This window comes from Bradyrhizobium sp. USDA 4538, assembly GCF_024171045.1.
Taxonomy (GTDB): Bacteria; Pseudomonadota; Alphaproteobacteria; order Rhizobiales; family Xanthobacteraceae; genus Bradyrhizobium; species Bradyrhizobium australafricanum.
The window spans coordinates 2,808,964-3,261,997 of sequence record NZ_JALJZE010000001.1 but is presented as its reverse complement, the minus strand read 5'-3'; the positions used below and the strand labels follow the sequence as shown (position 1 = coordinate 3,261,997).

Annotated in this window: 430 protein-coding genes, 1 tRNA gene, 5 pseudogenes and 2 riboswitches (1 of these 438 cut by a window edge); of the genes and pseudogenes, 246 read left to right on the top strand and 190 right to left on the bottom strand. The window is 64.9% G+C overall.

Going from position 1 to position 453,034, the window contains the following annotated elements; all coding sequences use genetic code 11:
- Positions 1-506: 506 nt before the first annotated feature.
- From J2R78_RS14630 to J2R78_RS14605, 6 genes are all read left to right on the top strand, one after another.
- Positions 507-767 carry a hypothetical protein gene (locus tag J2R78_RS14630; RefSeq protein WP_076834843.1) on the top strand — a complete coding sequence of 87 codons (261 nt, stop codon included), beginning with the start codon at positions 507-509 and terminating at the stop codon, positions 765-767.
- Positions 768-987: 220 nt separating this feature from the next.
- On the top strand, positions 988-1,329 hold the full coding sequence (locus tag J2R78_RS14625) for a hypothetical protein (protein ID WP_253605162.1): 342 nt from the start codon (positions 988-990) through the stop codon (positions 1,327-1,329).
- 179 nt (positions 1,330-1,508) lie between these two features.
- On the top strand, positions 1,509-2,225 hold the full coding sequence (gene minC, locus J2R78_RS14620; protein ID WP_028335249.1) for a septum site-determining protein MinC: 717 nt from the start codon (positions 1,509-1,511) through the stop codon (positions 2,223-2,225).
- A 21-nt stretch (positions 2,226-2,246) separates the two neighbouring features.
- The gene (gene minD / locus J2R78_RS14615) at positions 2,247-3,062 is read left to right on the top strand and encodes a septum site-determining protein MinD (RefSeq protein ID WP_057021178.1); all 816 of its coding nucleotides are present in this window, start codon (positions 2,247-2,249) and stop codon (positions 3,060-3,062) included.
- Positions 3,062-3,340 (top strand): cell division topological specificity factor MinE, encoded by a 279-nt coding sequence (gene minE, locus J2R78_RS14610; RefSeq protein ID WP_026192121.1) that lies wholly within the window; start codon positions 3,062-3,064, stop codon positions 3,338-3,340. The genes minD and minE overlap by 1 nt, the downstream gene beginning before the upstream one ends.
- Positions 3,337-3,633: a hypothetical protein gene (locus J2R78_RS14605; protein ID WP_057021179.1), complete on the top strand. Its 297-nt coding sequence runs from the start codon at positions 3,337-3,339 to the stop codon at positions 3,631-3,633. The genes minE and J2R78_RS14605 overlap by 4 nt, the downstream gene beginning before the upstream one ends.
- 157 nt (positions 3,634-3,790) lie before the next feature.
- Here J2R78_RS14605 and J2R78_RS14600 read toward each other — a convergent pair whose 3' ends face one another.
- Positions 3,791-4,594, bottom strand: a complete 804-nt coding sequence (locus tag J2R78_RS14600; RefSeq protein WP_253605161.1) for an NAD-dependent protein deacetylase — start codon at positions 4,592-4,594, stop codon at positions 3,791-3,793.
- A gap of 153 nt (positions 4,595-4,747) precedes the next feature.
- Between J2R78_RS14600 and J2R78_RS14595 the strand changes: the two genes are divergently transcribed.
- Complete coding sequence (locus J2R78_RS14595) at positions 4,748-5,128, top strand: cytochrome c family protein (protein ID WP_253605159.1); 381 nt, start codon at positions 4,748-4,750, stop codon at positions 5,126-5,128.
- Positions 5,129-5,148: 20 nt separating this feature from the next.
- Here J2R78_RS14595 and J2R78_RS14590 read toward each other — a convergent pair whose 3' ends face one another.
- A complete protein-coding gene (locus tag J2R78_RS14590) occupies positions 5,149-6,306 on the bottom strand; it encodes a LysM peptidoglycan-binding domain-containing protein (protein WP_253605157.1) in 1,158 nt (385 codons plus the stop codon).
- Positions 6,307-6,484: 178 nt separating this feature from the next.
- The gene (locus J2R78_RS14585; RefSeq protein ID WP_028335254.1) at positions 6,485-6,949 is read right to left on the bottom strand and encodes an Lrp/AsnC family transcriptional regulator; all 465 of its coding nucleotides are present in this window, start codon (positions 6,947-6,949) and stop codon (positions 6,485-6,487) included.
- Positions 6,950-7,110: 161 nt separating this feature from the next.
- Here J2R78_RS14585 and J2R78_RS14580 point away from each other — a divergent pair, with 161 nt between their 5' ends.
- Positions 7,111-8,124 (top strand): 1-aminocyclopropane-1-carboxylate deaminase, encoded by a 1,014-nt coding sequence (locus J2R78_RS14580; RefSeq protein ID WP_253605155.1) that lies wholly within the window; start codon positions 7,111-7,113, stop codon positions 8,122-8,124.
- Between the two features lie 502 nt (positions 8,125-8,626).
- On the top strand, positions 8,627-8,872 hold the full coding sequence (locus J2R78_RS14575) for a hypothetical protein (protein ID WP_233475642.1): 246 nt from the start codon (positions 8,627-8,629) through the stop codon (positions 8,870-8,872).
- 1,013 nt (positions 8,873-9,885) lie between these two features.
- Here the strand turns inward: J2R78_RS14575 and J2R78_RS14570 are convergent.
- Positions 9,886-10,197, bottom strand: coding sequence for a hypothetical protein (locus tag J2R78_RS14570; protein WP_225643050.1), 312 nt, complete (start codon positions 10,195-10,197; stop codon positions 9,886-9,888).
- A 467-nt stretch (positions 10,198-10,664) separates the two neighbouring features.
- Here J2R78_RS14570 and J2R78_RS14565 point away from each other — a divergent pair, with 467 nt between their 5' ends.
- Positions 10,665-11,930 carry a S1C family serine protease gene (locus tag J2R78_RS14565; protein WP_253605153.1) on the top strand — a complete coding sequence of 422 codons (1,266 nt, stop codon included), beginning with the start codon at positions 10,665-10,667 and terminating at the stop codon, positions 11,928-11,930.
- Between the two features lie 163 nt (positions 11,931-12,093).
- Here the strand turns inward: J2R78_RS14565 and J2R78_RS14560 are convergent, their stop codons facing one another.
- Both J2R78_RS14560 and J2R78_RS14555 read right to left on the bottom strand, forming a co-directional pair.
- Positions 12,094-13,035 (bottom strand): metallophosphoesterase, encoded by a 942-nt coding sequence (locus J2R78_RS14560; RefSeq protein ID WP_253605151.1) that lies wholly within the window; start codon positions 13,033-13,035, stop codon positions 12,094-12,096.
- An 82-nt stretch (positions 13,036-13,117) separates the two neighbouring features.
- Positions 13,118-14,866: an NAD(P)/FAD-dependent oxidoreductase gene (locus J2R78_RS14555; RefSeq protein WP_253605149.1), complete on the bottom strand. Its 1,749-nt coding sequence runs from the start codon at positions 14,864-14,866 to the stop codon at positions 13,118-13,120.
- 211 nt (positions 14,867-15,077) lie between these two features.
- Here J2R78_RS14555 and J2R78_RS14550 point away from each other — a divergent pair.
- Together J2R78_RS14550 and J2R78_RS45350 are read left to right on the top strand one after the other, a co-directional pair.
- A pseudogene (locus tag J2R78_RS14550) lies at positions 15,078-15,827 on the top strand (DUF1186 domain-containing protein); the annotation flags it as partial.
- Positions 15,828-15,923: 96 nt separating this feature from the next.
- Positions 15,924-16,025: pseudogene (locus J2R78_RS45350) on the top strand (SEC-C metal-binding domain-containing protein); the annotation flags it as partial.
- Positions 16,026-16,092: 67 nt separating this feature from the next.
- Here J2R78_RS45350 and recQ read toward each other — a convergent pair.
- Positions 16,093-17,961, bottom strand: a complete 1,869-nt coding sequence (recQ, locus tag J2R78_RS14545; protein WP_253605144.1) for a DNA helicase RecQ — start codon at positions 17,959-17,961, stop codon at positions 16,093-16,095.
- 132 nt (positions 17,962-18,093) lie between these two features.
- Here recQ and J2R78_RS14540 point away from each other — a divergent pair, with 132 nt between their 5' ends.
- From J2R78_RS14540 to J2R78_RS14530, 3 genes are read left to right on the top strand one after another with little or no spacing between them, the layout of a single operon-like run.
- Complete coding sequence (locus J2R78_RS14540) at positions 18,094-19,437, top strand: cytochrome c (protein ID WP_253605142.1); 1,344 nt, start codon at positions 18,094-18,096, stop codon at positions 19,435-19,437.
- Positions 19,434-19,925, top strand: a complete 492-nt coding sequence (locus J2R78_RS14535) for a (2Fe-2S)-binding protein (RefSeq protein WP_076834854.1) — start codon at positions 19,434-19,436, stop codon at positions 19,923-19,925. Before J2R78_RS14540 ends, J2R78_RS14535 begins: the two co-directional genes overlap by 4 nt.
- On the top strand, positions 19,922-22,144 hold the full coding sequence (locus J2R78_RS14530; protein ID WP_253605140.1) for a molybdopterin cofactor-binding domain-containing protein: 2,223 nt from the start codon (positions 19,922-19,924) through the stop codon (positions 22,142-22,144). The genes J2R78_RS14535 and J2R78_RS14530 overlap by 4 nt, the downstream gene beginning before the upstream one ends.
- A gap of 302 nt (positions 22,145-22,446) precedes the next feature.
- On the opposite strand, the gene J2R78_RS14525 is transcribed toward J2R78_RS14530, so the two are convergent.
- Positions 22,447-23,667, bottom strand: coding sequence for a DUF2235 domain-containing protein (locus tag J2R78_RS14525; protein ID WP_253605139.1), 1,221 nt, complete (start codon positions 23,665-23,667; stop codon positions 22,447-22,449).
- Between the two features lie 414 nt (positions 23,668-24,081).
- Here J2R78_RS14525 and J2R78_RS14520 point away from each other — a divergent pair, with 414 nt between their 5' ends.
- Positions 24,082-24,609 (top strand): hypothetical protein, encoded by a 528-nt coding sequence (locus J2R78_RS14520; protein WP_253605138.1) that lies wholly within the window; start codon positions 24,082-24,084, stop codon positions 24,607-24,609.
- A gap of 15 nt (positions 24,610-24,624) precedes the next feature.
- Here the strand turns inward: J2R78_RS14520 and J2R78_RS14515 are convergent, their stop codons facing one another.
- The 4 genes from J2R78_RS14515 to J2R78_RS14500 form a co-directional block, all read right to left on the bottom strand.
- The gene (locus J2R78_RS14515) at positions 24,625-26,001 is read right to left on the bottom strand and encodes a VWA domain-containing protein (RefSeq protein WP_253605137.1); all 1,377 of its coding nucleotides are present in this window, start codon (positions 25,999-26,001) and stop codon (positions 24,625-24,627) included.
- Positions 26,002-26,007: 6 nt separating this feature from the next.
- Positions 26,008-27,018, bottom strand: a complete 1,011-nt coding sequence (locus J2R78_RS14510; protein WP_375166739.1) for an AAA family ATPase — start codon at positions 27,016-27,018, stop codon at positions 26,008-26,010.
- Between the two features lie 232 nt (positions 27,019-27,250).
- Entirely contained in the window at positions 27,251-27,568 is a 318-nt protein-coding gene (locus tag J2R78_RS14505) for a hypothetical protein (protein WP_253605135.1), read from the bottom strand.
- Between the two features lie 167 nt (positions 27,569-27,735).
- A complete protein-coding gene (locus J2R78_RS14500) occupies positions 27,736-28,368 on the bottom strand; it encodes an HAD-IA family hydrolase (protein ID WP_253605133.1) in 633 nt (210 codons plus the stop codon).
- Positions 28,369-28,503: 135 nt separating this feature from the next.
- Between J2R78_RS14500 and J2R78_RS14495 the strand changes: the two genes are divergently transcribed.
- Entirely contained in the window at positions 28,504-29,265 is a 762-nt protein-coding gene (locus J2R78_RS14495; protein ID WP_253605131.1) for a trypsin-like serine protease, read from the top strand.
- A gap of 163 nt (positions 29,266-29,428) precedes the next feature.
- Here J2R78_RS14495 and J2R78_RS14490 read toward each other — a convergent pair whose 3' ends face one another.
- From J2R78_RS14490 to J2R78_RS14480, 3 genes are all read right to left on the bottom strand, one after another.
- A complete protein-coding gene (locus J2R78_RS14490; protein WP_253605129.1) occupies positions 29,429-31,651 on the bottom strand; it encodes an acetate--CoA ligase family protein in 2,223 nt (740 codons plus the stop codon).
- A gap of 170 nt (positions 31,652-31,821) precedes the next feature.
- Positions 31,822-32,412 carry a class GN sortase gene (locus J2R78_RS14485; protein ID WP_253605127.1) on the bottom strand — a complete coding sequence of 197 codons (591 nt, stop codon included), beginning with the start codon at positions 32,410-32,412 and terminating at the stop codon, positions 31,822-31,824.
- Between the two features lie 225 nt (positions 32,413-32,637).
- Positions 32,638-34,857, bottom strand: a complete 2,220-nt coding sequence (locus tag J2R78_RS14480; RefSeq protein ID WP_375167119.1) for a marine proteobacterial sortase target protein — start codon at positions 34,855-34,857, stop codon at positions 32,638-32,640.
- A 253-nt stretch (positions 34,858-35,110) separates the two neighbouring features.
- On the opposite strand from J2R78_RS14480, the gene J2R78_RS14475 reads away from it, so the two are divergent.
- Together J2R78_RS14475 and J2R78_RS14470 are read left to right on the top strand one after the other, a co-directional pair.
- A complete protein-coding gene (locus J2R78_RS14475) occupies positions 35,111-35,875 on the top strand; it encodes a helix-turn-helix transcriptional regulator (protein WP_253605122.1) in 765 nt (254 codons plus the stop codon).
- Positions 35,876-35,983: 108 nt separating this feature from the next.
- Positions 35,984-36,820 carry an IS5 family transposase gene (locus J2R78_RS14470; RefSeq protein WP_253605076.1) on the top strand — a complete coding sequence of 279 codons (837 nt, stop codon included), beginning with the start codon at positions 35,984-35,986 and terminating at the stop codon, positions 36,818-36,820.
- 261 nt (positions 36,821-37,081) lie between these two features.
- Here the strand turns inward: J2R78_RS14470 and J2R78_RS14465 are convergent, their stop codons facing one another.
- Positions 37,082-38,302, bottom strand: coding sequence for an ABC transporter substrate-binding protein (locus J2R78_RS14465; protein WP_253605120.1), 1,221 nt, complete (start codon positions 38,300-38,302; stop codon positions 37,082-37,084).
- Positions 38,303-38,427: 125 nt separating this feature from the next.
- Positions 38,428-39,969 (bottom strand): long-chain fatty acid--CoA ligase, encoded by a 1,542-nt coding sequence (locus tag J2R78_RS14460; RefSeq protein ID WP_253605118.1) that lies wholly within the window; start codon positions 39,967-39,969, stop codon positions 38,428-38,430.
- A 215-nt stretch (positions 39,970-40,184) separates the two neighbouring features.
- Between J2R78_RS14460 and J2R78_RS14455 the strand changes: the two genes are divergently transcribed.
- The 4 genes from J2R78_RS14455 (at position 40,185) to J2R78_RS14440 (ending at position 44,411) form a co-directional block, all read left to right on the top strand.
- Positions 40,185-41,321 carry an acyl-CoA dehydrogenase family protein gene (locus J2R78_RS14455; protein WP_253605116.1) on the top strand — a complete coding sequence of 379 codons (1,137 nt, stop codon included), beginning with the start codon at positions 40,185-40,187 and terminating at the stop codon, positions 41,319-41,321.
- 259 nt (positions 41,322-41,580) lie between these two features.
- Positions 41,581-42,750 carry an acyl-CoA dehydrogenase family protein gene (locus tag J2R78_RS14450; protein WP_253605114.1) on the top strand — a complete coding sequence of 390 codons (1,170 nt, stop codon included), beginning with the start codon at positions 41,581-41,583 and terminating at the stop codon, positions 42,748-42,750.
- Positions 42,750-43,406 carry a glutathione S-transferase family protein gene (locus tag J2R78_RS14445; protein ID WP_253605112.1) on the top strand — a complete coding sequence of 219 codons (657 nt, stop codon included), beginning with the start codon at positions 42,750-42,752 and terminating at the stop codon, positions 43,404-43,406. Before J2R78_RS14450 ends, J2R78_RS14445 begins: the two co-directional genes overlap by 1 nt.
- 174 nt (positions 43,407-43,580) lie before the next feature.
- A complete protein-coding gene (locus tag J2R78_RS14440; RefSeq protein WP_057021202.1) occupies positions 43,581-44,411 on the top strand; it encodes a helix-turn-helix domain-containing protein in 831 nt (276 codons plus the stop codon).
- Between the two features lie 142 nt (positions 44,412-44,553).
- Here the strand turns inward: J2R78_RS14440 and J2R78_RS14435 are convergent, their stop codons facing one another.
- Positions 44,554-45,777: an ABC transporter substrate-binding protein gene (locus J2R78_RS14435; protein WP_076834865.1), complete on the bottom strand. Its 1,224-nt coding sequence runs from the start codon at positions 45,775-45,777 to the stop codon at positions 44,554-44,556.
- A 214-nt stretch (positions 45,778-45,991) separates the two neighbouring features.
- Here J2R78_RS14435 and J2R78_RS14430 point away from each other — a divergent pair, with 214 nt between their 5' ends.
- The 4 genes from J2R78_RS14430 (at position 45,992) to J2R78_RS14415 (ending at position 52,160) form a co-directional block, all read left to right on the top strand.
- Entirely contained in the window at positions 45,992-46,858 is an 867-nt protein-coding gene (locus J2R78_RS14430) for a 3-keto-5-aminohexanoate cleavage protein (protein WP_253605110.1), read from the top strand.
- A 111-nt stretch (positions 46,859-46,969) separates the two neighbouring features.
- The gene (locus J2R78_RS14425) at positions 46,970-48,568 is read left to right on the top strand and encodes an AMP-binding protein (RefSeq protein ID WP_253605108.1); all 1,599 of its coding nucleotides are present in this window, start codon (positions 46,970-46,972) and stop codon (positions 48,566-48,568) included.
- The gene (locus tag J2R78_RS14420) at positions 48,568-50,184 is read left to right on the top strand and encodes a carboxyl transferase domain-containing protein (RefSeq protein WP_253605106.1); all 1,617 of its coding nucleotides are present in this window, start codon (positions 48,568-48,570) and stop codon (positions 50,182-50,184) included. Before J2R78_RS14425 ends, J2R78_RS14420 begins: the two co-directional genes overlap by 1 nt.
- The gene (locus J2R78_RS14415; RefSeq protein WP_253605104.1) at positions 50,181-52,160 is read left to right on the top strand and encodes an acetyl-CoA carboxylase biotin carboxylase subunit; all 1,980 of its coding nucleotides are present in this window, start codon (positions 50,181-50,183) and stop codon (positions 52,158-52,160) included. Before J2R78_RS14420 ends, J2R78_RS14415 begins: the two co-directional genes overlap by 4 nt.
- 153 nt (positions 52,161-52,313) lie before the next feature.
- Here J2R78_RS14415 and J2R78_RS14410 read toward each other — a convergent pair.
- The 3 genes and pseudogenes from J2R78_RS14410 to J2R78_RS14400 form a co-directional block, all read right to left on the bottom strand.
- Positions 52,314-53,174 (bottom strand): annotated as a pseudogene (locus J2R78_RS14410) (IS30 family transposase); the annotation flags it as partial.
- A gap of 225 nt (positions 53,175-53,399) precedes the next feature.
- Complete coding sequence (locus J2R78_RS14405) at positions 53,400-56,567, bottom strand: efflux RND transporter permease subunit (protein WP_253605102.1); 3,168 nt, start codon at positions 56,565-56,567, stop codon at positions 53,400-53,402.
- Positions 56,568-56,579: 12 nt separating this feature from the next.
- Positions 56,580-57,737, bottom strand: a complete 1,158-nt coding sequence (locus J2R78_RS14400) for an efflux RND transporter periplasmic adaptor subunit (RefSeq protein WP_253605100.1) — start codon at positions 57,735-57,737, stop codon at positions 56,580-56,582.
- Positions 57,738-57,986: 249 nt separating this feature from the next.
- Between J2R78_RS14400 and J2R78_RS14395 the strand changes: the two genes are divergently transcribed.
- The 5 genes from J2R78_RS14395 to J2R78_RS14375 all read left to right on the top strand — a co-directional run bounded on the left by J2R78_RS14395 (position 57,987) and on the right by J2R78_RS14375 (position 62,205).
- Positions 57,987-58,769: a cysteine rich repeat-containing protein gene (locus J2R78_RS14395; RefSeq protein ID WP_253605099.1), complete on the top strand. Its 783-nt coding sequence runs from the start codon at positions 57,987-57,989 to the stop codon at positions 58,767-58,769.
- A gap of 39 nt (positions 58,770-58,808) precedes the next feature.
- On the top strand, positions 58,809-59,030 hold the full coding sequence (locus J2R78_RS14390) for a cysteine rich repeat-containing protein (protein ID WP_028336261.1): 222 nt from the start codon (positions 58,809-58,811) through the stop codon (positions 59,028-59,030).
- Positions 59,031-59,139: 109 nt separating this feature from the next.
- Positions 59,140-59,352, top strand: coding sequence for a hypothetical protein (locus tag J2R78_RS14385; protein ID WP_253588206.1), 213 nt, complete (start codon positions 59,140-59,142; stop codon positions 59,350-59,352).
- Positions 59,353-59,467: 115 nt separating this feature from the next.
- Positions 59,468-60,598: an FAD-dependent monooxygenase gene (locus J2R78_RS14380; protein WP_253605098.1), complete on the top strand. Its 1,131-nt coding sequence runs from the start codon at positions 59,468-59,470 to the stop codon at positions 60,596-60,598.
- A complete protein-coding gene (locus J2R78_RS14375) occupies positions 60,595-62,205 on the top strand; it encodes a benzoate-CoA ligase family protein (protein WP_253605097.1) in 1,611 nt (536 codons plus the stop codon). The genes J2R78_RS14380 and J2R78_RS14375 overlap by 4 nt, the downstream gene beginning before the upstream one ends.
- A 685-nt stretch (positions 62,206-62,890) precedes the next feature.
- On the opposite strand, the gene J2R78_RS14370 is transcribed toward J2R78_RS14375, so the two are convergent.
- Genes J2R78_RS14370 through maiA (J2R78_RS14360) form a run of 3 tightly spaced genes read right to left on the bottom strand, consistent with a single transcriptional unit; the run spans position 62,891 to position 65,209 of the window.
- Positions 62,891-64,075, bottom strand: coding sequence for a 3-hydroxybenzoate 6-monooxygenase (locus J2R78_RS14370; RefSeq protein ID WP_253605096.1), 1,185 nt, complete (start codon positions 64,073-64,075; stop codon positions 62,891-62,893).
- Positions 64,075-64,587, bottom strand: coding sequence for a MarR family winged helix-turn-helix transcriptional regulator (locus tag J2R78_RS14365; protein WP_253605095.1), 513 nt, complete (start codon positions 64,585-64,587; stop codon positions 64,075-64,077). Before J2R78_RS14365 ends, J2R78_RS14370 begins: the two co-directional genes overlap by 1 nt.
- The gene (gene maiA / locus J2R78_RS14360) at positions 64,577-65,209 is read right to left on the bottom strand and encodes a maleylacetoacetate isomerase (protein WP_076832895.1); all 633 of its coding nucleotides are present in this window, start codon (positions 65,207-65,209) and stop codon (positions 64,577-64,579) included. Before maiA (J2R78_RS14360) ends, J2R78_RS14365 begins: the two co-directional genes overlap by 11 nt.
- Positions 65,210-65,367: 158 nt before the next feature.
- Here maiA (J2R78_RS14360) and gtdA point away from each other — a divergent pair, with 158 nt between their 5' ends.
- On the top strand, positions 65,368-66,408 hold the full coding sequence (gene gtdA, locus J2R78_RS14355; RefSeq protein WP_038384747.1) for a gentisate 1,2-dioxygenase: 1,041 nt from the start codon (positions 65,368-65,370) through the stop codon (positions 66,406-66,408).
- A gap of 225 nt (positions 66,409-66,633) precedes the next feature.
- A pseudogene (locus J2R78_RS45345) lies at positions 66,634-67,485 on the top strand (DDE-type integrase/transposase/recombinase); the annotation flags it as partial.
- Between the two features lie 129 nt (positions 67,486-67,614).
- Here J2R78_RS45345 and J2R78_RS14345 read toward each other — a convergent pair.
- The 4 genes from J2R78_RS14345 to J2R78_RS14330 all read right to left on the bottom strand — a co-directional run bounded on the left by J2R78_RS14345 (position 67,615) and on the right by J2R78_RS14330 (position 71,780).
- Positions 67,615-68,442 (bottom strand): ABC transporter permease, encoded by an 828-nt coding sequence (locus J2R78_RS14345; protein WP_253605092.1) that lies wholly within the window; start codon positions 68,440-68,442, stop codon positions 67,615-67,617.
- Positions 68,435-69,208, bottom strand: a complete 774-nt coding sequence (locus J2R78_RS14340) for an ABC transporter ATP-binding protein (protein WP_253605090.1) — start codon at positions 69,206-69,208, stop codon at positions 68,435-68,437. Before J2R78_RS14340 ends, J2R78_RS14345 begins: the two co-directional genes overlap by 8 nt.
- Positions 69,209-69,400: 192 nt before the next feature.
- Positions 69,401-70,405 (bottom strand): ABC transporter substrate-binding protein, encoded by a 1,005-nt coding sequence (locus tag J2R78_RS14335; RefSeq protein ID WP_253605088.1) that lies wholly within the window; start codon positions 70,403-70,405, stop codon positions 69,401-69,403.
- A gap of 13 nt (positions 70,406-70,418) precedes the next feature.
- A complete protein-coding gene (locus tag J2R78_RS14330) occupies positions 70,419-71,780 on the bottom strand; it encodes an FAD-dependent oxidoreductase (protein WP_253609823.1) in 1,362 nt (453 codons plus the stop codon).
- Positions 71,781-71,894: 114 nt separating this feature from the next.
- Between J2R78_RS14330 and J2R78_RS14325 the strand changes: the two genes are divergently transcribed.
- Positions 71,895-72,779: a LysR family transcriptional regulator gene (locus J2R78_RS14325; protein ID WP_253605086.1), complete on the top strand. Its 885-nt coding sequence runs from the start codon at positions 71,895-71,897 to the stop codon at positions 72,777-72,779.
- Between the two features lie 62 nt (positions 72,780-72,841).
- Positions 72,842-73,105 carry a type VI secretion protein gene (locus tag J2R78_RS14320; RefSeq protein ID WP_233475876.1) on the top strand — a complete coding sequence of 88 codons (264 nt, stop codon included), beginning with the start codon at positions 72,842-72,844 and terminating at the stop codon, positions 73,103-73,105.
- A gap of 2 nt (positions 73,106-73,107) precedes the next feature.
- On the opposite strand, the gene J2R78_RS14315 is transcribed toward J2R78_RS14320, so the two are convergent.
- Positions 73,108-73,905, bottom strand: a complete 798-nt coding sequence (locus tag J2R78_RS14315; RefSeq protein WP_253605084.1) for an enoyl-CoA hydratase-related protein — start codon at positions 73,903-73,905, stop codon at positions 73,108-73,110.
- Between the two features lie 178 nt (positions 73,906-74,083).
- On the opposite strand from J2R78_RS14315, the gene J2R78_RS14310 reads away from it, so the two are divergent.
- The gene (locus J2R78_RS14310; RefSeq protein ID WP_253605081.1) at positions 74,084-75,058 is read left to right on the top strand and encodes a ketopantoate reductase family protein; all 975 of its coding nucleotides are present in this window, start codon (positions 74,084-74,086) and stop codon (positions 75,056-75,058) included.
- A 40-nt stretch (positions 75,059-75,098) separates the two neighbouring features.
- Positions 75,099-75,878, top strand: a complete 780-nt coding sequence (locus J2R78_RS14305; RefSeq protein WP_253605079.1) for an SDR family oxidoreductase — start codon at positions 75,099-75,101, stop codon at positions 75,876-75,878.
- A gap of 99 nt (positions 75,879-75,977) precedes the next feature.
- Here the strand turns inward: J2R78_RS14305 and J2R78_RS14300 are convergent, their stop codons facing one another.
- Both J2R78_RS14300 and J2R78_RS14295 read right to left on the bottom strand, forming a co-directional pair.
- A complete protein-coding gene (locus J2R78_RS14300; RefSeq protein WP_253605078.1) occupies positions 75,978-76,709 on the bottom strand; it encodes an aspartate/glutamate racemase family protein in 732 nt (243 codons plus the stop codon).
- Positions 76,710-76,867: 158 nt separating this feature from the next.
- On the bottom strand, positions 76,868-77,548 hold the full coding sequence (locus J2R78_RS14295) for an alpha/beta family hydrolase (protein WP_253605077.1): 681 nt from the start codon (positions 77,546-77,548) through the stop codon (positions 76,868-76,870).
- A 249-nt stretch (positions 77,549-77,797) separates the two neighbouring features.
- Between J2R78_RS14295 and J2R78_RS14290 the strand changes: the two genes are divergently transcribed.
- Positions 77,798-79,633, top strand: coding sequence for a cytochrome c (locus J2R78_RS14290; protein WP_168858708.1), 1,836 nt, complete (start codon positions 77,798-77,800; stop codon positions 79,631-79,633).
- A gap of 129 nt (positions 79,634-79,762) precedes the next feature.
- Here J2R78_RS14290 and J2R78_RS14285 read toward each other — a convergent pair whose 3' ends face one another.
- On the bottom strand, positions 79,763-80,599 hold the full coding sequence (locus tag J2R78_RS14285; protein ID WP_253605076.1) for an IS5 family transposase: 837 nt from the start codon (positions 80,597-80,599) through the stop codon (positions 79,763-79,765).
- A 243-nt stretch (positions 80,600-80,842) separates the two neighbouring features.
- On the bottom strand, positions 80,843-82,378 hold the full coding sequence (locus tag J2R78_RS14280) for an aspartate ammonia-lyase (RefSeq protein WP_253605075.1): 1,536 nt from the start codon (positions 82,376-82,378) through the stop codon (positions 80,843-80,845).
- Positions 82,379-82,699: 321 nt separating this feature from the next.
- On the opposite strand from J2R78_RS14280, the gene J2R78_RS14275 reads away from it, so the two are divergent.
- Complete coding sequence (locus J2R78_RS14275) at positions 82,700-83,413, top strand: hypothetical protein (protein WP_253605074.1); 714 nt, start codon at positions 82,700-82,702, stop codon at positions 83,411-83,413.
- A gap of 167 nt (positions 83,414-83,580) precedes the next feature.
- On the top strand, positions 83,581-84,666 hold the full coding sequence (locus J2R78_RS14270) for an IS4 family transposase (protein WP_253604643.1): 1,086 nt from the start codon (positions 83,581-83,583) through the stop codon (positions 84,664-84,666).
- A 451-nt stretch (positions 84,667-85,117) separates the two neighbouring features.
- Here the strand turns inward: J2R78_RS14270 and J2R78_RS14265 are convergent.
- Positions 85,118-86,156, bottom strand: a pseudogene (locus J2R78_RS14265) (IS110 family transposase).
- Between the two features lie 196 nt (positions 86,157-86,352).
- Between J2R78_RS14265 and J2R78_RS14260 the strand changes: the two are divergent.
- Complete coding sequence (locus J2R78_RS14260) at positions 86,353-87,513, top strand: IS30 family transposase (RefSeq protein ID WP_253605072.1); 1,161 nt, start codon at positions 86,353-86,355, stop codon at positions 87,511-87,513.
- A gap of 22 nt (positions 87,514-87,535) precedes the next feature.
- Here J2R78_RS14260 and J2R78_RS14255 read toward each other — a convergent pair whose 3' ends face one another.
- Entirely contained in the window at positions 87,536-88,537 is a 1,002-nt protein-coding gene (locus tag J2R78_RS14255; protein ID WP_253605070.1) for an NADP-dependent oxidoreductase, read from the bottom strand.
- 229 nt (positions 88,538-88,766) lie between these two features.
- Here J2R78_RS14255 and J2R78_RS14250 point away from each other — a divergent pair, with 229 nt between their 5' ends.
- The gene (locus J2R78_RS14250) at positions 88,767-90,056 is read left to right on the top strand and encodes a dicarboxylate/amino acid:cation symporter (RefSeq protein WP_028336266.1); all 1,290 of its coding nucleotides are present in this window, start codon (positions 88,767-88,769) and stop codon (positions 90,054-90,056) included.
- Positions 90,057-90,068: 12 nt separating this feature from the next.
- Positions 90,069-91,025 carry an amino acid ABC transporter substrate-binding protein gene (locus J2R78_RS14245; protein WP_253605069.1) on the top strand — a complete coding sequence of 319 codons (957 nt, stop codon included), beginning with the start codon at positions 90,069-90,071 and terminating at the stop codon, positions 91,023-91,025.
- A 57-nt stretch (positions 91,026-91,082) separates the two neighbouring features.
- Here J2R78_RS14245 and J2R78_RS14240 read toward each other — a convergent pair whose 3' ends face one another.
- Positions 91,083-91,310, bottom strand: a complete 228-nt coding sequence (locus J2R78_RS14240) for a hypothetical protein (RefSeq protein ID WP_028337614.1) — start codon at positions 91,308-91,310, stop codon at positions 91,083-91,085.
- Between the two features lie 336 nt (positions 91,311-91,646).
- Positions 91,647-91,904, bottom strand: coding sequence for a hypothetical protein (locus J2R78_RS14235; protein ID WP_253605068.1), 258 nt, complete (start codon positions 91,902-91,904; stop codon positions 91,647-91,649).
- 215 nt (positions 91,905-92,119) lie between these two features.
- Here J2R78_RS14235 and J2R78_RS14230 point away from each other — a divergent pair, with 215 nt between their 5' ends.
- Together J2R78_RS14230 and J2R78_RS14225 are read left to right on the top strand one after the other, a co-directional pair.
- Positions 92,120-92,476, top strand: a complete 357-nt coding sequence (locus tag J2R78_RS14230; protein WP_253605067.1) for a response regulator — start codon at positions 92,120-92,122, stop codon at positions 92,474-92,476.
- A gap of 20 nt (positions 92,477-92,496) precedes the next feature.
- Positions 92,497-92,697: a hypothetical protein gene (locus J2R78_RS14225; RefSeq protein WP_076832724.1), complete on the top strand. Its 201-nt coding sequence runs from the start codon at positions 92,497-92,499 to the stop codon at positions 92,695-92,697.
- A gap of 58 nt (positions 92,698-92,755) precedes the next feature.
- Here J2R78_RS14225 and J2R78_RS14220 read toward each other — a convergent pair whose 3' ends face one another.
- Positions 92,756-93,691 (bottom strand): RimK family alpha-L-glutamate ligase, encoded by a 936-nt coding sequence (locus J2R78_RS14220; RefSeq protein WP_253605066.1) that lies wholly within the window; start codon positions 93,689-93,691, stop codon positions 92,756-92,758.
- A 297-nt stretch (positions 93,692-93,988) separates the two neighbouring features.
- Here J2R78_RS14220 and J2R78_RS14215 point away from each other — a divergent pair, with 297 nt between their 5' ends.
- On the top strand, positions 93,989-94,762 hold the full coding sequence (locus tag J2R78_RS14215) for a ferredoxin--NADP reductase (protein ID WP_076832718.1): 774 nt from the start codon (positions 93,989-93,991) through the stop codon (positions 94,760-94,762).
- Between the two features lie 297 nt (positions 94,763-95,059).
- Here J2R78_RS14215 and J2R78_RS14210 read toward each other — a convergent pair whose 3' ends face one another.
- Positions 95,060-96,097, bottom strand: a complete 1,038-nt coding sequence (locus J2R78_RS14210; protein WP_253605065.1) for an IS110 family transposase — start codon at positions 96,095-96,097, stop codon at positions 95,060-95,062.
- 281 nt (positions 96,098-96,378) lie between these two features.
- Here J2R78_RS14210 and J2R78_RS14205 point away from each other — a divergent pair, with 281 nt between their 5' ends.
- Together J2R78_RS14205 and J2R78_RS14200 are read left to right on the top strand one after the other, a co-directional pair.
- Complete coding sequence (locus tag J2R78_RS14205) at positions 96,379-97,248, top strand: patatin-like phospholipase family protein (RefSeq protein ID WP_253605064.1); 870 nt, start codon at positions 96,379-96,381, stop codon at positions 97,246-97,248.
- Between the two features lie 597 nt (positions 97,249-97,845).
- Positions 97,846-99,471, top strand: a complete 1,626-nt coding sequence (locus J2R78_RS14200) for an FMN-binding glutamate synthase family protein (RefSeq protein ID WP_253605062.1) — start codon at positions 97,846-97,848, stop codon at positions 99,469-99,471.
- 104 nt (positions 99,472-99,575) lie between these two features.
- On the opposite strand, the gene J2R78_RS14195 is transcribed toward J2R78_RS14200, so the two are convergent.
- From J2R78_RS14195 to J2R78_RS14175, 5 genes are all read right to left on the bottom strand, one after another.
- Positions 99,576-101,048, bottom strand: coding sequence for an FAD-dependent monooxygenase (locus J2R78_RS14195; RefSeq protein ID WP_253605060.1), 1,473 nt, complete (start codon positions 101,046-101,048; stop codon positions 99,576-99,578).
- Between the two features lie 204 nt (positions 101,049-101,252).
- Positions 101,253-103,241: a carbohydrate porin gene (locus J2R78_RS14190; RefSeq protein ID WP_253605059.1), complete on the bottom strand. Its 1,989-nt coding sequence runs from the start codon at positions 103,239-103,241 to the stop codon at positions 101,253-101,255.
- A 310-nt stretch (positions 103,242-103,551) separates the two neighbouring features.
- Positions 103,552-103,788, bottom strand: coding sequence for a hypothetical protein (locus tag J2R78_RS14185; protein WP_253605058.1), 237 nt, complete (start codon positions 103,786-103,788; stop codon positions 103,552-103,554).
- A complete protein-coding gene (locus tag J2R78_RS14180) occupies positions 103,785-105,440 on the bottom strand; it encodes an Nramp family divalent metal transporter (RefSeq protein ID WP_253605057.1) in 1,656 nt (551 codons plus the stop codon). Before J2R78_RS14180 ends, J2R78_RS14185 begins: the two co-directional genes overlap by 4 nt.
- Before the next feature lie 408 nt (positions 105,441-105,848).
- Positions 105,849-106,112, bottom strand: coding sequence for a hypothetical protein (locus J2R78_RS14175; protein WP_253605056.1), 264 nt, complete (start codon positions 106,110-106,112; stop codon positions 105,849-105,851).
- A gap of 339 nt (positions 106,113-106,451) precedes the next feature.
- On the opposite strand from J2R78_RS14175, the gene J2R78_RS14170 reads away from it, so the two are divergent.
- Complete coding sequence (locus J2R78_RS14170; RefSeq protein ID WP_253605054.1) at positions 106,452-106,721, top strand: metal-sensing transcriptional repressor; 270 nt, start codon at positions 106,452-106,454, stop codon at positions 106,719-106,721.
- A 116-nt stretch (positions 106,722-106,837) separates the two neighbouring features.
- Here the strand turns inward: J2R78_RS14170 and J2R78_RS14165 are convergent, their stop codons facing one another.
- Positions 106,838-107,107 (bottom strand): hypothetical protein, encoded by a 270-nt coding sequence (locus tag J2R78_RS14165; RefSeq protein ID WP_057020179.1) that lies wholly within the window; start codon positions 107,105-107,107, stop codon positions 106,838-106,840.
- 144 nt (positions 107,108-107,251) lie between these two features.
- The gene (locus J2R78_RS14160; protein WP_253605047.1) at positions 107,252-108,058 is read right to left on the bottom strand and encodes a creatininase family protein; all 807 of its coding nucleotides are present in this window, start codon (positions 108,056-108,058) and stop codon (positions 107,252-107,254) included.
- A 144-nt stretch (positions 108,059-108,202) separates the two neighbouring features.
- On the opposite strand from J2R78_RS14160, the gene J2R78_RS14155 reads away from it, so the two are divergent.
- From J2R78_RS14155 to J2R78_RS14110, 10 genes are all read left to right on the top strand, one after another.
- Entirely contained in the window at positions 108,203-109,234 is a 1,032-nt protein-coding gene (locus J2R78_RS14155; protein WP_253605039.1) for an ABC transporter substrate-binding protein, read from the top strand.
- A 16-nt stretch (positions 109,235-109,250) separates the two neighbouring features.
- Positions 109,251-110,054 (top strand): ABC transporter ATP-binding protein, encoded by an 804-nt coding sequence (locus J2R78_RS14150; RefSeq protein WP_375166708.1) that lies wholly within the window; start codon positions 109,251-109,253, stop codon positions 110,052-110,054.
- Entirely contained in the window at positions 110,051-110,839 is a 789-nt protein-coding gene (locus J2R78_RS14145) for an ABC transporter permease (protein ID WP_253605035.1), read from the top strand. The genes J2R78_RS14150 and J2R78_RS14145 overlap by 4 nt, the downstream gene beginning before the upstream one ends.
- Positions 110,839-111,822: a 2-hydroxyacid dehydrogenase gene (locus J2R78_RS14140; RefSeq protein WP_253605033.1), complete on the top strand. Its 984-nt coding sequence runs from the start codon at positions 110,839-110,841 to the stop codon at positions 111,820-111,822. Before J2R78_RS14145 ends, J2R78_RS14140 begins: the two co-directional genes overlap by 1 nt.
- Entirely contained in the window at positions 111,822-112,517 is a 696-nt protein-coding gene (locus J2R78_RS14135; protein WP_253605031.1) for an AprI/Inh family metalloprotease inhibitor, read from the top strand. The genes J2R78_RS14140 and J2R78_RS14135 overlap by 1 nt, the downstream gene beginning before the upstream one ends.
- A gap of 289 nt (positions 112,518-112,806) precedes the next feature.
- On the top strand, positions 112,807-113,193 hold the full coding sequence (locus tag J2R78_RS14130; protein WP_253605029.1) for a YciI family protein: 387 nt from the start codon (positions 112,807-112,809) through the stop codon (positions 113,191-113,193).
- An 89-nt stretch (positions 113,194-113,282) separates the two neighbouring features.
- Positions 113,283-114,566 (top strand): RNA polymerase sigma factor, encoded by a 1,284-nt coding sequence (locus J2R78_RS14125; protein WP_057020111.1) that lies wholly within the window; start codon positions 113,283-113,285, stop codon positions 114,564-114,566.
- Between the two features lie 196 nt (positions 114,567-114,762).
- Positions 114,763-115,140, top strand: coding sequence for a hypothetical protein (locus tag J2R78_RS14120; RefSeq protein ID WP_253605022.1), 378 nt, complete (start codon positions 114,763-114,765; stop codon positions 115,138-115,140).
- 8 nt (positions 115,141-115,148) lie between these two features.
- The gene (locus tag J2R78_RS14115; RefSeq protein ID WP_253605020.1) at positions 115,149-116,357 is read left to right on the top strand and encodes a putative zinc-binding metallopeptidase; all 1,209 of its coding nucleotides are present in this window, start codon (positions 115,149-115,151) and stop codon (positions 116,355-116,357) included.
- Positions 116,354-117,388 (top strand): ATP-grasp domain-containing protein, encoded by a 1,035-nt coding sequence (locus J2R78_RS14110; protein ID WP_050382451.1) that lies wholly within the window; start codon positions 116,354-116,356, stop codon positions 117,386-117,388. Before J2R78_RS14115 ends, J2R78_RS14110 begins: the two co-directional genes overlap by 4 nt.
- Positions 117,389-117,499: 111 nt before the next feature.
- Here J2R78_RS14110 and J2R78_RS14105 read toward each other — a convergent pair whose 3' ends face one another.
- The 3 genes from J2R78_RS14105 to J2R78_RS14095 all read right to left on the bottom strand — a co-directional run bounded on the left by J2R78_RS14105 (position 117,500) and on the right by J2R78_RS14095 (position 119,870).
- Positions 117,500-117,772, bottom strand: coding sequence for a hypothetical protein (locus tag J2R78_RS14105; protein ID WP_253605018.1), 273 nt, complete (start codon positions 117,770-117,772; stop codon positions 117,500-117,502).
- Between the two features lie 358 nt (positions 117,773-118,130).
- Positions 118,131-118,757, bottom strand: a complete 627-nt coding sequence (locus tag J2R78_RS14100) for a Crp/Fnr family transcriptional regulator (protein WP_076832668.1) — start codon at positions 118,755-118,757, stop codon at positions 118,131-118,133.
- Between the two features lie 138 nt (positions 118,758-118,895).
- On the bottom strand, positions 118,896-119,870 hold the full coding sequence (locus tag J2R78_RS14095) for a lytic transglycosylase domain-containing protein (RefSeq protein WP_253605015.1): 975 nt from the start codon (positions 119,868-119,870) through the stop codon (positions 118,896-118,898).
- A gap of 187 nt (positions 119,871-120,057) precedes the next feature.
- Here J2R78_RS14095 and J2R78_RS14090 point away from each other — a divergent pair, with 187 nt between their 5' ends.
- The 7 genes from J2R78_RS14090 to J2R78_RS14060 all read left to right on the top strand — a co-directional run bounded on the left by J2R78_RS14090 (position 120,058) and on the right by J2R78_RS14060 (position 128,292).
- A complete protein-coding gene (locus J2R78_RS14090) occupies positions 120,058-121,077 on the top strand; it encodes a L,D-transpeptidase family protein (protein ID WP_253605014.1) in 1,020 nt (339 codons plus the stop codon).
- 188 nt (positions 121,078-121,265) lie between these two features.
- On the top strand, positions 121,266-122,069 hold the full coding sequence (locus J2R78_RS14085; protein ID WP_253605013.1) for a dienelactone hydrolase family protein: 804 nt from the start codon (positions 121,266-121,268) through the stop codon (positions 122,067-122,069).
- A 213-nt stretch (positions 122,070-122,282) separates the two neighbouring features.
- Complete coding sequence (locus J2R78_RS14080) at positions 122,283-123,947, top strand: thiamine pyrophosphate-binding protein (protein ID WP_253605011.1); 1,665 nt, start codon at positions 122,283-122,285, stop codon at positions 123,945-123,947.
- A 113-nt stretch (positions 123,948-124,060) separates the two neighbouring features.
- A complete protein-coding gene (locus J2R78_RS14075) occupies positions 124,061-124,831 on the top strand; it encodes an SDR family NAD(P)-dependent oxidoreductase (protein WP_253605010.1) in 771 nt (256 codons plus the stop codon).
- Between the two features lie 401 nt (positions 124,832-125,232).
- Positions 125,233-125,499, top strand: coding sequence for a hypothetical protein (locus tag J2R78_RS14070; protein ID WP_141340539.1), 267 nt, complete (start codon positions 125,233-125,235; stop codon positions 125,497-125,499).
- A 198-nt stretch (positions 125,500-125,697) separates the two neighbouring features.
- Positions 125,698-126,615 (top strand): DMT family transporter, encoded by a 918-nt coding sequence (locus J2R78_RS14065; protein ID WP_253605008.1) that lies wholly within the window; start codon positions 125,698-125,700, stop codon positions 126,613-126,615.
- Between the two features lie 105 nt (positions 126,616-126,720).
- The gene (locus J2R78_RS14060) at positions 126,721-128,292 is read left to right on the top strand and encodes a serine hydrolase (RefSeq protein ID WP_253605006.1); all 1,572 of its coding nucleotides are present in this window, start codon (positions 126,721-126,723) and stop codon (positions 128,290-128,292) included.
- 285 nt (positions 128,293-128,577) lie between these two features.
- On the opposite strand, the gene J2R78_RS14055 is transcribed toward J2R78_RS14060, so the two are convergent.
- The 5 genes from J2R78_RS14055 to J2R78_RS14035 form a co-directional block, all read right to left on the bottom strand.
- Positions 128,578-128,754, bottom strand: coding sequence for a hypothetical protein (locus J2R78_RS14055; RefSeq protein ID WP_162832420.1), 177 nt, complete (start codon positions 128,752-128,754; stop codon positions 128,578-128,580).
- A 512-nt stretch (positions 128,755-129,266) separates the two neighbouring features.
- A complete protein-coding gene (locus J2R78_RS14050) occupies positions 129,267-130,022 on the bottom strand; it encodes a GntR family transcriptional regulator (protein ID WP_225164541.1) in 756 nt (251 codons plus the stop codon).
- A gap of 6 nt (positions 130,023-130,028) precedes the next feature.
- Complete coding sequence (locus J2R78_RS14045) at positions 130,029-131,009, bottom strand: Gfo/Idh/MocA family protein (RefSeq protein WP_253605004.1); 981 nt, start codon at positions 131,007-131,009, stop codon at positions 130,029-130,031.
- Positions 131,006-131,893 carry an NAD(P)-dependent oxidoreductase gene (locus tag J2R78_RS14040; RefSeq protein WP_253605002.1) on the bottom strand — a complete coding sequence of 296 codons (888 nt, stop codon included), beginning with the start codon at positions 131,891-131,893 and terminating at the stop codon, positions 131,006-131,008. Before J2R78_RS14040 ends, J2R78_RS14045 begins: the two co-directional genes overlap by 4 nt.
- Positions 131,894-131,912: 19 nt before the next feature.
- Positions 131,913-132,872: a tripartite tricarboxylate transporter substrate binding protein gene (locus J2R78_RS14035; RefSeq protein WP_253605000.1), complete on the bottom strand. Its 960-nt coding sequence runs from the start codon at positions 132,870-132,872 to the stop codon at positions 131,913-131,915.
- Positions 132,873-133,007: 135 nt separating this feature from the next.
- On the opposite strand from J2R78_RS14035, the gene J2R78_RS14030 reads away from it, so the two are divergent.
- The 3 genes from J2R78_RS14030 to J2R78_RS14020 all read left to right on the top strand — a co-directional run bounded on the left by J2R78_RS14030 (position 133,008) and on the right by J2R78_RS14020 (position 136,190).
- The gene (locus J2R78_RS14030) at positions 133,008-133,397 is read left to right on the top strand and encodes a carboxymuconolactone decarboxylase family protein (protein ID WP_212054563.1); all 390 of its coding nucleotides are present in this window, start codon (positions 133,008-133,010) and stop codon (positions 133,395-133,397) included.
- 60 nt (positions 133,398-133,457) lie between these two features.
- Complete coding sequence (locus J2R78_RS14025; protein WP_253604998.1) at positions 133,458-134,819, top strand: adenylosuccinate lyase family protein; 1,362 nt, start codon at positions 133,458-133,460, stop codon at positions 134,817-134,819.
- A 114-nt stretch (positions 134,820-134,933) separates the two neighbouring features.
- Positions 134,934-136,190, top strand: a complete 1,257-nt coding sequence (locus tag J2R78_RS14020; protein ID WP_253604996.1) for an aminopeptidase — start codon at positions 134,934-134,936, stop codon at positions 136,188-136,190.
- Between the two features lie 205 nt (positions 136,191-136,395).
- Here J2R78_RS14020 and J2R78_RS14015 read toward each other — a convergent pair whose 3' ends face one another.
- The 3 genes from J2R78_RS14015 to J2R78_RS14005 all read right to left on the bottom strand — a co-directional run bounded on the left by J2R78_RS14015 (position 136,396) and on the right by J2R78_RS14005 (position 139,477).
- Positions 136,396-137,328, bottom strand: coding sequence for a GNAT family N-acetyltransferase (locus J2R78_RS14015; protein ID WP_225645440.1), 933 nt, complete (start codon positions 137,326-137,328; stop codon positions 136,396-136,398).
- Between the two features lie 11 nt (positions 137,329-137,339).
- Positions 137,340-138,389 (bottom strand): amidohydrolase, encoded by a 1,050-nt coding sequence (locus J2R78_RS14010; protein WP_253604995.1) that lies wholly within the window; start codon positions 138,387-138,389, stop codon positions 137,340-137,342.
- A 143-nt stretch (positions 138,390-138,532) separates the two neighbouring features.
- Positions 138,533-139,477: an EamA family transporter gene (locus J2R78_RS14005; RefSeq protein ID WP_253604993.1), complete on the bottom strand. Its 945-nt coding sequence runs from the start codon at positions 139,475-139,477 to the stop codon at positions 138,533-138,535.
- Between the two features lie 90 nt (positions 139,478-139,567).
- On the opposite strand from J2R78_RS14005, the gene J2R78_RS14000 reads away from it, so the two are divergent.
- The gene (locus J2R78_RS14000) at positions 139,568-140,191 is read left to right on the top strand and encodes an ABATE domain-containing protein (protein ID WP_253604991.1); all 624 of its coding nucleotides are present in this window, start codon (positions 139,568-139,570) and stop codon (positions 140,189-140,191) included.
- A gap of 12 nt (positions 140,192-140,203) precedes the next feature.
- Here J2R78_RS14000 and J2R78_RS13995 read toward each other — a convergent pair whose 3' ends face one another.
- A complete protein-coding gene (locus J2R78_RS13995) occupies positions 140,204-141,031 on the bottom strand; it encodes an MBL fold metallo-hydrolase (RefSeq protein ID WP_168858233.1) in 828 nt (275 codons plus the stop codon).
- Positions 141,032-141,205: 174 nt separating this feature from the next.
- Here J2R78_RS13995 and J2R78_RS13990 point away from each other — a divergent pair, with 174 nt between their 5' ends.
- Complete coding sequence (locus J2R78_RS13990; protein WP_253604989.1) at positions 141,206-142,156, top strand: alpha/beta fold hydrolase; 951 nt, start codon at positions 141,206-141,208, stop codon at positions 142,154-142,156.
- On the opposite strand, the gene J2R78_RS13985 is transcribed toward J2R78_RS13990, so the two are convergent.
- Positions 142,140-143,657: a permease gene (locus J2R78_RS13985; protein ID WP_253604988.1), complete on the bottom strand. Its 1,518-nt coding sequence runs from the start codon at positions 143,655-143,657 to the stop codon at positions 142,140-142,142. The genes J2R78_RS13990 and J2R78_RS13985 overlap by 17 nt on opposite strands.
- Positions 143,654-144,406: an ABC transporter ATP-binding protein gene (locus J2R78_RS13980; RefSeq protein WP_253604987.1), complete on the bottom strand. Its 753-nt coding sequence runs from the start codon at positions 144,404-144,406 to the stop codon at positions 143,654-143,656. The genes J2R78_RS13985 and J2R78_RS13980 overlap by 4 nt, the downstream gene beginning before the upstream one ends.
- Positions 144,407-144,701: 295 nt before the next feature.
- Between J2R78_RS13980 and J2R78_RS13975 the strand changes: the two genes are divergently transcribed.
- The 6 genes from J2R78_RS13975 (at position 144,702) to J2R78_RS13950 (ending at position 151,543) form a co-directional block, all read left to right on the top strand.
- Positions 144,702-145,577: a branched-chain amino acid ABC transporter permease gene (locus J2R78_RS13975; RefSeq protein WP_028336612.1), complete on the top strand. Its 876-nt coding sequence runs from the start codon at positions 144,702-144,704 to the stop codon at positions 145,575-145,577.
- A 10-nt stretch (positions 145,578-145,587) separates the two neighbouring features.
- A complete protein-coding gene (locus J2R78_RS13970; protein ID WP_016846829.1) occupies positions 145,588-146,739 on the top strand; it encodes a branched-chain amino acid ABC transporter permease in 1,152 nt (383 codons plus the stop codon).
- Positions 146,736-147,494, top strand: coding sequence for an ABC transporter ATP-binding protein (locus J2R78_RS13965; RefSeq protein WP_028336610.1), 759 nt, complete (start codon positions 146,736-146,738; stop codon positions 147,492-147,494). The genes J2R78_RS13970 and J2R78_RS13965 overlap by 4 nt, the downstream gene beginning before the upstream one ends.
- Positions 147,495-147,504: 10 nt before the next feature.
- Positions 147,505-148,284, top strand: a complete 780-nt coding sequence (locus J2R78_RS13960; RefSeq protein ID WP_018269124.1) for an ABC transporter ATP-binding protein — start codon at positions 147,505-147,507, stop codon at positions 148,282-148,284.
- Positions 148,285-148,423: 139 nt separating this feature from the next.
- A complete protein-coding gene (locus tag J2R78_RS13955; RefSeq protein WP_225163333.1) occupies positions 148,424-150,262 on the top strand; it encodes a long-chain fatty acid--CoA ligase in 1,839 nt (612 codons plus the stop codon).
- Between the two features lie 81 nt (positions 150,263-150,343).
- Complete coding sequence (locus tag J2R78_RS13950; RefSeq protein WP_253604986.1) at positions 150,344-151,543, top strand: ABC transporter substrate-binding protein; 1,200 nt, start codon at positions 150,344-150,346, stop codon at positions 151,541-151,543.
- Between the two features lie 128 nt (positions 151,544-151,671).
- Here the strand turns inward: J2R78_RS13950 and J2R78_RS13945 are convergent, their stop codons facing one another.
- Positions 151,672-152,424 (bottom strand): transglutaminase-like cysteine peptidase, encoded by a 753-nt coding sequence (locus J2R78_RS13945; RefSeq protein WP_253604985.1) that lies wholly within the window; start codon positions 152,422-152,424, stop codon positions 151,672-151,674.
- A gap of 595 nt (positions 152,425-153,019) precedes the next feature.
- Here J2R78_RS13945 and J2R78_RS13940 point away from each other — a divergent pair.
- Both J2R78_RS13940 and J2R78_RS13935 read left to right on the top strand, forming a co-directional pair.
- Positions 153,020-157,186 (top strand): VCBS domain-containing protein, encoded by a 4,167-nt coding sequence (locus tag J2R78_RS13940; protein WP_253604984.1) that lies wholly within the window; start codon positions 153,020-153,022, stop codon positions 157,184-157,186.
- A 100-nt stretch (positions 157,187-157,286) separates the two neighbouring features.
- Positions 157,287-159,521 (top strand): CHASE2 domain-containing protein, encoded by a 2,235-nt coding sequence (locus J2R78_RS13935; protein ID WP_253604983.1) that lies wholly within the window; start codon positions 157,287-157,289, stop codon positions 159,519-159,521.
- 162 nt (positions 159,522-159,683) lie between these two features.
- Here the strand turns inward: J2R78_RS13935 and J2R78_RS13930 are convergent, their stop codons facing one another.
- A complete protein-coding gene (locus J2R78_RS13930) occupies positions 159,684-161,291 on the bottom strand; it encodes an ABC transporter substrate-binding protein (RefSeq protein ID WP_253604982.1) in 1,608 nt (535 codons plus the stop codon).
- A gap of 209 nt (positions 161,292-161,500) precedes the next feature.
- Between J2R78_RS13930 and J2R78_RS13925 the strand changes: the two genes are divergently transcribed.
- The 7 genes from J2R78_RS13925 to J2R78_RS13895 all read left to right on the top strand — a co-directional run bounded on the left by J2R78_RS13925 (position 161,501) and on the right by J2R78_RS13895 (position 168,863).
- Positions 161,501-163,153: an ABC transporter substrate-binding protein gene (locus tag J2R78_RS13925; RefSeq protein ID WP_375167035.1), complete on the top strand. Its 1,653-nt coding sequence runs from the start codon at positions 161,501-161,503 to the stop codon at positions 163,151-163,153.
- A 199-nt stretch (positions 163,154-163,352) separates the two neighbouring features.
- Positions 163,353-164,306 carry an ABC transporter permease gene (locus J2R78_RS13920; protein WP_050382524.1) on the top strand — a complete coding sequence of 318 codons (954 nt, stop codon included), beginning with the start codon at positions 163,353-163,355 and terminating at the stop codon, positions 164,304-164,306.
- A 3-nt stretch (positions 164,307-164,309) separates the two neighbouring features.
- On the top strand, positions 164,310-165,197 hold the full coding sequence (locus tag J2R78_RS13915) for an ABC transporter permease (protein ID WP_092089726.1): 888 nt from the start codon (positions 164,310-164,312) through the stop codon (positions 165,195-165,197).
- Positions 165,198-165,200: 3 nt separating this feature from the next.
- Entirely contained in the window at positions 165,201-166,274 is a 1,074-nt protein-coding gene (locus J2R78_RS13910; protein ID WP_253604974.1) for an ABC transporter ATP-binding protein, read from the top strand.
- The gene (locus J2R78_RS13905; protein WP_076832604.1) at positions 166,271-166,480 is read left to right on the top strand and encodes a hypothetical protein; all 210 of its coding nucleotides are present in this window, start codon (positions 166,271-166,273) and stop codon (positions 166,478-166,480) included. The genes J2R78_RS13910 and J2R78_RS13905 overlap by 4 nt, the downstream gene beginning before the upstream one ends.
- A complete protein-coding gene (locus tag J2R78_RS13900) occupies positions 166,477-167,889 on the top strand; it encodes an amidase (protein WP_253604972.1) in 1,413 nt (470 codons plus the stop codon). Before J2R78_RS13905 ends, J2R78_RS13900 begins: the two co-directional genes overlap by 4 nt.
- A complete protein-coding gene (locus J2R78_RS13895; protein ID WP_253604970.1) occupies positions 167,886-168,863 on the top strand; it encodes an ABC transporter ATP-binding protein in 978 nt (325 codons plus the stop codon). Before J2R78_RS13900 ends, J2R78_RS13895 begins: the two co-directional genes overlap by 4 nt.
- Here the strand turns inward: J2R78_RS13895 and J2R78_RS13890 are convergent.
- Complete coding sequence (locus J2R78_RS13890; RefSeq protein ID WP_253604968.1) at positions 168,860-169,768, bottom strand: LysR substrate-binding domain-containing protein; 909 nt, start codon at positions 169,766-169,768, stop codon at positions 168,860-168,862. The two genes, J2R78_RS13895 and J2R78_RS13890, sit on opposite strands and share 4 nt — an antisense overlap.
- Before the next feature lie 110 nt (positions 169,769-169,878).
- Here J2R78_RS13890 and J2R78_RS13885 point away from each other — a divergent pair, with 110 nt between their 5' ends.
- From J2R78_RS13885 to J2R78_RS13875, 3 genes are all read left to right on the top strand, one after another.
- Positions 169,879-170,673 (top strand): acyl-CoA thioesterase domain-containing protein, encoded by a 795-nt coding sequence (locus J2R78_RS13885; protein ID WP_253604966.1) that lies wholly within the window; start codon positions 169,879-169,881, stop codon positions 170,671-170,673.
- A gap of 150 nt (positions 170,674-170,823) precedes the next feature.
- On the top strand, positions 170,824-172,575 hold the full coding sequence (locus tag J2R78_RS13880; protein ID WP_253604964.1) for a type I secretion system permease/ATPase: 1,752 nt from the start codon (positions 170,824-170,826) through the stop codon (positions 172,573-172,575).
- Entirely contained in the window at positions 172,572-173,882 is a 1,311-nt protein-coding gene (locus J2R78_RS13875) for an HlyD family type I secretion periplasmic adaptor subunit (RefSeq protein WP_092085270.1), read from the top strand. Before J2R78_RS13880 ends, J2R78_RS13875 begins: the two co-directional genes overlap by 4 nt.
- Positions 173,883-173,990: 108 nt before the next feature.
- Here the strand turns inward: J2R78_RS13875 and J2R78_RS13870 are convergent, their stop codons facing one another.
- Complete coding sequence (locus J2R78_RS13870) at positions 173,991-174,473, bottom strand: CinA family protein (protein ID WP_253604962.1); 483 nt, start codon at positions 174,471-174,473, stop codon at positions 173,991-173,993.
- Positions 174,474-174,646: 173 nt separating this feature from the next.
- Between J2R78_RS13870 and J2R78_RS13865 the strand changes: the two genes are divergently transcribed.
- The 4 genes from J2R78_RS13865 to J2R78_RS13850 all read left to right on the top strand — a co-directional run bounded on the left by J2R78_RS13865 (position 174,647) and on the right by J2R78_RS13850 (position 177,923).
- Positions 174,647-175,723: an amidohydrolase family protein gene (locus J2R78_RS13865; protein WP_168858649.1), complete on the top strand. Its 1,077-nt coding sequence runs from the start codon at positions 174,647-174,649 to the stop codon at positions 175,721-175,723.
- On the top strand, positions 175,720-176,829 hold the full coding sequence (locus J2R78_RS13860) for an amidohydrolase family protein (protein ID WP_253604960.1): 1,110 nt from the start codon (positions 175,720-175,722) through the stop codon (positions 176,827-176,829). The genes J2R78_RS13865 and J2R78_RS13860 overlap by 4 nt, the downstream gene beginning before the upstream one ends.
- A 53-nt stretch (positions 176,830-176,882) precedes the next feature.
- Positions 176,883-177,296, top strand: coding sequence for a Rieske (2Fe-2S) protein (locus tag J2R78_RS13855; protein ID WP_016846808.1), 414 nt, complete (start codon positions 176,883-176,885; stop codon positions 177,294-177,296).
- Positions 177,297-177,410: 114 nt separating this feature from the next.
- Positions 177,411-177,923, top strand: coding sequence for a class I SAM-dependent methyltransferase (locus J2R78_RS13850; RefSeq protein WP_253604958.1), 513 nt, complete (start codon positions 177,411-177,413; stop codon positions 177,921-177,923).
- Positions 177,924-177,962: 39 nt separating this feature from the next.
- Here the strand turns inward: J2R78_RS13850 and tcuB are convergent, their stop codons facing one another.
- From tcuB to J2R78_RS13830, 4 genes are all read right to left on the bottom strand, one after another.
- Positions 177,963-179,066, bottom strand: a complete 1,104-nt coding sequence (gene tcuB / locus J2R78_RS13845; RefSeq protein WP_253604957.1) for a tricarballylate utilization 4Fe-4S protein TcuB — start codon at positions 179,064-179,066, stop codon at positions 177,963-177,965.
- A gap of 16 nt (positions 179,067-179,082) precedes the next feature.
- Positions 179,083-180,483, bottom strand: a complete 1,401-nt coding sequence (gene tcuA / locus J2R78_RS13840) for an FAD-dependent tricarballylate dehydrogenase TcuA (RefSeq protein WP_253604955.1) — start codon at positions 180,481-180,483, stop codon at positions 179,083-179,085.
- Between the two features lie 128 nt (positions 180,484-180,611).
- Positions 180,612-181,922: an MFS transporter gene (locus J2R78_RS13835; protein WP_016846804.1), complete on the bottom strand. Its 1,311-nt coding sequence runs from the start codon at positions 181,920-181,922 to the stop codon at positions 180,612-180,614.
- A 272-nt stretch (positions 181,923-182,194) separates the two neighbouring features.
- Positions 182,195-183,094 carry a transcriptional regulator GcvA gene (locus J2R78_RS13830; RefSeq protein WP_253604953.1) on the bottom strand — a complete coding sequence of 300 codons (900 nt, stop codon included), beginning with the start codon at positions 183,092-183,094 and terminating at the stop codon, positions 182,195-182,197.
- Positions 183,095-183,228: 134 nt separating this feature from the next.
- Between J2R78_RS13830 and J2R78_RS13825 the strand changes: the two genes are divergently transcribed.
- Together J2R78_RS13825 and J2R78_RS13820 are read left to right on the top strand one after the other, a co-directional pair.
- A complete protein-coding gene (locus J2R78_RS13825) occupies positions 183,229-183,447 on the top strand; it encodes a DUF1127 domain-containing protein (RefSeq protein WP_176937012.1) in 219 nt (72 codons plus the stop codon).
- A 70-nt stretch (positions 183,448-183,517) separates the two neighbouring features.
- A complete protein-coding gene (locus J2R78_RS13820) occupies positions 183,518-184,141 on the top strand; it encodes a GNAT family N-acetyltransferase (protein ID WP_253604951.1) in 624 nt (207 codons plus the stop codon).
- A 172-nt stretch (positions 184,142-184,313) separates the two neighbouring features.
- On the opposite strand, the gene J2R78_RS13815 is transcribed toward J2R78_RS13820, so the two are convergent.
- Together J2R78_RS13815 and J2R78_RS13810 are read right to left on the bottom strand one after the other, a co-directional pair.
- Positions 184,314-185,144, bottom strand: a complete 831-nt coding sequence (locus tag J2R78_RS13815; protein ID WP_253604949.1) for an enoyl-CoA hydratase — start codon at positions 185,142-185,144, stop codon at positions 184,314-184,316.
- Between the two features lie 197 nt (positions 185,145-185,341).
- On the bottom strand, positions 185,342-186,043 hold the full coding sequence (locus tag J2R78_RS13810) for an SDR family NAD(P)-dependent oxidoreductase (protein WP_076832562.1): 702 nt from the start codon (positions 186,041-186,043) through the stop codon (positions 185,342-185,344).
- 71 nt (positions 186,044-186,114) lie between these two features.
- Here J2R78_RS13810 and J2R78_RS13805 point away from each other — a divergent pair, with 71 nt between their 5' ends.
- Together J2R78_RS13805 and J2R78_RS13800 are read left to right on the top strand one after the other, a co-directional pair.
- Positions 186,115-187,896: an acyl-CoA dehydrogenase family protein gene (locus tag J2R78_RS13805; protein WP_253609821.1), complete on the top strand. Its 1,782-nt coding sequence runs from the start codon at positions 186,115-186,117 to the stop codon at positions 187,894-187,896.
- Positions 187,897-187,949: 53 nt separating this feature from the next.
- Positions 187,950-189,038, top strand: a complete 1,089-nt coding sequence (locus tag J2R78_RS13800) for a Zn-dependent alcohol dehydrogenase (protein ID WP_018269116.1) — start codon at positions 187,950-187,952, stop codon at positions 189,036-189,038.
- Between the two features lie 105 nt (positions 189,039-189,143).
- Here the strand turns inward: J2R78_RS13800 and J2R78_RS13795 are convergent, their stop codons facing one another.
- The 4 genes from J2R78_RS13795 to J2R78_RS13780 all read right to left on the bottom strand — a co-directional run bounded on the left by J2R78_RS13795 (position 189,144) and on the right by J2R78_RS13780 (position 193,654).
- Complete coding sequence (locus J2R78_RS13795; RefSeq protein WP_028336576.1) at positions 189,144-189,497, bottom strand: nuclear transport factor 2 family protein; 354 nt, start codon at positions 189,495-189,497, stop codon at positions 189,144-189,146.
- 123 nt (positions 189,498-189,620) lie between these two features.
- Positions 189,621-191,093: an amidase gene (locus J2R78_RS13790; protein ID WP_253604948.1), complete on the bottom strand. Its 1,473-nt coding sequence runs from the start codon at positions 191,091-191,093 to the stop codon at positions 189,621-189,623.
- A gap of 256 nt (positions 191,094-191,349) precedes the next feature.
- On the bottom strand, positions 191,350-192,321 hold the full coding sequence (mbfA, locus tag J2R78_RS13785; protein WP_253604946.1) for an iron exporter MbfA: 972 nt from the start codon (positions 192,319-192,321) through the stop codon (positions 191,350-191,352).
- 178 nt (positions 192,322-192,499) lie between these two features.
- Complete coding sequence (locus J2R78_RS13780; protein ID WP_253604944.1) at positions 192,500-193,654, bottom strand: alpha/beta hydrolase; 1,155 nt, start codon at positions 193,652-193,654, stop codon at positions 192,500-192,502.
- Between the two features lie 104 nt (positions 193,655-193,758).
- On the opposite strand from J2R78_RS13780, the gene J2R78_RS13775 reads away from it, so the two are divergent.
- On the top strand, positions 193,759-194,265 hold the full coding sequence (locus J2R78_RS13775; protein WP_253604942.1) for a hypothetical protein: 507 nt from the start codon (positions 193,759-193,761) through the stop codon (positions 194,263-194,265).
- Positions 194,266-194,494: 229 nt separating this feature from the next.
- Here J2R78_RS13775 and J2R78_RS13770 read toward each other — a convergent pair whose 3' ends face one another.
- On the bottom strand, positions 194,495-196,039 hold the full coding sequence (locus J2R78_RS13770) for an acyl-CoA synthetase (protein WP_253604940.1): 1,545 nt from the start codon (positions 196,037-196,039) through the stop codon (positions 194,495-194,497).
- 180 nt (positions 196,040-196,219) lie between these two features.
- Positions 196,220-197,392, bottom strand: a complete 1,173-nt coding sequence (locus J2R78_RS13765) for an acetyl-CoA C-acetyltransferase (protein WP_253604938.1) — start codon at positions 197,390-197,392, stop codon at positions 196,220-196,222.
- 175 nt (positions 197,393-197,567) lie between these two features.
- On the opposite strand from J2R78_RS13765, the gene J2R78_RS13760 reads away from it, so the two are divergent.
- From J2R78_RS13760 to J2R78_RS13720, 9 genes are all read left to right on the top strand, one after another.
- The gene (locus J2R78_RS13760) at positions 197,568-198,233 is read left to right on the top strand and encodes a TetR family transcriptional regulator (RefSeq protein WP_253604937.1); all 666 of its coding nucleotides are present in this window, start codon (positions 197,568-197,570) and stop codon (positions 198,231-198,233) included.
- A gap of 47 nt (positions 198,234-198,280) precedes the next feature.
- Positions 198,281-199,039: an SDR family NAD(P)-dependent oxidoreductase gene (locus J2R78_RS13755; protein ID WP_016847447.1), complete on the top strand. Its 759-nt coding sequence runs from the start codon at positions 198,281-198,283 to the stop codon at positions 199,037-199,039.
- Positions 199,040-199,219: 180 nt separating this feature from the next.
- Entirely contained in the window at positions 199,220-200,026 is an 807-nt protein-coding gene (locus tag J2R78_RS13750; RefSeq protein WP_253609820.1) for an enoyl-CoA hydratase/isomerase family protein, read from the top strand.
- A 41-nt stretch (positions 200,027-200,067) separates the two neighbouring features.
- Positions 200,068-201,936, top strand: coding sequence for an AMP-binding protein (locus J2R78_RS13745; RefSeq protein WP_253604934.1), 1,869 nt, complete (start codon positions 200,068-200,070; stop codon positions 201,934-201,936).
- Between the two features lie 132 nt (positions 201,937-202,068).
- Positions 202,069-203,196 carry an acyl-CoA dehydrogenase family protein gene (locus J2R78_RS13740; RefSeq protein WP_253604932.1) on the top strand — a complete coding sequence of 376 codons (1,128 nt, stop codon included), beginning with the start codon at positions 202,069-202,071 and terminating at the stop codon, positions 203,194-203,196.
- Positions 203,197-203,313: 117 nt separating this feature from the next.
- A complete protein-coding gene (locus tag J2R78_RS13735) occupies positions 203,314-204,561 on the top strand; it encodes an acyl-CoA dehydrogenase (RefSeq protein ID WP_253604930.1) in 1,248 nt (415 codons plus the stop codon).
- Between the two features lie 118 nt (positions 204,562-204,679).
- Positions 204,680-205,930, top strand: coding sequence for an acyl-CoA dehydrogenase (locus tag J2R78_RS13730; protein WP_253604928.1), 1,251 nt, complete (start codon positions 204,680-204,682; stop codon positions 205,928-205,930).
- Between the two features lie 98 nt (positions 205,931-206,028).
- Positions 206,029-206,742 (top strand): nitroreductase, encoded by a 714-nt coding sequence (locus tag J2R78_RS13725; protein ID WP_253604926.1) that lies wholly within the window; start codon positions 206,029-206,031, stop codon positions 206,740-206,742.
- A 78-nt stretch (positions 206,743-206,820) separates the two neighbouring features.
- Positions 206,821-207,231: a hypothetical protein gene (locus J2R78_RS13720; protein WP_253604924.1), complete on the top strand. Its 411-nt coding sequence runs from the start codon at positions 206,821-206,823 to the stop codon at positions 207,229-207,231.
- Between the two features lie 205 nt (positions 207,232-207,436).
- Here the strand turns inward: J2R78_RS13720 and J2R78_RS13715 are convergent, their stop codons facing one another.
- On the bottom strand, positions 207,437-208,444 hold the full coding sequence (locus J2R78_RS13715) for a YafY family protein (protein ID WP_253604923.1): 1,008 nt from the start codon (positions 208,442-208,444) through the stop codon (positions 207,437-207,439).
- Positions 208,445-208,525: 81 nt separating this feature from the next.
- On the opposite strand from J2R78_RS13715, the gene J2R78_RS13710 reads away from it, so the two are divergent.
- The gene (locus J2R78_RS13710) at positions 208,526-209,179 is read left to right on the top strand and encodes a glutathione S-transferase family protein (RefSeq protein ID WP_253604921.1); all 654 of its coding nucleotides are present in this window, start codon (positions 208,526-208,528) and stop codon (positions 209,177-209,179) included.
- A 14-nt stretch (positions 209,180-209,193) separates the two neighbouring features.
- Positions 209,194-209,628 (top strand): DUF6157 family protein, encoded by a 435-nt coding sequence (locus J2R78_RS13705; protein WP_253604919.1) that lies wholly within the window; start codon positions 209,194-209,196, stop codon positions 209,626-209,628.
- A gap of 199 nt (positions 209,629-209,827) precedes the next feature.
- Here J2R78_RS13705 and J2R78_RS13700 read toward each other — a convergent pair whose 3' ends face one another.
- Positions 209,828-210,613, bottom strand: coding sequence for an enoyl-CoA hydratase/isomerase family protein (locus J2R78_RS13700; RefSeq protein ID WP_253604917.1), 786 nt, complete (start codon positions 210,611-210,613; stop codon positions 209,828-209,830).
- Between the two features lie 14 nt (positions 210,614-210,627).
- The gene (locus J2R78_RS13695) at positions 210,628-211,740 is read right to left on the bottom strand and encodes a cyclic nucleotide-gated ion channel (protein ID WP_057016272.1); all 1,113 of its coding nucleotides are present in this window, start codon (positions 211,738-211,740) and stop codon (positions 210,628-210,630) included.
- A gap of 318 nt (positions 211,741-212,058) precedes the next feature.
- On the opposite strand from J2R78_RS13695, the gene J2R78_RS13690 reads away from it, so the two are divergent.
- Positions 212,059-212,727, top strand: coding sequence for a Crp/Fnr family transcriptional regulator (locus tag J2R78_RS13690; RefSeq protein ID WP_016847460.1), 669 nt, complete (start codon positions 212,059-212,061; stop codon positions 212,725-212,727).
- A 29-nt stretch (positions 212,728-212,756) separates the two neighbouring features.
- Positions 212,757-213,632, top strand: a complete 876-nt coding sequence (locus J2R78_RS13685) for a DUF6537 domain-containing protein (protein ID WP_253604915.1) — start codon at positions 212,757-212,759, stop codon at positions 213,630-213,632.
- A 176-nt stretch (positions 213,633-213,808) separates the two neighbouring features.
- On the opposite strand, the gene J2R78_RS13680 is transcribed toward J2R78_RS13685, so the two are convergent.
- The 3 genes from J2R78_RS13680 to J2R78_RS13670 are packed head-to-tail and all read right to left on the bottom strand — an operon-like array spanning position 213,809 to position 214,455.
- The gene (locus J2R78_RS13680; RefSeq protein ID WP_253604913.1) at positions 213,809-214,027 is read right to left on the bottom strand and encodes a hypothetical protein; all 219 of its coding nucleotides are present in this window, start codon (positions 214,025-214,027) and stop codon (positions 213,809-213,811) included.
- A 52-nt stretch (positions 214,028-214,079) separates the two neighbouring features.
- On the bottom strand, positions 214,080-214,292 hold the full coding sequence (locus J2R78_RS13675) for a hypothetical protein (RefSeq protein WP_225160892.1): 213 nt from the start codon (positions 214,290-214,292) through the stop codon (positions 214,080-214,082).
- Positions 214,293-214,317: 25 nt separating this feature from the next.
- A complete protein-coding gene (locus J2R78_RS13670; RefSeq protein ID WP_253604911.1) occupies positions 214,318-214,455 on the bottom strand; it encodes a hypothetical protein in 138 nt (45 codons plus the stop codon).
- A 383-nt stretch (positions 214,456-214,838) separates the two neighbouring features.
- Here J2R78_RS13670 and J2R78_RS13665 point away from each other — a divergent pair, with 383 nt between their 5' ends.
- The 3 genes from J2R78_RS13665 (at position 214,839) to J2R78_RS13655 (ending at position 216,451) form a co-directional block, all read left to right on the top strand.
- Positions 214,839-215,024, top strand: a complete 186-nt coding sequence (locus tag J2R78_RS13665; RefSeq protein ID WP_253609819.1) for a hypothetical protein — start codon at positions 214,839-214,841, stop codon at positions 215,022-215,024.
- Positions 215,025-215,115: 91 nt separating this feature from the next.
- Positions 215,116-215,478, top strand: coding sequence for a PRC-barrel domain-containing protein (locus J2R78_RS13660; protein WP_016847466.1), 363 nt, complete (start codon positions 215,116-215,118; stop codon positions 215,476-215,478).
- A gap of 211 nt (positions 215,479-215,689) precedes the next feature.
- On the top strand, positions 215,690-216,451 hold the full coding sequence (locus J2R78_RS13655; protein ID WP_092085323.1) for a Crp/Fnr family transcriptional regulator: 762 nt from the start codon (positions 215,690-215,692) through the stop codon (positions 216,449-216,451).
- Between the two features lie 162 nt (positions 216,452-216,613).
- Here the strand turns inward: J2R78_RS13655 and J2R78_RS13650 are convergent, their stop codons facing one another.
- A complete protein-coding gene (locus J2R78_RS13650; protein ID WP_253604909.1) occupies positions 216,614-218,023 on the bottom strand; it encodes a TAXI family TRAP transporter solute-binding subunit in 1,410 nt (469 codons plus the stop codon).
- Here J2R78_RS13650 and J2R78_RS13645 point away from each other — a divergent pair.
- The 3 genes from J2R78_RS13645 (at position 218,022) to J2R78_RS13635 (ending at position 219,375) form a co-directional block, all read left to right on the top strand.
- The gene (locus J2R78_RS13645; protein WP_253604907.1) at positions 218,022-218,261 is read left to right on the top strand and encodes a hypothetical protein; all 240 of its coding nucleotides are present in this window, start codon (positions 218,022-218,024) and stop codon (positions 218,259-218,261) included. The genes J2R78_RS13650 and J2R78_RS13645 overlap by 2 nt on opposite strands.
- Before the next feature lie 187 nt (positions 218,262-218,448).
- Positions 218,449-218,802: a DUF3307 domain-containing protein gene (locus tag J2R78_RS13640; protein ID WP_016847469.1), complete on the top strand. Its 354-nt coding sequence runs from the start codon at positions 218,449-218,451 to the stop codon at positions 218,800-218,802.
- 171 nt (positions 218,803-218,973) lie between these two features.
- Complete coding sequence (locus J2R78_RS13635; protein WP_016847470.1) at positions 218,974-219,375, top strand: hypothetical protein; 402 nt, start codon at positions 218,974-218,976, stop codon at positions 219,373-219,375.
- A 7-nt stretch (positions 219,376-219,382) separates the two neighbouring features.
- Here J2R78_RS13635 and J2R78_RS13630 read toward each other — a convergent pair whose 3' ends face one another.
- Together J2R78_RS13630 and J2R78_RS13625 are read right to left on the bottom strand one after the other, a co-directional pair.
- A complete protein-coding gene (locus J2R78_RS13630; protein ID WP_253604905.1) occupies positions 219,383-219,709 on the bottom strand; it encodes a YkgJ family cysteine cluster protein in 327 nt (108 codons plus the stop codon).
- A complete protein-coding gene (locus J2R78_RS13625) occupies positions 219,709-220,407 on the bottom strand; it encodes a YafY family protein (protein WP_028336549.1) in 699 nt (232 codons plus the stop codon). Before J2R78_RS13625 ends, J2R78_RS13630 begins: the two co-directional genes overlap by 1 nt.
- A gap of 207 nt (positions 220,408-220,614) precedes the next feature.
- On the opposite strand from J2R78_RS13625, the gene J2R78_RS13620 reads away from it, so the two are divergent.
- Together J2R78_RS13620 and J2R78_RS13615 are read left to right on the top strand one after the other, a co-directional pair.
- Positions 220,615-220,848 (top strand): hypothetical protein, encoded by a 234-nt coding sequence (locus J2R78_RS13620; protein ID WP_225160897.1) that lies wholly within the window; start codon positions 220,615-220,617, stop codon positions 220,846-220,848.
- A 64-nt stretch (positions 220,849-220,912) separates the two neighbouring features.
- On the top strand, positions 220,913-221,644 hold the full coding sequence (locus tag J2R78_RS13615; RefSeq protein WP_253604903.1) for a glutathione S-transferase family protein: 732 nt from the start codon (positions 220,913-220,915) through the stop codon (positions 221,642-221,644).
- On the opposite strand, the gene J2R78_RS13610 is transcribed toward J2R78_RS13615, so the two are convergent.
- Entirely contained in the window at positions 221,641-222,276 is a 636-nt protein-coding gene (locus J2R78_RS13610; RefSeq protein ID WP_057015991.1) for a pyridoxamine 5'-phosphate oxidase family protein, read from the bottom strand. The genes J2R78_RS13615 and J2R78_RS13610 overlap by 4 nt on opposite strands.
- A gap of 118 nt (positions 222,277-222,394) precedes the next feature.
- On the opposite strand from J2R78_RS13610, the gene J2R78_RS13605 reads away from it, so the two are divergent.
- Positions 222,395-223,288: a LysR family transcriptional regulator gene (locus tag J2R78_RS13605; protein WP_253604901.1), complete on the top strand. Its 894-nt coding sequence runs from the start codon at positions 222,395-222,397 to the stop codon at positions 223,286-223,288.
- Here J2R78_RS13605 and J2R78_RS13600 read toward each other — a convergent pair.
- A complete protein-coding gene (locus tag J2R78_RS13600) occupies positions 223,285-223,740 on the bottom strand; it encodes a PaaI family thioesterase (protein WP_076832511.1) in 456 nt (151 codons plus the stop codon). The genes J2R78_RS13605 and J2R78_RS13600 overlap by 4 nt on opposite strands.
- 231 nt (positions 223,741-223,971) lie before the next feature.
- Here J2R78_RS13600 and J2R78_RS13595 point away from each other — a divergent pair, with 231 nt between their 5' ends.
- Positions 223,972-224,358, top strand: coding sequence for a DUF6632 domain-containing protein (locus J2R78_RS13595; RefSeq protein ID WP_253604899.1), 387 nt, complete (start codon positions 223,972-223,974; stop codon positions 224,356-224,358).
- Between the two features lie 160 nt (positions 224,359-224,518).
- On the opposite strand, the gene pobA is transcribed toward J2R78_RS13595, so the two are convergent.
- On the bottom strand, positions 224,519-225,688 hold the full coding sequence (pobA, locus tag J2R78_RS13590; RefSeq protein WP_253604897.1) for a 4-hydroxybenzoate 3-monooxygenase: 1,170 nt from the start codon (positions 225,686-225,688) through the stop codon (positions 224,519-224,521).
- A gap of 268 nt (positions 225,689-225,956) precedes the next feature.
- Between pobA and J2R78_RS13585 the strand changes: the two genes are divergently transcribed.
- The 9 genes from J2R78_RS13585 (at position 225,957) to J2R78_RS13545 (ending at position 235,062) form a co-directional block, all read left to right on the top strand.
- Complete coding sequence (locus J2R78_RS13585) at positions 225,957-226,979, top strand: TRAP transporter substrate-binding protein (protein ID WP_253604895.1); 1,023 nt, start codon at positions 225,957-225,959, stop codon at positions 226,977-226,979.
- 172 nt (positions 226,980-227,151) lie between these two features.
- Entirely contained in the window at positions 227,152-227,718 is a 567-nt protein-coding gene (locus J2R78_RS13580) for a TRAP transporter small permease (RefSeq protein ID WP_137481064.1), read from the top strand.
- 6 nt (positions 227,719-227,724) lie between these two features.
- Positions 227,725-229,041, top strand: coding sequence for a TRAP transporter large permease (locus J2R78_RS13575; protein WP_028336540.1), 1,317 nt, complete (start codon positions 227,725-227,727; stop codon positions 229,039-229,041).
- Between the two features lie 4 nt (positions 229,042-229,045).
- Entirely contained in the window at positions 229,046-229,507 is a 462-nt protein-coding gene (locus J2R78_RS13570) for a DUF3237 domain-containing protein (protein ID WP_225645395.1), read from the top strand.
- 330 nt (positions 229,508-229,837) lie between these two features.
- Positions 229,838-230,632, top strand: a complete 795-nt coding sequence (locus J2R78_RS13565; RefSeq protein ID WP_168857598.1) for a crotonase/enoyl-CoA hydratase family protein — start codon at positions 229,838-229,840, stop codon at positions 230,630-230,632.
- Positions 230,629-232,500 (top strand): feruloyl-CoA synthase, encoded by a 1,872-nt coding sequence (locus J2R78_RS13560; protein ID WP_253604893.1) that lies wholly within the window; start codon positions 230,629-230,631, stop codon positions 232,498-232,500. Before J2R78_RS13565 ends, J2R78_RS13560 begins: the two co-directional genes overlap by 4 nt.
- Positions 232,501-232,520: 20 nt before the next feature.
- Positions 232,521-233,282, top strand: coding sequence for an SDR family NAD(P)-dependent oxidoreductase (locus J2R78_RS13555; RefSeq protein ID WP_092085349.1), 762 nt, complete (start codon positions 232,521-232,523; stop codon positions 233,280-233,282).
- 62 nt (positions 233,283-233,344) lie between these two features.
- Complete coding sequence (locus J2R78_RS13550) at positions 233,345-233,764, top strand: thioesterase family protein (RefSeq protein WP_253604891.1); 420 nt, start codon at positions 233,345-233,347, stop codon at positions 233,762-233,764.
- A 146-nt stretch (positions 233,765-233,910) separates the two neighbouring features.
- Positions 233,911-235,062 carry an ABC transporter substrate-binding protein gene (locus J2R78_RS13545; protein ID WP_168857602.1) on the top strand — a complete coding sequence of 384 codons (1,152 nt, stop codon included), beginning with the start codon at positions 233,911-233,913 and terminating at the stop codon, positions 235,060-235,062.
- Between the two features lie 127 nt (positions 235,063-235,189).
- On the opposite strand, the gene J2R78_RS13540 is transcribed toward J2R78_RS13545, so the two are convergent.
- The 4 genes from J2R78_RS13540 to J2R78_RS13525 form a co-directional block, all read right to left on the bottom strand.
- Positions 235,190-235,630, bottom strand: a complete 441-nt coding sequence (locus tag J2R78_RS13540) for an endonuclease domain-containing protein (RefSeq protein ID WP_253604889.1) — start codon at positions 235,628-235,630, stop codon at positions 235,190-235,192.
- A 194-nt stretch (positions 235,631-235,824) separates the two neighbouring features.
- Complete coding sequence (locus tag J2R78_RS13535; protein WP_057016004.1) at positions 235,825-236,556, bottom strand: ABC transporter ATP-binding protein; 732 nt, start codon at positions 236,554-236,556, stop codon at positions 235,825-235,827.
- Positions 236,553-238,322: an ATP-binding cassette domain-containing protein gene (locus J2R78_RS13530; protein ID WP_253604887.1), complete on the bottom strand. Its 1,770-nt coding sequence runs from the start codon at positions 238,320-238,322 to the stop codon at positions 236,553-236,555. Before J2R78_RS13530 ends, J2R78_RS13535 begins: the two co-directional genes overlap by 4 nt.
- A gap of 5 nt (positions 238,323-238,327) precedes the next feature.
- Positions 238,328-239,368: a branched-chain amino acid ABC transporter permease gene (locus J2R78_RS13525; protein ID WP_253604886.1), complete on the bottom strand. Its 1,041-nt coding sequence runs from the start codon at positions 239,366-239,368 to the stop codon at positions 238,328-238,330.
- 179 nt (positions 239,369-239,547) lie between these two features.
- On the opposite strand from J2R78_RS13525, the gene J2R78_RS13520 reads away from it, so the two are divergent.
- Positions 239,548-240,066, top strand: a complete 519-nt coding sequence (locus J2R78_RS13520; protein WP_028336531.1) for a MarR family winged helix-turn-helix transcriptional regulator — start codon at positions 239,548-239,550, stop codon at positions 240,064-240,066.
- A gap of 90 nt (positions 240,067-240,156) precedes the next feature.
- Here J2R78_RS13520 and J2R78_RS13515 read toward each other — a convergent pair whose 3' ends face one another.
- Positions 240,157-240,642 carry an adenosine-specific kinase gene (locus tag J2R78_RS13515; protein ID WP_076832491.1) on the bottom strand — a complete coding sequence of 162 codons (486 nt, stop codon included), beginning with the start codon at positions 240,640-240,642 and terminating at the stop codon, positions 240,157-240,159.
- A gap of 314 nt (positions 240,643-240,956) precedes the next feature.
- On the opposite strand from J2R78_RS13515, the gene J2R78_RS13510 reads away from it, so the two are divergent.
- Positions 240,957-242,126 carry a trans-acting enoyl reductase family protein gene (locus J2R78_RS13510; RefSeq protein ID WP_253604885.1) on the top strand — a complete coding sequence of 390 codons (1,170 nt, stop codon included), beginning with the start codon at positions 240,957-240,959 and terminating at the stop codon, positions 242,124-242,126.
- A 154-nt stretch (positions 242,127-242,280) separates the two neighbouring features.
- Here J2R78_RS13510 and J2R78_RS13505 read toward each other — a convergent pair whose 3' ends face one another.
- Complete coding sequence (locus J2R78_RS13505; RefSeq protein ID WP_253604884.1) at positions 242,281-243,006, bottom strand: adenosylhopane nucleosidase; 726 nt, start codon at positions 243,004-243,006, stop codon at positions 242,281-242,283.
- 212 nt (positions 243,007-243,218) lie between these two features.
- Here J2R78_RS13505 and J2R78_RS13500 point away from each other — a divergent pair, with 212 nt between their 5' ends.
- A complete protein-coding gene (locus J2R78_RS13500) occupies positions 243,219-244,448 on the top strand; it encodes a GNAT family N-acetyltransferase (protein ID WP_375167118.1) in 1,230 nt (409 codons plus the stop codon).
- Here the strand turns inward: J2R78_RS13500 and J2R78_RS13495 are convergent.
- From J2R78_RS13495 to J2R78_RS13445, 11 genes are all read right to left on the bottom strand, one after another.
- Complete coding sequence (locus J2R78_RS13495; protein WP_253604882.1) at positions 244,445-245,728, bottom strand: glycerate kinase; 1,284 nt, start codon at positions 245,726-245,728, stop codon at positions 244,445-244,447. The two genes, J2R78_RS13500 and J2R78_RS13495, sit on opposite strands and share 4 nt — an antisense overlap.
- Positions 245,729-245,750: 22 nt before the next feature.
- On the bottom strand, positions 245,751-246,983 hold the full coding sequence (locus J2R78_RS13490) for an ABC transporter substrate-binding protein (protein WP_253604880.1): 1,233 nt from the start codon (positions 246,981-246,983) through the stop codon (positions 245,751-245,753).
- 265 nt (positions 246,984-247,248) lie between these two features.
- Complete coding sequence (locus tag J2R78_RS13485; protein WP_057016010.1) at positions 247,249-248,475, bottom strand: ABC transporter substrate-binding protein; 1,227 nt, start codon at positions 248,473-248,475, stop codon at positions 247,249-247,251.
- Between the two features lie 155 nt (positions 248,476-248,630).
- Complete coding sequence (locus tag J2R78_RS13480; protein ID WP_253604879.1) at positions 248,631-249,857, bottom strand: ABC transporter substrate-binding protein; 1,227 nt, start codon at positions 249,855-249,857, stop codon at positions 248,631-248,633.
- 280 nt (positions 249,858-250,137) lie between these two features.
- On the bottom strand, positions 250,138-251,364 hold the full coding sequence (locus tag J2R78_RS13475) for an ABC transporter substrate-binding protein (RefSeq protein ID WP_253604877.1): 1,227 nt from the start codon (positions 251,362-251,364) through the stop codon (positions 250,138-250,140).
- Positions 251,365-251,482: 118 nt separating this feature from the next.
- Positions 251,483-252,712 carry an ABC transporter substrate-binding protein gene (locus J2R78_RS13470; protein WP_253604875.1) on the bottom strand — a complete coding sequence of 410 codons (1,230 nt, stop codon included), beginning with the start codon at positions 252,710-252,712 and terminating at the stop codon, positions 251,483-251,485.
- Between the two features lie 29 nt (positions 252,713-252,741).
- The gene (locus J2R78_RS13465) at positions 252,742-253,764 is read right to left on the bottom strand and encodes a branched-chain amino acid ABC transporter permease (protein WP_092085378.1); all 1,023 of its coding nucleotides are present in this window, start codon (positions 253,762-253,764) and stop codon (positions 252,742-252,744) included.
- Positions 253,765-253,766: 2 nt separating this feature from the next.
- The gene (locus tag J2R78_RS13460; RefSeq protein WP_028339071.1) at positions 253,767-254,645 is read right to left on the bottom strand and encodes a branched-chain amino acid ABC transporter permease; all 879 of its coding nucleotides are present in this window, start codon (positions 254,643-254,645) and stop codon (positions 253,767-253,769) included.
- A 13-nt stretch (positions 254,646-254,658) separates the two neighbouring features.
- Entirely contained in the window at positions 254,659-255,372 is a 714-nt protein-coding gene (locus tag J2R78_RS13455) for an ABC transporter ATP-binding protein (RefSeq protein ID WP_038384532.1), read from the bottom strand.
- Positions 255,369-256,166: an ABC transporter ATP-binding protein gene (locus J2R78_RS13450; RefSeq protein WP_016847575.1), complete on the bottom strand. Its 798-nt coding sequence runs from the start codon at positions 256,164-256,166 to the stop codon at positions 255,369-255,371. The genes J2R78_RS13455 and J2R78_RS13450 overlap by 4 nt, the downstream gene beginning before the upstream one ends.
- A 69-nt stretch (positions 256,167-256,235) precedes the next feature.
- Positions 256,236-257,102 carry an IclR family transcriptional regulator gene (locus J2R78_RS13445; protein ID WP_018269093.1) on the bottom strand — a complete coding sequence of 289 codons (867 nt, stop codon included), beginning with the start codon at positions 257,100-257,102 and terminating at the stop codon, positions 256,236-256,238.
- A gap of 180 nt (positions 257,103-257,282) precedes the next feature.
- On the opposite strand from J2R78_RS13445, the gene J2R78_RS13440 reads away from it, so the two are divergent.
- From J2R78_RS13440 to J2R78_RS13415, 6 genes are all read left to right on the top strand, one after another.
- A complete protein-coding gene (locus tag J2R78_RS13440; RefSeq protein ID WP_253604874.1) occupies positions 257,283-259,379 on the top strand; it encodes a 3-hydroxyacyl-CoA dehydrogenase NAD-binding domain-containing protein in 2,097 nt (698 codons plus the stop codon).
- Between the two features lie 143 nt (positions 259,380-259,522).
- Positions 259,523-261,226 carry a dicarboxylate--CoA ligase PimA gene (pimA, locus tag J2R78_RS13435; protein WP_253604871.1) on the top strand — a complete coding sequence of 568 codons (1,704 nt, stop codon included), beginning with the start codon at positions 259,523-259,525 and terminating at the stop codon, positions 261,224-261,226.
- Positions 261,223-262,410, top strand: a complete 1,188-nt coding sequence (locus tag J2R78_RS13430) for an acetyl-CoA C-acyltransferase (protein ID WP_253604869.1) — start codon at positions 261,223-261,225, stop codon at positions 262,408-262,410. Before pimA ends, J2R78_RS13430 begins: the two co-directional genes overlap by 4 nt.
- Positions 262,411-262,569: 159 nt before the next feature.
- Positions 262,570-263,760: a pimeloyl-CoA dehydrogenase large subunit gene (gene pimC, locus J2R78_RS13425; RefSeq protein ID WP_057016017.1), complete on the top strand. Its 1,191-nt coding sequence runs from the start codon at positions 262,570-262,572 to the stop codon at positions 263,758-263,760.
- 185 nt (positions 263,761-263,945) lie between these two features.
- Positions 263,946-265,091, top strand: coding sequence for a pimeloyl-CoA dehydrogenase small subunit (gene pimD / locus J2R78_RS13420; protein WP_253604867.1), 1,146 nt, complete (start codon positions 263,946-263,948; stop codon positions 265,089-265,091).
- A gap of 126 nt (positions 265,092-265,217) precedes the next feature.
- Positions 265,218-265,991, top strand: coding sequence for an SDR family NAD(P)-dependent oxidoreductase (locus J2R78_RS13415; protein ID WP_253604864.1), 774 nt, complete (start codon positions 265,218-265,220; stop codon positions 265,989-265,991).
- A gap of 51 nt (positions 265,992-266,042) precedes the next feature.
- On the opposite strand, the gene J2R78_RS13410 is transcribed toward J2R78_RS13415, so the two are convergent.
- Entirely contained in the window at positions 266,043-267,236 is a 1,194-nt protein-coding gene (locus J2R78_RS13410) for an O-succinylhomoserine sulfhydrylase (protein ID WP_253604862.1), read from the bottom strand.
- 76 nt (positions 267,237-267,312) lie between these two features.
- A riboswitch (SAM riboswitch) is annotated at positions 267,313-267,392 on the bottom strand.
- Positions 267,393-267,526: 134 nt separating this feature from the next.
- Here J2R78_RS13410 and J2R78_RS13405 point away from each other — a divergent pair.
- From J2R78_RS13405 to J2R78_RS13395, 3 genes are all read left to right on the top strand, one after another.
- Complete coding sequence (locus tag J2R78_RS13405) at positions 267,527-268,633, top strand: 2'-deoxycytidine 5'-triphosphate deaminase (protein WP_028339061.1); 1,107 nt, start codon at positions 267,527-267,529, stop codon at positions 268,631-268,633.
- A gap of 163 nt (positions 268,634-268,796) precedes the next feature.
- Entirely contained in the window at positions 268,797-269,846 is a 1,050-nt protein-coding gene (locus J2R78_RS13400; RefSeq protein ID WP_253604860.1) for a hypothetical protein, read from the top strand.
- Positions 269,847-269,975: 129 nt separating this feature from the next.
- Complete coding sequence (locus tag J2R78_RS13395) at positions 269,976-271,418, top strand: MATE family efflux transporter (protein WP_253604858.1); 1,443 nt, start codon at positions 269,976-269,978, stop codon at positions 271,416-271,418.
- Between the two features lie 181 nt (positions 271,419-271,599).
- Here J2R78_RS13395 and J2R78_RS13390 read toward each other — a convergent pair whose 3' ends face one another.
- The 4 genes from J2R78_RS13390 to J2R78_RS13375 form a co-directional block, all read right to left on the bottom strand.
- Positions 271,600-272,016: an SRPBCC family protein gene (locus J2R78_RS13390; protein ID WP_253604856.1), complete on the bottom strand. Its 417-nt coding sequence runs from the start codon at positions 272,014-272,016 to the stop codon at positions 271,600-271,602.
- 129 nt (positions 272,017-272,145) lie between these two features.
- Positions 272,146-272,505, bottom strand: coding sequence for a VOC family protein (locus J2R78_RS13385; protein WP_168857618.1), 360 nt, complete (start codon positions 272,503-272,505; stop codon positions 272,146-272,148).
- A 56-nt stretch (positions 272,506-272,561) separates the two neighbouring features.
- A complete protein-coding gene (locus J2R78_RS13380) occupies positions 272,562-273,401 on the bottom strand; it encodes an AraC family transcriptional regulator (RefSeq protein ID WP_253604854.1) in 840 nt (279 codons plus the stop codon).
- Between the two features lie 9 nt (positions 273,402-273,410).
- The gene (locus tag J2R78_RS13375; protein ID WP_253604845.1) at positions 273,411-273,989 is read right to left on the bottom strand and encodes a methylated-DNA--[protein]-cysteine S-methyltransferase; all 579 of its coding nucleotides are present in this window, start codon (positions 273,987-273,989) and stop codon (positions 273,411-273,413) included.
- Positions 273,990-274,066: 77 nt separating this feature from the next.
- On the opposite strand from J2R78_RS13375, the gene J2R78_RS13370 reads away from it, so the two are divergent.
- The 4 genes from J2R78_RS13370 to J2R78_RS13355 all read left to right on the top strand — a co-directional run bounded on the left by J2R78_RS13370 (position 274,067) and on the right by J2R78_RS13355 (position 276,416).
- On the top strand, positions 274,067-275,695 hold the full coding sequence (locus tag J2R78_RS13370; RefSeq protein WP_253604843.1) for a 4-amino-4-deoxy-L-arabinose transferase: 1,629 nt from the start codon (positions 274,067-274,069) through the stop codon (positions 275,693-275,695).
- Positions 275,696-275,805: 110 nt separating this feature from the next.
- Positions 275,806-275,879: transfer RNA gene (locus tag J2R78_RS13365), tRNA-Gly, on the top strand.
- 70 nt (positions 275,880-275,949) lie between these two features.
- Positions 275,950-276,201, top strand: a complete 252-nt coding sequence (locus J2R78_RS13360; protein WP_309144998.1) for a DUF3551 domain-containing protein — start codon at positions 275,950-275,952, stop codon at positions 276,199-276,201.
- A gap of 41 nt (positions 276,202-276,242) precedes the next feature.
- The gene (locus J2R78_RS13355) at positions 276,243-276,416 is read left to right on the top strand and encodes a hypothetical protein (protein ID WP_253604841.1); all 174 of its coding nucleotides are present in this window, start codon (positions 276,243-276,245) and stop codon (positions 276,414-276,416) included.
- A gap of 354 nt (positions 276,417-276,770) precedes the next feature.
- On the opposite strand, the gene J2R78_RS13350 is transcribed toward J2R78_RS13355, so the two are convergent.
- Positions 276,771-277,790 (bottom strand): LLM class flavin-dependent oxidoreductase, encoded by a 1,020-nt coding sequence (locus J2R78_RS13350; protein WP_253604839.1) that lies wholly within the window; start codon positions 277,788-277,790, stop codon positions 276,771-276,773.
- Positions 277,791-278,037: 247 nt separating this feature from the next.
- Here J2R78_RS13350 and J2R78_RS13345 point away from each other — a divergent pair, with 247 nt between their 5' ends.
- The 3 genes from J2R78_RS13345 to J2R78_RS13335 all read left to right on the top strand — a co-directional run bounded on the left by J2R78_RS13345 (position 278,038) and on the right by J2R78_RS13335 (position 280,769).
- On the top strand, positions 278,038-279,204 hold the full coding sequence (locus tag J2R78_RS13345) for an NADH:flavin oxidoreductase/NADH oxidase (RefSeq protein WP_253604837.1): 1,167 nt from the start codon (positions 278,038-278,040) through the stop codon (positions 279,202-279,204).
- Between the two features lie 36 nt (positions 279,205-279,240).
- The gene (locus J2R78_RS13340; protein ID WP_253604835.1) at positions 279,241-280,170 is read left to right on the top strand and encodes a dihydrodipicolinate synthase family protein; all 930 of its coding nucleotides are present in this window, start codon (positions 279,241-279,243) and stop codon (positions 280,168-280,170) included.
- Positions 280,171-280,403: 233 nt separating this feature from the next.
- Complete coding sequence (locus J2R78_RS13335) at positions 280,404-280,769, top strand: hypothetical protein (RefSeq protein WP_253604833.1); 366 nt, start codon at positions 280,404-280,406, stop codon at positions 280,767-280,769.
- A gap of 16 nt (positions 280,770-280,785) precedes the next feature.
- On the opposite strand, the gene J2R78_RS13330 is transcribed toward J2R78_RS13335, so the two are convergent.
- The 7 genes from J2R78_RS13330 to J2R78_RS13300 form a co-directional block, all read right to left on the bottom strand.
- Complete coding sequence (locus tag J2R78_RS13330) at positions 280,786-281,955, bottom strand: cytochrome P450 (RefSeq protein ID WP_253604831.1); 1,170 nt, start codon at positions 281,953-281,955, stop codon at positions 280,786-280,788.
- 109 nt (positions 281,956-282,064) lie between these two features.
- A complete protein-coding gene (locus tag J2R78_RS13325; protein ID WP_253604822.1) occupies positions 282,065-282,862 on the bottom strand; it encodes a helix-turn-helix transcriptional regulator in 798 nt (265 codons plus the stop codon).
- A gap of 206 nt (positions 282,863-283,068) precedes the next feature.
- A complete protein-coding gene (locus J2R78_RS13320; RefSeq protein ID WP_253604820.1) occupies positions 283,069-283,431 on the bottom strand; it encodes a nuclear transport factor 2 family protein in 363 nt (120 codons plus the stop codon).
- A 94-nt stretch (positions 283,432-283,525) separates the two neighbouring features.
- The gene (locus tag J2R78_RS13315) at positions 283,526-283,846 is read right to left on the bottom strand and encodes a cupredoxin domain-containing protein (RefSeq protein WP_229189393.1); all 321 of its coding nucleotides are present in this window, start codon (positions 283,844-283,846) and stop codon (positions 283,526-283,528) included.
- Positions 283,847-283,857: 11 nt separating this feature from the next.
- Positions 283,858-284,379 (bottom strand): DUF4142 domain-containing protein, encoded by a 522-nt coding sequence (locus J2R78_RS13310; protein ID WP_057016034.1) that lies wholly within the window; start codon positions 284,377-284,379, stop codon positions 283,858-283,860.
- 95 nt (positions 284,380-284,474) lie between these two features.
- Entirely contained in the window at positions 284,475-285,164 is a 690-nt protein-coding gene (locus tag J2R78_RS13305) for an RNA polymerase sigma factor (RefSeq protein ID WP_253604817.1), read from the bottom strand.
- A 94-nt stretch (positions 285,165-285,258) separates the two neighbouring features.
- Entirely contained in the window at positions 285,259-286,167 is a 909-nt protein-coding gene (locus J2R78_RS13300) for a LysR family transcriptional regulator (RefSeq protein ID WP_253604814.1), read from the bottom strand.
- 107 nt (positions 286,168-286,274) lie between these two features.
- Here J2R78_RS13300 and J2R78_RS13295 point away from each other — a divergent pair, with 107 nt between their 5' ends.
- Together J2R78_RS13295 and J2R78_RS13290 are read left to right on the top strand one after the other, a co-directional pair.
- The gene (locus tag J2R78_RS13295) at positions 286,275-287,339 is read left to right on the top strand and encodes an aromatic ring-hydroxylating dioxygenase subunit alpha (protein ID WP_253604812.1); all 1,065 of its coding nucleotides are present in this window, start codon (positions 286,275-286,277) and stop codon (positions 287,337-287,339) included.
- Between the two features lie 289 nt (positions 287,340-287,628).
- Entirely contained in the window at positions 287,629-288,786 is a 1,158-nt protein-coding gene (locus tag J2R78_RS13290) for an alpha/beta fold hydrolase (RefSeq protein ID WP_253641412.1), read from the top strand.
- 77 nt (positions 288,787-288,863) lie between these two features.
- On the opposite strand, the gene J2R78_RS13285 is transcribed toward J2R78_RS13290, so the two are convergent.
- Together J2R78_RS13285 and J2R78_RS13280 are read right to left on the bottom strand one after the other, a co-directional pair.
- A complete protein-coding gene (locus tag J2R78_RS13285) occupies positions 288,864-289,214 on the bottom strand; it encodes a RidA family protein (RefSeq protein ID WP_028334578.1) in 351 nt (116 codons plus the stop codon).
- 120 nt (positions 289,215-289,334) lie between these two features.
- Positions 289,335-290,786, bottom strand: coding sequence for a CDGSH iron-sulfur domain-containing protein (locus tag J2R78_RS13280; protein WP_253604807.1), 1,452 nt, complete (start codon positions 290,784-290,786; stop codon positions 289,335-289,337).
- Positions 290,787-290,891: 105 nt separating this feature from the next.
- On the opposite strand from J2R78_RS13280, the gene J2R78_RS13275 reads away from it, so the two are divergent.
- Positions 290,892-291,239 carry a helix-turn-helix domain-containing protein gene (locus J2R78_RS13275; protein WP_194458128.1) on the top strand — a complete coding sequence of 116 codons (348 nt, stop codon included), beginning with the start codon at positions 290,892-290,894 and terminating at the stop codon, positions 291,237-291,239.
- Positions 291,240-291,487: 248 nt separating this feature from the next.
- On the top strand, positions 291,488-291,847 hold the full coding sequence (locus J2R78_RS13270; protein WP_038384505.1) for a hypothetical protein: 360 nt from the start codon (positions 291,488-291,490) through the stop codon (positions 291,845-291,847).
- 85 nt (positions 291,848-291,932) lie between these two features.
- On the opposite strand, the gene J2R78_RS13265 is transcribed toward J2R78_RS13270, so the two are convergent.
- Positions 291,933-293,591: an FAD-binding dehydrogenase gene (locus J2R78_RS13265; RefSeq protein ID WP_253604805.1), complete on the bottom strand. Its 1,659-nt coding sequence runs from the start codon at positions 293,589-293,591 to the stop codon at positions 291,933-291,935.
- Between the two features lie 278 nt (positions 293,592-293,869).
- On the opposite strand from J2R78_RS13265, the gene J2R78_RS13260 reads away from it, so the two are divergent.
- The 5 genes from J2R78_RS13260 (at position 293,870) to J2R78_RS13240 (ending at position 298,299) form a co-directional block, all read left to right on the top strand.
- A complete protein-coding gene (locus J2R78_RS13260) occupies positions 293,870-294,337 on the top strand; it encodes a hypothetical protein (RefSeq protein ID WP_057016040.1) in 468 nt (155 codons plus the stop codon).
- A gap of 209 nt (positions 294,338-294,546) precedes the next feature.
- Entirely contained in the window at positions 294,547-294,681 is a 135-nt protein-coding gene (locus J2R78_RS13255; RefSeq protein ID WP_276486903.1) for a hypothetical protein, read from the top strand.
- A gap of 18 nt (positions 294,682-294,699) precedes the next feature.
- The gene (locus J2R78_RS13250) at positions 294,700-295,290 is read left to right on the top strand and encodes an SCO family protein (RefSeq protein WP_028339030.1); all 591 of its coding nucleotides are present in this window, start codon (positions 294,700-294,702) and stop codon (positions 295,288-295,290) included.
- 154 nt (positions 295,291-295,444) lie between these two features.
- Positions 295,445-296,434: a transporter substrate-binding domain-containing protein gene (locus J2R78_RS13245; protein ID WP_375167029.1), complete on the top strand. Its 990-nt coding sequence runs from the start codon at positions 295,445-295,447 to the stop codon at positions 296,432-296,434.
- Positions 296,435-296,658: 224 nt separating this feature from the next.
- Positions 296,659-298,299 carry a lysine--tRNA ligase gene (locus J2R78_RS13240; protein WP_253604803.1) on the top strand — a complete coding sequence of 547 codons (1,641 nt, stop codon included), beginning with the start codon at positions 296,659-296,661 and terminating at the stop codon, positions 298,297-298,299.
- A 12-nt stretch (positions 298,300-298,311) separates the two neighbouring features.
- Here the strand turns inward: J2R78_RS13240 and J2R78_RS13235 are convergent, their stop codons facing one another.
- On the bottom strand, positions 298,312-299,244 hold the full coding sequence (locus J2R78_RS13235) for a 2-dehydropantoate 2-reductase (protein ID WP_076832414.1): 933 nt from the start codon (positions 299,242-299,244) through the stop codon (positions 298,312-298,314).
- A gap of 259 nt (positions 299,245-299,503) precedes the next feature.
- On the opposite strand from J2R78_RS13235, the gene J2R78_RS13230 reads away from it, so the two are divergent.
- Positions 299,504-300,289 carry a class II aldolase/adducin family protein gene (locus J2R78_RS13230; protein ID WP_253604801.1) on the top strand — a complete coding sequence of 262 codons (786 nt, stop codon included), beginning with the start codon at positions 299,504-299,506 and terminating at the stop codon, positions 300,287-300,289.
- A gap of 181 nt (positions 300,290-300,470) precedes the next feature.
- Here J2R78_RS13230 and J2R78_RS13225 read toward each other — a convergent pair whose 3' ends face one another.
- Positions 300,471-301,124 carry a helix-turn-helix transcriptional regulator gene (locus J2R78_RS13225; RefSeq protein ID WP_016844853.1) on the bottom strand — a complete coding sequence of 218 codons (654 nt, stop codon included), beginning with the start codon at positions 301,122-301,124 and terminating at the stop codon, positions 300,471-300,473.
- A gap of 200 nt (positions 301,125-301,324) precedes the next feature.
- Here J2R78_RS13225 and J2R78_RS13220 point away from each other — a divergent pair, with 200 nt between their 5' ends.
- Both J2R78_RS13220 and J2R78_RS13215 read left to right on the top strand, forming a co-directional pair.
- The gene (locus J2R78_RS13220) at positions 301,325-301,669 is read left to right on the top strand and encodes a DUF952 domain-containing protein (protein ID WP_028334591.1); all 345 of its coding nucleotides are present in this window, start codon (positions 301,325-301,327) and stop codon (positions 301,667-301,669) included.
- Entirely contained in the window at positions 301,666-302,763 is a 1,098-nt protein-coding gene (locus J2R78_RS13215; RefSeq protein ID WP_076832406.1) for a quinone-dependent dihydroorotate dehydrogenase, read from the top strand. Before J2R78_RS13220 ends, J2R78_RS13215 begins: the two co-directional genes overlap by 4 nt.
- A 219-nt stretch (positions 302,764-302,982) precedes the next feature.
- Here the strand turns inward: J2R78_RS13215 and J2R78_RS13210 are convergent, their stop codons facing one another.
- The 5 genes from J2R78_RS13210 to J2R78_RS13190 all read right to left on the bottom strand — a co-directional run bounded on the left by J2R78_RS13210 (position 302,983) and on the right by J2R78_RS13190 (position 308,385).
- The gene (locus tag J2R78_RS13210) at positions 302,983-304,308 is read right to left on the bottom strand and encodes an MATE family efflux transporter (protein ID WP_253604800.1); all 1,326 of its coding nucleotides are present in this window, start codon (positions 304,306-304,308) and stop codon (positions 302,983-302,985) included.
- 114 nt (positions 304,309-304,422) lie between these two features.
- The gene (locus J2R78_RS13205; protein ID WP_225160954.1) at positions 304,423-305,157 is read right to left on the bottom strand and encodes an MBL fold metallo-hydrolase; all 735 of its coding nucleotides are present in this window, start codon (positions 305,155-305,157) and stop codon (positions 304,423-304,425) included.
- A 20-nt stretch (positions 305,158-305,177) separates the two neighbouring features.
- Complete coding sequence (locus tag J2R78_RS13200; protein WP_028334595.1) at positions 305,178-305,483, bottom strand: DUF6460 domain-containing protein; 306 nt, start codon at positions 305,481-305,483, stop codon at positions 305,178-305,180.
- A 194-nt stretch (positions 305,484-305,677) separates the two neighbouring features.
- Positions 305,678-307,330 (bottom strand): cisplatin damage response ATP-dependent DNA ligase, encoded by a 1,653-nt coding sequence (locus J2R78_RS13195; RefSeq protein ID WP_253604798.1) that lies wholly within the window; start codon positions 307,328-307,330, stop codon positions 305,678-305,680.
- On the bottom strand, positions 307,327-308,385 hold the full coding sequence (locus J2R78_RS13190; RefSeq protein ID WP_253609816.1) for a ligase-associated DNA damage response exonuclease: 1,059 nt from the start codon (positions 308,383-308,385) through the stop codon (positions 307,327-307,329). Before J2R78_RS13190 ends, J2R78_RS13195 begins: the two co-directional genes overlap by 4 nt.
- Before the next feature lie 130 nt (positions 308,386-308,515).
- Between J2R78_RS13190 and J2R78_RS13185 the strand changes: the two genes are divergently transcribed.
- From J2R78_RS13185 to pdeM, 4 genes are all read left to right on the top strand, one after another.
- Positions 308,516-309,442 (top strand): class I SAM-dependent methyltransferase, encoded by a 927-nt coding sequence (locus tag J2R78_RS13185; RefSeq protein WP_253604796.1) that lies wholly within the window; start codon positions 308,516-308,518, stop codon positions 309,440-309,442.
- Between the two features lie 281 nt (positions 309,443-309,723).
- Positions 309,724-310,950, top strand: coding sequence for an ABC transporter substrate-binding protein (locus J2R78_RS13180; protein ID WP_253604794.1), 1,227 nt, complete (start codon positions 309,724-309,726; stop codon positions 310,948-310,950).
- A 323-nt stretch (positions 310,951-311,273) separates the two neighbouring features.
- Complete coding sequence (locus J2R78_RS13175; RefSeq protein WP_253609815.1) at positions 311,274-314,030, top strand: ligase-associated DNA damage response DEXH box helicase; 2,757 nt, start codon at positions 311,274-311,276, stop codon at positions 314,028-314,030.
- A 63-nt stretch (positions 314,031-314,093) separates the two neighbouring features.
- On the top strand, positions 314,094-314,765 hold the full coding sequence (pdeM, locus tag J2R78_RS13170; RefSeq protein ID WP_253604792.1) for a ligase-associated DNA damage response endonuclease PdeM: 672 nt from the start codon (positions 314,094-314,096) through the stop codon (positions 314,763-314,765).
- 229 nt (positions 314,766-314,994) lie between these two features.
- On the opposite strand, the gene J2R78_RS13165 is transcribed toward pdeM, so the two are convergent.
- Positions 314,995-315,858: a LysR family transcriptional regulator gene (locus J2R78_RS13165; protein WP_253604790.1), complete on the bottom strand. Its 864-nt coding sequence runs from the start codon at positions 315,856-315,858 to the stop codon at positions 314,995-314,997.
- Between the two features lie 98 nt (positions 315,859-315,956).
- Here J2R78_RS13165 and J2R78_RS13160 point away from each other — a divergent pair, with 98 nt between their 5' ends.
- The 3 genes from J2R78_RS13160 to J2R78_RS13150 are packed head-to-tail and all read left to right on the top strand — an operon-like array spanning position 315,957 to position 319,033.
- Positions 315,957-316,883, top strand: a complete 927-nt coding sequence (locus J2R78_RS13160) for a DMT family transporter (protein WP_253604788.1) — start codon at positions 315,957-315,959, stop codon at positions 316,881-316,883.
- Positions 316,880-317,644, top strand: coding sequence for an MBL fold metallo-hydrolase (locus J2R78_RS13155; RefSeq protein ID WP_253604786.1), 765 nt, complete (start codon positions 316,880-316,882; stop codon positions 317,642-317,644). The genes J2R78_RS13160 and J2R78_RS13155 overlap by 4 nt, the downstream gene beginning before the upstream one ends.
- A gap of 57 nt (positions 317,645-317,701) precedes the next feature.
- A complete protein-coding gene (locus tag J2R78_RS13150; protein WP_253604784.1) occupies positions 317,702-319,033 on the top strand; it encodes an NRAMP family divalent metal transporter in 1,332 nt (443 codons plus the stop codon).
- A gap of 14 nt (positions 319,034-319,047) precedes the next feature.
- Here the strand turns inward: J2R78_RS13150 and J2R78_RS13145 are convergent, their stop codons facing one another.
- Positions 319,048-319,539 carry an Lrp/AsnC family transcriptional regulator gene (locus J2R78_RS13145; protein WP_253604782.1) on the bottom strand — a complete coding sequence of 164 codons (492 nt, stop codon included), beginning with the start codon at positions 319,537-319,539 and terminating at the stop codon, positions 319,048-319,050.
- 147 nt (positions 319,540-319,686) lie between these two features.
- Here J2R78_RS13145 and J2R78_RS13140 point away from each other — a divergent pair, with 147 nt between their 5' ends.
- Entirely contained in the window at positions 319,687-320,997 is a 1,311-nt protein-coding gene (locus J2R78_RS13140) for an aspartate aminotransferase family protein (RefSeq protein WP_253604781.1), read from the top strand.
- A gap of 1 nt (position 320,998) precedes the next feature.
- Here J2R78_RS13140 and J2R78_RS13135 read toward each other — a convergent pair whose 3' ends face one another.
- The 5 genes from J2R78_RS13135 to J2R78_RS13115 all read right to left on the bottom strand — a co-directional run bounded on the left by J2R78_RS13135 (position 320,999) and on the right by J2R78_RS13115 (position 328,439).
- A complete protein-coding gene (locus tag J2R78_RS13135; RefSeq protein WP_253604779.1) occupies positions 320,999-321,781 on the bottom strand; it encodes a TIGR02186 family protein in 783 nt (260 codons plus the stop codon).
- Positions 321,778-322,707 (bottom strand): sulfite exporter TauE/SafE family protein, encoded by a 930-nt coding sequence (locus J2R78_RS13130; protein WP_092088120.1) that lies wholly within the window; start codon positions 322,705-322,707, stop codon positions 321,778-321,780. Before J2R78_RS13130 ends, J2R78_RS13135 begins: the two co-directional genes overlap by 4 nt.
- 265 nt (positions 322,708-322,972) lie before the next feature.
- Positions 322,973-323,815 carry a hypothetical protein gene (locus J2R78_RS13125; protein ID WP_253604777.1) on the bottom strand — a complete coding sequence of 281 codons (843 nt, stop codon included), beginning with the start codon at positions 323,813-323,815 and terminating at the stop codon, positions 322,973-322,975.
- A 113-nt stretch (positions 323,816-323,928) separates the two neighbouring features.
- A complete protein-coding gene (locus J2R78_RS13120) occupies positions 323,929-327,483 on the bottom strand; it encodes a hypothetical protein (protein WP_253604775.1) in 3,555 nt (1,184 codons plus the stop codon).
- Positions 327,484-327,851: 368 nt separating this feature from the next.
- Positions 327,852-328,439, bottom strand: coding sequence for a PadR family transcriptional regulator (locus J2R78_RS13115; RefSeq protein WP_253604773.1), 588 nt, complete (start codon positions 328,437-328,439; stop codon positions 327,852-327,854).
- Positions 328,440-328,600: 161 nt separating this feature from the next.
- On the opposite strand from J2R78_RS13115, the gene J2R78_RS13110 reads away from it, so the two are divergent.
- From J2R78_RS13110 to J2R78_RS13095, 4 genes are all read left to right on the top strand, one after another.
- A complete protein-coding gene (locus tag J2R78_RS13110; RefSeq protein ID WP_253604771.1) occupies positions 328,601-329,017 on the top strand; it encodes a nuclear transport factor 2 family protein in 417 nt (138 codons plus the stop codon).
- Positions 329,018-329,124: 107 nt separating this feature from the next.
- Entirely contained in the window at positions 329,125-330,912 is a 1,788-nt protein-coding gene (locus J2R78_RS13105; protein WP_253604770.1) for an acyl-CoA dehydrogenase C-terminal domain-containing protein, read from the top strand.
- Positions 330,913-331,049: 137 nt separating this feature from the next.
- A complete protein-coding gene (locus J2R78_RS13100; protein WP_057016171.1) occupies positions 331,050-332,258 on the top strand; it encodes an acetyl-CoA C-acetyltransferase in 1,209 nt (402 codons plus the stop codon).
- A 19-nt stretch (positions 332,259-332,277) separates the two neighbouring features.
- Positions 332,278-334,491, top strand: coding sequence for a 3-hydroxyacyl-CoA dehydrogenase NAD-binding domain-containing protein (locus tag J2R78_RS13095; protein ID WP_253604767.1), 2,214 nt, complete (start codon positions 332,278-332,280; stop codon positions 334,489-334,491).
- 305 nt (positions 334,492-334,796) lie between these two features.
- Here J2R78_RS13095 and J2R78_RS13090 read toward each other — a convergent pair whose 3' ends face one another.
- Together J2R78_RS13090 and gstA are read right to left on the bottom strand one after the other, a co-directional pair.
- Positions 334,797-335,183, bottom strand: coding sequence for a hypothetical protein (locus J2R78_RS13090; RefSeq protein WP_229191373.1), 387 nt, complete (start codon positions 335,181-335,183; stop codon positions 334,797-334,799).
- A gap of 283 nt (positions 335,184-335,466) precedes the next feature.
- Positions 335,467-336,084, bottom strand: a complete 618-nt coding sequence (gene gstA, locus J2R78_RS13085; RefSeq protein ID WP_253604765.1) for a glutathione transferase GstA — start codon at positions 336,082-336,084, stop codon at positions 335,467-335,469.
- 130 nt (positions 336,085-336,214) lie between these two features.
- Between gstA and J2R78_RS13080 the strand changes: the two genes are divergently transcribed.
- From J2R78_RS13080 to J2R78_RS13070, 3 genes are all read left to right on the top strand, one after another.
- A complete protein-coding gene (locus tag J2R78_RS13080; protein WP_016847103.1) occupies positions 336,215-336,739 on the top strand; it encodes a MarR family winged helix-turn-helix transcriptional regulator in 525 nt (174 codons plus the stop codon).
- A gap of 93 nt (positions 336,740-336,832) precedes the next feature.
- Positions 336,833-338,203: a glutamate--cysteine ligase gene (locus J2R78_RS13075; RefSeq protein WP_092088053.1), complete on the top strand. Its 1,371-nt coding sequence runs from the start codon at positions 336,833-336,835 to the stop codon at positions 338,201-338,203.
- 143 nt (positions 338,204-338,346) lie between these two features.
- On the top strand, positions 338,347-338,901 hold the full coding sequence (locus J2R78_RS13070) for a PAN domain-containing protein (RefSeq protein ID WP_076832364.1): 555 nt from the start codon (positions 338,347-338,349) through the stop codon (positions 338,899-338,901).
- Positions 338,902-339,007: 106 nt separating this feature from the next.
- Here J2R78_RS13070 and J2R78_RS13065 read toward each other — a convergent pair whose 3' ends face one another.
- The 5 genes from J2R78_RS13065 to J2R78_RS13045 form a co-directional block, all read right to left on the bottom strand.
- On the bottom strand, positions 339,008-339,574 hold the full coding sequence (locus J2R78_RS13065) for a nucleotidyltransferase family protein (RefSeq protein WP_253604763.1): 567 nt from the start codon (positions 339,572-339,574) through the stop codon (positions 339,008-339,010).
- Entirely contained in the window at positions 339,571-339,918 is a 348-nt protein-coding gene (locus tag J2R78_RS13060; RefSeq protein WP_253604761.1) for an MmcQ/YjbR family DNA-binding protein, read from the bottom strand. Before J2R78_RS13060 ends, J2R78_RS13065 begins: the two co-directional genes overlap by 4 nt.
- Positions 339,919-340,026: 108 nt before the next feature.
- Positions 340,027-340,797 carry a signal peptidase I gene (gene lepB, locus J2R78_RS13055; protein ID WP_016847099.1) on the bottom strand — a complete coding sequence of 257 codons (771 nt, stop codon included), beginning with the start codon at positions 340,795-340,797 and terminating at the stop codon, positions 340,027-340,029.
- Positions 340,797-342,221: a metalloprotease TldD gene (tldD, locus tag J2R78_RS13050; RefSeq protein ID WP_028334625.1), complete on the bottom strand. Its 1,425-nt coding sequence runs from the start codon at positions 342,219-342,221 to the stop codon at positions 340,797-340,799. The genes lepB and tldD overlap by 1 nt, the downstream gene beginning before the upstream one ends.
- 271 nt (positions 342,222-342,492) lie before the next feature.
- Complete coding sequence (locus J2R78_RS13045) at positions 342,493-342,948, bottom strand: helix-turn-helix domain-containing protein (RefSeq protein ID WP_253604759.1); 456 nt, start codon at positions 342,946-342,948, stop codon at positions 342,493-342,495.
- A 133-nt stretch (positions 342,949-343,081) separates the two neighbouring features.
- On the opposite strand from J2R78_RS13045, the gene J2R78_RS13040 reads away from it, so the two are divergent.
- From J2R78_RS13040 to J2R78_RS13030, 3 genes are read left to right on the top strand one after another with little or no spacing between them, the layout of a single operon-like run.
- Positions 343,082-343,474 (top strand): DoxX family protein, encoded by a 393-nt coding sequence (locus J2R78_RS13040; protein ID WP_253604757.1) that lies wholly within the window; start codon positions 343,082-343,084, stop codon positions 343,472-343,474.
- 10 nt (positions 343,475-343,484) lie between these two features.
- Positions 343,485-344,003 (top strand): hypothetical protein, encoded by a 519-nt coding sequence (locus tag J2R78_RS13035; RefSeq protein WP_253604752.1) that lies wholly within the window; start codon positions 343,485-343,487, stop codon positions 344,001-344,003.
- A 35-nt stretch (positions 344,004-344,038) separates the two neighbouring features.
- Positions 344,039-344,638 carry a TlpA disulfide reductase family protein gene (locus tag J2R78_RS13030; protein WP_253604751.1) on the top strand — a complete coding sequence of 200 codons (600 nt, stop codon included), beginning with the start codon at positions 344,039-344,041 and terminating at the stop codon, positions 344,636-344,638.
- A 118-nt stretch (positions 344,639-344,756) separates the two neighbouring features.
- Here the strand turns inward: J2R78_RS13030 and J2R78_RS13025 are convergent, their stop codons facing one another.
- Complete coding sequence (locus J2R78_RS13025; protein WP_076832351.1) at positions 344,757-345,305, bottom strand: invasion associated locus B family protein; 549 nt, start codon at positions 345,303-345,305, stop codon at positions 344,757-344,759.
- Between the two features lie 12 nt (positions 345,306-345,317).
- Positions 345,318-345,608 (bottom strand): hypothetical protein, encoded by a 291-nt coding sequence (locus J2R78_RS13020; protein WP_143029702.1) that lies wholly within the window; start codon positions 345,606-345,608, stop codon positions 345,318-345,320.
- Between the two features lie 282 nt (positions 345,609-345,890).
- Here J2R78_RS13020 and coxB point away from each other — a divergent pair, with 282 nt between their 5' ends.
- The 9 genes from coxB to J2R78_RS12975 all read left to right on the top strand — a co-directional run bounded on the left by coxB (position 345,891) and on the right by J2R78_RS12975 (position 353,050).
- Positions 345,891-346,730, top strand: coding sequence for a cytochrome c oxidase subunit II (gene coxB, locus J2R78_RS13015; RefSeq protein WP_026191935.1), 840 nt, complete (start codon positions 345,891-345,893; stop codon positions 346,728-346,730).
- Between the two features lie 81 nt (positions 346,731-346,811).
- The gene (ctaD, locus tag J2R78_RS13010) at positions 346,812-348,428 is read left to right on the top strand and encodes a cytochrome c oxidase subunit I (protein WP_253604749.1); all 1,617 of its coding nucleotides are present in this window, start codon (positions 346,812-346,814) and stop codon (positions 348,426-348,428) included.
- A gap of 64 nt (positions 348,429-348,492) precedes the next feature.
- On the top strand, positions 348,493-349,431 hold the full coding sequence (locus J2R78_RS13005; protein ID WP_253604747.1) for a heme o synthase: 939 nt from the start codon (positions 348,493-348,495) through the stop codon (positions 349,429-349,431).
- A 37-nt stretch (positions 349,432-349,468) separates the two neighbouring features.
- On the top strand, positions 349,469-349,633 hold the full coding sequence (locus J2R78_RS13000) for a hypothetical protein (protein WP_028334632.1): 165 nt from the start codon (positions 349,469-349,471) through the stop codon (positions 349,631-349,633).
- A gap of 5 nt (positions 349,634-349,638) precedes the next feature.
- Positions 349,639-350,268, top strand: coding sequence for a cytochrome c oxidase assembly protein (locus J2R78_RS12995; protein WP_253604746.1), 630 nt, complete (start codon positions 349,639-349,641; stop codon positions 350,266-350,268).
- A 55-nt stretch (positions 350,269-350,323) separates the two neighbouring features.
- Positions 350,324-351,220, top strand: a complete 897-nt coding sequence (locus J2R78_RS12990) for a cytochrome c oxidase subunit 3 (RefSeq protein WP_057016083.1) — start codon at positions 350,324-350,326, stop codon at positions 351,218-351,220.
- 64 nt (positions 351,221-351,284) lie between these two features.
- The gene (locus J2R78_RS12985; protein ID WP_253604745.1) at positions 351,285-351,671 is read left to right on the top strand and encodes a DUF983 domain-containing protein; all 387 of its coding nucleotides are present in this window, start codon (positions 351,285-351,287) and stop codon (positions 351,669-351,671) included.
- Entirely contained in the window at positions 351,668-352,438 is a 771-nt protein-coding gene (locus J2R78_RS12980) for an SURF1 family protein (protein WP_253604744.1), read from the top strand. Before J2R78_RS12985 ends, J2R78_RS12980 begins: the two co-directional genes overlap by 4 nt.
- Positions 352,439-352,498: 60 nt before the next feature.
- Entirely contained in the window at positions 352,499-353,050 is a 552-nt protein-coding gene (locus tag J2R78_RS12975; protein ID WP_253604743.1) for a GrpB family protein, read from the top strand.
- A gap of 55 nt (positions 353,051-353,105) precedes the next feature.
- Here the strand turns inward: J2R78_RS12975 and J2R78_RS12970 are convergent, their stop codons facing one another.
- Positions 353,106-354,704, bottom strand: a complete 1,599-nt coding sequence (locus tag J2R78_RS12970) for a DHA2 family efflux MFS transporter permease subunit (RefSeq protein ID WP_253604742.1) — start codon at positions 354,702-354,704, stop codon at positions 353,106-353,108.
- Positions 354,704-355,975 carry an HlyD family secretion protein gene (locus J2R78_RS12965; protein ID WP_375167025.1) on the bottom strand — a complete coding sequence of 424 codons (1,272 nt, stop codon included), beginning with the start codon at positions 355,973-355,975 and terminating at the stop codon, positions 354,704-354,706. The genes J2R78_RS12970 and J2R78_RS12965 overlap by 1 nt, the downstream gene beginning before the upstream one ends.
- Before the next feature lie 204 nt (positions 355,976-356,179).
- Here J2R78_RS12965 and J2R78_RS12960 point away from each other — a divergent pair, with 204 nt between their 5' ends.
- Positions 356,180-356,896, top strand: a complete 717-nt coding sequence (locus J2R78_RS12960) for a TetR/AcrR family transcriptional regulator (RefSeq protein WP_253604741.1) — start codon at positions 356,180-356,182, stop codon at positions 356,894-356,896.
- Positions 356,897-356,901: 5 nt separating this feature from the next.
- Here J2R78_RS12960 and J2R78_RS12955 read toward each other — a convergent pair whose 3' ends face one another.
- The 3 genes from J2R78_RS12955 to J2R78_RS12945 form a co-directional block, all read right to left on the bottom strand.
- Entirely contained in the window at positions 356,902-357,618 is a 717-nt protein-coding gene (locus tag J2R78_RS12955) for a dihydrofolate reductase family protein (RefSeq protein ID WP_253604740.1), read from the bottom strand.
- Positions 357,619-357,740: 122 nt separating this feature from the next.
- Positions 357,741-358,715 (bottom strand): magnesium transporter CorA family protein, encoded by a 975-nt coding sequence (locus J2R78_RS12950; RefSeq protein WP_253604738.1) that lies wholly within the window; start codon positions 358,713-358,715, stop codon positions 357,741-357,743.
- Between the two features lie 90 nt (positions 358,716-358,805).
- Positions 358,806-359,738, bottom strand: a complete 933-nt coding sequence (locus tag J2R78_RS12945; protein ID WP_076832333.1) for a transcriptional regulator GcvA — start codon at positions 359,736-359,738, stop codon at positions 358,806-358,808.
- A gap of 240 nt (positions 359,739-359,978) precedes the next feature.
- On the opposite strand from J2R78_RS12945, the gene J2R78_RS44755 reads away from it, so the two are divergent.
- The 3 genes from J2R78_RS44755 to J2R78_RS12935 all read left to right on the top strand — a co-directional run bounded on the left by J2R78_RS44755 (position 359,979) and on the right by J2R78_RS12935 (position 361,231).
- A complete protein-coding gene (locus J2R78_RS44755) occupies positions 359,979-360,104 on the top strand; it encodes a hypothetical protein (protein ID WP_256558579.1) in 126 nt (41 codons plus the stop codon).
- A 25-nt stretch (positions 360,105-360,129) separates the two neighbouring features.
- On the top strand, positions 360,130-360,819 hold the full coding sequence (locus tag J2R78_RS12940) for a glutathione S-transferase family protein (protein ID WP_253604736.1): 690 nt from the start codon (positions 360,130-360,132) through the stop codon (positions 360,817-360,819).
- A gap of 121 nt (positions 360,820-360,940) precedes the next feature.
- On the top strand, positions 360,941-361,231 hold the full coding sequence (locus tag J2R78_RS12935; RefSeq protein WP_253604735.1) for a hypothetical protein: 291 nt from the start codon (positions 360,941-360,943) through the stop codon (positions 361,229-361,231).
- Here the strand turns inward: J2R78_RS12935 and J2R78_RS12930 are convergent, their stop codons facing one another.
- The 7 genes from J2R78_RS12930 to J2R78_RS12900 all read right to left on the bottom strand — a co-directional run bounded on the left by J2R78_RS12930 (position 361,232) and on the right by J2R78_RS12900 (position 367,406).
- Positions 361,232-362,044, bottom strand: coding sequence for a hypothetical protein (locus J2R78_RS12930; RefSeq protein WP_225649370.1), 813 nt, complete (start codon positions 362,042-362,044; stop codon positions 361,232-361,234).
- Between the two features lie 25 nt (positions 362,045-362,069).
- Entirely contained in the window at positions 362,070-363,458 is a 1,389-nt protein-coding gene (locus J2R78_RS12925) for a hypothetical protein (RefSeq protein WP_253609813.1), read from the bottom strand.
- 80 nt (positions 363,459-363,538) lie between these two features.
- Positions 363,539-364,483, bottom strand: coding sequence for a DUF1259 domain-containing protein (locus J2R78_RS12920; protein ID WP_253604733.1), 945 nt, complete (start codon positions 364,481-364,483; stop codon positions 363,539-363,541).
- A 44-nt stretch (positions 364,484-364,527) separates the two neighbouring features.
- Positions 364,528-364,833, bottom strand: coding sequence for a hypothetical protein (locus J2R78_RS12915; RefSeq protein WP_253604732.1), 306 nt, complete (start codon positions 364,831-364,833; stop codon positions 364,528-364,530).
- Positions 364,834-364,907: 74 nt separating this feature from the next.
- Positions 364,908-365,141, bottom strand: a complete 234-nt coding sequence (locus tag J2R78_RS12910) for a hypothetical protein (RefSeq protein WP_057016095.1) — start codon at positions 365,139-365,141, stop codon at positions 364,908-364,910.
- 58 nt (positions 365,142-365,199) lie between these two features.
- Positions 365,200-366,591, bottom strand: coding sequence for a chromate efflux transporter (gene chrA, locus J2R78_RS12905; RefSeq protein ID WP_253604730.1), 1,392 nt, complete (start codon positions 366,589-366,591; stop codon positions 365,200-365,202).
- A complete protein-coding gene (locus J2R78_RS12900) occupies positions 366,588-367,406 on the bottom strand; it encodes a sulfurtransferase/chromate resistance protein (protein ID WP_225164497.1) in 819 nt (272 codons plus the stop codon). The genes chrA and J2R78_RS12900 overlap by 4 nt, the downstream gene beginning before the upstream one ends.
- A gap of 343 nt (positions 367,407-367,749) precedes the next feature.
- On the opposite strand from J2R78_RS12900, the gene J2R78_RS12895 reads away from it, so the two are divergent.
- From J2R78_RS12895 to J2R78_RS12880, 4 genes are all read left to right on the top strand, one after another.
- Positions 367,750-368,106, top strand: a complete 357-nt coding sequence (locus J2R78_RS12895) for a hypothetical protein (protein WP_225164498.1) — start codon at positions 367,750-367,752, stop codon at positions 368,104-368,106.
- 96 nt (positions 368,107-368,202) lie between these two features.
- Complete coding sequence (locus J2R78_RS12890; protein ID WP_016847064.1) at positions 368,203-368,481, top strand: metal/formaldehyde-sensitive transcriptional repressor; 279 nt, start codon at positions 368,203-368,205, stop codon at positions 368,479-368,481.
- A 5-nt stretch (positions 368,482-368,486) separates the two neighbouring features.
- Positions 368,487-369,557, top strand: coding sequence for a nickel/cobalt efflux transporter (locus J2R78_RS12885; protein ID WP_253604727.1), 1,071 nt, complete (start codon positions 368,487-368,489; stop codon positions 369,555-369,557).
- A 148-nt stretch (positions 369,558-369,705) separates the two neighbouring features.
- Positions 369,706-370,794: a Cj0069 family protein gene (locus tag J2R78_RS12880; RefSeq protein ID WP_253604725.1), complete on the top strand. Its 1,089-nt coding sequence runs from the start codon at positions 369,706-369,708 to the stop codon at positions 370,792-370,794.
- A gap of 403 nt (positions 370,795-371,197) precedes the next feature.
- Here the strand turns inward: J2R78_RS12880 and maiA (J2R78_RS12875) are convergent, their stop codons facing one another.
- The 3 genes from maiA (J2R78_RS12875) to metF form a co-directional block, all read right to left on the bottom strand.
- Positions 371,198-371,857, bottom strand: coding sequence for a maleylacetoacetate isomerase (maiA, locus tag J2R78_RS12875; protein WP_253604724.1), 660 nt, complete (start codon positions 371,855-371,857; stop codon positions 371,198-371,200).
- A gap of 381 nt (positions 371,858-372,238) precedes the next feature.
- Positions 372,239-376,093, bottom strand: coding sequence for a methionine synthase (gene metH, locus J2R78_RS12870; RefSeq protein ID WP_253604723.1), 3,855 nt, complete (start codon positions 376,091-376,093; stop codon positions 372,239-372,241).
- A 3-nt stretch (positions 376,094-376,096) separates the two neighbouring features.
- Positions 376,097-377,011, bottom strand: coding sequence for a methylenetetrahydrofolate reductase [NAD(P)H] (gene metF / locus J2R78_RS12865; protein WP_016840922.1), 915 nt, complete (start codon positions 377,009-377,011; stop codon positions 376,097-376,099).
- 389 nt (positions 377,012-377,400) lie between these two features.
- Between metF and J2R78_RS12860 the strand changes: the two genes are divergently transcribed.
- Positions 377,401-378,420 (top strand): LLM class flavin-dependent oxidoreductase, encoded by a 1,020-nt coding sequence (locus tag J2R78_RS12860; RefSeq protein ID WP_253604722.1) that lies wholly within the window; start codon positions 377,401-377,403, stop codon positions 378,418-378,420.
- A gap of 86 nt (positions 378,421-378,506) precedes the next feature.
- On the opposite strand, the gene J2R78_RS12855 is transcribed toward J2R78_RS12860, so the two are convergent.
- Positions 378,507-379,367 (bottom strand): prephenate dehydratase, encoded by an 861-nt coding sequence (locus J2R78_RS12855; RefSeq protein ID WP_076824865.1) that lies wholly within the window; start codon positions 379,365-379,367, stop codon positions 378,507-378,509.
- Positions 379,368-379,388: 21 nt separating this feature from the next.
- Positions 379,389-380,129 carry a 3-deoxy-manno-octulosonate cytidylyltransferase gene (locus tag J2R78_RS12850; RefSeq protein WP_229190896.1) on the bottom strand — a complete coding sequence of 247 codons (741 nt, stop codon included), beginning with the start codon at positions 380,127-380,129 and terminating at the stop codon, positions 379,389-379,391.
- Positions 380,130-380,329: 200 nt separating this feature from the next.
- On the opposite strand from J2R78_RS12850, the gene J2R78_RS12845 reads away from it, so the two are divergent.
- The 6 genes from J2R78_RS12845 (at position 380,330) to J2R78_RS12820 (ending at position 388,810) form a co-directional block, all read left to right on the top strand.
- Complete coding sequence (locus J2R78_RS12845) at positions 380,330-380,878, top strand: cytochrome c family protein (RefSeq protein ID WP_253604721.1); 549 nt, start codon at positions 380,330-380,332, stop codon at positions 380,876-380,878.
- 263 nt (positions 380,879-381,141) lie between these two features.
- Positions 381,142-382,998, top strand: coding sequence for an extracellular solute-binding protein (locus tag J2R78_RS12840; RefSeq protein ID WP_253604720.1), 1,857 nt, complete (start codon positions 381,142-381,144; stop codon positions 382,996-382,998).
- A 17-nt stretch (positions 382,999-383,015) separates the two neighbouring features.
- Entirely contained in the window at positions 383,016-384,884 is a 1,869-nt protein-coding gene (locus J2R78_RS12835; RefSeq protein ID WP_253609812.1) for an extracellular solute-binding protein, read from the top strand.
- A gap of 3 nt (positions 384,885-384,887) precedes the next feature.
- Positions 384,888-385,997, top strand: coding sequence for a microcin C ABC transporter permease YejB (locus tag J2R78_RS12830; RefSeq protein WP_016842625.1), 1,110 nt, complete (start codon positions 384,888-384,890; stop codon positions 385,995-385,997).
- Positions 385,997-387,181, top strand: a complete 1,185-nt coding sequence (locus J2R78_RS12825; protein ID WP_253604719.1) for an ABC transporter permease — start codon at positions 385,997-385,999, stop codon at positions 387,179-387,181. Before J2R78_RS12830 ends, J2R78_RS12825 begins: the two co-directional genes overlap by 1 nt.
- A gap of 3 nt (positions 387,182-387,184) precedes the next feature.
- On the top strand, positions 387,185-388,810 hold the full coding sequence (locus J2R78_RS12820; protein WP_253604717.1) for an ABC transporter ATP-binding protein: 1,626 nt from the start codon (positions 387,185-387,187) through the stop codon (positions 388,808-388,810).
- 179 nt (positions 388,811-388,989) lie between these two features.
- On the opposite strand, the gene J2R78_RS12815 is transcribed toward J2R78_RS12820, so the two are convergent.
- Both J2R78_RS12815 and J2R78_RS12810 read right to left on the bottom strand, forming a co-directional pair.
- Entirely contained in the window at positions 388,990-389,832 is an 843-nt protein-coding gene (locus J2R78_RS12815; RefSeq protein ID WP_253604716.1) for a C40 family peptidase, read from the bottom strand.
- A complete protein-coding gene (locus J2R78_RS12810) occupies positions 389,825-391,204 on the bottom strand; it encodes a M17 family metallopeptidase (RefSeq protein WP_253604715.1) in 1,380 nt (459 codons plus the stop codon). The genes J2R78_RS12815 and J2R78_RS12810 overlap by 8 nt, the downstream gene beginning before the upstream one ends.
- A 207-nt stretch (positions 391,205-391,411) precedes the next feature.
- Here J2R78_RS12810 and J2R78_RS12805 point away from each other — a divergent pair, with 207 nt between their 5' ends.
- Positions 391,412-392,209: a tetratricopeptide repeat protein gene (locus J2R78_RS12805; RefSeq protein ID WP_253604714.1), complete on the top strand. Its 798-nt coding sequence runs from the start codon at positions 391,412-391,414 to the stop codon at positions 392,207-392,209.
- Between the two features lie 330 nt (positions 392,210-392,539).
- On the opposite strand, the gene J2R78_RS12800 is transcribed toward J2R78_RS12805, so the two are convergent.
- The 9 genes from J2R78_RS12800 to J2R78_RS12760 form a co-directional block, all read right to left on the bottom strand.
- Positions 392,540-393,514, bottom strand: a complete 975-nt coding sequence (locus J2R78_RS12800; RefSeq protein ID WP_225161343.1) for a type II secretion system F family protein — start codon at positions 393,512-393,514, stop codon at positions 392,540-392,542.
- A 9-nt stretch (positions 393,515-393,523) separates the two neighbouring features.
- Positions 393,524-394,501: a type II secretion system F family protein gene (locus J2R78_RS12795; protein WP_092086635.1), complete on the bottom strand. Its 978-nt coding sequence runs from the start codon at positions 394,499-394,501 to the stop codon at positions 393,524-393,526.
- An 11-nt stretch (positions 394,502-394,512) separates the two neighbouring features.
- Entirely contained in the window at positions 394,513-395,976 is a 1,464-nt protein-coding gene (locus J2R78_RS12790) for a CpaF family protein (protein WP_253604713.1), read from the bottom strand.
- 24 nt (positions 395,977-396,000) lie between these two features.
- Positions 396,001-397,269, bottom strand: a complete 1,269-nt coding sequence (locus J2R78_RS12785) for an AAA family ATPase (protein WP_018269598.1) — start codon at positions 397,267-397,269, stop codon at positions 396,001-396,003.
- Positions 397,266-398,018, bottom strand: a complete 753-nt coding sequence (locus tag J2R78_RS12780; protein ID WP_057016115.1) for a CpaD family pilus assembly protein — start codon at positions 398,016-398,018, stop codon at positions 397,266-397,268. Before J2R78_RS12780 ends, J2R78_RS12785 begins: the two co-directional genes overlap by 4 nt.
- A gap of 8 nt (positions 398,019-398,026) precedes the next feature.
- Positions 398,027-399,505, bottom strand: coding sequence for a type II and III secretion system protein family protein (locus J2R78_RS12775; protein WP_253609811.1), 1,479 nt, complete (start codon positions 399,503-399,505; stop codon positions 398,027-398,029).
- Positions 399,506-399,507: 2 nt separating this feature from the next.
- Positions 399,508-400,302: a Flp pilus assembly protein CpaB gene (cpaB, locus tag J2R78_RS12770; protein WP_225161339.1), complete on the bottom strand. Its 795-nt coding sequence runs from the start codon at positions 400,300-400,302 to the stop codon at positions 399,508-399,510.
- Positions 400,303-400,429: 127 nt separating this feature from the next.
- On the bottom strand, positions 400,430-400,954 hold the full coding sequence (locus J2R78_RS12765; protein ID WP_028334676.1) for a prepilin peptidase: 525 nt from the start codon (positions 400,952-400,954) through the stop codon (positions 400,430-400,432).
- A gap of 172 nt (positions 400,955-401,126) precedes the next feature.
- Positions 401,127-401,291 carry a Flp family type IVb pilin gene (locus J2R78_RS12760; RefSeq protein WP_016842642.1) on the bottom strand — a complete coding sequence of 55 codons (165 nt, stop codon included), beginning with the start codon at positions 401,289-401,291 and terminating at the stop codon, positions 401,127-401,129.
- Positions 401,292-401,571: 280 nt separating this feature from the next.
- On the opposite strand from J2R78_RS12760, the gene J2R78_RS12755 reads away from it, so the two are divergent.
- The 5 genes from J2R78_RS12755 to J2R78_RS12735 all read left to right on the top strand — a co-directional run bounded on the left by J2R78_RS12755 (position 401,572) and on the right by J2R78_RS12735 (position 405,945).
- Positions 401,572-402,402: a sterol desaturase family protein gene (locus tag J2R78_RS12755; RefSeq protein WP_026192176.1), complete on the top strand. Its 831-nt coding sequence runs from the start codon at positions 401,572-401,574 to the stop codon at positions 402,400-402,402.
- Between the two features lie 15 nt (positions 402,403-402,417).
- The gene (locus tag J2R78_RS12750) at positions 402,418-403,863 is read left to right on the top strand and encodes a hypothetical protein (RefSeq protein ID WP_253604712.1); all 1,446 of its coding nucleotides are present in this window, start codon (positions 402,418-402,420) and stop codon (positions 403,861-403,863) included.
- A 196-nt stretch (positions 403,864-404,059) separates the two neighbouring features.
- Positions 404,060-404,566 (top strand): pilus assembly protein N-terminal domain-containing protein, encoded by a 507-nt coding sequence (locus tag J2R78_RS12745; protein WP_057016118.1) that lies wholly within the window; start codon positions 404,060-404,062, stop codon positions 404,564-404,566.
- Between the two features lie 171 nt (positions 404,567-404,737).
- Positions 404,738-405,307 (top strand): TadE/TadG family type IV pilus assembly protein, encoded by a 570-nt coding sequence (locus J2R78_RS12740; protein WP_092086614.1) that lies wholly within the window; start codon positions 404,738-404,740, stop codon positions 405,305-405,307.
- A gap of 8 nt (positions 405,308-405,315) precedes the next feature.
- Positions 405,316-405,945: a TadE/TadG family type IV pilus assembly protein gene (locus J2R78_RS12735; protein ID WP_225645084.1), complete on the top strand. Its 630-nt coding sequence runs from the start codon at positions 405,316-405,318 to the stop codon at positions 405,943-405,945.
- Positions 405,946-406,166: 221 nt separating this feature from the next.
- Here the strand turns inward: J2R78_RS12735 and J2R78_RS12730 are convergent, their stop codons facing one another.
- The 3 genes from J2R78_RS12730 to J2R78_RS12720 all read right to left on the bottom strand — a co-directional run bounded on the left by J2R78_RS12730 (position 406,167) and on the right by J2R78_RS12720 (position 408,395).
- Positions 406,167-406,379: a cold-shock protein gene (locus tag J2R78_RS12730; protein WP_016842648.1), complete on the bottom strand. Its 213-nt coding sequence runs from the start codon at positions 406,377-406,379 to the stop codon at positions 406,167-406,169.
- A 279-nt stretch (positions 406,380-406,658) separates the two neighbouring features.
- Entirely contained in the window at positions 406,659-406,952 is a 294-nt protein-coding gene (gene infA, locus J2R78_RS12725; protein WP_016842649.1) for a translation initiation factor IF-1, read from the bottom strand.
- A gap of 24 nt (positions 406,953-406,976) precedes the next feature.
- Positions 406,977-408,395, bottom strand: a complete 1,419-nt coding sequence (locus J2R78_RS12720; RefSeq protein WP_225161335.1) for a DEAD/DEAH box helicase — start codon at positions 408,393-408,395, stop codon at positions 406,977-406,979.
- A gap of 565 nt (positions 408,396-408,960) precedes the next feature.
- On the opposite strand from J2R78_RS12720, the gene urtA reads away from it, so the two are divergent.
- From urtA to J2R78_RS12630, 18 genes are all read left to right on the top strand, one after another.
- Entirely contained in the window at positions 408,961-410,256 is a 1,296-nt protein-coding gene (gene urtA / locus J2R78_RS12715) for an urea ABC transporter substrate-binding protein (RefSeq protein WP_371852088.1), read from the top strand.
- Positions 410,257-410,415: 159 nt separating this feature from the next.
- Positions 410,416-412,014, top strand: coding sequence for an urea ABC transporter permease subunit UrtB (gene urtB / locus J2R78_RS12710; protein WP_375167117.1), 1,599 nt, complete (start codon positions 410,416-410,418; stop codon positions 412,012-412,014).
- Positions 412,011-413,180: an urea ABC transporter permease subunit UrtC gene (gene urtC, locus J2R78_RS12705; RefSeq protein ID WP_253604710.1), complete on the top strand. Its 1,170-nt coding sequence runs from the start codon at positions 412,011-412,013 to the stop codon at positions 413,178-413,180. Before urtB ends, urtC begins: the two co-directional genes overlap by 4 nt.
- A gap of 4 nt (positions 413,181-413,184) precedes the next feature.
- The gene (gene urtD, locus J2R78_RS12700) at positions 413,185-413,946 is read left to right on the top strand and encodes an urea ABC transporter ATP-binding protein UrtD (protein ID WP_253604708.1); all 762 of its coding nucleotides are present in this window, start codon (positions 413,185-413,187) and stop codon (positions 413,944-413,946) included.
- A gap of 4 nt (positions 413,947-413,950) precedes the next feature.
- Complete coding sequence (gene urtE, locus J2R78_RS12695; protein ID WP_018269603.1) at positions 413,951-414,646, top strand: urea ABC transporter ATP-binding subunit UrtE; 696 nt, start codon at positions 413,951-413,953, stop codon at positions 414,644-414,646.
- Positions 414,647-414,694: 48 nt separating this feature from the next.
- Positions 414,695-415,531 carry an urease accessory protein UreD gene (locus tag J2R78_RS12690; RefSeq protein ID WP_253604706.1) on the top strand — a complete coding sequence of 279 codons (837 nt, stop codon included), beginning with the start codon at positions 414,695-414,697 and terminating at the stop codon, positions 415,529-415,531.
- Between the two features lie 28 nt (positions 415,532-415,559).
- Positions 415,560-415,862, top strand: a complete 303-nt coding sequence (locus J2R78_RS12685; protein WP_253604704.1) for an urease subunit gamma — start codon at positions 415,560-415,562, stop codon at positions 415,860-415,862.
- Positions 415,863-415,974: 112 nt separating this feature from the next.
- Complete coding sequence (locus J2R78_RS12680; protein WP_028334688.1) at positions 415,975-416,280, top strand: urease subunit beta; 306 nt, start codon at positions 415,975-415,977, stop codon at positions 416,278-416,280.
- A gap of 4 nt (positions 416,281-416,284) precedes the next feature.
- Positions 416,285-416,839, top strand: a complete 555-nt coding sequence (locus tag J2R78_RS12675; RefSeq protein WP_253604702.1) for an HD domain-containing protein — start codon at positions 416,285-416,287, stop codon at positions 416,837-416,839.
- Between the two features lies 1 nt (position 416,840).
- On the top strand, positions 416,841-418,556 hold the full coding sequence (ureC, locus tag J2R78_RS12670; protein WP_253604700.1) for an urease subunit alpha: 1,716 nt from the start codon (positions 416,841-416,843) through the stop codon (positions 418,554-418,556).
- Positions 418,557-418,667: 111 nt separating this feature from the next.
- Positions 418,668-418,967, top strand: coding sequence for a putative quinol monooxygenase (locus tag J2R78_RS12665; RefSeq protein WP_024581875.1), 300 nt, complete (start codon positions 418,668-418,670; stop codon positions 418,965-418,967).
- A 24-nt stretch (positions 418,968-418,991) separates the two neighbouring features.
- Positions 418,992-419,291 carry a putative quinol monooxygenase gene (locus tag J2R78_RS12660; RefSeq protein WP_028342270.1) on the top strand — a complete coding sequence of 100 codons (300 nt, stop codon included), beginning with the start codon at positions 418,992-418,994 and terminating at the stop codon, positions 419,289-419,291.
- A gap of 7 nt (positions 419,292-419,298) precedes the next feature.
- Positions 419,299-419,916 (top strand): urease accessory protein UreE, encoded by a 618-nt coding sequence (gene ureE, locus J2R78_RS12655; protein ID WP_253604698.1) that lies wholly within the window; start codon positions 419,299-419,301, stop codon positions 419,914-419,916.
- Positions 419,897-420,634, top strand: coding sequence for an urease accessory protein UreF (locus J2R78_RS12650; protein WP_253609810.1), 738 nt, complete (start codon positions 419,897-419,899; stop codon positions 420,632-420,634). Before ureE ends, J2R78_RS12650 begins: the two co-directional genes overlap by 20 nt.
- A 150-nt stretch (positions 420,635-420,784) precedes the next feature.
- Complete coding sequence (ureG, locus tag J2R78_RS12645; protein ID WP_028334695.1) at positions 420,785-421,423, top strand: urease accessory protein UreG; 639 nt, start codon at positions 420,785-420,787, stop codon at positions 421,421-421,423.
- A gap of 441 nt (positions 421,424-421,864) precedes the next feature.
- Positions 421,865-423,526, top strand: coding sequence for an HWE histidine kinase domain-containing protein (locus tag J2R78_RS12640; RefSeq protein WP_253604696.1), 1,662 nt, complete (start codon positions 421,865-421,867; stop codon positions 423,524-423,526).
- A 179-nt stretch (positions 423,527-423,705) separates the two neighbouring features.
- On the top strand, positions 423,706-424,734 hold the full coding sequence (locus J2R78_RS12635) for a cytochrome-c peroxidase (RefSeq protein ID WP_253604695.1): 1,029 nt from the start codon (positions 423,706-423,708) through the stop codon (positions 424,732-424,734).
- Between the two features lie 504 nt (positions 424,735-425,238).
- Positions 425,239-426,222, top strand: coding sequence for a hypothetical protein (locus J2R78_RS12630; protein WP_057016179.1), 984 nt, complete (start codon positions 425,239-425,241; stop codon positions 426,220-426,222).
- A gap of 20 nt (positions 426,223-426,242) precedes the next feature.
- Here J2R78_RS12630 and J2R78_RS12625 read toward each other — a convergent pair whose 3' ends face one another.
- Complete coding sequence (locus tag J2R78_RS12625) at positions 426,243-426,608, bottom strand: methylamine utilization protein (protein WP_076824951.1); 366 nt, start codon at positions 426,606-426,608, stop codon at positions 426,243-426,245.
- A gap of 218 nt (positions 426,609-426,826) precedes the next feature.
- Here J2R78_RS12625 and J2R78_RS12620 point away from each other — a divergent pair, with 218 nt between their 5' ends.
- Positions 426,827-429,736, top strand: coding sequence for an EAL domain-containing protein (locus J2R78_RS12620; RefSeq protein WP_253604693.1), 2,910 nt, complete (start codon positions 426,827-426,829; stop codon positions 429,734-429,736).
- A gap of 90 nt (positions 429,737-429,826) precedes the next feature.
- Here the strand turns inward: J2R78_RS12620 and J2R78_RS12615 are convergent, their stop codons facing one another.
- Entirely contained in the window at positions 429,827-430,375 is a 549-nt protein-coding gene (locus J2R78_RS12615) for a sigma-70 family RNA polymerase sigma factor (RefSeq protein ID WP_016847265.1), read from the bottom strand.
- Positions 430,375-430,578 carry a NepR family anti-sigma factor gene (locus tag J2R78_RS12610; RefSeq protein WP_018269610.1) on the bottom strand — a complete coding sequence of 68 codons (204 nt, stop codon included), beginning with the start codon at positions 430,576-430,578 and terminating at the stop codon, positions 430,375-430,377. The genes J2R78_RS12615 and J2R78_RS12610 overlap by 1 nt, the downstream gene beginning before the upstream one ends.
- A 270-nt stretch (positions 430,579-430,848) precedes the next feature.
- Between J2R78_RS12610 and J2R78_RS12605 the strand changes: the two genes are divergently transcribed.
- The gene (locus tag J2R78_RS12605; protein ID WP_016847263.1) at positions 430,849-431,661 is read left to right on the top strand and encodes a response regulator; all 813 of its coding nucleotides are present in this window, start codon (positions 430,849-430,851) and stop codon (positions 431,659-431,661) included.
- A gap of 81 nt (positions 431,662-431,742) precedes the next feature.
- On the opposite strand, the gene J2R78_RS12600 is transcribed toward J2R78_RS12605, so the two are convergent.
- On the bottom strand, positions 431,743-432,954 hold the full coding sequence (locus J2R78_RS12600) for a cytochrome P450 (protein ID WP_253604691.1): 1,212 nt from the start codon (positions 432,952-432,954) through the stop codon (positions 431,743-431,745).
- A gap of 112 nt (positions 432,955-433,066) precedes the next feature.
- Here J2R78_RS12600 and J2R78_RS12595 point away from each other — a divergent pair, with 112 nt between their 5' ends.
- From J2R78_RS12595 to J2R78_RS12585, 3 genes are all read left to right on the top strand, one after another.
- Positions 433,067-433,789 carry a TetR/AcrR family transcriptional regulator gene (locus tag J2R78_RS12595; RefSeq protein WP_253609809.1) on the top strand — a complete coding sequence of 241 codons (723 nt, stop codon included), beginning with the start codon at positions 433,067-433,069 and terminating at the stop codon, positions 433,787-433,789.
- A 102-nt stretch (positions 433,790-433,891) separates the two neighbouring features.
- Positions 433,892-434,773, top strand: coding sequence for a DMT family transporter (locus J2R78_RS12590; protein WP_253604690.1), 882 nt, complete (start codon positions 433,892-433,894; stop codon positions 434,771-434,773).
- A gap of 57 nt (positions 434,774-434,830) precedes the next feature.
- Positions 434,831-434,971, top strand: a complete 141-nt coding sequence (locus tag J2R78_RS12585; RefSeq protein WP_253604689.1) for a hypothetical protein — start codon at positions 434,831-434,833, stop codon at positions 434,969-434,971.
- 26 nt (positions 434,972-434,997) lie between these two features.
- On the opposite strand, the gene J2R78_RS12580 is transcribed toward J2R78_RS12585, so the two are convergent.
- Positions 434,998-435,249 (bottom strand): hypothetical protein, encoded by a 252-nt coding sequence (locus tag J2R78_RS12580; RefSeq protein WP_253604688.1) that lies wholly within the window; start codon positions 435,247-435,249, stop codon positions 434,998-435,000.
- Positions 435,250-435,428: 179 nt separating this feature from the next.
- Here J2R78_RS12580 and J2R78_RS12575 point away from each other — a divergent pair, with 179 nt between their 5' ends.
- The 4 genes from J2R78_RS12575 to crcB all read left to right on the top strand — a co-directional run bounded on the left by J2R78_RS12575 (position 435,429) and on the right by crcB (position 436,513).
- Positions 435,429-435,605: a hypothetical protein gene (locus J2R78_RS12575; protein WP_194295308.1), complete on the top strand. Its 177-nt coding sequence runs from the start codon at positions 435,429-435,431 to the stop codon at positions 435,603-435,605.
- Between the two features lie 37 nt (positions 435,606-435,642).
- Positions 435,643-435,765, top strand: coding sequence for a hypothetical protein (locus J2R78_RS44750; RefSeq protein ID WP_256521238.1), 123 nt, complete (start codon positions 435,643-435,645; stop codon positions 435,763-435,765).
- A 62-nt stretch (positions 435,766-435,827) separates the two neighbouring features.
- Positions 435,828-435,888: riboswitch (Fluoride riboswitch) on the top strand.
- A 68-nt stretch (positions 435,889-435,956) separates the two neighbouring features.
- Positions 435,957-436,130, top strand: coding sequence for a hypothetical protein (locus J2R78_RS12570; protein ID WP_225161321.1), 174 nt, complete (start codon positions 435,957-435,959; stop codon positions 436,128-436,130).
- Positions 436,127-436,513, top strand: coding sequence for a fluoride efflux transporter CrcB (gene crcB / locus J2R78_RS12565; protein WP_253604687.1), 387 nt, complete (start codon positions 436,127-436,129; stop codon positions 436,511-436,513). The genes J2R78_RS12570 and crcB overlap by 4 nt, the downstream gene beginning before the upstream one ends.
- A 183-nt stretch (positions 436,514-436,696) precedes the next feature.
- Here crcB and J2R78_RS12560 read toward each other — a convergent pair whose 3' ends face one another.
- On the bottom strand, positions 436,697-436,951 hold the full coding sequence (locus J2R78_RS12560) for a hypothetical protein (protein WP_253604686.1): 255 nt from the start codon (positions 436,949-436,951) through the stop codon (positions 436,697-436,699).
- A 203-nt stretch (positions 436,952-437,154) separates the two neighbouring features.
- Here J2R78_RS12560 and J2R78_RS12555 point away from each other — a divergent pair, with 203 nt between their 5' ends.
- On the top strand, positions 437,155-437,376 hold the full coding sequence (locus J2R78_RS12555) for a hypothetical protein (RefSeq protein WP_092086575.1): 222 nt from the start codon (positions 437,155-437,157) through the stop codon (positions 437,374-437,376).
- Positions 437,377-437,389: 13 nt separating this feature from the next.
- On the opposite strand, the gene J2R78_RS12550 is transcribed toward J2R78_RS12555, so the two are convergent.
- A protein-coding gene (locus J2R78_RS12550) for an IS5 family transposase (RefSeq protein WP_256558577.1) occupies positions 437,390-438,147 on the bottom strand; the annotation gives its coding sequence in 2 pieces (ribosomal slippage) (positions 437,390-437,811 and positions 437,811-438,147; 759 coding nt in all).
- 254 nt (positions 438,148-438,401) lie between these two features.
- Between J2R78_RS12550 and J2R78_RS12545 the strand changes: the two genes are divergently transcribed.
- From J2R78_RS12545 to J2R78_RS12535, 3 genes are all read left to right on the top strand, one after another.
- On the top strand, positions 438,402-439,082 hold the full coding sequence (locus J2R78_RS12545; RefSeq protein WP_253604683.1) for a transglutaminase family protein: 681 nt from the start codon (positions 438,402-438,404) through the stop codon (positions 439,080-439,082).
- A 41-nt stretch (positions 439,083-439,123) separates the two neighbouring features.
- On the top strand, positions 439,124-440,050 hold the full coding sequence (locus J2R78_RS12540) for a DMT family transporter (protein ID WP_253604681.1): 927 nt from the start codon (positions 439,124-439,126) through the stop codon (positions 440,048-440,050).
- A gap of 83 nt (positions 440,051-440,133) precedes the next feature.
- On the top strand, positions 440,134-440,316 hold the full coding sequence (locus J2R78_RS12535) for a hypothetical protein (RefSeq protein ID WP_028334711.1): 183 nt from the start codon (positions 440,134-440,136) through the stop codon (positions 440,314-440,316).
- Positions 440,317-440,326: 10 nt separating this feature from the next.
- On the opposite strand, the gene J2R78_RS12530 is transcribed toward J2R78_RS12535, so the two are convergent.
- Positions 440,327-440,551: a hypothetical protein gene (locus J2R78_RS12530; RefSeq protein WP_253604679.1), complete on the bottom strand. Its 225-nt coding sequence runs from the start codon at positions 440,549-440,551 to the stop codon at positions 440,327-440,329.
- Between the two features lie 427 nt (positions 440,552-440,978).
- Here J2R78_RS12530 and J2R78_RS12525 point away from each other — a divergent pair, with 427 nt between their 5' ends.
- Positions 440,979-441,371, top strand: a complete 393-nt coding sequence (locus tag J2R78_RS12525) for a hypothetical protein (protein ID WP_092086566.1) — start codon at positions 440,979-440,981, stop codon at positions 441,369-441,371.
- Between the two features lie 88 nt (positions 441,372-441,459).
- Here the strand turns inward: J2R78_RS12525 and J2R78_RS12520 are convergent, their stop codons facing one another.
- The 3 genes from J2R78_RS12520 to J2R78_RS12510 form a co-directional block, all read right to left on the bottom strand.
- Positions 441,460-441,900 carry a hypothetical protein gene (locus tag J2R78_RS12520; RefSeq protein ID WP_253604677.1) on the bottom strand — a complete coding sequence of 147 codons (441 nt, stop codon included), beginning with the start codon at positions 441,898-441,900 and terminating at the stop codon, positions 441,460-441,462.
- Between the two features lie 166 nt (positions 441,901-442,066).
- Positions 442,067-442,438, bottom strand: a complete 372-nt coding sequence (locus J2R78_RS12515; protein WP_016842979.1) for a YqjD family protein — start codon at positions 442,436-442,438, stop codon at positions 442,067-442,069.
- A gap of 267 nt (positions 442,439-442,705) precedes the next feature.
- Complete coding sequence (locus tag J2R78_RS12510) at positions 442,706-443,818, bottom strand: AI-2E family transporter (protein ID WP_253604675.1); 1,113 nt, start codon at positions 443,816-443,818, stop codon at positions 442,706-442,708.
- A 227-nt stretch (positions 443,819-444,045) separates the two neighbouring features.
- Here J2R78_RS12510 and J2R78_RS12505 point away from each other — a divergent pair, with 227 nt between their 5' ends.
- The 3 genes from J2R78_RS12505 to J2R78_RS12495 all read left to right on the top strand — a co-directional run bounded on the left by J2R78_RS12505 (position 444,046) and on the right by J2R78_RS12495 (position 445,781).
- Entirely contained in the window at positions 444,046-444,858 is an 813-nt protein-coding gene (locus J2R78_RS12505) for a L,D-transpeptidase (protein WP_253604673.1), read from the top strand.
- Between the two features lie 27 nt (positions 444,859-444,885).
- Positions 444,886-445,515, top strand: a complete 630-nt coding sequence (locus tag J2R78_RS12500; RefSeq protein ID WP_225645131.1) for a DUF2865 domain-containing protein — start codon at positions 444,886-444,888, stop codon at positions 445,513-445,515.
- Positions 445,516-445,625: 110 nt separating this feature from the next.
- Positions 445,626-445,781, top strand: coding sequence for a Thivi_2564 family membrane protein (locus J2R78_RS12495; RefSeq protein ID WP_016842974.1), 156 nt, complete (start codon positions 445,626-445,628; stop codon positions 445,779-445,781).
- Between the two features lie 396 nt (positions 445,782-446,177).
- Here J2R78_RS12495 and J2R78_RS12490 read toward each other — a convergent pair whose 3' ends face one another.
- A complete protein-coding gene (locus J2R78_RS12490; protein WP_253604671.1) occupies positions 446,178-448,340 on the bottom strand; it encodes a malate synthase G in 2,163 nt (720 codons plus the stop codon).
- A 206-nt stretch (positions 448,341-448,546) separates the two neighbouring features.
- Positions 448,547-449,794, bottom strand: a complete 1,248-nt coding sequence (locus J2R78_RS12485; RefSeq protein ID WP_253604669.1) for an MFS transporter — start codon at positions 449,792-449,794, stop codon at positions 448,547-448,549.
- 79 nt (positions 449,795-449,873) lie between these two features.
- On the opposite strand from J2R78_RS12485, the gene J2R78_RS12480 reads away from it, so the two are divergent.
- Positions 449,874-450,872, top strand: a complete 999-nt coding sequence (locus J2R78_RS12480) for an AraC family transcriptional regulator (RefSeq protein WP_253604667.1) — start codon at positions 449,874-449,876, stop codon at positions 450,870-450,872.
- A gap of 127 nt (positions 450,873-450,999) precedes the next feature.
- Here J2R78_RS12480 and cysC read toward each other — a convergent pair whose 3' ends face one another.
- Positions 451,000-452,919, bottom strand: a complete 1,920-nt coding sequence (gene cysC / locus J2R78_RS12475; protein WP_253604665.1) for an adenylyl-sulfate kinase — start codon at positions 452,917-452,919, stop codon at positions 451,000-451,002.
- Positions 452,920-452,960: 41 nt separating this feature from the next.
- On the bottom strand, positions 452,961-453,034 hold the final stretch of the coding sequence (gene cysD, locus J2R78_RS12470; protein ID WP_038386140.1) for a sulfate adenylyltransferase subunit CysD. It continues 721 nt past the right edge of the window; 74 of the gene's 795 nt are visible here — the last part of the coding sequence; its start codon lies beyond the right edge, outside the window — the gene reads right to left on this strand; its stop codon occupies positions 452,961-452,963.

The window sequence follows — 453,034 nt, the reverse complement described above, 5'->3', positions numbered from 1 at the left end:
CACGGTGAGGCGGACGGCAAGCCGCTATTCTAGGAGGGCGGATCATCATTGTTGGGTACCCCGACGTGGACCTGCACCATCATCGGTTCGGAAGGTCGAGCGACGCATCGGGTCGACAGAGGAGACCAGCCGAATTCGTGCGGGCTTGTCGGCAATGAGCCAGCGATTCGGTCATCGTGATTTCGAGACAATGGCAAGCGGCCGGCGGGAAGCAGAGAGCGCCGCTCGTCACCGCGAATACAATCACGCCATTACAGAAGCTGAGGCAGGCGGCCGACCAGCAGGAAACGGCTGCGGCCCACCGGTCGCGCCGAGATCTCTCGGATGGTCAGGGAAGCATGCGGCACTACCTAACAGCCGAAGCTAACGAGCAGCATTTCACGACGGCCCCCGGTGCTCGCCAGGGACGTCGGCGATCAATTATTTGTGCGGTGCGGCAATATTAATATTGCATTGCAATAATAGCTGACTAACTCTGCTTCTCACGTGCCATTGAGGAGCCTTCCGTGATCAAGATTTCCCTCTCCACCCTTGCCGCCGCTCTCGCGATCGCAACCGCCGCGTCCGCTGCGGAACTTCCGACCTATGAGGCTGCGGGCCTGCCGATCTCGGCGGTGCAGGCCGGCGTGATTGGCGCCGCCAATGCCCGCGAGCAGGCGCCTGTTGCGACCACTTCGGCGACGCCGCATCAGCTCAGCGTTCTGACGCCCCGTAACAAGATGACGACCGCGCGGGCCGCTGCCCGCACCGACCGTTCGGTCCACTGATCGGCATAGCCGTTCCCGGGAGGCCCGCGACGAAGCGCGGGCCTCCCTCGGGCGTAGAGCAAATACATCGCGCGCTCAGCTGCGTCCGACGCAAGCTCGTGCCGCTCGCCGCCGCCAAGTGGCGCCTCACGCCGTTGGCGCGAACTCCCGCAGGTGGAGTTTGATTGCGGCGTCGACCTCGTCCGGGTGATCGACCTGAGGCAGTCGCCGAGGTCGAGAAATGGTGGCCGATCGTCAAGTCGGCGAATATCAAGGCGGAATAGCTACAACGATGATTTTCGGCGTGATCGGCAGATGCGCGTTAAGGCATCCGCTGTCATGGCAGGGCTGGCAGCTTGCAGGCTCGGCATTGGAAATCGTCGCCGCGCTCGTCGGCGCGAACTTCGAATTCCTCCGAAACCCGAACAATTCGGTTGCGAAGCGGGGCGACCTCGGACAGCTCAGCGTGGCCCGTGCGTCGGCATTTCGGGCACCGCAGGATCTCAATCCAGCTGGAGTGGGTCATGACGTCGTCTGCAAACGCTCGCGGAATGATAACCCCGTCTGGCGCGACGAAAATTGATCCAGCTCAAAAACGCGGCCGTATCTCCCCCAATTTCACATCTGTTCAAACGCCAAAGCGCGTTTCGAGGCCCCGGGGCGAGCGCTGTCCAAATCGGTGAAAACCCTGACCGCGTTAACCTTTGATTAACCATGCGGTCCGATTGTTAACCATTCGACAAGACAACCGAGTCAGGGGCGATGGACGCAACTCAACAGGTCGCACGTCAGCAGGTCCGCATGCGCGGCCGTTCCTACGTTGCGTTCGTTTTCTCGCCGGTCGTGCCGGTCGTGTCCTGGCTGGCCGAGATCGACGCGACGCTGGCCAAGTCGCCGGGCTTCTTCACCGGAAAGCCCATCGTGCTCGACCTCTCGGCGGTCGATCTCAGCCAGACCGCGATCGCGCATCTGATCGGCAGCCTCGGTGAGCGCAACATCCGCATCCTCGGCATCGAGGGCGTCGACGAATCGAAGCTCGGCGCCAACATGCCGCCGCTTCTGACCGGCGGCAGGGCCTGCGCGATCACCCATGTCGAGCCGCAGAAGCCGCAGGTGCAGGAAAAAAACAAGGACAAGGACAAGACCAAGTTGCCGTCGCTGCTGCTGGAGAGCCCGGTCCGTTCCGGCCAGTCGATCGTGTTTGCCGAGGGCGACGTCACCGTGCTCGGCTCGGTCGGCTCCGGCGCCGAGATCGTCGCCGGCGGCTCGATCCATGTCTACGGCACGCTGCGCGGCCGCGCGATGGCCGGCATCAACGGCAATTCGGCGGCCCGCATCTTCTGCCAGAGGATCGAGGCCGAGCTGCTCGCGATCGACGGCTACTACCAGACTGCGGAAGAAATCGCCGACAGCTTGCGCAACCGGCCCGCCCAGGCGTGGCTCGAGGGCGAAATGCTGCGCATTACACCATTGAACTGACCGACCACAAGGAGAGAGAGAATGGCCAAGGTATTGGTCGTGACGTCTGGAAAGGGCGGGGTCGGCAAAACGACCTCAACCGCCGCGCTCGGCGCGGCGCTCGCGCAAATGGGTCAGAACGTCGTCGTCATCGATTTCGACGTCGGCCTGCGCAACCTCGATCTGGTGATGGGCGCGGAGCGTCGGGTGGTGTTCGACCTCATCAACGTGGTGCAGGGCGTCGCCAAGCTGCCGCAGGCGCTGATCCGCGACAAGCGGCTGGAGAATCTCTGGCTGCTGCCGGCGTCGCAGACCCGCGACAAGGACGCGCTGAGCGAAGAGGGCGTCAAGCACGTGATCGCCGACCTCAAGACCAAGTTCGACTGGATCCTGTGCGACAGCCCGGCCGGCATCGAGCGCGGCGCGACGCTCGCGATGCGCTACGCCGACGAGGCCGTTATCGTCACCAATCCGGAAGTGTCGTCGGTGCGCGACTCCGACCGCATCATCGGCATGCTCGATTCCAAGACGGTCCGCGCCGAGCGCGGCGAGCGCGTCGAGAAGCATCTTCTGGTCACCCGCTATGATGCCGGCCGCGCGGCGCGCGGCGAGATGCTCTCGATCGACGATATCCTGGAGATCCTTGCGACTCCCTTGCTCGGCATCGTCCCGGAAAGCCAGGACGTGCTGCGCGCCTCCAATGTCGGCTGCCCGGTCACGCTGAACGCAGCAAGCAGCGCGCCGGCGCGGGCCTATACCGATGCGGTGCGCCGCCTGATGGGCGAGGCCGTGGAGATGACCGTGCCGGTTCAACGCAAGGGGTTGATGGATCGGCTACTGCGACGGAGGGCGGCATGATGAACGTAATGCGGCTGTTCGGCGGCCGCGCCGCATCGGCGCCCGTCGCGCGGGAGCGGTTGCAGATCCTGCTTTCGCATGAGCGTGGCCGGACCGGCGCGCCAGATCTCCTGGAGACACTTCGCTCGGAAATCCTGAGCGTGGTTTCCAAGCATATCGACGTCGACCCCGACAAGGTCGTGGTCCGGATGGACCGTGGCAAGTTCGTCTCGATGCTCGAGGTCGACATCGAGGTTCCCAATGGCGTGCAACGATCGAAGATGGTGGCGGCCACATGACGGCAGACAGCGATAGTCACATTGCCTGGCAGCGCGCGCAGCTCAAGAAGCTGCGGGCGGCGTTGAGGGCGATCGAGGCCGATCAGCTCGGCAAGGCCAATTGCGGCCGCGCGACGCAGATGACGATCGACGAATTGCAGCGCAAGATCGGCGAGTCGGGCCGCTGCATCGCGGAGTACGAGCGCCGCACCCGTCGCCCGCTGGCGACGGATCTCGGCAGCCTCGCCAGCGTCAGCTGGACGCACTGGAACGCCAATATGCCGATGGCCAAGGCGCCGCGCCACCGCGCGTAGTGCGATAACCTGGCCCATCGTCATTGCGAGCCACCCGGTCGGCGCAAGGCGCCGCCGGATGACAGGCTCCGCGAAGCAATCCATTTTTCCGCATAGGCGGCTCGATGGATTGCTTCGTCGCTATCGCTCCTCGCAATGACGTGGAGAGAGCAGCGGCCTACAGCAAAAAAGCCAGCGCGCTCTCGCAACTATCCTCGATCTTGAGGGTGAGCAGCTCGTCGGCGCGGGTGCGGCCGAGATTGACGGCGGCAATCGGCAGGCCGCGCTGCTCTGCCATCCGGACGAAGCGAAAGCCGGAATAGACCATCAGCGAGGAGCCGACCACCAGCACGGCGTCGGCCTGCTCGAGATGCGCCTGCGCCGACGCGACCGTATCGCGCGGCACGTTCTCGCCGAAGAACACCACGTCGGGTTTCAGCACGCCGCCGCAGGCCTCGCAGGCCGGCACCACGAACGACGAGAAATCCAGATCGAGATCGGCGTCGCCGTCGGGTGCGTCGGCGGCATCGAGCGTGAGCCAGGCGGGGTTTCGCCGCACCAGCTCGTCCTGGAATTGTTCGCGCGGCATCGTCGCGCCGCAGCCGAGGCAGCGCACTACGTCGAGCCGGCCGTGCAGGTCGATCACCCGCTGGCTGCCGGCGGCCTGGTGCAGGCGGTCGACATTCTGGGTCAGCAGCAGCTCGCAGCGCCCTTGCTGTTCGAGCTTGGCCAGTGCGCGATGCGCGCCGTTCGGCGCGGCGCGGCCGAACCGCCGCCAGCCCACCATGCTGCGCGCCCAGTAGCGCTGCCGCGTCGCCGCCTCGCCCAAGAACGCCTGGATGGTGACCGGGCGCGTCCGCTTCCAGTTGCCGTCGCTGTCGCGATAATCAGGAATGCCGGAATTGGTGCTGCAGCCGGCTCCGGTCAGGACAAACAGGCGCTGGTGGCCGGCGACGAAATCCTCGAGGGCGGGGTGTGGCATGGCAGCACATCTAGTGCGGCGCACGCACCTGCGCCAGATGTGGGGCCTGCCGCGAGCGGACCTTTCACGCCGCCTCTGCGTTGACGGCATGGCATCCGAGACGTGGTGCTGCGCGCGCCCGTTTGCCTGGCGCAATTGCCGACGGAGTGATCGATGCGGCCGGGATTCATCATCGTCGTTTGCGGACTGGTGTCGTTGGCGTCATCGCCGTCCCATGGTCAGGATGCGGGCGTGTCCGGCGAGCAGGCGTTCAACAACTCCTGCCGCACCTGCCATACGGTCAAGGACGGCGACAACCGCGTTGGCCCGAACCTGCACAATGTCGTCGGCCGCAAGGCCGGATCGGTTGCGAGCTTTCCTTATTCGGAGGCGATGAAATCATCCGACATCGTCTGGGATGAGAGCACGCTGCTGCGCTTCATCGAAGATCCCGAGGCCGTGGTGTCGGGCAACGGCATGAAGCCGTATACCGGCGTGCGCTCGGCGGAAGATCGCGCCAGGATCGTGGCGTTCTTGAAATCTCCCGGCAAGTGACCGTTGGCGGTAGGCCGGTCTCACTTTGCCGGCACGACGAAGACCTGGCCGGGATAGATCAAATTGGGATTGCGGATCTGCTGCGAATTGGCCCGATAGATCACGGCGTAGCGCTGTCCGGCGCCGAATGCGCGCTGGCTGATCCGCCACAGGCTGTCGCCGCGGGCGACGGTGGTCGTGGTGATCTTCGGCACGATCACAGCGGAGGGGGACTTCACATCAGATGCGGTGGCGGTTGCCGCCGCGGCGAGCTGCGGTTTGGCCACATCCGCACGGCCGGACGAGGTTGGCGATGCCGGGATCGATGCGGTCGTCATCGTGTCCGGAACGTTGAACGGCACCTCGGCCCGCGCGCGGACCTTGCCGGAAGTGGGGTCGACGTCGTCAAGCCGCACCTGATAGTTGCCGACGGTCACGCCCTTGTTGATCGTGACCGAGAGGTGCCCCGCCTCGTCGGCCGTCGCGGACGTGATCAAGCTGCCGTTGAGATAGAGCCTGACGGTCGCGCCGGGAGCTGCCTGACCGCTCACATGGAGCTTGCCGTCCGGTTCGGTCTCGACGGCCTCGATGGCCACTTTCCCAGCCGCCGGCGCCGTGGCAGCAGGTTGCGACAGCACGCGGACCGGTTTGTCCGGTGCCATCAGCGCCACCATCGGCCGCTCCCTCGTCGCAGCCTCGAGCGCCACCGCCACGCTTTGCTTGGAGGTCACCTGCTTGCCGTCGCGCGTCATGCGCAGGGTGAGGTCATAGTTTCCCGGCGGAAGCGGGCGCGGGACCATGACGAACTGGCCGGACTTGTCCACCACGACGCGATCGTGCACCTCGCCATTGCGCAGCAGTTCCACCGTCGTGCCCGGTAGCGCCCGGCCGGCGACAACGGTCTCGCCGGTCGGCTCGATGTTGACGACGTCGAACTCCGGCACCGCGTCGCCGCCTGGTGCCGGCGCCGGTCCTGCCAGCACGTCGGCCAGGGCCGCGGTCTCGGTTTGCGCCTTTGCCAGCGCGGTCTTGTTTTGGTCTCGCGCCGGAGCCGCTGGCGCGGATGGTGCCGTCGCCGTCAAAGGCGTGCTCCCGCCCAGGATTTGCTGGGTTTGGCGGATGCCGAAGACGAGCGCCGCCGTGCCGCCGGCGGCAAGTGCCAGCAACGGAATGACCAGTCGGATCGCCGTGGCGTTCATGATTGTCATCCGCGGATGATGTCCCCCGCGCATCCGCGCGCGACCCCCGCCCCCCGCGGGGATTTAGTGAGAGACTGCGCCGGTTTGCGCCGGCCATCAAGTCGGATGAAGGGATTACTTCTCTCGGGCAGGCCCTGGCGGCTCACGGCGCTCGGCCCGCGGCGGGATCACGTCAGGTTCAGAACTCCAGCGCCGCATTGTCCACCACCTCCTTCATGACGAAGAAGGTGCGGGTCTGCCGCACGCCGGGCAGCGCGATCAGCTGATCGCCATGGATGCGCTTGAAGTCGTCGACGTCGCCGGCGCGGATCTTGAGGAAGTAGTCGAAATCGCCGGCGACGAGGTGGCAGTCGAGCACGCACTTCAGCTTTGCCACCGCCTGCTCGAAGCTCGCAAAGCTTTCCGGCGTCGAGCGGTCGAGCACGACGCCGACCATCACCAACGTGCCCTTGCCGAGCTTGCGCGGCGCCACCATGGCGCGGACGCCGCTGAGATAACCCTCGTCGAACAGCGCTTGCGTCCGGCGATGGCAGGTGGCGGGGCTGACGCCGACCTGATCGGCCAGCTCGGCATTGCTGAGCCGGCCGTTCTTTTGCAGCAATCTCAACATCTTGAGGTCGATGCGGTCGAGCCGGGCGGGCATGGAAGAATCTCTCATCAGTGGCGAATTTCATGAAAGAAAACATATCATCTTGGCCAAATCCAGCAATCTTCAGGAACTACGTGAGCTGAGTTAGAGAGCACCTTTCGCGCCAGGGGTGATAGCTGTGGCCGCCGTTTCAGACCACCAAAGAGGATGCCAGCATGCTGGAGAAGTTCGCGCGCTATCCACTCACATTCGGGCCGACCGCCATCGAGAAGCTCGATCGGCTGTCAAAGCATCTCGGCGGCAAGGTCGAGCTCTATGCCAAGCGCGAGGATTGCAATTCCGGGCTCGCCTATGGCGGCAACAAGCTGCGCAAGCTTGAATACATCATCCCCGATGCGATCGCCTCCAATGCCGACACGCTGGTCTCGATCGGCGGCGTGCAGTCGAACCACACCCGCATGGTCGCGGCCGTCGCGGCCAAGATCGGCATGAAGTGCCGGCTGGTGCAGGAAAGCTGGGTGCCGCATGAGGACGCGGTCTATGATCGCGTCGGCAACATCCTGCTTTCGCGCGTGATGGGCGCCGATGTGCGGCTGGTCGACGAAGGCTTCGACATCGGCATCCGCAAGAGCTGGGAGCAGGCGATCGAGGAGGTCAAGGCGGCGGGCGGCAAGCCCTACGCGATTCCGGCCGGCGCCTCCGTGCACAAATTTGGCGGGCTCGGCTATGTCGGCTTCGCCGAGGAGGTGCGCGCGCAGGAGCGCCAGTTCGGCGTCAAGTTCGACTACATCATCGTCTGCACGGTGACCGGCTCGACCCATGCCGGCATGCTGGTCGGCTTCGCCGCCGATGGGCGCGCGCGCAACGTGATCGGCATCGACGGCTCGTTCACGCCCGCGCAGACCAAGGCGCAGGTGCTGTCGATCGCGCAGAACACCGCAAAGCTGGTCGAGCTCGGCCGCGACATTGTCGAGGATGATGTCGTGCTGATCGAGGACTACGCCTATCCCGCCTACGGCGTGCCGTCGGAGGAGACCAAGGAGGCGATCCGCCTCAGCGCGCGGCTCGAGGGCATGATCACCGACCCCGTCTATGAGGGCAAGTCGATGCAGGGCATGATCGATCTGGTCCAGAAGGGTTATTTCCCGGCCGGATCGAAGGTGCTCTACGCCCATCTCGGCGGCGCACCTGCGCTCAACGGCTACGCCTACGCGTTCAGGAACGGCTGAGGCGGGCGGGCCTCTGATTTCGTGGCTTCGTAGCCCGGATGAAGCGAAGCGCAATCCGGGTAGGTCTCTCGGCGGCGCGAGATCCCCGGATTTCGCGGAGCCTGTCATCGGGCGCGCGTTCGTGCGACCCGTTGGCTGCATCCGGGCTATGCATTCTTACCTCCCCTTGAAAAGGGGAGGTCGCTTTGCTCGCAGAGCAAAGCGGGTGGGGATCTGCTCTCTCCGCTTGCAGCGTCGCCTGTAGCTGACCCCCATCCCGACCTTCCCCCTTTCAGGGGGAAGGGGAAGAGAAGTCCGTAGCCCGGATGAAGCAAAGCGTAGTCCGGCAGGCTTCAGCAGCGCGGATAGAAAGTCCCGGATTTCGCGGAGCCTGTCGTCGGGCACGCGTTCGCGCGACCCGTTGGCTCCATCCGGGCTACGTTCCATTTCCCACGTCAGGTCCGCGTCAGCTTCGCCCGGTAATTTCACTGGGCCGGGCGAGTTGGGAGACCATCGCGTGAGGATGATGAATGCGGCCGGCCGAGCCATCGCCGCGCTCGGCGTTGGCATCGTCGCCGTGGGGCACTGGGTCTGGACCTACCAGGGCCAGGGTGCCGCGCCGCATCCCCGCCTGCTGGCGATGAATCATGCGGTCGAGCTCTACGCCGGCATCTTCCTGATCGGCGTCGGCGTCCATGCCCTCGCATCCTGGTACTGGTTCAGCGATCCAAATCCGCCGGCGCGCTCCTCGGTCGGGGAGCCGCAGTAGCGTCCGCCTTGGCGGCAATGCTCCGGTTGAGGTGCTGTCCTGGTTAGGGCACTCGGAGAGGGGAATTCGGACATCTGATGCCCGGTGGAATCTGGAAATTGGACACAGCCGCTGACTGACATACGCTAAAGCGCCCGCCGATCCGACGTGTAATGCTTTGAACATTATGTTCAGGACCGATTTAGATGGCGTCGAGTTCAGCCTCATAGGCTTGGCGGGGATATCGCTCGTCGCGTTCATCATCAGCTTAGGCTGGCTTCTGATCGGCTGAACTGCCGTAGCTCATTGGAAACGTCAACTTGGCCTTAGCGCTCTCCCGGCGCTGGGGCCGTTTTCTAATCAGGACACTTCCAAAATCAACTTGGGACACGGGGCCTAAATGCGGACAGCACCCCGGTTGAGATGCTGTCCCAGTTAGGACATTCGCTTGGGGAAATCAGGACACTCATTCACATATGCAAATGCCCTTCCGTACCATCGAGGTTCTAGCTCACGCGGGGGTGTCCATAATCTTTCCCTACCCCACGGGCGCTCCTCGGCCTCAGCCTCCTTGCCCGAGTGCTGGGGCCGTTTCCTTGAGGGCGTCACGGGGAACAGTTTCGCTGGAGGGCCTGATTGATCGCCACTCTCTACGTCGCCGTCTCGGATTGGTGTGCCAGCATACGCGATTGGGCTGCGACGTTCCGGACAATGGCGCGCTCGGGAGCGAGTAGCTTCAAGGCCACATCATCACACTGCGCTGCCATCGCTCGCATCTCTTCCGACGTCATGCTGTCGTATTAGAGGGCGCTTCGACCGGGGCTGCATTTGCCCATGTTTCAGCCCCAAGCTGGGGATTGTGCCGGAGATTCAGCCGCGAGCTTGCGGAGAATGGATCGCAACCACAGGAAGGGACGCGCCGCTCTCATTTGGCGTGACGGCTAACTCGGAAGCAGAAGTGCGCGAGCGATTTGAATCGAGCTTGCGCCGATGGATCGAGATCATAAACGGAGAGGCCGCCAACTGAGGCGGCCTTACTCAACGACGCCTTTGATATCGGACCTTCGCCGGAACAGTTTTATTTGTCCGATCAGCGGTCGGATCAGATATTTTAGAATTAGGCCGAGACAGACGATCGGCACCAAGATCGGCAAGTATGCCAAAATCGCAAGAGCGGCCAACCATTCCGGGCTGCGCTGCTCCCGCCAATAATACACCGACGCCGCGATGACGTGGGCCACCAATAGCGCCGCCCAGATGGCTAGCGCGACGTTGACCGGCTCATCGAATGTCAACGCTTCCCATGCGGCTTCACCCGGCCCTGAAGGCGCGCTTTCGCTTTCCATGGCTTGCTCGACCTCCCTCAGCTTCCAACCCCTGCGATGGCGGGCTTATTCCATGCGGAATGCTAAGCGGGACGGTAGCGGAGGCTGGAACTCCGTTCACCCACGGAGAACCCCGGTAACACTTCTGCCCTGTGGAGGGAGAACACTTGGCGGATTGCAAAAGCCAGAACATCTGGCCCGCGACTCAGTAGTCTTGCCGAGAACATCGGCCAAGTTACGGTTTTCGTTCGCTTAATCGGAATTAAGACACTCCAAGATTCAACTTGGGACACGGGGCTTAAATACGGCCAGTACCTCGGTTGACATAGGAACATAATAGGAACATAGGTTCTGTAACCTGAGGGTGTGGCGATCGCCTCATCCGCGGCGGACTTGCGTGGCCGCAGGACCAAAGACCAAGCCGCGCACCACTTGCGGATGAATTTCGCCGCCTCCTATGATGGGTTGTGGCTGGGGGAGTGCGCGTCATGAGAGTTGCGATCTGGGCGGCCGTTGCGGCCGCGTGGCTGTTTGCGTCTGCAACTCCGTCGAGCGCCCGCGGTCCCTACGGCTCGATCACGGTTGGCAACTGGAAGGGCGGTGCTTTCACCAACGACAAGAATGGCGCCTTCACCCATTGCTCGGCGGGCACCACGTATCAAAGCGGCATCTTCTTCATGGTGTCGATCGCCGAGAATGGCAGCTGGCGGCTCGGCTTTGCCCATGACAGCTGGCGTCTGACGCCGGGCGAGGCCTTTCCGCTGGCGCTGACCTTCGACGGCCAGCCGGCGTTCAACGTCTACGGCATGCCGCTCGGCACCCAGCTCGTGAATGTTGAGATGCCGGTGAATTCCAGCCTGATCAACCAGTTCCGCAAGGCGCGCCAGATGACGGCATTCGCGCAGGGACAATTGTTTCAGTTCAACCTCAATCAGACCGCGCAGCTGCTGCCGGCACTGCTCAACTGCGTCGTCTCGGTGAAGAAGAACGGCGTCTCCAATGCCGGCGAGTTCGCGGTCGCGACAAAGCCTGCGGCGGCGCCGCCGCAGCAGGCGGCAGCACCCAGCGCGCCGCCGGCGAAGCAGGCGAGATCGGGGACGGGGACCGGCTTTGTGGTCAGCAGCAGCGGCCACGTCGTCACCAATCACCATGTCGTCGGCGGCTGCAGCGAGATCACGGGCAACCTGAGCGGCGAGGCGCCGGTCAAGCTGCGCCTGGTGTCCGATGACGAGACCAACGATCTCGCGTTGCTGCAGGCGCCGACCCCGTTCAAGGATGTCGTCAGCCTCAGGCAAAACCCCATCCTGGTCGGCAACGGCGTGGTGGCGATCGGTTATCCCTATCACGGATTGCTGACATCCGATTTCACGGTCACCACGGGCATTGTCTCTTCGCTGAGTGGCATCCTCAACGATACCCGTCATCTGCAGATCAGCGCCGCCGTGCAGCCGGGCAACAGCGGCGGTCCGCTGTTCGACCTCACCGGCGCGGTGGTCGGCGTGGTGGCTGCCAAGCTCGACGCGGTCAGGATGGCGCGGGCGACGGGGACCATCCCGGAGAACATCAATTTCGCGATCAAGACCGGCGCGCTGCGCGACTTCCTCGACAACAGCGCGGTGGCGTACCGGACCGCCGAGTGGCGCGAGGAGATGAAGAAGGAAACCGCCGAGATTGCCAAGAATGCGCGCGGCTACACGCTGCTGATCACCTGCACGGTGAACGAGCAGAGCGCGAGTGCGAAGAAGGGCAATTGAGACCTCCGCTACGCCCTCTTCCCGTCCTTACGGCAGGGCGACTGCATCTGGCTACCGGCCACACGTCTTTCCTTGCGACGTCCGGGCAGCCGCCGACTCCTTTGCATGGGGTTGTTTTCGATATTTTGGCAATGGGCGCCTGCGACGTACGAGCGGAGTATGCTCAACCGAGCCGCCGCAGCGTATGCACCGTGATCTCGGCCGGGCAGTTCAGCCGCACCGGCGCCAGGCTGGTGCCGGCGCCGGCCGATGTGTAGCCGGCAAGTTCACCGAACCGCCATACGCCCCGGCCCATCCGGCGCGGCAGCCGCGCCTCCAGCTTGATCGCGATGCCGCCGGGCAGGCAGAGCTGGCCGCCATGGGTATGGCCGCTCAGCATCAGGTCGAAGCCGGCCGCGGCTGCCGCGCGGTAGGATTCCGGCGTATGCGCCAGCAGGATCGAGAATGCGTCGCGCGGGATCGCCGCGGCAGCCTTTGCGATGTCGTCGGTGCGGTAGAAATGCGCGTCGTCGACGCCGGCGAGATGGATCGTCGCGCCATCGCGCGTGATCGGCTCCTGCTCATTGAAGAGCATCCTGATGCCCATCGCCTCCAGCGCCGGCGTCATGCGGATGCTGTCATGATTGCCGAGGATGCCGTAGCGCGGCAGCTTGATCCGCGCGCACAGATCCCGCATCAACATGAGGCTCGTTTCAAACGGACCATAGGTCTTGCCGCGGTAGTCGCCCGTGAGAACGCAGATATCGCAGGCGATATCGCTCACGATGTCCATCAGATGCCGCATCGCGCGTTGGCTGATGTCGGCATGGAGATCGCTGAGCTGAAGCATGGCGAAGCCGTCGAACGCCGCCGGCAGGCGCGCCGACGTCACCAGATTGTGCCGCACCTCAACCTGGTCGGCGTTGCGCCGTGCGCGGCCGTGCAGGCCGGTCACCTTGAGCGCAGTCTCGATGATCCGCGGCGCCAGCTTCCAGTTCTCGACATTGAACAGCAGCGTGCCCTGGCCGAACACCTGCTTCTCATGCGCGGCCTCGATCCCAAGCCGGCGCACGACGTGATCCGCGCCGATCCGCTCGACCAGTCCCTGCAATGCCGTGTCGGCCATCGTCTCCCGTGCGGTCCGCGATGCGAAGCGCGGACCGACGCGACACTATCATGCGCAATCCCGGTGGGGATACCGCCGGCCCTCAGACCACGGGAACCCGCTTCGCGGCGACCGCGGCCGGCGAGATCACCTCGATGTCGAGCGGCACCTGCCAGCGCTCGGTGAAGCGCACCTGCGGCGGCGCATTGCCGTTGCGCCCGCCCTGCAGCACGAAGCCGTCGTAACCCGAGTTCATCACCTCATTGCACTTCTGCACATAGATCGGGAAGCCGCCGATATAGGGCATGAACACGCGGGGACGGCCCGGGATGTTGGCGCCGACATACCACGAGCTGCAGGTCGAGCGCAGCGAGACCGTGGAGACGTCGTTGACATGGGCGACCCAGGCGTCTTCGTCGTCGCGGACCGCCTCGATCGTGCCGGCGCCGATGTCGCGCATATGACTGATGCAATCCGCCAGCCAGTCGACATGCTGCTCGATCGCCTGGATCATGCTGGCGAGCACCGACGGGCTGCCGGGCCCGGTGATCATGAACAGGTTCGGAAAGCCCTCGGAGGCAAGGCCGAGATAGGCACGCGGGCCCGCCCGCCATTTCTCGGCCAGCGTCTGCCCGCCGCGGCCGGTGATTGCGATCTTGTCGAACGAGCCGGTCATGGCGGCAAAGCCGGTGGCGGAGACGATCGCGTCGAACTTGTATTCGGTGCCGTCGACGACAATGCCTTCCGTCGTGAAGCGATCGATCGGCGTCGTCGACACGTCGACCAGTTTCACATGCGGCAGATTGTAGGTCTCGAAGTAATTGGTGTCGACGCAGAGCCGCTTGCAGCCGAACACGTTTCGCGGGCACAGCAGCTCGGCCGTCGCGGGATCCTTGACGATGCCGCGGATCTTCTCGCGCGCGAAATCGGCGATGGTGTCGTTGGCGGCCTTCTCGAACAGGAGATCGCCGAACGCGCCGAGGAAGGGCAGGCCGCCGCGCTGCCAGGCTTCTTCGTATTGCTGCTCGCGCTCCCGCTCGCTCGCCTGCAAGGCGGGCTGGGCGTTGAACTGGAAATAGAAGCCGGTCGGGCGCGCACGGGCCTTGGCGCGCAGCTCCGGATAATGCGCCTTCGCTTCCTTGAGATATTCGGCCGACAGCCGCTCGTTCCACGCCGGCACCGACCAGGTCGCGGTGCGCTGAAACACGGTGAGCTCGGAGGCCTGCTGCGCGATGATCGGAATCGACTGGATCGCCGATGAGCCGGTGCCGATCACGCCGACGCGCAGGCCGGTGAAGTCGACGCCCTCATGCGGCCATTCGCCGGTGTGATAGATCGGCCCGCGGAAATCCGCCATGCCTGGGAAAGCCGGCCGGTTCGGCGCCGACAGGCAGCCGACCGCCATGATGCAGAACTTTGCAGTGACCCTGTCGCCGCGGTCGGTCTCGATCAGCCATGCGCCTGCCTGCTCGTCGAAGGTCGCCGCGGTGACGCGGGTGTCGAACACGATCTGGCCGCGCAGGTCGAAGCGATCGGCGACGTGATTGGCGTAAGCGAGAATTTCGGGCTGCGGAGAATATTTCTCCGACCAGCTCCAGTCCTGATCGAGTTCCTCGGAGAACGAGAAGGAATATTGCAGGCTCTCGACGTCGCAACGCGCGCCGGGATAGCGATTCCAGTACCAGGTGCCGCCGACGCCGCCGCCGGCTTCATAGACCCGCGCGGTGAAGCCGAGTCCGCGCAGCCGATGCAGCATGTACATGCCGGCGAACCCGGCGCCGATCACCACGGCATCGAACGTTCCGGTCTCGGCAGGGCGCGCAGCCTTGCGCGCGGTGCTCTCCTGAGCCATGGGCCGTCTCTTCCCTATATCGTTATGTCTTGCCCGCGTCTCGTTGGACGCGATGGGCAAAGATTAGGGCGAGGGCGGCGCGGCCCGCAAGCAAGCGTATTGCCGTCCAGCGAATAGCTCCTATGCTGTCTCTGGGAGAGGATGAGGATAGGCGGTGATCGGGTAGTTGTTCTGTCGTGACCGTTCATCTGCCCGCAAAGATCGAGGTCCCATGAAGAAGGAAGAAGTAGAAGCTATCTTCGAGCGGGGCGATTTGGGGCCGATCGAAGACTATCTTGAGGCCGTCGCGACCGAGGAACAATTGCCTGCGGCCGCAGTCGGAATGTGCTTGATCAGAATGGAAGAAGCGGCCCCCGCGCTGCGCGCCATCGTCGCCCGGGCAGGGAACGGCGAGGAACTGTCCGACGATGAGGCCAGGCTGCTGTTCCGAGGTGTCTACATCCTCGGTGGAGCTCGTGACACGGATGTTTGCCGCGACCTGCTGCGACTGCTGCGCAGACCCGAAAGCGAACTTGATGACCTGTTGGGTGACTGCCTGACCGAAAGCATGGCGCGCATTGTCGCGGGTGTCTTTGACGGGGATGTCGACGCCTTGTTGAGTCTGGTCGTGGATCAGTCCGTCGATCAATTTGCGCGCGAGCAGGTTCTCGGCGCGGCCACCTTCCTCACATGGAATGGGATGATCGGGCGGGAGCGCATGCAGCGCCTGCTCAAAGCATTCCACGAGCAAAACCTGGCGGATGACGAGAACCATGCCTGGTACGCGTGGCAGCAGGCAATTGCCCTCCTGGGGCTGCGCGAGCTGGCGCCGTTGGCGTATCGCGCTTTCGATGACGGGCGTATACCCGATTGGATGACAGAACGCCGCGAGTTCGACGAGATGCTCGTCGATGCCGAGCAGCGACCCGAGGAAATCGCACGATTCGAGGAAGTTGGCCTCGGCTATATCAAGGATGCGGTCCAGGAAATGGAAGGGACCGACTACGGCTACAACGAGACCTTCGACGATCTGGATGCCCCCTTTGGGGACGATCTCGATACATTGTGGAGCCACACCGAACCCGTGAGGAATCCCTTGCGCCATGTCGGGCGCAACGACCCATGCCCGTGCGGCAGCGGCAAGAAATACAAGAAATGCTGTCTCGCTGACCAGCGTTGAGCTGCGGCTCCCTCGGTCTCAGCGCCGGCCAAAGCGACTGTCGTCGCTTCGGCGTAGAGAGGACCGGTCACGCTCCTGTCGTCTTCACGATGCGGATCAGCTCGTCGCCGTAATGCTCGAGCTTCTTGTCGCCGATCCCTGCGATGTTGCGCAGCTCGCTGAGCGTGTCCGGCCGCATCGCGGCGATGCCGTCGATGGTGGAATCGTGCAGCACGACATAGGCCGGCACGCCGCGCTGGCGCGCGACGTCCGAGCGCCAGGCGCGCAACGCCGCGTGCAGGGCGGGATTTGCGACGCCACCCGGGCTGTCGGCCGCGGGCACGAGCTCGCCGCGGCGCGACTTGCCGCGGACCGCGCGGTTGCGCGCGCCTTCCGGCTGCTCGCGCAGCATCACCGCGGTCTCGCCCTTCAGCACGCCGCGGGCGCTGTCGGTCAGAACAAGCGCGCCGAAGGCGTCGCTGTCGGCACGCAGATGGCCCATCGCCACTAGCTGGCGCAGCACCGCGCGCCATTGCTTCTCGTTGAGCTCGCGTCCTATGCCGAACACCGACAGCTGGTCGTGGTTGAACTGCTTGACCCGTTCGGTCAGCCGCCCGACCAGCACGTCGATCAGGTGCATGGCGCCGAAACGTTGCCCGGTGCGGTAGGCGCAGGACAGCAGCTTTTGTGCGAGCACCTTGCCGTCGCGGACGCGCGGCGGCGTCAGGCAGTTGTCGCAATTGCCGCAGCTTTCTTCTGCGCGGCTCTCGCCGAAATAGCCGAGCAGGCGCTGCCGGCGGCAATGCACCGTTTCAGCGAGCGCAACCAGCGCGTCGAGCTTGCCGACCGAGACGCGCTTGAAGGCGTCGGAGCCGGTCGATTCATCGATCATGCGGCGCTGCTGCACGATGTCGGACAGGCCGTAGGCCATCCATGCCGCCGACGGCTTGCCGTCGCGGCCGGCACGCCCGGTCTCCTGGTAGTAGGCTTCGATGCTCTTCGGCAGATCGAGATGCGCGACGAAGCGCACATCGGGCTTGTCGATCCCCATGCCGAAGGCGATCGTGGCGACGATCACGAGCCCATCCTCGTTGAGGAAGCGGTCCTGGTGCCGGGCGCGCACGCCGGCATCGAGCCCGGCATGATAGGGCAGCGCCGGAATGTCGGCCTCGCTGAGCGCCGCCGCGACATCCTCGACCTTGGCGCGGGACAGGCAATAGACCACGCCGGCGTCGCCGGCATGCCGCTCCTTGATGAAGTTCTTCAGCTGCGTGGTCGCATTCTGCTTGTCGACGATCTCGTAGCGGATATTGGGCCGGTCGAAGCTCGCGACGAATTGCGGTGCGTCGGTAAGCTGCAGCCGCTCGGCGATCTCCCTCCGGGTCAGCGCGTCCGCGGTCGCGGTCAACGCGATGCGCGGCACCTTGGGGAAGCGCTCGGCGAGTGCGGACAGGCCGATATATTCCGGGCGGAAGTCATGGCCCCATTGCGAGACGCAATGCGCCTCGTCGATCGCAAACAGCGCGATCTGCGCCTGGCCGAGCAAACCGAGACAGCGCGGCGTCAGCAGCCGCTCCGGCGCCACATAGAGCAGGTCGAGATCGCCCGCGATCAGCCGCCGCTCGACCTCGGAGGCTTCCTCATAGGACAGCGTCGAGTTCAGCACCGCGGCGTTGACGCCGGCTTCAGTGAGGCCCGCGACCTGGTCGCGCATCAGCGCAATCAAAGGTGATACCACGATGCCGCAGCCGTCGCGCAGCAGCGACGGCAATTGGTAGCACAGCGACTTGCCGCCGCCGGTCGGCATCAGCACCAGGCAATTGCCGCCATCGGTGACGTGACGGATGATGTTTTCCTGCGCGCCGCGGAAGCCCGACAGGCCGAACACGGAACTGAGCACGGACAGCGCATCGCGAGACGGGGCGGAGGCGCGATCGAGGGCGGGCTGGGCGGTCATGATCCCTTGCGCGATCCCTTTGGGATTTTCCAGGATTCCTTGAGGTCAACAGGCGGTGATCGAGGTCTTCTGGCCGAACGATACCGGAATGAAAGGTGTTAATACACGTCCCAACAACAAACTCAATTCAGCATGACTGGTCAGCTGCGGATCATCACAGGCATTGCCGCGATCGTGCTGGTCGCGGGCGCGGCGGCAGCCTTTGCCGTCGCCTGGCGGCCGCAGATTGCCGCCATTGCGCCGCCGCGGGCCGATACCTTCGACCCTGATGTGGTCAAACGCGGCCGCGAACTCGCCGCGATCGGCAATTGCAACACCTGCCACACCGTGCAGGGCGGCGCGACTTATGCCGGCGGGCTCCCGGTTCCAACGCCGTTCGGCATCGTCTTCTCATCCAACATCACGCCGGATGCCGAAACCGGCATCGGGCGCTGGCCGGAAGAGGCGTTCGTCCGCGCGATGCGCTCGGGCGTGGCGCGCGATGGCCAGCATCTCTACCCGACCTTTCCCTATGACCATTTCACCAACGTCTCGGATGCGGACGACCGGGCACTCTATGCGTTCCTGATGACGCGACAGCCGGTCCACGCGTCGCCGCCGGCGAATCAGCTTTCGTTTCCGTTGAACTATCGACCGCTGATTGCAGGGTGGAAGCTGCTGTATCTGCGCAGCGGCGATGCCCCTCAGGACTCGGCGAAGGGCGCGGAATGGAACCGCGGCGCCTATCTGGTGGAGGGGCTCGCGCATTGCGGCGCCTGCCACACGCCGCGCAACGCGCTCGGCGCCGAGCGGGTGAATGCGCAGTTCTCCGGCGGCGAGGTCGACAATTGGCACGCCTACGCGCTGAACGACACCTCGCACGCCCCGGTGCGCTGGACCGCCGACGCGCTCTACGCCTATTTGCGCCACGGCTGGCAGGCCGATCATGGCACCGCGCGCGGGCCGATGGCTGAAGTGGTCGGCAATCTGGCGACGGTGCCCGACAGCGACGTGCGGGCCATCGCCGTGTACATGGCCGATATTTCGGGTACGCCGGCGCCGGATCGCAAACGGCCGGCCGACGTCATCGCGCAATCGTCTTCCGATGATGCGGCACAGACCCATTCGGCCGGCGCAGCGATCTATGCCGCGGCGTGTGCCTCCTGCCATGAAGGGAGCCGCGCGCTGCCCTATGGCGGCGTCAATCTCGCGCTCAGCACGGCGATCGCAAGCCCCGACCCGCGCAACCTCCTCAATATCGTGCTGTCGGGCGTTGGCGCCGTCGAAGGCGAGCGCAGCCCGATCATGCCGGGCTTCGCCAGCAGCATCGATGATGCGCAGATGGTCGCGCTCATGGCCTATCTGCGCGAGCGGTTCGGCAAGCGGCCGGCGTGGGCCAATCTCGACAAGGCGGTGCGCGATGCGCGGGCGGTGCAGTCGACGTCGCTTGCAGCGCGCGACGCGCCGGCGGAATCCAGACAGCGAGGCAAGCCATGATGACATTGAAGGTCAATGGCCGGGATCATCAGGTCGATGCGGAGCCGGATACGCCGCTGCTCTATGTGTTGCGCAATGATCTGGCGCTCAACGCCGCCAAGTTCGGCTGCGGGCTCGGGCAATGCGGCTCCTGCACGGTGATCGTCGACGGCAAGGCGGTGCTGTCCTGCGTCACGCCGCTGGTCCTGGTCGAGGGCAAGCAGGTGACGACGCTCGAGGGGCTCGGCACCGTGGCCGCGCCGGCGCCGATCCAGCGCGCCTTCATGGAGGAGCAGGCGGCGCAGTGCGGCTACTGCATCGCCGGGATGATGATGCGCGCGCAGGCGCTGCTGATGCGCAACCCGAAGCCATCGGATGCGCAGATCCGCGCCGAGCTGGAGCCCAATCTCTGCCGCTGCGGCACCCATATGCGCATCCTGCGCGCAGTGCACCGCGCCGCCAGGTTGATGGATACGGCCGACGCCGCAAGCGACAGGAGCGTCCGATGACCGCGCCGGTGGTTCTCGACCGCCGCAGCGTGCTGGCCGGCGCCGGCGCGCTGATCGTCAGCTTCTCGCTGCGCGGCGCGATCGCACAGGAGCAGAAGCCACAGAGCCCGGCGTTGCCGGGCAGCCTGGCCAAATCGCCCAATCTGGATTCCTGGATCCGTATCGATGCCAACGGCCAGGTCACGGCCTTCACGGGCAAGGCCGAACTCGGCCAGGGATTCCGCACCGCGTTCCAGCAGATCGCGGCCGAGCAACTCGATATTCCCTTCGATGCGCTGAAGGTGATCACCGCCGACACCAAGCTCACGGCGAATGAGGGCTACACATCGGGCAGTCATTCGATGCAGGACAGCGGCACGGCGATCCTGCATGCCGCGGCGCAGGCGCGCGCGCTGCTGGTTTCGGAGGCGGCAAAGCGTTTCGGCTTGCCGCCCGACGGCTTGCGAACCGAGAATGCGGCCGTCGTTGCTCCCGATGGCCGGCGTCTGGGCTATGGCGAGCTTGTCGCCGCGGACATGTTGCACGTCCAGGCGCAACCGACATCGAGCCTGAAGGATCCGGCGAGCTTCAAGGTGATGGGCGAGCCGGTGCCACGCGTCGATATTCCGGCCAAGGTCACGGGCGGCGCCGCCTATGTGCAGGACATGCGGCTTCCCGGCATGGTGCATGCGCGCGTGGTGCGCCCGCCGAGCTACGGCGCGCAGCTCGTGGAATGCGACACGGCCGCGATCAAGAAAATGCCCGGCGTGATTCAAATCGTGCGCGACGGCAACTTCCTGGCCGTGGTGGCGGAGAAGGAATTTTCGGCGGTCAAGGCCATGCACGCGCTGGCCGCCGCGGCGAAGTGGCGGGAGAGCGCGAAGCTGCCGAACCAGCACGATCTGGCCAACGTGCTGACCACGCTGCCCTCTCAGGATTTCGCGATCTTGCAGCGTAGCGATCCCACGGTGAGCGGCGCGCGGTCGCTCGAAGCGACCTACACGCGACCTTACCAGTCGCACGGCTCGATCGGGCCGTCCTGCGCGGTCGCGCAATTCGTCGATGGCGCGATGACGGTGTGGACGCACACGCAGGGCGTCTATCCCGACCGGCAGGCGATCGCCGAGATGCTCGGTATGACGCCCACCAGCGTCCGCCTGATCCATGTCGAAGGCTCCGGCTGCTACGGCCACAATGGCGCCGACGATGCCGCGGCCGACGCCGCGCTGATCGCCCGGGCGCTGCCAGGGCGCCCGATTCGGGTGCAGTGGATGCGCGAGCAGGAGCACGGCTGGGAGCCGTATGGTCCGGCGATGGTGACGAAATTGAGCGCGTCGCTCACGGCCGACGGCAAGATTGCCGACTGGAATTTCGCGGTGTGGAGCAATACCCATTCGATGCGGCCGGGCGGCGCCGGCGCGCTGCTTGCGGCCCAGCACATGGCGCGATCATTCGCGGTGCCGGCACCAAAGCCGTTGCCGCTGCCGGAGGGTGGCGGCGATCGCAACGCGATCCCGATCTACAATTTTCCGAACGCGCATGTGATGCATCATTTCGTCCCCGCGATGCCGCTGCGGATCTCCGCGATGCGCGCGCTTGGCGCCTATCACAACGTGTTCTCGACCGAGAGCTTCATGGATGAACTGGCCGATCTCGCCGACGCCGATCCGGTCGAGTTTCGTCTCAAACATCTCGACGACCAGCGCGGCCGGGCGGTGGTCGAGAAGGCCGCGGGGGAGTTCGGTTGGACGCGCGGGCAGCAGCCGCCGCGAAATCGCGGCTACGGCTTCGCGTTCGCGCGCTACAAGAATCTCGCTGCCTATTGCGCCATCGCGTCCGAGGTCGAGGTCGATCGCGAAACCGGGCGGGCCCGGCTGGTGCGCGCGGTCGCCGCCGTCGATGCCGGCCAGGTCGTCAATCCGGACGGCATCACCAACCAGATCGAGGGCGCGATCGTGCAGTCGACGAGCTGGACTCTCTATGAAAGTGTCACCTTCGATGAGACAAGGATCACCAGCATCGACTGGCAGACCTACCCGATCCTGCGCTTCAATGCGGTGCCCGACAGCATCGCCGTCCATATCATCAACCGTCCCGGCCAGCCGTTCCTCGGCAGCGGCGAGACCGGGCAGGGCCCGGCCGCCGCATCGCTTGCCAATGCCATCGCGCACGCAACCGGCAAGCGGCTGCGCGAGCTGCCGCTCAGCCGCAAGCGAATCAAGGACGCGATCGATACGTAGCGCGTGGCGAGATTAGGTCGAATGCGACGGCGCTACGCTCCCTCTCCCCGTGCTTACGGGGTCGAGACGAGCGAAGCTCGCTCTTAGAGGGTGGGGTGAGGGGCCTTCTCCGCGCATACCGTGATAGTTGCGTTTGCGGAGACTCCCCTCACCCGGAACGCATCTAGCGATGCGTCATAGCCGAAGCTCCGCTTCGGCGTTCTTGAGAACGGCCGCCAAAGGCGGCCTATGCCTCTCCCCGCATGCGGGGCGAGGTGAAGCAGAGGCCGTTGCCCGGCCTCAAATAAATTCAACTCTGGCCGTCAAGCCGTCGGCGCGGGTGGCGCCGGGGGCGGCGTCATCGGCTCGATCTTGTAGGTCTTCGGCATATTGATCGGCTTGTAAGCTGGATCCTTCTCCATGCGCTCCAGCACCGAGGCATGGATGGTCGCGCCGTCCGCAATCGGCCGCGGCTCGCCGCGTGGCAGATAGAAGCCGAGGAAGGATTTCCGCTCCGGCCATTCCTTCCATTTGTCGCTCTTCGGAATCCATTCCAGGATTTCCCAGGCGGCGGTCAGCGAATTGTGCAGCGGAGCGGTCGCGCTCGGCGGCACATATTCGTGCTTGTGCGGCGGCAACGGCATCCCCCAGGCGAGATGATCGATCAGCGCCTGATCCATGTGCAGTCCGGCCGCCTTGGCCTGCTCGAGCATCCAGATCAGCGGAAACTTCGACGGCCCGCTCTGGTCTTCCGGATAGCCGCCGCCGACGTCGGAGTGCACGCCGGCAAACCAGACCTGGCGGATGTCCTGCTCCACCTCCGTTGCCGGATCGAATGGATCCGAGCGAAATTTCTGCGGCTCGATCCAGCGATTGAGTCGGAACATGCGCCTGCGCTCGTCGATCGAGATCGCCTGGCGGAACCGTTTGACGCTGGAATTGGTGCGGGTGAACAGCAGCGTCTGCAAGTCGAACAGGAAATTGTCCTGTCGCGGCACGATGATCGAGGCCACGGTGTCCCAGACTCCGACGAACTCGATGTCGATGTTGCGGCCGCCGGCAATCTGGCTGAAATGCCAGGCCTCCTTCAACGGAGCATAGTCGAACGTGCCGTCGGATTTCTGGGCGTCGGAGCTGGCCTTCTTGTAGGTGCCGAAGGCGTAGCTCGCGAGGTCGAGCTGGTCGACGGGCAGCAGGCCCATCACATGGACGAAGGCCGCGAGCACGCGCACCGTGTAGGCACCGCGGCTGAAGCCGAACATCCAGACCCGGTCACCGGGCTCCCAGGTTCGGCACAGGAACAGGTAGGCGCCGAGTGTGTCTTGGTCGAGACCGGCGCCGAAGGCCAGCCCGAACAAGCCGCGCATCTGCTGCTTGAAGCGGCCCCAGGCGTTTTGCAGGCCGATGGTGCCGAGGCCGGGATGATAGTAGATCCGCTGCCGGTCATTCTTGTCGGCGACGCGGAACAGCTTCAGCACGTTGGAGATATTGTCACCGATCTCGTTGCCGGTGCCGTCGCAACAAATCACAATATCCTTCGGCATCCGTTGCCCTCGCGGCCGCCGTGAAAATTCGCGGCCTCTATGTACGGCAGAACGTGGTGAAAATTCAATCTCCAATTGAAGACGGTTCTGTGGCGGCGGCGTGACCGCCGGTGGTGCCGGGTAGCCGAAGCGCGAGCGCGCGTCGACGCTGCCTGCCGTTGGCTCTCGAATTGAATCTCGCCACGGCCGGCCAAGGCTGCACCGAGGAGCGCGTCACTTCGGCTCGCCGATGTCCGGCTATGACGGAGTTTCCGTGAGAGATCCATTGCAACACTTCGGAAAAGATGGAAATCTGCTCGTCGATCATTGCTATATGCGTCGGCATTTTCTCCCTTTCAGGGACTCCGCGGTGCACGCGATCATCTTTCCGGCTGCCTGCCGCAGCTTCCTCAGCAACAACAGGAACAGGTCGGCATGAGCCCTCAAGCTCTCGTGACGGCCATTCTCCTAGGACTTGTGGTGGCGGCGTTCGGACTGTTCTGGTGGGTCGGCAGCTATTCCGATCGCGTGTTCGCAAACAGGTTCCGAACCCGCTTTCCGGAGAAGACGCTGAGCTACACCGGCGACCAGCTTGGCGAGCTGGTGCAGTCGGATCTGCGGATGAAATATGTCTTTCCGATCCTGTTTCCGTTCGATCTGATCGTCATGCTGGCGCTGGCGGGCGCGATGGGCGCGGCGTCATCGCACTGGCTCAGCCGGATCTATCCGTCCGCGGCGTGGCTCGGCCTGGTCGTGCCGGCGGTGTACCTGCTCAGCGATTTGATCGAGGATTGTCTCCTGGCATGGCTGCTGCTGCACGGCGACCCGCATGCGGCGGCGCGATCGGTCTCTATCCTGAAGGCGATCACGACGATCAAGCTGGTCGGCATCTTCGCCTCGATCGCGCTGACATTGGCTGCATTCGTCGGATGGCTGTTCCACGGCGAGTCGCTTGCCATCTAAAGCGCGGCTAGCGGCCTATTGATACGTCGCGACGATATCCGACACGGCGCGCTCGAGCTGCTGCGCGGTCGCGCATTGCCGCAACACGCTGCAGAAGGTCGCGTAGCGCGGCATCTCGGAATCGCCAAAACCCCAGACCATGCGGCCCTCGGGATTGAGCCAGACCAGCCGTTTGGAGCGCTCGTCGATCCGGCGCAGGATGTCGGCGCGCGGATCGAGATTGTTGCTGCGGGCGTCGCCGAGCACGATCACCGTGGTCTGCGGCGTGATCGCGCTCATCCAATTGTCCTCGAAATCGGCGAAGGAATTGCCGTAGTCGGACGAGCCGAAGCCGACCTTGGACATGATCTCCTTCATCGCCTCTTCCGGCGATTTCGATTCCAGGATGTCGCTGACCTCGATCAGGTGGCCCGAGAAGGCGAATGAGCGGACGTCGTCGACCACCTCGTGCAGGCTGTGGATCAGGAGCAGGAAGAAGTCCGAGACGCGGGCGACCGAGCCCGAGACGTCGCACAGCGCGACGATCTTCGGCCGGTCGCGATGCTTGCGCTTCCAGGCGGTGAGGAAGGGGACGCCGCCCCAGGCCGCGTTGCGGCGCAGCGTGCGGCGGACGTCGAGATGGCCGCGGCGCGGGCGCTTGCGCGGCTTGGAATAGCGCTCGCGCAGCCGGCGCGCGATCTGCCGGATCAGCGCGCGCATCTGCTCGACCTGCCGCGGCTCGATCCGCGCCAGCGGCGCATTGCGCAGGATCTCGTTGCGCAGATTCTCCGCTTCCTCGCGGCCGTAGAGCAGCAGGGCCTGCGAGACGGCGTCGCGAACGGTACCGCGCAGGCCGTTGAGCGCCTCCTGCAGCCGTTCGGCGAGCGCGGGATTGCGCGTGGTCTGGTCGTCGATGTCGTCGCGCAGGCGCTGGATTCCCATCGCATCGAGGATGCGGGTCTGGAAGATGCCGCGCTGGGTGAAGTAGCGGATATCCGGCAGCGAGGCGGCGCCGGAGGCATTGGCGATCGCGCTCGAAATCGCGGAGCGATCCTGCGACAGCAGCATCTGCGCCAGCGGCCCGACGTTCTCGCTGGCGGCGCCGCCCGACGCATCGCCATGCTCGTCGGCCGACGGGTTGGCGCCGGATTCGCTGCCGTCGTCGGTCTTGTCCTGCTCGGCGTTGTCCTGCTGCGGCTCGGGCTGGCTGAAGAACAGATCGAAGCATTCGCCGAGTGCGCGCTTCTCGTCCTGCGTCTTGGCCAGCGTCAGCAGGAAGGTGTCGCGCAGGATGTCGCGATCGGCAAAGCCGACCTGGGCGACCGCCCGCATCGCATCGATGCTTTCGGCGGGCGAGACCCGGACCCCGGCCCCCCGCGCCGCACGAAAGAAGCGATGCAGGTTCTCGCGCATCTTGGTCTAGCTGAACACGCCCTGGCGCGACGCCTTGGCGATGAAGGACGAAATCTGCGGCGTCGCGGCCTCGATATCGGCCTCGTATTTCAGCAGCACGTTGAGCGTGTCCCTGACGATCTCGTGGTCGAGCTCGCTCGCCTGCAGCAGCACCAGCACGCGCGCCCAGTCGATCGCCTCGCTGACCGAGGGCAGCTTCTTCAGGTCGAGCGAGCGGATCTCGTGGATGAAACCGACCATCTGCTTGCGCAGGGTCTGCGAGATGCCGGGCACCCGGCTCTCGACGATGCGCTCCTCCAGCTTCTGCTCGGGGAAGCCGATGTGCAGATGCAGGCAGCGCCGCTTCAAGGCGTCGCCAAGATCGCGCTCGCTGTTCGAGGTCAGGATCACGGTCGGCGGCGCCACCGCGGAGACGGTACCGAGCTCGGGAATCGTGACCTGGAAGTCCGAGAGGATTTCCAGCAGCAGCGATTCGAATTCGGCATCCGACTTGTCGATCTCGTCGATCAGGAGCACGCAGCCGGCCGGCTGCTCCAGCGCCTGCAACAGCGGCCGTGGCTCGACGAATTCCTTGGAGAAGAACACATCGCCGAAGGTGTGGAGCTGGTCGAGCGCAGCCGCCAGCGACTGCGCACCGCCGAGCACCTCGCCGAGCTTGTCCTTCAGGATCTGGGTGTAGAGCAGCTGCTTGGCATATTTCCACTCATACAGCGCCTTGGCCTCGTCGAGGCCCTCATAGCATTGCAGGCGGATCATCTTCATGCCGCGCCATGCGGCGATCGCCTTCGCCAGCTCGGTCTTGCCGACGCCGGCAGGGCCCTCCACCAGGATCGGCTTCTCGATCTGCTGCGACAGATAGACCGCGGTCGCGATCTGCCGGTTCGCAATATAGCCTTGCGCGGCGAGGCCGCTTTCCACGGCCTCGATCGAGGCGGTGGGCCTAGTGTCAGCCACGAGGATCAGCTCCGAATTTGCCTTGAACTCGGATCTGTTCTGCGCCCGTTGCGGACAAAGCACAAGGCTCGTTTGGCCCGCATAGCGCATGGTTCCGGGGTATTCCGCCAAGCGCAATACGGGCTACGCTTGTTAGCGTGTAGTTCGAACCTCCCCAAGGGGAGGTCGCTTTGCTCGCCAGAGCAAAGCGGGTGGGGATCTACTCTCTCCATCAACGCCGGCGTCTGCGGCTGACCCCCATCCCGACCTTCCCCCTTTCAGGGGGAAGGAGAAGAATCTCGTAGCCCGGCTACCGTCAACCCGCGCAGCTCTTCACGAAATCCTTGCGCTGAGGGCCCGTGATCTTCTGGTCGATGGCCTGCTTCAGGCAGTCGAGATGCGCCTGCGCCATGCAGAGCTGCATCTGGTCGTGCCGCTCCTGACCCTTCAGCGCCTTCGCCGCGCTCTGGCAGGCCGCGCGCTTCGCGCCGGGCACGGGCGCCGCCGTCGACGCGCTCTGTTGCGCGGGAGCTGCCACCGGCGCTGTTGTGGGGGCTGGTGTTGTCTGCGCGAGCGCTGCGACCGGGATCAGCAGCGAACCAGCGGAGACAAGGGCGACGACAAGACGTTTCATGGGAAGTGCCTCCGCGAGGCATGATCCGGAGAAGTGGACGTCGGTTTTCCGGAACGTCATGCTCAGACCAGGAAAGGGGTCACGATGCGATCGCGCCGTGACCCGGGGGGAGGCCGACAATTAGAAGCCGCCGCGTGAATGCGGCATGAACAGGCGCGTAGCCCGCTTCACCTCAGCGTGAGGCCGGTCGCGGCTTCAAGCTCGCCGATCGCCTGCGCGGCATTACCGACCTTGATCGTGGTCATGCCCATCTCGCGCGCCGGCTTCAAATTGACGCCGAGATCGTCGAGATAAACGCAGTTCTTCGGGTTCACCTGCAGCGTCTCCACCATCATCTGGTAGATGCGCGGGTCGGGCTTGCGCAGGCCGATCTTCGCGGACTCGATGACGTGGTCGAACAGCGCCATCACCTCGGCGACGTAGAGCGTGCGTCCGCTGCGGCTGCCGATCGCGTTCGCCGGCAAGTTGTTGGTGATGCAGCCGGTCTTGAATTTCGCCTTGGTGCGCTTCAGCGCCTCGACCATCTCGGGGCGCAGGTCGCCGGAGAGCAGCGGCAGCACGTCCTTGCCGCGCACCTCGGCGCCGAGCGCCTTCGATTCCGTGGCGAACAGCGCGTCGAATGCGTCGATATCGATCTCGGCGCGCTCGAACTTGGCCCAGGCGTTCTCGAGATGGTTGGCGGCGTTGGTGCGGCGGATGATGTCGATCGGCAGGCCGCGCTCGGTCTCATAGCGCGCGAACGCCTCGAACGGCGAGGTGGTCAACACGCCGCCGAAATCCCAGATCACTGCCTCGATCATGCTTTCCTGCCCAATGATGCGTTGCTTGAGGAGCGGCTAACACGGATCGCAGACCGGGACCAGCCCGATCCCGGCGCTTGTTCGGTGCTCGTTCGGCGCTTGGCGACCCGCGCGGAGCGGGCTATTGCTTCGCCGATGAAGACATCCCGCCTGATCCTCGCCGTTCTCGTGTCGCTGGTCTGCCCTCCGGCTTTCGCCATCGTCGGCGGCGGCGCGCCGTCGACGGATGGCGTTGCGCGCTCCGTCGTCACCATCGTCGGCTCGCGTGGCAATTTCTGCACCGGCGCGCTGATCGCGCCGAAGGTCGTGCTGACCGCGGCACATTGCGTGCAGCCCGGCGCCGATTACAAGATTGTTGAATATGGCGCGGACAGGCAGCCGAAGCTGCAGGACGTCAGGACGGTTGCGATCCATCCCGGTTTTCGGATGCAGGCGATGACCAATCATGTCGCGACCGCCGATGTCGCGCTGCTGCAGCTCGCGGCGCCGGCCGCAGGCAAGGCGCCGGCCGCGCTCGGCATGCCAAACATTCCGATCCAGGTCGGCGGCCGCTTCACCATCGCGGGCGTCGGCGTCACCCTGCGTGGTGACGGTAAAAGCGGCGGCGCCACCCGCGTCGCCGGCCTGATCGCGAGCGGCAAGCCCGGCACGTTGCAGATCCGTCTCGTCGATCCGGTCGGGCAGGGCGTGCGCGACGGGCTCGGGGCCTGCACCGGCGATTCCGGCGCGCCGGTGTTCGAGGACAAGCAAGGCGGCCCCGCAATCGTCGGCGTGGTGAGTTGGTCGACGGGACCGAACGGCGCCGCCGGCTGCGGCGGCATCACCGGCGTGACGCCGCTGACACTCTATCGCGACTGGGTGATGCAGACCGCGCGGCAGTGGGGTGCGAGCTTTTAGCCCCAAGATGCATGCTTCGGACAGACCGCACACTCGCAGTTCCGTCATCCTGAGGAGCGCGTAGCGCGTCTCGAAGGATGAACGGCCCAGAGCCGGGCCGATTCATCCTTCGAGGCTCGCTTCGCTCGCACCTCAGGATGACGGTGATGAATTTGCGATGAACCTAATGCCCCGCGGCCTTGTTCGCGGCGGCGTTGTTCAGCACGATCAGGCCGTCGACGGCGACGCCGAGCTTGCTGTTGATCAGGAACGGGTTGACGTCGATCGAGGCAATGCGGCCGTTGGCGTCCGCCATCAGGTTGGAGAGCCCGACCAGCGCCTTCACTGCCGACGGCTCGTGCAGCGCGGGCTTGCCGCGATAGCCCTTCATCTTGACGCCGGCCTTGGTCCTGGCGATCAGCTCCTTGGCCTCGGCGGCGTCGAGCGGCGCGCCGGCGAGCGCGACGTCCTTCATCAGCTCGATGTCGACGCCGCCGGTGCCGAACAGCACGACGGGGCCCATCTCGGCGTCGAGCGAGGCGCCGACCACGAGCTCGAGGTCGGCCTTGACCTGCTGCGCGATCAGGATGCCCTCGAGCTTAGGCTTGCCCTTCAGCTTCTTCGCCCGCGCAGTGATGTCGTTGAACGCCTTCTTCACCTCGGCCGCATTGGCGAGATTCAGCACCACGCCGCCGATATCGGATTTGTGCAGGATGTCGGGGCTGACCACCTTGGCGACCACCGGGAAGCCGATCTGCTTGGCGATCTTCACGGCCTCGGCCGCGGTCTGCGCGACCTCTTCCTTTGAGATCGGGATGCCGTAGGCCTTGAGCAGCTTCTTCGAGGCGACCTCGTCGAGCGCGGCGGCGCCGTTGGCGGCCTTCAGCGTCTTCTCCAGCACCGCGCGCGCCGATGCCTTCGAGCTCGAGGCGATATCGGGTACCTCCTTGCGCAGGCCGGCATATTCGATCAGCGACTTGATCGCGCCGACCGCGCGGTCGAGGCCCTGCATGACCGCGATATCGGGCAGCGACTTGCGCAGTCCCTTGGTGAATTCGGTGAAGCCGATCGACATCGCGCTGATATAGATCACCGGCTTGTTGGCCTCGCCCGCCATCTCGTTGACGATTCGCAAATTGCGCTCGCGCAGCTCGTGCGGCGCCTTCGGCAGTTCGGCATCGATGATGACGATATCGGTGTCGGGATCGTCGATCATGATCTTGATCGACTTCATGTAGACGGAGGGATCGACCACCGCGGCAAAGCCGGCGTCGAGCGGATTGCCGACGATGCTGCCGGGGCCAAGCATCTTCGCCAGCTGCTCCGAGGCGTTCGGACTCAGCGGCGCGAAGTTCAGCCCGGCGGAATAGAACGCGTCGATCAGGAGCCCGCGCTTGCCGCCCGACAGCGACACCGCCGCGAGGCGATTGCCCTTCGGCGGATCGGCATGCACGAAGCACTCGGTGGTTTCGATCAGTTCATCCAGCCCACGCACCCGGATCACGCCTTCGCGGGTCGAGATCGCATCGAAGGTCTCGATCGAGCCGGCGAGCGCGCCGGTATGCGCCATCGCCGCCGCGCGGCCGCCTTCGGAGGCGCCGAGCTTGAGCGCGATCACCGGCTTGCCGGCGGCGCGCGCGGCCTTGCAGGCATCGCGGAACACCTTCGTGTTCCTGACGCCTTCGAGATAGACCACGATGACACGGATGCTCGGATCGGCGGCGAAATAGCTCATCAGGTCCGGGGTCTCGAGGCCGGATTCATTGCCAGTCGTGACCATGTAGCCGACGCCGACCCCACGATCCTCCAGCGCCTGGCGGATCGCCATCACGATCGCGCCGGATTGGCCGGCGATCGCCACCGCGCCCTGCTCCATGGTGACGATGCGGTCGTCGATATTGGTGAACAGGTTCTCGCCGGCGCTGAGATTGCCGAGGCAATTCGGACCGGTGACCGCAAGCCCGGTCTCCTTGATCGCCTGCTTCAGCTCGACCGCGAGCCGCTGGCTCTCTTCATCCTGCAATTCGCTGAAGCCGGAGGTGACGATGGTCGCCGAGCGTGCGCCGGCCGCGGCCGCATCGCGGATCACCTGCACCGCAAACCGGGCCGGCACCAGCACCAGCACATGGTCGGGTTTTTCGGGAAGGCTGGCGAAGTCCTTGTAGCAGGTGACGCCCCAGATCGCTTCGCGCTTGGCGTTGATCGGATAGAGGCCGCCGGCGTAGCCGTATTTGACCAGATTGTTCCAGATCCGTTCGGCGTAATTGCCGGGCTTGTCGGTGGCACCGACCAGCACGATGTTGCGCGGATGCAGCATCGCGTGGATGCTCTTGACGATATCGCTGGCGTCAGCGGGCGGCGCCCATTCGTGGGACACATGAGACGCGGTGCTTGCGAAAGCTTCCATGGAGCCTGCCCTTATCCTTGTTGTCTTTGTTTCCTCTGGCCACGGCGGATCACCGTGAGGCGCGCGATTTTTCATTGTTTTTATGGCGAGGGAAAGGGGGTAGCAACTCATGCTGGCGCAGGTCAGGGCACCGCGCGCAATATCCCGGCAGGCGCAAAATTGATTGCCTATCAGGAACCCGATTCGCGCGGGCGCGAATCCGTTTCGATCAAGGTCGCGTGCAGCAAGTAACGCTCGGACCCCGATGTCAGCGCGTCGAACGGCCAGCAGGTCGACAGCACCAGTTCATGTCGGTCAGTCATCGGATCGATGCCGGATTGATCGAATCGGACCACCGAGCTGCGATCGGCCCGATAGCGAAACATCTTGCCGTCGCTGCGCGTGACGTCGATCTCGTCGCCGATTGTGACATCCCTCAGAAAGCGAAAATGCGTGTCGCGGTGCGCGGAATAGACCGCGACGCCCCGCTCGCCGGCATCGACAGTTTGTTCGACATGGCCGGGGCCGAACGCCAGCGCCTGGCCGCTGCTGCCGGCAAGCGCAATCGCGGAAGCGTGCAGGCGCTTCACCTCGATCCGCGCCACCGGCCAGGTATCGGCCCAGTTCCACGGCTTCACCGGCTGGCCGGTCGCGATGCTCTGCGCGAAGGCGCGCTCCAGCAGCACCTGCGCGAGCAGCGCCTTGGCATGGATATAGGCGCCCTGGCCGAACAGAATCAGGCCGATGAGGGCGAAGCCGAGGGCTGGGATGAAGCGGGGCATTGTTGCGCCTGTTGCTGTCATTCCGGGATGGTCCGAAGGACCAGACCCGGAATCTCGAGATTCTCAGGTGCGCAAGCGCGCACCATAGTTCGATGCTGCGCATCGCCCCGGAATGACATTGCGGGTTGAGGAAGAGTTGCGCGCGCGGCCCCTGGGGGACGGGTGGAAGGCCGCGCGCGCTCTTGAAGGAGGAGGCTGGGGGACACCTCCTCCTTTCATCCGACGTCATTGGGGCGACGTCTGACGCCGGTTGAACACCAGGAGGAGAAGACTGACCGTGAGCAGGATCACGCCCGCGATCATCTTCAGCTCCGCATCGGTCGCGGTCTTCGGCAGCTGGATCGTGCCGGGACCTTGTGTGGCGACCGGTGACCGCTTCAGCGCAGCGAGCTGCACCTTGCCGTCGCCACCGTCGGCGCGCCGCTCGCCCGGTACGGCCGGCAGACTCGGACGCTCGCCGAACACCTTCGCAAAATCCCAGCCGGCGGGCAGGTTGAGCGGGAGTTCGCTCAACTTCAGCGGCTCGCCTTCCGGGCGGCTCGGCGTCTTGTCGACCGCGACAAGGCTGGTCAGCCGCGTCACGAGCTGATGCTCCAGCGCCAGCGCGAGGATGGTCTTGTCGGCGTCCTCGGGGCTCTCCTGCCGCGTGGTGCGCGCGACCTCGGCATCGGCGATCTTGCGGCGCGCCCATAGTTTCGACAGGCCCTTGCCCTCAGCGGCATTCGCGAGCGGCAGCGTCACGCTCCACGAGCGGTCGCCGATGCGGCCCTTGATCTCGACTGAGCCGGCCAGCTTGTCGAGCTTGGCGGCCAGCACCAGCGGCTCGTCGCGATAGACGTCAGGCAGTGCCGACGGCGTCAGGTCGGCCGTCGCCTCGGAGAATTTCGCGGAGAGGCTAGTCACCGCGGGATTTTCCAGCTTGGCGAACAGGCCGCGCATGCGCTCGTCGACCTGCTCGACCGAGCCGATATGGGTGAAGGTGCCGCGGCCGAGTTCGGCGGCGCGCGTCATCAGATAGGTGTTCGGCGCCGAGCCGATGCCGACCATGAAGACGCGCGAGCGGCCGCGCAGCGCGCCGATGGTCTCGAACAATTGCTGCTCGTTGCCGATGGCGCCGTCGGTCAGGAACACGACCTGGCGGACGTAATTGGCGTCGCCATGGTTGGTGTCGGACAGCGCCGCGCGCATCGCCGGCACCATCTCGGTGCCGCCGCGGGCCTGCAGCGCGCTGACGAACGCCGTCGCATTGCCGATATTGGCGCTGTTGGCCGCGACCGGCGACGGGAACAGCGTGTCCATGGTGTCGTCGAACCGGATCACGTTGAAGCGATCGGTCGGCTGCAAGCGGCCGAGCGCGTAAATGAGGCTCGCCTTGGCCTGGATGATCGAGGTGCCGCCCATCGAGCCGGAATTGTCGATCACGAAGATCACTTCGCGCGGCAACGGCTTCTGTTGCGCCTGCTCGACCGACGGCGGGGTGACGAAGGCGAGCAGGTAGTCGGAATTGCCGACATGCTCGCGGAACAGCCCGACCGACGGCGCCTTCTCGGCGGCCGGCTTCCAGGTCAGCTCGAAATCACGATCGGCCGGCACCGGGCCTTCGGCGAGCTTGACGATGCGCGTGGTGCCGTCGGGGCTCTCGATCCTGACCTGGTGGAAATGGCTCTTCACCTCGCCGAGCGCGAAGCCGGCGTTCAGGTGCACCGTGATGTTGGTCGGATTGACCGGCGCATTTTCCGCCGGATCGAGCACTTCGCGCGCAATGCGGTCGCGGTCCGGCACGGGATCGGTTGACGTGGCGCCCCAGCCGTTGCCGTCGGCGCGAAGGTCGACGCTCTGCACCACCGGGCGCGGATTGTAGCGCGGGCCGACCACCATCGGCACCCGCAGCGAGAATTCGCTGCCGTTCTGCTGCACCGGCTCCTGATATTCGATCTGCACCAGCACGGTTTCGCCGGGGCCGATATTGGCGACCGAATTGGTGAAGATGTTGGGCCGCTCCTGTTCGGTCAGTGCGGCCTTCTGGCCGTTCTGCTTGGCCTGCTCGTAGACGGCGCGAGCCTGTTGCCGCTCCTTGATGTCGCCGACCACGACGCGGTCGCCGACCACCATCTTCAGCGTGTCGACCGCGCCGCCCGCCGGCAGCGGATAGACATAGGTCGCCTCCACCCAGTCCTTGGTCGGGTTGCGGAAGATCTGCGTGACGCGGGCGCGGACCGTCGGACCCGACACCGTGAGGTCGACGTCAATGCCGAGCCTGGTCGCGTCGGCATAGCCGTCGTCGGTCTTGAACAGCAGCGAGCCGGAACGCGCATCGCTCGGCCGCAGCACCGCCTGTCGCGGCAGCTCGGCCGACCACACCGGATCGAAGCTCACGAACAAGGCTGCAAAGCCGATCGCCAGCGCGGCCACACCTTCCACCAGAAAGAACAGCGCAATGCGCATCCTGCGCGACAGGCGGATCTGCGGGCTGCTCTCACATGCATCGTAAATCGTCATTTTCGTCACTCCCGAGCGAGGCTTTCGCTGCCTCGCGATCATGGAGAACGGCGGTTTTGGCGCGAGCAGAATGATCGGCAATGATTGGCCGCCGTCCGGCGCGGCCCGCCGCCGCGGGAGGCGGGTTTGTGCGGTTTGGTGATGGATTGTCCGGTCTGCTAGACTGCGCGGAATCAAGGGGAACCGGGCAGGAATCTGGATGCCGACGCCTGACAAGCAGCTATCCGCCGAGCAGAGCCAGCAGGTCGCGGAGACCATCCGCGAGGAAATCGCGCGCCGCCGCATCTCGCGGCAGGCGTTGGCCGAGCAGGCGAAGCTGAGCCTCTCGACGCTGGAGAAGGTGCTCGGCGGCCGCCGCCCGTTCACGCTGGCGACCACCGTGCGGCTGGAGCAGGCGCTGGGTGTGTCCTTACGCAAGCTGCCGGAGACGATCACGGTGGCCGCACCCGCCAATGGCGGGATCGCACCCGACAGCCTCGGGTCTTATTCGCGCCGCGCGGTGGCGCGGATCGAAGGGACCTACATCACGGTGCGGCCGTCGTTCGGCGAGCAGGGCGCGCTCTATGCCTATCGGACGGAGATCACCTGGGACGAGGCGTCGTCGTCGCTCGGCTTCCGCGAAGGCGAGCGGCAGGACGCCGACTATACGCAGTACGGCGAAGTCGCGGTGCCCAACGAATCCGGCTTCGTCTACCTCGTCACAAACAGGCATGGCCAGCATCGCGTGATCACGGTGTCGCGCCCGCGCAATTCCGGCGAGATGTACGGCATCATCACGACGCTGCTCGCCGGCCGCGGCTCGCTGCTGACGCCGGTCGCCGCGCCGATCGCGTTCCTGCCGGTGAAGAACGTGCCCAAGCCAAGCCTCGGCCGGGTGTCGGCGGATGATGCGAACTACGCCGCCTATCGCGAGCATTTGCGTCGAACGATCGATGAGCCGTTCGCGATTTTCTTGCCGGGATGACAACGGCAGAGTTAGGTCCGTCATCCTGAGAGCCTGACTGAAAAATGAGTGAGTGATCTCAGTGGGGTGTGATTCCATCGGATTTGCAGAGATTCGAGGGAGAGCACGATGCCCTGGACCAAGATCACTCGGGAGCAATATCGGCGGGACGATCTGCGTTATGCAAGCGATATGACCGATGCGGAGTGGGCGCTGATCAGACGCCTGTTGCCGCGAGCGAACCGGCGCGGCCGGCCGCGTAAGACGGAGCTGCGTCGTGTGATCGAAGCGATCCTCTATATCGTTTCGACCGGCTGCCAGTGGCGGGCGTTGCCGCAGGAGTTCCCGCCCTATTCGACGGTGCAGGGCTATTTTTATAGATGGCGGGATACAGGCCGGTGGCAGAGGATTGTCAGCGTGCTTGTCCGACGGGCGCGAAAAAAGCTTGGACGGACACCGAAGCCGACGGCAGCCGTGATCGACAGTCAAAGTGCGCCGACCACCCAAGCTGGCGGACCGCGCGGCTACGATGCAGGCAAGCGCATCTACGGCCGCAAGCGGCATATCGTGACGGATACCAATGGCCTCCTCCTCGGGGTTCATGTTCATCCGGCCAACGTTCAGGACTGCCATGGCGCCGTACCGCTGCTGAAGAACGTGCGGATGAACTTCCCCCGGCTGCGCCACGTCTTTGCCGACCGGATCTACCGCGGAAATCAACTCCTCGACGCGCTCTCAGACTGCGGTCCATGGACTGTCGAGATCGTCGAGCGGCCTCAAGGCGTCAAAGGCTTCCAGCTTCTGCCGAGGCGGTGGGTGGTTGAACGCACATTCGCTTGGTTCGGCAGATGCCGCCGCCTCGCCAAGGACTTCGAGGCGACGGTGGCAACCGAAGCTGCCTGGCTGCTGATTGCACACATCAGGCTCCTGACCCGCAGACTTGCCGCTGCTGGTAAGGTTGGGTGACTTATGAGTCAGACTCTGAGGTGCGAGCCTTGCGGCGCGATTACGCCGCTGGGCGAGCCTCGAAGGATGCACGGCCCGTATGCATCGACTCGGGAGAGAGCCCGGCCGTCGACCCTTCGAGACGCCGCTTCGCGGCTCCTCAGGGTGACGGTGAGATAGCTTGCGCGTCGCTCGGCTTCACCCGCGATCCGCAAAAAGCAACGAAGCCGCCCGGATGGGCGGCTTCGCGATGGCTGATGTTTGGTGGCGGTGCGCGTCGCGCTAGCCGCCGGTCTCGGCGCTGATGATGTCACCGAACAGCTCCCACTGCCCGTTCTTGAACTGCATCATCTTGAGCTGCTCGACCGGCGCGAAGTCGGTCGCGCTGGTGTTGATCCTGATGCCGGGGATCAGCGTGTCGGGCGCAAAATCCTTCAGGCTCGCGGCCTGCTTCATCACGTTCTCACGCGTCAGGTTGTCGCCGGCCTGCTTCAGCACCTGCACCATGGTCTGGGCCGCGGCGTAGCCATAGACCAGATTGGCGTCGGCGAGGTTGGCGCCCGGCATGTACTTCTCGGCGAAGGCCATGAACTTCTTCATGCCCTCGTCGTTCTTCCATTGCGGATCGGACGCGTCCTTCAGATAGCCGGCCGACAGCACGCCTTCCGAGGCCTCGAGCCCGGCAGGCTTCATGACCGCGCCGATCGAGATCGAGACGTCGGTCATCACCTGCATCGGCTTCCAATTGAGCTCGGCGATCTTCTTGATCGCCTGCGCCGCGAATTTCGGCGTCGAGATGTTGACGAACACGTCGGCGCCGGTGTCCTTCAGCTTGACGATGTGGGAGTCGATCGAGGGCTCGGTGGTCTCGTAGCTCTCTTCGGCGACGATCTTGACGCTCGACTTGTCGAGGATCTCCTTCAAGCCGACCAGGTAGTCCTTGCCGAAGTCGTCATTGGCGTAGAAGATCGCGACCTTGGCATCCGGCTTGGCCTTCAGGATGTACTTGCCGAAGATCCGCGCCTCGACGCGATAGCTCGGCTGGAAACCCATGGTCCACGGGAAATCCTTCGGATCGTTCCACTTGCTGGCGCCGGTGGCGAGGAACAACTGCGGCACCTTCTTGGCGTTGTGATACTTCTGCACCGCGGTCTGGGTCGGCGTGCCCAGCGCGTTGAACACCAGGAAGACCTCGTCGCTCTCGATCAGCTTGCGGATCTGCTCCACGGTCTTCGGCGGCGAGTAGCCGTCGTCATAGGAGATCCAGTTGATCTTGCGGCCGTTGATGCCGCCCTGGTCGTTGATCATCTTGAAATAGGCTTCTTCGGTCTTGCCGATGACGCCGTAGGCGGAGGCGGGACCGCTATAGGCCTCGACATTGCCGATCTTGATCTCGGTGTCGGAGGCGCCGGTATCATACTTCTTTTGTGCAAAGGCGGCCTGGGTGGAGAGCAGGCAGAGCGCCGTGGCGGCTGCCAGCCGCGACAGTGTTGTTGTTTTCATAAAGGCAATTTCCTCGATTGATCTTGGTTGGGGACTTACGCAACGAACCCGCAGCCGGTCCCGGCAGACGGCAGCGGGGCAATCCTTGTCGGGGCGAATCCCGGAACGCGCGGCGCGCGTCTGGCTCACGCCGCGGTATCGGTTGGCTTCGGCCGGCTGAATTGTTGCCGGAGCGTCGGCTTATGAATTTTGCCTGTCGCGTTCCGCGGCAGGACCTCGATGAATTCGATCAGGCGGGGGCATTTGAACCGCGCCAGATTGGCCTGGCAATGCGCGTGAACCTCGGCCGGGGTCAGCGAATGGCCGGATTTCACGGCGATGATCGCCATGCCGACTTCGCCCCATTGCTCGTCGGGGATGCCGATCACGGCGGCTTCGGCGACGGCGGCCAATTGATGCAGCACGCTCTCGACCTCGGCCGGATAGACGTTCTCGCCGCCCGAGATGTACATGTCCTTCCAGCGGTCGACGATGTAGTAGAAGCCTTCCTCGTCGATCCGCGTGGCGTCGCCGGTGTGCAGCCAGCCGTCGGTGAAGGAGGAGGCATTGGCGTCCGGCCTGTTCCAGTAGCCCGGCGTGATGTTCGGGCCCTTGACCCAGAGCTCGCCGAGCTCGCCGACTGCGGCGTCGCTGCCGTCGGGCCGCACGATGCGGACCTCAGTGTGCAGCACCGGCTTGCCGGAGGAGCCGGCCTTGCGCGCGGCATCCTCGCGGTCGAGCACCATCACCGCCGGCGAGGTCTCGGTCATGCCGTAGCCCTGCTGCAGCGCGACGCCGCGCGCCTCCCAGGTCTTGAGCAGCGGCACCGGCATCGGCGCGCCGCCGACGCCGCCGATCACGAGGCGGCTGAAGTCTGCTGTGGCGAAGGAGGGATGCTGCGCCATGAACTGGTAGATCGCGGGCACGCCGAAGAATACGTTGATGCCTTGCGCCGGGTCGCCGATCAGCTTCAGCGCCTCGCCGGGATCGAAGGCGCGCATGATCAGCACAGTGCCGCCGGCATGCAGCACCGGGTTGGTGTAGCAATTCAGCCCGCCGGTGTGGAACAGCGGCAGCACCGTCAGCAGCACCGAGGCCGGCGAGATGTAGGCGGGGCCGCCGAGATTGACGCAATTCCAGAACGTCATCCCATGCGTGATGATCGCGCCCTTGGGCTGGCCCGTCGTCCCCGAGGTGTACATGATGGTCGAGATGTCATCGAGCATGACCTCCTCGAACCGTTCGAGCGGCGTGGCTGCCGCGATGCCGGCCTCATAGGCGCCGCCCGGGCCGAGCCTCACGGTCGCAGCGACATTGCAGAGCCTTGCCACCGCAAGCGCGGTCTCGGCGAGATCGTCGTCGTGGATCATCACCTTCGGCGCGGCGTCGTCGGTGATGTAGCGCAGCTCGGGAACGGTGAGGCGGGTGTTGAGCGGCAGGAAGATCGCGCCGATCCGGAAGCAGGCGAACTGCACCTCCAGCGTATCCGTCGTGTTCAGCGCCAGCACCGCGACGCGGTCGCCGCTGGCAACCTTGAGCCCATCGCGCAGCCAGGCCGCGAGCCGCGACACGCGGGCGTCGAGCTCCGCATAGTTGAAGCGGCGTCCGCTGGCGAGATCGACAAGCGCCATCTTGTCCGGCGTGCGCCGGCGATGATGCGCGATCCAGTCGTAATAACGAACCGGCAAATTTCCCTCCTCCGGAACGGCAGTCTTGCGCCGCCTGTTCCTGGCTCAATTGATGCCATGAATTGGCAGTGGAGGGGGCGTATAAGGATACTGTCTTGCGTTTAGTGGCTGGCAAATCGCCGGATCGGGCGTCGGCGCCGATGGCAGCCACTCGACGCAAGTGAACCGGGAGAAATCCGGACATCGTCGGAGGGAAGAATCAACGGAGCACGCGGATGGCAAACCCGTTCTACACCGGCGAGCATGAGGCCTTTCGCGAGGTGATGCGGCGCTTTGTTGCCAAAGAAATCGAGCCTTATGCCCATCAATGGGACGAAGACGGCGAGTTTCCGCGCGAGCTCTATGCCAAGGCATCTGCGATCGGGCTGCTCGGCCTCGGCTTCCCGGAAGAATATGGCGGCATCGCCGCCGACCAGTTCATGAAGATCGTGGCCTCGCAGGAGCTGGCGCGGGCCGGCGCCGGCGGCGTCTCCTCGAGCCTGATGAGCCACACCATCGGCTCGCCGCCGATCGCGCGCGCCGCGCGGCCCGAGGTTAAGGCCCGGGTGCTGCCGGACGTGCTCGCTGGCAAGAAGATCTCCGCGCTCGCGATCACCGAGCCGAGCGGCGGCTCCGATGTCGCGAACCTGCGCACCAGGGCGCGGCGTGACGGCGACCATTATGTCGTCTCCGGCGAGAAGACCTTCATCACCTCGGGCATGCGCGCCGACTATCTGACGGTCGCGGTGCGCACCGGCGGCGAAGGTCCCGGCGGCGTCAGCCTGCTGCTGATCGAAGGCAATACGCCGGGCCTGTCCCGCACCAAGCTGAAGAAGATGGGCTGGTGGGCGTCGGATACCGCGACGCTTCACTTCGACGAATGCCGCGTGCCGGTCGAGAACCTGATCGGCGAGGAAGGCCAGGGCTTCAAGATCATCATGCAGAACTTCAACAGCGAGCGCATGGGCATGGCGGCGAGCTGCACCGCCTATGCGCGCGTCTGCCTCGACGAGGCGGTCGCCTATGCCAAGGAGCGCAAGACGTTCGGCAAGCCGATCGCGCAGCACCAGGTGATCAGGCACAAGATCGTCGACATGGCACAGAAGGTCGCGGCCTCGCAGGCGATGCTGGAAATGCTGGCATGGCGGCTCGGCCAGGGCGAAAGCCCGGTCGCCGAGATCTGCATGATGAAGAATCAGGCGACCCAGACCATGGCGCATTGCGCCTCCGAGGCGGTGCAGATCTTCGGCGGCGCCGGCTTCATGCGCGGCGTCAAGGTCGAGCGCATCTACCGCGAGGTCAAGGTCAACGCCATCGGCGGCGGCACCGAGGAGATCATGAAGGACCTCGCGAGCCGGCAGATGGGGTTGTGATCGCGTCAGGTGATGATGTGGTCGCGGCGAAAAGGCGGATTGTGAACCCTCCCCCTGAAAGGGGGAGGGCAGGGTGGGGGTCAAGCCGCGCGTTCGACTGCTAGCTTGCGTTCCGACCTCCCCCTTTCAGGGGGGGGTGAGAAGGAAAGGTCATTCCGGGGCGCGCGCCAGCGCGAACCCGGAATCCAGAGGTAATGGATCGAGATTCCGGGTTCGATGCTTCGCATCGCCCCGGAATGACAAAGGATGGTTCGAGAACATGCTCTTCACCGCCGACCACGACGAACCGCGCCGCGCTCTACAAAAGTTCATCGCGGCCGAGATCAATCCCCATGTCGACGAATGGGAGAAGGCCGACATCTTCCCGGCGCATGAGCTGTTCAAGAAGCTCGGCGATCTCGGCTTCCTCGGCCTCAACAAGCCGGTCGAGTTCGGCGGCCAGGGCCTGGATTATTCCTACGCGCTGATGATGGCCGAGGAGTTGGGGGCTATCACCTGCGGCGGCGTGCCGATGGCGATCGGGGTGCAGACCGACATGGCGACGCCCGCGCTGGCGCGGTTCGGCTCCGACGAGGTGCGGCGCGAATTCCTGGTGCCGGCGATCGCCGGCGATCAGGTCGCGTGCATCGGCGTCTCCGAGCCCGGCGCCGGCTCCGACGTCGCGTCGATCAAGACCAGTGCGCGCGCCGACGGCGACGACTACGTCATCAATGGCGGCAAGATGTGGATCACCAACGGCACCCAGGCCGACTGGATCTGCCTGCTCGCCAACACCAGCGACGGCCCGGTCCATCGCAACAAGTCGCTGATCTGTGTGCCCATGAAGACCAAGGGCGTGCAGATCGCGCGCAAGCTCGACAAGCTCGGCATGCGTTCGTCGGATACGGCGCAGATCTTCTTCGACAATGTCCGGGTCCCCAAGCGTAACCGGATCGGCGAGGAGGGCCGGGGCTTCACCTACCAGATGATCCAGTTCCAGGAGGAGCGGCTGTGGGGTGCGGCCGCCTGCCTGAAGGCGCATGAATTCATCATCAACGAGACCATCGACTACACTCGCAACCGCAAGGCGTTCGGCGGCTCGATCCTCGACAACCAGGTGGTGCACTTCAAGCTCGCGGAAATGCAGACCGAGGTCGAGCTGCTGCGCTCGCTGATCTATCGTGCCGGCGAGGCGCTGGTGGCCGGCGAGGACGTGACGCGGCTCGCGACCATGGCCAAGCTGAAGGCCGGCCGGCTCGGCCGCGAGCTTACCGATGCCTGCCTGCAATATTGGGGCGGCATGGGTTTCACCAACGAGACGCCGGTCAGCCGCGCCTATCGCGACAGCCGCCTGACCTCGATCGGCGGCGGCGCCGACGAGGTCATGCTCATGGTATTGTGCAAGATGATGGGCACGCTGCCTGGCCTGAAGCAAAAGGGAAACGCCTGATGATCACGCTCTATCACTGCGACGCCGCGCGCTCGTTCCGTCCGCTGTGGATGCTGGAGGAGCTCGGGCTACCCTATGAGCTCAAGATGCTGCCGTTCCCGCCGCGCGTGTTCGCCAAGGAATATCTCGGCATCAATCCGCTCGGCACCATCCCGTTCATGATCGATGGCGAGACCAGGATGACGGAGTCCTCCGGCATCTGCCATTATCTCGGCACCAAATACGGCCCGACGCCGCTGATCGTCGGCGTCGACGAGCCGGCCTATGGCGCGTTCCTGAACTGGATGTATTTTTCCGACGCGACGCTGACCTTCCCGCAGACGCTGGTGCTCCGCTACAGCCAGCTTGAGCCGGAGGAGCGGCGCAACCCGCAGGTCTCGGGCGATTATGCAAAATGGTTCCTGGGCCGCCTGCGCGCGGTCGAGGCCGCCGCCGCGAAGTCGGAATTCCTCTGCGCGGAACGCTTCACCGCGGCCGACATCGCCAACGGTTATGCGCTCCGTCTCGCCAGCAATATCGGCCTCGCCAAGGATTTCGGGCCGAATGTCGCGGCCTATTGGGCGCGGCTGCAGCAGCGCGACGGTTACCAGCGCGCGGTCGCGGCGGAGCAAAAAGCCGGTCAGGAACAGAACGTTGCGCCGCGGGCGCGGCTTTAGCGCTCGTCATTCCGGGATGGTGCGTTAGCACCAGACCCGGAATCTCGAGATTCCGGGTTCGATGCTGTCGCATCGCCCCGGAATGACGACGTTTCGTTGCAGTGACAGCGTGCGAATTTGCGTTATGGTAGCTCCGCCGCAGCGGCCCAAAGAGCCGCGCGAGGAGGAACCGCCATGGACGCGATCGTGGACGCGAAGTGCCAGAGCTCCAGCCAGCAATCCGGTCACCGGATGCTGATCACGCCGGAACGGGTGTTCTATGCCGGGCTGCTTGGACGCCCGCGCGAGCGCTGTCCCGGTGCATTCCATGTCTATGTCGCGATCCGCGACGGCTTGCATCTGTCGACCAGCGAAGGCCGCGAGTCGCATGGCGAGCTCGCGGTGACGATGCCGAACCTGCGCCACACCATCACCAGCGAATATCGCTCGGCGATCTGCGTCGCGATCGAGCCGGAAAGCGTGCCCGACGGCACGCTCGAAGCCGTCGCCCGCCGTCTGCAAGGATCGGACTCCCATCTGTTCGCCAATCGCATTCGCAACGCTTATGCGACGCTCGCCGAGATGCAGCATCGCGACGCGATCGCGAATGCCGAGTTCGACACCATGTGCTTCGGCGACGCGCTGCCGCAGCGCGTGCTCGATCCGCGTGTCGTGCGCGCGATCGGCCGCATCGGGCAATTCTCCGGCGAGCCGGTGACCGCGGCAGGCTGCGCCGCCGAGGCCGGGCTATCGCCCTCGCGCTTCCTGCATCTGTTCAAGGAGGAGACCGGGATCTCGTTCCGCTCCTTCCGCGCCTGGAAGCGCGCGCGGCATCTGCTGCACTTCGCCAACCAGGACATCAACCTCGCGCATCTCGCGCAGGATATCGGCTATCCCGATAGCACGCATTTCAGCCACTCGATCCGCCGCTTCTATGGCTTGAAGCCGCGCGCGATCTTCTCCGGCTCGCGGGACCTTGCGATCTACCGCACCGGGCAAACCGCGAGCGAGCGCGCGCTGACTTAACCATCCGTCGTCCCGGCGAAAGCCGGGACCCATACCGCGTGATCTATCCGTGACGCGGGATGGCAGAGATCTCGCGAAGCAATTGACGGCTGTGGTTATGGGTCCCGGCTTTCGCCGGGATGACACTTGGGTTGTTCTGCGTTCACAAGTTCGCGCCCTGAATCACCTCGCCGAACCGCAGCCAGCCCGGACCTTCGATCCGTTGCAGCTGAAGCTGCTGCAGCGGGTGATGATTGGTCGGGCTGGTGTTGACGCGGATGCCGGGCAACAGCGTCGGCACCTCGATGTCCTTCAGGTTGTTGGCCTGCGCCATGATGTTGTCGCGCGTGAAATTGCCCTTGCACTGCTCGAGCACGATCTTCAGCACCTGCGCCACCGTGTAGGCGTAGAGGTTGTAGCCTTCCTTCGGATTGCCGTCGGGGAAGTACTTCTCCATGAAGGCGAGGAAGTTCTTCACGCCGGGATCATTGGCCCAGGCGGGATCGGCGACGTCCTTGACATAGGCCGACGAGATCGTGCCCTGCGACTTGTCGAGGCCGACAGGCGCGATGGTCGAGGAGATCGAGGCGGCGCCGCTGGCGATGAAGTGCATCGGCTTCCAGCCGAGCTCATAGATCTTGCGGATCGACTGCGCGCAGAACTTTGCCGTGGTGCCGGAGATCAGCACATCTGGGTTGCCGCCGCGCAGCGCAACGATCTGGGAATCGATCGTGGGATCGGTAACCTCGTGCGAGGCCACCACGGCCGCGGTCGCGAACCGCTCGCCGAGCACGTCCTTGGCTCCGGCGACGAAATCCTTGCCGAGGTCGTCGTTCTGGTAGAGCACCGCGAATTTCGCGTTCTTGTTCTGGCTCAGTGCATACTTGACGAACACCTGCGCCTCGGTCCGCGCGCTCGGCGCAAAGCCCATGGTCCAGGGATAGGTCTTGTAGTCGCCCCATTTGTCGCCATTCACCGACAGGAACAAGTGCGGCACCTTGGCGGCGTTGATGTATTTGACGACCGACGAGTTCGGCGCGGTGCCGAGCATGTTGAACAGAAAGGCGACATTGTCGCTTTCGATCAGTCGGCGCACCTGCTCGACCGTCTTCGCCGGGTTGAACGCATCGTCATAGTAGATGTACTTGATCTGCCGGCCGGCGATGCCGCCCTGCTCGTTCAGCATCTTGAAATAGGCTTCCTGGCAGCGCGCCTGCACGCCGAGCGCGGACACCGGGCCGCTGAGCGAAGTGGTGCTGCCGATCCTGATCTCGGTCGCGGTGACGCCTGGCGTGTCGTCGGCCAGCGACGGCTTAAGACCCGCGACCGCGGCAAGTCCCGCGCCTGCCGCGCCGGTGAGCCATGTGCGCCGGTTGATCGAGACCATGACGTTCTCCCCGTGATGCCGGCTTGTTGCGCCGCTTCTGCTTAGAACCAAGGTTAGGCATGACGCTTGTGCCGCGTCTTGTGTTAACCGGCTGGCGACGGATTGTGCCGTGAGCGCATCCACTTAGCCAGTCAACGCAAGATGGCGCGAAGGCAAAGTTCTCATCATGGCGAAATCAGCAGCGCATGTGCGCTGCAAAGCGGACAAGAGACCCATGAGCGACAAGGCCGTCATCACCTGCGCGCTGAACGGCGTGCTTACCGACCCGAAGCAGCACAACGTTCCGGTGACGCCGGAACAGATGGCGCGCGAGGCCAAGGCCGCGTTCAACGCCGGCGCCAGCATCATGCACATCCATCTGCGGCAGCAGGAGCCGAACAAGGGCCACCTGCCGTCGTGGGATGTCGGCGTCAGCAAGGAGATCCAGCAGGCGATCCGCGAGGCCTGCCCCGGCGTGATCATCAACCACACCACCGGTACCTCTGGCCCGAACTACCAGGGCGCGCTCGATTGCGTGCGCGAGACCAGGCCCGAGATCGCCGCCTGCAACGCCGGCTCGCTGAATTATCTGAAGGTGAAAGCCGACAACACCTGGGCCTGGCCGCCCATGATGTTCGATAACGCGGTCGAGAAGGTGCAGGACTATCTCGACGTGATGAAGGCGGCCGGCACCATTCCCGAATTCGAGTGCTTCGATGTCGGCATCGTGCGTTGCGTTGGCATGTACCGGCAGACCGGGATGTATTCCGGTCCGCTCGAATACAATTTCGTGATGGGCGTCGCCTCGGGCATGCCGGCCGATCCGGAGCTGTTGCCGATCCTCCTGAAGCTGAAGGTGCCGGAGGCGCATTGGCAGGTCACCGCGATCGGCCGCGCCGAGATCTGGCCGCTGCACCAGCGCGCCGCCGACCTCGGCGGCCATCTGCGCAGCGGGCTCGAGGATACGTTCTATCTCGGCGACGGCACCAAGGTGACGTCGAACGGGCAACTCGTCGAAGGGCTCGCCGCCTGCGCGCGCCGCGCCGGCCGCGAGATTGCGAGCCCGGCGGAAGCTCGGCAGATTTTTGGAACGCGACACTGACCGTCATTCCGGGGCACGCGAAGCGTGAACCCGGAATCTCGCGCCACACCTCTGGATTCCGGGTCTGCGCTTCGCGCATCCCGGAATGACGGAGCCCGGGAGGAGAAACGCATGCACAATCTCGCAGCAACCGGCGGCGTCACCGGGCCGGGTCGTATCGGCCGGGTCGCGATCGGCGACCTGTTGAAGCGCGCCGCGCGGCGGTTTCCGGATCGCATCGCGCTGACCGACGGCAGCAGGCAGGTCACCTTCACCGAACTCGAGCGCGACGCCAATCGCTTCGCCAATCATCTGGTGCAGCGCGGGCTGAAGCCGGGCGAGAAGATTTCGACCATCTGCAACAACTCTGTCGAATTCGTCAAAGCGCTGTTTGGCATTCACCGCGCCGGGCTGGTCTGGGTGCCCATCAACACCATGCTCGGACCGGCTGATATGGACTACATCCTCGGCCATGCCGAGGTGCGTTTCGCCATCATCGATGACGCCCTTCATGCCCAGGCCGACCGCCGCGCCGCGCTGGAAGCGCGCGGCATGGAGATGATCGCGATCGATCTGACCGGCAATGCCGGCAAGACCGGATTGCAGGAGTTCAACGGTCTGCTGGAGGGACAGTCCGATATCGAGCCTGACATCGAGATCAACGACCGCGACCTCGCGATGATCATCTATACGTCAGGCACGACCTCGCGGCCGAAGGGCGCGATGCATTGCCACCTCGCCGTTGTCATGGCCGTGATGAGCAACTGTATCGAGATGCAGCTCTCGCGAGATGACGGAATCACCGGGCAGTTTCCGCTGTTCCACTGCGCCGGCCACGTGCTGCTGCTCAGCTATCTCTCGGTCGGCGGCCGCATGGCGCTGATGCGCGGCTTCGATCCGGTGGTTTGCATGGAGGCGATCGTCCGCGACAAGCTCACCGTGTTCGTTGGCCTGTCCTTGATGTATCAGGCGATCCTCGATCATCCGCGCCGCCGCGACTACGACCTGTCGGGCCTGCGCTGCTGCATCTACACCATGGCGCCGATGGGCAAGCCGTTGCTCGAGCGCGCCATGGCCGATCTCTGTCCGAACTTCGTGCTGTCCAGCGGCCAGACCGAGATGTATCCGGCGACGACGATGTCCCGCCCGGAGGTGCAGCTCGACCGCTACGGCAACTATTGGGGCGAATCGCTGATCGTCAACGAGACCGCGATCATGGACGACAATGGCAACCTGCTTCCGCGCGGCGAGATCGGCGAGCTGGTGCATCGCGGGCCCAACGTGATGATGGGCTACTACAAGGACCCCAAATCGACCGAGGAGGCGCGCAAGTTCGGTTGGCACCATACCGGCGATCTAGCCTTGATCGACGGCAATGGCGAGGTGCTGTTCCTTGACCGCAAGAAGGATATGATCAAGTCGGGCGGCGAGAACGTTGCCTCCGTCAAGATCGAGGAGACGTTGCTGGCGCACCCCGCCGTGCAGAACGCCGCCGTGGTCGGCCTGCCGCATCCGCAATGGGGCGAGGCGGTCTCCGCTTTCGTCAAGCTGAAGCCCGGCGCGGTGGCCGACGAGGCCGGCATCGAGGCGCATTGCAGAAAGCATCTCGGTGGCTTCCAGGTGCCGAAGCTGGTGCGTATCCTCGAGGAGATGCCGATGACCGCGACCGGCAAGCTGCGCAAGGTCGAGCTGCGGCAGCAATACAGTGGGCATTTTGTGGAGCGCGCCTAGTGGCCATCATCGAGAACACGATTTCCACCGGCAGCGCCGCCTTCCAGGGCAATCGCGACGGCATGCTGGCGCTGATCGCCCGGATGCGCGCCCTGGAGGAGCGGACGCGCGCAGCCTCCGCCGCGGCAAAGGACCGGTTCCACAAGCGCGGCCAGCTGTTGCCGCGCGAGCGCGTCGCGCTGGTGCTCGATCCCGGTTCGCCCTTCCTCGAGCTGTCGACGCTCGCCGGCTACATGTTCGACGTAGCGGATGCGGACAAGAGCGTGCCCGGCGGCGGACTGGTCGCCGGCATCGGCTTCGTCTCCGGCATCCGCTGCATGGTCAGCGCCAATGATGCGGGCATCGACGCGGGCGCATTGCAGCCTTACGGCCTCGACAAGACGCTGCGGGTGCAGGAGCTCGCGCTGGAGAACAAGTTGCCCTATGTGCAGCTGGTCGAAAGCGCCGGCGCCAATCTGCTGCGCTACCGCGTCGAGGACTTCGTCCGTGGCGGCAACATCTTCCGCAACCTGGCGCGGCTGTCGGCGGCAGGGCTTCCCGTCGTTACCGTCACCCACGGCTCCTCGACCGCGGGCGGTGCCTACCAGACGGGCCTGTCCGACTACATCGTGATGGTGCGCGGCCGCACCCGCGCCTTCCTCGCCGGGCCGCCTCTGCTCAAGGCCGCCACCGGCGAGATCGCGACCGAGGAGGAGCTCGGCGGCGCCGAGATGCACACCCAGGTCTCGGGCCTTGGCGATTATCTCGCCGAGGACGACCGCGACGCGCTGCGCATCGCGCGCGACATCATGGCCAAGTTGCCTTGGGACCGGCCGGCACCGGCGCCGGCCGCGTTCAAACCGCCGCGTTACGACGCGGAGGAACTGCTCGGCATCATGCCGATGGACCACAAGCGTCCCGTCGACATGCGCCAGACAATCGCGCGCTTCGTCGACGATTCCGACTTCACCGAGTTCGGCGCCAATTACGGTCCGGCGACGGTCTGCGGCCAAGCCCGCATCCAGGGGCAAGCGATCGGCATCATCACCAATAATGGCCCGCTCGACGTGCCCGGCGCCAACAAGGCGACGCATTTCATCCAGGCCTGCTGCCAGTCGCGCACGCCGATCCTCTACATGAACAACACCACCGGCTACATGGTGGGCAAGGCCTATGAAGAGGCCGGCATGATCAAGCACGGCTCCAAGATGATCCAGGCGGTGACCTCGGCGACGGTGCCGCAGATCACCCTGTATTGCGGGGCCTCGTTCGGCGCCGGCAATTACGGCATGTGCGGGCGCGGTTTCCACCCGCGCTTCTGCTTCTCCTGGCCCAACGCCAAGACCGCCGTGATGGGCGGCGAGCAGGCCGCTGAAACCATGGCGATCGTGACTGAGGCCGCCGCCGCGCGGCGCGGCAAGCCGATCGAGAAGGAGAAGCTGGACGCGATGAAGGCGCAGATCACCGGGGTGTTCGACAGCCAGATGGACGTGTTCTCGACCAGCGCCCGGGTGCTCGACGACGGCGTGATCGATCCGCGCGACACGCGGACGGTGCTGTCAGAGGTGCTTTCGATCTGCCGCGAGGCCGAGGCCCGCAGCCCGCAGCGCATGCAGTTCTCGGTGGCGCGGCCATGAGCGGGGCAATCGTGAAGCGGACGCCGTTCTTCAAGATCCTGATCGCCAATCGCGGCGAGATCGCGCTGCGCATCATGCGATCGGCACGGCGGCTCGGCCATGGCGTCGTCGCGGTCTATTCGGACGCCGACCGTGACGCGCTGCATGTGCGCGAGGCCGACCAGGCGGTGCGGATCGGCGAGGCGCTGCCGGCGCAATCCTATCTGAAGATCGACGCGATCATCGCCGCCGCCAAGGCGAGCGGCGCCGGCGCAGTGCATCCCGGCTATGGCTTCCTCGCCGAGAACGAGGATTTTGCGCGGGCCTGCCGCGATGCGGGTCTGGTGTTCATCGGTCCGTCGCCGGAAGCGATCCTTGCGATGGGCAACAAGGCCGGCGCCAAGGAGATCATGCAGAAGACCGGCGTGCCCTGCGTGCCCGGCTATCAGGGCGCCGACCAGAGCGATGCCGTGATGCTGGCGGAAGCGAGGGCCATTGGTTTTCCGGTCATGATCAAGGCGGTCGCCGGCGGCGGCGGCCGCGGCATGCGGCTGGTCACCGATGCGGCGGCATTTCCCGACGGGCTGCGCAGTGCGCGGTCGGAGGCGCAGGGCGCGTTCGGCGATCCCACCGTCATTCTGGAGCGCGCGATCGTCAATCCCCGCCACATCGAAATCCAGGTGTTCGGCGACCGCCATGGCAACGCCATCCATCTCGGCGAGCGCGATTGCTCGGTGCAGCGGCGGCACCAGAAGCTGGTCGAGGAGGCGCCGTCGCCGGCGGTGACGCCGGAGCTGCGCGCGCGGATGGGCGCGGTCGCGGTGCAGGCGGTCAAGGCGATCGGCTACGAGGGTGCGGGCACGCTGGAATTTTTGCTCGATCGCGCCGGAAATTTCTACTTCATGGAGATGAACACGCGGCTGCAGGTCGAGCATCCCGTCACCGAGGCGATCACCGGGCTCGATCTGGTCGAATTGCAGCTGCGTGTCGCCAGTGGCGCGCCGCTCGGCTTGACCCAGGAGGACGTCAAGTTCTCCGGCCATGCCATCGAGGTCCGGCTCTGCTCGGAGGATGCCGGGCATGATTTCATGCCGCAATCCGGCCGGATGGCGCGGTGGCAGATGCCTGATGGCATCCGCGTCGAGCACGCGCTGCAGTCCGGCTCGGAGATTCCGCCGTTCTACGATTCGATGATCGCCAAGGTCATCAGCCATGGCACGACCCGCGAGGAGGCACGCGGCAAGCTGATCTGCGCCCTGGAGCAGCTCACGGCCTTCGGCGTCACCACCAACCAGGGTTTTCTGATCGACTGCTTGCGCCATCCGGTCTTTGCCAGGGGCGAGGCGACCACGGCCTTCATCGGCGACAACCGCGATGCACTGCTGGCGGTCCGGCCCGATCGCGGCAGCGATCTCGCGCTTGCGGCGCTGCTGCTTTACGTCACCAATCCCCACGCTCCGCCATGGCAGCGCGGCCGGTCGCTCGCAGCGACATTCCCGCTCGGCCTGCGGATCGATCTCGGCCACGGCGTGCAGGAGATCGAGATTGTCCGCGAGCGCGACGGCAGCTACATCGCGACCCGCAACGGCGATCGCTTCAGCTTCGTGATCGACGAGCTTGGTCAAGACAGCATCCGCTTCCACCACGATGGGGTGATGGAGCATGCCCAATTTCTGCGCGATGGCGACCGGCTCTATATCCTGCATCGCGGCGTCACGCTGTCGGTGCGCGATCTCACCCTCGCGCCGCCGGAGAGCGCGACGGCGGCCGGCGGTGACGGCAAGGTCCGCGCCGCCATGAACGGCCGGGTCGTCGCGGTGCTGGTGAAGCCGGGCGACAAGGTCGCGGCCGGCCAGCCGGTGATGACGCTGGAAGCGATGAAGATGGAGCATGTCCACACCGCCGGCGTCGCGGGCACGGTGTCGTCGATCGATGTCGCCGAGGGCGAGCAGGTGACGACGGGGAAGATCGTGGTGGAGATCGAGGCGGCGGCATAAAGACTGTCGTCCCGGCGAAAGCCGGGAGGTGGATTCACATTCGAAGTGCAACACTTGAGCAAAGGACTCGGCAGGCGTGCGGTAGTCAAGGCATTTGCGCGGGGTGTTGTTGTAGGCGGCGATGAACTGGCGGAACCTGGCGGTCGAGAGGGTTACGAGATCCGTCTTGCGGGGAATAAAGCGGCGCATCCTGCCGATGGCGTTCTCGATGCCACCCTTCTGCCAGGGGGCATGGGGATCGCAGAAGAAGGTCGCGATCGAGAGGCGGTGCAGCGCCAGGTGACCGGCGAACTCGGTGCCGTTGTCGAAGGTAACGCTCTGGCGCAGCTCTTGTGGAAGGGGCGCGAAGAAGCCCACGAGATGGCGGGCGACACCGCGCGCGACCTTGCTGGCAAGGCGGATGCCGAGCAGCAGCCGCGAGGTGCGCTCGTGCACGGTCAGCACGGCCTGACCGTATTTCGAGAACATCATCAGGTCGGCCTCCCAGTGTCCGGGCACGCTGCGGTCGGCCGCTTCGAGCGGCCGATTTGCCAAGGATACACGGCCTTCGATGAAGCTTGCGGGGCTGCCGCCCCGCTTGCCGCGGCAGCCGCGCTTGCTCTTGGCGCGCGGCAGATAGCGCCGCCAGTTGAAGTCCGTGGTGCGCCTGAGTTGGCCATAGATGAAGCGGTAGATGGTCTCGTGGGAGATCACCTTGCGCCCGTGCTCGCGGGCCAGCCGGCCAGCGACCTGCTCGGGCGACCAGCCGCGGCGAAGGCGTTGCAACACCGCGCGGCGCAGGCCGGGCTCCCGTTCGAGGCGTCCGCCCGTCCAGCGCCGCGCTCGCATCTGGTGCTGGGCATAGCTCGGCTTGTAGCCGACCTGGCTCCCCCGATTGCGCCTCAGTTCCCGCGAGATCGTTGATGGCGAGCGATCCAGAGCTGCCGCGATTTGCCGGACCGAGCTGCCATTGGCCGATAGGCAGGCAATCTCGCATCGGTCGTCCAGAGAGAGCTGCTTGTAAGTCCGCCCCATGGCAACACCTCCTCAAGGAAGTGTTGCACTTCGTTTGTGAACTCAGGGGACCCATAACCACAGGGTTGAGTCGTTAGAAAGCTGTGGCCCCAGCGTCGTGCAACAATGACCTTCGGTGGCTATGGGTCCCGGCTTTCGCCGGGACGACATCGAGTATGTTGCGTCATCGAGAGTCATACATTCACGGCCTCTCAGGGGCACGCTGATAGGTTTGAATGCGCAGCCCTAATGCGCCGTACCCGACGCCTGTGGAGCGGCTTGCGGCGCCGTCTTGCCTTTCTTCGCCTTGCGCCAGTTCTCAAAACTCTGCACCACGACGAAGAACGCCGGCACGAACAGCACGGCGAGGCAGGTCGAGGCGATCATGCCGGAGAACACGGTGATGCCGATCGACTTGCGGGCGTTGGCGCCGGCGCCGGTCGCGATCACCAGCGGCAGCACGCCGAGGATGAAGGCAAACGACGTCATCAGGATCGGCCGGAATCTCGCGCGTGCCGCGTCGATCGCCGCATCCAGCACCGACCGTCCGTCGCGCAGATGACGTTCCAGCGCGACCTCGACGATCAGGATCGCGTTCTTGGCCGACAGCGCGATCAGCAGGATGGTGCCGATCTGGGTGTAGAGGTTGTTCTCGATATTCAGGCTCAGCAGCACCAGCGTCGGGCCGAGCAGCGACAGCGGTACGGCCAGGATCACCGAGATCGGCGCGTACCAGCTCTCATATTGCCCGGCGAGCACCAGATAGACCAGGAGCAGCGCCAGCGCGAACACGTAGTAGATCTGGCTGCCGACCTCCTTCTCCTGGTACGACATCGCCGTCCACTCAAAACCCGAGCCGGGCGGCAGCGTCTTTGCCGCGATCTCCTCCATCAGCGCCATCGACTGGCCGGACGAGTAACCCTGCGCCGGCAGCCCGATGATGGAGGCGGACGGATAGAGGTTGTAGAGGCTGATCAGCGACGGTCCGATCGAGGGCGTGATCTTGGCGACCGTTCCGAGCGGGATCATGTCGCCGTTGCTGTTGCGCACCATCATATTCTCGATGTCGCGCAGGCTCAGGCGGTACTGTGCCTCGGCCTGGGTATAGACCTGGAAGGTGCGGCCGAACTTGGTGAACTGGTTGACGTAGCTGGCGCCGAGATAGGACGACAGCGCCGCGAAGATCTGGTCGGGGGTGACGTGCAGGGTCTGCGTCTTGATGCGATCGACGTCGACGTCGAACTGCGGCACCATCGAGCGGAACGACGACTGGACCCGCTGCAGCGCGCTCTGGGTCTGCGCATTGGCCACGATCGCCCCCGTGACCGCCTGCAGCTTGCCGTAGTCGGCATTCCCGTCGCGCAGCTCGATCTGCATGGCAAAGCCGGCGGCGTTGCCGATGCCCTGGATCGGCGGCGGCGGGATCACCAGGATGCGCGCCTCCGGGATCACCGCGAGCTTGTCGTTGAGCCCGTAGACCAGCGAGCGCAGGTCCTCGCCCGGCCCGCGCGCGCTCCAGTCCTTCAGGATCAGATAGGCGACGCCGGCATTGGCGAGGCTCGAGGAATTGTCCAGCGCCGAGATGCCGGCGATGCTGATCACCTGGTCGACGCCGGGGGTCTTGCCGGCGATCGTGGTGACCTCGTCGAGCACGTGCTGGGTGCGGTCGAGGGCCGCGCCGTCGGGCAATTGCACCGCGGCGAGCAGATAGCCCTGGTCCTCGATCGGAATGAATCCGGTCGGCACCCGCGACAGGCCGTAGCCGGCAAGCCCGATGATGACAAGCGCAACGGCGACCGAGGTCTTGGCATGCCCGGCGATGCCGCTGACCAGCCGTGTGTAGCCGCGCTCCAGCCGGTCATAGACCGCGTTGAAGCCGCGATAGAAGAAATTGCGCTGCTCGGGCGGCGCGGGAGGACGCAGCCATAGCGCGCATTGTGTCGGCTTCAGCGTCGCGGCGTTGACGGCGCTGAGCAGCGCGGTGGCGGCGATCACCAGCGCGAATTGCGCGTACATCCGCCCGGTCAGCCCGGGCAGGAACGCCGCCGGCAGGAACACCGAGATCAAGACCAGCGTGATGCCGACGATCGGCGCGAACAATTCGTCCATCGCCTTGATCGCGGCGTCGTGGCCCGACATGCCGCGCTCGATATTGTGCGCCGCGCCCTCGACCACGACGATGGCGTCGTCGACCACGATGCCGATCGCCAGCACGATCGCAAACAGCGTCGACAGGTTGATGGTGAAGCCGAGCGCGGCCATGGCCGCGAACGCGCCGATGATCGTGACCGGCACGGTGGTTGCCGGCACCAGCATCGCCCGCCAGTCCTGCAGGAAGACCAGGATCACGACCAGCACCAGCAGGCCGGCCTCGAACAGGGTCTTGTAGACCTCCTGGATCGAGGCGTTGACGAATTTGGTGGTGTCGAACGGCGTGTCGTATTTGATGTCCTGCGGGAACTGCCTGGCGAGCTCCGCCATCTTCTTCTCGACGGCCTTCTCGACCTGCAAGGCATTGGCGCCCGGCGACTGGAACACGCCGATGCCGGTCGCGGGCTTCTGGTTCAGCGAGAAGATCTGGCTGTAGGTCTGCGCGCCGAGCTCGACCCAGCCGACGTCGCGGACCCGGGTGACGTCGCCGACATTGCCTGTCTTGACGATGATGTCCTCGAACTGGCTCTTGTCGTCGAGCCGGCCGTTGACGTTCAGCGTGTACTGGAACGCCTGGCCCGCCGGCGTCGGCGGCGCGCCGACCTGGCCGGCGGTGACCTGCTGGCTCTGCTGCTGGATCGCCTGGATGACGTCCTGCGGCACCAGCCCGCGCACCTGCAGCTTGTTCGGATCGAGCCAGACCCGCATCGAATATTGCCCGGCGCCGAACACCGTGACGTTGCCGACACCCGGCAGGCGCGACAGCTCGTCCCGGATGTTGATGGTGGCGTAGTTCGACAGGAACAGGCTGTCATAGGTTTTGTTCGGCGAGGTCAGCGTCACGAACAGCAGGATCGAGGTCGACCGCTTCTGGACCGTGACGCCCTGGTTCTGCACCGAGGTCGGCAGCTGCGACAGCGCGCTGGAGACACGGTTCTGCACCAGCACCTGCGCGAAATTGAGATCGGTGCCGATCTTGAAGGTCACCGTCAGCGTATAGGTGCCGTCGGCGCCGCTGTAGGACTGCATGTACAGCATGTCCTCGACGCCGTTGACCTGCTGCTCGATCGGCAGCGCCACGGTGTCGACCACCGTTTTGGCCGAGGCGCCGGGATAGCGCGTCGTCACCTGCACCGTCGGCGGCACCACGTCGGGATATTGCGCGACCGCGAGGTTGTACAACGCCACGCCGCCGATCAGGATCATCAGGATCGCGATGACGTTGGAAAGGACCGGGCGCTCGATGAAGAATTTCGAGATCATGGCGCGTGCGTCCTATTTGGCGGCTGTCGGCGCCGCGTCGGCCTTCTGCACCTGCGGATCGACCTTCTGCCCGGGGATCGCGCGCAGCAATCCGGCGGTCACGATGCGGTCATCCGGCTTCAGGCCGCTCTCGATGACGCGCAGCCCCTCATCGAGCGGACCGGTCGTCACCTTGCGCTGCTCGACCACATTCTCGGCATTGACGACCAGCACGTAGCGGCCGGCCTGGTCGCTGCCGATCGCGACGTCGGGCACCAGCAGCGCGTTGTCCTGCTTGTCGAACGGCACGCGAACGCGGACATAGAAGCCGGGCAGCAAAGTGCGGTCCGGATTTGCGAACACGCCGCGGACCGCGAGCGTGCCGGTCGACTGGTTGAGGGTCGGCGAGATGTAATCAAGCTTGCCCTTGTGCGGATAGCCGGTCTCGGTCTGCAGGCCGACCTCGACCGGCAACTGCCTGAGCTCGTTGACCGACAGACCACGACGGCGCGCTTCATCCCGCACGCGCTGCACGTCCTGTTCGTTGACGTTGAAATTCACATAGATCGGATCGAGCTGCACGATGGTGGCAAGCTGCGTCGGCGACGTCACGCCGACCAGCTCGCCGATCGAGACCAGGTGATTGCTGACGATGCCGTCGAACGGCGCGGCCACGTTGGTGTAGCCGTAGTTGACCGCCGCGATCCTGGTGTTGACCTGGGCCTGCTGCAGGCTGGCCTGGGCGTTGTCCCGGGTGGACGTCGAGGTATCAAGGGTCGCCTGCGAGACCGCCTGCCGCTGCACCAGGTCGGTCTGCCGCTTGAAGTCGAGCTCGGCCTGCTTCAGCGTCGCCTGCGCGCCGACCTCTGCGGCCTGCGCCTGTTCCAGCTTCAGCTTGTAGGTCTCCGGCTCGATCGTGAACAGCGTGGTCCCCGCCTTCACGAAGGAGCCGTCCTGATAGTTGATCGCCTGCAGGAAGCCCTGCACGCGCGCGACCAGATCGACGGTCTGGATCGGCGCGGTGTTTCCGGTTGCGTCCAGATAACGTGTGATGGCGCGCTGCACCGGCGGCGCAACCTCGACCTTGGGCGGCGGCGGTGCAACAAAACTGTTTTGCTCGCAGGCACTTAAACTGGCGAAGGCGGATACGACGAACACGATGCGCGCAAGCGGTGCATTTCGCAGCCGCACAAAACTGCTCCGACCGAAATGTGCCGACGCGCGCGCATGCCTCATGTCCGAGCCTCGATTCAAATGACTAAATTTAAAGATCTCGTGACGGGCAAAAAATCCGCCTGCTTCATCCATAGCAACAATCCGCTTGCAGCGGAACTCGAAAGCGAAAATGATGCCGCTCGCCGAGGTTGCTACAACAAGACTTTTTCAGAACTCAGTTCAGTTGAGCCGGAGACATCCGGCGCGACCAGAGGATTAATTCAGATGATCAATGCGTTGACACGAGCAACGAAGCTGTCCGCATGTCTTGCGCTTGCAGCATTCATGAGCACCGCACCGGCCTTGTCGCAGGCGCCGACCCAGGCGCAGCGCGACGCCATCAAGTCGCAATGCCGCAACGACTACATCGCCCACTGCTCCAGCGTACCGCCGGGCGGCGAAGCCTCACTGCAATGCCTGCAGAAGAACATGGCAAGCCTCGGCGCGGGCTGCGCCAGCGCGGTGAAGGCCGTCGAAGCGCCGGCCGCCGCACCGAAGGCAGACTCCGCGCCCGCGGCGGCCAAGACCGAAGCTGCTCCCGCGGCAGCGGCCAAGCCCGCCACCGAAGCCGCCGCACCGAAGGCGGCCGGGACGCCGTCCAACACGCAGATCTCCGCGATCCGCAGCGCATGCCGCTCCGATTATCCCAAGGTTTGCGCGGGCGTGCCGACCGGCGGCGCGGCGGCGCTGCAGTGTCTCGAAAAGAACAAGGGCAAGCTTTCGCCGGCCTGCGAGAAGGCCGTCGCCGTCGCTGGTGGCGGTGCCGCCGCGCCGGGCGCTGCAGCGACGACGGCAGCCCCGGCGGCTGCACCGGCCGTGATCGCGTTGCGGCCGCTGCGGCCGCGCGAAGAGCTGCTCGTGCTGCGCTCGGCCTGCGGCGCCGACGTCCGCTCGATCTGTGGCGGCGTCCAACCGGGCGGCGGGCGGATCGTGCAGTGCCTCGCGACCAATGCCGGCTCGCTGTCGCCGGCGTGCCGCGACGTGCTGGCGCCGTTCGCAGCGCGATAATCCTGTCGTCACGCTAGAGACTGGAGAAGGGAGCGAACAATGCTGCGTATTGTCCTGACCGCCGCGCTGCTTTGCGGCGCAACCGCTGTCTACGCCCAGGAGCTGACCACAGCGCAACGCGACGCCTGCATGGGCGACTACGAGAAGTTCTGCAAAAGCGTGACGCCCGGCGGCGGCCGCATCATCGCCTGTCTCGCCAAGCAGAGCGACAAGCTGGCGCCCGCCTGCAAGAAGGTGCTGGCGGAAGCGGAAAAGAAATAGCCGCGCCGGCGGTGAGACGACAGGTGCCCGGCGATTTGCGGGCACGGAGCCGTAGCACCTTGTTGCCACCTACAGGCCAAGCATACCTCACCCGGGAGAGGGAATTTTCATGCGTTCAATATTGCTGATCGCCGCGGCCCTGCTGTCCTTTGCCGCGACGATGACCTTTGAGTCCTCCGACGCCAATGCGGTCGTTTGCGCGCGCGGCGTCTATCGCGCCGGCTGCGCCGGCCCCAACGGCGCGGTCGTCGCCCGCAAACCCGTCGCCGCCGGCTGCCGCTGGGTATGGGTCGACGGGGTCAAGGCCCGCCGCTGCTACTGAACCCTTCGGCGCCACGCGGCTAGTCGCCGCGCGCAATTTCCCTCTGGCGTTCCCGCCGGAGGACGATTAGTCTGGACCCAAATTGTAAGTACACTGTCAATCTGGGAGGCAGACGTTGCGGATCGCCGTGATCGGCGGAGGGCCCGGCGGGCTCTATTTCGCCTATCTCTGGAAGAAGCGTCATCCCGACGCCGAGATCGATCTGTTCGAGCAGAACGCGGCCGGCGCGACCTGGGGCTTCGGCGTGGTGTTCTCCGAACAGGCGCTGGACTTCCTGCGCGCCGACGACCCCGAGACGGTCGACGCCATCGCCCCGCGGATGGAGAGCTGGAAGAACATCACCCTCAATCTGCGCGGCGAGAGCGTCGAGATCGACGGCGTCGGGTTCTCCTCGATCGGCCGGCTGGCGCTGCTGACGATCCTGCAGGAGCGCGTCCGCAGCACGGGTGTCACGCCGCGCTTCGACACCGTGGTGCAATCGGTCGACGAGCTCAGGGATTACGACCTGATCGTTGCCGCCGACGGGCTGAACTCGATGGTCCGCCGCGACTTCGAGGCCGCGTTCGGTGCGTCGGTCTCGCATTCGACCAACAAATTCGCCTGGTACGGCACCACGAAAACCTTCGCGACGCTGTCGCAGACCTTTGTGGCGACCGAGCGCGGCAGCTTCAACGCCCATCACTATCGCTATGCGAAGGACATGAGCACTTTCCTGGTCGAGTGCGATGCGGCGACCTGGGCGGCCTACGGCTTCGCCGACAAGAGCATCGAGCAATCGCAGGCGATTTGCGAAGACGTATTCGCCGCGACGCTGGACGGCCACCGGCTGATCTCGAACAAATCGGTGTGGCGCAATTTCCCGTGGATCTGGAACGAGCGCTGGTCGCACGGCAACATGGTGCTGATCGGCGATGCGCTGCATTCGGCGCATTTCTCGATCGGCTCGGGCACGCGGCTTGCGATCGAGGATGCGATCGCGCTGACCAAGGCGCTGGAGACCGAAAGCGGCATCGCCGCCGCGCTTGCCCGCTACGAGAGCGAGCGCAAGCCGATCGTGAAGAAGCTCGTCACCGCGGCGCGGACCAGCGCCGATTGGTACGAGCACTTCCCCGCGCACATGACGCTCGACCTGATGGATTTCGCCTACAGCTACATCACCCGTTCCGGCCGGATCGACGACGCGCGGCTGCGCGCGATGTCGCCCGCCTTCATGGCCCGCTACGCAGCCGCAAAGGGACAATCATGACTGGGATCGCCGACCAGGTTCCGCTGGACAATCCCGGTGCGCGCGAGATCGGCTTTACGATCCCCGAGCGCTACAATGCGAGCTGCATCCTGTTCGACAATCTCGGCAACGGGAATGCCGAGCGCCTGGCGCTGACCGGCCCGGCCGGCACGCGGACCTATCGCGAGCTCTGCGCTGAGGCCGCACGCTGGGGCCACGCCTTCCGGTCGCTTGGACTGCAGCGCGGCGACCGCATCCTGCTGTTTCTCGACGACACCCCGGCCTATCCCGCGGCATTCTTCGGCGCGGTGCGTGCCGGCTTCGTGCCGCTCTTGATCAACACGCTGACGACGCCCGAGCTGCTGCAATTCTACCTGTCCGACGCCGGCGCACAGGTCGCGGTCACCGATGCGGAATTCTGTGCGCGCTTCAGCCCGGAAGCCTGCAAGGACACGCCGCTACGCACGCTGGTCGTGGTCAACGGCGCCGCCGGTGATCACGCCGTCGCCGAGGCGCGCAACGCCGGCGACTGGCTGCAAGGATTTCCGATCGAGCTCGACGCGGCCGACACCCACCGCAACGAGATGGCGTTCTGGATGTATTCGTCGGGCTCGACCGGCCGTCCCAAGGGCATCGTGCATCTGCAGCACGACATGGCCTATAGCGAGCGCGCCTTTGCCCGCAATGTGCTGAACCTAAAGCCCGGCGACATCTGCTTCTCGGTGCCGAAGATCTTCTTCGCCTATGGTTTCGGCAATTCGATCACGTTTCCATTTTCCGTGGGCGCCGCGACGCTGCTGCTGCCGGGCCAGCCGAAGCCGGCCGCGATCTTCTCGGCGATCGGGCAATATCGTCCGACCGTGTTCTTCGGCCTGCCGACGCTCTACATCTCGCTGACCAAGGCCGAAGGCGCCGACACCGCCGATTTCTCCTCGCTGCGGATGGCGGTCTCGGCCGCCGAAGTGCTGTCAGCCGACGTCTTCAACGGCTGGAAGCGGCTCACCGGGCTCGAGATCATCGAAGGCCTCGGCTCGACCGAAGTGCTGCACGTCTATCTCAGCAACCGCGCGGAGCAAAAGAAGCTCGGCGCCGCCGGTCTGCGCGTGCCCGGCTACGAGATCATGCTGCGCGACAGCGACGGCCGCGAGGTCGGCGACAATGAGGAAGGCATCCTGTGGGTACGCGGCGATTCCGCGACCCCGCTGTACTGGAACCGGCCGGACAAGACCGCCGAGACCGTGCGCGAGGACGGCTGGATCTACACCGGCGACCGCTTCATGCGCGACAGCGACGGCTTCCACTTCTTCCGCGGCCGCGCCGACGATCTGATCAAGATCTCCGGCCAGTGGGTCTATCCGCTGGAAGTCGAGCTCTGCCTCGCCGATCACCCCGACGTCCGCGAATGCGCCGTCTACGCCGCCGAATTGCCGGACCGGCGCATGACGCTGCGCGCCGTGGTGGTCATGAACAAGGCTGGCTTCGACACGGCCGAAGCGACGCGGCGGCTGCAGGATTACGTCAAGACAAAGCTGTTGCCGTACAAATATCCGCGCGAGGTCAAATTCATCGACGAGCTGCCGAAGACCGGCACCGGCAAGATCGACCGGCAGGCGGTGATGCGGATGTAGGGCGTTGGTTGATGGACGCGGCCACCGCAAATTCAATGTCGTCCCGGCGAAAGCAGGGACCCATAACCACAAATGCTTGTGGCGCGAGGGCTGGAGCCCCAGCCTGCCACAACAACAGCCATCGGTGGTTATGGATCCCGGATCGCGCTTCGCTTGTCCAGGACGACGAGCATTAGCTGCCCCGCCATACAGCCACACATTCAACGTCGTCCCGGCGAAGGCCGGGACCCATAACCACAAATATTTGCGGCGCAAAGGCTGGGGCCCCAGCCTGCCATCACAACAGCCTTCGGTGGTTATGGGTCCCGGATCGCGCTTCGCTTGTCCGGGACGACGAGTACGTAGCTAGCTGCCCGCCATCCAGCTACACATTCAGTGTCGTCCCGGCGGAGGCCGGGACCCATAACCACAAATGTGTGTGGCACGAAGGCTGGGGCCCCAGCCTGCCCTAACAACAGCCTTCGGTGGTTATGGGTCCCGGATCGCGCTTCGCTTGTCCGGGACGACGAGCATTAGCTGCCCCGCCATCCCGCCACACATTCGATGTCGTCCCGGCGAAGGCCGGGACCCATAACCACAAATGCTTGTGGCGCGAATGCTGGGGCCCCAGCCTGCCATAACAACAGCCTTCGGTGGTTATGGGTCCCGGATCGCGCTTCGCTCGTCCGGGACGACGAGTAAGTAGCTAGCCGCCCAGCCCCGTCCCGCCATACAGCCAGGCGATGTCATCACACCACTGATCCTGCGACTTCGCGCTCATGATCGCGTTGCGGATGCGGGCGTGCTCGCCTGCGGGATGGTAGACGTGTTCGCCGATCGCGCGTGACATCAGTTGTACGCGCGCGGTGCGCGGGAAGCGCTGCGCGCTGTAGGCTTCGAGCGCCGCTGCCTGGTCATTGTGACTGGCCAGCATGTGCGACAGGCAGACCGCGTCCTCCATCGCCTGGCAGGCACCCTGCGCGAAATATTGCAGCATCGGATGCGCGGCGTCGCCGAGCAGCACCACGCGGCCGTCGATCCACTGCTCGTTCGGATCGCGGTCGCACAACACCCAGAGCTTCCAGTTGGTGCCGTGGCGGATGATGTTCTGCGCCCGTTCATGGACGTGGGTAAAACCCTTCATCACCTCGGCTTCGGAAACCGGCTTGCCGGCGACCGGCTCCGGCGCATTGTTGTGATAGGTGACGACGAGGTTGAACACTTTCCAGCCCGACAGCGGATAATGCACGATGTGGCATTTCGGGCCGGCCCACAGCGTCGCCGCATTCCAGCGCAAATCCTCCGGCATCTGCTCGGTCGGGATCACCGAGCGATAGGTGGTGTGGCCGGAGACGCGCGGCGGGCCGTCCGACGTCACCTGCTTGCGGATATTCGACCACAAGCCATCGGCGCCGATCAGAAGCCGGCCGGTGATCCGCTCGCCATCGGCGAGCTTTGCCGTCACCGACGAACCATCCTGCTCGTAGCCTGCCACCTCGCTGGACACGCGCAGTTCAATCAGCTCGTGATTCTGGCACGCGCGCAGGAATACGCCATGCAGATCGCCGCGATGTACCACGGCATAGGGATTGCCGAACCGCGCGCGAAAGGCGTCGCCGAGATCGATATGGGTGATCTCGTCGGCGGTCAGCGCATCCATCAGCCGGAGCTGATCGATATAGACGGCCATGTTGCGCGCGGCCTCGCCGACACCGAGATAGTCGAAGGCGTGGAACGCGTTCGGGCCGAGTTGGATGCCGGCGCCGATCTCGCCGAGCGCGGCGGCCTTCTCCAGCAGGATCGAGCGGATGCCTTTTTGCGCGAGGCCCAGCGCCACGGCAAGGCCGCCAATGCCGCCACCCGCGATCAGGACAGGTCTCGTCTCCGCCATCAGCCCGACCTCCCGAGATGTTCGAGCGCGTCCTCGGCGCGCAGCGGCACCCGCGACGCCTCGTTGTTGAGGTCGACGAGCTGGGTCAACAGCGCCAGCAGCGTCTTGCGGTCGGCCGGCTTCAGCGGCTGCAGCATCCGCGCCTGCGCCTTGTCGACCGAGGGCATGATTTCGCTCAACACCGCCGCGCCGGCCTTGGTAAGATAGAGCAGCTTGACCCGCTTGTCCTCGGGCGCCGGCTTGCGCACGATGAACTCCTTGGCCTGCAGCCGTTCGATCACATTGCCGAGCGTGGAACGGTCGAACGCGATCACCGCCGAGAGCCTCGTGGCATCGATGCCGGGATGGGTCGAGATCGTGACCAGCGCGGCATATTGCACCGGCGTCAGGTCGAACGCCCTGCACTCCTCGATGAACAGTGCGACCGCGATCTGCTGCATCCGCCGGAACAGGTAGCCGGGCGCGGTATAGACCGCGTCCATCGTGACGGGCGCTGGTTTGTTATTCGGCATCGGGTTGCTTGTCCGGGGCGGCGTCGGCGAACGCCTTGATTTGCTTTGCCGCGGCCTCGGCCTTGAGCAGGCGCGGATAGGCCGAAACGTCGACGCCGAAGCGCCGCGCATTGGCGAGCTGCGGCACCAGGCAGAGATCGGCCAACGTCGGCGCATCGCCAAAGCAGAACGGGCCGGACTCCGCCGCGATCAGGGTCTCGCAGGCCGACAGTCCCTCGCGATTGGCCCAAGCCGCCCATTCCGTCACCTGCTCCTCGGGCAGGCCGAGCTGACGCAGCCGCGCCAGCACCTTCAAATTCTGCACCGGATGCGTGTCACAGGCGATCGCCTGCGCAAACGCCCGCACCTTTGCGCGCCGCAGCGGATCTTTCGGCAAGAGCGGCGGGTTGGGATTGGTCTCGTCGAGCCATTCGATGATCGCGAGCGACTGGGTGAGGATCGCGCCGGCATCGCTTTCCAGGGTCGGCACCAGCCCCTGCGGATTGATCGCGAGATAGGCCGGCGCGCACTGCTCGCCCTTGCGCAGATGATGCGGCAGATGCTCTGAGGTGAGCCCCTTCAGATTGAGGGCGATCCGGACCCGGTAGGACGCGCTGCTCCGGAAATAGCCATGCAGCTTCATCGGAACCTCCCTTGCATTATTCTGGTTTGACGCGTTTTCTTTGCGCGAACCGGTATCCACTTCGATCGAAAACGCCATGGCTTGCTTCATTGACGCTAGCCATATTGTCAGTATACTGTCAATTAAATTGCACCGACAAGAATGATGGGAGGCTTGCCATGGAAGCCGTGCAGAAGACCCCGGAGCGCGAGGCATTCTACAAGAAGATCGACGGCCAGAACCTCTCGGCGCTGTGGAACGTGATGAACGATCTGATCACGCCGGAGCCGAAAAGCGCCTGCCGTCCTCACTTGTGGAAGTTCGACCAGATCCGCGACTACATGAACGAGGCCGGCAAGCTGATCACGGCCAAGGAAGCCGAGCGCCGCGTGCTGGTGCTGGAAAATCCCGGCCTGCGCGGCCAGTCCAAGATCACGACCTCGCTGTTCGCCGGCGTGCAGATGGTGGTGCCGGGCGACATCGCCCCCGCCCATCGCCATGCCCAATCGGCGCTGCGCTTCGTGCTCGAGGGCAAGGGCGCCTTCACCGCCGTCGACGGCGAGCGCACCGCGATGTCGCCGGGCGACTTCGTCATCACGCCGTCGATGACCTGGCACGACCATTCCAACGAAACCAATGAGCCGATGTTCTGGCTCGACGGGCTCGACATCCCGATGGTGCAGTTCTTCGACTGCTCGTTTGCCGAAGGCGCCAAGGAGGACCAGCAGTCGATCTCCAAGCCGGCCGGCGCGAGCTTCGCGCGCTACGGCCACAATCTGCTGCCGATCGACCAGAAGCGAACCTCGAAGACCTCGCCGATCTTCAACTATCCCTATGAATACACCCGCGAGGCGCTGGAGAAGGCCAAGGTCAGCGACGAGTGGGACGCCTGTCACGGCCTGAAGCTGAAATTCTCCAACCCCGAGACCGGCGATTTCGCGATGCCGACCATCGGCACCTTCATCCAGCTGCTGCCAAAGGGTTTCAAGACCGCGCGCTATCGCGCAACCGATGCGACCGTGTTCGCCGCGATCGAGGGCAAAGGCCGCACAAGGGTCGGCGACCAGACCTTCGAGTGGGGACCGCGCGACCTGTTCGTGGTGCCGAGCTGGCACTGGGTCACCCACGAGGCCGATGCCGACTCCGTGCTGTTCTCGTTCTCCGACCGCCCGGTGCAGCAGAAGCTCGACCTGTTCCGCGAGGACAGGGGCAACGCGTAACGATCGTCTGCGCAAGGCACGCAGCGCCCACCTCACGTCGTCCCGGCGAAAGCCGGGACCCATAACCACCGCCCTCGGTTGGTTAAAGAAGCTGCGGCCCCAGCCTGTTTTAACAACCACGCCCCGTGGTTATGGGTCCCTGCTTTCGTGTTTGGTCCCTGCTGATTGGTTGGATGGAATCGGTGTAGAACGAGGCGTGGCTTTTATCATGGAGCGCTTCGCGTCATGGAACTGAGCCTGCATGCGAACGCCACGACGACACCGAAGACGCGTGCCTACATCCAGCGCAGCAGGAAGTCGGTCGCCCAATTGGCGGCCGAGCTGGGGGTCAGCGAGACCACAATCTATCGCTGGCGCGGTCGCAGCACGGTCGAGGATCGCTCGCATCGGCCGAAGCACCTCACGACCAGCCTGTCCGCCCTTGAGGAACGGGCAGTGTGTGAGCTGCGGACATCGCTGCAGCTGCCGCTGGACGATATCGTCGAGGTGATGCAGCGGTGCATCAATGCCAAGCTGTCCCGCAGCGCGATCCACCGCTGCCTGCAGCGCAACGGCATCAGCCGGCTTGCCAAGCCTGACAAGCCCAGGGCCGGCGTCTTCGAAAGCGCCAGCATCGGCTTCATTCATATCGACGTGAAGTATCTGCCCGCGCTGCAACGCCGCACCAGTTATGCCTTTGTCGCGATCGATCGCGCCACCCGATACGTCTTCGTCGAGATCCATTCCAGGCGAGACGGAACGACCGCGACCGGCTTCCTCGAACGCTTCCTGGCCGACTTTCCGCACGGTGTTCACACCATCCTGACCGACAACGGAGCCGAGTTCACCGACCGCTTCGCCGTCGACAAGAAGAACAAACCGGTCGGGAAGCCTTCCGGCGACCACCCCTTTGATCGGCTCTGCAAGCAGCGCGCAATCGAGCATCGCCTGACCAAGCCCTACCACCCGCAAACCAACGGCCTCGTCGAACGCTTCAACCGGCGCATCGCTGAAGCCATCGGCCGCGAACACAAACGGGGCAGCGCGCGCCGTACCTTTGTCAACCACGCCGACCGCGACGCCTTCATCGCCAAGTTCGTCCACGACTACAATCGGACCCGCCTCAAATGCCTCGGCTACCTGGCGCCAATCCAGGCCCTCGCCAATCACACGGGACCGAACACTTTCGCAGGGACGACAGCGGGGGTTGTGGCCCGCAGCGTGCTCTCACCGCCAGTGCAACAACCTCGTCTCGAGCAAATTGATCAGCTTCCCCACCGCAAGCCCGAACAGCGACAGGATCACGACGCCGGCGAGCAGCTGATCGGTCTGCATCAGATTGCCGGCCTGCAGCACGAAGGCGCCGATGCCGTATTGCGCGCCGATCATCTCGGCGCTGACCACGAGCAGCAGCGCCACCGACGCGGTGATGCGGAAGCCGGCGAGGATCGAGGGCAGCGCGCCCGGCCAGATCACGCGGCGCACGATGGCGTGGAACGGCACGTTGAAGCTTTGCGCCATCCGGATCAGGTTGCGCGGCACCGCATCGACGCCGCTATAGACCGAGATCGCGGTCGAGAAGAACACGCCAAGCGCAATGGTCGCGATCTTCGGCTCCTCGCCGATCCCGAGCCACAGAATGAGCAACGGCAGCAGCGCGATCTTCGGAATCGGAAACAGCGCCGAGATGAAGGTGATGCCGACGCCGCGCGCCATGGTCGACAGCCCGATCGCGAAGCCGACCACGACTCCGGCGGCCGTGCCGATGATCCAGCCGGTACCGATCCGCATAATGGACCACGACAGGTGCTGCCACAGCGCGCCCGACATCGCGAGCTTATAGATCGCGACCGCGATCGCCGACGGCGCCGGCAGGAACAGCGGATTGACCCAGCCTGCGCTGCCGGCGAGCTGCCAGAGCGCGATCACGAGCGCGAGCGCGATCCAGCCGGCATGGCGGCTCCCACCGGGGATAAAGCCGGCACCGCGAAACGCGACCGGGCGCGTCGCCTCCGCCGATTGGTCTTTCGGTTGCTGCGGCGCCCGGTCAAGCATGCTGGACCTCGCGCTCGGCATCGATCGCCTCGTTGCGGATCAGCGACCACAGCTCACTTTGCAGCGCAGCCATCGGCCCGCGCGCATCCGTCGTGCCGCGCTCGGCGCGGGTCATCGGGATGGTCACGATTTCCCGGATCCGGCCAGGGCGGCGCGACAGCACCACGACGCGGTCAGCGAGCCGCACCGCTTCCTCGAGATTATGCGTGACATAGACCGCGCCCATCGCACCGTCGGCGAGCAGGCGCACGAAATCCTCCATCAGGAGCTCGCGGGTCTGCGAATCCAGCGCCGACAGCGGCTCGTCCATCAGCAGGATCGCGGGGCGAACCGCGAGTGCCCGCGCAATGCCGACGCGCTGGCGCATGCCGCCGGACAGTTGCTTCGGATAAGCGGCGCGAAAATCCAACAGCCCGGTGCGGCGCAGCGCGTCGTCGATCACGGCGCGGCGCTCGCCGGCACTCAAACCCGTATGCAGCAGCGGAAACGCGACGTTGTCCTCGACCGTATTCCACGGCAGCAGCGCAAAATCCTGGAACACGAAGGTCAGCGGATTGAGGCTATCAGCCGGCGCCGCGCCGCGCAGCTCGGCGGCACCTTTGCTCGGCCGCAGCAGGCCGCCAAGGATCGACAGCAGGGTGCTCTTGCCGCAGCCGGACGGACCGACGATCGCGACGATCTCGCCGGCGCGGACCGTGAAGGAGACATCGTCGAGCACGTCGAGTGCGCCGAAGCGATGGCTGATATGGTCGGCGATCAGGTCCATGGCGTCATGAACTCACTGCCAGACCCGTCACCCCCGCGCAAAGGCTTCGCCTTTGTCGCTGGAGGAGCCGCGCAGCGGCGTCTCGAAGGGTCGACGGCCCGGATGTAGCAGCTCGGCCGTCGACCCTTCGAGACGCGCGCAAGTGCGCGCTCCTCAGGGTGACGGGGATAGAGTTGTGCACGCGGTCCCACATCAATCCGCCTTCACGTAATCCTTGGCGATGATCGCATTGGCGTCAAAGCCCTTGTCCACAAAGCCCTGCCCCTGCAGCCATTTGATCTGGTTGTCGAGGTTCTTCACGTCGAGCTTGCCGTCGGGATCGATATAGGCGCAATTGCCGACCACCTGCGCGACCGGCAGGTTGGTGTATTTGGCGATGATCTCGAGCAGCGGCCTGGTCTTGTCGTTGATCGGCGCCACGCCGTCCTTGATCGCAGTCAGGATCACGTCGTGATATTCGTGGTCGGCACGGGTGAGCGCGGTGAGCAGCCTGGTCACCAGCGGTGCGTTGGTCAGCGCCTTCGGCGATGCGAAGATAGCGCCTAACTGCCACGGCGTCTCGTCACCGACCCAGCCGAGCAATTTCGCGCCGTTGGAATCCATCAGCGTCCGCGCGGTCGAGACCGGCAGCAGCGCGGCGTCGACGGTTTCGCCCTTCAGCGCCGCGGCCGCGTTCGACAGCGACTGCAGCGGCACCACCTTCACCTCTGACAGCTTGAAGCCGTATTTGTCGGCGAGCAGGCCGAGCGAATAATGGAAGCTGGAGCCGACCTGGGTCACCGCGACGCGCTTGCCCGCCAGATCCTTCGGCGTCCTGAGGCCGGCGGCATAGGCGTTGTTGCTGGCGAAGTAGCCGATCAGGGGATAGCCGGCCTTCTCGCGGCTCATGCCGCCGATCACCTTCAGCGTGCCCTTGCCGGCGAGATTATAGAGCCCCGCGGTGACGGCGGTGATGCCGAAATCGACATCGCCCGACGCGGTCGCGACCGCGATCGGCTGCGCCGCGTCGAAGAATTTGAGCTCGACGTCGAGGCCGGCGTCGCGGAAATAGCCCTTGTCCTGCGCAATGAACACCGGCGCCGAGGACGACAGGCGCAAGACGCCGATCTTCGCCTTCAGGAGATCATCGGCCCGCGCGAGGCCGCTCGCGGCCCACACCAGGAGACCCGCGAGTGCGAGCCGCGCCCAACGCTTCATTGCCGTCCTCCGCTTACAATCCCTCGGGCACGGCCTGATCGCGGCCGATGAACGCGCCCTGTTTGCCAAGCTGTTGTTGCAACTTTTCGACGGAAATGTCGCGCGGAATCGTATTGCCCGACAGCGCGAGTGCGGCTGCGGTTCCCGCCGCCTCGCCCATCACAAAGCAGGCACCGGAGACGCGCGCCGCCGATTGCCCCTCATGGGTCATCGAGGCGCAGCGGCCGGCGACCAGGAGATTGTCGACGCCCTCCGGTACCAGCATGCGGTACGGCAACTCGTTATAGCCGCGGCTCTCCGGGATCGGCGGAAACTCGAAGATCACATCACCCGGCACATGGGATTCCTTCGGCCAACCATTGACGCCGATCGAATCCTCGAACGAGGCGCAGCCCAGCACGTCCTCGCCTGACAGCATGTAGCCGCCGATCACGCGCCGCGTCTCGCGGATGCCGAGCTGCGGCGGCAGATCGACGATGTAGGAATTCTCGAAGCCGGGCACCGTGCGCAGGAACCTGAACGCTTCGACCGCCTGGCGGCGGCCCTCGATCTCGCCGCGCGTCATGTCGTCAGGATTGATACCGGAAATGGCGCCGCCATCGCTTCGCGTCACCTGGGTGAAATTCACCCGCCATTCGATCTGCGATTTCTGCGGCCGCACGATCGCCGACTTGCGCGGGAATGTGTGGGTGCCGGCGGCCTCGGCCTCAGCCATCAGCGCCGGGATGGTGCGCCAGGCATCGCCGGCCTTCGCCGGATCGATGCCGTTGAGGCGGAACATCATCGAGGGGTAGAGCATGCCGCCGGCATTATCGCCGACTTCATGGGGCGCACCGGCCCACACCGCGAGATCGCCGTCACCGGAGCAATCGATGAAGATGCTGGCGCGCACGGCCTGACGGCCGGCCTTGGTTTCCACCATCAGCGCACGGATATGCGAACCATCCATGACGACGCCGGCGCCGAGCGCGTGGAACAGAATGTCGACCTTGTGATGTGCGAGCAGATCGTCGGCCGCGATCTTGTAGGCCGCGGTGTCGTAGGCCTGCGCAAGGATCTTGCCGAGGATCAGATGCGGCGCGTTCAGCCCGCCGAGCCGGTCGATCCGCGCCAGGAGGTCGGAGGCGATGCCCTGCACCACGCGGTGCATCTCGCCGAAGATGTTGGCGTGCAGTCCGCAGAAGTTGGTCACGCCGGCCGCGGTGCCCATGCCGCCGAGAAATCCGTAACGCTCGATCAGGAGCGTCCGCCGTCCGGTACGTGCCGCGCCGACCGCTGCCGCGATGCCGGCCGGTCCGCCGCCCAGCACCACCACGTCGTATTCGCCATAGACCGGGACCTGCCGCGCAGGTTCTTCGATCGTGCTCGCTCGCATCATTTCCGCCCTGAACAAAGTTGATTGGGCCAACTATGAATTGATGCGGATTGCAGTACAATCTACCAAATTATGTAATCAGCTTTCGCGAATCGAGAAAGGCGAGCAAGGCAGATGGATACGCTGGTCAATCTCGAAGCCTTCCTCGCCACCGCCGATGCCGGCGGCTTTTCCGCCGCGGCGCGCAAGCTCAATATCGCGACATCCGTCGTCGCCAAACGCGTCACCCAGCTCGAGGAGCGCATCGGCACCGCGCTGTTCCACCGCTCGACCCGCCAGTTGCGGCTGACCGAGGCCGGGCAGCAATATGTGCATCGCGCCCGCGGCGTGGTTGCCGATGTCGGCGATCTCTTGTCGCGGATGGGCGAGAAGCAGCGCGACCTCTCCGATCATCTGCGGGTCAAGGCGCCGACCTCGCTGACGGTTGCGCGGCTCGCCGATGCCTTCACGATCTTCCAGAAGCAGAACGGAAGCGTGAAGCTCGAGATCGTGATGATCGACCGCCCGGTCGATCCGGTGACCGAAGGTTTTGATATCGCGATCGGCGCCTTCCCGCATTCCTTCGGCGGCGTGGTCGACGAGCCCTTGTGCCGGCTGCCGCGTCTCGTATGCGCCTCGCCGGCCTATCTGAAGAAGCACGGCACGCCGAAGCATCCGCGCGACCTGGTCGATCATCGCTGCCTCAGCTTCCTGCCGACCGGACCGGAATGGCCATTCGAGGGCCCGCGCGGCCGCATCAATATCCAGGTCCGCCCGATTCTCTCTTCGAACGAAGGCCGCGTGCTGACGCAAAGCGCGATCGCCGGCAACGGCATTGCGCTGCTCTCGCATTATCTGGTCGCGGACGCGCTGCGCGCCGGCGCGTTGCAACCGGTACTCACCGACTTTCCGATCCCCGAATTGTGGGTCAAGGCCGCCGTTCCCGAGCGCCGCATCGATGCCGCCGCGGTGCAGGCGCTGCTGAAGACATTGAAAAAATCGCTGTCGCAGCCGCTGTGATGCGACGCCGGCCTTGCCGGTCGCATGCCGAGCTGAGACAAGGACGCGAAAGGATCGCCCGCTTGAAACTCCTGATCTCAATGTCGTTTGGTCTCATCATCGTCGCTGGGCCCGCGGCCGCGATCGAGACCTGCCGCTTCATTGAGGCCAAGGCGGAGCGCGAGGCCTGCTACCATCGGCAAGAGCAGGAACTTGCGGCGAAGCGCAAGCCCGAGCCGCCGGTGACGCGGTCGAGCGAATCGAAGACGTTCGATCAGCTGCAGCAGATGCGCCGCGACGACGAAGAGGTCTATCGCAGCATGCGCGGCATCTGCCGCGGCTGCTGAGCTTACGTGGCGCCGCCCCACCGGCCCGCGCGCTTCTCGGCGAAGGATGCAAGCCCCTCGGCAGCTTCCGCGGTCTGCCGCTTGGCTGAATGCAGCTGGACGAGGCGCTTGTAGGCCGCATCGTCCACCGCCATGCCGCCGAACGAGCTTTCCATCGCGAGCTTCTTGGTCTCGGCCATCGCATCCGGCGCGTTGCCGAGCAGCTGCTCGACGACCTTGGCGCCGGCGCTGTCGAGATCGGCCAGCGGCACCACCTCATGGACAAGGCCGATGCGGCGGGCATCCTCGGCGCCGAACCGTTCGCCGGTCAGCGCATAGCGGCGCACCTGGCGGACGCCGATCGCGTCGCAGAGCTGCGGGATGATGATCGCCGCGGTCAGGCCCCAGCGCACCTCGGTGATCGAGAACAGCGCATTGTCGGCCGCGATCACGATGTCGCAGGCCGAGATCACGCCGGTGCCGCCGCCGAAGCAGCCGCCCTGCACCAGCGCGACGGTCGGGACCGGCAGCGTGTTGAGACGCTGCACCGCCTCGAAGGTGGCGCGCGACGCCGCCTCGTTCTCCTCGAACGATTTCGGCCGCACGCCGTTGATCCATTTCAGGTCGGCGCCGGCTTGGAAATGCTTGCCGTTGCCGTTCAGCACGACGACGCGCACCGGCTTGGTCGAGAGATCGTCGATCGCGGCCAGCACGCCCGCAATCAGCGCGCCGTCATAAGCATTGTTGACCTCGGGACGATTCAGCGTGACGGTCGCGACCCCGCGCGCATCGAGGCTCCACAGGACTGGGCTGGCCGACATGACGTTGCTCCCTGTTCGGCATTGCTGTTGCCTTGTACTAGCCGTGCACTATGGCGAGAGCGGATGCCTTGATCCATCACTTTCGGGCGCGCACGACCGCGCCACGCGCATGACGGGTTGCGCGATGCCCCGCGCTTGTGGAAACTGACGGGGCACGTTGCGGAGAATTGTTCCACTCATGCGTATTTGCATTTTCGGCGCGGGCGCCGTCGGCAGCCACTTCGCGGTCCGGCTCGCGCGCGCCGGTCACGATGTGGCCTGCGTGATGCGCGGGCCGCATCTCGACGCGGTCAGGGCCAGCGGACTGACGCTGAAGGTCGGCGATAGCAGCGTCACCGCGAAGGTGAAGGCCTCAGCCGATCCTGCCGATCTGGGGCCGCAGGACATCGTCATCAGCACACTGAAGGCGACCGGCATCGGCGCGCTCGCAGCCGAGCTCCCGCCGCTGCTTCAGCGCGACACATCAATCGTGTTCGCGCAGAACGGCATTCCCTGGTGGTACGATCTCGGCCTGCCGCCGCAGCATCCCGCGATCCCCGATCTCGGCTTCCTCGATCCCGGCGGGCATTTGCGCAGCGCCGTCCCGAAGGAGCGGATCATCGGCGGCGTGATCTTTTCCTCCAACGAGGTGATCGCGCCAGGGGTCGTCGCGAACCTGTCGCCGGACCGCAACCGTCTCTTGATCGGCGAATGCGACGACCGGCAGGGCGAGCGCATCGCCCGCCTGCGCGCGGCGCTCAACGACGCCGCGATCGAATCGCCCGAGGTCGAGCAGATCCGCGAGACGATCTGGTCAAAGCTGTTAACCAACATGTCGATGTCGGTGCTGTGCCTGTTGACCGGGCTGACCGCGCGTGGCGTCCGCGACGATCCTGACGTGCAGGACGTGATCCCGCGCCTGCTCGACGAGGCCAATGCAGTGGCGACACACTATATTCCCGAGGTCAAGCGCGTCACCCGCTCAGGGCCGGCGCCGGACCACAAGCCGTCGATCCTGCAGGACTACGAACTCGGGCGCGGCATCGAGATCGATGTGCTGGTGCGCGCACCGGCGGCATTCGCCCGCGCGGCCGCCATTTCGACCCCAATGCTCGACCTGATGGCCGCGCTCGCGATCCAGAAGGCGCGTGACAAGGGCCTGTATCAGGGCTGACAATCCGACCCACCACGATAACAAGCAGGGACATCGAACCATGCAAGTCAAGGACAAGGTCTGCGTCGTCACCGGCGGCGCGAGCGGGATCGGCGAGTCGGTGGCGCGGGCCTATGCGGACGCCGGTGCTCGCGGCGTCGTGGTCGCCGATCTCAAGACCTCGCGCGATCGGCTCGCGAGCGTCGCCGGCGATATCGACGGTCTTGCCGTTACCGCCGATGTCGGGCTCGAGGAGGACATCAAGGCGTTGATCGCCGCCGCCGAGGACAAATATGGTCCGGTCGACGTGTTCTTCTCCAATGCCGGGCTCTCGCGCAAGGGACAAGAGACCGCGTCCGATGCCGACTGGGACGTGAGTTGGCGCGTGCATGTGATGAGCCACGTGTACGCGGCGCGCGCGCTGGTGCCCGGCATGCTCGCGCGCGGCTCCGGCTATCTCATCAACACCGCATCCGCCGCGGGGCTATTAGCCTCGCTGAACTCGATGCCTTACGGCGTGACCAAGAATGCCGCGGTCGCGCTCGCCGAGCATCTCGCCATCCAGTATGGCGATCGCGGCATCCGCGTCTCCGTGCTCTGTCCGCAATCGGTGCAGACGGGCATGACGACGCCGGGCCCGAGCGCCGCGCGCGTCGACGGCGTGCTGCAGCCGGGCGAGGTGGCGCGGATGGTGATCGAGGCGATGGCGGAAGAACGTTTCCTGATTCTGTCGCATCCGCAGGTGCAGGAATACATGCAGCGCAAGGCCACCAATCGCGAGCGCTGGCTGTCCGGCATGCGCCGCCTGCGCGACCGGATCTATGGCGGGGTGGCGTCATAACGATCTCGCCGTCATTGCGAGCGAAGCGAAGCAATCCATATCGCCACTTGCCGAGAAATGGATTGCTTCGTCGCTATGCTCCTCGCAATGACGCAGTCACTACTTTTGGTCAGGCGCGAATCCTTCGAGCATACCGTGGTATTTTTTCGCCGCGGGCGACGCGTAAGCACCGCGGCGCGACGTCGTCAGCTTGAGGCCGGCAAGCGCTTCCGCCTGCTTCACCGCGGCGGCCACGCCGTCGACCACGGGCACGCCGAATTGCACCGACAGCTCATGGGCAAGATCGGCCATGCCGGCGCAGCCGAGCACGATGGCGTCCGCGCCCTTGTCCAGTGCCCGCGCGATCTCGGCCCCCAGCTTGGCCTTGGCGCCCGAGCCCGGCTTCTCGAGATCGAGCACCGCGACGTCGCAGGCGGTGACCACCGCGCGGTCGGCAAAGCCGTAACGGCGCACCAGTTCCTCCAGCGGCACGATCGAGCGCGGCAGCGTGGTGACGATGCCGATGCGCTTGGCGATCTGTCCGGCGGTGACCAGCGCCGCCTCGCAGATGCCGACCACCGGATAGCGCGCAGCCGACCGCGCGGCATCCAGCCCGGTGTCGTCGAAGCATGCGACGATGCCGGCACCGACGTCGGGCGTCTTCAGCAGCGCCTCGATCAGCCCGGGCACGGCGAAGGCCTCGTCATAGAAGCCTTCGATCGAGGCCGGTCCCATCGCAGATGTGACGGCGACGATCTCGGTGCCCGGTGCGGCCACCGCCCGCGCGGCGGTCGCGATGGTCGCGGTCATCGACGCGGTGGTGTTGGGATTGACGATCAGGATCCTGGTCATGGGTGGAGAATAACATCCCTTTCGCGGCCAAGCGTAGCCCGGATGAGCCAACGGGTCGCGCGAACGCGCGCCCGATGACAGGCTCCGCAATATCCGGGACCGATCTCGCCCGCGGCATGCAGACCCCGGATGTCGCTTCGCTCATCCGGGCTACACACCTATGAATGCTTCGCCACCCAGCCCGCGAAGGCATCGAGCACCTCGGCCATCACCTCGCGGTCGTTGCGGCCGGAGCGCTTGAGGACATGGAAGGAGTGGTCGGCCTCCTGCACCAGATCCAGCGTCGCGCGATGACCCAACCCCTTCACCACGGGCTCGAGCAGGTCGAGTTCGGCCAGCGCATCGCGCGTGCCCTGCAGGAACAGCATCGGGACCTCGACCTCGGCGAGATGCCTGGCCCGCTCACTCGACGGCTTGCCGGCGGGATGCAGCGGAAAGCCGAGAAACACCAGCCCGCGCACGCCGGCGAGCGGCGCCTTGGCCTGTGCCTGCGAGGTCATGCGTCCGCCGAACGACTTGCCGCCGGCGAACAGCGGCAGTTCGCCGCAATGACGCGCGGCCTCCGCCACCGCGGCGCGCACCGTTGCCTGCGCGACGGCGGGCGGATCGGGCCGCTTGCTGCCCTTCTCCATGTAGGAAAACTGATAGCGCAATGTCGCGATGCCGCGCTCCGCCAGGCCCTCCGCAATCGCGGCCATCGAGGGATGCGTCATGCCGGCGCCGGCGCCATGGGCAAACACATAGGCGCTACGGGCCTGCGCCGGCCGCAACAGCAACGCGGACACCGTGCCGTGGTTCGAGACCGTGATCGTGAGCGGCTGCGCGCCTGACGTGTTCAAGATGACATCTCGAAGAATTGTTGCGCCGTTGTTTCTAGCCGCAGGCCTCGATGCGCGCAAATGCCGCCGCGGAGGGAACGCCGCAAGTGAACTGGCTCACAGCCAATCAACATTTCCGCTGTTAGACCAAGCGCCGCCACTGTAGGATGGCGCACATAGTATCACACGCTTAACGCGAATTCGTTTTTCGGCGAATTTTAACATCTGATCCATATCACGCGCGGGTACCGCGAACTGGGGGAACGGGGCATGCCTCGCAAGACGATATTCGTCATCGGACTGTTGATTGTCGCCGGCGTGCTCTATTTCAAGGACGATATCGAGACGGTGGCGAGCGGTTTCCGCGTCAAGGTCGTCGACTACCAGCCGCCGGCAAAGACGGTGTGGCTGGATCAGAATGTCAGCGCGGAGCGGCTGCGCTGGTTCTATCACGCCGACCAGGGCACACGGACCTTCGGCATTCCCCATGAATGGTTCATGGCGCTGGAGCAGCCGACGGTCTGGCCGCTGTTCACCGCGGCGCCGCGACTCAGCGAGACCAATTATCTCGGCCGCTTCGGCTTTATTCCCGACACGGTGATTCCGGGCAAACCCGATGCGCTGCCGATCGGCTTTTCGCAGGGCGGCCCGATGGCCGATGCCAACGGCGCGCCGTGGCGCAATCCGCACAGCAAGGCGGATATGACCGGCGTCGGCCTGACCTGCGCCGCCTGCCACACCGGCAGCTTCAGCTATCGCGGCACCGAGATCGTGATCGACGGTGGGCCGGCCAACACCAATCTGTTCGAATTCCAGAAGAGCGTCGGCGTCTCACTGCTGCTGACGCGGTTCTGGCCGGGCCGCTTCTCGCGCTTTGCCGACGAGATCCTCGGCAAGGATGCCAGCCTCGACGAACGCATGGCGCTGCGCGGCCAGCTCGACCTCGTGCTGAAGCAATACGCCAACATCAATTCGCTGGAGAACAAGGTCGCCGCCAACAGCGTCGAGGAAGGCTATGCGCGGCTCGACGCGCTGAACCGGATCGGCAACCAGGTGTTCTCGATCGACCTGAACAACCCGAACAACTACGCCTCGCATTCGGCGCCGGTGCATTTCCCGCGAATCTGGAACGCACCGTGGTTCAGCTGGGTGCAATATGACGGCTCGATCATGCAGCCGATGGTACGCAACGCCGGCGAGGCGCTCGGCGTCAGCGCCGAGCTCAACCTGCTCGACGAGTCCAAGGGGCTTTACAAATCGAGCGCGCGGATCGACGTGCTGCACGAGATGGAGCGGATGATCGCCGGCGAGCCGCCCAGCGAGGACAAGGGTTTTGGCGGACTTGCTTCGCCGAAATGGCCGGAGAACATCCTGCCGCCAATCAACATGGACCTCGCGAAGAAGGGCGGCGAGCTCTACAAGACGCATTGCCAGGGCTGTCACGGCCCGGCGATCGACAGCAAGGCGCTGCCCGCGAGCGAAGCCTTTGCGCTGTTCAAGGACAAGAGGCGCTGGACCAGGAACGAGGCCGGCCAGCCGCTGCTCGATGTCGAGATGATTCCGATCAGCCATATCGGTACCGACAGCGCGCAAGCCGAGGGCCTCGCGCACCGCACCGTCGAGACGCCGGCCAATCTGAACATCAAGGACAGCAGTTTCGGTCCTGCGCTCGGCGATCTCGTCGAGAAGACCGTCGACTATTGGTACGACCAGAACAAGACCCCGCCGGAAGATCGCAAGCGCATCAACGGCTACCGGCCGAACGAGATCCAGGCGCCGCTCGCCTACAAGGTCCGGCCGCTCAACGGCATCTGGGCGACCCCGCCGTATCTGCACAACGGCTCGGTCCCGACCATCTACGCACTGCTGTCGCCGGTGAAGGACCGTCCCGCGACCTTCTATCTCGGCGGCCGGGAGTATGATCCCAAGGATCTCGGCTACGTCTGGAAGGACAAGATCAGGAACGCCTTCCTGCTCGACACCACCAAGCGCGGCAACGGCAATTCCGGACACGAATTCTCCAACGAGAAGCGCACCGGCGTGATCGGGCCGGAGCTGAAGGAAGATGAACGCCGCGCCCTGATCGAGTTCATCAAGACGCTGTAGGCCCCCGAAGGGACTGCGCCCCCTCTCCCGCTTGCGGGGGAATCGCATATAGAAAAATCTGTCGGGCAGCGTCCTCGCGGCCATCCTTCGAGACGCCGCTGCGCGGCTCCTCAGAGTCTGACTCATAAGTCACCCAACCTTACCAGCAGCGGCAAGTCTGCGGGTCAGGAGCCTGATGTGTGCAATCAGCAGCCAGGCAGCTTCGGTTGCCACCGTCGCCTCGAAGTCCTTGGCGAGGCGGCGGCATCTGCCGAACCAAGCGAATGTGCGTTCAACCACCCACCGCCTCGGCAGAAGCTGGAAGCCTTTGACGCCTTGAGGCCGCTCGACGATCTCGACAGTCCATGGACCGCAGTCTGAGAGCGCGTCGAGGAGTTGATTTCCGCGGTAGATCCGGTCGGCAAAGACGTGGCGCAGCCGGGGGAAGTTCATCCGCACGTTCTTCAGCAGCGGTACGGCGCCATGGCAGTCCTGAACGTTGGCCGGATGAACATGAACCCCGAGGAGGAGGCCATTGGTATCCGTCACGATATGCCGCTTGCGGCCGTAGATGCGCTTGCCTGCATCGTAGCCGCGCGGTCCGCCAGCTTGGGTGGTCGGCGCACTTTGACTGTCGATCACGGCTGCCGTCGGCTTCGGTGTCCGTCCAAGCTTTTTTCGCGCCCGTCGGACAAGCACGCTGACAATCCTCTGCCACCGGCCTGTATCCCGCCATCTATAAAAATAGCCCTGCACCGTCGAATAGGGCGGGAACTCCTGCGGCAACGCCCGCCACTGGCAGCCGGTCGAAACGATATAGAGGATCGCTTCGATCACACGACGCAGCTCCGTCTTACGCGGCCGGCCGCGCCGGTTCGCTCGCGGCAACAGGCGTCTGATCAGCGCCCACTCCGCATCGGTCATATCGCTTGCATAACGCAGATCGTCCCGCCGATATTGCTCCCGAGTGATCTTGGTCCAGGGCATCGTGCTCTCCCTCGAATCTCTGCAAATCCGATGGAATCACACCCCACTGAGATCACTCACTCATTTTTCAGTCAGGCTCTCAGGATGACGGGTCTTGTTTTGCGGCACTCATGGTGAGGAGCGCCGCTTGCGGCGCGTCTCGAACCACGAGGCCGAGTTACCTCCGTAGCCGCTGAAGGTCATATGCGATTGCCCTACCCGCAAGCGGGAGAGGGAGCCGACTGCCGATGCAGCGGCTGTCCTTCAACTCCTCGGCACCGGCTGCCGGCGCGCCGGGCGGGTCATGGCCTCGAGCTCGAGGAGCTGGTTGAGCTGCGCTTCGGTCAGCAGTTTTTCCTCCAGCACGATGTCGGCGACCGAGCGGTTCTCCTTGAGCGCACGGCGCGCCACGCGCGATGAGGCCTCGTAGCCGAGCGACGGCGCCAGCGCCGTGATCAGGCCGATCGAGCCCTGCACCAGGTTGCGGCAGCGCTCGCGATCGGCCTCGATGCCGTCGACACAGCGCTTGGTCAGCGTATCGACCGCCGCCGTCAGCATGCGCAGCGAGCTCAAGACGCAATAGCCGATGGTCGGCTCGAACGCGTTGAGCTGCAACTGGCCGCCTTCGGCGCACATCGTGACCGTGAGGTCGTGCCCGATCACCAGGAAAGCCACCTGGTTGACCACCTCGGGAATGACGGGATTGACCTTGCCGGGCATGATCGACGAGCCGGCCTGCACCGCGGGCAGGCGGATTTCGCCGATGCCGGTGCGCGGTCCGGACGACAACAGCCGCAGGTCGTTGCAGATCTTTGAGAGCTTGACCGCGACGCGCTTGAGCACGCCGGAGAACAGCACGAAGGCGCCGAGATCGGACGTCGCCTCGATCAGGTTGGAGGCCAGCACCATCGGCTGGCCGGACAGCCGCGACAATTCCTCGACTGCGAGCGCCGCATAGCGCGGATCGGCATTGATGCCGGTGCCGATCGCGGTGGCGCCGAGATTGACCTCGCGGAACAGCGCGGAAATCTCGTTCAGGCGCGCGACATCCTCCTTCACGGTCACGTGGAAGGCGTCGAATTCCTGGCCGAGCGTCATCGGCACCGCATCCTGAAGCTGGGTGCGCCCCATCTTCAACACGTCGGCGAACTCCACCGCCTTGCCCTTGAGGGAGTAGGCGAGATCGTCCAGTGCGCGCACCAGCGGCTGGGTGGCGAAGATCACCGCGAGCCGCAGCGCGGTCGGATAGGCGTCGTTGGTCGACTGCGCCATGTTGACGTCGTCGTTCGGATGCAGCGCGTGATAGTCACCCGGCTTGCGCCCCATCAGCCGCAGCGCGACGTTGGCGATCACCTCATTGGCGTTCATGTTGGTCGACGTGCCGGCACCGCCCTGGATCGCGTCGACGACGAAGGATTCGGCATAGACCTTTTCGGTCGCAATCTGGGTGCAGGCCGCCTCGATCGCATCCGCCTTCTCGGGTGCGAGATAGCCGAGCCGCTTGTTGGCGCGCGCTGCGGCCTGCTTCACCAGCGCCAGCGCGCGGACGAATTCCGGGAAGTGCCCGACCGGCACGCCGGTGATCGGAAAGTTCATCACCGCGCGCTTGGTGTGAATGCCCCACAGCGCATTGGCCGGCACGTCGTCCTCGCCGAGCAGATCGTGCTCGGTGCGGGACTGCGCCTGCTCGATCGGCACGGTGCGGACGGTCGCGACCGCGAGGTGGCTGGGGCCGCCGCTCTCGCCGGAGGGGGACGCGGCAGCTGCAGTGTTGGCGGTCTCAACCTTCGATTCGGCCATGGTACCTCCGTTACCTCTCGCAGATCTTGTCGTCAGCGACGCCGGCGATGATGCGCCCGGCGGGCGTCGAAAGCCAATGCCTATCGGCAGAGTCTTGCACACCGGTGAGCGGAGGGACGCGGAAAAGCAGCATTGGCGCGCGCCGAACCGGGAGATTAAGGGCTTTGCCTTATCCGTCATGATAATAACAACTTATAGCTCGATATCGCGGCTCGCTTCGCGACCGATGCGGCTGCTTTCTCCGCCCCGTCGTCGCGTGCTAGACGAGCATCGACTGGCGCAAGGGCGCCGCCGACACTGAACGAACCAAGGACCAAAGCCGTGTCCAACAATAACGAAGCGATCACCATCAAATTCCGCTGCCCCGCGGAGCTCGAGGGCAAGATTCCGCCGCCGATGCCTGCGTCGTTGGGGCTTCCCGGATGGCTCAAAGCGATGCCGACGCAGGCCTTCAATACGATGAGCAATCGCGAAGAGGATACCGTCAAGCGCTGCCCGCCATTCGTCGATGCGATGACATCGGGTTTCCTGTTGCCGCTGATCTGCGATCTCAAGGTCGAGAATGGCGCGATCACCTGGGACAACGAGCTTCCGGCCGGCGGCGCGCTCGAATTCCCGCGCTCGCCGGTCGGCTTCCACGACGAAAGCCAGGTGGTCGGCTCGCCGCTGTTCGAGCCCGACCGCTTCGTCATCAAGTTCGTCAATCTGTGGACCATCGAGGCGCCGCCGGGCTACTCGCTGTTCTTCACGCACCCGGTCAACCGGTTCGACCTGCCGTTCACCACGCTGACCGGCATGGTCGATTGCGATCTGTTTCACGACAGCTGGGTTCATTTCCCGGCACGCTGGCACGACACCAGTTTCAACGGCGTATTGCCCAAGGGCACGCCGGTTGCGCAGTGCTTCCCGGTGAAGCGCGAAAACTGGGTCGCGCAGACCGCGGCGATGACGCCGGATGAAACATCGCGCGCCCAGGAACTGACCAACAGGATGGCCCGCGAGTCCGGACTCTATCGGCGCCAATTCCGGACGTAGAGCGGGCGCGCGAAGCTCCGCTGCGGCCTCCTCCATCATTGCGAGCTACCCGATGGGAGGCTCGGCATCCACCGCCGTCGTCCTGGCTTTCGCCCATAGGCGCTAAAATAGGATTTGCGCCTTGGATTCGCTTGTGATTCCAAGATGGAATGGCACACGAATCGCTTGTGAACAAAGATTGGGCGCGCGTTGTCGCCCGACTTGGCGGAGCCGAGGCTCTGAACATTAGCGCGCGCAAGACGAAGGCGTTTGTCCGTCCGCGGGAGATCAGCAATGCGGTCGACTTGCTGCGCCTGATCTTGGCTTATTGCCTTGGTGAGAAAGGGCTGCGGTTGACGGCGGCATGGGCCACGTCGGTTGGGCTTGTCGATATCTCCAACGTGGCTCTGTTGTATCGCTTACGTCAGTGCGGAGATTGGCTGGCAATCTTGGTCGAGCAGGCGCTTGCCGCCGCGGCGCCGAAGGCGAGCCGCGGTCGTCTGATCCGTATTGTTGACGCCACGACGGTCCCCAAGGCTGGGACGAGCGGCAGGAACAAGAACGCAGTGTGGCGTATCCATAGCGCGTTCGATCTTCCGCAGGAGCGCTTTGGTCACTTCGAACTGACCGATCAGCGAGCGGGCGAGACGCTGGATCGGATACCGGCGGTTGCCGGTGAGATCCGTCTTGCCGATCGCGCCTATCTGCAACCGGAGCGCATGGCGCATCTCGTCGATGCCGATGCGGACTTCGTGATCCGGGCCGGCTGGAAGAGCGCGCGCTGGCTCGATGCCGAAGGTAATCTTGTTGACCTCACTGCCGAACTGCGCAACGCCTCGGCGCGTGGCCTGATCGATCGGCCGATTTGGATAAAGCGCAAGTCAGGTGCGCCGCCGCTCGCAGTGCGTCTGGTTGCCGCGAAGAAGCCGGCGCAAGCTGCTGCGGCTGCGCGACGCAAGGCGCGCCGGACTGCACAAAAGGGAGGTCATCAGCTCTCCAGGCAAACACTTGACGCCGCAGATTGGGTGATCCTGGTGACCTCACTCAGGCCAGAGGACTTCACGACTGCAGATATCCTCGCCCTCTATCGGCTGCGATGGCGCATTGAGCTCGGCTTCAAGCGGCTGAAAAGCCTGATTGGCCTGAAGGGACCTCCCGGAACCGACGAGCGGTCCGCCAGACCCCATATCCTCGCTCATCTGCTGATCATTCTATTGCTCGAGCCGCTCGTCGACGAACTCGAAGACTCTCCCCGCTTGGCCGACGCCGCCTGACCCACCCAGTGACGTGGCGTCTGCTGCGCCAGCTCGTAGCTTCGCTACGGCAAGCGATCATTCCACAGCCCGCAATCGCTCTACTCTGCAGAGCCAGTCACGCTCTCCGGCGACATCTACGCGAGCCACCCAGACATAAGCGCCACTATCAGACTATGATCAAACTATCTTAGCGCCTATGGGCGAAAGCCAGGACCCATATGTGGACGGCCCCCGTGGCACAAGAGCTGTTTGGTGAGATCGGATCGCTTGCATCCATATGTCCGGCCTGTTGGGTGCGATCGAATGGATCGCTGGCCAAGATGGTTTGCGCGATGCGAGTTCCAAACAACCACGCGGCCTGTTGGCAGCCGATGGGTCCTGCGGACTGTCTCGCATCGTTGCTCGATCGATCGCTCCATCTGCTCTTGCAGCTCCGGTCGGCCGGCGAGCGAGCCCGCCGGCTAATCGATTAGGCGGCGGCTGTCATGGGATTCATCCGTGCCGCCTCGTAACTCTCGCCCGTTGCCATCAGCTTCCAGGCGATACGGGCCACTTTGTTGGCGAGCGCCACGGCCGCAAGCTTCGGCGGCTTGCGCTTGATCAGGGCCAGCAGCCAGCGCGAGTGATGACCGCGTCCCCCGCCTGGCCTGCTGGATCACCGCTGTGGCCCCGACCACCAGCAGACGGCGCAAGTTCTCATCGCCAGCCCGCGTGATCTTGCCAAGCCTGGTCTTGCCAGCGGTGGAGTGGTCCTTGGGTGTCAATCCCAGCCAGGCCGCAAAATGACGACCAGAACGGAACGTGCGCGGATCAGGTGTCTTCATCACCAGCGCGGTTGCAACGATCGGACCGACCGAGGGGATCTGAGCCAAGCGCCGGCCCGTGGCATCGGCGCGGTGCCAGGCCATCAGCTTGGCCTCAACCGCCTCCAACTCACCCTCGAGCCTGACGCGCTCCCGGCCCAGCACCACAAACAGCTCGCGCGCCAGAACCGGAAGCGTCTCGTCCTGCGCAATCCGCACCAGCAGTGGTTCGATCGCGTCCAGTCCCTTGGGGGCGATCAGGCCATACTCCGCCGCGTGGCCGCGTATCGTATTGGTCAGCTGGGTGCGCCGGACGATCAATCCGTCGCGGACACCCATCAGCATCAGCGCGGCCTGCTGCTCGGCCGTCTTCACCGGCACGAAGCGCATGCTCGGCCGGCTCATCGCTTCACACAGGCCTTCTGCATCCCGCCCGTCATTCTTGTTCCGCATCACGTAGGGTTTGACCAATTGCGGTGCCATCAGCTTCACCTCGTGACCGAGCTTGGAAAGCTGACGCGCCCAATGTTGCGAAGCCCCGCAGGCCTCCATCCCGATCACAGTCGGCGGCAATTTGGCGAAGAACTCCAGCACTTGTTTGCGCGACAGCTTCTTGCGCAGCACCACCTGCTCCGCCGCATCAACCCCATGCAGCACAAAAATATACTTCGACGTATCAATCCCAATGCGGATAATCTGGTTCACGGACGGCTCCCTTGTATGAGATCTAGACAACCTCATTCTGGCACACTGATGCCGTAGGGGGCCGTCCACACCATCAACCACCGTCTTCGGTGATGAGCGGGATCGCGGCCCGGTGTCGCTCAACAATCGAGACTTGGGGTAATGGGTCCCCTGAGTTCACAAACGAAGTGCAACACTTCCTTGAGGAGGTGTTGCCATGGGGCGGACTTACAAGCAGCTCTCTCTGGACGACCGATGCGAGATTGCCTGCCTATCGGCCAATGGCAGCTCGGTCCGGCAAATCGCGGCAGCTCTGGATCGCTCGCCATCAACGATCTCGCGGGAACTGAGGCGCAATCGGGGGAGCCAGGTCGGCTACAAGCCGAGCTATGCCCAGCACCAGATGCGAGCGCGGCGCTGGACGGGCGGACGCCTCGAACGGGAGCCCGGCCTGCGCCGCGCGGTGTTGCAACGCCTTCGCCGCGGCTGGTCGCCCGAGCAGGTCGCTGGCCGGCTGGCCCGCGAGTGCGGGCGCAAGGTGATCTCCCACGAGACCATCTACCGCTTCATCTATGGCCAACTCAGGCGCACCACGGACTTCAACTGGCGGCGCTATCTGCCGCGCGCCAAGAGCAAGCGCGGCTGCCGCGGCAAGCGGGGCGGCAGCCCCGCAAGCTTCATCGAAGGCCGTGTATCCTTGGCAAATCGGCCGCTCGAAGCGGCCGACCGCAGCGTGCCCGGACACTGGGAGGCCGACCTGATGATGTTCTCGAAATACGGTCAGGCCGTGCTGACCGTGCACGAGCGCACCTCGCGGCTGCTGCTCGGCATCCGCCTTGCCAGCAAGGTCGCGCGCGGTGTCGCCCGCCATCTCGTGGGCTTCTTCGCGCCCCTTCCACAAGAGCTGCGCCAGAGCGTTACCTTCGACAACGGCACCGAGTTCGCCGGTCACCTGGCGCTGCACCGCCTCTCGATCGCGACCTTCTTCTGCGATCCCCATGCCCCCTGGCAGAAGGGTGGCATCGAGAACGCCATCGGCAGGATGCGCCGCTTTATTCCCCGCAAGACGGATCTCGTAACCCTCTCGACCGCCAGGTTCCGCCAGTTCATCGCCGCCTACAACAACACCCCGCGCAAATGCCTTGACTACCGCACGCCTGCCGAGTCCTTTGCTCAAGTGTTGCACTTCGAATGTGAATCCACCTCCCGGCTTTCGCCGGGACGACGAGGGGAGAGATTGCGCTGCATCCCCGTCACCCTGAGGAGGCCGCGAAGCGGCCGTCTCGAAGGGTCGACGGCCACCAGCCGAGCCGTACATCCTTCGAGACGCGCTACGCGCTCCTCCAGCGACAAAGGCGAAGCCTTTGCGCGGGGATGACGGGTTCGGAGATGTTCCCCGCCTACACCTTCACCATGCGCTTGCCGCGGTTTTCGCCGGCGAGCAGGCCGATCAGCGCCTGCGGCGTGTTCTCTATCCCGTTGATGACGTCCTCCTGCACCTTGAGTTTGCCCGAGGCGACCCAGGACTGCAGGTCGGCGAGTGCGGCGTCGCGCTGGTCCATGTAGTCCATCACGATGAAGCCCTGCATGATCAGCCGCTTCACCACGATCAGGCCGGGCACGCCGCGCGGGCCGTGCGCGGAGGGGACGCCGTCATATTGCGAGATCGCGCCGCAGCAGGCGATGCGGCCGCGATTGTTCATCTGCGCCAGGCAGGCTTCCAGAATGTCGCCGCCGACATTGTCGAAATAGACGTCGATGCCCTTGGGCGCGGCCGCGCGCAGCGCCTTGTAGGTGGCGCCGTCCTTGTAGTCGACCGCGGCGTCGAAGCCGAGCTCGCTGGTCAGCCAATGGCACTTGTCCTTGCCGCCGGCGATGCCGACGACGCGGCAGCCCTTGATCCCGGCGATCTGGCCGACGATCGAGCCGACCGAGCCCGCGGCCGCCGACACCACCACGGTCTCGCCTTCCCTGGGCTTGCCGACATGGAGCAGGCCGAAATAGGCGGTCAGGCCGGCAACGCCGTAGACGCTGAGCAGATGCGTCATCGGCTCGAGCTTCGGCATCTTCGCCAGATGCTTGGCGGGCACGGCGGCATAATCCTGCCAGCCGGTGTCGCCGAACACGATATCGCCGGGCTTCAGGCTAGAATCCTTCGACGAGATCACCTCGGCGATGCTGCCGCCGGCCATCACGGTGTTGGCTTCCACCGCAGCGCGGTACGTGGCGCCGTGCATCCAGGCGCGGTTGGCGGCATCGAGCGAGATGTAGCGCGTCCGCACCAGCGCCTCGCCGTCCTTCGGCGTGGGGATCGTCCCCGTGGTCAGACGAAAATGCTCGGGGCCAAGCTTGCCGGTCGGCTTTTCAACAAGCAGGATCTGGCGATTGACGGTGTCGTTCATTGGCGGTGTCTCCCCCTTTGCCTTCCCTTGGCGTTGGTCGTTTCGCATGCAATTGACTGCGACGCGCGCAGCGCCTTGCACAGATTGTGCGCTGCATGAACGCTAGTCCGCGCGCTGGCATTCCACAACGGGAACGTTTCGGCAAAGTCGCGCTGGACGCGAAGCGTGTTGCGTAGCTGCGCAAATCTGCCACACTTGCCCTCCGCCGGGAACTGACGGGGGTAAGAGAATGTCCAGCAGGTTTACGCAGTATATCCTGATTGCGATGGTCCTTGGCATCGCGATGGGGACGATTGTCTTCAACTACTTTCCTGACAGCCGTGCCGAGATCGCAGCAGACGTCAACCTGATCGCGATGCTGTTCCTGCGTCTGATCAAGATGATCATCGCGCCGCTGGTTTTCGCGACCCTCGTCGGCGGCATCGCCCATATGGGAAGCGGCGCCAAGCTCGGCCGCATCTTTGCCAAGACCATGGGCTGGTTCGTCTCCGCCTCCTTCGTCTCGCTGCTGCTCGGCCTCGTGATGGTCAACCTGCTGCAGCCCGGCGCCAACTTCCCCGGCACGCTGCCCGACAAGGCGCAGTCGACCGGACTGCCGGTGTCGGCGTTCTCGATCGAAAAATTCCTCACCCATCTGATCCCGACCTCGATCGCGGACGCGATGGCGCAGAACGAGATCCTGCAGATCGTCGTGTTCGCGGTGTTCTTCGCGGTTGCGCTCGGTGCGATGCCTGAACGGGCCAAGCCGATCATGAGCCTGATCGACGACCTCGCGCACATCATGCTCAAGGTCACCGGCTATGTGATGCTGTTCGCGCCGCTCGCGGTGTGGGCCGCGATCATGGCGACCGTCTCGAAGAACGGCCTCGGCGTGCTCTGGAAGCTCATCGTCTTCATGGGCGGCTTCTATCTCTCGCTCCTGATCCTGTGGGGCATCCTGGTCGTCGTCGGGTTCATCGTGATCGGGCCACGCTACAGCCATCTCTTGCGGCTGATCCGCGAGCCGCTGATGATCGCGTTCTCGACCGCCTCGTCGGAGGCGGCCTATCCGAAGACGCTGGAGGGGCTGAACAGGTTCGGCGCCTCCTCGCGCATCTCGGCCTTCGTGCTGCCGCTCGGCTATTCCTTCAATCTCGACGGCACGATGATGTACTGCACCTTCGCGAGCATCTTCATCGCGCAGACCTACCACATCGAGATGTCGGTCGGCACGCAGCTCGCGATGCTGGCGACGCTGATGATCACCTCGAAGGGCGTTGCCGGCGTGCCGCGCGCCTCGCTGGTGGTGATCGCCTCGACGCTGGCGCAGTTCAACATCCCCGAGGCGGGCCTGCTGATGATCATGGGCATCGACACCTTCCTCGACATGGGCCGCAGCGCCACCAACGTGATCGGCAACTCGCTGGCGACCGCCGTGGTCGCGAAGTGGGAGGGCGAGCTGAAGGCCGAGCACGAGCTCGGGCCCGACGACGCGGTGCCGCAGGATGCGGTGCCGGGCGCCGTGATGGCCGGCCATTGAGGGGAGGGATGCATGCATCGCGCCCGCTGGAGGCCGATACGGGCTGAGGCGCCTCTCCTGTCGACACGCCTGCTGTCAGCTTGTCTGCTGGCGGCAAGCCTGTTCGCCGCACCGGCGTCCGCACAGCCGGCGGGCGAGGGGCTCAGCCCCACGCTCGCCAACATCAAGGCCACGCACACGGTGCGGATCGGCTATCGCGAAAGTTCGCCGCCGTTCTCGTTCCTCGATCACTCCAACCGGCCGATCGGCTACAGCCTCGAGCTGTGCGATGCGATCGTCGAGGAGATCGGGACCGAGGTCGACGACGCCAATCTCAAGGTCGACTACGTCAAGGTCACCTCCGACGACCGCATTCCGGCGGTCGTCGACAAGAAGATCGACCTGGAATGCGGCTCGACCACGGCGAATGCCGAGCGCGGCAGGCAGGTCGCATTCTCGCCGCTGATGTTCGTGGCCGGTACCAAGCTGATGGTGCCGAAGGCCTCCGGCGTCACCCAGGTTGCCGACCTGAAGGGCAAGACGGTGGTAGTAACCAAGGGCACCACCAACGAGCAGGCGATGCACAATGTCGACGCCAAGCAAAAGCTCGGCCTCAACATCGTCACCGCACCGGACCACGAGCAGTCCTACCAGATGCTGGTGGACGGCAAGGCGGATGCGTTCGCGACCGACGACATCCTGCTCTACGGCCTGATCGCGCGGCACAAGTCGCAGGACAAATTCCGCGTCACCGGCGACTACCTGTCCTACGATCCCTACGGCATCATGTACCGCAAGGGCGAGCCGCAGATGAAGGACGTGGTCGAGCGTGCGTTCCGCAGGCTGGCCTCGAACCGCGACATCGTCCCGCTCTACAACAAATGGTTCGTCGCCCGGCTGCCGACCGGCGAGAAGCTGAACGTCGCGCTGTCACCGCAGCTCGAAGAGGCCTTCAAGGCGCTCGACGATTCACCGGGCGGGTCGAACTAGCCGCGAATTTCGGCCTCTCCCCTCGCGGGAGAGGTCTGAATTCCAGCGCGACTTCGCTCACCGCCAATAGCGGCGCGACAAATCCAGGCACTGCCGGACCCAGTATCCGTTCACGTGGATCAACTGGCACGTGCTCGGAGGCGGCTCCTTGATGATTGGGTAGCCGTGGATGTCGATATTCGTCGGGGCCGTGACGCCACGCCAAAACACCGCGTTGGCGGCCGGAGGATTGAAGGCGGCGGCGAACGCCGCCAGTGCGACGAAGCTCAAAAGAAGTTTGCGCATAATCTGTTTCCGGATCAATCAATGCACGGAAGCGTACTCCCTTGCGCAGGATGAGCAAGGCGCCGAATCGATTAAAATGACGGCCAGAACTTCGGTGCCGGCTGCACCGCCGCCCCCGCGTCAGCCGCCGCGAACCGCCATGCATGCGAGGGCAACGATGCCGACCGCTGTCAAAACAACCATGACCTGGAAAACCGCGCGCCCAAGAATCGCTCCCATCAAAGCTCCGTCGATCCGGCGGGATCTTCCTTCGAGTGTCCACGCGCCGCGATCTCTGGAGCATCATCGGCAGGCAAGATTCGGCTGTTGAAGTCTGCGAGCTCGTTGCTTCACCAGCTAATGTCGTTCGGCGACAAGTCGATCGACCTGTTGCTTCAGCTCTGCTTCCATTTCGGAAATGACGTCGTGCGGCAGGCGAGCGCGAAGCGGATCGGTCGTCTCGTGCTGCATCCTGGGCTGCTTGGCGAGCGCGGGTCGTTTAAGCGCCTGATCCTCGATCCATCGTCGAGAGGACGCATAGCCTGTCGCGCCGGCCGTCACGTCAGTCCCGTAGGGTTCGCAAGGATCCTGATCCGGCTGCACCGCGTTCTTCATGAGCTCTGCCTCCTGGCACTATCTCGCAAGAATTCACTTGCTCAGGCCCGAACCATTCGGCTCGTCCGGCTCGTCGCCCATCAATGACGCTGAAACCTGCAAAGTTGTTCCGCACGGAACCTGCAAAGGTCTGCCGGAGCAGTCCCTCATGAAGCGGGAACCAGAACCATAAACATCCTCGTTCGTTAACTCTGGTTGATCGTTCGGAGGTCGCCATGGCTTACGCGAGACCAATTCGTCAAATAGCAATTGTGGTCGAAGACGACACGATCCAGCGCGACATGATTGCGCTGTTGTTGGAAGAAGGCCATTTCGACGTCATCCAGTGCGAGGACGCCGAGACGGCAGCGCTGGCCATCAAGATGCGTCATCCGTCGCTGGTGGTCACGGACATCAAGCTCACGGGCAAAATGGATGGCGTCGAGCTTGCACGCTTGGCCGTCGATTGCGACCCGGGCGTGCGCGTTATGGTCATCTCGGGCCGGCCCCCGGACAGCGCGCTGCCTGAGGGCGTCAAGTTTTTCGAGAAGCCGGTTTATCCACCCATGCTGCTGCGAGAGCTGGCGTCGTAGATCTCGCCGATGGGTGGCCCATGCAAGACGATCCCGAAATCGATTGGCACCGGGAGCAGATTGCGAAGAACCGGGAACTGATCGCGGAATTGCAATCCGGAAATACGGCGGGGGCTGACGTGTTCCCAGAGACGCAAGCCGAGATCGATCGTCTCACGGCACAGATCGAGCAATCGGAATTGATCGTCGCCGCCTATGAAAAGGAGCACCCGCAAGACTGATCGGGCGCTCACAGTGCAGGATCGCGCCGGCGAGCCCGCGTCGTCGGGCAGGGAAACGCTACGCGAACACTTCGTCCAGCGCCGCCGAATACGCTGCCTCGACCAGCGCCGGATGCCGGCGCCCCAACGCTTCCATCTTCACCCCGGAGTTCACCTCGAGGATTTTCCACGCGCCATCCGTGCGCACGACGTCGATCGAGGCGAAGCGGATGCCGACGGTTTGCGCGGCCTTGATCGCGAGCGCGACGCAGGCCTCGCGCATTGCGTCATCGGCGAGCAGCACGGGCTCCGCGCCGGCATCGAGGTTGTGCCGCCAGTTCAGCAGAAGCCGTTCGCCGGCGGACGGAACGGCGTCGAGCGCGGCGGCATCGAAATCCTCGGTGATGGTCTTGAGTTGCTCGGCCGTCGCGCTCGCCTGCGCCAGCGCGCGCAGCGACTGGATGCCGTCGCCAGTCACCGACGGGCGCGCCTTGCCGTAGACGATCAGCGCGCGCGCATCGAGCAGCACGACGCGCACCTCGTCCACGATCTCGACATAGGGCGAGATGGCGAGACTTGGATGTGCGGCAAGGACGCGCGCGACCGCGGTCTCCAATTGCGCCCGCGTCGTCACGCGGAACACGAGCTCGCCGGAGGTCCCCTCATTGGGTTTGACGACGAGCCCCTGCGGATGCTGCTCGAGCAGACGCTGCATCGCGTCCAGCGAGTCCGATCCCGGGATGTGCTTGCTGAGCTTCGCGCCCAAAAACAGCGTATGCGGAATGACGGGGACGCCGGCTGATGCCAGCACGTCCGCGCAGGCCGATTTGTCGTCGGCGACCTGATGCGCGACCGCGCTGTTCAGCCCGACGTCGTAGCCGATCGCGAGCCGCCGCGCGTTGCCCTTGGTCATGGTGACCAGCCAGCCGCCGGACCGCACCTCGACGGCAATCGCGTGCGCCAAACAATATTTTTTGATGGTTTCCAGGAAGATTCGCTGGCTGATCAGGACCACGAGATCATTTTCCCTTCACCGCGGTTTTCGTAGCAATTAATTGCCAGATCGATGCCGATCTCAGCAAGTAAATTACGTGCAGCGCCACGTGTTAACGATGACGTCGTTGAACCTCTGCGCGAAATCGAACGACTGCCATTCTGAGATCGCAATTGCACGCCAGTTGATCTTGACTATCTCCTGCATTGGCGCAATGGACACGCGAGATCTTCAGTGATTTCGGCCACTTCCGCGCCGTCGCGAGCCGTCTAGAAATCAAACCATTCTAATTCTGGTCAGTCGAGAAAACGAAAACCCATGAGCGCGTTCTATCGAGAGAAAGTTCTTTCCGTTCAGCACTGGACCGATACGCTTTTCAGCTTCCGGGCGACCCGCGATTCCGGTTTCCGCTTCCAGAACGGGCAGTTTGCCATGATCGGCCTCGAGGTCGACGGCAGGCCGCTGCTGCGCGCCTATTCGATGGCGAGCGCCAATCACGAGGAAGAGCTCGAGTTCTTCTCGATCAAGGTGCAGGACGGCCCGCTCACCTCCAAGCTGCAGAAGATCCGCGAGGGCGACACCATCCTGGTCGGCCGCAAGGCGACCGGCACGCTGATCACCGACAACCTGATTCCCGGCAAGCGGCTGATGCTGCTGTCGACCGGCACCGGCCTCGCGCCGTTCGCCAGCCTGATCAAGGACCCCGAGGTCTATGATCGCTACGATCAGATCCTGCTGGTGCATGGCTGCCGCCAGGTCTCCGAGCTCGCCTATGGCGAGGAGCTGGTCGCCAAGCTGCGCGACGACGAACTGTTCGGGCCGCTGCTGTCCGAGAAGCTCTCATACTATCCGACCGTGACGCGCGAGCCGTTCCGCAACCGCGGCCGCATCACCGATCTGATCACCTCCAACCAGCTGTTCAGCGACCTGCATCAGGGCCCGCTCGACATCGAGACCGACCGCATCATGATGTGCGGCAGCCCGGCGATGCTGGAAGAGCTGAAGCAGCTGTTCGAGACGCGCGGCTTCAAGGAAGGCAGCGGCAACACCCCCGGTCACTTCGTGATCGAGAAGGCGTTCGTCGAGCGTTAAGGCCTCGAGCATTAAGATTGTCGTCCTGGCGAAAGCCAGGACCCATATGTGGACGGCCCCCGTGGCACAAGAGCTGTTTGGTGAGATCGGATCGCTTGCATCCATATGTCCGGCCTGTTGGGTGCGATCGAATGGATCGCTGGCCAAGATGGTTTGCGCGATGCGAGTTCCAAACAACCACGCGGCCTGTTGGCGGCCGATGGGTCCTGCGGACTGTCTCGCATCGTTGCTCGATCGATCGCTCCATCTGCTCTTGCAGCTCCGGTCGGCCGGCGAGCGAGCCCGCCGGCTAATCGATTAGGCGGCGGCTGTCATGGGATTCATCCGTGCCGCCTCGTAACTCTCGCCCGTTGCCATCAGCTTCCAGGCGATACGGGCCACTTTGTTGGCGAGCGCCACGGCCGCAAGCTTCGGCGGCTTGCGCTTGATCAGGGCCAGCAGCCAGCGCGAGTGATGACCGCGTCCCCGCCTGGCCTGCTGGATCACCGCTGTGGCCCCGACCACCAGCAGACGGCGCAAGTTCTCATCGCCAGCCCGCGTGATCTTGCCAAGCCTGGTCTTGCCAGCGGTGGAGTGGTCCTTGGGTGTCAATCCCAGCCAGGCCGCAAAATGACGACCAGAACGGAACGTGCGCGGATCAGGTGTCTTCATCACCAGCGCGGTTGCAACGATCGGACCGACCGAGGGGATCTGAGCCAAGCGCCGGCCCGTGGCATCGGCGCGGTGCCAGGCCATCAGCTTGGCCTCAACCGCCTCCAACTCACCCTCGAGCCTGACGCGCTCCCGGCCCAGCACCACAAACAGCTCGCGCGCCAGAACCGGAAGCGTCTCGTCCTGCGCAATCCGCACCAGCAGGGGTTCGATCGCGTCCAGTCCCTTGGGGGCGATCAGGCCATACTCCGCCGCGTGGCCGCGTATCGTATTGGTCAGCTGGGTGCGCCGGACGATCAATCCGTCGCGGACACCCATCAGCATCAGCGCGGCCTGCTGCTCGGCCGTCTTCACCGGCACGAAGCGCATGCTCGGCCGGCTCATCGCTTCACACAGGCCTTCTGCATCCCGCCCGTCATTCTTGTTCCGCATCACGTAGGGTTTGACCAATTGCGGTGCCATCAGCTTCACCTCGTGACCGAGCTTGGAAAGCTGACGCGCCCAATGTTGCGAAGCCCCGCAGGCCTCCATCCCGATCACAGTCGGCGGCAATTTGGCGAAGAACTCCAGCACTTGTTTGCGCGACAGCTTCTTGCGCAGCACCACCTGCTCCGCCGCATCAACCCCATGCAGCACAAAAATATACTTCGACGTATCAATCCCAATGCGGATAATCTGGTTCACGGACGGCTCCCTTGTATGAGATCTAGACAACCTCATTCTGGCACACTGATGCCGTAGGGGGCCGTCCACACCATCAACCACCGCTCTTTGTTTGTCGAAGGCTGGGGCCCCATCAGGCTCCAGCCTTTTGCATTTGTGGTAATGGGTCCTGGCTCCCGTGCGCAATTGCGCACTAGGCCAGGACGACCCGTGAGTATGTGGCGTCTCCCATTCCCCCGCTGCTATAACGCCCCCAACGCCGCGCGGCCGTTGCGCGAAAGCGGCGATCTGGGAGCAGCACCTTGTCCATCACCGATCCGGATGCACCGAAGACCGCCTTTGTGTTTGCCGGCGGCGGCAGCTTTGGCGCGATCCAGGTCGGCATGCTGCAGGCGCTGGCCGCGCATGGCGTGGTCGCCGACATGGTGGTCGGCTCCAGCGTCGGCGCACTGAACGGCGCGTTCTATGCCGGCGACCCGACGGTCCCGGGCGTCGCACGGCTGGCCGAGATCTGGCGCGGCCTCAACCGGCAGGACGTGTTTCCGGTGACGTGGCGGACGCTGGTGAGCTTCCTGTGGCGGCGCGACTTCCTGATCCCGCATGACGGCGTCCGCAAGCTGATCGACGACTACATCCCGTTCCGCAATCTCGAGGACGCGCGGATCCCGATCCACATCGTCACCACAGACATCATCAGCGGCGACAGCGTGGTGCTGTCGGAAGGTTCGACCGCCGAGGCGATCGTCGCGTCGACCGCGATCCCCGGCGCGTTCACGCCGGTGCATTACCGCGATCGTTTCCTGGCCGATGGCGCGATCTCCAGCAACACGCCGGTCCGCGTCGCGGTCAGGCACGGTGCCAAACGCCTGATCGTGCTGCCGACCGGGCATGCCTGCGCCAACCAGGCGCCGCCGGTCGGCGCGCTCGCCAATGCGCTGCACGCGCTGACGCTCCTGATCGCGCGGCAACTCGTCAACGAGCTCGAGAACATCGGGCCCGATGTCGAGTACTTCGTGGTGCCGCCGCTCTGCCCGCTGGTCGGCTCGCCCTACGATTTCTCGCGGACTGCCGATCACATTACCCGGGCACTCGACACCACCAACGCCTGGCTCGACGGCGACGGCCTGAAGCCGGGTCACATCCCGCACGAATTGCAGCCGCACGAGCACTAGGCGAACGGTGCTCTCTCCTCATCTCCTCTGCAAGCGCACTCACATGCGCGGGTGATGACACCGCGTAGTGCGACGCCTCGAATCGAGAACCATCTCCATTGTCGTCCCTGCGAAAGCAGCGACCCATACGCTGCGGCGGATCTTGTTGAAGGGACTCGTCGTTCCAGCGTGGCCCAACAATTGGCATTTGTGGTCATGGGTCCCTGCTCCCGTGCGCAAGTGCGCACTAGGCAGGGACGACAGGTTGGAGGAGCCGCAGACTCACATCACGATTTCGGAATAGTGGAATTGTGCCGGTGAGTTGCCCGACGTGTCAAGTCGCTGTGTCGAGCGCCGGCCGCAGCCGGCTCCTTTGCATGGTGTTGTTTTCGATATTTTGGTAGTGCGCCCGCGACGGCAGGTTATCGCATCCGATCCGCAGCCCCTTCGTTGCACTGCAAAAGCCGATCTCGTTTCAATTTGACCGGTATCCGCACCCGCCCATTCGGGTGGTTGTCACATCTGTGACTGCTCGGCCGTATAACCGTAGTGCACTTGTTCCGCGAGTTGGATTAGGCTCGCGGCCGACAGGTCATTTGGGCAGACCGGAGGAATTTCATGGATACAGTGCTGCTTCCGTTCTCGCCACGTTTCATCGTGCTGACGATCTGCGCCGTCGTCACCGTGCTCCTGCTGCTGGTTGGAATTTTCGATCACAAGGTCTTCAAGATCGTCCTGATCCCGCTGGTCATCTTCGGCGCGCTGACATTGCTCGGCATCCGCGACCTCACCCAGAAGAACCACGCGGTGCTGCGCAACTACCCGATCTCGGCGCATGTCCGCTTCCTGCTCGAGGAAATCCGCCCGGAGATGCGGCAATATTTCTTCGAGAGCGAGAAGGACGGCATGCCGTTCTCCCGCGACACCCGCGCGGTGGTTTACCAGCGTGCCAAGATGGTGCTCGACAAGCGGCCGTTCGGCACCCAGGAGGACGTCTATCGCGAGGGCTATGAGTGGATGCACCACTCGGTGGCGCCGAAGCCGAGGGCCGACCAGAAATTCCGCATCACCGTCGGCGGCCCGGACTGCACCAAGCCGTATTCGGCCTCGGTCTTCAACATCTCGGCGATGAGCTTTGGCGCGCTGAGCCCGAACGCGGTGCGGGCGCTCAATGCCGGCGCCAAGAAGGGCGGCTTCGCCCACGACACCGGTGAGGGCGGCGTCAGCCCCTATCATCGCGAGATGGGCGGCGACATCATCTGGGAGATCGGCTCCGGCTATTTCGGCTGCCGCAACCGCGACGGCACCTTCAATCCGGATCTCTTCGCAAGCGTCGCGGGCGACGACCAGATCAAGATGGTCGAGCTCAAGATCAGCCAGGGTGCCAAGCCCGGCCATGGCGGCGTGCTGCCGGCGGCGAAGGTTTCCGAGGAGATTTCCAAGATCCGGGGCGTACCGATGGGCGAGGACTGCATCTCGCCGGCCTATCACAAGGCGTTCTCGACGCCGCTGCAGATGATGGAATTCGTCGCCCGGATGCGCCAGCTGTCCGGCGGCAAGCCGGCCGGCTTCAAGATGTGCATCGGCCATCCCTGGGAATTCCTGGCGATCTGCAAGGCGATGCACGAGAGCGGCCTCTATCCCGACTTCATCGTGGTCGACGGCAATGAAGGCGGCACCGGCGCCGCGCCGCTCGAGTTCATGGACCATCTCGGCATGCCGATGCGCGAGGGCGTCAATTTCGTCCACAACGCGCTGATCGGCATCGGCGCGCGCGATCGCATCAAGATCGGTGCCTCCGGCAAGATCGCGACCGCGTTCGACATGGCGCGCGCGATGGCGATCGGGGCCGACTGGTGCAATTCGGCGCGCGGCTTCATGTTCGCGCTCGGCTGCATTCAGTCCCTGAGCTGCCACACCGATCGCTGCCCGACCGGCGTCACCTCGCAGGACCCGATCCGCAACCGCGCGCTCTATGTGCCCGACAAGATTGACCGCGTGTACAACTACCACCACTCGACCCTGCACGCGCTGACCGAGCTGCTCGCCGCCGCCGGCCTCGAGCACACCAAGGAGCTGCGCCCGATCCACTTCTCGCAGCGGAGTTCGACCACCGAAGTCTCTTCCTTCGCCGAGCTCTATCCGACGCTGCGCCCCGGCGAACTGCTCGAAGGCACCCAGGACCGCCGCTTCCGCGACGCCTGGGCGATGGCGCGCGCGGATTCATTCCAGCCGGCGGGGTAGTGGCGGCAAATCCGTAGCCCGGATGAATCGCAGCGCAATCCGGGACCACTCTCTGCGGATCGACCGATCCCGGATTACGCTCCGCTCCATCCGGGCTACGCTCATTACGTAGCAGCGGACGCGCCGAACCATTTGGTCAGCGCCTCGCTCAGGCCGGCCAGCGTTCGCTCGCCAACCCACGCCACGTAGCCATCAGGCCGAACCAGCACCGCGGTCGGGGCCGAAACCGTTCCGTGCACGGGAAGCTCCCATGCGCCGCGATTCGCGGCATCGACGAGCTGAACCCGGTCGGTCCATCCCGCGATGGCGATGCCGCCGGGCTCGCCGAAATTCAGCAGCACCGGCCGCGCGTGGTGCAGCAGCGCGAAGACATGCATCGGGCCGTTGGCCGTGGCCAGATCGAGATCGGGCATGCGGCGTCCGAGCAGCGGATGGCCGTCGCCAAGATCGTAGTGAAGATCGAGGCCGGACATCATCACGGCAAAGCATTTGCGCGGCTCGTCCATGCGCAGCAGGTCGGAGACGATCTCGCTCAACGCCCTGGTCCGCGGATCGGTGCGGTTGAGCGCGACATGCGCCATGGTGTTGCGCAGCACGCGGGCCGCCACCGGATGCCGTTCGGCTTCGTAGGTGTCGAGCAGGCTGTCCGGCGCGATCTGCTTGACCACCTGGGCCAGCTTCCAGCCCAGGTTCACCGCGTCCTGCACGCCGATATTGAGGCCCTGGCCGCCCATCGGTGGATGCACATGGGCGGCATCGCCGGCCAGCAGCACGCGCTGTTTGCGGTAGGTCACGGCCTGCCGGGTCATGTCGGTGAAGCGCGAGATCCAGACCGGACTGTGGATGCCGAAATCGGTGCCGTACGCGGCGACCAGTGCCTCGCTGACGTCGCGCAAGGTCGGCTCCCGGTCGGTGCCGAGTTGCCGCTCGGTCAGCACCAGCCGCACCCGCCCGCCATCTTCCGCCTTGCCGATCGCTGAGGTGCCGGTGTCGTGCTGGCGAAAGCCCCATTCCGGCTCGCCCGACATCTCGGCCTCGGCGATCAGCCAGCTCGTGGTCGGATCCCATCCGGCGAATTCGATGCCTGCCGCTTTGCGGACGAGGCTCCGGCCACCGTCGCAGCCGACGAGATACTGTGCCCGGAGCAATTGGCCATCCGACAGTTCGACGTCGACGCCGGCGTCGTCCTGCGTGAAGCCGGTCACGTCGCGCGCGCGGATAATCGGCACCGCCAGTTCGCCGACCCATTCACCGAGCAGGCGCTCGATATGGTTCTGCCGCAGCCCCAGCGTGAAATTGCGCCGGGTCGGAAAGTCGGTGATCTCAAGCGGAACCAGATGCGAGTGGAACAGCACCGCCGGATGGCGCGTTCCCAGCGCGACGAAGCGGTCGCCGATGCCGCGCTGATCGAGCACCTCGATGGTGCGCGCGTGCAGGCCGCCGGCCCGCGCGCCGATCAGGTCCTCCCCCGCGCGCCGCTCGACAATCGCAACATCTATTCCCGCCAGCGCCAACTCGCCCGCCAGCATCAGCCCGGTCGGACCTCCGCCGGCAATCACCACAGCATGTTTCCGCATCCCGCACTCCTCCGTTCGATTGGGCGCGCGTTCTACGGGATGACCCCGGGCTTGCGGCAAGCCCGGGGGGTCTACATATATCTGAGTGGGGAGAGGGCGTTTGCTGCCCGAACCAACCAACTCCGAGACATCGTTGAGAAGAACGGCGCGGCAAAGTTGCTGTCACCCCGGCTTTCGCCGGGACGACGTTGGGAGATGGCGCGTTCAGAACTCGCCGTGGATGCGGCCGGAGAAGATGTGCACCGGGCCGCGGTCGGCGTTGTAGGCGGGGTTGGTGATGAACTGATAGTCCGCGGTCAGCGTCAGGTTCTTGTTCACCTGATAGGCGTAGTAGGTCTCGAAGATCCGCTCCGGGCTGTAGTTCAGCGCGCCGTCGCCGATCAGCAGACCGAGGCCGCCGGCGGCAAGGTAGTCGCGATGCGCTGATGACAGCCCGTTGATCGCGCCGCCGATGCCGATCGTGTCGTTCGCCCGTCCCCACCTGCTGCCCTTGATCGACAGGCCGCCCGACACGCTGCGATCGACATCGGTGAACGACAGGATTTCGGTCCGGCCGTCGTTCCAGCTGAGGCGGCCGAACAGGCCGACATCCTTTGCGATCTGCTGCTCGCCGTTCAGATAGAAGCCGTATTTCAGATTGTCCTTGCGGATGCCGGCCATCACGTCGTTGATGTCAAGCCCCGGATTGGCGTCCTCGATCGCGAGCGCCTGGGCGTAGTTGCCGGTGTTGCCGCGGTTGCCGAACACGCCGACGCGCAGCTTGCCGGGCTGATCGAAGATCGAATAGCGGCCCTCGAACTCGACCACCGCGCCGCCGGTGTTGAACACCAGAACGTCGCTGTTCGGTGCGTTCGGCACCTGGAACAGGCCGGCGCGCACCGCCCAATCCTTGCGGTTGAGCTCGACCACGGCGCCGCGGGTGTAACCGGGCAGGTCGGCCGGGAAGTCGTAGGCGGCGGACGCCCACATCGCCCAGTTCATGAAATCGGCGCGCGGGTCCTTGGCGTAGGAATTGCCGTCGAAGAAATCGCCGACCGCAAAGCGCCCGACCACGAGCGTGAGGCGGTCGATATCGCGCTTGCCGGCGATCTGGTTCGGGCCGTCGGCGACGTCTTCCTGCTCGCCGCCGAAGCCGAAGGTCTGCTTGAAGTAGTAGCGCTGCGGCCGGATTTTCGGAAACGGAGCGCCGGCCTTCTGGGCTTCGCCGTTCGAGAAGCCGGCAAGGCCGAGCGTGCCGTTGAGGCCAAAGCCCTGCGCGGTTTCCGGGTTGAAGTAGAACTCGCCGCCTTCCCAGAGCCGCACGCCGAGAAACGCCGTCGTGGTCCAGGTCTGCTGCAACTGCCCCGCGCCGGGAAGGCTGTTGGTGCCGGCATAGGGCGAGCGGAAGGACGGATAGGTCTGCGGCAGCAGCGTCGTCTGGCCGTGCACGCTCCAGTCGCTCGATTCGGGCAGCGCGGTGCGCGTCGGCGTTGCCGACCATGGCGAGTCGCCAAGCTGATAGTTGAGGCCGAATTTCAGCAAATGGATGCGCGGGTCGATGCTGACGCCGGGCAGGCCGAAATCATTGAGGCCGAGCGTGCGGCGCGACAGGTCGACATAGTCGTATTCGACCTTGGCGGTCCAATTGCCGCTCACCGCGAATTCGGCGCCGGCGCCGACGGTCCAGCCGGTCTGGTACTGCCCGGGCTCCGAGATCACCTCGCCCGCGGCATCGTTGACCCGGACCTGGCTGTGGCCCCAGGCGAAGCCGCCGGTCACGTAAGGCATCCAGGTGCCGAAAGAGTAGCCGGCGCGGCCGCGCAGCGTGCCGACATAGTCGATCGACGAATTGAAGGGGCCGAGCACCCGCCGCGGCAGGTCGGTCGGGCCGGTGAAGGTCGCATCCGCCTCGATGCCGAGCACGAAGCGGTTGGCGAATTCCTTGTTGTATCCAACCTGGAAGCCGCCGATCCCGCCGGTGATGGTGGGCGGAAAGAACACGCCCTGTTCCAGGATCGGATTGGTGCCGGGACCCAGCGTGCCGTCGCCATAACCGACATGGGCGCCGACATAGAATCCGGTCCAGCTGTAGACCGCCCTGGCGGCGGGGGATTTGAGCGCCAGATCGGCCGCGGTCGCCGGCGCGCCGAAGGTTGCCGCACCGAGCGCTGCGCCGGCGGCGATCTGGACCCGGAAGAGGCGGACGCAGGTCATGACGCGGCTTTCCGCGAACGAGTGGCGGTTTCGCCCGGCATCACTGCAGATTTGCTGGCCGCTTGCCACCCGAGATTTGAAATCATCGCCCGCCGTCCCCGGTCCGATCTGTGTCGTCCCATCCAAAGCCAGATCAGCACCTAGCATCCCCTGTTGCTTATTGCAAATAATTCGCAATAGCAACTGAGGTGCGCCCAATACCGTTCCGATTTGCACGCCACCGTGACAGTCACGTAACAGCGCGAGGCGGCAGGCCACATCGGCGGCGATCGGCCGCGTGTCCGTGGCAAATCGGTCGCGACCCGACCGTTCAATCGATGCCCCCATTGTCCTCGTCCTTTGTGTTGAATGCCGGCTGCGATGCTCTGCCGAGCACGACCCGCGCGCCGGCCCGTTCGATACATCGCGCCATCGACAGCGCCGTCCGCAGTCCGGCGTTTGAGATTGTGCGTTTCCGGTGGAGCGCGGCCGCGCCGCGCAGGATGGCGCTCGCCAGCCTGAGCAGCACGAGCGCGCCCCATCGCCGTCCGCGACTGAGCGCGGTCACGCTCCCACCGTGGCGAGCTGCACGATCCGCAGCAGCACGAGGCCGGCGGCGACGACGAGATAGCCGCGCAGCACGATCATCCAGATCCGGCTCAGCGGGCTGAGCCGCGCCGGCGGCAGCCGGTCGAGCGGCGGCATCCGCCAGCTGTCGCGCTCGACATGAAAAGACTCTCGCGGCGGCTTGCGCTTGAAGCGGAACGACGCGTGACGGCGCGACGACATCTCGTAGAACTTGACGGCTGCCGTCACCAACAACGCGAGCAGGCTGCCGGCGACGAGGATGCCGATGATCCACGCCTCGCCGAGATCGGGGAACAGCACCGCGGCGGTCAGGATCACCGACAGCATCACCAGCCCCGCGACCACCGCGCCGGTGAACAGGTTGAGTTTGGTCGAATTGACCCAGGGCCCGAGGATGTGGCGATCGTTGCACAGCAGCAGCAGGAACACGGTCGCGCTCGGCAGCAGCACGCCGGCCAGCGTCTGCACCGCGTTGGTCAATAGTCCGAGCGGCGTGCCCGGCGTCAGCACCAGCGCCGCCGCGAGCACGATCAGGCCGCAATAGACGCTGTAGAAGCCCTTCGCGTCCCACGGCTTGCGGTGCAGCGAGTGCTTGACCGCGAACACGTCGCCGATCGCATAAGCGGTCGCGAGGGAGACTGCCGCAGCACCGATGATGCAGGCATCGAGCAGCGCAAGGGCGAACAGCACCGCCGGCAGCCGGCCGGCATATGTCTCGAGGCCCACAGCGGTCCCCAGCGCGTCGGTGTAATTGCCGAATTCGGGCTTTCCTGCGAACACTGCCGCGCAGAACGAGATCATCGCGACGGCGCCGACCACCACCAGCACGATGCCGATGCACAGATCCATCCGCTCATAGCGGATGAAACGCGGCGTGATCCGCTTGTCGACGATGTAGCTCTGCTGGAAGAACAATTGCCACGGCGCCACCGTGGTACCGACGATGGCGACGATCAGCAGCATCACCTCACTGAGCTTGGCGTCCTGCGGCATCTTCGGCACGAAGAAGTCCGCCGCGATCTGCCCGACCGGCGGATGCACCATCAGGATCACGGGTACCAGCAGCAGGCTGCCTGCGACCAACACGATTCCGAAGCGTTCGAAGCGGCGGAAGTCGCCGGTCGAGACCGCCAGCATCACGATAACAGCCGAGGCCAACACGCCCCAGAACTGCGAGACGCCGAGAAAGTGAAGTGCAAACGTGATGCCGATGAACTCGGTGACGATGGTCAGCGCGTTCAATACCAGGAGGTCGATGACGCTGAAGGCACCCCAGAACTTGCCGAAGCGCTCGAAAATCAGCCGCGCATGGCCAACCCCGGTGACGGCGCCGAGCCGCACCACCATCTCCTGGTTGACGTAGAGCACCGGGATCAGCAGCAGAAGCGTCCACAGCAGCGTGGTGCCGTAATTCTGTCCGGCCTGGGTGTAGGTGCCGAACGCGCCGGCGTCGTTGTCGCCGACCATCACGATCAGGCCGGGACCGACGATCGCCAGCAGCGTCTTCAGCCGGGCCAGCAAGGTCGCGCGCGGCGCGGTGTCGTCGCGCGCGATGCTGCCGAGCGCGCCGTGGATGTCGCCGGCATGCGCGCTGTCGAGAATGGCGGTTTGTGTGGTCTTGCTTTCGGTCATTTCGCGTCTCCTCGCCGCCTTTCGGCACGGCGGGAGGGACGCAGGCGTCGTCAGGCGCGCACGTCTCCGCTGCCGTGAGCAGCGGCATTTCCAGATCTGATGCAGCTCAATGATCCCGCTGCCGCGCCGCGATGGCGCGCAACGGGACGACTAGGTCCTTCGTCCATGTCGGCCTCCTAAACCAAGACGACTACTTCCGACCGAGCAGCGGGCGCCGCTTCACCTCGCCCCGCGTGCGGGGAGAGGTCGGATCGCATCGTCAGATGCGATCCGGGTGAGGGGGAGCTTCCGCGAACTCAGCTATTACCGTGTGCGCGGAGACGGCCCCTCACCCCAACCCTCTCCCCGCAAGAACGGGGAGAGGGAGCGGCCAGCACTGTCGTTATCAAGCCCGCCCTCACGGTCGGCCTAAGCGCACAGCCGTGGCTTCGCTGCGGCGCGTCGCTGCTGATCGAGATCACCGCCGCTGTCGTCGACGATCCAACGGCTTTCCAGGCGGCCGTCGATCAGGACCCAATGACAGGCCGGGGTTGGACGCCGGCGGCGGCCCGCCAGGCGGCGAAAGCCCGGCAGGTTGTCATTGCAATGAATGGCGGCCGGCGGCGGCATGCGCCGCGGCTCGACAACGCGCCGCGGGCTTGCTTGCCGGAATTTTGCGAGCTTTTCGAACATCGCTCACCTCCACTTCCGCTGGTCGCGGCAGGCCGGTGAGGAGCAGTGGTCAGCTTGGGCGCGACCACCCGTCCACGCAGGCGAGATCTGCGCGATCAGTCTTGCTGTGTTGCGGCGTCACCAGTCCCGGCATCGCCGGACTACTGTCGCCTGAGTTGCTACTGCCCATGTGCCTTCTGTGCTGGCTCGTGGATCGACTTGTCTCCGGGGCCAGAACCCCGGGGCGGAACGAACGTTCCCGCCATCGGGCACTACGCCCGCGACAATGGCCTGTCAAGTCGATTCGGCTATCCTCCGGGGAGGATCATAGCTATCCTCCCCGGAGGATAGGAGAGCCAGATGTCCGACGACCATCCGCACGCTGCGATCACCAGGCGCCTGAAGCGCGCCAACGGCCATCTCGACACCATCGTCGAGATGATCGAGCAGGGCCGGCCTTGTGCGCAGATCGCCCAGCAATTGCAGGCGGTGGAGAGCGCGATCGAGAGCGCCAAGAAGGCGCTGATCCACGATCACATCGGTCACAGCCTGGAGGAGACGCTGAAGGCATCAGGGCCGAAAGGGCGAGCCGTGCTGCGCGATTTCAGGCTGGTCGCGAAGTATCTGTGATCGCTGCGTTCAAGAATTGACCCGCCCGGGGGGATCGCCGGACGGGTCGGTTGCGACACGGGGTGGATGAGGACCCGTGCCGAACGCAGGATCCGCAACCTTAGGAATTGCGTCGATCAGTAGGAGCAGCTGCGCACGCGGCCGATGTAATTGCCGTAGGCGTCGAACTGGCGCACCCAGCCGCAGCGCCGATAGCCACCGCCGTAGTAATAGCCGTCGCTGGCCGCGATTGCGCTGCCGACAACGGCGGCGCCGACGAGACCTGCGCCAACGCCCCAGCCCCAGCCATAGGGCTTCGCTTCAGCCTGCGACGTCGTGGACGCGATGGTGCCGGTCACGGCGAGCGCGGTGAGGGCGAGGGCGGCGAACTTGGTCTTGATCGACATGGAATACTCCATCCTGTGTGGGCGGCGCCGGTGTGGTCCGCATGCCCGTTGGACGGAGGCTGTCCGGTTCCGGTTCGAAGATCGGGGCGGAAATATGGTTTCGCGAATTGTTTCGTCGCGCTTGTCAGGACGAAGCAATCGCGGTCATTTGCCGCGAAATACGCCGGGATCGAACCTGTCGACATCGGCGAGCAGCACGCAGAACGCGCGCGCGCCGTGCTCGATCAGCTTCTCGCCCTTCTCGGCCGAGGCCTTGGTCGCATCGCCGATCGCGCCGCTCGGATTGAGGTCCTGCGCCTGCCAGGCGAACGGCGCCGGCCGCTGCGTCGACAGAAAGCGATGATCCTTCTCGATCCGCACGCTGGCCGGCTTGAAGTCCGCGATCGCATCCTTGCGCACGGCGTGCGGATATTTCGCCAGCATGATCGAGGTCTCGACCGCGCCGCCATGGATGCCGTGGCGTAATTCGCCGGCGTCGAACAGCCCGTCGGGCGCGCCGAAGCGCGACCAGCTCGTGGTCACCACCAGCATCTGATGGTGCGTGCGCAGATCCTGCGCCACCAGCTGCATCGCGGCGGAATTGCCGCCATGGCTGGTCACGATCACGAGCTTCCTGACGCCTGCGCGCGCCACGCTCTCGCCGAGTGCCATCCAGCTCTTCAGCGCCACGTTGGTCGGCAAGGTCAAGGTACCCGGAAAATCGATGTGCTCGGTTGAGATGCCGACCGGCTGCAACGGCAGGAACGTGGCGGGAGTGGTCGCGGGCAGCAACTCTCGCACCCGCGAAAGATAGGCCTCGCCGATCATGACGTCGGTTCCGAGCGGCAGATGCGGCCCGTGCTGCTCGGTCGCGGCCAGTGGCAGCACCGCGATCCAGCGCGCGGCCGTATCCCTGGCGATATCGGGCCAGTGGATGGCGGTCCAGTCGCGGGGCGGAAGCTGAGAAGTCATCAAGCCGGTCGTTTCAATACAAGCGTTTCACGGGATGGATTTGCAGGCTAGTTTGTTTAACATCATAACGGGTTCGCGTCTCCGGGCGCGGTCCACGTCTTCCCGCCTTCCATCATGGGCCATAATGATCGACGGAGTCCAACCATGATCCCGGCCTTTTTGCTGCGAGCGTTAACCACAAGCCTTCTGACCGCCGCGTTTTGCGTCGCCGCGGCGCTTGCCCCGGCGCGGGCGCAGACCCTCGACAAAGTCTCGTTCGGCACCAATTGGGTCGCCGAGGGCGAGCATGGCGGTTTCTTCCAGGCGCTCGCCGACGGCACCTACAAGAAATACGGCCTCGACGTCACCATCGTGCCGGGCGGTCCCAACGAGAACAACCGGATGCTGCTGATCGCGGGCAAGCTCGACTTCTTCATGAGCGCGAACTCGCTGCAGACCTTCGACGCCGTCACCAACAACGTGCCGCTGGTCGCTGTCGCCGCCATGTTCCAGAAGGACCCCCAGGTCTTCCTGACCCATCCCGAGGTCAAGGTCGCAAAGATCGAGGATCTGAAGCCGCTCACGCTTTTGATTTCGAAGGAGGGCATCACCAGCTACTTCCAGTGGCTGAAGTCCGAATACGGTTTCGACGAGAACAAGGTGAAGCCCTACACCTTCAACCCGCAGCCCTTCATCGTGAACAAGCAGACCGCGATGCAGGGCTACGTCACCTCGGAGCCCTTCGCGGTCGAGAAAGCCGCCGGCTTCAAGCCGAACGTGCTGCTGCTCGCCGATTACGGCTTCAACTCCTACTCGACGCTGATTGAGACCCGCCGCGACCTGGTCGACAAGAAGCCTGACCTCGTGCAGCGCTTCGTCGATGCCTCGATCGTCGGCTGGTACCATTACGTCTACGGTGACAACTCGGCCGGCAATGCGATGATCAAGAAGCTCAATCCCGACATGAACGACGAGCTGCTCTCCTATTGCGTCGCCAAGATGCGCGAGCACGGCATCGTCGATTCCGGCGATTCCATCAAGAACGGCATCGGCGCCATGACCGATGAGCGGATGGCGAGCTTCTTCGACAAGATGGTGCGCGCCGGCGTGGTCAAGAGCGCTATCGACTATCGCCAGGGCTACACGCTGCGCTTCGTCAACAAGGCGGTCGGCGCCGAGCTCCGGCCGAAGAACTGACGGGTGCGGACGGGCGATGGCGGAGCCTGCGTTGTCTGGATCTGATGCAGCGTCGGCTGTGCGCCTGCGCGGCGTCAGCAAGACCTATGACAGCGGCGTGAGGGCACTCGGGCCGCTCGACCTCGACGTGAGGCGCGGCGAGTTCGTCTCGCTACTCGGGCCCTCCGGTTGCGGCAAGTCCACCGCGCTGCGGCTCATTGCAGGTCTCGCCACGCCAAGCGCCGGCACGGTCGAGGTCTCGCATCATGGCGCGGAGCAGCGCGGCAGCCACCGCATCGGCTTCGTATTTCAGGAGCCGACCCTGATGCCGTGGGCTACCGTGCGCGACAATGTCCGCCTGCCGCTGAAGCTTGCCCGGCTGCCTGCGACCGACGCCGATGCGCGCATCGATGCGGCGCTGGATCAGGTCGGGCTTGTGGAGTTCGCCGACGCCTATCCGCGCGAACTGTCCGGCGGCATGAAGATGCGGGTGTCGCTGGCGCGCGCGCTGGTCACCGATCCGGATGTCCTCTTGATGGACGAGCCGTTCGCGGCGCTCGACGAGATCACGCGGTTTCGCCTCAACAACGACCTGCTGTCGCTGTGGCGCACCCTGCACAAGACCGTCATCTTCGTGACGCACTCCGTGTTCGAGTCGGTCTATCTTTCCGAGCGCGTGATCGTGATGACCGCGCGCCCGGGCCGGATCGGCGCGGAGTTTCGCATCACCTCGCCGGAACCGCGCGGCGAGGAGTTCCGCACCTCGGCCGAATACGCCGCGTTCTGCCGCGAGGTCTCCAGCGCGCTGGCGCCATCGTATGCAGGGCAGGCGGGCGCATGAAATCTCCGCAGGACCTCGTCCGTTTTCTGCTGCCGCTTGCGGTGTTCGCCGCTGGCGTCCTGCTCTGGGAAGCCATCGTCCGCGGCTATGGCATCCAACCTTACGTGCTGCCGAGCCCGCTGTTGGTGCTGAAGACGCTGGTTGCGGACTGGCCCATCCTGTCGCAATCGCTCGGCGTCACGCTCCTGACCACGCTCGAAGGCTTCGTTGCCGCAGCAATCGGCGGCATCGTGCTGGCGCTATTGTTCAACCAGTCGAAATGGCTGGAGTATTCGCTGTTTCCCTATGCGGTGGTGCTGCAGGTTACGCCCGTCATCGCGATAGCGCCGCTGCTCCTGATCTATCTGCAGCAGCAGACCGCGGTGATCGTCTGCGCCTGGATCGTGGCGTTCTTTCCGGTGCTGTCGAACACGACGCTCGGCCTCAATTCGGTGGATCGCAACCTCGCCGGATTGTTTCAACTTTATGGCGCCTCACAGCTGCAGACGCTGCTGTTCCTGAAGCTGCCCGCGGCGCTGCCCTATATCCTCGGCGGTCTGCGCATCGCCGGCGGGCTGTCGCTGATCGGCGCCGTGGTCGCGGAGATCGCGGCGGGCAGCGCCGGCGCCGGCTCGGGCCTCGCCTTCCGGATCGCTGAATCAGGCTACCGGCTGAATATTCCCCGCATGTTCGCGGCACTTCTGCTGCTATCGCTGGCCGGGATTGTCATTTATGGGTTGCTGGCGCTAGTTTCGCATTTGTTGCTGCGGCGTTGGCATGAAAGCGCGTTAGGAAAGGACAGTTGATGGCCCCGATTTCTTCCGAAAAGATCGATCTGTTGATCTATGGACCGATCCGGCCAATCCTCGAAAACGGCTTTCCCGATCAATACGCGCTGCACCGTGCCGAGAGCCGCGGCGACCTCGAGCGGCTGACGCCCGATACGCTGGCGAAGATCCGCGGCATCGCCGTCACCTATCACACGATGGCGACCGACAAGACCGCGCTGGCGATGTTTCCGAAGCTCGAGATCGTCGGCAGCTTCGGCGTCGGCTACGACCACGTCGATTCCGCCTATGCGCGCGATCACAATATCGTGGTCACCAATACGCCCGACGTGCTGACCGAGGAGGTCGCCGATGTCGCGATGGGCCTGTTGATCGCGACGTTGCGCGAATTCGTCAAGGCCGACCGCTACGTGCGCTCCGGGCTGTGGCAGACCCAGAACTATCCGCTCAGCGTCGGCTCGCTGCGCGACCGCAAGATCGGCATCGTCGGCATGGGCCGGATCGGCCAGGCGATCGGACGCCGTCTTGAAGCCTCGCGGGTGCCGGTGTCCTATCACTCGCGCAATCCGTCCAAGGACGTCTCCTACAAGCACTATCCCGATCTGATCGAGATGGCGAAGGCGGTCGACACCTTGATCGTCATCGTGCCGGGCGGCGCCTCGACGGCGAAGATGATCAATGCCGACGTCTTGAAGGCGCTCGGTCCCCGCGGCGTGCTGATCAATGTCGCGCGCGGCTCGGTGGTTGACGAGCCGGCGCTGGTCGCGGCGCTGAAGTCCGGCACCATCCTGGCCGCCGGTCTCGACGTGTTCGCGGCCGAACCGAACGTGCCCGACGAATTGAAGGCGATGCAGAACGTCGTGCTGCTGCCGCATATCGGCTCGGCCTCGGTGGTGACGCGCAACGCGATGGACCAGCTCGTGGTCGACAATATCAAGAACTGGTTCGCCGGCAAGCCGCCGCTGACGCCGGTTGCCGAAACGCCGGTCAAGGATCGCTGATGTCGTTGTCCCACTTCAACGCCGTGCTGTGTCTGCTGCTGGCCGCGTGCGGTCCGGCAGCGGCGCAGGACGTCACGACGTTGAAGAAGGACATGATCGGGCAGTGGGAGCTCGCCACCACCGAGCGCAGCAAGACCTGCGTCGTGACGCTGAAGGGCGATACGGCGCCGCAAGGCTTCAAGCTCGAGCTCGAGCCCGCCTGCGCCGCCGCGCTGCCCTTCACCAAGGACATCACCGGCTGGAGCATCAAGGGCCTCGGCGACATCGTGCGGCTGCACAATGCCGCCGGCGAGACCGTGATCGATTTCACCGAGGTCGAGACCGGCATCTTCGAAGGCATGCGCACGAACGAGGGCGTCTACATCCTGCAAAACCTTGCCGCGGCGCGCTCGCTCGCCAAATCGATGGACCAGATGATCGGCGACTGGTCGATGGTCTGCGGCAACGGCCAGGCGATCTGCACGCTGGTGCTGACCAACACCGACGCCGGCAACGACAATTTCCAGGTGTTCCTGAAAGGCAAATGCGATCCCGCGGTCGCGGCCTTCAACCCGACCATGTGGCGGCTCGATCACGGCCAGATGATCCTGATGTCGGCCAAGGGCGAGACCTGGCAGTTCGAGGCCGACGACAATGCTCAGTGGCGCCGCGTCCCCGACAGCGCCGACCCGCTGATCATGCTGCGGGAGCAGTAGATCGGGTGCTGGCTTCGTAGCCCGCATGAGCGCAAGCGATATGCGGGATTTCGCCGGTGCATTCCCCGGGTATCGCTTCGCTCACCCGGGCTACGGGATTGCCACAAGCTCCGTGTCGTCCGTGCTTTCGCAGGGACGACGATGGGGCCGGTACGATCTGCTTCTGCCCGAAAAAAATTCCCTTTCCCATGTCGATTCACCTCCTCCCGGATCGTCGTTCCCGATAGCGAGCCGGTCTTGCGGCGATCATCGCCGCGTCTCGCCCAACAGGAGTTTTCCGATGCGCTTCATGTATATCGTCACCTCCGCGCAGCCCCCGGGCCCGCCGACGCCCGCTCTGATGGAGGCGATGGGCAGGCTTGCCGAGCGGGAAATCAAGGCGGGCCGCATGATCGACACCGGCGGGCTGTTGCCGGTAGCGATGGGCGCCCAGGTCCGCATCTCCGACGGCAAGCTCAACGTCGTCGACGGGCCCTTCGTCGAGACCAAGGAGATGATCGGCGGCTACGCGATCTTCGAGCTCCGCAACAGGGAAGAGGCGGTCGCCGCCGCCGTCGAGTTCATGCAGCTGCACAAGGAGCATATGCCGGGTTGGGAGGGAACCTGTGAGGTTCGCCCCTTCGCCACCCCGGGCGGCGACGGCGGTTGTCAGGTCGATGTGTCCGCCTGCGCCTGATGCGCCGCGCGAACAGGGCGTTCGCAAGCGAATTGGACGCCGGTTCGCGTGAAGACAACGCGTCAAGCCGAGAATCCAGGTCGGCGGCGATGACGGCCGCCGACATCCAGGCCACGATCCTTGCGGTGTGGCGCATCGAGCAGCCGCGGCTGATCACCAGCCTGTCGCGGATGCTGCGCGACGTGCCGCTCGCCGAGGACCTGACCCAGGAAGCGCTGGTCGCCGCGCTCGAGCATTGGCCGGCCGATGGCGTGCCGGAAAAGCCCGGTGCCTGGCTGATGGCGACGGCCAAACGCCGCGCGCTCGACCATCTGCGCCGCAATCGCATGCTGGCCGAGAAGCACGGCGTGATCGCGCACGACCTGGCGCGGGAGCAGGAGACCATGCCCGACTTCGATGCCGCGCTCGACGACGATATCGGTGACGAATTGCTGCGGCTGATCTTCACCGCCTGCCATCCGCGCCTGTCGCGGGAGGCGCGCGCCGCGCTGGCGCTTCGGATGATCTGCGGCCTCACCACCGAGGAGATCGCGCGCGCTTTCCTGCAGGCGGAGGCGACCATCGCCCAGCGCATCGTGCGCGCCAAGCGCACATTGTCGGAGTCGGGCCTTGCCTACGAGACGCCGCGCGGCGAGGAGCTGTCCGAGCGGCTCGCCTCCGTGCTCGAGGTCGTCTACCTCATCTTCAACGAGGGCTATACCGCGGCAAGCGGCGACGAATGGCTGCGGCCGCAGCTCTGCAACGAGGCGCTGCGCATGGGCCGCGTGCTGACCTCGATCGCACCATCGGAGCCGGAGGCGCACGGCCTGCTGGCGCTGATGGAGTTCAACGCCTCGCGGATGGCGGCGCGCACCGATGCGTCCGGTGAGCCGATCCTGCTGATGGACCAGAACCGTGCGCGGTGGGATCGCCTGCAGATCCGCCGCGGGCAGCTCGCGCTGGCGCGCGCCCGCGAGCTCGGCGGCGCCGGCGGCTTCTATGTGCTGCAGGCCGCGATCGCCGCCTGCCACGCCGAAGCCGGAACACCGGACGCGACCGACTGGCGCCGCATCGCCGCGCTGTACGGCGATCTCGCCGCGCTCTTGGATTCACCCGTGATCGAGCTCAACCGCGCAGTTGCGATCGGCATGGCCGAGGGGCCGCTGGCCGCACTCGCGATCGTCGACGGCCTCACCGATGAGCCGGCGCTGAAATCCTATCATCTGCTGCCGAGCGTGCGCGGCGATCTGCTGAATAAGCTGAGCCGTTTCGCGGAGGCGCATGCCGCGTTCGAGGCCGCCGCCGCATTAGCCGGCAATTCGCGCGAGCGCGAGTTCCTCAAGCGGCGCGCCGCAATCGCTGCGCGTGCCGCGCAGGATCATGGCTGCCGCTGACGGCTCGGCGATTTCGACGGAGCGAAACCATGTAGCCCGCATGAGCGAAGCGAGATGCGGGTCTTTGCGACGAGCAACCCCGGGTGTCGCTTCGCTCACCCGGGCTACAAGGTAGCTTCGGGTCGTCGTGTCCGTGATTTCGACTCAAATCTGCGGCATGCTCGGACAAAATTCTTTTGAACCGGGAACTGCCACCATGACGAAGCCATCCGTGCTGGCGATCGGCCTCGACCCTACCTTCGTCGATCTGTCCGTCATGCCGCAGTTCACGCCCGAACTGGTACGCAGCTATCTCGACGCGCAGATCGACGGCCTGCGGACGCTCGGCTACGACGTCGAGAGCTGCCTGATCGACCTCGGCGATACGGCGGAAGCCGTGACGGCGGCGGCCCTCAACGCGCGCCGCTACGACTGCGTCGTGATCGGTGCCGGGCTGCGCGAGCCGCCGGAGCGGCTCTTGCTGTTCGAGACGATCCTCAATCTGGTGCACCGGCTCGCCCCCGATGCCGCCATCTGCTTCAACACCAGGCCGGCCGACACCGCCGCTGCCGTGCAACGCTGGGTCAAGCCTTAGGACGCCAGATGAGCGTCGCCTTGAGCCGGCGAATCGGGCTCGGCGCGCTGCCCGCCGCCCAAGGCGGACACTCGGGCCGGCCCGATGCCGGCATTGGCCGGAGGCTCGCCGCGAAGGCCCGGCGGTTGTTGCCGGCGGCAACCTATGACACCATCCAGAGTCCGATTTGCTTTAGACTTTGGAAGCCTATGCCGCGCCGCAAATTTGCCTGGGAAAAGCTGACGGACGAGCAGTTGCTCGCGCAACCGCTCAATCGTCTGAGGGTTGCCGTCGAGGGCACCTGGCTCGCCGATTGTGTGAATACGCTCTATGAGGAGCTCGAGGAGCGCGGCATCCGGTTGCGGCCGCACACATGGATCTCGAGCGAATGGTTCAGCCCGGCAGATGTGCCCGGCATCGCGATCCCGTTCTACCTCGCCCATCCCCGCCTGATGAAGCTCGAGAAGAAGATGATGCTCGACGTCGAGGGCGCCTCGTGGTCCGAGTGCATGGCCATTCTCCGCCACGAGGCGGGGCACGCCGTGCAGCACGGCTACCAGCTGCAGCGCCGCCGGCGCTGGCAGCAGCTGTTCGGCCCGTCGTCGCAGCACTACCCGCGCTACTACCGGCCCAATCCGGCCAGCCGCAATTATGTCCAGCATCTTCGGCTCTGGTACGCGCAGAGCCATCCGGATGAGGACTTCGCCGAGACCTTCGCGGTGTGGCTGCGGCCGCGCTCGAACTGGCGGACGCGCTATGCCGGCTGGCCCGCGCTGAAGAAGCTCGAATATGTCGACGAGCTGATGGGCGAGATCGCCGGCAAGCGGCCGCTGCTCCCGACGCGCGAGCGGGTCGATCCGCTGCATACGCTCAAGCAAACGCTCGCCGAGCACTACAGGAAGAAGCAGGCATTCTACGCTTTCACGCCGCCGAAGACCTATGACCGCGATCTCTCCAAGCTGTTCTCCGCCGATCCGCGGCATTATCGGCGTCCGCCGGCCGCAGCCTTCATCAGGCGGCACCGCGCCCAGATCAGGCAGCTGGTGGCGCGCTGGACGGGCGAGAACCAGTTGACGCTCGATGCCGTGCTCGATGATATGATCTCGCGCTGCCGCGAGCTCAATCTGCGTGCCGTCGGCCCCGAGCAGAAGCTCGTGACAAACTTCACCATTCTGCTGACCGCCAAGACTATGCACGCGCTGTTCGGCCCGTCGCGCCGGAAATGGATCGCGCTATGAAACAGCTTCGCATTCTGGTGCTGATGCACCCGGACTGTGTGCCGCCCGACTCCAGCGATGGATACAGCGCGCGGGAGATCAACGAGTGGAAGACGGAATACGACGTCGTCAGCACCCTGCGCGCGGCCGGCCATGAGGTACGTCCGCTTGGCGTGCAGGAGGAAATCAAGCCGGTGCGCGACGAGATCGAGGGCTTCAAGCCGCACGTCGTGTTCACGCTGCTGGAGGAGTTTCACTACGACGTCGTGTACGACCAGCACATCGCGAGCTATCTCGAGTTGATGAAGATCGCCTATACCGGATGCAACCCGCGCGGCCTGATCCTGGCGCGCGGCAAGGATCTGTCCAAGACGCTGGTGCACCACCGCCGGATTCCGGTGCCGGCCTTCGCGGTGTTTCCGATGCGCCGCAAGGTCAAGCGGCCGCCGCGTCTCGAGCTGCCGCTGATCGTCAAGAGCCTGAGCAGCGATGGATCGCTCGGTATCTCGCAGGCGTCGATCGTCGATACCGACGAGAAGCTCGCCGAGCGCGTCGCCTTCATCCATGAGCGGATCGGAACGGCCGCGATCGCCGAGCAATTCATCGAGGGACGCGAGCTCTATGTCGGCGTGCTCGGCAACAACCGGCTGCGGGTGCTGCCGGTGTGGGAATTGAAATTCGGCAGCATGGGCGGCCCTGCCGCGCGCCAGATCGCCACCGAAAAGGTCAAGCACGATACCAGCTATCAGGAGCGCGTCGGGATTGTCGATGGCCCGGCCGAGGATCTCACGCCGGAACTATCCGCCCATATCCAACGGCTGGCGAAGCGCATCTACCGGACGCTGGGGCTCGATGGCTATGCGCGCATCGACTTCCGCCTGTCCACCAATGGCGTTCCGTATTTCATCGAAGCCAATCCCAACCCCGAAATCGCCAAGAGCCAGGAGTTCGCGACGGCCGCCGGGCATGACGGGCTGGACTATCCGGATCTTCTGCAGCGCATCGTGACGCTCGGAATAAGCCGCGCCAAGGCCGGCGCATCGCTGGGCTGACCCGAGGCCGCTAGATCATGATGCGTTTCCACAGAATCGCATCATGATCTCATCTCCTTGTTTGAGCATGATCTTTTCGGAAAACCGGTTTCCACTTTTCCGGATCATGCTCTAAAGGCTGCGCTGCATCGGATGGCGTCGCGCATCCTTGGGGATGAACATCGCAAACGTTTCCCTAACGCGCGCGGCCGGCGTCACGGTGCCGGCGGTCGCGGAAACAGGGGCTGCCGTCGGATGAAACGCGTCCGGTTCCGGCCAGCGCCGTGCAAGGATTCCGTTTCCCGAAACCGGCATGGCGAGCCCATCGCTGCGGCAACTGTCGTAGACGTACAAACCGGCAAGAAAAATCGATACGACAACAAGGATCGTCCTGAAAATCGGCATTGTGCTTGCGCCTTCTTGATTGAGGCGAACAATGCCCGGTGACGGTGAACCGCGCGTTTAGCGCTGCGGCCGATCAGCCGATACGGTTCCCAACTCATGAATGGGCTTGCGTAAACGGCCCGCTTACCAATGCCTTCAAGGTTGCGGCAACCAGCTTTCCTCACCGGCGGGAAAGAAGTCTCTGGCATTGAAAGACCAACAACAAGACTGAGGAGGCACCATGTTCGTCGCCATTCGAGTCATGATCCTGATCGCCAGTGCATACGCCGGCTCGGCCGTTGCAGAGATGCAGTTTGCGCCGCTGCCGAGCCTTGCGGCGTCGTCCGCGCCGTAGCGCCGGCAAGCGAGGCGGCGCACCTTACGCCGGACTGGGCGCCACCTCGCCGACCCCGATAGCGCGAGCCGCGTTTTCCGTCATCCTCGTCGCCGTCAAGCGCAGGAAATACAGCGACAGTCCCGGGTTGCGTTCGCACAGCTTCCTCAGTGCGCTGTCGCTGATCCAGAGCAGATCTACATCGGTCGCGGCTTGAGCGGTTTGCGTGCGGCGGCGCTCGAGCGAAAACAGCCCGATCTCGCCGAACAGTTCACCCGCCGATACCCCGCGATCGATCTCGGGAAACCTGACCTCGCCGGACACGACCATGTACAGCAGGTCGGCGTCGTCGCCCTTCCGGAAGATCGTTTCTCCCGCCTTGAGATGCTTCGGCTGCATGAACGGCTGCAGCCAGTTCGGAGAAAGGTCCGTCGCTGCAGCACGCTTCGCTTTCCGAAGCAGCCGAACCATCTGGAACAGCAACACCACGTTCAGCGGCAGCAGAATGATATGCAGGATAAGCACCGGGTAGATCCGGTCGCCCAATCCATAGCTGATGAATGCCAGATTGCTGAATATCGCGACAGCGCGCAGGCTCAACATCGTACTCATGCAGAACGTCAGCAACACAAGCGCCGACGCCAGATAACCCAAACCATCGATCAACGTCATGACAACGCCCACTGGGAAATGAAAATTGCAAGCAAACCGATCTGAAAACGACCGGCAACATACACCAGTGCGCTCAGTTTCCTGAGCGGAAATATCGCCGGCCCACGCTTGCGGCGGTGCACGCGTCGTGACGCGGCCTCAGCTCGACGAACGCGCGCGCGAGGCGACGTGAATGGCGCGGGTCTTGCCGGATTTCGTTTTGGCGGCGACGACGGTCGGGCGCGCCTTGCCGAGCCGGGCCGCGCCCGGCGAGCTCTTTCTGAGCAGCAGCGCGAGCCGCTTGCGCGCGCGGCCGGCGACCGACCTTGCCGCCTCTCGCGCGGCCTCGGCCTTGCGGATGATCGTCGTCACCGCGGACGCCGGCGACGCCGCGACGAAGGCGACATCCTTCGCCTTCGAGAGGCCGCCTATGCCTTCGCACGGCGCTTCGCCCGGCAAGTCGATGCGGATGGCGAGCGTCTCGGCATGCTCGACCCAGTCCTCCGCCTTGGTGCCGGTGATGATCCGGACATAGTCGCGGGTCTCGCGCGGCAGCTCGCTCTGCCGGGCGAGCCATTTCTGGACGCGGCCGCTGCCGGCATTGTAGGCGGCCGCCGCCAGGCCGAGATTGCCGAAATCGTCGCGCAGCTTGCGCAGCAGTCTTGCGGATGCCGGCAACGCCTGCAGCGGATCGAAGGGATCGTCGAGCCCGACTTCGGCCGCCGTCTCCGGCATGAACTGCGCAACGCCCTGCGCACCGGCATGGCTGATCTCGTTCGAGCGAAAGCGGCTCTCCTGCCAGATCAGCCGCGCAAAGAACGCAACGGGGATTTCGCTCGCCTGCGCCGCGTCCTTCAGGCTGTGGCAGAATTTGTCGATCGCGGACGGCTGCGGCTCGGCCGCGGCATCGCTCGGCTGCGCCGCAGGCGCGGGCGTCTTGTCCGCGCCCGTCGCAGCGGGCGCCTCGCCGGCATCAGCACTTTCGATAAAGCGCGCGGCAAACGGAACGGCGTCGGATGTCGCGTCGCGCGAGAATGTCGGGGCTTGGGTTGAGCCATTGATCGAACCTGGCGAACGATCGAAATCGAGCATCAAGACAAGAAACGCGGCAAGCGCCGCGATGACAAATCGCATTTGCTTCCAGAGACCTGAATTGTGATGTGGGTTGCGCGCAAATGCACCTCGGATCACGACTTTTTAGCGGGTCGATTGCGGCGAAGCCGCGAAATCGGCCGTTCCGCCGCGGAACTTGGCCGCTATTCGCATTGGAACTTCGACGCTTTCCGTAGCTTTACGGAAAGTAGCCACGTTGGGATACACGATGTTCCGACCGTTTTCCGTTGCACGCTTTGCCATCGCACTTTTGCTCGTGTCGGCCCCGCCAGCGGTGGCCGCCGGTCTTGATGCGGCCGCGATCAACGACGTGGCGGCGCCGCCCGCAAAGTTGCCGGACCGTGGTCAGCTCAACGCCTTCGTTGCCAGGCTCGAGATCCTGCTCGACCGTGCGCATTTTTCTCCCGGCGAGATCGACGGCAAGCTGGGCGACAACGCGCAGAAGGCGCTCCGGGCGTTTGCCGACGCGAATGGATTGTCCTTCGACAAGGCGGTGACGCCAGAGCTCTGGAGCGGGCTCACAGCCGCCAGCGAGGGGCCTGCGATCGTCAGCTACACGATCGTCGACGCCGACGTGAAGGGGCCGTTCGCGAAGAGGATCCCCGCGAAGATGGAGAGCATGAAGAGCTTGCCGGCGCTGGGCTACACCAGTCCACGCGAAGCGCTCGCCGAAAAATTCCACATGAGCGAGGCGCTGCTTCAGGCGCTCAATCCGGGACAGACGTTCGACAAGGCCGGCGAGACCATTGCGGTTGCGAACGTCGCCGATGCCGGAAAACCGCCGCAAGTCGCGCGCGTCGAGGTCGACAAGACGCGGCAGGCGCTCAGCACGTTCGATGCAGCAGGCAAGCTGCTCGGCTTCTATCCTGCGACGGTCGGCAGCGCGGAGAAGCCGACGCCGAGCGGAACGCTGAAGGTGACAGCGATCAACAAGAACCCGACCTATCGCTACAATCCGGAATACGCGTTCAAGGGCGTCAGATCGAAGACGCCGTTCACGATCAGGCCCGGTCCGAACAACCCGGTCGGTGTGGTCTGGATCAACCTCTCGGGCGAAGGCTATGGCATTCACGGCACGCCCGATCCCGGCAAGGTCTCCAAGGCGGAGTCCCACGGCTGCGTCCGGCTCACCAACTGGGACGCGCAGCGCGTCGCGGCCGGTGTCGCGAAGGGCACGCCGGTTGCGTTCATCGATAGCGCGACAAGCTCAGCAACGGCGACGCGCTGACCTTGACGCAACATCGTTCACAGATCAGCAACCGACAGAAATGTTGGCGCGCTCGGCCGCGGGCCGGACGCCCGCGCGCTCGGGAGATGATGCGCAGCCGGCGAGCGAAGCGGCTCCGCTTTCCAAGCCTAGCGCAGGATTCGCTGGTATGCCAATGTCGTTTCGTGCCAAACCCGCAGGAGGTCAGCATGCGAACGATCATAACGAACATAGTGGGAGCACTCTGCGCCATCGCGATGGTTGCGAGCGCACACGCAGCGGTCAAGGAAGAGCCAGTCACCTATAGCGATGGCGAGACCACGATGAAGGGCTTCGTCGTCTATGACGACGCGACCCAGGCCAAGCGGCCCGGCATCGTCATGGTGCACGAATGGTGGGGCATCACCCCGCATATCCACAACGAGGCGCGGAAGTTCGCGGAGCAGGGCTACGTGGCCTTCATCGCAGATATGTACGGCGACGCCAAGACTGCCGACAACCCGAAGGATGCCGGCGCGCTCTCGGGCTCGGTGATGAAGAACCCGAAGGTGATGGAGCAGCGCTTCAATGCCGCGCGCGAGCAACTCGCCAAGCAGGCCTCGGTCAATCCGCAGCGGATCGGCGCCGTCGGTTACTGCTTCGGCGGCGCGGTGGTGCTGAACATGGCGCGCACCGGCGCCGATCTTGCCGCCGTCGCGGGCTTCCACGCATCGCTCGGTCTTAACACCCCCGCACCGGCGCCGGGCACCGTCAAGGCGAAAATCCTGATCCTGAACGGCGCGGACGACCCGTTCGTGAAGCGCGAGCAGTATGATGCGCTGAAGAAGGATTTCGACGCCGCGAAGGCCGATTACCGCATCGTCGAGTATCCCGGCGCGGTTCACGCGTTCACCAACCCCGAAGCCACCGAGCTCGGCAAGAAGTTCAACCTGCCGCTCAGATACGACGCCAAGGCGGATCAGGAATCCAAGGCCGAAGCCGCAAAGCTGTTTGCCGCCAACCTCAAAAAATGAGCAAAAGGGCCACCCAAAACGGTGGCCCTTTTCATTCGTGGCTGCTTTGGCCGCGGAAGTGGCAGGGCCGCGGCCTCGCTGGCGCGGCCGCGCCTTGAAGCCATGCGGAAGACGCAGCCGGCCGCGCGGATGCTGGCCGTCTCGCACGGTTGCCACGGGGCGCTCCCCGGCCGATGATGCGCAAAACGGATCAGAACGATCGAGAGGGAGCGAATGCGCGGGCGTCGTGTGCTGATGGAATCGTTCGTGTCGCACGGCGTGCGCCATATCTTCGGCAATCCCGGCACGACCGAAACGCCGCTGCTCGATAGCCTGCCGGCCTTTCCGCAACTCGAATACATCATGGCGCTGCATGAAGGTGTCGCGGTCAGCGCCGCCAGCTTCTACGCGCAGGCGTCGGGGCGGGTCACCGTCGCCAACCTGCACGTCGCTCCCGGCCTCGGCAACGGCATCGGCTCGCTCTACGGCGCGCTGAAGGCGGGTTCGCCCGTGGTCGTGACGGCCGGCCAGCAGGATACGCGAATGCGGCTGAAGAATCCGCTGCTCGGCCATGACCTCGTCGCGATGGCGGCGCCGGTGACCAAGTGGAGCGTGCAGATCGAGCGCGCCGACGAGATCGCGCCGATCATGCGCCGCGCGTTCAAGGTGGCGACCGATGCGCCGCAGGGGCCGGTGTTCGTGTCGCTGCCGATCGACGTCATGGAACAGGAGACCGCGGTCGATGCTCTGGCGCCGGACAATTTGTGGCGCTCGACGCGCCCCGATCCGGCCGGCATCGAAGCGTTTGTCGCGCTGCTTCTGAAGTCGAAAAAGCCGGCCATCATCGCTGGCGACGACGTGGCACGATCGGGCGGCGAGCAGGCGCTGGTGGTGCTCACGGAAGCGATCGGCGCCACCGTGTGGTTCGAGGGGCTCCGCCATCACGCGCCGTTCCCGACCAGCCATCCGAGCTATCGTCAGTCGCTTCCGGGCGACGCAAGGCAGGTGCGCAAGGCGCTCGGCGATGCCGATCTCGTGCTGCTGGTCGGCGGCCCGTTCTTTGAGGACATCTGGTTTGCGCCTGGTGGTCACATCCCTGACGGCGCGTCCGTGCTGCAGATCGAAGCCTCGGCCGAGCGTCTCGCGCTCAACAACCGGCTCGATGCCGGCATCGTCGGCGACATCGCCGTCAGCGTCGGTGTCTTGTCGGAAGCGGTACGTGCAAAGGCGGGCGCGGACTTCAGGCAGGCCGCGCAGAACCGCAATGCCGCGCTGGCCGAATTGCAGGCGAAGGAGAAGGAGGCCTATCGCGCACGCGTCGAGAAAAGCTGGGACCGGCAGCCGACCGCGATGCCGCGTGTCACCGCGGAGCTTCGTCGCGGCCTGCCCGATGATGTCGTCATCGTCGATGAAAGCATCACGGCGAGCCTCGATCTCGCGCGCGCCTTCGACTATCGCGGCTTCGGCGATTATTTCGGCGGTCGTGGCGGCGGCATCGGCCAGGGCCTCGCCGGGGCGATCGGCGTCAAGGTCGCGATGCCGGATCGTCCGGTGGTCGCGATCTCCGGCGACGGCTCGGCGATGTACGCGATCCAGGCGCTGTGGACCGCCGCGCACCACAAGCTTGCGATCGTGTTCGTGGTGCTGGCGAACCGCGAGTACCGCATCCTCAAGCACAATGTGGACGTCTGGCGCCAGAACTTTGAAGCCGGCACCCAGCATCCCTATCAGAACATGGATATCACCGGCCCCGCGCTCGACTTCGTGCATCTCGCGGCCGGCATGGGCGTCGAGGCGGTCAGGGTCGAGAACGCGGACGGCATCGCCGGTGCCGTCGCAAAGGCCGTCGCGGCGCAGCGGCCGTACCTCGTCGAGATCGCAATCGAAGGCAAGCGCTAGAGCATGATCCGGAAAAGTGCGAAGCGGTTTTCCGGCAAGATCATGCTCAAACAGGGAGCAAAGAGCGCGATGACGATTCGATTCGATCGCGTCGCGCTTTAGAGGAGTTTCTCATGGCAGGCATTCTGGACGGCAAGGCTGCATTGGTGACGGGCGGCGGCTCCGGCATCGGCCGGGCGACGGCGATCGCCATGGCGCGTGAAGGCGCGCGCGTGGCGGTGTCGGACCTCTCGAAGGACGGCATCGAGGAGACGGTCGCGCTGATCAATGCCGCCGGCGGCCAGTCGATCGCGATCCAGGGCGACGTCACCGACGAGGCCGAGGTCGCGAACATGGTGGCCCGCACGGTTTCGGCGTTCGGGCGCATCGATTGTGCGTTCAACAATGCCGGCGTTGCCGGGCGCTCCGTCGGGCCGCCCGGCCAGCGCATTCATGAACTCACCCAGGCCTCGGTGGCCAAGATATTCTCAGTGAATCTGATGGGCGTGTTCCTGTGCCTGAAATACGAGGTCGCGCAAATGCTCAAACAGGGCGGTGGCGGCGCCATCGTCAACACGGCCTCGATCGCAGGCCTGGTCGGCCTCGCGACGTCCGGCCACTATGTCGCGACCAAGCACGGTGTCGTCGGGCTGACCAAGTCCGCCGCGATCGAATATGCCCAGGACGGCATCCGCGTGAATTGCGTCAATCCCGGATACATCAAGACGCCGATGACCAAGGAGACGATGGACGAACGCTATGACGAGATCATCGCCAAGGTGCCGGTCCGTCGCCTCGGCGTGCCCGAGGAAATCGCCGAAGCCGTGGTCTGGATGTGCTCGGACAAGGCGTCGTTCATGACCGGCGCATCGCACGTGGTCGACGGCGGTTACAGCGCGGCCTGATCTCTGAAGGCCTTGTTTAGGTTAGTGGCCCATTTGCACAAAGCCACGTTGATCTTCGCGACTTCAACGCTCTTGCTGTGAGTGGTGCATCTCAGCCAATATCGCGTTTGGCAACGAAGAGCTTCGAGGTGTTCAAACTCAATCGCATCGTCGGTTTCATCATTCTAGCAGCGCTCGTCTACGGCGTGCTCCAGGCTTACGGGTTACTTCCTGAGGGCGCACCTCGGCTGTTTCCTCAACGCAGCGGTTCGCCCGCGGCTTAAGATTGATGCTCCACATCCGAACGTCCGCTGCTGGACCCATAGCGGGTATCGTTTGACGCCGATTTTGGTCGCCTCCTTCGGCAAACGGAACCGAAGCCGGTCCAGCCTGTTTGGTACGATTAGCCAAGGGAGGTCGGAATGAGGATCATTCTGATGACGACGATTGGCTGGGCGTTGTCGTGTGGATTCGCGCTAGCCCAGGCCGATCCCAACAAGGACGTGAACACGGCAACCGGGCGCTCGGCACCGGAAGAAAAAGGTCAATTGCAGCCACAAGGTTGGACCGGGCCACTTGAAACAAAATCAGGTGGTGCGCCGCCGGAAAGCCCGCAAGGTCAAAGCCCGCCGGGAATGCAGGGAGCGCCGGACGGATCGACAAAAACCGTGGTTGAACCGCGGAAGTAAGTCCCACGTCTTGTCTGTGAAAGGCCAGCTTCCCTTAGGGTGAACCGGCCCTCGAGCTCGCCCTTTGCAGCAAGCGGACTTCGCGGCAGCGCGGAATGACGTCAAAGCTTGATCCAAGCGGACCCTGGTAGGCTTGCGCCAACCAGCCGTGCGTATCGATGGGTTGATCCGCTTCCGGCACTAACGTAGTCGTTCGCGATGAACGAACGTCCGGCCATCGCCAAGGCTGCAGCTCTTCCAGATACGAAAGCCATCCTGCTCGGGGTCGCATGCGGCCTCGGTGCGGCGCTGTGCTGGGCGCTCGGCTTCGTGGCGACCCGACACGGCCTGAAGGTCGGTTTCACACCGGTCGACCTGCTGATGCATCGCTTCCTGTGGTCGGGCATCGTCTTCCTGCCGCTCGTTGTGCGCGCCGGCCTCCGCGATCTCTGCGGCATCGGCTGGGGCCGCGGCATGGCGCTGATGCTGCTGGGCGGGCCGGTGATGTCGCTGATCAGCTATGCCGGCTTCATGTTCGTGCCGCTGGGGCATGGCAGCGTGATCCAGCCGTCCTGCGCGACGCTGGGTGGATTGTTTCTCGCGGTCGTCTTGCTGAAGGAAGCGGTCTCGCTCTCGCGGGCAGCCGGCGCTGTCGTCATCGTCGTCGGCCTTGCCGTGATCGGCAGCGAGTCGATCGGCCATATGGGGCCGAGCGCCGTGATCGGCGATTTGATCTTCGTTGCGACCGGCTTGATGTTCGCAGGCTTCGCCACGCTGGTGCGCTATTGGCGTGTCTCGGCGTTCTCCGTGGCCAGCGTCATCAGCGTGCTGTCGCTCTCGCTGTTTCCGCTGTACGCCGCCTCGGGTGGGCTCGCTCGCGATGCGGCCATCGGCCTGCATGAAAACGCGCTGCAGGCCATCGCCCAGGGCATCCTGGCCGGGCCCGCGGCGATGTATCTGTTCGCGGTGTCGATCCAGCGCCTCGGCGTTGCCCGCGCAGCCGTATTTCCTGCGACCGTGCCGGTGCTGACCCTGCTGTTGGGATGGCTCCTGATCGGCGAGCCACCGACCACGCTGCAGGCGGCCGGATTGGCCGCCGTGTTGGCCGGATTCTATCTCGCGCAGCGGCAGCGCTAGACGGCTTTGCCGACGTCCTGATGGCGCGCGGTCGCGGCGACGATTGACAAGCAAGCGAGGGATCGCGGATGGTGCGGCTCTCCGCCGTGTCGCAATGAGACGCCGATGCAAGTTCAACGTTTGGCGCTGCCGATGCTTGCAGGGCTCGTGCTTGCAGCTTCGGCTTTGTCGGGCGCAGCCCAGGCGCAAGGCGCCGCCGAGCCGGTACCGCAGACCTCGCAGTGGCAGACCTGGCAGTGGCAGACCTCGACGCCGGAAGAGCAGGGGATGGATTCCGCCGCGCTGGCGCGGCTCGTCAATGACGGCGCGGCCCACAGTCTCGATAGCCTCCTGATCGCGCGGCACGGCCGGATCGTGCTCGACGCCTACTATGCGCCCTACACGCCGGAGATCCCGCATCTGTTCAATTCCGTCACCAAGGCGGTGACCGGAACGCTGGTCGCGATGCTGCTCAGGGATGGCGTGCTCGACAGCCTCGACCATCGCATGGTGGATTTCTTCGGCGATCGCACCATCGCCAATCTCGACGACCGCAAGCGGGCGATCACGGTCCAGACCATGCTGGACATGACCTCGGGAATGGCCTGGACCGAAGGCGTTGAGGGTGGCCGACCGGACTCGCTGATCGAGTGGGAGCGCAGCCCTGATGCGATCCAGTTCATCCTCGATCGCCCGATGGCGAAGGCGCCGGGCGAGGCGTTCTACTACAACACCGGCAATGCGCAGCTGTTGGCCGCCATAATCAACAAGCTCACCGGCATGAGCGCGCGGGACTACGCGGTGACCAAACTGTTTCGCCCGCTCGGGATAGCCGCGCCGTACTGGAACAGCATCGGTCCCGGACTGACGCAGGGCGGCGGCGGACTTCAGCTCGCGCCGCGCGACGCCGCCAGGATCGGCCTGCTCTATCTGCATGACGGTGAATGGGACGGGCAGCGCTTGCTGCCGACCGGCTGGGTCGATCGCATCAGGCATGCGACGACGGAGATGCACGCCTCGTTCGACTCATCGTTGCGCTACGCCAATTTCTTCTGGGTGATGCCGCAGCGGCAGGTTGTCATGGCGGTCGGCGACCGCTGCCAGCTCGTCATGCTGTTTCCCGCGCTCGACATCGTCACGGTCGTGACCGCGCGCGACTATTGCTCGTTCGGCAGGATGGCCGACGGGATTTCCGGCGCGGTCAAATCCGACACGGCGCTGCCGGTGAACTCCGTCGGCGGCAATCAGCTCGCGGGCGCGTTGCGCGATATCGCAACCGAGAAGCTGTCGACGGTTGGTGCCGTGCCCGAGACGGCCGCCGCCATCTCCGGCAAGACCTGGCGCTTCCCGGCCAATGGCTTCAATTTGCGGGCACTGACGCTGCATCTGACGGATCAGCCCGCGCACTACGAACTCGAAACGGCGACGCCGGATTCGGCGAGGCCGGTGACGACAGTGGCAGGACCGATCGGGCTCGACGGTGCCTACCGTCTCGGTCAGCCAATGGCGCTCGGCGTGATGGCACTGAAGGGGACGTGGCAGGACAACCAGACATTCGCGATCGACCTGCGTCTGGTCGGCGGCGATACCGACCGCCGATGGCTGCTGTCATTCGATGGCGGCAAGGCCCGGCTCAGCGGCAAGGATCGCTTCGGCCGCGACGTTAAGGCCGACGCTGAAGCGCCGGGCGCGCAATAGCTCGAGCGCGGGCCGCGTCCCTGTCCATTTCGGGCACGTGAAGCTCGGCTTCCTTCGCGTCGTCCCGGCGAAGGCCGGGACCCATACGCCGCGGCGGACGTTGTAGCTGGGACTGGTCGTTGCAGTAGTGCAGAAGGCGTCGTGCCCGCGCAGCGATCTTGGCGGCATGATCGCAGGAAATCACGACCGGCGCACGCCAACACGCACACCGCCATGGCAGACGGCCGCGCGAATCGACAATGCTAAGGAAACTATGCGCCCGAGGCTCTCAGCGCGGCGGCGACCTTATTGGTCCACCTTCGGCGTCTTGCCCGCAATGTCGAGGCCGAACCGGAGCGCGCGCTCCTGGCGCTCTTCCGTCAGCAGCTTCAATTCCCGTTCCAGCGACCGCGCCACCTCGTCCTGGGTTTCCTTGGAGCGGCGACGGGAGTCGCCTTGCGGTTTGGCCGGTTCGGCAGTCACGGGAGAAGCCCTTGTCATCACAGTGTCACAGGCCCTGATCGCACGGCGGGAGTCGGGGCGACAATCAAAAAGAATTCAGTGGGTGCATCTTTGGAAGGTTTGCTGTGCGTCTGATTCAAATTTGGGCAGAAAATTCTCTTAAGTGTTGCCTCGAATGGAGCCGGACCCCTTCGGCCCGCCGTCTCATCAATTCGGATAAGAGAGCCCGGTTCCGACGAAATCATTTCCGGATTCGCACGAAGGCGTCCTGAAACCGACAAGGTCTAACCTTAGTAGCGTTGTGAAGGACGGCTGCCTGGTGAGACGCTGAGGACCGCGGTGGTGAGATTCACAACCTGGGTCGCAAGGTCAGTCGGTCCTGCTGAGACGTTGGGGATGATCCCGGAAATGAAGAAGTTGAATGCTGTGCCATATGTCTGGGCGGCCGCGCTGATTGCGGTCGCGATCTGGGGCGTGAGCGGCACCCCGCAGACGGCACACACCTCTGCCAGCACCCATCTGGCCCGGGTGCGCTAGAGCTTCGGCCGCAGCGAGCGCTGCATATCCATCGTGTAGGTGTAGCGCCCCTCGGGGTGCGTGGTGATGGTGACTTCGAACAGTTCCTCGCGCTGGCCGTAGTAGCGGCGTACCACGGTGAGCGCCGGCGAGCCGGTCTTGACGCCGAGCGCCCTGGCGATCGGCGCCGGCATGCCCCGCACGAAGATTTCCATCTGCGCGCGCTCGGTGACCTGGCCGTACATCCTGGCGATCTGCTCATGCACCGGGGTGCGACCGTGGTCGGGCCGGGTCACGACATCGGCGAACCGGCGCAGCACGTAGATCTCGGCCCAGCCGAGCGGGGCTGCGAACTGGTCGGAGCGGCGCACCGCCTCGATCAGGAACCAGCTCTTGCCGGGCTCGCATTTCAAGAGCCCGGCCAGCTTGCGGTCGGCGACGATGTCGCTGCTGGCAACGACGTCGCGGTAGGTTTCGTTGGAATAGCGCAGCCACTCGCCGAGCGACTTGACGCTGTGGGTGAACAGCACCGGCGGCTCGGATGCGATCACCACCGAGCCGAGGCCGGCGCGGCGCACGATCAGGCCCTGGTCGATCAGGATGCGCAGCGCCTCGCGCACGGTCTGCCGGCTGGCCTGGTAGCTCGCCATCAGCTCGGTCTCGGTCGGCAGCAGATTGCCGACCGCGTAGGTGCCGAGCCGGATGTCCTTCTGCAGTCCGGTGGCGATGTCGCGGTAGCGGGACGATCGCGCTCGGTCCGGTTGTTCAGACATGGCGGATCACTGGTATGCCGTATGGCAGACGACCGGATGTGCCGATTGCATCGACTGCAGCGCGGCCTCGAACGCGGCGAGCGTCGCCAGCACGTCTGCCTCGAGCACCGGGAACGGCTGCTTGCCTTCGACGGCGTCGGCAAAGGCCGATAGTTCCGCGGTGAGGGTGTCGATTGCCGGATAGCGCGTCGTCGCAGGCGCCTCGCCGGATTTCCGCAGCACCATCGTCTGTTCGTCGAGCACCTCGGCGGATCCCTTCGTTCCGAACACATGCACGCGCCAATAGAACGGTGTTGCGCGAATTGTCGCAAGGGTTGCGCTCACGCCATTCACAAATTCAATCGCCAAGGTTGCAGTGTCGAGCGGCGGCGGTCCGGCCTCGCGCGCACTCAACCGGGCATAGACCTGGCGCGCGGGACCAAGCAGGCTGACGAAGCCGTCGAGCACATGCAGCCCCGCGCCGGTCAGGCCGCCGCCCGGCGATTCCTCGGGCGACAGCCGCCAGCCCTGCGTGATGCTCTGCGAGTTCTCGTTGCTGTTGTGACCCTCGACATGCAGGATGGTGCCGAGCTCGCCACTGGCTGTGATCGCGCGCAGCGCCTGCATCGACGGCCAGAACCGGCGGTTATGCCCGACCGCGAGCACCACGCCGGCGCTGCGGCACGCCGCGAACATCTCCGCGGCATCGGCGCGCCGAAGCGCCAGCGGCTTCTCGCAAAACACCTGCTTACCGGCGCCGGCTGCCGCGATCACCTGGCCCTTGTGCAGCGAATGCGGCGTCGCCAGCAGCACGGCATCGATGCGAGGGTCGGCGAGGACATCGTCCAGGCTCGCCGCGATGGAGAGGCCGTGCGCCTCGCAAAAGCTGGCGGCGCCGTTGGCGTCGGGTTCCACCGCGCGGACGATCCTGAGCCGCGGCTCGTTGCGCGCGGCCCGGACCAGTGCGCGGCCCCATCGACCGAGGCCCGCGATCGCACAGTTGATCATGACTGTCCCTCACCGTGGCCGCGGCCGGCCCGGATCGCCTCGATGACCGCGGCGCTGTCGTTGTCTGGCCCTTGAAGCGCGATCGCCGCGCGCAGCAGTTCGGCCTGCACCGAGGTCAGCGGCAAGGGCAGGCCGTGCCGACCGGCCTCCTGCAGGATCAGCTCGGCATCCTTCAAGGTCTGCGCGATATGCGATTGCGGCGAGAAATCCCGCGCCAGCATCTTCGGCCCCTTGCTGTCCATCACCTTGGAATATGCCGCCGATTGCCGCGCGGTCGCAAGGAACGCCGCGCCGTCGAGGCCGAGGCTTTCGGCAAAGGCGATGCCCTCGGCCAGCGCGGCGCGGTTGTTCTGCAGGATCAGGTTGATGGCGAGCTTGGTGCGGCTGGCATTGCCGATCGCGCCGACATTGATCCGCTGCGGGCAGAGGATATCGAGCGTCGCCGCGGCGGCGTCGATGATGTCGGCATCGCCGGCGACCAGCGCGGTAGCCGTGCCCGCACGGACCTCGGCGCTGGTCCCCGAGATCGGCGCTTCGATGAAGGCGAGGCGCGAGCGGGAGGCGAATTCGGCGATTGCCGCGATCTCGCCCGGCGCGCAGGTGGTGGTGCAGATGATGCGCGGCGGCGCCGTCGCGTTGGCGAGCTCCGGCAGCAATCCCTTGACCTGGGCCGCGTCATCCACCGCGATGACGATGGTCCGGCAGCGCGCTGCCACGTCGGCGGCAAAAGCCGCGAACTCGGCGCCGCTGGCTCGCAGGCCATCTGTCTTCGCGGCGTCGATGTCGAAGCCGATCACCCCGATGCCGGCGTCGATCAGCCGCGCGGAGAGCGCCGATCCCATCAGCCCCAGGCCAATCATGCCAACGGGTGTCTCGCGAGCCATGATGCGACGCCGCCTCGCTTTATTGCGGCTGGATGCCGGCCGCCTTGACCTCCGCCGACCAGCGCACGACCTCGCTCCTGACGAAGGCACCGAACTCGGCGGGCGCGAGCGGCGCCACCATCACGCCGACATCGGCGAGCTTCTTCCTCGTCTCCGGCATCGCGAGGTACTTCGCACACTCGGCGTAGAGTTTGCTGACCACGGGTTCCGGCGTGCCGGCGGGCGCGAACAGGCCGTACCAGATCGTGGCCTCGAAGCCCGGCATCGCTTCCGCGAGCGCGGGCAGGCCGGGCGTCAGCTCGTTGCGGGTCGCCGACGTCACGGCGATGCCGCGCAAGGTGCCGCCCTGCATCTGCGGGATCGCGACCGAGAAGTCGCCGAAGGTGAGATCGATCACCCCCGCCATCACGTCGGTCATCGCCTGCGGGACGCCGCGATACGACGCCGCGACCAGCGACAGGCCGCCGCGCGATTGCAGCTGGGCGATCGAGATCTGCGATGCGCCGGAACCGTAGCCCGCGGTCAGGTTGGGATTGGCCTTGGCGTAGCTGAGGAACTGCGGCAGGTCCCTGGCCGCGAGCTTGGGATTGACCAGCAGCACCATCGCCGTGGTGGTGGTGCGGATGACAGGTGCGAAATCCTTCACCGGGTCGTAGGGCAGGCTCTTCAGCGTCGCGACGTTGCTGGCATGGGTGGTGTTGGTGCCCATCAACAGCGTGTAGCCGTCGGGCGCGCTGCGGGCGACCTCCTGGGCGCCGATGCTGCCGAGCGCGCCGGCGCGGTTCTCGATCAGCACGGTCTGGCCGAACGCGTCCTGCAGATGCTGGCCGACCAGCCGCGCGACATTGTCGGGACCGGCGCCGGCCGGGAATGGCACGATGATCTTGAGCGGCCGTTGCGGGAAATCGTCCGCGGCGAAAGCCGGCAGGATGGAAAGCGTCGCAAGCAGGACGACGAGCAGCCCCAGCCGTAACTTCATCCCGGTCCCCTCGTGTCTGCTTTTGCAAATTTATACGGACAAATACCTTAGAAAGGCAAGCGCCAGGCCTGCTGGAATGTTGAGGTGCGTCATATTTATCCGTATAAATAGCCCATTCAGGGGAGCCAGACGACGATGGTGGACATCAGCGATCTCCATGCGCGCGGACTGCGCCGGCGCCAGAAGATGTTCGGCGAGGGCGATGTCGCCAAGCGGATGGCCGCTGCGGGCGATTTCGGCACGCCGCTGCAGGACATCATCAATGCCTATGTCTACGGCGACGTCTGGGAGCGCAGCGGGCTGTCCGACCAGATCCGCAGCCTCGTGATGCTCGGCATCACCGCGGCGAGCAGCAAGCCGGCCGAGTTCCGCGTGCATGCCAAGGGCGCGCTGGCCAATGGCTGCACCGCCGCGCAGGTGCAGGACGTGCTGCTGCTGGTCGCGATGTATTGCGGCATTCCGGCCGCGATCGAGACCAGCAAGATCGCAGCCGAGGTGTTCGGCGAGGCGCCGCCGGAGGGGTAGGGCACGGGCCCTTGCCGTGATAGGGACGTTGCCGTCTGCGACCGGCAACAGGATTTGCCCATGTCCGCCTTCCCGACCTCGACCACCGTGCTCGATTCCGTATTGTTTCGCGATGCCTTCGGCACGCGCGAGATGCGCGAGGTGTTTTCCGACCTGCGGCTGATCGAGCGCTATGCCGAGGTCGAGGTCGCGCTGGCGAAGGCCGAAGCGCGCTGCGGTGTGATTCCCGCTGAAGCCGCCGCGGAGATCGCAAAACGTACCGATGTTGCCGCGCTCGATTTCGATCTGCTGCGGCAGGAGACCGACGTCGTCGGCTACCCGATCCTGCCGCTGGTGCATCAGATGGCCAAGCAGTGCGGCGAGGCCGGCCGCTACGTCCATTGGGGCGCGACCACGCAGGACGTCATGGACACCGCCGTGGTGCTGCAACTGCGCGACGGATTGAAGATCATCGAGGACGACATCGCTGCGCTGCGCGGCATCCTCGCCGATCTCTCGAAAAAATACCGCGACACGCCGATGGCCGGCCGCACCCATCTGCAGCAGGCGCTGCCGGTGACGTTCGGCTACAAGACCGCGATCTGGCTCGCCGCGTTCGATCGCCACGCCGCGCGGCTTGCGGAGCTGAAGCCGCGCGTGCTGGTCGGCCAGTTCGCCGGCGCCGCCGGCACGCTGGCCTCGCTCGGCGACAAGGGTTTCGAGGTCCAGCAGGCGCTGTGCGAGGAACTCGGGTTCGGCGTGCCCGTCTCGACCTGGCATGTCGCGCGCGACGGCTTGGCGGAAGCGGTGAATTTCCTCGCGCTGGTCACGGGAACGCTCGGCAAGATCGCGCTCGACATCATGATCATGGCGTCGACCGAGTTCGCCGAGGTCTACGAGCCGTTCGTCAAAGGGCGCGGCGCGTCCTCGACCATGCCGCAGAAGCGCAACCCGATCTCGTCGGAGCTGATGCTCGCCGCCGCCAAGGCGGTGCGCCAGCATGCCGGCCTGATGCTGGATGCGATGGTGCAGGATTTCGAGCGCGCCACCGGTCCATGGCACGCCGAATGGATGGCGATCCCGGAAAGCTTCGTGCTGACCGCGGGCGCGCTGCACCAGGCGAGGTTCGCGCTTGGCGGTCTGATCGTCGACGAGCAGCGGATGGCCGACAATCTCGACATCAGCTGCGGGCTGATCGTGGCCGAAGCCGTGATGATGGGCCTTGCGCCTTCGATCGGCCGACAGGAGGCGCATGACGTGGTCTATGACGCCTGCCGCCGCGCCAACGACAAGGGCCTGACGCTGGCCGAGGCGCTGGCGGCGGATGATCGCGTCGCCAGCCGGATCGATCGGGCGACGATCGACCGCCTCACCGCGCCGAAAAACTATCTCGGCCTGGCGCCGCAGATGGTCGACCGGGTGCTGGCCTCGGTGAAGCGGTAAAATTCGAGGCAATTGCTCGCCGTCGCGTGATCGGGCGCGGCGGGCAGGAACCTTGCGGATGCGGATCGAATTGGACTACGAATCCCGAGGGTTCCTCAAACGACACGGCGCTTCATGACCGCACATCAACGCAACCTTTCCGCATCGATCGATCCCGTGAAGCTCGACCGGCTCGCCGAAGTCGCGATCAAGGTCGGCCTGCAGCTGCAGCCGGGGCAGGATCTGCTGCTCACGGCGCCCGCCGGAGCGATGCCGCTGGTGCGGCGGGTGGTGGAGCATGCCTACAAGGCCGGTGCGGGTCTCGTGACGCCATTCTTCTCGGACGAGGAGCTCACGCTGGCGCGCTACCGCTACGCCAACGATGCGAGTTTCGATCGCGCCGCAAGCTGGCTCTATGAGGGCATGGCGAAGGCGTTCGGCGCCAACACCGCGCGGCTTGCGATCGTCGGCGACAATCCGATGCTGCTGTCGGGCGAAGACCCGGTCAAGGTGGCGCGCGCCAGCAAGGCCAATTCGATCGCCTACCAGCCGGCACTGGAGAAGATCGTCAATTTCGACACCAACTGGAACATCATCGCCTATCCGAGCACGTCCTGGGCCAAGCAGGTGTTCCCCGACGATGCCGAGGACGTCGCGGTGGCCAAGCTTGCCGATGCGATCTTCTCCGCGTCCCGGGTCGATCAGGATGGCGCCGTCGCCGCCTGGGCACAGCACAATGCGAAGCTCCGCGAGCGCACCGAATGGCTGAACGGCCAGCGCTTCCACGCGCTGATATATTCCGGACCCGGCATGGACCTCACGATCGGCCTCGCCGACGGTCATGAATGGGAGGGCGGTGCGTCGACTGCCAAGAACGGCATCGTCTGCAATGCCAACATCCCGACCGAGGAAGTCTTCACCACCCCGCACTGCCGCCGCGTCAGCGGCCACGTCGTCAGCTCCAAGCCGCTGTCCTATCAGGGCACGCTGATCGACAATATCTCGGTCAAGTTCGAGGAAGGCCGCATCGTCGAGGCCAAGGCCTCGCGCGGCGAGGAAGTGCTGAAGAAGGTGCTCGACACCGACGAGGGCGCGCGCCGCCTCGGCGAGGTCGCGCTGGTGCCGCATTCCTCACCGATCTCGAAGAGCGGGCTGCTGTTCTTCAACACGCTCTTCGACGAGAACGCCGCCTCGCACATCGCGCTCGGCCAGTGCTACTCGAAATGCTTCGTTAATGGCGACAAGCTGACGCCGCAGCAGATCGCCGAGCAGGGCGGCAACAAGAGCCTGATCCATATCGACTGGATGATCGGCTCCGCCGACACCGACATCGACGGCATCCATGCCGACGGTCGCAGCGTGCCGGTGTTCCGCAAGGGCGAGTGGGCGTAAGGGGGCCGACGCTCTTCACCTCGCCCCGCGTGCGGGGAGAGGTCGGATCGCATCTTCAGATGCGATCCGGGTGAGGGGGCGCCTCCGCGAATGCAGCTGTCACCGAATATGTGGAGAGGCCCCTCACCCCAACCCTCTCCCCGTAAGAACGGGGCGAGGGAGCGCAATCCCGTCGCCGTCGCTACCGACCCAATGTCATCGCGCTCTACTGAAACCTCCGCCCCCGCGCGGCGAGCAGGTCGCCGCGTGGCGCGCTGAAGCGGCAGGTCTCGTGCTGCGGCCGGAAGCCGAGCCGGCGATAGATCTTCAGCGCGGGAGCGTTGCGGCTCGAGACGTTGAGCCAGCACGGGTGTTCGATCGAGACGTCGTGTGCGGCCAGCACGCGATACACCAGCAGCTGGCCGAGCCCGCGTCCCTGCCGCACCGGATCGACGGCGACCGACTCGATCCACATCGAGTTCCGTTCCGGCTCGGTCAGGCAGAAGCCCGACATCTGTCCATCCTCAGACGCGATCCAGACTTCGCTTTCGGTCAGGACCTGCGCCATCTCCTCCGGCGAGTACAGGCGGAAGGCGGCGTCCGAGGCATAGGCGGCATTGTGGATGCGCGCGACCTCGCCCGCGCAGGCGCTGACGTCGCTGACCTGCTCGATGGTGGCGCGCGCGGCCGCGAGCGTGCGCGCCGGCTGCAGCGGCTCGACGCACTTCATCCCGATCTCGGACTCGACATGAACGAAGCCGAAGGCCGCGACGAAGGCCATTCCGGCCGGCCAGTCGCTGCTCACCAGCGTCTGCACGGTGAGATCGGCATCGGCGTCGATCGCAAGCACCTCGTCGAACAGCGCGAGGCCAATCCGGCGGCGGCGCATCTCGGGCGCCACGACGATCTTGAGGAATCGGGTGTGATGCGCGCCCTGGTCGCGCAACGAGGACTCGGCGAGGCCGACGAGTGCGCCATCGCGCTCGGCAACACGAAAGCCGCGCCCGCCGCGGTTCTGCGGCAGCTTCAGGAACTGGTCCCATTGCGGCAGCGTGACAGGGCCTAGCCGCGGTTCCACCGCGGCTGCCTTTGCGTAAAGTTCGACCACCGCTTCCGCATCAGCCTCTCGAAGCGGCCGGATGGTGATGCCGTCATCCATGAGTCGAGAGTTTACCCGATATCGAGCCGATAGACATCCTTTGCCGTCTTCAAGAACAACGCCGTCTTTTCGGCTTCGCTATATTGTGATGCAAGCCGTTTAAAGGTGTTGAAGATGACCTGGTAGCTGCATTGCCCCTTATCAGGTGGGAAGTTGCTCTCGAACATGCAACGGTCCGGACCGAACGCCTCGATGCAGGTCTCGACATAAGGCCGCCAGGCGGCGGCAAGTTCCTCCGACGAGGGCGGCCTGGGGCGGAGGTGGAAGTCGTAGCCGAGCAGGCACATCGCCAGCCCGCCGAGCTTGACCACGACGTTCGGGCATCTGGCGATCTCCTGGATCGACGCCTTCCAGACCGGAAAGGTCTCCGCGCGCTTGCCGGCGAAGCGGCCGGTGCCGACCGGGCCGCCGCAATGGTCGAGCACGATCCTGGTATCGGGAAAGGCGCGGGCGAGGTCGGTCAGCTCGCTGATCTGCGGGTGGAACAACCAGGCATCGAAGCTGAGGCCGAGCGGTGCCAGGCAGGCGAACCCCCTACGAAAGGTGGAGTCCAGCAGAATGCCCTTCGGTCGGTTCGCGTACATGTGGGCGACGTTGGGGTCTTCATCCCAGGCCGAGGAGTGGCGGATGCCGCGGAACCGGCCGTTGCCGGCGGCAATCTCCGCCTCCAGCACCGCCTTGGCCTGATCGCCGATCAGAAGGTTAACGTGGCTGACGATGCCGGCGCAGATCGCCGCCTTGCCGTAGCCGCCGCTCGCCGCCATCGCCGCGACGCCGTTGGCAAACTCGACCTCGCCGACCGGACGGAACGCCTCCGGGCCGTCGCCGCGGTACATCGACCGGCAATCGACATAGACGGTCGCCACGATGTTGTGGCCGGACGCGATGTCGTCGCGCATCTCCTCGATCAGATAGCGCAAGCCCCCGCGATCCCAGAGATGGTGATGCGGATCGACGATCGGCCGGGCCGGGTCGATGATCTCCTCGGTGTATTGGGCGAGCCAGTCTTCACGCGGATTGGCATAGAGCCCGCTGGCGGAGGCGGGCAGAGTGCTGGCCATCGATGATGCTCCCTGTTCTTGCTCTTGTCGGCCGCCGATACCATGTCGGCTTTGGGGAGGATAACGAGCCGCACGAGCGCGTCAAACCCGGGCCTCTGCCTGACCTCTGCCTGAGGAGGCATGCGTACGTCTGCGCGTGCCGGTCAACCCGACCGTATTGCCGGTCGCGACCATGTCATCGACTGAGCTTGCCTGGCCGACGCCGGCGATGCCTGCTCGGCGCGCCAGGTGATGATGACCGAGGCGATGACAAGAAGCGCTCCAAACAACATCGTGACGGAAAACGGCTCGCCCAGAATCAGCGTGCCGAGCAGCACGGCGATGATCGGGTTGACGAAGATGTAGGTCGAGACCATGAACGTCGACACATTGTCTAGCAGCCAGCGAAATGCCGTGAAGCCGATGACGCTGCCGGCGATGGCGAGATAGATCACGGCCGCGAGCGAGGGCGCCGAAACGCCGCGCGGCGAGAAGCCTTCCAGTTCACCGGACGCAAGACTGATTGCAAACAGGACCGCGCCGCCGATCGACAGTTGCATGCCTGACGACAATGTTGGCGAACCATGATCCGAAGTCCGGCGCGACAGCACCGTGCCCACCGCCCAGGAGAACGCCGCAGCGAGCAGCAGCAGAATGGGAAGGATACTGAAATGGCCCTGTTCGGCCGATTGCCAGCCCACGATTGCAACACCAGCAAGGCCGGGCAGCAATGCGGCGAGCGTCATGGTCGCGGGACGCCGGGTTTGCGGATACAGGAAATCGATGAGCAACACCCAGAACGGGATCGTAGCCAGCATGATCGCGGCGATGCCGGACGGAACCGATTGCTGGGCATAAGCGAGAACACCATGGCAGCCGACGAAGAACAGCACGCCGCAAAGTGCTGCGGTCAGCCAGTTCCACCGCGAAACACGCGTGACGTCCGCCCCGTTCAGCGCGATCAGGATCAGGCCGCCGCCGAGCGAGCGAAGGCCCATCAGCAGGAACGGCGGGATCGACTTCAAGCCGAGCGCGATCGCGAAGTAGGTGGAACCCCAAAGCAGATAGATGGCGGCGAACGCGCCGACAATCAAAAGGCGCTTGGACATACGAGGCTCCCGAGCTAGATTCTAACCCCTTAATGGGTTATCAAATCCAACCCATTAAGGGGTTATGCGTTCCGGAGGAGTTGCTGGACCATGCCGCGCGTTCCTTCGGCTGAGGCGTCGTCCCGGGAAGAGCTCAGCATCAAGTTCGTCAATACCGTCGCATGGCGTCTCCGCGACCTGGTTGAGGATCGGATCGCGACCTCGGATTCCATCCTGAAATGGCTGGTCGATGCCGAACTGGCGGATCGCCGGATCGCCGCGCAACTCAGGGCGCGATGGAAAGCCTCACCGCACGAGGCCGATGCCTTTCTGAATGCGGCGCATGGTCTGCGCGAGGCGCTCTACAGGATCTTTATCGGCCGCATCGGAGGCGGCCGGATCGATCCGACGGCGCTGGCCGATATCAACCGATACCTCGAAGCCGCGTTGGGCGGTGTTGCGCTCGGACCTGTCGGCGACACCCTGCGGTGGCTGCCGACAGCCGGGAAAGTTGCGCCCGAGACGCTGCTCAAGCCGATCGCATGGTCGGCGGTGAGCCTTCTGACCGGGCCCCGTGCGCTGAGGGTGAAGCAGTGCCAGGATGAGCGGGGTTGCGGTTGGTTGTTCGTTGACGAGAGCCGTACCCAGAACCGGCGGTGGTGCTCGATGGGCGATTGCGGCAATCTTGCCAAATCGCGGCGGCACTACCGGCGCAGCCAGGCGGCGGAGGAATGAGTGCGTTGAGCCTCACACCCCATCGAGGATGATCACCGTCGGCGTCGCCGGCAGGGTGTCGCGCGAAATCCGCAAGGTGCGCTCGCCGCCGCGGCGATCGATCTCGAACTGCTGGCCGATCAGGCGCATGAACTCGTCGAGCGGGGTGGCGAAGCGGTGCATCGGCAGCACGACGGCGGCGCGCAATCGCCTGGTGATCTCGGAGATGCCGTCGAGCGACATCGTATAGGTGCCGTCGATCGGCACCATCACGATGTCGAGCCGGCCGATCGCGGCGAAATGGCTGTCGTCGAGTTTGACGTGGAGGTGGCCGAGATGGCCGATGCAGAGGCCGGCGACCTCGAAGATGAAGATCGAATTGCCGTCCTTGATCATCTCGCCGCCGGAGTCTTCGCCCCAGTAGCGGCGGATGTCGGTGGTGACGTTGCGGATATAGACGTCGCCGATGCGCATCGCGTAATGCGCGGCCTGGCCGTTCTCGCCCCAGCCATGCAGCACGTGGGGAATCTTGGGGTCGGGAAACAGCGTGTAATGGGTCGCGTGGGCCCGGTTCATGGTCGCGACGTCGGGCAGCCGCCCGGTCCGATAGACGCCGTTATAGTCGGTCGCGATCCGGATGCCGCCGGGCGTGTCGATATAGTAGGTCGAATGGCCGGCATAGGTGATCGCGACTTCGTCGGACTTGGTCGCGTTCTTGTCCGCGACGCGGCGGTAGCTCACGGGGACGGCGCGCGGCGGCGCATTGGCCATCGCCAGGCATTCGCTGCGCTGGGCGTCCTGCGCGAAGGCGTGACCGGTCAATGATCCCAGCAAGACCAGCGCGGCGAGCAATCTCAGCATGACCTGTTCCGTCTGCGGCGGCATCCGCGGACGGAAGAGTAGCGCGCAATTGGCGCGCCGTCATGATGAGGCCCGTGCATCGCTCCATGGCGCGGGCTGCAACACGAGCCGGGCGATTATTGCGTCGGGACACGCTAGGATGCCGCGCAAACGATCGAGATCAGGGAGTTCTGCGTGACTGATACCGTCTCTTCGCAGCGCGCGCCTTCGACCAAACGGCTCGAGCCATTGCGCCATGTCGAGGCCGGTGTGCTCAACATCGCCTATTACGAAGCGGGCCCCTCCATTGGGCCGGCCGTGCTGCTGATGCATGGCTTCCCCTACGACATCCATTCCTATGTGGACGTCGCGCCCATGCTGGCGGCGCAAGGCTGTCGGGTCATCGTGCCCTATCTGCGCGGCTACGGACCGACGGCGTTCCGCGACAAGGCGACGCCGCGCTCGGGCGAGCAGGCGGCGGTCGGTGCCGACATGGTGGCGCTGATGGACGCGCTCGGCATCGCGCGCGCGGTGTTCGCCGGCTATGACTGGGGCGGCCGCGCCGCATCGATCGGTGCGGCGCTGTGGCCGGAAAGATGCATCGGACTCGTCTGCACCAACGGCTACATGATCCAGGACATCGCGCATGCAATGGTGCCGGCGCCGCCGGATCGCGAGGTGCCGCTTTGGTATCAGTACTACTTCCAGCTCGAGCGGGGGCGGGCGGGGCTTGCCGCCAACCGGCGCGGCATCGCCAAAATCCTGTGGTCGCAATGGTCGCCGGGCTGGGCGTTCGACGACGCCTGCTTCGAGCGGACTGCGGTCGCGTTCGACAATCCTGATTATGTCGACGTGGTGATCCACAGTTATCGGCACCGCTACGGCGTTGTCGATGGGGATCCGCAATATGCGGATTTGCAGCGGCGGCTCGACACATTGCCTGTCATCAGGGTCCCCGCCGTCTCGCTCGACGGCGCCGATGACGGCGTGACGTTCGCGACCGACGGCAGTCGCTCTGCGGCAAAGTACACCGGCCGCCTTGCCCATCGCCTGATTCCGCATGCCGGCCACAATCTGCCGCAGGAAGCGCCCGAGGCGTTTGCCGCGGCGGTGATCGAGGTGATGAAGGCTAGCGCCGCGGGCTGATCTTCCAGGCGATGACAAGCGTCAGCAGCGTCAGAATGCCGCTGACCAGCGCGGCCGTCGGGATTGTCAGGGCCAGTGCCGCGGTTGCGGCCCAGCCGATCGAGGAGAAGGCTTCCGCGAAGGTCGCGATACGGGAGGAGGTTTGGCGCCGGCGGAACTGGCTGCGCTTGGCCTGCGCGCGGAACCAGAGCTGGACCGCGGCGGCGGATGCGGTCGCGATGAGGATTGCGATCGCCGTGACCGCGGCCTGCCCTGGCGAGGCAAACGCCAGCGCGGCCACCAGCGGGGCGAAGATTGCGGCGATCGCGATCAGGACCACCTCGACCTTGGCGCGGGTCACGCGTGACGGCGGCAGCGGCGCGGTCGCCACCAGATCGGGCGCGTCCTCGCCGGAGATGGTCAGCCAGGCGAGCCCGCCGGCGAGCTGGCCTGCGGCCATCACGATGACGGGCGTAATCAGCACGATCGCGGTCGACGTACCGGAGAAGCTGCGCCACAGCATCAGCGCCGGCGGCAGCAGATAGAGCATCTGCATCAGGGTCTGCGACAGCAGCCACGGATCGCGGCGCAGCAGCAAGAATTCCTTGCGCCGCAGCGCCTGCTGCCGCGAGCCCGCCCGGAACGCGCGGGCGCGTCCCCGCGTCACCGCAGCCGGATTGGCGGCGACGCTGGCGACCGTATCGGCAAACCGCGGTGCGAATATCGCCATCACGCCGCCGAGCATCACCAGCGCCGCGGCGAGCAGCAGCATCATGATTTCGAGGTCCCCGAGCGATGCCCGCGCCGGCCACCACAGCAGGCTGCCGAGGGCGGGGGCAATTCGCGCCGCGGTTTCCGAGGTCAGGAAGGCAAAGCGCGACAACGTGCCGTAGGACAGCACGGCCACGACCTGCAGCGCGATGACGAAGCCGGCGCCGATCACGGCGGAGACGACCTGCGCCACCAGCCGCGTCCGGCTCGGCCCGATCAGGCGGAACAGGAACGCGGTGACGGCGATCGCGGCGGCTGCCGCCGACAGCCCGATCGCAAGGACGACGCCGAAGCCGGCGAGCCACCGCGGGCCGCCGAGATAGACCAGCACGTCGATGAACGGCGTCGACAGCAACAGCGCCATGCTGCTCACCGTCAGCGCGATCGCGGCGATCCGGATCGAGAAGATGTTGGTGAGTTTTGCCGGCGACGACATGATCAGATCGAGATCGGCGCGGGCGTAAAACACGCGCGTCACCGACTCGATCGCCTGCGAGAGCATCAGCGCCCAGGCCAGGAAGATCGTCGCGGTCAGCACGATCAGCGACGACGGGTCGAGCGGAAACCGCAGGTCGGCATAGCGGTTGACCACGGCATAAGCCGGCAGATGCAGGATCGCCGCGAAGATCAGAAGGCCGATCACGGCGCGATTGCGCCGGCGACGGCCGCCGGTCATCATCGCCAGCCATTCGCGCCACGCCAGGCGGAATTCGTGCCGCGCGAACCAGGTGAGGTGGGCGACCGAGCTCACGCGGCCGCCGCTTCGGTATCGACCAGCGCGATGAACATGTCCTCGAGGGTGGTGTCGTTGCGGCCGTTCTGCGCGCGCAGCTCGGCCAGCGTGCCCTCGGCGATCAGCCTGCCGGCCGCGATCACGCCGATCCGGTCGGCCATCCGCTCGGCGACTTCGAGAATGTGGGTCGTCATGATCACGGTGCAGCCGGCGCGGACGCGCTCCTGCAGCAGTCCCTTGACGTGGCGCGCCGACAGCGCGTCGAGGCCGGTCAGCGGTTCGTCGAGAATGATCAGGCGGGGATCGTGCACCAGCGCGCCGGCCAGCGCCACCTTCTGGCGCATGCCCTTGGAGAAGCCTTCGCAGCGCTCGTTGAGATGCGGCTCGAGCCCGAGCGACATCAGGAGATCGCGCGCCGAGCTCTCCGAGGTGCGCGGATCGATGCCCCACAGGCCGGCGACGAATTCGAGATATTCCAGCGGCGTCAGCTTGTCGTAAATCATCGGCTCGTCGGACACCCAAGCCATGATCTGCTTGGCGGCGACCGGATCGGCGAGCGCATCGATGCCGAGGATCGACACCGAGCCGGCATCGGGCCGCAATAGCCCCGCCACCATGCGCAGCGTCGTGGTCTTGCCGGCGCCGTTCGGTCCGAGCAGCGCATAGAACTCGCCGATACGGATCGTGAGATCGAGCGCGTCGACCGCCGGGCGATCAAAACGCTTGGTTAACCCTCGCACGGCGAGTGCGGACAGTTCAGGTGTCATGGCGTGGTGGCGATCCGGAATTTCGCTCGTCGGTTGCGCAAAGCTTGGACAAAAACCGTTTCGGTGCAGTGAATCGCACGGGGCAAATCAAAGGTGATATCCGTATTAGTCCGTGCTGCGGCAAATCTCCGCAAATGTGATGATACAGCGACAACAGCGGTTTGTTGACAGGGATCGGGCCTTTTGGCTCAATCGGGGCGGACATAGGCGGCTTTCGGCGCTCCAGACACAAGGGCGTGAAGGCGGGATGCAACGAGCGATCGGATAAGAATCGCCGGGCATCGGGGAGGGAACGATGCTGGACTTTGTTCAGCAGCTCGTCAGCGGCATCGCGCTCGGCTGCGTTTACGGCCTGATCGCGCTCGGCTTCGTGCTGGTCTACAAGGCAACCGAGGTCGTCAATTTCGCGCAAGGCGATTTGATGATGCTGGGCGGCTTTTTCGCCTTCACCTTCATCGGCATGCTCGGGCTGAATTACTGGGTCGGGTTCGCCGGCGCGGTGATCTGCATGGCGCTGTTCGGCATGCTGGCCGAGCGGCTCGTCGTGCGGCCGATCCTCGGCTATCCACAGTTCTCCATCATCATGGCGACGATCGGGCTCGGCTATTTCCTGCGCTCGGTCTCCGGCATGATCTGGGGCACCGACGACTTCAAGATCGAGACGCCGTTCAGCCAGGGCGTCCTTCGGATCGGCAGCCTGGTGCTTGCCTACGACAAGCTGTCGGTGATCGCGGCGACCATCATCCTGTGCGCGCTGCTCTATCTGTTCTTCAACCGCACCACGCTCGGCACGGCGATGCGCGCCAGCTCCGAGAACATGCTGGCTGCCTATTACATGGGCATTCCGGTCAAGCGGGTGGTCTCGATCGTCTGGGCGATCTCGGCGGCGGTCGCGACCTGCGCCGGCGTGCTGCTGGCGCCGATCACCTTCATTCATTCCAATGTCGGCCTTGTGCTGGGGTTGAAGGCGTTTCCGGCCGCGGTGCTCGGCGGCTTCGGCTCGATCCCGGGCGCCGTGGTCGGCGGCGTCCTGATCGGCGTGATCGAGAGCATGGCCGGCTTCTATTTGCCGCAGGGATGGAAGGACGTCGCGCCCTACATCGTGCTGCTCGCGGTGCTGCTGCTCAAGCCCGAGGGCCTGTTCGGCCTTCACGTCCGCAAGAAGGTCTGAGGAGCGACACATGCGGTTTCTCTTCAAGACCGATTACGAAGACGACATCAAGCTGTTCCCGCATTCGGGCTACATCTATTCCTACGGCCTGTTGCTGGCGGTGCTGCTGATCGCGCCTTACGTGCTCTCAAGCTATCTGATGAGCCAGCTTGTCTTCGTCTGCATCTACGCGACCGTCGGCGTCGGGCTCTTGATCCTGACCGGCTTCACCGGACAGGCCTCGCTCGGCCATGCCGCGTTTCTTGCGATCGGCGCCTATACCGCCGCCTATCTGCAGCAGTTCAACGTGCCGTTCCCGGTCTACTTCCTCGCCGCGGGGCTGTTGACCGGCGTGGTCGGCGCGCTGGTCGGATTTCCGGCCTTGCGGCTGCAGGGCATCTATCTGGTGATCGCGACGATCTCCTTTGCGTTCATCGTTGAGGAGATCCTGGCGCGCTGGGAAAGCGTCACCAACGGCAATGAGGGCATGCGGGTCAAGACCATGCAGCTGCTCGGCACCACGGTGTCGCGCGACGGCCCGACCTTCTATTACCTCTGCCTTGCGGTGCTGGTGCTGACCATCGTCGGCACGCTCAATCTGCTGCGCTCGCCGACCGGGCGCGCCTTTGTCGCGATCCGCGACAGCGAGACCGCGGCGCGCAGCATGGGCATCAATGTCGCGCTCTATAAGGTGAAGTCGTTCGCGATCTCGGCGGCGATCACCGGCTTTGCCGGCGTGCTGTTCGCGCACAAGCTGTCCTTCATCTCGCCCGAGATGTTCACGCTGCAGCTTTCGATCGAGTTCATCATCGTGATCCTGATCGGCGGCACGTTCAGCCTGCACGGTGCGGTGCTGGGCGCGATCTTCCTGGTCATGATCGATCCGTTCCTGACCTATCTGAAGGACGATATGCCCGGCGTGATCGGCGGCATTGCTGCCACCCTCGGCGCCGGCACCGAGCGCGCGGGCCATATCCAGGACGCGGTCGCAGCCTTCGCCTCCGCCAACGGACTGAAGGGCGCGATCTACGGCATCATCATCGTGCTGTTCGTGCTGTTTGAACCGCTCGGACTCTATGGCCGTTGGCTCAAGATCAAGCTCTTCTTCCAGCTGTTCCCGCTCTACAAGCGCGCCACCTTCAAGCGGCAGAAGATCTATGTGAAATCGGAGCGGAACAGATGAGCTATTTCCGCGCCGAGAACCTGTCGCTGCATTTCGGGGGCCTCAAGGCGGTCGATGCGGTCAGCTTCGCGGTCGAGAAGGGCGAGATCCTCTCGATCATCGGGCCCAACGGCGCCGGCAAGAGCTCGATCTTCAACCTGATCTCGCGGATCTATCCGCCGACCTCCGGCAAGATCTTCTTCGAGGATCAGGACATCACCCAGGAGCCGGCCTACGATATCGCGAAACTCGGCATCGCCCGCACCTTCCAGAACATCGAGCTGTTCGAGAACGCGACCGTGCTGAGCAATCTCCTGGTCGGCCGCCATCGCCATTCCACCACCCGGCTGTGGCAGGAACTGTTGTTCCTGCCGAGCGTTCGTGCCGGCGAGAAGGCGCATCGCCGCCGCGTCGAGCAGGTGATCGAGTTCCTCGATCTCGAGCCCTACCGCGACAAGCTGATCTCGGGACTGCCTTACGGCGTGCGCAAGGTGATCGAGCTGGCGCGGGCGCTGTGCTCGGAGCCGAAGCTGATCCTGCTCGACGAACCGTCCTCCGGCCTCAATGTCGAGGAGACCGACGACATGTCGTTCTGGATCCGCGACATGAAGAGCGAGCTCGGCATCACCGTGCTGATGGTCGAGCACGACATGACGCTGGTCAACCGCGTCTCCGACCGCGTCATCGCGCTGAACTACGGCCGCGTGCTGGCGATGGGCTCGCCGTCCGAGGTGCAGCACCATCCCGACGTCGTCGCAGCGTATCTCGGCGCATGAGGATGATGCCATGAGCACAGCGGACATCATCCTGAAACTCTCCAACATCGAAAGCTATTACGGGCCGATCATGGCGATCCGCGGCATCAGCCTCGAGGTGCCGCGCGGCCGGATCGTGACGCTGCTCGGCGCCAACGGCGCCGGCAAGACCACGGTCCTAAAGACGATCTCCGGCATCCTCGACCCGCAGAAGGGCTCGATCGAATTCCTCGGCAAGCCGATCCAGCGCATGGAGGCCGACCGGATCGTGAGGCTCGGGCTGAGCCACGTGCCGGAGGGGCGCGAGGTGTTTCCGTTCCTGTCGGTGCGCGAAAACCTGATGATGGGCGCCTATCTGCGCAAGGACCGCGACGGTGTGGCGCAGGACCTCGAGCGCGTCTACGGCTATTTTCCACGGCTGAGGGAGCGGCTCGGCCAGCCGGCCGGGCAGCTTTCGGGCGGCGAGCAGCAGATGCTGGCGATCGGGCGGGCGCTGATGAACCGGCCGACGCTGCTGTTGCTCGATGAGCCGTCGCTCGGGCTGTCGCCGATCCTGGTGAAGGAGATCTTCACCATCATCCGCCGCGTCAATGAGGAGCAGGGCATGTCGATCCTGCTGGTCGAGCAGAATGCCAAGATCGCGCTGGAGACGGCGCATTACGGCTATGTGCTGGAGATCGGCCGCGTCGTCATGAACGACACCTGTGAGCGTCTGATGAATTCACCCGATATCCAGGAGTTCTACCTCGGCGCCAAGGAAGCCGGTGCGCGCGGCGAGCGGCGTTGGAAAAAGAAGAAGACGTGGCGTTGAGAATGACTGGGCGCTGGCAAGGGCGCCCAGGAAGGTTTGGCACTGAAAGAGAGTTGGAGCTAGATTTCAGGCCAGTTTCGCCAACAAGACCGGCAACACAAGCCGGCGCGTGAGACCGGCGGCAGAGGAGGGAGCGCGCATGGCCGGACCAGCGGTGCTGACGGTTGCCGACACGATCGCGAGGAGCTTTCTGCTCGCGGTTCAAACGCGTGGCGACAGGCCCGCGATCCGCGAGAAGAAGTTCGGCATCTGGCAACCGACCAGCTGGCGCGAATGGCTGCAGATCTCCAAGGACATCTCCTACGGCCTGCATGCCACAGGCTTCCGTCCCGGCGACGTTGGCTCGATCATCGCCAACGCGGTGCCGGAATGGGTCTATGCCGACATGGGCATCCTATGCGCCGGCGGCGTCTCTTCCGGCATCTATCCGACCGATTCGGCGGCGCAGGTCGAATACCTCATCAATGATTCCCGCACGCGAGTGATCTTCGTCGAGGACGAGGAGCAGCTCGACAAGGTGCTGACCTGCCGGTCGCGCTGTCCGACGCTGGAGAAGATCGTCGTGTTCGACATGGAGGGCCTCTCCGGCTTCTCCGATCCGATGGTGCTGTCGCTCGCGGAATTCACGTCGCTCGGCCGCAATCATGCCTGGGGCAATCCGGCGCTGTGGGACGAGATGACCGGCAGCCGCACCGCCTCCGATCTCGCGATCCTGGTCTACACCTCCGGCACCACGGGCCCGCCCAAGGGCGCGATGCACTCCAACCGCAGCGTGACGCACCAGATGCGCCACGCCAACGATCTCTACCCCTCGACCGACAGCGAGGAGCGGCTGGTGTTCCTGCCGCTCTGCCACGTCGCCGAGCGGGTCGGCGGCTATTACCTCTCGCTCGCGCTGGGATCGGTGATGAATTTCGCCGAGAGCCCGGAGACGGTGCCGGACAATCTTCGCGAGGTGCAGCCGACCGCGTTCCTCGCGGTGCCCCGGATCTGGGAGAAGTTCTATTCCGGCATCACCATCGCGCTGAAGGATGCGACCCCGTTCCAGAACTGGATGTATGCCCGCGCGCTCGCGATCGGCAACCGGATGACCGAGTGCCGGCTGCAGGGCGAGACGCCGCCACTGTCGCTGCGGCTCGCCAACCGCGCGGCCTATTGGCTGGTGTTCCGCAACATCCGCCGCATGCTCGGGCTCGACCGCTGCCGGATTGCGCTGACCGGCGCCGCACCGATCTCGCCGGATCTGATCCGCTGGTATCTCGCGCTCGGCATCGACATGCGCGAGGTCTACGGCCAGACCGAGAATTGCGGCGTCGCGACCATGATGCCGGCGGATCGCATCAAGCTTGGCTCGGTCGGCAAGGCCGCGCCCTGGGGCGAGGTGATGATCTGCCCGAAGGGCGAGATCCTGATCAAGGGCGACTTCCTGTTCATGGGCTATCTCAACCAGCCGGAGAGGACTGCCGAGACGATCGACGCCAAAGGCTGGCTGCACACCGGCGACGTCGGCACGATCGACAATGAAGGCTATGTCAAGATCACCGACCGGATGAAGGACATCATCATCACCTCCGGCGGCAAGAACATCACGCCGTCCGAGATCGAGAACCAGCTCAAATTCTCGCCCTATGTCTCGGATGCGGTCGTGATCGGCGACAAGCGGCCGTATCTCACCTGCCTGATCATGATCGACCAGGAGAATGTCGAGAAATACGCCCAGGATCACGACATCCCCTTCACCAATTACGCGAGCCTGTGCCGCGCCCGCGAAATCCAGGATCTGATCCAGCGCGAGGTCGAGGCGGTCAACGTGAAGTTCGCGCGCGTCGAGACCGTCAAGAAATTCTATCTGATCGAGCGCCAGCTCACGCCCGAGGACGAGGAGCTGACGCCGACCATGAAGCTGAAGCGCAGCTTCGTGAACAAGCGCTACGCGGCCGAGATCGCCGCCATGTATGGCGAACGCGCGGTGGCATAGCCGAGGAGAAGGAAATTGGCGAGGGAGCGAGCAGGCCCGACCCTTCGCTCAACATGGGCCTTTGTTAAGGAGGAGACTGCAATGTCGAAATCGCTGAAGGCGCTGGGCCTTGCGGTGAGCGCGCTGGCGCTGACCTGTCTGCCGGCCGCAGCCCAGACCAAGGTCACCAATGAAGGCATCTCGCCGACCGAGATCGTGATCGGAACGCATCAGGACTTGTCCGGCCCGATCAAGGTCTGGGGCGTTCCGGTGTCCAACGGCATGAAGATGGCGGTCGAGGAAATCAACGCCGGCGGCGGCATCAACGGCCGCAAGATCAAGATGATCCTGGAGGACAACGGCTACGATCCGAAGAAGGCGGTGCTGGCGTCGCAGAAGATGGTCGAGCGCGACAAGGTGTTCGCGATGATCGGCCCGATGGGCTCGCCGACCGTGCTCGCCGCGCAGGACATCCTGTTCGATGCGGGCGTGATGCAGCTGTTCCCGCTGACGGCCGCCGAATTCACCTTCAAGTTCGATCCCGCCAAGCCGCAGGAGCGGCTGAAGTTCAACAACCTCCTGCCCTATGTCGAGAGCACGCGCGCCGCGCTCAAATACATGATGGAGTGGAAGAACTTCAAGAAGCCCTGCATCATGCATCAGGATGACGAGTACGGCAAAAACGTGCTCGACGGCTTTACCCAGCAGCTTGGCGCGATGAAGGTGCAGCCGGCATCGGTCACGAGCTACAAGCGCGGCGCCTCCGACTTCTCGGCGCAGGTCGCCAAGATGAAGGCCGACGGCTGCGACCTCGTCGTGCTCGGCACCGTGATCCGCGAGACCATCGGCGCGATGAACGAGGCCAAGAAGCTCGGCTGGGACGTGACCTTCCTCGGCGCCACCCCGACCAACGTGCTCGAAGTGCCGGCGCTCGGCAAGGAAGCCGTCGAAGGGCTCTATGCGGCCTCGGGCTTCGAGATTCCCTACGAGGACACGGCCAAGGGCAAGGTGAAGGACTGGCTGGTGAACTACAAGAAGATGTTCAACACCGACGCCAATACCCAGGCGATCATCGGCTACAACGCGGTGATGACCTTCGCCTTCTACGCGCAGAAGGCGGGCAAGGATCTCTCCGGCCAGAAGATGCTGGACTCGCTGGAGTCAGGCGACAAATTCCTCGACATCTTCAGCTCGCCGCCGACCAAGTTCTCCAAGACGGATCATCTCGCCAACACCATCACCCAAGTGCAGCAGGTCAAGGGCGGCCGCTGGGTGCTGGTGAAGGATAATCTGATGTTCTGACGGGCAGTCGCTCATCTGGATTCAGTCGTCATTGCGAGGAGCGAAGCGACGAAGCAATCCATCTTTCCGCGGAGGGATGGATTGCTTCGCTTCGCTCGCAATGACGGGAAAGTATGTCTGGCCGGCTCTTAGTTCGTTCGCGCCGCCGGCCGCCAAGCGGCCTCGGCGACGAGCGGGGCGTCGACATAGCGGCTGACGCCGTGCTGGTCGATCACGAAGGTCGGCCGAAAACTCCTGATGTCGCTGTCCTCGATCATCGCCATGCGGCGGTTGTCGAGCGTCAGCCAGCGGCCGTCGAGCCGCGCCGCGACCACCGCATGGTCCTCGCCGCCGACGAGGTCATGCAGGACGACGATCCGCAGATCTTCCGGCGCCACGCCGGCCTTGCGCAGTGCCACCAATTTCGCGATCGCATAGTCCTCGCAATCGCCGCTGCCGCGGGCGAAGGTGGAGAGCGGCGTCGCCCAGACGTCGGGCTCGCCATAGGCCGCAAGATCGCTGCCCGGACGGATCGCAAGGTTGATCGCGCGGTTGATCTCGCCGAGCCGGGCGCGACCCTGACGCGCCCGTCCGGCTTCGACGATCGCCAGGAATCGCAGCGCCGCCGGCGACGCACAGCTGGCGCGGTCGCTCTCGCAGGCTGCCAATTGCTCCAATTCGTCGGCGAGCCGGCGCTGCACGCCGAGCCATTTGTCGTGCAGGCCGCCGTCGGCAAGCAGGCTGGTCGTCAGGCCGAACGGCTCGGTCGATTTTCTGATCAGCGTCGCCGGACCGGGCGAAAGCAGCGAAGCGGCATTGAGCTCGGCAACCGGCGCGGCCAGGGCCAGGCCGAAGCCCAGCATGACGGCGCGCAGCGCAAGCGGGCGAAGCGAGAATCTCATCCGACACCCCCTGTCCGCTCTTCGGCGGGTGGACATTGCACCGCGCACGCGACCGGATCGTTTCATGCCGGGCAGCATGGCGAACGATCCCTTCGAATCGACTTAAGATGTGGGGAATCAGGGGAAGAGGCTAAAGGGCGCCTGCTTGGGGTCCCGAAAACTTTACCGGTTTGTGAAAGGAAGCGGCGAACCTTTTTCCACTGCTTTGCAACTCATCCTTGCCCTCTGGTTAACCCGGCCGGTCCGCGCACGGGACTGCTGTGATTTGTAAGCTAAGTCACAGCTTTGGCCGGGAAATTGGGGTCAAATGCCCGCTCTGGGCTAAGGGGAAATAGAGGCAAGTACAGAAATGCCAATCAATACCACGAATACGTGGCTCAGTACGTATCTTGGCTTAAATCCCACCTTATGGTACCGTCAGGCGAATCCGAACTACACGGCTCTTCACAGCGTGAGCCAAGTCACATCCAGTCAATCCGCACAACAGGGCCACCTTGCGCAAGCACAGAGTGGTTTCGCCAAGCTTTATCCGATGATATGCAGGCATAATCATTCGGATATTTTAACAATATTAACTCTCGTGCGGTGATCCGCAGTGAACTTTGTCGAGAAATTCGACGGCCTGTTGCCGAACACGGACGCTTATGCCCGTGGATATGTGCACGTCGACAGTGTTTCCACGCATGCTCCGCCCGGCGCGATCATCGTCGACGACGGGCAATTGCTGTTCACCGGCGACTTCAAGCGGACCGGGCTCGACCTCGTCATCGCGAAGGACGATCGGGAACTCGTCCTGCACGACTATTTCAAGGGCGAGAAGCGCGCGCCGCTGGCGTCGCCTGACGGCGCGCATCTCACCGGCGATCTCGTCAACGCACTCACCGGCCACACCCAATATGCCCAGGCCGGCGGCGCGGCGGAGCCGGCTAAGGTCATCGGCCATGTCACCAAGCTGACCGGGAACGCCACGGCAATCCGCAACGGCGTCGCGATCGTCCTGAACCAGGGCGATAACGTCAACAAGGGTGACGTGGTGCAGTCCGGCGGCGACTCTACGCTCGGCATCACCTTCATCGACGGCACCGTGTTCGGTCTCGGACCGAACGCCAAGATGGTGCTGAACGAAATGATCTACGACCCGAACGGGTCGAGCAATACGTCGCTGATGAGTCTGGTCTCGGGCACGATCTCCTTCGTGGCCGGCGCGACCGCCAAGCACGGCGACATGAAGGTCGATACGCCGGTCGCGACCATGGGCATCCGCGGCACCGCGGTGCTGGTCGAGATCGATTTCGACGTGCAGGGCACCGGCGGCGTGCCGCCGGCCAAATTCCAGGTGCTGGTCGAGCCCGATGGCAGCACCGGCTCCTACATCCTGTTCGACAAGACGACGCTCAATCCGATCGCGACCGTCGATCAGGCCGGCACCCAGACCATCGTCAACGGTCAGGGCAGCGTCAGCTTCGTCTCGTCGGCGCAACTGTCGACCGATGCGCAGAAGCTGATCTCCGACGTCTTCGCGCTGAAGTTCACCGACAACAACAATCCCAACACCAAGCTCACCACCAACTTCACGGACAGCGTCGTCCCGGTATCGAGCAGCTTCAAGCTCACCAGCAGCGACAGTGGCGCGCCGATCATCATTCTGCTGACCTTCGTCAACACGACCGGCCCTCAGGCCGGTGGCGTTCCCAACAGCAGGATTGACCACATCCCGGGGCCGCCGCAGGTCGTGACCCAGGACGCGGCGTTCACCGAGCGGCCGGGGCTGACCCAAAGCGGGCTGTTCGACACCGCGACGGGCCAGATCAAGTGGCTGGACCTCAATGTCGGTGACATACCGAGTGCGAAGGTCGACTATTCCGCGTTCAGCTACCGGGACGCCGACGGCAGCGACGTGACCTCATCGCTGACGGCAGCGCAGCTTGCTGCCATCAAGACCGTCGAGATCCCGTTGCTGCTCGAGCCCGATCCGAACAACAAGAATGCCGGTTCGGCGACCTGGACCTACAACCTTGCCGACAGCGCGTTCGACTTCCTCGCTGCCGGAGAAACGCTGACGCTGACCTATGTCGCGCGCGTCGATAACAATTTCGCACCGAACAACGAGACCACGTTCAAGACCTTCACGATCACGATCACCGGCACCAACGACACGCCAGTGGTGACGTCCTCGGCGCAAGCCGGTTCGATCACCGAACTCGCAGCAACGACGAATTCCGCCCAGCCTGATACGGCGCACGGCACGCTGACATTTACCGATGCGGATCTGACCGACACGCATACGGTCACCATCACGGGCGTCACCGAGGCCGGCGTCACCGGCGGACTTGCCAGCCACGCCACCGTACTGAGCTGGCTGTCGCTGGGCGCGCTGACCGATTCGACCGATGGCGTGACGGGATCGCGCTCCTGGACGTTCTCGGCCGCCGACAGGAGCTTCGACTATCTCGCCACCGGCGAGACGCTGACACTGACCTACACGGTCGAGATCGACGACCATCAGGGCGGCGTCATCACGCTGCCGGTCACCATCACGATCGTCGGCACCGACGACAGGCCGGTGATCACCTCGCCGACCCAGGCGGCCGCCATCACTGAAGCCGAGGAGACGACCGGTTCGGTTGTGCCGGATACCGCATCCGGTACCGTGACCTTCGTCGATGTCGATCTCAGCGACATCCACAGCGTCACCGTGGCTGGCGTCACCGAAACGGGCGTGACCACGGGGCTTCCCGATCAGGCGACGATACTGGGCTGGATGTCGCTCGGCACGCTGACGGATTCGACCGGCGGCGTAACCGGATCGCGCGCCTGGACCTTCTCGGCCGCCGACAGGAATTTCGACTATCTCGCTGCTGGCGAGACGTTGACGCTGACTTACCTGATCCAGGTCGACGACCACCACGACGGTGTCGTCACCCAGCCCGTCACCATCACCATCACGGGCACCAACGACGTGCCGACGTTCACGTCGGAGCCGCCGACCGCCACGGTCCCCGAGATGATCGGCGAGACCGGATCGATCAAGCTCGACGTGGCCCAGGGCGCGGTGACATTTGCCGACGTCGATCTCAGCGACACCCACATTGTGTCCATTACCGCCGTCGCGGAATCCGGAACGACCACAGGCCTGCCTGAAGACGAGTCCACGATTCTGAACTGGCTCTCGCTGGGGACGCTGACCGATTCGACCGGCGGGGTCGCCGGATCCCAGGCCTGGACCTTCTCGGCCGCCGACCGCAATTTCGATTATCTTGCCGACGGTGAGACACTGACGCTGACCTATACGGTCGAGGTCAATGACCATCATGGCGGCGTGATCAGCCAACCGGTGACGATCACGATTACCGGCAGCAATGACGCGCCGATCGTCACGTCGGCACCTCAGGCGGCCATCATCCCCGAACAACCCGATACGACCGGTTCATCGACGCTGGACAGCGCATCCGGCACCGTGACCTTCACCGATGTGGATCTCAGCGACACCCACACCATGACCATCACCGGCGTCGCCGAATCCGGGGCGACGACGGGCCTGCCCGACGAGGCCACGATCCTGAACTGGCTGTCGCTGGGGACGTTGACGGACGGGACCGGCGGTTCAATCGGATCGTCGACCTGGACGTTCTCGGCCGCGGACCAGAATTTCGACTATCTCGCCCTCGGCGAGACGCTGACGCTGACCTACACGATCCAGATCGACGACCACCATGGCGGCATCATCAACGAGCCTGTGACGATCACGATCAACGGCGCCAACGACGCGCCGATACTCGCCGACGTCAATGCCGGCACGCTCACCGATACCGCCGATAACGACACGTTCGGCACGCTGACCGGCACGCTCCATGGCAACGACGTCGACCATGGCGAAACCGCGACGCTGACTTATGCCGCGCTCAATTCGGACCACACTGCGGTCACGCAGATCGCGGGCCTCTACGGCTCGCTTACCGTCAACCCGGACGGCACCTACAGCTATGTTCCCGATGCTGCCGCGATCAACGCGTTGGGCAAGGGCACCTATGCCGACACGTTCGATGTGGAGACGATCGACGCGCATGGCGCCGTCGGGACCGCGAAGCTGACGATCGACGTGATCGGCGCCAACGACGCGCCCGTGATCCACACCGACAACGTCAGTATCACCGAACATCCCAACGGGACCGAGACGATCTCCGGCCTGACCGTGACGGACGCCGATGCGACGGCCGACGAGACTTTCACCATGGCCGCGGCGACGACGCCCGGTGCGGGCAGCAGCGTTGCACCTTCGTCGCAGGAGGGGCTTCTCTCCAGCATCAACACCGCGCTTGGATCGCCGGGCCTCATTTACAACCCCGGCCAGACAGCTCCAGCGACCGACACGATCGCGCTCTCCGTGACCGATGGCCATGGCGCAACCGATACGGTCAACCTGATCTTCAACGTCCAACAGGACCGGCCCGAGCCCGTGATTCTGACCGGGACCAGCGACAAGGACGTGTTCTTCGGGTCGGGTTATCAGGACAAGTTCGTGTTTGCGCCGAACTTCAACCACGACACGATCCTGAACTTCACGCCAGGCGAGGACCAGATCGACCTGTCCACGGTCGTCTCGGCAAGCACCTTCAGCACCTGGTTCGATCAGCATGTTGCGACATCGCCGACCAATTCAGCGGACACGCTGATCACGATCGACAGCGCAGACACGATCACATTGCACAATGTCGCGAAGGCGAGCCTGTCCCAGAACGACTTCATTATTCATTTTACGTGACGGACGCCCGGCCGTGCCGCCGGGGGGCTGGTCCGGCTGATTGTGCACTGCGCATGCTTGCTCGATTGGAACAATTCTGCGCGCGTGATATCCAGATGGCATGAAACGGCTGAAGGCGATACGTAGGTGGTTCGCACGGCGCTTCGGCTACGCGCGGCTGGTCTGCGTGGCGCTGTTGATCGGCATTGCTGCGCTGCGGATCGTGGATCCGGCTCCGGTTCAGGAGCTTCGCGTCAGGACGTTTGACACATTCCAGGCGCTGCAACCGCGCCAGAAGACCGCGCGGCCCGTCACCATCGTCGACATCGACGAAAAGAGCCTCGCCGATCCCCGGCTCGGACAGTGGCCGTGGCCACGGACCCGGCTCGCCGACATCGTCACCAATCTCACCCGGCTCGGCGCCGTGGTGATCGCGTTCGACGCGGTGTTCTCCGAGCCGGATCGTCTCAACCCCGATATCGCCGCCGATACGTTCAGCAGCCTCGATGAGGAGATGCGCGCGAGGCTGCGGCAACTGCCGAGCAACGACAGCATCATGGCCGAGGCCATCAAGAACTCGCGCGTGGTGCTCGGCGAATCCGGCGGGCCCAACGTCCGCGCCGACCTCAACGAAAAGCTTCCGGTCACCGGACTTGCGATGCTCGGTGAGGAGCCGCAGCCTTTCATGTACATGTTCCCGGGGCTGCTGCGCAACGTGCCGGTGCTCGAGGAGGCGGCTGCCGGGCGCGGCCTGTTCACGATCAGGCCGGAGCGCGACGGCATCGTCAGGCGCGTGCCGATGATCATGGTGGCGCAGGGCATCACCATGCCGTCGCTGAGCTTCGAGATGCTGCGGGTGGCGAGCGGCTCCGGCACGATCCTGATCAAGGCCGACAAGGCCGGTATCAAGAGCCTGGGTCTCAAGGGCTTTGCGATCCCGACCGATCTCCACGGCCAACTCTGGATCCACTACGCCCGCCGCGATCCCTCGATCTATGTCTCGGCGGTCGATGTGCTGGACGGGCGCGTCTCACCGGACCGAATTGCCGGCAAGCTGATCGTGATCGGCACCTCAGCAACCGGGCTGAACGACATCAAGACGACGCCGGTGACGCCGGCGATGCCCGGTGTCGAGGTCCATGCCCAGGTGCTGGAGAGCGCGTTGACCGGCGATGTCGTTTCGCAGCCGAATTACGGCATCGGCATCGAGTTCTTCGCCGCGCTGATCATGGGGCTCCTTGTCATCGCCTTCGCGCCGAAGTTCGGTCCGATCACGTTGGTCGCCGTCGGCGGAATGTTTGCCTCGGTGCTGATCGGCACCTCCTGGTATTTCTATTCCCAGCACCGGCTGCTGATCGACTTCACCTATCCGCTGATGTCGACCACGGCGATCTATCTCACGCTGATCTTCTCCGCCTTCGTGCGCGAGCAGCAGCAGCGCCGCCAGATCAGGTCGCAATTCGTGCAGTACATGTCGCCCGCGCTGGTCGAGCAACTGGCGCAGTCGCCGGAGCGGCTGGTGCTCGGCGGCGAGGAACGCGAGATGACCATCATGTTCTCGGACATGCGCGGCTTCACCTCGATCTCGGAAACCTACAAGAGCAATCCGCAGGGCCTCACGGCGCTGATGAACCGCTTCCTTACTCCGCTTTCCAACGCGATCCTCGCCCGCAAGGGCACCATCGACAAATATATGGGCGACGCCATCATGGCGTTCTGGAACGCGCCGCTCGATGACAAGCAGCACCAGCTTAACGCCTGCGATGCGGCGCTCGACATGCTGGAGCGCGTCGACGACCTCAACCGGGAGCGCGAGCAGGAAGCGAAGGACGGCGGTCACGTCTATGTGCCGCTCAACATCGGTGTCGGTCTCAACACCGGCTCCTGCGTGGTCGGTAATATGGGCTCCGATGTGCGCTTCGACTATTCGGTGTTCGGCGACAGCGTCAATCTGGCCTCGCGGCTCGAGGGACAGTCCAAGGAGTACGGCTTCCCGATCATCGTGGGATCGAAGACCGCGCTCGCGGTGAAGGAGAAGTTTGCGATCCTCGAGCTCGACTTCATCATGGTCAAGGGCAAGAAGGAGCCCGAGGTGATCTATGCGATTGCCGGCCGCGAGGATGTCGCGAACTCCGGCCGCTTCCAGCGGCTGCGCAACCTGACCATCGAGATGCTCGCCTGCTACCGCAGCCGCGATTGGGACGGCGCGCTCGCCGCGATCGAACGCGGCCGCAAGACCGACGACGGGCAGACGCTGCAATATCTCTACCGCCTCTACGAGGCGCGCATCCACGCCTTCCAGAAGGAGCCGCCGCCCGACGACTGGAACGGCGCATTCGCGTTGACGACGAAATAGCCGACGCAAGCCCGCTGTCGTCCCGGTGAAGGCTGGGACCCATAACCACGAATGGTCGTTGACGGAAGATCGTCTCGCCGCGTGCCCATTGCGGCGGCCGCGGCGTATGGGTCCCGGCTCCCGTGCGCAATTGCGCGCTAGGCCAGGACGACGATGGAATGTCTATTCCAGCCCGATCTGGGTCAGATCCTGGAACCAGTGCTGCGCCTGCACGAAGGTCTTCACCTTCGGCGACAGCGCGTGCGGATTGGTGTCGTGCACCACCCACACCAGCGCGGCATCGTCGACGATCAGCGCGTGTGCCTGCGCCAGCAGCGCATCCTGTTTGGCGGAATCGAAGGTCTGCTTGGCCTCGTCGATCAGCGCATCGACCTTCGGGTTCTTGTAGCCGCCCCAGTTGACGCCGACCGGCGCCACCTGGCCGGAGTGGAAGAACCGAACGATGGCGTAGAGCGGATCCGACGTGACATAGGCGATGTTGTTGGCGGTGATGCCGGCATTCATCTCGTCCGCCGCGCCCTTGCGCCAGTGCGTATATAATGTCTCGAGCTCGACCACCTTGAAGTCGATGTCGATGCCGATCTCCTTGAAGCTCTGCTGCAGGAACTCGTTCATCGGCAGCGACAGCATCTGCCCGGTGCCGCCCTGGGCGATGATGAAAGTCGTCTTCAGCGGCTTGTCCTTCGAATAGCCGGCTTCCTCCACCAGCTTCCTGGCGGCCGCGAGATCGTATTTCAGTTCGAACGTCGGCTCACCGAACCACGGGCTCGACGGATCGACCTGGCCCTTGGCGGGCTTGGCGAGGCCGTTCATCAGGCCAACCACCGCGTCGCGGTCGATCGCGAGGTTGAGCGCCTTGCGCAGGCGGATGTCGGTCCATGGCGAGCCCGGCAGCACGCTCAAGTGATAGTTCCAGACATGCGGCGTCACGTTGTCGACGATCCTCATGCCGGCGGCCTTGAGCTGCGGCACGGCGTCGGGCGCCGGCGATTCGATCAGGTCGACCTGGCCGGCCAGCAGCGCGTTGGTGCGGGTCAGCGCTTCCGGCATCGGGATCAGGATCATCTTGTCGACCTTCGCAAGCCGCTTCTTGTCCCAATAGCCCGGGTTCTTCGTCAGTTCGGCGAGTTCGCGCGGTACCAGCTTGGTCAGCTTGAACGGACCGGTGCCGGAGGGCTGGCTGGCGAACTTGTCCCAGTCCTTGCCGAGCTTTTCATATTGCGCGGGGCTCGAGACCAGGAACCAGAGCATCTGATAGGGGAAGAAGGAGTCGACCGTCTTGGTGGTGATCTCGATGGTGAAATCGTCGACCTTGGCGTAGCTCGCAACCGAAGGCAGGCGGGTCTTGACCTGCGCGCTCTGCCGCTTGTCGAATTGCGGTGCCTTGTCGTTCAGCACCTTGTCGAGATTCCAGATCACCGCGTCGGCATTGAAGTCGCTGCCGTCGTGGAATTTGACGCCCTTGCGCAGCGTGAAGCGCCATTTGGTCTTGTCGCTGTCGTCGACCTTCCATTCGGTCGCAAGCCCGGGCACCAGCTTGCCCGGCCGGTCGGCAACATCCATCTCCCAGGCAACCAGCGGATCGTAGATCGTGTAGGCGGTGAACTGATAGGCGCCGGCGCCGCGATCGGGCTGGCCGGTGGTCAGCGGAATGTCGGCCATCGAAATGCCGTAGCGCACAATGGACTCGGCTTGCGCCGACATGGCCGGCCAGCCCGCGGTCAAGGCAAGCGCCATTGCCGCCATCAGGATCGAATTGCGCGCACGCATATGAAGGCTCCGTTGGAAAGACGTTGGAGCCAAATCTTGCAAGCATGATGCCAGAATAGGCATCTTCGCTCCGTTCGGGCCCGAGGTGGGAAGAAATGACGCGCCCGGCGGTTATTTGCTGATGAACTATTCCCCTTGGCACAGGCATTGCATACGCTTGCCCAAGAAATAATCACCAAGACGTCACCAGACTCGAAGGGGCTGCTCAGATGCGTAACAGGAAAACCAATGCGACGGCGATCATGCTGGCGCTTGCGATAGCCACAGGCGTGCCGGCGATCGCCGGCGCCGAGACTGTGCTGCGCATTGGCATGACCGCTGCCGATATTCCGCGCACGCTCGGCCAGCCCGACCAGGGTTTTGAGGGCAATCGCTTCACGGGTCTGACGATGTATGACGCGCTGACGATGTGGGACCTGTCCTCGTCGGACAAGGCAAGTGCGATGATTCCGGGCCTCGCCACCGAGTGGAAGGTCGACGATGCCGACAAGACCAAGTGGATTTTCAAGCTGCGCCCCGGCGTCACCTTTCATGACGGCTCGCCGTTCAACGCCGACGCCGTGGTCTGGAATGTCGACAAGGTCTTGAAGCAGGACGCGCCGCAATACGATGCGAGCCAGGTCGGCGTCACCGCCTCGCGCATGCCGACGCTGGTCTCGGCGCGCAAGATCGACGACATGACGGTGGAGCTGACCACCAAGGAGCCGGACAGCTTCCTGCCGATCAACCTCACCAATTTGTTCATGGCGAGCCCGGCCAAGTGGCAGAAATTCTACGACAAGGCCGAAGGCGCCGACGCCAAGGCGAAGTCGCAGGCCGCGTGGGCCGCGTTCGCCAAGGACGCGTCGGGCACCGGCCCCTGGAAGATGTCGAGCTTCACCCCGCGCGAGCGGCTCGAGTTGGTGAAGAACGAGAATTACTGGGACAAGGCACGGGTGCCGAAGGCTGACAAGATGGTGCTGTTGCCGATGCCGGAGGCCAATGCCCGGACGGCGGCGCTGCTGTCGGGACAGGTCAACTGGATCGAGGCGCCGGCGCCGGACGCGCTGCCCGAGATCAAGCAGCGTGGTTTCAACCTCTATTCCAACGAGGAGCCACATGTCTGGCCGTGGCAGTTCTCGCGCGTCGAGGGCTCGCCGTGGAATGACATCCGCGTCCGCAAGGCGGCCAATCTCTGCATCGATCGCGAAGGGCTGCGTGACGGCCTGCTTGCCGGCCTGATGGTGCCGGCGACCGGCACGTTCGAGCCCGGCCATCCCTGGCGCGGCAACCCGACCTTCCAGATCAAGTACGACAAGCCGGCCGCGCAGAAGCTGATGCAGGAGGCGGGCTTCGGTCCGAACAAGAAGCTGACGGTCAAGATCCAGACCTCGGCATCGGGCTCGGGCCAGATGCTGCCGCTGCCGATGAACGAGTATCTGCAACAGGCGTTGGCCGAATGCTACTTCGATGTGCAGCTCGACGTCATCGAGTGGAACACGCTGTTCACCAATTGGCGGCGCGGCACCAAGGATCCGACCGCCAACGGCTCGAACGCCATCAACGTCACTTATGCGGCGATGGATCCGTTCTTCGCGCTGGTGCGCTTCCTGCAGTCGGGCATGGCGCCGCCGGTATCGAACAATTGGGGCTTCAACAACAACCCGAAGTTCGACGAGCTGGTCAAGAAGGCCCGCCAGACCTTCGAGCCGGCGGCGCGCGACGCCGCGCTGGCCGAGCTGCATGCGGCCTCGGTCGACGACGCGGCCTTCCTCTATGTCGCCCACGACGTCGCACCGCGCGCGATGAGCCCGAAGATCAAGGGATTTGTGCAGCCGAAGAGCTGGTTCGTCGACTTCTCGCCGGTCACGGTCGCGCCGTGAGGCGCTAGCCGCGCAATAGGTGTACCCTCTCCCCTTGTGGGAGAGGGTGGCTTCGCGAAAGCGAAGCCGGGTGAGGGGTTGTCTCCGCGGGCGCTCCTCTCCGATCTGAAATGACTGTATCCGCGGATAGAAACCCCTCATCCGGCGCGCTCGGCGCGCGACCTTCTCCCACAAGGTGAGAAGGAAGAAAGAACGCAACGTGTTCGCCTATACGTCCAGACGGATCGTCTACGTCATTCCGATCGTGCTCAGCGTGGCGCTGGTGTGCTTCCTCTTGGTGCACATCACGCCCGGCGACCCCTTGGTCGCGGTGCTGCCCGCCGATGCCTCGCAGGAGCTCGCCGCGCAATTGCGCACGGCCTACGGCTTCGATCGCCCGTTGCCGGTGCAATTCGGCCTGTGGCTGTGGCGCGCGATCCATGGCGATCTCGGCAATTCGATCGCAACCGGGCGGCCCGTCCTGACCGAGGTGATGCGTGCCGTCGGCAACACCGTGATGCTGGCGATTGCGGCCGCGATGATCGGCTTTACGCTCGGCCTGCTGTTCGGCCTGATCGCCGGCTATTTCCGCGACACCTGGGTCGACAAGGTCGCGACCTCGGTGGCGATAGCCGGCGTGTCGCTGCCGCATTATTGGCTCGGCATGGTGCTGGTCATCATCTTCTCGGTGCAGCTCAACTGGCTGCCCGCGGTCGGCGCAGGTCCCGGCGGCTCCGGCGCCTGGGCGTGGGACTGGGAGCATCTGCGTTATCTGGTGCTGCCGGCGATCACCACCTCGGTGATCCCGATGGGCATCGTCACCCGCACGGTGCGCGCGCTGACCGGCGACATCCTGAGCCAGGATTTCGTGGAGGCGCTGCGCGCAAAAGGCCTGCGCGAGACCGAGGTGTTTCGCCACGTCATCAAGAATGCGGCGCCGACCGCGCTCGCGGTGATGGGCCTGCAGCTCGGCTACATGCTGGGCGGCTCGATCCTGATCGAGACCGTGTTCTCCTGGCCGGGTTCGGGCCTGCTGTTGAACTCGGCGATCTTCCAGCGCGATCTGCCGCTGCTGCAGGGCACGATCCTGGTGCTGGCGCTGTTCTTCGTGCTGCTCAACCTCCTGGTCGACATCGCGCAGGCCGCGATCGATCCGCGCATCAAGCGGAGCTAGAGCATGAGCGCGATGAGCGATACTGCGTTGCAGGCTGCCCCGACCACCAAGGCGCGCGGCTATTGGGCGACGGTTGCCCGCCGTATCAGGCGCGACAAGGTCAGCATGGCCTGCGCCATCATCCTGGTGCTGATCTTTGCCTCCGCGCTGCTGGCGCCGTGGCTGCATCTTGCGGATCCCTATCAGGGCTCGATGATCCGCCGCCTGCGCCATATCGGCACGCCGGGCTATCCGCTCGGTACCGACGAGCTCGGCCGCGACATGCTGGCGCGGCTGATCTATGGCGGACGGCTGTCGCTGGTCATCGGCATCCTGCCGGTGATCTTCGCGTTCGTGATCGGCACCTCGCTCGGCCTCGTCGCCGGCTATGTCGGCGGCAAGCTCAACACCGCGATCATGCGCACCGTCGACGTGTTCTACGCCTTTCCTTCGGTGCTGCTGGCGATTGCGATCTCGGGCGCGCTCGGCGCCGGCATCACCAATTCGATCGTGTCGCTGACCATTGTGTTCGTGCCGCAGATCACCCGCGTCGCCGAAAGCGTCACCACCGGCGTCCGCAACATGGATTTCGTCGAGGCGGCGCGCGCGTCCGGCGCCGGGCCCTTCACCATCATGCGCGTCCACATGCTCGGCAATGTGCTCGGCCCGATCTTCGTCTACGCCACCGGCCTGATCTCGGTGTCGATGATCCTCGCGGCCGGTCTGTCGTTCCTCGGGCTCGGCACCAAGCCGCCGGAGCCGGAATGGGGCTTGATGCTGAACACGCTGCGCACCGCGATCTACGTCAATCCGTGGGTCGCGGCGCTGCCGGGCGCGATGATCTTCGCGGTCTCGATCTGCTTCAATCTGCTCAGCGACGGCATGCGCAGCGCCATGGACATCAGGAATTAGAGCATGAGCGACGCCAATCTCTCCGTCGATATGCTGGAGCCGGTCGCCGACATCGGCGGCGCCGCGCAGCCGCTGCTGCAGGTCAAGGGACTGACCAAGCACTTCCCGGTGCGCGGCGGCCTGTTCAGCCCGCGCAAGACCGTGCGCGCCGTCGACGACGTCACCTTCGCGGTCATGAAGGGCGAGACCGTCGGCATCGTCGGCGAATCCGGCTGCGGCAAGTCGACCACGGCGCGGCTGTTGATGCACCTGATGGCACGCGATGCCGGCGATATCATCTATGACGGCCGGCAGGTCGGTCCGTCGCTCTCGCTGCGCGATTTGCGGCGCGGCGTGCAGATGGTGTTCCAGGACAGCTACGCCTCGCTCAACCCGCGCCTCACCATCGAGGAATCGATCGCCTTCGGGCCAAAGGTCCACGGCATGGCCGACGACACGGCGCGGACGCTGGCGCGCGAATTGCTCGGCAAGGTCGGCCTGCGGCCGGAGATTTTCGCCAACCGCTATCCGCACGAAGTGTCCGGCGGCCAGCGGCAGCGCGTCAATATCGCGCGTGCGCTCGCGCTGTCGCCGCGGCTCGTGATCCTCGATGAAGCGGTGTCCGCGCTCGACAAATCGGTCGAGGCGCAGGTGCTCAATCTGCTCGCCGACCTGAAGCGCGAATTCGGCCTGACCTACCTGTTCATCAGCCACGATCTCAACGTCGTCCGCTACATCTCCGACCGCGTGCTGGTGATGTATCTCGGCGAGGTCGTCGAACTCGGCCCGGTCGATGCGGTCTGGGACGCGCCGGCGCATCCCTATACCCGCGCGCTGCTGGCGGCGATGCCGTCATCCGATCCCGACAAGCGCACCGAGGTGCCGCCGATCTCGGGCGATCCGCCCAATCCGATCGATCCGCCGCCGGGCTGCCGGTTTCACACCCGTTGCCCGTTTGCGGAGCCGCTCTGCGCAAACGACACGCCAAAACTCAGCGATCTCGATACAATGAGCCATCAAGCGGCGTGCTACATGGCCATTCCTGGCTCGGGGCACAGCCGCGCGCCGGCAAAAGCAAAAGGAGAAAACGCGGCATGACCAGACCTACTCCCAAGGATGTCAAGGTGATCGCGCACGTCGCCGACGTGCCCGCCGACGACGAAGTCGCCACCCGGATCGCCAATTCGATCGGGCCGGCATTCGACGGCTTCGCACCGATCTCCGGTACGCTGCCCTTCGATCTCGAACCCGCGAGCTTCCTGCTGGCGCAGATCGCGCAGAAGATCGAGAAGGTGTCGAAATGAGTTCTGATCCGGCCCTGATGACGCTGACCGCGGTCGCCAAGGCGATCGCCGACAAGAAAGTTTCCTCGCATGAGGCGACGCGCGCCGTGCTGCATCGCGTTGCGGAATGGCAGCCGCGCCTCAACGCCTATATGGCGATCGAATCCGAGCAGGCGCTGGCCGCCGCCACCGAGGCCGATGCCGCGCTCGCCAAGGGCAATAGTCGCGGTGTGCTGCATGGCGTGCCGCTGGCGCACAAGGACATGTACTACGACGCCGGCAAGGTCGTGACCTGCGGCTCGCTGATACGCCGCGACTTCGTGCCGAAGACGACTGCGACCGCCCTGCAGCGGCTGAAGGATGCCGGACAGGTCCGGCTCGGCTCGTTGCAGATGGTCGAGTTCGCCTATGGGCCGACCGGCCACAACGTGCATTACGGCGCGGTGCGCAATCCCTGGAACACCGAGCACATCACCGGCGGCTCCTCGTCGGGCTCGGGTTCGGCGGTTGCAGCGCGGCTCACCTTCGCGGCGCTCGGCTCCGACACCGGCGGCTCGGTGCGCATGCCGGCGCATTTCTGCGGCGTCACCGGCCTGAAGACGACGGTCGGCCGCATCAGCCGCGCCGGTGCGATGCCGCTGTCGCAGTCGCTCGATACCGTCGGTCCGCTGGCGCAGACCGCGGAGGACTGCGCGCTGCTGCTCGGCCTGATGGCCGGCGCCGACCCCGAGGATCTGACAGCGTCGACACAGCCGGTGCCGGACTATATGGCCGCGACCAAGCAGTCGCTGGAGGGCCTGAAGATCGGCGTCCCGACGGCGTTCTATGTCGACGACCTCGACCCTGAGGTGGCGCGTATCCTCGACGAGACCGTCGCCACCTTGAAGAAAGAGGGCGCCGAGATCGTCAAGGTCGAGCTGCCCGATCAGCGCCAGCTCTCTTCGGCATCGCAGCTGGTGCTCGCGGTCGAGGCTGCCGCCTTCCACAAGCGCTGGATGATCGAGCGGCCGCAGGATTACGGCGCGCAGGTCCTGATGCGGCTGCAGAACGGCCTGACCATTCCGGCGGTCACCTATCTCGAGGCGATGCGCTGGCGTGGTCCCGCGCTCGCCGCGCACAACGCGGCGGTCAACGGGGTCGATGCGGTGATCGCGCCGTCGTCGCCGGTGCCGGCGCCCACGATTGCCGAGAGTGATGTCGGCAATGGTCCGGGCGCCGACGCGGTGCTGCAGCGCCTGACGCGCTTCACCCGCCCGGTCAACTATCTCGGTCTGCCATCGCTCTCGATTCCCTCCGGCTTCACCAAGACGGGTCTGCCGGTCGGCATGCAGCTGATCGGCCGCTCCTTCGAGGAAGCGGTTCTGCTTCGGATCGGCGCCGCCTTCCAGCGCGCCACCGATTTCCACGCCAGGGTGCCCATGCTCGCATGACCAACCTCGTCGAGATCAACAACCTCAACATCCGCTTCACCGGCGATCGCACGGTTCATGCCGTGAACGATCTCAGCCTACAGCTCGGCGAGGGCGAGGTGTTGGGGCTGCTCGGCGAGTCCGGCTCGGGCAAGAGCGTGACGCTGCGCGCGTTGATGCGGCTGTTGCCGAAGAAACGCACGCAGATCTCCGGCAGCGTCAAGGTGCTGGGACAAGAGGTGCTGGCGATGGACGACGAGGCGCTGTCCGCATTCCGCGGCCAGACCGTCTCGATGATCTTCCAGGAGCCGGCGCTGGCGCTCGATCCGGTCTACACCATCGGCCGCCAGATCGCGGAGACGGTGATGCGCCACGAGGGCAAGAGCGAGCGCGAGGCCACGGCCCGCGCGCTCGAAATGCTCGAGGTGGTACGGATCCCCTCCGCGAAGCGGCGGCTGGACTCCTATCCGCACGAAATGTCGGGCGGCATGCGCCAGCGTGCGATGATCGCGCTGGCGCTGGCCTGCAAGCCGAAGATCCTGCTCGCGGACGAGCCGACCACGGCGCTCGATGCCACCGTCCAGATTCAGATCCTGCTGCTGCTGCGCGAGCTACAGCGCGAGTTCGGCATGTCGGTCATCTTCGTCACCCACGACATTGGTGTCGCGATCGAGATCTGCGATCGGGTCGCGGTGATGTATGCCGGCCAGATCGTGGAGCAGGGCGCCTTGCGCGACATCGTGCGCTCGCCGGTGCATCCCTATGCCAAGGGCCTGCTGGCCTCGACCATTCACGGCGCGATGCGCGGCCAACGGCTGGAAACCATTCCGGGCACCCCGCCCTCGCTCGATCATGCGCCGGCCAGTTGCTCCTTTGCACCGCGCTGCAAGTTCGCTGAGCCGCGCTGCAGCGAGAGCCTGCCACCGAGTGTGCAGGTCGCTCCCGGCCGCCTGGCACGGTGCATCCTGGCCGAGCCGGCGTCCGCCACGGTTTAGCTCGCGCGCGCCACGGCGTCCGTGATCCAGCGCCGCACCGCAGCGATGCGGCGGTCCCGCGCCTGCTCGGTGCGGGAGACCAGGTAAATCGTCTCACTGTGCGCCGCCTCGAACGCAAACGGCGCCACCAGCCGCTTGCCGAAGCCCGGCCGCGCCTTGATCAGCGGCGCGATCGCAATCGCGACGCCGAGCCCGTGTTCGGCGGCCTCCAGCATCGCCGGCACGCTGTCGAGCCACAGATGTCCGCGCGGAGCGAGATTCGGCAGCCCGGCCTCCCTCAGCCAGGCCGGCCACGCCCGCGGCTGCGTCGTGACATGGATCAGTACCTCGCGCGACAGGTCCGCTGGGGTCCGAAGACCAGCCTTGACCAGTGCCGGCGTGCAGACTGGCATTCCTTTGACCTGTACCAGCGGCTCGACCTTCAGCCCGGTGGCATGTTCCCGCCCGTAGCGGATCGCGACATCGACGCGCGATCCGTTGAAGTCGGCATATTGGTGGGTGGCCTCGATCCGCAGCATCAGTTGCGGATGGCGCCGCTTGAACTCCGGCAGCGCCGGCAGCAGCACGGCACTGGTGAAGAACGGCAATGAGCTGATCCAGAGCTCGCCGCTGGCCTCGCCGCGTTGCCGCAGCATGTCACGGCTCGCCTCCTGCAGTGTCGCCAGCGCGGCCGACACTTTTGCAAGGTAGCGCTCGCCGTCGTTGGTCAACCGCACCTGGCGCGCGCCGCGGACGAACAGCTTGGTGCCGAACTGCTCTTCCAGTCCGCGGATCTGGTGGCTGATTGCCGACGGGCTCAGCGACAGGTCTCGCGCGGCACGCCGGAAGCTGAGTTGAGTGGCCGCGCGCTCGAAGGCGAGCAGCGCCGGCAGCGGCGGGATCACCCGCGGATCGGGGGCATCCAATGGGTGAATCCTGCTCACCTGAAGTGATGAATGGCCTTTTGTCATGGCCCCTATTCTTGGATCAGATTGGCCAAACGCTCAATCCTGCTCATCTCAGGGGATCATTCGCCTTGGCCATCTTCGAACCGCTCGCCACGCCCCATCACTGGAAGCCCGCGGCGCTGGCGGCCGGGCCGTTCACAGGCCTTCAGGGCGGGGCGGTCGCAAGCCTGCTGACCGGCGAGGTCGAGGCCATGGCCGGCGCGCGCAACTGGGGCACCGCGATCTCGGCGGCGGCCTGGTTCCTGCGGCCGACGCCAATGGCGGAACTGCGCACGCACGTTACCGTGGTGACCGAAGGCGGCCGGGTCAGCGTCGTCGACAACACGCTCTGGCCGGCCGGCGAGGAGCAACCCTGCGCGACGGTACGCGTGACGCTGTCGCGCGAGCGTGCCGTCGAGGTCCCGGGATTTTACGGGAGCGCAGCCGATCAGGTGGATCCCACGGTGTTTCCGTTGCGCAGCCCACACGCGGTCCATGGCCGCAGCTGGTTCATGGATGCGATGGAAGCCCGTGCCGGCGGCGATACCGCCTGGTTTCGCTTGCATCACGCCGTCATAGCGGGCGCCGGTCCGCTGGCGCGGGTGCTCGGCCCGGCTGACTGGACCCACGGCATCGCGCGGCCCGTCCAGAACGTGGTGGCCGACCCCAATCCGAACCTCGCGGTGCAGCTGTTCAGGCCACCGCGAGGCGCCTGGATCGGCGTTCGCGCCGAGGCTCGCTGGCGCCCGGAGGCCGGGCTCGGCGTCGGCAGCGGGGTGTTGCTCGATGTGGATGGCGAGATCGGCCGGGTCTCGATGTCGGTCATTCTCGTACCGCTTCCGGGAAGCGCGCCCGCGCGAGGCCAGGGTTCCGCCGCCGGTTAACCCTAATTTATTCCGTCAACTGTCGGTGCGATCACAAAATGAGGCCGCGAACCATGCTTTGGTTCACGCGACTTAAAATGGACGGTGGTCGCAAACGTCTATACAACGTGGTGATCACGTAACTCTTTTGTTTTGCAGAGATCAGTTTTTATGGCAGCCGCGCCCGCTGTCCGGCGATCCGAACTGGCTGAGGCGCTGCGCGCTTGCCGCAGCGCCTTCATCGGCGTCGGCCTTATCAGTTGCATGATCAACCTGCTCTACCTGACAGGTTCGATGTTCATGCTGCAAGTCTACGACCGGGTGCTGCCGAGCCGCAGCGTTCCGACCCTGGTCGGCCTCGTGGTCATCGCCGCGGTCCTCTACATGGCACAGGGCGTGCTCGACCTGCTGCGCGGACGGATCCTCGGCCGCGTCGGCACCTCGCTCGACGAAGCGCTCAATGCGCGGGTGTTCGACACCGTCGTGCGGCTGCCGCTGATGGCGGGTAATCGCAGCGAGGGCCTGCAGCCGCTGCGCGACCTCGACAATGTGCGCTCTTTCCTCGGCAGCATGGGTCCCGGCGCGTTCTTCGATCTACCCTGGCTGCCGTTCTACATGGTGATCTGCTTTGCCTTCCACTGGCTGCTTGGCGTTACGGCGCTGATCGGCGCGATCATTCTGGTGACGTTGACGCTGATCACCGAATACTTGTCGCGCACGCCGGCCAAGGAAGCGATGACGCTCGCGGCGCGGCGCAACGATCTCGCCGCCTCCAGCCGCCGCAACGCCGAGGTGCTGGTGGCGATGGGCATGGCCGGCCGCATGAACAGGCGGTGGAACGAGGCCAACGAGGAATATCTGTCCGGCAACCAGCGTGCGAGCGACGTCACCGGCGGGCTCGGCGCGGTCGCCAAGGTGCTGCGCATGATGCTGCAGTCCGCCGTGCTCGCGGTCGGCGCCTATCTCGTGATCCATCAGGAGGCCACCGGCGGCATCATCATCGCCGGCTCGATCCTGAGCGCGCGGGCACTGGCGCCGGTCGATCTCGCGATCGCGCATTGGAAGGGCTTCGTCGCCGCGCGGCAGAGCTGGCAGCGGCTCAACCGCCTGCTGCAGCAAATTCCGGCGCGGCCCGAGCAGACGCTGTTGCAGGCGCCGGAGAAGAAGCTTTCGGTCGAGGCCGTGACCATGGTCGCGCCGGGCGACCAGCGCGCCATCGTGCAGGACATCACCTTCGCCGTCGAAGCCGGCAGCGGCGTCGGCGTGATCGGCCCGAGCGGCTCCGGCAAGTCGTCGCTGATCCGGGCGCTGGTCGGCGTCTGGATGCCGGCGCGGGGCAAGGTACGGCTCGACGGCGCCGCGCTCGACCAGTGGTCGTCGGACCAGCTCGGCCGTCACGTCGGCTATTTGCCGCAGGACGTCGAACTGTTTGCCGGTACGGTCGCCCAGAACATCTGCCGGTTCGATCCCGACGCCAAGTCCGACGGCATCATCGCGGCGGCCAAGGAGGCCGGCGTGCATGAGATGATCATCAAGATGCGCGAGGGCTACGACACCCAGGTCGGCGAGCAGGGCACCGCGCTCTCCGCGGGCCAGGCGCAGCGCGTGGCGCTGGCGCGGGCGCTGTACGGCAACCCGTTCCTGATCGTGCTGGATGAGCCGAACTCCAATCTCGACAGCGAAGGCGACGAGGCGCTGACCCGTGCGGTGCGCGGCGCCCGCGAGCGCGGCGCGATCGTCATTGTGGTTGCGCACCGGCCGATCGGCATCGAGGGCGTCGACCATCTGCTGGTGCTGAAGGATGGCCGCATGCAGACCTTCGGGCCGAAGGAGGCCGTGCTTGCGCAGGTGCTGCAGCGTGCTGCGCCGCCGGTGCCGACGCCGATCAAGATCGTCGCGGATGCGGGAGCCGCCAAGTCATGACCGATCAACCGCGCAACGCACATCGCTCGATCCGCAAGCATCTGATCGTCGGCCTCGCCGTGGTTCTGGTTCTCGGCGGTGGCGTCGGCGGCTGGGCCGCAACGGTACCGATCTCGGGCGCGTTGATCGCGCCGGGCTCGGTGGTGGTCGAATCCAACGTCAAGAAGGTGCAGCATCCGACCGGCGGCGTCGTCGGCGAGGTGCGGGTGCGCGACGGCGACGTGGTCAAGGCGGGGGACATCGTCGTGCGCCTCGACGAGACCGTCGTGAAGGCCAGCCTCGCAATCGTGGTCAAGACGCTGAACGGTCTTTATGCGCGCGCGGCCCGGCTCGAGGCCGAGCAGCAGGGCCGCGACAAGATCACCTTCCCGCCGCAGCTGCTCGAGCAGGCCAAGGATCCGGACGTTCGCGACATCATGGCGAGCGAAACCAAGCTGTTCGAGGTTCGCGTCAACGGCCGCACCGGCCAGAAGGCGCAGCTGCGCGAGCGCGTCACCCAGCTCAACGAGGAGATCTCCGGCCTGCAGGCGCAGGAGAGCGCCAAGGACAAGGAGATCGCGCTGGTGCAGCAGGAGCTGGTCGGCGTCCGCCAGCTCTATGAGCAGCATCTGGTGCAGCTGACGCGCCTGACCACGCTCGAGCGCGACGCGGCGCGGCTCTCCGGCGAGCGCGCGCAGTACATCGCCTCGCGCGCGCAGGCCAAGGGCAAGATCACCGAGACCGAGTTGCAGATCATCCAGGTCGACAAGGACATGTTGTCGGAGGTCTCGAAGGACCTGCGCGAGACCAACGACAAGATCGGCGAGTTCGTCGAGCGCAAGGTCACCGCAGAGGACCAGCTCCGCCGCATCGACATCCGCGCGCCGCAGGACGGCGTGGTGCTGCAGTCGACCGTGCACACCGTCGGCGGCGTCATCACCGCGGGCGACGCCATCATGATGATCGTGCCGAAGGCCGACGATCTGTCGGTCGAAGCCAAGGTCAATCCGCAGGACATCGACAAGCTGCAGGTCGGACAGAAGACCGTTCTGCGGCTCTCCGCCTTCAACCAGCGCACCACGCCGGAGCTGAACGGCGTCGTCACCCGCGTCTCCGCCGACGTCACCACCGACCAGCGCACCGGGCAGAGCTATTACACAATCCGCGTCTCGATGCCGCCGGAAGAAGTCGCGCGCCTCGGCAGCGAGGTGAAGATCATCCCGGGCATGCCGGTGGAAGCCTTCGTCCAGACCGGCGACCGCACCATGCTGTCCTACCTGATGAAGCCGATGAGCGACCAGTTCATGCGCTCGTTCCGCGAGAAGTGAGCCGCGCGCTGCTCTTGTAGCCCGGATGAAGCGCAGCGAAATCCGGGAACAGTCGCTCAGCGGATGAAGTCGTCCCGGATTGCGCTTCGCTTCATCCGGGCTACGAAGTCACCGTTCCAGATTCTTCAACAACAGCTCCAGCGCCGCCTTCGCAAATGCCTGCATGTTCGCCTGCCGGTCGCCGCTCGCGGTCTCCAGCGTGATCACCTGCTGGTGGGGGCCTGCGACCGCCATGCAGCTGTGGCCGGCGGCATCGCCGTAGCGGTTGCCGGTCGGGCCGGCGGCACCGGTCTCCGACAATCCCCAGTCGGTCGCGAGGCGCTCGCGGATCTGCCGCGCCAGCAATTGCGCGTAAGGTTCCGACGCCGAGCGGAGCCCACGCATGGCGTCGTCGGGAATGTCCATCAGCGCGCGCCGCGCGTCGCGGGTGTAGATCACGCCGCCGCCGAGGAAATAGGCCGACGCGCCGGGAACCGCGAGCAGCGATGCGGAGATCAGTCCGCCGGTTGAGGATTCCGCGACCGCAATCGTCTGCTTGTTCGCGATCAGTTTTGCGGCGACCTGTTCGGCGATGGATGTGAGCGCGTTCATCGGCCTTCTTTCTCGTTGCTTGCCATGAAAATCCCGTGGGGCGTCCTGCCCTCCTAGCACACCACGCAGCCCTTTGCCGAGTTGCAGGCCGCGGCATGGCCTGATTGAATGCAAGACAAGAACCAGGCGCCGCCCGACAAGCTTGTCGTGAGAGCGTGCGCGGAGGAAACATCATGACGTCGCCGATCGCGGGCGGCGTGGATTGCGATCTGCATCCCGCCGTGCCTCACCTCACCAGCCTGCTGCCGTACATGAACGACTACTGGCGCGACCAGGTGACGACGCGCGGCATGACCGACCTGATCTCGCAATCCTATCCGACCAATTCGCCGATCTCGTCGCGGCCGGACTGGCGTCCAGCGCAAGGCAAGCCGGGCTCGAGCCTTGCGGACATGCAGCGCCAGGCGCTCGACCAGTTCGGCACGGCCTACGGCATCTGCAATCCGCTCTACGGCGTGCAGATGGTGTTCTCCGAGGACATGGCCGATGCGTTCTGCCGCGCGCTGAACGACTGGCTGGTCAAGGAATGGCTCGACAAGGACGATCGCCTGCGCGGCTCGATCGTGATCCCGGTGCAGAGCATCGAAAAGGCGGTCGCCGAGATCGAGCGCTGTGCGCAGGACAAGCGCTTCGTGCAGGTGTTGATGCTGGTGATGGGCGACATGCCGCTTGGCAAGCGGCACTACTGGCCGATCTACGCCGCGGCGGAACGGCTCGGCCTGCCGGTCGGCATCCATGCCGGCAGCGCCTATCACAATCCGCCGACCTCGGTCGGCTGGGGCTCCTATCACATCGAGGATTATGTTGCGCAGGCGCAGGCGTTCCAGACCCAGCTCACCAGCCTGATTGTCGAGGGCGTGTTCGCGCGCCATCCGAACCTGAAAATGGTGATGCTGGAGTCCGGCTTCACCTGGCTGCCGCCATTCCTGTGGCGGCTGCACAAGTTCTGGCGCGGCGTGCGCATGGAGACCCCGTGGGTCGACCGCGCGCCGCTGGAGATTGTGCGCAGCAACATCCGCTTCTCGCTGCAGCCGGTCGATGCGCCGCCGGACGGAGACACGCTGAACCGCCTGTTCGACCATATGCAGTCGGACGAATTGATCCTATTCTCGTCAGATTATCCGCATTGGCAGTTCGACGGTGACGAGGTGCTGCCGCACGGGTTGTCGCAGGATCTGGTACGCAAGATCATGATCGATAATCCGCATGCGACCTATGGCCGGCTCAAGGTGAAGGAGATGACGCCATGAACATCCAGCTCCGCGAGCGTCCCGAAACCGCATCGCCGACCAGCATCAAGACCGCGATCGCCGACTGCGACATCCATCCGGCCCGCGCCACCAAGGATGAATTGTATCCTTATCTCGAAAAGCGCTGGCATGCGCATCTCGAGACCTTCGGCGTCCATGCCTATCAGGGCATGATGGGAGGCCCGCCCTATCCGAAGGCGCAGCCGAATGCGTCGCGCCGCGATGCCTATCCGCCGGAAGGCGGCCCGCAGGGCTCGTCGCTGTCCTTCATGCAGAAGCAGCACCTCGATCCCAACAATGTCGCGCTCGGCGTGCTCAACCCGCTCAACACCGGACAGGGCATCCGCAACCAGGATCTCGCCGGCGCGATCTGTTCGGCAATCAACGACTGGCAGATCGAGAAATGGACCAGCAAGGATTCCCGCCTGAAAGGCTCGGTCGTCGTCGCCAATGAGGATGGCATGTCGGCCGCCGCCGAAATCCGCAAGCGCGCGGGCGACACAAATTTCGTCCAGGTGCTGCTGCTCAGCCGCAATGTCGAGCCGCTCGGCCAGCGCCGTTACTGGCCGATCTATGAGGCGGCACAGGAAGCCGGCCTTCCGATCGGTGTGCACGCCTTCGGCTTCGGCGGCAACCCGATTACCGCGTCGGGATGGCCGAGCTACTATATCGAGGAGATGGTCGGGCATTCGCAGTGCCAGCAGACCGCGCTGGCGAGCCTCGTGCTCGAGGGCGTGTTCGAGCGCTTCCCGAAACTGAAGATGGTGATGGTCGAAGCCGGCTTCGGTTGGGCGCCGTCGCTGGCCTGGCGGCTCGACAAGGTGTTTTCGCGGCTGCATGCCGAGGTGCCGCATCTGAAGCGCAAGCCGTCGGAATATATCCGCGACCACATCTGGTGGACGACGCAGCCGATGGAGGATCCGGAGAGCCGCGACCATCTGTTCCAGACCATCGAGTGGATCGGCTGGGACAGGCTGCTGTTCGCGACCGATTACCCGCATTGGGATTACGACGAGCCGTCGCGCGTGCTGCCGGCCGGCGTCAGCGATGCCAATCGCCAGGCGTTCTATCTCGACAACGCCAAGCAGCTGTACAGTATCGCATGATCCGAAAAAGTGGGAACCGGTTTTTCGAATCAGATCATGCGTGAGAACGATTGATGGCGCGGCATGTGATCGCCCCGGTGGACGAGTTGCCGCCGGGTTCGCGAAAATTTCTCGAGATCGACGGACGGCCGATCGCGGTCTTCAACGTCAAGGGCGAGTTCTTCGGCCTGCTGAACCGCTGCCCGCATCAGGGCGCGGCGCTGTGTGAGGGGCCGCTGATCGGGCTCGCGTCGTCGTCGGACCCCGGCGAAATCGAATACACCAAGCTCGGCGAGATCCTGCGCTGCCCCTGGCACGGCTGGGAGTTCGACATCCGCACCGGCCAGTCCTATTGCGACCCGCGCCGCTTCCGCGTGCGCGCCTATCCGGTCAGCGTCGAGCCGGGCACCAATGTGGTGAAGGGACCGTATGTCGCTGAGACCATCAAGGTCGCGGTGGAGAGTGACTACGTGGTGGTGGATTTGTAGCCGCGACCGTCCCGAAATCCTGTTCGCCGGAGATGGCAATCGGTGAGCGTCATGCAAAGCATCCTCTTGCGTGCGTTTGGCCGTCCTCGGGGCCTGCTGGGGAGGCTCGGCGGCATGATCATGGCGCGCACCAATGCAGATTGCGGCGCGTGGGTCGCAGATCGCCTCGAGGTCGGACCTGATGACAGCGTGCTCGAAGTTGGGTTTGGTCCGGGCGCCGTCATTCATCGCCTGTCGACATTGGTACCGGCCGGACGCGTCGCGGGCATTGATCCGTCGCAGGAGATGGTCGGGCAAGCTCGCGCCCGGAACGCGGCCGCGATCGAGGATGGTCGTGTCGAGCTTTGGCTTGGCTCCGTGGAGCGCATGCCATTCGATGCGGACAGCTTCGATGCGGCGCTGGCGATCAACTCGATGCAAGTCTGGCCGGACGCCGTCGCCGGGCTACGGGAGGTCCGGCGCGTGATGAAGCCGAGCGGCAGGATCGCGCTCGGCTTTACGCGCTATTCCGGACAGCCCAAGGAAGGGGTGGCGGAAAAGCTGGCAGCAGCCGGCTTCACGCAGGCTCAGCTGGTCGAGACAAATGAGTGGTTCTGTGCCCTGGCGACAAAGCCCGATGCAGGATGAGTTCGTAAGCCGGGCTACGCTGCGTTAACCCACCACCATTCATTCCGCCATCATCTGCCGTTCGCGCGCGTAGCGCACCAGCGCGACAAAGCGGTAGATGCCGTGCACGAATTTGCCGTAGGGCATGGTGATGAACAGCGCGAACACCACGCCGAGATGCAGCGCCAGCAGCGGGCCCATCGCGGCGGTCTCGCGCCACAGCAGCAAGGCGAGGCCGGTGATGCTGGTCAGGAACAGCATCAGGATGAACGCGGTGTCCATGCCCATGCGCTGTTCGTCGACCAGCACGCGGTCGCGCTTCCATTTCTCCGACAGGAGTCCGAGCGGACCGACCACGAGCCCGATGCCGCCGAGCGTGCCGAGCACGACGGGCAAATCCCACCACGCATAGGGTGCCTCGCGCGCCAGGAGGTAGTGATATAGCGTGCCGACGCAGGTCGCGGCGAAGCACAGGATGAAGCCGTAGAAGGTGAAGTGGTGATACAGCTTGCGGCGGTCGGTCGGCTGGTCGTCCTCGTTGAAGCAGCCGACACCGCCGCCGTCGAGATAGCGCAGCTCGCCGGCGTCGCGGACCGCCTGCAACAGCGCCTTCGCATCCGTCGTCATGCCGACCGGCTCGCCGATGTCGCGCCAGAACGCGCGCACGCCCATCACCAGCGCCAGGATCGCGTAGAGCAGGGCGGCGCCGAACAGCAGCGCCATCGCATTGTGCGGCATCAGTTTGTAGAACGCGCCGGGACCGGTGTGGATGCCAGTGAGCACGCCGCGATCATTGACCGCGGCGAAGCCGAAGATGAAGGCGGCGACGCTGAGCGCTGCGATCAGGCTGATGACGAGGCCGTTGCGCGCAAATGCGCCGGCAAAGGCGCGCGGCCAGGCATAGGCGGCATAGGATTCGGCGCGCGCGACCGCCAGCGTCTTCGGCACATTGACGTTGAATTCGTGCGGCGGCGAGAACTGGCAGTCGGTGTAGCAGGCGCCACAGCCGTGGCAGAGGTTGGCGAGGTAGTTGAGATCGCCGTCGGAGAAGGCGCGGCGCATCTCCATCGCGGGAAACACCGCGCACAGGCCCTCGCAATAGCGGCAGGAATTGCACACCGTCATCAGACGGTCAGCTTCCTGCAAGATCCTCGTCCCGTGCATCGCGTCAGTCCCGCCTTCAGTTCCGCGCATTCTTGGCTGCTTCCCGGCCGGCGACGCGGCCGAACACGCTGCCGATGGTCATGCCGATGCCGGCGGCATAGCCCTTGCCGAGCACGTTGCCGGCCATGATCTCGCCGGCCGCGAACATGTTGGCGGACGGCTTGCCGTCCTTCATCAGTATCCGCGCCTCCCTGTTCACGCGGGTGCCGAGATAGGTGAAGGTGATGCCCGGCCGCACCGGATAGGCGAGATAGGGCGGCGTCTCGATCCGGCGCGCCCAATGCGTCTTCGCCGGCGTGATGCCTTGGGTAGCGCAGTCGTCGAGGATGGTGTGGTCGAAGGTGCCGGGCTGCACTGCGGCGTTGAACTCGGTGATGGTCTTTTCCAGCGCGGCCGCGTCGAGCTCGAGCTTGCCGGCGAGTTCGGCGATCGTCGCGCCCGCGATCGGTGGAAACAGCGTCGGCATGAAGCTCGTCACCACGGTCGAGTCGAAGATGATGTAGGCGATCTGGTCCGGCTGCGCGGCGACCAGCCGGCCCCAGATCGCATAGCGCTTCGGCCAGATGTCCTCGCCCTCGTCGTAGAAGCGCTCGGCATGCTTGTTGACGACGATGCCGAACACGACCGAATCGTGACGCGTGATGATGCCGCCGTCGAATTTCGGCGCGCGGGCGTCGATCGCCACGGCATGGCATTGCGTCGGATCGCCGATCTCCTGCACGCCCTTGGCGAGCAGCATCTTGAGGATCGCGCCGCGATTATAGGGCGTGCCGCGGATCAGGAAATTGTTGGCCGCATCGCCCCAGGATTCCTTCAGCCATTCGATGTTGGCCTCGAAGCCGCCGGCGGCCGCAACCAGGGTCGAGGCGCGGACTTCGGTCTTGCCGCCGACCGGCTGCTTCAGCTGCGCCGAAAGGAACATGCCGTCCTCGACCGTGAGGTCGATGACCTCGGCATCGTAGAGGATGTCGACGCCGAGCTCCTCGGCGGTGCGATAGAGCGCGTTCAGCATCGCGCGGCCGCCGCCGAGGAAGAACGAGTTGGTGCGGCCAAGGCTCAGCGTGCCGCCGAGCGACGGCTGCCAGCGCACGCCCTGCTCGACGATCCAGTTCAGGATGTCCTTGGACTCGTGGATCATGAAGCGGGCCAGTTCCTCGTCGGTCTGGCCGCCGGTCACCAGCAGCAAATCCTTCCAGAACTCCTCCTCGGTGTAGGGACCGGTGAGGATCTCGGTCGCCGCGTCATGGGCGCAGCGCATGTTGCGGGTGTGGCGGGTGTTGCCGCCGCGATAGAATTTCGGGGCGCCTTCCAGCACCAGCACCGAGGCGCCGGCGCGCCGTGCGCTGATCGCCGCGCACAGCGCGGCGTTGCCGCCGCCGATCACCAGGACGTCGAACCTGCGCGTCAGATCAACCATGCGCTCTTGTTATCGTTGTTGGCATGGAAAGCAACACGGCCGGACGCATGAGCATGATCCGGAAAAGCGTGTCGCGATTTTCCGGAGAAGTCATGCCCAGCGAGCCCACCCGGCCGCGAAGTGGAATATCAGGCCGCAACCGTCTCGCGCTGCTCGATGGTCTGGCCGCCACGATAGACGATCAGCGCAGCGACGATGCCGAGAGCTGCGGCGCACATCAGCCAGTAGCCGGGCGAAGCCTTGTCGCCGGTCTGCTGGATCAGCCAGGTCGAGGCGAACGGCGTGAAGGTGCCGAACAGCCCGGCCGCCAGTGCAAAGGCCAGCGAGAAGCAGGTGGTGCGGACATGCGCCGGCACGATCTCGACCAGGCAGCCCAGCATGGTGCCGCTGTAGACGCCGAAATAGAACGAGAACATCATCTCGACCGCCAGCATCTTGCCGAACGACGGATTGGTCACCAGCCAGTGCAGCGCCGGATAGGCCGTGATGAGGGACAGGCCGGCGATCGCCAGCAGCACCGGCTTGCGGCCGATCCGGTCCGACACCGCGCCGCCGACCGGATTCCAGATGAAGTTGGTCACTGCAACCAGCAGCGTCACCAGCAGCGCATCCTGGGTCGAGAGCTTCAGCACGGTCTTGCCGAAGGTCGGCGTGTAGACGGTGACGAAGTAGAAGGTGGTGGTGGTCAGCACCGCGATCATCATGCCGAGCACGACGATGCGCCAGTTCGCGATCGCCGAGGCGAACACCTCGCTTGCGGTCGGATGCTTCTTCATCGCGAGGAACGCCGGGGTCTCCTCTAGCGTCCGGCGCAGGAAGAAGATCACCGGGATGATCAGGCAGCCGACGAAGAACGGGATGCGCCAGCCCCAGGAGGCCACGGTCGCGGCCGGCATGCTCTCGCTGAGGACGAAGCCGAGGATCGAGGCGACGAAGATCGCGACCTGCTGGCTCGCCGACTGGAACGAGGTGTAGAAGCCGCGATTGCCGGGCGTGGCGATCTCCGCGAGATAGACCGAGACGCCGCCGAGCTCGACGCCGGCGGAGAAGCCCTGCAGCAGGCGCGCGATCAGCACGATGATCGGCGCCGCAATGCCGATCGTCGCATAGCTCGGGCAGAGCGCGATCACCACGGTGCCGATAGCCATGATCGACAGCGTCACGATCAGGCCCTTGCGGCGGCCGATGCGGTCGATATACGCGCCGAGCACGACGGCGCCGACCGGGCGCATCAAGGCGCCGAGCCAGAACACGCCGAACGCGTTGAGCAGCGCCGCGGTCTCGTTCTCGGAGGGGAAGAAAGCCTTTGCAATCGCCTGGGCATAGAAGCCGAACAGGAAGAAGTCGAACTGCTCGAGGAAATTGCCGCTGGTCGCGCGCAGGATGGCGCCAAGACGCGATTTGATCTGCGGGACTTGCGATGAACTCGACTGCGACATAACGCCCTTTCCTCCCCGTGACAAAAACGGCCGGCGCAAATTGTCTCGCCGGCCAAAGCAGTTAACTGCCATGTGCGGCAATTTGGCACGGCTATCGGGCCCGACCAACCCGGAATCACGCGGGGGGCTATGGGAAAAAAGCCGTAGGTGGAAATCGCAGGGAGCCTTTCGAGCGAAGGGGATACCGGTTCGCGCGAAGAAACCTCGTCAAAACAACGATCTGGCGCTTCGGCTCTGGTAGGGCCGAAGCCCCGGCCGTCGCGTGCGGCGCATCAAGGCGCGGCGTGCGCCGTTGTGCCGAGCCAGCTCCGGAACGCGGAGAGCTTTGGCGTATCGGCGCGTCCCTGCGGCGAAACCAGGTAGAAGCCGGCGTCGGCCGGCAGCGTGATCTTGAAGGGAACCACGAGGCGGCCCTTGGCGATGTCGTCCTGCACATAGGAGGTGCGGCCCATCGCGATGCCGATGCCGTCGATCGCGGCCTGGATCGTCACGAACAGCAGGTCGAAGGTGACGCCGGGCTGCTTGGAAATATCGGTCGGCAGCCCCGCCGCGGTCAGCCACAGCCGCCAGTCGTCGCTGTTGGCGTTGCTGGTGTGGAGGAGCGTGTGATCCCTGAGGTCTTCAGGGCATTTCAGCGGTCTGGTTCCCTGTAGCAGCGACGGGCTGCACACCGGAAACAGCTCATCCGCCATCAACCAATCGGCACGCAGGCCCGCCCATTGGCCGCGGCCATAGCGGATCGCCGCATCGACCTTGTCGCGCTGGAAGTCGACCAGGCTGGTCGAGGTGGTGATGCGAACGTCGATGCCGGAATGCGCCTCCTGGAAGGCCGACAGCCGCGGCAGTAGCCATTTGGCGGCAAGCGATGCCAGCGTCGAGACGGTCAGCACGTGATCGTCGTCCCGGCGCAGCAGGCGGTCGGTGGCGAGCCTGAGGTCGTTGAAGGCGGCGCGGACGCCGGGAAGGTATTCGGTAGCCTCCGGCGTCAGGCTCAGCGAGCGGTTCTGGCGGACGAACAGACGGACGCCGAGCTCCTCCTCGAGCCGCCGGATCTGATGGCTGATCGCGGTCTGCGTCACGTTCAGTTCGGACGCCGCCAGGGTGAAGCTCATATGGCGCGCGGCGGCCTCGAACGCCCTCAGGCCATTCAGCGAAGGCAGGCGGCTGGTCATCTCTTATGCGTCTCCAATTCTTATGCGTCTCCAATACATGACTTTAATTCATGCGAAACGGTACAAAGTGTCGTTTGTGAGTGGACCAAATAGCTCCGATATTGCCGCCAACAGGTTACCGATAGGAGTCGCAGATGTCCATTTTCACCCATGAATCGATGACAAATCATCATACGCCAAATCATCACGCATCGGGCCTGCTGAACCAGGTCGGCGAGACGTTGCATGTCTGGTGGGAGCGCTACGAGCGCCGCCGCGAGCTGTCGCAGTGGACCGAGCGCGATCTGCACGACATCGGCATGTCCCGCAGCGACATCGTTTTCGAGACCGAGAAGCCGTTCTGGCGGGCCTGAGAAGGACGCCACCGCTGGCGTCGCCTCGATCGAGGGGCGCCGGCTAATTTCTTCACCCGAGGAGCGTGTCATGGTTGCGCTGCATCTCGACGATCTCAAGCAATACTCTGACGTGCTGCGCGCCAAGAACGGCAGCGAGGTCAAGGTGCGCTTCGTCGAGCCGCGCGACCGCGAAGAGCTGCAGAGCTACATCCGCTCGCTCTCCGCGGGGTCCCGTTACAACCGCTTCCTGGGCGCGTTGAGCGAGCTGCCGAAGACGGAGCTCGAGCGTTTCATCCATGTCGGCGAGGCTGACCGGTTCACGGTGGTCGCGACGATGCCGGTCGATTGCTTTGAGACCATCGTCGGCGAAGCCCGCTACGCCTTCCATGCCGATACGTCGAGCGTCGAGTTCGGCCTGTCGATCGATGACCGGTGGCAGGGCCACGGCATTGGCAAGGCGCTGCTCAAGAATCTCGAATGCCGCGCGGCGTCCTTCGGAGCCGAGCGCATCTTCGGCGACACCTTGCGTTCCAATGCGACGATGATCGGCCTCGCCCGGAAGTCGGGCTACGCCTTCATGCCGAGCGCCGGCGATTGGAAGCTGGTGCGCTTTGCAAAAGAGATCCACGTCGAACCGCAAGACATTCCCTGTGCCAGCTGGCGGCTTGCCGCCACTTCCCGCTTGGCCGCGATGTCCTCGCTTGCGGTTTGACTGACTAGGCCCGGTTCTGGCCCCTCCAGAACCGGGCCCTTTTCTTTTCCCAACCGGTGCCGCGACTGCTACTCGTCATGCGCGGGCTTGACCCGCGCATCCATTGAGCGAAAGCGTTTCTTTCGATGGATTGCCGGGTCAAGCCCGGCAATGACGGGACGCTGAACTGGGATCAACTCCCCCGAAACACCGGCTTGCGCTTCTCGATGAAGGCCTGCACGGCCTCCTTGTGATCGGCCGTCGTGGTGAGGCGGATTAGCCGCTCGGCCTCGTGGTCGCGTGCGGTGGCGAAGGCGAACTGCAGCGCCTCGTCGAGATTGTCCTTCATGTAGCGCAGCGCCAGCGTCGGGCCTTCGGCGATGGACTTCGCCAGCGCAAAGGCGTCGTCCTGCAGCGTTTCGTCCGGCACCACGCGATTGACGAGACCGATCTGCTCGCATCTCGTGGCGTCGACCTTCTCCGAGGTGAACATCAGCTCGCGGGCGCGCGAGGTGCCGACCAGCCGCGTCAACAGCCATGCCATGCCGTAATCGCCGCTCAGCGCCACGCGCAAGTAACCGGTCGAGATGAAGGCGGATTGCGCCGCGATCCGGATGTCGCAGGCCATCGCGATCGCAAGGCCGGCGCCGACCGCGGGACCGGGAAGGGCAGCAATGGTCGGCTTGCGCACCGAGGCCAGCGAGCCGGTGAGCAGGCGCTGGCGCTCCTGCAAATCCGCGACCTTGTCCTCATAGGACATTTCGAGCTTCTTTTTGTCGCGATGCGCGCCCATGCCCTTGACGTTGCCGCCGGCGCAGAACGCCTTGCCGGCGCCGGTGACGAGCAGCACGCCGACCTCGGGGTTCTCGCCGCAGGTCTTGATCATCGTGCGCAGCGCCGGCGTCAGTGTGTCCGACAGCGAGTTGCGGGCGTCCGGGCGATTCAGCGTGATGACGGCGACGCGATCGCGGATCACGCAGAGCAGTTCGTCGGTGCCGGTCTCGATCTTGATTTCAGCGGTCATGTCGTCGCTCCCCGTGTCTGTTTGTTTCGTCATTCCGGGTCTGGTGCTAGCGCACCATCCCGGAATGACGGTGAAAGTTACTTCACGCGGTGAGCAAAAGGCGCCAAGCCTCGTGCGCACCGCCTCACAGCTTGCTCGCGATCTTGATCACGTTGGCGTTTCGTCCAGCCTACGCTGCTTACATGATCTTCGTCATCTCAAAACTTCTCAACCCAAGGCCGCAATTCCAGCTCCCAGGTCCAGGCGCTGCGCGGCTGTTGCAGCACGTTCCAGTAGCTCAGTGCAATCGCGTCGGGATCGAGCATCGAGTCCGGCCGGTCGGCGGGCTCGGCGCGCGCAGCGCTGCGGATGCCGCCGTCGATCACGAAATGCGCGACGTGAATACCCTGCGGCGACAGTTCGCGCGCCATGCTCTGCGCGAGGCCGCGCAAGGCGAACTTGCCCATCGCGAACGGCGCCGATTGCGCATAGCCCTTCACGCTGGCGGAGGCGCCGGTGAACAGGATTGCGCCCTTCTTGTTGGGCAGCATGCGCTTCGCCGCCTCCTGCGCCACCAGGAATCCGCCGAACGCCGAGACCGCGATCGCCTGCTCGACCTCTGAAGGGACCAGTTCAACGAAGGGCCCGCGCGAGCGGCCGGAGGCGTTGTAGACCACGAGATCAGGCGTTCCAATCTCGCGCTCGACCAGACCAAAAAGACGTTCGACATCCTCGGCCTTGGTGGCGTCGCAAGCATAGGCCCGCGCGCCGGTTTCGGTGCAGAGCGCGCCGAGCTTCTCGATGCTGCGGGCGCCGAGTGCCACGCGAATTCCCTCCCGCGAAAATAGCCGCGTCAACGAGGCGCTCAGGCCCTCGCCGGCGCCGACGATCAGGGCGATCTTGTATTTTGGAATATCCATTGGGCTTTCCTTTGCTCGGCCGGAGGAGGATAGTCGTGCCCAAACAAATGAGCACCGAAGCCGGGAATTCAATGCAGCCGCACAAGCAGGATCCGAAAACGTCAGCCGCCAGCCAGCCGGGCCTGCTGGCGCCCGACACGACGGGAATGAATTTCTACCGGGCCGATCCGGCGCTGACCGACCTTCTGAAGCTGCATCTGCCCGATGCATTGTTCCGCCATATCGAGCCGCATCTCGACCGCCTCGGTGCATTGGCCGGCGGCTATCTCGACGAATGCGCGCGGCTTGCCGACCGGCATACGCCGGTGTTGCACCAGCGCGACAAGTTCGGCCGCGACGTGCAGCACATCGAATATCATCCGGCCTATCGCGAGATCGAGAAGGCCGCGTTCGGCGAGTTCGGCATTCACGCGCTGTCGCTCCGCAAGGGCATCATGGGTTGGCCCGACAAATACCCCGTCGTGGCCAAGCACGCCTTCACCTTCCTGTTCAACCAGACCGAATTCGGCATGGGCTGCCCGATCAACGTCACCGACGGCTGTGCAAAGCTGCTGGCGAATTTCGGCAGCGAGGCATTGAAGGCGAAATATCTCGACGGCCTGACCCAGACCGACATGAGCAAGCTGACGCAGGGCGGCCAGTTCATGACCGAGAAGGAGGGCGGCTCCGATGTCGGCACGCTGACCACGCGCGCCGTGCAGGAGGGCGATCACTGGCGGCTCTATGGCGAGAAGTGGTTCTGCTCGAACGCCGATGCCAAGGTGGTGATGCTGCTGGCGCGGCCGGAAGGCGCCGGGCCGGGCACCCGCGGCGTCGGCCTGTTCCTGATGCCGCGTTTCCTCGACGACGGTTCGCAGAACCATTACCGGATCGTGCGGTTGAAGGACAAGCTCGGCACCCGCTCGATGGCCTCGGGCGAGATCAAGTTCGACGGCGCGATCGCCTACGCCGTCGGCAAGCTCGACCGCGGCTTCGTGCAGATGGCCGAGATGGTGAATTCGTCGCGGCTCTCCAACGGCGTGAAATCGACCGCGCTGATGCGCCGCGCCTGGCACGACGCTATCACCGTAGCGAAGGGCCGCGTGGTGTTCGGCCAGCGCATCATCGACCTGCCGCTAGCGCGGCGGCAGTTGATGAAGATCATGCTGCCGACCGAGCAGGCGCTGTCGATGAGCTTTTTGACCGCTGACGCGCTCGACCGCGCCGAGGCCGGCAGCCAGGACGCCGCGGCGCTGCTCCGCATCCTGACGCCGACGCTGAAATTCCGCGCCACTCGCGACGCCCGAAAGGTCTGCGGCGATGCGATGGAGATGCGCGGCGGCATCGGCTACATTGAGGAATTCGTCACGCCGCGGCTGCTGCGCGACGCGCATCTCGGCTCGATCTGGGAGGGCACCGGCAATATCGTCGCGATCGATGCGCTGAAGCGCGCGGTCGGACGTCATGGCGCCGACAATGCGCTCGCCTCGGATCTGCATGCGCGGCTCGATGACAGCCCGAATGTGCCGCAGGCCTGGCGCAACCGGCTGCGCGACCTCAGCGACCGCGCGGTCGCGTTTGCGCGCGAGGTGGCCGGCCGCATCGACAATGAGGGCGATGCGCGACGCGCCACCAGCCTAATCTACCATGTCGCAAGCGCGGTCGCGCTGGCGTGGGAGGGCGGACGCATCCACGAGATGCGCGGCGATGCGCGGCGGCTGTTGCTGTCGCGGATGGTGGTCGATCATCGCGTGTTGCCGGGCGATCCGTTCCGGCTAACGGAAAATACCGTTCAGCGCAGGATGACCGAGCATCTGCTCGGCGATCGCGCGGTCGGCATGGCCGAGGTTGGCGAATTGCTTGACGCAGCGTAGGCTGCTGCGCGAGCGAACTTTTCAAACAATCAAAAACGTCAAGGGAGACCCCGATGAAGGCCGCCGTCCTGCATGAAGTCAATCAGCCGCTGGTGATCGAGGATGTCAGCGTGCCCAATCCGGGGCCGCGCGAGGTCTTGATCCGCACCGCGGTCGCGGGCCTCTGCCATTCCGATCTGCACTTCATGGAAGGCCTCTATCCGCATCCGTTGCCGGCGGTGCTCGGCCATGAATCGGCCGGCGTGGTCGAGAAGGTCGGCTCCGACGTCAATTACGTGAAGCCCGGCGATCACGTCGTCACCTGCCTGTCGGTGTTCTGCGGCACCTGCGACAACTGCACCACCGGCCGCACCGTGCTGTGCACCGACACCACGGTGAAGATGCTGCCCGGCGCCTCCAACCGCCTGTCATGGGGCAGGAAGGAGAAGCTCAACCAGTTCCTCAATCTGTCGTCGTTCGCCGAGCAGATGCTGGTGCACGAGAACGCCATCGTGAAGATCAAGAAGGAGATGCCGCTCGATCTCGCCGCGCTGATCGGCTGCGGCGTCATCACCGGCTATGGCGCGGTGGTCAACACCGCGAAGGTGACCGCCGGCGAGACGGTGGCGGTGATCGGCTGCGGCGGCGTCGGCATGGCCGCGATCAACGGCGCGCAGATCGCCGGCGCCGGCCGCATCATCGCGATCGATACCAATCCGGCGAAGCTGCAGCTTGCGACCAAGCTCGGCGCCACCGATATCGTCGATCCGGCCCGCGGCGACGTGGTCCAGCAGGTGCGCGAGCTCACCGGCGGCGGCGTGCAGCACTCCTTCGAGGTGCTCGGCCGCAAGGACACCGCCGAGCAGGCCTTTGCCATGCTGGCGGCGGGCGGCACCGCGACCATCGTCGGCATGATCCCGTTCGGCCAGAAGATCGAGCTGCACGGCTTCGACTTCCTGCGCGAGCGCCGCATCCAGGGCTCGTCGATGGGTTCCAACCACTTTCGCGTCGACATGCCGCGCCTCGTCGACTTCTACATGCGCGGCAAGCTGCATCTGGAAGACTGGATCTCGGCCAAGCTGAAGCTCTCCGAGATCAACGAGGGCTTTGCCAACATGAAAGCCGGCAAGACGCTGCGCAGCGTGATCATGTTTGATAGCTGATTCCGCGCTACGCGTCATGCCCGGGCTTGACCCGGGCATCCATCCTCTAATGAATCTTTCGAAGGCGATGGATTGCCGGGTCAAGCCCGGCAATGACGGTTCGAACTAACGCGCGACGTGCGCGGATACCGCGAGCCATTTTCCATTCTGCCGCGCCCAGCAATCGGTGTAGCGGCCATGCGCCGGCTCTCCGTCCGCGTTGGTGTAGCTGGTCTGGGCGTGGATGATGGCGAAATCGCCGAGGATGCGGATTTTGACGTCCTCGGCCTTCAGGCCCTTGATCTTCACCGGGATCGCCGTCTGCTTCAGGAAGGCAGCGCGGTCGACCAGGCTCTTGTCGGGATTGGTGCAGTAGAAGTCCTGCGCCAAAATTTCGTCGAAGCGCTTGACGTCGCAGTTCTGAACCGAATCGACGTAATCCTTGTTGAGCTTTGTCAGCTCCTCGAGATCGTTGCTCATTGGCGTTCTCCCTGGTTTTGTTGTCCGTCATTGCGAGCGCAGCGAAGCAATCCATCTCGCCGCTCGTTGAGATATGGATTGCTTCGTCGCTTCGCTCCTCGCAATGACGGTTTTTTCCAGCACCTAATCATCGAACATCTTCGGCGGCACAAAGCCGCCGAATTCGTGCTCGATCAGCTCGGCGAGCTTGAGCGGCGTGCGGTCCTCGAGCCATGGGCCGACGATCTGCACGCCGACCGGCAATCCGTCGGGCGCAAAGCCGGTCGGGATCGCCGTCGAAGGCAGGCCGGGCAGGGTCGCGATGCCGGGCCAGGCGAGCTGGTCGGTGTAGATGTAAGGCTCGCCGTCGATCAATATCCGCCGCTGCTCCTGGTCGGGCTCATGATCGTGCGGATAGGCCGGCGTCGGCATGATCGGGCAGATCACCGCGTCGAACGATTTGAACAGCTCGCGCCATTGCGCGCGCAGCCGCGAGCGGACGACTGTCGCCTGCACCCAGTCGCGGTGGCTGAGCGCGATGCCGCGCAGCCGTTCGGCCTGCAGGCTGTTGTCGCCGGCGGGCAGCGCGGCCGCCGCCGCGCAGGCGCCGGCATAGACCTCCGACGGGAAGGTCGCGGCGAGGAACGACAGCAGCATCCGCATATAGAGCCGCGAGGACGCCGCGAAATCCGGCAGCAGCGGGCTCGAACGCGATATCTTCGCGCCGGCCTTGTCGAGGTGGCTCGCGAGCTTGTCGATGCTGCCGCGAACCGCCTTGTCGGTCGGCAACACCGGATCGGTGTCGATCACGAGGATCCGGAAATCCTTCATGCTGGCGTGGCGCGCCGCCGGCAGGTCGAGGCGATAGGCCTTGCCGGCATCGAGCGGATCGGGAGCGGCCATCACGTCGAGCAGCAGCGACAGGTCGGCCGCGCCGCGCGCCATCGGGCCGGTCACCGCAAGGTCGCGCTCATAGATGATGGGCGGCGCCGGCGGCGCGGTGTGGCCGCGCGACGGCAGCAGCGCGAAGGTCGGCTTGTGCGCATAGACGCCGCAATGAAACGCCGGGACGCGCAGCGAGCCGCCGATGTCCGAGCCGAGCGACAGCGCGCCGTAGCCCGCGGCGAGCGCCGCCGACGATCCGCCGGAGGAGCCTCCCGGCGTGCGGCCGAGGTCGTAGGGGTTGTTGGTGGTGCCGTAGATCTCGTTGTAGCTCTGCCAGTCGGCGAGCCCGACCGGCACGTTGGTCTTGCCGAGGATCACGCCGCCGGCGTCCTTCACCCGCTGAATCGACAGCGCGTCCTCGGTCGGGACGAAGTCCTTTTGCGGCGGGAAGCCCCAGGTCGTCGGCAATCCGGCGACATTGAAGGATTCCTTCACCGTCATGGGAATGCCGAGCAGCGGCCTGTGCTCGCCGCGCGCGATCGCGGCGTCAGCGGCGCGCGCAGCGGCGAGGCCGCGCTCGAAATCGCGCACGCAGACCGCGTTGACCTTGCCGTCGTGGCGCTCGATGCGGCCGATCGCGTCTTGTGCGAGCTCGCCGGCCGAGACCTGCTTGTTGCGCAGCGCCTCCGACAATTCGACGGCGGTCTTGAAGCTGTATTGCGATTTGGCCACGGCGTGCTCCCGGTTTGTTGTTGGCGCGATGATGGGCAGTTTGGCTGCCGCCCGCAAGCGCTGTAGCCGTAACGTTGTCGCCGTGTTTGATCGGAATTGCTCTGCTTTACCTCGCCCCGCTTGCGGGGAGAGGTCGCCGCGCGCTTGCGCGGCGGGTGAGGGGGTACAGGTACGTCCACTTGCGTCACGTGTGGATATTGCCCCTCACCCCAACCCTCTCCCCGTAAGAACGGGGAGAGGGAGACTTGAACCGTTGCTACGCCGCGCCGATCAGGATGCCGACCGCGAGCACGATTGCGCCGCCGAGCACGATCTGGAACACCGCCTGCAGGAACGGCGTGTCCATGTAGCGCGCGCGGATGAAGGCGATCGCCCACAATTCGAAGAACACAACGATGCCGGCGATCGCGGTCGCGATCCAGAATGCGTTCGGCCAGGCGTCTGGCACCAGATAGGGAATGGTGTGGCCGAGCCCGCCGAGCGTCGTCATCAATCCGCAGGTCAGGCCGCGCAGCCACGGCGAGCCGCGCGCGGTCAGCGAGCCGTCGTCGGACAGCGCCTCGGCAAAGCCCATGCTGATGCCGGCGCCGATCGAGGCGGCAAGCCCGACCAGGAAGGTCTGCCAGTTGTGATGGGTGGCGAAGGCGGCGGCGAACAGCGGCGCCAGGGTCGAGACCGAGCCGTCCATCAATCCGGCAAGGCCCGGCTGCACATATTGCAGCACGAACATCCGCCGCCGGGTGCGGTCTTCCTCCGCGCGCACGTCCGGCTTGAGGATCTCGCCGGTCAGCTTCACTGCGAGCTTCTCGTGGCCCTTCTCCTCCTCGGCGAGATCGCCGAGCAGCCGGCGCACGCCGACATCCTCGGCCCTCTCGGCCGCTTTGGCATAGAAGCGCTCGGCCTCCAGCTCCATGGTCTCGACTTCCTTGCGGATGGTGTCGAGCGGCAGGTTCTTGGTGAGCCAGATCGGGCGGCGACGCAGGAAGCCTTTGACGTCCTCGCGCCGGATCGGCGGCAGATGCGCCCCGAAGCGCTGCTCGTAGGTTTCCAGCAGCCGGTGGCGATGGCCGCGCTCCTCCTCGGCCATCTCCTCGAAAATCTTGGCGGTGTCGGGATAGCGCTCGGCGAGATCCTCCGCGAACGTCATGTAGATGCGGCTGTCCTCCTCCTCGGAGGCGATCGCGACCGCCAGCACCTCGCGCTCGGTCAGATCGGCAAAGTTCTTCACGGCAACGCCTTGTTCGCGGAGTTTAGAATTAGAATAGTTCTAAACTATAGGGTTGCGCTGGCGCCGGGTCAAATCCGGGTCGGCCCGGATTCGCTGCCGCAGCGCCGGCAAGCCGCGCGGGTTGAGCGAGGAAAACGCCTGAGATCAACGGGATGCAACGCGACGGCCGAACGAGCGTCTAGCGCCGCGCGCCGGCGTCTCGCAGGAATGTGAGCAGCAGCCGACTCGCCTCATCGGGCTGTTCCTGCTGCACCCAATGGCCGGCGCCGTCGACCAGATGGCAGCCGATCATGTTGGTGCAAGCTTTCGTCTGCATCGCCTCGAACACGCCGGGCCGCTGGTAGGTGCCCCAATCCTGCTTGCCGGAAATGAAGGCGGACGGCTGGTCGATCGTGCGGCCGCTCCAGGTCTGCAGTTCCGGGACGAACGCCCCCGAGGTGCCGCAGCGATACCATTGCAGCCCGCCCTGGAATCCGGTGCGCTGATATTCGGCGCTGTAATAAGCGAGCTCGATATCCGGCAGCCATGTGTTGGCAGTGATCGCCTCGCGCGACGGCATCTCCTCGGCGACGGTGGCGGCCATGTCCTTGGCGAAATCCATCACGTAATAGGTCGGCAGTTTTGCCAGTTCGCCTGCCGACCAGGATTGCAGCGGATGCGGCTTGTTGTCTTTCCAGTCCGCGCTTTTGTGGTGGTAATAGGCACGCAGGAAGTCGTGCACGCCCTGCGCTGCGCGATGCATGTCGTCATTGGCCGGACGCGTCGAATAGTACCATTGGTAATGCTTGCGCGGCCGCGGCAGCGCGGCGAGCTCGCGATGCACGGGGTCTTCGCTCGCGGGCTTTGCCGGCGCGCTCGCGGTGTTGAACGGCAGCGACGGCGGTCCCGAAAATGGCGCGCTCATCATCACCACCGCGCGGAACACGTCGGGCCGGATCAGCGCGCACCACGCCGCGACCGACGAGCCGAAATCGTGCCCGATCACGGCATCGACGTGCTTGTAGCCGAACGCTGCGACCAGCCCGAGCGCATCGCGCACCAGATTGGGGAGACGAAACGACGCGAGATCGCCGTCATACTCCGCGCTCCAGCCGGTGGTGCGGCCATAGCCGCGCTGGTCCGGCGCGATCACGTGATAGCCGGCTGCGGCGAGCTTCGGCATCACCTTGCGCCAGGAAAACGCCAGCTCCGGAAAGCCGTGCAGCAGCAACAGGCAGGGCCGGCCGGATGTTTCAAAGCCCGCTTCCAGCACATGCATGCGCAGGCCGTTGATCCCGTCGACATAACGCGAGCGGATGGTGGAGGGCAGCGGGACGTCGGGGAGGGCTTCCATTGTGCAGATCACCTGTTGGGCATCGCCGCAGAACCAGCGCATTTGGCTGTATGCTGACGGTCATTATTGAACGATAGCAATTTTGCCCAGGGGATGCATACCGCATGCGCCACGCGAGGATTGCAGAGCTGCCCGGCTGGATGTCGCGTCTCGGCGTGGTGATCGTGGCGGCAAGTCTGGTGCTGATGTCGGCGGTGCGTGCCGCCGACATCAGGCAGCTCACCGAGAAACTGCCGCGCGCCTATGTCGGCGAATTCCTGTGGGACGGCGACAACGCGGTGCAGAACGTCGTCATTACCTTCGACAAAGTGCAGGCCCTGAACGAGCAGAACGCGGAAGCGCGCGGCTGCGGTTCATATGAGGTCGGTCGCCACGTGACCAAGATCGGCGTGCAGATGTTCGTCCGGCTGTCCGATCTCGAGGTCGAGATCTTCGAACGCTCGCCCGATGGCGACGGGGCGTTCGAAACCGACGGCAGCCATCGCGGCAAGCTGTCGGAAGATTTTCAGCAGATCGATGCGCAATGGACCACCACGGCATCGGGCAAGCACGGCCAGCTGCATTTGCGTGCCGTGGCATCGGTCGCGTGCGCACCGGCGGAGGATTTGTAGGTTTGCATAAGATTCGCGACATGACGAAGCGTAGCGTGTCTCTGACATGCGGTGTGACTTAACCCTCCCCTGAAAGGGGAGGGTCGACGCGAATGAAATGAGCGGCGGGGAGGGGTCGGATCTCTCCACTCGAAAGGTATTCGTGGAGAGACCTGACCCCTCCCCGTTTCGCATTTCGCTTCGCTGCATGCGAACCGACCCTCCCCCTCCAGGGGAGGGTGAAGCGCGGTCACGCCTTCGCTGCCGCCTTCGGCCAATAGCGGTCGCGCAGATGGCGCTTCACCAGTTTGCCGGTCGGCGTACGCGGCAGCTCTTGCTCGAAGTCGATGCTCTTGGGGCATTTGATCGGCGACAAGTGCTGCCGGCAGAACGCGATCAGCTCGGCCTCGAGCTCCTTGCCGGCCCTGGTGATGTCGTGCGGCTGCACCACGGCCTTGACCTCTTCGCCCATCTCCTCGTTCGGCACGCCGAACACCGCGACGTCGGACACCGCCGGATGCGTGATCAGGACGTCCTCGGTCTCCTGCGGATAGATGTTCACGCCGCCGGAGATGATCATGTAGCTCTTGCGGTCGGTCAGATAGAGGAAGCCCTCTTCGTCGAGGTAGCCGACATCGCCGAGCGTCGACCAGCCCTTGGTGTTGTAGGCCTTCTTCGTCTTCTCCGGATCGTTGTGATAGGAGAACGCCGGCGCGTCGGCGAAAAAGACCTGACCGATCTGGCCGGTCGGCGCTTCCTCGTCGTTCTCGTCGAGGATCTTGACCTTGCCGACCACCGCGCGGCCGACCGTGCCGCGGTGGGTCAGCCATTGCTGCGAGGTCGAGACCGTGACGCCATTGCCTTCGGAGCCGGCGTAATACTCGATCAGGATCGGTCCCCACCATTCGATCATCTTGGCCTTGACGTCGACCGGGCAGGGCGCCGCGGCGTGGATCGCGCCTTTCAGCGACGAGACCTTGTAGCGTGTGCGCACTTCGTCGGGCAGCTTCAGCATGCGCACGAACATGGTCGGCACCAGCTGCGACTGCGTCACCTTGTGCTTCTCGACCTGCTTCAAAAATTCTTCGGCGTCGAAATGCTCCATGATGACGGAGGTGCCGCCGAGCACGGTGGCCATCATGTTGAAGCGTAGCGGGGCGGCGTGATAGAGCGGCGCCGGCGACAAATAGATGCTGTCCGCATTCATGCCGCACATGTCTGCGGTGAGAATCCGCAGGAACGGGTTCGGCACGTCGATCCGGTTGCCTTCGAACTGCTTCTTGATGCCCTTTGGCCGGCCGGTGGTGCCGGAGGAATACAGCATGTCGTAGCCGGCGACCTCGTCGGCAACCGGCGTGGTCGGCTGCGCGCCGGCTTCCTTGTCGTAGGAGCGGAAGCCCGGTGAGGGCTCGTCCATCATGTAGAACAGCGGCTCGCCCGCCTCGCCCTTGATCAGGCCCTTCGCCTTGTCGGCGCATTGCGGCGTGGTGATGAAAACCTTCGCGCCGCAGTCCTTGATGATGTAGGCGATCTCCTCTTCCGTCAGGTAGCGGCTGATCGCCGTGTAATAGAGACCCGAGCGCTGCGCGGCCCAGCAGATCTCCATGAAGGCAAGCCGGTTTTCCATCAGCAGCGCGATGTGGTCGCCGGCCTTCAGGCCGAGCGAGCGGAACAGATGCGCGCCCTGGTTCGAAAGCTCGTCGAGCTCGCGATAGGTGATCGCCTTGCCGCTGCCCGCCATCTGGTAGGCGATCTTGTTCGGATGGGTACGCGCGTGGATCGACGGATGGGTCATTGTGTTTCCTCGGAGCATCAATAGTGGTCGTCCCCGCGAACGCGGGGACCCATAACCACCAATTTTTCTTGTTGGACTGAGTTGTGGCCCCAGCCGCGCCTAACCACAAACGGCTGTGGTTATGGGTCCCGGCCTACGCCGGGACGACATCATTGTTGTGGCCGCTGATGCGGACTTTTCTTACAGCCGCTCGACAATCGTCACATTCGCCATGCCGCCGCCTTCGCACATGGTCTGCAGGCCGTAGCGCTTGTTGCGCTGCTTGAGGGCATGCAGCAGCGTCGTCATCAGCTTGGTGCCGCTGCCGCCGAGCGGATGGCCGAGCGCGATCGCGCCGCCGTTGACGTTGAGCCGGGCCGGATCGGCGCCGGTGGTCTTCAGCCAAGCGGTCGGCACCGAGGCGAAGGCCTCGTTGACCTCGAAGAGATCAATGTCGTCAATCTTCATGCCGGCCTTCTGCAGCGCGCGCTGGGTTGCCGGCAGCGGCGCTTCCAGCATGATCACGGGGTCGCCGCCCATCATGGTGAGGTGATGGATGCGCGCCATCGGCTTGACGCCGAGCGCCTTCAGGCCCTTCTCGTTGACGACCATGACGCCGGAGGCGCCGTCGCAGATCTGGCTGGCGCTCGCCGCGGTGAGCTTGCCGTTCTCGGCGATCAGCTTGACGCCCTTGATGCCGTCGAGGCTGGCGTCGAAGCGGATGCCTTCGTCGATGTGATGGGTGTCGGTCGAGCCGTCGGCGCGGGTGATTGTCACCGGCACGATCTCGTCCTTGAAATAGCCGGCCTGCGTTGCTGCGATCGCGCGCTGATGGCTGTTATAGGAGTATTCGTCGAGCTCATCCTTCGACAGGCCGTACTTCTCGGCCATCATCTCCGCGCCGGTGAACTGGCTGAACACGATGTTGGGATACTTCGCCTCGATGCCCGGGCTCTTGTAGTGGCCGAAGCCGTTCTTGGCGGGCAGCGAGGAGGCGAGGCCCATCGGCACGCGGGTCATCGATTCCACGCCGGCGGCGATCACGCAGTCCATCGTGCCAGACATCACCGCCTGCGCCGCGAAGTGCAGCGCCTGCTGCGAGGAACCGCACTGGCGGTCGATCGAGGTCGCCGGCACGCTCTCCGGCAGCTTCGAGGCCATCACCGCGTTGCGCGCGATGTTGGTGGACTGCTCGCCGGTCTGCATCACGCAGCCCATGATCACGTCCTCGACCTGCGCGGGGTCGGCGCCGGTGCGCTCGACCAGCGCATCGAGCACGGTCGCGGCCAGATCGGCCGGATGCCAGCCGGCGAGACGCCCTCCCTTGCGGCCGCCCGCGGTGCGAGCGGCGGCGACGATATATGCCTCGGCCATGTCTGATCTCCCTGATGTTTCCGGATTGGGCGGTCTGAAAGTTGGGCCGGATTTAAGGGGTGGCTCAGCATTTAGTCAATCAATCAATTAACTCTTGAGTGCGGCCCCGCCATGGGCTTATGTGCGGCCTCGATTTACCGTCGACCCCCTGACACAGAGCGGGACCAGAGCGCAGTTGAATACCAGCGTACCGACGAAACTTCCGGCCGGCAAAAATGCCACCGCCGACAAGCTTTTGGTTGCGGCCAGTGAGCTGATGATCGAGCGCGCCTCGATCGAGGTCTCGTTGTCCGACATCGCGCAGAAGTCGGGCGTCAACGCCGCGCTGGTGAAATATCATTTCGGCAACAAGGACGGGCTGTTGCTGGCGCTGCTGGCGCGCGACGCCGCCACCGAGATATCGCAACTCGAATATCTCATCAGCCAGCCGATCACGCCGTCCGCGAAATTGCGGCTGCATATCGGCGGCATCATCCGCGCCTATCACCAGTTCCCCTATATGAACCGGCTGATCCATTATCTCCTGCACGAGAGCTCGCCTGCCGCCGCGAACGAGGTGTCGAAATTCTTCGTCGCGCCGCTTTTGGATTTTCACCGCCGGCTGCTCGCAGAAGGGATCAAGGCCGGCGAATTCCGCAAGATCGATCCGGTGTTGTTCTACACCAGCCTGATCGGCGCCTGCGATCATCTGTTCTTCGGCCGTCACGCGATGTCGCGCGCGGTCGGCGTCGGCCCGATCACCGACGAGGTCTGCCGCGATTACATCAAGCACATGGAAGCCTTGATCTTCGGCGGCGTGCTCAATCCCGATAAGGAAACGGCAGCAGTCGCCGCCGGATAACAAAGTTCGAAGTCTAGAGAAGAAACGCCCAAGGAAAGGTTGTATCCATGCAGTTGAAAGACGTTGCCGTTCTCATCACCGGCGGTGGCTCCGGCCTTGGTGCCGCAACCGCGCGCGCCATGGCCGCCAAGGGCGCCAAGATCGGCGTGATCGACCAGAACAAGGAAAACGCTGAGAAAGTCGCCGCCGAGGTGAAGGGCGTCGCGCTGCATGCCGACGTCACCGACGAGGACGCCATCAAGGCTGCTATCGCCAAGGCCGAGGCCGCGCACGGCATCGCGCGCGTGCTGATGAACTGCGCCGGCATCGGCGGCTCGCAGCGCATCGTCGGCAAGGACGGCGTCTATCCGCTGGCAAAGTTCGTCCGCATCATCAACGTCAATTTGATCGGCACCTTCAACGTGCTGCGCCTGTTCGCCGAGCGGCTGGCGACCGAGGCCCCGATCGGCGAGGAGCGCGGCGTCGCGATCAACACCGCGTCGGTCGCAGCCTATGAAGGCCAGATCGGCCAGATCGCCTATTCCGCCTCGAAGGGTGGCGTCGTCGGCCTCACGCTGCCGGCCGCGCGCGACCTCGCCAGCCTGAAGATCCGCGTCAACACCATCGCGCCGGGCCTGTTCCTGACGCCGCTGTTGATGGGTCTGAACGAGGAAGCGCGTAAGAGCCTCGGCGCCCAGGTGCCGCATCCGGCCCGCCTCGGCGATGCCTCGGAATACGGCAATCTCGCGGTCCACATCGTCGAGAACCCGATGCTCAACGGCGAAACCATCCGCCTCGACGGCGCCATCCGCATGGCGCCGCGCTAACGGCGAATTCCGCTGTCGTCCCGGCCTTGCGCGCAATTGCGCGCTGGAGCCGGGACCCATACTCCGCGGCGTCTGTAACAGGCAAGCTGGCAGACACCGCGCAAAACAACAAAAGCCTGTGGTTATGGGTCCCGGCTCGCGCTTCGCTTGGCCGGGACGACGGTCGGGAGGACCATGCGCGTGTCTCAGCCGCTGCTGATCGAACATCACGACGGGGTCGATTGGGTCACGCTCAATCGCCCCGAGAGCCTCAACGCACTCGCCCCTTCGCTGATCGACGCGCTCAACGTCTATTTCCAGGGCCTGCAGCGCAATCGCGACACCCGCGTCGTGGTGCTGAAGGGCGCCGGTGCGAATTTCTGCGCCGGGCTCGATCTCAAGCACGCGATGGCGCGCCGTGGTGGACAGACCGAGCCGCCCGGCGTCACGGAGTCGCTGGACTCGCAGCGGCGCATCGCCGACATCGTGATGCTGATGCGGCGCGCTCCGCAGCCGATCATCGCGCTGGTGCAGGGCGCGGCCGCCGGCGGTGGCTTCGCGTTGGCGCTTGCCGCCGACATCCGCATCGCGGCGAAGAACGCGCGGATGAATTGCGCCTTCATCAAGCTCGGTCTCGGCGGCTGCGATATCGGCACCAGCTATTTCCTGCCGCGCCTCGTCGGCGTGTCGGTTGCTTCCGAATTGATCCTCACCGGGCGCTTCATCCATGCCGACCGCGCGCTTGCGGTCGGCCTGGTGTCCGAGGTGGTCGAGGCCACCGATCTTGATGCGGCGGCCAATCCTTATGTCGAGGCAATGATGACGGCCTCGCCGGTCGGTCTCCGCCTCTCGAAGGAATGCATCAACATGAGCGTCGATGCCGGCTCGATCGAGGCCGTGATCGCGATGGAAGATCGCAATCAGGTGCTGTGCAGCCGCTCGGAAGATTTCCAGGAAGGCATCAGGGCCTTTCTCGAGAAACGAAAGCCTGTCTATATCAGGCGCTGAGAACAGATCCTCAAAAGGACAAGAATTCCGGGAGACGCAAAATGGAAGGAGACGCGGCGATGCTGACGAAACCTGCCTTTCGCAAGGTAGATTGGCTCGCACGTGACATCGCGGTCGAGCGGCGCGGTGACGGCACCGTCGTCCTGAAGTCGCGGATTCCGCTCCAGGCCTACGAGACGCATATTCCGGCCTATCTCGCCAAATGGGCGGCGCAGGCGCCGGAGCGGATCTGGCTCGCGCAACGCGGTGGTCCCGACCGGCAATGGCGCAAGGTCTCCTATGGTGAAGCCAAGCGCACCGTCGATGCGCTGACGCAAGGCCTGCTCGATCTTGGCGTTGGCGACGGCCGGCCCGTCGCGATCCTCTCGGGCAATTCTATCGAGCACGCGCTGATGACGCAGGCCGCGATGCAGGCGCGGCTGCCGGCCGCGCCGGTGTCGCCGGCCTATTCGCTGATGAGCCAGGATCATCTCAAGCTCAAATACCTGTTCAACCTGATCAAGCCGGCCGTCGTGATGGTGCAGGACGGCCCGACTTTCGAGAAGGCGCTCAAAGCGATCGATCTCACCGGCATCACGGTCGTCCACGTCCTGCGTCCCTGCGAGGGCATCAGGAGCGCGGCCTTTGCCGACCTCGCGGCAACGCCGGTGACGGCTGCGGTCGGCGAGTCCATCGCGAAGATCACGCCCAAGACCGTCGGCAAGCTGCTGTTCACCTCGGGCTCGACCGGCATGCCCAAGGCCGTCATCAACACCCAGGAGATGATGTGTGCCAACGCGGCGATGATGATGCAGGTGCGCCCGCGTGAAACGGAGGGACCGATCGCGACGGTGCTCGACTGGATGCCGTGGAATCACACCATGGGCGGCAACGCCGCGTTCAATCCGGTGCTGGTCGACGGCGGCACGCTCTATATCGACGACGGCCGGCCGATGCCGGGCCAGCTCGAGGAGACCATCAGGAACCTGCGCGAGGTGTCGCCGACCTATTACGCCAACGTGCCGGCCGGCTATGCCGCGCTCGCCGCCGCGATGGAGAAGGACGAGGCGCTGTGCGCGAGCTTCTTCAAGAACCTCTCGATCATGGCCTATGGCGGCGCGCGGCTGCCCGACGATCTCTATGACCGCATGCAGGCGCTGGCGGTGAAGACCACGGGCGAGCGCATCGTGTTCTACACCGGCTGGGGCTCGACCGAGACCGCGCCGACCTCGACCGGCACCTATTGGGATACCGAGCGCGTCGGCCTGATCGGTCTGCCGTTCCCCGGCGTCGAGCTGAAGATGGTGCCGTGCGGCTCGAAATATGAATTGCGGCTGCGCGGCGTCAACGTCACGCCAGGCTATTTCGGCCAGGCGGACCTCACGGCCAAGATGTTCGACGAGGAAGGCTTCTACTGCATCGGCGATGCCGGCGTGTTCGTCGATCCCGAAGATCCGCTGCAAGGCATCATCTTTGCCGGCCGGGTGGTCGAAGATTTCAAGCTGACCACCGGCACGTTCGTGCATGTCGGCTCGCTGCGCACCGATGCGATATCAGCCGCGACGCCGGTCGTGCATGACGCGCTGGTTGCGGGGCAGGACCGTGAGTTCATCAGCCTGCTGTGCTGGCCGAACCTGCACGCCTGCCGCCAGCTCGTCGGCAATGCCGATGCCAGCTACGAGGACGTGATCCGGCATCCCGAAGTGCTTGCCTGCCTGAAGAAGGGTTTGCAGGCGCACAATGCGTCCACCACCGGCAGCAGCATGCGTATCGCGCGTGCGATGCTGATGGTCGAGCCGCCGTCGATCGACGGCAACGAGCTCACCGACAAGGGCTACATCAACCAGCGCGCCGGCCTCGAACGCCGCGCCGCACTGGTCGAGAAGCTGTATGCCGGCAAGCCCGGCGACGACGTGATCATCTTGAACTGATCCTACGAAAGCAAACGCGTCATTCCGGGGCGCGCGAAGCGTGAACCCGGAATCCAGAGGTTCCTTACGTCGAGATTCCGGGTTCGATGCTGCGCATCGCCCCGGAATGACAGCAAGAAAAAGGTAAGCGCCATGAATTTCGATTTCTCCGACGAACAGAAGCAGATGCGCGACGAGGCGCGGAAGTTCCTCAGCGAACAGTGCCCGCCGAAGGCCGTGCGCGAGGTGCTCGACGGCAAGGCGCCTTACGACAAGGCGCTGTGGAAGGGCCTCGCCGAGATGGGCTTCCTCGGCGTCGCGATCCCGGAACAGTTCGGCGGTGCGGGCGCCGGCCATCTCGAGCTCTGCGTGATCGCGGAGGAAATGGGCCGCGCGCTGGCGCCGGTGCCGTTCTCCTCCACCGTCTATCTCGCCGCCGAAGCGATCCTGATCGCAGGCAGTGACGCGCAGAAGCAGAAGTGGCTGCCAAAGATCGCCGCGGGCGAAGCCATCGGCACGCTGGCGCTGTTCGAGGGCAAGGGCAACCCGTCGCCGAAGGCGATCAAGGTGACGGCCAATGGCGGCGTGCTCAACGGCGTCAAGAAGCCGGTGCCTGATGGCGCGATCGCCGATTTCGCCGTGGTCGCCGCGCGCACCGGCTCGAGCGGACGCGAGTCCGATATCTCCCTGTTCATCGTCGACCTCAAGGCCGGCGGCGTCGAAATCAAGTCGCTGACCAACATCGACCTGACCCGCGGCCAGGCCGAATTCACCTTCAAGGATGCGAAGGCCGAGCCGCTCGGCGCTACCGGCGAGGGCTGGAGCGTCATCTCCCAGGTGCTCGATCGCGCGGCCGTGTTGACGGCGTTCGAGCAGGTCGGCGGCGCCGACCGCGCGCTGGAGATGGGCCGCGACTATGCGCTTGATCGTATTGCCTTTGGCCGGCCGATCGGCTCGTTCCAGGCGGTCAAGCACATGCTGGCCGATATGTATGTGTCGGCAACCTTGGCGCGCTCGAATTGCTACTACGGCGCCTGGGCGCTCTCGACCAATGCCGGCGAATTGCCGGAAGCCGCCGCCGCCGCGCGCATCAGCGCGACGCAGGCATTCCAGCATTGCGCCAAGAACAACATCCAGGTGCATGGCGGCATGGGCTTCACCTGGGAGTTCGACTGCCACATGTACTACCGCCGCGCCAATGCGGTGGCGCTCGGTCTCGGCAGCCTGTCCTATTGGGAAGACGCGCTGATCGACCGCATGCGCAAGAAGAACGCGGCGTAACGATACGATTCGTCATTCCGGGGCGCGCGTAGCGCGAACCCGGAATCCAGAGGTTGGGAATCGAGATTCCGGGTTCGATGCTGCGCATCGCCCCGGAATGACGGAAAGAAAGCCACCATGAATTTCGACGACACCCCGCAGGAGGCCGCATTCCGCGCCGAGGCGAAAGCCTGGATCGCGGCCAATGCACCGAAGCAACATGAGGACGAGCTGCGCAAGGCCTCGCTCGGCCGTGTTGCGCTCAAGGGCGCCAACATTCTCGAGGTCGCGAAGGCCTGGCAGAAGAAGAAGGCCGATGCCGGCTGGGCCTGCCTGCACTGGCCGAAGGAGTATGGCGGCCGCGGCTCATCGCCGATCGAGCGCGTGATCTGGCAGCAGGAGGAGGGCCCGTTCGGCCGCCTTAGCTCGATGTTCATCATCGGCCACGGCATGTGCGGCCCGACCATGATGGCGTTCGCCGGCGAGGAGCAGAAGCGCAAATATCTGCCGCCGCTTGCCTCCGGCGAGAAGATCTGGTGCCAGCTGTTCTCCGAGCCGGCCGGCGGCTCCGACGTCGCCGGCCTGCGCACCCGCGCCGAGAAGCATGGTGACGAGTGGGTGATCAACGGCCAGAAGATCTGGACCTCGGGCGCGCATTATTCCGACTACGGCATCTTGCTTACCCGCACCGACCCGACCGTGCCCAAGCACAAGGGCCTCACCATGTTCTTCCTGGACATGAAGAGCCCGGGCGTCGAGGTCAGGCCGATCAAGCAGGCGAGCGGCGCCTCCGACTTCAACGAGGTCTATTTCACCGACGTGCGCATTCCGGACTCGCAGCGGCTCGGCAATGTCAATGACGGCTGGAACGTGTCGCTGACCACGCTGATGAACGAGCGGATGTCGATCGGCGCCGGTGTCGCCACCGGCTTTCCCGAGCTGTTCGACTTCTGCACCAGCCTGATGCTGGAGGACGGCCCCGCGATCGAGAACCGCGCGGTGCGCTCCAAGCTCGCCAACTGGGCCGTGAAGGCGAGCGGGCTGAAATACACCAGCATGCGCGCGATCTCGGCGCTGTCGAAGGGCGAGCGTCCGGGACCGGAGAATTCGATCGGCAAGCTGGTCGCCGGCTCGATGATCCAGGACGTCGCGACCTACGCGCTCGATCTGCAGGGCGCGGCCGGCGCGCTGAACGGGATTGAGGATGCCGAGGTCGCCGGCAAATTCCAGGCGATGCTGCTGCGCGCGCCGGGCACCCGCGTCGAGGGTGGCACCGACGAGATCATGCGCAACATCATCGCCGAACGCGTGCTGGGCCTGCCCGGCGACATCAGGGTCGACAAGGACGTTCCCTTCAACAAGATCCCGACCAAGGGAAGAGCTTAACCGTCGTTCCGGGGCGGCGCGAAGCGGCGAACCCGGAACCTCGAGCCGCACAATAAATCTCCAGATTCCGGGTTCGATGCTGCGCATCGCCCCGGAATGACAGAACAAAGGAGCCGCCATGAATTTCGATGACACGCCGCAGGAAGCCGAGTTCCGCGCCATCGCCCGCAACTGGATCGCGGCCAATGCGCCGAAGGAGTTCGAAGAGGAGCTCTCGAAGTCGTCGCTCGGCCGTATCAGGCTCGCCAGGCACGACATGGTCGAGGTCGGCAAGGCCTGGCAGAAGAGGAAGGCCGAGGGCGGCTGGGCCTGCTTGCACTGGCCGAAGGAATATGGCGGCCGCGGCGCCACCCCGATCGAGCGCGTGATCTGGCAGCAGGAAGAGGGCGTCTACGGCAAATTGACCCAGCCGTTCCAGATCGGCGAGGGCATGTGCGGCCCGACTGTGATGGCCTGGGGCAGCGAGGATGCCAAGCGCCGCTATCTGCCGAAGCTCGCCTCCGGCGAGGAGATCTGGTGCCAGCTGTTCTCCGAGCCGTCGGCCGGCTCCGACGTCGCGGGGCTGCGCACCCGCGCCGAGAAGAAAGGCGACAATTGGGTCGTCAACGGCCAGAAGATCTGGACGTCAGGCGCGCATTACTCCGACTACGGCCTGTTGATCGCGCGCACCGATCCGAATGTCCCGAAGCACAAGGGCCTCACCATGTTCTTCCTCGACATGAAGAGCCCCGGCGTCGAGGTGCGGCCGATCAAGCAGGCCAACGGCATGCAGGAGTTCAACGAGGTCTATTTCACCGACGTCGTAATCCCGGACAGCCAGCGGTTAGGGGCGGTCGGCGAGGGCTGGAGCGTGTCGCTGACCACGCTGATGAACGAGCGCATGTCGATCGGCGCGCGGCTCGCCACCGGCGTGCCCGAGATGTTCGAGTTCTGCTCCAATTTGATGCTGGAGGACGGTCTTGCGATCGACGATCCGGCGGTGCGCTCCAGACTTGCGAGCTGGGCGGTGAAGGCGAGCGGGCTGAAATACACCAGCTACCGCGCCATCTCGGCGCTGTCGAAGGGCGAGCGACCGGGCCCGGAAAACTCGATCGGCAAGCTCGTCTCCGGCCTGATGCTGCAAGACATCGCGACCTATGCGATGGACCTCGAGGGCGCGGCGGGCAGCCTCACCGGCACCGATGAGGAGCAGGCCAACGGCCAGTTCCAGCAGATGCTGCTGTCGTCGCCCTCGATGCGCATCGCCGGCGGTACCGACGAGATCCTGCGCAACATCATCGCCGAGCGCGTGCTGGGCCTGCCCGGCGACATCCGCGTCGACAAGGACGTGCCTTACAACAAGATCCCGACCAAGGGGCGGGGTGGTTAGTCGTCATTCCGGGGCGATGCGAAGCATCGAACCCGGAATCTCGAGATTCCGGGTTCACGCTTCGCGTGCCCCGGAATGACGAAAAAAGAGGATATATCATGGACGCGAAGACACCGAACCCGCGCTACGCGACCGAGGACCGTATCGGCGCGCTCGAGGAATTGCTCAACGAGCGCTACTCGGTGCGCGCGTTCCAGCCGCGCGAGGTGCCGCGCGAGGTCATCGAGCACATTGTGTCGACTGCGCAGCGCACCGCATCCTGGTGCAACAGCCAACCTTGGCAGGTGCTGATCGTCTCCGGCGAGGCCAAGGAGCGGTTTCGCAAGGCGATCTATGCCGAGGCGTCGCGCGGCCTCGGCGAGGATTACGACTTCACGCCGCCGCGCGAATATGTCGGCGTCTATCTGGAGCGCCGCCGCGAAAGCGGTTTCCAGCTCTACAGCACGCTCGGCATCGCGCGCGGCGACAAGCCGGCCTATGCAAAACAGGCGCTGGAAAACTACAATTTCTTCGGCGCGCCGCACATTGCCGTGATCCACACCAATGAGCCGCTCGGCATCTATGGTGCGATCGACTGCGGCGGCTATGTCTCGAACTTCATGCTGGCGGCGCAGGCGCTCGGGCTCGGCACCATCCCGCAGGCGGCGATCGCGCGCCATTCCGGGCTGATCCGTCGTCATTTCAACCTGGCCGACGATCGCCGGGTTGTCTGCGGTATCTCGTTCGGCTATGCGGATCACGCGCAAAAGGTGAACAGCTACCGCACGTCGCGCGCGACCGTGGAAGATACTGTCACATTCGTTGATGTATAATTTCCTCAAGGCGGGAAGGTCGGTTCACCCTCCCGCCGAGGATAAGAAGAGCTACAAGAAGAAACGACAAGAACAACAATGGCGAATAACGCCTCCCTGACGCCGGCGGAGATCAGCTGGCAGCTGCACCGTCTGCCTGCACTCGAGCGCGACGCGTTCATCGCCGCGCATTATCTGGGACGGCCCGTTGCCTGGAAGACCCGCTTCTTCGACGCGATCGACTGGGGCGCGGGCTCGGTGCTGCAATTCAGCTTCCTGCAGCGCGGCTGGCATCGCCATTCGCGGCTCGACAATCCGATCTATGCCTATATCGACATCGAGCAACATCCGGAAACCCGCGGCCTGCGTCGCGGCCGGCGGATCGATCTTGAGGGCACGATCAAGGGCGTCGACTTCGTGACCGGGATTACGCTGACGCTGGATCGGTTCGAAATTCTGCCGGTGAATTTTTTCGACCGCTTCGTCATCAGCTCCGACAGCCGCTACTAGCAAGCAGCGAACCGCAGACTCTGCTCCACCTCGCCCTGCGCGCGGGGAGAGGTCGGAACGCATCGTTAGATGCGTTCCGGGTGAGGGGGAGTCTCAGCAAGCGCAGCTATCACCGTATGCGCGGAGACAGCCCCTCACCCCGACCCTCTCCCCGTAAGAACGGGGCGAGGGAGCGCACTGCTCCTGCGGCTCCATTCACCCAATCTCATCGCGCTTTAGCGCCCGCCATCGCGCGGCGTGGCGGCGCGTCGGCATAGCGCGCGGCCATCGCGCCCGTCAGCTCGGCCATCTTCTCGCGCAACTCTAACGGCGCGACCACTTCGGCCTCGGCGCCGAGCCGCAGCAGCTCGGTCGCCGCATGCCACACCGTCTTGCCGACCGGCATGGTGGCGAGCCGCCAGCCGTCGGCGTCGGTGCCATCAGTGAGCCGCATCCGCGCCTTCACGTAAGGGTGGGCCAGCGCATCGAACAGTTTCAGCCCGAGCGGCGACAGCCGCACCGTGGCCTCGTTCGGATGCAGCTCGGCCTCCAGCCGCTCGATCGAGGCGCGCCAATAGGCGGCGAGGTCGAACTCCGCCGGCCGCGCGAACGGCGTCTCCAGCGCGGTGCAATCCAGTACGCGCGCGACGCGGTAGGTGCGCACATTGCCGTCGACGAGGCCGGCGAGGTACCAGCTGCCGCCCTTCAGCACGAGGCCAAGCGGCGCCACGCGCCGCCGCTTTTCGGCTTTCCAGCTCTGGTAGCGGATCTCGAGCATGGTCTCGCGCAGCACGGCGCCGGCGATGGCGCGCAGATGCTCCGGCTCCTCGGTCTCGCCGAACCAGCCGGGCGCGTCGAGATGGAAGCGCTGCTGCATCCCTCGCGCGTTGGGCCGCAGGTTCTCCGGCAGCGCCGCCATCAGCTTGGTCTGCGCCGCCACCATCGCGGCATCGAGGCCAAGCGCGGCGGCGGGCCCCGGAAGTCCGGCCATGAACAGCGCCTCGGCCTCGCCCTGCGACAGGCCGTTCAACCGCACCCGATAGCCGTCGAGCAGGCGATAGCCGCCCTCGGCGCCACGGTCGGCGTAAACCGGAACGCCGGCGGCCGCGAGCGCGTCGATGTCGCGATAGATCGTGCGCACCGAGACCTCGCAGGCTTCCGCCAGCTCAGGCGCGGTGACCTGGCCCCGCGCCTGCAGGGTGGTGAGGATGGAAAACAGCCGGCTCGCGCGCATGGCCGGATCATACCTGACACAAGATGTCAGGTATAGGCGGGCATAACGGGGCCATGCCCCGACGGCGCAAGGAGACCCGCCATGACCACCGCTGCCCCCACCGACCGCGTCACGCTGTATTATTCGCCGCAGAGCCGCGCCACCGGCACCCGCGTGCTGCTGGAGGAGCTCGGCGCGCCGTATGACCTGCAGGTCCTGAACATGAAGGCGGGCGAGCAGCGCAAGGACGCCTATCTCGCCATCAATCCGCTCGGCAAGGTGCCGGCGATCCGCCACGGCGACGCGCTGATCACCGAGCAGGTCGCGATCTTCATCTATCTCGCCGATCTGTTTCCGCAGGCCGGCCTGACGCCGGCGCTGAACGACCCGCGCCGCGGCCCGTATCTGCGCTGGATCGCCTATTACGGCTCATCGTTCGAGCCGGCCGTGATCGACCATTTCATGAAGCGCGAGCCCGCGCCGATCACGCAGTCGCCCTATGCCGATTACGACACCATGCTGGGCGCGCTGGAATCGCAGCTGGCAAAGGGGCCCTATCTGCTCGGCGAAGAGATCACGGCGGCTGACATCCTCTGGGGCATCGCGCTCAGCTGGACCATGATGTTCGGCATCGTGCCGAAAAGGGACGTGTTTGTTCGCTATACCGAGAGCATCGCCGCGCGCCCGGCTTTCCAGCGGATATCGAAGGCCGATGACGAGATGGCGGCGCAGCATGCAGCAGTCGCCGGAGTGTGATACGGATCGGGCCGATGGCGAAAGTCCTGCACAGCACCAACTGCTTCAACACCCTGATCCACGTCGCGGAGGACTGCCCGGCGCAGCGCGGCGAGGAGCCGCAGCTGCGCGGCGGCCAGCCGACGGTCGCCGTGCTGCAATACCGGATGATCGCGGGCGCGCCCTACAAGTACACCTCTGACGATGTGGTTTTCGCGACGTCGGCGGCCGGCCGTGCGCTCGATGCGAGAGCGGCGAAGAAGGCGCACAGCCTCGCCCGCGAGACGTTCTTCTCGCGCGGCCAGGCCTGCATGCGCGCCTCGCCGCTCGGCAAGCGTTTCGGCTGGGGTGTCCATGCCGACGCCGAGGGGCGCATCGCGCTCTACGCCGTCGACAGCAAGCGCTACCAGGCACTCGCCGCGGATCCTGACATCGCGCAGGTCCGTGCGATGCGGTCGAAGCGGGCGTGAAGAGGCACTGCTCTCATCCTCCCCTGGAGGGGGAGGATCGGTTCGCATGCAATGCGAACCGAGGTGGGGTGATCTCTCCACTCGGGCACCGTTCGTGCTGAGAGATCACCCCACCCCGTCTCACATTCCGCTGCGCTCCATGTGACCCGACCCTCCCCCTCCAGGGGAGGGTGAAGGGAGTGTGCCGTGCGACCAATCGCTAAAACCGCGGCGCCCGCTTCTCGGCGAAGGCCTTGATGCCTTCCTTGATCTCGTCGCCGCGCATGCTGTCGCGGTGACGGGCGTCGGCGGCGGCCTCGTCGAGCTCGCCGCGGGCGAATTCGTTGATTGCGCGCTTCATGCCGGCCATCGCCTTGGGCGCGTTGCCCGCCAAAATCGTCGCGAGCTTGTCGACTTCCTCGTCGAGCAGGTCGAGCGATACCATCGCGGTGAGGTAGCCGATCCGCAGCATCTCGGGCGCCGATATCTTCTGCGCGGTCAGGAACAGCATCCTGGCGTTATCGACGCCGAGCCGCGTGACATAGCGCTGGATGCCGCTCTTGTAATAGTGCAGCCCGAGCCGCGCCGCCGGCATGAACATCTCGGCGGTATCGACGCCGATGCGGAAGTCGCAGGCGAGCGCGAGGTCGGTCGAGCCGCCATAGACCCCGCCATTGAGCCGGCAGATCGTCGGCACGCTGAGATCCTCGAGGCGGTTGACCACGACCTCGAACGCCGAGCCCGCGCTCTGCTGCTCGCTGGCGCTCACCGCGCGCTCGGCGACGGAGTTGAGGTCGTAGCCGGCGGAGAACGCGCGGCCGGTTCCGGTCAGCACCAGCACGCGGATCGCGGGATCGGCCTCGATCCGGTCGAACAATGTCAGCAGCTCGCCGAGATCCTCGGCCTGCAGGCGGTTGAGGTGCTTCGGCCGGTTGAGGCGGATCGTTGCGCGCGCGCCCGCGATTTCGAGCACGGGTCCGCTGGCGGTGTCGGCCGCGTCAGCCATCTTGGTCTCCATCATTATTGATTCTCACGTTCGCGCCGCTTGGCCTCGGCGTCGATGGTCTCGGCGAGATCGGGATGCCTTGCCATCAACAGGCGGAAATCGACCAGGTCAAGCACCAACAACCTGGTCACCTTGCTGGTCGAGACGCTGGCGCCGCGCTTGGTGTTGCCGAGCAACGCCATCTCGCCGAAGAACTCGCCTTCGCCAAGCTTCACCTTGCGCCCGGGCAGGTCGACCTCGACCTCGCCGGCGGCGACGAAATACATGCAGTCGCCATTGGTGTCCTTGCGGATGATCATGGTGCGCGGCGGCAGGTCCATGGTCCGCAGCATTTGGGTGACGTCGGCGATCGCGGCCGGGCCGAGATGCGCGAAGAACGGCACCTTGCTGACGGTCTCCCAGGTTCGCAAGAAATTGTCGCGGCGGGTTTCGGCGGCAAAACCGGTCGCCAGGATACCGGTCCACAGCCCGAACACGCCGAGGCCCGAGATCATCACCATGGCGGCGACCACGCGGCCGAGCGGGGTGATCGGCACCACGTCGCCGTAGCCGGTCGTGGTCAGCGTCACCACCGCCCACCACAGCGCCGCCGGCACGCTGCCGAAGGTCTGCGGCTGGACGTCCCGCTCCAGGAAATATTCCGCAACGGAGGCCAGGAACACCACCATCAGGAAGATCACGAGCACGCTGAGCAGCGGCCCGGATTCCACGACCAGCACGCGCCGGAGCTGGCGCAGGCCGGGAATGCCCGGCACCACCTTGAGCACCCAGAGCACGCCGAGCAGCCAGGCGGTTTTCGGCTCGACTCCGGACAGCAAGGCCACCGGCACGGCCAGCGCGCCGATCGCGTCGACCACGCCGGCGCTGGACAGCGCGTAGAACCAGAATTTGCCCTGCCGGCCCATGTGGCGCAGCCGCACCAGCCATTCGAATACGAAATAGGCAAGGCAGGCCCACAGCAGCGCATCCACCCAGCGCGGCGCCGCGTCATGGGCCGGCGCGACCGTCAGCAGCGTCATCATGGCGACACCGGCCGCGACGGCGACATAGGCCGCCGTGGTCATGTTGCGGCCGGCGGTGGCGGAAACGAAGCGCGTCAAGGCCGGAAGGACGAGCCGCTTGGACATCGGTACGGAGCTTGCCTGTCGATGAATTGCTGGAATTGAGGCCCTGCGAACGGCAGAGCCGATGTCACAACGTGCCTCTCCCGGTTGAGGCCGTCAACGCGCAGGCCATGGCGGGATGCTCGCGGCGGAAGACCCATCAGTTGGACGAAAGGCCTAACCATGTTGGCCCGATTTTGCGCCCGCGAATGTGAGAAATCGGACAAAACGTCGCTTTTTCCCCGTATATCAGGGATGCTGGTTCGCCGATGCGACCTTGGCCGGAATGAAGCGACTAATAAGGCGATCTTATTCACTTCTTGAGAAATTGGTTGGTTTCCGATGGATACCTCACATCTCGCGGAGCACGCCGGCGCCGCCGGCAGTTTCTTCGCATCGATCTTCGTGGTTGCCACGCTGTCGATGCGGACCATGATCCCGTTGCGCGTCTTCGCCATCCTGACCAACATCATCCTGATCGCGACCGCCGTCCCGACCCACAATTACGCGACGCTGATCCTGCATGCCGTGCTGCTGCCGGTGAACACCTATCGGCTGCACCAGATGCTGCAACTGGTCCGCAACGTGAAGAAATCGGTCAACAGCGATCTGTCGATGGAATGGCTGAAGCCGTTCACGACGGAACGCAAATGCACCGCGGGCGAAGTCCTGTTCTACAAGGACGAGAAGGCCGACAGCATGTTCTACATTGTCAGTGGCCGCTTCCGCCTGGTCGAATCCGGCATCGAGCTGCCGGTCGGCGCCCTAGTCGGCGAGTTCGGCATGCTGTCGCCGTCGAACACGCGAACCCAGACGCTGGAGTGCGTCGAGACCGGCATGGTGCTGTCGGTGACCTATGACCAGGTCGAGCAGCTCTACGTCCAGAACCCGGCGTTCGGCTTCTACTTCCTGCGCCTCGCCAGCGCCCGCCTGTTCCAGAATATCTCGACGCTCGAGCAGCAGCTCGCGCAGCACGCCACCCCACAGGTCGCGGAGCCCAAACCTGCATGAGCCCCGTGACGAGTTCTGGAGGCGCCGCAGTGGCGGATGACGACGGTCTCCTGGCTTCGCTCCGTTACCTCTTTGCCGATATCATCGGCGATGAGGACGAGGGGCCGCCGGTGCTGCCCGACGCCTGCCCGGACCATCTCGGGCCGGCCGTCACCAAGGCCATCGATCTGTTGATCGCCTATCAGAGCACGAGCTACGCACAGCTCTATATCGACCGGCTCAAGCGCTTCGTCGGCCGCCGCGGCGTCGACGACGCCCTGCTTGCCGAGATCGGCCGCCTGATGGCGGAGCGCATGGCGTATGAGGACGCGATCCGCATCGCGCAGCTCAAGCTTGGCGAAGTCAGTGCGGCGGGCGGCCTTGCGGCGCGCTCGGCCGACGACGTCAAGAAGTTTCGCCTGGACGAGTTGATCGACGCCCTGCCGGCCGTGGTCGCCGATCCGGTGCTCGGCGTGCTGGATCAGTTCGGCTGGCGGCGTCGCCGGGTCTCGATTCGCTTCAGCGCCAACAACCGCTTCAGCGTTCGCCGGCTCAGGATCGAGGCGGGCCTGAAGCGCTGGCGGCTGTTCTCGGGACGCTATGCCAGGGAGCGCGTCTGGGTCGAGCGCTGGCTGCACATGATCGACCGCAGCCTGACCAAGCAGCCGGGCGCCGCCCCGGCGGTCGTGCAGACCGCGACCATGATCCAGGGTTACGGCGATCCCTACCGCCAGGGCATCGCGGACTGGCACGTGATCATCGACGGGCTCGCCAAGCCGACCTTCGACGGCGTGCTCGTGCTCCCCGACCTTGCCGGCGCCATTGCGGAAGCGCGCGCAGCCACCATGCCCGATCCGCGGCAGGCAGCGCTGAAGCGCAAGATCGCGGAGATCCGCGCCCGGGCGCCGGGAGTTGAGTCGCATTGAACGAGATGTCAGTGCTGGACCCGTCATCCTGAGGTGCGAGCCTTGCGGCGCACTTGCGCCGCTGGGCGAGCCTCGAAGGATGCACGGCCACAGGCGGGCCGTCGATCCTTCGAGACGCGCGTTCCGCGCTCCTCAGGATGACGGTGACGGGCTCGAGTGCGTTGCATTCCCGCTCTCTACCGCTTGATGTGCGGCGGCTCGTCGTAGCCGCGGCGGCTGGAATAGAACAACAGGCCCATCAGGCCGATGCAGACCGCGGCCAGAAGCGCAATGCCGATCGTGAACACCACGATGCCATAGGTCGGCACCGGAGCGTCCACAGTCAGACCTTCATAGGCGTAGACGCCGACGGCGGCCAAAAAGGCCAGCAGGCCGATGCTGATTGCAATGCGCATGCGTAGCTGCCTCTGCTGAGGGCCGAGGGCAACAGGGCACTTGCGCCGGTTTTCACGCCGCGGCGGTAGCCTTGGCCAGCGCCTGCCGTCCGGCTTCGGTCAGCTCGGAAAGCGTCGTCCTGCCGCTCTTGGCGCATTTGATGATGTATCTGGCAACGCGGCGGCGGGTGTCATGTTCCTCGCCGTGAGCTGCGTCTGCGCAAACGCGATCAAGCGCAGCGTTCATGGCGAAGAGCGTGCGTGAGTCAAACCGTTCCTCGATCATCGCAGCTCTCCTTTGCGACTCGCGGCTACTTGCGGAACGTCAGCCATTCGCTGACTTCCATCACAGTCTCGGTCTGTCTGGCCTTCTTCATCAGCATTTCGCGTTCCCGTCCCGGCGGCAGCTTGCGTGCCGCAATGCGCGAATCTTCGGCGAATTTCTGCAAGCGGTTTTCGAACGATCCGGGAGGCCGCGATCTTTTGCGCTTCTTCTTGATCATGCCGTCTCCGAGCTGGAACCAGCAATACTAGGCTTGTTCCCGGGATGCCGTCGTTAACCCATGACATCGGTCGAATTGAAAAAAACGCGCGCCCGAAATCGCGACCCAAAATCGAGACCTGAGATCGCGACCTGGGATCGCGAAGATCGCAGGAACGATCTTCGGTGCTCTGCGTAACACCCGTGCGTTCGCTGCTTTGCTCCCCGAAAGGCGGTGGACCACTCCGGTGACGGGCCTCGGCGAATTTGATCGCCGGGGCCCGCATGTCTTCAACCAAGGCAGCCAAGGCAACAAGAAGGACATAAGCAGTGGCACATTCCAATTAGGGCATCGTGAAAGACAACAAGGGGCAGGAGCAGCCGGCCGACAAGCAGCGCGCGCAGACCGCGCATAAGACCGACCCGCGAAGGTCGAATGCGCGCGAAGCGACGCGTGATCCGAAATTGAACGATGCCGACAAGACGCCGGGATCCGGCATGACATCGGACGACCGCGGCGATCCTCCAACGGGCTGAACGGCGTTCCGCTCTGCAGCAATCGCGGCAATGCGGCAGGAACGATGACCCGGGCCGACCGTTGGCGTCGAGGGATCAATGGAGAACTGACATGGCGATGGACGAGAAGGAGGTCGGAAACCTGATCGGCAGCGACAAGGTCGAGGGCACCGCGGTCTATGGCTCCGACGAGCGCAAGATCGGCTCGATCGAACGGGTGATGATCGACAAGAAGAGCGGGCGGGTGTCTTACGCCGTGCTCGGCTTCGGCGGCATTCTCGGTCTCGGCAACGACCATTATCCGCTGCCCTGGCAGTCGCTCAAATACGACACGAGGCTGGGCGGCTATGTCACCGGCGTCACCGAGAGCCAGCTGCGCGGCGCGCCGAAATACGGCAGCGAGCGCGAGTGGAATTGGTCCGATATCGGCACCACGCGCGCGGTGAACGACTACTACGGCGTGCCGTTCGTCTGAACGTCCCTTAGACGTCCCCCCGAGCCGGGGGACCCGTATTTCACCGGTGGTACCCACCGGGAGCCGAGGTGTGCGTGATGCTCGGGATGTAACCGTCGCATCCTTGGGACGTCTGTACACTAGTGAACATACGTCAATAGCTGTGCAAGGTAACATACGTAATTGAAGTCGGTCCTGCAGTTGCCCGATTAAACATGCGGGAGACCAATCGTTGGCGTCGCTAATCCGGAAATTGGAGCAGTTTGCACGGCTTTCGCCGGTAGACCAGGTCCTTCTCAATCGCGCGTCTACCGAGCGCGTCCGCCATTTTGGTCCGCGGGTCGACATCGTCCGCGAGGGCGAGAAGCCGAAGGACGTCCATCTGATCCTGTCCGGCTGGGCCTATCGCTACAAGCAGCTCGAGGACGGCCGGCGTCAGATCGTGGCCTTCTTTCTGCCCGGCGACATTTGCGACGTGAACGTCTTCATCCTGCGCGAGATGGATCATTCGATCGGTACCGTCACGGCAGTGTCGATCGCCGACCTCTCCCGCGAATTCTTCGACAAGGTCGCGGCCGGACATCCGCGCATCGTGACCGCGTTCTGGTGGGAAACCCTGGTCAACGCGGCGATCCAGCGCGAATGGACCATGAGCCTCGGCCAGCGAACGGCGCTGGAGCGGATGGCCCATCTGCTGTGCGAGATCTGGCTCCGGCTGCGTGCTGCAGGCCTGACCCAGGGCGACAGCTGTGATTTCCCGCTGACCCAGGGCGATCTCGCCGATGCCACCGGGCTCTCCAAGGTTCACGTCAACCGAACGCTGCAGGAATTGCGCGCCGGCGGCCTGATCGTACTCAAGGGAAAGACCCTGGTCGTCCCCAATCTCGAGCGGCTGATGCACGCCGGCCTGTTCAACCCGAACTACCTGCATATGGATCACGAGGGACGGCAGCTCGACGCCGCTGCGACGCCGACGGACGCGGCGGTCGGGTAGTAAGCGCTGCGCTCCGGTGCATGTCGAGAGCGTGCGGATGTATGGTTCACCGGCCGTTTAACATAGGCGGTGTCGTCCTGGCGAAAGCCGGGACGACAGTGGTGCATGTGGCGCGATCGCAGGGACGACAGTTGTATCTGTGGCGCAACCAACGGCTTGGTTTCACCCGTTCGCCGCCTTCACCACCACGAGGTTCTCGTCCGGCGTCGCCGGGTGGCGCTTGAGGTGATCGCGGCGCAGTGCGATCTCGTCGCGGACCAATTCGTAGCCGAGCTTGAACGTGTCCATTCCGTCGCCGGAAACGGTGCCGTCGCGCAGGCCGGTCACCGCGCCGCGCAGGATCGCCTCGAGCTCGTCCTGCAATTCGTCGAGATGCTCGGCGCAAGTGGCGTGCTCGACGCGCTCGCCGATGTCGAGGATCCTGCCCGCCAGCTCGCTGGCCTTCTCCGGTGCGACGCGGGTGATCTTGGTGTAGATCGCGGCGAAGATCGAGCCGATGATGCTGAGCGCGGCGGCAGCGAGATACATCACGTCGCTGTAGCGATCCATGAACGACTTGGTATCGTCGTTGATGTACTCGGCGGCGCCCTGATGGGCGACGATGAATGCGTCCTTGTCGGTCGCCGCCGGCTCGATCTTGGAGGCGAAGCCGTCGTCGAGCACAAGCTCCGACTTGTTCTCATAGATGATGCGCGCGAGCTCGGCGGCTGTCGTCGTGGACATCGAGGATTGCGCGACCAGCAGCCATTCCAGCCCGATGGTGTCGACCTCGTCATCGGGGATCGCCGGCGAGGACGACAGCATGCCGGTCGAGACCGTCTCCTCCGAAATCGCCGGGTATTTGCGCGCCAGCGCCTTGGCCGCGTCGATCGCATTCAGCGTGAAGCCGCCGGCGCGCTTGGCATATTGCTCGTAGGTCTTGTCCTTCACGATCTTCGAGGCGTGCTCGATCGCGATCACGGCGGCAAAGCCGGAGGTGAACAGCTTGTCGAAAGGCGTGTTCGGCGGCGCCTGCTGTACCCGCTGCGCCGCGTCGGGGCTGTCGGCAATCTCGAGCGCGCTGCGGACGAAATTGACGCTGTTCTCGCCGTCGCCGACGACCGCGATCCGCTTCTTCTTGAGCTCGCTCAGCGATTTGATCTTCTTGCCGCCGGGGCTGAGCACCAGCACCACGTCATGCTCGAGGATCGCGATGGCGCGGGCACGCGGCGGCACCCTTGCGTCGGTACGCAGGATGGCAAGCGAGGCGTCGCGGCGATCGAATTGCGCCAGCGCCTTGGCGTTGTCGGGGTTCGGCGCGATCTTCAGCCGCAGCCGCGACGAATTATTCTTCAGCACGATGGCGAGCCTGGCGGCGAATTTCGCCTCCGAGCCCTTGGCATCGCCGACCGCGAACACCAGCGTTTCGGAATTGCGCAGCCAGAGCCGGCCGCCGATCACGGTGACCGCGCTCAGGAGCAGCGTCAGCAGGGTGAAGACGATGATCTGCGCGCGGTTGGTCTTGACGACCGTTTTGGCGACCGGAGGGCGCGGCGGCGGCATCGGCGCAGGCGAGGGGGCTTCGGCACTCATGGCTGATTACCTGGCTCATCACCCGTCCGGGACGGCCCATTGCCGCGACCCGATCGGCGCGGCGCTGCCCGGTGAATCCGTAAATGGCTATAAAAGAAAGAAAATTTCCTATGTTGCCGACGATATACCTCCCCGGGGGGAATGCAAACCGGCCGCCGGCCGTAACCTTAATCTCGGCCGGCCTGCGCCGCGATGCCACATGACCATTGCCACTATCGACGGTCGGACCGAGATGTGATTTTCGAGGAGGCGCAGGTGCATTCCGGCGCCGGAGATGTCATAAATGAGACACGCTTCTGTTTGCGGAATTGTGCTGACGGCCTGACCCGGATTTCTTGCAATCACATTCATCGAAGTAAAAGGGCGTCAGCTTGTTGTTTCCCTCCATGTCATCGTCGGTGTCGGTTGGTGCCCTGGTGGGATGGATGTTGCTTCTCACCGCAAAGCACATCATCGCCGACTTCATGCTGCAGAACGCCTGGATGGCGATCGGCAAGGACCAGAAGACCGGCTGGGCGCTGCCGCTGCTGGCGCACTGCCTGGTCCATCTCGCGGTCGCCCTGGCGCTGATCCTGGTGGTGGCGCCGCGGTTCTGGTACGTCGCCTTCATTGACTTCGTGATCCACATCATCGTCGATCGGGCCAAGGGCATCTGCGCCTCGCATTTCGGCGTGACGCTGGAATCCGGCCACCCCTGGTTCTGGACCCTGATCGGGGTCGACCAGGCGCTGCACCACCTCACCGGCTTCGCGCTGTCGATCTACATGGCCGCGAACTGAGCGGCTCGCGCGCACCTTTCCTCCCGTCCTGAACCACGAATCCAGCCGGGTTGCGGCGGGCGGATGTGATTCGCGCGCAACGGGCAAGACCCTCCGGAAGCGACCGGAGGCCGTGGTTAACCTTTCGTTAGAGGATTACGCGGCATCTTCCCGATCGAGGGGGATTTGCAAATGTTTTCAAGCCGCGACGCCTTCGAGAACGATGCCTGCCCGGTGGCCGACGATCTGCTCGGCCAGATGTATCGCGCCAATCCGAACGGGCTCTCGTTGCTGGTTGCCAATGTCGCGCCCGATGTCAGGGCGAGGCTCGCGCTGTTCTGCTATCGCCGCAGCCATCTGCACGCGCTCGCGGTCGCGATCGCGTCGAGCTGCAGCGAGTGGGAGCTGGCGAATTCAGGCGGCCGTGTCGGCTCGACGCTCTACGCGCTGTCGCGCGAGCCGGCCCGCGCCGCCACCGTTTCGCATGGTGGCCGCAAGCCGATCACGCTGTCGACCAAGCCGCTGACGACCTTCGCGCCGATCGTCGATGACGAACTCGACGACGAGGACGTCAGCGACAGGGTCACGGCGTAACGTCTGGTTAGATCGGCTGCGCGCTCGCGATGAGCGGCAGCCCGTGCCGGCGCCGCGCCATCGCGCATTCCGCGTCGCCCGGCTGGCAGGTCCGGCATACTTCCGGCCGCACCGGATAGACCTCGCAGCGCGTTGCTTCTCCGACCCGGCCCGCTAGCGCCGAGCAGCGATCGCCCTCGCAGCGCATGCCTGATTGCCGCGCGTTGACGAATTGCGGTGGGATCAGATCGAGCTGCGCGTCGTCCTCGATGGTGAAGCGCGGCCAGTTCTCCGAATAGCTGCAGCAGGCGCCGCAGGACGGGCAGGGGCTTGTGTCGGTCGCGTTGTCGGCCATCAGGTGTCCCTCGGCGCTTCCCAGACCAGGCTGCGCCGCCAGCGCGCCCTGAGCAGGTCGCGCCGCTCCGGATACTTCTCGTCGTGATAGACCGCCGTGACCACGCGGTCGGTGCGGAAGCTGCGGAAATCCTTGCGCAGCTCGCACCAGGCGGCGAGCAGCCGCACCGCCTCGTGATAGCCGACCGCGATCGGCCAGATCGTGCGCTCGCTATCGCGGCCATGCTCGTCGCGATAGTTCAGCGTGATCTTCTTGCCCTCATGGATCTGGCTGCGGGTCCTGACCATGTCGATGCGGTCGGGCTCCCGGTTCCAGGCCGAGCGGGCCCGGCTTGCCGGCTCCAGCACGAACGGCCGCAGCCGGTCGGGCACGGTCTCGGCGATCTTGGCCATCAGGTCCTCGGCCGCGCGCGCCAGCGCCGGATCGGCGTGGCCGACCACCCACTGTGCGCCGAGCACGCAGGCCTCGATCTCGTCGGGTGTCAGCATCAAGGGCGGCAGGTCGAATCCCTTCTCCAGGATGTAGCCCATGCCGGCCTCGCCGCGGATCGGCACCCGCTGCTCGATCAGGCTGGCGATGTCGCGATAGATCGTCCGCTTCGACGTCTCGAGCTCGGCTGCGATTGCATCGGCGGTCAAAGGCTTACGGGTGCGGCGGAGCACCTGGATGATCTGAAACAGCCGGTCGGCGCGTCTCATGGCAACTCTCTCGATCGCTCTCTTGGCACGTGTCTTGTCGAGTGTCTCGGTAGCGGTTTTGGCAGCCGTCTTGACGAGTGTCTTGACGGGTCTCGTCGTCTCTCGGTGCGCAGGCTTTTCTGGGTCCCGTCCGGCTACTGCTGACAGCATGTTGGCAGCAGGTGGGGGCTATATCAGGACAACACCTCAAGTGAAGGGAATTTGTCCATGACGAATCTTGACGAACTCGGTTTCCGGCAGGCGCAAGGCTTTGCGCTGGAACAGCTGGTCACGGTCTACTCCACCTCCGGCGACCTGCGCTGGGCCCTGGTCGCGCTGATCGCACAGTCGATCAGCACGGTCTGGTCCTACGGGCGGGCACGGCTGGTCAAGCGCGTTCGCGGGGCGGTTCGCCGCCTCGCACCCGTCGGCCCGTTCGACAGTGAATGCCACTACTGCTGACACCATGCTGGCAGCAGGGGACAGCTAGCTTCAATTCACGACCACAGGCGATCGGGAGCTTCATATGATTACGCTTTTTGGCTTTGGCACGGGCTTCGGCTTGCCGGAAATCAGCCCCTTCGTGACCAAAACCGAGGTCCAGCTCAAGATGGCCGGGCTCGACTATCGCAAGGAGAAGGCGATGCCGCCGGCGTCTCCCAAGGGCCAGCTGCCGTTCATCGCCGACGACGGCGAGACGATCGCCGATTCGACCTTCATCCGCGCCCATATCGAGGGCAAATACGGCTTCGATTTCGACGCGCCGCTCAGCCTGCAGGCGCGCGCCCAGGCCTGGGCCTTCGAGCGCATGATCGAGCATCACGTCTACTGGGCGCTGGTCGGCGCGCGATGGGTCGACGACACCAATTTCGCCAAGGGGCCCGCGCATTTCTTCGACGGCGCGCCCGACCATATGCGTGACAAGATGCGCGAGGACGCCCAGTTCCGCGTTGCCGAGAATTATCTGCTGAGCGGACTTGGCCGCCACGGACCGGACGAAGACGTTGATCTCGCGATCCGCTCGCTGTTCGCGCTGTCGGTGCAGCTCGGCGACAAGCCGTATCTGATGGGCCATGCGCCGTGCGGCACCGATGCCACCGCGTTCGGCGCGCTGGCGGGAATCCTCACCCCGTTCTTCGATTCGCCGCTGCGCGAGCGCACCGAGAAGTTCGACAATCTCACCGCCTATGTCGGCCGGATGATGCGGCAATATTATCCGGAATTCGCCTGGGCGCCGCTGCAGCAGCAGGCGGCCTAAGCCGGCGCGGCAGGGGCGGGCTGGCCCTTCAATGCGGCCAGCTCCGCCTCGAGCTCGGCGATGCGCTGGTCGCGCGAGGCCAGCGCTGCCGCGACATCGGCCGCGTCGAACTTTTGCGGAATGTGCTGCGGGCAGTTGGTGTCCCACGCCGTGACCTTGAACAGGATCACCTGCTCGGGCCGCGCCCGGTAGCCCTGCGGCATCAGCGTGCGGGTCAGCGCCGGATCGTCCTCCACCACCTTCGCCTCGCCCCACAGCTTGACGCGGCGGCGGTGCGCGTAATCCATCACGAAGATATAGGCCTTGGCATTCTCCGAGAGATTGCCCTGGGTGATGAACTGGCGATTGCCGCTGTAGTCGGCGAACGCGATGGTGTGCTTGTCGAGCACCTTGATAAAACCCTTCGGTCCGCCGCGATGCTGGATGTAGGGCTGGCCGTCGGCCGAGGCGGTCGCGAGATAGAAGCTGTTCACCTCGCCGAGGAAGCCGGCGAGGTTCTCGTCGATCTCGCTGCGCCAGCCGCCATGTGCCTCGACTTCGGCGTAGGTGGCGCGTGAGCCCTTGCGGGTCTGGATCGCCTTCACCGCCGGACTGAATGCGACGTCGCTCGCATAGCTGTGACCATCTGACATCGGAGCCTCCCGTGACGGGCGCCTGAGTGGTTGTCCTCGCCGCTCAAGATGGACATTCCCAGATCGTAAGCAATCTTGTGCATTGACACTTCACTGTTGCCGATTATGCAATAGTGCCATGGACCGGATCGACGCCATGCAGGCCTTCGTCGCGGTGGCGGACCTCGAGGGGTTCGCCCCCGCCGCCCGCAAGCTCGGCCTGTCGCCGTCCGCCATCACGCGGCTGATCGCGGCGCTGGAGGAGCGGCTCGGCGCGCGGCTGCTGCAGCGGACCACGCGGCAGGTGACGCTGACGGACGCCGGCTCGCGCTATCTGGAGCGGGCGCGCCGGATCCTCGCCGATGTCGAGGAGGCCGAGGACGCGGTGGAGAACGAGCGCACCCGCCCCGAAGGGCGCCTGGTGATCTCGGCACCGTTCGGCTTCGGGCGGCTCCATGTCAGCCCGGTGGTGAGCGCCTATCTGAAGCGCTATCCCGGCGTCGGCGTCGACCTGCGGCTGTCGGATCGCAGGATCAATCTGGTCGAGGACGGCGTCGACCTCGCGGTCAGGCTCGGGCACCTGCCGGATTCGACGCTGGTGGCGCGGCATGTCGGCCGGATGCGCCGCATCGTGGTGGCGTCGGCCGGCTATCTCAAGCGTCGCGGCGAGCCGAAGCGACCGGCGGACCTCACCGCCCACGACACGATCCAGTTCGGCGCCATGACCGCGACGCCGGATTGGCGCTTCATGGAGGATGGCCGCGAAGTCCGCATCACCCCTGCGCCGCGCTTCACCAGCAACAGCTCGGACGCCGCCATCCAGTACGCCGAGCAGGACGGCGGACTGACCCGGGTGATGGCCTACCAGGCCGCCGAATCGCTGAAGGCGCGGCGGCTCCAGATCGTGCTCGCCGAGTTCGAGCAGCCGGCGGTGCCGATCCACGTCGTCTATCCGACGACGCGGCTGTTGTCGGCCAAGGTGCGGACCTTCATCGATCTCGTGACCGAGATCACCGACTGGTATTTCGACTAGCTCACCGGCGGCTTCTTCGGCACCACGCGGAAGGTGCCGTTGGCGCGCGCGATGGTCACCCCGTCGGCCTTGATCAGGCTCTGCGCGAAGCAGATCGTGCTGCCGGTCTTGATCACGTCGCTCTCGATCGCGAGCCATTGCCCGACATTGGCGGAGCCGACGAAATCGACCGCGAGCGAGATCGTCACGAACGAGGTGGTCCAGCCGGTCGCCTGGCCGCAGCTATAGCCCATCGCGTTGTCGGCAAGGGCTGCGATCAGGCCGCCATGGATCAGGCCGCGGCCGTTGGTATGCGGCCTCGCCAGCCGCAGGCCGATGATGACGGCACGCTCGGTCTTCTTCTGGTAAAGTGGCTCCCAGGGTTCGGTGAGCGGGCTCTTGCGGAACAGCGGCTCGAAGCCTTGAGGGACGTCTTGGGGATTGTCGGGCACGACTTGCGTATCGGTGGTCATCTGAAGCTCGCATATGACGTTGGGTTGACGCCATTGAACGCGATGTCGATGACGGTTTCACCGCCTACAAAGTTTTAAACGGGATTTGCACGGCTGTTTGAAGCTCGCTCGCGCCGGGTGCGGGATACAATGTCAGCATCGCGGCCGCTTCCCAACCGTGACGCAGTTCACGCGCATCCGGCCGCAGTTTGTGACATGCTCCGCGCCGCGTCCATGGCGTGAGGAGAGACCATGTCGGCCGAGACCCGCCTGACCTGCCTTCGCATTGCGCTCGTCGCGGTCGGTCTGATCGCGATTTTCGCTGTCTATCCGCTGTTCCAGCTCTGGCCGTCCGGCTGGTCCTGGGGCCACGGCCATTCGCATTACCCGATGATGATCGTCGGCATCTATGCGACGCTGGGCGTATTCCTGTTGCTCGCCGCGCGCGATCCGCTGCGGCACCGCAGCCTGATCTGGTTCGCGGTGTGGTCGAGCGTCGTGCATGGCGGCATCATGGCCGTGCAGGCGATCAGTGACGAGGCCGAGCGCGGTCACTTGCTGGGCGACATCCCGGCGCTGTTGCTGATCGCGCTGGTGCTGGCCTGGCTGATGCCGAAGCCGGCCGTTGCGGCTGCCTAAGCCCAGGCATCACGTCCCGTCATCCCGAGGAGGCGCGCAGCGCCGTTTCGAAGGATCGACGGCTACCGGCCGGGCCGTGCATCCTTCGAGGCTCGCTGCGCCGGCACCTCGAGACAACGGCGAAGCCTTTGCGCGGGATGACGAAGCCGGCAGTCGGTGATCAGAACGGCAGCCCCACGTAATTCTCCGCCAGCGAGGTCGACGCCGCCTTCGAGCTGACGAGGTAGTCGAGCTCGGCGATCTGGATGCGCGCGGCGAATTCGCCCTCGTCGGGAAATTTGTGCAGCATCGAGGTCATCCACCAGGAGAAGCGCACCGCCTTCCAGACCCGCGCCAGCGCGCGTCCCGAATAGGCATCGATGCCGGCGGAGGATTTCTCGTCGTAGTATTCGCGCAGCGCCTGCGACAGATAATGCACGTCGCTGGCGGCAAGGTTGAGGCCCTTGGCACCGGTCGGCGGCACGATGTGCGAGGCGTCGCCCGCCAGAAACATGCGGCCGAACCGCATCGGCTCGGCGACGAAGCTGCGCAGCGGCGCGATGCTCTTTTCGATCGAGGGGCCGGTGACGATCTCGTCGGCGGCCTTCTGGTCGAGGCGCCGCTTCAATTCGTCCCAGAACCGCTCGTCCGACCATTGGTCGACATGATCGTCGAGCGGGCACTGCACGTAATAGCGGCTGCGGTGGGACGAGCGCATCGTGCACAGCGCAAAGCCGCGCTCGTGGTTGCTGTAGATCAGCTCCGGCGAGACCGGCGGCGTCTCCGAGAGGATGCCGAGCCAGCCGAACGGATACACCCGTTCGTAGCTGGTGATCGCCGACGCCGGCATGCTGGCGCGGCTGATGCCGTGGAAGCCGTCGCAGCCGGCGATGAAGTCGCAGGCGATCTCGTGGGTGACGCCGTCCTTGACGTAGCTGACGCGCGGATGATCGGTATCGAAATCAAGCGGCTTGACGTCGGCCGCCGAGTAGATCGAGGTCAGGCCGGCCTCCTTGCGGGCATTCATCAGGTCGAGCGTGACCTCGGTCTGGCCGTAGATGGTCACGGTCTTGCCGGTCGAACCATGCAGGTCGATGCGGTGCCGTGCGCCGCCGAACGCCAGTTCGAGACCGTGATGGACGAGGCCCTCCTGGTGCAGCCGGGCAGCGGCGCCGACGCTCTCGAGCAGCGACACGGTGCCTTCCTCGAGCAGCCCGGCGCGAATCCGCCCCAGCACATAGTCCGGGGTCTGCCGCTCAAAAATGATGTTGTCTACGCCGAAAGTATGAAGTAGTTGCCCAAGCAACAGTCCGGCCGGACCTGCACCAATGATTGCTACTTTTGTCCGCAATACCTTGTCCTCCCGATCGGATAGGCTTTTAGCCGGTGCCCGCGCCGGCAACTTGCCAAGGCAACTATATCATATAACGGTTTTGGCAAGGCGGATTTGCGCGGGACCCGCGCGTTCGCCGCAGCGCAAGATGCGGTGGCGCGGGACCGGGCGGAGGGTGCGACGAGGCGTCCGCCCGGCGGATTTCATCTTGAATATCCGTCCGAATTAGATAACATGTTAAGTAATGAGCCGGGCACGAAGCCCGTCCTGGAGAGGAGGAGACGTGATGAGGAAGACAGTGTTGGCGGTGTTGATGGCCGCCGCCATCGTGCCGGCCGCGGGACCTGCCGTCGCGCAGGACAAGACCGTCAATCTCAAAGTGTCGCTATGGGTGCCGCCGGCGCATCCGCTGGTGCCCGCGACCCAGGCCTGGGCCGCCGACATCGAGAAGGCATCGGGCGGCACCATCAAGGTCACCGTGTTTCCGTCCGAGCAACTCGGCAAGGCGTTCGACCATTACGACATGGCGCGCGACGGCATCGCCGACGTCACCTATGTCAATCCTGGCTATCAGCCCGGCCGTTTCCCGATCGCGGCCGCCGGCCAGCTTCCGTTCACCTTCTCCGACGGCAAGAAGGGCACGCTGGCGCTGAACGAGTGGTATCACAAATATGCGCCGACCGAGATGAAGGACACCAAGCTGTGCTTCGCCTTCATCCACGATCCGGGCGCGCTGCACGGCAAGAAGAAGATCGTGCTGCCGAGCGACCTCTCCGGCGTCAAGGTGCGGCCCGCGCAGAGCACCATCGGCGAGATGGTCAAGATGTTCGGCGGCACCAATGTGCAGGCCTCCGCGCCGGAATCGCGCGACGCGATCGAGCGCGGCGTGGCCGACGAGATCACCTTCCCCTGGGGCTCGATCTTCCTGTTCGGCATCGACAAGGTGGTGAAGTACCACATGGACGTGCCGCTCTATTCGACGGTGTTCACCTACAACATGAACCTCGCCAAATATAATTCGATGTCGGCTGCCCAGAAGAAGGTGATCGACGATCACTGCACGCCGGAATGGGCCTCCAAGGTCACCGACCCCTGGACCGATTTCGAAGCCAATGGCCGCACCAAGATGAAGGCGCTGGAAGGCCACGAGGTCTATCCGCTGACTTCGGATCAGCTCGCCGAGTGGAAGAAGGCGGTCAAGCCGCTGCGCGACAGCTGGGCCGAGGCGGTGAAAAAGGCCGGCGGCGATGCGGCAAAGATCGATGCCGATCTGCAGGCCACGCTGAAGAAGTTCGAGGCAGGGATCTGATCCCGCTCCCCTTCACCTCTCCCCGCTTGCGGGGAGAGGTCGGATCGCATCGTCAGATGCGATCCGGGTGAGGGGGTACAGGTCTCACCGCATTCACGACTCGTGGAAGCAGCCCCTCACCCCAACCCTCTCCCCGCAAGAGCGGGGGAGAGGGAGCTCATCGAAGCAACGCATGACGCAATCTGCCGAAGTTTCCCCAGACGGCGCTATCACCGGCCCACCCGAGCCGGCGCGCAAGAATTTCATGGACCGCTTCATCGATTCGATCGAATGGGTCGCGGCCTTCTTCGTCGGCGTCGTCGCGCTCAACACCTTCACCGCGGTGTTCATGCGCAAATTCTTCGCGGTGACGATCCCCGACTACTACAATTTCGGCCAGTTCCTGCTCGGCATCCTGATTTTCTGGGGCATTGCGGCGACGAGCTATCGCGGCACCCACATCACCGTGGATCTGGTCTGGGCCAATGCCTCGCCGCGTTACCAGCGCTGGATCGACATCTTCGCGACGCTGGTGCTGCTGTTCGTGGTGAGCGTGCAGACCTACACGCTGGTCGACAAGGTGATCGACACCAGGAACAGCCATATCGTCACCATGGATCTCGGCGTGCCGGTCTGGCCGTTCTTCCTGGTGTCGTGGATCGGCGACGTCTCCGCGGTGCTGCTGATCGCGATCCGCACCTACCGCCTGATCTTCCATCCGGAAGATATCCATGACGCCAAGATCAAGACCGCGGAGTAGACGGCCATGAGTCTCGACCTCAGTCCCGAGACCGTCGCCGTCATCGGCTTTGTCAGCCTGTTCGTGCTGATGCTGCTCCGTGTCCCCGTCGGCATGGCGATGGGTCTCGTCGGCATCACCGGCTTTGGCTATCTCACCGGCTTCGCGCCGGCGCTCAAGCTGGTCGGCCAGACCACGATGCGTACGGTGACGGATTATTCCTTCGGCGTGATCCCGATGTTCCTGTTGATGGGCGCCTTCGTGTCCGTCTCGGGCATCAGCCGCGAGCTGTTCCGCGCCGCCAACACCTTTGTCGGCCATTGGAAGGGCGGGCTCGGCATTGCGACCATCGCCGCCTGCGGCGGCTTTGCCGCGATCTCGGGCTCGTCGGTCGCGACCGCCGCGACCTTCTCGGCCGTCGCCTATCCCGAGATGCGCCGCTTCGGCTATCCGCAATCCTTCGCCGCCGGCGTGATCGCGGTCGGCGGCACGCTCGGGGCGATGCTGCCGCCGTCCACCGTGCTCGCGGTCTACGGCATCATCACCCAGCAGGACATCGGCAAGCTGTTTATCGCGGGCGTGGTGCCGGGCCTGCTCGCGATCCTGATGCACATGATCACGATCGGCATCATCGGCGTGACGAGGCCCGGCTTCCTGCCGGCGGGAAAGAAGGCGTCGTGGCACGAGCGCTTCGTCGCGCTGCGTGACGTCTGGTCGCCGCTGCTGCTGTTCCTGTTCGTGATCGGCGGGCTCTATGGCGGCTTCTTTGTCCCGACCGAAGCCGGCGCGGTCGGCGCGGTGGGCGCCTTCATCATCGGTATCCTCCGTGGCAAGCTGACCAGGGAAGGCATCCTGCAATCGCTGCTGCAGGCGACGCGCACCGCGGCCGCCGTGTTCACGGTGCTGATCGGCGCGCTCTGCTTCGGCTATTTCCTCACCATCACCCAGACGCCGCAGCACGTCACCGAATTCCTCACCGGGCTCGGCATCGGCCCCTATGGCGTGCTGGCGCTGATCCTCCTGATGTATCTGGTGCTCGGCTGCCTGATGGACGCGATGGCGATGGTGATCCTCACCGTGCCGATCGTGTTTCCGGTGGTGACCGCGCTCGGCTTCGATCCGATCTGGTTCGGCATCATCATCGTCATGACGGTCGAACTCGGCCTGATCCATCCACCGGTCGGCATGAACGTGTTCGTGATCAAGAGCGTCATCAAGGACGTCAACATGTCGACGATCTTTGTCGGGGTGCTACCGTTCGTCATCACCGATCTGATCCGGCTGGTGATCCTGATCCTGTTCCCGCTGCTTGCGACCTGGCTGCCGCAGCGCATGATTGGTTAGGCCTATGAATCCCGAGCTTGAGACCAGATACGTCTTCACCATAACCGCCCGGATCGCGGAGGTGACGTCCGCCGGTGACATCGGCACCGGCGTCCGCCGCATCATTCCGATCGTCGGCGGCGAGGTGAGGGGCGAGAAGGTCAACGGCAAAGTGCTGGCGTTCGGTGCCGACTTCCAGATCATCCGGCCCAACGAGCTGATCGAGCTGGAGGCGAAATACGCCTTCGAGACCGACGACGGCGCCGTCGTCTATGTCGAGAACAAGGGCATCCGCTTCGGGCCGGTCGAGCTGTTGCAGAAGCTGAAGCGCGGCGAGCCGGTCGACCCGAAGCTGATCTATTTCCGCACCGTGCCGAAATTCGAAACCGGCGCCGAGAACTACCGCTGGCTGATGCAGCACATCTTCGTCGGCTCCGCCGCCCGCCACGCCGACCGGGTCGTGATCGACGTGCATCAGGTGCTTTAGTTTCGCACTCTTGCTCGTTTTACCCGCCGGGATCCGCCAACATTCGGTGTCGTCCCTGCGAAAGCAGGGACCCATACTCCGCGGCCTGTGTCGTGAACGGGACTCGTCGTTCCGTCATCGTCCAACAATAATCATTTGTGGTTATGGGTCCCTGCTTTCGAAAGCAGGGACGACGGGTGGGGGCGCGTATCAACTTCATCACCGTCACCCAGAGGAGGCCGCGCAGCGGCCGTCTCGAAGGGGCGATGGCCACCAGCCGTGCGCGCCCATATTGACTCTCCCGCTAATCGTTATAAAACATAACTATTCTGAACGGGAAACAATAACGCCATGGGAAACGCTGCCGGCGAGGGAGACGCTTCGCTGCTCAGGATCGAGACGCGAGGGGCGGTGCTGACGGTCGGGCTGAACCGTCCCGCCAAGCGCAATGCGCTGAACGACGGCATCATCCTGGCGCTGCGGGATTGCTTCTCCGCGATACCGGATGCGGTCGGCGCCGTCGTCATCCATGGCATCGGCGATCACTTCTCGTCCGGCCTCGACCTCTCCGAACTGACCGAGCGCGACGCCACCGAGGGCCTGGTGCATTCCCAGATGTGGCACCGCGTGTTCGACCGCATCCAGTATTGCCGCGTGCCTGTCATCGCCGCACTGAAGGGCGCGGTGATCGGCGGCGGACTGGAGTTGGCTTGCGCCGCGCATATCCGCGTCGCCGAGCCGTCGGCCTATTTCGCGCTGCCCGAGGGCCAGCGCGGCATCTTCGTCGGCGGCGGCGGATCGGTGCGGTTGCCGCGCCTGATCGGCGTGCCCAGGATGGCGGACATGATGCTGACCGGGCGGGTCTATTCGGCGACCGAGGGCGCCGCCTACGGCTTCTCGCAATATCTCACCGAGGCCGACGGCGCGCTGCCGAAGGCGCTGGAGCTTGCCGAGCGCGTCGCCGCCAATGCGCCGCTGACCAACTTCGCTGTGTTGCAGGCGCTACCGATGATCGCCGAGGCCAATCCGCAGACCGGCCTGTTGATGGAATCGCTGATGGCGACGGTGGCGCAGAGCGACAAGGAAGCCAAGAAGCGCATCCGCGCGTTTCTTGATCGCAAGACCGCCAAGGTGAAGCCGACATGAGCGCCGCGCCGTCTGCGACCACTGCGAGCGCGCATCCGCTGCGCCCGATCTCGTTCGGCAATCCCGACGTCACCGTCGAGCGCCGCGACGACGGCACGATCTACCTCCGACCGAAGCTCAGCCTCGCCGATTTTCCGGTTCGCCTCACCGATCGCCTGCACCACTGGGCGAAGGCCGGGCCGAACCGCGTGTTCATGGCCGAGCGCGCCGCCGGTGGCGGCTGGCGGCAAATCACCTACGTGCAATTGCTCGAGGCTATCAGGCGCATCGCCTCCGCCTTGATCGCGCGCGGATTGTCGGCCGAGCGGCCGATTGCGATCCTGTCGGGCAATTCGATCGATCATGCCCTGGTGGCGCTCGGCGCGCTCTATGCCGGCGTTCCGTTCTGCCCGGTGTCGCCGGCCTATTCGCTGGTGTCGCGCGACTATGGCAAGCTCAGCTTCGTCATCAAGCTTCTGACGCCGGGCCTCATCTTTGTCGACGATGCCGACAAGTTCGCCGACGCGCTGCGTGCCAATGTCGGATCCGATGTCGAGATCGCCGCGAGCCGCGGCACCGTGCCCGGCCGTGAGGTGACGCGCCTTGCCGGTCTCCTGGCGACGCCGGAAGACCCGCGCCTCGATGCGGCCCATGCGGCAATCGGTCCGGACACGATCGCGAAATTTCTGCTGACGTCGGGGTCGACCGGCAATCCCAAGGCCGTCATCAACACCCAGCGCATGATCTGCGCTAACCAGGTGATGCTGCGCGAGACGCTCGCATTCCTCAAGGACGAGCCGCCGGTTATCGTCGACTGGCTGCCGTGGAATCACACCTTCGGCGGCAATCACAATGTCGGGCTGACGCTCTATAACGGCGGCTCGATGTATCTCGACGAGGGCAAGCCGATGCCCGGCGGCATCGAGGAGACCGTGCGAAACCTGCGCGAGATCTCGCCGACGGTCTATTTCAACGTGCCCAAAGGCTATGAATCGCTGCTGCCCTATCTGCGCGACGACGCCGGTCTGCGGGCAAAATTCTTCGCCCGGCTGCATGCGATGTTCTTCTCCGGCGCCGCGCTGTCGCCGTTCATCTGGAACAGCCTCGATGCGCTCGCAGTGCAGGAGAAGGGCTATCGTGTGCCTGTCCTGACCGGCCTCGGTGCCACCGAGACCTCGCCGTTCTTCATGTCGGTGCGGCCCGATACCAGCCGCTCCGGCCATGTCGGGCTTCCGGTGTCGGGCAATGATGCGAAGCTCGTTCCGAACAACGGCAAGCTTGAGGTCCGCGCCAAAGGCCCGAACGTGACCCCGGGCTACTGGCGGCAGCCCGAGCTGACCGCCAAGGCGTTCGACGAGGAAGGCTTTTACAAGTTCGGCGACGCGCTGAAGCCTGCCGACGCTGGTGATCTCGATGCCGGTTTCGATTTCGACGGCCGCATCGCCGAGGATTTCAAGCTGGCGAGCGGCACCTGGGTCAGCGTCGGACCCTTGCGGGCGCGTTTCGTCGGCACCTGCGCGCCGCTGGTGCGCGACGTCGTGATCGCGGGGCTCAACCGCGACGAGCTCGCCGCGATCGTGATCCTCGATCTCGACGGCTGCCGCCTGATCAATCCGCAGCTCGCCTCTGGCGACATCGCGGCCGCGGCCAATGATCCGCTGGTGCGGGCGGCCTTCCGCGAGCGCTTCGCGCGCGTCCTGGCCGGCGCCACCGGCTCGTCGAACCGGATCGCGCGCGCGATCCTGCTCGACACGCCGCTGTCGATCGATCGCGGCGAGGTCACCGACAAGGGCTCGATCAACCAGCGCGCGGTGCTGGAGCATCGCACGGACATCATCGAAGCGCTTTATGCGCCGGTGCCGCCGGCATCGGTGATCACACTCGTCTAGTTCTCGAACAGGAGAAAGCCATGCAGTTGAAGGACCAGGCCGCCATCGTCACCGGCGGTGCATCGGGATTGGGCGCTGCGACCGCGCGCCGTCTCGCCGCGCAGGGCGCCAAGGTCGCGGTCTGCGATCTCAACGCCAAGCTCGCCGAGAGCGTCGCGGCGGAGATCGGCGGCATTCCCGTCGTCTGCGACGTCGCCGACGCTGCGGCGGCCGAGGCCGCGGTGGCCGCCGCCGCCAAGGCGCACGGCCCCGCGCGCGTGCTGGTGAACTGCGCCGGCATTGGGGTGGCAAAACGCGTGATCGGTCGCGAGGGGCCGATGGCGCTGGGCGACTTCGACAAGGTGATCAAGGTCAATCTGATCGGCTCCTTCAACATGTTGCGGCTTGCGACCGCTGACATGGCCAAGCTCGAGCCGCTCGCAACCGGCGAGCGCGGCGTCGTGATCTCAACGGCCTCGGTCGCGGCCTATGACGGCCAGATCGGGCAGGCGGCCTATTCGGCATCGAAGGGCGGCATCGTCGCGATGACGCTGCCGATCGCGCGCGAGCTCGCGCAATTCGGCATCCGCGTTCTGACCATCGCGCCCGGCCTGTTCATGACGCCCCTGCTGGCCGGCCTGCCGCAGGAAGCGCAGGATTCGCTCGCCGCCGCGATCCCGTTCCCGCGCCGGCTCGGCCAGGCCGACGAGTTCGCCTCGCTGGCGCTGCACATGATCGACAACCCCTATCTGAACGGCGAAGTGGTGCGGCTCGATGCCGCGCTCCGGATGGCGCCGCGCTGAAGCATGATCCGGAAGAGCATGAACGCCCTTCCGGATCGCTCATGCTCGATCGAGGATAAACCATGTTCGTCAATCGGCGCGACGTGCAGATCCAGTGGGGCGATTGCGACCCCGCCAACATCGTCTATTACCCGCGCTATTTTGCGATGTTCGACGACTCGACCTCGATCATGTTCGAGGCCGCCGGTTGCTCGAAGCAGGACCTCGTCCACAAATACGGCCTGGTCGGCATTCCCATGGTCGACACGCGGGCGAAATTTCACATCCCGTCGACCCATGGCGACTGGATTACCATCGAGAGCCGGATCGAGAGCATCAAGCGCTCGAGCTTCGAGGTGGTGCACCGCGTGTTCAAGGACGAGGCGTTGGCGATCGAGGCGTTCGAGACCAGGGTGCTGGTCGGCCGCCACCCGGACGATCCCGCCAAGCTGAAATCGGCGCCGTTTCCGCAGGAGATTATTGACCGCTTCATGAAGGGCTGACTCGCACCCCCTCATGACTCGACTTTCGGAGCATGATCCTCTCGGAAAACCGGTTTCCACTTTTCCGGATCATGCTCTAAAGAAGGGGCTGAATTGGCCCGCAAAACCGGTTTAAACCCAAAAAACTTAACTGCAGGGAGGAATGAATGAGGAAGGCCACTCTCGCCGCCGCGGTGCTCGCGGCAGCCATCGCGCTGCCGGGCGCGCCCGCACTGGCGCAGACCAATGAAATCACCATCGGCATCTCGATCTCGACCACGGGGCCCGCCGCGGCGCTCGGCATTCCCGAGCGCAACGCGCTCGATTTCGTGCCGAAGGAGATCGGCGGCGTACCGCTGAAGCTGATCGTGCTCGACGACGGTGGCGATCCGACGGCCGCGACCACCAACGCGCGGCGCTTCGTCACCGAGTCCAAGGCCGACATCATCATGGGCTCCTGCACCACGCCGCCGTCGATCGCGGTGTCGACGGTCGCCAACGAGGCCGGCATCCCGCATTTCGGCCTCGCGCCGTTCCCGATCAACGAGGCGCGCATGAAGTGGTCGGTCGACCTGCCGCAGTCGATTCCGATCATGGGCAAGGTGCTCTACGAGCACATGAAGGCGCACAACATCAAGACCGTCGGCTATATCGGCTATTCGGATTCCTACGGCGACCTCTGGGTCAACGACTTCAAGGCGCAGGCCGTGCCGATGGGCTTGACCATGACCGACGAGGAGCGCTTCGCGCGTCCGGATACCTCGGTCGCCGGCCAGGTGCTGAAGCTCGTCGCCGCCAATCCCGACGCCATCCTGGTCGGTGCTTCCGGCACCGCTGCGGCGCTGCCGCAGACCGCGCTGCGCGAGCGCGGCTACAAGGGTCTGATCTACCAGACCCACGGCGCCGCCAGCATGGACTTCATCCGCATCGCCGGTGCGGCCGCGGAAGGCGTCATCATGTCGGCCGGCCCGATCATGTCGCCGGAAACCCAGCCCGACAGCGCGCTGACCAAGAAGCCCGGCCTCGCGCTGAACACGGCCTATGAAGCCAAGTACGGCGCCAACAGCCGCAGCCAGTTCGCCGGCCACTCGTACGATGCCTTCGAGGTGATGAAGCGCATCATCCCGGTGGCGCTGAAGACCGCCAAGCCCGGCACGCCGGAATTCCGCGAGGCGATTCGCAAGGCCTTCATCTCCGAGAAGGAGATCGTCGCGACCCAGGGCGTCTACAACTGGACCGAAAAGGATCGCTACGGCCTCGACGACCGTTCGCGCATCCTGCTGACGGTCAAGGACGGCAAATACGTCCCGGCGATGTGAGCTGGACGCAATCTCTGAAACGAAGAAGCCGGTCCTGATAAAGGGCCGGCTTTTTCTTACCCTCCCCTGGAGGGGGAGGGTCGCTTCGCATCGCAAGTAGCGATGTGAAGCGGGGTGGGGTGGTGGTCTATCGCCGCCGGTAGTGCTTCAGCGGCACAGCTTCCGCTTCGCGAGCGCCATAGAGCTCGACATAGATCCGTTCGAGCACGGCATTCAAATCCTCACTGACCTCCGAATTCCAGAACCTGACGACGCGATATCCTTCCCGCTCCAGCCACTCTTGTCGCGCACGATCGCGCTTCGCCACTTTATCGTCGTTGTGGTGTCCACCGTCCAACTCGACGATGAGTCGCTTGGCCGGGCAGAAGAAATCGACGACGTAAGGGCCAATCGGTGCCTGCCTTCGAAAATGCGTTCCGTCCGTTGGCAGCTCTCTCAGCGCGCGCCACAGGATTCGTTCATGCGGCGTCGTGTTGGCGCGCAGCTCTTCGCGGCGGCTCTGCGGATTGATGTTGAGACCATTTGTGTGGCTTGACCCCACCCCGATCGCACCCGCGATGCTGCGCATCGCGCGCGCAATCGACCCTCCCCCTCCAGGGGAGGGTGAAGTGGAGCGCAATCCTTGCGCGAATGCAAGCGCGGTCAGAAATCATTTCCCGGAAGGCGCACCTGCCTTCATCCTTCCCTGGAGGGGGAGGATCGCCGCGCATGTAATGCGCGGCGAGGTGGGGTGACGGTCTCTCCGCGATGGAGTTGCGCGTCCTAAATCGCACTCTCGCCTTCGTGCTGGAAGCCGAGATAGCTCGCGGCGACGCCCTTGTTGGCGGCGATCTCCGTCGCGGGGCCTGACAGCACGAACTCGCCGAGCTCCATGACATAGGCGCGGTCGGCGATCTGCAATGCGGCCTGGGCGTTCTGCTCGACGAGGAGCACCGAGACGCCGGCGGCGCGGAGCTCGCCGACGATGCGGAAGATGTCGGCGACGATGATCGGGGCGAGGCCGAGGCTCGGCTCGTCCAGCATCAAGAGCTTCGGCGCGCCCATCAGCGCGCGGCCCATCGCCAGCATCTGCTGCTCGCCGCCGGACAGCGTTCCGGCAAGCTGCTTGCGCCGCTCCTTGAGCCGCGGAAACAGCGTGTAGACCCGCTCCAGCGAGGCGGCCGCGACGGCCTTCGCGATCCGGAACGCGCCGAGCTCGAGATTGTCCTCGACATTCATGGTGCCGAACAATTCGCGATGCTCGGGCACCAGGCTGAGGCCGGTGGCGACGCGGTCCTCGATATCGAGCGGCGCCATGTCGACGCCGGCGAAGCTGGTGCGCCCCTTCAGCGGCAGCACGCCCATGATGGCGTTGAGCAGCGTGGTCTTGCCGGCACCGTTGGCACCGATGATGGTGACGATCTCGTTCTGGGCGACGTCGAGCGATACGCCGCGCACCGCCTCGACCTTGCCGTAGGAGATGTGGACGTCAGTCACCGATAGCAGCGCACTCATGCGGCGGCTCCGAGATAGGCCTTGATCACGTCGGGGTTGCGCTTGATCGCGGCCGGCGTGCCCTCGGCAATCTTGGTACCGAAATCCAGCACCACGATGCGGTCGGCGAGATCCATCACGAACCCCATGTCGTGCTCGACCAGCAGCACCGACATGCCGCCGTCGCGCAATTGCCGGAGCAGCGCGGCGAGCCGCTGCTTCTCCATGTGGCGCAGGCCGGCGGCCGGCTCATCAAGCAGCAGCAGCATCGGATCGACGCACAGCGCGCGGGCGATCTCGACGATGCGCTGCTGTCCGAGCGACAGCGAGCCCGCCAGCTGGTCGATCTGGTCCGACAGGCCGACGCGCGCGATCTGCCGCGCGGCTTCCGCCAGCAGCTTCGCCTCGTCGGCGCGGTCGAGCCGCAGCATGCTGGAGATCGCGCCGGAATTGCCGCGCAGATGCGCACCGATCGCGACGTTCTCGAGCACGGTCATGTCGGGCACCAGCTTGACGTGCTGGAAGGTTCTGGAAACGCCGAGCTTGACCACCTCCTGGGGCGGCGCGTTCTCGACTTCCTTGCCGAGCACGGAGATCTTGCCGCTGGTTGCGGTCAGGACGCCGGTGATCAAATTGAAGGTCGTGCTCTTGCCGGCGCCGTTCGGACCGATCAGCGCGACGATCTCGCGGGCGTTGACGTCGAACGAGACGTCGTTGACCGCGAGCACGCCGCCGAACTGCTTGCGCGCCTTGTCGATGTGCAGAAGAACCGGAGACGTCCCAGGCGCCCGTTCACGGTGCTCCAGCTTCACCGATGTGTCCAGGGTCTTGCGGGCGGGCTTGAACGGCAGCCGCGACATCAGCCAGGGCCAGACGCCCTGAGGCGCGAGCTGCAGCAGCAGCACCAGCATGATGCCGAACACGATGGTCTCGAGCTGGCTCTGGCCGCCGAAGATGTAGGGCAGGTAGCTCTGCAGCACCTCCTTGAGGATCACGACGATGCCGGCGCCGAGCACGCCGCCCCAGACGTAGCCCGCGCCGCCGACCACGGCGATGAACAGATACTCGATGCCGGCCTGCGCGCCGAACGGCGTCGGGTTGGCGGCGCGCTGGAAATGCGCATACAGCCAACCGGACAGGCCGGCCAGCACCGCGGCATAGATGAACACCAACAGCTTGGCGCGGGGCGTCTGCACGCCGAACGCTTCCGCCGCAACATGGCCGCGCCGCAAGGCGCGGATCGCGCGCCCGGTGCGGGAGTCCAAGAGGTTCATGGTGAGCAGCGCGGACAGCAGCACCGCGACCCAGATCGCGTAGTAGATCGCATCCGGGCTCAGCATCTTGAACGAGCCGATCGACAGCGGCGGAATGCCCGAGATGCCGTCGTTGCGGCCGAGGAATTCGAGCTTGCTGAACAGATAGAACAGCCCGATGCCCCAGGCGATGGTGCCGAGCGGCAGATAATGGCCGGATAGCCGCACCGTGACGATGCCGAGCAGCACGGCGGCGATGCCGCTGACCAACAGCGAAGCCGGCAGCGTCAGCCAGGGCGAGACGCCGTAGGCGGTGGTCAGCACCGCCGTGGTGTAGGCGCCGAACCCGCAGAACGCGGCCTGGCCGAACGAGGTCAGGCCGCCGACGCCGGTGAGCAGCACGAGACCCATCGCGACCAGCGCGGCGAGGCCGATATTGTCGAGCAGCACGATCCAGAACGGCGGGATGCCCGGGACAAGCGGAATCACCGCCATCACGAGCGCGAAGATGATGAGGGGAAGGCGCTGCGTCATCGCGCTCAATCCTTCTCTTCTTCGACCTCGGGCGCCGCGAGCGAGCGCAACACGAGCACGGGGAGGATCAGCGTGAACACGATGACTTCCTTGAAATTGCTGGCGTAGAACGACGAGAAGGCCTCGACGATGCCGACCACGATGGCGGCGACCGCGGTCAGGGGATAGCTGACCAGGCCGCCGATGATGGCGGCGATGAAGCCCTTCAGGCCGATCAGGAAACCGGTGTCGTAATAGAGCGTGGTGATCGGCACGATCAGGATGCCGGAGATCGCGCCGATGACGGAGGCGAGCAGGAACGCGATCTGGCCGGACAGCGTGGTGCGAATGCCGACCAGGCGGGCGCCGAGGCGGTTGACCGCGGTGGCGCGCAGCGCCTTGCCGGTCTTGGTGTGGCCGAAGAACAGCCACAGGGCGACGATGAAGCCGATCGTCAGGCCGTAGACCGCAAGGCTCTGCCCGGTGAAGCGCAGCGGGCCGGCGGTTACTGCGGCATTCGACAGCGCAGGCGCGCGCAGGCCTTCGGCGCCGAAGAACACCAGGCCGAGGCCCTGTAGCGCCAGATGGCAGCCGACCGAGGCGATCAGCAGCACCAGCACGGAGGTGTGCGCGATCGGCTGGAACGCGATGCGGTAGAGGAACAGCCCGATCGCCGCCACGATCAGGAGCGCGAGCGCGATGTTGACGGCGATCGGCGTGCCGGGACCGACCAGCGCATAGATCAGACCGAGCAGCGCGACGGGAAAGGCGATGTTGAGCGCGACCGAGCGGATCACCAGCCGCGCATGCAGCGCGTTGCGGGCGAAGAACAGGTCGAGGGCGAAGGCGACGAGGCCCATCGCGACCGCAAGCCGTGCGGTGCCGGGCACCTGGCCGGTCGCCAGCATGGCGTAGCTCAGCGCGCCGTAGGTGACGAATTCGCCCTGCGGGATCAGGATCACCCGCGTGACCGCGAACACCAGCACCAGGGCCAGCCCCAGCAGTGCGTAGATCGCGCCATTGGTGATGCCGTCCTGCAGCAGGAACAGCATGATCGTTGTGTTCAAGGCCGAGCGCTCCCCCTCAAGCGTCGGACCGCCTCAACCGGTCGTGCCGGTCAGGTCGGCCGATATCGGCTGTTGAAAGCTGCCGACATTTGATATAGTCCATAACAATTATTAGATATAATCTCAAGGTCCCCGAGTGTCGTGCGGGATTCTTGTAGCGGGATTGCGAGCCTGGAGCGATGACTGTTTCCAAGACCGCCACCGATGCCCTTCGTTCGTCGCGGGCCCTGCGCAGGGAACCGGCCGATTCTGCCGGGGACGACAGCATGCTGCAACTGGGCGAACTGTCCGGATTGCTCGGCTATTCGTTGAAGCGCGCGCAGCTCAGGGTATTCGAGGACTTCCTGCGCTGCGTCGCGCCGCTGCAGCTGACGCCGGCGCAGTTCTCGGTGCTGCTTCTGCTCGACAAGAATCCGGGCCGCAACCAGACAGAGATCGCCAACACGCTCGGCATCCTCAGGCCGAATTTTGTCGCGATGCTCGACGCGCTGGAGAGCCGCGACCTTTGCGCGCGGATGCGCTCCACCAACGACCGCCGTTCCCACATCCTCGTCCTGACCGACAAGGGCCGCGCCGTGCTGGCGCGCGCCAAGAAGCTGGTCGCCAACAAGCACGAGGCGCGGCTGATCGAGGTGCTCGGTCCGGCCAACCACGCCGCGCTGCTGGAGATGCTGGCGAAGCTCGCGCAGGAGTTTTGAGGGGGCGTGACGGCCCGTCCGCTCGCAATGACGCGTTGGGTTGACACATATCCGGCATGCGGGCGCCGCCAGGCGGCGAACAATCGCGGTCTAAAGCTTGTAGCCGATGTTCCGCAGCAGATCCTTCCGCCACGCAATGTCGGCGTCGGTTTCGACACCCAGCGGCGAGGCGCCATCCACCACGCCGAGCACGCCGCGCCCGAGCTCCGTCTGCGCGACGATCACCTGTGTTGGATTGGCCGTCGAGCAATAGATGCGGCAGACCTCCGGCACTGCGCGCACCGCCGGCAGCACGTTGACGGGAAAGAACCCGTCGCCGAGGAAAATCAGGAAGGTGTGACCGGCGCCGATCGCCAATGCGTTGTCGCGTGCCAGGGCGAGCGAGGCGTCGTCGTTACCGGAGCAGCGCACCAACCGCTTGCCGGAGGCCTCGCAGAAAGCCAACCCGAAGCGGATGCGCGGAACCGTGCCCACCAGCGCTTCGTGAAGGTCTTCCACGGTCTTGATGAAATGCGACTGGCCGAAGATGAAGTTGGTCTCATCCGGCTTGACGATGGGCACCACGGTGAGTTCCATGGCTTCGCTCCTGCACGCGAACTCCCCAATCCATGGTAGGCCGTCGGAGGGCGTTTGCAAGCGGCCACAGGCGCTCAAATGTGCCGGCTGTTGCTTCGGCTCACGCCGATCAGCGTCCGTACTCACGACGGCTCTCAAGGGGGGACCGGAAATCGCCGGGAGGTTGCGCGCCGAAGGGCGGCAATTGTGGTATCCTCCGTCAAGCGCGATGGCCCGTATGTTGCCCGGCCCCTCGCAAATGGCCGCGAAGCGTACCGAGCGTTGCTAACGGATCTGAAGGGAGCGCTTCCGGGGGCTCGAGGAGGATCAACGCCGTGAAGCGGGACTTCGACCTCATCGTCTATGGCGCGACGGGTTACACCGGGGGTCTCATCGCCGAATATCTGGCGACATCCTATCGCGGCGACGATGCTCCGTCCTGGGCAATTGCGGGACGCTCGACCGACAAACTCCAGAAAGTGCGTGCCGACATCGGCGCACCGGACGATTTGCCGTTAGTGAAGGCGGATGCCGCCGAGCCGGCCAGCCTGCGTTCGATGTGCGAGCGCGCGACCGTGGTCGTCACCACGGTCGGGCCCTATCAGCTTCACGGTCCCGAGCTAGTGGCGGCATGCGCGGCCACCGGCACGGCCTATGTTGATCTTTGCGGCGAACCGGGCTGGATGCGGGCTATGATCGACGCCCATCACGAAGAGGCAAAACGGACCGGCGCGCGCATCGTCTTCTCCTGTGGCTTCGATTCCATCCCGTTCGATCTCGGTGTGCTCACGTTGCAGGAGAAGGCGCGCGAGAAATTCGGACGCCCGGCGCGGCGGGTGAAGGCCCGTCTGCGCAAGGTGAGGGGTGGCATGTCTGGCGGCACCGCGGCGAGCGCTCAGGCGACGCTGGCCGCCGCGGCGCGCGACCCGGCCCTGATCCGGCTGCTGACCGATCCCTTCGCGTTGACGCCGGGCTTCACTGGGCCGTCTCAGCCGTCGGGCCTCGTCCCCGAATATGACACAAGCATGCACGCGTGGCTCGTGCCGTTCCCGATGGCGCCGATCAACACCAAGAACGTGCACCGCACGAACTTCCTGTTGGGCCATCCCTACGGCAGGGACTTCGTTTATGACGAGATGATGGTGGCGCCGGGACTTGGGGACATCGCGAGCGTGACGACGGAGACGTTCGCCACGGTGGTGTCCTTGTTCGGGACCGGCGGTCTCAAACGCGGCGCAGGCCCGACCCGGGAAGCGCGCGAGAGGGGCTTCTACGACATCTTCTTTCTGGGCGAGGTGCCGGATGGCGGACGGGTGGAAGCCGTTGTCACCGGCGACCGCGATCCGGGCTATGGCTCGACAAGCAAGATGATCACCGAAAGCGCTCTCTGCGTCGTGCGTGACGTGCAGGGTGAGGGCGGCATCTGGACGCCGGGCGCGCTGATGGGGCCGGCCTTGCGCAAGCGTCTAAAGGAGCGCGCCGGCCTCACTTTCAGTGCGCGTTGAGGTCACGCACGCAGTCGGCAGGTATAGCAGCCCGTTCGGCTAAAAAAGCGACTAGAGCATTTTCGGTTCTGATTGAATCAGAACCGAATCTCTAGATTCTTGTTTTGACGCGTTTTCTTCACGCGAACCGGTGCCCACTTCGCTCGAAAACGCTCTAGAGGGCGATCATACGATCTTCCGCTACGATACTTGAGCTTGGCTCCGACTCTTCTGCTTGCAAGGAAGGCAACCCTAATCCAGGGCCAAGCAATTGACGGCAGCGAAGCAGCGCCGCAAATCCGGACAGTGCGTCGAGACTGGTCCGAAGCAGCATCGGTAACTCGCTCGGCTGTTTCATTGTCGCACGGACCAGCGCGGCGAGATCGATCGTCCCGTTTGCACGCACTGCGGACAGGGCGGCGGCAGGAAGCTGCCGACCGGCCGGATCCATGATCACGCGGACGGCAGTCATAGGGAGGCCGCGCGCTGCAGCGACACTCGCCGCCACATGGGATTCGTTATCGACCGCCAGCGCGCCTGTACTCATATGCAGCGAGCGCTTCGCTTCTGGATGCATGGCGACCGTGGTCACACCAGCAATAGGGCCATAAATCGAACCGGGGATGAGTCGAAGCAAGGCTTGCGACCAGTCCCGATCAGTGAAGAGCTGAATCGTTTCCGAAACGATCGTCGATGCTACGACGCATGCGCCTGCCGGGAGGTCGGGCGAAAGGCCGCCCGCGACGCCAAAGCTGATAAGACCGTAGCAATCCTCAGCAATTGCCGACGCGAGAGACTCCGCGAGCGTGCTGCCATCGCCACTGCAGATCGCCTGCGTATGCAGGTCTGCAGCGATCCGCGCCTCAAACGCAAGTCCCGTGACTCCAATCACCGCTGCCATGAGTCCGCTCCCCGGATGCCGCGCTGGACGGCGAGTGTCCGCGCGTGCGGGTCGTATCAGGAGTGTTCTGCTCCAACGCCAAATCGCAAATGACTAACGAGTTAGTTTCTGACGGATATGTTAGCTGCTTTGTTTTGGCGCCGTGATAAATGCTGCCTAGGGCCGGGATCCGTGGCGAGCGTGAGATCGTGCCGGAAGCTGCAACAGCGCACTTGACGAGCCAAATCGGCGACCTCACGAGACGCGTGCCGATGCAATGTCCGCCGCGTCTCCAAGTCATCGTGCGGAACGATTTGGAGCGTTGTCCGCGCTGGCAGTTCGCCTTCGCGAGCGAGCGCAAGGATCATCGATACTATGAGTTGGTCGAGGATACCCTTCATCCCGAGTTCGATTACCGGTATTTCCTCATCAAAGATGCGGTTGATCAGGTTTGTGCTGTACAGCCATTCTTCCTAATGGACCTGGATTTGCTGGCCGGTGCGAGCCCGCGGTTTGGCGTACTCATCGACGCCATTCGCCGGATGTGGCCAGGTTTGATGCGCGCCCGTGCGCTCATGGTCGGGTGCGTCGCAGGGGAAGGTCATCTTGACGGGGACGAGGCCTGCCATCGAGGCTGCGCGGAACTGCTGGCCTCTACGATTGCAATACATGCTCGCAGGCTCGGGGCGCGGCTGATCGTGCTCAAGGAGTTTCCGGCGCGATACCGACCTATCCTCGACTGTTTGGTCGCTCACGGCTTCACCCGCATCCCCAGCCTGCCCATGACCAGGCTTTGCATCGATTACGCCAATTTCGATGACTATATGAATCATACGCTCAACAGCGCAACCCGCAAGAAACTCCGCAAGAAGTTTGAGGCGACAGCGCGGGCCTCTCCATCCGTCGAGATGAACGTCGTCAACGACGCGACGCCGGTGATCGCGCAGATCTATCCATTGTATTTCCAAGTCTATCAGCGTTCGAAACTGCACTTCGAGAAGCTGACGGAACAATACTTCTGCGACTTGGGGCGGCGGATGGGGGACAAGGTCCGCTTCTTCCTCTGGCGTCAGAACGAGCGGATCGTCGCGTTTGCCGCATGCATGGTACATGGTGACGCGATCTATGCGGAGTACATAGGTCTCGACTACGATGTCGCCTTAGACCTGCACCTCTATCATTATGTGTTTCGCGACATGGTGAGCTGGGCAATCGCCAACGGGTACAAATGGTTTCGCAGCAGCGGGCTGAACTATGATCCAAAGCTGCACCTGAGGCACTTGCTTGATCCGATCGACTTATACGTTCGGCACACCTCCGCGCCGATCAACTCAGTGTTGAAGCGCATTTTGCCGGTGCTCGAGCCGACGCGATATGACGAGACGCTTGCGAAGTTTCGTAACTATCAGGAGCTTTGGGCGCAGCCCGAGACTGGCCTTGGGTCCGTCGAGGATACGGCCTAATCCACCAAAATCACCCGCACGTCATTGACGTTGGTCAGCGTCGGGCCGGTCAGGAGCAAATCCCCGGTCTGGGCGAAGAACCCCGTCGCATCGTTGTTCTCGAGATAGGCCTTCGGATCGAGGCCGATCGATTTCATCTTCGCGAATGTCGCCTGGTCGATCACGGCGCCGGCCGGGTCGGTCGCGCTGCCAGCGCCGCCGTCGGCGCCGTCGGTATCGGCGGCCAGTGCCGAGACGTCGGGTGTATCCTTCAGTAGGCCGGCCAGCGCCAGCGCGTATTCCTGGTTGGGGCCGCCGCGGCCATTGCCGCGCACCGTCACCGTCAGCTCGCCGCCGGAGATGATCGCAACGCGCTTGCCTTCGCTGCGCGCCTTCAGCGCCAGCCGCGCATGCTCGGCCGCGATCTCGCGGGCCTCGCCTTCGAGATCGGCGCCGAGCGCGATGGTCTCGTAGCCGGCGTCCCGCGCGACCTTCACCGCGGCGTCGATCGAGGCCTTCGGCTTTGCCAGCAGTTCGAATGTCGCCCGCGCGAAGGCGGCATCGCCGGGCTTGCAGCTTTCGTTCGCGGGATCGTCGAGCGCGCGGCGGACCGCGTCGTCGATGGAGAGATTGTATTTGGCGACCAGTGCGCGGGCGTCCGCCAGCGTGGTCGGATCCGGCACCGTCGGCCCGGAGGCGATCGCGGAGGGATCGTCATGCGGCACGTCCGATATCGCCAGCGTGACGATCTCGGCCGCGTGCTGGCCGGCGCGCGCCAGCCGTCCGCCCTTGATGCGCGAGAGATGCTTGCGCACGGTGTTCATCTCGCCGATCGGCGCGCCGGAGCGCAGCAGTGCGCGGTTGACCTGCTGCTTCTGGGTAAAGCTCACGCCGTCGACCGGCGCGATCCAGTTCGCTGAACCGCCGCCGGTCAAAAGCACCAGCAGGAGATCGTCCGGGGTCGCTGTCGCGGCGAGCTGCAGCGTGTCGTCCGCCGCCTTGAGCCCGGCCTCGTCGGGCACCGGGTGGCCGGCCTCGACCACCTTGATGCGGCGGGTCGGCACGCCATGGCCGTGGCGGGTGGTGGCGATGCCGACCAGCCGCGACGGATCGAGCTCGAGCGCGTCGAGATAATGCCGCTCGGCCGCCGCGGCCATCGCCGCGGCGCCCTTGCCTGCGCAGAGACAGATCACCCGACCCTTCGGCACCGGCCGCAGCCGCGACGCCAGTACGACATCGGGATGCGCAGCCGCCACAGCGGCATCGAAGATCGAACGCAGGAAAGAACGACGGTCGGTCATGGTTGTGCCTTATGTAACGCGGTCAGTTTCCGCCGACTTCGCCGCTGATGACGTCGCCGAACAATTGCCAGCGCTCGCCCTTGAACTGCATCAGCTGCAGCTGTTCGATCGGCTGGAAGTCGGCAGGACCGGTCGACAGCGTCACGCCGGGCAGCAGGCCGCCTTGCGCGAATTGCTTCAGGCTCGCCGCCTGCTTCATCACATTGGCGCGGGTGAGGTCGTCACCGCAGCGGCGCAGCACCTCGACCATCGTGGTCGCCATGTTGTAGCCGGTCATCGCCGAGGCATCGACGCGGTTGGTGTCGGACATGTATTTGGCGAGCAGGTCGTCGAACGCCTTCATGCCGGCATCATCCTTCCATTGCGGATCGCTGGCGTCCTTGGCGTAGGCGGCCGAGATCACGCCCTGCGCATTGTCGAGGCCGGACGGACGCATCACGGTCGCGGTGGAAGCCGAGACGTTGGAGACGATGGTCACCGGCTTCCAATTCATCTCGCCGAGCTTCTTGATCGCCTGGGCGCCGAATTTCGGCGTGGTGAAGAAGACGATGACGTCGGGATTGGAGGATTTCAGCCGCACCACATGGGAATCAATCGTCGGCTCGGCGACTTCATAGCTTTCCTTGGCGACGACGCGCGCGGGGTCGCTGGCGAAGCCGTCTTCCAGGCCCTTGAGGTAGTCCTTGCCCATGTCGTCGTTCTGGTAGAGCACCGCGACCTTGGTGGCGGGCTTCTCCTTGAGCAGATATTTCGCGTAGATCCGCGACTCGCTCTGATAGCTGGGCAGCCAGCCCATGGTCCATGGGAAGGCCTTCGGATCGTTCCACTTGGTCGCGCCGGTGGCGACGAACAGCTGCGGTACCTTCTTGGCGTTGAGATATTTCTGGATCGCGGTGTTGGAGGCGGTGCCGAGCGTGCCGAACAGGAACAGCACCTCGTCGCTCTCGACCAGCTTGCGGGCCTGCTCGACGGCCTTCGGCGGCGAGTAGGCGTCGTCATAGGAGACGAAAGTGATCTTGCGTCCGTTGATGCCGCCGTCGTCGTTGACCTTCTTGAACACCGCGGCCATCGCCTTGCCGACCACGCCGTAGGCCGACGCCGGGCCGCTATAGGGCACGATGTTGCCGATCTTGATCTCGGTGTCGCTCGCACCGGTGTCGTATTTCTTCTGCGCCCATGCAGCATTGCCGGTCGCGGCGGCGACGGCGAGGCCGAGCAGGGCGGTTGCGACACGGTGTCGGATCGGCATCGGCATTTCCCGAAATCTCCTTGTTGTTGCCGCCGCGCAAGGGCGTCGGTTTCTTGTCGGGTGTCTTGCCGGTTTACCTAGCGTATTGCCGGGCAAAGTGTAAGCGGGCATTGCCCGGGCCGGCGTGCGAGCAGGCCATGGCTTTAAATTCCGGTTTCCGACGCGTTTTCTTCGCGCGAATCGGTACCCGCTTCGCCCGGAAATGCGCCAACAAAAAGCCCCCTGCGAGGGTATCGCAGGGGGCCTTTCCCGGTCGAGGGGCGGCGGGAAATCAGCCGCCGACGTCGGCGCTGATGACCTCGCCGAACAGTTCCCATTTCTCGCCCTTGAACTTCATCAGCTGCAGCTGGCTGATCGGCGCGAAATCGTTCGCCGCGGTGTTGATCTTGACGCCAGGCAGCAGCACCTCGGTGCGGAAGTCCTTCAGGCTTGCGGCCTGCTTCATGATGTTCTCGCGGGTGAGGTTGTCGCCGCACTGCTTCAGCACCTGGACCAGCGTCTGCGCCACGCCGAAGCCGACCACGGTGCCGCCGTCGAGCTTGTCGCCTTCGGGGAAGTCCTTGGCCATGAAGGCGTAGAACTCCTTCATGCCCGGGTCATTGTCCCATTGCTTGTCGGAAGCGTCCTTCAGGTAGGCGGCGGAGATGATATCCTGTGCGTTCTCGAAGCCGGCCGGTTTGATCACGCTGCCGACCGAGGCCGACACGTTGTTGAGGAAGTGGGTCGGCTTCCAGCCGATCTCGGCGACCTTCTTGATCGCCTGGGCCGCGAATTTCGGCGTCGCGATGTCGATGAAGACGTCGGCGTTGCTCGCCTTCAGCTTGACGATGTTGCTGTCGATGGTCGGCTGGGACGTCTCGAAGCTTTCTTCCGCGACGATCATGCTGGCGGCCTTCTGGCCAAGCCCGTCCTTCAGGCCCTTCAGATAGTCCTTGCCGTAATCGTCATTCTGGTAGAGCACCGCGATCTTGGCGTTCGGCATGTTCTTCAGGATGTATTTTGCGTAGATCTGGGTCTCGCTCTGGTAGTTGGGCTGCCAGCCCATCGTCCAGGGAAAGTCCTTCGGGTCGTTCCACTTGGTGGCGCCGGTGGCGACGAACAGCTGCGGCACCTTCTTGGAGTTCATGTATTTCTGGATCGCCGAGTTCGACGGCGTGCCGAGCGAGTTGAAGATCAGCAGCACCTCGTCGCTCTCGACCAGCTTGCGGGCCTGTTCCACGGCCTTCGGCGGCGAGTAGGCGTCATCGTAGGAGATGAAGTTGATCTTGCGGCCATTGATGCCGCCGGCGTCGTTGACCTTCTTGAAATAGGCGGCCTCGGTGCGGCCGATGACGCCATAGGCGGACGCCGGGCCGCTGTAGGGCATGATGTTGCCGATCTTGATCTCGGTATCGCTGGCGCCGGTGTCGTATTTCTTCTGGGCAAGCGCAGCGCTGCCGGATGTCGCGACGAGCGCGAGCGCGGCCCCGAGGACCGCAAGTTTTTTGGTAGCGGACATCTATGTCTCTCTCCCTGTTTGTCATGTGTCTCGGCCCTCTTGCTTGGAGAGCTCTTTGTTTGGCTGCAGTGATTATCATTTTAGGCGGTTCGTCTCAATGAGAAGCCCCTGCGGCAAACGCCGCAGGGGCGGTATCTTTGGTCGACCTTCCCGGCCTAACCGCCGACGTCGGCGCTCAAGACTTCGCCAAAGCGCTCCCAGGTCTCGCCCTTGAAGCGGATCAATTGCAGTTGCGAAAGCGGCGCGAAATCGGTCGCCGAGGTGTTGACCTTGACGCCGGGCAGCAGGCCGCCGGGCTCGTAATCGCGAATGCTGGCCGCCTGCTTCATGATGTTCTCGCGGGTCAGATTGTCGCCGCAGGCCTTGAGCACGTGGACCAGGCCCTGCGAGACGATATAGGCGTACATCACCGAGGCATCGGCCCGGTTCGCTTCCGGATAGTACTTATCGAGGAATTCGTTCCAGGCGATCATCGCCTTGTCGGTCTTCCACTGCGCGTCGGTCGGATCCTTGAAATATTGCGACGAGACGATGTCCTGGGCGTTCTCGAAGCCCGCGGGCTTGATCACGCTGCCGATCGATCCGGAGACGTTGTTGAGGAAGTGTAGCGGCTTCCAGCCGAGCTCGGCATTCTTCTTGATCGCCTGCGCGGCGAACTTCGGCGTCGTGATGTTGAAGAATACGTCGGCGCCGGAGGCCTTGAGCCTGACGATGTGGGAGTCGATGGTCGGCTCCGTCACCTCATAGCTGTCCTCGGCGACGATCATCGACGCGGCCTTGGCGCCGAGCCCGTCCTTGAATCCCTTCAGATAGTCCTTGCCGTAGTCGTCGTTCTGGTAGAGCACCGCGATTTTGGCATCCGGCTTGTTCTTCAGGATGTACTTCGCATAGATGATGGACTCGCTCTGGTAGTTGGGCTGCCAGCCCATCGTCCAGGGGAAATTCTGCGGGTCGTTCCACTTGGTGGCGCCGGTGGCGACGAACAGCTGCGGCACCTTCTTCTGGTTCATGTATTTCTGGATTGCCGAATTCGGCGGCGTGCCGAGCGAATTGAAGATCAGCAGTACCTCGTCGCTCTCGACCAGCTTGCGCGCCTGCTCGACCGTCTTCGGCGGAGTGTAGGCGTCGTCGTAGCTGATGAAGGTGATCTTGCGGCCGTTGATGCCGCCCTCGGCGTTGATCTTGCGGAAATAGGCCTCCTCGGTCTTGCCGATCACGCCATAGGCTGAGGCCGCTCCGCTATAGGGCATGATGTTGCCGATCTTGATCTCGGTGTCGGAGGCGCCGGTGTCGTATTTCTTCTGGGCAAGCGCAGCGCTGCCGGATGCGGCGACGAACGCAAGCGCAGCAGCAAATGCCGTCAATTGTCGTATTGCAGACATGCCGTTTCTCTCCCTGATTGCCGATGATGTGTCGCGGCCCCCTGTTTCGAGGGCTCATTATTGGTCGTAAAAACTATCATCTTACCTGGGGTGTCTCAATGAAAAGCCCCTGCGGCATTGCCGCAGGGGCTGCGTCTTTAGTCGACCACCCTCAAGGCGGGCCGCTGCTCAAAAATCCGCCAACGCGTTCGCGTGTGCGTGGAGCCAACCGCAGAGATTGCGGACGAGTAAAGCGACGCCGTTGAGTTGAGCGCGCGGATCGAACAGACCGACGTGTCGATCAGTTGCTCAGATTGCTCGAAATGATGTCCCCGAACAGCTCCCACTTTTCGCCCTTGAACCGCATCAGGCGCAGTTGCTTGATCGGTGCGAAATCGGTGGCCGAGGTGTTGATGCTGATGCCCGGCAGCAGCGTGCCGGGGACGAAATCCTTCAGGCTTGCGGCCTGCTTCATGACATTGGCGCGGGTGAGGTCGTCACCGCACATCTCCAGCACCTTCACCATGGTCTGTGCGGCGGCGTAGCCGAACGAGGTGGCGCCGTCGAGCTTGTTGGCGTCGGGATAATTCTTCTTGAGGAAGGCGAGGAATTTCTCCATGCCGGGATCCTTGTCCCACTGCGGATCGGCGCCGTCCTTGAGATAGGATGCCGACAGGATACCCTGCGAATTCTCGAAGCCCGCCGGCTGCATCACGCCGCCGACCGAGGCCGAGACGTTGGCGACGATCTGCAACGGCGTCCACGCGATCTCGGCCGCCTTCTTGATCGCCTGTGCCGCGAATTTCGGCGTCGTGATGCTGACGAATGTGTCGGCACCGGCGGCCTTCAGCTTGATGATGTGGCTGTCGACCGTGGGCTCGGATGTCTCGTAGGCCTCCTCGGCGACGATCATCGATGCCTTGTCGCCGAAGGCGTCCTTCAAGCCCTTGAGGTAGTCCTTGCCGAAATCGTCGTTCTGGTAGAGCACGGCGACCTTGGCGTCGGGCTTGTGCTTCATGATGTATTTTGCGTAGACCCGCGCCTCGTCCTGGTAGGACGGCTGCCAGCCCATGGTCCACGGATAATCTTTCGGGTCGTTCCACTTCGAGGCGCCTGAGGCGATGAACAGCTGCGGCACCTGCTTCTCGTTCATGTATTTCCGGATCGCCGCATTGGTCGCGGTCCCGACCGAGCCGAACAGCAGCAGCACTTCGTCGTTCTCGACCAGCTTGCGCGCCTGCTCCACCGTCTTGGGCGGCGAGTAGCCGTCATCGTAGGAGATGAACTTGATCTTGCGGCCGTGGATGCCGCCGGCATCGTTGATCATCCTGAAGTAGGCGGCCTCGGTCTTGCCGATCGTGCCGTAGGCCGAGGCGGGACCGCTGTAGGGCATGATGTTGCCGATCTTGATCTCGGTGTCGCTGGCCCCGGTGTCGTATTTCTTCTGCGCCTGCGCGACATTGCAGCTCGTCAGGATCAGAGCGAATGCGGACAACAGCGCCGTCAGGGACGGGCGTGCGGCAGTCATGGTTTCCCCACCTCGGGTTCTTTGTTTGGAGTATTCAATACCATCGGCGCGGGGCGTCAACAAAAAGCCCCCGCGACGGATATCGCGGAGGCTGTTGTTTTATTCCCGCAGTGCAACGTCACTCGGAGGGGACGTCGCCGGAAATGATGTCGCCGAACAGTTCCCACTTCTGCCCCTTGAAACGCTGCATCTGCAGCTGGGCGATCGGGGCGAAGTCGGTGGCCGAGGTGTTGATCTTGACGCCGGGCAGCAGGGTGTCGGGCGTAAAGTCCTTCAGGCTCGCCGCCTGCTTCATGACGTTGGCGCGGGTGAGATCGTCGCCGCACATTTCGAGCACCTTGGCGAGCGTCTGTGCGGCGCCATAGCCGTACACATAGCCGCCGTCGGTCTTGTCGGCGCCCGGCATGTACTTGTCGAGAAACTCGGCCCACTTCTTCATGCCGGGGTCGTTGTTCCACTGTGCGTCGGCACCGTCCTTGGCGTAGGCCGCCGACAGCACGCCCTGCGCGTTGTCGAAGCCGGCCGGCTGCATCACGCTGCCGACCGAGGCCGACACGTTGGTGATGATCTGCAGCGGCTTCCAGCCGAGCTCGGCGGTCTTCTTGATGGTCTGCGCGCCGAACTTCGGCGTGGTGTAGATCAGCAGCACGTCGGGATTGGCGGCCTTGATCTTGACGATGTGGCCGTCGATCGACGGCTCCGAAATCTCATAGCTCTCCTCCATGATGATGCTGGAGGCCGCCTTGGCGCCAAAGCCGTCCTTGGTGCCCTTGAGGTAGTCTTTGCCGAAATCGTCGTTCTGATAGAGGATCGCGATCTTGGCGTCGGGCTTCTCCTTCATCAGCCACTTGGCGTAGATCTGCGCTTCGCTCTGGTAGCTCGGCTGCCAGCCCATGGTCCACGGGAAGTTCTTCGGGTCGTTCCACTTGGTGGCGCCGGTCGCGACGAACAGCTGCGGGATCTTCTTGGAATTCAGGTATTTCTGGATCGCGGTGTTGGACGGGGTGCCGAGCGGGTTGAAGACGAGCAGTACCTCGTCGCTCTCGATCAGCTTGCGCACCTGTTCGACGGCTTTCGGCGGCGAATAGGCGTCGTCATAGCTGACGAAATTGACCTTGCGGCCGTTGATGCCGCCGCGATCGTTGATCATCTTGAAGTAGGCTTCTTCGGTCTTGCCGATCACGCCGTAGGCGGAGGCTGGTCCCGAATAGGGGATGATGTTGCCGACCTTGATCTCGGTATCGCTTGCGCCGGTGTCGTATTTCTTTTGGGCGAATGCGGCAGTGGACGTCGCGGCAACAGCGACGATCGCCGCGGAAATCGCGGCGATCCGAACGGTAGAAAGCATAATATCTCCTGGTTTGCTTCTATAGGCTGTCAGTTTTTCTTGAACTTTGCGGCCAGTTGCTGGGCAACGATCGCGACCTGCCTGGCGCCGTGCGGCACGAGGAAGATGACGAGGAACAGCAGCACGCCGAACACCGCGCCCGAAAGGCCCTTCGAAATACCCTCGGCGATGTTGGGCACGAAGATGATGAAGGCGGAGCCTACGATCGAGCCGGGCAGCCAGCCGACGCCGCCGACCACCATGCCGAGGAACAGCGAGATCGCGAGCTGGATGGTGTAGCCGTCGGGCGCCACGAACTGCACCGCGATGGCACCGAGACCGCCGGCAACGCCGGTGATGCCGGCCGAGACGCCGAACGCCAGCGTCTTGTACAGCGCGACGTCGACGCCCATCGCGGAGGCCGCGATCTCGTTGTCGCGGATCGCCATGAAGGCGCGGCCGGAGCGCGAGCGCAGCAGGTTCACCGAAGCGATATAGATCGCGATCGTGACCACCAGCGTGAAGTAATACAGCCACATGTCCTGCCCCATCGGCAGGCCGAACGGCGCATCCGGCTTGGTGACCACGAGACCCTGCACGCCGCCGGTCCAGTGCTCGAAATAGCCCAGCTTCAGAAGCTGCGGCATCGCGGTGGCGAGCGCAAAGGTCGCGAGCGCCAGATAGACGCCGGAAAGCCGCAGCGCCGGCTGGCCGAACAGGAAGCCGAAGCCGAAGCAGACGATGCCGGCGATCGGCAGCGTGAGGGCATAGTTCATGCCCGCATGCTCCATCAGGATCGCCGAGGTGTAGGCGCCGACGGCGTAGAACGCGCTCTGGCCGAGCGAGAACTGGCCGGAGCCGCCGGTCAGGATGTTGAGCGCCAGCACCGCAAGGCCGTAGATCAGAAGCATCGTCATCTGGAAGATGATGAAGTTCTTGACGAACAGCGGGATCAGGATCAGCGCGGCGAGCACGACGAGCGAGGTGCCGTAGCCCAGCGTCATGGCGCGCTTGGGAACGGCCTCGACGGCCTGGCCTTCGGTGACGACTTCGACTTCTTCAGCGGCGCTCATGATCAAACTCGCTTCACGATGGCGCGGCCGAACAGGCCTGCCGGTTTCACGACCAGGACGACGATGATCAGCGCAAGCGCGATCGGAAGTTTCAGTTCATTGCCGACGCCGGGGATGTAGGTGCCGACGAGGTTCTCGAAGACGCCGACCAGGAAGCCACCCATGACGGCGCCGAACGGGCTCGACAGGCCGCCGAGCACGGCTGCGGCAAATCCATAGATCAGCACGCCGAGCATCATGTTAGGCTCGAGGAACACCACAGGTGCGATCATCATGCCGGCGATCGAGCCGATCGAGGCGGCCATGCCCCAGCCCAGCGCGATCATCCACGAGGTGTTGATGCCGACCAGCCGGGCCGATTCCGGCAGCGATGCGGCGGCGCGCATCGCAAGACCGACCCGGGTGAAGCGGAAGAAGAAGAACAGCAGGAGCAGCATCAACAGCGTGATGCCGATCATGCCGGCCTGATGGGTCGAGATCAGCTGGCTGCCGAGGAACGGTGAGGAACCGAACGGCGTCGGATACTGCTTGATGGTGAAGTCCCAGATCAGGCCGGCGACCGAGTTGATGATCGCGTAGAGCGCGATGAAGCCGGCGACGTTGGTCAGGATCGGCGCCTTCGCCAGCGGCTTGAACAGCAACCGCTCGATGACGATGCCGGCGGCGAACGAAAAGGCGACGGTGAGCACGAAGGCGCCCCAATACGGCACGCCCCATTGCATCAGCTGCCAGGACACGAAGGTCGAGAACATCGCCATTTCGCCCTGGGCGAAATTCAGATGGTCGATGGCCTGGTAGATCATGACCACCGCGAGCGCCATGCAGGCATAGATCGCGCCGGTGGCGATGCCGGCCAGGACCTGGTTGGCAAAAAGCTCCATTGTGCCAGCTCCCTCAGTAGCCGAGATAGGATTTGCGGACGTCTTCGTTGTTCGCGATGTCCTTGGCATTGCCCGACATCACGATCCGTCCGGTTTCGATCACGTAGGCCTGGTCGGCGAGCTCAAGCGCGAGCTGCGCATTCTGCTCGACCACCAGGATGGTCACCTTTTCCTCGCGATTGATCTTGCCGAGGATGCGGAACAGGTCGCGCACGATCAGCGGCGCGAGGCCGAACGACGGCTCGTCGAGCAGCATCAGGCGCGGCCGCAGCATCAGCGCGCGGGCCACCGCGAGCATCTGCTGCTCGCCGCCGGACAGCGTGCCGGCCTGCTGGGTGTAGCGCTGCTTCAGCACCGGGAAATGCTCGTACATCCGTTCGATGTCGGCGCCGATCGCCTTCTTGTCCGGGCGGCTGATGGCGCCGAGCTGCAGGTTTTCCTCCACCGTCATGTTGGTGAAGGTGCCGCGGCCCTGCGGCACATGGGCGATGCCGAGGCGGACCACGTTTTCGGTCGAGCGCGTGCCGATCGGCTTGCCCTCGAACTCGATCGCGCCGGTGGAGCGCACCATGTTGCAGATCGCCCGCAGTGTGGTGGTCTTGCCGGCGCCGTTGGCGCCGAGCAGGGTGGTCAGCGAGCCCTCGTTGAGCGAAAAGGAGAGGCCGTGCAGGGCCTGAACCTGGCCGTAATAGGCGCGCAGGTCCTTGACGTTGAGCATCGTGGTCATTGGTCCTTGCTCCCCAGATAGGCCTTGATGACATCAGGGTCGGCCTGGACCTGGGCCGGCGTGCCTTCGGCAAGCTTGCGGCCGAAATTGAGCGCGACGACGTGGTCGGCGATCGACATCACGAGACCCATGTGATGCTCGACCAGCAGCACGGTGATCTTGCGGTCGTCGCGGATTTTGCGGATCAGGTCGCCGAGCACATAGACTTCTTCGTGATTGAGGCCGCCGGCCGGCTCGTCGAGCAGCAGGATCTTCGGATCCGCGGCCAGGGCGCGCGCCAGTTCGACGCGCTTCTGGGTGCCGAACGGAAGTCCCGAGACCACGGTGTGGGCGACGTCCTCGAGATCGAGATAGCCGAGGATGTCGTGCACCTTCTTGTTCATGTCGGTCTCGCCGCGGCGGACCCAGGCGAGGCGCAGCGAGTCGCTGACGATGTCGCTCGAGGTGCGCGCATGCGCGCCGACGCGCACATTGTCGATCACGGACAGGTTGGGGAACAGCGCGACGTTCTGGAAGGTGCGGCCGATGCCGATCTCGGCGATCCGGTGCGGCGGGCGCGACAGGATGCTCTTGCCTTCCATCAGGATGTCGCCGGACGACGGCTGATAGAGCCGCGACAGGCAATTGAACAGCGTCGTCTTGCCGGCGCCGTTCGGCCCGATCAACCCGAGGATCTGTCCATGGCGCATGTCGAACGACACGCCGTTCAGTGCGATGATGCCGCCGAACACGACGCTGACGTCGCGAACCGCGAGCAGGGGATCATTCCCCTGCGCGAGCTGTGCCTGCGTCATCTCGTCTCGCCCGCCGTCTTCGAGCGGTGCGAGCGGCCCTGCGATGCGTTTCGCTGGACGTGATGGAGGCTATCTGATCCCCTCGGCCAAACGTGCAACTTTCCCTCCTACTCTGGTCTTTTTGCGTTCTTCTTTTTTGGATTGCGGCGCCATTCCACCGAGCGCCTGCTCGATGTTCCTTACCATCGCGACAAGACGAGGTCCAATGTCGTTGAGCAATCTGTCTTCCGTGAAGCGGAATGCCGGCGCGCCGCAATTGAAGGCGTAAGGACCGGTTCCGTCGTTCAATCTCAATGCAACGCCGACTGCGGCGACGTCGTTCTGCCAGTCGCCTGCGGACATCGTGAAGCCGTGCTTCGCGACCGTCTCGCCGGAGCGCTCGATGCCGTCGCGCATCTTGGCCCAGCGGCTGCCGTAGTGGTCCCGCAACTCACGCAGTAAAGCCGCGCGCTCGTCGGGCGGCAATGCCCAAATATAAGCACGCCCCATCGCGGTGGTTGCGATCGGCACCCGCGAGCCGACGTCGAGTTGTACGCCGAGCGCCAGGCCGTTCCGGCTCTGGCCGAAATAAATCATGCTGTGGCGGTCGCGTCCGCCGACGGCGACCGCTCCGCCGGTCGCGCGCATCACTTCTTCTCGATAGGGCTCGGACAAATGCCGAACGCCGAGATTGGCGAGCGCGGCGTAGCCGAGTGCCATCGCCGACGGCGCGAGTTGGTACTTCTCGAACTTCGGTACAGGTGTAAGGTATCCCAGCTTGGTCAGCGTGTAGGTCAGCCGGGAAATGGTTGGCTTCGGTAACTTGGTGCGGGCTGCAATCTCCTGATTGCCGAGCAGCCCGTCATTGGGTTGGAATGCGCGCAGGACGTCCAGTCCGCGGGAAAGGGCGACGACGAAATTGCGATCGGTCGCGGCTTTCTTGCTGGCGCGCTTCATCCCTATCCTTGCCCTGCCCTTGTCATGCTCGTTGACAAGGCACGTGCTTCAAAATAACCCTCCATGTCAAGATGTGGAATTAAATTTCGCAGTGCGAAATTGGTCTAATCGTAGCGGCTCAACGCAAGTCGTGCAGCTACTCAACACAAGTCCAAGAACAAGCATCCAGGGAGAGTCCCGGTGAGTGAAGTCGTCAAGCTCGAACGTCATGACAATATTGCCGTCGTCACGGTTAACAGTCCGCCTGTGAATGCGCTGAGCGCCGCGGTGCGCGGCGGCATCTTCGAGTGCATCAAGAGCGCGATCGATGATGCGCAGGTCCAGGGCATCGTGCTGACCTGCGCCGGCCGTACCTTCATCGCCGGCGCCGACATCACCGAATTCGGCAAGCCGCCGAAGCCGCCCGGGCTCGCCGAAGTGCTGAGCCTGATGGAGAGCTCGCCGAAGCCGATCGTTGCCGCCATCCACGGCACCGCGCTCGGCGGCGGCCTCGAGGTCGCGCTGGCCTGCCACTACCGTGTCGCCACCAAGGACGCCAAGCTCGGTCTGCCCGAGGTGAAGCTCGGCCTGCTGCCCGGCGCCGGCGGCACCCAGCGCCTGCCGCGCGCGGTCGGTCCCGAGCTCGCGGTCAAGATGATCGTCGGCGGCGATCCGATCGGCGCGGACGCGGCGCTGAAGGCCGGCCTGATCGAGGAGATCGTCGAGGGTCCGGCTTCGGGCGGTGAGGCATTCGCGCGCAAGGTGGTCGCCGAGAAGCGTCCGCTGCGCAAGCTGCGCGACGACGACAGCAAGCTCGCCGCGGCCAAGGCCGATCGTTCGATCTTCACCAATGCGGTCGCTGCGCTGACCAAGAAGTCGCGCGGCCTCGAGGCGCCGTTCGCCGCTGCCGACGCCGTCGGCGCCGCGATCGACCTGCCGTTCGACGAGGGCCTGAAGAAGGAGCGCGAGGGCTTCCTCAAGCTGATGAACGGCGACCAGTCCAAGGCACAGCGCTACGCCTTCTTCGCCGAGCGCGAGGCCGCCAAGATCTCCGGTGTCCCCGAGGGCACCAAGGGCCGCAACGTGGCGCGCGTCGCCATCCTCGGCGCCGGCACCATGGGCGGCGGCATCGCGATGTCGTTCGCCAATGCCGGCATCCCGGTCACCCTGATCGAGACCGGCGAGGAGCAGCTCAAGCGCGGCATGGGCATCATGCAGAAGAACTACGAGGCGACCGCCGCGCGCGGCGGCATCCCGGCGGACGCGCCCGCCAAGCGGATGGCGCTGATCAACGGTGTCGTCGGCATCGAGAACATCGGCGACGCCGATCTCGTGATCGAGGCGGTGTTCGAGACCATGGCGGTCAAGAAGGAAGTGTTCGGCAAGCTCGACCAGTACGCCAAGCCGGGCGCGGTGCTGGCCTCCAACACCTCCTATCTCAACATCGACGAGATCGCGAAGTCGACCAAGCGTCCGCAGGACGTGCTCGGCATGCACTTCTTCTCGCCGGCCAACGTCATGAAGCTGTGCGAGATCGTGCGCGCCGACAAGACCGCGCCGGACGCGCTGGTCACGGCCGTCTCGATCGCCCGCAAGATCGCCAAGGTGCCGGCAGTGGTCGGCGTCTGCGACGGCTTCGTCGGCAACCGCATGCTGGCGCAGCGCGGCAAGCAGTCCGAGAAGCTGCTGTTCGAAGGCGCCCTGCCGCAGCAGGTCGACGCCGTGGTGACCAAGTTCGGCATGCCGATGGGCCCGTTCGCGATGGGCGATCTCGCCGGTCTCGATATCGGCTGGCGCTCGCGCAAGGACCGCGGCATCAAGTCGGAGATCGCCGACGCGCTCTGCGAAGCCGGCCGCTTCGGCCAGAAGACCGGCAAGGGCTACTACAAGTACGAGCAGGGCTCGCGCGCGGCGCTGCCCGATCCGGAGGTCGAGAAGCTGATCGACGAGACGCTGGCGCGCCTCGGCCGCAAGAAGCGCGTCGTCAGCGACGACGAGATCCTCGAGCGCATGATGTACCCGATGATCAACGAAGGCGCGAAGATCCTCGCCGAGGGCATCGCGGCGCGTCCGTCGGATATCGACGTGGTCTGGCTCTATGGCTATGGCTGGCCGATCTATCGCGGCGGTCCGATGTTCTGGGCCGACACCGTCGGCCTCAAGCACATCGCCGATCGTCTGGCTTTCTACGCCAAGGAGACCAACGATCCCTCGCTCGAGCCGGCACCGCTGCTCAAGAAGCTCGCCGACGAGGGCAAGACCTTCGCCTCGCTCGCCGCGCCGTCGAAGGCGGCGTGATCGAGCGACTGTAACCACGTGTCATTCCGGGATGCGCCGTAAGGCGCAGACCCGGAATCTCGAGATTCCCCGATGCGCAAATTGCGCATCTTAGGTTCACGCTGCGCGTGCCCCGGAATGACAGTTTCCAGAGTCTGGTTTTCATGACCTATCCCGGCGAACAATATTATCCCAAGGGCGTGCAGTGGAGCGACGAGATCACGCGCGGCACGCTGCCGGACCTGCTGTCGAGCGCCGCCGCCGAGTTCGGCGCGCGCCCGGTGCTCGAATTCCGCGACCGGCCGATCAGCTACGCCGAGTTGGAGGCCCTGGTCGAGACCGCCGCTGCGGCCTTCATGCGGGCCGGCTACGGCAAGGGCACCTCGGTCGCGCTGTTCCTCGGCAATTCGCCTGACCATCCGATCAATTTCTTCGGCGCGCTGAAGGCCGGCGCCCGCGTCGTGCATCTGTCGCCGCTCGACGGCGAGATCGCGCTGTCGCACAAGCTGTCCGATTCAGGCGCGCGGGTGCTGGTCACCAGCAATTTGTCGGCGCTGTTGCCGACCGCGCTGAAATTCCTCGCCAAGGGTCTGCTCGACCGTCTGATCGTCTGCGAGGACGACAATTGGGGCAAGGTCGGCACGCCGCAAACCGCGCTGCCCGACAATCCCGCGATCATCACCCACCGCCAGTTCATCGACGGCGCGACCAGGCCGTCGCAATGGCCGGCGGTCGACGTCGAGGACGTCGCGCTGCTGCAATATACCGGCGGCACCACGGGCCTGCCCAAGGGCGCAATGCTCAGCCACGGCAATCTCACCGCGGCGGTGTCGATCTACGACGTCTGGGGCAAGCCCGGGCGGCTCGAACGCAATGCGATCGAGCGCGTGATCTGCGTACTGCCGCTGTTTCACATCTACGCACTGACCGTCGTGCTGCTGTCGGCGATCCGGCGCGGCCATCTGATCTCGCTGCACCAGCGCTTCGACGTCGAGGCCGTGATGCGCGACATCGAGGTCAAGCGCGCGACGGTGTTTCCCGGCGTGCCGACGATGTGGATCGCGATCGCCTCGCTGCCCGATCTCGACAAGCGCGATCTTTCTTCGCTGGTGGTCGCCGGCTCCGGCGGCGCGCCGCTGCCGGTGGAGGTCGCGAAGATCTTCGAGCGCCGCGTCGGCATGAAGCTGAAGAGCGGCTGGGGCATGACCGAGACCTGCTCGCCCGGCACCGGCCATCCCAAGGAAGGACCGGAGAAACCGGGCTCGATCGGCTTGATGCTGCCCGGCATCGAGATGGACGTGGTGTCGCTGGAGGATTCCACCAGGGTGATGCCGGTCGGCGAGGTCGGCGAGATCCGCATCCGCGGCCCGAACGTCACCAAGGGCTACTGGAACAGGCCGGCGGAGACCGCGGAGGCTTTCGTCGGCGACCGCTTCCTCACCGGCGACATCGGCTACATGGACGCTGACGGCTATTTCTATCTGGTCGACCGCAAGAAGGACATGATCATCTCCGGCGGCTTCAACGTCTATCCGCAGATGATCGAGCAGGCGATCTACACCCATCCCGCCGTGCAGGAGGTGATCGTGATCGGCATTCCCGACGATTACCGCGGCGAAGCCGCAAAGGCCTTCATCAAGCTGCGCGATGGCGAGAAGACCTTCTCGATCGACGAGCTGCGTGCGTTCCTCAGCGGCAAGGTCGGCAAGCACGAACTGCCGGCAGCGCTCGAGTTCGTCGACGAATTGCCGCGTACCCCGGTCGGCAAGCTGTCGCGTCACGAATTGCGCCAGCAGCAGCCCAAGACTGCTCAAACCGAGACACCTCAATCCACGCAACAACAGACCGCATCAGGATCCCGCTCATGACCGACGCCGTTATCGTCTCCACCGCCCGCACACCGATCGGCAAGGCCTATCGCGGCGCGCTCAACGTCACAGAGGGCGCGACCTTGCTCGGGCACGCGATCGGCGAAGCGGTGGCGCGCGCCAAGGTCGATCCGAAGGAGATCGAGGACGTGGTGATGGGCGCGGCGATGCAGCAGGGAGCGACCGGCGGCAACATCGCGCGCAAGGCGCTGCTCCGTGCCGGGCTGCCGGTGACGGTCGCCGGCACCACGATCGACCGTCAGTGCGCCTCCGGCCTGCAGGCGATTGCGCTCGCCGCGCGCTCGGTGATCTTCGACGGCGTCGAGATCGCGGTCGGCGGCGGCGGCGAGTCGATCTCGCTGGTGCAGAACGACAAGATGAATTCCTTCCATGCCCAGGATCCGGCGCTGCTCAAGATCAAGGGCGAGGTCTACATGCCCATGATCGACACCGCCGAGATCGTCGCCAAGCGCTACAACATCTCGCGCGAGAAGCAGGACGAGTATGGGCTCGAAAGCCAGCGCCGCACCGCGGCCGCGCAGCAGGGCGGCAAGTTCAAGGAAGAGCTCGCGCCGATCACCACCATGATGGCGGTCACCGACAAGGCGACCGGTGCCGTCACGATGAAGGAGGTGACGCTGTCGCAGGACGAAGGTCCGCGGCCGGAGACCACGGCCGAAGGGCTTGCCAGCCTCAAGCCGGTGCGCGGCGAGGGTTTCACCGTCACCGCCGGCAATGCCAGCCAGCTCTCGGACGGCGCCAGCGCCTCCGTGATCATGAGCGACAAGGAAGCCGCCAGGCGCGGGCTGAAGCCGCTCGGCATCTTCCGCGGCTTCGTCTCCGCCGGCTGCGAGCCGGACGAGATGGGCATCGGTCCGGTTTTCGCGGTGCCGCGGCTGCTGAAGCGCCACGGCCTCAAGGTCGACGACATCGATCTCTGGGAGCTCAACGAGGCGTTCGCGGTGCAGGTGCTGTACTGCCGCGACAAGCTCGGCATCGATCCGGAGAAGATCAACGTCAATGGCGGCGCGATTTCGGTCGGCCATCCCTATGGCATGTCGGGTGCGCGGCTCACCGGCCACGCGCTGATCGAGGGCCGCCGCCGCAAGGCCAAATACGCCGTCGTCACCATGTGCGTCGGTGGCGGCATGGGCGCGGCCGGCCTGTTCGAGGTGCTGCGGTAGGATTGTCGTCCCGGCGAAAGCCGGGACCCATACGCCGCGGCTTCTCTTTGGGCACATGCGGCAGCCGGCTTTGTCAAACGCGAAAGCCGGTGGTTATGGGTCCCGGCCTTCGCCGGGACGACGAGGAAAGAAGAAGTTGAATTTCAAAAGGAGGATCCGATGGATCTCGCTTTCACCAAGGAAGAGATAGCGTTTCGCGAGGAGGTGCGGGAGTTCTTCAAGAACAACGTGCCGCCGGAGACCCGGCGCAAGCTGCAGGAAGGCCGCCATCTGTCGAAGGACGAGATGGTCACCTGGTGGCGCATCCTCAACAAGAAGGGTTGGGGCGTCACCCACTGGCCGAAGGAATATGGCGGCACCGGCTGGAGCACCGTGCAGCACTACATCTTCAACGAAGAGCTGCAGTCCTATCCGGCGCCGCAGCCGCTCGCCTTCGGCGTCAGCATGGTCGGCCCGGTGATCTACACCTTCGGCAACGAGAAGCAAAAGAAGGAATATTTGCCGCGCATCGCCAATGTCGACGACTGGTGGTGCCAGGGCTTCTCGGAGCCGGGCTCGGGTTCGGACCTCGCGTCGCTGAAGACCAAGGCCGAGCGCCGTGGCGACAAGTGGATCATCAACGGCCAGAAGACCTGGACCACGCTCGCCCAGCACGCCGACATGATCTTCTGCCTCTGCCGCACCGATCCGGCCGCGAAGAAGCAGATGGGTATCTCCTTCATCGTGTTCAGCATGAAGTCGAAGGGCGTCACCGTGCGTCCGATCCAGACCATCGACGGCGGCCACGAGGTCAACGAGGTGTTCTTCGACGACGTCGAGGTGCCCTACGAGAACCTGATCGGCGAAGAGAACAAGGGCTGGGATTACGCCAAATTCCTGCTCGGCAATGAGCGCACCGGCATCGCCCGGGTCGGCGTGTCGAAGGAGCGGCTGCGCCGCATCCGCGCGCTGGCCTCCAAGGTCGAGGCCGGCGGCCGTCCGGTGATCGAGGATCCGGCGTTCCGCGAGAAGCTCACGGCCTGCGAGATCGAGCTGAAGGCGCTCGAGCTCACCCAGCTCCGCGTCGTCGCCGACGAGGGCAAGCACGGCAAGGGCAAGCCCAATCCGGCGTCCTCGGTGCTCAAGATCAAGGGCTCGGAGATCCAGCAGACCACCACCGAGCTGTTGATGGAGATCATCGGTCCGTTCGCCGCGCCCTATGACGAGCACGGCGATGCCGGTTCCAACGAGAGCATGGATTGGACCGCGCAGATCGCGCCGAGCTACTTCAACAACCGCAAGGTTTCGATCTACGGCGGCTCCAACGAGATCCAGCGCAACATCATCAGCAAGGCGGTGCTGGGGCTTTGATCCTCTCCCTCTCCCCGCTCTTCGCGGGGAGAGGGTTGGGGTGAGGGGCATCTCTCCGAGCAACGACTGCCGAGAGACCTGTACCCCCTCACCCGGATCGCTTCGCGATCCGACCTCTCCCCGCAAGCGGGGCGAGGTGAAGAGGCCCCGGCTTGAACAACGATCAGTTAGTTAAGGGAACGAACATGGATTTTGATCTGTCCGAGGAGCAGCGGCTTCTCAAGGAAAGCGTCGACGGGTTGCTGGCGGATGCCTACGACTTCGATGCGCGCAAGAAGTACATGAAGGAGAAGGGCGGCTGGAGCAAAGCGCTCTGGAGCAAGCTCGCCGAGCAGGGCCTGCTTGGTCTGCCCTTCGCGGAGACCGACGGCGGCTTCGGCGCCGGCGCGGTCGAGACCATGATCGTGATGGAAGCGCTCGGCAAGGCACTGGTGGTCGAGCCTTATCTCGCCACCGTCGTGGTCGCCGGCGGTTTCCTGCGCCATGGTGGCTCGGCCGAGCAGAAGGCCAAGTGCATTCCCGGCATCATCGACGGCAGCAAGACCTTCGGCTTTGCCCAGCTCGAGAAGAACTCGCGCTACGACTTGTTCGATGTCGTGACCACGGCGAAGAAGAAGGGCGCTGCTTACGTGATCGACGGCGAGAAGTTCGTCGTGCTCAACGGCGAGAACGCCCAGACCTTGATCGTGACCGCGCGCACCAAGGGCGGCCAGCGCGACAAGACCGGCATCGGCGTGTTCCTGGTTCCGGCGGATGCCAAGGGCGTCACCAGGAAGGGCTATCCGACCCAGGACGGCCTGCACGCCGCCGACGTCACCTTCACCAATGTCGAGGTCGGTGCTGACGCCGCGATCGGCGATCCCGGGAACGGCCTGCCTCTGATCGAACGCGTCGCCGACGAAGCCCGCATTGCGCTGTGCGCGGAAGCGGTCGGCGCGATGGACGAGTCGCTGAAGGAGACGGTCGAGTACATCAAGACCCGCAAGCAGTTCGGCGTTGCGATCGGCTCGTTCCAGAGCCTGCAGCACCGCGCCGCCGACATGTTCGTGGCGCTTGAGCAGGCCCGCAGCATGTCGATGTTCGCCACCATGGCGTCTGACTTCGACGATGCCAAGGAGCGTGCGTCGGCGGTTGCCGCCGCCAAGGTGCAGGTCGGCAAGTCCCTGAAGTTCGTCGGCCAGCAGTCGATCCAGCTCCATGGCGGCATCGGCATGACCATGGAAGCCAAGATCGGCCACTACTTCAAGCGGCTGACCATGATCGAGAACACGCTCGGCGACACCGACTACCACCTCCGTCGCGTCAGCGAGGGCGGCGGGTTGTTGGCCTGAGCCATCTCCGTCATTCCGGGGCTCGCGAAGCGAGAACCCGGAATCTGGCGCCGTAACCTCTGGATTCCGGGTTCGCGACTGCGTCGCGCCCCGGAATGACGTGCAAATAACAGGGAAACAACAACAATGAAAAACACCCCGTTCGATCTCACCGGCCAGGTCGCGGTCATCACCGGCTCGAGCCGCGGCATCGGCCGCTCCTCGGCCGAGCTCCTGGCCAAACTCGGCGCCAAGGTCGTGATCTCCTCGCGCAAGGCGGATGCTTGCCAGGAAGTCGCCGACGGCATCAAGAAGGCGGGCGGCGATGCGCTCGTCATCCCCTGCAACATCGCGCGCCGCAACGAGGTCGAGGCGCTGGTCTCGGGGACGATCAAGCATTACGGCAAGATCGACATCCTGGTCTGCAACGCCGCGGTCAATCCCTATTACGGCCCGCTGCTCGACATCACCGACGAGGCCTTCGACAAGATCATGGGCTCCAACGTCAAGAGCAACATCTGGCTGTCCGCACTGGCGATCCCGCAGATGGCCGAGCGCGGCAAGGGCTCGGTCGTGATCATCTCCTCGATCGGCGGCCTGCGCGGCTCGACCGTGATCGGCGCCTACGGCATCTCCAAGGCGGCCGACTTCGCACTGTGCCGCAGCCTCGCCGGCGAGTGGGGCCCGAAGGGCGTGCGCGTCAATTGCGTGGCGCCGGGCCTGGTGAAGACCGATTTCGCCCGCGCGCTGTGGGAGGACCCGGACAATCTGAAGCGCCGCACCGCATCGACGCCGCTCCGCCGTATCGGCGAGCCCGACGAGATCGCAGGCGCTGTGGCCTATCTCGCTTCCGACGCGTCGACCTTCATGACCGGCCAGACCATCGTGGTCGACGGCGGCGTCACGACGGCTGCGACTTAATCTTCAAGAGAAGCCGTCGTGGCCGGGCAAGCCCGGCCACGACGCGTTGCTTCAGACTTGCTCCAGCGCCCGCTCGAAATCCTCGATCAGATCGTCGGGATGCTCGAGCCCGGCCGAGAAGCGAACGAAACCTTCGCTGATGCCGAGCTCGGCGCGGGCCTCCGGCGCCAGGCGCTGATGCGTCGTGGTCGCGGGATGCGTGACCAGGCTCTTGGCATCGCCGAGATTGTTGGAGATGCGCGAGATCTTCAGGGCGTTGAGACAGCGGAAGGCGCCGGCCTTGCCGTCCTTCACCTCGAAGCCGACCAGCGTCGAGCCGGCGCCCATCTGCTTCTTCACCGTCGCGGCCTGCGGATGATCGGGACGGCCGGGATAGACCAGCCGCGTGATCTTCGGATGCCTGGCCAGCGCCTCGGCGATCTTCGCCGCGTTCTCGGTCTGGGCGCGGACGCGGACGCCGAGCGTCTCCAGCCCCTTCAGCAGCACCCAGGCGTTGAACGGCGACAGCGACGGCCCGGTCTGGCGCATGAAATTGTGGATGTGCTCGGCGATGAAGGCCTCCGACGACAGGATGACGCCGCCGAGGCAGCGGCCCTGGCCGTCGATATGCTTGGTTGCGGAATAGACCACGACGTCGGCGCCGAGCGACAGCGGGCTCTGCCAGATCGGCGTCGCAAACACGTTGTCGACGATCAGCCGGGCGCCGCCGCTATGCGCGATCTCTGCGATCGCGCCGATGTCGAGCACGTCGAGCGTCGGATTGGTCGGGCTCTCCAGGAAGAAGGTCTTGGTGTTCGGCCGCAACGCGCGCTGCCACTGGTCGAGGTCGAGGCCGTCGACCAGCGTCGTCTCGATGCCGTAGCGCGGCAACAGGTCCTGCACCACGTAGAGGCAGGAGCCGAACAGGGCCTTCGAGGCCACCACATGATCGCCGGCCTTCAGCGGGGCGAGGATCGCGGTGGTCACCGCGGCCATGCCGGTCGCGGTCGAGCGCGCGGCTTCCGCGCCCTCGAGCTCGATCATGCGGCGCTCGAACATCGCAATGGTCGGGTTGGAATAGCGCGAATAGATGAAGCCGGGGTCCTGGCCCTTGAAGCGCGCCTCGCATTGCTCGGCGGTGTCGTAGACGTAGCCCTGGGTGAGAAACAGCCCTTCCGACGTCTCCCCGAATTGCGAGCGCAGCGTGCCGCCATGGACGAGGCGGGTTTCGGGACGAAAGCGGGCCGTGGTTTCAGATTCAGACATGTGACCTCCGAGGTGGCCATTTCCCCTGGAAACTGGCCACAAAAAAACCGGCCTGGAGCAACCTCCACAAGCCGGGATCACACTGTCCCCGGCCTGTTTAGCGACTTATTTAACGTGGCTGCAAGCCGGCCGGCTCAAATCACCACGGGATAAGTGCAGCTGATATTCCCTCGCGCCCTTTCCGTCAAGACGGTCATCGGATAACCCGTAAAAGCCCATATTTTGGGGCTTGATGGCCGCCTGGAGTATGATTTTTGGGTCATCTCAAGGGATCGCCGAGGGACCGCATCGTGTCGTTCACGCTGGAAGATGAATCCAACGGAATCCTGCCCGACCGCATGATCGCGGAGATGGCGGAGGCCGGCCTCATTCTGCCCGCCTATGACTTCGTCGAGAGCCAGATCCAGCCGGCCAGCCTCGATCTGCGCCTCGGTGACATTGCCTACCGGGTCCGTGCCAGCTTCCTGCCGGGACCCGATGCCACCGTCGCCGAGCGGATCGACGAGCTGAAGCTGCACGAGATCGATCTGTCCGACGGCGCGGTGCTGGAGACCAACTGCGTCTACATCGTGCCGCTGTTGGAGAGCCTGGCGCTGCCGCCGGAGATCGTGGCCGCGGCCAACCCGAAGAGCTCGACCGGACGGCTCGACGTCTTCACCCGTGTGATCGCCGACGGCACCCGCCGCTTCGACATGATCGGCGCCGGCTATCACGGCCCGCTCTATGCCGAGATCAGCCCGAAGACGTTTCCCGTGCTGCTGCGCGAGGGTTCGCGGCTCAGCCAGGTCCGCTTCCGGATCGGCGAGGCCACGTTGACCGCCGACGAGCTCGATGCGCTGCATGCCGCCGAGCGGCTGGTCGATATCGACGATGCCGATCTCTCCGATGGCGTTGCGCTTTCCGTCGATCTTTCCGGCGAGAGCTCGGGCGGCTTTGTCGGGTACCGCGCCAAGCGCCACACCGGCGTGGTCGATGTCGATCGCCGCGGCGGCTATGCCGTCGACGACTTCTGGGAGCCGATCAAGGCCCGGCCCGACGGCAGTCTCATTCTCGATCCCGGCGAGTTCTACATCCTGGCGTCGAAAGAGGCGGTGCAGGTGCCGCCGGACTACGCCGCGGAGATGGTGCCGTTCGATCCGCTGGTCGGCGAATTCCGCGTCCACTATGCCGGCTTCTTCGATCCTGGTTTCGGCTATGCCGGCGCCGGCGGCAAGGGCGCGCGCGCCGTGCTGGAGGTGCGCTCGCGCGAGGTGCCGTTCATCCTCGAGCATGGCCAGATCGTCGGCCGTCTCGTCTATGAGCGGATGCTGGAGCGTCCCGATGCGCTCTACGGCCAGCGCATCGGCTCGAACTATCAGGCGCAGGGCCTGAAGCTCTCCAAGCATTTTCGCGTGTAATTCCGTTTCGCGCGCGCTTAATTCCGTAGCCCGGATGAAGCGCTAGCGAAATCCGGGACGCTGCATACGCGCAATGAGCTGCCCCGGATTGCGCTTCGATTCATCCGGGCTACGATTGCGCGCGCGAGGCTTTATCTCGCCAACAAGAACAGCGGGAGCAGACATGACCGGAGAGCAGGACGCGCGCGAAACGCAGTGGCGGAAGTGGCGCAGTGTCGCCGATCTCTATCACGCCTTCTTCACCGGCCTGATCCTCACCGTCGTCACGCGGCGCGGCACGGCTGATGCCGCCGAGTTCGTCTTCCGCGTGTTTCGCCGCCAGCAGCAGGAACGCTTTCTCCCCGGCTTGAAGAAGCTCGGCCTCGACGGCCTGCCGCCGGCGGTCGCGGCCGCGCAATATCATTACCTCTCCAACTGGATCGGCGGCGTGCATGTCGAATACATGTATGAGACCGACCGCAAGGCCTGGATCCGCTATCCGCCGCCGCGCTGGATCTGGAAGGGCACGGCGATCTGCGGCGTGCCCGGCGAGGTCTCGCGCGCGATGCTGCGCGGCTGGCACGCCAACAACGGTGTCGCGCTCGGGGACTTGCGGCTCGGCTTCGTCTGCACCAAGCAGAGTGTCGACGGCCAGGACGGCCTCGAAGGCTATTACTGCGAGTACGATCATCCGCTCGAGCTCGACCAGCGCCTGGTGTTCGCGCGCCATCTCGAGGCGCCGCCATTCGATCCGAACACCGCGCCGGCGCTGCCGGTCGACAGCTGGCCGAAGCCGCGGCTGGAAAAGGCCTATCGCAGCTACGCGATGGAATATGTGAAGACGGCCGCGCCGGTCATCGTGCAGGTGTTCGGCCCGGAGGATGCGAGCTATCTGCTGCATCTCACCGGCAGACTGATCGGCATGCAGTATTATGACGAGGTCGCGCAGGCGCTCGGCGGCAGCCGTGGCCGTGCCACGGAATTTGCCGCATTCCTGCGCACGCTCTTCGAGTCGCAGGATGATGTCGCTGACATCAGCGAATCCGAGGGCCAGTTCGAAATCCGCCAGCAGGGCTGGAAGCTGATGGCCGACGTGGCCGACTATCATCCGGCCTGCGCCAGCGTATTGACCGGCCTGTTCGAAGGGCTGGCCGCCGGCTGCGGGCGGCATATTCCGGTGCATCTGAAGCCGAACAGCACCGCCGGCGCGCCGTTCGTCTGGTCGATCGGCTAGCCCCAAGGTTCATCCGGGTTCACCTGCAATCGCGCAGGCCCCCCTTGCGCCCCGCGCACGTGGATTCCGCCGCCGCCATGGTAGGGAAACACCATGGCGCGGCTCCCCAGATCGCGCGTGGGAGTAGAAATGTCCGATCTCGGCCTCGCCGAAATTCCTGTCGACGAACAAGAGCGGCCGCTGCCGCCGCCGGTGACCAAGCCGGCGCGCAATGCGCTGCTCGACGGGCCGATCCTGCGCACGCTTCTGTGGCTCGCCTGGCCGAACGTGATCGCGCTCTCGGCCGGCACCTGCGTGGTGATCGCGGAGACCTCCTATATCGGCCGGCTCGGCGTCGAGTCGCTCGCGGCGATGGCGTTGGTGTTTCCCTGCGTGATCCTGACCATGACGATGTCCGGCGGCGCGATGGGCGGCGGCGTCGCATCCGCGATCGCGCGTGCGCTCGGCGCCGGCGAGATCGAGCGCGCCTCGACGCTGGCGATGCATGCGCTGCTGATCGGCCTGACCTTTGGTTTGACGTTCATGCTGGGCATGCTGATCTTCGGCCCGCGCCTGCTCGAACTGCTCGGCGGCCGGGGCAATGTGCTGGCGCAGGCGATCGCCTATTCGCAGGTGTTCTTCGGCGGCGCGATCCTGCCCTGGCTGATGAACACCATGGCCGGCATCCTGCGCGGCACCGGCAACATGAAGCTGCCGTCGACCATGATCCTGTCCTCGGCGGTGTGGCAGATCATTCTCGGCGGCACGCTCGGGCTCGGTCTCGGTCCGGTGCCGCAATTCGGCATGCGCGGCGTCGCCGCGGGGTCGCTGATCGCCTATTCGATCAGCATCAGCGTGATGGGCTGGTATCTGTTCTCGGGCCGTGCCCGCGTGAAGCCGAAACTCAAGGGGCTGCGCGTGCAATGGGCGATGTTCATCGACATCCTCAATGTCGGCGCGGTGTCCTGCTTCTCGCCGTTGCAGTCGGTTCTGACGATCTCGATCTTCACCCACATGCTGGCGCAGTTCGGCACCGCGGTGCTCGCCGGCTACGGCATCGGCGCGCGGCTCGAATTCATGCTGACATCGGTCGCCTTCGCGGTCGGCATCGCCTCGGTGCCGATGATCGGCATGGCGGTCGGCGCCGAGCGCGTCGCGCGGGCCCGGCGCATCGCCTGGACCGCGGGCACGTTGTCGTTCCTTGCGGTCGGCGTGGTCGGCAGCTTCATCGCCGTCTTCCCCGACCTCTGGGTCAATCTGTTCACCAACGATCCACATGTGCGGGCGACCAGCCATCAATATCTCTCGACCGCCGCGCCGATGTACGCCTTCATCGGCCTTGCGATGTCGATGTATTTCTCCTCGCAGGGGGCCGCGAAGGTGCTGGGTCCGGTGCTGGCGCAGACCGCGCGGCTGATCTTCATCGGTGCCGGCGGCTGGTGGCTGTCGACGCATGAGGCGAGCGCGCAGAACTTCTTCGCACTCGCCGCCGCCTCGATGGGCGTGCTCGGCGTGCTGTCCTGCCTCAGCGTGATCCTGACGCGCTGGGGCAAGTCGGCACCGGTCGCCGAGGCGCAGCCGGCGCTGTCGTAGATATTAAACCCGTCATCCTGAGGAGCCGCGAAGCGGCGTCTCGAAGGATCGACGGCCCAGGTGTTTCGGCGTGCGCTCGTAGAAACAGCGGGGCTGTCGCCCTTCGAGACGGTCGCTTCGCGACCTCCTCAGGGTGATGGTCATAGTTCGAAATGCGCGGCCAGTCGCATGACCTAGCGGATCACGCCGCGCTCTTCTCCCTCGCCGACTTGGCCATCGCCGCCTGCATCGCCGCCGCGCCGAGGTCCATTTGCGCGTCCATGTAGGGCGCGACCTCGTGCGGCAGCACGTCGGCGATCCACACCACGCGGCAGCGCGCGTCGCCCTCGGCGAACACCTGCACCGAGGCGGAATGCTGCTTCAACCGCTCGCTGCTGATCGCATAGACCAGCCTCTGTCGGTTGTCGTCGCAATCGACCAGCGTCTCGCGCGCCACGGTGCCGTTGACGAAAGTGACAGTGCGGACGTCGCCGTCCAGTTGCGTATCGGTCACGAAGCCCGGCACCAGCCGCGTATGCAGTGCGCCGAAATCGCGCAACGCGTCCCAGACATGATCTGCCGGCGCGTCGATCGGGATATCCTTGTGAATGGAAGCCATCGTTCAATCCTCGTTGGTTTCAGATGTGTCGTCATTGCGAGGAGCGAAGCGACGAAGCAATCCACACCGCAGCAGGCGGAAAGATGGATTGCTTCGCTCCGCTCGCAATGACGGCGGAGCTGTGGTGTGCTAGGTCGACACCGCCTCGACATTGTTGCCGTCGGGGTCGAGCAGGAACGCCGCGTAATAGGTCGGGCTGTAATCCTTGCGATGGCCCGCCGCGCCGTTGTCCCTGCCGCCGGCTTTCAGGCCTTCGGTATGGAATGTCTTGATCGCGTCGTGGCTCGGGGCACGGAACGCAACGTGCGCGCCGCCCTGGGTCTTGCCCTTGTGCAGATGCAGCCAGAGCGCGGGCTCGCCCTTCGGGCCGAAGCCGGCGCCGCTGTCGTCGCGCGAGCAGAGCACGAAGCCGAGTGGCGCCAGCACTGCGGTGTAGAAGCGCACGCTGGCGTCGAGGTCGGCAACGCGCAATCCGATATGGTCGTACATGAGTAAATCTCCAGTCGCTAAGCGCATCGAAAGACGCGCGGACTGGATCAGCCTAGCTATTGCAGCGCGAGACGTTCTTGGAAAATCTTGCGGTCGCCGCGCGAGGCCCGGCGGAACTTCAGCGGCGAGGCACCCGCAGCGCGGTGGAAGCTGCGCACGAAATTGGACAGGTCGCCGAAGCCGACGTCATAGGCAATGTCGGTGACCGGGCTGTCGTCATCCGCAAGCCGCCGCGCCGCATGGCGCAGCCGCGAGCGCACGAGATATTGATGCGGGGTGACGCCGAGCACGGCGGAAAACAGCCGCAGGAAATGGAAGGTGCTCAAGCCGGCCTGTTCCGCCGCATCGTCGAGATCGATCTGATGGTGTGAATTGGCGTCGATCCACAGCGCGGCCTCGACGGCGCGGCGGCGATCGCGCAAGCCTGCGGTGAGCGGCTTTGCCTTGCGGTCGGACACCAGCTCGACAAGGCGGCTGGTGAGGAGGTGGCCGATCTCGTCGAGACCGACGTCGCTGTTGCCAGCTGCCGCCGTTTGCGCGAGCTCGCCGATCACCATCAGTTCCGGCAGCGGCGGCACCGACCCGACCTGCCAGACCGACGTGCGGTCGCCGATGGTCTCGACCAGCTCCGGGTCCAGGAAGAACGACAGGCATTCGTCGCCGACCACGTGGTCGTGCGTGCAGGTGTATTCATCGCCGGGATGGCCGACCAGGATCGAGCCTGCCACCAGCTCATGAAAGCGGCCGCGGCAATGGCAGCCGAAGCTGCCGCTGCGCACATAGGACACCGAGTGGGAGGCGAACTGCTCGGCGAACGGCTTGTCGCCGGGTTCCGCCGTGCAGCGGAACTCGTTCACCGTGATGCGATCGCGCTGCAGCAGCGTGGTTCGGACCATACCCGGGATTTAAGCTTGCGGCCGGAGTCGTGCAACGGGCAGCAGCACATCAAAAAGGGTCTTGCTGGTGGTCGGCTGGGCGCCCTCGATCGAGAGCAGCCGCCGTTTCGAGATGCTGCCGCCGTTCGGCGAGATCCGGTCGGCATAATTGCCCGCCTCGAGCACGCGGTGGCAGGGCACCATGACCATGAAGGGATTGCGGCCGAGCGCCTGTGCCACCGAATAGACCGCGCCGGACGCGCGCAAGGCGCTCGCCACCTCGTCATAGGTCCGGGTTTCGCCGCGGGGAATGGTGCGGACAAACTGGTAGACGCGCGCGTTGAAGGCCGGGATGCCGCTCATGTCGAGCGCAACGCCGGCAAGGTCCCCAATGCCGCCGCGCAAGGTCGCGGCGATGCCCTCGATCGCGACAGCGACCTCCTCGGGAGGCCGCATCTCGCGCGCGTCAGGATAAAGCTTGAATAGCCGCTTGCGGGTCTCGATCTCGCGCAGCTCGGGAAGCTGCACGCCAGCCACGCCGAGCTCGCCCCACGCGATGCCGCATCGGCCGATCGCCGTGTCGAAAATGGTATACCCACGCCCCGCCATGACGCCACCAGCCCCATGCGCGCGATCCTAACATTGTCGCCGGCGCGCGCATCCGGAATCTTGACGTTTAGCTAACCATGTCGCGGCCCCTTCTGTGTGACCCCGCCAATTTATCAGTCACGCATCTTAAAGGCTTTGCCCGCTATCTGGTCGTCAGCATGCTGCTCCACGGTACGATCGGCGGAACGATGACCAGCACCGGCGCGGATGGGGCGCGCGGCAGCACAGCCGTGGCCGGGACATCGACCGGGCGTCTTCATCCGCTGTTCGCATTGTTGTTGCTGGCATTGGTCCTGCGCCTTGCGGCCGCGCTCTGGCCCAACGTGATGTATCCGGACGAGATCTTTCAGTATCTCGAGCCGGCGTGGCGGATGCTCGGCCATGACGGCATTTTGACGTGGGAGTGGCGCGAAGGCATTCGCGGCTGGTTCCTGCCGACATTGCTGGCCGGGCCGGTCGCGGTGGGCGGCTTGATTGCGCCGGGGGGCGAGGGCGCTTTCCTGGTGCCGCGCCTGGTCGCCGCATCTGCGTCACTGTCGATCGTGGTCAGCGCCTGGTTCTTTGGTGCACGGATTTCGCGAACCCATGCCATCGTCGCGGCGTTCGCTGCGGCAGTCTGGTTCGAGTTGATCCTGCTCGCGCCGCACACATTGGGCGAGCCGTTGGCGACAGCGCTGGTCGTGCCGGCGGCGCTGCTGGTGACCGGCCGTCCGTCGCCGCGGCATCTGGCGATCGGCGGCGCGTTGCTCGCTTTCGCCTTTGTCTGCCGCTTTCAGTACGCGCCGGCCATCGCCGTGCTTGCGCTCGGCGCCTGCTGGATGCGTTGGCGAGACCTGATTCCTATGATCGCGGGCGGTCTCGCCGCGCTGATGCTCACCGCCGCGATCGACCTTGCGCATGGCGCCATGCCGTTCGCCTGGCTGATCGGCAACATCAAGGAAAACCTGCTGCACGATCGCGCGACCGAGTTCGGCGTGACGCCGCCTTCGGCCTATCTCGCCAACTTCCTGATCGTGTGGTCGGCGGCGATCGTGTTGCCGCTCGCCGCGATCTGGCGCGGCGCGCGGCATGCGCCGCTGCTGCTGGCCGTGGCGTTGGTCAACCTCGTCTTCCACAGCTTGATCGCCCACAAGGAATACCGCTTCGTCTTCTTGTCGGTGGCACTGTTCATCATCGTCGCGGCGCTGGGATCGGCCGATTGGGTGCAATGGCTGCGCGCAAAACCCGGGTGGCGCCGCTGGGCATTGCCGATCGTCACCGGCGGCTGGGCCTTGCTCTCGGTGACGCTCGCCGGCGCCAGCGAGGGGATGCGCGACTACTGGACGCGCGGTGTCGGCGCGGCGCGGCTCGCCGCCGAACTGCGCAGCGATCCGCAGCTGTGCGGCCTCGCACTTTACAATGTTCGTTTCCAGCTGTTGCCAGGGCGGGAACGATTGGTCGGCCCAGTACCGCTCTATGCGCTGGAGCCCGCCGATCCGCTCGCCGAGCTGATCCTGCCGCCGCTGTTGCAGGCGACCAGGCCGGCCTTCAATCGCATCCTCGCGCGCCCCGCGGCCGCCGGTGATCTGCCGGCGGATTATTCAAGGCAAAGCTGTGCCCGCGTCGGCATCGCCGATGCCTGCATCTATGCACGAAGCGGCACCTGCGACGCATCCGCCGCCGCGGCTTTTGTCATCAATGACGTGCTCGTGAGGATGGGCCACTAGCGGGGGCGGTGCGGCGATCGGCTCCAATGCGCGCTTGATCCGTTGCCTCCGCCCGGGCTATGGTCCGGCCGGGTCGCACCCCTGAGGTGCGACCTCAAGCAATTGAGATCGCGGGCGTAGTTCAATGGTAGAACGGCAGCTTCCCAAGCTGCATACGAGGGTTCGATTCCCTTCGCCCGCTCCAGCCTTCAGGCAAATGTCGCGGGACAGTTTGTCGGCACGGCAATGTATTTGACGACAGCAGGAGACGTGACGTGAGATTGCTTGGAGCGCTGCTGCTTGCGCTGGGCGCGCTTTGGATGACGAGGCCGGCATCCGCGCAAATGTATGATCCGCGCTATCCCGTCTGCATGCATGTTTACGGTGAGTTGGTCGGCGAACGCATGGACTGCATCTTCACGTCGCTGGATCAGTGCCAGACCAGCGCTGTGGGCATGCCGGCGACCTGTCTGGTGAACCCTTATTATGCGCCAAGGTCGGCGCGTCCTCATCGGCCTGAACGATGACCTTTCCGCCGGTATCGCGAGCGTTCATTTGAGATCAGTGCATGGCATGGTGGTACTACGCGTTCTTCGCGATCGTTCTGCTCGGATGTTGTGCATTGGTGGTTCGCGCCCGCCGCGGCAGCAATGAAAGAGAAGACGAGGAGCTGAACCGGCGGATCGACGAGCGCGTCGATCGGCTCGATCTCACCCGGCGCAATCGCGACAGGGATTCCTGACCCAGGGGATCCGCAGACGGCCTTCGCTATTATCCCGGGATATTACGGCGATCTGTTCACGCAACGTGCGCGCCTAACGCACCGTACTCGACCTGTTCTTCTCACAACGCGCAGTTATGTTTCCGTAGTTCTCCGCGTTTGAGAACGAAGTTCCGCCGGAACGATGTCGCGGGTTCCGGCATTGGTCGAATAGAGCCGACCGACCTCCGGCGAGAACGGTCGGTTCAAGCCCGCGCCTGGCCGTTCCCTCTCAACAGCCCCCCTAGAAGACGGCCGGCGCGGGTCCTTATCCCGGTCCTGCTCGATGTGACGAGGCTGCGCGCCGGGCGAGTATCGCTGACGTTCGCGATGGATTTAGCGCCAGCCCAAAGCGGGCGCGATCTGGGTCAAGATCGTCTCGATCACATGCGCGTTGTAGTCGACGCCGAGCTGATTGGGGACGGTCAGAAGCAAGGTATCGGCCTCCGCGATCGCCTCATCCGTCTTGAGCTGCTCGATCAGCCTGTCCGGCTCGGCGGCGTAGCCGCGGCCGAAGATGGCGCGCGTCCTCTCATCGATGAAGCCGATCTGGTCTTGCTCCTGGCCGTTGCCGAAATAGGCGCGGTCGCGATCGTCGACCAGCGCGAAGATGCTGCGGCTCACCGAGACCCGCGGCTCGCGCGTGTGCCCGGCTTCCTTCCAGGCGGCACGATAGGCCCGGATCTGGGCGGCCTGCTGGATGTGGAAAGCCTCTCCGGTCTCGTCGTTCTTCAGCGTCGAGCTTTGCAGGTTCATCCCGAGCTTCGCCGCCCACACCGCGGTGGCGTTCGAGCCGGCGCCCCACCAGATGCGCTCGCGCAGGCCTTCCGAGAGTGGTTCGAGCCGCAGCAGGCCGGGAGGATTGGGAAACATCGGCCGTGGATTGGGCTGCGCAAATCCCTGGCCGCGCAGCATGTCGAGGAAGATCTCGGCATGACGCCGGCCCATGTCGGCGTCGGTTTCGCCCTCGCCCGGCTGATAGCCGAAATAGCGCCAGCCATCGATCACCTGCTCGGGTGAGCCGCGGCTGATGCCGAGTTGCAGGCGTCCCCTCGCGATCAGGTCGGCCGCGCCGGCGTCCTCGATCATGTAGAGCGGATTTTCGTAGCGCATGTCGATCACGGCGGTGCCGATTTCGATCCGGCTGGTCCTGGCGCCGACGGCCGCCAGCAGCGGGAACGGCGAGGCCAGTTGGCGGGCGAAGTGATGGACGCGAAAATACGCGCCGTCCGCGCCGAGCTCTTCGGCCGCGACCGCGAGGTCGATGGATTGCAGCAGCACATCCGCGGCCGAGCGGGCCTGCGACTGCGGCGAGGGCGTCCAGTGCCCGAATGAAAGGAATCCGATTTTCTTCATGCCGGCAATGTAGGGATGTCCGCGACGAATTGCGATCCGTGACGTGACCCGGGGATGACCGAAAGTGTTTACCCGCCGGGAAATTGTTCTGCGGCAAATGTTGCGGGTTTTGCAGATCGCGCCGTTGCGCAAGTGCTGCATGCGTGCAGGTCTTGCCGCCTGCGCCGCGGCATGGCTTGCGATCCCGGGGCGCGCCGCCTAGCTTTCCGCCACGATTTCTCCCGCCAACACCGTCCCGCAGGTCCCGATGTCGCAGCCGCTTCTGTTTCAGCCGATCACGCTTCGCGGCGTGACCTCCCGAAACCGCATCCTGATCTCGCCGATGTGCCAGTATTCGGCGACCGACGGTCTCGCCAATGACTGGCATCTTGTGCATCTCGGCAAGTTCGCCCAGGGCGGCGCCGGGCTCGTGATGGTCGAGGCCGCGGCGGTTGTCGCCGAGGGCCGCATCACCCATGGCGACGTCGGCATCTGGAACGACGAGCAGATCGCGCCGCTCGAACGGATCGCCGCCTTCCTCAAGGACAATGGCGCAGTGCCCTCGATCCAGCTCGCGCATGCCGGCCGCAAGGCCAGCATGCAGCGTCCCTGGTACGGCAATGCCGCTCTCGATGAGGCCGACCGCGCCCGCGGCGATCTGCCGTGGCGGACGGTGGCGCCGAGCGCGATCCCGATGGAAGACGGCTGGTTGATGCCGCACGCGCTCGACGTGGCCGAACTCGCCGCGCTGCGCGAGCAATGGCGGCGCGCCACCTTGCGCGCGGTGGAGGCCGGCTTCGAATTCGTCGAGGTGCATTGCGCGCATGGCTATCTGCTGCACGAATTCCTCTCGCCATTGTCGAACCGCCGCACCGATGCCTATGGCGGCGATCGCGCCGGGCGGATGCGCTATCCGCTCGAGATCATCGAGACCGTGCGCGCGGCCTGGCCCGCGGAGCGGCCGCTGTCGGTGCGGATCTCCTCGGTTGACGGTATCGACGGCGGCCTGACGCTCGAGGACCAGGTCGCGTTCGCCCGCGAAGCCAGGGCGCGCGGTGTCGATTTGATCGATTGCTCGTCGGGCGGCCTGCTCGGCTCGGCGACCGCGGCGCGGATTCCGCGCGGCTACGGCTTTCAGGTGCCCTATGCCGATGAGATCCGCCGCGCCGCCGACATTGCGACCATCGCGGTCGGCCTCATCCTGCATCCGCAGCAGGCCGAAGACGTCCTGGCCAACGGCCAGGCCGACCTGGTCGCGATCGGCCGCGAGGCGCTGTTCGATCCGAACTGGCCGCTGCATGCCGAGCTTGCGCTTGGCGCTGGAGGCGGCGAGGTGTTCGCGTCCTGGCCGAAGCAGTATGGTTGGTGGCTGGAGCGGCGCGAGCCGGGCCTGCGCCGGCTCGACGGCCCGCCGCTGCCGTTCCGCCAGAGCTGACAAGAAAATCCGACAACAACCTGGGAGGTCGTTATCATGACATCAGTCGCAAAGCGCCCCTATCGCGGCGTCTTCCCCGTGGCGCCGACCATCTTCGACGCCGACGGCAAGCTCGACCTCGACGGCCAACGGCGCTGCGTCGACTTCATGATCGACGCCGGCTCCCACGGCATCTGCATCCTCGCCAATTTCTCCGAGCAGTTCGTGCTGACCGACGTCGAGCGCGAGACCGTGATGCATACGGTGCTCGAGCATGTCGCCGGCCGCATTCCCGTCATCGTCACCACCACGCATTTCTCCTCGGCGGTCTGCGCGGCGCGCAGCCGCGAGGCGGAAGCTGCCGGGGCTGCGATGGTGATGATCATGCCGCCCTATCACGGCGCGACCTTCCGCGTCGGCGAGCCGGGCATCTATGAGTTTTATCGGGTCGTGTCGGATGCCATCAACATCCCGATCATGATCCAGGACGCGCCGGTCGCGGGCACGCCGCTCTCGGTCGATTTCCTGGCGCGGATGGCAAAGGAGCTCGCCAATATCAGGTACTTCAAGATCGAGGTGCCGATGGCGGCGAACAAGCTGCGCGGCCTGATCGAGAAGGGCGGCGCCGAGATCGAGGGGCCGTGGGACGGCGAGGAGGCGATCACGCTGATGGCCGATCTCGATGCCGGCGCCACCGGCGCGATGACCGGCGGCGGCTATCCCGACGGCATCCGCCAGATCATGGATCCGTTCTTCGCCGGCCGGCGCGACGAGGCGGTCGGGGCCTATGCGCGCTGGCTGCCGCTGATCAATTACGAGAACCGCCAATGCGGGCTGCAGGCCTGCAAGGTGCTGATGCGCGAGGGCGGCGTCATCAAGTCCGATGCAGTGCGCCACCCGCTGCAACCGCTGCATCCCGCGACGCGCGCGGGGCTGATCGAGATCGCGTGGACACTCGATCCGGTTGTGCTGCGCTGGGGACGATGAGAGGACGCCTGGTCAGGGCCTTTAGGACGCTCTCTCGATCGCCGGCGCGCATGGACGTTGATCTGGCGAGCGGAGCCGGTGTGGCGGGCTTGGCTGAAGGGCTCGGGCGAAACCTTGTCGAAGCATGATGCCGCCGCTGCCGCTCTTGAAATTCTCGTGCCTGATCACCACCTTGGGTGGAGTACGCGATCATCGACCCTGCTTGAGTTCGCTGCAGTGAGCTTGGTTCGCCGATGGTCGTGCATGGCTGCCCGGACAAGGAGGGGGCCATGTTGCGATGTATCCGCTTGGCGGCACTCACCTTGGCTGCCGCGTTGATGTCGACGGTGGCTGGCGCAGCGCAGACTTGCGCCTCCCGGTCCGATTTCGTGACCTTCCTCAAAGACCATTTCGGCGAGGTTGAGGTGCACCGCGGATTGTCCGATCGCGGCCACCTCGTGGAGGTCTTCGTTTCGCCGGCGGGTACCTGGACGATCCTCTTGTCGCGGCCTGACGGTTTGTCCTGCCTCGTCGATGCGGGCGAGGCCTGGACCACGACGGTCCCCCCATCACGCGACGCGCGATTGCTGAGCCTCGTCGTGCCGGGTCCCGTGCACTGAACCTGCGCAAAGCACGCTACGCGTCCCACGTCACCGGCAAATCCAGCAGGCCGCGGAACGCCCAGCCGCCGATCCGCGCCGGCTGGTGCTCGACCAGGCGCAGATTCTTCAGCCGCTTGAAGATCGCAGGCAGCGCGACGTCGGCGACCATGGCGCGCGAGGCCCAGGCGCCGGCGCAGAAATGCGGGCCGGCACCGAACGCGATGCTCTTGCTGGCGTCGCGGCGCACGTCGAACGCGTCGGGCTTGTCGAAGTGTTTCTCGTCGCGGTTCGCCGAGCCGAACATCAGGAACACGCGCTCATTGGTCTCGAATGCGACGTCCCTGATCGTCCAGGGCTTTGCGATCCGCCGCGGCGACATCCCGATCGGCGAGATCCAGCGCGCATATTCCTCGAACACCTGCAGCCACGGGATCGTGCCGCTCGTCGCCAGCGCAAGCTGGTCGGGATGGGTCAGCAGCGCCCATACCGTGCCGGCGATCGCATCGCGCGGCTCGTTCTGGCCGCCCGAGATCGCAAGCTTGATATTGGCGCGCACGCTCTCCATCGGCATGTCGGTCTGCAGCATCACGCCGAGCAGGCTGAGGTCGGGCGTCTTGCGCAGCCTGGGGGCCATGTCGTCGATCGCGGCATCGATCCCGGAGGTCGCCGCATGGCAGCGCGCCTCGATCGCGGGATCGCCGACATAATTGGCGATGCCGTCGATCATGCCCTGCGACCACGCGTTCATGTCCTGGAAGCGCATGTTGGTGAGGCCGGTGATCGACTTCAGGCATTCGGCCGAGAACGGCAGCGCGAACGCCTGCACGAAATCGACCACGCCGTCCGGCTTCAGTTCGTCGAGGATGCGCGTCGCGTGGGCTTCGAACTGCGCCGTCCAGTGCGATCTGACCGTTTTGGGCGAGATCGCCGGAAAGATCGCCTTGCGCTCGTTCATGTGCGCATCGCCGTCCTTGCGCATCATGTTGTGGCCCATCAGCTTGTTCATCAGCCCCTCGGGCTGGTGCGATGAGAACACGTCGATCTGCTTCTCGGAGATGAAGATGTCGTCGCGGCTGCACAGCAGCGTGCTGCCGAGCTGCGGCACGAAGGCGATCGGCGCCTCCTTGCGCATGCGCGCCAGCGCCGGATGGGGATCCTGCCAGAAGGCAGGGACGTCGATATTGAAATGGGGCGCGGTGCTCACGACGTGATCTCGGTTTGGCCTCGGGTTTTCGGACCGAGCATAGGCCGGGCGGCGCGGCCCGTCTGTCCCCACCGCTGGGGACAGCGGGAGACCATCGCCTGGAGCGCGCTCAGTTCAACTGACGCGCCGACGCCATCAGGCGCAGCGCGATCGCGAACAGCTCGTTCTGCGAGGAGATGCCGAGCTTGTCATAGGCGCGCTTGCGATAGGTGAGGGCGGAGTGCAGCCCGATGCCGAGCTCGGCGGCGATCGCTTCCGAGCTGAGGCCGGAGAGGATGCGCAGGCAGACCTCCTGCTCACGCCCGGTCAGCCTTGCCAGCGGCTCGGCGGTCGCAAACAGGATCTTCAACCGCTCGATCGGATCAACATCCGGTGCCGGGTCGCGCTGGAAATGCCGCGCCACGGCCGCCGTCAACGCCGGCGCGACCGCGGCCAGGCGCGCGATCTGCTCGCGGCTGAAGCGGCCTTGCGCGGTGATCTGGTAGAAGTTGACATAGAAGCAGATGTCGCCGGTCCAGATCGCGGAGGCGAACTTGTCGACGATGTCGGAGTCGTCGAAGAAGATCTTGCGGTAGCCGTCGCTGTACATGCGGCGGGCAAAGTTCGGCAGCACGATCGGCGCGGCCTGCGTCCGTCCCTCGAACACCGCGTCGCGGTTCGGGTCGGCCTGATGGAAATGCTCGGAATAGGCGATCCCGAGGTCGCGCCCGGTCGGGATGTTGCCGACATCGAGCAGGCTCGCGGCGGTCCGCGGACCGGTGAACGAGAACACCATGCAATGACCGACCCCGGCGACGCGCCGCAGCGCGCCGATCAGGGCCTGCGGAAAGCTGTCGCGGCCGATCGCCAGCAGCGCCGGCGTGATGTCGCTGACGACAGAAGTCTCGAAGGCGTAATCTGCCTTCATGGCGTCCTCCCTGTGTTTCGGGAAGACTAGAGCCTTTTCCGTTCCGATGGAATCGGAACGGGGGCTCTCGATTCTTTGTTTTGACGCGGTTTCTTGACGCGAACCGGGATCCATTCGCTCGAAAACGCTCTGTCAGCGACATCGCCGGCGTGGAAAGCGCCCCGGAATGACGAGAGGATATAGGTCGCGGTTGCCTGAGGAAGGCCTCAGGCGCCCGGCACCTGGTCGAGGAAGCCGGTGATGCTCCTGATCCGGCCGTCCTTCAGCATGGCGAAGTCGGTGCCCTTGATCGGGCTGTCGATGCCGTCAGGGCCAAGGCCCCAGGAGAACCGGACATGGTCGCCGAAGCCGTTCGGCTCCCCGATCAGCTTGAAGCGGAAGTCCGGAAACTTCTGCTGCACGCCGGCGATCAGCGCGTCGACGCCCTCATGGCCGTCGCCGTTCATCAGCGGATCGATATAGCGCGCATCGGCGGTCCAGTTCTCGCTCAGCATCTCGCGACGCCGGCTCGGCGTTCGCTCGTTCCAGAGATCGATATAGCGGCGGGCGATGGTGGCATGGTCGGTCATGGTGCTCTCCTTCGATAGTGCCGGACTGTGCGGCGGTCCGGACTATCGAAGGTTCGCGTGTGCCGATCGATTACCTCTGAGGTCATCGCGCGGGCTATGGTGCGATGGTCAGCACCGCCTTCATGTTGGGATGGTAGCGGCAGTAATAGTCGACCGTGCCGGCCTTGGTCAGGACCGACTTGATCGTCTTCTTCGGCGCGATCGTCACGTCGAAGTCGCCGTTCTTCGCGGTGGCGGTGTGCGCCAACACGTCCTTGTTGACCCATTCGATGGTGTCGCCGACCTTGGCCGACACCTCGGCCGGCGAGATCACCAGATTTTCCATCACGATCTGGATGGTGGCCGCATGCGCCGGGACGGCCATCGCGCCGAGCGCGAGCAAAGCCAGCGTTGCGAGACAGCGTCCTGGCAACATCGCGCGCCTCCTTACTTCAGGCCGGCCGCAACATGTTCGGCATGCTGCTGGTGGCCCTGGAAGATCTTCAGGCCGGTCTGCAGCAGGCCCTTCAGCTCGGGATTGCTGGCCGAGGGGATCAGCTGCGTCTCCAGCGCGGTGTTGACGGCCTTGTGGTAGGCGACCTCGTTGTCGATATAGGCCTTGTCATAGGCGGCGCCCTTCAGCTTGCCGAGTTCGGCGAGCTTGTCGGCCGCCTGCTTCGACAGAGCCTTGCTGGTGTCGTTGTCCTCCGGCGTCACCTTCAATTTCTTGACGAGGTCGAGCGCCTGCTTGTTCACCGCCTCGTGGTCGCGCGCCATGTCCTTGGCGAACGCCTTGACCTCCTTGTTGGAAGCCTTCTCTTCCGCCTGCTTGGCGGCATTGATGTCGATCACACCGGCCGTATAGGCGATGTGTGCGATCTGTGGATCGGTCGGCTTTGCGCCCTGCGCCAGCGCAGCGCAGTTGAGAAGGCTGAGCGCGGCGACCGCGATACCCAATCGAACGAACATGGTTTGACACTCCTGTTGAGCCGGGCGTAGCGCGCGGCGCGTCGTTGCTTGCACAGGAGTTGGATGGTGCGGACGAGCAGAGGTTCCCGAAAAATTCAGGCGGTGGCGCGCAGCCGTTTCAGAACCGCCTCGGTCAATCGCTCGCAGCGCTTGCCCGCGAAGGGGAACGCCTCCATGACGACGGGGCCGATCTTCCGCTCGACATTGTCGCGCAGCATGGTGCGGGCGCGGTGCAGGCGGGTCTTCACGGTTTCCGGCTTGAGGCCGAGGATCTCAGCGGTCTCCTCGACATTCATGCCCTCGATCACGCGGGTGATGAAGACGAGGCGGAACGCCTCGGGCAGCTCGTCGATCGCGTGCTCGACGACGTGCTGGATCTCACGCTGGGCCATGGATTTTTCCGGATCGTCCGTTGACGACAGGGGGAACTGGATGATCTGGGCTTCAGGAGCACCTTTCGGCAGATCGGACCATTCGACGCTGCTGTGCCTGCGGCGCAGGCGGCCGAGCGCCTCGTTCATCGCGATCCGCGACAGCCAGGTCGAGAGGCTGGAGTCGCCACGGAACTGGTCGAGATGGGTAAAGGCGCGCACATAGGCGTCCTGAACCACGTCCTCGGCCTCGTTGTCATTGCGCAGGATGCCGCGCGCCAGCCGGAACAGCCGGCGATTATTCGCCTGCATGATGGCGCGGATCGCGGCCTCGTCGCGGGCAAGCGCGCGTTGCACCAACTCGGCATCGTCCGAGCGGTTCGGCGGCAGGGACGTTACATGGACCTGGCGCATGGCGGGTCGCCCTCACTGTTGGCGGAATAATACCATTGGATGCCGACCGACCGTGCAGGTTCCCGGGAAAATGGTAATCGGCCAAAAAAGACCGCTACGGCCTGATATAGGCCTCCGGATCGCCGCGCGCATGCGCCTCCATCGCATCGAGGAAGCAGCGCACCTTCGCCGGGACAAATTGCCGCGCCGGCAACAGCGCATGCACGTTGAGCGGCTCGCAGGCATGATCGGGCAGCAGCCGCCGCAACTCGCCGGCCGCGACGGCGGCGCGGGTGTAGCTGGCGGTGACCCGCAGCACGCCATGGCCGGCGAGCGCGGCCTGCAGCCGGACATGGGCATTCGAACTGGTCAGGCGTGCGCGATCGACCGCGAGATGCTCGACCGCGCCGCCGGGAGCGGTGATCGCCCATGGCGGATCGCTGGGGCCGGTGAGCAGCGGCAGCTTTCTCAGATCATCCAGCGTGCGCGGCTCGCCGAATTTCTCCAGCAGTGCCGGTGCCGCGAACAGGCCGCGCTCGAGCGTGAAGACGCGGCGGATCACGATGCCGGCCGACGGCAGCGGCGTCTCCAGCATCGCAAACACGATGTCGTAGTTCTCGGCGATCGGACTAACGATGTCGTGCTCGACGTCGATCCGGATCGAAAGCTCCGGATAGCGGCCCATCACCGCGCAGGCGACCGGCCCCGCATGATGCGCGCCGAATTCGTACGGCGCCTTGATGCGCAGCGTGCCGGCGACCGCGCTGGACATCGCCAGCGCCTCGCTGTGGGTGTCGTGCAGCGCCGCGAACAGCGGGCGCACCTTGCGATAGATGGTCTCGCCGGAATCGGTCAGCCGCAGGTGCCGGGTGGTGCGCTCGATCAGCCGCAGCCCGAGATTGGCTTCGAGACGCTGCACCGCAGCACTGAGGCTCGATTTGGGATGGCCGAGCACGCGCGCAGCCGCGGTGAAGCCGCCATGCTCGACAACCTCGCAAAACAGCTCCCAGTCGCGCCACTCCATGGCCGATTGTCCATCCACCGGTACAGTGTGTCCAGCCAAATCGGATTATCCCGGTGACCGCAATCACCTAACCTCGTCGCAACCAAATCTTGCATCGGGAGGGTGAGATGGCTGACGACGGAATTTTCCTGCGCAACGCCTGGTACGTGGCGGCGCTGAACCACGAGCTGATCGACGGCAAGAAATTGGCGCGCACCATCCTGGAGCGGCCGATCGTGATCTATCGCGGCGCCAGCGGAAAGGTCGTCGCGCTCGACGACCGCTGCTGCCATCGCGCCGCGCCGCTCTCGATGGGGCGCATCGAGGGCGACGACATCAGATGCATGTATCACGGCATGAAGTTCGCGGCCGACGGCAAGTGCATCCAGATCCCGGGCCAGGACGCGATCCCTGCCAAGCTCGGCGTGCGCAGCTATCCCGTGGTCGAGCGCTACAACATGATCTTCATCTGGACCGGCGATCCCGAGAAGGCCGATCCGAAACTGATCCTCGACTATCCGCCGCTCGAGGATCCCAGATGGCGCGGCCTGCCGGGTTACATGCACTACAGGGCCAATTGGCTCCTGATTGTCGATAACCTCAGCGACTTCGCGCATCTCGCCTTCGTGCACACCAACACGCTCGGCGGCTCCGAGGAATACGCCTACAAGACCAAGCCGGTCGCGATCGAGAAGCTGGACGACGGTTTCCGTGTCGAGCGCTGGCACATGGGCGCCGAGCCGCCGCCCTACCACAAGAAGGTGATTTCGAACAAAACCGACAAGATCGACCGCCGCAATATTGGCCGCATGATCGTGCCCGGCATCTTCACGCTCGACACCACGTTTGCGCCGGCGGGGCAGGGCGTCGAGAAGGGCGTCCAGGTTCCGGGCACGCGGTCGTATCGCAACGCGCAGTTCATGACGCCGGAGACGCGCTCGACCACACACTTCTTCTGGAATTATCTGCACGATTTCGACATCGACAATCCGAACGTTGCGCTGTCGCTGCGGCACAGCCTCGAGGAAGGGTTCAACGAGGACAAGGATATCATCGAGGCGCAGCAGCGCGTGTTCGACGCCGATCCGGACTATCAGCTGCTCGCGATCGGCGCGGACGCGCCGCTGACTTATTTCCGCTGGCTGTTCGCGCGCAGGCTCGAGGCGGAGAAAGGCACGGCACGCGCCGCCTAGAGCATGATCCGGAAAAGTGTGAAGCGGTTTTCCGAAAAGATCATGCTCAAACAAGGAGCTAAAGCGCGATGATGATTCAACCCAATCTCATCGCGCTTTAGTCCGTTGCAACGACGGCTTTTGCTGCTTGGCAGCAAGCCGCGCCGGGGTCGCGAGATCGTGACATCCCGGCGTGGCTGCCGCTCCAGCCGGTTTGGCGTAAACTGATCCGACCTGAATTTGTCGGTTCTTGATCAGCGTGAAGGTGACCCGCGTTGGCCAGACCATCCCGGTAGCGATCAATCGGTGAATGAGCTTGCCCGAAAAGACGGATCCATCGGATCGAAGTGCGAGCGCTAGCTGGGCGCAGGACGCCTGGCTATGGCCGTTTGAAGCCGCGCGATTGGCGTTGGACATCTACTCGCAGTGGTACCCCAATCGTGCGCCCGAGCCCACGGATTCGCCCGGCGAAGCGGCGGCGCTGCCCTGGACGACAGCCCATTCGGTCGCGCTTCAGCTGCCGTCGATGTGCCTGCTGGATTTCTCGAGAGCGGCCGAAGGCCGGCCGCTGCTGGTCTGCGCGCCCTATGCGCTGCATCGCGCGCAGATTGCGGATCTGGCCCCCGGTCACAGCCTGATGGAGGCGTTGCAGAAGGCCGGCGTTGCGCGTCTCTATCTCACGGATTGGCGCTCGGCGGCACCGGAGATGCGATATTTCTCGATCGACACCTTTCTGTCCGATCTCAACGTGGCCGTCGACACGATCGGGCCGCCGGTCGACCTTGCAGGTCTCTGTCAGGGCGGCTGGCTGTCGTTGCTCTATGCGGCGCGCTTTCCCGGCAAGGTACGGCGGCTTGTGCTTGCCGGCAGCCCGGTCGACGTCTCGGTGCCGTCGGAGCTTTCCCGGATGGTCGGCTCGCTTCCACCGCAAGGCTTCGAGGCGCTGGTCCGTCAGGGGGATGGGATCATCAGCGGCAAGCACATGCTGCAGGCCTGGAGCATCCCGTTCACCATGCGTGACGCGGAAGCGGCGCTGCAGAGGCGGCTCGACCGCAATTCGGAGGATGCGCGGGCGTTGCTCGATCGCTTCACGCGCTGGAATGACGAGACGCTCGATCTGCCGGGCACCTACTACCTCGAAGTGACCGACTGGATCTTTCGCCAGAACCGGATCGCGGCTGGCGACTTCCTCGCGCTTGGCTGCAAGATCGATCTCGCTGCCGTGAAGCAGCCCGTCTTCCTGCTCGCCGCAGAGAACGACATCGTTGTTCCGCCCGACCAGGCATTTGCGACAGCGCGGCTCTTGGCCACGCCGCCCGCGTGGCTGCAATGCCATACCGAGCCGTGTGGTCACCTCGGACTGTTCATGGGCTGCAAGGCTCTCGCCGGCTCATGGCGCCGGATTGCCCGCTGGCTTCAGTCCGATCTCGGTGAGGCTGCCGGCGAGCAAGCGCGGATCAGCGCGTGAGTGCAAGATGAAAAATGCCCCGAATTGCGCTTTGCAATCCGGGGCATCCGGTATCCGTTGGATGACGTGCGTCGCGTCTATTTCGCCGCGACGACCATGATCTCGACATTGTACTGCGGCGCCGCCAGCTTGGCCTCGACGGTGGCGCGGGCCGGGGTGTTGCCCTGCGAGACCCAGCCGTCCCACACCGCGTTCATTTCCGGGAACGTCTTCATGTCGGTGATGTAGATCGTCGCGCTGAGCAGTTTCGACTTGTCGGTGCCGGCCTTGGCGAGGTGGCCGTCGATGATCGACAGGATGTCCTTGGTCTGGTCGGTGACGCTGCCGCCCGCGGCCTTGCCGGCGACGACGCCGGCGAGATAGACGGTGTTGCCGTGCACGACGGCCTGGCTCATGCGCGGGCCGGTTTCGAAACGCTGAATGCTCATTTGGGTCTCCACTGAATGGCGGGCACTGTCTAACCTGCCAGAGCGAGCGCCGCCACTGCACAATTTGCAGCGCCGTTCACCGAAATCGCTCGAAATTGCTCCGAGATCGGCTCGGCGCAATCAGGTCGGCGGATTCTGCCCATTCGCCCAGCGTGCGAACAGCGCCACTCGCTCGGCCGGCCAGGCGCCGTCGCACGGCATGGTGCCGGCCTCAAGGCGGGCCAGAATCTGCCGGCAATGCCTGGCGACATCCGCCTCCTTCCAGAGATCGAAGGCGAACAGCATCGAACTGCGGTCCATCGGCCGGAACAGCGGTCGGATGTGTTGTTCGAATTGCACGGCCTCGCCGGGGCCGGGGTGTGCCACGCTGATGTCGTTTGCGGCCTGCGTATCGCTCGCGGTTGCGGACGACCGTGCGGCCGGCGTTGCGTTGCAGACCCACCACCAGCGCGGCACCGGCATGTTCGGCGGCGGTGTCGCGCCGGCGCCGGAATTCTCCACCGCGATCCGCGAGCCCCATTCGATATAGGCGACGAAGGCGGCGCGGAATTCCGGATCGTTCGGCAAGCCGGCATCGTCGGCGCTCTGCACCATGTAGGTCGCCCACAATGCGCGCTGCTCCGGCCGGATCTCCTTGCCGATGTGCTGCGACACCATCCGCCGATAGCCGCCATAGCGCTCGGTGTAGAAGCGCGGACCGCCGAACACCTCGCTGAGCCACGCCGCCACCCGCTCCGGATGGTCCGGCGACATCTCGGCGAACAGCGGCCCGAGCAGCGGATCTTCCGGCACGTAACGACTGTAGAAGATGCGCGTCATGTCGAGCAGCGCCGGATAGCCGCCGGCCCATTCGAACAGCGTCGGCTCGCGCATCGGATCGGGAACGGGATCGCGAAATGCGACGCTCCAGTGCATGCCGCTGCAAAACGGCTTGTTCAGCGACGCGCCACAGCGGCACAGGCTGGCATGCTCTTGCGACGCGCCCGCGTTCTGTGTGATCGGCGCGCCATCCTCATCGACCAGTTCGACATCGCCGGTGACGCGATAAGGGCCGTCCTTCGACACTTCGATCTGCGGCGGCCGGCTGACGTCGGACAGGTTGGCGTCACGCTTGGGGCCGATACCGATGCCAAGCGCGCCCGACGGGCATCTGCGCACCGCGTTGAGGAGGTCGTCGAGGCGCGCCCCGCTGGGCGCGATGAAAGGCTCCTCGCCGAGATGAAACACCGAGGTGAGCCGGTCGGTGCAGAAGCCGGAATGCGCGCAGGTGCCACGATTGTCGAACACGAACGCCTGCTGCCCGGCATAAACGTCGAGCTTGTCCGGTGCGCGCCGCGGATCCCTGGTGTCGGTGAAGCCGCGCGCGACGTGGCTGTCGTCGCAGAACGGCCTGGTCTGCGACTGTCCGCAGCGGCACAGCCGCATTGGGGCCTCCGTTGCGATCGGCACGCCGAGATGATCGACGATCGGAATGCCGGGCTCCGCTTCGTAAGGCCCGTTGCGTCTGACGACGATGCGCTTGCGCGGCTGTTGCTTGTCGCTTGGACCCTGGGCGGAATTGTCGTCTGTCATGCCTTGCAATGATCCCTGAACTCGCCCAACCCGTGCAATGCGTGCTTAGATGGATCGATGGCGGCTCTCAACGAACCAGATGGAAAGTGCCGCGGGAGAGTTGCAATGATCCGCAAGACCAAGCGCAAATATGGTTGCCCGGTCGAGTTCTCGATCGATCAGCTCAGCGGCAAATGGAAGACGGTGATCCTGAGCCGGCTCAAGGTCAGGCCGATGCGCTATGGCGAATTGCGCCACGATATCCCGCAGCTCAGCGACAAGGTGTTGACCGAGCGCCTGCGCGATCTCTGCAACTCGGGCTTCGTCAGGCAGGAGCGCGGCGGCGGCTCCTCGCGCTATTGCCTGACCAAGCGCGGCGAGATGCTGAAGCCGATGCTGCAGGCACTCTACGATTGGGGCGAGGCCAACGCAGACACGTTCGGCGTCCGTTTCCTCGGCGCAGAGGCGGATTAGAGCAAGAGTGCAATTTCGGAATATTAGAAGAATGCCTCTGAGTTGCCCGACGTGTCAAGTTGCTTGTTCGAACGCCGGCCACCGCCCGCTACTTGGTACTTTGCATGGGGTTGTTTTCGATATTTTGACCCGCCCCCCCGGCGACGGTCGCATAAGCAATAGTCCAGAGAGCGGATTTCCGGCGGAACCTTAAGCAAGGAAAGCCCGTTGTCGCGGGATGTTGGGGGTAATCAACACAAGGAATACGCATGCGCATCCGCATCTCTACGGCGTCCGTCATCGTTGCGGCGCTCTCGCTCGGAACACCTGCTTGGGCGCAGGTGCAGGGAACGCAACCGAAGGCGATGCCGCAGGCTCAATCTGATCAGCCCACCGCCATCCGGAGCATCCAGGTCGTGGACATCAAGGAACTCAAGCCCGACGCCCGGTCGAAAGTCGAGGCAGTCGTCGCAAAGGCAAGCGAAGACGACCTGCGGAACCTTCGCGGTTCCATCGACGCATCTGAAGAAGCAGTATCCGCGCTGAAGGCGAAGGGCCTGAGCTCGGCACAAGTTGTCGCGGTCAATCTCACCAACGGCATCCTGACGCTTTTCACCAAGACGGCCTGATCGCAACACGGCTCGGGGAACTTCCGCTGAAAAGCCCGCCGGTTCACGCCGGCGGGCCAACGACTGGATCTCGGAGTAGCACGCCTCAGTTCACCGCCTTCGCCGCCTCACGTCCCGCGTTGCGGCCCGAGAACAGGCAACCGCCGAGGAACGTGCCTTCCAGCGAGCGATAGCCGTGCACGCCGCCGCCGCCGAAGCCGGCGGCTTCGCCGGCCGCGTAGAGGCCGCGGATGATCTGGTGATCCCTGTCGAATACGCGCGAATCGAGATCGGTCTCGAACCCGCCGAGCGTCTTGCGGGTGAGGATGTTGAGCTTCACCGCGATCAGCGGGCCGTGCTCGGGATCGAGGATGCGGTGCGGCTTGGCGGTGCGGATCAATTTGTCGCCGATATAGCGCCGCGCATTGTGCAGGTTCATCACCTGCGCATCCTTGACGTAGGGGTTGGTGATCTCGCGATCGCGCGCCTCGATCTGCGCCTTGATGGCGTCGAGCTGCAACAGATCGTTGCCGGCGAGCTTGTTCATGGCATCGACGAGTTCGGCGAGATTGTCGCGCACGATGAAGTCGGCGCCGTGCTGCTTGAACGCCTCCACCGGCGCCGGCGCGCCCTTGTTGGTGGCGCGCTTGATCGTCATGCGCCAGCTCTTGCCGGTGAGGTCGGGGTTCTGCTCGGAGCCGGACAGCGCGAACTCCTTCTTGATGATGCTCTGGGTCAGGATGAACCACGAATAATCGTAGCCGGTGCCCATGATGTAGTGCAGTTGCCCGAGCGTGTCGGAGCCCGGGAACAGCGGTGCCGGCAGCCGCTTGCCCGTCGCGTCGAACCACAGCGACGACGGACCCGGCAGGATCCGGATGCCGTGACGCGGCCAGATCGGGTTCCAGTTCCGGATGCCCTCGACATAGTGCCACATGCGGTCGCGGTTGATCAGCCGGCCGCCCGCCGCCTCGGTGATGCCGATCATGCGGCCGTCGACATGTTCGGGCACGCCGGAGATCATGAATTTGGGCGGCTCGCCGAGCCGCCTCGGCCAGTTCTGCCGCACCAGATCATGATTGCCGCCGATGCCGCCGGACGCGACGATTACCGCAGGCGCACGGAAGGAAAAATCGCCGACGACGTTGCGCGAGGAACTCTTGCCACGCTCGACCGAGCTCGGTTCCAGGATCGCGCCGCTGACGCCGTCGACCGCACCGTTGGTGACGCTGAGCGCATCGACGCGGTGGCGGAACTTGAATATCAGCCGTCCGCTTTTCGCGGCCTCGCGCGCACGGCGCTCGAACGGCTCGACGATGCCGGGGCCGGTGCCCCAGGTGACGTGGAAGCGCGGCACTGAATTGCCATGGCCCATCGCGTCGTAACCGCCGCGCTCGGCCCAGCCGACCACCGGGAAGATGCGATGGCCCATCGCGCGCAGCCAGTCGCGCTTCTCGCCGGCCGCGAATGCGACATAGGCCTCGGCCCATTTGCGCGGCCAGTAATCCTCCTCGCGATCGAAACCCGCGGTGCCCATCCAGTCCTGCAGCGCGAGCTCGACCGAATCCTTGATGCCGAGCCGGCGCTGCTCCGGCGAATCGACCAGGAACAGGCCGCCAAACGACCAGAAGGCCTGGCCGCCGATGCTTTGTTCCCCTTCCTGGTCGAGCACGATGACGCGCTTGCCTGCGTCGGCGATCTCGGTTGCGGCCACGAGACCGGCAAGCCCCGCGCCAATCACGATCACATCTGCATCGTCAGCCATGTTCAGGTCCCCCGTCCCGCCGAGATTCAAGACCGCCTCATTGCGTGCGGTCAACGCCAAATGGACCTTGCCTGTGGCGGCGGAGCACCAAGCACGTGCGCCGCGTTGTTCCAGTTTGGGACCTTTCCCCAGTCCCACTGCAGCGTGCGCGCAACACCCAATTTGAATTTGTTTTGACCGGCTTCGCTCGTCTGGACAAAAATCCGCGCGCGCAACACGCTCACGATTGTCTTGCATCACAGACCAAACAGATTCGGTTTCGACTGGGGCTGGCCAAAATGAAGTTGATGACGGGGTTGCTCGCTGCGGTTCTCCTGCTGGCGGGAATGGGGGTGTCTCAAGCTGTAGTCAGGATCGCCGACGATCGCGGCGGCAAGATCGGCGTCTATGTCGACAGGTATCAGGACCTGCGGACTTCAGGCGAGACGGTCATCATCGACGGGCTGTGTGCCTCGGCCTGCACGATCGTGCTCGGCAAGGTTCCTCACGACCGGATTTGTGTGACCTCGCACGCCAGCCTCGGCTTCCACGCAGCCTGGGACTACGGCGATAATGGCCGCCCGGTCCCCAATCCCGAAGCCACCCACATGCTGTACCTGATGTATCCGCCGGCGGTACGCAGATGGATTTCGGGGCGTGGTGGCCTGACCCGGCGCATGATCTTCCTGCGCGGCAAGCAACTGCAGGCGCTGTACAAGCCGTGCTACCTCAACGCCCAGGCCTCGGCGCCGAAGCCCGCGCACTAAGCTCCGGCTGCTTCTCTGTTTGACCCTCGTCGGCCATTGGCCTCGGCAGACGCCGGGGCATGAACGCGCCGGCACCGGAATCGCTCGCCATCATTTGACGGCCTGCGACCGCCATTGCGCTTGCTGCCTGCCGGAACCCGGCTTATCTCAGCCTCATGGTTCAGCCGATCTCCACCCGATCCGAGCTCGTAACGGCTCCACAGACCCGGGTGGCGTCTGCGATCCTGTGGGGTGCGGCCGGTATCGGCGGATTGGCCCTGCTTGCCGCTGCCGCGCTCTGGTTCCACTACGGGACCGCGGTGTTTTTCGAAATGATCACGGCCGGCATCTCCGCCTGCTTCTGACAAGGACGCCCTCGCATCATGCCCCGGACCACGCGCCCATTGGTGATCTTCGCTGCCTTCGCGGGCAGTCTGGCGGTCGGCTTGTTCCTCATGCTGTGGGCGATCGGCGGCTTGCGCACCGTTGCCGCGCCGGCCGCGATCGGCGGATCGTTCCAGCTCACCGACCAGTCCGGCCAGACCGTTACCGACAAGAACCTCCAGGGCAAGCCGACCCTGATCTTCTTCGGATTCACCCATTGCCCGGATATCTGCCCGACCTCGTTGTTCGAGATCTCGGAGGTCCTGAAGGCGATGGGCAAGGACGCCGATCGCGTGAATGCCTATTTCGTCTCGGTCGATCCGGAACGCGACACCGCCACCGCGATGAAGGATTACCTGTCGAGCTTCGATCCGCACCTCAAGGGCCTGACCGGCGATCCCGCCGCGATCGCCAAGGTGCTGTCGAGCTATCGTGTCTACGCCAAGAAAGTGCCGCTGAAGGATGGCGACTACACGATGGACCACACCGCGCTGATCTATCTGATGGACCGCGACGGTCATTTCGTCGCGCCGTTCAATCTGAAACGGACGCCGGAAGAGGCGGCGGCCGATCTCAAACGGTACCTCTGATCGCGATTTCCGGTTCAGAATTAACCCAATCGGCGCTCGCTTCAGGCGCCGATTCGGCTATAAGCCGTTCAATTTCCTGAAATTGCCGGTTATGCCAAATCCGCCTGTCCAGCCCTTTGCCGTCCGTTCGCGCCAGCTTCGCCTGGCCGCGGGCATGATCGCGGCTGCCTTGCTGGCCTTGGCGTACCCTGCAATTGCACAGACACCCCCCGCACAGGCGCCGGCAGCCAAGACGGCTCCTGCTCCGGCTCCGCCCACCAAGGCGGCCCCCGCACAAGCGACACCTTCGGCGCCGGCTGCACCGCAGGCAGCGCCTGCGGCCCCCGCGGCAACCCAGGCGGCCCCGACCCTGCCGCCCAAGGCCGCCGCCGAGGCCGCGCCGCAGGCGGTGCCGGGTTTCTGGGACCCGCGGCGCCGGCCGGACCGCCCGGACCTGTCGCGCCTCACCGTGATCCGCTTTCTGACCGAGACCGACTATCCGCCGTTCAATTTCACCGGTCCCGACGGCAATCCGGCCGGTTTCAACGTCGACCTGGCGCGCGCGCTCTGCGACGAGATCAAGGTCACCTGCACCATCCAGATGCGCCGCTTCGAGACCCTGATCGATGCCCTGGCGACCAACCGGGGCGACGCCATCATCGCGTCGATGGCCGTGACGCCGCAGCTGCGCGCCAAGGTCGATTTCACCGATCCCTATTATCGCGCGCCGGCCCGCTTCGTGTCGCGCCGTGACAACGCGATGCCGGAAATCCGCCCGGAATATCTCGAGGGCAAGAAGGTCGGCGTCATCGCCGGGACCTCGCACGAGGCCTACCTCAAGGCGATGTTCACCGACGCCGAAATCCACTCCTATCCGGATAACGACACGCTGCGCGCGGCGCTGCGCCGCGGCGAGGTCGACTTCATCTTCGGCGATGCGATCTCGCTCGCGTTCTGGATCAACGGCACCGATTCCGCCGAATGCTGCGCCTTTGCCGGCGGCCCCTTTGTCGAGAGCCGCTATTTCGGCGAGGGCGTCGGCATCGCCGTCCGCAAGGGCAACGATCTGCTCCGGCAGTCGCTGAACTGGGCGCTGTTCCGGATCTGGGAAAAAGGCCGCTTCACCGATCTGTGGCTGCGCTATTTCTCGGTCAGCCCGTTCTGATGCTGTGCTCTTCACCTCGCCCCGCTTGCGGGGAGAGGTCGGAATTCAAGCGCAGCTTGAATTCCGGGTGAGGGGGACCCACCGCGAATTCCTCTCTTGCCGGTTACGCGGATGGAGCCCCTCACCCCAACCCTCTCCCCGCAAGAGCGGGGCGAGGGAGCGTCGTTTTGCATTTTGCCGCGAAAGCGTTAGTTTTCGCGGCCTTTTTGGAGAGAACCTGAGGAATGTCCGTGATTGATCCTTCTGCCAGCCCGAGCGACCTGCGGGCGCTCGCCGAACAATCCAACGCCTGGCCGTTCGAGCAGGCGAAAGCGATTGTGGCGCGGTTGAAGAAAAATCCCAAGGACGAGGTGCTGTTCGAGACCGGCTACGGCCCGTCGGGCCTGCCGCATATCGGCACGTTCGGCGAGGTCGCGCGCACCACGATGGTGCGCCACGCTTTCCGCGTGCTCACCGAGGACAAGATCAAGACGCGCCTGCTCGCCTTCTCCGACGACATGGACGGCCTGCGCAAGGTGCCGGACAACGTGCCGAACAAGGAGCTGCTGGAGCAGCATCTCGGCAAGCCGCTGACCAAGGTGCCCGATCCGTTCGGTACCCATCCGAGCTTCGGCCAGCACAACAATGCGCGGCTGCGCGCCTTTCTCGACCAGTTCGGCTTCGACTACGAGTTCGCGAGCTCGACCGAGTACTACACCTCCGGCCGCTTCGATGCCGCGCTGCTGCGCATGCTGGAGCGGATCGAGAAGGTGATGGCGATCATGCTGCCGTCGCTGCGCGAGGAGCGGGCGGCAAGCTACTCGCCGTTCCTGCCGATCTGTCCGCGCACCGGCCTTGTGCTCTACGTGCCGGTGACGGCGCATGACGCCAAGGCCGGCACGATCTCGTATGAAGACCCCGATACCAAGGAGACCGTCACGGTTCCTGTCACCGGCGGCCGCTGCAAGCTGCAATGGAAGCCGGACTGGGCGATGCGCTGGTACGCGCTCGGCGTCGACTATGAAATGGCCGGCAAGGACCTGATCGACTCGGTGAAGCTGTCGGGCAAGATCTGCTCGGCGCTCGGCGGCACGCCGCCGGAAGGTTTCAACTACGAACTGTTCCTCGACGAGAAGGGCCAGAAGATCTCGAAGTCGAAGGGCAACGGCCTGACCATCGACGAGTGGCTGCGCTACGCCTCGCCGGAATCGCTGTCGCTGTTCATGTATCGCGAGCCCAAGGCGGCGAAGCGGCTCTATTTCGACGTCATCCCGCGCAATGTCGACGACTACCAGCAATTCCTCGACGGCTTCACGCGGCAGGAAGCGCGGCAGCAGCTGCAGAATCCGGTCTGGCACATCCATTCCGGCAAGCTGCCGCAGGCCGACATGCCGGTCACCTTCCAGCTGCTGCTGACGCTGGTGTCGTCGTCGAACGCGGAGAATGCCGAGACGCTGTGGGGCTTCATCGGCCGCTACCGGCCGGGCGTGACGCCGCAGACTCATCCGAAGTTAGATGCGATGGTCGGTTATGCCATCAACTACTATCGCGACTTCGTGGCGCCGACCAAGCAGTTCCGCGAGCCGACCGACGGAGAGCGCGCCGCGCTGCAGGATCTGCGCGATGCGCTCGCCAACATGCCGGCGGACGCGACCGCGGAAGACATCCAGAACGTGGTCTATGAGATCGGCCGCCGCGAGCCGTTCCTCGACATGGTCAAGAAGGGCAAGGACGGCCGTCCCGGCGTCTCGCTCGACTGGTTCAACATGCTCTACCAGGTGCTGCTCGGCCAGGAGAAGGGCCCGCGCTTCGGCTCCTTCGTCGCGGTCTACGGCGTGCAGAACGCGGTCAACATGATCGACGGCGCGCTGGCGCGGTCGTCGTAGGGATCGCGGCGCTCATCGCCGCTCGGCCTGCGCCGCGTCGCGCAGGCCGTCGCTGGTGGCGCGCAGCAGCGTCAGCAGCAGGCCGTTGAGCGGCGTCGGCACGCCGTGCCGTTCGCCGGCCGCGACGATCGCGCCGGTGAGAGCATCGGCTTCGAACGGGCGTCCCGCGACACGATCGAAATACATCGAGGTGCCGGCGTCTGGCGGATAGGTCAACAACGTCGCCAGCATCAGCTCGGCCTCGTCGGGCGCGAGCTGGGCGCCGTCGGCGCGGCCGACATTCGCGGCCTCCTCGAGGATGGCGCGGCACAGCGCCTTGACGTCCGCGCGGCGGAACACCGCCTGCCGCTGCAAGGTGAGCGCGGTGATCGGATTGGCGACCGCATTGAGCAGAAGCTTGCGCCACGCCAGCGTGGTGAAATCGGCGGAGCGCCGCACGCGCATCGCCGTGCCATCCAGCAGCGCTTCGAACGCGCGTCCGTCTGTGTCATCGGCAACCGCGAATTCATGCTCGCCGGCGCGGCGGAAACGGACGCGATCCGGCGCCAGCCGCTCGCCGTTGTAATAGACGATGGTCGGAACGACCGTGGCGGCGCCGACCAATGACGCCAGCCGCTCCGCGTGGCCGATGCCATTCTGCAGCACCGCGACGCGCGTCCGCGGCCCGCACAGCCTTTGCAGCCAGGGCGCGCTCGATTCCGTGTCCTGCGCCTTGGTCGACAACAACACCCAGTCGACCGGCGTAGCCGCTGCCGGATCGGTGAGGGCGCGCAGCGGCACTTCCACCGTGCCTTCCGCCCGCTCGACCGTGAGCCGATCGAGCGGCCGCCGGACACAGGCGATCACGTCATGCTTGTCGACCGCGCGCAGCAGGCCGGCGATGATGCCGCCGATGCTGCCGAGACCGACGATGGCGATGGTCTTGCGGTCGGATGGTCCTGTCATTGCGTAACTCTGGGCTTTGCGGAGTGGGTTGCGTTGGGTTGGAAAGTCAGGCCGCTCATGTGGCTTTCCGCCGCAGCCAACGAAGCCGCCGATCCGCCGTCTTCGCAGCGCATCATCACATAATGACGCCAAGCCCGCAAAATTCGGATAGCAGGCCATCGGCAATTTCACCGGAGCCTGGCGCCGGATTGCGCTACACTCGCATCCATAAAATCAGCACGGCCTCCGCCGAGAGGCCGGCACAGACGGGAGCATGCGCATGCAGTTCAGGGTTTCGCCGACATCGCTGCAGGACAATTCGAGCGCCGAGGAATGGCAGGCGCGGGTCGATCTCGCGGCGGCGCATCGGCTCGCCTACATCCACGGCTTTTCGGAAGGTATTTTCAACCATCTCACCTTGGTGGTGCCCGGCCGCACCGACCGCTACTACCAGATCCCGTTCGGCATGCACTGGTCGGAAGTGACAGCATCCTCCTTCATGGAGGTCGGCATCGACGATGCCGAGGTGAAGCGCGGCGAGGGTGAGGTCGAGCGCTCCTGCTATTGCATCCATGCGCCGATCCACAAGGCGCTGCCGCAGGCCAAGGCGGTGTTCCACACCCACATGCCCTATGCGAGCGCGCTGACGCGGCTCGAGGATCCGCGGATCAAGGAGATCGGCCAGACCGAGGTCGGGCTGTCGGAGGCGATTGCCTATGACGATCTCTACACCGGCCCCGCGCTCGATCCCGAGGAAGGCGCGCGGCTCGCCAAGGTGATCGGCAACAAGACCATCCTGTTCATGGCCAATCATGGCATCTCGACCGTCGGCGAGACGGTCGCCGATGCCTATGACCGGCTCTATTACATCGAACGCGCCGCGCAGGTGCAGATCTACGCGATGTGGACGCAGCAGCCGCTCAAGCAATTGCCGCAGCATGTGGTGGAGAAGACCAAGCGCGATTTCCGCGACGACCATCTCTACAACGGCCCGTCCCCGGCGCAGCGGCATTTCGATGCGCTGAAGCGGATGCTGGATCGCAAGGAACCGGACTACGCGACGTAAGGGGCTTGGATGGCGCTCTAACCTCCGCCGTCGTCCCGGCGAAAGCCCGGGACCCATTACCACAGGGTCGCGTTGTGGAAGCGCGCTGCGGCCCCAGCGTGGTGTAGCAATGATCTTCGGTGGCTATGGGTCCCGGCTTTCGCCGGGACGACATCGGTTATGTGGCTACTGGTTTAGCCGGCTACTGGCTCGCCCACACCACGCGTGCGATCCACGCGACTTCCTCGGCATCGAGCATGCGGTCGGGGTGCTCCGGATTGAGCGACGCCAGTTCCAGCATCTTGGCGGTGCGGCGTCTCAATTCTTTCACCATCACCTCGCCGCCGGTCGTGCGCACCACCACGCGGTCGCCGCGGCGGATCGCGGTCGCGGGTGACACCACGATGATGTCACCTTCGCGATAGGCCGGTTTCATCGAGTCGCCCTCGATCTCCAGCGCATAGGCGTGTTCGTCTGATGTCGCCGGTAGCGCCACTTCATCCCAGCCCTTGCCGGCGGGAAAGCCGCTGTCGTCGAAATAGCCGCCGGCGCCGGCCTGCGCGAAGCCGATCAGCGGCACCGACTGTCCGCCGCGCGCGCCATCGCCGAGCAACTGCACGAAGGTCTCCATGCTGGCATTGCTCGCGGCCAGCGCCTTGGAGAGCGATTCGGTCGAGGGCCAGCGCTCGCGCCCGTCGCCGGTCACGCGCTTGGATTTGTTGAAGGTGGTGGGGTCGAGTCCGGACTGCTTGGCAAGGCCCGACGGCGACAGCCCGGCGCGTTCGGCGAGCCGGTCGAGCGCGGCCCAGACCTGCGCGTGGGTCAGCGGTCGGGTGGCTTTGGGCTGTTTGGCCATCGAGGGTATCCCGGATGGTAGGAATTATTGCCTGAAACTTGGCGTTTTCGCAAATCTGTCGGCCGATGTGTCCCGGCACCGCTTGAGTTGCGCCGCCGCCGCCGATACGGTCCCTCGCTCGCCAGATGGCGTCTGGGGCATTTCCCCTCAAATCCGGATAAAACCCCAAGGGACTCAAGGACAAAAGGGAAGGCCGGCCCGTGCCGATGATCTACAAAATCACCCCCGCTTCGGCCTGGCGCGAGGCCGAACGGCAGGGCGTGTACCGGGGCAGTGCCGACGACAAACGCGACGGCTTCATCCATTTTTCCACCGCCTCCCAGGTGGCCGAGACCGCGCGCAAGCACTACCACGGGCAAACCGGCCTGTTCCTGGTCGCCGTCGATGCCGATGCGCTGGGCGATGCCCTGCGCTGGGAGCGGTCGCGCAATGACGAGCTGTTCCCGCATCTCTATGGCGAGCTCGACCTAGGCGCCGTCACCGAGATCCTCGACCTGCGCGCGCGCTCCGACGGTGGCCACGACGTTCCGGAGCTCAAGCCGTGATCCGTGCCTTCGACGCCTTCTCGCTGCCGCTGCTGCGTTGGTTCGATCCCGAGGATGCCCATCGCATGGCGATCCAGGGCCTGAAGCTGCTGCCGCCGATCCGGCAGCGGCCGGATGACCCCAAGCTCGCGGTGCGCGCCTTCGGACTCAACTTTCCAAACCCGATCGGCATGGCGGCGGGTTTCGACAAGAGTGCGGAGGCGCCCGACGCGCTGCTGCGGCTCGGCTTCGGCTTTGTCGAGATCGGCTCGGTGACGCCGAAGCCGCAAGGCGGCAACCCGCGGCCGCGGCTGTTTCGCCTGGAGCGCGACGAGGCCGTCATCAACCGCATGGGCTTCAACAATGACGGTGCGGAGGCCGTGCTGCGGCGGCTCGCCGCGCGCGCCAGCGCCGGCGGCATTGTCGGGGTCAATGTCGGGGCCAACAAGGATTCGCCCGACCGCGCAGCCGATTATGTGAAGCTGATCGAGACGTTTGCGCCGGTCGCGAGCTATTTCACCGTCAATGTCTCCTCGCCGAACACGCCCGGCCTGCGCAATCTGCAGCAATCGGCGGCGCTCGACGATCTGCTGGCGCGGGTCATCGATACCCGCGAGCGCGTGCGCAAGAACGCCGGCGATTCGCCGGTCCTGCTCAAGATCGCGCCCGACCTCAGCCTCGCCGAGCTCGACGACGTCGTGCACATCGCCCGCTCGCGCCGCGTCGACGGCATGATCGTCGCCAACACCACGCTGGCGCGGCCCTCGACCTTGCGCGAGGAGAATCGCGCCAAGGAGCAGGGCGGCCTGTCGGGCCGTCCGCTGTTCCGGCTGTCGACGCGGATGGTGGCCGAGACCTATGTCCGTGTCGAAGGCGCGTTTCCGCTGATCGGCGTCGGCGGCATCGATAGCGGCGGCGCCGCACTGACCAAGATCCGTGCCGGGGCCAGCCTGATCCAGCTCTATTCCTCGCTGGTCTACAAGGGCCTTGGCCTCGTCGACGACATCAAGCGCGATCTGTCCTCGACCCTGCTGCGCACCGGCCGCGACTCGCTGTCGGAAATCGTCGGCGCCGATGCGGCGACGATTACAGCCGAGGAGTGGCCGGTGAGGTAGGTGCGGGTAGCCCGGATGAAGCGAAATCCGGCTGCGCCCTAACCTCCCCTTGAAAAGGGGAGGTCGCTTTGCTCGCCAGAGCAAAGCGGGTGGGGATCAGCTCTCTCCATGAGCTGCGTCGCCTGTGGCTGACCCCCATCCCGACCTTCCCCCTTTCAGGGGGAAGGGGAAGAGAACTTCGTAGCCCGGATTGCGCTTCGCTCCATCCGGGCTACGGACTTACGCCGTCTTGAACGTCTTCCGCAGCAGCGCCGGATAGCGCAGGCCCTGCAGGCCGCCGCGCGCGACGTAGAAGCCGAGCAGCGCGATCCACAGGCCGGTGTTGCCGAACGAGCTGAGCGCCCACCAGGTGGCGAGGAAGATCGCGAGCGAGGCCAGCATCAGATTACGCATCTCGCGCGCCCAGGTCGCGCCGACATAGATGCCGTCGAAGCCGAACGCGAACACGCCAGGCAGGGGTGCCAGGATCACGAACGGCAGGAACGCGCGCGCATAGCGGCGCACGTCGTCGCTGGTCGTCATCAAATTGATCAGCGCCGGTCCGAACAGCGCGAACAGCACCGATACGACCAGCGCAAAGCCGATGCCCCACAGCAGCACCAGCCGGGTCGAATCGGAAAAGCCGCGTACATCGCGTGCGCCGAAGGCGCGGCCGCACAGCTGCTGGGCGGCATTGGCGAGGCCGTCGAGGAAGAAGGCGCTGACCAGCAGGAAATTGTTCAGCACCGAATTCGCCGCCAGCGTCACGTCGCCTTCGCGCGCGCCCTTGGCGGTGAAGAACAGGAACACGACGATCAGCGCCGCGGTGCGGACCATGATGTCGCGATTGACCGTCAGCATGCGCATCAGCTTGGCGCGGTCGAACAGCGTCGCCGCGGGAACGGCGAAGCCGCCTTGCGAGATCTGCCACGCCACCACGATGCCGGCGGCGAAACCGGCGGTCTCGGCGAGCACGGCGGCGATCGCGGCACCGGCAATGCCGGCGCCGTAGACCTGCACCAGCAGCACGGTCGCGGCCATGTTGATCAAATTGATCACGATCTGCAGCGCCAGCGCCAGATTGGCGCGGGCCTGGCCGACCAGCCAGCCGAGGATGACGTAATTGGCGAGCGCCAGCGGCGCCGACCAGATCCGGATCATGAAATAGGCTTTGGCCGCGCGCGTGACGCCTTCGCTGCCGCCCATCAGCTGGAACGTGACCGCGGCGAGCGGCACCTGCAGCGCGATCAGCGCCGCGCCGATCAGGCCGGCGACGATGAAGCCGCGCACCAGGATGGCGGCATATTCCTTGATCTCGCCGGCGCCCTGCGCCTGTGCGGTGAAGGCCAGCGTGCTCATGCGCAGGAAGGCGAACAGCCAGAACAGGCAGTCGAAGATCACCGAGGCCATCGCCACGCCGCCGAGCAGCGCGGCGGCGTCGAGGCGGCCGATCGCGGTGGTCGAGACGATGCCGATCAGCGGCGTGGTCAGGTTGGCGACCATCGCGGGGCCGGCGATGGCGAACACCTGACGCGTCGTGATCTTCGGGTGGATGGGTGCGTGCATGGCTACAATTGCAAGGAATATCCGTTTCTATCGTGACATCCGTCGCGCGACCATGCCGGAATTGTTCTCAGAGCAATGCGATGGCGGAAGATCGGCGGGCAAGGCATTGCTTGGTCAGAGCGCCACGACCATGCCGTCGCTCGCCGCCGTGTAGGGCAAATCGTCGATGCGGCCGAGCATGTCGTCGCTCATATGGGTCAGCACCACGCGCCTGGCGTTGATGGCGGGCAAATGCGCTTCCAGCGTCTTCAGGCTGAGATGGTTCTTGACCATCTTGTCGTAGGTATAGGCTTCGGCGATGAAGAGGTCGGCGTCCTGCGCCGCCGGGATCAGCGCGTCGGTCCATTCGGTGTCGGCGCTGTAGCTGATGATGCGGCCTTCCGCCTCGACGCGGTACGCGAGGAACGGCCCGCCGGACTCGCCATGCACGACAGGGTAGGGCGTCACGGTCACCTCGCCGAAGCTGCGCGTTTCGCGCGGCGCCAGCGTAACGACGGATAGATCGAAGCGTTGTTTGGTTTTGGAGGAATGCTCGAACATCACCTCCATCACCGCAGGCAGTTTCGTTTCGATGCCTTCGGGCCCTGCGATCACCAGCGGCCGGGTGCGGCGGGAGAACTGCGCGTCGAGCAGGAAGAACGGCAGGCCGGCAAAATGGTCGCCATGGAAATGCGTGATCAGGATCAGGTCGATCGCGTCGCGGTCGATCTCGAGCCGCTTCATCGCCGGCAGCGATGAGGCACCGCAATCGATCAGGAAATTGCTGCGCGCACCGCTGACGTGGAAACAGGTGTTGAAGCGGCCGCCGGAGCCGAATGCATCGCCGCAGCCGACAAATCGCAATTGCATCGGCTGCGAACTCCCTGAGATCAGCGGCCGCGCGGCGCGCCGAACAGCCGCGACAACAGCCAGATCGGAATCACGATGACGGCGCCGAGCAGGAAGTAGCGCCAGGCCCAGTTGATCGCATCGAAGCCGAAATCCCAGATGCTCTGGAACAGCCTGCGGATGCTGTTGAGGATGTTCCATGGATCGAGGCCGATCGCGGCGAGCACGACACCGACCAGAATCGACAGCAAAATCAACCGGAACGCCACAGAGAGCGGCGATCCGCCGAGAAAGCGGTACAGGCCGTCACTCCGGCCGGCCGGCAAGTCCCGGATGTCATTTGGCATTGCTGTCTCCAATAGCGTTTTCGCGCGAAGTGGGCACCGGTTCGCGTGAAGAAAACGCGTCAAAACAAAACCTAGACCTCGATTCTGATCCCATCAGAACCGAGGCCTAACGGAATCGCCCGCATTATAGGTCACGGCGGTGCACATGGGAAACCCGCGCACCGCGATCAATGGCTGTCATGCGCGCTTGGGATTTAACTTCCTGTCATGGAGATTAACATCCGTTCAAGCGTCTCCAGCCGGTCGGCTTCGCGCGGCGGCTTGTCCCAGCGCAGGCGGCTGATCCGGGGGAAGCGCATTGCGACGCCGGACTTGTGACGCGGCGAGCGCTGCAAGCCCTCGAAGGCGACCTCCAGCACCAGCCCCTGATCCGGCTCGTGCACGACATGCCGCACCGGGCCGAACTTCTCGGTGGTGTTGCGGCGGACGAAACGGTCGATCTGCAACAGCTCCTCGTCGGTGAAGCCGAAATAGGCCTTGCCGACCGGCACCAGCTCGTCACCGGCCTCGCCATGGGTCCAGACCCCGAACGTATAGTCGGAGTAATAGGAGGAGCGCTTGCCATGGCCGCGCTGGGCATACATCAGCACGGCGTCGATGATGTGCGGATCGCGCTTCCACTTCCACCACGGACCTTTCGGCCGTCCGGGCAGATAGGGCGCGTCGCGCCGTTTCAGCATCACGCCTTCGACCGCGTCGGCATCGTCGCCGGCGCCGGCGCTCTTGGGATCGGCACGCGCCGCGGCCAGCTCGTCCCAGCTCGCGAACGGGACGGTCGGCGACAGATCGATGCGCGGATCATTCAGCTTGGCGACGAAGGCTTCGAGATGCGCGCGGCGTTCGGTGAAGGGCAGCTCGCGCAAATCGTTCTCGTCGTCGCCGAGCAGGTCGTAGGCGCGCAGGTGGATCGGAAATTCCTTGATCAGCTTCGGCGAAACGACCTTGCGGTTCAGCCGCTGTTGCAACACGTTGAAGGTCTGCACGCGGCCGTCGCGCAGCACCAGCAACTCGCCGTCGATCGCGCCGGGCAGATGCAGCGACGGCACCAGATCCGGAAAGCTGCCGGTGATATCCTCGCCGGTGCGTGAATAGAGCCGCGCCTGGACGTGGCCGCGCGCATCGCGGCCGGACACCGCCTGCACCCGGATGCCGTCCCATTTCCATTCCGCGCTGAAATCGGCGGCGTCGAGATTGGCGAAATCGCCATCCTCGATCGCGTGCGCCAGCATCACCGGGCGGAACGGCGCAGGGGCGCGGTTGACCGGTTTGTCGCCGCGGCCCTCGAGCCAGGCGAACAGGTCGAGATAGGGCGGCGACAGGCCGGGCCACAGCAGCTCGATCTCGTGCGGGTCCTTGGTCCCGAGCGCCGCCGCCGCGGTCTTCGCCAGCCGCGCCGAGATCCCGATCCGCATCGCGCCGGTGACGAGTTTCAAGAGCGCCCAGCGCCCGGTCTCGTCGAGCTCATCCAGCCAGCGCGCCAGCTGCGCCGGCAGCTCGGCCTTGCCGAGCGTGCGCAACGTGGTGACGACGTCGGTGAGGGTGGGAGGAGGCGGGTTGTTATGGCCCGGCAGCTCCGCCCTCGGCCACATCAGCGCGACTGTTTCCGAAAGATCGCCGACGTAATCATAGGAGTAGCCGAACAGCACCGGGTCGGCGCGTTCGGTGATCAGGTCGCGGATCAGGCCGGGCTTGGCGTGCTTGAACGACAGCGCGCCGGTCAGTGCCGCCAGCGCGTAGCCGCGGTCGGGGTCCTCGGTCTCGCGGAAATAGGCGACCAGCAGCTTGATCTTGTTGTTGCGGCCGGGCTCGTAGGCGAGGCGGTCGAGCAGCTCGGCAAAGCGGTTCATGTTTCCGCCTCGCCGGCGGGCTGGGTCTCGCCGGTCAGTGCGGTCGTCTCGCCTTCGTCCTCGTCGCCATAGCCGACCAGATCGAGCGGTCGCGCGGCAAGGCCCCTGGTCTTGCACCAATGCACCAGCGCATCTTCCTGGCCGTGGGTGACCCAGATCTCGCCGGCGCCAGTGGCGGCGATCGTCGCCGTCAGCCCGTCCCAATCGGCATGATCCGAGATCACCAGCGGCAGCTCGACGCCGCCCTGGCGGGCCCGGGCGCGCACGCGCATCCAGCCCGAGGCGAATGCGGTGACTGGATCGGGAAAGCGGCGCGTCCAGACATCGGATGTCGCGCTCGGCGGCGTCAGCGTGATGGTGCCGGCGAGCTCGGCCTTCTTCATGCCGCGCGCGGGCCGGAGCTCGCCGAGCGCAATGCCGCGCTCCTGATAGTAATAGGTGATCTTCTCCATCGCGCCGTGCAGATAGATCGGTGCGTCGTAACCGGCCTCGCGCAGCAGCGCGATCACGCGCTGTGCCTTGCCGAGCGAGTAGGCGCCGACCAGATGCGCGCGCTCCGGAAACAGTTTGACCGACGCCAGCAGCTTGTTTACTTCGCCGGCGGCATCGCCATGGCGGAACACCGGCAATCCAAACGTCGCCTCTGATATGAAGACGTCGCAGGGGACCAGCTCGAACGGCGCGCAGGTCGGGTCGCGCGCATCCTTGTAGTCGCCGGAGGCGACGATGCGGATGTCCTTGCAGGTGACGGAAATCTGGGCGGAGCCCAATACGTGACCGGCGGGATGAAACGTCACCGTGACGTCGCCGAGCCTGATCTCCTCGCCATAGGCGATCGCCTGCGTCGAGCCGGCGAAATTCTCGCCATAGCGCAGCCGCATCATGTCGAGCGTTTCCTGGGTCGCGAGCACGACGCCGTGGCCCGCCCGCGCATGGTCGGAATGGCCATGGGTGATCAGTGCCCGCTCGACCGGCCTGACAGGATCGATGTGGAAGCCGCCGGGCTTGCAGCAAAGCCCGGCCGGGACGGGCATCAGGATGTCTTGCGGGCGCATCGCCCCTATATAGGCGCTCGATCCGCGATGTTTAGCCGGATCCGCGGGCTTGACCCGTGCATCCATCTCCGGAAAAAGTCCGTGCTTTGATGGATGGCCGGACCCGGCCGAGATTGGTTCTTTAAAGCGAATGGCCCCCCGCCTGTTTCTGTCCTCCGGCGATCTCGTCGCCGACCGCCGCTACGAGTTCGCGCGCGACCTGCAATTGAAGGGCGATCTGCCGGCTGCCGCCGAGCTGCTCGAACAGGCGATCGAGCTTGTGCCGAAATTCCCGTCGGCCTGGTACACGCTGGGCAAGATCCGCCTGGAGCTCGGTCAGCGCGAGGCCGCGATCGCAGCGTTCCGCGGCGCGCGCGACGCCGATCCCGAAGACCGGCATGGCGCCGGCCTTCACCTGATGCAGCTCGGCGTCGAGGCCGTCAGTTCGATGCCGCCGGGCTATGTGCAGACGCTGTTCGATCAATATGCGCCGCGCTTCGAGGCCGCGCTGGTCGGCGATCTCGGCTATCGCGGCCCGGCACTGCTGTTCAAGGCGGTGCTGTCGGTGCGTGCGGGCGCAAAGAAACCGGCCTTCTTCAAGCGTGCGATCGATCTCGGCTGCGGCACCGGGCTGGCGGCCGGCGCATTCGCCCGGCATGTCGATCGCTTCATCGGCATCGACCTGTCGCCGCGCATGATCGACAAGGCGCGCGCCACCGGCCTCTATGCCGAGCTCGAGGTCGACGACATGTTGAAGGCCGTTTCGGCCAAACGCGAGGCCAGCGCCGAATTGATCCTGGCCGCCGATGCAATGGTCTATGTCGCCGATCTCGCGCCGGTGCTCGCCGAGGCCAGCCGCGTCCTGGTGGCGGGCGGCGTGCTCGCCTTCACGGCCGAGACCCATGACGGCGAAGGCGTCATCATCGGCGAGGGACTGCGCTACGCCCACAGTGCAGCTTACGTGCGCGACTCCGTCGCTGCCGCGGGGCTGACGCTGGCCCAGCTCGACGATCTCTCGGCGCGCAATGAAGACAATATCCCGGCACCCGGACTCGTCGCCGTCGCGGTCAAGCCGTGACGCACCCTCTCCCCCTGTGGGAGAGGGTCGCTTCGCGCAGCGAAGCTGGGTGAGGGGTCTGCCTCCGCGGATAGAGACCCCTCATCCGGCTCGCATCTTCGATGCGAGCCACCTTCTCCCACAAGGGGAGAAGGGAAAAGTCATTCACGTTACGCACCCAAACTTGAGTCTACACGCTACGCATTTGCCGCGACGCGGCATTGCGCCGCAAAGTCATGACTTCGCGCTTGCCCGGCGCAGGGCGGAATGCGAGAGAGCTTTTCGTCTCAGGGAGAGAAATAATGAAAAAACATACACGGCGCGAGTTCGGCGCCACTGCATTGTCCGTGATCGCCGCGTCCGTGCTGCCCGCACCTTTTTTGCGGGCCGCCGACAAGAAGTACGATCCGGGTGCGAGCGACACCGAGATCAAGCTCGGCCAGACCGTGCCGCATTCCGGCCCCGGCTCGCTCTATGGTGTGCTCGGCCGCGTCGGCGAAGCCTATTTCCAGATGCTGAACGACAAGGGCGGCATCAACGGCCGCAAGGTGAAATTTCTCACCATGGACGACGCCTACAGCGCGCCGAAATGCGTCGAGGCGACGCGCCGTCTGGTCGAGCAGGAGGAGGTGCTGGCGCTGTATGGCTCGCTCGGCACCGCGCCGCAGACCTCCGTGCACAAATACCTCAATTCCAAGGGCGTGCCGCAGTTGTTGCTCAACACCGGTGCCTCGAAGTGGAACGACCCGAAGAATTTCAAATGGACCATGGCGGGCCTGCCGCTCTATCCGACCGAGGCACGCGTTCTCGCCAAGCACGTCGTCAGCGTGAAGCCGAACGCCAAGGTCGGCATCCTCTACCAGAACGATGATTTCGGCCGCGACTTCCTCGGGCCGTTCAAGAAGGTGCTGGCCGATGCCGGCGGCAAGGCACAGGTGATCATGGAGCAGACCTACGATCTCACCGATCCGACGGTCGATTCGCAGCTCATCAATCTCTCGAAGTCGGGCGCCGACGTCTTCTACAACATCACCACCGGCAAGGCGACGTCGCAGTCGATCCGCAAGGTGACCGAGCTCGGCTGGAAGCCGCTGCAATTGCTGTCGGCGGGCTCGACCGGTCGCTCGATCCTGAGCGCCGCGGGCCTCGAGAACGCCAAGGACATCGTCGCGATCCGCTATAACAAGGAAGTCGGCGTGCCGCGCTACGAGAAGGATCCGGACGTGATCGCGTTCGAGGAGCTGCGCAAGAAGTACCTGCCGAACATCGACCCCGATAACACCATCGCCTTCGCCGGCTACGGCCAGGCGGCGACGATGGGCGAAATCCTGCGCCGCTGCGGCGACGACCTGACCCGCGCCAACGTGCTGAAGCACGCCACGACGCTCGCCGGCTTCCACTCGCCCTATTTCCTTGATGGCATCAATTACAGCTACACGCCCGACGACTACACGCCGATGAAGACGCTCTACGTCTCGATCTTCAACGGCAAGGATTGGGACCTCTCCGGCCAGCCAATGACGGAGTAGTTGGGTAAGCTCCGCTCTCTCGTCTCCCTCGCCCCGCTCTTGCGGGGAGAGGGCGGGGTGAGGGGCTTCCCTCCGCGAGGCGGTGCGAGTTGTAAGACCTGTACCCCCTCACCCGGATCGCATCTGGCGATGCGACATAGCCGAAGCTTCGCTTCGGCGTTTCTTTGAACGGCCGCCAAGGGCGGCCTATGCCTCTCCCCGCAGGCGGGGCGAGGTGACATCCAGGCGCTTCGCAGCGCACGGAGCGCGCTGGTGGTCCTGCCACCTGCCGCCATTCCCGCTCCGCCCTCGACGAAACCGCCTGAACCACCTACCTCTTGGGCGTGTCGACGCTCGATCTCTTCTCCGTTCCGCCGTCGGAAACGGCCGATCTCCTGCCGCGCCGGTTTCGCGACTGGTTCGCCTCACGCGGCTGGTCGCCGCGCGAGCATCAGCTCGCGCTGCTGGCGAAAGCGCGCGAGCAGTGCTCCGCGCTGCTGATCGCGCCCACCGGAGCGGGCAAGACGCTGGCGGGGTTCTTGCCGACACTGGTGGAGTTGAGTGGAGAGGGGCAGGGCAAGAACTCTTACCTCTCCCTGAAAGGGGGAGGTCGGCACGCTCGGGGGCGCACTAGCGCAACCGAGCGCGACGGGTGGGGGTCAGCCGCGGGCACGGAGCGAGCGGCTGACCCCCACCCCAACCCTCCCCCTTTCAGGGGGAGGGAGCCCGACGATCTCGCAAGCGACGAAATTGAATCGAAGACGGTTCGCCCAGCCCTTATCTCCACCGGCCGCGGTGTTCGCCGCAGCGGCGGGCTGCACACGCTTTACATCTCGCCGCTGAAAGCGCTCGCGGTCGATATCGCGCGCAATCTGGAGACGCCGGTCGCCGAGATGGGGCTGCCGATCAGGATCGAGACCCGCACCGGCGACACGCCGGTGTCGCGGCGGCAGCGGCAGCGGCGCTATCCGCCGGACATCCTGCTCACCACGCCGGAGCAGCTGGCGCTGCTGCTGGCATCCGACGACGCGCCGTTCCTGTTCTCTTCGCTGAAGCGCATCGTGCTCGACGAGCTGCATGCGCTCGTCACCTCCAAGCGCGGCGATCTATTGTCGCTCGGACTTGCGCGGCTCTGGACCATCGCGCCGCAGATCCGCGCCATCGGCCTCTCGGCGACGGTCGCCGAGCCGGAGCAGCTCGCGCGCTTCCTGGTGCCGCAGCCCGGTGGCCAGAATGCATCCGCCGACGTCGTCACCGCCGGCGGCGCCGCACCGCCGGTGGTCGAGATGCTCGACACCAGGGAGCGGCTGCCGTGGTCCGGCCACAGCGCGCGCCATGCGCTGCCCGAGGTCTACGAACTGATCAAGCGCAACAAGACCACGCTGGTGTTCGTCAACACCCGCAGCCAGGCCGAGATGCTGTTCCAGGATCTCTGGCGCATGAATGACGACGGGCTGGCGATCGCGTTGCATCACGGCTCGCTCGACGTCGCGCAGCGCCGCAAGGTCGAGGACGCGATGGCCGCGGGAAAACTGCGCGGCGTGGTCTGCACCTCCTCGCTCGATCTCGGTGTCGACTGGGGCGATGTCGATCTCGTCATCAATATCGGCGCGCCGAAAGGTTCGTCGCGGCTGATGCAGCGGATCGGCCGCGCCAACCACCGCTTCGACGAGGCCTCGCGCGCCGTGCTGGTGCCGGCCAACCGCTTCGAGGTGCTGGAATGCCGTGTCGCGATCGACGCGATCGCCGAGAATGCGCAGGACACGCCGCCGCTGCGCTCGGGCGCGCTCGACGTGCTGGCCCAGCACGTGCTCGGCTGCGCCTGCGGCAAGCCGTTTCTGTCCGATGAACTCTATGATGAGGTCCGGACCGCAGCGCCCTATGCATCGCTCGCACGCACCGATTTCGACGATGTCGTCGATTTCGTCGCCACCGGCGGCTACGCACTGAAGACCTATGAGCGTTTCGCGCGCATCAAGCAGGACAAGCAGGGCCGCTGGCGCGTCACCAATCCCAAGGTGCGGCAGAGCTATCGTCTCAACGTCGGCACCATTGTCGAGGAGACCATGCTGAAGGTGCGGCTGGTGCGCTCGCGCGCCGGCGGTAGCGGATCGACCGGCGCGATCGCGCGCGGCGGCCGGATGCTCGGCGAGATCGAGGAGGTCTTCATCGAGGGCCTCGTGCCCGGCGACACTTTTGTCTTTGGCGGTGAGGTGGTGCGCTACGAGGCCTTGGTTGAAGACCAGGTCTATGTCTCCCGCACCAATGATAAAGATGCAAAAGTGCCGTCCTATATGGGCGGCAAGTTCCCACTCTCGACCTATCTCGCCGAACGCGTCCGCAAGCTGCTCGACAACAGCCGGGCCTGGAACGCGCTGCCGGACCAGGTGCACGACTGGCTGTCGCTGCAGCGAAAATTCTCGCGTGTGCCGGCGGTGCGCGAGCTATTGGTCGAGACCTTTCCGCGCGGCGGCAGCCATTATCTGGTCTGCTATCCCTTCGAGGGCCGGCTCGCGCATCAGACGCTCGGCATGCTGCTGACCCGCCGGCTGGAGCGCGCCCGCGCCCGTCCGCTCGGCTTCGTCGCCAACGAGTATGCGCTTGCGGTCTGGGGCGTCGGCGATCTCTCCTTCATGATCCGGCACGGCAAGCTCGATCTCAACGCGCTGTTCGATCCCGACATGCTCGGCGATGACCTCGAGGCGTGGCTTGCGGAATCGGCGCTGATGAAGCGCACCTTCCGCAACTGCGCCATCATCTCCGGGCTGATCGCGCGCCGCTTCACCGACGAGGAGAAGTCGCGCCGCCAGGTGCTGTTCTCGACCGACCTGATCTATGACGTTTTGCGAAAACATCAGGCCGATCACGTGCTGCTGCGTGCCGCGCGCGGCGATGCCGCCACGGGGCTGCTCGATCTTCGCCGCCTCAGCGACATGCTTTCGCGCATCCACGGCCGAATCACCCACAAGGATCTCGACCACGTTTCTCCGCTTGCCGTCCCCGCGCTGCTGGAAATCGGCCGCGAGTCAGTTTATGGCGAAGCATCCGACGAGCTTCTGGCCGAGGCGGCCGAGGAACTCGTGCGGGAGGCGACGACGTAACGCTGGTACTCTGGGGAACAGGACGTGACGGCAAGCGCGCTAGCTTTGCGAGACGGTGACGACATGCGCGTTTCGAGGGTCACGGTGGCAGATGTCGGCTTCGTGGCGGATTTCTCCGGCGCGCTGTTCTGGGAACAGCAGAGCCTGCTCGTGGTCTCCGACCTGCATCTGGAAAAAGGCTCGAGCTTCGCCAGCCGCGGCGTGCTGCTGCCGCCCTACGACACGGTCGCGACACTGAGCCGGCTCGCCGCTGTCATCGCGCGGCACGATCCGCGGCAGGTGATCGCGCTCGGCGACAGCTTTCACGATCGCGATGCGCATGAACGCCTGTCCAATCCGGACCGCGAGGCGCTCGCGGCGTTGCAGCTGCGGCGCAACTGGATCTGGATCTCGGGCAATCACGATCCGGCGCTGCCGTCCGATCTCGGCGGCGTGGTCGCGACCGAAGTCGCGATCGGTCCGATCGTGTTCCGCCATGAGCCGACCGGCGCCGCCGGCGAGATCGCCGGACACCTGCACCCCAAGGCGCGGGTGCCGACCCGCGGCCGCTCGATCGAGCGCCGCTGCTTCGCCTGTGACGGCGAGCGCGCGGTGATGCCGGCGTTCGGCGCCTACACCGGCGGCCTGAGCATCCGCGATGGCGCGTTCACACGGATCTTCGGATCGCCCGGCTTCATGGCCCATGTGCTCGGCGACAACCGCGTCCACGCGTTCGTCGCGTCGCGGTGTTATTGAGGATCGCGGGCGCCTGCCACAGACTCAGTGTCGTCCCGGGCAAGCCAACGGGTCGGCGCGAAGCGCCGCCCGATGACAGGCTCCGCGCGACCCGGGACCCATAACCACCGCTCTTCGAGATTGCGCAAAGCTGTGGCCCAGCGCGGCATCACTACTGCATGCGGTGGTTATGGGTCCCTGCTTTCGTGTTTCGCAGGGACGACAGCAGAGATTGTTGCGCGACCTCGACCTAAGCCGCCTTCGCCTGCACGCTTTCGCAATACTCCGCGAGCCTGTCCGCCAGCCGGAGTGTCGCCGGGCTGGCTTCGGGGGCGGCGACGAGGGCGACCTCGGTGCGGTCGATCGGCGCAAAGCCGTCCTTTGCGGTCAGCACGCGATGCTCCGCCTGGATCGACATTTCCGACAGGATGCTGAGCCCGAGGCCCGCGGCGACCGCGGCCTGGATGCCGGCGAGGCTGGAGGAGGTGTAGGCCATATGCCAGTTGCGGCCGGCGCTCTCCAGCGCATGGATGGCGCGGGCGCGGTAGAGACAGCCCGAGGCGAAACCGATCAGCGGAACCGAGCCGGCCGTCGTATCGCGCGGGTGGCCCTTGCTGGTGACCCAGTGCACGCGTTCAGGCCAGACCGCGATGCCGCCCTTCTCATTGGCGGCGCGCTTGATCAGCGCCAGATCGAGATCGCCGCGTTCGAGATCGCGGTACAGGAACAAGCTCTGCCCGGAGCGCACGTCGAGCCGCAGATTCGGATGGCTGCGCGCGAAGGTGGCGAGCAGCTTTGTCAGCCTGTAGGCGGCAAAATCCTCGGTGATGCCAATCCGGATCGCGCCTTCGCTGCCGGGCCGCGAGAGCACGTCGCGGGCCTCTTCGGCGAGCGACAATAGCCGCCGCGCATAGGTCAACAGCCGCTCGCCGGCTTCCGTCGGGGTGACGTCCTTGCCGCTGCGGATCAGCAGCGGCTGGCCGACATCCTCCTCCAGGCGCTTGATCTGCTGGCTCACCGTCGACTGCGTGCGGTGGACGCGCTCTCCGGCGCGGGTGAAGCCGCCGGCATCGACCACCGAGACGAAACTGCGCAACAGCTCCAGGTCGAGCATCGCAGTCTCCATTTATAAATCCACTGCATGCCAGTCTATCATTTAATTTCCAAATATCAAGGCGCGGGCCTAGATCATGGCCGAAGGAGAATTCGCCCATGTCCGCCGCTACCTCGATGGCCGCCTCCCGCGCCCGCTTCAACACCCTGCCGCTGCTGATTGCCCTGTTCTGCCTGCTCTGGAGCTACGCGTTCGTGGCCGGCAAAATCGGCGTCACCGACTGCCCGCCGCTGATCCTGCTCGCCGCGCGGTTTTCGCTCGCCGGGGTCTTGATCCTCGCCATCTCCTGGCTGCGCCGCGACCAATGGGATCTCACCTGGCGCGATGCGGCGGTGTTCGCCGTGCTCGGCGTCGCCAACAACGCGCTCTATCTCGGCCTCGGCTATACCGGCCTGAAGACGGTCTCCGCCGGACTTGGCGCGCTGATCGTCTCGGCCAATCCGGTGTTCACCGCCATGCTGGCAGCGCTGTTCCTCGGTGAGAGCATGACCTCGCGCAAGGTGATTGGTCTCGTGCTCGGCATCGTCGGCGTCGCCTTCATCGTCTGGCATCGCATATCGGTCGGATCGGACAGCCCGCATGGCATCTTGTTCACGCTGGCCTCGCTCGCCTCGATCGTCGCCGGCACCGTGCTGTTCAAGCTGCTGGCACCGAAGGGCAGCCTGTGGATCGGCAACGGCATCCAGAACATGGCCGGCGGTCTTGCGGTGATGCCGTTCGCCTTCATACTCTCCAGTGTCAGCGACATCGTGCCCAGCATGCGGCTTGCCGGCGCCTTCGCCTTCCTCGTGCTCGGCGGCTCGATCCTCGCCTATCTGCTCTGGTTTCATCTCCTGAAAGTGTGTGGTGCGACCGCCGCAAGCGCCTATCACTTCCTGATGCCGCCGCTCGGCATGCTGTTCGCCTATTTCGTGCTCGGCGAGCATGTCGAATTTCGCGACCTGCTCGGGATCGTTCCGGTGGCGCTCGGCATTTACCTGGTGACCCGCCCCGCAGCCGCCGCGGCCAACAGGAGTATGACGTGAGCATCACCATCACGCTGATCGGAGGCCCCACCGCCCTGATCGAGATCGACGGGTTCCGCCTGCTCACCGATCCGACCTTCGATGCGCCCGGCGAGTATCAATTGCCGCATGTGAAACTGGAGAAGCTGACGGGTCCCGCGCTCGGCGTGTGCGATGTCGGCGCGATCGATGCGGTGCTGCTGAGCCACGACCAGCATTCCGACAATCTCGACCATTCCGGCCGGGATTTCCTTAAAGGCGTGAAGCGCGTGCTGACGACGGAGGCCGGCGCCAGGCGGCTTGGCGGCAACGCCGAGGGCTTTGCGCCCTGGGCCTCGACCGAGTTGCAGAAGGGCGGCCGGACCCTCACCATCACCGCGACGCCGGCGCGGCACGGACCGGCCGGGATCGAGCCATTGTCCGGCGACGTCATCGGCTTCGTTGTGCAGCCGGCAAAACCGGGCCGTCCGGTCTATGTCAGCGGCGACACCACCTGGTTCGACGGCGTCGCCGAGGTCGCGCGGCGCTTCGACTGCGGCGTGGTGCTGCCGTTCGCAGGCGCGGCGCAAACCCGCGGCCCCTTCCATCTCACCATGGACACCAATGACGCGATCGAAACCGCGCACGCCTTTGCGGACGCGGTGATCGTGCCGGTTCATACCGACGGCTGGGCGCATTTCCGGCAAAGCGCGAACGACCTGCGCGCGAGCTTCGATACGCTCGGCTTCGGCCGCCGTCTGCGCATCCTCGAGCCCGGCGTCGCCACGGTCATCGAGCCGTAGGTTTGCCTCAGGAACCTTGCCGGTATCCGGCTCGTTGTCAGACGGCTGGAACCGGACATGACGCGGCAAGGGACGATCCCACCACTCGACAAACATGACGATGCGCCGGCGGCGAAGCCTCGGCGCCAGCCGTTCAGTTTCAGCCGTGTCCTGAAGACGCTCGGACCCGGGCTGATCACCGGCGCTTCCGACGACGACCCTTCGGGGATCGGCACCTACAGCCAGGCCGGCGCGCAACTCGGCTACGGCATTGGCTGGACCATGCTGCTGACGTTTCCGCTGATGAGCGCGATCCAGGAGATCTCGGCGCGGGTCGGCCGCGTCACCGGGCATGGCATCGCGGGCAATGTATGCCGGCATTATCCAGGCTGGCTGCTCGCCGTCGTGGTGACGCTGCTGTCGATGGCCAACACCATCAATATCGCGGCCGACCTCTCGGCCATGGCCGATGCCACAAAGCTTCTGATCGGCGGTCCGGCCATTCTCTATGTGGTGCTGTTCGGCGTGACCTCGGTGGCCGCGCAGATCTTCATGAACTACCGGCGCTACGTCACGATACTGAAATGGCTGACGCTCAGCCTGTTCGCCTATGTCGCGGCGCTCGCCTTTGCCAAGGTGTCGTGGATGGAGGCCCTGGCCGGCGTGCTGCTGCCGCGCATCAGTTGGAGCGCCGACTATTTCACGACCATCGTTGCGATCCTCGGCACCACGATCTCGCCCTATCTGTTCTTCTGGCAGGCCTCGCAAGAGGCGGAGGAGCAGCGGGTCGACGCCACCAAGCATCCGCTGATCGAACGGCATTACGGCGCCCAGCACGAATTCTCGCGCATCCGCGCCGATACCATCACCGGCATGGCGTTTTCGAACCTGATCGCATTGTCGATCATCGTCACCACCGCCGCATCGCTGCACGCCACCGGCAAGACCGACATCCAGACCTCGGCGCAGGCCGCCGAGGCGCTGCGCCCGATCGCCGGGCCGTTTGCCGAGGTGATCTTCGCGCTCGGCATCGTCGGCACCGGCCTTCTGGCGATTCCGGTGCTCGCGGGTGCGACGGCTTATGCGGTCGGCGAGGGCCGGCGATGGCGGGTTGGGCTGACGCGCAGGCCGAAGGAGGCGATCGCGTTCTATTCGGTGCTGGCGCTGTCGGGCGGCATCGGCATTGCGCTCAACTTCACGCCGATCGATCCGATCGCGGCGCTGTACTGGAGTGCGGTTGTCAACGGCGTGCTCGCGGTGCCCGTGATGGTGCTGCTGATGTTCATGGCCCGCCGCCGGGACGTGATGGACCGCTTTGTGGTCAGGGGATGGCTGTACTGGCTCGGCTGGCTCTCGACCGGCGCGATGGCGCTCAGCGTGATCGCGATGGGGATCGGCTTCCTGCTGTAGCTTGTTCGAACTCCTCAACCCTTGCCGAACAGCGAGCTATCGATCTTGGTCGTCGATTTGACCTTTCGCAGGATGATCGTCGTGCGATAGCTCGCGATATCGCTGTCCGGATGCATGAGGCGGTCGAGGATGAAGGATTGATAGCGCGCGAGGTCCGAGGACACGATCCGTAGCGAGTAATCCCAATCGCCGGCAATCATGCAACATTCGACGACCTCCGGAAGGTCGATCACCTTCCGCTCGAAGCGCGTGAAGGATTCCCTGTTCTGTTGCTTGAGACGGACCTCGACGATCACGTCGAATCCGAGTCCAACCCGCGTCGGGTCCACCAGCGCCACATAGGAATTGATGACGCCGGCCTCTTCGAGCGTGCGAACGCGTCGCATGCAGGGGGCGGACGAGAGGCCGATCCGCTCGGCCAGCTCGAGATTCGTGATGCGCCCCTCGGCCTGCAGCACGTCAAGGATTTTTCGGTCGATCTCGTCAATCACGATCGCGGTTCCCATTTCTTTCGCATTCTCCATCTTTTGCGCAATTGTTTGCAGAAGAAGGGCTGAAATGCATCTCAAATCGCAATGTCATTGCCCTCGCGCGCGCATAAGATGCGGTGCGAGGGTTCTTTGATCGCTGCAACCGAGCAACAAGGAGCGGGCATGGCCGGAAATGACGACAAATCCTTTTGGGATCGCGCGCGGCGGCACCTCATTCGCTATGGCGGGACGTTCGCTCCCGTCATCATCGAGCGCGCCTCCGGGTGCTTCGTCTATGACGCCGACGGCCGGGCCATCCTGGATTTCACGTCCGGGCAGATGAGCGCCGTGCTCGGTCACGGTCACCCGGAGATCGTCCAGACCATCAGCGAGCATGCCGAACGGCTCGACCATCTGTTCAGCGGCATGCTGACGCGCCCGGTCGTCGCGCTGGCCGAACAGCTCGCGGGCCTGCTGCCGCCGGGGCTTGATCGCGTCATGCTGCTCAGCACCGGCGGCGAGTCGAATGAAGCTGCGATCAAGATGGCCAAGCTCGCCACCGGCGGCTTCGAGACCGTCGCGTTCGCGCAGTCCTGGCACGGCATGACGTCTGGCGCGGCCGGAACGACCTATTCAGCCGGCCGCAAGGGCTATGGTCCCGCGCCGGTCGGCTCGCTCGCGATCCCGACGCCGAACCCCTATCGCCCGCGCTTCGGCAACGCGGCCGACTGGCGGGCCGAGCTGGCCTACGCCATCGATCTGATCGATCGCCAATCGACCGGCTCGCTCGCCTGCATGATCGCCGAGCCCATCCTCAGCTCCGGCGGGCTGATCGACCTGCCTGAAGGCTACCTTGCCGAGTTGAAGGAGCTGTGCCGGGCACGCGGCATGCTGCTGATCATCGACGAGGCGCAGACCGGCCTCGGCAGAACCGGCGCCATGTTCGCTTTCGAGCGCGACGGCGTCGTGCCTGATATCCTGACCTTGTCGAAGACGCTCGGTGCCGGGCTGCCTCTGGCTGCGGTCATCACCACCGCCGAGATCGAAGAGCGGTGTCACGAACGCGGTTTCCTGTTCTACACGACGCATGTGTCGGACCCGATGCCGGCCGCGGTCGGGCTGAAGGTCATCGAGATCATCCTTCGCGACAGATTGGTCGAGCGCGCCAGGATAGCGGGCGCGCGGCTGAGGGACGGGCTCCTCGCACTTCAGAACCGGCTCGAATGCATCGGTGACGTGCGCGGCAGGGGGCTGATGCAGGGCATCGAGATCGTGCGCGACCGTTACAGCAAGGAGCCTGACGAAGCGCTCGGAACGCGTGTCTCCCAGCGCTGCATGCAGCTTGGACTGAGCACCAACATCGTTCAGTTGCCCGGCATGGGCAGCGTATTCCGCATCGCCCCGCCGCTGACGATCAGCGACGACGAGATCGATCTTGGCCTCTCGATCCTCAGCGACGCGTTCGAAAGCGCGTTGCAAAGCAGGGCTGGCTAAATCAATCCTTGCGGAACACGATCGAGGCCATCCAGCCGGTCATCAGCGCCATGAACGCGGTGATCAGGCCGTAGACAAGGCCGTTATGCCGCGCGGTGGTGGCGACGAATTGCTCGAAGCCGACCTTGACGATCTCGAACGCGGTCTCGGCCTTGGTCACCAGCGCGCCGTCGGAAAACAGCTTGATCTCGACATTATAGGTGCCGATCGGCACCTCCGCCGGCAGCGGAATGCCTGTGCGGAACAGGGTCGGGGTCAGGAAGGTCACCGCCGAGGTCGCCTCACGGTACAACCCGTGCTCGGAGCGCAGCCGCACGAAGGCGCTGCGGAACGGGTCGTTCGGTACCACGTCGGCATAGTCGGGCCCGACCCGCTGCATCAGCAGCACGTTGTTGAGCCCGAGCTGCTGCCGCCGCTGCACCTCGGGCGAGGCGATCTGGTCGAACGGGCGATTCGAGAACAGCGCGAGATAACCCGGCACCTGCAGGAACTGGCGCGAGTCGGTGTTGATCCAGATGCCGAACTTGCGCTCCTTGCGCCGCGTGACCATGTCGGCGCGCGGGCCGGACACCGTGACGACGAGATCGTAATTGTTGCGATTGGCCGGCGTCCTGTCGTCCTTCTCGACCGAGCCGAACAGCACGAGCTCGCCGCCGGAATAGTTCGGCGTCACCGTGACGCGGTGGTTGGAGACCGACACGATCAGCCGCTCGGCATGAGCGGGCGCGGCCGCCAGGCCGGCGGCGGCGAGGCCGATGATTGCGAGCGCCGCGCGCAGCCTCATGGCGGGGCTCCGCCGGTTTCACGGATGCTGTAGAGGTCCTGCGGCCGGATCACCAGCTCCACCGCAAAGCGGATGCCGACCGCGAGCACGAGCAGGCCGAGCAGCAGGCGCAGATGCTCGCCGCGGATCTTCTGCCCGGCGCGGGCGCCGAACTGCGCGCCGGTGACGCCGCCGACCATCAGGATCAGCGCCAGCACGGCGTCGACCAGATGGTTGGTCACAGCGTGCAGCATGGTCGCGAACACCATGGTGACGAGGGTGAGCACCATCGAGGTGCCAATCACGGTCGAGGTCGGCACCCGCAGCACATAGATCATCAGCGGCACCAGGATGAAGCCGCCGCCGATCCCCATCACCGCGCCGATGAAGCCGATCGCGAGTCCGACCACGACCACTGGGATGACGGAGAGATAGATCTTGGAGCGCTTGAAGCGGACTTTCAGCGGCAGGCCGTGGATCCAGCCATGGCTGCCGGGCTTGCGCAGCGCGATCGGACCGCCGCGGCGGACGCGCAGCATGGCGCGCAAACCTTCCCAGAACATCAGCCCGCCGACCGTCGTCAGCAGGATGACGTAGGACAGCGCGATCATCAGGTCGAGCTGGCCGAGCGAGCGCAGGAAGGTGAAGGTCCACACCCCGAACGTGGTGCCGAGCGTGCCTCCGACCAGCAGCACCGCCGCCAGCAGCGGATCGATCGCGCGTCTGCGCCAATAGGAAATGGCACCGGAGAACGAGGAGGCCGCGATGTGGCTGGCGACGGAGGCGACCGCGACCGCGGGCGCGATGCCGACGAAGATCAGCAGCGGCGTCATCAGGAAGCCGCCGCCGATGCCGAACATGCCGGAGACGAATCCAACCGCCGCACCCATCGCCAGGATGAGGAAGACATTGACCGGAATGTCGGCGATCGGGAGATAGAGCTGCACGCGCGTCGCTTCTTGTCGGTTCGCCGCGAACTCGGCACAAGGCCGCATCACGGCGTGATGTCGTTCTGGTCGGGCATTCTCCGGCTGAACGAATCCGGTCGGCGCGCAAGACGCAGGCGAACGCGGGTCGATTGCCGCGTTCTTGCATAACCGAATTCGGCGGGGGGAGGGACTAAAGAATCCGCTCCCGGGGGCATTTTTCGCCGCACTCGGCCGCCGTCTGCGGACGTGGTTGATAATTCAGATTAATGACGCCTGTGTCGCCTCACGGCCGATCGACCGGCTTGGTGATCAGGTTCAGCGCGAGCGCTTCTTTCGGGTTCAGCCAGCGGATATCGGAGGTTTGCGACATCGCCTCGACGATCCCGGAAGAGACGCCCATCTTGGTCATGTAGCCCAGCACCATGCCCTGGATGCGTTGGGCCTCGGCGAGGGGATCGCTGACGGGCGTGCTCGTCGTGAAGCGATGCACGCCGAGCCGCGAGCTTGCGATGCCATAGCGGGTCTGGCCGCCGGCATAGACCAGAACGCAAGCGCTGGCGCAGGACGCGGGGCGGAGCTTGCCCGAGGCGCCGGCGGTGGCGACCGCGGTGACCAGCCCGCGCGTGCGGATGACCTCGCCCATGATGGCGGCCTGGTTCAGCGCGCCGCCCGGCGACGACAGCAGCACGACGTCGCCTGGTGCGAGACGCGCCTCGCTGAGCCGGTCGCGGAACCAGCTCGCGCTGGCCGAGCCGATCTTGCCGCTGATCGCAAGCGCCCGCCGGCCGCGGCCCGATCCGTCGATGTCGACATCGGGAATCACCGCCGACGTCATGCTGGCCGCGATGTAGGTCTCGCGCCAGAAGTCCCAGGCGCCCGGCGTCGACAGGTCACGGTAAGCCTGGATGGCGACGCTCGACAGCAGCAGCACGAAGATGATGATGGACCAGAGCGAGAACCGGAAGGCGCGGGGCGGCGATGCCGCGTTCCGTTGCGGCGTCGGCGGAGGCGAGGCCGAGGGGCGCCGGGCAAATGGAGACGGCGCCTGCCGCGGCGGCGCCACGCGGGGACCGGTCGGCGAGGAACGGTGGCCCGTTCCATCATCCTGGCGATCATCGACAGACAAGCCTGACCCTCCGGAACGTGCGCCGACGGCGCGGAACTGCGCGCCTGTCTACACGGCCGAAGGCCGGAGGTATAGGACAGCGGCACCGTCAAGGCGCCGCAGCCGTCTCGAACCTAGTGAGCCGGAGCGGCGAGCGCCGCGGTCCGCTTCGAGGGCTGCTTGACCGGCTTCGCCGCTGCGGGCTGCGCGGCCGCGCCGTCCCAGCCGCCGGCGGGCGCCGGGACGTTGACCGCATCGCTCGGCTGCGGCTCGGCGGTGAAAGTCTGGATCGCCAGCTTCGCTGCGGCCAGCGACTGCGGGTCGAGCCGCTTGGCAATATCGTCGCGCTTGTGGCCGGCGTCGGCGTCGCCCTGTGCGGCCGCGAGGCTGAACCACTTGAAGGACTCGGCGAGGTTCTGTTCGACACCGATGCCGCGGGCATAGAGGATGCCGAGATTGACCTGGCTGTCGGCAACGCCGCGATCGGCCGCCTTGCGGAACCACTGCGCGGCGCTCTTGTAGTCGGCGCCCTTGCCGCCGCCATCGGCGTCGAGCACGGCGAGATTGTGCATCGCCTTGGCGTTGCCGCGCTCGGCGGCCTGCACGTAATAGCGTCGCGCCACATCGAAGTCGCGCTTCACGCTGAGGCCCTTCTCGTAGAAGGTGCCGAGCCGGAACATCGCGGGCACCACGCCGGCCTGCGCCGCGCGGCCATACCATTTGGCGGCTTCGTCGACATTGGCGGTCACGCCCTTGCCCTCGGCAAAGCGGACGCCGACCTCATAGGCCGCGGCCGCATCGCCCTTGATCGCGGCGCTGCGCAGCGCCGGACCACCGATTGCATCGGGCAGCTTCTCGCCCGCGGGGATCTGGACCATGGCGAGCTTGCCGCCGAGCGGCGGCGCGGTCGGAATCGTGCCGGTGACGTCGTTGGCGGCGGCCGTTGGTACCGCGGTCGGCTCAGGCGCGGCGGCCGGTGCGGGCGCGATTGCCGGCGGGATCGTCACCTGCGCGCTGTCGAGCGTGTTCGGCGCCGGAGTATTGTTGGACTGGCGGCCGAGCGGGGTCGGCGAGGTCATCGACGGCCCGGGCACTGACGGTCCGGGCACGCCGGACGGCGCGGCCGGGGCGGGCGCGACGGAATTCTCGGCAGGCGGCTGCATAGGCGGCGTGGCCGGCTCGCTGTGCTCGATCGCCGGCACCTGCGGCGCGGAGCTGGTGTCGAGCAGGTTCATCGCCATCTTGGCGGTCGAGAGCAGGATCACGACCACGCTCGCGCCGACCAGCAGCGAACGGATCTTGGAGGTGATGGTCGAAGGCTGCGCCTCCGGCGCGCCAGTCGCCGTCGCGCCGGCCGCGGCCGTGCCGGCCTTGGCGGCAGCCGCCTTCGCGGCCTTGTCGGCCTTCTCCTTGGCCTTGGCTGCAGCCTTGCTCGCGGCGCGCGCCGCCTTCTCGTTGACGGGTTGCGCGGCAGCGGCCTGCGCGGCGCGGCGCGCGGCGGCGATGAAGCTCGATGTCGAGACCGGCTCCTTCTTGCCGGCGGGAAGATCAGAGATCGCGCGCTCGGAATCCGCGATCCGCTCCGACGGCGAAGCGACGCGACCGGAGGGGCGTGTGCCCGGTTCGAGCGGATGATCCGGTGGCAGGTCCGGCGCAATCGCGGCGCGTGCGGACGCCGCATGCGGCTCGAGGATCTCGCTGATCGCGCGCGGCGGTAGCGGCGGCGGCGCGCTCTCGACCGGCTGCGCGGCATGGAATTCGCGCGGCGCGGACATGAAGTGCTCCTGCGCCAGCGCAGGATTGGGCAATTCGGGCCTGTACGATTCAGGCTTGTACGCTTCAGCTTTGGGCTGCGCGACCGGCTGCGACATCGCCGCGCGCGGCATTTCCATCCGCGGAGCTTCCATCCGCGGTTCGGCCGGCGCGGGAGCAGGCGGCGCGGTGCGCACCGTACGCAGATCGTTCTCGATCATCGCGAGACGATCGACGACATGGCCGAGCGTGTTGTGAACGGTCTCCAGCGAATCCTGGGTGCGGCGGTCGGTCTCCGACTGGCTGAAGCGGATGTCGGACAGCTCGCGCTTCACCATGTCGACGATGCCGCTGTCCATCATCGGCTGCGGCGAGGAGGTGTTGACGTTGCGGGCGGCGTCGGCGAGCGAGGCGATGTGGGCGTGCTGCGCCTCGAGGTGCCGCATGATGTCATGCAGCGCTTCCTCGACCCGGCCGAGATTGCCGGAGCGCTGGTCGGCGGACTCCAGGCGCTCGAGCAGATACGAGACGCGCTGCTCGAGATGGGTGAATGCCGACGAACTGTCGTTGCCGACCTGCAGACGGTCGATCCGCTCCGACAGCGAGCGCAGGGCGCCTTCGATGGCATCGGTGTTGTCGTAGCCGGCCGGCCGCTCGCGGGTCTCCAGCGTCGAGGCCAATGCGGCAATGCGCTGCTCGATCCCGGCGAAGGCATCGCCATGGGTCTCGGCGCGCGACATCTGCGACAGCTGGTCGACCTTCGCGGCCAGCGCATGCACGTCCCCGGAGAGCTGCAGCAGCGCGTCGTTGGAGGCGACGTTGGAGACGATGGCGCGCAGCGCGGCGATCGCGCTCTCGAGCTGATGCACCGTCGACGGATCGTCGTTGGCGCGCAGGATCATGTCGAGCTTGGCGCCGAGATTGCGGATCGCCTCGTCGTAGCCGGTGAGCTGCTCGGCGGGCGTCAGCGTGCGCAGCGCCTCGCGGATTTCCGACAGCGCGCGTTCGATGCCGGCGATCGCCTGGCCCTGGCCGTTGCGGCCCTCCTGGCGGAGCTCGTCGATCCGGTGATGCAGCGAGCGGATCTCGTTCTCGATCGACTCGATCGCCCGGCGCGGCATCGCCTCGGTGATCGCCTGGCGGATTTCCGCAAGCTCGCCGCGGAAGGCCGCGATCGACTGCTCAATATGGTCGGGCCGCTGCAGCGCCTCGATCTGGCTCGTGATCTTGAGCAGCTGACGCTCGAGCGAGGAGAAGTCGGGCCCGGCAGGCGGCGGTGGCGCATAGGCGGCCATCGGCGGCGTCGATTGCGGCATCGGCGGCGTGCCGCGCGGCGGCATCTGCCGTTGTGCCGATACGTCGAGCTCGTTCTGGCGCGCGGCGATCTCCGCGATCGCGAAATCGAACGAGGCCGGGCTCAGTGGCGGCGAGGGGCGATAGACCTGGGCTGCGGCGCGCTCGACCGCCTCCGCCTGGCGCAGCCTCTCCTCCAGTTGCCGGTCATGCATCTGCGGCTCGCGCTGCATCTGCGACTCACGCATCGGCTGTGGCTGCGGCTCGCGCGCCGGCTGCGGCCGCGAAATTTGCGACAGCCGGGCATCGAGGCGCGAAATCGCGTCGTTCAGCTGCCGCGCGACGGCGGGCTGGCCGCGCGGCACTTCGGCGCGCACCGCTTCGGCGCGCGTCAGAGGCTTTGCAATCTGTTCGATCTGGCGGGTGATGGCGTCGAGCCGCTGGTGGATATCGGCGACCTCGCGGCTTTCCCGGCTCGGCATCGGCTGCCGTTGCTCCATGCGCCAATCCGGCGGGCTCGGTTCACCGACGGTGGAGTTGAGCCAGTCGTTCAGCGACATCCCGGCGCGGCGCGCAGCCGCCTCGGCCCTGTCGCGGACGGAGGGATCGATGCCGTCAACACTCCACGATACGCGCGAATTCATGATTCCGTCCGGTCCCGACTCCGGCGCTACACCCTGCGCCCGCAGCCTCCCCGCGCATTCCCGTTAAGAGACAATCGAATTCTGCGCCGGGCGTCTGCCTCAGCTGCTGACTTTTTCCCGTCACGGTAAATAACGGGTTAAGGAATGCGGCCGGCGGGCGCTAAAGTTAGGGAATCCGGGAACCTGTTGCGCCGGATCAGGACAATGCCCTGCGGTGCTGCTCCTCTTCTCCTTCCCCCTGAAAGGGGGAAGGTCGGGATGGGGGTTTGCCGCACACACTGCTGCGTGTGGAGAGCGATGATCCCCACCCGCTTTGTTCTTCGAGCAAAGCAACCTCCCCTTTTCAAGGGGAGGTTGGAGATTTGTTTCTAGCCGTTGCTTTCGCGCTTGCCGTCGTCGAGCGGCAGCACATTGCTGCGGCCGGACATGGCCGAGAGCGCGTCGAGCGCCTCCTCGCACCATTCCACCACCATGCGCTCATGGCGCATGCCGAGGCGCAGGCTAAGCATCTTGCCGACGTCGGCCGGTGGCGCGGTGCCGTCGGGAAAGCGCTTGTTGAGCAGGCGCTCGTAGCGCTCATAGCGGTCGCGGTGATGCTCCAGCCGCGCCATCAGGTCGTTGCGCAGCGGCTCGATGTCGACGCAGTCGAGCGCATAGAGCCGGACCAGAAGGTCGTCCTTGATCGAGGGCGGAACGCTCGGGCGCGCCGCCCAGTGCTTCAGCGCCGCGCGGCCTTCGGTGGTCAGGGTATAGACCAGCTTGTTGGGCTTGCCGGACTGCACCACCTCGCGGCCCTGGACGTGACCCTTGTCGCGCAGCCGCGAGAGCTCCCGGTAGATCTGCTGGTGGTCGGCCTTCCAGAAGAAGCCGATCGATGCATCGAACGTCTTGGCGAGCTCATAGCCCGTCATCGGACGTTCCGTGAGGCATGCGAGGATTGCGTCACCGAGTGCCAACGCCCACCTCCATCTCAGTTCCCCAAAAGGCCATTCTGAAGTTCGCTTGACTTTATGCGTTAGTGTGCATATGCGTCAATATGCATATGGTGATCGGCGTGCCGCCCTGTCGCGCGCGGCCGATGTTCAGGCTTCTTTAACCCGCCGCAGGAGACGTCCGAATGAGCAAGCCGGGCCTCGACAAGTGGTACGCCTACATGAAGTCCCACGACACCGCCGCTCTGTGGGACCTGCTGCATCCCGACGCGGTGTTCGAAAGCCCGGTCGTGCACACGCCGCAGCGCGGCCGCGACATCACCTTCAAATATCTCACCAGCGCCGCCAAGGTGCTCGGCGGCCCGACCTTCAAGTATCTCGGCGAGTGGCAGAACGACACCGGCGCGGTGCTCGAATTCGAGAACGAGATCGACGGCATCAAGCTCAATGGCGTCGACATCATCACATTCGATGGTGACGGCCGGATCACGCATTTCAAGGTGATGGTGCGTCCACTCAAGGCGATCAACCTGCTGCATCGGATGATGGGCGAGGAGTTGATGAAGCAAAGCGGCGCAACGTCGCAATCACAGTCGCGATAGCATCTGCCGCGGACCTCCGGAACCGGATAAGGTCCGCTCCAACAACCCAAGGATACGCTGTGCAGCGTCCGTCGCACATGCGGCCACGTGCCAGCCGGGAGACCAGCATGCCAACCTACAAAGCCCCCGTCGAAGACGTCAGCTTCCTGCTCAACGACGTTTTCCAGATCGACCGCTACGGCAATCTTCCCGGCTTCACCGATGCGTCGGCCGATGTGCGCGAGGCGATCCTCGGCGAGGCCGCCAAGCTCAGCGAAGAGGTGCTGCAACCGCTCAATCGCACAGGCGATCTCGAAGGCTGCAAGCGCAAAGACGACGGCAGCGTCACCACGCCGAAGGGCTTCAAGGATGCCTTCAAGCAGGTCGCCGAAGGCGGCTGGCTCGGCCTCTCGGCGCCGACGGAATTCGGCGGCCAGGGCCTGCCGGTGACGCTCTCGCAGGCCGTCAACGAATTCCAGATCTCCGCCAACATGGCGTTCTCGATGTATGGCGGCCTGACGATGGGCGCGACCGCGGCGCTGCTGGTGCACGGCACCCCCGAGCAGAAGCAGACCTATGTGCCGAAGATGGTCGCCGGCCAGTGGACCGGCACCATGAACCTGACCGAGCCGCAGTGCGGCACCGATCTCGGCCTGCTCCGCACCAAGGCGGTGCGCCAGGCCGACGGCAGCTTCAAGATCACGGGCACCAAGATATTCATCTCCGCCGGCGAGCACGACCTCACTGAGAACATCATCCATCTGGTGCTGGCGCGCATCGAAGGCGCGCCGGCCGGCATCAAGGGCGTCTCGCTGTTCGTGGTGCCGAAGGTGCTGGTCAATGCCGACGGCTCGCTCGGGCAGCGCAACGGCGTCAGCTGCGGCTCGATCGAGCACAAGATGGGCATCCACGGCAATTCCACCTGTGTGATGAACTACGACAACGCCACCGGCTGGCTGATCGGCGAAGAGAACAAGGGCATGCAGGGCATGTTCGTGATGATGAACGAGGCTCGCCTCGGCGTCGCCGTGCAGGGCCTCGCGCAGTCCGAGGTCGCCTATCAGAACGCGGTCGCTTATGCCCGCGAGCGCCTGCAGGGCCGCTCGCTGACCGGCGTGAAGGAACCCGAGAAGCAGGCCGATCCGATCATCGTACATCCGGACGTGCGCCGCACGCTGCTCACCATCCGCGCCTTCAACGAGGCGGCGCGCGCCATGGTGGTATGGACCGCGCTGAAGAGCGACGTCGCGCACCGCTCCAACGACGCTGGGGATCGCCAGGCTGCGGACGATCACATGGGCCTGATGACGCCGGTGCTGAAGGGCGTCCTGACCGACACCGGGTTCGCCAACACGGTCTCGGCGCAGCAGATGTTCGGCGGCCACGGCTACATCGCCGAGCACGGCATGGAGCAGTTCGTGCGCGATGCGCGCATCGCGATGATCTATGAAGGCGCCAACGGCATCCAGGCGCTCGACCTGGTCGGCCGCAAGCTGCCGCGCGACGGCGGCCGTGCCGCGATGGCGTTCTTCGGCGAGGTCGGCGCTTTCGCCAAGGAGCATGGTGCCGACGAGGCTATGAAGCCGTTCATCACCCCGCTCTCCACCGCGCTCGGCCATCTGCAGCAGGCCACCGGCTGGCTGATGCAGAACGCGCTGGCCAAGCCCGACAATGCCGGCGCCGCGGCGACCGACTACATGAAATTGTTCGGCCTCGTCGCGCTCGGCTACATGTGGGCGAAGATGGCCAAGGTGGCGCAGGACAAGGCCGCCGCCGGCGCCACGCCGTACCTCAACACCAAGCTCGTCACCGGCCGCTTCTTCATGGAGAAGTTGCTGCCGGAGACCGCCGTGCATCTGGCCCGGATCCAGAGCGGCAGCGCCACCACGATGGAATTGGCCGCGGAAGCGTTCTGAAGCGCTTTCCAGCGAAGTGGAGACCGGTTCGCGTGAAGAAAACGCGTCAAACAAGAAAGCCCTGAAAATTGCCGCCGCACTGCTGCGGCGGCGTGTCCTTCCGTATATATTATGATCCTCATATCAAGGAGGGCGTCATGCCTGAGGCATACATCTACGATCACGTTCGTACCCCGCGCGGCCGCGGCAAGGCCGACGGCGCGCTGCACGAGGTCACCGCGCTGGCGCTCGCCACGGTGCCGCTGAAGTCACTCAAGGAGCGCAACAGTCTTCCCGAGGACTCCGTCGACGACGTCGTGCTCGGCGTGGTCGACCCGGTCGGCGAGGCCGGCTCGGACATCGCCCGTTTCGCGGCGCTGAACGCCGGCCTCGGCGAGAAGGTGCCGGGCGTGCAGATCAGCCGCTTCTGCGCCTCCGGCCTCGATGCCGTGAACTTCGCCGCAGCCCAGATCATGAGCGGCCAGCATGAGCTCGTGATCGGTGGCGGCGCGGAATCGATGAGCCGCGTCGGCATCGGCGCCTCCGGCGGCGCCTGGCCGATGGATCCCTCGATGGCGGTGCCGGCCTATTTCATGCCGCAGGGCATCTCGGCCGATCTGATCGCGACCAAATACGGTTTCTCGCGTGACGACGTCGACGCTTACGCGGTGCAGAGCCAGCAGCGCGCGGCCAAGGCCTGGGACGAGGGCCGCTTCGGCAAGTCGGTGGTGCCGGTCAAGGACGTCAACGGCCTGACCATCCTCGCCAAGGACGAGCACATGCGCCCGACCACGACGATGCAGTCGCTGGCGCAGCTGCAGCCGTCCTTCGCGGCGATGGCGGCGATGGCCGGCTTCGACGCGGTGGCGATCCAGTCGCATCCCGAGGTCGAGAAGGTCAATTACGTGCATCACGCCGGTAATTCCTCCGGCATCGTCGACGGCGCCGGCGCCGTGCTGCTCGGCAGCAAGGAGGCGGGCGCCAAGCACGGGTTGAAGCCGCGGGCGAAGATCCGCGCATTCGCCAATATCGGCTCGGAGCCCGCGATGATGCTGACCGGCCCGGTCGACGTCACCGAAAAGCTGTTCGAGCGCTCCGGCATGAAGAAGTCGGACATCGACCTGTTCGAGCTCAACGAGGCCTTCGCCTCGGTGGTGCTGCGCTACATCCAGGCGTTCGACATCGACAACGCAAAGATCAACGTCAATGGCGGCGCGATCGCGCTCGGCCATCCGCTAGGGGCGACCGGCGCGATGATCCTCGGCACCGTGCTCGACGAGCTCGAGCGCACCAACAAGGAAACCGCGCTGGTGACGCTGTGCATCGGCGGCGGCATGGGCACCGCCACCATTATCGAGCGCGTCTGAGGCGAGGGGAGCGAGCAACATGGCTTACAAGAATTTCAAGTTCGACGTCGACGCCGACGGCATTGCGCTCGTCACCTGGGACATCCCTGATCGTTCGATGAACGTGTTCGACGAGATCTCGACCCAGGAGATCGGCGAGATCATCAAGCAGACGACCAGCGATCCTGCGATCAAGGGTGTCGTGATCACCTCGGCGAAGGAGGCGTTCTGCGCCGGCGCCGACCTCTCGATGCTCGAGGGCATGAACCACTCTTACGCGCAGCTCTTCAAGGAGAAGGGCGAGGAAGCCGCGAACCAGATGCTGTTCGAGCAGAGCCGCCGGATGTCGCAGTCGTTCCGCGCGATCGAGACCTCGGGCAAGCCGTGGGTCGCCGCGATCAACGGCCTTGCGCTCGGCGGCGGCTTCGAGATCACGCTGGCCTGCCACTACCGCGTCGCGGCCGAGAACCCGAAGACCCGGCTCGGCCTGCCCGAGATCAGGGTCGGCCTGTTCCCCGGCGCCGGCGGCACCCAGCGCGTGCCGCGTCTTGTGCAGCCGGCGGACGCGATGCAATTGCTGCTCAAGGGTGAGGCGGTCAATCTCACCCGCGCCAAGGCGCTCAACCTGATTCACGCGGTGGTGCCGGCAGCCGACCTGATCAAGGCCGCGAAGGACTGGATCAAGGGCGGCGGCAAGGCGGTCGCGCCGTGGGACGAGAAGGGCTTCAAGCTGCCCGGCGGCCCCGTCTTCTCCAAGATGGGCATGCAGATGTTCCCGGCCGGCAACGCGATCTATCGCCGCGAGACCTACGACAATTATCCGGCCGCACGCGCCATCATGAGCTGCGTCTATGAGGGCCTGCAGCTTCCGATCGACGCCGCGCTGCGGGTCGAGTCGCGCTACTTCACCAAGGTGCTGCGCTCGAAGGAAGCGGCGGCGATGATCCGCTCGCTGTTCCTGTCGATGCAGGAACTGAACAAGGGCGCCCGCCGCCCGGCGGGCGTGCCGCCGACCAAGGTCAAGAAGCTCGCCGTGATCGGCGCCGGCTTCATGGGCGCCAGTGTCGGCTATGTCTCGGCGCAGGCCGGCATCGACGTCGTGCTGGTCGATCGCGACCAGGAAAGCGCCGACAAGGGCAAGGGCCACGCCAAGACCGTGGTCGACGGCCTGATCGCCAAGGGACGGATGAAGCAGGACGCGGCCGATGCCATCCTGGCGCGGATCTCGGCCACATCAGACTACAACGTGATCTCGGACTGCGACCTCGTCATCGAGGCGGTGTTCGAGGATCGCAAGGTCAAGGCGGATACCTATGCCAAGGCGCAGCCGCTGCTGAAGTCGGGCGCGATCTTCGCCTCCAACACCTCGACCCTGCCGATCAATTCGCTGGCCGAGGAGTTCAAGGATCAGGGCAAGTTCATCGGCATCCACTTCTTCTCGCCGGTCGAGAAGATGATGCTGGTCGAGATCATCCTCGGCAAGAACACCGGCGACGTCGCGCTGGCGACCGCACTCGACTATGTCCGCGCGATCGGCAAGACGCCCATCGTGGTGAACGACTCCCGTGGCTTCTTCGCCAACCGCTGCGTGATGCGTTACATCTCCGAGGGCAACGAGATGCTGCTCGAGGGCGTGCCGCCGGCGATGATCGAGAACACCGCCAAGATGGCCGGCATGCCGGTCGGGCCGCTGTCGCTGCAGGACGAGGTCGCGCTCGATCTCGGCCTGAAGATCACCAAGGCGACCGAGGCCGATCTCGGCCCCAACGCGATCGACCAGGCGCAGAAGAAGCTGATGGTCGAGATGGTCGAGAAGCAGGGCCGCTTCGGCCGCAAGAACGGCAAGGGCTTCTACGACTATCCCGAGAAGGGCAAGGGCCAGAAGAGCCTGTGGCCGGGGCTCGCCAATCTGCAGCCCAAGCAGCTCGATCCCGACACGCTCAGCGTCGAGGAGTTGAAGCAGCGCTTCCTGGTGGTGCAGGCGGTGGAGGCCGCGCGCACCGTCGAGGATCACGTCATCACCGACGTGCGGGAGGCCGATGTCGGCTCGATCCTCGGCTTCGGCTTCGCGCCGTTCACCGGCGGCGCGCTGTCCTACATCGACTTCATGGGCACCAGGAACTTCGTCGCGCTCTGCCACAGCTTCGAGAAGAAGTACGGCTCGCGCTTCACGCCGCCGAAGCTGCTCGAGGAGATGGCCGCCAAGGGCGAAACCTTCTACGGCCGCTTCCCGCCGAAGAAGCAGGCGGCGTAAACTTCTGGGGCGAACTCGCGCAGGATCAAGCCGGTCATCGATCCGACTTGATCCTGTTGCGCGACGGTCATGCGCGTCAAAGTCCCGCCACGCTCGTTCCCCACTGGCACCACGCTGCTGGCATCACTCTTGCTCGTCGATCGCCGGGGCGACGATCAGCGTGAGGGTGTCGTGCGATGAGTTCTGCGTTCAAGGAAGGTGCCGCGGAGATCGCGGCGAAGGATTCCTTGTTTTCCCTGCGGTCGTCGCGGTGGCGGAAGCCGCTGCGTCTGCGGGGCAAAGGCCCGTCATGGGCCGGCCTCGCGCTACTCGTTCTGGCCGCGGATATTGTGCTCGCCGCGGCGGTCTGGCAGGCCGTCAATTTCTTCCGCCATTGAGCCGTCAGTCTCCGGCGAGAGCAAGGCGCCGGCGAGATAGGCGAACTGGTTGAACGCGAGACAGGCGACGACGATCGGAGCGCCGGTGGCAAAGGAAAAGCCGTCGGATTGGAGCACGATCGCCGCGAGCACCGCGACCAGCGGCGACTCCAGCATCAATGTCCAAACCCGAAAGTACAAACTGGTTGCCAGCCCAACCAGGGTGCTGGTCAATAAAAGGGTAAAGGCGATCGTCACATTTTTAGACCAGTTGGAGCGGAGGGCGCGCCGCAGGTCATAGTCGGTCAGTTGGATCGCTCGAACAAGGACGGCCACGCCCTCAGCCGAAAGTAGTCTTAATCGGTAGAATGCCGATTAAATTGATTTTGTTCCAGCACGTCCTGAAGGTTTGCACCGTTCATTTCTCCCTGAAGGCGCGGTGGACCTGGTCGACCAGCGGCTTCATCAGACAGGAGAGCACCGTCCGCTCGGTGGTCGGGACACACCTCGACCGGCATGCCCGGCAGCAGATGGGTCGTGGCCAGCTTCTTCCTGTCGAAAATTGTCGGCAAGGGGCCGGCCGCGTGGTGCCACGAGGCCGGCCTTGTTCGGCGCGAGTTCAGGCCGCCTTGAGCAGGCCTTCCTTCTTCAGCGCCTCCTGCACCTTCGGGCGCGCCGCCACGCGGGCCTTGTAGGCCGTCACGTTCGGCAGGCCGGAGAGATCGAAGCCGAGCCGGTCCTGCGCCCACATGATCATGGTGAAGAGGTAGCCGTCGGCGACCGTGAACTGGTTGCCCATCAAATAGTCGCGTCCGGCGAGCTGGCTCTCGACATATTTGAACTTGCCCATGGCGCGGTCCTTGAAGAAGGCCTTGGCGTCGTCGGCGAGCACGGGCGAGAACATCGGGCCGAGATTCTTGTGCAGCTCGGTCGTGGTGTAGTTCAGCCATTCGAGCAGCTTGTAGCGCTCGTTGGAGTCCCTCGCCGGCGCCAGCTTCTTGTCGGCGGCCTTGTCGGCGATCATCTGGATGATGATCGGCCCCTCGGTGACCATCTCGCCGGTATCCAGCGCCAGCGCCGGCACCTGGCCCTTGGGGTTCACCTGGAGGAAATCGTCGCCGTTTTCGAGCTTCTTGGCGCGGAGATCGACCTTGACCAGGTCGTAGGGCAGCCCGGCCTCGAGCAGGGCGATATGGGGGGAGAGGGAGCAGGCACCGGGGGTGTAATAAAGCTTCATAGGGGTATTCCTTCCCTTGTTCTTGGCGTCCGGAGAGGGATTGCCTACATGCGCCTGCATGAAATAGTCAAGATTGATGCAGATGCATTCAGTGCGGTACAGTCGGTGCCGGGACCCTATGAGCTAGACCATGAAACGCAAGCTATCGAGCGAGGCGACGGCCGCCTGGATCCGCCTGATGCGGGTGCCGAGCCGGGTGCTGGACTGCGTCGAGCAGGATTTGAAGAAGGCCGGTTTTCCGCCGCTCGCCTGGTATGACGCCTTGCTCGAGCTGTCCCGCGCGCCGTCGGGCGAGCTGCGCCCGGTCGAGCTCGAGCGCCAGATGCTGATCCCGCAATATTCGACCTCGCGGCTGATCGACAAGCTGGTCGACGAGGGGCTCGCCGCCCGCCGCGAATGCAAGATCGACAAGCGCGGCCAGTTCGTCGAGATCACCGAGGCTGGACGCGAGCTGCAGAAGCGGATGTGGAACGCCTATTCCGCCGCGATCGACAAGCATGTCGGCTCCAAATTATCCGACGCCGACGCGACCAGGCTGTGCGGTCTGCTCGACCGGCTCGGCTGCGCCTGCGGCGACGCCAAAGGCGACGTCAAGAACGAGACCAAGGCCGACAGCAAGGCTGCGCCTGCGCGAGACGGCGTGCCTGCCCGATGATATTGCTGATTCCATCATCCGCAGCCGTTGTGGCTCGCGGATGTCCCTGCCACCGCGCGCCTTCGATCGAAGCGCCCTTGAGTTGGATTATCTATGGCGCGTGACCAGATCGACATGACGCCGCTGCAGTCGCGCGACGAACTCGTGGCGTGGCTTGAAGCCGGCGTGAAGCCTGAGTCCGAATTCCGGATCGGCACCGAGCACGAGAAGACTCCGTTCACGCTCGAGGGCCATCAGCCCGTGCCCTATGAGGGCGCCAAAGGCATCGGCGCGCTGCTCGAGGGTATGAAGCTCCTGCTCGGCTGGGAGCCGATCATGGAGCGCGGCAACATCATCGGCCTCTATGACGTCACCGGCGGTGGCGCGATTTCACTCGAGCCGGGCGGGCAGTTCGAATTGTCGGGCGCGCCGGTCGAAACCGTGCATCAGACGCAGTCGGAATTGATGGCGCATCTGGCGCAGGTGCGGGAGATCGCAACCCCGCTCGGCATCGGCTTCCTCGGCCTCGGCATGACGCCGTCCTGGTCGCGCGCGCAGATTCCCGTGATGCCCAAGGGGCGTTACAAGATCATGCGAAACTACATGCCGAAGGTCGGCAAATACGGCCTCGACATGATGTTCCGGACTTGCACTGTGCAGACCAATCTCGACTTTTCCTCCGAAGCCGACATGGTGAAGAAGCTGCGGGTATCGCTGGCGTTGCAGCCGATCGCGACCGCCTTGTTCGCCAACTCGCCGTTCACCGAAGGCAAGCCCAACGGCTTCCTGTCGTTCCGTTCCGAGATCTGGCGCGACACCGACAATGCGCGCAGCGGCATGGTGCCGTTCGCGTTCGAGGACGGCATGGGATTCGAGCGCTATGTCGATTACGCGCTCGACGTTCCGATGTATTTCGTCAAGCGCGGCGAGGAATATATCGACGTCTCCGGCTCCTCGTTCCGGGATTTCTTCGCCGGCAAGAACGCCGCCTTCCCGGGCGAGCGCCCGACCTTGTCGGACTGGGCCAATCACCTCTCGACCATCTTCCCCGAGGTGCGGTTGAAGCGTTACCTCGAAATGCGCGGCGCCGACGGCGTGCCGTGGGGCCGGCTGCCGGCGCTGCCGGCGTTCTGGGTCGGGCTGCTCTACGACAATGACAGCCTCGATGCCGCCTGGGACATCGTCCGCCACTGGACCGCGCCGGAGCGGCAAGCGCTGCGTGACGACGTGCCGCGTTTCGGCTTCAAGTCGCGGATCAAGGACCGCTATCTGTTCGAGATCGCCAAGGAGTGCCTGATCCTGTCGCATGCCGGATTGCGGCGGCGCGGCCGGATCGATCATCTCGGACGCGACGAGAGCCGCTTCCTCGAACCGCTCGAGCGTATCATCGAGGCCGGCCGCTCGCCGGCCGAGGAGATGCTGGAGAAGTTCAACGGTCCCTGGAAGGGCTCGGTGGAACCGGCCTACCAGGAATACGCCTTTTAATCCCCGCTTGGGTCCGATCCGGGCGTGAGGCGCGCGCGGACGGCGGTGGTGTCGCATCCGCCGTTCATCCGCCGTACAGGTTCATGGCGTTCAAATGACGTCCCGCTAAACGCGCGGGGCTGCGCGAATTTGAAAGCAATCTCATGGGGATAGGCCGCCACTTTAGGGCGTGTGTGGTGATGTTTGCGGTCCTTGCGGCCGCGGTCGTCGCGCGCCCGGCATTGGCGCAGACCAATTTCGACCGCCCCGGCGGCGACTATCTCAACGCGCCGGTGACGACGGGCGATCCGGCCGATTGCGCGCTGACCTGCGAGCGTGACCGCCGTTGCCGCGCCTGGAGCTTCAACTATCCGACCGACGCCAATAATGGGGCGGTGTGCTGGCTGAAGAGCACCGTGCCGCCACGGGTGCAGAACGTCTGCTGCGTCTCCGGGGTGCGCGGCGCGGGCGTGGTCGAACCGCGCAACGGCGCTATCGAAACCTCGATCGACCGGCTCGGCGGCGACTACAAGAATTTCGAACTGAAGAGCAGCGACGGCGACGAGGCCTGCCAGGCTGCCTGCACCGCCGACAACAAGTGCCGCGCCTGGACCTACGCCCGGCCCGGCTATGCCGGCCGCGACGCGCATTGCTTCCTGAAGAAAGAGATCAAGCCGCCGCGGCGGAAGGCGGGGTTCACGTCGGGCGTGGTGCGTTGAATCCGTAGCCCGGATGGAGCGAAGCGCAATCCGGGACCGCGCTCACCGCGGACGGGCCTGCCCCGGATTTCGCTGCGCTTCATCCGGGCTACGAAGCGACGACAGGCTACTCCGCCGCCAGCACCGTGATCTCGGGCCAGAGCGCCTTCCAGCGCGCCGCCTTCGTCGCATAGTTCGCCGGCGAAAAGTTCGCGGTTCGGTTCGGCCGCACGATCATGCCGGCGACATCATCGAAACCGTTCGGCGCATAGACGTCGTAGCCGCGCGTGGTGCGGCGGATGCCGATCTGCGTGTTTTCGGTGAGGAAGCGATCGATGCCGTCGATCGAACGCGACAGCGCCGGGTAGGGCAGGCCGTGCTTGTCGGGATACCAGAGATGGACGCGGGCCTGGTTGCGCACCTCGATCGCGACACCGAGATGCGCAAGCCGTGCCTTCAGCTCGCGGATCACCGCGTCCTCGGCCTCCCATGAGGTATCCGGATCGAAATAGAAGATGTCGTGGTCGCTGATGCCATGATCGAGCGGCCGGCTGGTCAGCACGTTCCAGACGGTCTGCACCAGGCAGCCGGCGACCAGCCACGCATCGGGCAGGCCGAGGCGGTACAGCTCGTCGGTGATGGCCTGATTGGCCGGGTTGCGCAGCGCGGCTGCGAGGAATTCGTCCTGCGTCACGACGAGGCGGTCGCGTCGTAGTCGCGGACCGCCTTCTTCGATGCCAGCGTGCGCCAGTGCCGGCGCAGCAAGGGCTCGACGGTGGCGCGTTTGACCTTCGACAGGCGGATCAGGACCATCGGGTAGTCGCGGTAGTGATCGGTGAAGTAGAACACCTTGGGCTGATGCTCGACCAGCATGTCGCGCTCATCCGGCGGGACGCCCGGCATCACCAGGCTGTCGCCGTCCTCCTTGAGCCGCACCAGCATCCTGTTGCGCACCTTCAGCGCCCGCGTGCCATAGGACGAGCCGTCCTCGACCTCCGGCCATGCCAGCGCGATGTGCCTGATGTCGTCGAAGGTCACGACTATCATCCCGCAAGGAATGTAGCCCGGATGGAGCGAAGCGAAATCCGGGACATCTTGCCGAGTGGGAGATCCCGGATTGCGCAGCGCTCCATCCAGGCTACGCGTCTACTGCACCGAGGTGAAGAAGCGCGCGAGGCGGAAGCCTGAGAGCCAGGTCCAGACCGGCTGGCTGCGGATGCCGAGGTCCCAGGAGCCGACCACGGCGTCGGCGCGGCCGATCAGATTGTCGATCGGCAAGAGGCCGACGCCGCCGTCGCGCACCGGCACGCGGCTATCGGCGGAATTGTCCCGATTGTCGCCGAGCACGAACAGTTTGCCCGGCGGCACCGTCACCTCTTGGGTGTTGTCGAGCCGGCCGTTGTCGCGAATCTTGAAGATCGCGTGGTTGACGCCGTTCGGCAGCGTCTCGATGTAGCGATACGCCTCCTCGCCGCCGCCGCGATCGTCTTCGGCGAAGCCGGTGCCGTCGGGCTTCAGCGTCGCCGCATGATCGTTGATGAAGAGCTGACCCTGCCGCATCTGGATGCGGTCGCCGGGCAGCCCGACCACGCGCTTGACCCAGGCCTGCGAGCGGTCGCCCGGCCAGCGGAACACGACAACGTCGCCGCGCTTCGGCGTCTCGCCGAACACGCGGCCGGTTTCCGGCAGCGTGATCTGGATCGGCAGCGAAGCCGCGCCGTAGCCATAGGGATATTTCGAGGCGACCAGCGCGTCGCCGATCAGCAGCGTCGGCTCCATCGATCCCGACGGCACGTAGAACGGCTCGGCGATCGCGCCCTTGGCGAGGAACACGACGGCCACGATCGCGGCCAGTTGCACGGCCTGCCCGCGCCAGCTGGTCGGCTTGGCCGTCACGACTTCGTTTCCGCTGCTCACTAGCCCGTTCCTCCGACCGTAATCCGTTCCATCCTGAGCGTCGGTTGGCCAACGCCGACCGGCACGCCCTGGCCGTTCTTGCCGCAGGTGCCGATTCCCGTATCCAGCGCAAGATCGTTGCCGATCATGGTGATCCTGTGGAGATCGGTCGGTCCGTTGCCGATCAGCATGGCGCCCTTCAGCGGCGCGCCGAGCTTGCCGTTCTCGATCTTGTAGGCCTCGGTGCACTGGAACACGTATTTGCCCGAGGTGATGTCGACCTGGCCGCCGCCGAAATTGGCGGCGTACATGCCGTTCTTCACCGAGGCGATGATCTCGGCCGGGTCGCGGTCGCCCGACAGCATGTAGGTGTTGGTCATGCGCGGCATCGGCACATGGGCATAGCTCTGCCGACGACCGTTGCCGGTCGGCTTCATGCCCATCAGCCGGGCGTTCTGGCGGTCCTGCATGTAGCCGACCAGAATGCCGTCCTCGATCAGCACGGTGCGGTTGGTTGGCGTGCCCTCATCGTCGATCGAGAGCGAGCCGCGGCGCGAGGCCATGGTGCCATCGTCGACCACGGTGACGCCCTTGGCCGCGACCTGCTGGCCCATCAGGCCGGCAAAGGCGGAGGTCTGCTTGCGGTTGAAATCGCCCTCGAGCCCGTGGCCGACGGCCTCATGCAGCATCACGCCGGGCCAGCCGGCGCCGAGCACCACGTCCATCTCACCGGCGGGCGCCGGCACCGATTCGAGATTGACCAGCGCCTCGCGCAGCGCGCCGTCGGCGGCGTCGCGCCAGGCCTTGGTCTCGATGAAGCGGGCATAGCCCTCGCGGCCGCCATAGCCCTTGCTGCCGCTCTCCTGGCGGTCGCCCTGGCCGGCGACGACGGAGATGTTGACGCGCACCAGCGGGCGGATGTCGCGATAGCTCTCGCCGTCGGGCCGCAGGATCTCGACCACCTGCCAGGTCGCGGTGAGGCTGGCCGAGACCTGCCGCACCCGCGGGTCCTTGTCCCTGACATAGGCGTCGATCTCGCCGAGCAGCTTGACCTTGGCCTCGAACGCCGGGCCGTCCAGCGGGTTCTCGTCGCCATAGAGCTTGATGTTGGTGTGGGCGGGCGCCGCGGCGAAAGTGCCGGCATAGCCGCCGCGCACGGCCGCGACCGCATCCGCGGCGCGGATCAGCGCCGGGATCGAGACGTCGGAGGAATGCGCATAGCCGACCGCGTCGTCCTTGACCGCGCGCAGGCCAAAGCCCTGCGAGGTGTCATAGGTCGCCTGCTTCAGCCTTCCGTTGTCGAACACCAGCGCCTCGGTCTGCCCGAACTCCAGGAACAGCTCGCCGTCGTCGGCGCCTTCAAGGCCGCGGGACACCTCGCGGCGGACGGCATCGCGGTCCAGATTGGCGCGGTCGAGCAGGGAGGTCGTGGCGGGATTGGTCATGGTCACTCCGACGCAATGCGATTGCTTGGCGATTCCTCGTCATCCTTGCCTGAAGCGCAACTGATTGCCAGTGGGGAACCCGCAGCAGGGATTTCGGGGGATTGAAGCAGAGACGAGCGGAAAACTCATCTTACAACCCGGAAACCTGTACCGGTCCCGGTTCAGGCCCGGACGGCGATCACCAAAGATAGTGGTTGGGGTGGCAAACCGGGAGTGCCTGCGGCTGTACTGTCGATCACAGTGCCCCGTCGGCGTCCTCACCTTGTCGTCATCACCTTGAGCGCCGATCCGCCTTCCGCGGCGGGCTTTCGCGCTCGGCTGCATCGCCCGATTGCGGCTTCGGCTGTGCGGTGCCCTGCGCCGAGGTCGGAAAGCCATGCTCCTGTGCCCAGCGGTACAGTTCATCGAACACCGGCTTGAGCGCCTTGGCGGACGGCGTCATCTCGTACTCAACCCGGGGCGGCACCTCGGGATAGACCGTGCGCTTGACGAGGCCGTTGGCCTCGAGATCGCGCAGCTGCGTGGTCAGCATATGCTGGGTCACGCCGGGGATCGACTGGCGCAGCTCGCCGAACCGCCGCTTGCGCTCGACCAGTTGCCAGAGGATGTCGCCCTTCCATTTTCCGGCCAGCACCGACAGCGCGCGATGAAATTGCGCCGACAGGTCGCCGTTGCACGGTTCGGACGCCGCCGGAGGCTCGGCAGGCTCAATAGTCAGTTTTTTCATACTACCTCACAAAAAGCATCCTACTTGTTCTTTTCATCTTACTCCCGAATTTAGACCACCGAAAGCCGCGGGCCAGCCGCCATCGGTCGGGCGGCCGCGCGGTCCGGCCTTACGAACAACTTGGGAGTCATCTATGTCAGTTGCAGTTGCCGCGGCGCCGTCGCGCTGGAAATCCGTCAGCCTCTGGGTCGTCAGGGGACTGCTCGCTTTGGCCTTTGCCGCCGCGGGCGCCGCCAAGCTTTACGGCGTGCCGATGCTGGTCGAGGAATTCGAGCATATCGGGCTCGGTCAGTGGTTCCGCTATTTCACCGGATCGCTGGAGCTGCTCGGCGCGATCCTGATCCTGCTGCCCCCGGTCGCGGCGTTCGGCGGCGTGCTGCTGAGCTGCATCATGGTTGGCGCCACCATCAGCCATCTTTTCGTGATCGGCGGCTCGCCGGTGCCCGCCCTCGTGCTGCTGACATTGAGTGTGATCGTCGCCTACGCCAAGCGCAGCCAGTTCGCCCTGCTCGCGAGCGCGCCGTGAGGCGAGCGCGATGCGCGTCTCTCTCCGCAAGCTGATGGTCGTGACCGGGCTGGTGCTGGCCTTCGCGGTGCCGTTCGCCGCGACAATGCTGCTCACCGGTTCGGTCGCGGCGGTCTCGAAACCCGAGCCCAAGAAACCTGAGTCCAGCAAGCCGGAGCCGCGCATGCACCGCCTGGTGCTGCCGATCAACAGCGACGACCCGACCACGATGCGGGCGCTGATCTCGACCGCGCTCAACCTCCCGAAACATTATCGGGAGCGCAACGAGCCGTTCGAGATCGAGGTCGTCGCCTACAATGCTGGCGTCCACATGCTGCGCGCCGATACCTCGCCGGTGAAGGATCTGCTCCGGGTGACGAGGGGGCTCACGCCCGACATCCGCTTCGTGGTCTGCGAAGCCACCAAGCTCGGCATGGAGCGCGCCGAGGGACATCCGCTGGTCCTGCTCGATCATGTCGACCTGGTGCCGAACGGGCCCGGGCGCATCATCGAATTGCAGGAAGCCGGCTGGTCCTACATCCGGTCCTGAGCGATGCAGCGATCAAGCCAAGCGGAGAATTTGTCATGACGTCAGCTCACGTACCGACGCGCCGTGCCGTCGTCGCCGGCATGATTGGCGCCGGCGCCTCGCTCGCAATGCCCACCGGAGCTGTGCTCGCAGCGTCGGGACCGCCGCAATTCGGCACCATCCGGCATCAGTTCACGCAGGTCGAAGGCGCCCGCCCGGTGCCGCCGGTTGCGATCCCGGCGCTCACCGGCGGTGCGCTTGATCTCTCCGCGTTCAAAGGCAAGCTGGTGCTGGTGAATTTCTGGGCCACCTGGTGCGCGGCGTGCCGGACCGAGCTGCCGATGCTGGACCGCCTTGCCGCCAGCGGTCGTCGCGATCTCGTGGTTATCGCTGTTAGCACCGATCGCAACCGCGCGCCGGTCGCGCCCTACGTCAAGCAGCTCAAGCTGCGCCACCTCGCGGTCGGCTTCGATCCCGGCGGTCTCGTGTCGCGCGTCGACGTCGCCGAGGTCGATACGCCGTTCGCGCTGTACGGCATGCCGATCTCATTTTTGATCGGCATCACCGGACAGGTCGAAGGCTACATGACGGGTGAGGCGGACTGGCTGTCCACGGAGGCGAGCGCGTTGTTCGACTACTATGCGGGAGTCCGCTGAGATGGCTTAGCCCGGATGAAGCGCAGCGAAATCCGGGACTGGTTCATCCGCGATGAGAGCGGCCCCGGATTGCGCTGCGCTCCATCCGGGCTACGCTTTCCTGTGCCGCTCGGCGCCCCTAGGGCAATTTGTCATACCCCTCCGCCAGGCCATTCAGGCTGAGCGGAAAGCCGATCCCTTCCTCGGGCGTCTCGAAGATGATGAAGGTCGCGGTCTTGGCGTTCTTGAGCTGGCCGAGCAGCTTGTCGTCCATCACGACCTCGGCGACGCAGCCATTGGGCAGGCACCTGACAAAACCGGCGCGGCCGACGTCCTGATTGTCGAGCTTGAGGCCGAGGCCGGAGGGCAGCAGCACGCCGAGCGGGGCGACCACGCGCATCAGGCGGCTCTTCTGGTCGGCGGTCTTCAGCACGATCACGGTCAGGCCGGCATTGGAGCGGTCCTCCGCTACCACGCTCTGGATCAGCGCGCATTGCTCGGCCTGGGCGCCGGGCGGAGTGTCGCAGCGGATCTGCCAGTCGCCATGGACCGAGCGCACCGCGCCTTGCGCGTTCGCCGGCTGGGTCAGGCCAAGAGAAAGGCCAAGAGAAAGGCCGAGGCAGAGGGCCAGAATCGCGAGGCCGCCGAGCCGGCTGGCCATCGTCAAACGAATGTTCGAAGCGCCCATCCGGGTCGATCCTTATAGATGTTCGGTCGGTCCGGCCGTCCGGCCGCCGGTAGCACGCGCGCCACGATGCGCTTCCCGGAAGCGAATCATGATCTCATCTTCTTGTTTGAGCATGATCTTTCGGAAAACCGGTTTCCACTCTTCCGGATCATGCTCAGGCGTCGACTGATACCGCAATGACGGCGCCTTGAAGGCGATCGTGAAGCCATTCTCGCGCCGGATTGGGGCAGCCCGCAGCGAATCAGGTTCCTGTGCGCTGCCCTGTCTGTGGGTACATCCGGTAATCCCCCTGTCAAGCGGCATGGACAATTGGTCCAAGTGCTTTCGCTTGATTTTGCGGGAAAAATCGCAAGCGGCAGCTTCATCGCAGGCGCATGGCTTTCGGCCCCACTACTGCATTGCGAGCGCCGGAGAATTATGGTTTGAGAGGCTGGATTTCGACGCGTTCTAGCGATCTGGCTCCCGTACCCACCTTGACTCAGAGACGGGTATGTCCGGAAGGCCGTTTGTCAGGGCGGATCGTGCTGCATTTTCGGCCACATGCCGGGGGTGCTTTGGGGAATAATGCAAGGGAGCGCGAGCGGCATGAAGATGTCGATTGGCCGGTTGGGCAGGCAATTGCTGGGGTTGGCGGTGGCGGGTGTGGCGTCTGTCGCCGCGGGATCGGCCTTCGCCGAAATGGGGCAGCCGGCGCCGTGGGAGCACACGCTGCAGGAAGGCGTGACCCCGGTGATGGAAAACATCATCTGGTTTCACAATTTCCTGCTGGTGCTGATCACCCTGATCACGCTGTTCGTGCTCGCGCTGCTCATCATCGTGGTGGTGAAGTTCAACGCCAGGGCCAACCCGGTCCCCTCCAGGACCACCCACAACACGCTGATCGAGGTGGCCTGGACGCTGATCCCGGTGCTGATCCTGGTCGGCATCGCGGTGCCGTCGTTCCGCCTGCTGTTCCTGGAGCTCGACGTGCCGAAGCCGGATCTCACGGTGAAGGTCACCGGCAAGCAGTGGTACTGGTCCTACGCCTATCCGGATAACGGCAAGTTCGAGTTCGACTCGCTGCTCGACAAGGACAAGCAGCCGCGCCTGCTCGGCGTCGACAACGAGATGGTGGTCCCGGTCAACAAGGTGGTGCGGATCCAGACCACCGGCGCCGACGTGATCCACTCCTTCGCGGTGCCGGCCTTCGGCGTGAAGATCGACTCGATCCCCGGCCGCCTCAACGAGAGCTGGTTCAAGGCCACCAAGACCGGCGTGTTCTACGGCCAGTGCTCGGAACTGTGCGGCAAGGACCATGCCTTCATGCCGATCGCGGTCAGGGTCGTGAGCGACCAGGAATTCGCGACCTGGGTCGAAGGCGCGAAGAAGAAGTTTGCGACCAACCCGGCGAATTCCTACGCCTCGGCTGGTCAGGCGGCGCAGTAAGCCTCACGGCTTACGGCGCGGATGGAATAAGGGCGACGGGACCGCAAGGTCCAAGAGGGACTGCAAGGCAGGATTTTGAACATGGCGACAGGCGCAGCGACACACGACGATCACGCCCATGACGATCACGCCCACCATCCGACCGGATGGCGGCGTTATCTCTACTCCACGAACCACAAGGACATCGGTACGATGTACCTGATCTTTGCGGTGATCGCGGGCATCATCGGCGCGGCGATGTCGATCGCGATCCGTGCCGAGTTGATGTATCCGGGCGTCCAGATATTCCACGAGACGCACACCTACAACGTGTTCGTGACCTCGCACGGTCTGATCATGATCTTCTTCATGGTCATGCCGGCGATGATCGGCGGCTTCGGCAACTGGATGGTGCCGCTGATGATCGGCGCGCCGGACATGGCGTTCCCGCGCATGAACAACATCTCGTTCTGGCTGCTGCCGGCCTCGTTCGCGCTGCTGGTGATGTCCACCTTCGTCGAGGGTGAGCCGGGCGCCAACGGCGTCGGCGCGGGCTGGACCATGTATGCGCCACTGTCGACCTCGGGCCATCCGGGACCGGCGGTCGATTTCGCGATTCTCTCGCTCCATCTCGCGGGTGCCTCGTCGATCCTCGGCGCCATCAACTTCATCACCACGATCTTCAACATGCGCGCGCCGGGCATGACCCTGCACAAGATGCCGCTGTTCGTGTGGTCGATCCTGGTTACCGTGTTCCTGCTGCTGCTGTCGCTGCCGGTGCTCGCCGGTGCGATCACCATGCTGCTGACCGACCGCAATTTCGGCACCACCTTCTTTGCGGCTGACGGCGGCGGCGACCCGGTGCTGTTCCAGCATCTGTTCTGGTTCTTCGGTCACCCCGAAGTGTACATCCTGATCCTGCCCGCCTTCGGCATGATCAGCCAGATCGTCTCCACCTTCTCGCGCAAGCCCGTGTTCGGCTATCTCGGCATGGCCTACGCCATGGTCGCGATCGGCGGCATCGGCTTCGTGGTGTGGGCGCACCACATGTACACCGTCGGCATGTCCTCGGCGACGCAGGCCTATTTCGTCGCCGCCACGATGGTGATCGCGGTGCCGACCGGCGTGAAGATCTTCTCGTGGATCGCCACGATGTGGGGCGGCTCGATCGAGTTCAAGGCGCCGATGATCTGGGCGATCGGCTTCATCTTCCTGTTCACCGTCGGCGGCGTCACCGGCGTCGTGCTGGCCAATGCCGGCGTCGACCGCGTGCTCCAGGACACCTACTACGTGGTGGCGCACTTCCACTACGTGCTGTCGCTCGGCGCCGTGTTCGGCATCTTCGCCGGCTGGTACTACTGGTTCCCGAAGATGTTCGGCTACATGTACTCGGAGCGGATCGCCAAGCTGCACTTCTGGTTCACCTTCGTCGGCGTCAACCTGGTGTTCTTCCCGCAGCACTTCCTCGGCCTGTCGGGCATGCCGCGCCGTTATGTCGACTATCCGGATGCGTTCGCCGGCTGGAACCTGATCTCCTCCTGGGGCTCGTACATCTCCGGCATCGGCGTCTTGATCTTCATCTACGGCGTGATCGATGCCTTCGTCCGCAAGGAGCAGGCCGCGAACAATCCGTGGGGCGCCGGTGCGACCACGCTGGAGTGGACGCTGACCTCGCCGCCGCCATTCCACCAGTTCGAAGTGCTGCCCCGCGTGCAGTAAGTCCACGACAACGCGGCGCACTTTAAGGGTGCGCCGCGCCTTTTGAGAGAAGCGAGACCTGATCTTGTCGGTTGTCGATCACAACGCCATCGAGCTGCCCCGGATTTCCGAGGCCGAAGTGGGCGACTACATCGCGCTGTTGAAGCCGCGCGTGATGTCGCTGGTGATCTTCACCGCGCTGGTCGGGCTGATGATCGCGCCGGTGCACGTGCATCCGGTGCTGGCATTCACCTCGATCCTGTGCATCGCGGTCGGCGCCGGTGCTTCCGGCGCGCTCAACATGGCCTATGAGGGTGACGTCGACGCCTTGATGACGCGCACCGCCAACCGGCCGATCCCGCGCGGCCGCATCACGCAGACCGAAGCGGCCGCGTTCGGCATCACGCTCGCCTTCTTCTCGGTGATGACGCTCGGCATCCTGGTCAACTGGGTGGCGGGCGCGCTGCTTGCCTTCACCATCTTCTTCTATGCCGTGGTCTACACGATGTGGCTGAAGCGCTGGACCGCGCAGAACATCGTGATCGGCGGCGCCGCCGGTGCCTTGCCGCCGGTGGTGGCTTGGGCCGCCGCGACCGGATCGCTCTCGGTCGAGCCGATCCTCCTGTTCCTGATCATCTTCTTCTGGACTCCGCCGCACTTCTGGGCGCTGGCGCTGTTCCGCAGCGACGACTATGCCCGCGCCGGCATCCCGATGCTGCCGGTGGTCGCCGGTCCCGACGCGACCCGGCTGCAGATTCTGCTCTACACCATCGTGCTGGTCGCGATCGCGCTGGCGCCGTGGCCGCTCGGCTATTTCGACGCGATCTACGGCGTCACCTCGCTGGTGCTCGGCGCCGGCATGCTGTGGCTGGCCATCGAAGTCTATCGGCGCCGCGAGGGTACGGCTGCCAACCGCGCCACGCGCCGGCTGTTTGCCTTCTCGATCCTCTATCTGTTCGCGCTGTTTGCCGTCCTCCTCGCCGGGGTCGTGGTCCGCGCGATTGCGCCTGTCTTCATCGGATAGGGAGCCGGGGGGCGAGATGGGGGCGCATGGGATATCAATGGACGAGAAACGCGAACCAGAAGGCATCGTCCTCACCGAGGCGCAGCTCAAGAGCCGCCGCCAGCGCTCGATCGCCATCGCGCTCGCGCTCGGCATCCTGGTCGTGCTGTTCTTCGCCGTCACCCTCGTCAAGGGGCCGGCCGTGCTGGTGCGGCCGCTGTGAGTGAGATGGCCAACCAGGGACCGCAGCAGGGTGAGGGCGCCAAGGTCACGCGCCGCACGCTGACGCGCGACGCCGTGGTTGCCTCGATCTGCGGCTTCGTCGTGGTGCTGATGGTCGGCGCGTCCTACGCAGCCGTGCCGTTCTACAACTGGTTCTGCCGCACCACCGGCTTCAACGGCACCACCCAGGTCGCGACCTCGGTGCCTTCGGATGCGCCGCTCGAGCGTACCATCGCGGTCAGCTTCGATTCCAACGTCGCGCCGGGCCTGCCCTGGAAGTTCGAGCCGGAGCAGAACACGATCGACGTCAAGATCGGCCAGGTGGTCACGGTCTACTACACCGTCACCAACCAGTCGGCGCGCACCACCACCGGCCAGGCGTCCTACAATGTCGCGCCGCTGACGGTCGGCGCCTATTTCCAGAAGATCAACTGCTTCTGCTTCACCGAACAGACCATGGCGCCGGGCGAAAAGCGCGAGATGGCCGTGGTGTTCTATGTCGATCCCGCGCTGGCCAAGGACAGCGAGAACGACACGCTGAAGACGATCACCCTGTCCTACACCTTCTTCCCCGTGCGCGACGCCGCGCCGAAGCCCGTGGCGGCGGGCGAGGCGGAGCAGCGCAAGGGCGGCTAGTTTTGGAATTTAAGATTTAAGACGTGCCTTGCGGCACGCGAATGGAGAGACGGCAATGGCTGAGGCGCAAGTCAAGCATCACGACTATCATCTCGTCGACCCGAGCCCGTGGCCGGTGGTCGGCTCGATCTCGGCCTTCATCATGGCGTTCGGCGCGATCGGCTGGATGCACCACATGTTCTCCGCGGCCCCGATCGTGTTCGGCGTCGGCACCATCGGCGTGCTCTACACGATGGCGAGCTGGTGGGGCGACGTGATCAAGGAAGCCCAGTACAAGGGCGACCACACCCGCGTGGTGCAGATCAGCCACCGCTACGGCATGATCCTGTTCATCGCCTCCGAGGTGATGTTCTTCGTCGCCTGGTTCTGGGCCTTCTTCAATGCGGCGCTGTTCCCGGCCGACGCGGTGCATGCCACCCGCGATGCGGTGTTCGGCTGCGGCGCCGGCACGGCGATGGGCGCCTGCTCCGTTCCCGGTACCTGGCCGCCGCACGGCATCGAGACCTTCGATCCCTGGCATCTGCCGCTGCTCAACACGCTGCTGCTCCTGACCTCGGGCACCACCGTTACCTGGGCGCACCATGCGCTGCTGGAGAACGACCGCCAGGGCCTCAAGCAGGGCCTGATCCTCACCGTGATCCTCGGTGCCCTCTTCACCTGCGTGCAGGCCTATGAGTACGCCCATGCGACGTTCTCGTTCGGCGGCAACGTCTATGGCGCGACCTTCTTCATGGCGACCGGGTTCCACGGCTTCCACGTGCTGGTCGGCACCATCTTCCTGCTGGTCTGCCTGATCCGCGCCTATGCCGGCCACTTCACGCCGAAGCAGCACCTCGGCTTCGAGTTTGCCGCCTGGTACTGGCACTTCGTCGACGTGGTCTGGCTGTTCCTGTTCATCTGCATCTACGTCTGGGGCCACGGTGCCGAGACGATGGCCCACGGCGCACACTAATTGCCGGCCGACGTGCTAAGAGGGGGCGGCCGAATGGCCGCCCCTTTGTTTTTGAAGAGAACCGATGACCGATACCCAGCCGACCGTCACTGAGAGCGCACTGCGTGGCATCGCCTGCCGCTGCCCGCGCTGCGGCAAGGGCAAGCTCTATTCCGGCTTCCTGACGCTGGCGCCGCGCTGCCAGGCCTGCGGCCTCGACTTCGCCTTCATCGATTCCGGCGACGGGCCGGCGATCTTCGTGATCATGCTGGCCGGCGCCATCGTGGTCGCGGCGGCGCTGATCGTCGAGGTGAAGTACCAGCCGCCGTTCTGGGTGCATGCCGCGCTGTGGCTGCCATTGATCCTGGTTACCACGATCCTGCCGCTACGATCGATGAAGGCACTTCTGATCGCGCTGCAATTCCACCACAAGGCCGCCGAAGGCCAATTGATCGAGCGCGACCCGAAATGAATGATGTGACGACGCGCCGGCCGAACGCGGCCGGCTTCGGCATTTTCACGTTGATCCTGATCGCGGTGTTTATCGCCCTCGGTTTCTGGCAATTGCAGCGCCGGGTCGAGAAGCACGCGCGGATCGCAGCGCTCGAGGCGCGGCTGGCCGCGCCGACCGAGGCGCTGCCGCCGCCGTCGGCATGGCCGACGCTGACCTCCGCCAAGGATGAATTCCGCCGCGTGACCCTGACCGCGACCTATGCGAAGCAGCCTGACGCGATGGTGTTCAGCTCCGGCTCCGCCGTGCGCGACGACATTTCGGGTCCCGGCACCTGGGCGTTGCTGCCGGCGAAGCTCGCCAGCGGCGAGACCGTCGTGATCAACACCGGCTTTGTCCAGAACACGATGCAGGATCGCGCCTTCGAGGACCGCGTCGTCGGCCGCCTCGTCACCGGCGCGCCGGTTGAGCTCACGGGCTATATCCGCTTTCCCGAGCCGCCGGGCCGGCTGACGCCGAAGGAAGATCCGGCGAAGCGGCTGTGGTTCGTGCGCGACCATCGCGCGATGGCGCAGGCGCTCGGCTGGGGCCAGGTCGCGCCGTTCTACATCGACCTCGAGGGGCCGGTGCCCGACAGCGGCACGCCGAAGCCCGGACCGCTCAAGGTGCGGCTCAAGGACGACCACATGCAGTACGCCATCACCTGGTTCTCGCTGGCCGCTGCGGTCACGATCGCCTTCGGCCTGTGGTGGCGCGGCCACCGGCGCCGCGCCTCTGGTCGAACCTAGTCGCATCATGGTTTGATTGACCCGCGAAGGGGACTTTGCGGCAAGCAATCAGGGTGTGCCATGGAGAAATACGGCGCCGGGCCAATCGTTGTCCTGGAGTATGATCCCAACTGGCCGGCCATGTTCGAGACGGAGCGCGCGAGGATCGAGCATGCGCTCAGCTCGCTGGCCCTGGCCATCGAGCATGTCGGCAGCACCGCGGTTGCGGGCTTGCCGTCGAAGCCGATCATCGACCTGATGGTCGGTGTCCCCGGCCTCGCGGAGGCGCGGGAATGCTGCATCAAGCCGATCGAGGCGCTCGGCTACAACTACATACCGGAATACGCGGCGTGGCTGCCCGGCGAGTTGTTCTTCCGCAAGGGTCCTCCGGGCCCGTGGACCCATCATCTGCACCTGATGGAGCCATCCAATCCGCGCTGGGAAACGCTGCTGGTGTTTCGCGACTATCTTCGCGCGCACCCCGAGGCGGCCCGCGCCTACGCGGATATCAAGCAGGCCCTTGCTGCCTCCTCGAGAGAGGACATCGCGGCCTATCGCAACGGCAAAACGCGTTTCGTCGAGGAGACGACCGCGAAGGCCCGCGCGTGGCGCGCGGACCTGTCCGGTCGATAGCGCGGCTTAGCCACGCCTGCATTCTGCGGTAGCGCCATCCATGCCGGCGCCGGGATCAATGACCCATGGGGGCGGGGCCGCCGAGCTTGACCTTGCGCAAGGTCAGCGCCAGCGGGATGGCAGAGAGCGAGATCAGCATCAGGACCCAGAACGCATCCATGTAGGACAGGAACGAGGCCTGGGTCTGCACCTGCTGTCCGATCCACTGGATCGCCTGACTGTGCGCCTGCGCCAGCGAACTGCCCTGGGCGACGAAGAAGTCGGTGAGCTGGTGCAGCGTGTCCTGGTATTGCGGGCTCGACGGCGTCACCTGCTCGACCAGCCGGCTCTGGTGGAATTGCTGGCGATGCGTCAGCACGTTGGACACGATCGAGACGCCGATCGAGCCGCCGGTGTTGCGCGCCGCGTTGATCAGCGCGGAGGCCTGGTCGGTCTTCCCGGCGGGAATGCCGTCATAGGACGCCGCCATGATCGGCACGAAGATCAGCGGCAGGCCGACGCCGATCAGCATGCGCGAGCGCGCCATGAACCAGAAGCCGAGATCGCCGTAGACGTTGGTCATGCTGTACATCGAGGCGGCGATCACCAGCGCGCCGGCAACGATCAGGTATTTCGGCTGCACCCTAGCGGCGAGCCGGCCGACCGCGAACATCATCATCATGGTGACGACGCCGCCGGGCGAGAGCACGAGGCCGGCCCAGGTCGCGGTGTAGCCGAAATCCTGCTGCACCAGTTGCGGCAAGAATTGCGTGGTGGCGAGCAGGATGGCGCCGGTTGCCAGCATCACCAGGAAGCAGGCGCCGAACTGCCGGGTTGCGACCATGCGCAGGTCGATCACCGGATTGCGCCGGGTCATCTCCCACGGGATCATCAGCACGAACGCCGCGGCGCAGATCACTGCAAAGGCGATGATGAAGGGCGAGGCGAACCAGTCGTCCTCGAGGCCGCGGTCGAGCACCACCTCGAGCGCGCCGAGGAAGGTCGCGACCAGCCCGAAGCCGATGAAGTCGAACCTGTTGTCCTGGGGCTGCGCTCCCTTGGCTTTCGCGGTCGCGGGCTCCTGCAGCACGGCCGCGATCAGCGCGATCGCGAACACGCCGACCGGCGCGTTGATCAGGAAGCACCAGTGCCAGGAGAGGTTGTCGGACAGCCAGCCGCCGAGCGTCGGCCCGACCACCGGCGCCACCACGACGGCAATGCCGAACACCGCGAACGCCTGCCCGCGCTTGGCCGGCGGGAAGGCATCGGCGAGAATCGATTGCGCAACTGGCACCATGCCGCCGCCGCCGAGACCCTGCAGGATACGGAACAGCAGCAGCGCGTTCAGATTGGGCGCAAAACCGCACAGGATCGAGCTGACCGTGAAGATGCCGAGGCAGATCAGGAAGAAGGTCTTGCGCCCGAGCGTGCGGGCGAGAAAGCCGGAGGCGGTCAGGATGATGGCGTTGGACACCAGATAGGTGGTGACCACCCAGGAGGCCTCGTCCTCGCTCACGCCCATGCCGCCGGCGATATAGGGCAGCGCGACGTTGGCGATGGTGGTGTCGAGCACCTCCATGAAGCTCGCGAGCGCGACCACGATGGCGATCAGCCAGGGATTGACGGTGACGCTCGGAGCCGGAATGCCTTTGGCATCGATGGCGGCGGCACTCATCACAGCCTCCCGAGGCTCGACTTCTCAAGGCGCTCGAAGAGGGACGGCGCGGGATTGATCCGCACCGTCGGCACCACGGACATGCCCGGGCCGAGCGCGACGTCGGCCGGTGGGTTGTCCATCACGATCTTCACCGGCACGCGCTGCACGATCTTAACGTAGTTGCCGGTGGCGTTCTGCGCCGGCAGCAGCGAGAACGCTGTGCCGGAGCCCGGCTGCACGCTCTCGACATGACCCTGGATGGTGCGTCCGGGATAGGCGTCGATCTTCATCGTCACCTTCTCGCCCGGCCGCATCTTGTCGAGCTGGATCTCCTTGAAGTTCGCGGTGACCCAGGTCTGGTCGGGCACGAACATCGTGAGGTTGGTGCCGGCCTGGGCGAACTGGCCGACCGCGGCCGACAGGTTGACGACGCGGCCCGGCTGGGCGGCGGTGACCGTCGTATAGGACAGATTGAGCTTGGCCTGGTCGCGCTGCGCCTCGGCCTGGGCGAGGTTGGCGACCGCGCTCTTGCGCTGCGCCTTCAGCGACTCGACCTGGCGCTGCGCGAGGTTGAGCGTCGCCTGCGCGCTCAACAGCGCAGCCTGCTGCTGATGCAGCTGCGAGGTGAACTGCTCGGAATTCTGCACGGTGCCGTAGCCGGATTGCTCCAGATGCTGGTAGCGCGTCGCCTGCTGCTGGGCGAACACCAGCGCCGCCTGCGCCTGGTCGACCTGCGCCTGGTTGGCAGCAATCTGCGCCTGCTGCACGTCGAGCTGCGCATCGACATTCTCGATGCTGGCGCGCGCGGCAGCGACCTGCGCCTCGGCCTGCGCCAGCGCGACGCGATAGTCGCGGTCGTCGAGCCGGGCGATCACGTCGCCGGCCGCGACATGCTGGTTGTCGGTGACCGGGACGGCTGTGATGTAGCCGGAGATCTTCGGCGCCAGCGCCGACTGACGCGCGGCGATGAAGGCGTCGTCGGTGGATTCGAAATGCGCGCTGTAGTCCATGTAGAGATAGCCGCCGCCAATGGCTGCGGCGAGCAGCACGGCGCCGATCGCGGAGACGACCGGACGGCGGCGGAGAAAGCTGCGCCGTGTTGTCTTGCCGATGACCTCCAGCGGGATTGTTGCCGGCGGGGCGGGCTGCTTGCCCGCGGGATGCTCCTGCGCCGGAGCTCGTGCGGTGACCGAGGGCCGGTCAGGCTCATGGGAGGCCGGAGCCGAGGACGCCCCCTCGATACCCTCATGCCCCGGTTGGTCGCGCTCCAAGACAGTGTCTTCAAACATGATGGCGGCTCCTGCTGTCAGGCGAGGTCTGCAAGGTCTTCGCAAAAAGGAACGGGACCGTTCCGTTCTATGCGGCAAATAGTCTCGCCACGGTGCGCCGTCAATAGAAACGGAACTGTATCGTTCTATTTACAACTAGATGTGATAAGGCTATACTGCCTGATATTGCCGGCCTGACCGGCCCATCGAACCCGGGTCGATGCGATGACCACCAGCACCCTGAAGAAGCCGCGGCTACCGAAAACCAAGCCGGTCGAGGTGCGCGCCGGCCGGCCGCCGAAGGAGCTCGCCGGCGAGGTCGATGCACGCATCCTCGACGCCGCGCGCCGGGTGTTTCTGCAGCGCGGGTTCGAGGGCGCGAGCATCGATGAGATCGCGGAAGTCGCGCGCTCCGGCAAGCGGACGATTTATGCGCGCTTCCGCGACAAGCGGGCGCTGTTCACGGAAGTGGTGACGCGGGACATCCTGGCACGCATCGCCGAGTTCAAGGCCGATCCGCCGGTCGGCGCGACCATCGAGGAGCGCCTCACCAGCGTTGCCTCGACCCTGCTGCATTGGGGCTTCGATGCCGACCGGATCGGCCTGATGCGGCTCGCCATCGCGGAAGCGCACCGCTTCCCGGATCTCGCCGCCAACGTCAACCGCAGGGCGCGCGCGCTCAGCACCGAGCTCGGCATTCACCTGCTGCGCGACCTGACGCAATCCGACCAGCTCGGCAAGCTGCCGGCCTTCGCGCCCGAACACCTGCCGACGACGGCGCGGATGTTCCTCGACATCATCGCGGTGCCGATGCTGCTCCGGGCGCTGTTTGAGGTCGACCTGAAGGCGCTCGATCCCGAGATCGACGCCCATGTCGCGCGCGGCGTCGCGTTTTTCGTTGCTGCATGTCGGACCGGCTGGGTGGAGAATCCCAAGCCATAGCGTGCTTAATCCGGCGCGCGCTCCACGGCGTGACGCAGCCAGACCATGCCGCCTTCCAGCGCCTCGCAATGGGTGAGCCGCAGCGACTGACCGGCGCCGGGGCGGTCGCCGTCGGGGCCGTGATAGTCGACGATGCTTTGTGAGCCGGCGACGCCGTCGACCGCCGGAAGGATCAATGTGCTGAACTCGTCGATCAGCCCGTGCTTGAGGAAGGCGCCGTTGATCCCGCCGCCGCCTTCGAGCAGCAGCGTCTTGGCGCCGAACAGGGCGGCCAGCTGCGCCATCGCGCCCGGCAGATCGTCGCCCTTCGTGCCTGCAAAGATGTAAGACGCACCGTCCTCGCGCAGCTCGGCGAGATGCGCGTCGGACACCTGTTCGCCGAGCACCGCGACGGCGTGATCGCCGCCGACATTGTCCTTGCCGAAATGCACGCGGCCCGACGGATCGATGCCGACAGCAAGCTTGCGGCCGTTGCGGTTGCCGAGATGCGCCTCGCGCGGCAGCCTCAGTGGGTTGGCGATATGCCGCTCGGCTCCCTTGGCCATCTCGTTCATGGTGACGCGGCCGATGATCCATCCATCGGCATCGAAGCCGTCATGGATCCGTTCGTAGTGGCCGCGCAGCACGTCGGCCGGAATCCCGGCGGCGGCCTTGGTGAAGCGGCTGGGATGAAGCCGGCCGTCGATCGACGTGCCCATGTGGCAGATGATGTGGGGACGCATAGGCTGAACTCTTCGGTGCGGAATGACAGCGCCGCGGGGGCGGGTGGGGCAGCTTCAGATTTATAGACGCGCAGGCAGGTTCTCAACGCGGATAACGCGGCGGCGTTTCAACTTCGCTTGTTTTAATCGAACCAGCCGTGCCGCTTGAACCAGAGCACCGGCAGGATGCCGCTGGCGATGATCGCGGCCCAGGCCACGGGATAGCCGAAGGTCCAGCTCAACTCCGGCATCTCCTTGAAATTCATGCCCCAGACCCCGACCAGGATGGTCGGGGGAACGCCGACCACCGACACGATGGTCAGGATCTTGAACAGGTCGTTCTGCTGGATGTTGATGAAGCCGAGCACGGCGTCCAGCAGCAGCTGGATTTTGTCCGACAGCCGGGTCTCGTAGTCGCCGAGCGAGGCGACGTCCTTGGTGACAGCCTCGAGCCGGCGCTTCGATGCCGACGTGATCCATTCATTGCCGACGTCATCGGCGAAGCTCGCGACCCGGCCGACGCCGAGCAGCACGTCGCGCGCCTTCGCCAGGCGATCGGCGAGCTCGCCGATGTTCTCCAGCGCCTCGCGCAACCTGCGGCTGGAGCGCACCGGACGCTTGCTCCGCACCAGGCCGCCCTTGAAGACGCCCCGCGACAGCCTGTCGGTCTTGGCGCCGAGATGCTCCAGCACGTCGGCGCCGCGATCGATCATGGCCTCGAGCAGCGCGGTGAACACGCACATGCCGTTCTGCAGGCTCTTGTCGGTGCCGATCCGCTTCATGACGTCGTCGAAGGTGGTCAGCTGCGCGAACCGCACGGTGACCAGCACCTTTGGGCCGATCACGAAGCCGATATTGGTGATCTCGGCTTCATTGTTGTCGTCGAGCCGTACCGCCGGTGAGCTCAGATAGAGTCGGTCATGGTCGGTGATCAGGCGGCTCGACGCCTCGATCTCGCCCAACGATCGCTCGGACGGGACGCGGATGTCGAGCGCGCGCTCGACGAACTGCTTTTCGTCCTCCGTGGGATCGAGCAGATCGATCCAGATGACCTCGGGCGGCACTTCGGCGCCGATGCTCCGCCAATCGGAGGTCGCCGACCTGTACAGCTGCAGCAATGATCGGGCTCCATGCATGGTGGGTGGTGCGTCCCACGACAATCCCGAGGGCCGCAGGACCGTTCCCTGTATTTGGAAGCCTGCCGGCCCTCACTTCAATCGATGAGAGGTTCCGCCGAGCTTTCTAAGCCGGCGCAGGTCGCTTGCGGCCTCCGAGAGCAACCAATCGCGAAACGTCACGATCTTCGGCAGGCTTGCGGTCGCCTTCGGGCAGAGGATCCAGTAGGTCTTCGACAATGGCAGCGACTGCGGAAACGGCCGCGCCAGATGGCCGTTGATGAGGTCCCACGCCGCCAGCGTGGTGCGCGCGAGCGCAATGCCTTGCCCATTGATGGCGGCATCAATCACCATGCTGGCGCGATTGAGGACCGGGCCATGCGTGGCGGCAGCATCGTCAAGTCCCGCATCCTGAAGCCAGTTCTTCCAGTCGGCGCGACTGTCCATATGGATCAGCGGAAATTTCAGGATGTCAGCGGGGTTGTTGAGGCGCCGCTTGCCGGACAACAGCTTTGGGCTGCACACCGCAAATAGCCGCTCCGGGCTCAGCCGCACCGCGTCAAGCCCCGGCCAGTTGCCGTCGCCATGGCGCACCGCGAGATCCACTTCCTCGCGCGCGAAATCGACGTGGTGCAGCGTGGCGGAGACGCGCAGGTCGATGCCGCTATGCGCCTCAACAAAGTGGCCGAGCCGGTGCACGAGCCATTTCGCGGCAAAGTCCGGCGACGTCGATACGGTCAGCACGCCGGTATTCTGCCGCTGCAATAGCCGCTCGGTGCCGATGGCGATGCGGTCGAGCGCGTCGCGCACGACAGCGAGATAATCGCGCCCGGCCTCGGTGATGATCAGGCGCTGGCGCTCGCGGTTGAAGAGCTTTATTGCGAGCTCCGCTTCCAGTGCTTTCACCTGATGGCTGACGGCACCCTGCGTGACACAAAGCTCTTCGGCCGCGCGCGTAAAACTCTCGTGGCGCGCGGCGGCCTCGAAGGCCTTCAGGGCATTGAGTGGCGGCAGGCGTGGGCGCATCGCACGACTTCATGAGAAAAATTAGGGCAGGCACGAGAAACGATGCTTTGCGGCAAACCGCCCCGCACGATTATTGAACAGCTCCACTGAAGCATTTCAAGCAATTTGGAGCCTGTCGTGTCCGTCCTTTTAACCGATACATGGTCGATCCCGCCGGTGCCCGCCGCGGACCCGGCCACACCACTTCATCAATTCGGCTCAGGAACGTCGCCAGGCGCTCCGCGCCCCGGATGGTGGAGCTTGCTTGACCGGCCGTTTCAGCGCATGGCGCTACGCGCGATCGCCGACGACCCGCATCTGCTTCGCGATCTCGGCCTGACGCGCGAGCAGGCGCTGCGCGAGGCCTCCAAGCCGTTCTGGCGCTGAGACCAAATCAGAAAGGAGAAAACGGATGTCCGATCCGATCGTCTACGGTTTCCCACGCAGCAGTTTTGTCAACATCGTCCGCTTGATCCTGACGCACAAGGACGTCGCTTACCAATTCCGCGACCTTGAACCGGTCATGGGCAAGCCCGATCACCTGGCGCTGCACCCGTTCAACCGTGTCCCAATTCTGAAACACGGCGATCTCACCGTCTACGAGACGAGTGCGATTGCCGCCTATGTCGACGAAGCCTTTGGCGGCGTATCGTTGACACCGAAAGACATCAAGGCGCGGGCGCGTATGAACCAGTGGATCAGCGCTGTTAACAACTATTACTACCCCTACATGATCTATCACGTGACGCATGAGCGTCTGGTTTTCGCGGAGCTCGGCATTGCCCCCGACGAGAAGGTCGTGGCACACGCGCTACCCAAGGTCGAGACCGGGCTTGCGGTGGCCGAGCGCCAGCTTGCGCACGGCAAGGATTTTTTGCTTGGGGACGAGCTCTCGATTGCGGATTTCTATCTGCTGCCGAGCACGTTCGCCTTCAGCCTCACCGCCGAAGGGCAGTCGATGTATCCGAAATTCCCGGCATTCTGCCGCTGGCGGGAACGCATGGACAATCTGCCCGCAACGCAAAAGGTTCGCGCCGCCGTGCAGCGGGTGCCGATCGAACACGCGCGCGAATGGGCTACTTCACACCGGCCGAAATATTGACCGTCACTGTTCGCGTGCAGAGCGCCCGGTTCCGACCACCACGTGCGGCCAGAAGCCCGTTTGTTTCCGAACAAAGGCGATGACGGAGCGTTAGTGCAGAGCAAGAGGAAGGGACAACACCATGAAGAATTCTATATCGGTTGCGTTCATCTCCGCGGTCGCAATGACCTTCGCATTCGCCGGAAGCGATGCAAAAGCACAGTCCATGCCTGTCCAACAGGCCCAGCCGCCTCAGCAGTCGGAGCAAACCCGCGAGCAGGATCGCAGTCGCGCCGAGGACGTTAAGATCGGGCGTGACTGGAAGGCTCAAGGCGGCGAGAAGGACCACGCTGGCCAGGCAACACCTGACGACAGCCATCAGACTGTCGGTCGAGACTGGCGAGCCCATCCAGAGAACCGGGACCGCCAGTAGCTATCGAGACGGAATTGGCGACGCCTGGTGCGCGGCGTGACCTTCGAAGAAGGAAAGCGGAAAGCCGAAGGTCAATCCCGCACGTATCTCGTTTACCGGATGGCCTCCGGTGAGCGCGTGCCGGACCGCGATGTCGAAGCTGAGGTCGTCGCGCACACGATAGATCAGCCCGACCAACCCCGAGAACGTATCCTCTTTCCCAAACTCGTTCTCGTAGAATATCTCGGCGACGGGGCGCACCGTCCAGGTCATCGGTCCTTCGACAATAGCACCCACGAACACGTCGCCATGATGGTCGCGGGTGATGGCAGTCTCGGCATTCAAGTGAATGGTGCCCCAATCCCAGCGCTGCGAGACAATGCCGGCCAGGCTTACGCCAACGCCCGAATTGCCGGTACTGTCAGGAAGAAGGACGCCAAATTCGGTCGCAATGCTCGGACCGGTCTTGTCCTGCAGGCTACCGGGTACGACCACGTGCTTGAGAAACGCTCCGGCTGCAGTCAGGCTGGTCGGTCCGGGCGGAGAGAGCGACGTTTGTCCCTGGCCTTCGAAGACGGCTTCCCAACTCTCGCTCAGACCGTAGTTGAGAACCCAGGCCGGCGCGATCAGGCTTGTTCCGCTCTCATCACGCAAACGTCCGGCCGGCTGCAGCTCGACCTCCATCTCCCCCTTCTTGGCAACGGCGGCATCGGTGCCATCGAAGGGGCGATAAGCCGAGGCGGGGTCAGACCAGGCGATCAGTCCAAGAGCGACCATGAAGCGAGGCGCAAGGCGTCTCGAACAGCTGCGAAAGCCCCGGCTGCGTTTCCACATGCGCCGTCTCCCCACAAAGTCGATCTCAAGGCATTGGCTTGAACACCCAGATTGCTGCCGGTCCGGCAGGCCCCGCGCGGACAGCAACAAACAGACGGTCCAGCTCCGGCACAAAGAGCGATGTTCGTGCGCCCGTCGCCGTCGGCCGGCGCGCGATCAGTCGATAGGCCGCTCCATCAATCTCAAATACATCGACGTATCCAGCGCCGCAGCTCACATAAATGCGTCCGCGCTTTGCATCTACAAAGAGGTCGTCGGCATCGCCGCAAGTGCCGGTGGCTGCAATCGCCTTGCCGTCGGTCGAAAAGGCTGCAAGCTCGGCTGGGCTGCGATACACCAGGAGAACGCGACTTCGTTCGTGATCGATGGCCATCGCGAAATTACCGCCCTTGTCCAGCGGCCAGCTGGTGAGTTGTTTCCCGGAAGCAACGTCCACCACCGCGACGGTTCGCGCGTCAGGCAGATTGACAAAGATGCGCCCACTATCGGGCTGAAGCTGGAAGCTTTCCGGATGTGCCTTAAGGAGTAGGCTCCGAACCTTTGACCGCGTGGATGGGTCGACGACTGCCAGGCCACCATCGCCATAGCCGACGATGACGCGCTTGGCCGCCGCGTCGACCCGGATATTGTCGGCATCGCTGCCGAGTTCGATTCGCCCGGCCGCCTTGTACTCGTTGGCTTCGTACAGCTGCACCGATCCGTCGCGGGCGTTGGCGACGTAGAGGGTGTCGGTCGACGGCTCATAGCCGACGCCTTGGGGTTCGCTCAATCCGGTAATGGTTCGAAGCAAACTGCGCGCAGCCAGATCGACGACGCCGACGCTGTCATTGCCGAGCTCGGCCACGAACAGTCGCTGCCGCTTCAGGTCGACCGCCAGGTGATCAATCCGACCGCGGACATCGCCGAGCAGGATCTTCGTTTCGAGCTGAAGGGGCGTCTTGTCTCCTGCCGGTTCGGTTGCCGCTGCCAGCGTCGGAATGAGGGCGTCGATGCGCCGGACGATCTGATCCCGGGCCGACTCATAATCATCGATACCCAAGGGAATGCCGGACCAGTAGGTCACGTCGGCCCGTCCGTGCCGCTCGGCGGGGATCTGATCGAACGCCACCACCTGGTCTGCCGCGGCCATGTCGTCGATGGTCAGCTGTTGCGGCGTGTTGGCCGCCTCCAGACCATCGAGTGCAAGGCCATCCTGCACCCTAACCGGCACCGACCGATAAAGGTCAATGCCGCGTGAGACCGCCCTGAACCGCAATCCGCGCTCTTGGGCAGCCTTGTTGAAATAGGCCGCCGCCATCTGGCTGTTCACCACGCCGTGCAGGCAGACAAAGACAACGATCTTGCCATCGTCCGCCGGCGCCGGCCGAGCCGATGTCAGCGCGATCGCAAGCACCGTGGCGGCAATGCGCAGCATCACGTGGGCACTCCTGAGCAGCGTGCGCCACATGGACATGACCGTGAGGCTTCGCATCGTTGATCCCTCCGAGACCAGGGTCAACTTTTTGTCGTGGCCGTCTTATCGAGCGCGGCACGCAGGCCATTGGCGAGCTTGACGGCGTCGTCATTAGCCCAGAAATGCATGAAGAACAGGCGCGGCTGTTCGTCCAGCATGTGGCTGTGCAGCGCGGTGACGTCGATGCCGTGCGTCCGCAACGCCATGATGACGGGGTTGACCTCGTCATTTGTCAGCACGAAATCGCCGGTGATCGCCGCCTTGCCGCCGCCGGTCGGTTGGAAGTTGATGCCGATGTCGACGCCCATCGGGCCAACCGGGCTTAACGCCATGCCCTGTTCGGTGATCGGATCGCGGCGGGGCACGTTGAACTGATAGACGCCGCCATTGGCCTGGCCCTTGACGCCGATGATCTGATCGAGCTGTGCAGTATCGAGATCGATGGCCGGCGGCGGCGCGGTCGGCGCCGCGGCCTTGAGCGGCGTCTTGCTTTCGGCGAGGCCATCCCGGATCGCGGCGGCGATCTTGACCGGGTCGCCGTGACCGGCGACGTGCATGTAGAAGGTGGCCGGGCTCGCGCCGAGCAAATGGTTGTGCACGGCCGTGATCTGCAGGCCGTTGCCGATCATCTTCAGCATGACGGGGTTGATTTCGGATTCGAGCAGCACCAGGTCGCCCATCGCCATGACGTCGTCGTGCATGGGTTTGAAGGCGACCCAGCCGCCGAGCGCCAGCGCCGGCTTGATGGTGATGCCGTCGAGCGTCACCGTCAGATCGCTCCGCGGAAAGCCGTAGCGATGCACGTCACCGGTGACCGCGGGCTTTCTGCCCAGCATGTCGTCGACCTTCTGCCAATCGATCGCCTGCGCATGTGCCGACGAGACGAACGGCTCGGTGAACACTTGCCAGTCGATCTTTTGCGCGCTCCCGCCGGTGGCGAAGAGGCAGGCACCGACGCCGATCAGCGCCGAAATCGTATGTCGCATTGGATTGCTCCCTTGAACCTCTTTCGATGCTTCGGATCGTGGCTCTATTGCTTCGAGAGCCCGACAATGGTGCGGAACCCGGCGATGTTCTGCACCGCGATTTCGACGGGATCGCCGAAGCGGACGGCATTGAAGATCAGGCCGTCCTGGACCTTGAACGGTTCGGTCCGGTCCGGAGATAACCGGATGAGCAGCGTGTCGCTGCGTTCATCGACGCGATCGACGACGCCGCGCAGCGTCTCGCTCGCTTGCGGGTGGACCATCGCCGCTTGCATTGTAACGGCCGCGTCCTGCCGCTCATCGAGGGCGGCCGGCGCTGCCAGGGTTGCGCCCGGCCCCAGCACCGCCATGCACAGGGTCACAATTGCTCTCATCATGATTATCACTCCATCGATTAGTTGACGGCTTTCGCGCGCGCGGGCACTCAGTCCCGCTCCTTGACCTGGCCGCTGCTGTCGATCACGAGCCGCACCGGCTTGCCGTTCTTCATCGCCTTCGCCGTCGTGCCTTCGGCCGTCGACTTGACCTCGCTGATCTCGGCGTAGCCGGCGGCGCGAAGTTTTGCGACGAGTTCGTCCTGCGTCAGGGCATGGGCCGGCATGACCGCGCCCGCGATCGTCAGGACGAGAATCAAACGGGAGAGTCGTCGTGTCTGCATGGTTGTTCTCCTGGTTGTGTTGTGCTGCCCCAGGTTCTCAAGCTGCGCGCCGTTCCGCTCAGATGATACCGACAAGGCGCAGCAGTACGCCCGTGATGCAGGAGGCGGCGAGGACGCTGAGCATCCCCGCATTGAAGCGGAAGATCGCGATCGCGGCGGCGATCGACAGCGCCATCGCCGGCCAGTCGAGGCTAGCTGGCACCGGCGCGTCGAACGACAGGCCTAGCCCGTGCACAGGGAATGTTTGCCGGAACAGCGTGTGCAGCGCGAACCAGATCGACAGATTGAGGATCACGCCGACCACGGCGGCGGTGATCGCCGAAAGCGCGCCCGCCAGCGCCTTGTTGCCGCGCAGCGCCTCGATGTAGGGCGCCCCGACGAAGATCCACAGGAAGCACGGCGTGAACGTCACCCAGGTCGCGAGCAACCCGCCGAGGGTGGCGGCCAACGTCGGCGACAGCCCGCTTGCTTCGCGGAACGCGGCCATGAAGCCCACGAACTGCACCACCATGATCAGCGGTCCGGGCGTGGTCTCGGCCATGCCGAGTCCGTCCAGCATCTCGCGCGGGCTGACCCAGTGATAATAGTCGGCGGCCTGTTGCGCGACATAGGCGAGCACGGCGTAGGCGCCGCCGAACGTCACCATCGCCATCTTGCTGAAGAAGATCGCGATCTGGGTGAACACGTCGCCGGGCCCGAGCGCAATCAGCAGGGCGAACACCGGCACCAGCCAGAGCGCGAGCCAGATGGCGCCGACCCGCAAAGTGCGCGATGCGTTGGGACGGACATGGTCCGGCACCGCTTCACCGAGCATGCTGTCGATCACGGCGGAATTCTTGCCGCCATGCTCGATCGCCGCAAATTCGCTCCGGCCGAGACGTGCGCCCACCAGCCCTGTGACCGCGGCGGCGCCGATGATCAGCGGAAACGGCACGGCGAAGAAGAAGATCGCGACAAAGGCGATCGCCGCGAGCGCGATCATCACCCGGTTGCGCAGCGCGCGCTTGCCGACCCGCACCACGGCCTGGATGACGATGGCGAGCACCGCGGCCTTCAGGCCGAAGAACAGCGCTTCGACAAACCCGACATTGCCATACGCCGCGTAGATATAGCTGAGGCCCATGATGGCGAAGATGCCGGGCAGGATGAACAGCCCGCCGGCCACGATGCCGCCGAGCGTCCGATGCAGCAGCCAGCCGATATAGGTCGCCAGCTGCTGCGCCTCCGGCCCCGGCAGCAGCATGCAGTAATTGAGGGCGTGCAGGAAACGCCCCTCGGATATCCAGTTCTTCTCCTCGACCAGGATGCGATGCATCACCGCGATCTGGCCGGCCGGTCCGCCAAAGCTCAGGATGGCGACGCGTATCCAGACCAGCAGCGCCTCGTTGAAGGAGATGCCGTGCGCGGGTTCATGCCCGCGCGCTTTCGCTGTCGTTGCGACGTCGGTCATGGCTTCACCTTGCTGGTCGGCCAGTTGTGCGTCTCCTTGGTCGCGTCGCGGCACCATCGGTAGAAGGCGTCGTAGAGCAGCAGCCCGGCGCTCAACTGCTCGAGGTCGTCGTCGAACATGCGCGACAGGCCGAGCGAGGCGGCGAGCAGCCCGGGCGCCTCCGGCGAAAGCTCGAGCCGCGCGGTATCGGCCGCCCGCACCATCGTCGCGAGCCGCTCCAGCGCCGGCGTCGCGAGGCCGAATTCCTTGACCATCACGTCGAAGGTGCAGAGCTCACCGCGATGGCTCCAGAACACGTTCTCGATGTCGAACGGCGTGGCGTCGAACCGTTCGGCGACCGCCTCGACCTCCGCCGATGTGACGAACAGGAACACGGCCGCGGGATCGACGAAGCGGCGGATCAGCCATGGACAGGCGATGCGGTCGATCTTCGGCCGCGATCGCGTCACCCAGACGGTGCGGCCCCGCCCGTCGCGTTTCGGAATCTTGTCGGCGGGAACGGTCGGTAGCTCCGCTTCCCGCCAGCCGAGGTGGCCGCCCTCGAGAATCTCGGCCGCGATGTTGCTGCAGCGCAGCCAGGCGGCGGTGCCTTCGGAAAGCTTCTGTCCCTTCTGGCAGACCACGACCACGGACTGCCCGGTGAAACGGGAAGCCCAGTCCTGGACGTCGAGATGGGAATAGCGGACCGCGCCCGGAATCAGGCGCGGATCGGCAGCGAAATCTTCATCGAGACGAACGTCGACGAGCGTCGGCGCCTTCGCCGTACCGATGAGACGGGACAATTTTTCTGATGAGATCGATGTGTATGACGACATGGTGCGCCCTTGGTGACAGGACGCGATTCTTGGGCATGTCGCCTCGCGGGGAGATCGCACATCCCCGTAGCCGCATCAAAAACCCTGATTTCCGGGCTGTCAACCTGACTTTGCCAAATCCAGCAGCAATCGCCGATCGACAGTCACGAAAACTTCATCGCGCAGCTTGGAACAAGCATTCGTGGACTCTGGCCGATGGGTCATCTCTCCATCTGCGGCGAGTTGCGAATAGGAACATACAATTCGCTGCCGAGTTGCGCGGTGGCAGGGACCAACTCAGGTAGATGCCGACACCGCGATCGTGTCGCGCTCCCGCCTGCATTCATTGGAGCAATGCCGATTGATGGACAGTCATTATTGGCATGCGACGCCTGTTGCTCTTGTCGTTATGCTGCTCATCACAACAACCGGCGGCGCTCTCGCCCATGATCACCAGCACCCCGACTTGAATGGTTGGTACGAGGGCTTGCATAGCAGCAAGGGTCCCTGCTGCGATGGCACGGATGCGCAGCACATCGACGACGTCGACTGGGAAACCAGGAACGGCCATTATCGGGTGCGCATCGACGGCGAGTGGGTTGACGTTCCGAACGAAGCCGTCGTGCCCGGGCCGAACCTGTCCGGCCGACCCATCGTGTGGCCCTATTACATAGACGGTCATCCGAAGGCGCGCTGCTTCATGCCTGGCAGCATGGGCTGACGCCCGCCGCTGACATCCCGCCGCCATGCCTCGATGCGCGCCCGGCTGGCCGACAGCATGGTTGACCAATATAGGGTACCCCCCTATATTACATTGATGTCGCATACCATCAAGCACAAGTCCAAGCTCGTCGGCCGGGTTCGCCGCATCAAGGGCCAGCTGGAGGCCGTCGAGCGTGCACTGGAGTCCGAGATTGGTTGTGCCGACGTGCTGATGCTGGTGGCTTCGGTCCGCGGCGCCATCAACGGGCTGACCGCGGAATTGCTCGAGGACCATATCCGCCACCATGTCGTGGATCCTGCCCGGGAAAAGGATCCCGAGAAGGCGCAGGGCGCCGCGGACCTGATCGACGTCGTTCGTACCTATTTGAAGTGAGTGCCATGACCGACCTGTCTCAGCTGCTCCAGCAGAGCAGCGCGCATGCGTGGCTGTTCGTGCCCAGCGCGATCCTGCTCGGCGCGCTGCACGGGCTCGAGCCCGGCCACTCCAAGACGATGATGGCGGCCTTCATCATCGCGATCCGCGGCACGGTGGTGCAGGCGGTGCTGCTCGGCCTGGCGGCGACGATCTCGCACACCGCCATCGTCTGGCTGGTCGCGCTCGCCGGACTTCATTTCGGCCAGCAATGGTCCGGAGAACGCAGCGAAGCCTGGCTGCAACTGGCGTCGGCGGTGATCATCATCGCGATCGCGGCCTGGATGGCCTGGCGCACCTGGCGCGAGCAGGCTGCCGAACACGATCACGATCACCACCATCATCACGACGAAACGCGCCAGCTTGTCCTGGCCGGACAATCGCTGTCGCTCGAGGTCTTCGAGGACGGCGTGCCGCCGCGCTGGCGGTTGCGAAGCGAGGCCGGAGCGCTGCCGGCGGCCGGCGACGTTGATGTCGTGACGATCCGTCCCGACGGCAGCGAGCAACGCTTTCGCTTCGCCGACAGGGGTGGTTATCTGGAAAGCATCGACGAAATTCCGGAGCCGCATGCCTTCAAGGTGCGCGTCTCAGTCCGCGCGGACGTGGCGGAAGTCCTGTTCGAGGAGCATGACCATGCGCATATGAATCTCGGCGACGAGGACGACGCGCATGCGCGCGCGCACGCCGCCGATATCCGCAAGCGCTTTGCCGGACGCACCGTCACGACATGGCAGATCATCCTGTTCGGCCTGACCGGCGGGCTGATTCCGTGTCCGGCGGCGATCACCGTGCTGCTGCTCTGTCTCCAGCTCAAGCAGTTCAGCCTCGGCTTCGTGCTGGTGCTTTGCTTCGGCATCGGGCTTGCGCTCACCATGGTCTCTGCCGGCGTTGCGGCCGCGCTCAGCCTGCGTCATGTCGAACGTCATTGGGTCGGCTTCAGCCGCTTTGCCCATCGCGCCCCCTACGTGTCGGCCGCGCTGATCGTGCTCGTCGGCCTCTACACGGGCTGGCTCGGGTTGCACGGGATCACGGCGTGATCCGGGATCGTGGCCAGATCCGCTTCGCTCCACTTCCATCTTGAAACCTGCGCGCGGTGGTCTAGATTTGCCTCAAGGGGACAAGGCAGACTCCCCGTGAGACCTCGGTCCAAGCTCTGCGCGACACTCACCGTCGTGGAGCTTTCACATGGACACCCAACCACACACACGTCTTCGTTCCGAAAATCGTCCTGGCAAAATCGCTATCCTGTCGCGTGGCGACGCCGCGTCGCGCCGGGAGGCGACCCCACAAAACAGCCGTTTCGTCCGCGTCTTCGAAGCGCTCGCCGCTTCGGGCATCGAGGCCGTTCCCGTCGTCTATGACGAGACATTCGCCGATGCCGTTCGCGACCAATTGCTGACGATGGACGGCGTTCTGGTCTGGGTCGATCCGATCCATCAGGGCAAGACGCGCGCCGCCCTCGATCCGCTGCTGCGCGAGGTCGCGGCGGCGGGACCATGGGTCAGCGCGCATCCCGACATCATCCTCAAGATGGGCGTCAAGGACGTGCTGTACCGGACGCGACACCTCGGCTGGGGCGCCGACACCCATCGATACGCCACGGTCGATGCGTTCCGCGCCGAATTTCCCTCGCGCTTGCGCGCGGGTGGTCCGCGCGTGCTCAAGCAGAACCGCGGCAATGGCGGGCAGGGCGTCTGGAAGGTGGAAACGGTGCCGAACACCGACGCGACGATTCGCGTGCTGCATGCGCTGCGCGGCAGCCAGCCGGAGGAGATGCCGCTGGAGGACTTCATGGCGCGCTGCGCGCCGTATTTCGGCTGGGGCGGCTGCATCATTGATCAGGCGTTCCAGCCGCGCCTGCCCGAGGGCATGATCCGTTGCTATGTCAGCGGAGCGAAGGTCGCAGGCTTCGGGCATCAATTGATCAAGGCCCTGATCCCGCCGCCCCCGCAAGGCCCGGATTCTCCGGAAGCCCAACCCGGACCGCGCATCATGCACGGCCCCGATGCGCCACAATTCCAGGCACTGCGAAGGTTGATGGAGGACGAATGGATCCCGCAAATGATGGCCGCGCTGACGATCGATGAGACGTCGCTGCCGGTGATCTGGGATGCCGATTTCCTCTACGGTCCACGCGATGCTGATGGCGCCGACACCTACGTGCTCTGCGAGATCAACGCGAGCTCGTGCTTCGCGATTCCCGCCGAAGCTCCGGCGGCGATCGCGCGAACGGTCAGGGATCGCATCGGTCGGAACATGGCGAGCGTGAGGTGAGCACGCCCTACAGGCTCCCTCTCCCGCATCCGCCAAGAGACTTCGGCGGATAGCAGGGGAGCGAGCCCGCCGCCGATGCTTGAGCCACGTGCGGGCCGATCGGCACCCGGCTTTCCCTGCGCCCTCCGTTCAAGAGAGGGCGGAGCGAAAGACAAAGCTCGGACAAATCATGTCGCGAGAACGCGGAAGTGTGTCACAGACGACGCCACACATTCGGTGTCGTCCCTGCGAAAGCAGGGAACCCATAACCACCGATGGTCATTATTGAGCAGTGCTGCAACGACGAGTCCCATCCACAACATCCGCCGCGGCGTATGGGTCCCGGCCTTCGCCGGGACGACGGTCGAGAGAGAACCGCGCACACGTTTGCGCCTCTGCCCGTCCTTTGCAGCGCGTCCGCAAACTACTTCGCCCGCATCGCTTCCGGCGTATCCGGCTGCGCGGACGGATGCGCCTTGGCGAATTCCGGCAGCGCCATGGCGGTCTCGTGGATGCGCTTCACGGTCGGCCAGGGCGACAGGCTGATCTGCTGGTTGATCGCCGCCGTGACATGGCCGACCAGGCAGATGTCGGCAAGGGTGGGTGCATCGCCGTGACAGAACCGGCCGGTCGCCTTGTGGCCGGCGAGGTGCCCCTCGAGCGCCGCCAGCGTCTCGACCGTCCAGTGCCGCCGCCACGCGTTCTGCTGGCTGTCGCGCAGATCGAGCTCGCGGTCGAGATAGCGCCGCACCCGCGGCGTCAGCAGCGGATGGCCCTCGCAGGCGACGATCAGCGCCAGCCCGCGCACCCGGGCGCGGCCGAGCGCATCCGCCGGCAGCAGCGGCGGCGTCGGAAAAGTCTCGTCGAGCCAGTCGATGATCGCGAGCGACTGGAACAGCACCGTGCCGTCGTCGGTCACCAGCGCCGGCAGCGCCATCTGCGGATTGATCTTGCGGTAGGCATCAGTGCGATGCGCGTCCGCATCGAGATCGACGAAGACGACGTCGGCGGCGACGCCCTTGAGGTTGAGCGCGACCCGCACCCGAAAGCTCGCCAGCGAGCGCCAGAACGAGAAGAACTGCATGGAGTGCACCCCGCATTTCTTCCCCTCTCCCCTTGTGGGAGAGGGTGGACGCGATGCAAGGCATCGCGGACGGGTGAGGGGTCTGTCTCCGGGGATAGAGACCCCTCATCCGTCGCGGACTTTGTCCGCGACACCTTCTCCCACAAGGGGAGAAGGGAAGAAAGGTCTATCCAGACCCGTAGCCCGGATGAAGCGCAAGCGAAATCCGGGGCCGGTCCGTCGTTCCGTCGCAGTCTATCCCGGATTACGCTTCGCTGCATCCGGGCTACGGCACTCCAATACGTCATGCCCGGGCTTGACCCGGGCATCCATCAATCTTCAGAAGTGTTTTTGAAGATGGATCGCCGGGTCAACCCCGGCGATGACACGTGTCGAGGAGGCCTACCCAGCCCCCACCTTCTTCTTGCGCCAGGCGAGATGCACGGCGCAGGTGCAGCCCTGCGGATGCGAGGCCAGCTCCGCGTCGTTGGCGGGCGTCGCGGCGGGCGCGATCGCCGATCCCTTCGCGCCGTCCTGCGAGGGGATGTAGTTCAAGACCGGCGCCAGCCAGCGCTCGATCTCGGCGACCGTCATGGCCTTGCGCGCGGCGTAGTCCTCGACCTGGTCGCGCTCGATCTTGCCGACGCCGAAGTAGAAGCTTTCGGGATGCGAGAAGTACAGGCCCGAGACCGACGAGCCCGGCCACATCGCAAAGCTCTCGGTCAGCTTCACGCCGGCGGTGTCCTCGGCATCGAGCAGCGCGAACAGCGTCCGCTTCTCGGTGTGGTCGGGTTGCGCCGGATAGCCGGGCGCCGGGCGGATGCCGTCATATTTCTCGAGGATCAGTTCGTCCGCCGACCAGGTCTCATCGGGCGCATAGGCCCAGAACTCCTTGCGCACGCGCTGGTGCATGCGTTCGGCGAAGGCTTCGGCCAGGCGATCGGCCAGCGCCTTGCACAGGATCGAGGAGTAGTCGTCATTGGCGTTCTTGAAGCGGTCGGCGACCGCATCCTCGCCGATCCCCGCGGTGACGACGAAGCCGCCGATATAGTCGGCGATGCCAGTTTCTTTCGGCGCGATGAAGTCGGACAGCGCGGCGTTGAAGCGGCCCTCGCGCTTCTCGAGCTGCTGGCGCAGCGTATGGAAGGTCGCGATCTTCTGCTTCCGCGTCTCGTCGGCATAGACCTCGATGTCGTCGCCGACGGCGTTCGCCGGCCAGAAGCCGACGGTGGCGCGGGCGGTGAACCACTTCTCCTTGATGATGGTGTCCAGCATCTTGCGCGCGTCGGCATAGAGCGAGCGGGCGACTTCGCCGACCTTGGGGTCGTCGAGGATCGCCGGGAAGCGTCCGGTCAGCTCCCAAGTCTGGAAGAACGGCGTCCAGTCGATGTAGTCGGCGAGCTCGGCAAGATCGTAGGCGTCGAAGCTCTTCAGCCCGAAGAAGGCCGGCTTTTTCGGCGGCGCCGCCGCAAAGTCGATCGCGACCTTGTTGGCGCGGGCCTCGCCAAGCTTCAGCCGCTTCTTGTCGGCCTGGGCGCGGAAATGCGCCGTCGAGATTTTTGCGTATTCGGCGCGTACCTCGGCGGCGTAGGCCTGCTTTTTCTCGGCCGACAGCAGCGAGGAGGCGACGCCGACGGCACGGCTCGCGTCATTGACATGCACGACCGGGCCGCCCGGATAGTTCGGGTCGATCTTCACTGCGGTGTGCACGCGGCTCGTGGTGGCGCCGCCGATCAGGAGCGGCAGGTTCATGCCCTGCCGTTGCAGCTCGCCGGCGAGGAAGCTCATCTCGTCGAGCGAGGGCGTGATCAGGCCGGACAGGCCGATGATGTCGGCGCCCTCGGCCTTCGCGGTCTCGATGATCTTGTTGGCGGGCACCATGACGCCGAGGTCGATGACCTCGAAATTGTTGCACTGGAGCACGATGCCGACGATGTTCTTGCCGATGTCGTGGACGTCGCCCTTCACCGTCGCGAGCACTATCTTGCCCGCGGCGTTGCGGCCGCCGGTGATGCCGTTGGCGAGATTGCGGGCCTTCTCCTCCTCCATGAACGGCATCAGATAGGCGACCGCCTGCTTCATCACGCGGGCCGACTTCACGACCTGCGGCAGGAACATCTTGCCGTCGCCGAACAGGTCGCCGACCACGTTCATGCCGGCCATCAGCGGCCCCTCGATGACGTCGAGCGGACGGGACGCGTTCTGGCGGGCGGCCTCGGTGTCCTGCTCGATGAACTCGGTGATGCCGTGCACCAACGCGTGGGACAGCCGCTCCTCGACCGGCCATTCGCGCCAGGCGAGATCTTGCTCCTTGGTCTGCTTCTCCTTGCCGCGGAATTTCTCGGCCAGCGCCAAGAGCCGCTCGGAGGCGCCGGGATCGCGGTTGAGGATGACGTCCTCGCAGGTCTGGCGCAGCTCGGGATCGATGTCGTCGTAGACGATCATCTGCCCGGCATTGACGATGCCCATGTCCATGCCGGCATGGATCGCGTGATACAGGAACACCGAGTGCATCGCCTCGCGCACCGGTTCGTTGCCGCGGAACGAGAACGACAGGTTGGAGACGCCGCCGGAGATGTGGGCGCCCGGCAGGTTCGCCCGGATCCAGCGCGCCGCCTCGATGAAGTCGACGCCGTAATTGTTGTGCTCCTCGAGGCCGGTCGCGATCGCAAAAATGTTCGGATCGAAGATGATGTCCTCGGGCGGGAAGTCGAGCCGGCCGACCAGGATGTCGTAGGCGCGCTTGCTGATCTCGGTCTTGCGCTTGAACGTGTCGGCTTGGCCGGTCTCGTCGAACGCCATCACCACCACGGCGGCGCCGTGGCGCTTGGCGACGGTCGCCTCATGGATGAACTTCTCCTCGCCTTCCTTGAGCGAGATCGAGTTCACGATCGGCTTGCCCTGGATGCATTTCAGGCCGGCCTCGATGACGTGGAACTTCGAGGAATCGACCATCACGGGCACGCGCGCGATGTCGGGCTCGGCGGCGACGAGGTTGAGGAACGTCACCATCGCCGCTTCGGAATCGAGCAGGCCCTCGTCCATGTTGACGTCGATGACCTGGGCGCCGTTCTCGACCTGGTCGCGCGCGACCTGCAGCGCGGCGGTGTAGTCGCCGGCGGTGATCAGCTTGCGGAAGCGCGCCGAGCCGGTGACGTTGGTGCGCTCGCCGACATTCACGAACGGGATCGCGTCGGTCAGCGTGAACGGCTCGAGGCCGGAGAGCCTGAGCCGCGGTGCGATCTCGGGCACCACGCGCGGCTTGTGCGGGGCGACGGCCTTGGCGATCGCGGCGATATGGTCGGGCGTGGTGCCGCAGCAGCCGCCGACGATGTTGACGAGGCCGGAGGCCGCGAACTCGCCGATCAGCCGCGCCATGTAGTCCGGCGTCTCGTCATACTGGCCGAATTCGTTGGGCAGGCCGGCGTTCGGGTATGCACAGACCAGCGTGTCGGCGACGCGGCCGATATCGGCGATATGCGCGCGCAGATCCTCGGCGCCGAGCGCGCAGTTGAAGCCGATCGTGACCGGCCTTGCGTGCCGCACCGAATGCCAGAACGCCTCCGGCAACTGGCCGGAGAGCAGGCGGCCGGACTTGTCGGTGATGGTGCCGGAAATCATCACGGGCACGTCGATGCCGCGCTCCTCGATGATCTCGGAAATCGCGTACAGCGCCGCCTTGGCGTTCAGCGTGTCGAAGATGGTCTCGACCAGCAGCAGGTCGGCGCCGCCGTCGAGCAGGCCCTTGGCCTGTTCGCCATAGGCCTTGCGCAGATCGTCGAAGGTCACCGCGCGATAGCCGGGATTGGAAACGTCGGGCGAGATCGAGGCGGTGCGGTTGGTCGGGCCGAGTGCGCCGGCGACAAAGCGCGGCTTGCCGTCCTCGGCGCTCACCCGCTCGGCGGCGGTGCGCGCCAGCCGGGCGCCCTGCAGGTTCAGCTCATAGGCGAGGTCCGACATGTCGTAGTCGGCCTGCGCGATCGAGGTCGAGGAGAAGGTGTTGGTCGCGACGATGTCGGCACCGGCGCGCAGATATGCGGCGTGGATGTCCGTGATCGCATCGGGCTGGGTCAGGATCAGCAGATCGTTGTTGCCCTTGATGTCGCGGTGGAAGTCCGCAAAGCGCGCGCCGCGGAACGCGGCTTCGTCGAACTGCAGGCCCTGGATCATCGTGCCCATGGCGCCGTCGAGCACCAGGATGCGCTCGCGGGCAGCCGCGAGCAAAGCGTTACGCTTGGGGGAAACGGGAACGGACATGTGTCAGGCAGCTTTCTGGGCACCGTTCGGCCGGATGCCGAGCAGGTGGCTGATCGCGAACACGAGGTCCGCGCGGTTCATGGTGTAGAAGTGGAAGGTGTCGACGCCGTGCTTGAACAGCTTCTGCACCTGGCCGGCGGCGACGGTGGCGGCAACCAGCTTGCGGGTCTCGGCGTCGTTGTCGAGGCCCTCGAACTTCTCGGCGAGCCAGTCCGGCACGCTGGTGCCGGCGCGCGTCACGAAATTGCGCGCCTGCTTGAAATTGTGCATCGGCATGATGCCCGGCACGATCGGAATCTCGATGCCGCGCGCGCGCACCCGGTCGACATAGCGGTGGTACAGGTCGTTGTCGAAGAACACCTGAGTGATCGCGCGCGTCGCGCCGGCGTCGACCTTGGCCTTCAGCGTGTCGATGTCGGCGTCGAAATCCTTCGCTTCCGGATGCTTCTCGGGATAGGCGGACACCGAGATCTCGATGTCGGCGTGGCGCCGCTTGATGCCGGCGACAAGCTCGGCCGAACTCTGGTAGCCGTCCGGATGGGTGAAGTAGGGCGTGCCGATGCCGCCGGGCGGATCGCCGCGCAGCGCGACGATGTGACGGACGCCGACCTCATGATAGCGGTCGACGATGTCGTCGATCTCGCCGCGCGAGGCGCTGACGCAGGTCAGATGCGCGGCCGGCAGCAGATCGGTCTCGCGCAGGATGCGGGTGATGGTCGAATGGGTGCGCTCGCGGGTCGAGCCGCCGGCGCCGTAGGTGACCGAGACGAAGTTCGGCGTCAGCGGCGCCAGGCGATTGATGGTCTCCCAGAGATTGCGCTCCATCTCCTCGGTCTTCGGCGGGAAGAACTCGAAGGAGATTTTCGGCGCTTTGGGCGCACGTGGTGCGTTCGGCACGGAGGAAATGGTCTCGGTCATGATACGCAAAGGCTCCGCAACTGGAGGGCAGACGTCCGGCCTGGATATGAAGGCCCCAAGATAAGCCAAACGCGTCGAATCAAACAGCCCATTGGATATGGGAAATTGCCCATTCGTGGCGCAGATTCGGCAAAAATTGACTATCGTGGACGCTCGGTGGGCAGCCCGTTGGTTTCGCGACGGTAGCATTAATATATTGAAAATATTGATATAATAATGATTCTGCAAGTGATTGGAGATCGAAATCGATTGTGGGTAGCTTGGTGCGTCAATGAACCGTCGTATATCGTCCCAAAATCAGCGGCTGCCGGCGCCGGCGTTCCGCCGCGGGACTGGTCTGCGTGGCCGGGGCCTTTGTCGCCTCGTGGCGCCACACTAGGTTGACGGCCATGATTCCGCTGTCCGTCCTCGACCTGTCGGTCGTCACCACTGGCACCAGGCCGGCTGTTGCGCTCCGCAACAGCATCGACCTGGCACGCCATGTCGATGGCCTTGGCTACGTCCGCTACTGGCTCGCCGAGCACCACAACCTCGCTTCCGTCGCGAGCCCGGCGCCCGATCTGATGATCGGGCAGATCGCGGCGGTGACGTCGCATATCCGTGTCGGTTCCGGCGGCGTGATGCTGCCCAACCACGCGCCGCTGGTCGTCGCCGAGCGCTTCAAGATGCTGGAGGCGCTGTTTCCCGGCCGCATCGATCTCGGCCTCGGCCGCGCGCCCGGCACCGACGGCGCCACCGCCTACGCACTGCGCAGCCGGCTCGATCGCCGCGAAGGCGATGATTTCCTCGAGCGGCTGCACGAGCTGACCTTGTGGGAGACGCGCGATTTCCCGCCCGGCCATCCCTACAACAATGTGGTGGCGATGCCGGATGATTCGCCGCTGCCGCCGATCTGGTTGCTCGGCTCGAGCGACTATTCCGCCGAACTCGCGGCCCAGGTCGGGATGGGCTTTGCATTCGCGCATCATTTTGCCACTCACGATGCAATTGCGGCGATGACGAACTATCGCGCGCATTTCAAGCCGTCGGGCTGGCGTGCGACGCCGCAGGCGATTCTGGCGGTTGCGGTTGTTGCGGCGGAGACCGACGCTGGAGCCGAGCGGCTTGCGCTGTCGATGGATCTCAACCGGTTGCGCCGCGACCGCGGCCAGTATCTGCCGCTGCCGAGCGTCGAGGAGGCAGAGGCCTATCCCTACACCGACGCCGAGCGCGCCTCGATCGCGCGCAACCGCGCCCGCCTCTTCGTCGGCAGCCCCGCAACCGTGATGACGAAGCTGGAGCCGCTGATCGCGGCGACCCAGGCCGACGAACTGATGGTGATATCAGCGGTCTACGACCATGCCGCGCGGAAGAAGTCGTACAGCCTGCTCGCCGAGGCGTTCGGGCTTGCGAAGACGGCGGCGGCTTGACCCCGTCATTCCGGGGCGATGCGCAGCATCGAACCCGGAATCTCGAGATTCCGGGTTCACGCTTCGCGTGCCCCGGAATGACTGCGTCAATCCTGCGTCTCGCTGAAGGTCGCGCGGAACGGATGGCCGGGATAGACGCCGACGATGCGGAATTCGCGCGAGAAGAATTTCAATTCCTCGATCGCGAACGCGAGGCCGCGCTCATCGGGGTGACCGTCGACATCGGCATAGAATTGCGTGGCGAAGAAATTGCCGTCGACCATGTAGCTTTCGAGCTTGGTCATGTTGACGCCGTTGGTGGCAAAGCCGCCCAGCGCCTTGTACAGCGCGGCGGGCAAGTTACGCACCCGGAAGACAAAAGTCGTGACCAGCGGCCCCGAACCCTGCGTGGCCCATTTGGCCTCGCGCGCCAGCACCACGAAGCGGGTGGTGTTGTGGGCCTCGTCCTCGATGTCCTCGGCGAGAATGTCGAGACCGTAGATGTCGGCGGCGAGGCGGGAGGCGATCGCCGCCACGCTCTTGTCGCCGCGCTCGGAGATGTCGCGGGCGCTGCCGGCGGTGTCGGCGGCGACGATCGGCTTGATGCCGAGCTTGCGGATGACGCGGCGGCACTGGCCCAGCGCGTGGACGTGGCTCTCCACGCTCTTGATGTCGGCGAGCTTGGTGCCCTTGATCGCCATCAGTTGATGGCGGATCGGCAAGAACCATTCGCCGACGATGAACAGGCCCGAGGCGGGCAACAGATGATGGATGTCGGCGACGCGGCCGGCGACCGAATTCTCGATCGGGATCATGCCGAGATCGGCCTCGCCCGAGGAAATCGCGGCCAGCGCGTCCTCGAAGGTCGGGCAGGGCATCGGCTCGGCGTCGGGATAGGCCTCGACGATCGCGATATGGGAATTGGCGCCAGGCTCGCCCTGGAACGCGATTTTCAGCTTCTTGGTCATGGGTGGCCTTTTACCAGCCGGTCAGGCTTTGGAAAGTATTCTGCGGGCGGTTTCGAGATCGGCCGGGGTGTCGACGCCGCGCGGGACGGTATCGACGATGGTGACGTCGATCCGCATCCCGGCCTCCAGCGCGCGGAGTTGCTCGAGCTTTTCCTGCTGCTCCAGCGGCGAGGGCGGCAGCGCCACGAACCGCTCCAGCGCGGCGCGGCGGTAGGCGTAGAGGCCGATATGATGGTAGCGCGGCCCGTCGCCATAAGGCGCGGTGGCGCGGGTGAAATACAGCGCGCGCAACCGGTTCGGCCCGATCGGCGAGCCGACCGCCTTGACGACGCTGGGGGCCTGATCCTCCTCCTCGGTATGGATGCGCGAGGCCAGGGTCGAGATGTCGACTGCGGGATCGTCGAGCGCCGGCATCACGCTGCGGATGGTCTCGGGGCTGATGGTCGGGAAATCGCCCTGCAGATTGACCACGATCTCGGCATGGCCGTCGGGGTCGAGGGTCGTCATCGCTTCATAAATCCGGTCCGAGCCGGACGGATGGTCGGGACGGGTCATTACGACCTCGCCGCCCGCAGCCTTCACCGCTGCAGCGATCTCGGCCGTGTCGGTCGCAACCGCAACCCGGCCGATGCCCGCCGCCTCGGCCCGCCGCAGCACATGGACGATCATCGGCACGCCGGCGATCTCGAGCAGCGGCTTTCCCGGAAGGCGAGTGGCGGCCATGCGGGCCGGAATCAGCACCAAGGTACGGGGTTGGGTCATTCGTGTCGGAGCCCGTCCGGCCTGCGGAAATTGCCGGGGAGGAGGTTGAATTCGGCGCGTTTATACGGGTTGCCAGAGCGCGGGCAAACCGATATCTCAACCCTGCTTGGGGCGGTGCGATAAGGCCGATTCCCAGGTCTTTCCCCGCGGCCGTATTCCCGGCCTGAAGTCGACATTCAAGGCCCGGAGCCTGACCCAAAATGGACTCCTTCGAACTCAACAAAATCCTCGGTGCGATTCTCGGCACCTGCATCGTCGTCCTGGTGATGAGCTTTGCCGCCAGCGCGAAATTCGCGCCGAAGCTGCCGGAGAAGCCGGGTTTTGAGATCGCTGTGAAGGAAGAGTCCCATGGCGGTGGCGGCGAGGCCGCTGCGGCCGCATCCGAGCCGATCGAGAAGCTGCTGCAGACCGCTTCCGTCGAGAAGGGCGCGGCGGCCGCCAAGAAGTGCCAGGCCTGCCACACCTTCGAGAAGGGCGGTCCCAACCGCGTCGGTCCGAACCTGTTCGGCGTCGTCGGCGAGAAGAAGGGCGAGGGCCGTGGCTTCAATTTCTCGGCCGCGATGAAGGGCAAGGGCGGCGAATGGTCGTTCGACGACCTCAACAAGTTCCTGACCAACCCTAAAGGCTTCATCCCGGGCACCGCGATGGGCTTTGCCGGCGTGCCAAAGGACAGCGAGCGCGCCGACATCATCGCCTATCTGAATTCGAACTCGGAGCACCCGGCTCCGCTCCCGACCGCCTCGAAGTAACGATTTGCTTCGCGCAAGCATGCGGATGAAACGGCCAGGCAATGCCTGGCCGTTTTCGCATGGGGAATCCGCTGTCGCGGGGTTGTTATCGGGACGTTTCGCCGCACCGATATTGTTCCCGGGCCAATATCATGAGGAAAAAGCAACGTAATTTGTCGAACCGTTGCCTTATATTGGGTCCCATGTAAGCGGGGCCGCAAGCAGGAAGACCGAATTTGGCGATCACCCGACGACACCTCCTTCAAGGCAGCGCACTGGCGGCAATGGCTCCGGCGCTCGGACTCACCCCCGGCCTGTCGGCGATCACGCCGGCCTTCGCCGACGAAGCCCCCAACGGGCTGAAATGGCGGCACGGCCTCTCGACCTACGGCGAAATCAAATACCCCGCCGACTTCAAGCGCTACGACTACGTCAAGCCGGACGCGCCGAAGGGCGGCGTGGTGCGGCTGTTCCAGCCCGGCACCTATGACAGCTTCAACCTGGTCGTTGCGGGGTTGAAGGGCACGGTCGCCTCTTCCGTCACCCGCATCTACGATTCGCTGATGGAGGCCTCGCTCGACGAGCCCGATACGTATTACGGCGAACTCGCCGAGGCGGCAGCCTTCCCCGACGATTTCTCCTACGTGATCTACCGCCTGCGGCCCGGCTCACGCTGGCACGACGGCAAGCCGGTCACGCCGGAGGACGTGATCTTCTCGTTCGAGGCGTGGAAGGCGAACAGCCCGATGTTCAGCGCCTACTACCGGCACATCGAAAAGGCCGAGAAGGTCGGCGATCGCGACATCAAGTTCACCTTCGACAGCCCGGGCAACCGCGAGCTGCCGATGATCACCGGTCAGCTCGTCATCCTGCCCAAGCATTGGTGGGAAGGCACCGACGCGCAGGGCAAGAAGCGTGACATCACCGCGAGCACGCTGGAGCAGCCGCTTGGCTCGGGTCCCTACCGGATCAAGGAGTTCGTTGCCGGACGATCGGTGGTGCTCGAGCGCGTCAAGGACTACTGGGGCAAGGATATTCCGATCGCGATCGGACAGAACAATTTCGACGAGCTGCGCTACGAATATTTCCGCGACGACACCGTCGCGCGCGAGGCGCTGAAGGCCGACCAGTTCGATTGGTACGGCGAGCGCAGCGCGAAGGAGTGGGCGTCGGCCTACGACGTTCCGCCGGTGCGTGAGAAGCGGCTGCTCAAGGAGCTCTTCACCGTCCGCAATCAAGGCCGGATGCAGGGCTGGGTGTTCAACCTGAGGCGCCCGAAATTCGCCGACCCCAGACTGCGCCGCGCCTTCAACTATGCTTTCGATTTCGAAGAGATGAACCGCGTGCTTTCGACCGGCGACTATCATCGCGATTCAAGCTATTTCGACGGCATCCCCGATTTGATGGCGACCGGCCTGCCGGAGGGCAAGGAGCTCGAGATCCTGGAGACGCTACGCGACAAGGTGCCGCCGGAAGTCTTCACGACGCCCTACAAGGATCCGGTCGGAGGCACGCCGGAAAACGTGCGCGCCAATCTGCGCGAGGCGACGCGGCTGTTGAAGGAAGCCGGCTTCGAGATCCGCGACCGCAAACTGGTGGATTCCTCAGGCCAGCCGTTCACGGTCGAGATCCTCGGCAACAGTGGCGATTCCGGCATGGAGCGGATCGCACTGTTCTACAAGCCGAGCCTGGAGCGCCTCGGCATCACCGTTAATCTGCGCGCCGTCGACACGGTGCAGTATCAGAACCGGGTGCGCGATTTCGATTTCGAGATGGTGACCCAGGTCTGGGGACAATCGATCTCGCCCGGCAACGAGCAGCGCGACAATTTCGGTTCGCAGGCGGCCGACCGGCCCGGCTCGAACAATCTTCCCGGCATCAAGAATCCGGCGGTCGATGCCATCATCGAACGCATCATCTTCGCCACCAGCCGCGCCGATCAGGTCGCCGCCGCGAAGGCGCTGGATCGGGTTTTGCTCTGGAACTTCTATCTTGTTCCACACTTCAATTACGACAAGCAGCGCTATGTCTATTGGGATCGCTTCAGCCATCCCGACCCGCTGCCGAAATACGCTGTTTCGGGATTCCCAAATCTTTGGTGGTACGACGCCGACAAGGCGGCCAAGCTCAAGCGTTCATAAAACTCAAGGATCCGCGCATGGCGCTATTCTCCCGTCGGCACGCACTCGGTCTCGGCATCGGTGCGTTGAGTGCTGCAGGCTTGCGTGCTGCGCCGGCAGTGGCCGACAACGGAACCGAGATGCACGGCATGTCGGTGTTCGGCGACCTGAAATATCCGGCGGATTTCAAGATCTTCGACTACGTCAATCCGAAGGCGCCGAAGGGCGGGGCGTTCTCAATGATCCCTTCGACCCGTGCCTACAACCAGTCCTTCTTTACGTTCAGTTCGTTCAACGCGTTCATCCTCAAGGGTGAAGGCGCGAAGGGCATGGAGATGACCTTCGATTCGTTGATGGCACGCGCGGGTGATGAGCCTGACGCGATGTACGGCCTGGCCGCAAGATCGGTCTCGATTTCTCCCGACAAGCTCACCTACCGCTTCACGATGCGGCCCGAGGCTCGCTTTCACGACGGCTCGAAACTGACTGCGCAGGATGTCGCGTTCTCGCTCAATACGCTGAAGGAGAAGGGGCATCCGTTGATCGTGGTGCAACTGCGCGATTTCGTGAAGGCCGAGGCGCCCGACGACGGCACCGTGATCGTGACCTTCGCGCCTAATCGCGCGCGCGACGTGCCGCTTTATGTTGCGGGTCTGCCGATCTTCTCGAAGGCCTATTACGCGAAGCGGCAGTTTGATGAGTCCACGCTCGAAGTTCCGCTGGGCTCCGGGCCGTACATGGTCGGCAAGTTCGAGGTCAATCGTTACGTCGAGTATAACCGCCTCAAGGATTGGTGGGCAGCCGACTTGCCGGTCAATCGCGGCAGTTACAATTTCGACACCGTGCGCTACGAGTTCTACCGTGATCGCGATGTCGCGTTCGAAGGCTTCACAGGCAAAAATTATCTGTTTCGCGAGGAATTCACGTCCCGTGTCTGGGCGACGCGGTACGATTTCCCGGCTATCAAGGACGGGCGGGTCAAGCGCGAGACATTGCCGGACGAAACACCGTCCGGTGGGCAGGGTTGGTTCATTAACACCCGTCTCGACAAGTTCAAAGACCCGCGCGTTCGCGAAGCGCTAATCTATGCCTTCGATTTCGAATGGACCAACAAGACCATCATGTACGACGCTTACGCGCGCAGCGTCTCGCCTTTCCAGAATTCGGACATGGTGGCTAGTGGACTACCTTCGCCCGAGGAATTGAAACTGCTCGAACCATTCCGCGGCCAAGTGCCGGATGAGGTGTTCGGCGAGCCCTTTGTGCCGCCGGTGTCGGATGGATCGGGACAGGACCGCGCATTGCTGCGAAAGGCGACGCAGTTGCTCAACGATGCAGGATGCGTCGTCAAGGATGGCAAGCGGCGATTGCCTAACGGCGACCCGCTTACGATCGAGTTCCTGCTAGATGAGCCGACTTTCCAGCCGCATCACGCCAGCTTCATCAAGAATCTCAAGCCGCTTGGCATCGATGCCAACATCAGGCAGATCGACGCAGTGCAGTATCGTGCGCGTGTTGAGGCTTTCGATTTTGAGGTGACGACCCAGCGTATATCCATGTCGGCGACGCCGGGTGACAGCCTGAGGCCTTACTTCTCGTCCCAGGCTGCGACTACCAAGGGCTCCTACAATCTGGCGGGCGTTGCCAACCCGGCGATCGACGCATTGATCGAAAAAGCTATCGCTGCCGAGACGCGGGCGGACTTAACCTTTGCCTGCCGCGCGCTCGATCGCGTCTTCCGTGCCGGCCGCTATTGGGTGCCACAATGGTATTCTAACAAGCACCGTGTCGCCTATTGGGACCAGTTCGGGCATCCGGAGAAGCCGGCGAAATATGCGGGCGTCGGCGCGCCCGACAACTGGTGGTATGATGCGGCCAAGGCCGCGAAGCTCGAGCAGGCGAAGTAGCCGATGAGCGCCTATATCGCCCGACGTATCTTCCTGATGCTGCCGACGCTGCTTGGCATCCTGTTCGTCTCCTTCGTGGTCGTGCAGTTTGCTCCCGGCGGTCCGGTCGAGCGCGTCATCGCGCAGATCAACGGCGCCGACACCGGCGGCACATCGCGCGTGTCGGGAGGCGGCGGCGATTTCGGCGCGCAGCGCGGCCAGGGCGCGGGCGCAGGCGCGGCCATCAACTCGAAATACCGCGGCGCGCAGGGGCTCGACCCGGATTTCATCAAGAAGCTCGAGGTGCAGTTCGGCTTCGACAAGCCGGCGCCGGAGCGGTTCGCGCTGATGGTCTGGAACTTCGCGCGGTTCGATTTCGGCAACAGCTATTTCCGCAGTGTCAGCGTGCTGCAGTTGATCAAGGAGAAGCTGCCGGTCTCGATGTCGCTCGGCATCTGGATGACGCTGCTGACCTATCTTATCTCGATCCCGCTCGGCATCCGCAAGGCGGTGCAGGACGGCTCGCGGTTCGATACCTGGACCTCGGCGGTGATCATCATCGGCTTTGCGATCCCGGGCTTCCTGTTCGCGATCCTCCTGATCGTGCTGTTTGCCGGCGGCTCATTCCTCAACATCTTCCCGCTGCGCGGCCTGACCTCGGACGGCTGGGCGCAATTCCCCTGGTACTGGAAGATTATCGACTATTTCTGGCACCTGACGCTGCCGCTGGTGTCGATGGCGCTCGGCGCCTTCGCCACCATGACCCTGCTGACCAAGAATTCGTTTCTCGACGAGATACGCAAGCAATATGTGATGACCGCGCGCGCCAAGGGTTGCAGCGAGCGCCAGGTGCTGTACGGCCACATCTTCCGCAACGCCATGCTGATCGTGATCGCAGGCTTCCCGGGCGCGTTCATTCACGCGTTCTTCTCCGGCTCGCTCTTGATCGAAACCATCTTCTCGCTCGACGGGCTCGGCCTGCTTGGCTTCGAGAGCGTGTTGAACCGCGACTATCCGGTGGTGTTCGGGACGTTGTTCATCTTCTCGCTGGTCGGACTGGTGGTCAATCTGCTCTCCGATCTCGCCTATATGTGGATCGATCCCAGGATCGACTTCGAAGCGCGGGAGGTCTGATGACGATGCTCGCGCCCCAGCCGGTCGAGACCACGACGCAATCGCCGCTCGGCGAAGCGGTGCCCGCCACGCACCACGCCTTTTCGCCGTCGCCGCTGAACAAGCGACGCTGGCAGAACTTCAAGGCCAATCGCCGCGGCTACTGGTCGTTCTGGATCTTCCTCGTGCTGTTCGTGGCGTCGCTGTTCGCCAATTTCATCGCCAACGACAAGCCGCTGATGGTCAAATATGATGGCCGCCTGTACTGGCCGGTGATCTTCACCTACGCCGAGACCACGTTCGGCGGCGACTTCGAGACCGCGGCCGATTATCGCGATCCCTATTTGCAGAAGCAGATCGCCGCCAAGGGCGGCAGCATGATCTGGCCGCCGATCCGCTACTCCTACGACAGCCGCAACCTCGACCCGCCGACGGCGGTGCCGTCGAAGCCGACCTGGCTGTTGACCGAAGAGCAGTGCAAGGACGTGGTGAAGCGCAAGGGCCTGACCGGCTGCCGCGACCTCGAATACAACTGGCTCGGCACCGACGATCAGGGCCGCGACGTGGTCGCGCGGCTGATCTACGGCTTCCGCATCTCGGTGCTGTTCGGCCTGACGCTGACCATCCTGTCCTCGATCATCGGCATCGCCGCGGGCGGCGTGCAGGGCTATTTCGGCGGCTGGACCGATCTCATCTTCCAGCGGCTGATCGAGATCTGGACCGCGATCCCCTCGCTCTATCTGCTGCTGATCATCTCGGCGGTGCTGCCGCCGGGCTTCTTCATCCTGCTCGGCATCCTCCTGCTATTCTCCTGGGTCTCGCTGGTCGGGCTGGTGCGCGCCGAGTTCCTGCGCGGCCGCAATTTCGAATACATCCAGGCGGCGCGCGCGCTTGGCGTCTCCAACGGCGTGATCATGTTCCGCCATCTGCTGCCGAACGCGATGGTCGCGACCATGACCTTCCTGCCCTTCATCGTCTCGTCCTCGGTGATGACGCTGACGGCGCTGGATTTCCTCGGCTTCGGCCTGCCGCCCGGCTCGCCCTCGCTCGGCGAGTTGCTGTCGCAGGGCAAGGCCAACGTGCAGGCGCCGTGGCTCGGCCTCACCGGCTTCTTCTCGGTCGCGATCATGCTGTCGCTCCTGATCTTCATCGGCGAAGCCGCGCGCGACGCCTTCGATCCACGCAAGACGTTCTCGAAGGGCTGAGGCATGGACGCGATCAACCAGCCTTTGCTCGATGTCCGCGACCTCTCGGTCGCTTTCGGCCGCTCGCTTGCGGTCGACGGCATCTCATTCTCGATCAAGCGCGGCGAGTGCGTCGCGCTGGTCGGTGAATCCGGTTCGGGAAAATCCGTCAGCGCGCTGTCGGTGCTGAAGCTGCTGCCCTATCCGACGGCCTCGCATCCCTCAGGCGCGATCCGCTTCCGCGGCCGCGACCTCCTGACCGCGTCCGATCAGCAGATGCGCGAGGTTCGCGGCAACGACATCTCGATCATCTTCCAGGAGCCGATGACCTCGCTCAATCCGCTCCAGACCATCGAGACCCAGATCGGCGAGATCCTGTCCCTGCACAGGGGCGTCAGTGGCGCGGCGGCGCGGGCGCGGACGCTGGAGCTATTGGGCCAGGTCGGCATCCCCGAGCCGGAGACCCGGCTCAAGAGCTATCCGCACCAATTGTCCGGCGGCCAGCGCCAACGCGTGATGATCGCGATGGCGCTCGCCAACGAGCCCGATCTGTTGATCGCGGACGAGCCGACCACCGCGCTTGACGTCACCGTGCAGGCGCAGATCCTGGCGCTGCTGGCCGAGATCCGCGCGCGGCTCGGCATGAGCCTGTTGTTCATCACCCACGACCTCGGCATCGTCCGCCGCATCGCCGACACGGTCTGCGTGATGAACAACGGCAAGATCGTCGAGCAGGGGCCGGTCGAGCAGGTCTTCACCGCGCCGAAGCACGCCTATACCCAGGCGCTGCTCGCGGCCGAGCCGAAGCCCGATCCGGCGCCGCCGCAGCCGGGCGCAGCGGTCGTGATGTCGGCGGACAATCTCAAGGTCTGGTTTCCGATCAGGCGCGGGCTGTTGCGCTCGACCGTCGGCCACATCAAGGCGGTCGATGGCGTCAGCCTCGCGGTGCGCAAGGGCGAGACGCTCGGCGTGGTCGGCGAATCCGGCTCCGGCAAGACCACACTCGGGCTCGCGCTGCTCCGGCTGATTTCGTCCGATGGTCCGATCGTTTTCCTCGGCAACGACATCCAGGGCCTGCGCTTCAAGCAGATGCGGCCGTTCCGCCGCGACATGCAGATCGTGTTCCAGGACCCGTTCGGCTCGCTCAGCCCGCGCATGTCGGTGGCCGACATCATTGCCGAGGGCCTTGAGGTGCACCAGAAGCAGCTGTCGCGCGAGGAGCGCGAGGCGCGGGTGATCAAGGCAATGAAGGATGTCGGGCTCGATCCGGACTGGCGCTTCCGCTATCCGCACGAATTCTCCGGCGGCCAGCGCCAGCGCATCTCGATCGCGCGCGCGGTCGTGCTGGAGCCGAACTTCGTCGTGCTGGACGAGCCGACCAGCGCGCTCGACATGCTGCTGCAGGCCCAGATGGTCGACCTGTTGCGCGACCTGCAGCGCAAGCGCGACCTCACCTACATGTTCATCTCGCACGATCTGCGTGTGGTCGCCTCGCTGGCGAGCCATCTGATCGTGATGAAATCGGGCAAGGTGGAGGAGGAGGGACCGGCCTCCGAGCTGTTCAAGAATCCGAAGAGCGACTACACCCGCGCGCTGTTCGCCGCCGCGTTCCGCATCGAAGCGGCCGGCGACGGGGCGGTAGCGACGTAGGCATCTTCGTCGTTCCACGTCATCCCCGCGCAACGGCTTTGCCGTTGTCGCTGGAGGTGCGAGCCTTGCGGCGCAATTGCGCCGCTGGGCGAGCCTCGAAGGGTGGCGTGGCCGGACTGGGGCCGTCCATCCTTCGAGACGCGCTTCGCGCTCCTCAGGATGACGGGAATGTATATTGCTCAAAGCCGCTTGATCGCCAGGACTTCGCTGCCGGCGGTCTTGATCCGCGCGATCGCAGCCTGCGTGTTCTCCACCACCGTTGCCATGTGATGCGCGTTGGCGTGCACGATCGTTGTCGCGTCGCGCACGATGGCGACATGGCCCTTCCAGAACATCAGGTCGCCGCGCTGCGGCTGCTTGGATTCCGCGACCGTCAATTCGCGGCCGAGGCTTTCCTGCTGCATGTCGCTGTCGCGCGGGCAGCCGGTGCCGGCGGCGGTCAGCGCGATCTGCACCAGGCCAGAGCAATCGATCCCGAGGCTCGATTTGCCGCCCCACAGATAGGGTGAGCCGACGAATTGCTCGGCGATCGCAACGAAATCACCTGCCATCGTGTCGAGCGGCGCGAGATGCCGGCGTGGCAGATGCCAGCCCTCGCGGGTCACCGCGAACGCACCGTCCTCGCGGACGATGGCGAGCTTTGTCCCCATCGCCAGTGCCTCGACCGGCGGCAGCTTGATCGACGGGCCCGGAAACGCCAGCGTGCGCAGCGCCGTGACCTTGTGCGTCGGGGCGGCGCCGGGCTTGGCCAGCGCGGCCTCGGGAATCCAGCCGACATAGCCGTCATCGGCGAGCTGGCCCCAGGCCCAGCCTTCGCCGTTGCGATCGTACACCGTGACGCGCTCGCCCCGGAGCGCCTGCGTCATCTGTTCGGCATCGCTCGCCGGCGCCTGGCGTAGCGGCGCGATGGCGTCGCCGACCTCGAGCACTTCGCCTTCGACGAAGCGCAACGCCTGGACCTTGCCCTCCAGATACTTCGCCGCGAGGTCGTCGCGGGCCGGTGTCAGACGGGGGTTATGCATAGCGCTGGCTCAGCAATTTGTAGATCGCGCGCGCCGCCTGGCACTCGCCGCCTTCGGGACGGCCGGGCTTTGCCGACGGCGTCCAGCCGTAGATGTCGACGTGCAGCCAGCTCCTCGCGTGCTCGACGAAGCGCTGCAGGAACAGCGCGCAGGTGATCGAGCCCGCGAAACCGCCTGACGGTGCGTTGGTGATGTCGGCGGTCTTGGAGTCGAGCCAGGCGTCGTAGGCCGGCCACAGCGGCATCCGCCACAACGGGTCGTTCTCGCTCCTCGCACAGGATGCGACGTCGCCGGCAAGCGCCTCGTCATTGGTGTAGAACGGCGGCAGATCCGGGCCCAGCGCCACCCGCGCGGCGCCGGTCAGCGTGCCCAGATCGACCAAAAGATCGGGCGTCTCCTCGTCGGCGAGCGCCAGCGCGTCGGCGAGCACCAGCCGCCCTTCGGCGTCGGTGTTGCCGATCTCGACGGTGATGCCCTTGCGCGACTTGAAGATGTCGAGCGGGCGGAACGCGTTGCCGGCAACCGCGTTCTCGACCGCCGGGATCAGCACGCGCAGCCGCAGCTTGAGCTTCGCGTCCATCACCATCTGGGCCAGCGCCAGCACATTGGCGGCACCGCCCATGTCCTTCTTCATGATGAGCATGCCGCTCGAAGGCTTGAGATCGAGCCCGCCGGTGTCGAAGCAGACGCCCTTGCCGACCAGCGTCACCTTCGGATGGGCGGGGTCGCCCCAGCTCAGCTCGATCAGCCGCGGCGACCGCGTCGACGCCATGCCGACGGCGTGGATCAGCGGGAAGTTCTGCGCGAGCTCGTCGCCATCGACGCAATTGAAGGCCGCACCGAACCGCGTCGCGAGGTCGCGCGCCACCTCGGCGAGCTCGGCCGGTCCCATGTCGTTGGACGGCGTGTTGATGAGGTCGCGCGCCAGCGCCGCGGCATCCGCCATCCGGGCGATCTCCGCCGTGTCGACGCCGTCGGGCGGCACCAGTCGGACTTCGGGAGCCTTGTTGGTGCGATAGCGGCCGAAGCGATAGCAGCCGAGCGCGAAGGCGAGCGCGGCAAGTCTGGTGTCGTGCGGTGCATTGGCGAAGCGGTAGACGCCCGGCGGCAGCAGGCCGGGCAGGGCGCCGGGCCGGAACGGATCGCGCGCCTTGTGGTCGGCGTCCTCGAGACCGAACAGCACCTGCGCGATGCCGCCGTCTGCCGCCGGCAGGACGAGCAATTTGCCGGGCTTGACCGCAAAGCCATTGGCCGCCGCGAACTGGCGCGCCGGCGCCGGCAGCTCGCCCTGAATCGCATCCCATGTCGCCTTGGTGACGAAGGTGATCGGCGTGGCGGCGGTCGTGGGCGCGGTCTCGAACACGGATGGCATGCGGCTCTCGGCTGTTCTGGCGTCGTTGGTGGGCTACTACACGGCTTTCGCCGCGGGTGGTAGCGCCCCAACGGTTCACGCGACGTGCAGGGCTGGAACCGGAGCGTTGGCTGCCGGCGCAGGCAGTTAACCAGACGTTAGGGTTAACAGTCTATTGCTGGCACGCTCGGCTGGAACCGTTCGCCCGATTTCGTGAGTCACAGTGCCATGTGTCGACAGTCCAATCTGACCCGGCATCTCGCTTCCGCAGCCCTTCTGGCGGCCCTGGCCGCAGGGCTTGGCGGTTGCCAGACCATGTCCGACGTGGCGGGATCGATCACGTCGCGCTCCGATCCCACGCCCGATGATTCGCGCCGGGCCGTCGAGGCCTATGGCGAGCGCTATCGCAAGAATCCCAAGGATGTCGCCGCCGCGGTCGCCTACGGCCAGGCCCTGCGCATGACCGGCCAGCGCTCGCAGGCCTGCGCCGTGCTCGAGCAGGCCACGATCGCCAATCCCGGCAACAAGGCGCTGCTCGCCGCCTACGGCCGCGCACTGGCTGACAACGGCAATTCGCAGGCTGCATTCGACGTGCTGAGCCGCGCGCACAGCCCGGACAATCCGGACTGGCGGATACTGTCGGTGCAGGGCACCACGCTCGACAAGATGAACCGGCACGAGGAGGCGCGGCGCTATTACGCCAGTGCGCTCAGGCTGGCTCCGGACGAGCCGTCGGTGCTGTCCAATCTCGGCCTGTCCTACATGCTGACCAAGGATTTGCCGAAGGCGGAAGAGACGCTGCGCCAGGCCTATGCCAGTGCTCGCGCCGACACCCGGATCCGGCAGAACCTTGCGCTGGTCGTCGGCCTGCAGGGCCGCTTCGCGGAGGCGGAAACAATCGTCAAGGCCGACCTGCCGTCGGATGAGGCCGCGGCCAACGTCGCCTATCTCCGCGACATGCTGAACCGCAAGGACGGGCCGCGGACCGCGTCGCGAGCGGCGCCCGTCGTCGCCAAGGACGACTAAACCAAACGCGGCAGCTCCACCTCCCCTTGAAAAGGGGAGGTCGCTTTGCTCGTGAGAGCAAAGCGGGTGGGATCATCTCTCCATGCGCACCGGCGTCTGCGGCCGACCCCCATCCCGACCTTCCCCCTTTCAGGGAAGGAGAAGACAGACCGTCATTTGGGCTATGCATACTCCAAACCTCCCCTTGAAAAGGGGAGGTCGCTTTGCTCGTGAGAGCAAAGCGGGGTGGGGATCATCTCTCCACGAGGAGCGGCGTCTGCGGCCGACCCCCATCCCGACCTTCCCCCTTTCAGGGGGAAGGAGAGAGGCAGCCGGCGCAAGCGAGGCAACTCAGTGCATCGTGGCGATCTTGATGTAGGACGGCCCGAGGATCACGATGAACAGGCAGGGCAGGAAGAACAGGATCATCGGCACCGTCAGCTTCGGCGGCAGTGCTGCGGCCTTCTTCTCGGCCTCGTTCATCCGCATGTCGCGGTTTTCCTGCGCCATCACGCGCAAGCTCTGGCCGAGCGGCGTGCCGTAGCGTTCGGATTGCTGCAAGGCCATGCACACCGACTTCACGCCTTCGAGGCCGGTGCGGCGCGCCAGGTTCTCGTAGGCGGTCTTGCGATCCTGCAAATAGGACAGTTCCGCGGTCGTCAGCGCAAATTCCTCCGACAGCGCGACCGATTGCCCGGCGATCTCGTTGGCCACTTTCCGGAACGCGACCTCGACCGACATGCCCGACTCGATGCAGATCAGCAGCAGATCGAGCGAATCCGGGAAGGCGCGCTTGATCTGGAGCTGGCGCTTGGCGATCGCGTTCTTCAGGAACAGCATCGGCGCCTGCAGGCCGGCATAGGCCGCGCCCACGCAAATGCCGATCTTGAGCGTGAGCGACCAGTTCGCGCCGGCAATGAAGAACGTATAGATGATCGCGCCGAGCAGCATCACGATCGGCGTCACCGCGCGGGCGAACAGGAAGGTGACGTAGGGAGCGTGGCCGCGATAGCCCGCCATCACCAGCTTCTCGAGCGCCGCTTCCTGGGCCAGCCATTTGGTGAGGTTGAGATCGTCCACCACCCGGGAGACGACCTGCTTCGGCGACTGCCGCAGCGCCACCTTCTCGGTCTTGGACAGACGTTCGCGCTCGCGCTGCCGCAGACGCTCGCGCTCGCTGGCGACCGCCTTCATGCGCTTGTTGAGATCGCCGCCGGCGAGCAGCGGCATCACCAGCGTGTAGACCGTCGCGCTTGCCGCGAAGAAGGCAAGCAGCATGGTCATGAACCTGACGTCGTGGAGCTTGGCGACCAGAAAATCAATCATGCTGCACCGTCAGAAATCGAAATTGATCATCTTCTTCATCACCAGCACGCCCATCGACATCCAGATCGCGCAGGCGACCAGCATGAGCTGGCCCATCGAATTCGTCCACAGCAGGGCGATGTAGTCCGGCGTCGTCAGGAACACGAGGATCATCACGATCGGCGGCAGTGAGCCGATGATGGCGGCGGAGGCCTTCGCTTCCATCGACATCGCCTGGATCTTCTCGGCCATCTTCTTGCGGTCGCGCAGCACCCTCGACAGGTTGCCGAGCGCTTCCGACAAATTGCCGCCGGACTTCTGCTGGATCGCGATCACGATGCCGAAGAAGTTGGCCTCCGGCAGCGGCATCCGCTCGTAGAGCCGGGAACAGGCTTCGCCGAGCGGCATGCCGATTGCCTGGGTCTCGATGATGGCGAGAAATTCGCTGCGCAGCGGCTCCGGCGCGTCGTTGACGACCGCCTTGAGCGATTCGAACAGCGGCAGGCCGGCCTTGATGCCGCGCACGATGACGTCGACGGCGTCAGGCAGCGCCTTCAGGAACGCCTTTTCCCGCCGCTTCTTCAGGAAGCCGAGCAGCCAGCGCGGCGCGCCGAGACCCATGGCAAAGCCGATGCCGGCCGCGCCGAGCATGCCGCCGCCGGCCAGGAACGCCGCGCCGAACCCGAACAGGCCGAGAGCGCCGGAAATCATCCAGAACTTCTGCTCCGACCACCCCAGTCCGGCCTGCGAGATCCGCACGCCGAGCGGGACCCTCTTGTCCTTCTGCCGCCGCGCCTCGAGCTCCTTCAACGATCCTTCGACCTGCTCGCGGCGGGAGCGTTGCGTGCGGTCTGCGTTTCGTGTCGTCGTGGGTTCGCTGCGCGCCACCGACGCGCGCCGCGACTCGGCCTTCTTCTCCCCCGAAAGGTAGGGATACAGGAAGACCCAGGCGATGCCGCCCACCGTCGTGGCGGCGAGGAAGGCGAGAGCCAGAGTTTGCATCTGCATCCTGCGTTCCCCTAGACCGGCGCCGGCGCGTCGGAGGCATCCAGCGCCGCCGCAAGCCGCTTCTCTTCATTGTAGTAGCGCGCACGTTCCCAGAAGCGCGGCCGGCCGATGCCGGTCGAGCGGTGCTTGCCGATGATCTTGCCGTTGGCGTCTTCTCCGACCACGTCGTAGAGGAAGACATCCTGGGTGATGATGGTATCGCCTTCCATGCCCATCACCTCGGTGATGTGGGTGATGCGGCGCGAACCGTCGCGCAGGCGCGCGGCCTGCACGATGATGTCGACCGAGGCGCAGATCATCTCGCGAATGGTGCGAGACGGAAGCGCGAAGCCGCCCATGGTGATCATGGATTCGCAACGCGACAGTGCTTCGCGCGGATTGTTGGCGTGCAGCGTGCCCATCGAGCCGTCGTGGCCGGTGTTCATGGCCTGCAACAGGTCGAACGCTTCGGGTCCGCGGACTTCGCCGACGATGATGCGCTCCGGGCGCATACGCAGGCAGTTGCGGACCAGTTCGCGCATCGTCACCTGGCCCTCGCCCTCGATGTTCGGCGGCCGGGTTTCCAGCCGCACCACATGCGGCTGCTGCAGCTGAAGCTCGGCTGCGTCTTCGCAGGTGATGATGCGTTCGTCGTGCTCGATATAGTTGGTCAGGCAGTTCAGCAGCGTGGTCTTGCCCGAGCCGGTGCCGCCGGAGATGATCACGTTGCAGCGGACGCGGCCGATGATCTGCAGGATGGTCGCCCCTTCGGGGGTGATCGCGCCGAACTTGACCAGCTGCTCCAGCGTCAGCTTGTCCTTCTTGAATTTGCGGATGGTGAGCGCGGGCCCGTCGATCGCCAGCGGCGGCACGATGGCGTTGACGCGCGAACCGTCGGCGAGGCGGGCGTCGCAGATCGGCGAGGATTCGTCGACGCGCCGGCCGACCTGGCTGACGATGCGCTGGCAGATGTTGAGCAGCTGCTGGTTGTCGCGAAAGCGGATGCCGGTGCGCTGGATCTTGCCGGCGACTTCGATGAACACGGTGCCTGCGCCGTTGACCATGATGTCGGCGATGTCGTCGCGTGACAGCAGCGGCTCCAGCGGGCCGTAGCCGAGCACGTCGTTGCAGATGTCGTCGAGCAGCTCCTCCTGCTCGGCGATCGACATCACGATGTTCTTGATCGCGATGATTTCGTTGACGATGTCGCGGATTTCCTCGCGCGCCGATTCGCTGTCCAGCTTGGCGAGCTGGGCAAGGTCGATCGCCTCGATCAGGGCGCCGAAGATCGTCGCCTTGACCTGGTAGTAGTTGTCCGAGCGGCGGGCTTCGACGGCGGGGGCAGGCGGTGGCTTGCTAGGCGCCAGCGGCGGCGACGAGATCGCCGGTGCGACGGACTCGCGCGACATCGCCGGCGTGCCGGCAGGCTCCGGCGTCTGAAACGCGGGCTTGGGTGCCCGCACGTCCCCATCGTTTCCGCTACGCTTACCAAACACGACGTCTTGACTCCACGCGGACCACTATTTGGACCGCAGCTTTTCGAGCAGGGGCGACAGGAAGGACCCCCTCGGCTTCTTGGTCTCGCCGCGGCCTGTCAGCCGCTGCGCCATCTGCAGAAACATCTCGACCGCGCGGTGATTGGCGGAAATCTCGGCGATCATCTGGCCGTTATTGGCGGCCGAACCGAAGATCTGCGGATCGAACGGGATGGCGGCGATCGGCTGGCTTTCGATCGCCTTGGCGAACTCGCCGGCCGCGATCTCGGGACGCTTCGGCACGCCGACCTGGTTGAGGCAGTACAGCGGCGCGCGGTCGTTGGGCCGCGAGGCCTTCAGCAGGTCGAACATGTTCTTGGCATTGCGCAGATTGGCGAGGTCGGGCGCCGCCACGATCAGGATGTCGTCGGCCGCGATCAACGCGCGCTTGGTCCAGCCGGACCATTGATGCGGCACGTCGAGCACGATGCAGGGCATCGTGGTCCGCAGCGTATCGAAGATCGCATCGAACGCCTCGGCGCCGAAATCGTAGACCTTGTCGAGCGTCGCCGGCGCCGCCAGCAGGCTCAGATGGTCGGTGCATTTCGACAGCAGGCGGTCGACGAAGGCGGTATCGACGCGGTCCGGCGAGAACACGGCGTCGGCGATGCCCTGCGCGGGATCCTGGTTGTAGTTGAGGCCGGCGGTGCCGAAGGCGAGGTCGAGGTCGGCGACCACGGAATCGAGCGCCAGATCGCGGGCAATCGCCCAGGCGACGTTGTGGGCGATGGTCGAGGCGCCGACACCGCCCTTGGCACCGACGACGGCGACGATGCGGCCGACCGCCTTGGCTTCTGGCGCGGAGAACAGGTTGCAGACCGCGCGCACCACGTCGATCGCATGGGCCGGCGCGATCACGTAGTCGCTGACGCCGCGGCGCACCAGCTCGCGATACAGCGTCACATCGTTGACGCGGCCGATCACGACCACACGGGTGCCGGCGTCGCACACTGTTGCGAGCTGATCGAGGCCGGCCAGGATGTCGCCGCGGCCCTCGGTCTCGAGGATGATGACGTTGGGCGTCGGCGCCGAGCGATAGGCCTCGATGGCGGCCGCCATGCCGCCCATCTGGATCTTGAGGTGAGCCTTGGCCAGCCGGCGATCCTCGCCCGCCGACTGCACGGCGGCAGCGGTCTCGACCGTTTCGCAGAACGCCTGGACCGAAACCCGTGGCGCCGGAGCAATATGGTCGTCCACGGCCTGCGGCGGGGCGTCCGTCTGCTCTTCGGAGTTTTGCTGCGCGTAGGTGATCATTTTCCTGTGTCGCTTAGCTTGGCCCTGTCGGACTCGGGATAACTCGTGGCGGTGGTGGTGCCCTTGCGATACTTGTCGAAGGCGATGTTACGACGCGACGTATAGGCAGGGGTCTCCGCGCGCGGCTGCACGAGGTCGGTCGGGTCTTCGACCATGGCTGCGAGGTTGCGCTGATTGGCGCAGCCGAAATTGTAGTACTGCTTGTTCTCGATGTAGGACCCGTTGTGGATCGACGGGCCGAGATCTTCCGGCCAGAGACCGCACGGCCCGGCGACCGCTTTCATCTTTGGATAGTTCACGCGGATCGCGGGCATCTGGCGCGGATCCTCGGGATGGTATTTGCGAACGAGGATCCCGCGCGGCGGCACGCCGGCGGCGGCGAACGTGGCCTGGATCTCGCGCAGCGATTCCTGGGCGGTCCGTGCGTTCGGCGTGTCGGCGGGAACGTCGATGGTGACGGCGCCGGTCCCTTCGCGCATCCAGTCCTGCGCCATCCCCATCACCTCGGCGCGCTGCTCCGCAGTCAGGCCGCCGCGGCTGCGGCCGACGAAGACCACGATCGAGCGATCAGCCTCGGTGACCGCGATCGGATGGCGCTGGCGATAGTCGGCCGGTGCGTTCACCATCGCGAAACTGTTGTCGGCGGCGTGCTGGCAGGCGCCCAGCGTCATCGCGAGGCTGACGAGCGCTCCGGCGAGAGCGATGCCGCGCTGGTAACCGGCGGATGTCCTGGATGTGGTCTGTGTCATCGTCCGCCTCAGTCCGTAATGAAGCCGTAAGTGCCGCGGTAATTCCGCGCCGGCTCGGTGCGGCCGGGCACGCCGTAGACGCGATTGATGCTGCCGAGCAGGTCGGCCTGCGGATCGGACGCGTTGGCGAAGCCGTCATCCGGACGCGACAGGTCCTTCTGCGCCACCGCGCGAACGACATAGGGCGTCACCAGCACCATCATTTCGGTCTGGTTGTTGACGAAGTCCCGGCTGCGGAACAGCGTTCCGAGCACCGGCAGCGATGCCAGCCCGGGAAGGCCATTGATCGCCTGCTTGGTCTGGTCCTGGATCAGGCCGGCCATCGCCATCGAGCCGCCCGAGGGAATTTCCAGCGTGGTCTCGGCGCGCCGGGTCTTGATCGAGGGGATCGTCGTTCCGCCGGCGCCGCCGGTCAGCGAGTTCTCGGTCGAGACTTCCGACACTTCCGTCATCACGCGCAGGCTGATCCGTCCCTCGGTCAGCACCACGGGCGTGAAGTTGAGCGAAATGCCGAATTTCTTGAAGCTGACGGTCTGAACGCAATTCCCGATCGCGCCTCCCGTCGTCGTCTGACAGGTCACGCCGGTCGGAATTGGAAATTCGCCGCCCGAGATGAAGGTCGCCGATTCGCCGGAGATCGCAGTCAGGTTCGGCTCGGCGAGCGTCCGCACCACGCCTGCGCTTTCCATGGCGCGTAGCGTCGCCGACACCGATGGAGCGGCGCCGAACGATGTGGTGAGGGCGTTACCGGGCACCAGCGGTGCGTTGTTCGCCGTGAACGGGTTGTTGTTGGTGAACTTCACCACGGTGGTGCCGTAGTTGAGGTTCGCGGTGAGGTCGATACCGAGCTGCTTGATCAGGCTGCGCGAGACTTCAGCGACTGTCACCTTCAGCATCACCTGGTCGCGGCCGCGAACCGTGATGGAGTTCACGACCTTGTCGGCGCTGCCGACCAGCCGCGTGGCGATCTCGCCAGCCTGCTGCGCTTCGATCGGGCTCGCCGCGTTTCCGGTCAGCATGACGCCCTCGCCGACACCCTCGATCTGGATATCGGCATTCGGCAGCGCTGCGCGCAGGGCCGCGCGCACGCCGTTGAGGTCGCGCTTGACCGCGATGTCATAGGCCGCGATCTGCTGGCCGGCGGCGTCGAAGAACACGATGTTGGTCTGGCCGACCGTCGCGCCGATGATGTAGGCGCGTTGCGCCGAGCGGACCACGGCATTGGCGATCTTGGGATCGGCGACCAGCACGTCCTTGATGTCCCTCGGCAGATCGATCACCACCGATTTGCCGACGCCGAGTGAGAGGAAGCGGGCATTCATCTGGCCGTCGGCCGCGGCGGGAGCGGTGCGGTAGTCGCCCGCCACCACCGGCGTCAGTGCCGGGTTGAGCGTGAGCGCCGCGACGGCCGAGAACGACAATGCGCGGACCATGAAGGCCCGCATCGTCCGTTGAGTTGCCCCGCCCTTCATCACCTGTGTCCTCATGGTCACTTCTGCATCGTTGCCTGGTTGGCAACGCCAAAGCGGATGACGTTGATCGTCTCACCGCGTCTCTGGTGGTTGTCCTCGGTCCTGACGTCGGTCCCGTTGTTGTCGGCGATGCTGCGCAGCGCCAGCGACAGGACGCCGCTCTGGCGCGCGCGCGCCAGCGTCTCGGTCTGGTCAGGCTTCAGCTCCAGCGTCACCGTCTTGCCGATCAGTGCGTTGGTGCCGTCCTTCTCCTTCGGCGCCTGGTCGATCGCAAGGACGCGGATATTGGTCAGGATGACCTCGGAATTGACGATGTCGGCGCCGTTGCGGTCGGGATTCTTGTCCCGCTTCGACAGCAGGACGTCGACCCGGTCGTTCGGCAGGATGAAGCCGCCGGCACCGGTCTCGGGAGAGATTTCAGTCGATACCGCGCGCATGCCGGTCGGCAGGATCGCGGCCATGAAGCCGCTTCCGTCGGCCTTGACGAGCTTCTGCTCGCGGATCGGCTCGCCCTGGATGAACGGGGCGCGCGCGATCGAGCCGGTGACGTCCTTGATGGCGTCGGCGTGGCTGTCCTTGCGCATGAAGCTGGCGCTGGCGGTCGCCGCCGGCCAGGTCTGCCACTGCAGATCTTCGGCCTTCACTGCCTGGCCGAGGCCGATGTCGCTACGCGCGACCAGGATGTCGACGGTCGGCAGCTGCGCAACTGGCGGAGGAGCCGCCGGCTTGTCGTCGCTTCCGCTCGCCAAATAAAGCGCCGCAAGGCCGGCGCAGCCTGCAATTGCCAGGACCAGAATGCGGGCCTTATCCATTACGCTTCACTTTCCACATGACGCCGCGACGCTGCCGCCGCCGTGATGGGAGTTGACCAGCTATTCGTCAAAGCATGGTTAATGAGGCGTATCTAAATCGCCTTAACGGGCGGTTACCGCTGCTTTCTCAGCGCATGGCGAAGTGCGCGAGATCGATCGTCTTGATCCAGTCCGTCTCGGGATAGATCAGGAGGGCCCCAAGGGCGAGTGCGATGCCGTAGGGAATTCCGGTCTGCTTGTCGTGCAGGCGGCTGAGCCAGGCCTGGGACGCGAGCGGGTAGGGCAGCGGCCATTGCCGCAGCTGCAGCAAGAGCACGGTCAGCGCACCGCCGAACAGCGAGGCAAAGACCAGATAGGGCAGCAGGTGCTCGAACCCGAACCACAGGCTGGCGGCGGCCGCGACCTTGGCGTCTCCGCCGCCGACCCAGCCCATCGCGAACATGCCGAACGCCACCACCAGAACCAGCGCGCCTGCGCCGGCATGGGTGAGGATCTCGTGGACGCCCATCCCGGTCAGCGGCGCCAGGACAAAGAAGCCCGCCACCAGCGCCAGCGAAATCCGGTTCGGGATCGTCATGGTCAGGAGATCGCTCGCCGCCGCAAAGGCCATCAGGGCCGGAAACAGCATCAAGCGTGCGATGTCGAGGATCATGAATTCATGCCGTCAAGCTGGAGCTGCGGTCGAGACCCGACGCTAGCGGCCAATGGTGAACAATCGGAAAAGGATTGCCGGCACCTTCAACAGAGGCTGCCGATCGGCCCCCGACAAATAGCAAAGGTCCCGGGATTGCCGGGACCTTTGATGCGAATTCGTCGAAGCCGGCTTACTTCAGCGAGCCCGAGATCGAGTTGAAGGTACCCGAGAGCTTCGTGCCGACGCCGTTGACTGCAGCGATGATCGCGATGGCGATACCGGTGGCGATCAGGCCGTACTCGATGGCGGTCGCGCCCGATTCGTCCTTCACGAAGCGCGAAACGAGGTTCTTCATAAAATCACTCCTGTGTACACGTGGCTGGTCGAACTAGATTTGGTCTCGCCGGCGTTCTCAGCACCGTGACCATTGCGGCACCCTAGTGTTGGACGATTTCGGCGCAGTTAATTTGATCGCATAAACTCTGCGGGAACCCGCTGATGTTGCGCACAGTAAATTTGGCATTAAACGGTCCGCTCAAATTGCAGATTGTTGCTGCGACCCGGCGTCCGGCGCCTATTCACGGCTCCTTAAGCGCACATCTATACCCATGGGGCTTTCGTAGTATGAGGCTGCCATGTCCACCCTTCCGATCGAAGTCATCGAGATGCTCGGCCAGACGATGATGAGGGTGGTGCCGATCACGATCGGCCTCGCGCTGTTCTTCACGGTGCTGACCCACTTCTGGGCCTGCAATCCCGGCAAGCCGTGGTGGCAGAAGCGCGAGCTGGTCACGGACATCTGCTACTGGTTCTTCGTGCCGGTATTCGCCCGCGTGCTGCGGATCGGGCTGCTGGTGGTGGGCGCGGCCGCGGTGTTCGATGTGCACGGTGCCGACGAGCTGATCTCGTTCTACGAGAACGGACACGGCCCGCTGGCGCAGCTGCCGCTCTGGCTGCAATCGATCATCTTCCTGGTCGCCTCCGACTTCATGCTGTATTGGCTGCACCGGATGTTTCACGGCGGCGGCTTCTGGAAGTACCACGCCATTCATCATTCCTCCGAGGATCTCGAATGGATCTCGGCGGCGCGCTTCCATCCCGTCAATCTGCTGATCGGCACGATCTCGGTCGATGTGATCCTGTTGATGGCCGGCATCTCGCCGAACATCATGCTGTGGGTCGGTCCCTTCACCACATTCCATTCCGCCTTCGTGCACGCCAACCTGAACTGGACGCTCGGCCCGTTCAAATATGTGATCGCCACGCCGGTGTTCCATCGCTGGCATCACACCGCGCTCGAGGAGGGTGGCGACACCAATTTCGCCGGCACGTTTCCGCTCTGGGACATTCTGTTCGGGACATTCCGCATGCCCGAAGGCAAGCTTCCGGATGATTACGGCGTCGACGCCGAGCAGGGCGTGCCGGCCGAAATCGGCGGACAGCTGGCCTATCCGTTCCGTCATTGACCGGACCGCGCGTGCATGAGTGCTGAGACCGCAACCGTCCCACAGGCGCGGGCCTCGGTGTTCGCCGAAGTCCCGGCCTGGTTCTGGATGGCGTGCGGCGTCTATGCGTTGCTGCTGGTCGTCGGCGACAGGCTGCTCGCCGATTCCGACACCTACTGGCAGATTGCCGTCGGCCGGTGGATCCTCGACCACCGCGCATTGCCGTCGGTCGATATCTATTCCTTCACCAAAGCGGGTGAGCCTTGGGTGTCGTCGTCGTGGCTGGCGCAGGTCCTGTTCGCGAAGGCCTACGACCTTGCCGGGTGGACCGGGCCTGCGGTGCTGGCCGCGGCCTGCGGTGCCGCCACCTTCGCGCTGCTCACCGCCATCCTCAGCCGCGCGCTGCCGGCGATCTACGCCAGCCTGATCGCGCTGGCGGCGCTGGTGCTGACATGCGCGCATCTGCTGGCCCGTCCGCATGTGCTTGCGCTGCCGATCATGATGGTCTGGGCGAACGGCATGATGGTCGCCAGCGAACGCCGCGAGGCCCCCTCGTTCTGGCTGCTGCCGTTGATCGCGCTCTGGGCCAATCTGCATGGCGGCTTTCTGTTTGGCCTGGTGCTGGCCGGCGCCTTCGCGCTCGATGCGCTGTGGAACGCCGCGCCGGCGCAAAGATTGCCGCTGGCGCTGCGCTGGGCCGCATTCGGCCTCGGCGCGCTGGCCGCGTGCTGCGTGACGCCCTATGGCTGGGGAACGATCCTCGCCTCGCTCAGAATTCTCAGCCTCGGTGAACTGCTGCATCTCATCACGGAGTGGATGCCGGCGAGTTTCAGCCACGTCGATGCATTCGAGCTGACCATTCTCGGCCTGATCGGGGGGGCGCTCTATTGCGGGGTGAAGCTGCCGCTGCCGCGGATCGCCCTGGCGCTGGGCCTGCTGCACATGGCGCTATCCCATGTCAGGAATCTCGAGCTCTTCGCCCTGTTGTTGCCGCTGGCCGCGCTGACGCCGGTGGCAACCCAGTTCGGCCTGCGTGCCGCAAGCGTGGCCCGGCTGAAGGCCACGCCGGCCGCGGTGCTCATCGCCGCGCTCTGCGCCTCGACCTGGTTCATTGCGGCGCGTCGGGACATGTCGCCGCCGACGATCCATTCGCCCGCTGCCGCCGTCGACGCGCTGAAGGCGCACAACGTGCAGCGCGTGCTCAATGATCTGCAGTTCGGCGGCTATCTGATCTGGCGCCAGGTGCCGGTGTTCGTCGACGGCCGTGCCGAGCTTTACGGCGAGAAATTCGAGATGGCGTATTACCGTGCGCTCCAGCTCAAGGACGTCAACGGCTTCCTCGACCTGCTCAAGACCTACAGAATCGATGCGGTGATGCTCGATCCGGCAACGCCCGCCTCCAAGTTTCTCGATCACATCGATGGATGGCAGCGCCTCTACGCCGACGATCGCGTGGTGGTGCATGTGCGTGGTGCCGGCTAGGCGGCGGTCCCCGCGGGGGCGTTTTTCCGCGGGATCACCGGGCCGTTGGTCGATCCGTTCCAGAAGTCGTGACATCCGCGCAATTCAGCGGTCGATTTTTGCTCTTCTTAAATGAATTGCCGTCAGATTTGCCTACGTCGGGCGCCGGTCCGCTGCGTATCGCTTTTGCCGGCTTGTTAACGTCCCGGGGTAAGGTATGTCGTTTCAATTCCAGCGTATTGGCGCCGTCGCGCGCATTGGATTCATCTCGCTGGCCGCAGCCGTTCTGCTGTGGCCCGCATTCGCAACGGCCGCGCCGGATCCGGACCGGATTGCGGTCAATGTCGATCAGGCCAAGCTCGTCAAGCTGCCCGGCGGCATCTCCACCATCGTGGTCGGCAATCCGCTGATCGCCGACGTCACCCTGCAGAATGGCGGCGTTGTCGTCGTGACCGGCAAGGGCTACGGCGCGACCAACTTCATCGCACTCGATCGCACCGGCCAGGTGCTGGTGGATCGCCAGATCCAGGTCGAAGGTCCGACCGACCAGCTTGTCACCGTCTATCGCGGCGTCGATCGTGAGACCTACAGCTGCATGCCGGTCTGCCAGCGCCGCATCACCCTCGGCGACGGCGAGACCTACTTCAAGTCGACCATGGACCAGGCCGGCTCGCTCAACAGCCAGGCCTCCGGCTCGGGCGCGGCCGCGAAGCCGCAGAACTAGCGCGTGTCCGCGCCGGCGTTTCACACGCCGGCGCAGCCGCCTGCCGCAGGCGGTTCATCCGACATGGTTAAGAAAGGCCTGACGGATCGGGTCGCCCTGTCTCGATCCGGCGAAATACTTCGACAATGAGTCTTGGGTAGTTGTTGCCGCCATGTTGATCCGGGGTCGTTGATGCCGCTGCCCGCTCATTCTTTCGCGCGCCTCCTCCATCGCTTTCGCCGAAACCGCCGTGGCGCGACCGCGGTCGAATTCGCGATGGTCGCGCCGCTGTTTTTCGGACTGCTGTTTGCGATCATCGAAGTGGCGATGATCTTCTTTGCGAGCCAGGTGCTGGAGACGGTGACGCAGGATTCGGCGCGCATGATCATGACCGGTCAGGCGCAGGGCGCCAGCTATACCCAGCAGCAGTTCAAGGACTTCGTCTGCGGCCAGGTCAACCCGCTGTTCGATTGCGCCAACGGCATATCGGTCGACGTGCGCAGCTACCCCGCGGCGACGGGCTTCAGCAGCGTCAACATCGCGCCTCCAATCGATTCCAACAACGCATTCATTCCGGCCATGAAATGGTGTCCCGGCAAGGACGGCGACGTCGTGGTGGTCCGGCTGTTCTATCAGTGGCCGCTGTTCGTCACCAAGCTTGGCTTCAATGTCGCCAACCTCGCCAATGGCAAGCGGCTGCTGACCGCGACCGCGACATTCAAGAACGAGCCATCCGGGACCGCCGGGGCGACATGCTCATGAGCAACGTCATGAAAACCCAGGCAGCGGCCTTGCTGCGCTCCGTCGTGGCCCTGTGCAATGACCGCCGGGGCCTTGCCGCCGTCGAGTTCGCTTTCGTCCTGCCGCTGATGCTGGTGCTGTTCTTCGGCACCGTCGAGTTTTCATCCGGTGTCGCGGTCGACCGCAAGGTCACGCTTATGGCGCGCGCCGCGTCGGACCTGACCTCGCAGTCGACGCAGGTGGTGGATGCCGACCTGCAGAACTTCTTCAGTGCCAGCGTCGGCATCATGACGCCGTACGATCCGACGCCGACCAAGGTCACCTTGTCGGAAATCTACGTCGATGCCTCGAAGGTCGCGCGGATCCAGTGGAGCAAGGCGGGGGTGATGGCCACGGGCGCCACCCAGGCCACATTGACGGCCTCGAGCCGCAGCCAGGGTGATGTCGTGACCAGCGTCGTTCCGGCGGCGCTGCTGGTTGCGGGCACATATCTGATCTTCAGCGAAGTCAGCTACAAATACGTTCCGACGGTCGGCTATGTGATGGCCAAGAGCGGCATCAATCTCACCGATGTCGCCTTCACAAGGCCGCGGCAGTCGGTTTGCGTGTTCTACGCCCCGACGTCTGCCACGATGCCGACGACCTGCTCGACCTATTAGAGCGTTTTCGAGCGAAGTGGATACCGGTTCGCGTGGAGAAAACGCGTCAAAACAAGAATCTAGAGCCCCGTTCCGATTCCATCGGAACGGGAAAAGCTCTAGAGCTTTCGAACGACGCGGACGCCGGTTGGCAATCCAGACAAAAAGGGCCGCACCCGAAGGTGCGGCCCTTGATGCTTTAGCGACAATTTCCTGGAGCTTCGCGCTCCCGGGAAATCGGCTTATCCGGCGGCGCGCAGATTGTCGGCCGAGGATTTGCCGGAACGGCGGTCAGCCACGATCTCGTAGGAGATCTTCTGGCCTTCACGCAGAGTGCCAAGGCCGGCGCGCTCGACTGCACTGATGTGCACGAACACGTCGTTCCCGCCTTCATCCGGCTGGATGAAGCCGTAGCCCTTGGTCGCGTTAAACCACTTCACGGTTCCCATGCTCACGTGGGTAGTCCCTTCTCAGATATACAAGTTCAAGACCCGCTGATCGGCGGGGTGGTGAGATCGAATTTTTGGAAGGGTCGTCAGCGTCTGAACCGGCTGTACCGGTATTGGCTAATGTCGTCCGGCCGAAAATCGATGGGTAGGATATTATTCGATAGAAGGCTTCAAAACAATCCTGAAAACAATCCTGACGTGCGCGATTTTTTGGCCGGCGCAGCCGCCGGCCAATTGTGCGCAGGACATCAGGACGTCATGCCCGCAGCGGTTGCAATACCCCGCTTATCGGCGGCGGAACTGGCCGCCGCGCTGGGCTCCGCCCCGCGGCGGGCCGCCGGGCGCGCCGCTCGGACGTTCGTCCTTGTGCCGGAAGATCAGGCGCCCCTTTTCGAGATCGTAGGGCGACATTTCGATCGTAACGCGGTCGCCGGCCAGCGTCTTGATGCGGTTTTTCTTCATCTTGCCGGCGGTGTAGGCGACGATCTCGTGCCCGGCATCGAGTTGCACCCGGTAACGAGCGTCGGGGAGGATTTCGGTCACCAGTCCTTCGAACTGGATCAGCTCTTCCTTAGCCATATGTTTCTCCAGATCGAGCGACGGCTAGTGCTTCGGTCGGTTGTTGCGGTTGGATTGCGGATTCGGCCGGCTCTCGCGATGCAAGAAGGCGACGCCCTGAATGCCTTCGCTGTTGCCGGCCTGCGACGGACGCGGCGACTCGCCCCGGCTCGTCTGCGGCGCGCCATTATTACCACCTCGACGGCGGCGGCGGCGAGGGCCTTTTGCGCCCGGAGCAGCCTCATTCCCACGGACATTATGCGCACGGGGCGCAGAGCGGCCGCCCCGGTGCGGGTGGGTGGCCTGCGCCGGCGCGGCGGCCTCGCGGCCGCCCTGTGTGCGGCGGTCTTCCCGCGGCACGGTAATCCGGATCAGCCGCTCGATATCGCGCAGATAGCCCATCTCCTCGGCACCGGCGATCAGCGAGATCGCGACGCCGTCGGCGCCGGCGCGCGCCGTGCGGCCGATGCGGTGGACGTAGGTCTCCGGGATATTGGGCAGGTCGAAATTCACCACGTGGCTGACGCCGTCGACGTCGATGCCGCGGGCGGCGATATCGGTCGCCACCAGCGTGCGGATCTCGCCGGAACGGAACGCCGCCAGCGTGCGCTCGCGGTGGTTCTGCGACTTGTTGCCGTGGATCGCATTGGCCTCGATGCCGGCCTTGGCAAGGCTTTTCACCACCTTGTCGGCGCCGTGCTTGGTGCGGGTGAAGACCAGGGCGCGGTTGACCGGCTCCTGCTTCAGCAACTGGGCGAGAACCGTCGGCTTGGCCGCGAAATCGACCTGGATCGCGCGCTGGGCGATGCGATCCACCGTCGAGGCCACCGGCGTCACCGCCACGCGGGCCGGGTCGCGCAGCATCGCCTCGGCGAGCTCGGCGATGTCCTTGGGCATGGTGGCCGAGAAGAACAGCGTCTGGCGCCGGATCGGCAGCTTGGCGACGATTTTCCGGATGTCGTTGATGAACCCCATGTCGAGCATGCGGTCGGCTTCATCGAGCACCAGGAACTCGACCTGGTTGAGCTTCAGGCCGTTGCTCTGCACGAGATCGAGCAGGCGGCCGGGGGTGGCGACCAGCACCTCGACGCCCTGCATCAGGGAACGGACCTGGCGGCCCATCGGCACGCCGCCGATGGCGAGCGTCGAGGACAGCCGGATGTGGCGGCCATAGGTGTTGAAACTGTCGAGGATCTGCCCGGACAGCTCGCGGGTCGGCGAGAGCACCAGCACGCGGCAGCTCTTGGGCTGCGGGCGCACGCGGTTCTCGAGCAGCCGGTGCAGGATCGGCAGCGCGAAGGAGGCGGTCTTGCCGGTGCCGGTCTGGGCGATGCCGACGACGTCGCGGCCGGCAAGGGCTAGCGGGATGGTCTGGGCCTGGATGGGGGTCGGCGTGAGATAATTTTCTTCTCGGAGCGCGCGGGCGATGGGATCGGCGAGGCCGAAATCCTGAAAGGAGGTCAAAAGGTGGTTCTTTCCATAAAAGCCGTCGTCGTCCCGGCCCATATCGGCCGGAAGCGTGTGAAGGCATTCGGGGACACCCGCGTGTCTGGGGCGTCAAGCTGGGTTAGCTGAAAGGCGAGCCAGAAGCCGCTTGGGGCAGCTTGAACACGCAGCTCGCGAAGGCACCGCGACTCTCGCGGGCATGGCGAGGATATGGACCAGGAACTGGGCGGTTTCAAGATGAGATTGCCGTCTTTGGTGCCCGGAGTTCGCTGAACCATCGCGCAAACTGTCACAAATCGATGCCGGAAATTTAGCCAAGGCGGCGATTTTGCCTACAAAATAATCTGATTGCTCTTTCGGCAGTCAAGTTGGCGGCTCAATGATTGAGCAGTCGGCTTCCGTATTTGCCCGGAACCGATGAAATTATCTAACCGGTTCATCGGCTTACAGGGGCTGCGCACCGTGGCACAGTTCTTGCGATTCCCTTAACCGCAGGCGGCCAAGCGGCCGTTCGCAGCGTTCCACGCCTGCGTCAGGGAGACGACATTTCATGCTTACTCAGCTTTCTCACAAAATAACGACGATGACCCGCCGCCGCGCGCTCGCGGCGACGGCCGGCCTGGTTTTGGGTCTGGCTGCGTCCTCGTCCCTCGCGCCCGCGCAAGCGGCCGACGACACCATCAAGGTTGGCATCCTTCACTCGCTGTCGGGCACCATGGCCATCAGCGAAACCACGCTGAAGGACACGATCCTTTTCCTGATCGACGAGCAGAACAAGAAGGGCGGCGTGCTCGGCAAGAAGCTCGAGCCCGTCGTGGTCGACCCCGCCTCGAACTGGCCGCTGTTCGCCGAAAAGGCCCGCGAGTTGATCACCAAGGACAAGGTCGCGGTCGTGTTCGGCTGCTGGACCTCGGTGTCGCGCAAATCCGTGCTCCCGGTGTTCAAGGAGCTGAACAACATCCTGTTCTACCCGGTACAGTATGAGGGCGAGGAGTCCGAGCGCAACGTGTTCTACACCGGCGCGGCGCCGAACCAGCAGGCGATCCCGGCGGTCGACTATCTGATGAAGGAAGAGAAGGTGAAGCGCTGGGTGCTGGCCGGCACCGACTACGTCTATCCGCGCACCACCAACAAGATCCTGGAAGCCTATCTGAAGTCGAAGGGCGTCGCCCAGGACGACATCATGATCAACTACACGCCGTTCGGTCACTCTGACTGGCAGACGATCGTGGCCGACATCAAGAAGTTCGGCTCGGCCGGCAAGAAGACCGCGGTGGTCTCCACCATCAACGGCGACGCCAACGTTCCGTTCTACAAGGAGCTCGGCAACCAGGGCATCAAGGCGACCGAGATCCCGGTGGTCGCGTTCTCGGTCGGCGAGGAAGAGCTCGCCGGCATCGACACCAAGCCGCTGCTCGGCCATCTCGCCGCCTGGAACTACTTCGAGTCGATCAAGACCCCGGCGAACGAGAAGTTCATCAAGGAGTGGCAGGCCTACACCAAGAACCCGAAGCGCGTGACCAACGATCCCATGGAAGCGCACTACATCGGCTTCAACATGTGGGTGAAGGCGGTCGAGAAGGTGAAGTCGACCGATCCGGACAAGGTGATCGATGCGCTTCCCGGCATCGAGGCGCCGAACCTGACCGGCGGCGTGTCGCAGATGCTGCCGAACCACCACATCACCAAGCCGGTGTTCATCGGCGAGATCAAGGGCAACGGCCAGTTCGACGTGGTCTGGAAGACCCCGGGCCTGGTGGCCGGCGACGCCTGGTCGAAGGAGCTCGAAGGCTCCAAGGACCTGATCGGCGATTGGGTCGGCAAGAAGTGCGGCAACTTCAACACCAAGACCAACAAGTGCGGCGGCCAGGGCTCCTGACAATAGGGCTCCTGACAATAGGGCTCCTGACAACAGGGCTCCTGAGCTCCTGACCTGATCGACGACACAACACAACCATCCAAGAACCTGGAGAAGGCGGCACAGCTCGCCGCCTTCTCCTCACACTCCTGCCGGGGTACTGACGTGTTCGCCAATTGTATTGATCGTTTTCGTGCGCTGTTTCTCTCGATCCTGCTGCTGAGCTGCCTTGCTGTGCCGGCGCTGGCTGGTCCGTTCGAGGATTCGGTCGCCAAATTCGCCAATGACGAGTTCTCCGACACCGAGGCTGCGATCGGTGAGGTCGCCGCGTCGGGCAATGCGCTGGCCTCGCCCATCATCAGCGCGCTGCAGGACGGCCGGCTCTCGGCCGATCCCGACAGCAAGAAGGTCTTCATCACGCGGACCGACGGCAAGATCGTCGACGCCGCCACGGGTGCTGCCGTCGACAAGCTGCCTGACAACGCCGCCGCCGTCCGCCTCAACAACCGCCTGCGCCGCACCGTGGAGGCTGCGCTCGGCGGCCTGACGCTGCTGTCGCCGGATCCGGCCAAACGCCTCGCCGCCGCGCAGTCGGTGTTCAAGAGCCACGAGGAGAATTTGCTGCCGACGGTGGAGGCTGCGCTCGCCAAGGAGAACGTCAAGTCGGTCAAGCAGGCCTTCGCCGAGGCGCGCGCCGCCATCATCCTGTTCAAGTCGGACGCATCCGACAGCGACAAGCTCGACGCCGTCGCCGTGGTCAAGGCGCGCGGCGATCAGGAGGCGCTGGCGCTGCTCACCGGCCTCGGCGCCGACCAGCCGCCGCTGGTTGCCAACGCGGCCGCAAGCGCGGTGTCCTCGATCCAGAGCAATCTGGCGATGTGGTCGATGGTGCAGAATGCCTGGTACGGCCTATCACTCGGCTCGGTGCTGCTGCTCGCCGCGATTGGGCTTGCCATCACCTTCGGCGTGATGGGCGTCATCAACATGGCGCATGGCGAGATGGTGATGCTCGGGGCCTACACCACCTTCGTGGTGCAGGAGGTGATCCGCAGCCGCTATCCTGCGCTGTTCGACTATTCGCTGCTGATCGCGGTGCCGCTCGCCTTCCTGGTCGCCGGCTTGATCGGTGTCGTGATCGAGCGCACCATCATCCGCTTCCTCTACGGCCGTCCGCTGGAGACGCTGCTCGCGACTTGGGGCCTGTCGCTGGTGTTGCAGCAGGCGGTGCGCACCGCGTTCGGTCCGACCAACCGCGAGGTCGGCAACCCCTCCTGGATGAGCGGTGCCTTTGAGCTCGGCCAGATCACCATCACCTATAACCGGCTCTGGATCCTCTGCTTCACGCTCGCGGTGTTTGCCATCCTGCTGGCGATGCTGCGCTACACCGCGCTCGGACTCGAGATGCGCGCGGTGACCCAGAACCGCCGCATGGCGGCCTCGATGGGGATCGCCACCTCGCGCGTCGACGCGCTGACCTTTGGTCTCGGCTCGGGGATCGCCGGCATTGCCGGCGTGGCGCTGTCGCAGATCGACAATGTCAGCCCGAATCTCGGCCAGAGCTACATCATCGACAGCTTCATGGTCGTGGTGTTCGGCGGCGTCGGCAATCTCTGGGGCACGCTGGTCGGCGCCTTCACGCTCGGCATCGCCAACAAGTTCCTCGAGCCTGTCGCGGGCGCGGTGCTCGGCAAGATCGCGATCCTGGTGCTGATCATCCTGTTCATCCAGAAGCGGCCGCGCGGCCTGTTCGCGCTCAAGGGTCGGGCGGTGGAAGCATGACGCCGCACATCCTCACCCGTTCGCTCGATCGCGCCGCGACCGCGTTCGTCCTGATCGTCGCCGCGATCGGCGTGCTGATCCCGTTGTCGAACCTGCTGCTGCCGCAGGGCTCGATGTTCCAGGTGCCGACCTATCTGGTCGCGTTGTGGGGCAAATATGTCTGCTACGCCATCCTCGCGCTCTCGATCGATCTGATCTGGGGCTATTGCGGCATCCTCTCGCTCGGCCACGGGGCGTTCTTCGCGCTCGGCGGGTACGCGATGGGCATGTACCTGATGCGCCAGATCGGCAGCCGCGGCGTCTACGGCAATCCGATCCTGCCCGACTTCATGGTGTTCCTGAACTGGAGCAAGCTGCCCTGGTACTGGTACGGCTTCGACAAGTTCTGGTTTGCCGCGCTGATGGTGCTGCTGGTGCCGGGTCTGCTCGCCTTCTGCTTCGGCTGGCTCGCCTTTCGCTCGCGCGTCACCGGCGTGTATCTGTCGATCATCACGCAGGCGATGACCTATGCGCTGCTGCTGGCGTTCTTCCGCAACGATTTCGGCTTCGGCGGCAATAACGGGCTGACCGACTTCAAGGACATCATCGGCTTCAACGTGCAGGCCGAAGGCACCCGCGCGGCGCTGTTCCTGCTGAGCTGCCTTGCGCTGATCATCGCGTTCCTGATCTGCCGCGCGATCGTGACCTCGAAGCTCGGCAAGGTCCTGATCGCCGTGCGTGACGCCGAAAGCCGGACCCGTTTCCTCGGCTATCGTGTCGAATCCTACAAGCTGTTCGTGTTCACGCTGTCGGCGTGCATGGCCGGCGTTGCCGGTGCACTCTATGTGCCGCAGGTCGGCATCATCAATCCGAGCGAGTTCGCGCCCGCCAACTCGATCGAGGCGGTGATCTGGGTCGCGGTCGGCGGCCGCGGCACGCTGGTCGGCGCGGCGCTCGGCGCCGTCGTCGTCAACTACGCCAAGACGTTCTTCACCTCGGGGCCGCTCGCACCGTACTGGCTGTTCATGCTGGGCGCGCTGTTCATCCTGGTCACGCTGCTGTTGCCCAAGGGCATCGTCGGTACCTTCGACGCCTGGTGGAAGCCGCTGAAAGCGCGGCGCAACTCACCCGACGCCGAGAGTGCCGCGCGCGAAGACGGCATCGGCGCACCGAACCCGGCGGAGTAGGCAGATGAACGTCATGGATACCCGCGCCACTTCGGCCATGCTCTACCTCGACGGCGTGCACGTCTCGTTCGACGGTTTCCACGCCATCAACAATCTGTCGCTGGCGCTCGAGCCCGGCGAGATGCGCGCCATCATCGGCCCGAACGGCGCCGGCAAGACCACGATGATGGACATCATCACCGGCAAGACCAAACCCGACGAGGGCACGGTGCTGTTCGACGGCACCGTCGACCTGACCCGGCTCGACGAGACCCGTATCGCCGAGCTCGGCATCGGTCGCAAATTCCAGAAGCCGACGGTGTTCGAGAGCCAGACCGTGCAGGACAATCTGCTGCTCGCGCTCAATGTCGATCATTCCGTGTGCGGCACGCTGTTCTGGCGCGGCAGCAAGGCTGAGTCCGAGCGCATCGACAAGGTGCTCGAGACCATCCGCCTGACCGATGCGCGCAACCGCCTCGCCGGCAGTCTGTCGCACGGCCAGAAGCAGTGGCTCGAGATCGGCATGTTGCTGGCGCAGGACCCGAAGGTGCTGCTGGTCGACGAGCCGGTCGCCGGCATGACCGATGTCGAGACCCATCTGACCGCGGAGCTCCTGAAGGAGATCAACAGGAATCACACCATCATGGTGGTCGAGCATGACATGACCTTCGTGCGCGAGCTCGGCGTCAAGGTGACCTGCCTGCATGAGGGCTCGGTGCTCGCCGAAGGTTCGATCGACCAGGTGTCGTCGAACGAGCGCGTGGTCGAAGTGTATCTGGGGCGCTAGCGCGATGCTGAAGATCGACAACATCAATCTCTATTACGGTGCGGCGCAGGCGCTGCGCGGCGTGTCGCTGACCGCCGAGCCGGGCAAGGTCACCTGCGTGCTCGGCCGCAACGGCGTCGGCAAGACCTCGCTGCTGCGCGCGATGGTCGGCCAGTATCCGATCGCCTCCGGCACGATCAATTTCGACGGCAAGGACATCACCGCGCTAAAGCCCTATGAGCGGGCGCGTCGCGGCATCGGCTTCGTGCCGCAGGGCCGCGAGATCTTTCCGCTGCTGACGGTGGAAGAGAACCTGAAGACCGGCTTCGGTCCGCTCAAGCGCGAAGACCGCAACATTCCCGACGACGTGTTCTCGCTGTTTCCGGTGTTGGAGACCATGCTGGGCCGCCGCGGCGGCGACCTTTCCGGCGGCCAGCAGCAGCAGCTCGCGATCGGCCGGGCGCTGGTGATGCGGCCGAAGCTCCTGCTGCTCGACGAGCCGACCGAGGGCATTCAACCCTCGATCATCAAGGATATCGGCCGCGCCATCTCCTATCTGCGCAACCTCGGCAACATCGCGATCGTGCTGGTCGAACAATATCTCGACTTTGCCTGCGAACTCGGCGACAGTTTTGCCGTAATGGACCGGGGTGCGGTGAAATATGCCTGCGACCGCGCAAGCCTCGATCCCGCCGAGATCAGCCGCCAGATGGCGCTGTGAACAGGATGTGAGCCGCCTGTTGTGGCGCGCGAAGGGAGCGTCGGGGGAATGCGGACCGGGATCGCAGGCGCGGCAGCGGCGACGTTTGCGGCAAACCGCGCCCAGGGTGCTGTCAGGTTCGGCGTGCATCTGAAAGACGGCGCCACCCGCCGCGGCGACCTGCATGAGTCCGGCTCGCTGCGCGTCCGCTTCCCATCGCCGGAGGACGACGGTCTCTCGGCCATGTTCGTCAACACCGCCGGCGGCATTGCCGGCGGGGACCGCTTCGAGATCGCGGTCGCGGCCGGCGAGGGCGCGCGTTTGACGCTGACCACCGCGGCGGCTGAGAAAGTCTACCGTGCACCGGCAGCGGCGGCACGGCTCGACATCGCGCTGACCGTTGCCGCAGGCGCGCATCTTGCCTGGCTGCCGCAGGAAACCATCCTGTTCGACCATGCCCGCATTCACCGCGGCTTCGACATCGACCTTGCCGAGGGTGCCTCGCTCCTGCTCTGCGAGATCGTGGTGTTCGGCCGCGCCGCGATGGGCGAGACCATGCGCCACGGCGAGTTCGTCGACCGCTGGCGGATGCGCCGTGGCGGCCGGCTGGTGTTTGCCGAGACCATCCGCCTCGACGGCGAGATCGGCGAGAAGCTCGCGCGACCCGCGATCGCGGGCGGCGGCTGCGCGATCGGCACGGCGTTGATCGTGCCGGGCGACGAGGCCTTGGTCGAGCGCATCCGCGAGGCGTCGGAAAGCTTCGGCGGCGAAGTCGGTATCTCCGCCTGGAATGGCTTTGCAATGGCCCGCTTCTGTGCCCAAGATGCGGCCCGGCTGCGGGCCGACATGATGACGGTGCTCGGCCGCGCCTCCACTGTCCCGCTGCCGCGGCTGTGGCTCAACTAAACCTTTCAAGAACGATCAGAGTGCTCGCATGAATTTGTCTCCCCGCGAAAAGGACAAGCTCCTGGTATCGATGGCGGCCATGGTGGCGCGGCGCCGGCTCGAGCGCGGCGTCAAGCTGAACCATCCGGAAGCGGTGGCGTTGATCACCGACTTCATCGTCGAGGGCGCGCGTGATGGGCGCACCGTCGCCGAGCTGATGCAGGCCGGTGCCAAGGTCCTGACCCGCGCGCAGGTGATGGATGGCATCCCGGAGATGATCCACGACATCCAGGTCGAGGCGACATTCGCCGACGGGACAAAGCTCGTCACCGTGCACGAGCCGATCCGATAGCCACGAGCGTCATTCCGGGGCGGCCGGAGCGGCCGAACCCGGAATCCAGAGATTGTTGATCGAGATTCCGGGTTCGATGCTGCGCATCGCCCCGGAATGACAGGAGAGACGAATGATCCCCGGCGAACTCTTCATCAAGGACGGCGAGATCGAGCTCAATGCCGGCCGCAAGACCGTGACGCTCTCGGTCGCCAACACCGGCGACCGCCCGATCCAGGTCGGCTCGCATTACCACTTCTTCGAGACCAACCCGGCGCTGAAATTCGACCGCAAGAAAGCCCGCGGCATGCGCCTCGACATCGCCGCCGGCACCGCCGTCCGCTTCGAACCCGGCCAGACCCGCGACGTCCAGCTCGTCGCACTCGCCGGCAAGCGCGTGATCTACGGCTTTCGCGCCGAGGTGAAGGGGAAGCTGTAGCGCCATGCTTCCCGCTGTCCGCATGGTCTCCGAAGCTGCCGAGCTTGCCGCGCACCGTCATAACGGGATGGCGCGCAAGGGGCGGGGGAGTGAGCCTTACATCAACCATCTCGCCGAGGTCGCGAATCTGCTCGCGCAGGTCACTAACGGCACCGATGCCGAACTGGTGGCTGCCGGCTGGCTGCACGACACCATCGAGGACACCGAGACCACGCGCGAGGAGCTCGCGCAGAAGTTCAGCGCGCGCGTTGCCGATCTCGTTGTCGAGTGCACCGATGACATGAGCCTGCCAAAGCCTGCCCGCCGGCAAAAGCAGATCGAGGATGCTCCGCACAAATCTCCCGGTGCAAAGCTGATCAAGATCGCCGACAAGATCAGCAATATCGGCGCGCGGATCGTGCCGCATCCGAGCAAGGACGAGCGCGATGATCTCGCCGACTATGCGGCCTGGGCCGACAAGGTCGTTGCCGGTTGCCGGGGCATCAATCCGCGGCTCGACCGCATTTTCGACGACACGATTGCGCGTGCCAAGGCCGCGCTGGCTGAAACTGGGGGCTGACATGTCCGTGAAGATCAAGCGTTCCGTCTATGCCGACATGTTCGGTCCAACCACCGGTGACAGGGTTCGGCTTGCCGACACCGATCTGATCATCGAGGTCGAGAAGGATCTCACCACCTATGGCGAGGAGGTGAAGTTCGGCGGCGGCAAGGTGATCCGCGACGGCATGGGGCAGTCGCAGGTGACCAACGCGCAAGGCGCGGCGGATACCGTGATCACCAACGCGCTGATCGTCGATCACTGGGGCATCGTCAAGGCCGACGTCGCGATCAAGGAGGGCATGATCGCGGCGATCGGCAAGGCCGGTAATCCCGACATCCAGCCCAATGTCACCATCGTCATCGGTCCCGGCACCGACGTGATCGCCGGCGAAGGCAAGATCCTCACCGCCGGCGGTTTCGACAGCCACATCCATTTCATCTGCCCGCAGCAGATCGAGCACGCGCTGATGTCTGGCGTCACCTCGATGTTAGGGGGCGGCACCGGCCCCTCGCACGGCACCTTCGCCACCACCTGCACGCCGGGTCCGTGGCACATGGGGCGGATGATCCAGTCGTTCGACGCCTTCCCGGTCAATCTCGGCATTTCGGGCAAGGGCAACGCCTCGCGTCCGGCGGCGCTGGTCGAGATGATCAAGGGCGGCGCCTGCGCGCTGAAGCTGCACGAGGACTGGGGCACCACGCCGTCTGCCATCGATACCTGTCTCTCGGTGGCCGACGACTACGACGTCCAGGTGATGCTGCATTCGGACACGCTGAACGAATCCGGCTTCGTCGAGGATACGGTGAAGGCGTTCAAGGGCCGCACCATCCATGCCTTCCACACCGAAGGTGCCGGCGGCGGCCACGCACCGGATATCATCAAGATTGCCGGGCTGAAGAACGTGCTGCCGTCCTCGACCAATCCGACGCGGCCGTTCACCCGCAATACTATCGACGAGCATCTCGACATGCTGATGGTGTGCCATCACCTCGATCCGTCGATCGCCGAAGACCTCGCCTTCGCCGAGAGCCGGATCCGCAAGGAGACCATCGCCGCCGAGGATATCCTGCACGACCTCGGCGCGCTCTCGATGATGTCGTCGGACTCGCAGGCGATGGGCCGGTTGGGTGAGGTCATCATCCGCACCTGGCAGACCGCCGACAAGATGAAGAAGCAGCGCGGGTCGCTGCCGCAGGACAAGGGCAACGACAACGACAATTTCCGCGTCAAGCGCTACATCGCCAAATACACCATCAACCCCGCGATTGCGCACGGCGTGTCGAAGCTGATCGGCTCCGTCGAGAAGGGCAAGATGGCCGACCTCGTGCTGTGGTCGCCGGCGTTCTTCGGCGTCAAGCCGGATTGCATCATCAAGGGCGGCTCGATCGTGGCGGCGCCGATGGGCGATCCCAACGCCTCGATCCCGACGCCGCAGCCGGTGCATTACCAGCCGATGTTCGCCGCCTTCGGCAAATCGCTCACCGCATCCTCGGTGGTGTTCACCTCGAAGGCCGCGGCGAGCGGCGGTCTCGCCCGCAAGCTCGGCACAGCCAAGAAGCTCTATGCGGTGCAGAACACCCGCGGCAAGATCTCCAAGAAGAGCATGATCCACAACGACGCGACGCCCGAGATCGAGGTCGATCCCGAGACCTATGAGGTACGCGCAGACGGCGAGCTGCTGACCTGCGCGCCGGCCGAGGTGCTGCCCATGGCACAGCGCTATTTTATGTTCTAAAACCCGTCCCGGTAACCAGAGCGTTTTCGAGCGAAGTGGATTTCCGGTTCGCGGAAAGAAAACGCGTCAAAACAAGACTCAAGCCAAAACAGAAAACCGGGAGGAACTTCCGTGATTTACGTCGTTGCTACGCTGACCATCAAGCCCGAGACCCGCGCCGAATTCATTGCTGCGGCGACGGCCTGCATCAAGGAAACCCGCAAGGAGCCCGGCAACATCGCTTACGATCTGCATGAGAGCGTCACCGACCACAGCAAGATGGTGTTCGTCGAGCAGTGGGAGAACGCGGAGGCGCTGGTGCCGCATCGCACCGCCGAGCACATGAAGACGTTCGGCCGGGTCGCGGTGAAATGCATGGCCGCGCCGCCGAAGATCGAGGTGATCACGCCCGAGAAGGTCGACGTCCGCTAACGAGAAAAAGAAGGGAGATAATCCATGATCTATGTCATCGCCACCACGCCGATGAAGCCGGAGAACAAGGACGACTTCATCAAGGGGCACAAGGCCTGCACGGTCGAGACCCGCAAGGAGAAGGGTTGCATCTCCTATGACGGCAATGTCAGCGTCAACGATCCCAACCTCTATGTGGTGGTCGAGCGCTGGGAGAGCCGCGAGGATCTCAACGGCCATGCCAGGGCGCCGCACATGAAGGTATGGCGCGAATATTCCGCTAACATGAAGACCGGGCCGACGGTGATCGAGATCATCAGCGACGCCAAGGTCGAGAAGCTCTGAGGCATCGATGATCCGCGCCACCAAGGTCCTGGGACAGCACCGCTGGAAGGAAGCGCCAGCCGATACCGTCGTGCTAGGTTTTGACGACCGGCACCGGCGGCGGATGGTGATGTCAGGGACGCGCGGGCTCGAATTCCTGCTTGATCTCGAAAACGCCGTCGCGCTGCGCGGCGGCGATGCGCTGGTGCTGGAGGACGGCCGCCTCGTCGAGGTGGTCGCAGCTCCCGAGCCGCTGGCGGAAATCCGGGGCAGCGATCCGCATCATCTGATCCGGGTCGCCTGGCATCTCGGCAACCGTCATCTGCCGACGCAGATCATGCCGAAGGGATTGCGCATCCGCAGGGATCATGTGATCGAGGCGATGGTGAAGGGGTTAGGGGCCCGTGTGATCGAGATTGAGGCGCCGTTCGATCCCGAGGGCGGCGCCTATGCCGAGCATGCGCATGCCGACGAGCACGCGCATGGTCACACCGGGCACGATCATGCCCACAGCCATGCCCATGATCACGGCCACCACCATGGCCATGATCATGGGCCTGACCATGACCACGACCATCATCATGATGAGCATTGCGAGCATGCTCATCATCACCACGACCACTCCCATGCTCATGACCACAAATGAGCCTGATCCCGCCGCGCTGCGCGGCGGGATGGCGGAGGACGAGGCGGCCGCGCTGTACCGGCTGATGACATGGCTGTCGCCGTCCTTTCCGGTGGGGGCGTTCGCCTATTCCAGCGGCATCGAATGGGCGGTCGAGGCCGGCGACATCACGGATGCCGCGTCGCTGCGCGGCTGGCTCGCCGCGATGCTTTCCGACGGCAGCGGATTTTGCGACGCTGTGTTTCTCGCGCAGAGTTTTCGTGCGGCGTTGCAGCCCAATCATGCCGGGCTGGAGCAGGTCGCCGAGCTTGCCGCGGCCTTCGTGCCGTCGCGCGAGCGGCAGCTCGAGACCACGACGCAGGGGCGCGCCTTCATCGAGATCGCCCGTGCCGCGTGGAATTCGCCCGGCCTCGACGCGATGATTGCGGCTTGCAACGGCCCTGTCGTCTACCCCGTCGCGGTCGGCATCGTCAGCGCTGCACACGGTATTCGGCTTGCGCCGGCGCTGCACGCCTTCCTGCATGCCGTGCTCTCGAACTGGATTTCCGCGGGCAGCCGGCTGATCCCGCTTGGGCAGACCGACAGTCAGCGCGTGCTGGCCGGTCTCGAGCCGGTCGTGGCAGCAACCGCGGCGCGGGCCAATGCGGCCTCGCTCGACGATCTCGGCGGCGCGACCTTTCGCGCCGATCTCGCAAGCCTGCGTCACGAGACGCAATACACGAGGCTGTTCCGGTCATGATGCATCCTCCGCTGTCGTCCCTGCGAAAGCAGGGACCCATAACCACAGGGGGTGGTTGTTGCGGATGGTGTCGGCCACTGGACCCGGTTGAGGGATCACGCGGTATGGGTCCCGGCTTTCGCCGGGACGACAATAGAGGGACTTGTTGATATGCCCACTTCCCACGGCCCACTTCGTGTCGGCGTCGGCGGCCCGGTCGGCTCCGGCAAGACCGCGCTGATGGACCTGCTCTGCAAGTCGATGCGCGAGCGCTACGACATCGCCGCGATCACCAACGACATCTACACCAAATGGGATGCCGAGTTTCTGGTGCGCTCCGGTTCGCTGACGCCGGACCGCATCGCCGGTGTCGAGACCGGCGGCTGTCCGCATACTGCGATCCGCGAGGACGCTTCGATGAATCTCGCCGCGGTCGCCGACATGCGGGCAAAATTCCCCGACCTCGATCTGGTACTGATCGAATCCGGCGGCGACAATCTGGCGGCGACCTTCTCGCCGGAATTGGCCGATCTGACGATCTACGTCATCGACGTTGCCGCCGGCGACAAGATCCCCTCCAAGGGCGGCCCCGGCATCACGCGATCCGACCTCCTGGTGATCAACAAGATCGATCTCGCACCCCATGTCGGTGCGTCACTCGAGAAGATGGACACCGACGCCAGGCGGATGCGCGGCGAGCGGCCCTTCGTGATGACCAACCTGAAGAAGAGCGACGGCCTCGATCGCATCATCAGCTTCATTGAGACCAAGGGCGGCCTTCGGTCGCAGGGCAAGGTCAAGGCGGGTTAGGCCAGCTAGACGTTAATCATTGTGGCAGGGTCGGCCAGTCCCGTCATCCCCGCGCAAAGGCTTCGCCTTTGTCGCTGGAGGTGCGAGCGGAGCGAGCCTCGAAGGATGTACGGCCACGGGTGGGGCCGTTCACCCTTCGAGACGCGCGTGCTGCGCTCCTCAGGGTGACGGTGAACGAGCGAGTGCGCGCACCCGCCGCAAAAAAGCTGCGCAATCGCCGGAACAATTTCCAACTTTGCCGATTAGCAACCTTTGGCGCCGCCAAAGACCGCCGGGTGGCGTCGTCGTTAATGCTGCCGACCGGCTCCTGTTGCGGACCGATGATCGCTATTCCATATTCCTTTGCGGCGGGCTTTCATCGCATCCTGATTTGTCGCCGCCCTTGCAGAAGCCAGATGACTTCCGTCCCCTTTCGCCACCCCCTGATTGCCGAGTAAGCGTGTGGTTCGACTGGGCTTCATCGTTGCCTTGATTGCACTGATCGGAGTTCTGCTCTCCGGTCTTGCCGCCTATCGGGTGCACGATCAGGAGCTCGCGATCGACGGCATCGCGCTGGCGCGGGCGATCGACGTCCACGCCAGCCTGGTGCAGGACCGCCTGACCGAGCGCGAGCTGCTGGCGCGGGTCGCCTCGGGGCTGTTCCGGGCGCCGTCGATGGTGAAGGCCAACATGCTGCAGCCGCTGCGCTCGGCGATCTACGCCTTCAAGACCGATTTCGTCGTCGCCGCCTGGATCGCGCGGCTCAAGCCGGACGAGCTCGCCGCGGCGGAGGCCGAGCTGAAGGCCAACGGCTTCACCAATCCGACCATCCGGGATTTCGACGACCAGGCGCTCGACCTCAAGGCGCTCGACAAGCCGATCAACGTGCTGATGGACGTCGAGCCGCGCAATCCGGAGACCTTGAGCATTCCGGGCCGCGCCTTCGACCACCACTCGGTGGTGGGCCCGATGCTGGCGCGGGCGATGGCCAACGCCAAGCCTGTGGCCTCCGACCCGGTGCCGCTGTTGCGGCAGAACGGCCCGGTCGGGGTCGTGCTCGCCGCGCCGGTGTTCCAGGAGGGCGCGTCCGAGCCGGCCGGCTTCATCACCTTCTCCTATGAGCTGTCGTCGCTGATGCTGACCAACGATGACAGCTCGCTGTTCGCGGTGGCGTTGAAGGATCCGCGCGACTCCAACGACGAGTTCACCGCCAACGAGCAGGGCATCGTCAGCTCGCGCGCGGTGCGCCAGGACGGTCCGCTGCCGTCGATGGTGCGCACGGTGACGTTCGGCGGCCGTGACTGGTCGCTCGACTATTACGCCAAGAGCAACGCCACGGTGCGTGCGCAGCAGACCGCGACCATCGTCGCGGCGATCGGCCTCGCGCTGACCGGCATCGTCTGCGGCCTGTTCGGCTATGTCGCCTATAACAATTTGCGCCTCAGCCGCGAGATCGAGGTCCGCATCGGATTCGAGCGCCGGTTGACCGCCGTGATCGACGAGCTCAACCATCGCGTCAAGAACATCCTCGCGGTGATCCAGTCGATCGTGACCCGCACGCTGCGGCACGGCGCCGATATCGATGTCGCGCGCGAACTCTTGATCGGGCGCATCCATGCGATGTCGAACGTCGTCACGCTGCTCAGCGAGAGCCAGTGGCAGGGCGTCAAGCTGAAGGGCCTGTTCGAATCGCGCGCGATCCCGCATGCCGACCGGATCGCGGTGAACGGTCCCGACATCACGGTCAGCGCCCGCGCCGCCCAATCGCTGTCGCTGCTGTTCTTCGAGCTCGCCTCGCATTCCGACGAAGGGCTGTCGCTGGTCGGCAAGCACCCGCACATCGTCGCCAATTGGGAGGTCGTCGGCGAGGATGCGGACTCGGTCTTTCATTTCCGCTGGGAAGAGTTCAACACCAGCCAGGCGACGCGGCGAGCCGACAGTGATTTCGGCCTGATCCTGCTCGACCGCGTCGCGCCCGAGGCGCTCGGCGGCACCGCGAAGCGCTATTTCACCGACGTCTCCTATGTCTATGAACTGACCGCGCCGATGGACACCGTCGTCGACATGACCGAGCGCGACCGCACCGAGCAGTTCTCCGCGCCGCTGCGCCCGGTGAAGAAGTAGCGGCTGCCTCAGGTTGTGTGATCGGATCGACGCGCGGATTGATCGAAATCACGCGCGCAAGCATGCGCCGGCGTCATCGTGACCAATGCCCACTATCAGTAATAGACCGCAACCGATTGTTAAAACTTCGTTGAACATGCTTGGGCATATACCGAGCAGGATACCGTCTGAGGACCCCGATGAGGCTTTGGGTCAGCCTGACCTTGCTCGCGGCAGTTTTGCCGGTAGGGCTGTCGCTTGCCTTGACTCCGGCAGCGCCGCCCGGCGACCCTGCGACAATCCGTGCCAGCTATCGGAGGCCGGACGTCGTTCCGTTCCCGAGCAGCAATCCCTATTCGGAGGCGAAATCCGCGCTTGGGCAACTGCTGTTCTTCGATCCGCTGCTGTCGAGGTCAAAGACACACTCCTGCGCGAGTTGCCACAGGCCATCCCTTTCATGGGCCGACGGCCTTTCGCGCGCCATCGGTGAGGATCCCAAGGGCCTGCCGATCCGCTCGCCGACGTTGATCGATGTGGCCTTCTTCGAGCCGCTGGGATGGGACGGCAAGTTCAGGGATCTGGAATCCGTTGCGTTCGGGCCGATCCTAAGTCCGGCGAACCTGAACATGACCGAGCCGGAATTGATTGCGCGACTTTCGGCGATCCCCGGCTATGTCGATGCCTTCGCCCACGCATTCGGAGACGGCGCGATCACGCGGCCGAGGATCGAGGCGTCATTGGCGACCTTCGAGCGCTCCATCGTCGCAGGCGAGGCTCCGTTCGACCGTTGGATCAAGGGCGACGACACCGCCATCAGCAAATCAGCCCAGCACGGCTTTGAGCTTTTCAACGGCAAGGCACGTTGCTCGGCTTGCCACAGCGGCCCGTCGTTTTCCGACGGATCCTTCCAGGATATCGGCACCGCCAAGGGCCATGACATCGGGCGCGGCCGTTTCTTTCCGACCTCGGCGAAGCTGAAATATGCGTTCAAGACGCCGACATTGCGCGACGTCGCGCGCCGCGCGCCCTATATGCACGACGGATCGGTGGCAACGCTGGAAGATGTCATCGAGCTTTACAACAAGGGTGGGATCGATCGGCCGAGCCGATCGCCCGACATCAAGCCGCTGTCCCTGACGGCAGACGAGAAGAACGACCTTATCGCCTTCCTGCAAACCCTGACCGCGACGGCCCCGCCGGTGGCAGGCGTCCCCAAACTGCCGCGCTGACCTCGGCTCAACGCGGTTCAGAACGAGGTTCGTTTCAGGACAGGTGCGGCAGCGCCGCGCCCAGGAGGCCGAGCCCCACGATCACGAATGCGCCCGCGCAGGTCTCGAGGGTCGCTGCGCGCACAGCGGACGATCTTGTCAAATAGGCGAGGGCCGACCCAACCCCGATACTTACGACGCTCAACGCTCCGAACACTGTACCGGCCTCCCGATCCGATTTGTCCGGATTTCACTACGACAGTTGAATTGAGCTCCCGTGCCGGAATTAGCTAAAATTTGAGGGAACCGGCTGTAAAGACTGCACTAAGGGACAGGCCGGGGGCTCGCCCGCCACGATTAACCACAATGCAACCACGGGGTGTCCCGGCAGGCGCAAAGCTTAAAATTTGATATAAGTTAAACAAGTCCTTAAGTGTGTGGGCGGTTGGTTCAATGTTTAGTGGATGGGCGCGAGATACCGTCTCGGCGGTGCGCTCCTTTTTCGCCACGTGCCTTGCAGCGGTTCTGTTTTGTGTCGTCGCCGCGCGCAGTGCCGAGGCACATGTCAAATGGTTTTGTGCCTACGATGTCGCCGGTCAGCCCCGCGGACTCGAGAATGTCCTTTGCCTGGATTTCGAGCTGCTGCTCGGCGTCGCCATCTTCTGGCTGTTTGCGGGTTGCCTGATCGAGCCCACCTCGCTGGGTGACGCCACGATCCGGGTCATGGACCGTGTCACCGAGGGACTGCGGCTGCGCACCGAATTGATGATGCGCGCCGTGTGCGGGTTCTTCTTCATCTCGATCTGGGCCGTGGGCGGCATCCTGCTGACGCCCGAGTTGAAGACGACGTCGCCGTATGTCGGCGCGCTGCAGCTTGCGATCGCTGCCGGGATGCTGTCACGACGCACGCTGCCGCTGTCGGCGGCGGGGATGGTGGTCCTGTTCGGGATCGGTGTGCGCGACTACGGTGTCTTTCACCTCGCCGATTACCCGATCTTTCTCGGTGTTGCCGCCTATTTTGCGCTGGTTGGGCTGAACAAGGATTTGTTCGGAATCCGGCCGATCGACGTGATGCGCTACGCCGCCGCGGTGACGTTGATGTGGGCCTCGGTCGAAAAATGGGCCTATCCGGAGTGGAGCTTCCCGCTGCTGATCGAGCATTCCGCGATGACGCTGGGCTTCGACAACGAGTTCTACATGCGCGCCGCCGGCATGGTGGAATTCACGCTTGCCTTTGCCTTGATCTGGACGCCGCTGATCCGGCGCTGCGCCGCAACCGTGCTGACGGGGATGTTCATCAGCGCGTGCTTCGAATTCGGCAAGATCGACACGATCGGACACTCGGCAATCATCGCTGTCCTGCTAGCGATTGTCGCCGACAACAAGGTGTTGTCGCGCGACCGTCGTGCGCCGTGGCTCGCCCCGGTCGCGCTCTGTGCCGCGCTGTCGGTGACCTTGTTTGTCTATTATTTCGGCCACGCTGCGATCTTCAAGACGTCGGTCCTGTAGATCGCCGCCGCCTGGGGCGGCTATTTGGCGACGTGGACGGCGAGCTTCATCTTCGGGTGAATGCCGCACAGCACGGTGTAGTCGCCGGGCACCGAGAAGGTGACGTCGAACTTGCTGCCCGGCTGCTGGTCACCCGAGTCGAAGCTGAACGTATCAGTGCTCAAATAAGCGTGATGCAGCAGTTCGCCGTCATCGTTAACGAACCGTAAAACCTCACCCCGCTTGATCGAGATCTGCGCGGGTTTGAATTCACGATCCTTCTGCGAAATGACATAAGGGGCTGCGCCCAAAGCTGCTCCAATAAGCGCTCCAGTGACGATCGCCGCCGCAAACGGCAGGCGGCCGAACTGGCCCAGGCGCAAGGCGCGCAACAAGCCTGACTGCATGAGACCCCCGCTGAACCTCGAACACCAAATATCGGGCTATCCCGGGCTGCAAATGTGGCTCCCGGATCACCTGTAAGGGTGATTATCGCCAGCTGATCTTAACGATTTCAGCATGAGTTCCAGTCACTACTAAAGCAATTTTGAGCAGACAGTTATTTTCCGCAGTGCTGCGCGTTTCTGCGTAGCTTGAGTATCGAGCACTACGGCGAAACGCGGGCATGGACAGCCTATTTGGCAACCTCAAGGTAAAGAGCGGCGCGGCCTTTCGGTTCGCAACCGTCCGCCTTTCGCGTCTTGCCCTGACCAAGGGTTCGATCCGCAGCCAGATTCTGATTTTTTGCCTTGCGATGAGCGCCGTTGCGGTCGCCCTCGGCGGGTACTCCATCCTCGGCATCCGCCATGCCGGCGATCTGGTGGCCAAGACGTTCGACGAATCCCTTATGTCGATCAACTATGCACGCGCGGCCGGTGCGGATTTCGCCGCGATGCGGGTCGCCTCGTCGCAACGCCTGCTGACCACGGATCCGGAGATTCGCGCCAATCTCGATGGCCAGATTGAAAAGCTCGCGAAGACGCTCTCGGAAGACCTGGCGATTGCTGCCGATCGGTCGCAATCCTCGCGCGCTGCGCAAGCCGCCGCTAAGGTTCAGGAAGCCGCCGACGCCTGGATGGCGCTGCACCGGCGCGCGATCGGATCGTCCACGGAGGGCAGCGCGGCGGCCGATCCGCGCGCACCGGGTGCGACGGTCGGCGATGTCGATCGCTACTCCAAGATTGTCAGTCAGCAGGTCGAGCTGCTGGTCAATTATACGGCCGGCGATGGCTTCCTGTTCAGGCAAAAGGCGCTCTCGACGATCAAGCGGGACCTGCAGCTCAACGTGGCCGGGCTGACCGTCGCGCTGTTTCTGTCGGCGCTGTTTTCGTGGCTGCTGGCGCGCCGCATTATCGGGCCGGTCGCGATCGCATCGCGGGCCGCGCGAAGCATCGCCGGCGGCGACCTCGACGCGACCATCCCCAAGGGCGGGACCGACGAGCTTGGCACGCTTCTGACCGCCATGGAAACGATGCGCGACAACATCCGGCGGATGGTCAATCAAGAAGTATCGCAACGCCGCTCGGCCCAGGCACGGCTTTCCGATGCGCTCGAAACGTCGCGTGAGGGCGTCGTGCTGCTCGACGCGGATGGCCAGGTCGCGCTGGCCAACTCGCGCGCGAGTGAATTCATCCGTCTCTCGCCGCAGCTCCTGCAGTCGAATCCGCTCGATGCCGCCAGGCTGGCGCCTGCCGACGGTGACATCGATGGCTTTGCGAGCGAGGCGCAGCTTGCGGATGGACGCTGGCTGCGCGTCAGCCGCAGCGAGACGCAGGAGGGCGGCGTCGTCCTCGTCTACAGCGACATCTCCGCGCTGAAGCAGCAGAAGGCCGAGCTGCATGAAACCAATCTGCGGCTCGACGCGGCGCTCACGCACATGTCGCAAGGATTGTGCCTCTATAACAGCGAGGCGCGGCTGCAAGTCGCCAACCGCCGGTTCTGCGAGATCTTCGATATATCGCCGGAGCTTGTCGTTCCCGGAATGACCATGGAGGAGGTGCTCGACCTGAGCATCGCCGCGGGCAATCACGGCGAGCGGACCGTCACCGACCTGCTGGCGGAGCGCGAGCGCTCGATGGCCCTGCACGACGGCAATTATCTGCAGCATCTCAGCGATGGACGGATCATTGCGATCGCGCAACGGCCGACATCCGATGGCGGCTGGCTCGTCACCTGCGAGGACGTCACCGAACAGCAACGGGCGGAATCGCAGATCGCGTTCATGGCCCGGCACGATGCCCTGACCAAGCTGCCGAACCGGACGTTGTTGGCCGAGCGGATCGAGCTGGCGGTTGCGCAGGTCGGCCGCGGGCTCGGCTTCGCGGTGTTCTGCCTCGATCTCGATAATTTCAAGCAGGTCAACGACACGCTCGGGCATCCGGTCGGCGACGAACTGCTGTGCGCGGTCGCGGACCGGCTCAACGCCTGCGTCCGCGAGGTCGACACCGTCGCGCGTTTGGGCGGCGACGAGTTCGCGGTCATCCAGTGTGGCGTCCAGGGCGGCGACGAGGCCGAACGCCTCGCGCGCCGCATCGTGGAATGCGTGGGTGCGCCGTACGAGCTGAACGGGCATCGCGTCGTCGTCGGATGCAGCGTCGGCATCTCGATGTCGCCGGGCGACGGCACCACCGGCGAGAAGCTGCTGAAGAACGCCGACGTCGCCTTGTACCGCGCCAAGATGGAAGGCCGCGGCACCTGGCGCTTCTTCGAGCCTGCGATGGACGCCAGCCTGCAGCGGCGTCGGGCGATCGAGCTCGACCTTCGCGAGGCGATGGTCAAGGACGAGTTCTCGTTGTTCTACCAGCCGCTCTACGATCTCCATCTCGACCGCATCTGCGGCTTCGAGGCGCTGCTGCGCTGGCATCACCCCAAGCGCGGGCTGGTGCCGCCGGACCAGTTCATCCCGATCGCGGAAGAGATCGGCCTGATCGGCCCGCTGGGAGAATGGGTGCTCAATCGCGCCTGCGAACAGGCGACGACCTGGCCCAGCGAGATGAAGCTCGCGGTCAACGTATCCGCGGTCCAGTTTCGCGATGCCGACTTCACCGACGTCGTCGTCGGCGCCCTCGCGACGTCAAAATTGTCGCCGCGCCGGCTGGAGCTCGAAATCACCGAGTCCGTGTTCCTCGCGAACAGCAACGAGACGCTTGCAACGCTGCACAAGCTGAAGGCGCAGGGAGTGCGCATCGCGCTGGATGATTTCGGCACCGGCTATTCGTCGCTGAGCTATCTGCGCAGCTTCCCGTTCGACAAGCTCAAGATCGACAAATCCTTCGTGCGCGATGCGACCGCGACGCATGGATCGAAGTCGATCGTCCGCGCCGTCATCAGCCTCGGCAGAAGCCTGGGCATGACCACGATCGCGGAGGGCATCGAGACCGTCGAGCAGCTGGATCATATGCGGGCCGAAGGCTGCAACGAGGCGCAGGGCTTCCTGTTCAGTCACCCGGTCCCGGTGACCGAAATCGCAGCCAAGATCCTCGAATTGAGAAACGGCTTCAAGCCGGCGTCCGTCAAGAAGGCGATGGCCAGCTGACGGCGCGCTGAGCGTCACCGGGCCTTGCAGGCCAACATAAAAAAAGGCGGCCCGCGGGCCGCCTTTTCCTATTTATCGCCGTGGTCGCGCTTAGCCGCCATTGCCGCCGATCACGGCGCGCACGGTGTTGTCGGGGCCGAAATCCTCGGCGCTGTCGACATAGAGCAGCGCGGAGAGCTTCGAACGCGCGCGGTTGACGCGGCTCTTGATGGTGCCGACCGCGCAGCCGCAGATTGCCGCGGCATCCTCGTAGGAGAAGCCGGACGCGCCGACCAAAATCAGCGCCTCGCGCTGGTCCTGCGGCAGCTTTTCGAGCGCGGCGCGGAATTCCTCGAACTCCAGATGCGCCGCCTGCGAGGGCTGGCTCTTCAGCGTCTTGGCATAATTGCCCTCGGCATCCTCGACCTCGCGCCGCCGCTTCCGGTAGTCGGAGCGAAACAGGTTGCGCAGGATGGTGAACAGCCACGCGGGGAGGTTCGAGCCGGGCTGGAACGAGTCGATGTTGGCAATCGCGCGCAGCAGGGTCTCCTGCACCAGATCGTCGGCGCGGTCACCATTACCGGACAGCGAGATCGCGAACGCGCGCAGGCTCGGGACCGACGCAAGGATATCGTCGCGAAGTTCATTCGTGAGAGGCATTAGTCCCCTCCATTGTTCTTGTCGGTATCGCCCCCGGCGACGGCCGCCGCCGCAGCCTCCGGCCCGTCGAGTTTGCGGATCAGCTCCGCAAAGCGGTCGGGTACGCCCTGTCGCACCACGTCATCGTACATGGCGCGAAGCTGGTGGCCGATTCTCGATTGAATCTCGGCGTTGAGACCGCCCTGCTTCTTTACTTCCTTCATGATGTGATCCACGCTTCCCCGGGAGTTAAGTCTCTGATTTCCAAGTCGTTTCCTCGAAAAAAGAGGCTGGCCGCGTTGCCTCGTCGGTTAGGAGCTAATGCAAAGTTGCGCAGAAAGTTCCGGAATGCTGGAACTATTTCGTGGAACTTTTTCGGCTTTCGCGCGTAGTCGGCCATGCAGGGGAACCGGGGTCGTCCCAGAACTGGATTCTGCCGCCCCCAGACAACGGGTTTCAGGCCGCCAGGCCTCACGAACAAGGATGGAGTGGGAATGTCCCGATCGCAGATCGTTGCCGAACACCTTCCGCTGTTGCGCCGTTACGCTCGCGCACTGACCGGAAATCAGGCGTCGGGGGACGCCTATGTCGGGGCCATGCTCGAGGCCCTGTTGCAGGACGGATCATTGCTGGATCAGACCCACGGCCCGCGCGCCGGCCTGTTTCGGCTGTTCACCCAGATCTGGAATTCGGTCTCGGTGAACAACAACGACAATGCCGACGTGGCGACGCTGTCGCTGCCGCCGGAGCGGCGGCTGTCCAACATCACGCCGCTGCCGCGCCAGGCCTTCCTGCTGCTGTCGCTCGAGGGCTTCTCGGAGGAGGAGGTCGGCTACATTCTCGGCACCGATATCGCCGAGACGCGCAAGCTCACCGATGCCGCCGGCCGCGAGATGGCCGCCGAGATCGCCACCGACGTCCTGATCATTGAGGACGAGACCTTCATCGCCATGGACCTCGAGAGCCTGGTGAAGAATCTCGGCCACAACGTCATCGGCGTTGCCCGCACGCATTCCGATGCGGTGGCGCTTGCCAAGAACAAGAAGCCCGGCCTGATCCTCGCCGACATCCAGCTCGCCGACGGCTCGTCGGGCCTCGATGCCGTGAACGAGTTGCTGCGGACCTTCGAGGTGCCGGTGGTGTTCATCACCGCCTATCCCGAGCGCTTCCTGACCGGCGAGCGGCCGGAGCCGGCATTCCTGATCTCAAAGCCGTTCCAGCCGGCGATGGTGTCGGCGGTGGCGAGCCAGGCGCTGTTCTTCCAGCGCAACTCGCGCAACCGCACGCCGCGCGCGGCATCGGCATGATCTGAACTTTCGCAAGCGAGCAAAATCCAGACCGGCGTGCCGAAAGGTACGCCGGTTTTTTTCAAGCCTTCGATAGCGACGTTACTTCGGCGTTACGCGGACCGGCACTGTGCTGAGCGCCCGCAGGCCCGAGCTGTCGCGGAAAGCTGTGGGGCCTGCAATCTCGAGCCGTTTGACGCGGCTGGCGAGCGCTGTGATCACGGCCTCGGCTTCCAGCCGCGCCACCATCTGCCCGACGCAGCCGTGGATGCCGACGCCGAAGCCCATGTGTCCGGAGAGCCGCCGTCTGACGTCGAATTGGTCGGCATGCTCCCAGCGCGTCTCGTCGCGGTTGGCGGAGGCGAGCAGCAGCAGCACCTTCTCGTGCTTGCCGATCCTGACGCCGGCGATCTCGGTGTCATGCGGCGTGGTGCGGAACACGAACGGCGCCGGTGAATCGAAGCGCAGCGTCTCGTCGAATGCCGCGCGCGACAACGACGGATCGGCTGCAAGCAGCGACCATTGCTCGGGATGGCGCGCAAGCGTGTACAGCGCCATGCCGATCGCGCTGATCGTGGTGTCGAGCCCGGCCGAGAGCAGCGAACGCACCAGCAGCGGAGCTTCCTCCGCGCTGATCTCGCCGGCGTCGGCCGCCTCATAGACCTGCGCGCCAAAGCTGCCCGGGCGCAGCGCCTCGCGCTGGCAGCGCGCCGCGACCCAGGGCAGCACGCGGGGCGCCTGCTGCATCAAATCGCGAAAATAGTCGTTCTCGGGCCCGAAGCCGGCGAACACCATCGCGCCATAGGTCAGGAAGTTCTCGCGGCCCTCCTGGTCGATGCCGAGCGCGTCGGGAAACACGCTGACCGGAAACACCTCCGCGATGTCCTTGATGGCGTCAAACGATCCGCGCTCGACCAGCCCGTCGATCAGCCGCGTCGCCGTTGACTTGAAATCATCTGCAAGCCGCCGCATCGCGCCGGGTGAGAGGATCCGCGCCAGCACCGCGCGGGTTCGCGTGTGCAGCGGCGGATCGGCTTCCAGCACGATGCTCGGCGGTCGCCACGGCTTTTCCTTGAAGTGGTTCGCAAGTCCCGCGCCGCCGGCGTTGCTGAAATTGACATGGTCTCCGAAGATCGTCTTGACCTCGGCAAAACGCGGCACCGCCCAGATGTCATATCTGGTCAGGCGGATGACCGGCGCCGCGGCACGCAGCTCCGCATAGGTGCCGTAGGGATCGGCACGCGTCGACGCGCTGAACGGATCGAAATCGCTGCGGGCCATTTCGCCTGCAAGGGAGCTCGCTTGGCTGCTCATCGGGTCCTCCCGTCTTGTCATTAGTTAATTGACCATAGTCAATTAACTCGAGTGCAAGGGCGGGGTTGCCATTGGGGCGGGTGCGCGGCATGGAGGCGCGAGGCAGATGGGGATGTCGATCGTGGAGCGAGCCAAAGGCGCACGGCGCTTTCAGCGCAGGGCGCGCCAGGAGGCCGACAAGGAGGCGCTGAAGGCGCTGATCCTTAAGACCGCGCGCAAGGAGTTCGCCGCCGGCACGCTGGAGACCGTATCGATCCAGAAGATCGCCGACGCGATCGGCTACTCCAAGGGCACCGTCCTCAAATATTACCCGACCAAGCTGTTGCTGCTGCTCGCGGTGAAGCAGCAGAATCTCGAGGCGGTCGCCGAACGCCTCGAGCGGGTCCGCGCGGAGACGGCCGACAGCGATCTGCGGCTGCGGCGCGTGATGGAAACCTATCTCGATTACTGGGCCGACAATCCCGATCACTTCCGCTCACTGTTCTCGATGTCCGGTACGATCGAGGACCGCCGTTTTCCCGACGGCGTCTATTTCGGCGAGACCGAGATTGCGCGCCGCAGCTACGAAATGTTCGTGATCTCGGTGCGGGAATTTCTGGCGGCACATGGCGCCGAGCCGGCGCCTGGCCTGCCGCAGCGGCTCGCAACCGCGCTGCTGGCGGCGACCCACGGCGTGGTCGCGCTCGCGCTCGGCACGCCGACCATGAAACTGCCCGACATGCGCGGCACCGGCCGCCTGCTCATCGCAAGCCTGATCGATGCCTGGACGGCCAGGCTTGCCGCCGCTCGGAAAAACGACGGCTGGCCGCGGATCACGATCGGCACCTTCGCCTGACGGAGCGGTGTCCGCACGTGCCGCGCGTCCCTGCATAGGCCACGTCCCCCTCATACGCGAAGCGATGTGGAATCCCGGGCGTTCGCCTGCTAAGCGCCGCCCATGGATACGACGCAGCGCGATCGAACGGTGGGCTTTCTCTGCCTGGTGGTGACGGCCTTCGGCTGGGCCCTGAACTGGCCGCTGATGAAGCTGTTGCTGCAGCAATGGCCGCCGCTGTTCGCCCGCGGGCTTGCCGGCACCTGCGCGGCGGTGATCCTGGGCACGCTGGCGCTGGCCCGCGGACAATCGCTCGCCGTGCCGCGCGAGGCGATCCCGCGGCTGCTGTTTGCCTCCTTCACCAACGTCTTCGCCTGGATGGGCTTTGGCACCATCGCGATGAAATTCGTCACGGTCGGCGAGGGGGCGCTGCTCGCCTACACCATGCCGATCTGGGCGATGCTGTTCGCCTGGCCGGTGCTGCAAAGCCGCCCGACGCTGCGGGATCTTGCGGCGCTGGTGCTCGGCGTCGCCGGCGTTGCGCTCCTGCTCGGCGGCAATGGCGTTGCGTTCAGCGCCGACAAGCTCACCGGTATCGCGCTGGCGCTCGCCTGCGCCATCCTGTTCGCGCTCGGCAACGTGCTGAATCGCAAGCCGCTGCCGATGCCGCCGCTCGCGGTGGTCGCCTGGCAGGTCGGCATCGGCTGTCTCGTGATGCTCCTGCTCGGCATCCTCTTCGAGCATCCGAACTATACAGCGATCACGCCGCTCGGCCTCGGCTGCTTTGCCTACATGACGCTGATGCCGATGGGCATCTGCTATCTCACCTGGTTCGAGACGCTGCGCCGCCTGCCGCCGACATCGGCGTCAACGGGCATGCTGCTGGTGCCGGTCATCGGCGTGGTGTCGGCCGCGATCATTCTCGGTGAGCCGCTGGGCCTGCGCGAGATCGGCGCCATGGCGCTGACGCTCGGCGGCGTGACGCTGGCGCTGCAGCGGGCCTGATGCGAGGCAGGGAACGGACATCGGCGCATCGCGTTCTCCCGAAAAGGGAGCTTGGCCATGCGCAAGGCGATCGCGCGGCTTGATGCGGAGCAGAGGGCGCAACTGCTTTATCTCGCAGATCTCGGCACGGCGATGTTCACGTCGGCCTTCGTGGTGTGCAGCCTGAAGGCGATTGTCGACCTGTTCGCCGCAGGCTGAACCGCCACGTCTGCGCCAACGCGTCGTCAATCCTCTTGCGCCTCTTGCGGCGCATCGCTCTGGGTGTGCCCATCCGGTCCCCGGTCAAACACCCCGTAATCGCTCGATTTCACTCCTGCCGCCCCATCGGTGCCACCGCCGGCCAGACCGAGCTTGAGCAGCTCGCGGACCGCCGCAGCGCGGGTCGGCATGCGGTGCTTGAAGCGGAAATCGTCGAGGGCTGCCAACTCCTCCGGCGACAGCATGACCTGAAGCCGTTCAGCGCGAAGCTCATTCATCGCAAAGCACCCAGACTTAGCTTGTTGAGTAATTCGCTAAACCGCCAAACTCGCATGGGGTTCCATCGATTGAGACAAAAACGTTGATTGAGTAAATTTACCAAATGAAATCAATAGCTTAGATAAAAAATAAAGGAACGGTCCGACCACCCATCTCGTTATGCTGCTGGAGAGATGCCATGACCAACCACGTCAAGCTTCCCCGCAAGCTGTCCGAGGAGCCGGAAGCCCCGAAACCGCGGCGTCCGAGCCACGCGAAAGTCATCGAGCAACTGGACCGCTGGGCCAACAGCCCCGGTCTTCAACCGCCAAAGGTCGATAATGCAGAGGACGATTCAAAAGCGGAAGCGATCTGAACCCCACACATTCGAGCAGCGCCTCGAGGAACACCGCGTGCGACTTGAAAGCCGGCTCGCGCAATTGCCGCGCGGTGCCGAACGCGAGCAGATCGTCGCGCGCATCGAGCAACTGCGGACAGCCGTCGAATTGAACGCGATGCTGTCGACGGCCGGCTGAGCCGAGAAGCGAAACGGCGGAACGGCCCACTTGCTCCCGCCGCTCCACCCGCCTACCATTCCCATGTTGATGGGGATGGAGTCCCCCGATAACCGCCGCAAGGCTGATGACTCCTACCGGGCGCGACAGCGTCGGTAGGAGCATGCGCCACCGCCGACCCGCCGTGTCCCGCGAATGAGAAGGGACAGCGCATGACGGGTCTTCCTGGTTCACTCTCAATCGCATTGTCGCTGGTCGGGTCGATCTGGCTCGTCGGTGTCGTCGCCCTGCTGGTCGGCGCGCCGGGCGAGCTGGTCGCGGCGACCTTCGTGCTTGGGTTGGTGGCGGGCTTCGTCGAATGGCGAGCCGGAAAGGTGGAGCATTGAACGTTCAGTTGTTGGCGGCGGTCGCGATCGGCGGTTCGCTGGGATCGGTCGCGCGCTATCTGGTGGCGATCGGCGCGGGGCGCCTGGTCGGCACGGACTTTCCCTGGGGCACGCTGGTGATCAACATCGTGGGTTCATTCCTGATCGGCGTCTTCGCGGAGGCGTTCGCGCTGAGCTGGAATGCCAGCCAGGCGATGCGGGTGTTTCTCACCGTCGGCATTTGCGGCGGCTTCACCACCTTCTCGACCTTCTCGCTCGACGCGATCGTGCTGATGCAGCGCGGCGAGCTATGGCCGGCCGGCGCCTACATGGCAGCCTCCGTTGCGCTTTCGATTCTCGCGCTGTTCGGCGGCCTGCTGCTGGTGCGGGCGTTCACGACTTGATGGTCAGCTAAGCGGTCGCTTTTCCGTCATCCTGAGGAGCGCGGAACGCGCATCTCGAAGGATGCACGGCCAGGCTAGTGGCCGTACATCCTTCGAGGCTCGCCCAGCGGCGCAATTGCGCCGCAAGGCTCGCACCTCAGGATGGGCGAAATTGACGAATGGATATACCAGTCTCGCTAGGCGCTAATCAGTCGCGCGGCGGCCGATGCGTGGATTGAGCGGTGCGGTTGGCGGCCGTCGCAGCGCTTCGGGCAGGAACGGTTCGCCCCGCCGAGGCGAGGCGTCGGCACGCACATCGGCGGCCCATTGCGCACGTTCGTGCGGCGTCTGGTTGTCGTTGAAGGTTCGCTTCACATCGACGCCGTCGACGGGATCGTTGACGCCGTTCCGGCTGGCGGGATGGTCGACGCCGCTGTGGATGTCACTGGAGTTGCCCATCGCGGCCTCCGTGCTCGGCTGATCCGGATCAAGATTTGATCCTGGATCCAGGACTTCTGCACCAACGTGGCCGGCGCAAGCGCCGTTCCAAAAAAGTGAAGGGCCGGAGGTACCGTCTGCCGCCCGGAATCCTTGGCGCGTCCCGGACCAGCCGGTAGGATGGAACCCGGATGGAAGCCAGGAACCAAGGGAAAGACCGGGGAATGAAGCACGTCGACGTCGCGGTGATTGCTGCCACGCTGTGGCTGCTGGCGTCGATGGTGCTGGACATTCTGACGCCGAAGTCGATCACCGCGCTGATGATCGCCGCCGCGCTTGCGCCGCCGTTTCTGATCGGGATCGGCATCCATTTCGCACGTGAATATTTCAAGGCGAGGCGGCGCAGCTACCCGCCGCCGCAGTTGGACGAACACTTCAAGAACTAGGACGAATCCACATTCAGCGGAGCCAAATGCAGATTGCGGCGAGGTGGACGAATGCGAGGAAGTAGTCTGCTCGTCGGTCATATCGCGTGGCAAAGCGGCGGAAGTGTTTGAGCTTGTTGAAGCAACGCTCGATGCGGTTGCGTAGCTTGTAGATCGTCTCGTCATGCGGGATGGGGATCTTACGAGAGCGGGTTGAGGGGATTACCGCTTCGGCGTTCATGTCCGCGATGGTCGTGCGTAGATCATTGTTGTCGTAGGCCTTATCGGCCAACACGGCCTCGGCCTTGAAGCCTTCGAGCAGGGCTTTTGCGGTGAGGTTGTCGTGTCGTTGTCCGGCGGTGAGCATGAAGCGCAGCGGCCGACCGAGGCTGTCGCAGAGCATGTGGATCTTGGTGGTCAAACCACCTCGGGAACGCCCCAGTTCCTGAGTTTTGGCCCCCCTTTTCCGCTCGCAGCCTGCTGGTGGACACGAACCAGAGTGGTGTCGAGCATCAGGTATTTGTTGTCGCGATCCTTGATCAGCTCGGCAAACACCTTCTCCCAAACGCCAGCCTTGGCCCAGCGGGTGAAACGCGCGTGTACGCTCTTCCACTTGCCGTAGCGCTCCGGCAGGTGCTGCCAGTAGGCGCCGGACCGCAGAACCCACAAAACCCCGTTCACGAACAGGCGATTGTCGACACCGCTGCGGCCGGGATCGCCCACCTTGCCTGGCAGCAGAGGCGCAATCCGAGCCCATTGCGCATCACTTAGCTCATAGCGCTTCACACCCATCAGCACGCTCCGAATCAAAACGTCCGGAACGCATTGATTCAGCATCATTCAGCTATGGGAATCCTGAATGTGGATTGGTCCTAGCGCGTTTTCGAGCGACGTGGGCACCGGTTCGCGTGAAGAAAACGCGTGTCAAAACTGAAATCCAGGCCCCCGTTTCGATTCAATCGGAGCGGGGCTCCGGCCGGGCAGCGCTGCGGGAGGGGCTGCACGTGCTGCATTGAACTGCCCACATGGCTTGCTAAGCTTGCGCCATGACCGAGCATCTCCCCGATACGATCAGCCGCCTCTACACCGACCCTGGCGAATATGTCGACAGCGACCATCCCGCCGTCGAGGCGTTCGCCCGCGCCGCCGTTACGTCTGACGCCAGCGCGCGCGACAAGGCGCGCCGGCTCTACACCGCGGTGCGCGACGGCATCCGCTACAATCCCTATGTCAGCATGCGCTCGCCCGAGAGCTACCGGGCCTCCAGCGTGCTCGCCGCCGGCAACGGCTACTGCGTCGGCAAGGCGGCGCTCTATGCCGCGGCCTGCCGGGTCCACGGCATCCCGGCGCGTATCGGCTTTGCCGATGTGCGCAACCATCTCACCACCGAGAAGCTGCGCCAGAGCATGGGTTCGGACCTGTTCACCTGGCACGGCTTCACCGAAGTGTTCGTCGATGGCGCTTTGCGCAAGGCGACCCCGACCTTCAACGACACGCTGTGCGCCAAGCTCGGCGTCAAGCCGCTCGATTTCGACGGCCACGCCGACGCGCTGCTGCATCCCTTCGACGGCGAAGGGCGCGCCTACATGCAGTATGTCAACGACCACGGCAGCTATCACGACGTCCCCGCCAAATTCCTGATGCGCGAGATGGCGCGCGAATACGCCAACATGCAGGGCGAGGATCTCGCCGGCCGCGACATGGAGCGCGAAGCGGCCGAGCAGTAGCGGACGTGCGAGCTTATCGCGCCGGCTGAGGGGGCGGTGTCATGGATGCGGAGCTGCCGAAAGCGCAGGTCAGCCGCCCCGCCAAAGGCTGGGAGGACGCGGTCGCGCTGACCGGCTTCATCCTGGTCGCGGTCGGGCAAGCCTCCAACCAGGTTCTGGCGCGCGGGCTTGCCGGCTCGGTGCCGCCGTTCTCACTCGCCTTCTTCCGCTGGAGCATCATCGCCATCGGCCTCGCGCCGTTTGCGATCGCAGCGATCCGCGACGGCAAGATCCCGCTGGCGCAGAACCTCTGGCCGATCCTCGCCGCCGGCTTCCTCGGCATGTTCCTGTGCGGCGGCCCGGTCTACATCGCCGGCATCACGACCACGGCGATCCACATCGCGCTGATCTTCGCGCTGTCGCCGATCATGGTGCTGCTGATCTCGGCGGCGCTCGGCATCGAGCATATCGGTCCGCTGCAATGGCTCGGTACGGCGCTGGCGCTCGGCGGTGCGCTCTTGATCGTCTCGGGCGGTCATCTGGAAACGCTGACGCAATCGAGCGCGGCCTGGGGCGATCTCCTGGTGGTGTGCGCGATGCTCGGCTGGTCCGGCTACACGCTGCTGCAGTCGCGCGTCGCGCCGCGCGCCTCGCTGCTGGCGCGGGTCAGCCTGTTCTCGGCGGCCGGCGCGCTGTGCTCGCTGCCGCCGGCGCTCCAGGAGATGTGGGCCACCCCGGCGGAGGTGTTCAACACCCGGGCGTTCGAGGCCTATGTCTTCGCCGGCCTCGTGCCCGGCCTGATCGCCTATGCGGGCTTCGCCTGGCTCGGCGCCAGATTCGGCTCGGTGCGGAGCTCGCTGGTGCTCTACGTCGCACCGATCGCGAGCGCGCTGCTGTCCTGGATCATCCTCGGCGAGCCGCCGAAGCTGATCCATCTGGTCGGCGGTCTTTTGATCCTCGGCGGCGTCTGGGCGAGCCTGCGCAAATAGATCCAGTTCCTTCCCAAGGTGCAACCTTTTCCGGCCTCGTGCGTTGAATCCGGCGTTGATTCAAGAGCTTAGTCGGAGGTCGCATGAATCTTACTCCCCAGCAGCGCAAGGACCGTGATGCGCAGCGTCAGCAAGATGCATCGCAGGCGATGAAGGAGCATCGCGCCAACGAGAAGGCGTTCTACGACAACTTCCAGCGCCTCAAGGCCGAGCGGCAGGCGCGCGAAGCCGCGGAGTCACGGAAGGCGAAATCCGCTTCGAAATAAGCGCTTGGAGTCACACCCACCAATCCGGATGGCCCGGATCTGATCGACCGAGAAGGAGCGGAAGCGAGGGGGCGAGCACGGCGCAAACAAGCTCGCCCCGAAGACGAGAAATCTCCAGGCTTATGGAGGACGTCAGATGTACTTTGCCGATCAGAAAACGGTCACCTGCAAATGCGGTGAGCCCTTGAGCGAATTGATGCTCGTCGACGACCAGACAACCGGAATCAAGTTTCACGTCGGTCGTTGCCCGTCATGCCATGAAGTGACGGTTGTTCGATCCTAGGACATGCCATCGAACGACAATGCCTGACGCGGACGGTCCTCTCGCGAGTGGGAGGACCGGGCCTTTGGTTTCAGATTTTTCGATTGCGACCGGTGAGCGACAGGCCGGCTGACGCATCGTTCGCGGCACACCAGAAAAAGAGCAGGGCGCGACCGGCATCACCACGGTCGCGCCCTACGTCGCCGGTCAATGGGGCAGGGGGAATAACCGGCTCTTCCAAAGACTCGCAGACCCCCTGAGTCGTTCCGCACAAGCGAAAATATTTTCGTACACGGTTAAGTGATGGCCGGACGCGAGAACCCCGCGGGTTTCGTTCGCGTTGTGTCCGGGATCGCCAAGGGATCGTCGAGCGAATTTCCATGGGGCGAGGGACATCACCATGTCAAAGATTCAGATGGGAATTTTCGCTGCGCTGGCGGCTGGGCTGACGCTTGGCGCCGTCCAGCTGGCATCTGGCCACGATCTCATCGGCCGCCAGCAGGTCACCACCGCACTGGCGCCGGAGAGCGCCGTCAATCGCGCCGCCAAGACCGACCGTGCCACGGTTCCAGTCACCGGCCTGCCGAGCCGGACCGTTGCGCTGAAGGTCGAGCGACTTCCCGATACGTCGGTGCTGGTCCGCGTCCCCGTGGCCAAGGAAGAGGCGCGCCATCGCCCCGCAGTGCCGGCTCGGGCACGGCCCGGCGATACCCGCAAGGTAGCCTGCGAGCCCGTGGTCAGCGTGCTGACCGAAGTGGCTAAGCTGCTGCAACCCGGCCGCTGCGTGACCTGAGCAGGGCGCACAGTCGTCTAATATCGACGGCGTCAAGCCGGGCGATGACATCGTTGGTTGCGGTTTGCACCCTACCGGGCAATGCAGGCTATTCCTCCTCGTCCGCCTCGCCGCTGCTGGCGGCGCTGCGGCTTGCCATCAGGCCAAGCGCGAGGCCGCCGATCGCCAGGATCGGGATCAGCCGCTTCGCCCCGATGGCCCGCACGATCTGCAGGCCGGTGGCGACCACCACCGGATCGGCAAACACATTGGCCGCGGCGGCCTTTGCCGCCTTCTCGGCGCGGCGGCGCATCTCGCGCTTGCGCATGATGTAGACGCTGGCGACGATCAGCGTGACGACAAGGAACAGTGCGGCGCCGGCGAGGCACGCTTCTACCGGTCCGTAGTGCTGCAGCACGTAGACGAAGGCGGCCGCGCACAGAAAGCCGATGGTGATGAACAGCGCGATCGCGGCGGCCGCGGCCAGCGACGTCAGCCGCAGCGCGTTGCCGGTGGAATCCTTGACGTCATTGATCAGCCGCTGAAGCATCGACCAGCCCTGCCCTGAATCTTGCCCTGAACCTTGCCTTGAGCCTTGCCCTGAAGAGCGCGTCGACAAACGCGGCGGCGGCGCGCCAGCGCCGCCATCGCATCCAGAGGGGTGGTTTCCGCGGGATCGCCACCATGGGGCTCATCCCCCGGAGACCGCAGATTGCCTAGCGGCGCCAGGTGACGCCGATCAGGAAGCCGAGACCGAGCGCAAGGCCGACCGTCGCCAGCGGCCGCTGCGTGATCATATCTTCCAGTGATTCCTCGATCGAGGATGCGGCATCCTGCGCCGCGCCCATCATCGCGCTGCCGCGCTCCGACATGTCGTCGAGTGTATCTTCCGCACTGGCGCGCGCATCCTTGTAGCGGCGGCGGGCCTGCTTGCCCGCGTTGTTGGCAAACGAGTTCAGCGCGTCGGTGATCTGTTCGGTGAGGGCGGCGATATCGTTCTTCACGGCGGTGACATCCTTTTCAAGGCGTTCGTAGGTCGCTTTGTCCGTCATGTTCTTGATCCCAAATGCGCTGTCCGTGCTCGACATCGAAAAGCTCCCGGAGAACTTGCGTGCTGGAACAAAAACGCGCCGCGCGGTGCATGGTTCCAGCCGTGAAACTTTCAAGCGGTGCCGGCTTCGCTTGAGAACGCCTTGCTAGTGTGCTGAATGCGAAGTTCGTGCGATTTCGCGGCAGCCACTTTCACGAATTCGCATTCATAAAGCACACTAGAATCATAAGTTTGCTAGTGTCCTTATCGAATCCGAAGTTCGCTCCGAAGGTGCGCAAATGATGCGAACTTCGGATTCGGGACACTAGTCTTCCGGCAGCTGCGGCGAATTGACCGGCATCAAATGCTCCTTGACGATCAGCGCCACGATCAGGAGCGGCGACGACAGGAACGCGCCCATCGGGCCCCATAGCCAGGTCCAGAACGCCAGCGCCAGGAAGACTGCCAGCGCGTTCAGCGACAGCCTGCGGCCGATGATCGTCGGCGTGACGAAATGTCCTTCCATGAAGGTCACGACGGTAAAGCAGGCCGGCGCGATCAGCCCGGCGCCGATGGTCGGCGAGGCGATGATGCCGACCGCGACCAGCACGACGAACATCGCGATCGGCCCGATGATCGGAACGAAGTTCAGCGTCGCGGCGAGCGCACCGAGCCCGGCCGGGTTTGGCATGCCCGTCGCCGCGCAGATCGCGCCGGTGACGATGCCGACGCCGACGTTGATCATGGTCACCATCAGCAGATAATTGCCGAGATGGGTCTCGACCTCGTTGAGGATGCGCAGCGTACGCAGCCGCGCCGTGCGTTCGCTGAATGCCATCACCAGTGCGCGTCGCAGATCCTTCCAGCTTGCGATGAACAGGATCAGGGTCGCGATGAACAGCAGGAATTCGGCGAAGGTCGGCGACAGGAATTCCAGCGTCGGCTGCACCCATTCGAATTTCGGCAGCTGGAGCGTGGCCAGCGTATCGGAGCCGCCGACCATGGTCTGCAATTCCTGCCACAGCGCGAGCGGCCGGTCGAACACGTGCAGCTTCTCCTTCAGGATCGCGCCGAGCTCGGGCAGCCGCGAGCTCCACTCCATCACCGGCGAGGCAATCAGCCCGACCATGAAGCTGACGGCGGCGCCGACCGTGATCACGATGACGACCGCGCCGAGCGCGCGCGGAATCCGATAGCGTTCGAGCATGCTCGCCGCCGGCGACAGCATGGTGCCGACGATGAAGGCCATGGTGATCGGGAGGAAGAAGGCGCGTGCGAAATAAAGCACCGCGACAATGACGATAACCAGCAGGGCCATCAATGCGAAAGCGACGGCCTCGGCGCGGCTGACAACCGGCGGCAGTTCGATCTTGCTGTCGGGGACTGGCGTGCCTTCGGGCGCTTTGCCAAGCAGGTCTTCACTTGGAAAGGCGCGCACCGAACTCCTCCCGCGTGAGGACGAACAAACCCGTCGCGTGGTCGCCCCGCGCGTCGAATGGCGCGATGACAACGGGCCGCTCCTCGGAAAGTTCCGTCGCGCGTTCGTGAGACGTGACGGGTTGACAGTCGCAGCTTCGGGACGATTCGCGGCGGAACCGACTCGCGGCCATGCGCGTTGGCCCGGCATCGCATCACCACGATGCGCATCCCGTCCAGGGGCAGCACATGACACAGCAGTCTGTTTCCAGCCGCCGGCTTGCGTCGCGCGCCGCGCGCACCCTTGCCTTCGCCAGCGTCCTGTTTGCGACGCCGTTTGTTGTCGCCACGTCGGCCAGCGCCCAGGTCCGTTCTTCCGCGCTCGGCTATGCGCCGTCGCAGCCGGGCGCATTTCCCGCCGACGAGGTGATGAACGACCCCTCGAGTGGGGCCGGCGAGGACGGCGCGCTGCCGGAGCGGCTGCGCCGGACCACCGTCGCGCTCAATACGACTGAGGCGCCCGGCACCATCATCATCGATACCGGCAACACCGCGCTCTATTACGTGCTCGGCGGCGGCCGGGCGATCCGCTACGGCGTCGGCGTCGGCCGCGAGGGCTTCACCTGGGCCGGCACACAGACGATCAGCCGCAAGGCCGAATGGCCGGACTGGCATCCGCCGGCCGAGATGATCAGGCGCCAGCCCTATCTGCCGCGCTTCATGGCCGGCGGCCCGGGCAACCCGCTCGGTGCGCGCGCGATGTATCTCGGCTCCAGCGAATACCGCATCCACGGCACCAACGATCCCTCGACGATCGGCAAGTTCGTGTCGTCTGGTTGCATCCGCCTGACCAATGAAGACGTTTCCGACCTGTTCAGCCGGGTCGATGTCGGCACCAGGGTCGTGGTGCTGCCGAAGAACGCGCCGCACCTCGCCGCGCGCGAGATCGGCCCGACCACGACGCAGATCTCGGTCCGGCCGGCACAACCGCGGCCTGCGGTGACGACGCTGCCGTCCGGCCGTCAAGCAATGAACATCCCGCCGGCTTCCTCGTTGTACTGACGATCGATGTTGTACTGAGGGCCGGTGATGGTGACGCGATACTCCAGGCGGTGGGCGTTCGGGACCGCGGCAGTGCTTGGCCTGTCCCTTGCGCCTGCGGCGCAAGCCCAGGATTTCTTCTCGCAACTGTTCGGCGGCTTGATGCAGGGCCGCCCGCCGATGATTCGGATGCCGTTCGACGATGGCCCGCCTATGATGCCGCGGGTCGAGCGCCGTCCGCGCTATGACGTCGGCCAAGCCTATTGCGTGCGGACCTGCGACGGCCGCTATTTCCCGCTTGCTGCGACCGGCAACCAGAGCAAGGCGGAAAGCTGCAACAGCTTCTGTCCGGCGAGCGCGACCGAAGTGGTCTATGGCGGCAATATCGACAACGCTGCGACGGAAGACGGCAAGCCGTATTCCGAGCTGCCGAACGCGTTCCGCTATCGCGACGAGCTGGTCTCGGGCTGCACCTGCAACGGCAAGGACTCTGTCGGCCTCGCCGCGGTGAAAATCGAGGACGATCCGACCTTGCGCAAGGGCGACATTGTCGCCGGCAAGGACGGGCTGATGTCGGTGAGCCGTCCGGACCGGCGCGGCGCGCAGCTCAACTTCACGCCGGCGCCGGATCGCATCCGCGCCAAATATGGCCGGCCGGCAGTGGTGGCGCGCGAGTAGCGTCGATCACACCGCGGCGGCCGCTTTGTTCCTGGCGCGGAACCGGCCTGCCTCCTGCACGTTAGCAAAGGGCGAACAGCACATTCACCGATGCCATCAGGGGGCTCCGCATGCTCGTCGGCGTACTCGTCACCTTCCTTGTCGTTATTCTCGTTCTTTATCTCATCAACATGCTGCCGCTCGACGGCCGCGCCAAGCAGATCGCGCGCGCCGTCGTCATCATCATCGGCATCGTCTCGCTGCTGAAGTATTTGGCGGTGTTTTAGATCCGTCATTGCGAGGAGCGAAGCGCAACCATCTCATCGTCGTCCCTGCCTGGTGCGCAATTGCGCACTAGGCAAGGACGACAATGGCGGCGGTCGTGATTCAAGTTGTCAAACAGCTTCTCGGTGTCGTCACCCGCGCATGCATGAGCGGGGGGTGACACGGCGAGGGCGTCTGCACGATTTCGGGATAATGGAAATGTAGAGCTGATTTGCCCGACGAGTCAAGTCGCCGTATCCGCCGGCACCTTTGCATGGGGTTGTTTTCGATAATTTGGCAGTGCGCCCTTGCGACGGCAGGTGATCGCGTCCGGCTCTTCCCGGCGTTACTTGCGGCGCCAACAAAAAAGCCCCGGCTTATCGCCGGGGCTTTTGCTTGTCGTTGCGATCGCTTGCAGATCAGCCCGCGGCCTTGGCCTCGCGGCGGCGCGCGGTGAGGATGTATTCGGTGTAGCCGTTCGGCTGCGTGCGGCCCTCGAAGATCAGGTCGCAGGCGGCCTTGAAGGCCACGCCATCGAACGCGGGCGCCATCGGCTTGTAGAGCGAATCGCCGGCGTTCTGCTTGTCGACGACGACGGCCATGCGCTTCAGCGACTCCATCACCTGGTCCCTGCTGATGACGCCCTGATGCAGCCAGTTCGCGAGGTGCTGGCTCGAGATGCGCAGCGTGGCGCGGTCCTCCATCAGGCCGACATCGTGGATGTCGGGCACCTTGGAGCAGCCGACGCCCTGGTCGATCCAGCGCACGACGTAGCCCAGGATGCCCTGGCAGTTGTTGTCGATCTCCTGCTTCACATCGTCGGGCGCCCAGTTCGACTGCGACACCGGGATGGTGAGGATGTCGGAGAGCTTTGCGCGCGGCCCGCCCTTGGCGAGCTCCTGCTGCCGGGCGATCACGTTGACCTGGTGATAGTGCAGTGCGTGCAGCGTCGCCGCGGTCGGCGACGGCACCCAGGCGGTGGTGGCGCCGGCCTGCGGGTGGCCGATCTTCTGCGCCAGCATGTCGGCCATCTTGTCGGGCGCGGCCCACATGCCCTTGCCGATCTGGGCATGGCCGGGCAGGCCGTCGATCAGGCCGTTGTCGACGTTCCAGTCCTCATAGGCCTTGATCCACGGCTGCGCCTTCATGTCGTTCTTGCGGATCATCGGACCCGCTTCCATCGAGGTGTGGATCTCGTCGCCGGTACGGTCGAGGAAGCCGGTGTTGATGAACATGATGCGCTTGGAGGCGCGCTGGATGCAGGCCTTGAGGTTGACCGTGGTGCGGCGCTCCTCGTCCATGATGCCGACCTTCAGCGTGTTCTCCGGCAGGCCCAGCATCTTCTCGACCTCGGCGAACAGGTCGCAGGTCAGCGTCACCTCGTCGGGGCCGTGCATCTTCGGCTTGACGACATAGGCCGAGCCGGTGCGGCTGTTCTTGACCTTGGAATTGCCCTTGAGGTCGTGGATCGCGAGCAGGCCGGCGACCGCGGCATCCAGGATGCCTTCCGGGATTTCCTCACCCTTGGCGCCGAGCACGGCGTCGGTGAACATGTGGTGGCCGACATTGCGCATCAATAGCAGGCTGCGGCCGTGCAGCTTCAGCTCGCTGCCGTCGGGCCTCTTGTAGACGCGGTCGGCATTGAGCGAGCGGGTCAGCGTCTTGCCGCCCTTCTCGAAATCGGCCGACAGCGTGCCGTTCATCAGGCCGAGCGTGTTGCGATAGACCAGCACCTTGTCCTCGGCGTCGACGGCAGCGACCGAGTCTTCCATGTCGAGAATGGTGGAGACCGCCGATTCCAGGATCATGTCGGCGACGCCGGCCGGGTCATCCTTGCCGATCACGTTGTTGCGGTCGATCTTGACCTCGACATGCATGCCGTTGTTGACGAGCAGGATCGCGGAAGGCTGGGCGGCGTCGCCCTGATAGCCGGCGAACTGGGCGGCATTCTTCAGCGCGGTCGAGTTGCCGCTCTTCAGCTTGACCGAGAGCTGGCCCGCGATCACGGCGTAGGAGGTGACGTCGGTGTGGCTTCCGGTCGCGAGCGGCACGGCGGCATCGAGGAACGCCTTCGCCTTCGCGATCACCTTGTCGCCGCGGGCCTTGTTGTAGCCACGGCCAGCCTCGCTCGGATCGTGCGGGATCGCGTCGGTGCCGTAGAACGCGTCGTACAGCGAACCCCAGCGCGCGTTGGCGGCGTTCAGCGCGTAGCGGGCGTTGGTGAGCGGCACCACCAGCTGCGGGCCGCAGATCTTGCCGATTTCCTCATCGACATTTGATGTCTCGACCTTGTGGGTCGCGGGCTCGGGCAGCAGGTAGCCGATGTCCTTGAGGAACGCGGTGTAGGCGTTGATGTCGAACGCCTTGCCCCTGTTGGCGCGATGCCAGTCGTCGATCTTGGCCTGCAGCGTGTCGCGGACCGCGAGCAACTCGCGGTTCTTCGGTCCGAGCTTCTGGATGATGGCGGCAAGTCCGGCCCAGAACGCATCCGGGGCGATCCCGGTTTTCGGCGTCGCCTCCTTGGCGATGAAATCGAACAGGACAGGGGCGATCTTCAATCCATGGGCATCGACACGAGTCATGATGGGCTTTCTCAAAGAAATGGGGCGTTTAGGAGCTGTTTTCGAAAGAAATCAGCAAAAAACGCGCCAAAGGGCCGCGTTCACGGCCCTTTTAGCCCTAAAGTCCCGGCTCTGAGAAGGCCCCCTTTCCGGCCCCACGCTACACCGTCACCCGGGCGGCGACCCCGAATTTTCCAAACGCCAGGGTCCGCGCCCGGAAAGGCCCGTCAGGGCGCCCTGGTGCGTACCTTGCTGGCGATGAGCAATGCAGCGAGCACCAGGGGAATTGCGCCCGCTACGAACACAGCGGCTGCGCCCATCAGATCAAGCACCAGCCCGCCGCCGGCCGCGCCCATGGTGATGCCGAGGAAGATCGACGCCACGGTCAGTCCGGTCCCGCTCTCGGTCTCGTCGGGCACCATGCGGGTGATCCATGTCGTGGTCGCGACCGGTACGCCGCTGAAGGCGAAGCCCCAGAGTGCGACCAGCACCAGAGCCGGAATGACGTCCTTGCCAAAGACCGAGAGCAACAGACCGATCACGCTGATCGCCAGCGGCATCGCGATCAGCGTGAGCTTGAGTTTGCGCTCGGCCATCAGCCCGCTCGCGAACGAGCCGAGGTAGTTGGCGACGCCGAAGGCAAGCAAGGTCGCCGCAACTCCGGCGGCGCCCAGCCCGGTCACGCTCTCGAGGAATGGACGGATATAGCCGAAATAGCCGAAGTGTCCGGTGAAGACCAACGTTGCCGCCAAGATGCCGGCGCCGATCCCCGGCCGTGTCAGGATGTCGATCAGGGTGTCGAGCCCGGCCTCTCCCCTTGGGGCCAAACGCGGCAGAGCGAGTGCCTGGATGACGAATACCGCTGCGCCCAATGCCGTCGCGAGCAGGAACACGGAGCGCCAGCTCGCCACCTCGCCGAGATAGCTGCCGAGCGGAACGGCAATGATCATCGCGGCGGGAATGCCGCTCATCACGATCGACAAGGCCCGGGCAACCAGCGACGGCGGTACCAGCCTGATCGTCGTCGCTGCCGCCATCGCCCAAAACCCGCCGATGGCAAGGCCGAGCACGATCCGCGCCGCCAGCAGGAACGTGATGCTCGGCGCCAGCGCCACCAGCAGATTGGAGATCACCAGGAGAATCGAAAAGCTGAGCAGCACCGGCTTTCGATTGAACCTGCGCGTCAGTGTCGGCGTGAACAATGCTCCGACCAGCCCGGCCAGCGAGGTCGCGGTCACGGCCTGACCGGCGAGGCCCGGACTCACACCGAGATCGCGCGCCATCGGCGTCAACAGACCGGACGGCAGGAACTCGGCCGTCAGAAGTGCGGTGACGCCCAGCATCATGGCCGCGACGGCGCCCCAAGCGGGCCTTTCCGGTGAGGCCGGCTTGTCACCAACCTTGAGCGCGGCGTCGCCCGGCATCAGCGCAACGGCATCGGCGTGCGCCAGAGCGGGGTCCACTTCTTGATCCATTGGCCGAACCTTCCATCTATGTTGCACCGCCGCAGACATAGGCTGGAGGTTTTGGACGATCTATGCCATAAACGCTTCAATGTTTGATCATTCGTCCAGATCGTCCACCGCCGATACGACCGACGCCGCCGTCGATCTGGTGAGCGAGTTGCTGCTCGGCATGCGGCTTGAGGGCGTTCACTACCGTCGGGTCGAGACGCGGGCGCCCTTCGGGTTTCGGTTCGAAACGCCGTACGGACGCGCGCAATTCCACTTCGTTGCACATGGCACGGCACTTCTGCGCTATGCCGATGCGACGCTGCTTCCCCTTGGATGCGGTGACGCGATTTTCCTGCCGCGCGGCGGCGCGCATGATCTTGTCTCGGCCCCGGATGAGCCGAGTTGCGACGTCGAGCGTTTCAAGACCGAGACGCTATGCGGCAATGTCGATGTGACATCGGCCTGCCCTGAAGGATGCCCGCAGGACGAGTCGGTCCTGGTCTTCAGCGCCTGCATGAATTTCGATCTTGGCGGCATGCGCCCGCTGATCGCGCTGATGCCGGAAGTGATGCGGGCCGACACCTTGCTTGCGCGCCAGCCGGAAATCGAACCGATGCTGAAGGCCATGGAGCGGGAGACCTGCACGCCGCGGGCCGGCTCCGTCGGCGTGATGGCGCGGCTCGCCGATGTGCTCGCCGCGTCGATCGTGCGTGGCTGGGTCGAATGCGGCGGCGATAACGCCATGGGCTGGTTCGAGGCCTTGCGTGATCCGCGTCTCGGCCGCGCGATCGGCGCGCTGCATCGCGAGCCCGGCCGCAACTGGACTGTTGCTGAATTGGCGGCGGAGGCGGGTTGCTCGCGTTCGCTGTTCGCCGAGCGCTTCCAGGCCATGACCGGGCAATCGCCGCTGCGCTATCTTGCCGAGCTGCGCATGCGTCTCGCGACACAGTGGATCAAGCATGAACGCCAGCCGATCGATGTGATCGCGCAGCGGCTTGGCTATGCGTCACAGGCGGCGTTCAGCCGCGCGTTCAAGCGTGTCACCGGGCAATCGCCGGGGATGGTACGGCACGGGGCCGAAAGCCGCGCGGCGGAATAGGCCTCAATACCGCCGTCATGCCCCGCTTCAAGCGGGGCATCCAGTACGCCGCGGCCTATCGGCTCAATAATTGCTGTCTCTGGAATACTGGATCGCCCGGACAAGCCGGCGATGACAGCAAGAGAAGCTAAATATTCGCCGCGAGGTCGGTCAGTTCGTCGAACAGGATGCCAGTCGTGGCCAGCATCCGCTCGATCTCGTCGGTGGCATCGCTGACCGAGCGGTTTGAGGTGTCGATGGTCAGTTCGTTGCCGGTCGGCGGCTGGTAGTCATTGGTGATGCCGGTGAAAGACGGCAATCCGCCGGAGCGGGCCTTGGCGTAATGGCCCTTCGGATCGCGGGTCTCGCAGACTTCGGCCGGCGTCGCGACATAGATTTCGCGGAACGCGCTGTCGGCGATGCGGCGAGCTGCCGCACGGTCGGAGGTCGATGGCGACACCGCGGCGACGATGGCGATATGGCCGTTGCGCGCCAGATGGGTCGCGACTTCGGCGAGGCGGCGGATGTTTTCAGCGCGGTCCTGCGGCGAGAAGCCGAGATCGCCGTTCAGCCCGGCACGCAGCGTGTCGCCATCGAGCAGGATCGGCGAGCCGCCATTGCCGAACAGGCGCCGTTCCAGCGCCCGCGCCAGGGTCGACTTGCCCGAGCCGGGCAGGCCGGTCAGCCAGATCACTGCGCCGTTGTGGTGGTAGCGTGCCGAGCGCTCGTCCGGCCGCAGCGCGGACTCCACCGGCACGATATCGACCGGCACCGCCGGCCGGCCGGCGTCGACCGACAGCACGAGACCGCCGCCGGCGATACGGCCGTTGACCTCGATCACGAGGCGGCCGGTGCGCGGATTGTCGGTGTAGGGATCGGTTGCAACCGGCTGCGCCAGCGAGATGTCGATCTCGCCGACATGGTTGCGCGCGATCGCGGTGTTCTCTTCGTTGGACAGCGCGCCGGGATCGACCGCCTTCTCGATCGCGACCACGGTGGCGCGGCTTTCCTTGGTGCCGAGCCGGATCAGGATCTGCTCGCCCTTGGTCAGCGGCTTGTCGTGCAGCCAGAAGATCCGGGCGCGGATGCGGCGGGTGTCGCGCGGGCTTTGCCCGGAATGTCCGATGATGTCGCCGCGCTCGAGGAACAGCTCGCGGTCGAGCGTGATGCCGACCGAGCGGCCGGCGCCCTGCGGGGCGCCCACCGGCGTCACCGGCCAGCTCTCGACGGTCTTGATCTGCGCGATCTTGCCGGTCGGCATGATCACGATCTCGTCGCCGGCCTTCAGGCTGCCGGACTCGATGCGGCCCGCCACGATGCGGCGGTCGTCGAACTTGTAGATCGCCTGCACCGGCAGCCGCAGCGGCAGCTCGGCCAGCGGGCGTGCCGGCTCGAGCGCATCGAGCGCCTCGACCACGGTCGGTCCCTTGTACCAGTCGATCCGCGCCGTGCGCTCGGCAACGCCGTCGCCGTCGCGCGCCGAGATCGGGATCACCGCCGTGGGCGTGACGCCGAGGCCGATCAGATGCGCGGAAATCTCGTCGCTGATCTCCTTGAAGCGGTCGGCGCTGAACTCGACGCGGTCCATCTTGTTGACCACGACCGCGACCTGCTTCACGCCGAGCAGATGCAGGAGATAGCCGTGCCGCCTGGTCTGGTCGCGCACGCCTTCCAGCGCATCGATGATCAGCACCGCGCCGTCGGCCTGCGAGGCGCCGGTGATCATGTTGCGCAAGAACTCTGCGTGGCCGGGCGCGTCGATCAGCACGACGTCGCGCGAGCGGGTGCGGAAGCGGATCTGGGTGGTGTCGATGGTGATGCCCTGGTCGCGCTCGGTCTGCAGCGCATCGAGCAGGAACGACCACTCGAACGGCATGCCGCGCCGCGCGCTCACCGCCTTCAGCATTTCCAGCTTGCCGTCCGGCAGGCTGCCGGTCTCATGCAGCAGGCGCCCGACCAGCGTCGACTTGCCGTGATCGACGTGGCCGACGATGACGATGCGCACCTGCGGCCGCGTCGTGCCGTTGGGCGTTGCCGAGATCGAGGCAGTGGGAAGGATCATGTTCATCGGAACGCTCGCACGAAGCTTGGTGTTGCTTGAAGTGTTGATCAGAGATAGCCGGCGACGCGCAGCCGCTCGAACGCATCCTCGGTCTCGTGGTCGAGCGCGCGGCCGGCGCGCT

Coding starts and splice junctions, on each gene's coding strand:
- J2R78_RS14625 (WP_253605162.1), top strand. CDS start 988: ATGGTGGCCGATCGTCAAGTCGGCGAATATCAAGGCGGAATAGCTACA.
- minC (WP_028335249.1), top strand. CDS start 1,509: ATGGACGCAACTCAACAGGTCGCACGTCAGCAGGTCCGCATGCGCGGC.
- minD (WP_057021178.1), top strand. CDS start 2,247: ATGGCCAAGGTATTGGTCGTGACGTCTGGAAAGGGCGGGGTCGGCAAA.
- minE (WP_026192121.1), top strand. CDS start 3,062: ATGAACGTAATGCGGCTGTTCGGCGGCCGCGCCGCATCGGCGCCCGTC.
- J2R78_RS14605 (WP_057021179.1), top strand. CDS start 3,337: ATGACGGCAGACAGCGATAGTCACATTGCCTGGCAGCGCGCGCAGCTC.
- J2R78_RS14600 (WP_253605161.1), bottom strand. CDS start 4,594: ATGCCACACCCCGCCCTCGAGGATTTCGTCGCCGGCCACCAGCGCCTG.
- J2R78_RS14595 (WP_253605159.1), top strand. CDS start 4,748: ATGCGGCCGGGATTCATCATCGTCGTTTGCGGACTGGTGTCGTTGGCG.
- J2R78_RS14590 (WP_253605157.1), bottom strand. CDS start 6,306: ATGAACGCCACGGCGATCCGACTGGTCATTCCGTTGCTGGCACTTGCC.
- J2R78_RS14585 (WP_028335254.1), bottom strand. CDS start 6,949: ATGCCCGCCCGGCTCGACCGCATCGACCTCAAGATGTTGAGATTGCTG.
- J2R78_RS14580 (WP_253605155.1), top strand. CDS start 7,111: ATGCTGGAGAAGTTCGCGCGCTATCCACTCACATTCGGGCCGACCGCC.
- J2R78_RS14575 (WP_233475642.1), top strand. CDS start 8,627: ATGATGAATGCGGCCGGCCGAGCCATCGCCGCGCTCGGCGTTGGCATC.
- J2R78_RS14570 (WP_225643050.1), bottom strand. CDS start 10,197: ATGGAAAGCGAAAGCGCGCCTTCAGGGCCGGGTGAAGCCGCATGGGAA.
- J2R78_RS14565 (WP_253605153.1), top strand. CDS start 10,665: ATGAGAGTTGCGATCTGGGCGGCCGTTGCGGCCGCGTGGCTGTTTGCG.
- J2R78_RS14560 (WP_253605151.1), bottom strand. CDS start 13,035: ATGGCCGACACGGCATTGCAGGGACTGGTCGAGCGGATCGGCGCGGAT.
- J2R78_RS14555 (WP_253605149.1), bottom strand. CDS start 14,866: ATGGCTCAGGAGAGCACCGCGCGCAAGGCTGCGCGCCCTGCCGAGACC.
- recQ (WP_253605144.1), bottom strand. CDS start 17,961: ATGACCGCCCAGCCCGCCCTCGATCGCGCCTCCGCCCCGTCTCGCGAT.
- J2R78_RS14540 (WP_253605142.1), top strand. CDS start 18,094: ATGACTGGTCAGCTGCGGATCATCACAGGCATTGCCGCGATCGTGCTG.
- J2R78_RS14535 (WP_076834854.1), top strand. CDS start 19,434: ATGATGACATTGAAGGTCAATGGCCGGGATCATCAGGTCGATGCGGAG.
- J2R78_RS14530 (WP_253605140.1), top strand. CDS start 19,922: ATGACCGCGCCGGTGGTTCTCGACCGCCGCAGCGTGCTGGCCGGCGCC.
- J2R78_RS14525 (WP_253605139.1), bottom strand. CDS start 23,667: ATGCCGAAGGATATTGTGATTTGTTGCGACGGCACCGGCAACGAGATC.
- J2R78_RS14520 (WP_253605138.1), top strand. CDS start 24,082: ATGAGCCCTCAAGCTCTCGTGACGGCCATTCTCCTAGGACTTGTGGTG.
- J2R78_RS14515 (WP_253605137.1), bottom strand. CDS start 26,001: ATGCGCGAGAACCTGCATCGCTTCTTTCGTGCGGCGCGGGGGGCCGGG.
- J2R78_RS14505 (WP_253605135.1), bottom strand. CDS start 27,568: ATGAAACGTCTTGTCGTCGCCCTTGTCTCCGCTGGTTCGCTGCTGATC.
- J2R78_RS14500 (WP_253605133.1), bottom strand. CDS start 28,368: ATGATCGAGGCAGTGATCTGGGATTTCGGCGGCGTGTTGACCACCTCG.
- J2R78_RS14495 (WP_253605131.1), top strand. CDS start 28,504: ATGAAGACATCCCGCCTGATCCTCGCCGTTCTCGTGTCGCTGGTCTGC.
- J2R78_RS14490 (WP_253605129.1), bottom strand. CDS start 31,651: ATGGAAGCTTTCGCAAGCACCGCGTCTCATGTGTCCCACGAATGGGCG.
- J2R78_RS14485 (WP_253605127.1), bottom strand. CDS start 32,412: ATGCCCCGCTTCATCCCAGCCCTCGGCTTCGCCCTCATCGGCCTGATT.
- J2R78_RS14480 (WP_375167119.1), bottom strand. CDS start 34,857: ATGCGCATTGCGCTGTTCTTTCTGGTGGAAGGTGTGGCCGCGCTGGCG.
- J2R78_RS14475 (WP_253605122.1), top strand. CDS start 35,111: ATGCCGACGCCTGACAAGCAGCTATCCGCCGAGCAGAGCCAGCAGGTC.
- J2R78_RS14470 (WP_253605076.1), top strand. CDS start 35,984: ATGCCCTGGACCAAGATCACTCGGGAGCAATATCGGCGGGACGATCTG.
- J2R78_RS14465 (WP_253605120.1), bottom strand. CDS start 38,302: ATGAAAACAACAACACTGTCGCGGCTGGCAGCCGCCACGGCGCTCTGC.
- J2R78_RS14455 (WP_253605116.1), top strand. CDS start 40,185: ATGGCAAACCCGTTCTACACCGGCGAGCATGAGGCCTTTCGCGAGGTG.
- J2R78_RS14450 (WP_253605114.1), top strand. CDS start 41,581: ATGCTCTTCACCGCCGACCACGACGAACCGCGCCGCGCTCTACAAAAG.
- J2R78_RS14445 (WP_253605112.1), top strand. CDS start 42,750: ATGATCACGCTCTATCACTGCGACGCCGCGCGCTCGTTCCGTCCGCTG.
- J2R78_RS14440 (WP_057021202.1), top strand. CDS start 43,581: ATGGACGCGATCGTGGACGCGAAGTGCCAGAGCTCCAGCCAGCAATCC.
- J2R78_RS14435 (WP_076834865.1), bottom strand. CDS start 45,777: ATGGTCTCGATCAACCGGCGCACATGGCTCACCGGCGCGGCAGGCGCG.
- J2R78_RS14430 (WP_253605110.1), top strand. CDS start 45,992: ATGAGCGACAAGGCCGTCATCACCTGCGCGCTGAACGGCGTGCTTACC.
- J2R78_RS14425 (WP_253605108.1), top strand. CDS start 46,970: ATGCACAATCTCGCAGCAACCGGCGGCGTCACCGGGCCGGGTCGTATC.
- J2R78_RS14415 (WP_253605104.1), top strand. CDS start 50,181: ATGAGCGGGGCAATCGTGAAGCGGACGCCGTTCTTCAAGATCCTGATC.
- J2R78_RS14405 (WP_253605102.1), bottom strand. CDS start 56,567: ATGATCTCGAAATTCTTCATCGAGCGCCCGGTCCTTTCCAACGTCATC.
- J2R78_RS14395 (WP_253605099.1), top strand. CDS start 57,987: ATGATCAATGCGTTGACACGAGCAACGAAGCTGTCCGCATGTCTTGCG.
- J2R78_RS14390 (WP_028336261.1), top strand. CDS start 58,809: ATGCTGCGTATTGTCCTGACCGCCGCGCTGCTTTGCGGCGCAACCGCT.
- J2R78_RS14385 (WP_253588206.1), top strand. CDS start 59,140: ATGCGTTCAATATTGCTGATCGCCGCGGCCCTGCTGTCCTTTGCCGCG.
- J2R78_RS14375 (WP_253605097.1), top strand. CDS start 60,595: ATGACTGGGATCGCCGACCAGGTTCCGCTGGACAATCCCGGTGCGCGC.
- J2R78_RS14370 (WP_253605096.1), bottom strand. CDS start 64,075: ATGGCGGAGACGAGACCTGTCCTGATCGCGGGTGGCGGCATTGGCGGC.
- J2R78_RS14365 (WP_253605095.1), bottom strand. CDS start 64,587: ATGCCGAATAACAAACCAGCGCCCGTCACGATGGACGCGGTCTATACC.
- maiA (WP_076832895.1), bottom strand. CDS start 65,209: ATGAAGCTGCATGGCTATTTCCGGAGCAGCGCGTCCTACCGGGTCCGG.
- gtdA (WP_038384747.1), top strand. CDS start 65,368: ATGGAAGCCGTGCAGAAGACCCCGGAGCGCGAGGCATTCTACAAGAAG.
- J2R78_RS14345 (WP_253605092.1), bottom strand. CDS start 68,442: ATGCTTGACCGGGCGCCGCAGCAACCGAAAGACCAATCGGCGGAGGCG.
- J2R78_RS14340 (WP_253605090.1), bottom strand. CDS start 69,208: ATGGACCTGATCGCCGACCATATCAGCCATCGCTTCGGCGCACTCGAC.
- J2R78_RS14335 (WP_253605088.1), bottom strand. CDS start 70,405: ATGAAGCGTTGGGCGCGGCTCGCACTCGCGGGTCTCCTGGTGTGGGCC.
- J2R78_RS14330 (WP_253609823.1), bottom strand. CDS start 71,780: ATGCGAGCGAGCACGATCGAAGAACCTGCGCGGCAGGTCCCGGTCTAT.
- J2R78_RS14325 (WP_253605086.1), top strand. CDS start 71,895: ATGGATACGCTGGTCAATCTCGAAGCCTTCCTCGCCACCGCCGATGCC.
- J2R78_RS14315 (WP_253605084.1), bottom strand. CDS start 73,905: ATGTCGGCCAGCCCAGTCCTGTGGAGCCTCGATGCGCGCGGGGTCGCG.
- J2R78_RS14310 (WP_253605081.1), top strand. CDS start 74,084: ATGCGTATTTGCATTTTCGGCGCGGGCGCCGTCGGCAGCCACTTCGCG.
- J2R78_RS14305 (WP_253605079.1), top strand. CDS start 75,099: ATGCAAGTCAAGGACAAGGTCTGCGTCGTCACCGGCGGCGCGAGCGGG.
- J2R78_RS14300 (WP_253605078.1), bottom strand. CDS start 76,709: ATGACCAGGATCCTGATCGTCAATCCCAACACCACCGCGTCGATGACC.
- J2R78_RS14290 (WP_168858708.1), top strand. CDS start 77,798: ATGCCTCGCAAGACGATATTCGTCATCGGACTGTTGATTGTCGCCGGC.
- J2R78_RS14285 (WP_253605076.1), bottom strand. CDS start 80,599: ATGCCCTGGACCAAGATCACTCGGGAGCAATATCGGCGGGACGATCTG.
- J2R78_RS14280 (WP_253605075.1), bottom strand. CDS start 82,378: ATGGCCGAATCGAAGGTTGAGACCGCCAACACTGCAGCTGCCGCGTCC.
- J2R78_RS14260 (WP_253605072.1), top strand. CDS start 86,353: ATGGGGCGGACTTACAAGCAGCTCTCTCTGGACGACCGATGCGAGATT.
- J2R78_RS14255 (WP_253605070.1), bottom strand. CDS start 88,537: ATGAACGACACCGTCAATCGCCAGATCCTGCTTGTTGAAAAGCCGACC.
- J2R78_RS14250 (WP_028336266.1), top strand. CDS start 88,767: ATGTCCAGCAGGTTTACGCAGTATATCCTGATTGCGATGGTCCTTGGC.
- J2R78_RS14245 (WP_253605069.1), top strand. CDS start 90,069: ATGCATCGCGCCCGCTGGAGGCCGATACGGGCTGAGGCGCCTCTCCTG.
- J2R78_RS14240 (WP_028337614.1), bottom strand. CDS start 91,310: ATGCGCAAACTTCTTTTGAGCTTCGTCGCACTGGCGGCGTTCGCCGCC.
- J2R78_RS14235 (WP_253605068.1), bottom strand. CDS start 91,904: ATGAAGAACGCGGTGCAGCCGGATCAGGATCCTTGCGAACCCTACGGG.
- J2R78_RS14230 (WP_253605067.1), top strand. CDS start 92,120: ATGGCTTACGCGAGACCAATTCGTCAAATAGCAATTGTGGTCGAAGAC.
- J2R78_RS14225 (WP_076832724.1), top strand. CDS start 92,497: ATGCAAGACGATCCCGAAATCGATTGGCACCGGGAGCAGATTGCGAAG.
- J2R78_RS14215 (WP_076832718.1), top strand. CDS start 93,989: ATGAGCGCGTTCTATCGAGAGAAAGTTCTTTCCGTTCAGCACTGGACC.
- J2R78_RS14200 (WP_253605062.1), top strand. CDS start 97,846: ATGGATACAGTGCTGCTTCCGTTCTCGCCACGTTTCATCGTGCTGACG.
- J2R78_RS14195 (WP_253605060.1), bottom strand. CDS start 101,048: ATGCGGAAACATGCTGTGGTGATTGCCGGCGGAGGTCCGACCGGGCTG.
- J2R78_RS14190 (WP_253605059.1), bottom strand. CDS start 103,241: ATGACCTGCGTCCGCCTCTTCCGGGTCCAGATCGCCGCCGGCGCAGCG.
- J2R78_RS14180 (WP_253605057.1), bottom strand. CDS start 105,440: ATGACCGAAAGCAAGACCACACAAACCGCCATTCTCGACAGCGCGCAT.
- J2R78_RS14175 (WP_253605056.1), bottom strand. CDS start 106,112: ATGTTCGAAAAGCTCGCAAAATTCCGGCAAGCAAGCCCGCGGCGCGTT.
- J2R78_RS14170 (WP_253605054.1), top strand. CDS start 106,452: ATGTCCGACGACCATCCGCACGCTGCGATCACCAGGCGCCTGAAGCGC.
- J2R78_RS14165 (WP_057020179.1), bottom strand. CDS start 107,107: ATGTCGATCAAGACCAAGTTCGCCGCCCTCGCCCTCACCGCGCTCGCC.
- J2R78_RS14160 (WP_253605047.1), bottom strand. CDS start 108,058: ATGACTTCTCAGCTTCCGCCCCGCGACTGGACCGCCATCCACTGGCCC.
- J2R78_RS14155 (WP_253605039.1), top strand. CDS start 108,203: ATGATCCCGGCCTTTTTGCTGCGAGCGTTAACCACAAGCCTTCTGACC.
- J2R78_RS14150 (WP_375166708.1), top strand. CDS start 109,251: ATGGCGGAGCCTGCGTTGTCTGGATCTGATGCAGCGTCGGCTGTGCGC.
- J2R78_RS14145 (WP_253605035.1), top strand. CDS start 110,051: ATGAAATCTCCGCAGGACCTCGTCCGTTTTCTGCTGCCGCTTGCGGTG.
- J2R78_RS14140 (WP_253605033.1), top strand. CDS start 110,839: ATGGCCCCGATTTCTTCCGAAAAGATCGATCTGTTGATCTATGGACCG.
- J2R78_RS14135 (WP_253605031.1), top strand. CDS start 111,822: ATGTCGTTGTCCCACTTCAACGCCGTGCTGTGTCTGCTGCTGGCCGCG.
- J2R78_RS14130 (WP_253605029.1), top strand. CDS start 112,807: ATGTATATCGTCACCTCCGCGCAGCCCCCGGGCCCGCCGACGCCCGCT.
- J2R78_RS14125 (WP_057020111.1), top strand. CDS start 113,283: ATGACGGCCGCCGACATCCAGGCCACGATCCTTGCGGTGTGGCGCATC.
- J2R78_RS14120 (WP_253605022.1), top strand. CDS start 114,763: ATGACGAAGCCATCCGTGCTGGCGATCGGCCTCGACCCTACCTTCGTC.
- J2R78_RS14115 (WP_253605020.1), top strand. CDS start 115,149: ATGAGCGTCGCCTTGAGCCGGCGAATCGGGCTCGGCGCGCTGCCCGCC.
- J2R78_RS14110 (WP_050382451.1), top strand. CDS start 116,354: ATGAAACAGCTTCGCATTCTGGTGCTGATGCACCCGGACTGTGTGCCG.
- J2R78_RS14105 (WP_253605018.1), bottom strand. CDS start 117,772: ATGCCGATTTTCAGGACGATCCTTGTTGTCGTATCGATTTTTCTTGCC.
- J2R78_RS14100 (WP_076832668.1), bottom strand. CDS start 118,757: ATGACGTTGATCGATGGTTTGGGTTATCTGGCGTCGGCGCTTGTGTTG.
- J2R78_RS14095 (WP_253605015.1), bottom strand. CDS start 119,870: ATGCGATTTGTCATCGCGGCGCTTGCCGCGTTTCTTGTCTTGATGCTC.
- J2R78_RS14090 (WP_253605014.1), top strand. CDS start 120,058: ATGTTCCGACCGTTTTCCGTTGCACGCTTTGCCATCGCACTTTTGCTC.
- J2R78_RS14085 (WP_253605013.1), top strand. CDS start 121,266: ATGCGAACGATCATAACGAACATAGTGGGAGCACTCTGCGCCATCGCG.
- J2R78_RS14080 (WP_253605011.1), top strand. CDS start 122,283: ATGCGCGGGCGTCGTGTGCTGATGGAATCGTTCGTGTCGCACGGCGTG.
- J2R78_RS14075 (WP_253605010.1), top strand. CDS start 124,061: ATGGCAGGCATTCTGGACGGCAAGGCTGCATTGGTGACGGGCGGCGGC.
- J2R78_RS14070 (WP_141340539.1), top strand. CDS start 125,233: ATGAGGATCATTCTGATGACGACGATTGGCTGGGCGTTGTCGTGTGGA.
- J2R78_RS14065 (WP_253605008.1), top strand. CDS start 125,698: ATGAACGAACGTCCGGCCATCGCCAAGGCTGCAGCTCTTCCAGATACG.
- J2R78_RS14060 (WP_253605006.1), top strand. CDS start 126,721: ATGCAAGTTCAACGTTTGGCGCTGCCGATGCTTGCAGGGCTCGTGCTT.
- J2R78_RS14050 (WP_225164541.1), bottom strand. CDS start 130,022: ATGTCTGAACAACCGGACCGAGCGCGATCGTCCCGCTACCGCGACATC.
- J2R78_RS14045 (WP_253605004.1), bottom strand. CDS start 131,009: ATGATCAACTGTGCGATCGCGGGCCTCGGTCGATGGGGCCGCGCACTG.
- J2R78_RS14040 (WP_253605002.1), bottom strand. CDS start 131,893: ATGGCTCGCGAGACACCCGTTGGCATGATTGGCCTGGGGCTGATGGGA.
- J2R78_RS14035 (WP_253605000.1), bottom strand. CDS start 132,872: ATGAAGTTACGGCTGGGGCTGCTCGTCGTCCTGCTTGCGACGCTTTCC.
- J2R78_RS14030 (WP_212054563.1), top strand. CDS start 133,008: ATGGTGGACATCAGCGATCTCCATGCGCGCGGACTGCGCCGGCGCCAG.
- J2R78_RS14025 (WP_253604998.1), top strand. CDS start 133,458: ATGTCCGCCTTCCCGACCTCGACCACCGTGCTCGATTCCGTATTGTTT.
- J2R78_RS14020 (WP_253604996.1), top strand. CDS start 134,934: ATGACCGCACATCAACGCAACCTTTCCGCATCGATCGATCCCGTGAAG.
- J2R78_RS14015 (WP_225645440.1), bottom strand. CDS start 137,328: ATGGATGACGGCATCACCATCCGGCCGCTTCGAGAGGCTGATGCGGAA.
- J2R78_RS14010 (WP_253604995.1), bottom strand. CDS start 138,389: ATGGCCAGCACTCTGCCCGCCTCCGCCAGCGGGCTCTATGCCAATCCG.
- J2R78_RS14005 (WP_253604993.1), bottom strand. CDS start 139,477: ATGTCCAAGCGCCTTTTGATTGTCGGCGCGTTCGCCGCCATCTATCTG.
- J2R78_RS14000 (WP_253604991.1), top strand. CDS start 139,568: ATGCCGCGCGTTCCTTCGGCTGAGGCGTCGTCCCGGGAAGAGCTCAGC.
- J2R78_RS13995 (WP_168858233.1), bottom strand. CDS start 141,031: ATGCTGAGATTGCTCGCCGCGCTGGTCTTGCTGGGATCATTGACCGGT.
- J2R78_RS13980 (WP_253604987.1), bottom strand. CDS start 144,406: ATGACACCTGAACTGTCCGCACTCGCCGTGCGAGGGTTAACCAAGCGT.
- J2R78_RS13975 (WP_028336612.1), top strand. CDS start 144,702: ATGCTGGACTTTGTTCAGCAGCTCGTCAGCGGCATCGCGCTCGGCTGC.
- J2R78_RS13970 (WP_016846829.1), top strand. CDS start 145,588: ATGCGGTTTCTCTTCAAGACCGATTACGAAGACGACATCAAGCTGTTC.
- J2R78_RS13965 (WP_028336610.1), top strand. CDS start 146,736: ATGAGCTATTTCCGCGCCGAGAACCTGTCGCTGCATTTCGGGGGCCTC.
- J2R78_RS13960 (WP_018269124.1), top strand. CDS start 147,505: ATGAGCACAGCGGACATCATCCTGAAACTCTCCAACATCGAAAGCTAT.
- J2R78_RS13955 (WP_225163333.1), top strand. CDS start 148,424: ATGGCCGGACCAGCGGTGCTGACGGTTGCCGACACGATCGCGAGGAGC.
- J2R78_RS13950 (WP_253604986.1), top strand. CDS start 150,344: ATGTCGAAATCGCTGAAGGCGCTGGGCCTTGCGGTGAGCGCGCTGGCG.
- J2R78_RS13945 (WP_253604985.1), bottom strand. CDS start 152,424: ATGAGATTCTCGCTTCGCCCGCTTGCGCTGCGCGCCGTCATGCTGGGC.
- J2R78_RS13935 (WP_253604983.1), top strand. CDS start 157,287: ATGAAACGGCTGAAGGCGATACGTAGGTGGTTCGCACGGCGCTTCGGC.
- J2R78_RS13930 (WP_253604982.1), bottom strand. CDS start 161,291: ATGCGTGCGCGCAATTCGATCCTGATGGCGGCAATGGCGCTTGCCTTG.
- J2R78_RS13925 (WP_375167035.1), top strand. CDS start 161,501: ATGCGTAACAGGAAAACCAATGCGACGGCGATCATGCTGGCGCTTGCG.
- J2R78_RS13915 (WP_092089726.1), top strand. CDS start 164,310: ATGAGCGCGATGAGCGATACTGCGTTGCAGGCTGCCCCGACCACCAAG.
- J2R78_RS13910 (WP_253604974.1), top strand. CDS start 165,201: ATGAGCGACGCCAATCTCTCCGTCGATATGCTGGAGCCGGTCGCCGAC.
- J2R78_RS13905 (WP_076832604.1), top strand. CDS start 166,271: ATGACCAGACCTACTCCCAAGGATGTCAAGGTGATCGCGCACGTCGCC.
- J2R78_RS13900 (WP_253604972.1), top strand. CDS start 166,477: ATGAGTTCTGATCCGGCCCTGATGACGCTGACCGCGGTCGCCAAGGCG.
- J2R78_RS13895 (WP_253604970.1), top strand. CDS start 167,886: ATGACCAACCTCGTCGAGATCAACAACCTCAACATCCGCTTCACCGGC.
- J2R78_RS13880 (WP_253604964.1), top strand. CDS start 170,824: ATGGCAGCCGCGCCCGCTGTCCGGCGATCCGAACTGGCTGAGGCGCTG.
- J2R78_RS13875 (WP_092085270.1), top strand. CDS start 172,572: ATGACCGATCAACCGCGCAACGCACATCGCTCGATCCGCAAGCATCTG.
- J2R78_RS13870 (WP_253604962.1), bottom strand. CDS start 174,473: ATGAACGCGCTCACATCCATCGCCGAACAGGTCGCCGCAAAACTGATC.
- J2R78_RS13865 (WP_168858649.1), top strand. CDS start 174,647: ATGACGTCGCCGATCGCGGGCGGCGTGGATTGCGATCTGCATCCCGCC.
- J2R78_RS13860 (WP_253604960.1), top strand. CDS start 175,720: ATGAACATCCAGCTCCGCGAGCGTCCCGAAACCGCATCGCCGACCAGC.
- J2R78_RS13855 (WP_016846808.1), top strand. CDS start 176,883: ATGGCGCGGCATGTGATCGCCCCGGTGGACGAGTTGCCGCCGGGTTCG.
- J2R78_RS13850 (WP_253604958.1), top strand. CDS start 177,411: ATGATCATGGCGCGCACCAATGCAGATTGCGGCGCGTGGGTCGCAGAT.
- tcuB (WP_253604957.1), bottom strand. CDS start 179,066: ATGCACGGGACGAGGATCTTGCAGGAAGCTGACCGTCTGATGACGGTG.
- tcuA (WP_253604955.1), bottom strand. CDS start 180,483: ATGGTTGATCTGACGCGCAGGTTCGACGTCCTGGTGATCGGCGGCGGC.
- J2R78_RS13835 (WP_016846804.1), bottom strand. CDS start 181,922: ATGTCGCAGTCGAGTTCATCGCAAGTCCCGCAGATCAAATCGCGTCTT.
- J2R78_RS13830 (WP_253604953.1), bottom strand. CDS start 183,094: ATGACCAGCCGCCTGCCTTCGCTGAATGGCCTGAGGGCGTTCGAGGCC.
- J2R78_RS13825 (WP_176937012.1), top strand. CDS start 183,229: ATGTCCATTTTCACCCATGAATCGATGACAAATCATCATACGCCAAAT.
- J2R78_RS13820 (WP_253604951.1), top strand. CDS start 183,518: ATGGTTGCGCTGCATCTCGACGATCTCAAGCAATACTCTGACGTGCTG.
- J2R78_RS13815 (WP_253604949.1), bottom strand. CDS start 185,144: ATGACCGCTGAAATCAAGATCGAGACCGGCACCGACGAACTGCTCTGC.
- J2R78_RS13810 (WP_076832562.1), bottom strand. CDS start 186,043: ATGGATATTCCAAAATACAAGATCGCCCTGATCGTCGGCGCCGGCGAG.
- J2R78_RS13805 (WP_253609821.1), top strand. CDS start 186,115: ATGCAGCCGCACAAGCAGGATCCGAAAACGTCAGCCGCCAGCCAGCCG.
- J2R78_RS13800 (WP_018269116.1), top strand. CDS start 187,950: ATGAAGGCCGCCGTCCTGCATGAAGTCAATCAGCCGCTGGTGATCGAG.
- J2R78_RS13795 (WP_028336576.1), bottom strand. CDS start 189,497: ATGAGCAACGATCTCGAGGAGCTGACAAAGCTCAACAAGGATTACGTC.
- J2R78_RS13780 (WP_253604944.1), bottom strand. CDS start 193,654: ATGGAAGCCCTCCCCGACGTCCCGCTGCCCTCCACCATCCGCTCGCGT.
- J2R78_RS13775 (WP_253604942.1), top strand. CDS start 193,759: ATGCGCCACGCGAGGATTGCAGAGCTGCCCGGCTGGATGTCGCGTCTC.
- J2R78_RS13770 (WP_253604940.1), bottom strand. CDS start 196,039: ATGACCCATCCGTCGATCCACGCGCGTACCCATCCGAACAAGATCGCC.
- J2R78_RS13765 (WP_253604938.1), bottom strand. CDS start 197,392: ATGGCCGAGGCATATATCGTCGCCGCCGCTCGCACCGCGGGCGGCCGC.
- J2R78_RS13755 (WP_016847447.1), top strand. CDS start 198,281: ATGCAGTTGAAAGACGTTGCCGTTCTCATCACCGGCGGTGGCTCCGGC.
- J2R78_RS13745 (WP_253604934.1), top strand. CDS start 200,068: ATGGAAGGAGACGCGGCGATGCTGACGAAACCTGCCTTTCGCAAGGTA.
- J2R78_RS13740 (WP_253604932.1), top strand. CDS start 202,069: ATGAATTTCGATTTCTCCGACGAACAGAAGCAGATGCGCGACGAGGCG.
- J2R78_RS13735 (WP_253604930.1), top strand. CDS start 203,314: ATGAATTTCGACGACACCCCGCAGGAGGCCGCATTCCGCGCCGAGGCG.
- J2R78_RS13730 (WP_253604928.1), top strand. CDS start 204,680: ATGAATTTCGATGACACGCCGCAGGAAGCCGAGTTCCGCGCCATCGCC.
- J2R78_RS13725 (WP_253604926.1), top strand. CDS start 206,029: ATGGACGCGAAGACACCGAACCCGCGCTACGCGACCGAGGACCGTATC.
- J2R78_RS13720 (WP_253604924.1), top strand. CDS start 206,821: ATGGCGAATAACGCCTCCCTGACGCCGGCGGAGATCAGCTGGCAGCTG.
- J2R78_RS13715 (WP_253604923.1), bottom strand. CDS start 208,444: ATGCGCGCGAGCCGGCTGTTTTCCATCCTCACCACCCTGCAGGCGCGG.
- J2R78_RS13710 (WP_253604921.1), top strand. CDS start 208,526: ATGACCACCGCTGCCCCCACCGACCGCGTCACGCTGTATTATTCGCCG.
- J2R78_RS13705 (WP_253604919.1), top strand. CDS start 209,194: ATGGCGAAAGTCCTGCACAGCACCAACTGCTTCAACACCCTGATCCAC.
- J2R78_RS13700 (WP_253604917.1), bottom strand. CDS start 210,613: ATGGCTGACGCGGCCGACACCGCCAGCGGACCCGTGCTCGAAATCGCG.
- J2R78_RS13695 (WP_057016272.1), bottom strand. CDS start 211,740: ATGTCCAAGCGGCTCGTCCTTCCGGCCTTGACGCGCTTCGTTTCCGCC.
- J2R78_RS13690 (WP_016847460.1), top strand. CDS start 212,059: ATGGATACCTCACATCTCGCGGAGCACGCCGGCGCCGCCGGCAGTTTC.
- J2R78_RS13680 (WP_253604913.1), bottom strand. CDS start 214,027: ATGCGCATTGCAATCAGCATCGGCCTGCTGGCCTTTTTGGCCGCCGTC.
- J2R78_RS13675 (WP_225160892.1), bottom strand. CDS start 214,292: ATGATCGAGGAACGGTTTGACTCACGCACGCTCTTCGCCATGAACGCT.
- J2R78_RS13660 (WP_016847466.1), top strand. CDS start 215,116: ATGGCGATGGACGAGAAGGAGGTCGGAAACCTGATCGGCAGCGACAAG.
- J2R78_RS13645 (WP_253604907.1), top strand. CDS start 218,022: ATGGCTGATTACCTGGCTCATCACCCGTCCGGGACGGCCCATTGCCGC.
- J2R78_RS13650 (WP_253604909.1), bottom strand. CDS start 218,023: ATGAGTGCCGAAGCCCCCTCGCCTGCGCCGATGCCGCCGCCGCGCCCT.
- J2R78_RS13640 (WP_016847469.1), top strand. CDS start 218,449: ATGTTGCTTCTCACCGCAAAGCACATCATCGCCGACTTCATGCTGCAG.
- J2R78_RS13635 (WP_016847470.1), top strand. CDS start 218,974: ATGTTTTCAAGCCGCGACGCCTTCGAGAACGATGCCTGCCCGGTGGCC.
- J2R78_RS13630 (WP_253604905.1), bottom strand. CDS start 219,709: ATGGCCGACAACGCGACCGACACAAGCCCCTGCCCGTCCTGCGGCGCC.
- J2R78_RS13625 (WP_028336549.1), bottom strand. CDS start 220,407: ATGAGACGCGCCGACCGGCTGTTTCAGATCATCCAGGTGCTCCGCCGC.
- J2R78_RS13620 (WP_225160897.1), top strand. CDS start 220,615: ATGACGAATCTTGACGAACTCGGTTTCCGGCAGGCGCAAGGCTTTGCG.
- J2R78_RS13615 (WP_253604903.1), top strand. CDS start 220,913: ATGATTACGCTTTTTGGCTTTGGCACGGGCTTCGGCTTGCCGGAAATC.
- J2R78_RS13610 (WP_057015991.1), bottom strand. CDS start 222,276: ATGTCAGATGGTCACAGCTATGCGAGCGACGTCGCATTCAGTCCGGCG.
- J2R78_RS13605 (WP_253604901.1), top strand. CDS start 222,395: ATGGACCGGATCGACGCCATGCAGGCCTTCGTCGCGGTGGCGGACCTC.
- J2R78_RS13600 (WP_076832511.1), bottom strand. CDS start 223,740: ATGACCACCGATACGCAAGTCGTGCCCGACAATCCCCAAGACGTCCCT.
- J2R78_RS13595 (WP_253604899.1), top strand. CDS start 223,972: ATGTCGGCCGAGACCCGCCTGACCTGCCTTCGCATTGCGCTCGTCGCG.
- J2R78_RS13585 (WP_253604895.1), top strand. CDS start 225,957: ATGAGGAAGACAGTGTTGGCGGTGTTGATGGCCGCCGCCATCGTGCCG.
- J2R78_RS13580 (WP_137481064.1), top strand. CDS start 227,152: ATGACGCAATCTGCCGAAGTTTCCCCAGACGGCGCTATCACCGGCCCA.
- J2R78_RS13575 (WP_028336540.1), top strand. CDS start 227,725: ATGAGTCTCGACCTCAGTCCCGAGACCGTCGCCGTCATCGGCTTTGTC.
- J2R78_RS13570 (WP_225645395.1), top strand. CDS start 229,046: ATGAATCCCGAGCTTGAGACCAGATACGTCTTCACCATAACCGCCCGG.
- J2R78_RS13565 (WP_168857598.1), top strand. CDS start 229,838: ATGGGAAACGCTGCCGGCGAGGGAGACGCTTCGCTGCTCAGGATCGAG.
- J2R78_RS13560 (WP_253604893.1), top strand. CDS start 230,629: ATGAGCGCCGCGCCGTCTGCGACCACTGCGAGCGCGCATCCGCTGCGC.
- J2R78_RS13555 (WP_092085349.1), top strand. CDS start 232,521: ATGCAGTTGAAGGACCAGGCCGCCATCGTCACCGGCGGTGCATCGGGA.
- J2R78_RS13550 (WP_253604891.1), top strand. CDS start 233,345: ATGTTCGTCAATCGGCGCGACGTGCAGATCCAGTGGGGCGATTGCGAC.
- J2R78_RS13545 (WP_168857602.1), top strand. CDS start 233,911: ATGAGGAAGGCCACTCTCGCCGCCGCGGTGCTCGCGGCAGCCATCGCG.
- J2R78_RS13540 (WP_253604889.1), bottom strand. CDS start 235,630: ATGCGCAGCATCGCGGGTGCGATCGGGGTGGGGTCAAGCCACACAAAT.
- J2R78_RS13535 (WP_057016004.1), bottom strand. CDS start 236,556: ATGAGTGCGCTGCTATCGGTGACTGACGTCCACATCTCCTACGGCAAG.
- J2R78_RS13530 (WP_253604887.1), bottom strand. CDS start 238,322: ATGACGCAGCGCCTTCCCCTCATCATCTTCGCGCTCGTGATGGCGGTG.
- J2R78_RS13520 (WP_028336531.1), top strand. CDS start 239,548: ATGACTGTTTCCAAGACCGCCACCGATGCCCTTCGTTCGTCGCGGGCC.
- J2R78_RS13515 (WP_076832491.1), bottom strand. CDS start 240,642: ATGGAACTCACCGTGGTGCCCATCGTCAAGCCGGATGAGACCAACTTC.
- J2R78_RS13505 (WP_253604884.1), bottom strand. CDS start 243,006: ATGGCAGCGGTGATTGGAGTCACGGGACTTGCGTTTGAGGCGCGGATC.
- J2R78_RS13495 (WP_253604882.1), bottom strand. CDS start 245,728: ATGACCGACCGTCGTTCTTTCCTGCGTTCGATCTTCGATGCCGCTGTG.
- J2R78_RS13490 (WP_253604880.1), bottom strand. CDS start 246,983: ATGCCGATGCCGATCCGACACCGTGTCGCAACCGCCCTGCTCGGCCTC.
- J2R78_RS13485 (WP_057016010.1), bottom strand. CDS start 248,475: ATGTCCGCTACCAAAAAACTTGCGGTCCTCGGGGCCGCGCTCGCGCTC.
- J2R78_RS13480 (WP_253604879.1), bottom strand. CDS start 249,857: ATGTCTGCAATACGACAATTGACGGCATTTGCTGCTGCGCTTGCGTTC.
- J2R78_RS13475 (WP_253604877.1), bottom strand. CDS start 251,364: ATGACTGCCGCACGCCCGTCCCTGACGGCGCTGTTGTCCGCATTCGCT.
- J2R78_RS13470 (WP_253604875.1), bottom strand. CDS start 252,712: ATGCTTTCTACCGTTCGGATCGCCGCGATTTCCGCGGCGATCGTCGCT.
- J2R78_RS13465 (WP_092085378.1), bottom strand. CDS start 253,764: ATGAGCGCCGCTGAAGAAGTCGAAGTCGTCACCGAAGGCCAGGCCGTC.
- J2R78_RS13460 (WP_028339071.1), bottom strand. CDS start 254,645: ATGGAGCTTTTTGCCAACCAGGTCCTGGCCGGCATCGCCACCGGCGCG.
- J2R78_RS13455 (WP_038384532.1), bottom strand. CDS start 255,372: ATGACCACGATGCTCAACGTCAAGGACCTGCGCGCCTATTACGGCCAG.
- J2R78_RS13450 (WP_016847575.1), bottom strand. CDS start 256,166: ATGACGCAGGCACAGCTCGCGCAGGGGAATGATCCCCTGCTCGCGGTT.
- J2R78_RS13445 (WP_018269093.1), bottom strand. CDS start 257,102: ATGAAGCGCGCCAGCAAGAAAGCCGCGACCGATCGCAATTTCGTCGTC.
- pimA (WP_253604871.1), top strand. CDS start 259,523: ATGACCTATCCCGGCGAACAATATTATCCCAAGGGCGTGCAGTGGAGC.
- J2R78_RS13430 (WP_253604869.1), top strand. CDS start 261,223: ATGACCGACGCCGTTATCGTCTCCACCGCCCGCACACCGATCGGCAAG.
- pimC (WP_057016017.1), top strand. CDS start 262,570: ATGGATCTCGCTTTCACCAAGGAAGAGATAGCGTTTCGCGAGGAGGTG.
- pimD (WP_253604867.1), top strand. CDS start 263,946: ATGGATTTTGATCTGTCCGAGGAGCAGCGGCTTCTCAAGGAAAGCGTC.
- J2R78_RS13415 (WP_253604864.1), top strand. CDS start 265,218: ATGAAAAACACCCCGTTCGATCTCACCGGCCAGGTCGCGGTCATCACC.
- J2R78_RS13410 (WP_253604862.1), bottom strand. CDS start 267,236: ATGTCTGAATCTGAAACCACGGCCCGCTTTCGTCCCGAAACCCGCCTC.
- J2R78_RS13400 (WP_253604860.1), top strand. CDS start 268,797: ATGACCGGAGAGCAGGACGCGCGCGAAACGCAGTGGCGGAAGTGGCGC.
- J2R78_RS13395 (WP_253604858.1), top strand. CDS start 269,976: ATGTCCGATCTCGGCCTCGCCGAAATTCCTGTCGACGAACAAGAGCGG.
- J2R78_RS13390 (WP_253604856.1), bottom strand. CDS start 272,016: ATGGCTTCCATTCACAAGGATATCCCGATCGACGCGCCGGCAGATCAT.
- J2R78_RS13385 (WP_168857618.1), bottom strand. CDS start 272,505: ATGTACGACCATATCGGATTGCGCGTTGCCGACCTCGACGCCAGCGTG.
- J2R78_RS13380 (WP_253604854.1), bottom strand. CDS start 273,401: ATGGTCCGAACCACGCTGCTGCAGCGCGATCGCATCACGGTGAACGAG.
- J2R78_RS13375 (WP_253604845.1), bottom strand. CDS start 273,989: ATGGCGGGGCGTGGGTATACCATTTTCGACACGGCGATCGGCCGATGC.
- J2R78_RS13370 (WP_253604843.1), top strand. CDS start 274,067: ATGTCGCGGCCCCTTCTGTGTGACCCCGCCAATTTATCAGTCACGCAT.
- J2R78_RS13355 (WP_253604841.1), top strand. CDS start 276,243: ATGGCATGGTGGTACTACGCGTTCTTCGCGATCGTTCTGCTCGGATGT.
- J2R78_RS13350 (WP_253604839.1), bottom strand. CDS start 277,790: ATGAAGAAAATCGGATTCCTTTCATTCGGGCACTGGACGCCCTCGCCG.
- J2R78_RS13345 (WP_253604837.1), top strand. CDS start 278,038: ATGTCGCAGCCGCTTCTGTTTCAGCCGATCACGCTTCGCGGCGTGACC.
- J2R78_RS13340 (WP_253604835.1), top strand. CDS start 279,241: ATGACATCAGTCGCAAAGCGCCCCTATCGCGGCGTCTTCCCCGTGGCG.
- J2R78_RS13335 (WP_253604833.1), top strand. CDS start 280,404: ATGGTCGTGCATGGCTGCCCGGACAAGGAGGGGGCCATGTTGCGATGT.
- J2R78_RS13325 (WP_253604822.1), bottom strand. CDS start 282,862: ATGAAGGCAGATTACGCCTTCGAGACTTCTGTCGTCAGCGACATCACG.
- J2R78_RS13320 (WP_253604820.1), bottom strand. CDS start 283,431: ATGACCGACCATGCCACCATCGCCCGCCGCTATATCGATCTCTGGAAC.
- J2R78_RS13315 (WP_229189393.1), bottom strand. CDS start 283,846: ATGTTGCCAGGACGCTGTCTCGCAACGCTGGCTTTGCTCGCGCTCGGC.
- J2R78_RS13310 (WP_057016034.1), bottom strand. CDS start 284,379: ATGTTCGTTCGATTGGGTATCGCGGTCGCCGCGCTCAGCCTTCTCAAC.
- J2R78_RS13305 (WP_253604817.1), bottom strand. CDS start 285,164: ATGCGCCAGGTCCATGTAACGTCCCTGCCGCCGAACCGCTCGGACGAT.
- J2R78_RS13300 (WP_253604814.1), bottom strand. CDS start 286,167: ATGGAGTGGCGCGACTGGGAGCTGTTTTGCGAGGTTGTCGAGCATGGC.
- J2R78_RS13295 (WP_253604812.1), top strand. CDS start 286,275: ATGGCTGACGACGGAATTTTCCTGCGCAACGCCTGGTACGTGGCGGCG.
- J2R78_RS13290 (WP_253641412.1), top strand. CDS start 287,629: ATGAGCTTGCCCGAAAAGACGGATCCATCGGATCGAAGTGCGAGCGCT.
- J2R78_RS13285 (WP_028334578.1), bottom strand. CDS start 289,214: ATGAGCATTCAGCGTTTCGAAACCGGCCCGCGCATGAGCCAGGCCGTC.
- J2R78_RS13280 (WP_253604807.1), bottom strand. CDS start 290,786: ATGACAGACGACAATTCCGCCCAGGGTCCAAGCGACAAGCAACAGCCG.
- J2R78_RS13275 (WP_194458128.1), top strand. CDS start 290,892: ATGATCCGCAAGACCAAGCGCAAATATGGTTGCCCGGTCGAGTTCTCG.
- J2R78_RS13270 (WP_038384505.1), top strand. CDS start 291,488: ATGCGCATCCGCATCTCTACGGCGTCCGTCATCGTTGCGGCGCTCTCG.
- J2R78_RS13265 (WP_253604805.1), bottom strand. CDS start 293,591: ATGGCTGACGATGCAGATGTGATCGTGATTGGCGCGGGGCTTGCCGGT.
- J2R78_RS13260 (WP_057016040.1), top strand. CDS start 293,870: ATGAAGTTGATGACGGGGTTGCTCGCTGCGGTTCTCCTGCTGGCGGGA.
- J2R78_RS13250 (WP_028339030.1), top strand. CDS start 294,700: ATGCCCCGGACCACGCGCCCATTGGTGATCTTCGCTGCCTTCGCGGGC.
- J2R78_RS13245 (WP_375167029.1), top strand. CDS start 295,445: ATGATCGCGGCTGCCTTGCTGGCCTTGGCGTACCCTGCAATTGCACAG.
- J2R78_RS13240 (WP_253604803.1), top strand. CDS start 296,659: ATGTCCGTGATTGATCCTTCTGCCAGCCCGAGCGACCTGCGGGCGCTC.
- J2R78_RS13235 (WP_076832414.1), bottom strand. CDS start 299,244: ATGACAGGACCATCCGACCGCAAGACCATCGCCATCGTCGGTCTCGGC.
- J2R78_RS13230 (WP_253604801.1), top strand. CDS start 299,504: ATGCAGTTCAGGGTTTCGCCGACATCGCTGCAGGACAATTCGAGCGCC.
- J2R78_RS13225 (WP_016844853.1), bottom strand. CDS start 301,124: ATGGCCAAACAGCCCAAAGCCACCCGACCGCTGACCCACGCGCAGGTC.
- J2R78_RS13210 (WP_253604800.1), bottom strand. CDS start 304,308: ATGCACGCACCCATCCACCCGAAGATCACGACGCGTCAGGTGTTCGCC.
- J2R78_RS13205 (WP_225160954.1), bottom strand. CDS start 305,157: ATGCAATTGCGATTTGTCGGCTGCGGCGATGCATTCGGCTCCGGCGGC.
- J2R78_RS13200 (WP_028334595.1), bottom strand. CDS start 305,483: ATGCCAAATGACATCCGGGACTTGCCGGCCGGCCGGAGTGACGGCCTG.
- J2R78_RS13195 (WP_253604798.1), bottom strand. CDS start 307,330: ATGAACCGCTTTGCCGAGCTGCTCGACCGCCTCGCCTACGAGCCCGGC.
- J2R78_RS13190 (WP_253609816.1), bottom strand. CDS start 308,385: ATGCGCCCGCAAGACATCCTGATGCCCGTCCCGGCCGGGCTTTGCTGC.
- J2R78_RS13185 (WP_253604796.1), top strand. CDS start 308,516: ATGGCCCCCCGCCTGTTTCTGTCCTCCGGCGATCTCGTCGCCGACCGC.
- J2R78_RS13180 (WP_253604794.1), top strand. CDS start 309,724: ATGAAAAAACATACACGGCGCGAGTTCGGCGCCACTGCATTGTCCGTG.
- pdeM (WP_253604792.1), top strand. CDS start 314,094: ATGCGCGTTTCGAGGGTCACGGTGGCAGATGTCGGCTTCGTGGCGGAT.
- J2R78_RS13165 (WP_253604790.1), bottom strand. CDS start 315,858: ATGCTCGACCTGGAGCTGTTGCGCAGTTTCGTCTCGGTGGTCGATGCC.
- J2R78_RS13160 (WP_253604788.1), top strand. CDS start 315,957: ATGTCCGCCGCTACCTCGATGGCCGCCTCCCGCGCCCGCTTCAACACC.
- J2R78_RS13150 (WP_253604784.1), top strand. CDS start 317,702: ATGACGCGGCAAGGGACGATCCCACCACTCGACAAACATGACGATGCG.
- J2R78_RS13145 (WP_253604782.1), bottom strand. CDS start 319,539: ATGGGAACCGCGATCGTGATTGACGAGATCGACCGAAAAATCCTTGAC.
- J2R78_RS13140 (WP_253604781.1), top strand. CDS start 319,687: ATGGCCGGAAATGACGACAAATCCTTTTGGGATCGCGCGCGGCGGCAC.
- J2R78_RS13135 (WP_253604779.1), bottom strand. CDS start 321,781: ATGAGGCTGCGCGCGGCGCTCGCAATCATCGGCCTCGCCGCCGCCGGC.
- J2R78_RS13120 (WP_253604775.1), bottom strand. CDS start 327,483: ATGAATTCGCGCGTATCGTGGAGTGTTGACGGCATCGATCCCTCCGTC.
- J2R78_RS13110 (WP_253604771.1), top strand. CDS start 328,601: ATGAGCAAGCCGGGCCTCGACAAGTGGTACGCCTACATGAAGTCCCAC.
- J2R78_RS13105 (WP_253604770.1), top strand. CDS start 329,125: ATGCCAACCTACAAAGCCCCCGTCGAAGACGTCAGCTTCCTGCTCAAC.
- J2R78_RS13100 (WP_057016171.1), top strand. CDS start 331,050: ATGCCTGAGGCATACATCTACGATCACGTTCGTACCCCGCGCGGCCGC.
- J2R78_RS13095 (WP_253604767.1), top strand. CDS start 332,278: ATGGCTTACAAGAATTTCAAGTTCGACGTCGACGCCGACGGCATTGCG.
- gstA (WP_253604765.1), bottom strand. CDS start 336,084: ATGAAGCTTTATTACACCCCCGGTGCCTGCTCCCTCTCCCCCCATATC.
- J2R78_RS13080 (WP_016847103.1), top strand. CDS start 336,215: ATGAAACGCAAGCTATCGAGCGAGGCGACGGCCGCCTGGATCCGCCTG.
- J2R78_RS13075 (WP_092088053.1), top strand. CDS start 336,833: ATGGCGCGTGACCAGATCGACATGACGCCGCTGCAGTCGCGCGACGAA.
- J2R78_RS13070 (WP_076832364.1), top strand. CDS start 338,347: ATGGGGATAGGCCGCCACTTTAGGGCGTGTGTGGTGATGTTTGCGGTC.
- tldD (WP_028334625.1), bottom strand. CDS start 342,221: ATGACCAATCCCGCCACGACCTCCCTGCTCGACCGCGCCAATCTGGAC.
- J2R78_RS13045 (WP_253604759.1), bottom strand. CDS start 342,948: ATGAAAAAACTGACTATTGAGCCTGCCGAGCCTCCGGCGGCGTCCGAA.
- J2R78_RS13040 (WP_253604757.1), top strand. CDS start 343,082: ATGTCAGTTGCAGTTGCCGCGGCGCCGTCGCGCTGGAAATCCGTCAGC.
- J2R78_RS13035 (WP_253604752.1), top strand. CDS start 343,485: ATGCGCGTCTCTCTCCGCAAGCTGATGGTCGTGACCGGGCTGGTGCTG.
- J2R78_RS13030 (WP_253604751.1), top strand. CDS start 344,039: ATGACGTCAGCTCACGTACCGACGCGCCGTGCCGTCGTCGCCGGCATG.
- J2R78_RS13025 (WP_076832351.1), bottom strand. CDS start 345,305: ATGGGCGCTTCGAACATTCGTTTGACGATGGCCAGCCGGCTCGGCGGC.
- J2R78_RS13020 (WP_143029702.1), bottom strand. CDS start 345,608: ATGCCGCTTGACAGGGGGATTACCGGATGTACCCACAGACAGGGCAGC.
- coxB (WP_026191935.1), top strand. CDS start 345,891: ATGAAGATGTCGATTGGCCGGTTGGGCAGGCAATTGCTGGGGTTGGCG.
- ctaD (WP_253604749.1), top strand. CDS start 346,812: ATGGCGACAGGCGCAGCGACACACGACGATCACGCCCATGACGATCAC.
- J2R78_RS13000 (WP_028334632.1), top strand. CDS start 349,469: ATGGACGAGAAACGCGAACCAGAAGGCATCGTCCTCACCGAGGCGCAG.
- J2R78_RS12995 (WP_253604746.1), top strand. CDS start 349,639: ATGGCCAACCAGGGACCGCAGCAGGGTGAGGGCGCCAAGGTCACGCGC.
- J2R78_RS12990 (WP_057016083.1), top strand. CDS start 350,324: ATGGCTGAGGCGCAAGTCAAGCATCACGACTATCATCTCGTCGACCCG.
- J2R78_RS12985 (WP_253604745.1), top strand. CDS start 351,285: ATGACCGATACCCAGCCGACCGTCACTGAGAGCGCACTGCGTGGCATC.
- J2R78_RS12980 (WP_253604744.1), top strand. CDS start 351,668: ATGAATGATGTGACGACGCGCCGGCCGAACGCGGCCGGCTTCGGCATT.
- J2R78_RS12975 (WP_253604743.1), top strand. CDS start 352,499: ATGGAGAAATACGGCGCCGGGCCAATCGTTGTCCTGGAGTATGATCCC.
- J2R78_RS12970 (WP_253604742.1), bottom strand. CDS start 354,704: ATGAGTGCCGCCGCCATCGATGCCAAAGGCATTCCGGCTCCGAGCGTC.
- J2R78_RS12965 (WP_375167025.1), bottom strand. CDS start 355,975: ATGTTTGAAGACACTGTCTTGGAGCGCGACCAACCGGGGCATGAGGGT.
- J2R78_RS12960 (WP_253604741.1), top strand. CDS start 356,180: ATGACCACCAGCACCCTGAAGAAGCCGCGGCTACCGAAAACCAAGCCG.
- J2R78_RS12955 (WP_253604740.1), bottom strand. CDS start 357,618: ATGCGTCCCCACATCATCTGCCACATGGGCACGTCGATCGACGGCCGG.
- J2R78_RS12945 (WP_076832333.1), bottom strand. CDS start 359,738: ATGCGCCCACGCCTGCCGCCACTCAATGCCCTGAAGGCCTTCGAGGCC.
- J2R78_RS12940 (WP_253604736.1), top strand. CDS start 360,130: ATGTCCGATCCGATCGTCTACGGTTTCCCACGCAGCAGTTTTGTCAAC.
- J2R78_RS12935 (WP_253604735.1), top strand. CDS start 360,941: ATGAAGAATTCTATATCGGTTGCGTTCATCTCCGCGGTCGCAATGACC.
- J2R78_RS12930 (WP_225649370.1), bottom strand. CDS start 362,044: ATGTGGAAACGCAGCCGGGGCTTTCGCAGCTGTTCGAGACGCCTTGCG.
- J2R78_RS12925 (WP_253609813.1), bottom strand. CDS start 363,458: ATGCTGCGCATTGCCGCCACGGTGCTTGCGATCGCGCTGACATCGGCT.
- J2R78_RS12920 (WP_253604733.1), bottom strand. CDS start 364,483: ATGCGACATACGATTTCGGCGCTGATCGGCGTCGGTGCCTGCCTCTTC.
- J2R78_RS12915 (WP_253604732.1), bottom strand. CDS start 364,833: ATGGCGGTGCTGGGGCCGGGCGCAACCCTGGCAGCGCCGGCCGCCCTC.
- J2R78_RS12910 (WP_057016095.1), bottom strand. CDS start 365,141: ATGCAGACACGACGACTCTCCCGTTTGATTCTCGTCCTGACGATCGCG.
- chrA (WP_253604730.1), bottom strand. CDS start 366,591: ATGACCGACGTCGCAACGACAGCGAAAGCGCGCGGGCATGAACCCGCG.
- J2R78_RS12900 (WP_225164497.1), bottom strand. CDS start 367,406: ATGTCGTCATACACATCGATCTCATCAGAAAAATTGTCCCGTCTCATC.
- J2R78_RS12895 (WP_225164498.1), top strand. CDS start 367,750: ATGGACAGTCATTATTGGCATGCGACGCCTGTTGCTCTTGTCGTTATG.
- J2R78_RS12890 (WP_016847064.1), top strand. CDS start 368,203: ATGTCGCATACCATCAAGCACAAGTCCAAGCTCGTCGGCCGGGTTCGC.
- J2R78_RS12885 (WP_253604727.1), top strand. CDS start 368,487: ATGACCGACCTGTCTCAGCTGCTCCAGCAGAGCAGCGCGCATGCGTGG.
- J2R78_RS12880 (WP_253604725.1), top strand. CDS start 369,706: ATGGACACCCAACCACACACACGTCTTCGTTCCGAAAATCGTCCTGGC.
- maiA (WP_253604724.1), bottom strand. CDS start 371,857: ATGCAGTTCTTCTCGTTCTGGCGCTCGCTGGCGAGCTTTCGGGTGCGG.
- metH (WP_253604723.1), bottom strand. CDS start 376,093: ATGTCCGTTCCCGTTTCCCCCAAGCGTAACGCTTTGCTCGCGGCTGCC.
- metF (WP_016840922.1), bottom strand. CDS start 377,011: ATGACCGAGACCATTTCCTCCGTGCCGAACGCACCACGTGCGCCCAAA.
- J2R78_RS12860 (WP_253604722.1), top strand. CDS start 377,401: ATGATTCCGCTGTCCGTCCTCGACCTGTCGGTCGTCACCACTGGCACC.
- J2R78_RS12855 (WP_076824865.1), bottom strand. CDS start 379,367: ATGACCAAGAAGCTGAAAATCGCGTTCCAGGGCGAGCCTGGCGCCAAT.
- J2R78_RS12850 (WP_229190896.1), bottom strand. CDS start 380,129: ATGACCCAACCCCGTACCTTGGTGCTGATTCCGGCCCGCATGGCCGCC.
- J2R78_RS12845 (WP_253604721.1), top strand. CDS start 380,330: ATGGACTCCTTCGAACTCAACAAAATCCTCGGTGCGATTCTCGGCACC.
- J2R78_RS12840 (WP_253604720.1), top strand. CDS start 381,142: ATGGCTCCGGCGCTCGGACTCACCCCCGGCCTGTCGGCGATCACGCCG.
- J2R78_RS12835 (WP_253609812.1), top strand. CDS start 383,016: ATGGCGCTATTCTCCCGTCGGCACGCACTCGGTCTCGGCATCGGTGCG.
- J2R78_RS12830 (WP_016842625.1), top strand. CDS start 384,888: ATGAGCGCCTATATCGCCCGACGTATCTTCCTGATGCTGCCGACGCTG.
- J2R78_RS12825 (WP_253604719.1), top strand. CDS start 385,997: ATGACGATGCTCGCGCCCCAGCCGGTCGAGACCACGACGCAATCGCCG.
- J2R78_RS12820 (WP_253604717.1), top strand. CDS start 387,185: ATGGACGCGATCAACCAGCCTTTGCTCGATGTCCGCGACCTCTCGGTC.
- J2R78_RS12815 (WP_253604716.1), bottom strand. CDS start 389,832: ATGCATAACCCCCGTCTGACACCGGCCCGCGACGACCTCGCGGCGAAG.
- J2R78_RS12810 (WP_253604715.1), bottom strand. CDS start 391,204: ATGCCATCCGTGTTCGAGACCGCGCCCACGACCGCCGCCACGCCGATC.
- J2R78_RS12805 (WP_253604714.1), top strand. CDS start 391,412: ATGTGTCGACAGTCCAATCTGACCCGGCATCTCGCTTCCGCAGCCCTT.
- J2R78_RS12800 (WP_225161343.1), bottom strand. CDS start 393,514: ATGATTGATTTTCTGGTCGCCAAGCTCCACGACGTCAGGTTCATGACC.
- J2R78_RS12795 (WP_092086635.1), bottom strand. CDS start 394,501: ATGCAGATGCAAACTCTGGCTCTCGCCTTCCTCGCCGCCACGACGGTG.
- J2R78_RS12785 (WP_018269598.1), bottom strand. CDS start 397,269: ATGATCACCTACGCGCAGCAAAACTCCGAAGAGCAGACGGACGCCCCG.
- J2R78_RS12780 (WP_057016115.1), bottom strand. CDS start 398,018: ATGACACAGACCACATCCAGGACATCCGCCGGTTACCAGCGCGGCATC.
- J2R78_RS12775 (WP_253609811.1), bottom strand. CDS start 399,505: ATGAGGACACAGGTGATGAAGGGCGGGGCAACTCAACGGACGATGCGG.
- cpaB (WP_225161339.1), bottom strand. CDS start 400,302: ATGGATAAGGCCCGCATTCTGGTCCTGGCAATTGCAGGCTGCGCCGGC.
- J2R78_RS12765 (WP_028334676.1), bottom strand. CDS start 400,954: ATGATCCTCGACATCGCACGCTTGATGCTGTTTCCGGCCCTGATGGCC.
- J2R78_RS12760 (WP_016842642.1), bottom strand. CDS start 401,291: ATGAAGAACCTCGTTTCGCGCTTCGTGAAGGACGAATCGGGCGCGACC.
- J2R78_RS12755 (WP_026192176.1), top strand. CDS start 401,572: ATGTCCACCCTTCCGATCGAAGTCATCGAGATGCTCGGCCAGACGATG.
- J2R78_RS12750 (WP_253604712.1), top strand. CDS start 402,418: ATGAGTGCTGAGACCGCAACCGTCCCACAGGCGCGGGCCTCGGTGTTC.
- J2R78_RS12745 (WP_057016118.1), top strand. CDS start 404,060: ATGTCGTTTCAATTCCAGCGTATTGGCGCCGTCGCGCGCATTGGATTC.
- J2R78_RS12740 (WP_092086614.1), top strand. CDS start 404,738: ATGCCGCTGCCCGCTCATTCTTTCGCGCGCCTCCTCCATCGCTTTCGC.
- J2R78_RS12735 (WP_225645084.1), top strand. CDS start 405,316: ATGAAAACCCAGGCAGCGGCCTTGCTGCGCTCCGTCGTGGCCCTGTGC.
- infA (WP_016842649.1), bottom strand. CDS start 406,952: ATGGCTAAGGAAGAGCTGATCCAGTTCGAAGGACTGGTGACCGAAATC.
- urtA (WP_371852088.1), top strand. CDS start 408,961: ATGACCCGCCGCCGCGCGCTCGCGGCGACGGCCGGCCTGGTTTTGGGT.
- urtC (WP_253604710.1), top strand. CDS start 412,011: ATGACGCCGCACATCCTCACCCGTTCGCTCGATCGCGCCGCGACCGCG.
- urtD (WP_253604708.1), top strand. CDS start 413,185: ATGAACGTCATGGATACCCGCGCCACTTCGGCCATGCTCTACCTCGAC.
- urtE (WP_018269603.1), top strand. CDS start 413,951: ATGCTGAAGATCGACAACATCAATCTCTATTACGGTGCGGCGCAGGCG.
- J2R78_RS12690 (WP_253604706.1), top strand. CDS start 414,695: ATGCGGACCGGGATCGCAGGCGCGGCAGCGGCGACGTTTGCGGCAAAC.
- J2R78_RS12685 (WP_253604704.1), top strand. CDS start 415,560: ATGAATTTGTCTCCCCGCGAAAAGGACAAGCTCCTGGTATCGATGGCG.
- J2R78_RS12680 (WP_028334688.1), top strand. CDS start 415,975: ATGATCCCCGGCGAACTCTTCATCAAGGACGGCGAGATCGAGCTCAAT.
- J2R78_RS12675 (WP_253604702.1), top strand. CDS start 416,285: ATGCTTCCCGCTGTCCGCATGGTCTCCGAAGCTGCCGAGCTTGCCGCG.
- ureC (WP_253604700.1), top strand. CDS start 416,841: ATGTCCGTGAAGATCAAGCGTTCCGTCTATGCCGACATGTTCGGTCCA.
- J2R78_RS12660 (WP_028342270.1), top strand. CDS start 418,992: ATGATCTATGTCATCGCCACCACGCCGATGAAGCCGGAGAACAAGGAC.
- ureE (WP_253604698.1), top strand. CDS start 419,299: ATGATCCGCGCCACCAAGGTCCTGGGACAGCACCGCTGGAAGGAAGCG.
- J2R78_RS12650 (WP_253609810.1), top strand. CDS start 419,897: ATGCTCATGACCACAAATGAGCCTGATCCCGCCGCGCTGCGCGGCGGG.
- ureG (WP_028334695.1), top strand. CDS start 420,785: ATGCCCACTTCCCACGGCCCACTTCGTGTCGGCGTCGGCGGCCCGGTC.
- J2R78_RS12635 (WP_253604695.1), top strand. CDS start 423,706: ATGAGGCTTTGGGTCAGCCTGACCTTGCTCGCGGCAGTTTTGCCGGTA.
- J2R78_RS12625 (WP_076824951.1), bottom strand. CDS start 426,608: ATGCAGTCAGGCTTGTTGCGCGCCTTGCGCCTGGGCCAGTTCGGCCGC.
- J2R78_RS12620 (WP_253604693.1), top strand. CDS start 426,827: ATGGACAGCCTATTTGGCAACCTCAAGGTAAAGAGCGGCGCGGCCTTT.
- J2R78_RS12615 (WP_016847265.1), bottom strand. CDS start 430,375: ATGCCTCTCACGAATGAACTTCGCGACGATATCCTTGCGTCGGTCCCG.
- J2R78_RS12610 (WP_018269610.1), bottom strand. CDS start 430,578: ATGAAGGAAGTAAAGAAGCAGGGCGGTCTCAACGCCGAGATTCAATCG.
- J2R78_RS12605 (WP_016847263.1), top strand. CDS start 430,849: ATGTCCCGATCGCAGATCGTTGCCGAACACCTTCCGCTGTTGCGCCGT.
- J2R78_RS12600 (WP_253604691.1), bottom strand. CDS start 432,954: ATGAGCAGCCAAGCGAGCTCCCTTGCAGGCGAAATGGCCCGCAGCGAT.
- J2R78_RS12595 (WP_253609809.1), top strand. CDS start 433,067: ATGTCGATCGTGGAGCGAGCCAAAGGCGCACGGCGCTTTCAGCGCAGG.
- J2R78_RS12590 (WP_253604690.1), top strand. CDS start 433,892: ATGGATACGACGCAGCGCGATCGAACGGTGGGCTTTCTCTGCCTGGTG.
- J2R78_RS12585 (WP_253604689.1), top strand. CDS start 434,831: ATGCGCAAGGCGATCGCGCGGCTTGATGCGGAGCAGAGGGCGCAACTG.
- J2R78_RS12580 (WP_253604688.1), bottom strand. CDS start 435,249: ATGAATGAGCTTCGCGCTGAACGGCTTCAGGTCATGCTGTCGCCGGAG.
- J2R78_RS12575 (WP_194295308.1), top strand. CDS start 435,429: ATGACCAACCACGTCAAGCTTCCCCGCAAGCTGTCCGAGGAGCCGGAA.
- J2R78_RS12570 (WP_225161321.1), top strand. CDS start 435,957: ATGACGGGTCTTCCTGGTTCACTCTCAATCGCATTGTCGCTGGTCGGG.
- J2R78_RS12560 (WP_253604686.1), bottom strand. CDS start 436,951: ATGGGCAACTCCAGTGACATCCACAGCGGCGTCGACCATCCCGCCAGC.
- J2R78_RS12555 (WP_092086575.1), top strand. CDS start 437,155: ATGAAGCACGTCGACGTCGCGGTGATTGCTGCCACGCTGTGGCTGCTG.
- J2R78_RS12545 (WP_253604683.1), top strand. CDS start 438,402: ATGACCGAGCATCTCCCCGATACGATCAGCCGCCTCTACACCGACCCT.
- J2R78_RS12540 (WP_253604681.1), top strand. CDS start 439,124: ATGGATGCGGAGCTGCCGAAAGCGCAGGTCAGCCGCCCCGCCAAAGGC.
- J2R78_RS12535 (WP_028334711.1), top strand. CDS start 440,134: ATGAATCTTACTCCCCAGCAGCGCAAGGACCGTGATGCGCAGCGTCAG.
- J2R78_RS12525 (WP_092086566.1), top strand. CDS start 440,979: ATGTCAAAGATTCAGATGGGAATTTTCGCTGCGCTGGCGGCTGGGCTG.
- J2R78_RS12520 (WP_253604677.1), bottom strand. CDS start 441,900: ATGCTTCAGCGGCTGATCAATGACGTCAAGGATTCCACCGGCAACGCG.
- J2R78_RS12515 (WP_016842979.1), bottom strand. CDS start 442,438: ATGTCGAGCACGGACAGCGCATTTGGGATCAAGAACATGACGGACAAA.
- J2R78_RS12505 (WP_253604673.1), top strand. CDS start 444,046: ATGACACAGCAGTCTGTTTCCAGCCGCCGGCTTGCGTCGCGCGCCGCG.
- J2R78_RS12500 (WP_225645131.1), top strand. CDS start 444,886: ATGGTGACGCGATACTCCAGGCGGTGGGCGTTCGGGACCGCGGCAGTG.
- J2R78_RS12495 (WP_016842974.1), top strand. CDS start 445,626: ATGCTCGTCGGCGTACTCGTCACCTTCCTTGTCGTTATTCTCGTTCTT.
- J2R78_RS12490 (WP_253604671.1), bottom strand. CDS start 448,340: ATGACTCGTGTCGATGCCCATGGATTGAAGATCGCCCCTGTCCTGTTC.
- J2R78_RS12485 (WP_253604669.1), bottom strand. CDS start 449,794: ATGGATCAAGAAGTGGACCCCGCTCTGGCGCACGCCGATGCCGTTGCG.
- J2R78_RS12480 (WP_253604667.1), top strand. CDS start 449,874: ATGTTTGATCATTCGTCCAGATCGTCCACCGCCGATACGACCGACGCC.
- cysC (WP_253604665.1), bottom strand. CDS start 452,919: ATGAACATGATCCTTCCCACTGCCTCGATCTCGGCAACGCCCAACGGC.